The organism is Paenibacillus kyungheensis (assembly GCF_028606985.1).
GTDB lineage: Bacteria > Bacillota > Bacilli > Paenibacillales > Paenibacillaceae > Saccharibacillus > Saccharibacillus kyungheensis.
The window spans coordinates 4,580,343-5,041,715 of the sequence record NZ_CP117416.1; the positions used below are offsets into that span (position 1 = coordinate 4,580,343).

A 461,373-nucleotide genomic window follows, 5' to 3' on the forward strand; every position below is an offset into this window, starting at 1 on the left:
GACGTGAATAACCAGCACTATCAGCATTAGCAATATTATGAGAAACCGTACTCAGCGAAGCTGTTGTTGTCACCAAACTCCGTTTGGACGTTTCTATTGAATGAAATGTAGATGTCATGTTTTCCTCCTAATCTTATCCCCGCGTATCGAATAATCCAGAACGCGTAGCTCCATAAGCTTTATCAGCCGGATGTTGATAAGTTAAATCTTGTTCCGGTACAAGTGCCAACATTTCCAATGAGAAGTCCACATAATCCAAAGCTTGTTGAATCAGTTGCTTGTTGAGTTCATTGAGCTGTTGAAGAGTTTGCAGGGTGGCGGACAGTCGAGAGCGAGCTTCAAGAAGGAGTTGTTTTTCTTCCGGATCGAATACAAGACGCGCTAGCTCCGTAAGGTTTAAACGTAGTTTGGACTTGATACCACGTTCCAACAAAAAGGCATGTACAATCTCTTCACGCTCTTGTTCTTCACGGTCGATAAATTTAGCTAATTTAGATTCTTGATTCATAATAGCAATCATAGATTCTACCTCATTTTTGATAACAGCTTGCTTTTTGCGCTCACCGAGCTCGATCATTTGGATATGACAATCATTCATTTGATCGAGCTTTGCTACCAGTTTCTGCAAAGTCTCACTACTCATTGATTAATTCCCCGTTCCTTTTAGGAAAGGCAACAACTTATCTGCAAGTGCGCCTGCATCCACATTGTACGTACCCGAAGATACTTGTTCTTTCAGACTTTGAATTTTTTGAGCACGTTCTGCATTAGCAGAAGCTTGAGTGCTATTTGCTTGTAACATTTCCATTGCCTCCGGCGAGATTGACACTTCATCTTTACGATTTGCTTTTTTCTCATTAGTTACTGCTTTTGCCTCTGCTGCTCTTTGGTATGGGTTGATTGCACTTACGCGGTTAGTTTCGTTAATTTTCATGGTTGACACGCTCCTTAGTAATTTTAGTTGAGAAGAACTTCCTATTCAGGATAGGACGTTCTTTTTTTGATATCAGGAAGCTTGGGTGATAAGCAAAAGGTTGTTTTCCTGATATCATATAGACAACCGATTTAGTATTTACTAAGATTATCGGACATTTTCGAGATAATTTTTATAGTTATAAAGTGGTTAATTATAAAACGACATTTGTCATTGCTTAAGTCCTAATCCTGCATACGTACGCAATTGAAACCACTCATATAGCACCAAATATTGTCGTTATTTGACTTGTATATGGAAAACCTCTTACATATTTCGGAATTTGTCGACTGCCCGATAGGTCCCTTGGGTTTTTTGTGCTTCTTCTTTTTTGGCTGCTTGATCATCTTCATAAGCATGTTGAATGTCTTTATTAAGACGTGCCCGGCAAGAATCACACATATTACTATCTCGAATAGGATTACCACACACTTCACAAGCATAAGACATATTAGGTGCATTAGCGATTGAAATGCGTCCTTCTCTGATAAACTGTGTGATTTGCTTCACAGGTACTTCCACTGCTTCGGATAATTCTGTAATTGTTGTTCCTTTATGTTCACGTAAGTACTTGATACAATCTTCATATTGGAATTCAATTTCTTTTATACAATTACCACAGATTCCTCTGAGATTCATAACATGTAATTTACCACAACGGGGACAATTAGCTAAGTTCATCCCGTACCGCCTCCTAATCATTGCACTACATCTTTATCATTTATGCTCTTATTTATATTATATCGTACAATAGGTCCTTATTTATTAATAATAAAGCTTAAATTAACGATTTATTTCATACATTCTTTTAAATTTTCATCAAATAGACTAGAGTGTACAGAATGAATACGATATCGTACATGCTTTTCAAGAACGAGCCCATGTTAAGCTAAATACCTGTATATCGATACCATGAAGCTGCCCAGCTTCGATTAACGCTTTTGCACAATTATTAATAGTACTTCCTGTTGTATAGATATCATCTACGAGTAGTATATTTAGGCTATGCGATTGATAAGTAGTTAACCATTGTGGCGTATTCAAATCATAACCAAATACTTCTTTCATATTCATAATACGTGCTTGTCGTCCTTGCGAGCTTTGCTTGATTGTATCTCGTTGTCTAACTAACAAAGATTTATAAGGTAAACGTTCATATGTAGCTAAATGGCTTGCTAGAACTGCTGCTTGATCAAAACCTCTCTGTATTAATCGAGATCCACTTACAGGTACAAATGTAACCAAATCGATAGTCCATGCTTTTCGATAAAATTCTGTCATTTCTTGCTTCATCCCCTGATACGCTTCTATTACTATTTGTCCTAATAAAGAAGCGTACCGTTCTTGTCCCTTGTATTTATAATCTGCTAACCATGCCCTCATCGTATCGTTATAGGAAACGGCACTACGATTGAACATAAAGTAACGTTGTGCTGCTGATTTACGCTGGCAATCAGGACAATAGCTCTCTCGTCCACATACTTTACAGGTAATCTGAGTAATCCAGGGAATGCGCCGTGCACAAAGCTCGCAAATCCCAGGATAACTTTTCATTAATGCCGCCTTTTTACCGCAAGCCATACAGGCTTCATAGTGTGGAGATAGATAAGACAACCATGTATTCCATAATTTTTTGTTTAACATAATCTATAATCCCTTTCGTAGTATGGATGATTTGGATACATGTAGATAACCTTTACGTCTAGCGATTCGATTCATAAGCTTGATTTGTGATACTGCTTTTTTCTGCTCAATTGTCCATTGCTTAGCTCCAAAGATTACATTTCCTTTAGGATCTTCTTTGGATCTCCCTGCTCGTCCTGCCATTTGTACGAGAGAAGACGCATCAAATAATCCACTATCAGCATCCAAAATATAGACATCACTATAAGGAATCGTGACTCCGCGTTCTAAAATAGTAGTTGTGACTAATATTCGTATCTGTTGCTCACGAAAAAGAAGGACTTTGTCCGCTCGTTCATGATCTTGAGAAGAAGTTCCTTCGATCGAAAGCTCTGGGAAATAAGATCGCAGTAATAATACTAGCGATTCGATTAATGCTATCCGAGAAACAAATATAAAAATTTGCGCCTGACGTGTTACCGAATAACGTAAATATTTTAACAAAGTATGAGATAGCTGCTTTCTGTTAAGCATATGAGTCACTGTTGGTATATGAATATACTTTGGTACTGGTAAAGGATGTCCATGAAAACGAGCCGGTACTTTAGCATGCGCAAGTATTCCTTGTTTGATTTCTTTTTGTAATTGCACAGGTGGGGTCGCAGATAAATATACAAAAGCTCCATCATATTTACAGCAAGCATTAGCGGCATATGCTAACATCGGATCATTGTGAAAAGGGAACGCATCCAGTTCATCCAAAATAACCAGATCAAATGCTTGCGAAAATCTTAATAATTGATGTGTAGTAGCTATCGTCAAATCTGAGCTTCGCCAGCGATCTTCACTTCCTCCATACAATACAGAGATCGTTGTTGCTGGAAAAGCTTTGGCCATGCGGGGAGCTAATTCAAGCACTACATCTCTTCTCGGTGTAGCTACTAGTACTTTCCCCTTATTTTGTAATACATGATCGATTAGCGGAAAGGTCATTTCTGTTTTACCTGCACCTGTTACTGCCCAAAGTAGGAAACGTTTATGTGTAAAATAGGAAGGACTAGGAATACCCTTTTTATTTTTTGATTTGGATAGAAAAAATAAGTAGAAGCGATTCTTATTTGAAAATATCATTTTGTTTGAATTTTGTTTTTTATTTTTCAAAAAATATAATGCACTGGTAGTGGCTTCAGTCTGTGCATCACTAAGTCCCCATCTATTTTGAATATTTTCTTCTTTATAATCAGTATCTATAGAAGAAACAGAATTTAGATCTAATAGAGCTACATATACAGATTGAATCATTAAAGTACATTCACGACTTCTACCCAGATTAAGACAGATTTCACAATAAGCACATGCAGAGCTACCACAACTAGCACATGGTGTAGTATTCATCCTCTGGCTTCCACAACGACGACAATGATAACCTGAAGCAGAATCTTTATGTACAGCTGAGTGAAGTCGCAATGATTGTGTTAAATACGCTAGCTGTGTATATGCTTTCCAATGAGTTAGAAGATTTACTTGTTGATCTGTAATCATCATCATGTATTCTGTTTCTAAAAGAGAACGACCTTGCATCATGTGAGTGAGTTCTATTGCGCCTAACATTACTTTTCGTTTCCAAACAGGTAATACCGAATGATCTATGTATTCGTCTGGCTGATCTTGCATGTGTTGTATAGTAGATACTAAGAAAGGTATATCTTTTATTGTGTTCATAGTATCGTCCCACAATATTTTTATTTGATCCGCCACTATAAAAGAATCAATATTTCTACGCTGATTGTCATGCTGATTATAATTTTGAATACGATTGAATAACCATTGCTCTATATGTTGTTTCCATTGATATTGATCCCAACGATCTGCACTGTTATCGAATTTTAAATATTGCTTGCACTGCAAAGCCCATACTAAAGGAATAGTCGATGAAATATATATCATTTGTTGGATGGTTTCTGTATGTCGCTTATCTGAAGTCCACCATATGAGATCAATACGAAGATCAAGCGATATTTCAAAAGACCACTCGTCTTTTTGCTTAATAGCGTACAATGCAATTGGCATGTATATTCTCCTTTCTATTCTTGAAATAGCAAAAAAGCACACCTTCCCTATCTCTAGGAAAAGTGTGCTTCACTTTTACGTGTGTTATTTATTAGAATTAAAGTGTAACCCAACCATGTTTGATAGCGTTGATTACTGCTTGTGTACGGTCATCAACTTCCATCTTTTGCAAAATACTACTTACATGATTTTTTACAGTTTTTTCACTGATAAATAAATATTCACCAATCATTTTGTTACTCTTACCTTCTGCCATCAGACGCAATACTTCTGCTTCACGACGTGTAAGAGGATTATCATCGCCCGCTACAAATTTCACACCTGTATCACCAGAGCTATTATTGTCTGTTAATACACCGGATTCATTGGTATACGTCATACGACGAAGTTGTTGGATTAGTTTACCTGTTACTTTAGGATGGATATAAGCATGTCCCTCCATAACAGAACGAATAGCATTTACTAAAGACTCAGCTTCCATATCTTTTAAAAGATATCCTGAAGCGCCTTTGCGTAACGTTTCAAATACATAGCTCTCATCATCGTGAATAGACAGAATGATCACTTTAATATCAGGGAATAGCTCACGTAATTTTTCAGTAGCTACTACTCCATTTTCGATCGGCATATTAATATCCATTAATACAACTTCTGGAGGATTGTGATTACAGAATTCTAAAACTTGAATTCCGTCTCCACATTCACCAATAACCTCAAGGTCATCCTCCATATTCAGAATACGCTTTAGACCTTCACGAAAAAGCTGATGATCGTCGGCTAAGAGTATCTTAATTTTTTTAGTGCCGTAATCATGGTTTTCCATTCTGTTACTCCTTTCACTTTTCCACGTTCGTCGGAATATGGATTACGATTTTCGTACCCTGATTTTCGGCAGATTCGATTTCCATTCTTCCTTCAAGCAATTCTACTCGTTCCCGCATGCCGATCAATCCAAAATGAGTATGATCTTTGGTCTTTTGCTCTATCATATCCAACTTAAAACCGCGTCCGTTATCCTCAACAATCAACTTAACCATTTGTGACTGAAAAGTAATGATAACCGTTACATAAGTAGGATAAGCATGTTTAGACGCGTTAGTGAGTGCTTCTTGAACTAGTCGGTAAATCGCAGCTTCCATAGCAGAAGTGAGTCGATATTCCTTGCCTCTTGTTTCGAAAATCGTGCGGATTCGAGTTTTATTCTCAAAATCTTGCACATATTTCCTTAAAGTTGGAATGAGACCCAAATCGTCGAGGGCCATCGGTCTTAGATTAAAAATAACTTTCCGCATTTCTTCTAGGCTAGAGCGCACTTGTCCCTTCAAATCTACTATTTCGTCCTGGACCATCTTATATTCCTGCTTTGTAATCATTCTTTCTACAATTTCGGTCCGAAGAACTAGATTTGCGAGCAATTGAGCAGGACCATCGTGAATTTCCCGGGAAATTCGCTTACGTTCCTCTTCTTGTGCGAGAATGATTTTTAGCCCGATCAATTGACGGTTTTTGGCAGATTCCAAAATACGAGTGACTTGATTAAGTTCGCCGGATAGGTATTCTAATACCACTCCCATCTGCGAGCCGATGGTCTCAGCTCGCTCGATAGAACTTTCTACATTTTTAACTCGTTTTTGCAAATCATCCCGTCTTGCTTTTAAATACATTTCTTTCTCACGATAAATCATCAAATCCAATTGCAGTTGTGTTGCACGTTCATACGCTTGCTTAATGTCTTCCTCATTATACCGTACAAAGTCCCGGCTGACTTCTGTCAGTCGAATCCGTGAACTACGATAGCTGACTTCAAGTTGGTCTACCTTTTCAATCGTATCTGTCGTTTCACGAAGTACCAATTCAAGTTCTGTATTTAGCGAGAGCAATTCACTCCGCGAAGTATCCAAAATCTCGAAGATTTGATATTTACTATTTTCCATAACACTTGTTGCATTCTTAATGACGTGATCTATTGCATCAGCGTGGAACTCCACTCGATCTTCTCCATTTCTGTAAGTCAATTATATGATGCATGTATTATCATATCATAACTTATCACGATTGGATGCTAACCGTCTTGGTTTTCTGATCCCATTTTACAGTCAAACCAAGCTGTTCTGACACCAATCTTAAAGGGACTAAAGTCCTTCCTGATACGACTAAAGGTGCTACTGTAGAGTTTTGAAGCTTACCATTTGATACATAAGCTTTATTATTTACAGTCAAATCCAGTAATTGTCCTGCACGTAAAATGGTCACGCGCTGACTACTAGCATTCCAAGTCGCTTGTCCACCAAAAGCATCCATTATATATTTAACCGGTACATAAGTTGCATTATTTTTAAGCATCGGAGAAACATCAATAGATTGTGATTTACCATCTAGTGTTGAAGTCTTTTTACCCACTGTCATCGATAATGTACCTTTTGGCATAGTATATGTTGCTGCTTGAGCCGCTCCAGTTAGACGGATATTGTCCATAGCGATCATACCTGTAGCTGCACGTTCGTCTTGTCCTTCAGCTACATTAACAACATATACACGTTTTAATTTAGCCGGATAAGCGATACCTGAACCAGAAAGATCAATATTTAATGTTTTCCAACCGCTCCAATTGATACTTTTCGCAAAATCAATATAGACCGTTTTACCGCTAGCATCTGTTACTTCACCACGTAACCAGTTATAACTCTTATCTCCATATACATCTACTGTTACGCCTGTTGTTCCAGGTGTGAGTGCTTTACCAGCAGTACCACCAAACTGAGCATAAGCATATTTTTTACTTGTGCCTGCTGTCATATCATACGTTAATTGCAACACTTTAGAATTAGCATGATCGCCTGTTCCTTGTGTCACTTGAGCGGTTCCTTTTACTGTACTAGGGTTTCCTAAGAAACTAATACCATAATTCACATTTTCAAAATCTTCCCATGTACTAGTTGCTCCACCGCCAGTAGTTAATACCATCATTGTACTAAATCCATCATATCGTGCAATAGCGTATCCCACCGTAGTACCACTATTTACAGAAGAAATGTTCAATTGTCCGTCTTTTACGCTACCTTTAAATCCAACCAATTCCCATTTTAACGTTTCTGGAGAAATGGTTAAGCTTGAGCCATCTTTTAACGTAGCGGTTACCGGTACAGCAACTGTAGTGCCCGCTTGTAAAGTAGCTGTAGAGCTAGCTGTCGTTAGATTTTGAATAGCTTCTGCACCGACAACATTTACATTCATACTGGTACTGACTCCGCCACTAGAAGCAATAATTTTGGCTGTACCATTTTTAGTCGCTTTAAATTCGCTGCCTGTCCATTTGATATTACTACTTCCAGCTTTCCAAGAGGGATTAATTCCTGCTGTACTGATTGGATTATAGTAAGTATCATATCCATTTGCTTCGTATTTCGCTGTCTGCCCAATTAGTAATTGTTTGGGTCCGCTAATACTGAATCCTTGTACTTTGCCTTGTGGGGCTGTAGTATACACTCCTAGCCCGTTTACAACGCTACGTTGAGTATTACCGCCATATTCAGTTGGGAACGTTAGACTAGCTTGTGTTTTCCCTAAAGGACGTGTGACTAGAGTGGTAGAACCTCCACCATCTAGATTAATACCTTTCCACACACCTATAGAAGCCATAAATGATTGTAATTCATACAAAGACATGCCTGCGCTATTATCGTTGTCTTGTACAGTAACAATATAAGCATATCGTCCATCTTGTGAATAACCTACAGCTGTACGCGCACGATTACCACCGATCGCTGTAGTGCTACGAGAAAATGAACTTGGTTTTCCTTGATCTACTAGAATCGTATGACCACCAATCATCATCTGTAAAGTCGTCGGATCAATAGATTTCCCTGTCGATTTAGCTTGTAAACTATAATCAGTTGTTACTTTTTGTCCAACTTTCATATGTTGTTGTACAAATTGAGCTGCTTTGCCATGAGTACGCAAAATATAAGCCCCTTTAGGTACTACCTTTTGAATCGTTGCATTCACCGATATTTGCGTGATCACTCCGCCTTGTACAAGTACTTCAGTCGGTGTAGTTGAACTATTGGCTGGACGCTCGATTGCTTTCCAAGCATCTGTATAGATATACATGGTATTCGAGTGGCTAAATGTACCATTCGGTTCTGTCATATAAGAAGCCTGGTTGATTCCCGCTAGATCAAAAGTAGAACCATCTTCTGCGGTTACTTTACCTTGGAATGTAAATTGATCAATCATTGGTGTACCGTCTTTTGTTACACCAAATGCATACATTCCTTTTAATTCAGAAGGGCTAGACATTAACACACCTTCAGAAGCTTGAGCTCCCATCGGTACTCCTTCACTAGCGGTATTAAAGTAATCTCCATTTACTCCAGCTACTGCTTTGGTTTCTTGCGCCATTCCTTCAACAGATTGCTTGGTCGTAAATTGATTACCTTTCCCTGTCATTACATCCAAGTTAACATACGGATTTTTCAAATCTACTTTAACAACATCTGCCAAAATAGAAACTGTTTTTCCAGAACGAGCTGTTTTGTAGCGATATTCTAACAGCTTAGCTCCAGAAGTTATGTAGCTTTCGTTCAATTGAGTCGTCTCAGCTGCACTTGCAATATGTGTAGGCAACCAAGCGACCTGAGGAATACCTACTTGTAATACGGGTTGAATCCATAACGAGCCTGCAATCGTAAGAATAATCCATTTGCGTGCCGTTTTTGCTTTGCCTGTCATATGTTAAAACGCTCCTATTCGTTGAAAATTCTCTAATTACATTGATTTTTTATAACTATCATCATAATATCCACTTTAATGATCATAACGTTATTTAGATATAGATGCCAATTTGGCAGAGTACACCACATAAGAATATAGACTACAATAGAAGCAAAAAGTTACGGTAAACCAATCATTTTTTTCTGCAATCCTATCAATGTAGATCAAATACATTATCTTTTATCTTGTATGACGGTTGAAAATGAACTGAAGTTCCAGTTCCAGCTCTGAATAATGGTATTGGTTTTGAGCATAAAAAAGAAGGCTTCCCGAAAAAAATCGAGTTACCTTCTTTGATCAAACTATAATTATAGATCGTAAAAACTATTATAGTCCAGCTTGAGTTTTTAATAATTCTGCTTTGTCGGTTTGTTCCCAAGGCAATTCAACATCTGTACGACCGAAATGTCCGTATGCAGCTGTTTGACGATACAAAGGACGACGAAGATCAAGCATGCGAATAATACCAGTAGGACGCAAGTCAAAATTGTTACGAACCAATTCTACCATTTTTTCTTCGCTTACTTTACCTGTTCCATAGGTATCTACACTGATCGATACAGGGTTAGCTACACCAATAGCATAAGCCAATTGGATTTCGCATTTATCTGCTAATCCAGCAGCAACTAGGTTTTTAGCTACATAACGAGCAGCATAAGCAGCAGAACGGTCTACTTTAGTTGGATCTTTTCCTGAGAATGCACCGCCACCATGACGTGCATAGCCGCCATATGTATCTACGATGATTTTACGTCCAGTTAATCCAGCATCACCTTGAGGTCCACCAATAACGAAGCGACCTGTTGGGTTAATAAAGTATTTAGTATCCGCATCAAGCAACTCAGCAGGAACAACCGGAAGAATAACATGTTCACGGATATCTGCTTGGATTTGCTCCAATGTTGTTTCTTCAGCATGTTGAGTTGATACAACGATTGCATCAATACGAACAGGCTTACCATCTTCATATTCTACTGTTACTTGTGTTTTACCATCAGGACGCAAGTAATTAAGCGTACCATCTTTACGTACTTCAGCCAAACGGCGTGCAATACGGTGAGACAATGCGATAGGCAAAGGCATCAATTCTGGTGTTTCGTTAGTAGCAAACCCGAACATCAAACCTTGGTCACCTGCACCAATATTTTCTGTTTCTTTCTCCATTAATGCTGTATCACGAGTTTCTAAAGCAGAGTTAACGCCTTGAGCAATATCAGCAGATTGTTCATTTAATGAAGTAAGTACAGCACATGTATTATAATCAAAGCCATACTTGGCACGTGTATAACCAATTTCCTTGATTGTATTTCTTACGATAGATGGAATATCAACATACTCCGAATTTGTGCTTACTTCCCCGATAACTAACACCAAACCTGTAGCCACTGCTACTTCACAAGCTACACGAGCATTGGGATCATTAGCTAAAAAAGCATCCAGTACTGCATCAGAAATTTGGTCACAGATTTTATCTGGATGTCCTTCTGTTACAGACTCTGATGTAAATAAATGTCTCTTTAAAGTAGACAAGAGTTTTCAACCTCCCATATGGATATTAAGGTGTCAGCAATGTGCAACAAACTTCAAACCTATAGTCAAAGTCCCTACACAAAAAATGAACCCTTTCCATAAGGAAAAGGTTGCTATACAAGCCTCAACAGTCATATTAACGTATTTGATACCAGGTGTCAAACGCTAATCACTAGATGGTAAGGTATATTTTTTATACGTAAAAGATTAGATAGTCTATTGTAAATAAAATAGATCTCATACAAATACTACAGATTTTCAATTGCCTTTTTCCAACAATCTCATATTAAAATCATTCTATTTGTTCAATTCAGAACTACCCTTTTTGAATATACAAACTTATTGAATTTTATAATCACCAATTACTAATACTGTAGCATTGTACCCTTGAGTCAAAGCAACTTCAACCCCGCGCCCATCTCTTGGAAATAAAAGTAGATGATTATTAGGAATAGCTTGTGATCCACCCATTTCGCTTCCAGCAGTCAAATCTAAAATCCCATTTTTTTCTGAACTGTATACCACAGCTTTCCCCGTACGCACAATCACTTCGGTGCCCGCTGCTGCAATTAATTTTTTACCTGGACGAATTTCTACCACTTTCGTTGTAATTGTAGAAGAAGATGTTGCTGAAGGAGCTGTAGATACAGGAGGTGTGACCGGAGTAGTAGGTGTGTTATTTTTAGTACCACTATTGCTATTGTTAGTATTTCCTGTAGAACTACTAGAACTTCCACCTAATGCTTTTTGTATTTGCTGATCTACGTAACTTTTGGTGACTACAGGATCATCAGCAGAACCCAGTTGACTACTAGCACTACTAATTGTAACAAAGGAACTCCCTACCCAGATACCTATCCCAATAGTAGCAGTAGCCATTAACCATGTAGCATATTTTTTCATATAATATCCTCCTCAAAGTATAGAATAAAGATATAAAACAAAAATACCCCGGAGCAGTTGCCCGCTCCGAGGTACCTAAGCGAAAGTAGTTATACTTTCTATATGACAGTGTTCATATCAGAAGATATTACTTGCTGTTTACAGTTACAGTTTTAGCAGCTGCATCGTACATTACTGTAGCGTCAAGAGCTTTACCAACCCAAGCGATAGGCAATACAGTACGGTTAGCTTTAGTTACTGCTTTAACATCCATGTTGATTGTAGAACCGTTGATAGTCAATTGGTTAGTTTTAAGTTTCAATTGAACTACGCGGTCTCCTTTAATCAAAGTAACCATAGAAGTTGCTTTGTCAAACAAGATGTTTGCAGGAGTTACACCCAATGCTTCAGCTACGTAACGAACTGGCAAGTAAGTGCGACCATTTTCTACATAAGGAGCAACTTCAGCAGTACGAGTTTCCCCGTTTACTTTGTAAGAAGTGCTTCCGATTGTGTAGATAGCTGTTACAGCGTTAGATTCTGGATTTTCAGAAGCTGTTCCGATTGTTGCAATTGTTGCTTGAGTAGCATAACGGTAGCTATCTTTCCAAGTTTGAGTAACATCTCCAAAGCCATGGTAAGCTGTGTTAGCTGCTCCATCACCTTGTACTTTAGCAACAATGTTACCTTGTGGTACAGTACGGTCAATACGCAAGTTTACTCCGTTGATAGCAATAGTACTAGCAGTAGTACTTTCGCTGTCTACGTAGAAACGCAATACGCCTTGAGTAGCGCTGTTGTTGTAAGTGTCGATAGACACGTTACGGATAGTCAAGTCACCAGAAGTTACAGATACAGTTGGTACAGAACCAAATGTTACGCCAGCTGGAAGAAGAACTTCTACCAAACCATTGTCGTCATCAGTCAATGCGCCTGCTGCGCCTTCTTTAAGTGTCAAGTTACCGATGTTTGCACTATCAGTACCAATTGAAGCACTGTAAGTTGCATCAGAAGCAGACAATGTTACAGATGGAGTAACAGTTGCAACTTTGATATTACCAGTTAATCCTTGGCTACCAGCTACAGCAACATTCAAGTCACCAGTAAATCCTGGTTGTACTGCTACTTCAACATCTTTCAATGTCAATGTTCCAGCGTTAGAAGATGTGTTTTCTGCGCCAAATGTAATACGCATAGTACGACCATCAGTTCCAGTATAACGAATACCGTCAGTAGAACCAGTACCTAAGTTCAAACCATTTGCAACTTCAGTAGAACCAGTAGTACCAGTAGTATCTTCGCCGCTATCATAAACTGACTGCCAACGAGCACCTTCAGGTAATTGTAGAGTTACTGTACGTCCTTCTACGAAAGATCCAGCAACAGATTCTTTAATTACGATGTCGCCCAATTGTTGCTCATCTTTACCAGCAATTACAGTAGTTGGAGAAGCTACAGTTACGCCACCACCGTATTGACCGTAAGAACCTACAACTAGAGAAGAAACATTAGATGAAGAGTTACCACTAACACTAGCTGTAACGTCGCCTTCTTTAGCTTTATCTTCATCAGTTACAGAATAGTTAAGATCTAAGTTGAAAGCTGAAACTTCAGTAGAAGTTGATACAGCACCGATAGTCAAAGTATCGCCATCAACATTAGTAGTAATGTTAGAGTTAGAAACGAAACTTCCGTATAGGTTAGTAAGAGCACCTACAGATTCCCAATCAAATCCAGTTGGTAATTTCAATTTAATTGCATTACCAGATTTCAAAGATGCTGCTACAGATTCAGTCACTTTCAAAGTGAAGCTGAAGTTGTCGCTGCTTGATTGAGTGTCGTTAGCTTCAAGAGCTACTTGACCAGAAGATACTACAGTTGCTACTTTAACGTTACCAGTTGGCAAACCGCTAATGCTTGAAGCAGAGAAAGTTAGGTTAACATCACCAGTACTTGGTCCAGTAGAAGTAATACCGTTAAGATTCAAGAAAATTCCCAAATCATCTTCATTAGTGTTACCTTTGATGTCGATTCTTGCACTCTTAGCACTAATACGAGTAATATTAGCAGTTACGCTTCCAGCAGCGTTATCGCCACGGTCAAGAGTCATACTGTTTCTGCTACCAGCTTGGAAAGAGTCAGTTGGGAATTCAAATCCTTGTGGCAAAGTTACTGTCAAAGAATAAGTATCTCCAGTTGTGCTGCTAGGTCCAATCAAAGTGTCCTGGTCAATATTTACTTTAACGCGTCCCAATTGAACTGTACCAGATGCAGTACCTAATGTTGGAACTGAAAATACATCAAAACTACCAGATGCATGTGCTGCTGTTGGAGCAACGATACCTGCTACTGGAGCGATACCTGCTAGCATAGCAGCGCTTGCTGCTACGTTTAATACTTTTTTAGTAGACTTTTTCATAAACTTTTGTTCTCCTCCTTGAATATCATAAACATTTTTTTTGTTTTTTTGTTTGTTGTGGATTTTGTCACTCATCAGTCGTTACACCCCCTCTCCGAGTTTAAAGCAAATCCCTTTTTGTATGATGATATCTGTGACAAAATCACAGAAAATCGTAACCGGAATATTTGTCAATCGAAAAACCGCAGTGCACAGAAGTTATTATACATTGCGTCAATGATGCCGTAAAGACATTTTTTCACATTGAGATCGACTAAACATTCCAAAAGTTAATCTCAATTTAATAACCTGTCAGCAATTATGTTGCCTTGTTTTATCGGGTTCATATATGTAGACGCAGGTTTCTTCAAAAAGTTGCGGTTTTTCAAAAAAAGTTTTCTGTTTTTTTTGCGACATATATTATATCGCGAAACAGAGCCTTGATTATCATACTACACTTTGAGAAGATATGCCAGTTTTGCCTACAATACTTTTTCGTAACTATATTACTACTAAACACGTTTTAACCTATTTAAACCACTCTGATAACAATTATTTTTGCAGACAAAAAAAGAGAGCTCTATAAGAGCCCTCTTTAGTAACAAATTACATTTTAGGAAGTAACTTTTGTCCAATCATTACTCTAGCTAAGATAATAGCTGTATCTGAACGAAGCATTTTAGCACTAGGATCAAAGGTGTATCCCTTAGTTAGATCATTAGGGTCAATAGCTGAACCTGTAATATACCCTTTTTGGGCTACAGCTAATACGGAAGCTCTAGCATATCGATCAATAGAATTAAAATCTTTAAAGTATTTCGTTAGACCTTTATTAATCTTAGTAATATCTGTTTCTAGTTTTAAATTAGTTGCACTCGCAATAATTACAGCTGCATCTTGTCTTGAGATGTTATCTCCTGGACTAAATACTTGAGGCTGAGTTCCACGCACAAATCCTGCGCGTGCAGCTGTCTCGATGTAACGGAAATCATATAAAGCATTCTGTGTTATAGAACTAATACTACTACTTACATCAATGAAATGTTTGGTTCCTTGATAGTTAAGTGGTAATTCTAGAGCTTTAACAATAGCTCTAACAAACTCGCCACGTGTAATATATTGATTTGCTCCAAAACTTGTATCTGGATCTGTAGCATTCATAATACCTTTAGCAAATAAAGCTTCCATATAGTCGCGTGCATAACTATGTTGCACAATGTCTGTATAGGAATAACTTAATTTAGCTACTACATAATAACCGAAGCGATCAAATGGAACAGTAATTGTACGTTTAGAAGCGTTAACTACTCCACCCACATTATCCCACTGCTTCAATTCAGGATCGAAATACAATACAGTTACTAGTTTACCAGCATCAACTGCCATATCAGATAGATAAGATAATGTCATTGTTCCTGGTTTGGACGTAACTAGCTCATTATCTGGATCACGATTATAGAAATCTGGCGCAACTGGGCTACTTGGGAATGTAACAGGTTGATAAGGATCCTGTCCATCGGCAATTGGATCATATGCAGTAGTCGAAATATTATCTGCAATACCTGGATCAATCCAATATACTGGGCTTGCTTTTACAAAATGAGAATTAAAATTGTTCACAAAATATTGTTGCCCTATTTTGTATTTCTCTTGTAATCCTGCAGCAGGAGTTTCAAAATCGTAACGATCGATTACTCCATCTGTACTATTAGCAATAGCAAACAAAATATTATTACCTGAGAATACTTCTGTTTTGAGATTTTCTGCTGCATCAGTATCACGTCTAATCAAGTTAGTTCCTGCAGGGAATTTCAAAGCCAAATCCCCTTCAAATACTTTTGCAGTTGTTTTCATAGCTTGCATAAATTGTGCACCTGGAATATTAGTAGGTACATATTTAACAGTTACAGAATCTTTTAAAACTTGATTACCAATCGTTACAGTAATCGGAATATTAGTATCTTTATTAGCTTTCAAATCTTTAACACGAATACGATATGCATTTTCATACTCATTTTTACCATCGTTATTTGTATCAAATGTTGTTTTGGTAGCTGTCTCTTTATTGATTGTTACCGCAGTTGCACCTTTAGAATCAATAATAACATCAATAAAGTTTTTGTTAGTTAATTTTTGAGCTGTTAGCGGTCTAACGATAGTATAGGTATCACTTTGTGGATCCAATTCCATTGTTGCATTAGCAGTAGGCCCACCATCTCCAGAGTTATATACAGTGAACGTATAAACAATTGGGCTACCATCAGAAGGCATCGTACGATTTTTCAATGTAAATGCAAAAGATTGTGTATCGTAATCATAATAAACTGAAAAATCAGGGATTACTGTCGAGTTAAATGTATCTGATGTAGCCACTTTATTTTGCATGCCAGTAAAAGCATCAGAAAGTTTCCAAGTCGCTACAGTAGTTCCGGTAGAATCAGAAATAACTAGTTTGTAATTAGCTAATTTATCTTTAAGAGTTGTACCGCTAAGGCTTCCTCTTACAGCTGAAGCATTTGTACCCAAATCAAGAAAGTCAAATGTTCCATAGACACTATAATTTTCTTTTGCTGTAGTATAGTTAGAACCTTTCATAGGAAAGTTAGTATCATCTTTAGCTGTAGGTATATCATTAGTACCCGCAGTATATGGGAAGATTCCAAGAGTAGTATTATAAGGAATAACCGGAATATCCGTTGGTACTAGATTTACTTTAATTGTATTATCATAAGACGTTTTATCTGATTTAAATACAAATTTGATTGTATTCTCTCCTGAGAATAATGCTTTGTAAGCATCCGCATCACTATCTACTAAAAATGTTGTTACACCATCTTTTCCAGGTTTAAGTGGAATCAAGGTATTATTAATATAGAAGAACACAGTTTGACCTGCACCAGAATATACGATGTCGCTTGTATCTGCTACGTTAACAATCTTACCTGAAAAATGGTCTAATGCTGTATCCATAACAGCAGTTGCTACGGTTGTATCATTTTGTCCATATTGAACCACTTGTCCATCAAATGCTTTACTATAACTGATATAAGGACCATAGAGCAAATTTATTGTTGCTGACATAGGTGCACTTACAATACTTCCTTTTGCAGCTGTAAATGAAAGTTTTAACGTACCGGAAGCAGGCAACTTCGTAACTTTCAATAGCACTCTTTGCATAGTTTGTTGCGTACCATTTACATTAACTACTGTGCTTTCAGAAAGAATATTCTCAACACTATATGCTGTGGTTGGATTCTTAGTTGTTGTACCCAAAGAATCAACTACACTATCAAGATTAACAGTCGTATTGGAATCTCCATTAGCTACCAAAACTTCTACTGCTGTAGGTAATGAGAAAATATTAGCTCCATCTAACGCAGAACTACTCAAATTACGAGCTTGTGATGCTGTTGTCGAAGAAGAATAACCTGGCAAGTAATTTAGTTTATAAATATAAGCTGCACTACTATTACGAAGAGTATATCCTAATCCGGAGCTAGAAGCTGATCCACCTTTAATCGTGATTGTTAAATTGACTTGGCTATCATATTTAATACCTGTAGATTCAGGAATCGCGTATGATAAAGTGATATAATCTGTAGTTGACTCTGTTTCTACAACTGTAGGTGTTACAGCACCAGATGCTGTTACTCCACCAGCTAAAGTATATTGCAGATAATCTGTCAAATCAGGGCGAACACCTTTCACTAAAGGCACGACTACTTTACCTGTAATAGATGCAGAGCCTGTAGGCAAACCTGTACTAGCATCTGTACCTGAAGGAGCTACATTAAAATCAGGAAAGTTAGCTAAATCTCCAGATGTGTTAGTCGTTCCATTTTTTGCGTACGTGTCGTAAAAAGTTGTACTACCATTGTAAAAAGTGATTTCACGTGTAGTCGTTAATGTTTGAGTACCATTTAGTGCTTGGATACTCAATGTGTTTTTACCACTATTCAATGTTAAAGGCGCTGCAGCAAAGGAATATCCATTTGAACTAGATACGTTCGCTGTCCTACTTGCTCCTCCATTAACAGAAACAATAACTTTTGTTGCATTAGGAGCAAAACCAGATAATGCTATTGTTGCTTTGTTTTGTTTGTAAGCTGTACTTGTGCTCGTAGCTGTTAGCACAACAGGCGTATCTTCTTTAAGCGCTACAGTGCTTCCATCTAGTGTTGCTGTCAAATTATATAATGTCGGACCATCATGATATTCGAAATAAATAGATTCTGAAACATTCGATCCACCACCAGCCGGACTTGCAGTAAATGTAACTCTATTCAGTCCAGCATATAAAGGAATATCTGTTACTGTGATAGCAGAGTTATTAATTGTATAGTTAGTCAATCCAGTGTTTTGGTTCGTTGTATCATCTACATAAGCGTTACCGTTTTTATAAATACGAGTCACACTATACTTGATTGTTGTAGCATTTACACTATTAAAGCTACCGTTGATTGTTGCTTTGCTATCGCCTACTACATGAGGTGAAGCAGGGTCGTAACTTTCACTCGGGAAAATAAAAAAGCTTGCTGCCTGCAATGTTTTTGCACCTAAACCTGGGGGTAGACTACTTACAATAAGAACTACCGCCATAAGCATCGATAGTATTTTCTTCAAAATGATGTTCCTCCTTTGATTTCGGTCGCTGCTCCAACTCACTAATGGCGGGCATAACCTGTCTACCCTTTTTATCGGCATCCTACAGATATATTTTAATAAGTTCAGAGAAATCCACATAAAAAAACCTCTCTTTCTATAGAAAGAGAGGTTACGATATCGCTGAGATCCTTTGCTATCAAAGAATCTACAACTGATTCACAATTTATATTATTTTTCTTACTTGATGTTCATTTAAGGCTTACTTCCACGTGTTGGATCAGGTTTGATACGTAAGCGAGCAATCAATCCAAGAAGAGGGCGTTTTGTTTTGCCAACCAATCCAATAAGTTCTGCTCCAATTTGAAGAACAAACATCATTACACAAATGACTAAGAATGTAACCCAGTTCGCTTCATTAATCGCAGCCGATGATTGAATAATTGCCAATACACCGAAGAAAGCAGCAATTCCATAAATCAACAATACCGTCTGACGATGGCTTAACCCAAGTTCGCGTAGACAATGGTGCAAGTGACCTTTGTCTGGTGCAAAAATCGGCTTCTTATGTACCCAACGACGGATAATCGCGAAGAAGGTATCAGACAATGGTACACCGATAATGATCAAAGGAGTAATAAATGAAACAACCGCGATTTGTTTAAATCCAAGTAAGGATAACATCGCAAGACTGAAACCCAGGAACAATGATCCTGTATCACCCATAAAGATTTTGGCTGGATGAAAGTTAAAGTAAAGGAATCCAACAATCGCTCCTAAAAGAAGTAAACATAAAAGTGCTACAGGGTAGTTACCCATAATCAATGACATTGTAAAAATACTACCGATCGCAATAGCAGATACACCTGCTGCTAACCCATCCAAACCATCAATCAAGTTAATTGCGTTCGTTACACCGACGATCCAGAAGATGGTTAAAGGAATAGCGATCCAGTTCTCAAGTGAAGAATATGAATCTTGAAAAGGAATATTTACAAAATCGACTTTAATTCCATATCCGAATACTACTGTACATGCAGCAATAATCTGACCTAACAATTTAACACGAGCTGATAATTCAAAACGGTCATCTAGTACACCGATCAATACGATGATTGAACCAGCTGTAAAAAATGCTTTCATAAAATTAGCATCGCGTGCAGGTAGATCAAATGGCAAAAACGGAAGGACAGCGACAAAAGCAATCGTAAATGCTAAATAAATCCCCAGTCCGCCAAGCCTTGGCATGATTCTCGTATGCACTTTACGGGCATTAGGAACATCTACGGCTCCGATTCGAATTGCAAACTTTTTGACGAGCGGCGTTAGAACCAGTGCTAATGCCAGCGCCAGAACAAATCCGAGAATAAAAATGATTAACATTTTGCTTTTCGACCCCCAATTTATCTCACGGAGCCAATTATACTCCGTTCGAAATTAAACACCAAACTGCTTTTAAGCACATTTTCAGCGATATTCATCTAAATTTCATCTATTTATTGAACTTTTACTACGTTTTCCTTGTCCTTTAGCACTTTTAATGCGAATTTCGGAAGCGCAAGCATTCTTTTGTAACGAGTAGGCTCTTTTAACAAGCGATAAAACCATTCTAAACGCAATTTTTGAAACAATTTTGGTGCACGTTTGGTCTTACCGGAGATCACATCAAAGCTTCCTCCTACGCCCATAATGATCGGAACACCCAATTCTTGCTTGTATGTACCAATCCACGGTTCTTGCGTATCTGCTCCTCTTGCTACAAACAAAAGGTCAGGTGAAAGCCGTCGAATTTCTGCAATAATCTCTGCATCTTGATCAGGGCCAAAAAAACCATCCCGATATCCAACAATCGCAGTATGAGGATATAAACTTTTTAACCGGGTAGCTGTTGCCTGAATCACTTCAGGAGTTGAACCCAGCAAATATACTTTCCAATGAAGGGTCTGACCTCTGTCCATTAAGCGATGCAATAAATCGTATCCAGCTACACGTTCAGCAACAGGTTGACCACAAGTTGAAGCCGCCCATACCAGCCCTGCACCATCAGGAACTAATAATTCTGCATTTTTCATAACTTGCATATACCTCGGTTGCTCTAAAGCTGTCATAATCATAATCGGATTCGCTGTAATAATCTGTTGTGGTTTACCCTTTTTGATACTTTGTTCGAGGTACTCAACAGTATCATCCATATTCATTTTAGATACTTGTAAACCATAGATCGGAACAGTCGGTATAGTATTCCATTGTTTCATTATATATCACCTTTGTGCTAAATAATAATGAGCAATAAAACGAGCAGGGCTAGCAGCATCTTGTTTGAGTAATTCAATTAAAGAAGCTTTGCTTGCGCGCCATCCTTCTTGATCATCTAGCAATGCTTTCGTTTCTTGTGCCAATTGTAACGGTTCTACTTTGGTACTGGTTCCTGTTGCTTGGATCTGCAACCGATTCAGAAATTGATCGATTTTGGGATCATACGATATTCCGATTAAAGGTACCGACTGAGATGCTGCATAGATCAGGCTGTGAAGCCTCATACCTATAATAGCATGACAGCGGCTAACTTCCACTAACATTTGTTGTGGATCGGTCACTTGTTCTGCACTGCTGATCACACTTCCATGATCACTGATATCACCAATACGATCGATCACATACTGAGAAGCTTGTTCATCTTCTGGCAAATGGAACGGTAAAAACCGAAGATGAACAGGTAATTCTTGACTGAGCAATCGCAAACCGTCTGCTATTCCATCCAATTCTCGACGTTGTTTGTCCCAAAAACGAACGGATATACCAACTACAGGAAGCGAATCGATATTCGCTTCTTTTATAGTATTCAAAGGGTTAATGTGAATAGGTTCTTGCTTTACAGGTAAAGGTAATCCCATGACAGGATCAGCTACAACTTCAACTTTCGAGCGAGAAAGTCCCATTTTTTCTAGTAACAAAGCAGATTCTTGATCTCGTACAGATACATATGCGCTTTTTTTGAAGCTATTTTTGATCCAAGAGAAAAAGAATTTCTTTTGTACAGGGCCTACGCCCTGCGCGTAAATAAAGACTGGCTTACGTAACCAGTGAGCAATACGAACAATACCAAGATAATAAGGAATCGTCATAATCCCTGTAGAGTCTTGAAGAAGACTACCTCCACCACTGATTAGACCATCACTTTCTTTTAACAGTTGGCGAATTTCGCGAATCTTCAATCGTCCTACAGAACGTACTCCATACATTTTGGAAGTCCATTCTGGATCACCTGACAATACGATAGGCTCGATCTGAATACCTTGCTGTTTACCCTGATCTTCCAGTGAATTCAAAATCGATTTCAATACCGCTTCGTCTCCACTATTGCGGAATCCATAGTATCCAGAGATTACGATTTTCGTAGAAGCGGTAGCCATTTTTTCCAACACCTTTCAAGGATTTGCCATACGATAACAGCAACCAATCCAAGAATCAAACCAAGTCCCATTCCAAGTAAACCACGAATCAATGAAATATGAACAGGTGAATGAATATGAGCAAATGTATCAACCATTGATAATTGACCAATACAAGCAATAATCATAATGTAAATTGCATGACGGTATTTAGCTGCAATAAATACACCTAAGATAAATAATGGATGTGCCATCAAAAATTCTTTGTTACGTGGACGAACGCCCAGCAAGCTTTCCAGTGCATTACGGAAGTGCATTTCAAGTGGTGTTACTGTTCCTGCATTTCCTGTACGAGAAAGATAATACATTCCTACAATCCCTACAATTCCTAATACAATAATCCAAGTTAAAGTAATTGGAGTGGTTAATACTTTGCGGATACCACCTATACCAAAACTTTGTTTGCCACGGTAGAAAGCGATATATACCGCGATCAAAGCGATAGGTGCAAAGTGTAGTAAACTTACGCCGCGGAATTGATTAATCACCAGTTGATACGTAATATCATTCAGAAGCCCAATAATGAATAACGCCCCTGTTAACGACCAAAGCGATGTACGAATAAATAAGATAACCGCTTGAATGACACGTTGGCTTGCTGATAATTGATGTCTTGTTTCGTACAAGCGATCAACTTTACGTACCGCATAGATCATTGCAATCGTCGGTGCACTAATAGCTGCAAGTAAAGCGATACCTTGCTCTAAAATAAGTGCCTGATGAATAAGAATCATTCCCGCACTTCCGATCAATCCAAGCACGAACACAATTAATGTTAAACGACGTACAAAATAAGACACTAACAAAGCAATGTAAGCAATAGCTCCAATTAAGACAAGCAATTTGAAGTATTTGTTGAAAGCAGAATGACTGACATCCATAGCAGACGCAGGTCCAATTTTGAAACCATGACTTTCGATATTCTGAATAGCCTGTCCTTCTGTTTGCAAACTTTTAATAACATTATCAATAGAGTTAGTCATTTGAGCTTTAGCGGTATCACGAGATACTGCCAAATTGATATACATCATCCGAATATTGCGATCTTTTGCAGCTAGTGCAAAACGATCAGCTACTGTATACGGATCAAGCTTAGAATCAGATTCGCTTAATGAATACAAACGAACAACGTTATAATGCATAAGATACGCTAATTTACTAAAACCAGTTTGTGGTTTTTTTAAGTTTTCAATCGCAGCGATACCGATATGATATTGATTTAACAATGCTGCAAAGTTAGCGATACTTTTCTTCTCAATATCGTCATTAAAACCAGTAACAGATTCACCATCAAAAAGAATCGTTTTGACCCCGTACTCAGCAAATTGACTTAGCAATCCATTCATACGCGTCTGGTCATATGGTAATGAATCATTCAAACGAGGGACAATCTGGAATCCCATATTATGAAGCATCCGCATTGTAATCGGATCAGGATCGAGCGGTTTTAGTCCAGCTTCATCCGTAGAAGTCTGAATAATAACACCTGGTAATCCTTTAAAGCTCCAGGGTACGACAGCAATGCCCAATGAATTGTATACACGCTGAAGAACCGGCTCTAATAATTGCGCATTTTCTTCACTTGTAAATTGGACATATGTAAAATTTTCATTTTGTGGAATCACCTGATTTTGGAGATTAGCCACATCCACAGAATTATACACATTAAGACGTTGTGATTTTTGCAATTCACTTAAATTACTTTGGTATACAGCTACAGAACCTACGCCTGCATCCTTAAGCAATAAAAGCTGTTGCTTGATATAATCCTGGGGATGAGGCTGATACGATGCAATATCGATCAGATTACGATAATTAAAAACAAACTCCACATTTTTGGACGTTGACTCGGTTTTGGTACGATCAAAAGCGATAGGCAACGAAGCCACCAAACCAATAATCACCAATATCCATAACCATTTCACAGAAGAATTATTCCAATGCTGCCATTTCTGAACCACTCAAGTACCTCCTTAGTAAGTTCGTTATATCATTCTCAAGCAGTCGCCCAAAGAAAAACATAACGAATGGTTCCGCTGCTAAGACTAAGCTTCACAGCGGAACCCTTCATTCATCTGATCTATTATATACTGCCTACAGCGTCTATCCTACTAAAAATTGATGACAATCTACGATTTTCGTAAAATAAATTGACTATTAACCATCAACACGTTGCATTACAGCAGCCGTTAACTTTTGAATACGATCTGTTGCATCTGCGCCTGAATCGCCACGAACAGCAAAATATACTTTGATTTTTGGTTCTGTACCGGATGGACGCAAGCAGAACCATGATCCATCTTCCAATAAGAATTTCAATACGTTTTCTTTTGGAAGACCGTCTAGACCTTTAGAGTAATCTAAGGCTTCGCTTACTTTAACACCTGCAATGTCAGCAGGGCTTTCTGTACGCCATGATTCCATAATTCCTTGAATCTGCGCTACTCCATCTTTTCCTTTAAGCGTACGTGATTCCAGACTTTCTTGGAAATGTCCAAACTGTTCATACAACTCTTGCAAAACATCATATAGTGTTTTGCCTTGTTGTTTGTAATAAGCAGCGGCTTCGCTAATTAACAATGCTGCAACAACTGCATCTTTGTCACGAGCATAGTTTCCTGCTAAATAACCATAACTCTCTTCATAACCGAACAGATACGTATGCTCGCCACTTTGTTCAAACTGGTTCATTTTTTCACCGATGTATTTGAAACCAGTCAATGTGTTGAACACTGTTGCTCCATAATGTTCAGCAATAGCCGCTCCCATTTCGCTGGTTACAATAGTCTTAATGACTGCACCATTCGAAGGAAGTTTGCCTTGCTCTTGAAGCTGGCTCAAATAATAATGGATCATAATGGCACCAGATTGGTTACCTGTAAGTACAAAGTATTTACCAGTAGGATCTTTTACAACAGCACCCATACGGTCACTATCTGGATCAGTACCGATTAGAATATCAGCATCTACTTCTTCACCAAGTTTAATCGCTAGTGTAAAAGCTTCACGTTCTTCAGGGTTAGGAGACTTCACCGTTGTAAAGTTACCATCTGGTGCTTCTTGCTCAGACACGATAGAAACATTCGTAAAGCCAAGACGTTCCAATCCTGCACGTACTGGAAGATTACCTGCTCCATGCAAAGGGGTATAGACGATTTTCAAAGCTTTACCTGCTTCGCCTTGTAACAATTCACGATTCACACTAATATCCGTAACTGCTTGGATAAAGTCTTCATCTTCCTGTTTGCCTAACCATACTAGCAATCCTTGTTGCTCTGCTTCTTCGCGGCTCATACGTTTGATCGCCGCAAAAGAAGAAACTTCACGGATATTGCTAATCACTTTTTCTGCTTCATGAGGAACCAATTGTCCACCACTATTGTTATACACTTTGTATCCATTATATTCAGGCGGGTTATGACTTGCTGTAATCACAATACCACCGGTTGCTTTTAGATTGCGCACTGCAAAGGAAAGTTCTGGTGTTGAACGAAGTGAAGGGAATAACTTAGCTACGATTCCGTTCCCAGCAAGTACCAAAGCTGCTTCTAATGAAAACTCTGGTGAAAAGTGACGGGAATCATGAGCGATCACAACAGATGGTTTACCTTCTCCGGAATGAGCAGATACAATATATTCTGCTAATCCTTGTGTTGCTCTACCTACCGTATAAGAGTTCATACGATTACTGCCTGCACCAATCACTCCACGTAATCCACCTGTACCGAATTCCAAATCACGGTAAAAGCGATCTTCTAATTCTTTGTCTTGTCCTTGGAGCCCTTGCAATTCCTCTTTGGTTGCTGCATCGATCGATTCATCATTTAACCATTGATCTAGATTGCGTTGAGCTTGTTCACTAAGTGTTGTCATAATATCCATCCCTTCTCTATATATGGTTTATAAAAAATACATTCATTTGATATTCAATCTGATCAATTATTCTTTATTCGGATCAGTCAGTGCAAACATAATTTCGCCTTCAGCAACAACTGTACCATTAACAGTTGCTTTGGCCTGACCTTTACCAATCGATGCTTTCATACGGGTAATTTCTACTTCTAATTGAAGTGTATCTCCAGGCACAACCTGTCCACGGAAACGAACACCATCGATCCCTGCAAACATAGCTAGTTTATTACGGTTAGCTTCCATTTGTAAAATAGCTACTGCACCTACTTGAGCTAACGCTTCAACAATCAGCACACCTGGCATTACCGGATAGCCCGGAAAATGTCCTACAAAAAAAGGTTCATTGATTGTTACATTTTTGATCCCTACTGCACGTTTACCGACTTCCAATTCCAGTATGCGATCTACCAGTAAAAAAGGAGGACGATGCGGTATAATCTCCTGAATTTGTTGTACATCTAACACAACCAAAACCCCTCTCATTTTCAACAGTATAGGTTCACTTCTATTCTCTCTTTACAGTTGCTTCTCTACATATCATGCGCATCTGTTCAGAAAAGATTGGTTCCCCTGCATTGTCCCATATAATATGTAAGCATTTTTTAGTCATTTTAAGCATTCCACATCATTATAACGGTTTCGACAACAAAAATAAAACTCCTGCATTAGCAGGAGTCTTTAAAGGTCATGGTGCAAAAACAAGTTGAAAAATATGCGCCCATGTTTCTGGATATAATACATCCGATATATTTTGTTTGCCAATCATAGCATAACCTACTGCTAAGCCTGCTATCAAAGCAACAACAAATCCAACGATCACTAATAGTACACGTAGTGTTTTGATACCTGCCGAAGAAGATCGAGTGGCTGGCTTCTTCTCCGGCTCTTTTCTCTCAGGTGCAGCAGGTTTTCTCACAATTTTTTTGTTAGGAGTTGCTTTCCCTTGAGCTTTAGCCGCTTCTTGTACGGCTGCGCGTCTACTAGCCACGAATACTATTGGTAATACTCATCATATTATCACTAGAAGATAACGTACGTGCTGCCAGCTGATATGCACGTTGCACTGTAATCAATTCAGACATTTCTGCACTCAAATCGACATTAGAACCTTCCAAAAATCCCTGACGGATTTGAGTTGTTGGTGACATCGTGCCTACAACATCATTCAAGTTCGCTCCGGTAGGTAACATGAATAAGTTGCCATCCATTTGTGTAAGACCTTCTGGATGAATGACACGATCTACTTGAACGGTTTGTGGAAGGATTGTAATTTTACCTGCGCTATCTGTAGAACGAACAACACCTTTGTCATCGATCTGGATATTAGTTTTGGCTGGAACTTCTAGAGGAGCAGATACACCTCTAGCATTTTTCCCCATAAGTAAATAGCCTTGATCGGTTGCCATAAATGCTTTGGTCGGATCGGTTGCTGACGGTACGAAGTGGAAAGAACCTTCACGTGTCCAACCTTGCTTACCATCGGCACTCACTGCAAACATACCGTCACCTTGAATAGCCAAATCCGTTGGATTGTTAGTCGTCTGCATTTCACCTTGAGCTGTATTCATCGTCACATCGCCCATACGAGCACCAAACCCAAGATTGTACCCAGCACCTGTTACACGACCTGGCAAAGCAGACGCTGCACCTGGTTGCTGTTTGACAGCGGTAAATACATCTTCAAATGTAGCTTGCTTTCCTTTATATCCAACGGTATCGGCATTCGCAATGTTGTCAGATACCACACCCAGTTTTTGCTGGATACCGCTCATCGCTACCATTGCACTGATCATCGAATTATTCATTATTCTCCTCCTTTGCTAACCATCTATACTGCTATATTATACACGACCTACGTCATTGACTGTTTTGTCTAAGCTTTTATCATAAAATTGTACGATCTTCTGATTGGCTTCATAAGCACGAAGTGCTGCTGTTAAATCAACCATTGAAGCGGCTGCATCTACTGTAGAACCTTCCAAGTAACCTTGACGAACTTCTACATTATCGCCTGCTTGCAATTGTCTCACCCCTGCTGTAGCTGGATCTGTTACACGAAATAATCCATCACCTGCACGAGTCATCTGACCTGGTAGATTGACTACAGAAATTCCTAAGCGTCCTACTGTAGCGCCATTCAATTTGGTTGTGATATTTCCTCTTGAATCAAAATTATAATCATCGATTGAACCACGTAGTGTAATCGGATTACCTGTTGCTCCTAATACCTGATTACCTGTAGATGTCAATAATTGTCCTGCTGCATTCAATTGAAAATTACCGTCACGCGTATAACCAGTCTCACCTGTTTTGCTAGTTGCTGTAAAAAAAGCTTGTGGACGGTACGTCACGGTACCGTTTTCTGCTACATATTTACCTGAAGCATCGAAAGGAATGTTCTGCCGGGTTGTCGGGTCTGCCAGATTAATCTCTGACACCAAAGCAAAGTCGTCTGCCGAATTCGTCTGACGCATATCACCTTGTACATTCATAGAGATGCTTTCTTCTGCCAGTACGCCTGTATTCAAACGACCAATATTTTGGTTGCTTGCTCCTTGATCTCCATTATTTAGCGAGATCAGCATTTCTGGAAAAGAACGTTCAATACTCTCTACTTGCTTGTATCCAGGGGTATTTACGTTTGCTATATTTTGCGTCACGGTATCATGGCGACGTTGCTGAGTGATCATACCTGAAGCTGCCGTATATAGACCTCTTAACATTACCGGACACTCCTTTCGTGTTCAATATATGGGTAATTCTGATTGTGTATATCCAAGTTTCCGTCTCATCATTACATTCTACTCTTATATATCGGTTAGACTAGAACTTTTTTTTAGAGACTTTGTCCAAATTATTTAACATAATTCCTGTTCCTTTAACAACACAGTGCATAGGATCTTCTGCAACCAGTACAGGGACATGTAATTCTTGAGATAATAATTCTTCTAACCCGTCTAACATCGCTCCGCCACCTGTCAAAATAACACCACGATCAATAATATCTGCGGATAATTCTGGAGGCGTCTGCTCTAACACAGTTTTGGCTGCTGCTACAATCGACAAAATCGTATCGGATAATGCTTCTTGTACTTCACCGGACGAAATTGTAATTGTTTTAGGCAATCCGCTTACGATATCACGACCACGAATATCCATTTCTCTTTGTACACCACCCGGGCGTACTGTCGCAATATTAATTTTGATATCTTCTGCTGTACGTTCACCGATCAGCAATTTATATTTATTTTTGATATGTCTAATGACCGATTCATCGAATTTGTCTCCAGCAACTTTTAGTGAAGCTGAAGTTACAATATCACCCATAGACAATACAGCGATATCGGTTGTACCTCCACCGATATCAATAACCATATTACCACTTGGTTCGAAAATATTCATACCTGCTCCGATCGCTGCTGCTTTGGGTTCTGCTTCTAAAAACACTTCTTTGGCACCACTGCGTTCTGCTGCTTCACGAATCGACTTTTGCTCAACAGAAGTAATATTGGTAGGTGCACAGATCAAAATACGAGGATGGCTATACCAGCTACGAGCGCCTACTTTATTAATAAAGTGTTTAAGCATCGTTTCGGTTACTTCAAAATCTGCAATAACTCCATCACGAAGTGGACGAATAACGACAATATTTTCCGGTGCCCGACCGATCATACGTCTTGCTTCTTCACCGACAGCAAGTACACGTTTGGTTGTTGTTTCTATAGCGACTACTGAAGGTTCGTCCAACACGACACCTTTTCCTTTTACATGAATCAAAACATTTGCTGTACCTAAATCGATTCCAATATCCTTGCTGAACATATCAAGAGCCTCCAAAAGTTCGTATTTCCGGTAACAAAGCACCGTCCGTTATTTTATGCTTTTACATCATCTGAGAGCCTATTCACTGGTTATGTATGATATGTTAACGAATAAACGTTCTCCGGCAACGATCAGTTCAGCGAAAAAAGTATGTATATGGGCCCACTATAAAATGAATGCAAAAGGCTGACTTATTAAAATTAGCATAATTGCCAAGGGTATTCAACGCCATTGTTCGTCATTTTTGGAAAAGAAACTGTCATATATACCAAAAGAGCCAGACTATAATCAGTCTGACTCTTTAATATACGTGAATTACGATATCAAAAGCGATCTAATGTTCGCCTATAGATACATTAAATTCATATACTGTTTTTAAGCAAGTGTTGGTTGAACGTTCAAAGTAGCTGTGTTTACTTTTTCTGTTTTGTCAGAAAAAGCAGCCATTTGTTCTTCTACCGCAGGTGTAGGTTCTTGAGAAGGTTCTACTTCTTCCAAGCGCCAGATATCTGCTCCCAATCCAGACAACTTCTCAGCCAAATGCACATATCCACGATCAATATGGTGCGTTCCACTAACTTCTGTTGTTCCTTCAGAGATCAAACCTGCACAAATCAATGCAGCTCCTGCGCGCAAATCTGTTGAGCATACTTTCGCGCCCACTAGACTTGCTCCACCTGTTACGATTGATGTTCTACCTTCAATACGAATCCCCGCGTTCATCAGGTTGAACTCATCGACATGCATAAAACGATTTTCAAATACAGTTTCACTAATAATACTAGTTCCTTCAGAAGCAAGCATTAACGCCATCATCTGTGCTTGCATATCTGTTGGGAAACCAGGGTAAGGTAAAGTTTTTAAGTCGACAGCACGAAGTGGCTTATCTGCAATAACCTGCACTCCATTTTCGTCTGGAATGATCGTAATACCCATCTCTTCCATTTTAGAAATAACAGGACCCAAATGATCAGCGATAGCACCTTCCACGTACACGTTACCACCAGTGATAGCTGCGGCAACCATATATGTACCTGCCTCAATACGATCAGGTATAACTGTGTGTTCTGTACCGTTAAGAGATTCTACACCTTCAATGCGAATAACACCTGTACCTGCTCCGCGAACTATAGCACCCATACTGTTAAGGTAGTTAGCCAAGTCTACAATTTCAGGTTCTTTAGCTGCATTCTCAATCGTTGTAGTACCTTCTGCAAGAGTAGCTGCCATCATAATGTTTTCAGTAGCGCCTACGCTAGCTACGTCTAGATAAATCTTCGCTCCACGAAGTCTACCATCACATTTTGCTTCGATGTAGCCTTGCCCCAAATTAATCTCTGCACCCATAGCTTCAAAGCCTTTAAGATGCTGATCAATAGGTCGTGTGCCAATTGCACAACCACCAGGTAAAGAAATACGAGTTTTACCCAAGCGAGTCAACAATGGACCCATAACCAAGAAAGAGGCACGCATTTTGCTTACCCATTCATACGGTGCTTCACAAGAAGTTAATTCTTCTGCATTGACCTGAATAGTCTCATCTTGGTATGTAACAACCGCTCCTAGCGATTCTAATACCTTACTAATCGTCATTACATCGTCAAGAGAAGGTGCGTCATGAATAACACTTACACCATTTTCTCCAAGTAGTGAGGCAGCAATAATTGGAAGAACAGAATTCTTAGCTCCGCTAACTTTAACACTTCCTGTTAATCGCTTGCCACCGCGGACGATAAATTTGCTCATTAGGGTTCCCTCCGCGCGTCATTTTGCTTATCCGGCATTACACAATGACGAATCAGATCAAGCTGAACATAGTTGCATACAGACCATGGTATCTGTCTGTTATTTAATCTAATTCATCTTTCAGATTCGTGTGATTGTACAATACCATATTGCATAAATTTTAGTTTTTAATGTAGTAGGTGAGAATCATACAACTGTTTGGTTTCAAAAAAATAGTCTAACACACTTATAACCACACTGTTCACATTCAAAACATAAATCGGATAGACTGTGTCCAGCGGATATAATCCAGCAGGAAGTTGGATACGAAATGCCCGAGTACAATCGACAATAACAAATGGAGCAATTTGCCGGCAGCACTTTTGGGATAACGAATCAGTAAATCAAGTTTTAAATTTTGCAATGCCCACCAGGACAGACCAATACAAAGGAGCGATATGAATATGGATAGTAAACCGTTCACACCGACAGCGGACACTGTATCTACCGTACTCATTTTTGAAATAGCTCCCTCCTTTATTGCTTACTCATTAATCATCCTTTTATACGGACTATTCTATAATACTTGCACAGCGTTAAAGAATCTAGTCCCAAATTTACAAAAATCAGCATTTTCTTGTCATATTGGTGTTATTTCAGAAAATAACTGCATTTTCAAAGCATTTTTCTCAGCAAATAAATAAATCTTACTGAAATAAAAATAGCAGGGATACGCCTAAAGACCTAACATTTCTCAAAAGACAATCATTCTCAAATCTGTGAATCTCTATTATATGATCAAAACGAACTCACCTATAATAGCACAAGCCATTTTTATAGACAAATTAAAAAATAAAAACCGGACCCTATATAGCGGCCCGGTTATATACATTTAACGGTTCTCACCAGCTGAAGATACTTTAAGACGATTCATTGCTCGTTGTAAAGCAAGTTCAGCCCGGCGGAAGTCAATGTGATCTTGAGTCGACTTGTTGTTGAGACGGCGCTCAGCACGTTCTTTTGCTGCTCTTGCACGTTCAATATCAATATTGTTCGGCAATTCTGCACTATCTGCCAACACTACTACTTTATCAGCACGGACTTCTAGAAATCCACTCTGAATAGCTACCACTGTTTCTTTCCCATTGACTTTGTACACCAATGGAGCGACTTCTAGTGGAGTAACCATCGGAATGTGACCTGCTAGAATCCCAAGTTGACCTTCTACACCTGTGGCTCTTAATTGATCCACCTGTTCGGAAAACACCAGACGTTCAGGTGTTACAATTTCCAATAGAAACGTGCTCACTTTCATCCCTCCTCACGTTTTGCAGGCATATAATTTACAGTGTTTTTGCTTTTTCCACTGCTTCTTCAATCGTGCCTACAAAGAGGAATGCTGCTTCTGGAAGATCATCATGTTTGCCATCTAAAATCTCTTTGAAGCTACGTACTGTTTCTTTAACAGGTACATAACGTCCTTTGATTCCAGTAAACTGTTCAGCAACATGGAACGGTTGAGACAAGAAACGTTGAATTTTACGCGCACGCGATACAGTCAACTTATCTTCTTCACTCAATTCATCCATACCCAGAATTGCAATAATATCTTGTAGCTCACGGTAACGTGCTAAGATTTGCTTAACACCTTGAGCGATATTGTAATGTTCTTCTCCAACAATTTCAGGATTCAAGATACGTGAACTGGAAGCGAGTGGATCTACTGCTGGGAAAATACCCATTTCAGAGATTTTACGTTCCAAGTTCGTTGTTGCATCCAAGTGAGCAAATGTAGTCGCAGGAGCCGGATCGGTATAATCATCCGCTGGTACATAGATCGCTTGAATCGACGTAACTGAACCTTTTTTGGTAGAAGTGATACGCTCTTGCAATTGACCCATCTCTGTTGCAAGTGTAGGCTGGTAACCTACCGCAGATGGCATACGTCCTAGCAATGCAGATACTTCAGAACCTGCTTGTGTAAAGCGGAAAATGTTATCAACGAACAACAATACATCTTTTCCTTCTTCATCACGGAAATACTCAGCCATTGTCAAACCTGTCAAAGCTACACGAAGACGTGCACCAGGAGGCTCATTCATTTGTCCGAATACCATTGCTGTTTTGTTGATAACGCCTGATTCTCTCATCTCATGATAAAGGTCATTACCTTCACGAGTACGTTCACCAACACCAGCAAATACAGAAATACCACCATGTTCTTGCGCGATATTATTGATCAATTCTTGAATAGTTACTGTTTTACCTACACCAGCACCACCAAACAGACCGATTTTACCACCTTTAGCATAAGGAGCTAGCAAATCGATAACTTTGATTCCTGTTTCAAGAATTTCAGCTTGTGTAGACAATTCGTCAAATTTAGGAGCTTGACGGTGAATCGGGTTTTTGATTTCAGCTACAACATCACCAGCTTCATCGATAGGTTGACCTAATACGTTAAATACACGACCTAACGTTACGTTACCTACAGGTACTGAAATAGGAGCACCTAGATCAAGAGCGTCTAGTCCACGTACTAGACCATCTGTGGAAGACATTGCGATACAACGGACAAGATTATCCCCCAGATGATTCGATACTTCAAGCGTCAAGTCGATTTTGTTACCGTTATCTAGCGTAGTTTCGACTTTGAGCGCGTGTAGGATTTCCGGAAGTTGACCACGTTCGAATTCTACGTCTACAACCGGTCCCATTACACTTACAACGCGACCTTTGTTCATTATCGTTTTCCCTCCTACTGACTTGCTGTATGCAGCGATGTCATCAAGCAATGCTATTGCACTTGCTTGTACATAATTATATTAATAAGCCGGATTAGCCTTGTGCGTTAGCTCCCGCGACGATCTCAGTGATCTCTTGTGTAATCGATGCTTGACGAGCACGGTTATAGACAAGTGTTAGATCTTTGATCATTTGAGATGCATTCTTCGTTGCGCTACCCATGGCTGTCATTCGAGCACCCTGTTCACTAGCTTTACCTTCAAGTAAAGCGTTGTAGATCAGTGTTTGTGCATATTTTGGCAAAAGAACTTCCAATACACCCTCTGCTGAAGGCTCGTATTCATAGCTTGCTTTGAGTTTATCTTCTTCTGCAACTTCTACAGATTCCATTGGCAACAAACGAGTTGAACTTGGAACTTGTGTTAATGCATTGATAAACTGGTTATAACATAAGTAAAGCTCATCGTATCTGCCTTCTTCATATCCTTTAACAGCCTCGTAGGCTAGAGATTTGATATCGGCATAGGTCGGAAAGTCGGTCAATTCTGTCACTTCTTCTGTAATAGGAAGATTGCGGCGACGGAAATAATCGCGTCCTTTTCGTCCAATGATGAACAATTCGTACTGATCTGTCGATGTATGATTTTCCTTGATCTGATTGCTAACATATTTGAGCATGTTGGCATTATAACCACCCGCAAGTCCACGGTCGGAAGTCACTACGAGATAAGCAATCCGTTTAACAGGACGCTTCTCCAACATCGGATGATATACGCCTCTTGTTCCAGAAGCAATACTCGCAACCACTTCACGCAATTTATCGGAATATGGGCGTGCTGCTTGTGCTTTCTCTTGTGCTTTACGAAGTTTGGAAGCCGCAACCATTTCCATTGCTTTGGTGATTTGTTTTGTATTTTCTACGCTTTTAATCTGACGTTTGATCTCGCGCATACCTTTAGCCATATGATTTCACCACCTTAACCCTCTGAAAACAAGTTCAAAGTTGTTTCCTGAATCATGGTTGACCACAGTCCGACAGATTGGCTATCGGAGCTGTAGCAACTTCATTGCAGAACATCTATTTTCGATCAAATGAAATTAGTTGGAGGTAGCAAAACCTTTTTTGAAGGTATTGATTGCATCTACCAATGCTTTTTCATTATCAGCAGTCAAATCTTTTGTATCACGAATCGATTGTAAAACAGCATCCTGGCTGCTTGTCATATAAGCAAGGAATTCAGATTCAAAGCGGCGTACATCTGCAACCGGAATATCATCCAAATGACCTTTAACTGCTGTATACAAGCTCACTACCTGTTGTTCTACTAACAATGGTTGGTTAACGCCTTGTTTTAGAATTTCCATCATACGTGCACCACGATTTAGACGAGACATTGTTGATTTATCAAGGTCAGATCCGAACTGGGAGAACGCTTGAAGCTCACGATATTGAGCAAGATCTAGACGCAGTGTACCTGCAACTTTTTTCATTGCTTTAATCTGAGCGGAACCACCAACACGAGATACCGAAATACCAACGTTAATCGCTGGACGTTGACCTGCATAGAACAGATCAGCTTCCAAGAAAATTTGTCCATCTGTAATCGAGATTACGTTTGTAGGAATATAAGCAGATACGTCAGAAGCTTGCGTTTCAATAAATGGCAATGCTGTTAAAGAACCGCCACCTTTTGCATCACTAAGCTTAGCCGCACGCTCTAGCAAACGGGAGTGAAGATAGAACACGTCACCTGGGAATGCTTCACGACCCGGTGGACGACGAAGTAGCAAGGACAATTCACGATAAGCTGCCGCTTGTTTGGACAAATCATCATAAATAATCAAAGCATGCTCGCCTTTATACATAAAGTATTCACCCATTGCGCAACCTGCATATGGAGCGATGTATAGTAGTGGTGAAGGATCAGAAGCAGCAGCTGTTACGATAATAGTGTACTCCAATGCGCCATGACGACGAAGTGTTTCTACAACTTGAGCAACAGTTGATTGTTTTTGACCAATCGCTACATAAATACATTTTACGTTTTGACCTTTTTGGTTAATGATTGCATCGATAGCAATCGCTGTTTTACCTGTTTGACGGTCACCGATAATCAACTCACGTTGACCACGACCGATAGGAACCATAGCGTCGATCGCTTTGATACCTGTTTGCATAGGCTCATGAACCGATTTACGGTCAATAACACCAGGTGCTCCGCCTTCAACAGGACGGAATTCTGTTGCAGCAATAGGGCCTTTACCATCTACAGGTTGACCCAAAGGATCGACAACGCGACCTAGAAGAGCTTCCCCTACTGGAACTTCCATAATACGTCCTGTGCGTTTTACTTGATCGCCTTCACGAATTTGTGAATACTCCCCAAGGATAACAACACCGACATTATTGGATTCCAAGTTCAAAGCCATACCCATTACGCCGTTAGAGAACTCAAGAAGTTCGCCTGACATTGCATTTTGCAAACCGTATACACGGGCAATACCATCACTTACTTGGATAACTGTTCCAACTTCAACGACTTCAATATCGTTTTTGTATTGCTCGATTTGACTTTTAATCAATGTACTGATTTCTTCAGGTCTGATACTCAAGTCAGTCCCCCCTATCTACTGTGCTTGTCTTTGAAAAGACTTTTCCAGACGATTTAACTTGCCTGAAAGACTTCCATCGTACAGCATGTCTCCGATGACGACTTTAAGTCCGCCAAGAAGAGTTTTGTCTACAATATTTTGTACACGAATCCGTTTGCCTGATAGTTGTCCGAATCTAGCCGTCACTTCTGCTTGTTCACGCTCATCTAAAGGATAAGGTGTGTATACAAAAGCATCGACTACTTTAAGCGTTCTACTGACGATTGCAGTATAACTATTCAATAACTCGCCAAATATGCCATATCGTCCACGCTCGATCAACAATGTAATCGTATGAACCAGCGGTTGTGATACTTTACCTGCAAAAGCAGTTTCAATCACGCGACGTTTGTCTTCAAAAGATACATTTGGTGTGGCTATAAAATTGCGAAGATCTGCATCATGTGCAAAAGCTTCAACGATTGCTTTTAGTTCTTGTTCCGTCTCTTCTACAGTACCATGTTCAGTTGCAGATTCGAAAAGGGCTTTGGCATAACGCGTAGATACTACTGTATCGCGGCTCATTGTCTAATCCCTACTTCTTTCAGATAGTTGTCAACCAACTGATCTTGAGCTTTGGCATCCACTTCTCTTTCCAGTACTTTAGAAGCGATCTGTACAGAGACGGCGCCGATTTCACTGCGAAGTGCAGCAACAGCTTTATTTTTCTCGCTTTCGATTTCACGAGCCGCTTCTTCTTTAAGACGCGTCGTTTCCTCTTTAGCTTGAGTAATTAATTGTTCAGCTTGACGATTGCTCGTCTGACGAGATTGCTCAATAATATCTTGAGCGTCCTTACGTGCTTGTTGAAGTGCAGCTTTTTGGTCTTCGACATATTGAGCTGCTTGACTGCGTGTTAATGCAGCTTCATCCATTTGCTGTTTAACCAGCTCACGTCTTTTCTCCATAACAGAGAATAATGGACCGAATGCATAACGGCTTAATAACCAATATAAAATCAGGAAAGCAATAATTGTAACTACAAGACTGCTCCATACAAAATGCAAATCAGCTCACTCCTTCCTCAAAACATCTAAATAATTCTCAGGTACCCTGCACGCTAAAAAGAAGGCGCGGATGGCTGTGGCCTTCCCCGCCAATGTGTGTGCTTGATTTACGCTGCTGCGTAGAAAATGAACGCCAATACTACACCGATGATTGGCAATGCTTCTACCAAACCTACACCGATAAACATAACTGTTTGCAATGTTGCTTTTGCTTCTGGTTGACGAGCGATACCTTCAACCGTTTTACTTACGATAAGACCGTTACCAATACCTGCGCCCAATGCGCCCAAACCTACTGCGATAGCAGCTGCTAGAAATGCTAATGCTCCCATTTAAAAATCCTCCTTAAAGATATGTGAGATAGTAAATTTATATTGAGCCCGGTATGAAGGTTATCCTACTTCCGAACTTTGAACCCTTACACAGTGACTGATGATACCAACTATTCAAAAGTTGCCGAAAATTGCCGATAGTATTTTAGTGATCTTCTTCCGTCTCTAGTGACTGTGATATGTATACCATAGCCAGGATCGTGAAGACAAAGGCTTGGATAGAGCCAACAAAGATACTAAATCCTTGCCATACAATAAGACCTACAACAGAAGCGATAGCTCCGTACCAGACGCCTGACATTTTAAGCAATACAGCAATAAGAACTTCGCCGGCAAAAATATTACCGAATAGCCGCATACCGTGTGTCAACAGTTTGGAGAATTGTTCGATCAAATTGATAGGGAAAAAGAAAAAGAACGGTTTGAAATAGTGTTTGAAGTATGACTTCGTATTTCTGACCATCCCTAAGTAATGGACAAGAACGAATACGATTAGTGCCAGACCCATCGCTGCTCCAGCATCAGCTGTAGGTGATTTCCACCAAGCGACTTCCACACCATGACTTCCTTTTGCCAGTCCGTCCACTACAGATGTTAATGGTTGACCAAAAGCAGTAGCTTTTTCTACGCTTGTGTAATCGAACACTAAACCAAATGGAAGCCCAAGCATATTGCTAACAAAGATGAACATAATCAAAGTTAAACCGAGAGAAAGAAAAGGCTTTCCTTTTTTGTAGTCCATCGTACTCGAAATTAGTCCTTGAACGAATTCTACGACCCATTCCATAAAGTTTTGCAACTTGCCTGGATTTTCTACCGAAAGATTACGTGTTGCTAGCTTCACTAAAATAAACACTACAGCACAACTAACAATCAACGCAATAATGATAGATAAATCAAAATCGATGCCCCCGACTTTTATCATCGGTGATTCATGCATTTTTCTCACCCCTTTCATTATCGGAGTTATCACGCTCATGGCGAGAAAGGAAATAACCGATAACAATTAGCGCGAATGGTGCGAACACCAGACTGCCAGCTAGGGCATGAATTTCAAACAAATGCGGGAATTCAATAGCAAGTACTACCGCTCCGATCGAAATTGCTGCACGTTGTGCAAACCCTAAACCCTTCGGTCCTCTTCTACCTGTAGCTGCTGCTTCAGTCATCATACTTACTTTTTTAGCTAAATATTTGGTGTTGATATAACTGACTGCCGAACCAATAATCATCCCAAAAGCAATCGGACGAGATTGAGGCAGGAATGCAACTGCTAAAAAGCAAAGAGCTAGAAAAACAAAGGTAGTCCGGGTCAGCCAATAAATGTAACTTGGTATTTCATTCATTCGTTTCCCCCACTATTTTCTTAATAATAAGAACAATACCGAAAATACCTAGAATCATACCTGCAAGTACTCCGAGTCCGGTTCCTATTCCTGCGCTATGCCATACTTGATCAAGCCAAGAACCGAACCAGAATCCGGCGAGTGTACATACAGCTAAATCTATTCCAATCACACTAACAAGTCCAACCGCTTTCCAGGGGTTCGAACTCGAATTGCTTGATTTGGGTTCATCTGCCATCTTACACTCCACCCTCGGAATCCCAGTTCATTGTACTGAATCGACTAAGCCTTTGTCAAACCATCTTCCTTTAACACATTAACGCAAGACTTTCACAGAACATCGTTGATATGAAGCGTTTTATCACACTAACCCTACAGTACCACTGTATACTGTGAAATCATTTTTCACAATACGACTGTGGGACCTTTTTTGAACGTTGTGTGAAACTCTTCAGGACGATCCTCTAAAATACCATAATGATGCAAAATCGCATTGACAATCCGTGGCGATGCCTGACCATCACCATAAGGGTTGGAAGCTTCACTCATCGACGCATACAGTTCAGAGTCACTCAGCAATGCATGTGCACGCTCATAGATCTTCTCTTCATCTGTACCCACCATTTCAAGTGTACCTGCTTCTATTCCTTCTGGACGCTCTGTTGTATCACGTAGCACCAGTACAGGAACACCGAATGAAGGTGCTTCTTCTTGAAGTCCACCTGAATCCGTTAAGATCAGATGAGTATGCGGATAAAAATTATGCAAATCGACAACATCCAGAGGATCGATCAACTGAATGCGCGGATGATTGCCTAATATTTCATGAGCAGGTTCTTTCACTGCTGGGCTTGGATGAACTGGATACACAATCGCAATATCTTCAAATTCGTCAGCAATACGCTTGACCGCGCGGAAAATATTACGATGTGGTTCGCCTTGAGATTCACGACGATGTGCAGTCATCAAGATCAGACGTTTCCCTGCTGCCCATTCCAAAACAGGATGATGATAATCAGGCTGTACAGTATATTGAAACACATCTGTAACAGTGTTGCCTGTGATATACACGCTTGACGGCAGTTTATTTTCTTTCAATAAATTGCCTGCTGACCAACTTGTAGGTGCAAAGTGCAAGTCCGCAAGTACGCCTGTCAATTGACGATTCATTTCTTCAGGATACGGTGAAAGTTTGTTCCACGTACGTAATCCTGCTTCTACGTGACCGACATTGATCTGTTGCATAAATGCAGCATAACTTGCAAGGAAAGTCGTCAATGTATCTCCATGAACCAATACAATATCAGGCTTAACTTCTTGCAATACTGGCTCAAGACCACTAAGTACACGCATTGAAATCTCGTTCAAAGTTTGACGATCTTTCATAACATCCAGATCATAATCTGGAGTGATATTGAACACTTCAAGCACTTGATCCAACATTTGACGATGTTGCGCAGTTACGCAAACGATTGACTCAATATGTTCAGGATGCTTTTGCAATTCCAGAATCAATGGAGCCATTTTGATTGCTTCAGGACGTACACCGAAAATTGTCATTACTTTAATTTTTTTCATAAGTCTGGGATTACCTCGCTTTACTTGGTTCCGTACAAACGGTCGCCGGCATCGCCGAGTCCAGGTACGATATATCCATGCTCATCCAATTTCTCATCTAATGCAGCCACATAAATGTCTACATCCGGGTGAGCATCTTGAACAGCTTTTACTCCTTCAGGAGCAGCGATTAGATTCATCATTTTGATCTGAGTGCATCCACGCTTTTTCAGAACATCGATCGCAGCAATAGCAGAACCACCTGTTGCTAACATCGGATCAATCACGATCAATTCACGTTCTTGTACATCGGTAGGAAGCTTCACATAATATTCAACCGGTTGGAATGTTTCTGGATCGCGGAACAATCCTACATGTCCAACTTTAGCAGCTGGCAACAATTTAAGTACGCCATCTAGCATACCCAAGCCTGCACGTAAAATAGGAATTAATCCAAGCATACGTCCAGAAATGACTTTGCCTTCTGTTTTGATTACAGGTGTTTCTACCGGAATTGATTCAAGTGGAATATCACGTGTGATTTCGTAAGCCATTAATGTTGCTACTTCGTCAACAAGCTCGCGGAAATCTTTCGTGTTGGTCTGCACATCACGAATAAATGTTAATTTGTGTTGAATTAAAGGATGATCGCATATTACTAATTTTGCCATGGTTTTTCCCTCCGGTACTTTTCAATAATAAACATTAGCTACATCCTATTTGCTGTCACATCAGGTTTTGTGGCCATTCCACAAAGCAAAAGGATTAGGGGAATACTATGTCGCCCCATAAACCTCGTCTATTATATCATTCCCTGTGGGCAATTTCATCCGATATCCTGTCGAATTATTTCTTTTTAAGAATGAGCACTTTAAGCATCCCTCAGACTGCCTCAAATACATATGATTTTTCACATAGCAAAATATATTAAACATAATGAATTTATCAATATAACGCTTACAATTACCAGATAAAAACAAATTCTACATCATTTCCACCCAGTCTTTTCTATTATAATGGTAAATTGCTTAAATGGGAGTAAATCTTTCAAATTTTTTTAAAAAAATAATGAAAAACCGACAGAAATAAGAATTTCTGCCGGTAAAATACAAGTTAACGATGTTAAGTCACTGTTTATTCACTTTTAAATTAATAATTCATTTGTTGGTACAAAGGAAATTGACTTGTAAGTTCAGCTACTTGTGCACTTGCTTGGGCAAGAACAGCTTCATCTTTAGGAGATTTGAGAGTCATCGCAATAATCTGACCGATCTTCACCATAGCTGCTTCATCCATACCACGTGAAGTTGCTGCTGGTGTTCCTAGACGGATACCACTTGTAATAAATGGACTTGTTGGATCGAAAGGAATCGCATTTTTGTTCGTTGTGATGCCTACAGAATCCAGAACATGTTCTGCTTCTTTACCTGTGATATTTACGCTGCGTGTATCTACAAGCATTAAGTGATTATCTGTACCGCCAGACACGATAGTCAATCCTTCGTCTACCAATGTTTGTGCAAGCACTTTTGCATTTTTGACTACATTTTGAGCATACGTTTTGAAAGAAGGATCTAATGCTTCGCCAAATGCTACCGCTTTGGAAGCAATCACGTGCATCAATGGGCCACCTTGTGAACCCGGGAATACGGCTTTATCTATCGCTTGTGCCCACGCTTTGGTACACATAATCATACCACCACGAGGTCCGCGAAGTGTTTTGTGTGTTGTTGTTGTTACAAAATGAGCATGTGGTACAGGGCTTGGATGTTCTCCAGCTGCAACCAGACCTGCGATATGCGCCATATCCACCATAAATAGAGCACCTACATCATTTGCAATCGAAGCTAATTTTTCAAAATCAATCGTACGCGGGTATGCACTTGCTCCAGCTACGATCATACGAGGACGGTGTTTGAATGCTGCTTTGCGAACTTCATCATAATCGATCAAGAATGTATCTTCTTGTACGCCATAAGCTACAAAGTTATACAACAATCCAGAAGCATTTACAGGGCTACCATGTGTTAAGTGTCCACCATGTGCAAGGTTCATCCCTAGAACAGTATCCCCTGGTTTGAGGGCTGCTAAGTAAACCGCCATATTCGCTTGTGCACCAGAGTGAGGCTGTACGTTAACATGTTCTGCACCGAATAATTGCTTCGCACGATCACGAGCGATATCTTCAACGACATCCACATGTTCACAACCACCATAGTAGCGTTTGCCTGGATAACCTTCTGCATATTTGTTCGTCAATACAGAACCCAAAGCTTCGATAACAGCTTCACTAACGATGTTCTCAGAAGCGATCAATTCGATATTATCACGTTGGCGCTTCAGTTCAAGTCCCATTGCTTCTAGTACTGCCGGATCATTCTTTCTTAATTGCTCCATCATTGTATAATTCCTCCTAGAGATCGGTTAGATAACTGCATTTGGATTACTTATTTAAAAGGATAGATCACTTATTAGATCTTATCGATCCGCATGAACCATCGGTGTGTAGACTGCTCGTTCGCCACCAATTAAAGGAGGACGTGTACGAGCGGCATTCACTCTAGCTTCGCCTACAAACCGAATCGAAGGTCGATAAGGAACAGCTATTCGTTTTAAATGCATACCGATAAGGGTCTCCCCAAAATCAATACCTGCATGAGCTTCAATCTGTTCTGCCAAACATGGATGAACAAAGGTCTGATACGCATACGTTGCCATCGATCCACCAGCTTTGGGGATCGGTACTGCCGCTACTTCGTTATAATTGTAATGATCTAATGTATCTTGTTCCATAACCAGTGCTCGATTCAAATGCTCGCAACATTGAAAAGCCAGACGGAATCCATATTCTGCTTGAACTTCGCGAATGCCTTCTACCAGCGCTTCCGCTACATCCAATGTACCCGCCGTTCCGATATGCTTGCCTGCGATTTCACTTGTACTTCCACCGATGACCAGTAACTTGTTACTACCTAGTCCAGCTTCTTCTGCCAGTTCGCGTACGATCGCTGCTGCATCCAGACGAATCTGTTGTAATTTTTCCTGATTACTCATCGTTCAATCCTCCTTGTGCTTTCTTAGCTTATTCACTATCTGCAAAAGGTACGTGTACAATGCACTCGTTTTTTATTATAGCGTAAGCATAGGGCTGACTGCGACAATAAGATTGAAGTGGAAGATATAAAGTTGTAAGAACAAAAAAAGAGCACAACGTGCGCGAAAAATATCGCACGTCTGCTCTTTTGCCCAGGCGACCGGCCGTATGTTCCGATGCTCCATCGTGGTTCATCTCCACTCTCGTCGCCAGTTACATCGGATCTCTCTTATGAGTTACATCATAAGACATGTTTTTCGTAAAATCAATATCTATTCTAAAATTAACGTCTATCTTATTGTGTCCGGTACGCTTGAATTTTGTCGAGTAACTTTTCTAGAGCATTACGAATATCGGCTGCTGCCACTTCATAATCATCACGACTACCACCAAAAGGATCAACAATATCGAAGCTTGGAATCCGCTGTTGAATCTCGATCAACCGCTGACGATCTGCTGGATTGACTTCTTCGCCCAATGAACGATTCATTTCAATCGTTGCATATAAGCTATCCAGTTCTTTGAGATCGCGTAGCACTTTATGATCATTTTCAGCATATTCCTTCAACGTGTACACTTTGCCTGCCGACTCTGGAAAATTGCGAATCACATGTTGCTTGTGACTCCCTGTTAATGTGAGTATAAGATCTGCCCAATGAATTGTTGCACCAGTCAAAGAGGAAGATAATAATTGTTCATGTATATTATGATCTTTGAGAACCGCGTCGGCATGACGGGATACAGACATTCCATCTACAGCAGCTACACCGGCTGAACGAACCTCCACATCGACACCGCGCTCACTCGCAAGCTTACGCATAAAACCTTCCGCCATAGGGCTTCGACAGGTGTTACCGGTACAAACGAACAATATGTGATGCATTCTCTGTACCTCCCGTATCATTATAATGTGAGACTTGGATTACCGGAAAGATAATCATTCCGTATCAATCATTATACCAAATTTGACGCATGTATTCACTATTTTCATACATAAATAATCTGACCGCCCGCAGCTTTGGATAAACGGTTCATTACCGCTACTCCTACCCCCTGCTGATCACAACCTTGCGCCATAATAAATGTAACACCTTCGCTATCTAATATACGCAAAGCCGCATACAATCGGTTCGCTGCTTCGGCAAGCGAATGCCGACTTCCCAGCGATAATACTACTGTATCCGCACTATTAATATTCGTTTCATCAAATACAAGTACACCTGTTTTCTCGCCACGTGCTTGAGCTTGTACAATCTGTTGCTGTATATATTGATTGACTACTTCATCGTGCTCTCCCATCACAATCGTCATTGACCCTTGAGGAGCATAATGTGTATATTTCATCCCTGGTGAACGCGGGGTCAGTTCAAGAGAAGAATCTTGTAGCGCAGGATCGCGTATCACTTGCTTGGCAAATGAGGATAATTGTTCTTCTGTCACACCACCCGGACGAAGAATCATAATTGTATGATCGTCTTGTACCTGAATAACAGTCGATTCTACGCCAATCCCTGCGCTACCGCCATCAACTACTCCATCAATCACAGCAGACAAATCTTCGATCACATGAGCTGCTGTAGTTGGACTAGGACGACCTGACCGATTCGCACTCGGAGCCGCCAGAGGACATCCAGAAGCGCTAATCAATCCTAAAGCTATAGGATGATCTGGCATACGGATCGCAACTGTATTTAATCCTGCTGTCACTAATGGAGAAACTGTATCAGGGCGTACAGGCATTACTAATGTTAACGGTCCAGGCCAGAAATGATCCATCAATGTCTGTTCCAACGGTCGAATCTCAGACACCAACGATCCCAATTGATCCATATGCGAAATATGCACAATTAACGGATTATCTGACGGTCTTCCTTTGGCAGTAAAAACAGATGCTACCGCTTGTGTATTGCGGGCATCTGCTCCAAGTCCATATACTGTTTCTGTGGGAAAAGCGACAATACCGCCATTAGCCAAAATCTGTCCGGCTTCGCTTAATTGTTGTTCTATATGCTCTGAATGACGCACATCCCAACATGTACACAGAGAATTGGCTTGAACAGCTTGAGGCTTGTTATTGCTATTCTCTGTCTGGTTGTTCATCATGTCATGCCTCCTTGCTCATTACATTTACATTATTTATTCAATGCATAACGCTGAGTGACATTAACCGAAACTTCATCGTTATCTTCTTGATTGTGAATTCGTATACTCATGACCAAGCCCATACATGCCATATTCATCACCAATGATGTACCACCAAAACTGATAAATGGCAATGTAATACCGGTCAATGGCATAATTCCGATAAACATACCGATATTTTCAAAAATCTGATACAGCAACATCGCTACTATTCCGATAATAATATACGGCCCTGCTCGTTCCCGGCATTCTAACGATACGAGAATTAAGCGATGAATTAAGGTGAAATACAGCAAGAGTAAAATAGCTGCTCCTATAAATCCAAACTCTTCTGCAACCACTACAAAAATAGAATCAGAATACGTTAATGGAACACGATCGGATTGAACCGATGTTCCTTTCATATATCCTTCTCCACTAAGTCCACCGGATGCAATAGCAAGCTTCGCATTACGTGTATGGTAGATTGCTTTCTCTGTCGCTTGATCAGGCATTAACCAGGGATCAAGACGTTCCATCCAGTGATCACGCTTGATATCAGCTAAATAGGTTTTGATGTTATCGTGATATGCTACATAACTACGAATTCCAACAATCACCATAACTATTGCTAAAGAAGTAAATAAAATAGCTTGAGTGTATTTAATATTACCGATCCAAAGTAGTGCCATCATAATAATCAGATAACTGAGCGCATTACCCAGATCATTTTGAGCCATTACTAAAGCAAACGGAATAAATGTAATAGCCACTAGCGGTGTAACATCACGCCAGAATAACAATTTCAATTGTTCTTTGCGAGCGAGCAATGTCGCTAGAAATAAAATCAATACCATTTTGAATAACTCGGCTGGTTGCAAACTAAGACCGCCTATACTAAGCCAACCTTGCGCATTATTGAGCGTCTGTCCTATAACCATAACGAGCAATAGTAATGCTAACCCTGCACCATAAATATAAAGAGAATATTTGAGCCAGAACCGGTAATTAACCATCGACATTACAAAAAAGACTACAAATCCTGCAATATAGTAAAAAATCATCCGTTCTGTCGAATTGGCAAACTTGGGCGTACTATGAGTAGCACTGTAAATTACAGCAATACTGACTCCCATCATAACTAGCAGAATGGTAAATAAATTCCAATCTATTCTTTTAAGCTTGGCGATCATGTCTGCCCCCTTTTCCGGTTCAACCTTAACGTTCTTTTATACCTATGACATGCCGTTCAATACCTGCAAGGTCAGCAATAATCTCAATATGTTCATAACCTGCTACTCTAACCATATCTGCTACATCCTGTGCTTGTCCAATTCCTAGCTCAAAACCAATCACTTTGGGCAAATCAGGTAACAAAGCTAATTGCGTCATCATCATGCGATAAGGCCCTAATCCGTCCGGCCCTCCTGCAAGTGCAGTCATTGGCTCATAATCTTTCACTTCCGGTTGCAATGCCAAAATATCGGCATCTGGAATATACGGCGGATTAGATACCAAAATATCAATATGCTGACCGGCAAAAGGCTCTAACAAATTACCTTCATGCCATGAGATCGGTGTCTGTTGTTGAATACTATTTTGCTTGGCGACTGCTAGTGCATCAGGTGAAATATCACTTGCCCACACTTTCCATGTCGGACACATACGCGCAATCGTTAATGCTATCGCTCCACTGCCAGTGCCGATATCTGCACATGCAACAGGCGATTGATCTTCACGTTCTACCATCAATCGTTGACCGATCTTTACGATAGCTTCGACCAATAATTCAGTCTCAGGACGAGGGATCAATACAGCAGGAGTCACGATAAAGCGTTCCCCGTAAAATTCTTGCTCACCGATAATATATTGTGCCGGTTCTCCTGACACTTTACGCATAATGACTTCTTCCCATAGGGATTGCTTATCATACGGAAAAGGTTCAAACATCGCCATATAAAAAGCAGAACCTTCTAATCCAAGCACCCATTCTAACAAAAGACGACTGTTCGATTCAGGTTCCATTACGTGATGAGCGCTTAAAAAAGAAGAAGCCTCAACATAGGCTTCCCGTATACTTTGTTCTGGCTTCATCGTAAATTGTTCTGTCTGTTGTACCAATAGATTATGCCTCTTTTTCCATCAAATCTGCTTGTTCTGCTAACGTCAATGCAGATACGATATCTTCAATCTCACCATTCATAATTTGATCCAGACGGTGCATCGTTAGACCAATACGGTGATCAGTTACACGACTTTGTGGGAAATTGTACGTACGGATACGTTCGCTACGATCACCTGTACCTACTTTACTTTTACGTTCGCCTGCATATTTTGCTTCTTCTTCTTGACGCATCATATCCGAGATACGTGCACGAAGCACTTGCAATGCTTTATCTTTGTTGGAGTTCTGAGACTTACCATCCTGACAAGTCGCCATAATTCCTGTAGGCATATGCGTTACACGTACAGCCGATTTAGTCGTATTTACAGATTGTCCGCCTGCTCCACTTGAACAGAACGTATCTACACGAATATCACGATCATGAATTTCAATTTCTAATTCTTCTGCTTCTGGCATAACAGCTACAGTAGAAGTCGATGTATGGATACGTCCACCGGATTCAGTTGTAGGAATACGTTGTACACGGTGTGCACCACTTTCGAATTTCAGCTTGCTGTATGCACCACGTCCATTGATCAAGAACGTAACTTCTTTGAATCCACCTAGATCACTAGTACTCGCATCCATCATTTCAACACGCCAGCCTTGAGTATCTGCATAACGAGTGTACATACGGTAAAGGTCGGCTGCAAATAAAGCCGCTTCATCTCCACCTGCTGCTCCGCGGATCTCAACGATTACGTTTTTATCATCGTTAGGATCTTTAGGTAATAGTAAAATATGAATTTGAGCTTCTAACTCATCTTTGCGAGCTGAAAGTTCATCAATCTCCATTTTCACCATTTCACGCATCTCATCATCCAACTTCTCGCCTTGCATGACTTTAGCCGCATCTAATTCTTCGGTAACTTTACGGTATTCGATATATGCTTCATAGGTTGGTTGTAGATCAGATTGCTCTTTGGATAAGTCTCTCAAACGCTTAGAATCACTTGCTACGTCAGGGTCACACAATAACTCGCTCAATTTATCATAGCGGTCCGCTAATGCTTGTAAACGATCTAACACGGAAATCCACCTCTTCTTTTATTCAATCTGCTAAGTTCGCAGTTTCACTTTACATAGGTCATCATCAAAACAAACATCGTCATTCATTCTCATCGCACACATAATATTGGGAAATATTAGTGGTTACGACTCTTAATTATAGCACAAGAAGTAACCATTTCATATCCTTAATTACGGCGTCACTGTACTTTTTTTTAGCAATCATCTGCTGATTTGAATACTTCAGATCAATAAGACTATAATAAAGAAAGTTATATGTCACAACATACACATTTTATATGTGGTTAACAGATTATCGTTGTAGGCGTTCGAGCATAAACATGGGTAAATACTAAAGGGCGTTCTTTTATCGATTATGATAAACAAAGATCGTTACTCTATTGATCACAAGGAGCTGTATTCATGGATCAACGAAAATTAGGTTCACAAGGATTGCAAGTCTCGACACTGGGTCTAGGTTGTATGGGTATGTCCGAATTTTACGGTGAGATCGATGAAAAAGAAGCACTACACACCTTGCAAGTCGCACTTGATAATGGAGTTACCTTTTTTGATACAGCAGATATGTACGGTGTAGGGGCAAATGAGAAATTGATCGGTCCTTTTATGCAACAAAATCGAGATCAAGTCATCCTAGCAACCAAATTCGGAAATGTCCGCAATGAAGATGGTTCGTATGTCGGAATTAGTGGTCGTCCTGAATATGTAAAAGAAGCTTGTGATAACAGTCTCAAACGTCTTGGTCTTGATACGATCGATCTTTATTATCAGCATCGTGTCGATCCAGATGTACCGATCGAAGAAACCGTTGGCGCAATGAGTGATCTTGTACAAGCTGGTAAAGTTCGCTATCTTGGTCTATCTGAAGCCGGAGCGGATACGATTCGTCGTGCCCATCAGACGCACCCGATCTCTGCGTTGCAAACCGAATATTCCCTCTGGAGTCGTGATGTAGAAGATGAGATTTTGCCCACTTGTCGTGAACTAGGGATTGGATTCGTTCCTTATAGTCCTTTGGGACGTGGCTTTTTGACAGGACAGATTACATCATTTGAAGATTTGGCTGAAGATGATTACCGTCGTTATTCTCCACGTTTTCAAGGCGAGAATTTCCAGAAGAATCTAGATCTAGTCAAACGAATCCAAGAGATTGCCAAAACAAAAGATTGTTCACCTTCTCAACTGGCACTCGCATGGTTACTCGCTCAAGGTGAAGATATCGCTCCAATTCCAGGTACCAAAAGAACAAAATATTTGTTAGAAAATATCGGTGCAACACAAGTAAAATTAACAGATGATGAATTGAAAAATATTGATGAAGCGGCTCCTAAAGGTTCTGCTGTCGGTGACCGTTATGCACCTGAAAGTATGAAAATGTTGAACCGTTAAGATTTTAGGATAACGTCTGTACTTATCAATATATGAAATCAATAGGTTAAAGAAGCGCTCATTCTGCGGAATGGGTGCTTTTTTATGACGTTTTATTTGGAATAGATATTCACTATACATTTAATGAACATCTACCGATAATAAAAAGTGAAATACATACTAAACTTTGGTAGGAGGATTATTTTGAATTTGTATAGGAAATTATTTTGGAGTCGAATCAAATTATATCTTACTCATTTATTTGTTTTTGTTGTAGTTACATTTATGGTTTACATTACTATGAGCGAACAAGATTATCGTCTCCTCATACTAATGTCGATTACTTGGGTATTAATGGTTGTAGCGTTTAGAGAGAATTATTTACATACTGTTGTAGCTAATCCATATCGTATAGGTAAAAAATTCATCTATTATAGACGTACACCTAAACAAATTAATGCTAGAATCTTATTTTTTCAAGTGTCACTGGGACTCTTTTTGATAGCTCTATTGCTGAATCAAATGTATAATATTTGGATTTTACTTATTCTTGCTGTAAGTATTTTTATTTTACATTTTTTCAAACAGAAAAAAGACAGTAGATTTAATGAGCAAAAAATGAAAATGATTAATAAGTTAAGCAGACACAATATTATTTTACCTGAAGAGGAGATTTGGGATATAGAAAGTAACTTTGAATCTTCAAAAATAAATATACATGTAAACGAAACTTTAAAACTGGTTACTGATCCCAAAAAAGAATTATATTTTTATGCAGTTACACCTGTAGAATTGATTGTCGGCATTCAAAAACCTGAAGAAGATTTCTTTTTTACAGCTATACCATTAAGTGAAATCAAGCAACTTGCCATTTTAGCAGGTGGATTAGACTTTCAAAAATACACGTCTTTAGGAACCATGCTAGTGATAGGGTACGGGATAAATCGGCAATTCAATCGATATTCGAAAACTCGTTCGTATAGTATTATTCAACGGTTCATTGGTACATTGCTCTATGCCTTAGACGCTCAAACTTGGCAAGAACCTACATTCACAGGATTCCCACATCGAGATCATCCGGCTTTTGTAGCATATGAATTTCATGGTGATCTTTCGTCTTATCCAGAGCCTTATCTTCCTTTTCTACGTCAACCTTAAATCAACAAAAAAAGAGTCTCGCTTTCCTTAATGGAAAACGGGACTCTTTGTGTATGACCAACCTCAAAGGTTGATAATTTATATTGAAAGCAAATCTGATGAAAAGATTAATCTTATACGTTAAAGCGGAAATGCATAACATCGCCATCTTTAACCAAATATTCTTTCCCTTCCAAACGCAATTGTCCGCGTTCTTTAGCACCGTTCATAGAACCAGCGTTCACAAGATCTTCATAGCCTACAACTTCTGCACGAATAAATCCGCGTTCAAAGTCAGTATGAATTACACCTGCTGCTCCAGGAGCTTTGGTTCCTTTGCGGATTGTCCAAGCGCGTACTTCTTGTACACCTGCTGTAAAGTACGTGTATAGACCTAGCAATTGGTAAGCGGCTTTGATCAGACGGTTAAGACCGGATTCAGCTAGACCTAGCTCTTCTAAGAACATCGCTTTGTCTTCTTCTTCCAGTTCAGAGATATCTGCTTCTACTTTTGCACTGATCGGTACAACCATTGCATTTTCAGCTTCGGCAAATTCTTTTACTTTCAGCACATACGGATTACTATCTGCTTCTGTTACGCCATCTTCACTCACATTAGCCGCATACAATACAGGCTTCATTGTGAGCAAATGAAGATCACGAACCAATAGACGCTCGTCTTCGCTTAGCTCAATACTACGAGCTGGCATATCGTTATACAACGATTCTTTGATACGCTCTAATACTTCTACTTCTTGAGCGATTTGTTTGTTACCGCCTTTGATGTTTTTGCGAGAGCGCTCGATGCGTTTCTCTACACTATCCAAGTCAGCCAGAATCAATTCCAGATTAATCGTCTGGATATCGCTGATTGGATCGATTTTGCCATCAACGTGTGTAATATTTTCATCTTCAAAACAACGAACTACATGCACAATTGCATCTACTTCACGGATATGAGCCAAAAATTTGTTACCCAATCCTTCGCCTTTACTTGCTCCACGTACCAAACCTGCGATATCTACAAATTCAAAAGCAGTCGGTACCGTTTTCTTAGGTACAACCAATTCTGTCAATTTGTCTAGACGCTCGTCTGGAACTTCTACAATACCTACGTTAGGATCGATCGTGCAGAAAGGATAGTTCGCAGATTCTGCACCTGCTTGTGTAATTGCATTAAAAAGAGTAGATTTACCAACGTTCGGCAATCCGACAATACCTGCTTTCAAAGCCATTTATATGACAACTCCTATTGATCTGAATTTATAAATAAACGAACATGAATTTCCACACTCATTATATATGAGAACCTGCGGTGTGGCAAACAACTATACAATAAATTTATTCGTCAAAGATTGAAGTTGACTGGACAGTGTTGTTAGATTTTGAGAGATTGTTGATAATTCAGTGACGGACTGTTCTTGTTCCTGCGCACTAGCCGATACTTCTTCTGTCATCGCAGACGTTTCTTCCGTAGCTGAAGCAATATAACTGAGCTGTTCTTCTACTTCATGGCGTAGATTCTGCATATGTGCAGTGCGTTCTGTTAGATTAACAGCCAATCCTTGTACTTCATCTGAAACTTGACTCACCTGTTCAAAAGTCTGCATACATTCTTCAATTTGTGATTCTTGTTGATTAACAGACTTCATCGTGAGATCGAAGCGGTGACCCATACCACCGATTTGCTCAACAAAGCTACCTAAAATCGTATCTATTTCACGAATCGAATCTTCCGACTGTTGTGCTAGACTACGCATTTCACTTGCTACTACTGCAAATCCTTTACCAGCTTCACCTGCACGAGAAGCTTCAATCGAAGCATTAAGCGCTAGAATTTGCGTTTGTTTGACAATACTTTGTACTTGTCCACTAACGTTAGCTGCTTCTTGTGATTGCTCTGCTAAAGCACGAGACATTAACTGCATCTGTTGCATTTGTTGTACATTTTGCTTACCTTGTTCTAGCAGTCGTTGATGTTCGTGTGTCACTTGTTCACGCACTTGAGTAAGCTGGCGAGCCGTATCTCCGAAGCGCTCTACATAACTTCGCACTTCATCAATAATCTGCCCTAATCGCTCTGAATGCTGTACCGCTTCTTCGGTCTGCTCTGCTTGTTGCGTAGAACCTGTAGCAATCTCATGAATCGCACGTGATAATTCTTCTGTCTGACGTAATGTACCTGTAGAGACTTTGGAAATATATTGTGATGATTCTTGCAATGTATGTGAACCTTGCTGAATATTCGTAATCATATCGGTAATATGAGCGACCATTGCATTATTCAAGTCACTGATATCTCCTAATTGATCGCCTGTTATCCGTTTGGAGCTAACAGTAAGATCACCTTTAGTCACCTGTTCCATACTGGATTGAATCTCGCCGACTTGACGTAACATCCGGCGAATAAATGCCATCGCACACAAAATTGAGATCAATAACACGATTGCAAATACAGGAATCACCATTTGATAGGCTTGTTTTAATGTATTGGAATAAACCGCATTTACTGCATTCGCTGAAATATCGATTCCTAAGTATCCTATAGTCTGACCGCTTTGATCTTTGATTGGAGCAAAGGTTGAAAATAATTCGCCCCATGTCGGATCTGTGGCTACATCTGTCGTAACCATTTGATGTGATAATACTTCTGGAGCAATCCCCGAACTAAATTCAAATTCGTCTCCGTATTTACTATAGTCTTCATCATCCCATGCTGCTCCATCTACTGTGTAAAACCATTTTCCATCTACATAGTTAAACAAATAAATATATAATGATCCCGTTTCCTGACGTAACATTGTAAGTTGGTTACGAAGATCATGATATTCTTTAAGCTGCTCTGGATTATTACTACTGCCTAGCTTTTGAATATCAGCTATATTAAGATTAGCAATCGTATTTTCAGCTAGCTTTTGATTGTTGTATTGCATTGTAGATAAAGAAGCATCTTTGATTAATATTTGTGTAATAAACAATGTTACTACAGCCACTATAATCAATGGCAAGATAATCATAAGATACAATTTTAAGCGTAACCCTAACTTAACGTTTTTACCTCTTTTCATTGATGGTGCCCCCTCATACCTATATCTGTAGTCCTCACGATGTCTAACTACATATATATCGTACAAAAGATGTGAGTTATGAATAGAATCCGCAAAAAAAGTAGTTATTTTATCCTATTTTCTGAAAATTTCATGACATATTTCAACAATAAACATAGAAATCCACTTACTTTTGGATTTCAAATTGTACCGTATAACTGACTAAAATGAAGGAGAAGGAGGATATAATTCTAAAAAGCGCTTGGTGGTCAGACTGAAGCGATCCCAATTTTTGCGATGAGGTAAAAACCCTTGCTTGGAGACTTCTTGTGAAAGAACTTCAATATTTTCAAAACGTGCAAAAAATGGCAAAACAAACTCATCGATATACCGACAAATTTCTTCAATCACCCGTTCTCGCTCGCTGGTAGTTATGACATGATAACTATCTATCTTTTTGTATTTACGCGTCAAATTCACAATAGGACTGATAAAAATACAATTGGCATCTGGAGGAGCTATAGAAGTCTCTACACTTACAAACACACGTAATTCGCCATACTTGGAGCCTGTAAATGAAATATCAAATGTAAAATCGCCACTTTTCTGGCGAAGACATTTTTTGCTTTTCAAATATTTAAAAAGAGGTTGATAACGTTCTGCAATGATTTGAATGGTTTGTTGACGTGCTTGTTCTGCTTCAGATACAGCCATATTCTGCTCCTTTCTGCCACAAAGGATTACTATTTATTTTAATTTCTAACAAGAGATAGAGAGGTGAACAAGATCGAATTGTATGTCATCGTAAAGAAATTAACAATTCCGAGTAAATCAGTCTAGTACTTAAAATCTTGAACGCAAGCGTGTTGTCGATTGTAGTGCAGCGATATCTCCTGCTCCCACACCTAGCATAGCCGCAGATAATTCAAACTCTACCTGTGCAAGCACTTGTTCTAACGCTTCTGTCGATTCTACAGCCGCTCCTAATAATGATCTTCCGAATCCGGCAAAGTCTGCTCCTAAAGCAATCGCTTTGGCGGCATCGACTCCATTTTTGAGTCCACCACTACCGATGACTGTCATATCTGGTAACGCTTGACGCACATCTACAATACACTCTGCTGTCGGTGTTCCCCAACCTGCAAAAGCTTCTGCGGCTGCGCGGCGTACAGGATCAATACTGCGGAACTTCTCCACCTGACTCCATGACGTTCCACCTGCACCTGCCACATCAATAAAAGATGCCCCAGCATCTACTAGCAAGCGTGCTGTCTCACCATCAATACCCCAACCGACTTCTTTGATCCCGATCGGTACTTCTAACTGCTTCGCCATCTGTTCAATCTGTATTAACAATCCTGCAAAATTCACATTACCTTCAGGCTGAAAGACTTCCTGCAAACTGTTCAAATGAAGCACCAATGCACTCGCTTCGGCAAGATCAACTGCACGTCGACATTGATCAATCCCAAATCCGTAATTCAACTGTACTGCTCCTAGATTCGCTATAATCGGAATATTCGGCGCTTGTTGACGCACATTGAATGTAGCTGCTAACTCATCATGCTCAATAGCAGCTCGTACAGAACCGAGTCCCATTGCCCAACCACGTTGCTCTGCTACTGTGGCTAATCGTTTGTTAATATCGCCTGTTGCTTGGCTTCCACCTGTCATTGAACTAATGAGTAACGGCGTAGCTACAGGTTGATTAAGAAAAGAGGTATGCAGTGAAATTTGAGCAAAATCGAGCTCAGGTAATGCTTGATGGCGAAAATGATAATTTTCAAAACCAGAAGTTACGCCTTCTCCTGCTACATCTTCTTCCAGACAAAGACGGACATGAGCACTTTTACGATCTGCAATCTGTCCTTCGGGTATGATTTCTTTAGAGTTCATTGTGCGTCCTCCTTTCAATTCCAATGTTGATTTGCAATATGTTTGGCAACCAGTTGACCTGATAATGTGACAATCGGTGTTCCTCCGCCAGGATGAGTCGTTCCGCCCACATACCACAATCCTTGTACATCACGACTGCGATTACCCGGACGGAAAAAAGTCTGCTTGACTGAATTGGACGAAATACCATAAATCGATCCTTGATGTGCATACGTGTCTTGCTGAATATCAGCAGGTGTATAATGCTCCCAGACAGGGCCCTGCGAGATATCTTCCAGTCCATACTGTTCCAGTAATGAAGCTATTTTATGCCCGTATGCTTGACGTTGTAGTTCCCAATCCCATTGATCTGACAAATAGGGAGCATTCGCTAAAATAAACAAATTACTGCTTTGTGGTGGAGCCATGTTTGCTTCCGAATAACCAGAATAACAGATATATAATGTTGGTAAAGCAGGCGGACGCTTTTGCCCGAAAATCGCTTGAAATTCAGGTTCGTATTGCTCTGGAAAAAACACGGTATGATGAAGCAATTGATCATACTGACGTGGTACTCCTGCCAGTGTGACAAAACCGGATAACGAAGGTTCATAGCGATCAATTTGCTTATTGGTCAGTGAAGGACGTTCACTTTCATCTAATAGCATTTGACTCATACTTAACACATCGCCATTAATAATCACGATCGGTGCCAGATAATCTCCTATACTACTTTCGACTCCAATCGCTTTGCCTGATTGTACCAAAATGCGTGAGACTTCTATACCTGTCCGTATTGTCACACGCAGTTCAAGCGCTAGCTTTTCTAGTCCACGTATTAACTGATATGTACCACCGCGCACTCCATATACACCAAGTTCTGCTTCTACATGACTAAGCATAGCAAAAATAGCTGGTGCTTGATAAGGTGAAGCACCAACATAAGTTGCGTACCGTCCGAATAACATCAATGTATTAGGATGTCGGAAATATTTGCGCAATAACGATTGCAATGTAGTTAATGGATGTACACGAAGTAAGCTTTTGCCCATTGAAGGCTTTATTTTATCACGCCATGACAATAATAAAGTATTGAGAAATTGATCGTTCGCTTCAACATACATCTGCTTCGCTTCTGCTAGAAAGTGTGGATATTGAAGCGCATCTTCAGGGCTATACAGTGCAATCTGAGCCGCTGTCGCTTCTGCATGACGACTAAGATCGACCACTGAACCATCTGCAAAAACATTACGTGTACGCGGTTCCAGATCATACAATTCTACATAATCTTCGATCTGTCGTCCTGCTTGTTCAAATACACTTCGGAATACATGGGGCATTGTAATCGTGCTTGGTCCACGGTCGAATTGATAACCTGCTTTTTCAATATGCTGTAATTTGCCACCAACCGTCAATTGCTTCTCTAAGATTGTCACATCATATCCACGTGAAGCTAGACCAATCGCGCACGATAATCCGCCGAATCCTGCACCGATAATCAGCGCTTTGCGATCACTCATCCATAATTCCTTCCTTTCCAATTGTAACCTGTTCCATTGGCTCCTGCACGCCATGAATCAAGCATAATGCCGATCAGACAAGCCGCACTAACAGGCATATAGACTCCCATCCAGAAAGGCTTACCATGATAAACATCAATAATACTTTTGGTCATCATTCCGATCAATATACTTAGTAATGACCAGCCTATAAGCATCGTATCTACAGTCACAAGACTATAGATCAATGTAAGTACGGGCAAAATAAATAACAGCCCATAATACATAGAAATACTGACTGCTAACCAGACACTACGCCCTGCACCAACAAAAATATTTTTCTTATACCCTTCCCATACTTGGGCGGCATTACGGTACATTCGTGCAGACGTATAATGCTGTATATTTGCCAATGTTACAGGATCTCCGATCCGCTTAACAGCACGAGCCAATTCCATATCTTCTACAATCTGATTATAAATGCCTTCATGCCCACCTGAACGAGCATAACTATGCGGATGGATCATTAACCACGCTCCGGTCACTGCCAAAAACAACGGACTACGACTACGACGAACCATCATAATAGGCAAATGATAAGCTATCACAAAAGACATCATAGGTACGACTATTCGTTCTAACCATGTCTCTGTCTCCATACGTGGAAATCCACTGATAAGACCTTTTCCCTGAGAACGAGCCGTTACCATTGCTGCTTCTAATCCTTCTACTTCTAATCGCACATCAGCATCAATAAATAACCACCAATCCCCTTGAGCATGTTGGACTAATTGATGACAAGCATACGATTTGCCCATCCATCCTTCAGGTAAAGGGTCACTATGAAAAAGCCGTACTCGCTGATCTTGCTGCATTACTTTCTCAATCTCAGCGACTGTACGGTCTTCTGAATGATCATTCATCACTAATATTTCAATCTCTATCGAATCGGTACGACAGTTCAATATAGATAACACACATTCACGAATATTAATCTCTTCATTGCGCGCTGGCACCATAATAGATAACAGAGGCTTGGCATGAGGATTCGTTGAACGATACATATCTGCTGGTGAATGATCTGTAGAAGCAGAAGGGCGATAATAACTGCTTTTATTAGATAACGATGTGCCTAATCTAGGCATACGAGAAAGATTCCAAATCGTAAATACAAGCTGAATCAAAAGCCAGAACGCGATGATCTGTAGTATCCACAGCATGATTTCACCTTTTTCTTATTTTGCGATATTGATCGAACTTTTCGTCTGTGGTGCGTTTAGGTGGAATAAGGTGAATTTCTTCAGATAAATAGCCATCTTTGGACAATAGTAATTGTTGACGCTGTTGATCCAGTTGAGCGGTCAGGATCGTCTCTAGCATTTCTGCACAATCATTAGAACCGATCTGTTTCCAGTTACGGATCACCGGTTCGCCAATTCGCAAAGAGGCTTGCAGACGAGCTTGTTGATACAGCCCATAATGTAGCGTCACTGGAATCACAGCAGTCTCCGGTGGGACTTGGCGCAATAATAATCCAATCCCCGGACGAAAAATCAATGGACGTGTCTCCAAATGACGAAGTTCTCCTTGTGGGAACAACCATATTCGCTTGCTTTGTGCAAGCAAACCAGCAGCATAACGCATACTTTGGCGAACATCACCGGGACTGTCTTTTTGGATTGAAAATGCGCCTACTTTGCGAAAAAAATCATATCGCTTCAATTGTCGCTCTTCCATCATCATATAATGATCACCGATTGATGTACGATTACACGCATGATAGACAAGTAATCCATCCCACCATGAACTATGATTCATAATATAAATAACCGATTGCTCAGGTGGCAAAGCATCAAACGAACCGGTCATCGTAAATGAATGGAACTGACGCCGAATCAGATACCATTCGTTATACTTGCGAAATACCATTTGAAAAGAAGAAGATTTACCTGCGGGTATCATAACGATAATTCCCTTCTGCCAATAATATACCGATCAATGCAACGATCATTGAACCGCCAATATCAGCTTGCCAAGCTAGCAAACCGAACAATAACAACATTCCTTGATACAGAAAAGTCGCATGACGCAAAATTCGTACGGTCAGTATCAATCGCGGTAACACCATCGACAACACACCACCTACAACGAACCATGCAACAAAATTACTCCACGGTACACCGTAAAATCCGCCTGTTTGTTCCCAGTGCCAGAATCCACGTGCATGTGCTACTGGATCAAGAACAAGATCCAGTACAATAATCCAGACCCCTACTTTGCAAGCACGCACTAATAGATAGCTACCTTTATTCGATAGAGCGGAAGTATGAGCAGATGCGTGCTTGGCAGAACTGCTTAACAATACGCCTCCTGCTACAACACCAATCCATGCAAATCCTAGCGTCCAAGGTACACCATATATAAGAGCGCCTAGAAGCGATGTATACTCGTATTCTCCAAATGGCCAACCACTATGTACTCCAATCCACTCTAATGCCATACCACCGAACCAGATGATCACGCCAGATAGGATAAGGCGTGACCACAGAGGTGTAGTCGAACTACTGACTGACTGGTCGGACATCCCTTTATAAAGTTCTGCCCTATAGATTAAATAGAGCGCATATAATGCATAAAAGACGAGAAAAAGTCCATTTGAAAAATCTAATACTTTTGGTACGTCTACTGTTAATAGCAACACAGCTCCGATACCATACCAGATCCAAAATAACCATCCCATATTAAGAAACCACTGATCGCTTGAGCATCTCTGTCGTAAATCCATGTCTCATTGCAATCCCGATTAACATATCACGCTTTTGTTCATCTGTAACATACGCACGTTGAGTGAATACATCGTATTTATTTTCCACAATAACATCCATAATACCGGCATAAAAAGTCGCTGCTAACTCGACAGTAAATGCGCTGGTCTGAGGATAAGCTGCCAGATCGCCAAGACCGGTTGCAAACCATTGCTCTGCCAAAAAGCGCAATTCATCCATCAAAGCACGAAAACGATCATCGATCACACCTGCTTCAAGTTCCTCTTCTGTGTAATGATGACGTTGTAACAATTCAAGCGGAATATAACGTCTACCCCGTCTGCCGTCTTCCCCGATATCACGCATAATATTGACAATCTGCATTCCTTTGCCAAGTGCGATACCAGAATGACGAATCTCCTCGCTATGTTCACCTTTGAGCACAGGCAATAACATCTCGCCTACTGTTCCTGCTACCAGATAACAATAATGCTCTAATTCACGCATTGTAGAATAGCGGGTAAATGTTAGGTCATACGTTTGACCATCCATTTGACGACGAAACGGTTCTTTGGATAATCCGGGAAACTCACTAAATAACCAACGCAAAGAAGGCCAAATAAAGTGTCCTTCTGCTGACTCTAGCTTATTGAATAAAGCTTGCAGTTCGTGAATACTGTATAACGATTGTTCAGGTTCGTCTACACTATCATCAATCATTCGACAAAAAGCATAAATCACATGAACAGCTTCTTTTTGCGGACTTGGGAGCCAGCTAAATGCGTAATAAAACGATGACGATCCATGACGAATCATTTCCTCACAATTTTGCAAATCAGCCTTTCGGATGGATTTCAAATTCCCAACTCCTTTAACATTTGATGTGCAGCCATCCTTGCTCCTTGCATAACAATCGGTACGCCGCCGCCCGGATGAACCGAAGCGCCTGCTGCATACAATCCTCGAATATGTGGAAAAGGCTTGGGCTGTGGACGATATACACCGGACTGTCCAATGACTGGAGCAATCCCAAAACTTCCGCCTCCATACAATCCGCTACGCAGTGCATCTGCGGGTGTACGTACTTTGGTCCATTTGATAGAAGAACGAAGCTCTGGAAATCCACGCCGTTCTGCTGCTTCTAATACATGCTCAACAAGACGAGGTATATCTCGTTCCCAATCTATTCCCGCTTCATCTGTCACCGGAATCAAAAAGTACAATACACTTTGTCCTTCTGCCGCTGCATCTGGATCAACAGCTACCGGATTAAATACATAAAAAGCCGGATCTTCTGGCAACTGTCGCTGACTAAACGCTTGTCTAAGACTATCATTGAGACTTGGTGGTAAAAAGAATTGATGGGTTAGCATATCATCCCATCTACGATTGGTTCCCGCATAGATCAATACACAACCAGAAGACGGTTGGTACGGTGTACGACGGGGTTTGGTCAGTTCTTTGTCCATTAATGCTGAAATATTAGGGAAGTCTCCATTATACAGTACTGCATCGAAATGGTGTCGTTCTCCATCAACTTGAACACCCAGACAGACTCCATTCTGAATTTCTAGCTTTTCTACAGTGCGGTTCAATTGAATCTCAATCCCACGCTCTGCCAATTCTTGCGCCAGAATCTCAGGTAATCTACCGTATCCACCTTTGATCATCCATATGCCAAAAGCATGTTCAGCATAAGGAAGCATCGTATACAGTCCCGGTGATTTTTCAGGAATACCGCCAATATACAGACTTTGTAAGGAATAAGCTTCACGCAATTGATTATTTTTGAAATACAATCCAGCAGCGCTACTTAGATTGCGGTAAGCACGCAGATTAAGCATTAACGATAAATTGTCCGGTGTGAAAAAATGTTTCCAGTTCGGAAAATCACGTTCTAGAAATGAAGCTTGTCCTCTAGCAAACAATGGACTCATCTCGCGCATAAAGCGACTGAAATTAGCTCCTTGTCCTGGAAAAACGCGCTCTACTTCTTCTGCCTGAATCTCGGACTTACGGTGTTTGGTGAGTACTTTGCCATCTGGATAATGAACACGATAAAGTGGATCACATTCAATCAATGGAATTTTATCACGAGATACACCTGCTTCTTCCATAATACCATGAAGCATTTCAGGTAGCAGTACAATTGTTGGCCCTTGATCGATCCGTTCGTCACCTTCGTATTCAAAAGCAATCCGACCGCCTACAGTACTACTTTTTTCAAATATCGTTACTTTCACACCTTGCTTACTAAGCAGCAAAGCCGTTGTTAAGCCACCTATACCACTGCCTACTATCGCTACATGACGCTTCATGAATGAGTAACCTCGGTCATTACTTGATCGGCATGAATATCATCTGTGATAACGATGCCATCTTGCTTGAAGATCATACTGGTACTGATACGCGCAGATTCGAAAATAGTCGGTAAGCCACTACCCGGATGAGTTCCGCCGCCGACCAACCATACACCGTCTAATTCTTCAAAACGATTATGCGGACGGAATGTCATCATCTGATCCAAATGATGGGTCAGATTAAACGTAGCCCCTTGATATACATCTAACTGCTGTTCCCAATCTAGCGGTGTGAAAAAGCTCAGCTCTTCGATCCGTTCGCGCAAGTCCGCTAATTGTGGAATCATTTCTGCCCGAGATAACATCTGTTCTTTCACCTGTTCACGCTTATCTTCCCAATCGGTCTCACCAGTTAAGTTCGGTGTTGGCATCAAAATATATAATGCTGATTTGCCAGCAGGAGCTAATGTAGGATCAAGTACTGATGGGTTATGAACATAGATCGATGGATCTTCAGACAATGTTTTTTGCTTCATAATCTCATCCACATTGCGATGATAATCTTCCGAGAAATGAACTGAATGATGTGGTAAATCTACAGCTCCATCAACACCTAGATAAAGCATAGCCGCAGAACAAGAATACTTTTTAGCTGCTAACTTATCTGGAGCATATTTCTGCAATACACCGGGTGCAAATAACTGATTCATCGCTGTCGAAAAATCAGCATTGATCACGATATGATCTGCATATACAGTCTCCCCGTTGTCCAGTACAACCCCCTTGGCTGTACGTCCTTCGGTAATTACTTGCTTCACGCCTATACCTGTATGTACGTGACCTCCATGCTCAGAGATTACCTTAGCCATACTTTCGAATATAGCGTTAATTCCGCCTTTGGGATGAAATAGCCCGTAACGATGTTCTAAATACGACAATATCGTAAATGTACCCGGACAATCCCAAGCCGACATGCCTAAATACTTCGCTTGAAAAGCAAAAGACATTTTTAAGCGCTCGTCTTTGAAATATTTGGATAACCGTCCATATACCGTATCATTGAGATGAAGCTTCGGTAAAGCACGAAAAACATCTGCACGCATATAGTCGGTCAGATTGGAAAAAGGTCTGCGCAGTAGTGGCATGACTTTTTCCAGCTTCACATCTTCTTCTTCCAGATAACGATAATACCCTGCTTCATCACCGGGGAAAAGTGTCGCTATCTGCGCTGCCGTATCTTCACGATCACGAGAAGGTTGGAATACTGTATCACCAAAATGCAAGCTGTACATCGGTGTTAATTCTTGCATTTCTACGTAATCATATAATGAACGTTTGGCTACGCTGAATAACTCTTCAATCAAATGAGGCATCATTAAAAATGTTGCTCCACGATCAAAACGATACTCCCCCAACGTCAATTGCGAAGACCGCCCTCCAACAACAGATTGTTTCTCGTACATATTCACTTCATATCCCTGACTAGCAAGTAACATTCCTGCTGCAAGTCCACCCGGGCCTGCTCCAATAACAATTGCTTTTCGATTTGAATGATTGGCTTTCATCACAGTCCCCTTTGTTAAAATGAATTTCATAAGTACATTAAGTTGTATAAATTCTTTTACTATAATTAATATATAAACTTCCGAACCCCTGTTTGCAACTAAACCTGCGTCAAAATTAATGTTTTGTTGTTAATGAATAGGTGGAAGTGTATGAATTGCGCTTTCGGAAGGGGATCAAAAGAGATGAGTTCTTTTTCAAATAATAAATCACCGATTCATGCTGCACAGCGTAAATCATCCCGTCGATTTCAACGTTCCCATTGGGTTCGTTATGTCCTCGGACTACTGATAGTCTGGCTTATCGCCGTTATGATCTATCAGACAAATAAACCGTTACCTCCCGGGGTATCATATGAGAGTCCTCTTTATACTGTCGATCATGTTAACTTTTATTATGATCTGACCTATCCTGCACCCGGAACAGGAGATCGATTTACACAAAAACGACAAATTTATGACAGAATACTTAAAATGATCGATTCCGCTCAACAATATGTGATTATTGATATATTCTTATTTAACGATTATGTACATAAAGGGCAAAAGTATCCTAAATTGAGTGAAGGATTAGCTGATAAATTAATTGAACGCAAAAAAGCAGTGCCTGATCTCAAAGTGGTGTTTATTACAGATGAAGTGAATACCAATTATAATTCTGGACCCAATGGGTTACTGGAAAAGCTTAAACAGAATGGTATTGATGTCGTGCTGACAGATGTTGATCCATTGCGCGATTCGACTCCGGTATACTCGGCGATCTGGCGTACCTTTTTCCAATGGTTCGGACAAGCAGGCAAAGGCTGGGTTCCGAATATGATGGCTACCGATGGTCCTGATGTCACGTTCCGTTCGTATCTGAAACTGATTAATGTCAAAGCCAATCATCGTAAAGTGGTCGCTACTGAAAATAGTGCACTTGTCTCAACAGGTAATGTGCATGATGCGAGTGCTTATCATTCCAATGTTGCTTTTGAAGTGCAAGGGCCGATTATCGGTGATATTTTAAAATCCGAACAAGCGGTTATTGATCTATCTGGCAGTTCAGTGCAATTGCCTACGTATAAAGAACCTGCAAGTAATGCGACAAAACCTAAAGGAGAAATTCAGCTTCGTTATATTACTGAAGGTAAAGTGTTTGATCGCTTGCTTGAAGCGATTGATGATACGAAGCAAGGCGATACACTCTGGATGGGAATGTTCTACCTGGCGGATAAAGATGTCACCAGCAGACTGATGGAAGCATCCAAACGCGGTGTCAAAATCCAACTGATTCTCGATCCGAACCAGAACGCTTTTGGACAGGATAAAATCGGTATCCCGAATCGTCCTGTAGCTGCTGAACTCAAAAATGCTTCAAGCGGCAAAATCGATGTACGCTGGTATAACACAACGGATGAGCAGTACCATACCAAAATGATGTATATCGATAAAGCATCAGGTAATGATCTGATTATCGGTGGTTCTTCTAACTTTACGCCGCGTAATCTTAAAGATTATAATCTGGAAAATGATTTCTGGATCTCTGCACCGGGCGATAATAAGTTAATGACCAGTGTTAACAAATACTTTACGATGCTGTGGAATAATAAAGGAGAAGAATATACATTGCCGTTAAGCGCCTATCAAGAAGATAGCACATGGCTGAAAGATATCGCTTATCGTCTGCAATTAATTCTAGGATTCACAACATTCTAATCCGTTCTGTTATCGATCTGATATAGAATAAAATATGTATAAAATAAAGAACGATACATTCCTGTTGGCGAACTTTATCGCTAAGGAAGTATCGTTCTTTTTTACGATACCTAAAGTCAAAAATATCAAAAAGGGTTTACAAGTCCTTTTTTTCGTTATATAATAATTCATATTTTGGTAAATTTATGTATTAAATTCTAACACAAAAGGGAGATTGGTTATGAAAAAAGTGAGTTCATCTTTTCGTTTGATGCTAACTGTATTGCTAGTATTTGCATGTAGTGTAGGGGTATTTGCACCTCAGCAAGCAAAAGCGGCTACAACACGTACACCGGTTATTTTCGTTCATGGTCTTGGGGGAACAGCTAGTAACTTTACCTACATAGAAAGCTACCTAAGTCGTCAAGGATGGGCTTCTAACGAATTATATGCAATTGAACTTCCTAGTAAAAGCGGTAACCAACTGCTTAATGCAGCTACAATCAGTCGCAAAGTCGATGAAGTTCTAGCTCAAACAGGTAGCCAAAAAGTAAATATTGTCGCTCATAGTATGGGCGGTGCTAACAGTCTGTATTATATTTTGAACAACGGTGGTCTTTCAAAAGTAGACAAATTAGTAACTATCGGTGGTGCTAACCGCTTAACGACTAACAGAGCACCTGACGGAATCAAAGTCACTTCGATCTATACGATCAATGATCAGATCGTAGCAAACCAATTATCTATGCTAGACGGAGCAAACAATATTCGTGTCTTCGGCATGGCTCATATCGGATTATTATACAGCCCTTCTGTAAGTGGTCTGATCAAGACAGCACTGGAAGAATAGTTGTACTTACCACAATAGCGAAAAGCTGACCTTTATTTCTAAGGTCAGCTTTTTTTATGCGATAACTCGGTAGTGTCTATCTTTATTTATTTTACAACATCGGAGAAATCAATCGGGCTGCCGATTCTACTAGACGTTGCACTACTTTACGACAGGCAAATCGATCTTGAATAATTAAGCTGGCAGAATTCAGATCACGTTCAAAATCTCGTACCATCTGATGAACACTTTCCGTTTCTACAAGTAAAGCATTCACTTCAAAATTCAGATGAAAACTACGCATATCCATATTCGCTGTTCCAATCGTAGCAATCTCCCCGTCTACAATGAGCAGTTTGGAATGTAAAAATCCTTTTTCATATTCATAGATGCGTACACCTGCTTCGAGCAAAGTCACAAAATACGAATGAGACGCATAAAAAGGAAGTCGTTTATCCGGCTTACCTGGGAAAAGTATACGGACATCTAATCCAGATAATGCCGCCATCCGCAATGCTGTGAGTATACTTTCGTCCGGTATAAAGTACGGAGTTGCTAACCAGACCGATTGCTTCGCCGAGGTAATCATGGAAAAAAAGACATGTTTGAGCACACGTAGATCATTATCCGGCCCACTTGCAATCATCTGGACTGCTCCATGTTGAGAAGCGATTAATCGCGGAGAAAAGTATACTTGATCCAGACAAGTCTCTCCTGTCACATGCAGCCAATCTTGTAAAAAGATAATCTGCAACGTACGTACACCTTCGCCTCTGATCTGCATATGAGTATCCCGCCAGAATCCATACGTCTGACTGCGACTTAGATATTCATCGCCTACATTAAGCCCACCGATAAATCCAATATTGCCATCGATCACTACAATTTTGCGGTGATTCCGATAATTCACCTGACTGGATAATAATAAAATACGTGCTTCGCCAAATATACCGACTTGTACTCCTGCTTCCCTCATCTCTTGTAGAAACAAACGAGGTAACTGCATACTTCCTACAGCGTCCACCATAAAACGAACTTCTATACCAGCCTGTGCTTTTTCAATAAGAATCTGCTGAATACGTGTGCCGATATCATCTGCACGATAAATATAATATTCCATATGAATATGATGTTCAGCTGTTTCTAGCGCTTCCAACAAGGCGGTAAACGTCTGTCCACCATTGGTCAAAATAGTCGTTTCGGTCGCTTGTGAAACAGGTGTAACCGCTAATCGTTGAGACAATTGCAATAAGCGCTGATGATCTTCACGTAACGACGATAGATCAAGTGCAGTCTGCATCCCTGCATTTTCAATCATCTGATACACTTGCCGATCTCGCTTAGCTTTCTTTTCATACTTATGACGCTTGAATACATTTTGTCCAAACCAGAAGTAGAAAAAGACACCTACGACCGGCAACAAAGCCAACAGCAAAATCCATGCCATTGTGACCGCTGGCTGACGATTATCTATAAAAATAATAAATCCGATCGATATAACACTGAGTGTGGAAAATATACTAATGATCGTACCTGTTGTTGGGCCCAGTAGATCAAACCCTACATAATACAGACCAAATAACATAATGATAATCAGTACCCCTAGCACACTTTTACGCAATATCATCCACTCCTGTCTTTCTCTTCAAAGTATGTACGTAACTTCACCACAGTATGTCGCATAACTTCGTTATAACTATATCTTGCTTTACCAGAAATTACACTTTATTCATCTTTCTTGACAAACATTATTTAAAAGATAATAATATTACCTAACGACCGTTAGGAAGGTGTCTATATGACGACAAAGCCACAGTTATTAACGATAGCTCTTTCTCAGTTTGCACAACATGGATATGAAGGCACTTCTTTGGCTGATATCGCTAGTGAAGCAGGGATCAAAAAACCTTCGATCTATGCTCATTTTAAAAGCAAAGAAGATTTGTTTCTGAATGTACTTCGTCAGACTTTTCGTGAATTTAAGCGACGAATTATTCGTTATATGATTCATCATGTTGATATCCCGTTACAAGATCGGTTGTATCAATTGATCGCCTTTTTGCAACAACAGTATTCAGATGATGCGATGATCAAATTCGTTATGCGGATGTGTTTTTTTCCACATTCGGCTTCCGAAAAAGAAATTATCCCTCTAGTGTATGCGCTAATTGATGATTTGGAAGCAAGGCTGTTGCGATTATTGGATGTGCACGTAGATCAACATCATCTGCAATTGGTAGTATCTACAACCGAAGCTGCCAAAGGATATATGACTGTCGTCGATGGAGTCATGATCGATATGTTGTACAGTGAACCTTCTCGATCGGTGCAACGGTTAAATGTAATTTTCCCTATTTACTGGCGCGGGATTACGCTATCGGCAACAACGACTTAATTGAAACTGCTTAACGAGCAACAAAGGAGATTGGAATAATTATGAATCGCAATTGGTTATACGTATTAATAGGAGGATGTATCGAAGTGGTCTGGGTATCCGGACTAAAACACGCTGCAACTCCCTTTGAATGGTTACTTACCGCTGTAGGTATAGCGATCAGCTTTTATCTTATTATCAAAGCATCTACTCGCTTACCTGTCGGTACAGTCTATGCCGTCTTTACTGGAATTGGTACAGCTGGAACAGTCGCTGCTGAAATGATTATTTTCGGTGAACCTTTCCACTGGCTCAAAGTGATCCTGATTCTTGTATTGATGATCGGTGTCGCTGGATTGAAATTAGTCACTGATAATGGTGCCAAAGAAGAAGCTCATTCTGCTACAGTGAAAGCAGGTGAAGCATAATGTCTTGGATCGCATTGGTAGTGGCTGGTGGATTTGAAGTGGTTGGTGTAATTATGATGAATCGTATTGTTCGTCATAAGTCTTTGCTCAATTATCTTTTAATGATTTTGACATTTGCAGGTAGCTTCTCTTGTCTAACGATTGCTATGAACGGTATTCCGATGGGAACAGCTTATGCGATCTGGACAGGAATCGGTACAGTCGGCGGTACATTAGTCGGCATGTTGATGTACGGCGAAGCCAAAAGTGGACTGCGGATTTTATTTATCGCGATGATTATTGCGTCAGCGATAGGACTTAAATTGATTGCGTAAGAGGTGAATCATATTTGATTACAACAGTTACGTTAAATACAGCACTAGATATTATTTATCGTGCTCCTGCTTTTCATATGGATCAGGTGCACCGCTTACCGGGGATTACTGTTCCTGGTGGCAAAGGGATCAATGCTGCACGTGTGATTCATACTCTTGGTGAATCCGTGACAGCGACAGGGTTTGTGGCAGGCTACAATGGACAGAAAATGCAATTTCTGTTGCAACAAGAAGGCGTACGCTGTGAATTTATCGAAGTCCAAGGCGAGACAAGGCTGGCGATCACTGTACTGGATCAACAACAAGGTACACAGACAGAATTGATCGAGCAAGCTTCTTCGTATGTCACCCCTGAATCTTTGATCCTTTTGGAACAGCAGATTGAAAAAGCAGCCCGTACGTCAGCATGGGTATTATTTTCCGGTAGTATTCCTGAAGGTTGCCCTGCTGATCTGTATGCTACACTGATTCAGATCGCCAAAGCACAGGGTGCCCAAACAGCACTAGATGCAAGTGGAGAAGCATTACGTTACGGCTTACAAGCTTCTCCTGATCTGGTGAAGCCTAATGAAGATGAAGCTTGCGCATGGGCGGGCATTCCTACGGCTGATCACTATTCTGACCAGACCTTAGACGATGTATTAACCGCTATGCTGGATCATGGGGTACAAATGGCTACGATCTCTTTAGGCAAACATGGCGCGATAGCTGCTCAAGGCTCTGCACGTTATCGACTGCATGTGCCACAGCTTGATATTGTGAGCGCGCTTGGTAGTGGAGATGCGATGGCAGCAGGTATGGTAACAGCCGCTTATCGCGGAGCAGAACTGGCTGAGATGCTTCGATATGGCGCTGCTTGCGGAAGTGCATGTGCCCTTCAACCGATCGCTGGTAAAGTAGATCTACAAGACGTACAACATATCCTTCAGCACATAAAAATAACCCCTGAGTCATAATACACTCAGGGGATTTTGGTGTGCGAACCAAATCGAACATCCATATAAATATGACCTGTATCCCCATCGCTTACCACAAAATTAATTTCTTGTGGCACTAATTCTTTTAACGCATACTGACGCGCCCAATCGAGCGATGGAAATTCCGCTTTTCTGTCTACTGCTTTTACGACAATACATTGTTTGAGGCAATGATATTTATTCAAGGCAGTAAACCTCCCTTATCAATCATTAGACCACAGCAACTCATTTGACACATCTAATTGGAAAAAAATTACTTATTTCTGTATAAGATAAAAAAAATCCCTATTTCAGATAACACTCTTCATGAAATAGGGAATACTCTTTACGTTAAGCGAGTAACAATCTTTTGAAGTTCTTGCAAATCATTTTGCAGATATGTCGGTAGCATCTGAGCCCATTCACGATACAATGGACTGCATGTGGTTTTACCAAGTTCAGCACAGAATGAAGGAACCCACGGAATTAAATAATGTTCCAAAAATTCAATTTGCATTTGAGCGATCATTTTACGGTTAGATGAATGCATATCTGTCTCCGCAGAACGCTCAGCTAATAATGCCATAAATTCTAACTCAATACCGATATGATCATCTGTTTCGTGATCCATTTTTTTGAAAGCAATCCCTGCACGTGCATATACTGCATTGACTACAGCTTCATAAGCGGTACGTCCTTGCTCATTTGTCACATAATACGACGCTTGAGGTGGATAACTGACCTGTTGATCTTGCTCGAACAACTGGCTGTATTCTGCACATTCTTGACGAGCATATTGCATAATATCGTTTAACATCGTATTTTCTAGCGTATTCAGCAAAGCATAGTTATTGGTAAATAGACGGTTGATTTTGGAAGCTTCTTTTTTCCATTCGATCAACTTGGACAATGTGGGTTTGCGCTCTAACATTTCACTAAGCAGACGATACGTCATTACACGACTGTACAACCATTCTTGGCGAGATTGATGCGTTTCCAGTTCTGTATACATAGTCATCTTACATCACTCCTTGTGATAATATTCACATATTTAAATAATTGAATTCCGACATCAAAGGTTTGAAGCAATATATAGGTCTGATCGTTAGTAAACGTATACGTTGTAGTTCATCACTTGACTTTATGTTATGTCTTCATTGTACTCTATTTTCTACGAATTAGGGGTAAATTACGCATACGTTCATAAAATAGTCATGTTTGTCACGCTTTCAAAAGGACTTATGCCACAGACTGGCTACAATAAAGAAGGATATTGCTTCAAAATACGCAAAACCTGCTCATACGACTGTGGATCATTCATATTATATAAGCTATACTCCGATATACTTTGAAAAGAAGACTGTAACTTGCTCTGTGATTGGTATAATGATTCGATCTCTACGTAATGTACCTGTTGCTGATCTAACCAATCTCGTACACGTAATTGGTTATGTTCTAACGCTAGTTGTAGTGACGGCAATACACTATGGTGATAGACAGCATATAATGGGTGAATACGCCCGGCTTGCATCGGAATAATCGCTTGTATCCTTTTGATATCGGTATGTTCTATAAGCTGTTGCATCAATACAGTACTGGCAAAAGGTAAATCACAAGCACTGACTACATACCACTCGCTTCTAATCTGTGATAGTGCTGCATGTAGACCAGCAAGCGGCCCTTGTCCGGGAAAACGATCAGGCACACTACGGATATTCAAAAATGAATAATCCGCCGTATGATTCCCTGCAATCCATAATGAAGAGACTACTGGCTGTAACGCTTTGGCTACACGTTCAATAATGGTATGATCAGCAATAGTTAATAACGCTTTATTCTGACCCATACGGCTAGATTGACCGCCTGCTAAAATAATACCTGTATATTTCAAAGAGGATCGCATGATCAATTATCCTTTCTACTCCAAAAATAAACAAAATTGGTTTGTATCCCTTTTCAACACATGCTACAGTGAATGAAATGTCTGATGAAAGGATTGGCTGGCTTTGCATCCGAATATAAACAACACTACTTTTACACCATTGCGATGGTTTACCTTTTTTATATATGGAACACTGGTTATTTTCACAAGCTTTTTTCAATTATACCTGCAAGATATCGGGATGAGCCAGAGTGAGATTGGGGCTCTGATGGCTATCGGCCCGCTAATCTCGTTACTTGCTAATCCATTTTGGGGATTTTATAGTGATCGTCTACAAAATGTACGATTTGTACTGCTGATTATGATGCTGGGTACGTTGCTAATGGTTCAGCTTGTTTTTCATGTGCACAATTATACGATTATCTATATTGTGATGACAGTATTTTTCTTTTTCCAGACACCGATGTTGGCACAAAGCAATACACTCATTCTTAGTTATATTGAGGGTACACCCAAAAAGTTCGGTGGGTTTCGTCTATACGGTTCACTAGGATGGGCGTTAACTGCTGTTGCCGCAGGGCCTGTTATCGATCGATTAGGAGTCTCTCAAATCGGTACGGTATTTACAGTGTTGCTTCTTATTGCAATCGGTATCATTTTGCTATTACCACCACAGACCAAGTTACCCGGTGGATCAGCAACGATGAACCGTTATGCAATGAAGAAATTACTCGGCAATTTATATTTTGTCGGCTTTATTGTCTTTGGTATTCTGGTTGCGATCCCCAATGCGATGAACAGTACATTTGTATCGCTGTATATTGTTGAACTGGGCGGAACCAAATCGATGGTCGGCTGGGCAGTATTTGCTTCTTCTATTTTTGAAGCGGCTTTGTTTTTGTTATTTGATCGGTATTTGAAACGTAATATTTCTTTTATGATCGGTTGGTTGGCGATTGTCAGTCTACTGTTCACGTTACGCTGGTTTTTGATGGCTGAAGCGACCAGCCCCTGGGAAATTATCGCAATTCAACTGCTTCATGCGGTTACATTCGGTGGTTATTTCTATGTCGGTACACAGCTCACCATGATGTTTGTCCCCAAAGCATTCCGTAGTTCCGGGCAAGCGATCTATACGATGACATGGAGCGGAGTATCCGGTGTAATTGCAGGTTTTCTAGGCGGATGGTTATTTCAAAATTTCGGTTCAGAGCAGATGTATCTAGCCGGTGTTGCTCTTTCCTTTGTGGGAGCGATAGGATTTGCATCGATGTGGCTGAATGTGAAGCGCACGCAATATCGAATGGAAGAAGAGGACGAGCAGTATTAATACATTCGGTAGACTTGAATAAGTTATGCAGTCTGATAATAGATCAAATAAAAACCGCCCTTCTCACGTATAGAGAACAGGCGGTTTTTTGATCATAGTTGTTCATGTCCTAGCTGGTAAAAAGGGATACAATTTTACGCTTTTGGTAATTTGAATGAACTCTTCATCGATACAACAAGGTTAAATACCGGATCACCTGGCATTGTATATTTCGGATCAGCACTGAAATAACCATGACGGAAAAATTGGTAACGATCATAACCTTTTGAATCTTTCAAGCCAGGCTCTACAAATCCATGTACCACTTCAAGTGATTTTGGATTCAAATAATCCAAAAACGTTTTTTCAGCAGTCTCTTCGTTCTCATCGGTTAATTCTGCATCTGCTTCTTCAGCCGTAATCAATGGCTCATACAGACGGAATTCCGCTGGAACGGCTTGGCTTGCTTCAACCCAATGAATCGTTCCTTTGACTTTACGTCCTGTAAATCCGCTACCGCTTTTCGTTTCTACATCATACGTACAATGAATTTCTGTTACATTGCCTTCTTCATCTTTGATCACATCGTTACATTTGATAAAGTAAGCATGTTTTAGGCGAACTTCATTGCCCGGGAATAGACGGAAATATTTATTCGGTGGATTCTCCATAAAGTCATCTTGCTCGATATAAATTTCACGTGAAAATGGAATTTGGCGAATACCCATTTCTTCATTTTCAGTGTTATTTTCTGCATCTAACATTTCAACTTGTCCTTCAGGATAGTTTGTAATCACCACTTTAAGTGGACGCAAAATACCCATTGTACGAGGAACACGCAATTTTAAGTCTTCACGTACAAAATGATCTAGTGTTTGTAGATCAACAACGCCCTGACTTTTGGAAATACCCGTCTCATAGACAAATGCGCGAATACCTTCCGGTGTATATCCACGACGACGTAATCCTGAGATCGTCGGCATACGTGGATCATCCCAACCATCCACAATATTCTCGTCTACCAATTGTTTTAGCTTACGTTTACTGGTTAACGTCTGTGCCAGATTCAAGCGACCGAATTCGTATTGATGAGGTTCTGCTTCCACTTCACACTCACGAATCACCCAATCATAGAATGGACGTTGGTCTTCAAATTCAATCGAACACAGTGAATGTGTTACATGTTCAATCGCATCTTCTAATGGATGAGCAAAAGTATACATTGGATAAATGCACCATTTGTCACCTGTATTGTGATGCTCTAAATGAGCAATACGGTAGATTACCGGATCACGCAGATTGATATTAGGTGAAGCCATATCTATTTTGGCACGCAATACACGTTCACCATTACCGAATTCACCTGCACGCATACGGCGGAATAGATCTAAGTTTTCTTCAATAGTACGTTCACGATACGGGCTGTTAGTACCCGGCTCGGTTAGTGTTCCACGCATTTCACGAATTTGATCAGCAGATTGATCATCCACATAAGCAAGTCCTTTTTGAATTAACAGCTCTGCTTTTTCATACATCGTATCGAAGTAATCGGAAGCAAAATATTTGCCTGTCCATTCATAACCTAACCATTTTACATCTTCTTCGATCGATTTTACGTATTCTACATCTTCTTTTGCCGGATTCGTATCATCAAAGCGTAAGTTCGTACTACCACCGAATTCTTTCGCTAGTTCAAAGTTAATCCAGATTGCTTTGGCATGACCAATATGGAGATAACCGTTCGGTTCTGGTGGGAAACGGGTAACGACCTTTTTAACTTTACCGGACTGTAGGTCTTCCGCAATTACTGTTTTTATAAAATTAGGCGGGGTATTTGTATGCTCCACGTCAATCAACCTTTCATCGTTCAGTTTGTTTTACAGGAATAATCCAATACTTCCATTATAACTGTTCTGGCAAGTTAGACAAGGATATGACGATTTGGATAGAGACCTTTGTCCTGTTCGAGCGATCGTATTTTTGATGCTAATTGGCTTTGACGCTAGAGGTTGAATACGGTAGCATGTAGTATAAACGTGTACAAAGGAGCAATGACGCATGAAACCATTGACGCTACCGAAAGAACAGCGTGAGCATATGATTGCGCAAATCCAGCATTTTTTTGAAATGGAGCGTGGCGAAAGTATAGGCGATTTGGCTGCTGATTCGGTACTTGATTTCTTTTTGCAATCGGCAGGACCTCTTATTTATAATCAAGCTTTGGCTGATTGTCGTACCACGTTAAATGAACGTATGGCTGGACTGGAAGAAGATATCTATGCTCTGGAACAACACCCTCCTCTTCGTCCACGTCGTTAACTCATGAACTACTCTAATCTATACATTTTATCCGGTGCACTTCATTTCATATTCGATTAAGAAAGAGGGTATACTTTGATGTTTACATATAAATTGGATGAAGAAATCGAATTAAGGCCACTTGAACCCAGTCATGCTCGTCCTATTTATCAGCTTATCGATCAATCCCGTTCTTCTTTACGTCAATGGTTAGCCTGGGTCGACGCGACCAATTCAGTAGCGGCTAGTGAAGAATATGTACGTTCTTCGATGACTCAGGCGATGGAAAATGGCGCTTTTAATGCTGGCATCTGGTACAAAGGTCAACTGGCTGGTATTATCGGATTTCATGAGATCAATTGGAATCATCGTTCAGTCGGGATAGGGTACTGGCTCGGTTCTCATTATGAAGGCAAAGGGTTGGTTACTTCTGCGCTTCGTGTATTAATCGACTATGCACTAATTGAACTGAATCTGCACCGGGTTGAGATTCGCTGTGCTACCGGTAATCATCGCAGTCGCGCAGTTCCTCAGCGTCTGGGCTTTATTTTGGAAGGTATTATTCGGGAAGCTGAATTGTTACCGATTGGTTATGTAGATCATGCAGTGTACGGAATGCTTCAACAAGAATGGAAGTTAAAACGCTAATCGCTCTACTCTTTTTCTTTTGTCCAATACATTAAGATCATTTCATGACAAAAAGCTACTTCACTTTTGCAATCTTGCAGGTGAAGTAGCTTTTTATGGTATAACGAGTATTCGTTTATTTTTTAGGTTGAATAAGCGGGCTTTCCGGTCGCATTTTGATCGTATCTGAACTGCCACCGATGACATTCACACGTGTCATTTCACCCCACTGGGCTTTTTTACCACGAATCGCTTGAGCTAGCCCGATCACTCTCCAGACGGTTAGCATCGGACGATACCAGAATGATTCGGATAACGCATGAAGCACCAGCCGGAATACATCTGCTATGCGATTATAATGATGGAATCGCCATTCTTCAAATAATACTGCCCCTGTCGACAATAACGAACCGTATAAAATCATCATCAATGTCAGTGATGCACTGATTTCCCAGCCTGCGCCTGCTTTGAGAACAAGACCTAATACAATCATAATTAAGCCGATCAATTCAACTACAGGGCCAAACAGCTCTACGAACATAAATAATGGCATAGCGGCAAAGCCGATGCGTCCATAGCGCGGATTGAACAGCATGTCTTTGTTCCGCCATAGACTTTCGAACAATCCACGTTGCCAGCGAATCCGTTGCCGACGTAAGATTTTGCGACTTTCCGGTGCTTCTGTCCAGCAGACAGGTTCTGGAATATAGATAATCCGACCTTTGCTTTTCTTTTTCCGCAATAGACGATGTAGACGAACAATCAGCTCCATATCTTCACCAATTGTCTCTGTCTCATAACCGCCTACTTCGATTACCCAGCTTTTTTTGAATACACCAAATGCACCGGATACAAGGATCAACATATTGAAGCTACTCAGACCGATTCGTCCCATCAAGAAACCGCGCAGATACTCGATAACTTGCATTACAACATATGGATTACGAGATAGCAGTACATTTTCACTGCTCAGATAACCTGTATCAACAATACTTCCGTTGGCAATCCCTACACTGCCACCAGTAGCTATAATCTCTTCACCAGGCTTCGCTTCCATAATAGGTTTCATTACTTTGATAAAAGCATCGGTATCCAGTACAGTATCTCCATCAAGGGAAGCAAAATAAGGATAACGTGAAACGTTAATGCCTGCATTAAGCGCATCCGCTTTTCCACCGTTTTCTTTATCCACCAGTACTAGATTGGGATGCTGTAAAGAGCGATAAATATTGCGAATCGGTGCTGTAGACTTGCCTAATGCTGAAAAAGGAACACGATTAGAAATGGGCGACATATCAAATTCATCAATCATCCGTTGCGCAGTATCATCTTTGGAACCATCATTGATTACGATAACTTCAAATTGCTTGTAATTGATACTCAGCAGTGAACGAGCACTGGATACGATATTACCACCTTCATTGTAAGCAGGAACAAGAATCGATAAAGGAGCTAATTCGTTTTCGAGTGCTTTGCTATATTGAAGTCCACTCACATCTTTGTCTTTGCGCAAATCTTTGGCAGCCGCGAAATACATTAACAAATACGCTCCGGTTGAAAAAGCGACGTATAATATCGTGATCACAGCAATGATATGGTAAACAACTAATCCGAGGTCAGCCCACATTCCGCTCATAATTTCTCCTTTCCAATATCTCTTGTGCCATCTCTTTTGCAAATCGGTCAGGGTGATTGGTCGCTATTTGTTCCAATATCGCTACACCTTGACGATAACGAAGCAAAGCTTGCGCCGATTGCAGACGAACTTCGTATGAATCATCACTCACCAACTGCTCCAGATACGGCAAAAAGCGTTCATCACGCGTACTATTGATTACTTTCACTCTCATCAATCGTTCTTGCCATGATACAGATTGTTGTTCAGTTAATGCTTGTTCCATCCGATCAGCCGCTTCAGGGCTCATATAACCAAAATTAGCGAGTGCTTTCATCGCGCGAATACGCATTTCTTTATCATTGGAATACATACATTGCTCTAACAATTGCAGTACTTCTTGCGTACGAATATTGTTAATCCGCAGACTATCTATAATGATATAGCGTAATTTGGGACTGTATTTATCGAACTGTTGTAGCAATTGATCTAACAGCTCGCCTTTGATTAACAACACCAACTGCAATAATTGAATGTCTGAGTATTGGATAGCTGCTGATTCCAGTTCATCCATGATCTCAGGAGCTTGAAATACAGCCAGAATCCGCAAAATCAAAAAGCGCTCATCACCTGTACAATGTTTGCGCTGTAACGCTTGTAAAAGCTCCGAGTGAAGACTCATCATCTGAAATTGCTCGATATAAAGTAAAGCATTGATACGAGTACTCCAACGCGAGCTACGCAAATCATTGGCATACGACTCTGCAAAATAATACTCACTTAGTTCTTTGATCCGCTGCGTTTCATTTTTGGAGCGACTTAGTGATAAGCGATGAATTAACATTTCTTCTATCGCTTTTTGTTCCAAGCTATTTTTAGCCAGCATTCTACGAGAACGCTCTCCTGTTGCAATATACTGATTCAGCGCAGAATCTGCTTTGGCAAGTTGCTCGGTTAAACGGTCTATCGCTTGCAAACGCCGATTGCGTTGATATTTGCGAAACATCAGATACAGTAACAGTACGATAATCAATGACACCACTCCGACAGTTGCCCACCAGATCGTTACCAGTATATTATCAATACTCATAACGCTACCCCTACTTTGTTCAGTAAGCGTCGTACACGAGCTTCCAATTCCATCATACTAAATGGCTTGGTCATATAATCATCTGCTCCAGCACGTATCGCTTCTGTAATGCCTTGTTCATCGTCGACTCCCGTTAACATCAGTACCGTATACTTTGAACCTTCTTCACCACGTAGACGGGAAAGAACTTCCATTCCGTTAATACGTGGCATCATCCGATCCAAAATCAATAAATATTGAGCAGATTCATCATGCCACGGATCATTCAAAAATTCTTTGCCATCTGTATAGACACGAATATCCAGTAAATACTCTTGTTCTAGATCGAACATTTGTCGTTCCAAAATATTACGTATTAATGGATCATCATCCACAATCGCTAATCGCAATGGTTCGTTAACAGATACCGTCGGTACAGGTGGATTACTTACAGTAGGTTCAGGTATAGCAGGATGTGCAACAACAGGCTTAGCGTCTACTGATCTACTCATTCTGGATGGCGTCTGTAACGGTATAGAAGATACTGATTTGCCTTGTTCCAGCGCTGTATTTAAATGCAACAATTGCTGATTCACCTGATCAAATAGTTGCGATTGATCGGTTGTAGCAAAAACAGGTACCACGCCATAGCGAATACGCATCATTCCTGCTGGAATCAAAGATGCGACTTGAGGCGAATAAAGAATACGATCAATAAAAGCACTGCTTTGAGCAGGAGAGCTACCTGGTTGTAGCAAATAAAATCGCCCTGCACGTTCGTGTGCCCATATATCTTCTACACGTAAAGACAATTTAATCGTATCCGAGACTTGGCGTAATAATTGATCGCCTTTCGCAAAATTATACGTTTTGTTGTAATTTCGCAGACCTTGCAGATCGATTACGATTAACGATACTTCTGTCTCATGTACTCGCGTTTGTTCTTGATATCGTTCTAATTCACGTTCTAGAAAAGGCATACTGTATGCCCCGGTTACACTATCTAATAACAGCAATTCTGTCAGCTTGATTCTTTTGCTGGTCAAACGGCGCACATGCAAAGAAAATTCGTCCATATCGAAAGGCTTAATCATAAAGTCTTCCGCTCCCATCGCATAACCATGCATCCGGGTTTCTTTATTGCCTGAAGCACTGATGATCATAACAGGAATAAAATGACGTTCACACAAATCTTGAATCTGTGCTAACAGCTCAAATCCGTTCATACCAGGCAATACCAAATCCAACACAACACAATCAGGACGTTTATCATAAAACAACGCCAAACCTTGTTCAGGCTCTGTCGTTGCTAACACTGTGAAATTTTGACTGACCAGTTCATCTTTTAATAAAGTAAGGAGCCCGATATCATCATCAATAATTAAGACGGTTCGAGCTTTGGTCGTATTTGTAGGGGATGTTATTGTAAAAGGTATCTTCTCGATCGGTGCAGTCTCTTTAACTTCAGGCTCCACATCTGACTGCTGGATAAGATCATATAATGGTTCTAATATAATAACCATCTGCTCATGGTCAAATACACGTTGACCGTCTTCTTTGAATGTGGTCAGTAAACGCAAAGCTTCAGAGTACCATTCTGGCAACTCTATCGTGCCTGCTGTTCCTTTGATCGAATGTGCTAGCCGATACAATTCCTGTTCTGGAATCTGCGCATTAGGTTCTAGCATCTTCTGCAATTTTTCTTGTAATTGAAGTTTGAAAAGAATCTGATACTTCAACATACGATTCACAAATAAACCCCCTTTGCCTAGTTACTCTACTTTCTATTATCGGATATACCGGATTAAAATTTAACCATAAAGGCTCACCAATAGAAAATACTGGTACTAAATATGTAAAGAATCTGACACAGGGTTGAAACAAAAAAGAGAGGTTTTAGCTTACCTTTACGTTCCTTTAAGTTTCTTTTAAGGCAAGCTGTTTAAGATAACGATAGAGCACATTACGTTAAAGGGTAATGCTCTACTTTTAACAATAGTATGAAATGAGGTATCCATGATGAAAAGCACGAAAAAAAACCACCGTTCACGTAAAGCGATGATCAGTACGTTGCTTCTAGGACTTGCGATCAGTAGCATGTTGCTAGGGGAAGAAGCAAATGCTCAAACGCCATCGAGTGCGTCTGGTTCTTCGTTGACGAGTGAGCAACAGGATACGTTCCTGAGTACACTTGGCGCTTCGTCGGATGAGGATGTCTATGAAGATTTATATGAAGGCAGATCACTTGCTGAAACAGCACGTCGACATAACAAAAACCCACAAGCCGTAATCGACTTGCAGGTTGCGCAGATGACAGAGATGTTAAATGAACGATTAAATAAAGGATTATTGTCACCGGATACATACCGGGCACAAAAAGCAGAATTGACCGATCTCATTACAAAGAGTGTCTATGGTCAGACTTCCTACAGCCAGTAAGTCATCAAGATATCATCCACATATTGCCCGTTAATATAGAACTCTTCAGGAAGTCTTCCGTTTTCTACAAAGCCTAGCTTTTTGTAGAATTGGAAGGCTTCTTTGTTAGTTGAAAGCACACGAAGCGTTAATTTACGTATTTGTTGTGACCGAGCAAATTCACCTAATGATTCGATCAATTTGCGCCCTATTCCTTTGCCTTGATAATCAGGGTGAATCGCAATATGAATATCGTATACATGTTGATTGGTAGAAACATACGTAGGATGTTGAAATCCTACATATCCGCAGATCTGTTCTCCTAATATAGCAACCAGTTGCGTACCCGGTGGATGATCTTGCAAATATTGCTGACGTGATCCGTATTGTAGTACACATGGAGTGTTATTATCATTCCATACCAAATGATCAATTTCTATTAAATATTGAGCATCATTCATAATCGACAATCGAGTCACTAGCTTATCAACAGGCTGAACCGACATGTATACGCACCTTCTCTTATCTATTTGGTCTTTATCCTTTGAGTATAGTATATCATTCGTTTTACACTCAAGTATTAGCTAGAAGACTGAGGAAGTGATACTGCTTTTCTTTGTACATAATGATGAAGCATAAAGAATGCTAAAGAAAGAATACCTGCTAATACAGCCACCCATGCTACAGGATGAAGCCCACCAGCATCATAAAATACGCCCATAATATAGGGCCCGATGACCCGTCCGACTGCACCTATTCCTCCGGCTACTCCTAGATAGAATGGAGCATACAATCCGGTTTTTTCAGAGACATACGAAGGAATAGCTGGAGATAACAACATCTCGCCAAATGTAATCAGAATCATCGCTACAATCATCGCCGGATAATTATGAAATCCTAAAATAACAATATAGCCAAACAAATAAAAAAGAGCACTGGCAGTCATTTGAGCTTCAGCTGTCCGAGCAGCTACGCGGCGGATAAAATTCACGAACGGTTGACCTGCGAAGATCAATACACCGTTTAACGTCCATAACAGACTGTAATAACTAATTAACATACCTGAACTGACGATAAAAGGAGATACGCCTGTATTCCAGATTGAATTACCTAACCATAGAAACAACGAACCAATTCCCATATATAAGTAGACTCTCACTTGAGATAGTAACCATAATGGACGCTTTTCTGTATGGACTTGTGGTCGACCCGGATTATGTACATCTTCTTCCTGCACACGAGTACGTTCGCCTTCGCCGATTTTGGTCAAATATACAAAAAAGAAACCGGCAAACAATGCACAACTTACCCCGTTAAGTACAAATGTTAAATGATACGAAATATCTGCTAGCACTCCGCATAGAGCGGTTCCTAGTGCCACCCCAATATTGTTAGCAACATATACAATATTGAATAATTGTCCGCGGCGATCTGCAAAGCGAAAGCCTATAAATGCTTGAATAGCTGGCAAAGACATCGCATTAAATAATCCTACAAATATCATTGTAATCATATACAGATGCCAGTTCTGACTGACAAAAGGCAATGCAAACAAACACAATGCATTTAATGACAATGAACCTACGATTAACTTTTTGACACCTAGACGATGATATAATGTACCTCCAAGCAATTGTCCACCGATACCACCCAGTGATTGCAAAAGAACTACAAAACCTGCATCGGTCATCGTGCGACCGAGCTCCTGATAGACATAAAGTGTAGTTAGGGGCCACATTAATGATCCACCTGCTGCACTGATCAGGCTAGCCAGTAAAAAAACTTGTATTTCGCGTGGATACGATCTAAGCCAATTCATAAGATGAGAGTTCCTTTCTTGTTGATCACGCACAGAATAAGCACAATATTTCTAGTATGATATAGAGGACAGAAATTCAGCAAGTGTACCATGTAACGCTGTACATCGATTATTCCTATCGTATTACTGATATTAATAAGGAGATAGATTTCCACTATGACTTCTTTATTTAGTAACCATATCGAACACTTATATGTAGAATATCGTTCATTACTGACTGCTGTTGCTTATCGCATTACAGGGATGCGTACCGAAGCTGAAGATATTGTACAAGACCTTTTTATCCATCTGAGTACTAGCAACTGGAATCATGAGCAAGTTAATAATATTCGTGCTTATCTGATTCAGTCGACAGTCAATCGAAGCTTGAATGTACTGGAATCGGCACGAATCAAACGTGTAGAGTATCCGGGGGTATGGTTGCCTGAACCTCAGGTGAACGAATGGTCTTCATCTTCAGTATCTTCACGTACATCGGAGTTAACAGAAAGTGCAGATACTTCTATTATACTAACCGATGATATTAGTTATGCAGTGATGGTACTGCTCGATCAATTGACACCTGTAGAGCGTGCGATTTTTGTATTACGACAATCCTTTGATTTTTCTTATCGAGAGATTGCCCAATGGATGAATCGTTCAGAAGCTAATTGCCGCAAAATATTCAGTCGTGCTGTGCCCAAGCTACAAGAAGCGCAAGCGTCTGAATCGATTGCCTCTGAGCACAAATTAGCATTTACGCGTGCTTTTTTGCAAGCTACTCAGACAGGTAACTTTTCTTCTTTATTGGAATTACTTCAACAGGATATGCGTCTTTACACAGATGGCGGTGGTAAAGTTAAATCGGCTTTACGTCCTATTTTCGATCGTCGACGTGTGATTTCGTTCTTCAATGGTATTGCTGCTAAAGGGTCACTGACAGGAGAATGGTCGATCATATCGATCAATGGTGAAATAGGTCTACAACTTCAGCGTGAAGGGGTAACGGTAGCCGTTTATTCCTTTAGATATAATGCATCAGGACAAGTCGATCATATCTTTATGATCTCGAATCCAGACAAAATTAGCTAAGCTTGTCACAAATCGGTTTCCTCATTTGTCTAGTCTATATAAGCTTCTATCAAGCTTGTGACTATTTTATATTTCAGGAGGATAACCAATGCAAACACGTATGGATTATTACAAAGTACACCCGAAAGTCTATTCCCTTATGGGGCAAATGGAGAAATTTATCAAAGAACAGGATCTTGACCCTGTTCTATATGAATTGATCAAAATTCGCGCTTCACAAATCAATGGATGTGCGTTCTGTCTGGATGCTCATACACGCGATTTGCGCAAAATGGGTGAATCGGAAGAACGGATCGCTTTGACCAGTGTATGGAGAGAATGCCCTTATTATACAGACGCTGAAAAAGCAGTTCTTCATCTTACTGAAGTGGTAACTGAAATTACAGTGCAAGGAGTACCTCAAGCTGTATACAATGAGGTGTTACAGCACTTTAGCGAGAAACAATATATGGATATTATTGTAGCGATTAACACCATCAATAACTGGAATCGCATAGCGATTTCGACCGGTATGTTTCCGGGTTGTAAAGATTAAAAAAAATTTATAAATGACCTGTTTCAATATTTGTGTCCGTGTTTAACAATAAGTAACGGCAATTGGCGAGAATGATGTCCCCTTCGTTCTCACTTCTGCTATATCATGGACCACTCCCGGAATCCGCCATATTACGGTTTCGTTCCCCCGAACCGCACTATGGCGGATTTCATTTGTTTTGACCTATTCTATTTCCTACATCATACATATAAATGATGAAAGTGCCCTTATCATAAGGGCACTTTTTTTATTCTCTTTTCTTCTATTTCCGCTATTCTTTAAAATTATATAAGACACTTAGTTTAATTTCTGAGAAATGTGTTTATACATTATTCGTGAGTATGCAAGTAAAAAAAGGTAAGTTCATTATTCTACTACAGTGGGGCTGGTGATCGGGTAGCAAGGTCAGGAACGTATGATAAAGAAACAGTCGTCATGACTGCAATGAGAGCATGATATGACTTCGCTTCAGCCTCGCTTTTGAAATAAAAAAATAAATAAAGTGATCCAAAACCAATTATCTTTCGTTCATCTGTGTATGGACGGCAACATTTGATACACACAAAAAAATGTAAATACAAAGGGAGCTTACTTATGAAAATTCAAAAACTAATTGTACCCGCATTAAGTCTTTCTTTACTTCTTCCAACAACAGGAGCATTCGCAGCAACACCAACAACAGCGACTCCTACAGTTAGCACAAAAGCTGCTGACCTTCGTGCAGGACTTGATTACTTACTTTCCGAGCATTTCGCATTAGCTGTTGTTGCAATGACTAAAGCATACGAAGGTGCACCTGATGCTAAACAAGCATACGATGCATTGGATCAAAATGCGCTAGATATGCAACCTGCTATCGAAGCAATCTACGGTAAAGCAGGCGCGGCTGAATTTGAACGAATTTTCCGTGCTCACAACAAATACACAGACAACTTGGTAAAAGCAACTAAAATGGACAACAAAGCCGCTATCAAAAAAGCAGAAGCTCAAGTACAAAGCTTTGTAGATGAGTTCTCTAAATTCCTAGCAACAGCTACAGAAGGCAAATTGCCACAAAAAGCGGCTGCTCAAGCTCTTCGTCTACATGAAGATCAAGTACAAGACGTATTTGAAAAATATGTAGCTGGCGATTACACAGGTGCTTACACAGAATATCGTGAAGGTTTCGCTACAATGTTCACAGTAAGTAAAGCGCTATCAGGAGCAATCGTTGCTCAAAATCCTGCTAAATTCAACAACGGTTCTGTAGATACACCAGCAGCTGACCTACGCTCTGCACTAAACCAATTAGCAGCAGAACACTTTGCATTGTCTGTATTGCAAATGCAAAAACAATACAATGGCGAAGATAAAGATTCTGCAGCATTGATCAAAGCAGAAGCTAGCAACACAGCAGCATTCAAAAAAGCAATCACTTCGATCTATGGTGCAGAAGGTGGTAACCAGTTCGAAAAAATCTGGGTAACCAACCACATCAAAGCACAAAGTGATTATGTAACAGCATTGAAAAAAGGTGACAAAACATCTCTACAAGCTGTAAAAGATCGTATTAGTGATTTCACAACAGAATTCTCTACTTTCTTAGGTACAGCAACAGCAAACAACTTGCCTGCAGCTGCTGCTAAAAAAGCATTAGTCGCTCATGAAGGTCAAGTTCAAATGGTTATCGATAACTATGCTGCTAAGAAATATGAAGCTGCATACAAAGCAGATCGTGAAGGATTCAAAACAATGTTCGGTATCGGCGAAGCTTTGGGTGGCGCAATTGTAAAACAATACCCTGATAAATTCAAAATGACTGCTGCTAAACCTATGCCAGCTAAACCAGCAACACCTGCTAAAGATGCTTCTATGATGACAGTATGGATGAAATTAAACAGCAAACAACTTAAAGTTGGCGACAAAATGACAACAATGGATACAATGCCTATGGTGAAAAACGGTACAACGTACATTCCATTGCGTTACCTTGCAGAAGGTATTGGCGCTAAAGTAGCTTGGGATAAATCTGCTGGTCAAGTTACAGTAATGGCTGGTAAAGATACAATGAAATTCTGGGTTGGTAAAAACACTGTTGATGTTAACGGTAAAACTCAAAAAATCGAAGCAGTATCTATGGTAGATAGCAACGGTAGAACAATGGTTCCTTTACGCTCCATCACTGAATTGCTAGGTTGGGATGTTAAATGGAATAAATCTACTGGTGAAATTACATTAACGAAATCAATGTAATTACTGCTTCCCTTTTATACCTTTCGTATAAAATAGTCTAATCTTATAAAAGGCACTCTTGTTGATTCTGACTAGAGTGCCTTTTTTCGGCTTATTGTCTGTTTTTTTCAAATATGGATATGATTCATTAAATTAGTTTATAATAAATTAGTTAACAATAACGTATATAACAGATGATAAAATAGATAAGACTATATTTCGATTCTATTATGAATCTAAGCCAATCGAGGTGTTGCGTATGAAAGACACAATAGAAACGATTAAACAGCAACGAGAATTAGAATTAGAAGTTATCAAGTTACGTTTACAATCGTATAATCAGCAACAAGTGATCGTTCTTTCGGAGCAAGCGTTAAAACAGAAAACAGAATTTATCGCTATGCTTAGTCATGAAATCAGAACACCTATGAACGGCATTGTCACGATGACCGATTTATTAAAACAAACTACCTTAGAAGAAGATCAACAACATTATGTTAATATTTTGGAATCCAGTAGTGATGCACTAATGGCTCTTGTCGATAATTTGCTAGATATCAGTAAATTAGAGTCCGGTCATATGATGATCGAAAAACATCCTTTTGACTTGATAAATACGATTGAAGATCTGGTCTATGCCCTATCTCCCAAAGCGTTCAAAAACAATGTAGAAGTGATTCTTGATATTGAGTCAGATATTCCTTTGTTTGTGATCGGAGATGCACTCAAAATCAGGCAAGTGATTATGAATTTATTACAAAATGCAGTTAAATTCACACACGAAGGTGAAATACTGGTATCGCTATTATTGCTTTCTCCGGTAGAAGATGAGCAAAATCTTACTGTTAAAATTTCTATTCGTGATACAGGGATTGGGATGTCTGAGGAGCAAATAGCGCAATTATTTGAAAACTATGTACAGGTTCATAATAACGAACATCATCAATACGGAGGTACAGGGCTAGGGCTTGCGATTACTAAAAGCCTTGTCGAATTGATGAAAGGTACAGTGGAAGTCACTAGCAAAAAAGATGTCGGTTCTGAATTTAGTGTCAGTATTGAATTTGAACGATATACTGATCTGCCTTCTATTCCTTTTGAAAAGGATGTACTTAAAGATGTACGCATCTTGTTAATAGACAATAATACAACTAGCCTGGAGTTAATTTCGATGATGTTGTCTGATTGGGGCGCAGATGTTAGCCTGATCTCAGAAATGAACGATGTGTTTTTTAATACGATTCAACATGAACATTTCGATGTCTGTCTACTGGATCTAGATAGTATTGATATGGAAGCGTGGGAACATCACCAAGAGATGTTACAAGATAAACCGCTATTTTTGCTTGCCCCACTTGGCAACAAAATAGAAGGCGAATTTAGAGCGTTATTTCAGACGATTATTACCAAACCGATCCGTAAACTACATTTGTTAAATACGATTCTTGCGAAAGCCAAAAAATAAAAGTAAAAAAAAACTGCTATACGTATTCAGTCAAGATGAATCGTACAGCAGTTTTTTTAATGTTAATCGATCTCTACAGCTAATACACCATTGAGTAAGTGAAGCTTGCGAATAGGCTTAGTGATCACCGCTTTAAACATATCTTTAAATTCACCTTCCACTTTATCTCCCAGAGGAGCTAATACAGCCAATGGTTGTTTTTTCAAATTTGCTTTTTCGCGTTCCCACAAATGTGGGTTGATCGTACGCAGGTCGATTAGAATCAGGTCATACGTACTCTCTTGAATGTCTTCAAAAAATTCATCATTCATTTCCAGTCGATACGTTACGCTAGCTCCCCATTCTATCAGCAGATTACAGATTAATTGACTACTGGTCTTATTTCGATCCAGTACCATCACATTCATCAGTGATAATAGATCTTTTTTGAAGGGGATGGCAGGCACTTCTATATATTTTTTAAAATTGAATACGATACTTATCTCTGTTCCTATATCGACTTCACTTTTCACTTCGATCTTTCCATTCATTAATTCAATCAACTGCTTTGTAATAGCTAATCCTAACCCTGTTCCGCCGTAATGATGATCATCCGACTCATGAACCTGACTATAATTATGAAAAAGATGAGATAGTTGTTTTGCCGACATTCCAATCCCTGTATCACGAATAATGATTTGTACTGAAGCCAGTTCTGCTGCAGATTCAAGCATTAGTAATGATATCTGTATCTCGCCTTGATGTGTGAATTTAATCGAATTTTGCACCAGATTCATAATCATTTGTCTTACTTTAAGCGCATCGCCCATAACAAATAAAGGAATCTCCGATTCAATAGCAAGAATCACTTCAACCTCTTTTTGAAAAGCACGCGGAGAAACAGAATAGAGCAAATCTTCTATAACATTAATCAGATCAAAAGGATCATGATCCAGTTGCATCTTACCTGCTTCCATTTTACTCAAATCCAATATATTGTTCACTAAAGATATTAATGTGACATTGCTAGTATTCATTAAATCCAAATAATAGCGCTGTTCTGTATTGACCGAAGTCTGTTCGAGTAGCGCAGTCAATGACAAAATAGCATTCATCGACGTGCGAATCTCATGACTCAACATCGCAAGAAATTCAGCATTGTGTCGTAACGTTTGTTCAGCAAGGTTGCGATATTCAAGATGTTCATCTATTAAAGATTTCAAATGAATATTTTCAACTTCTAATTCCTGGTAACGTATACTCCACTTGCTCCGGTTATTCATTTTTACGCTCCCGATCAATCAGTATGAGATTCACGTTCTCTCTCTATTACCCAATATCAACTACCCAATATCAACCTTAATATATTACATATTTATAAATATATAATATTTTTCCATTTGTAATACTTATTTATAACTTCTTTTGTAAGTATATTTTCGATTGTCCTTTGATCGGAATATCTTTTATTTCTCCAAAGATCACATATCCATATTTCATATAAAAATGCGGAGCTTGCCAGCTCATCGTCGTCAATTCACTTATGGTAGCGCCCTGTTGTCTTGCTTGATCTTCAATCGCTTGTAACAACTTCGCTCCAACGCCCTGACCTCTATATGCAGGATCAACCGCCAGATATCGAATATAGAGTAACCCCCATGCCATAGCCCCTGTCACTCCACCGATGTATTGTTCCCCTTCATAAGCAGCCAGTGAGAAAGGAATACTTTCATAATCAGGGATATGAAGATCATTATTCATATTGTGCTGATCTAAAAATACTCCAATCTGCGGTACATTGTGATCTAGGGATAGTTCTTGAATATGCAAAATATCACCTGCTCTTTCGGAGATTGTAGTGGAACAATTACTTTTTATCATGATACTATATCTATTTTCCTTTTCTATATCTATTTTTCATATAACAAAAAAAGACCTTCATCAATATGAAGATCTTTTTGGGATATAGCTAATCTGAATCAATGAGCTTGATCGCTATGTTGTAAAGGTAATGCTGATGTAGCCGATACTGCTGGCATCGTTGAAACAGTAGGTTCGTTATGTTGAGCATGTCCTGAACCGGTAGGTGTTAGTTGGTTTTCTTTTTTGATATAAGCGGTGAAATAAATTCCTGCTACGAACACCGCTCCACCGGTTAGATTACCCAGCCATACTGGAATAAAGTTCATAAGATACATATCCCAAGAATAATACCCTGCAAAGATTGCTGCTGGAATCAAAAACATATTAGCGACAACGTGCTGAAATCCGATAGCGACAAATGCCATCGTTGGGAACCAGATTCCTAGTATTTTACCACTGATACTGTCTGCGCTATAGGATAACCAGACAGCCAGAGCCACCAACCAGTTACAACCGATCCCGGATAAGAACATCTGTGCAAAGCTTCCTTCTAACTTGTGCCCTGCCATTTCTACTGTTTTGGTTAAGTAAGGGCCTGTCTCGGTTAACCCTACTACATGCCCGAAGAAGTAAGCGACAAATAAAGCACCTAATAGATTGGCTACTGTAATAGCTAGTAAATTACGGGCAACTTCTATCGTACTGATCCGCTTTGCCATCCGTGCTAATGGAACAGCCATCATATTACCGGTTAACAATTCTCCACCAGCCACAAGTACCAGAATCAATCCTACAGGGAACAATGCCGCCCCGATAAAGTTAGCAAAGCTTCCCCAGGATTCAGGTGTATTGGCGATCACTCGAATATCTAACAAAAATCCTAATGCAATAAAAGCTCCACCCAAAAAACCAAGTACTAACATCTGGATCCATGTCGACTTAGCTTTGATAATTCCAGTCTCAATCGTATTCATTGCAATCTGTTGTGGTTTGTAATAAGCCATGTGTTGCATCCCCCTTATAAGCATCTATTTCCGCATAATTAAATTACCTTTTCATATTTCAATTTTAATACAACTATTTTGTGAAAAAAGTAACAAATATCACTTTACGAAAAGTTTTGTGAAATTAAGCACAAAAGCCTGTACAGTGGGGGAACTGTACAGGCTTTGTTTAGGGGTAGACTTTTATAATGATAAATAGGATGCCATGATACACATTTACTTTGTTCTTATTTAATTAAGCGTGAACTTCTTGTTGCGTCTGAATTGGTGCTAATGCTTGCAACCCTGCTGTATTCAAGTAGTTCCACGGTTTGTTGTAATGTGGTTGGAAGAAGAAATCGATAAAGGCTAATTGATCGACTGTCATTTGGTTTTGGATACAGACAGAGATCGTATTGATCGATTGAGTTAAGTCAACTTTAGACATTAATTGTGCACCTAAGATACGGCGTGTTTCTTTTTCAAAGACCACTTTCAAGGTCACTGTCTCATGTGTCGGCATAAATTCTGGACGGTAGTGATCGTGCATGGTGCTTGTTTCTACATTCAAGCCTGCTTCACGAGCGGCTGTCTCGGTCATCCCTGTACCAGCAATATTATCTTCGTAAATTTTGATACCAGATGTTCCTTGGGTTCCCATATATTCATTGGTCGGTTGCACTAGATTACGAGCAACCAGTGTACCCATACGTACTGCATTGGTAGCTAAAGGAATATAGGCGTGTTTGCCTGTTGGATTGTAGAAGATCGCACAGCTATCTCCCGCAGCGAATACATCTTTTTTGCTTGTTTGCATATATTTATCGACCAAGATTGCACCATTGACTAACATATCGACTTGTCCTTTAAGCAATTCAGTATTCGGACGGAATCCGATACATAAGATCACCATATCTGCTTGATGTGTCGCTTTGTCAGTAACGACTGTTGTGACTTTACCATCTTCACCTGTGAATTTTACCACTTTCTCAGATAGCGCAAGTTCAATGCCATGTTCTTGCAAAGACTCTTCGGTACGATCTGTAAATTCAGGGTCAAGATATTTGCTTAAAATACGTTCTTCAGCATCAATCAAAGTGACTTGTTTACCATTCATTTGGAATGCTTCTACCAGTTCAACACCGATATAACCTGCACCAACAACAACGATATTTTTAGCATGTTGTGCTTTTTCGATAATCGTATTCGAGTGGTTATAGTTTTTGCAAAGTAAAATGTTATCCAGTTCGATCCCTTCAAATTTAGGAACGATCGGCCAAGAACCTGTCGTCATAATTAATTTGTCATACGTATCTGTAAGTTCGATACCTGTAGTCAGGTCACGAGCTTTCAATGTTTTGTTATCTGTATCTATCGCTGTCACTTCATGCAACATTTTAGTCGTTACTCCTAGAGCAGCTAATTGATCTGGAGAAGAGTAAAATAACCCGTCTGGATCATTAACAACGCCACCTACATATAACGCAATCCCGCAAGATAGAAATGAGATATTATCGTTACGTTCATACACAGTGATCTCAGCATCCGGGTATAATTTAGCGGTATTAACAACAGCGGCAGTTCCTGCGTGAGTACATCCTATAACAGCTACTTTCATGGTTTCTTCCTCCTGATAAATCTGTATTTTTATTATTGTAAATTCTTCTTATCCAATGGTGTACAGTCTGTGCTAACTATCCGACAAGTCACATTCAGGTGAATTAAGATGTTAGGAGTAAGAGAAGTGTGTGGTTTCTCTATCTGTCCATCTTCTAGCTGACTGTTCTATTTTTTAATATAGTCTTTTTTCGTTTTGTTTAAGTTGTGAATTAATTCACCTTGTATTGCTATTATATTGTGATTTTTATCACATTACAAGAGGTTTACGATAAGTTCGCAATTTGTTCATATTTTCACAAAGTTTTATAAAGTTATATATAGATATGTTTCTAGTATGCCATTTTTGATTATCGGGTTTATTTGCTATACATTGGTTATGTTATAGTGAGAACAAATTAGATATAGAGGTGGTTAGTAATATGAGTGCACAATCAAGCAATATCTTGCGTGGTTTGAAAGCTTTATCTGGCCCTTTCCCTACATGGGATACTCAATCTCTACCGGAGCGTCCGACAGATCTCTTTTTAGATTGGATGAAATTAGCTATTGAAATGAAGGTTAAAGAACCGCATGCGATGACTATTTCTACTGTCGATTCGGATGGTTTTCCAGATGCACGCGTATTGATTATTAAAGAAGCTAAAGACGATTCGTTTTATTTTGCTACTGGATTGGAAAGTCAGAAAGGTCAACATATCCAGCATAATCCAAAGGTAGCACTAACATTCTACTGGCCAGAGTTAGGTAGACAGATTCGTATTCGAGGTATAGCAGAAGATATGGGGCTTGAAGCAGGAGCTATCGATTTGAGAAGACGTTCCCCTATCGCACGTGCTGTTGCAATGACAGAACGCCAGAGCCAACCTTTAGCAAGCGAAGAAGAATTAGAACGCTCGGTTGCTATGCAAGAGCAAAAGATCGAACAAGATCCTGATGTCGTGACACCGAACTGGCGACTATTTGCTGTTCATGCTCAAGAGATCGAATTCTGGCAAGCCGATCCTGATCGCAAACATACACGTTATCAGTATATTCTCCATGATGGGCAATGGACACATCAGCAGTTGTGGCCGTAAACAGATTACAGATATTATTTTGCAAATTCGTCTTTCGATCATTTCTATTGTAAAAGCAAAATCATTTTTATACGATTTTGCTTTTTTATTTTGCACAAAAAATCGGCAGTTCTCTCCTATAGAAGAAAACTACCGATTCGGATATCTACGATTATTTTATATTAGTTGTGTGCTATACGCATGGCATGTTGATGACGAACTTCGCTCACTTGTTGTTCTTTTTGTACTGCTTCAGCAATATGACCTTCCAGCGCATAAGGCAGACACAAAGGCACTCCACTGCGCGGATCTGTAACGATATCCGCTTCGATACCAAATACATTACGAAGCACATCACAAGAAACCACTTCTACTGGTGTTCCTTCTGCTACCGCTTTACCATTTTTGATTGCAATCATATGATGAGCATAACGTGACGCATGGTTTAGATCATGCACAACCATTACAATGGTACGTTGAGAGTCAGCATTTAGCTTTTCTAACAATTGCAGTACTTCTAATTGATGCGCCATATCTAAAAAGGTCGTCGGTTCATCCAAAAATAAAATCTCGGTATCTTGCGCAAGTGCCATTGCAATCCAGGCACGTTGACGCTGACCACCGGATAGCTGATCGATAGGACGATCATAGAAATCGACCATACCTGTCGCTTCGATAGCCCATTCTACCATCGCTTTATCTTCTGCTTTCATCGAACCGAATCCTTTTTGATAAGGAAAACGTCCGTACGATACCAATTCAGTGACAGTTAATCCTTCAGGTGCTGTCGGATTCTGAGGCAAAATGGCTAATTGCTTGGCAATTTCACGAGTAGATTGTTTATGGATCGATTTGCCGTCCAGTAATACTGCTCCCGATTTGGGTTGCATAATACGTGCCATCGTTTTCAGTATCGTTGATTTGCCTGAACCATTGGCTCCGACTAATGCTGTAATCTGTCCTTGAGGAATCTGTACACTCAAGTCTTGTACAATCAAACGATCTTCATATGCAATATCAAGCTTAGACGTCATTAAACGAACCATTGTTATCCACCCTTTTCAGTGAACCCGATGTATGATACACCTGACTTCACTCTGTATTTTCAATCTTATATTGAACGATTACCATTCATCATTAGCAACAGCGACACAACTTGTTCATTTTATATTTTGCTTGGAAGTACTGCGCCTATCATTTACTGTTATGCTTTGGAACGTGCTAATAAGTATAAGAAGTATGGTGCACCAATAATAGCGACCATCACCCCTGCGGGAATTTCAGAATTTTGCAATAGTGATCGACCGACCATATCTGCTGTTAGCAACAGTACAGCGCCGATCAATGCAGATACCGGAATCACATGCTCATAACGAGGCCCGACCAGACGACGAGCAATATGCGGACCAAGTAGACCGATAAATCCAATCCCTCCACTCACTGCTACACAAGCGGCGCTAATCGCTACTGCAACGACTAACAATATCATTCTTTGTATATTCAGATGTGAGCCCAGCCCTGTAGCTGTCTCATCTCCCAAAGAGAACACGTCCAATTGTCTTGCTTTCCACAACGCTATCGGAATAAGTACAATTAACCATGGTAATAAAGCAATCACGAATTTCCAGCTACTGCCCCAGATACTTCCGGCTTGCCATGTGGCAATAAAGTTAAATTCATTCGGATCTAATCGAATCGTAAGTACGATCATTAATGCATTAATTCCTGCGGCAAGTGCTATCCCTGATAAGACCAGACGTGCAGACGATATTCCTTTATGACGTTTGTATGCCATCAGATAAATAATAATCGCCGCTGCAAAGGCTCCGATTAACGCTAGAAAAGGCAATAACATCGGCGAAGTGGATTCACGTTGCGGATTCGTCACTACATATAATACGACCGCTAATCCTGCTCCCGAGTTAATACCAAGAATCCCCGGATCGGCGAGTCCATTGCGAGATACGCCTTGAAGAATAGCTCCTGCTATCGCCAAGCCAATGCCTACTAACAAAGCAATCACAATTCGGGGCAATCGAAATTCAAATAAAATCAAATGTTGCTTCGGTGTTCCGCCTCCAAATAAAGTACTTAATACTTCCAGTGGAGACATTTTACTAAATCCTGTATTCATGCTTAGCAACAAAACGCCAAAAGCGATCAGTGCTAACACAATTAATGTAATGGTTGTGCGTATCGTACGCTTCCGGTGAAACATCGCTTGATTCACAGATTATCCCTCACTTTCTTCCGAATAATATAGAAGAAGTAAGGCACACCAATTACAGCAATAAGCGCACTAACCGGTGTTTCATGAGGAGGATTACTTAATCGTCCTATCGTATCTGCAAATACCATCAACAATGCTCCTAAAATCGCAGACGTAGGAATCACCCATTTATAATCGACACCTACCATCGCACGCGCCGCATGAGGGATCATTAGACCTAGAAAGCCTACAGCTCCCACTGTTGATACCGAAGCTCCTGCTAACACCATGACAGCCAGTACAGCGCCTAAGCGTACTAATGCTGTACGTTGTCCCAATCCAGAAGCGACATCATCACCCAGACTGAGAATCGTTATCGAACGAGAAAGAAATAAAGAACCGATCAACGCTAACAGAATCCACGGCCATAATATATCTACTTGCGACCATGTAACCCCTGCGACACCACCGGCATACCAGAACGCTATATCTTGTGAGATTCGAAAATACAACGCAATCCCTTCTGATAATGCGACTAATAAAGCTGCAACTGCTGATCCTGCTAATGCCAGACGTACCGGACTCAGTCCACCTTTGGCAAGTGAACCGATTCCATAGACCAGCCCTACACCAAGCGCCGCTCCTGCAAAAGAGAACAGAATTAATTGATTAAATGACAGTCCTGGAAAAAAAGCAAAACAAAGTGCTAATACAAATCCTGCTCCTGCATTAACCCCGAGTAACCCCGGGTCTGCGATTGGGTTGCGTGTCATTCCTTGCATCAATGCGCCGGATACAGCAAAAGCCGCTCCCACCAGTGCACCTGCAATCGTACGTGGTAAGCGAAGTTCCCAAATGATTTGATGATCACTATTTGAAGGATTAAAAGCCACTAACGCTTGCCAGACTTCTTCAAGCGGAATATCTTTACTTCCTTTTGCAATTGAAAATGCACAACCTAATATCAACAGGACAAGCCCACCGATGATGATCGAAATTGCTGTGTAAGGACGCGACCATATCTGCTCTTTAGGTGAGGTCTGTCTGCCTTTCACAACATTGCTGCGATTCATAAGCAAGCCTCTTTCTACATCAAAATCTATGTTTTCATTTATAGTCGTTGTTATAAAAGCTATAATTGCATATGTTTAAAGATACTGATAATCATTATCATTTGTCAACACTTATCACAAAAAAACGTCTAAATTCCTCTGTTTTTAGAGAATTTAGACGTTTTGAACTTTCCACTATTATTCTTTTTTAGCTAAATACTATTCACAAATTCTAAATGTACTTCATTTCATATCAAAATTTCACTTTAAAATAAGCTCCAATCGAACTCTTTAGATAAACGTTCTAACAAATGCACACCTGCGATACTATTGCCTCTTTTGTTCAGTGAAGGCCCTACCAATCCGATGCCATACTGTCCGGGAACCATCGTCAAGATTCCACCTGACACTCCACTTTTAGCAGGCAGACCGACATCGATCGCAAATTCTCCAGAAGCATTGTACATCCCGCATGTAATCATAAATGTTTTGGCTATCTGTACATAACGACGTGGAATCAATTCTTCACCCGAACAAGGATCTACCCCGTCAAAAGCAAGTACAAGCGCCATCCGCGCCAAATCTGCACAATTCACTTCAATCGAACAATGACGGAAATACACTTCTAACACATCATCTACCGGATCTTTAATAATCCCATTTTGCTTGAGGAAATAAGCCAGAGAACGATTCAAATGACCGGATTCTGTCTCTGATTCATAGACTGCCAAATTGTAATCGATTTTATCATTGGCTGCGAGCTTGCGGAAAAATTGAAGCACACGCTCTGACTTTTCTTGCGGATTCTCACCTGAAATCAATGAAGATACAGTGATTGCTCCTGCATTAATCAACGGATTAAACGGAATTCCCGGCTCCACCAATTCTAATTTGATCATCGAATCAAAATCATCGCCTGTCGGTTCTTTTCCTACATTAAAAAATACAGCTTCTTCTCCATGATCCATCAGTGCCAGTATTAAAGTAAACACTTTGGATATACTTTGCATGGTAAAAGGAATACCGCAATCTCCTGCTGAGATCACTTTTCCTTGCGAATCGGCGATAAAAATACCTAAAGCATCTTGTGAAGATTTGGCAAGCTCTGGAATATAAGAAGCTACCTTTCCCTGACTGGTATGCAGACGGCTAGTTTCTAACCAATCAGGCAATAATGTTTTTAATCGTTCCATCTGTTCTTGACTCATCGATAGTCCTCCTTCAAATACCTACTTATTTCTATATGTTAATGAGTGTATTGTGATCTCATCATTTCAAATTTTATTTTCTTCATCATCTTATACTAATCTTGATCGAAATTATACTGCTGTCTAATCGATGCTTTACGAATAATCTGAATATACGTTAACATAAACATATGTGTGTTTAACGCTTACATATTTGAAGATAGAAGGTGCATCTATGATTGCTTTGCTAAAATATTTAAAGCCTTATCGTACTGCCGCATTACTGGCTCCTTTGTTAATGATGGTCGAAGTGATCATGGACTTAATGCAACCCAAATTAGTCGCTAGTATTGTCGATCAAGGAATTATGAAAGGCGATCTCGGGCATATTCAGCAGACCGGATTACTGATGATTGGACTCGCTTTGATCGGGATGTTAGGCGGGATCGGCTGTACCATCTATGCCAGTATCGCTTCTCAACATTTTGGTGCAGATATTCGGGCAGAGTTGTTCCAGCATATTCAGCGCTTTTCTTTTCACAATCTAGATCGCTTTTCTTCGGGTTCTTTAATTACACGACTGACAAATGATGTTGTGCAATTGCAGAATTTAGTGTTAATGGCTTTGCGTATGTTAGTGCGTTCCCCTCTATTATCTATCGGTAGTCTGATTATGGCTTTTACGATTAGTGTTAAATTAGCGATTATTTTGTTGATTGCTATGCCTATTTTGCTGGTGACATTGATATGGATTATGCGGACAGCTTTTCCTATTTTCAGCCGGGTACAAGCAGAGTTAGATCAGGTCAATACAGTGACTCAAGAGAATCTAGCAGGGATTCGGGTGATCAAAGCTTTTGTACGGGCTATTCATGAAAATAAACGATATGATGTCGTCAATCAAGATTATACGAATATTGCGATCAAAGCGAATCGAGTAGTTGCTCTAATCGGGCCAATTATGATGTTAATTATGGATGTCTGTATTGTAGCTGTGCTCTGGTTCGGGGGTGGACTCACCAAAACAGGTGCTTTGCCTTTAGGTGATCTGATTGCTTTTATCAACTATGCAACACAGGTACTCATGTCTCTTATGATGTTGAGTATGACTCTGATGTCTGTGTCTCGTGCTACTGCTTCAGCAGAACGGATCAATGAAGTATTGCATACCGAACCTGATATTAGTGCCCCTGCTCAACCGATCACACCTGATCCACATCAAAAAGGACGACTTGAATTTCGTGATGTTTCTTTTGCTTATGATGCTCATTCTCCTGCGGTATTGGATCAGATTAGCTTTGTCGCTACAGCAGGACAGACGATTGCGATTCTAGGAGCTACCGGTGCAGGTAAGTCCAGTCTGGTTCATCTGATTCCGCGGATGTATGATGTCACCAGTGGAGCTGTATTGGTCAATGATGTAGATGTACAGCAATGGGATCTAGATCAACTACGTAGCTCAATCGGAATCGTGTTGCAACAAGCATTATTATTTAGCGGTAGTATCCGTGATAATATCCGTTACGGTCGACCAAATGCTTCACAAGAAGAAGTAGAATCTGCTGCAAGAGCGGCGCAAGCTCATGAATTTATAGAAAAACTGCCTGAAGGTTATGATACATTACTCGGACAACGGGGAGTTAATTTATCAGGAGGTCAAAAACAGCGTCTATCTATCGCACGTGCCTTACTGATTCAGCCTCCACTTCTTATCATGGATGATAGCACCAGTGCTGTCGATCTGCGTACAGAAGCATTGATTCAAAAAGCGCTTGAAGAACGATTATCTGCCAGTACACGCTTGATTATTGCTCAGCGTATCACTTCTGTACTGGATGCTGACCTGATATTGATTATGGAAGATGGTCAAATTATTGATCGTGGCGATCATGCTTACTTGATCAAGCATAGTACAGCCTATCAAGAAATATATCGTTCGCAATTAGGACAGGAGGTTGAAGCTCATGGGTAATCCGATGATGCCCGGTAGAGCCGGGCGATCAAATAGCGCTCCTGTCAAAGCCAAAAATGCCAAAGGAACAGTACGCCGTCTCTGGGATTATTTACGTCAACAACGCAAAGGTCTGTTGCTTGTATTTCTATTGACGTTACTCGGAACAGCATTCAATCTGATTACTCCCTATTTGCTAGGAACAGTCGCTTTTGATCGCTACATTTTAACAGGTAATTATGCAGGCTTAGCTCAGCTCTGTGTATGGTTACTCGCTCTATATGTAGTCGCTAGTCTGACCAGTTGGGTACAAGCGTATATTATGACTGCTGTCTCACAACAGACAGTATTTCAGATTAGACGTGATCTATTCAAACATCTACATGACTTGCCATTGCGCTTTTTCGATACACATAGCAGTGGTGATCTGATGAGTCGCTCTACCAATGATATAGAAAATGTAACGACCACACTAAATCAAAGTGTTGTACAGATCATGACCAGTGCTCTTACTCTGGTCGGTACGCTGACTATTATGCTAGTACTCAATATTTGGTTAACACTGGTTACACTCGTGACTGTACCGATTATGTTCTGGCTCACACGATTGATCACCCGTCATACCCGTCGCTATTTTGGAGCGCAACAAAAAGAATTAGGCGGACTCAATGGATATATCGAAGAAACGGTATCCGGTCAAAAGGTTGTCAAAGCCTATGTTCAAGAATCTCGTAGCCTTGCTGAATTTAACGATATTAATCACCGCTTACTGCATGCCAGTATTCGTGCGCAGAGCTGGTCAGGCAATATTGGACCGGTCATGAATCTGGTGAACAATATTAGTTATGCGTTGATTGCTTTGTCGGGTGGATGGTTATTTTTGCAAGGAATGACCAGTGTAGGGGTAATCGTCAGTTTTCTTAGTTATTCCAAGCAATTCAGTCGACCGATCAATGAACTGGCAAATCAATTCAATCTACTGCAATCTGCTATTGCTGGAGCCGAACGTGTATTTGAAGTATTGGACGAGCGTCCTGAAAGTACGGATGATGAGAAAACAGCGGTACACCAATTGCCTGCTCAAGTGCATGGTGAAGTGATTTTTGAGCATGTTCAATTTAGCTACAAAGCTGGCTCACCGATTTTGCGAGACGTATCGCTAACCGCTAAGCCCGGGCAGACGATCGCTCTTGTTGGTCCTACTGGAGCAGGTAAAACAACGATTATTAATTTGCTCACTCGTTTCTACGAAATTGATAGCGGTACAATTACGATCGATGGTGAAGATATTCGTCTACTGGATAAAGAAAATTTGCGTAGCCGGATCGGGATTGTGTTGCAAGATGCTTATTTATTTTCCGGTACAGTACGCGATAATATTCGTTATGGACGGTTGGAAGCCACCGATCAAGAGATTGAAGAAGCCGCCAAGCTGGCGAATGCCCATTCCTTTATTCACAAATTACCAGAAGGCTATGATTCGATTCTCTCCGCAGACGGAAGCAATCTGAGTCAAGGACAACGCCAATTGCTAACGATAGCCCGCGCGATTCTTGCGAATCCATCTGTGCTTATTCTGGATGAAGCAACCAGTAGTGTGGATACACGTACAGAAATGCATATTCAGACAGCAATGAAGCAATTGATGCAAGGACGTACTAGCTTTGTTATTGCTCATAGGCTGAGTACGATTCGTGAAGCTGATCAGATTCTGGTCATCCAGAGTGGTGAAGTGGTAGAGCGTGGAACTCATGATGAACTACTTCAAGCAGGTGGATTCTATCATGATCTGTACCAAAGTCAGTTCAATCGAGTAGTATAGTGGAGTTAAGTGGATCACTTTCATTTCAATAAGCGTATATGGTTCTTGGATTTTCGCATTTATAGATAACAGTGGCTGATCGAATAACAGTCTATCGTAAAATACAACAAAGAATAACCCTCTAGCGTGTGACTGCTCTAGAGGGTTGTTCTTTATTTTTTATGATTTTGGGCTGTTTGTTTTTGTAAATTTATATTTTCAGTTATCGATTGGTATCTACTAATTCACCAGGATTCTCTGTATCCCGAGTGATATTGATAATAATCAAAGCATGATACGTTAGTCCGTTACGGTTGATTTCACTTTGGTTTCTTTACGTCCACCGAATTTGAATACAAGTATTCCGCCAATAATAACTAGAACCCCGATCAATTTAGCCGGTGTAAAAGGAATCTTTTCTAATCCTAACCAGCCCAGCGAATCCCACAATAGTGCGGTTCCAAGCTGTGCTGTGAGTACGATCGAGATCGCATATGTAGGGCCTAATCGTCTCATTCCTTGCACCAGACAGAACACAACACCGACACCGATCATGCCGCTGAACCAGTACCATAATTGTACATGTTGAAGAGTAAATGTATTTTTCCCTTCAAAGATCAGACTTGCTAGTAACGAAGCCACAAATCCCATAAATAGGACTAACATCGTTGTTGTCCATGAACCTGTTCGTTCATTGACTTTATTATTAAATACAGTCTGCATACTTACCAATGCTCCTGCTATCGCCGCCAAAACAATACCAAATAATATCATGTCACTGCTCCTACCTGTTTCATCTATAATTACTCATAAATATTATGCCCTGCTAATGATTGTAACCCTGCTCGATTCTGAATAACTAGATACTCTGACGTGCGCTTGACCAATCCATCATGAGCTAATTTCTGAATCACACGATTGAGATGCCGATAACTGGTACCGATCAGATTGGCTACATCGACCAGACTGGAAATACGCAATTCTTCATAATCATCTGCTGGATCTTCATCACAAGCTACAGACAGCATATAACTGGCTAACCGAATTTCTACCGGATACATGAGATTAAAGCGAGAATAGTTAGAACTGCTATAAAATTTACGTGTCATCATTTGTAGCAAAAATTGCAACAAAGGTACATGGTCACTCCCATATTGAACTAACCATTTACGATGAATACGCAAAAAGTGTACAGAAGACACTGCTTCAACCGTATTAATCACTTTATCGTTGCCATTGATATATTCGACATCACCTATAAATTCAAGCGGGGTTTTGAAGCATAGAATTAATGTTTTGCCTTCTTGTGAAGTCGTATAAATTTTGATCTTCCCATGAACTAATATATCCAGATGCTCAATATCATCACCTTGTGTGCACAAAATATCTCCTTGTTCCAAGCGGAATACCGATAGATATGGAAATAAAACTTGAGGAAAATGGGCTCCCAAATCGTGCAACTTCCAGTAATACTCAACCTGCGCTTGATCTTGATTATCGTTCATCGTATTTGCTCACCTTTTTGCTCAGAATTTCAAAATAATTACACCTGCAATCATCATCGCCAGCCCTATAAATTGAGGCATCTTCATCTTCTGCTTCACGACACCGAACCAACCGTTAATATCAATAATAAAGGTTAGACACAACTGAGCAATCAATAGCGCCGAAATCGTTAACGTTACCCCAATCTGCTGTATAGCGGTAACTTCGGTAAAAATAATAATCGCAGCAAATGCACCACCTGCTAAATAAAGAGGTTTGACCTTTTTATAATCGCCAAGCTTTCCATCACGTACAAATAACCAGATCAAGGCAGCGATAATAAAGCCTGTTAACTGCGTAATCGTAGCGGCTTGCCATGTTCCAATATCTTGACTGATACGTGTATTCGCTACCCCTTGTAACGTAATACAAGCTCCGCCTAATAAAGCAAATAAAATTCCTTTCATCGTTGCTAATTCTCCTTATGATTTAGACATTTCTTTGTACTCTTATTAAAAACGATCTTTCCCTTAGAGATAAAGGACATATGTCCCAAACCTCATCATAAAAAATCCCCTTTACGATCAAAGGGGATAAAATAGGACTATTAACGTTTGCCACCACGACGAGCATTATCTGACGGACGACCAGAAGAACGACCACCACTACTAGGCTTGCCTGTAGAAGGACGGTTGTTGCGTCCACCGTTACTGCTACTATTTTTGCCATACGTGCGTTCTGTACGACCGCTACCTGTACCTTCGCTACGACGTCCACCAGCGTTACTGTTACTTCCAGCTCCACCGTATTCGCGTGTACGATCTGAATCGCCTGAGGAAATCGTACGACCTTTAGAAGCATCTCTGCGGAAAGAAGGAGCATCGTCTGTGCGACGTGTTGATCTTGGAGCAGAACCACTACCTGAACGTGCTTGATCTTTACGACCATAACTACGTTCCGGGCGTTCACTACGAGCACTTGACTCTTTTGCTTCTGGACGAGCAGTCGTACGTACAGAAGGTGTAGATTCTCTGCGTTCTCCACGTTTACCTGTGCCACCTTTACTTGCAAAACGATCACGTTCTGAAGTAGAAGAAGAACGACCACGACCGCCTGAGCGTCCACCTGAAGATTCTTCGCGATAAGCACCACGACGTGCATCTCCACGTTTACCATCTTTTTTGCGATCTTGATCACGAGATTTATGATTAGCACGTCTGCCTGCTTTGGCTTCTACATTAGACAACAATTCACCAGAATCATCCGACTCTATCGATGTGCGAGCAATTTGACGCTCTAATTTCTGTGAAGTGCCTTGTTCGATTGCTTGTAATTCGTCACGATCATGCGGAGTCACAAATGTGATCGCTTTTCCTGTTTCACCTGCACGACCGGTACGTCCGATACGGTGAATATAATATTCAGCATCTTGTGGGATATCATAGTTGAATACATGTGTTATTCCTTCTACATCAATACCACGAGCCGCTACATCAGTCGCAACCAGTAATTGCAATTTCGCTTCACGGAACGCACGCATGACTTGCTCACGTTTGTTTTGAGACAAATCGCCATGAAGTTCATCCGAAGAATAACCCAATTCTTTAAGCTGTTGATTCAGTTCAGCCGCCCGTTTTTTGGTACGACAGAAGATCACCGCTAGATATGGTTTTTCTTTTTCCAAATATTCACGTAATGCAGGTAGCTTACCACGAGGAGTACACTCTACCACTAATTGACGGATCAATTTCAACGGTACACTTTCAGCAGGACCGACACGAATATCTTTTGGTGTACGCATATATTGCGCAGATAGACGACGAATACCGTCAGGAATTGTTGCTGAAAATAACATCGTTTGACGTGCTGGAGAAGTAGCATTGATCATTTTTTCAACATCAGGCAAAAATCCCATGTGTAGCATTTGATCGGCTTCATCCAGTACCAGTGTACGAATCTTCGTTAGATCCAGTGTACCTCTACCCATATGGTCAATCAGACGACCCGGTGTACCCACAACAAGGTGACATCCACCTTCAAGCTTGCGTAATTGACGTTCTACATCTTGTCCACCATAAGCAGCAAGAATACGTACACCTTCATAAGCAGCGGCTAATTTGTTTGCTTCCGTTGCAATCTGTAGAGCCAACTCACGTGTTGGTGCTATGATTAGCGCTTGAGGTGCTCCAACGGCGTTCAAGTTTAACTTTTCAAAAATTGGTAGTAAAAACGCTAACGTTTTACCTGTACCTGTTTTGGCTTGAACGATTGCGTCTCCGCCTTTAAGTAATCCCGGAATCGACATCTGCTGTACTTCGGTAGGCTGTGTGATTCCACTGGAAGCCATAAGCTCTACGACATTCGGCGAGATGCCGAACTCATTAAAATTTTTCAACTCTATTCACCCATTCTTGTGATCTTTATTCAGCAGCATTTCAAAAAATGCTCTCGTAAAAAGAAGCACCGGTAGATACCGATGCTTACATCTATAACGTCATTTAAAAGTCCGTAGTATGCCATTTTGGATAAACTGCTCTAGCGTCAATATACCGCTTATTTCTAGTTACGTCAATGTCCTGAAGACAATGCAGTTGTTCCTAATTTTTCAAGCAGGAGACGACTTTCTTCATTTAAGCCACGAATATGCACTTCTTTATTCACAGCTTTATACTTTTCTTTGACTTTGGTAATCCCAATAACAGCCGAGTGATCCCAAATATGTGAACGGGTAAAGTCGATCACAATCTGTTCTGGATCATCATTTGGCACAAATTGATCTACAAAATAACTCATCGTCCCAAAAAACATCGGTCCACTCACTTCATAGACTTTCACCTGTGCTGGTTGTGCTGTGCCCTGTTCTATAGAAGAAGTTGTATTCTGTTCTACTTTGTTCAATAGATTAGGGTTAGAGATGATATTGCCTGATTCCATCGTTGCAGTGATATGAATACGAGACATTTTCCAACCAAATAGCAATGCACTCATGACTACACCTACGCCGACACCGATAGAAAGGTTATCTGTAGCCACGACAATAGCAACTACCGTCACCATAATAATCGCTTCTGACAAAGGAATCTTATGAATCGTCACTAATGAGCGCCAGCTAAAGGTACCAATAGATACCATAACCATAACACCAACCAGAGCGCCCATCGGTACTTCACGTACAATATTACCGAGTACTAACAATAAGAATAATAAAAATACCCCTGCGGTTAATGTAGACAATCGTCCACGTCCACCGGATTTGATATTAATTACTGATTGTCCGATCATCGCACAACCTGCCATACCGCCAAAAAATCCGTTAACGATATTAGCAATTCCTTGTCCGCGAGCTTCTCGATTTTTATCGCTTTTGCTATCTGTCATTTCATCTAATATCGTTGCAGTCAAAAGCGATTCCAGTAGACCGACAAAAGCAAGCGAAATCGAATATGGTAAAATAATCAGCAACATATCCAAAGATACATCGATCATTGGTAAATGAAAAACAGGCGGTTGATTCGATAATTGCCCCATATCGCCTACGGTCCGTACATCCAAATGAAGTAAATACGTTAATAACGACATCACAATAATCGCCACCAGTGGTGCAGGTACTGCTTTCGTAAAGCGTGGCAAAATATAGACAATTGCCAGCGTTCCTATCACCATCGCATACATAATCCAGTTCGCCCCAACAAACTGTGGCAATTGCGCCATAAAAATAACAATCGCCAGTGCATTAACAAATCCAGTCATGACTGATTGGGGGATAAAGGTAATAAATCGCCCGATCTTAAACCAGCCGAGTAATACCTGAAAAATACCTGCTAAGATCGTGGCTGCGAATAAATATTCAACACCATGATCGCGTACAAGATCAACTACCAGTACTGCCATTGCGCCTGTAGCCGCCGAGATCATCCCGCTGCGTCCACCTGCAATAGAGATAACGATTGCGATACAGATTGAAGCATATAATCCAACCATTGGATCAACACCAGCAATAATCGAGAATCCGATCGCTTCGGGAATAAGAGCCAAGGCTACAGTAATACCGGCAAGAAGGTCTCCCCGAACATTACCAAACCATTGTTGTTGTAGATTCATGATCATCCTCTTTCCTTGTGTGGAACATAACGAATCTGCCCGGACGTTAAAAACTTTCCGAACGAATATCGCAGACAGTATTCATTATGATATTAAATTCAAAATAAGTAGATTGCTTTCCTCTCGCGGGAAAACAGGAGCCGTAGGTACAGATAGATTTTTATTATACAAAATTTTCTCTATAAAACCTACATCTTTTTTTGCTGAATTTAAAATATATTGATAGAGGTTCATCTATAGCTAGATTGATTAATGGGTCACCGAAGATTGGAAATCACTTCGACTTCCTTTATTCGCATGATAAAATAATACGTCTCCATCTTTTAACTGAAACTCAAATCCCCATGGATCTACAACTTGTTTTTGAAATCCTTCCAGTTGCCATTGATTCATCAGTGGAGCATTGATATATTGCAAATGTGGCTTCTCCAAATCATTATTCTGAATCGTTTCTATATTAAAGTTAACAACAATATAGCCATCTTTCAGAAAAACGGATGAATGCTCGTCTAATCCTTTTGCGCTACTATAAGCTGGATTATGTTGAATATTGTTATCTATAGAAGGGTCTGCTGTTGTATGCTTTCGATTTGTATTCGTTGAGCCTGTAAATTGTTCTAAAGCTGTACCTTGTTTGACGACTAGAACATCCGCAGGCAGGCTATATTCCCCGTACCATTTCTGCACCGCTGCTAATGAACGCATCGTGTCATTTCCTTCTGGCAAATTAGTCTGTGGACCGATCAAAGTACGTAATGGCTGAGTCAACAATAGTTGAGTAAATGTGCCTACATTGACTTTGCGCGTACGACTAACCTTTTGGAACATCTGAATAGCTTCTTCGGCATTGTTGGGTGATATTATGTTATTTTCTACTGGTGAAGCGGATGAAGATATCGTAGAAAATCCATTGAAAGAAGAAGCTTCATTAGGATTGTCCATTTTTTGCGCTATAGATTGTAATTGTTCTGCTGTAATTTCCCAGGAGATGCCCGTCAGATTTTGCCAGAGCGAAGTGGCTGCACGTTCTAGAATGACTTTCCAGATAGCAGCATCGGGTGCATTTGCAGAGATAGCTTTAGATTCATTTGCCCCACTAGTATTGCTCTGCATCGGCTTATTCTGTTGGGAAAAATGAGTTTGTTGTAGCAACAGATCATACATATACAGTGCTGTGTTTTTTAATTCATCGTCAGGTACATTTCGCAAAGGATCGTTCAAAATAGTATAGCGCTGTACTTTATCTTGCGGTGAACCGATCTTTATTAGATTCTCAGTAGCTGTCGAATAATACAAATCAACTGGAAAAGGGGTTCCACCTTCACGCGGAACATAACTAAAGGTCGGTGTAATACGTATACTGTCTTGTGCTCCAAACATATTGCCTTTAGTTTTGAGATCGAATTTGAAATGATAACCTGTTTTCACTGCTAGATTACGATAAAAAGGATGGCTACCCTGACGAACAGGAAGTACATAAGGCGTATTATTTCCACGGGGTGCGCCATCTATTCCATTGGCTCCTACCCAATACGAAGCTTGATCAGGTACATCGATATTTTCCCACGGACGGAACACAATCTGCCAGTTATAATCGGCAATATCTGTAATATGAAAATCATACACTCTTCCAATCACATCTACAGGTACACTTTCAACAGCTACATGATTGTCCAAAGTCACATTCGCATTATGTTGTACTGTAAAAGAAGTTGGTGCATTTTCAGCAATCGTACGAAATAGAATCTGGTATTTCCCTTCATCTACCCATACCGGCAAAAAGAAAAAGGTATCAAGTTGTTTCACTGGCACATCAACCCATGTATTTTTCGGAATAAATGTTGTCTGCTCCTTGTTATACACATCGAAAGGAAATTGTACTTGCTTGGTACGGACATACTTCGCATAATCTCGATGACCATAACCAGGATAAGTAATATGCTGTCCTGTGGTCGGAATCCGTACAGAAAAAGGACGATCTAAGATCAAAGCTGAACTGTATAGATCAGGTGTTGTTTTCTGATTATGCTTCTGGTCGTCCGAGACAAGAGAGTAATTTACAACAGGTGTATGTACGGTTACGGTATTGATGCCTGTAATCGGAAAATTCTGATCCCCACTACCTTGCACATGTTGCTCTAACATCTTGTAATAGATTGTTCCTGTTGCTATTGTATTGGCTTTGTTAATAAGCTTAGGGCTAATAAGCTGAGACCCTACATATAACACTTTTTCGCTAGAATCTTTGAATGAGCGAATTTGACGGGGTACTGGGATTTCTTTGGGCGTAGGAGCTGTTTTTAGAATCCATTCTCCATTCATGACTTCCGTATCTTTTCCTTCAAAAGAAAACTGAATAGCATCATTTCTCACTTCTGCATCATCTGTGTTACCTTCTGCAATATTTTTTAATTTCGATTCATCATTCGGTATTCTTGGACGACCTTGTTTACCACCATCTAATGTTGGTGGAGAATATTTCACCGGAATATCATCATCGGGCTTAACATGGTCTTCTACTTTATCACTGTGCTCTAGTTCTACATTAGGTAGAGTATAACCAGTCGTAGGTATAGATACTTTTCCACCGGGTAGAGCATAGTTAGACATTGTAGCTTGATCTAGACCGAGTACTTCAAGTACTTTGATCTTCCAGTAATCATAGTCTCTTGTATATGAAAAATTGTAAGTCTTCGTATCTGTATCTGATTTAGAAACCCAACGTTCATTATCTCCACTTCCACGCTTTTCTTTCCACTTGAGCTTATAAACTACTTTGACTTTGCATTTGTATTCCACTTGTCCATCCATGTTATCAAAGGTATGCTGGAACAAATAATTGTATCCCCATGCATTGGCATATAAATGCTCAGAAGTCGGTATTGCCCGTGTCGCATCAAAGTGCCGATCATTAGTATTGTCATCTGCTAGGATATGACCTTGTGCTTGTGGATCTAATAGTGATTTATTTGTTGTCGTTTTCACAGAAGGTGGCAAGATTGTATATTCGCAAAGACTGTCTTCTTTGGGAGGCTCAGTTGGAACGGTACACTCATCTGCATCAGGATCAAGCTCACATGGATCTGAGATTACATCATAATACTGATAAGCAATATACTTCTCAAAAGAGCCAGAGTATTTAAACTTGGGCGGATCTCCTGTTATTATCCCCCCTGCAGGATCTTCGCCAGTCGTACTCTTTTTATATCCAACATATTTGTATTCTGGATTCTCTGGATGGGTAAAAACATACTCTGTACCTGGCTTCATCTCTTCGATACGAGGAGGAAAAATATCGTTAAGAGATTTACCATCTTTGGTTTTGTAGTATACGTTTAGATTTGCATTTAAATCAATTTTAAAGAGAACAGGAATATAAATACGATAACCTTCCGTATCAGGACCGCATTGGTTCGTACAACTATAAGTAATATTTTCGGCTTTAGGTGCGTTAAGTTTAATATTCACATCAACAGGTATTATTGCAGTATCTGTTCCTATTCCATTTTTAGTATAATTAAGTGCTTTGTCAGGTGTTTCATCTGAAATCGCTCTGCTATAATTCGGCCAGAGAGTTGATCCTTCAGGAGGTTTCTCAGTTCTAGATGCTTCAAAATAAATTGCATTTTGGGAATTATATTTATATAGACTCACTTCTATGCTTTTTATTGTGCGATTAGGAAAGGTAAACCGATAATCTTGTTCAGCTAATCCGTCATCACCTCTATACGGAGCCTTATCATGAACCCAAGTTGACCCCTTCCACATATCGTAATACATCATACCCACAAAGTATCGGTAGTTAGCTTCAGTAGTGTTTTCAGATGTATCTTTATAAAAATTTAAAGGAGTTACAGCATCTGCTGCCATAGCTTTTTTGGAGCCTAAATCTACTGAAAATATGATATTAAACGTAATGAGGATTAGAAGGCAGTATGCAAAGTAACGTCTATTTTTTGTAGATATTTCATTCCAAATCATTTTATCTTCTCCACGGATTATCCATTAGTACTAATGAGACATCTTCTTCTTTAGCAGAACCATCAAATCCAATATATTTGATATCTTGAATAGATAATTGTTTTTTATCTTTAATATTTTCAGCTACTTCATCACCCTTAGCATAAACCCCATAATAATTATAAATAGTTCCATCACTATTTTTTTGCGTCAACTCATTACGTTTATATCTGTACCGTACATCCCCTTTATTGGTTAGCAAATAAAGATTAGGAGATACGTTACCATAAGTTCTTACGCGAATGTATGTAAATCCACTATAGGCACTATTATCGTTAAAAGTATAAAGGTCTACACCATAGATATAACCTGCCATTAGAAGCGGAAAGTCATTCGATTTAATTTTGACAGCATATTTGTATGGTTTATTAAAAGTATTTGTCATCAGTTTTGGATTTGAGGAAAAGAATGGTTTGTATGGATCAATTGTAGTTTTTGGTAATCCAAGTTCTTCTATTGTTAAAGGTTTCTTACTCCCAATCCAAACCCATTTACTAATCTGATCCCAATTCACTGTCTGTCCTAATCCTTCACTAACAAGACGTAACGGTACAAACGTGCGACTTTGTTTCAAAATGATCTTGCTATCATACGTCTTACTTTCACCATCTACTACTGCTGTAGCTGATCCGACTGTCATAGAGACAGTATGCTTATCAGTTTTTAAAGTAACAATCTGTTTCCCACCAGCTTTACTCCATCCCACTTTAGCGCCCAATTTTTCAGATACAAATCGAATAGGCACCATCACCGCATTGCTATCATCTTGAAAAGGTTTGGCATCAGGAAATGCCATTTTGCGTGCATCTAACAACACTTCGATTTGTGGTTTATTGGTCGCTGCATCCACTTGAGGTACAGTTACGCCTACTCCTGTAAATAATATCGTTGCCGCAAGTACAGTCATCATTTTCTTTTTCATTTTCTTTCCCCCTGAATAAAATATAGGCACTATAGACTAATATGTATCTTAAGAACTACAAAATTCATTATAAAAGATAATTCACTTTCTTCCAAGACCTAATCTTTATAGCTGAATTTGGAAAATAAAACACCTTCATATACAGCTACATATAAAATATACAAACAAAAAACGGACTACTCCCTTGAAAAAGGAATAGCCCGTATGCTTTACGAACAAATAGGTATTAAGTTATATCTGTATAAGTATATCGACTCAGAAAGAATACCATATCATTTGAAATCTGTAAATCTCCAAATATAACGTTTTTTCTAAAATCGACCTGATTTGAAAATAGCATAAAATAGCCAAATCACCATCAATGTAGCGATCACAAAACCAATCTCGACTACAGGGAATCCCCATAGAATCGGTGTCTGATCTCGTAATGATGAACCGACAATAAGACCGACCATAATAATACTAAAAGCCAGCAATACTATACTAAAAGCCAATCGGTTACTGATCTGATCCATTTTTTGCATCATATCTTTAACTTCAGGCACGCTGACTTCTATTCTCATTTTACCGGTGCGAATCATACGGGATAATTCGGATGCTTGCCTCGGTAGATCAGTTAGCATTTCAACAGCATGTAATGCTCCATCTGTAATGCGTTGGCGAACTTTATTAGGCGCATATTTATCTCGTAACAACTTGCGTCCAAAAGGCTCTGCCATACTCAAAATACTCAGCGATGGATCTAAACGTTCAATTACACCTTCAAGTGTGATCAATGATTTGCCCAACAACGTCAAGTCCGGCGGTATCCCGATCCGGTAACGACGCACCACATCAAACATTTCATTCAATGCACTGCCTAGATTAATACGGGAAAAAGGAACATCATAATACTGCTCTCGCATACGCTCAAAATCGCTACGTAGTGCAGACATATTCACATCTTCCGGTACAAAACCTAATCTCATGACCGCACGGATCATACTATCTGTGTTTTTACGTAACAACGCTATAATAAGTGCTGTCAGATGACTTTTCATTTCACTACTCAGTCGCCCCATCAGTCCAAAATCAAGAAAAGCAATACGTCCATCACGCAAAGCCAGTAGATTACCTGGATGCGGATCGGCATGGAAAAAACCATCGATAAAAATCTGCTGCAACATCGAATCAACCAGATGTTGCGCCACACTTCCCAAGTCTAGTCCTTGCTCTATAATCTCTTCTCGTTTCCCTAAAGCAATCCCGTCGATATACTCCATCGTCAACACGCGAGCAGACGTATAATTCCAGTACGTTACAGGGATATGGATATTCCGATCACGTTCAAATTGACTTGCAATCCGCTCCATATTACGTCCTTCGACACTGTAATCTAATTCTTCGCGCATCGACTTGGCAAATTCTTCAACGATTTCTTCCAGCTGATATTGAGAAGCCCATTCCATATGCTTTTTGATCAACCCTGTTAGATCACGCAAAATTTCCAGATCACGATTAACGATACGTGATACGCCAGGACGTTGCACTTTGATCGCTACTTTTTCTCCAGAATGTAAAGTGCCCAGATGTACCTGTCCGATCGATGCTGCTGCTACAGGCACATCTTCAAACGACTCGAACACTTCTTCAATCGGCAAACCTAGTTCTAATTCTATAATTTTGCGTGCTTCAGTTGCAGGAAATGGAGGGACTTGTTCTTGTAACTTCGTTAATTCTTTAATAATATTTTCAGGCAAAAGATCAGAACGTGTACTAGCAAGCTGACCTAACTTTACAAAAGTAGGGCCTAATTCTTCGAGTACCAGACGGATACGTTCTCCTAGCGTGCGAATACCGTGTACTTCACGACGTGCCAGTCGAAGCGGAATCGCTAGCATCTGGTGTAATCCGAGTTCCTCGACCATATAACCAAAGCCATGACGCATGAGCGCCATGGCTATTTCTCTATACCTTCCGGCATGCCGGATATGAAGAGCCATCTTATTCCGGTTGTTGCGGTGATTCCAGTTCGGCAAGACGCTTCTCGAGAACCGTGATCCGCTCATTCAATTGTTCTGTGGTTTCTTTGGTTGGCACTTCCAGTTCAGTTAGCACTTTCTGAACTTGTCCACGAATCCATGTTTTCACTTGGTTCTGTTCTTCTTCGCCACGATCCATAAGTTTGTTTACCAATGCACGCGATTCAGAAGGAGCCAATTCTCCACGTTTTACCAAATCTTCTACCGTTTTTTCTACTTTTTCTTTGCTGACAATCGTAAGTCCAAGACCTAGCGAAACTGCTCGTTTAAATAAATCGCTCATTTTCATTCCTCCTGTTGTATACTTCCATTCATCTACACTAAGTATTCTTTACCTAACAGAAGCCCTGCACATTGCCATAGTCCGGTCACTTCTTCATGACCGACTCATGGCAACATGCCCATGTCTTTGTCGATCTGTTATTAGTATAACGTCTAAAAGCAGATATGCCTAATTTCTGTATATCCAATATGATTGATATGGCTAGATAGGATGCTCTACAGATCTGTAAGAATATCTTCTAATTTTCAGCATCCAGACCAGCGCCCCACAACATGCTTTGCACTACAATTTTGCGATATTCAGGATAGTCAAAAGAAGCCGCATGATGACCTGGCATCAAATACACGATTCGACCTAATCCATACTCAGAACACCATGCCGCCGGCCAAGTAGTTCCATCTAGATTATACTCCATCAGTATTGTACGTTCTGCCGCTGATAGCAATGAAAATTCATATGGCTCTTCATCCATCGAAAATGAAGAAATACCTTTCATAATCGGATGACTTGGAGAAGATACACACATATTTAATTGCTGATAATCAGTATGCCCACGGTAGACAGCTCCCATTAATAACTTCATTTCATGTCGCTGTTCTTGCATCGATACGCCTGCATGAATGATTAGTAACCCGCCACCATTCACAACATATGAGATAATGCCTGCGGTATGTTCAACACTGAACTTTTTGTCAAACGTATCTGTATACGAAATACACAGATCATATGCTTCCAAACGTTCAGCAGTGAACATATCGTAGTCATCAGTTACATGTAATTCCCAGCCTTCAGGCATCAGCTTACGAATCTCTTTTTCAATTGGTTCTAGAGGATGATATGGTGCTTCCTGATGATAATCTCCAATTAAAATAGCTTGCTTGATGTAAGTTTTGCGATCAGGTTGTACTTTCATAAGACAAGTAATCTCCTTTACATAGAGTGTTGACAGAAATTCCGCTTCCTATGTATTATTACCCTTTTCCTGCAAAAATCCGACAAACAAATATATTTAATTACATTCGATAGGTATTTAAGTATGAGAAAAGAGAAACGATAAATAGACGCAGAGGTTCATGTATTTGATATTAACGCGGACTATCATACAACGAAATGTCACTAAGAGCGAATGCATCCGACTTGGGATCATAGCCCACTTTCTTTTTCGTATCATCCAAAGAAAGACGCTTAAACCGATTATCTGATATTCCATGAAGAATAGTAAAAGGCTCAAGATCGGTAGCAATGATCGACTTATAAAATAGATCACACATATCTGCTGGACTGAGATATGCGCTCATATCACGTGCTTCAAGTGTCGGCCCTTCTGCCTTAAAATCATCATACGCGCCAATACGAATCGCTATACTCTGTAGTCCTTCGGTATATGCAAAATACGAAGCTAACGATTCTCCAAAGCACTTGCTTACACCATACAAATTACGTGGTCTTGTCGGCATATCAGGATAAATTTGAGCATCGATTGGATACCCTTCTATCGTCTGTGCACTGCTTGCTAAAATCACTCGCTGTACACCTTGATCTTGAGCAGCTCGGAAAATATTAAACGTTCCTTTGATATTATTATCTAACAACGATTCGTAAAATCCTGCATCTGGCAAAGGATCTCCTGCTAGATGAATTACGATGTCGATGCCTTCACAGGCTTGCTGACAAGCTTCAGGGTCAGTGATATTGAGGTTCATAATCTCATGCTTGGTCTGCTGATAACCCTGTAATCGATCGGTATGCATATCTGCAAGCCGTAGTTGGAACTTATCTTGTAAATATGCGGTCAGTTCGCTTCCAATTTTGCCAGCGGCTCCAGTGATAAGGATATTCATAGGTCAGCTCCGATCTTGTATCTATTTGTAGGATAGATGATAGCTATCTATTTTTTTATGGATGATCTTCAATCTTTAAATTCTTCTGGACCTGCATCCATTTTGAATGTGCCGTCTTCGTACAACCAGGGGCTTGCTTCTACACCTCTACCTGAATACTGTTCGACATGACTGATACGAGTAGCATTTACATCGGTAAAATCAATATGAGCAATCGCTACCCAATATGCATAATTATTTTTTTCATGAAGTGGAGAAGTAATCACTTGTCCTTGATGGTTGTCGACCACTGCACGTACTTTCATTGATTTAAAGCTACCTGTTCCATTGCTTACCGCGCTATATGCGGCAAATAGTACATATTTCAAAGCATCTGGTCGATGAATTTGAATCGTTTCTTTACCATGTGTTAACGCATCTCCATCCAGCGTAATATAAGGTGTTTCATGAATAGAGCCTAAATTGCGATAATAGACTTTACCTACTTGATTGGCTTGCGTAACATAAAAGCAGTATAGATCTAAATCTTTTTTCGTTTCCCATTCAAGTGTAGCTGTAATTGTCGGAGATTTTTGGATATTGATACTTTCTTTCTTTTTCAGTTCAATCTTCATTAATGATACCGGAGCAACAGTTACAGGCGGAGTTGGTGGAGTTACTTCTACAGCAGGAGCCGGTGGAGCAACGTCATCGTCTACAGATAGCCCAAAATTCTGTACTAATGCAGATAATCCGCCGTTAAATCCGCTACTAATCGCATTAAATTTCCATTCTTCATTATGTAAATATATTTCGCCTACCACAATCGCTGTCTCGCTACTTAACCCTTCACCAAAAGAGAACGTAATCAGTTCTTCATTGGTCAACGGATCATAAATACGACAATTCACTTGCTGTACGTCTTGAAATGAATGATTATGATTGCCTTCTTCATGAATCGTTAATGTGATTGCAATCTTCGAAATATCAGATGGAATCTTACTCGGAGTGATCTGAATGATTTCCCGATCTTGAGGGCTTTGATCAGAATGAGTAACCGCTTGTTGTCGACTACTTTGCTGATTATAAAAGATCATATCTTCGTCTTGCGTACAAATTCCAGCATTATTGAGTAAAAAAGCAGAAGCATTAATATCCAAATTCGCTGTAGCCGTTTCCCAGTTCAATCCGATCGCAATCTGCGATAACGCACGACCTTTGGTAATATCAACTTTTTGTCCTTTAGTGATTTGCATGCTGTTTCCTCCTAGTTGTAGAAATGATTGGTATATCATTATTTAAACCATAAGTAGACTAAAGACCTCAAAATAGCTATATAGAGCATAGCACAATGAGGTCTTACAAATCATTTAAAAAGACTGTTCGTTACAACTATTCTAAATACTCTGACGGTAGATAGACAATCTCTGAAGATGCTTCAATTACCAATTGTTGTTGGTCTGCTTGATACTGTACACCATGTTCTTTGACATAATACCAGTGTTTGATCTGAGGAGCATCTTCAGGTAATTCAAAGCGAAATAGATTAAGTTCATTTTGCAAAGTAAGAATATGTTGTACGATCTCTTCAGGTGCACCGACCAAAGTCATTCGGAATCCACCTGCGGGTAAATCGATTAATTCATAGGTGAATGAATGTTTATTGTTATTTAATAATTCAAGGCCTGTCACTGCATGCTTAACCATGACGGTTTCTTTCATCAGCACTATTCCTCCTAAGGCAAGTCGATCAGCAAGAAAAAGACCGGTTCTTCTGCTGTCATCTGCAAATGAGTTTCTTGTTCGATTCGTACAGCATCACGCTTGGATAGCAGATGCTCTTGGTTCATAGTCAGACTGCCTTGAATTACAAATACATACGTACGGCGATCTGGATGCTGAACAAATTTGATCTCTTGCCCTTTTTCGAGGCGACTGAGATAGAGAGTCATATCTTGATGAATCGTCGCTTGATTCTCGCCACCCTGACGACTCACAATCGGCAACAATTGACCATTTAAAGAAGCAGGATTATACGATGAACTCATATAAGAAGGCTTCAACCCGCGCGCTTCCGGTTCAAACCATAACTGCAATAGATTACAATGGGTCTCGTCAGAAGCATTATGCTCTGTATGCACAACCCCTGTACCCGCAGACATCCGCTGTACACCGCCAAAAGAACTGACCGCTACATTTCCCAGATTGTCTTCATGACGTAGTTGACCTTCCAGTATGATCGAAACAATTTCCATATCGCTATGGGGATGGGCACCGAATCCACGTGAAGGAGCAATCACATCATCATTAAAGACACGAAGAGGTCCAAAGCTCACATTATTCGGATCTTGATATTCACTAAATGAAAAGCTATGACTGCCTTGTAGCCAACCTCGATCAAAGCTAAACCGCTCTGCTGATGGATATACTGTAAACATATTTATTCCTCCCTGAGTAGTCGATCTGCTGTACTTTGATAATGTATTTACTGAATTATTGTAACAAACTTACTAATATAATGTAAAATATAAAATAATAAAAACCGTTGTCTCAATATATATGGGACAACGGTTGATGTGTTGAAACTTTTCTTTATTACTTTTTATACTTTAAAACGAGACACCAATTGTTGTAACTGTTCTGCAAGACGAGTCAAATCGGTAGCTGCACTGGATACTTCTTGCATTGAAGCGAGTTGTTCTTCGGCTGCTGCTGAAATCGTCTCAGTATTGCTTGCCGCTTGTTCAGAAATGCTAGCGATATCTTCAATCGCTTCTACTACTGCATCTGCATCATTATTTAAATGATCTGTCGTTCCAGTTACATCGTTCATTTTGCGAGAGACTGCTTTGATAGCGCGGTTAATTCTAGAGAATGAACGTCCAGATGTATCAACAGCTAGAATACCTCCATTTACATTCTCTTTCGCCTGATCCATAACTTCTAGCGATTGAGCTACGATGCCTTGCATGCCTGTAATAAGGTTACCGATACGCTCTGCCGATTCACCCGATTCAGATGCAAGCTTACGCACTTCATCGGCAACGACAGCAAATCCTTTACCATGTTCGCCTGCTCTTGCCGCTTCAATCGAAGCATTTAACGCTAGCAAATTAGTCTGTTTGGCAATATTACGGATTAAATCAACAATTCCACCAATTTCACTAGATTGCGTATTTAGACTTGCAATAATTTCGCTTAATCGATCAACAGTTAATTGAATTTCAAAAATCTGTTGAGTTACATTAATAACCGATTCATTTCCTTTTGCAGAAGCTGTCGCTGCATCGCTCATACTTTGGCTTACTTCAGCTACGTGACCGGAAATCTCAGACACACGTTCTGACATACGATGGATTGCATCTGCGCCTACTGCGACTCCTGTTACCTGACGTTCACTGCCTGTAGAAACTTCTTGAATCGCCATAGTTACATGTTCAACAGAACGACTGGTTTCTTCTGCTCCAGCTGCTAGTTCTTCCGAAGCGGAAGATACATTGTCTGTCGTATCTCTTACTTTCTCAATCATCTCACGCAGACTAGCGACCATTATCGCAAAGTCACGCGCTAGATCACCGATCTCATTATTTTTACGCTGATCAATCTGGATCGTGAGATCGCCCTCACTGATTTGTTGAGTCGTTTTGCGTAGACTCAGTAAAGGTTTCATAATCATATTGATACAAAAAGCTACAATGATCGCTGCTATCACAATAGCGATAATAATAATCACTAAAGCTTGATTACGAATCGGTTGAACAGCTTCAGCAATTTCGCTTGTATACATCGTACCTGCGATTTTCCAGCCTGTTTCTTTGTTGGTGAGAAAGACCATCTTTTTCGGCTCGCCTTTGAATGTATAATCAATCGTACCATTGTCTTTGGAATACATTGTATCCAGATATTCCCCTGCTGCTACCTCACCTGTCACACCATTACGTGTCACAATATATTTCTTTTCTGTATCTAAAATAACGACATAGCCTTCGCTACCTACATTAATATCTGCTAATTTAGAAATACTTTCTAGATTTAATGAAATACCTAATACCCCCGAATTATCTGGTAAAGTATGCGCCAGAATCACTACAGGAAGTTTGCTTGAGTTGATAACAACAGGTGTCATAATCGTTTGACCGGGAGAAGCTTGAGCTAATTTATACCAATCCCGTTCACGCGGATCATAGCCATTCTCATTTTCTTTAGGTACGCCGCGAATCATCGTTCCATCCGGTGTACCGACAAATGTATCGATAGCTTCAGGATGTTCACCAAGATATTGTGCTAATTTGGGAACGATTTCTGGACTCAATCGGCCATCGATCATCGAACTGTTAAATACACTTGATAAATATTCAGCATCATGCATTTTGGTCGCAATGGCATTGCTGATAAATAGATTAGCTGTTTGTACACTTTGGGTTGCACTGGCAATCAAATGATCTTGTACTTCTTCTTTTGCTTTATCGTACATACTTACACCAATCACTAAACTTGGCCCTAGCAAAATCAAAGCAAATGCTACAATTAATTGATTACGTATAGACCATCGAAAAGAAGATGATGTAGTTGTTTTTTTGCTTGGTTTAGGCAATTTCATCCTTTTTTTCATAAACCCCACTCTTTCTATAAATGAATACAGATGATTTTGATGTCTGTTGCTCATCATCTACAATTTGCTAGTAATGTATATATCGCCTAAACCATGTTAGTTTTGTAGATGTAACACAAAAAACCGACAATATCTCAAAGATATTTTGTCGGTTTTTGTTTGTTTCGTATTCATTTCATACAAATATATTGTGTATTATTTAGTTTTCAGCAAGTCGGCTATTGTATTTATTTTTGAAAAGCAGACTATCCAAAGATAATAGAGCACTACCTGTCAATGCCAATTGAAGCGAAGTGAATAACAGCAAATAATCGAACTCTGTACCCATCATAAATGGCTGACCTGCTTTGGCAGTCAATAACACTCCAATCATAATCACTGTCAAAGCCGCACCTGCAATACGAGTAAGTAGACCCAGAATCAACAATAATCCTCCCAAAATTTCTATAATAGCTACGACCGGAGCCAAAAACCCGGGTAATCCGATACTTTGGAAAAATCCTGTTGTGCCACCAATACCACCTTGAAATTTGGAAAACCCATGCAATAAAAAGATAACACCTGTTAATACGCGAACAATAAACAATCCTAATTCCACATTACGTTTAAGCAACATGATTACTCCTCCTTTTTTTGTTCATCTCATGTAATCTTCACTACATACTGTAGTGTATAGTTATAAAAATAGTCGCTTATACAATAATCATATAAGTGACCATAATAACAAAATGCTAAGTGCTGTTAGCACAACTAATGAAAGTAGCACAGGCCATACCGGCAACCGCAGAGATTTCTCTTGATCCGGTTCAATAATGCGATGGATACGATAATTGAGTGACGTTTCGGCAAAAGAAGAATAGATCATTCGAAAAGGTTGAGGGGAACGAGAATGCTGACGATGAATTAGTTTCAGTAGAGCACCGCCCAAGCCAACAGGAGTTCCTAAGCGATGGACTGCATAACTATCTGCTAGAATTTCGCGCGATATTTTGTAATGCAACGTGATATTTTTCAAAATCGGTAAAAACCACAACGCAAGCGCAAACTGCCCTAACAAAAATGTAGTTAATGGATCACGTTGCTGATAATGGAACATCTCATGATGTACAACCGCTTCTTGTTCTTGTTTATCCAACATCCGCAGTAGTCCATCTGATAAAATAATTCGGCGGCGAAAAATACCCATAGTTAATGCAACAGGTTGCGAACAACGAATAATCATCAATAATTCTTTGTTCTCACTATATATAGCATTATATTGCGCCGATTGCTTCACATCTTGTAACGAGCGAAAATAACGATAAGCCCGATAAGACCCTGCCCACTGATCTAATCCATAACCGATATACAGTACAAATGTACACAGAACCAGACCTCTTAGTAAATGGGCTACCGAAAACCATCCTTGAGCTTCCATCCAACGGTTACAGATGCGTAGCAGATCAAAAGGAATATTCCAACCGAATATCGTATGCAACGCATAAATAAACATAAGCCCTATCGTAAATAACGAGAGACCGAAACTTATACGAAACAGTGTTCTTGAACGACGTTCCCAGTGAGTTACGTTTCTTTTTTCCATTGTTTGATTTTATCCTCCAAGGCGCGAATAAGTTGAGGATCTACTTCCTCCAGCACATCTACCATATGATTTACGGCGAGTGACCCGAATTCTTCCATCAATTCATGCGTCAATTCCCTGGACTGATTGTTCAAAAATTGCTCCCGACTTTCTGTAGGAGTGTAATGAAAACTACGACTTTCGCCTGTTTTCGTTAATGCTCCTTTTTCAACCAATCGATTCATCACGGTCATAATCGTATTGAAGCTAAGTGACTTGGTTGTTTGGAGCGAAGAAAGGACTTCTTTGATCGTCATCGGGTGATCCATATCCCACAGAATATTCATCACTTGAGCTTCCAGCGGACCAAAAAAGCGATCCATCCCTGTTGCGCCTACTTTAAAGTTTTGTATTTTCATATGCTTATGCCACCTCACACTACATATAGTAGTGTATATGCAAAGCACTCGTCAAATTTCTCCCTTTAAAGTAGAAATGATTCTTTTTTCTTCAATTACGATATATGAGGATACATTATACAAATAATACCAGAATAATATCATTTTGCGAAGCTATTTTTTTGAAAAAAGAGTAACTTATTGATATCGTTATTTTCAGCTTATTGTCTAAATATGCCTTAGTGTTACAGTCATGTTATAATTTAGATGAAACAACAAGCTGGATGTGTATCAATCACTATAGTTTATTGGCAACTTATCTTATTCACAAACAGGAGGAATCATGGATGAAAAAAGTATACAGTCTATTGCTATGTGGCATATTGTTTATCGCTGTTCTGAGTGCATGTAGTAGCGCATCAGCACCTGCTAATCCTTCCAATGAAACCGATCAACAAACGAATACGACGACAGATAACACAAATGAAGCAACACCTACAACCCCTGCTACAACAGATAACGAATCATCGGATACTTCGACAGAGTCTTCTGCGGCTACAGACTCCTCCACTGGAACGACCGAACCAGCAACAGAAAATAGCGAATCATCAACAACCAGTACAGGTTCGATCGAAGAAAAAGGACCGATTGCTGCGGATAGCGTAGAAAAACGTCCTACGTATTTACCAACCGATTTTCCCATTCCCGATGATGCGGTAATCTCTACCTCTCATCAAGAAGAAAACGATGGTAAAAAATCAGTATTACTCATGTTCACAACCAAAGGAAGTATGGAAACATTGTCTCAAACCTACAAACAATATTTCGATGCCAAATCCTTAACTAATGCAGGTTCCACTATTGATGAAAAAAATCTTATTATTCAAGGAACCGATCCCAAAACCAAGCAAGTCTGGTCTCTAATCGGCAGCCCTCAAGCCGGCAAAGATGTTGTTCAATTAACACTTACGTGGTCAGAGAAGTAAATAGATAAGTATTTTAAAAAATTTTAAATTAGTTATAAAATAAAAAACAGGCAATCTCCTTTTTAAAAGGAAAGTTGCCTGTTTTAGTTTCATTAATTTTTCTATTCCTAGAATGAACAGCCTCTTGTAATGATCAATCTCTCTAAAAACGTTGAAAAATCTATTGTAAACCGAAGTATAGGTTCATCATAATAGTGCTCATGATTATGCCACATTGCGATTTAAGTATATCTAGATTTTGAGCAACATATGATGTCATAAGATTCTCCTTTGTACATTTGAGTTGAAGTAATTTTCATTAGTATTATTCTGGATGATATGATTATTTTTCGAATATTGTATATTATTGTAATAGATTTTATGATAAATCTATTAGCATGGAGTACCACTTTTATTCCAATTTAATTTTGAAGGAGTTGGCTTATGAATAGTGAAAAATTAAAATTCTCTCAATTTGCTAACAATGTCATTTTAACTTTTAGAACCAATCCGTATAAGACTTTTTTTGATGTTGTATTTTTATCTTCTTTTTTATTTTTATTTCCAAATCTGATTTCTAATCTATTTGGAGGTTTAGTTCATCCGTTAACAGCAATAGGACAGTTCTTTTTTGCCGTTAGTTTGACTTTACTTTTTAGTTCAGCTTTAGGAAAGGTGTTAGCTACTATTTGTGCAAAAACGACATTGAAAATCAGTTATTTTTATTTTGGATATACTGCTATCTTCATCATGTGTTTATTTTTAAAGTAAATGCTAATCTACAAAGAAATAAACATACCAAAAAGCCTGAATATATTGTCTATTCAGGCTTTTTTATATGATCTTATTCATGGGTATATATTCATTCCTATCGTTCTCTTTTTCGGTTAACTACCTATCTTTATTGAGCTTTAACGACTTGTACAGTCACTTCTACGGTATCTTTAGAAGCTGTAGGAGCACCTGTTAATGACCATTGTTGGGTTGTTGCAGGATCGGTTCCTTTTACACTCAATTGTTGTTCATTTAATGTCTGAATCGCTTGATCCATATTGATAATGCGGAAATATTCATTATACGTTTTGGCTAGCGTCTCCATACTGCTTTTGGTGTGAAATACAAGCACCATATTTTGTTGTCCATCAATATACGTTTGTTGGGAAGTGTCGATGACAGCATCATCGGGAATAGGGAAATCGGCAGGTAAAATGTCTGTGGTTGGTCGCTTGGTTAAAATATCAGGAGTAACAACAGTATAAGATCCGTTTTCAGTGGCCGCAAATGCAGGTGCAACGAACGAACTGGACGTTCCGACTACAAAGACTAACAACACACCTATCATGCCAACGCTCCATGATTTTCTCATGACTCACATCTCCTTCAACCTTTTGGAATAGTAAGCACCTATCTGTTGATCTTCCTGCACGCTATTCATCTAAACAGACCACTTCTACCTTTATCACCCCTTTTTTAGAGTATACAAAGGAGCGCACAACTAAAAAGTGTGTAGCGCTCCTTTGCGTCATAACAGCGGTCAATAGTGACCTTATTGTACTAAGCTATCTTTATCTGAGATCGATTAAGGTCTCTACCAACAGCTTATATATAAAAGCGTTCTGCTTTACTCCAACTAACGATACCCCTTTAATATAAAGCGGAACGCTGAATATCTCAAGTCAATCCTGTGTACATCTGTTGCAAGAGATTGTTATGATCTCATTTGCCCCATAAATTCACTGATATCGATCCCTAATCCTTGCGCTAGACGCATACCATATTCACGGTCAGCACGGATAAAGTTACAGATCGCAAGCAATTGAGTATCTTTTTTAACCTCTTTTAAATCATTAACCAAATTTTGCAATAAATTCTCTTTTTCTTGAGCATTATATGAACGATATTGTTCTCCAGCTTGAGCAAAATCATCGGTTTTGGCTATTTTTTGACGGGTTACATGTCCTTGTTCCAATTCCACTTCAGAATCCCGATAATGCGGATCTTCTGTAGGGCCATCGGTATAGCTGTTTGGCTCGTAATTGTACGTTGATGTATCTTGCTTGGTATTCATCTGTCCATCTCGTTGTTGATTACGAACAGGCGCATACGGACAGTTGATCGGAATTTGTAAATAATTCGTTCCTAGACGGTGACGTTGTGTATCTGGGTAAGAGAATAGACGTCCTTGAAGCAATTTATCTTCAGAAGGTTCAATACCAGGCACTAGAGCACTTGGTGAAAACGCAGATTGCTCTACTTCTGCAAAAAAGTTATCTGGATTGCGATTGAGTGTCATTGTGCCCACCGTATGGAAAGGAAATTGATCTTCTGGCCATACTTTAGTCGGATCTAACGGATCAAACGCATAATTGTCTATATGTTCGGGTTGGATAAATTGGACTTTCAATGTCCATTCAGGGAATTCACCTTTTTCGATATGCTCGAATAGATCACGTGTCGCATGATTGAAGTCTTTACCTTGTTGCTTTTCAGCATCATCAGCAGAGAACGTGCGCACGCCTTGTACACTTTCCCATTTGTATTTGATATAAGTGACTTTACCTTCAGCATTAATCCATTTGAACGCATGAACACTGAATCCATCCATTTCACGATAATTTGCCGGTGTGCCATGATCTGAAAATAACCAGGTCATCATATGCGTAGATTCTGGAGTGAGTGTCATAAAGTCCCAATAACGTGCAGGTGTCTGTAAATTGGTCTGCGGATCAGGTTTGAGTGAATGTACCATATCCGGGAATTTGATCGCATCACGGATAAAAAATACAGGCAAATGGTTACCTACGATATCGTAGTTGCCTTCATTCGTATAAAACTTAACAGCAAAACCGCGCGGATCGCGTGCTGTCTCTGGTGAACCTACACCATGAATAACCGTCGAAAAGCGGACAAAAACAGGTGTTTCTGTGCCTACTTCTTGTAAAAAGTTAGCTTTGGTGTATTCTTTCATACTTTGATCGACACGAAATACTCCATGAGCGCCTGCTCCACGAGCATGAACCACACGTTCTGGAATACGTTCACGGTCAAAGTGAGCGATTTTTTCTAGCAAATGATAATCTTCTAATAAAGTAGGTCCTCTACGACCTGCAGTACGGGAATTCTGATTGTCCCCTACAGGTGCACCCTGGTTAGTCGTTAGACGGTGGTCGTTGTTTGTCATCGTTAGAAATCATCCTCTCATCATAAATGGTCATCAATCTAATGTATAAATAAATTTATAATTAGACTCATTCCAAAGATTAGATTCATTCTAACATCTTCACTTACCGTCATTCATGAGTTACCTGTGAGCCTTCGATGAAGAAATGATGAAGAGGTGCTTAATCTGCCAATCGGTAACCTACACCACGCACGGTCTCTACATATTGCGGTGCAGAAGCATTATCACCGATTTTTTTACGTAGACTTTTCACATGAACATCAACTACATTACTTCCACCGAAAAATTGAGTGCCCCAAATTTCGCTCATCAAATCTTCACGAGACAGTACTCCGCCTTCGCCTTCGATCAACATTAATAAGAGGTCATACTCTGTTTTGGTCAATTCAATTCGTTGTTGAGCACGATGAACAGTCATTTTTTTACGATCGATCCATAGGTCTTTGAAAACAGTACGATGTTCAGTATCTCCTGTTGCAGGTGCCGCAGGACGATTACTTCCAGCACGAATCACACGTTCCACATGATACAATCCTTCTTGCGGACGTGCAGGCCAGACTAATAATTCTTCTTCTGCCCATTCATTAAGACCAGTAGACAACATATCTTCACGTACCAAGAACAAAGTTGGTAAATGAGAATTTTTCTCATTAAACTGCAACTTAGCAGATTCGATATCTTGACTACCTGATGAAGAAATCAGATCAAAGATAAATAAATCGGCGCTGATCGCTCCTGCACCATTACTTTCCCAACGATGAAATACCATTACATCAAAACAGCTATCCGATAATGTACGAGTTAGTTCATGAACACGACTCGGTGCTGGACTGATAATGACGACACGTCTTGTAATCGGACAAGAATGAGCAATCAGATCGGCTGTATTACGCATATTTCGTTCAGCTACAGACCAGTTCATTAATTTGTCTGTTGCACCTAAATGATAATCATTATCAATTATTTTCGTGATTTGTTTCGACATTCCGTGCACACTCCTCTAAATACGACATGAGCATGGTGTACATCATATCCCGTTTCTTCGGCTACGGCTGCATACCATTCTACAGGTGCGTCTGTCATCACTTCATCTACAGCTCCACAGTTTTCACACACAATGTGTTGGTGATCATCCATTTTGCCGTCATAGCGACTTGCCGCTTCACCTAACTTCAATTCACGAATCAAGTCTTTATCTGATAAATATCGTAAAGAGTTATATACGGTTCCATAAGCAAAATTATGACCACGCTCTACTAACCGATTCATAACATCAGCAGCAGTCGGGTGATCCGCAGCTTCGCAGACGATTTCGTATACAGCTTTGCGCTGTGTCGTCAAGTTGATTGTTTTCATTTGGATCATTCCCTTAATTTGATTTTAGAATAAGTATAAATCCATTTAAAATTATGGTCAATAGTTTTGCAGACAATTCTGAGAATGATTATCATAAATTGGGCGGATTTGTGGTTAAATGCGAATTTGGGTGGTTTCTAGATACGGAACGCTGCGGTAATTGTTATTCTTGTCGTCGCTGGTAGAACGGAATCCCTTGATTGACCGCTTTGCGGTGGGGATTACGTTCTAAAGGCGAGCGCTTCGCTCTTTCAGAATAACGATTCCCTCCGCTGTCGTAGGATATCAATTTAAACTTTAAATGATGAGAGATAAACCCTCAAATCTTGGGTGGGAGGGGGCAGTGTAAAACATAGTGTTAGTTGGATTCTTACCTCTTACCTCTTACCTCTTACCTCTTACCTCTTACCTCTTACCTCTTACCTCTTACCTCTTACCTCTTACCTCTTACCTAATATTATCGGTAGAAATAGGGAATTATTTTGATAGTGAGATATTTGAAATTAGGATATTACAGCTTATGTATATAGTTAAACTAAAAAGCCTTCCATAACGCTGGAAGGCTGAGGTGATAGGGGATTATTTTGATTTTAGACTGTTAATACTTTTTCGATAGCTTCGATCACGTCGGATGTGAGTTGAATGCCAGATGCGCTTGCGTTTTGTTTGACTTGTTCAGGACGGCTGGCTCCGACTAGGGCGCTGGATACATTTTTTTGACGAAGAATCCATGCTAATGCTAGATGTGTCAACGAAATACCTGCTTCATCAGCGATATTTTGTAATTGTCCGATCTGAGAAAGTTTTTCATCGCTGAAGCGATCGTCGTCCCATTTCAGCTTCGCAGCGCGACTATCAGCCGGGATATCGGTTTTGGATGTGTATTTACCTGTTAATAGCCCTTGAGCAAGTGGTGAATAGACCACTTGTCCGATACCGTATTTTTCACCAAGTGGAATCACTTCTTCTTCAATATAACGGTTGAACATATTGTAGACCGGTTGATTAACGACAATCCGATCCAGCAAGTAACGATCAGCTACACCAACAGCAGCTTGCATCTGAGCAGCTGTCCACTGACTAACACCTACATATAATACTTTGCCTTGACGTACCAGATCATCGAGTGCACGTAATGTTTCTTCGATTGGTGTCTCTGGTGAAAAGCGGTGGCAATAATAAAGATCAATATAATCATGTCCAAGACGCTTCAGACTAGCATGACATTGTTCAGTGATATGTTTGCGAGATAGCCCTTTATCGTTCGGCCCGTCTCCCATATCGCCAAATACTTTAGTCGCCAGCACATACGATTCACGGGGATAGTCTTTCAGTGTAGCACCGACTACTTTTTCCGCTTCTCCACGTTCATAGACATTAGCTGTATCAAAAAAGTTGATTCCCAAATCATAAGCTTCGCGAATCGATTGAACCGCATTTTCCTTTTCCACATATCCTCCGTAAGTTAGCCAACTGCCCAGACTAATTTCACTTACTTTCAGCCCACTACCACCTAATCTGCGATAATTCATTGTCATTATAGATACGCCTCCTTGGATATGTAGCTATTTAATAACGCTTACAAATGATTCCCTTTTTATTTTACCTCTCTACAAAGATTAAGCAAGCATCTTGAGGTTTATATAGTAACATAGACCCAAAGAAGAACTTTCACTACACTTCTATTGATGCATCCAACTCACTACTTTGTACGTATGAGTAAATAGGGAATATACCACATTTCTACATAATGACTATTTAAGATTTTGGAGGAGGATTTTTTTATGCTACAAAGACGTTTTTTTCGTATAGGTGCAGGGATTGCGCTTATACTCCTGATTGTCTACTTAGGGACATTGGTTGATTTTATTTTCACACCGATCGCTTCCTTAATTAGCCTCACGATTGTTCCACTTTTAATTACAGCTTTTCTCTACTATCCGCTACGTCCTGTTGTGAATTATATGGAAAAGAAGAAGTTGAAACGTTCTTATTCTATTTTACTGATGTACTTGATTGTCATTATTATTCTGGCGATTTTCTCTATTATCGGTTGGCCTACATTACGTGATCAGGTGACAAGCTTTATCGAAAATGCACCTAGATTTACACAAAGTATTATTACGCAGATTCAGCTATTACAACAGAACCCAACCATTCAACAATATATTCCTGCTGAAAACAATCAAGAAATGATTGCCAAATTAACTGAGTATTTAAATACAATCTTTGATTGGTTATCAGTTCATATTTCAAGCATGTTCTCCTTTATCTCGAACTTTGTATTGGTTGTTGCTACTGTGCCTATCATGTTGTACTACTTGTTAAAAGATGACAAACGTTTATCTCCTCAATTGCTCAAACTTTTCCCTGCTGGACACAAAGAAGATGGAAAAGCGATGCTAGATGAGATGGATGATTCACTAAGTAGCTTTATTGCAGGTCGAGTATTGGTTAACTTAGCACTATGCGTACTGCTTTATATTGGATTCTTGATTATCGATTTACCTTATTCGTTATTGCTTGTATTTTTAGCTTTCTTCCTCAACTTTATTCCTTATATCGGAGCTATTTTATCAGCGGTTCCGGTAGCGATTGTAGGCTTAATTGAATCACCTGCAATGGGAATCTGGGCGATCGTGATCGTAATTATTGCACAAATGATCCAAAACAACTTGCTAGAGCCTATTATTTTCGGAAAACAATTGGATATCCATCCATTTACAATCGTCGTCCTGCTACTGGTCGGTGGCGATATGGGCGGTATTCTCGGCATGTTACTTGTGATTCCATTGTATATGGTAGTGAAGATCGGAATTGTGCATATCTACGGTATGTATTTGAAAGATAAAATGAATCATAATTTTGATGATCATCAGAACAAACCAAATAACGATTCTATTTTCAAATTATAATAGTGTCTGTAACATCAAAAAAACGAGTTCCCTTGAGATCAGGGAGCTCGTTTTTTTTGTATTTCCTACTATAATAAAGCGATTGTTTTATGCATTAAAAGCAGTAGTTACCTTCTCTTCAACCTGACGCAATACATTTTCAAGTTGAGCTTCATCTGCGTAAGGAGCACCACCAAAGATCAAATGCCCTACACTTTCAATACCTACAAATCCGAAAATACCAGTGGTAGATGTAATTTTTAGACCATCTGTCATACCCACTTGATCGTAAATCTCGTTAGTCTGACCATGCGTATTAATAATTAATCCTTTTTTACCTGTAAGCAATTGAGCAACCCCTGTTTCTCCATATCCATAAGCAAATCCGTAAGCAAACACGCGATCTACATATCCTTTCAAAATAGCAGGCAAACCTGTCCACCAAATTGGATAAACAAACGTTATCGCTTCAGCCGCTGTAATGTATTCTTGCTCAGCTTTGATATCTGCTGGTGTATTGCCAGCTTTCATTGCTTCTGTATCTGCTTCTGTAAGTACAGGTTGAAAATTCAAGGCATAGAGGTCACGAACAACAACTTCATGTCCTTGAGATTCTAAAGTCTGTACCATTCTTTTCAAAATAGCTTGATTGGTTCCTTCTTGATGCGGATGAGCAAATACGATTAGATGTTTCATGAATAACATTCTCCTCATTTAGATAGATATCTATATATTTTTATAAAAAAAGGCTCTCACTCACTCAAAGCCCGGAATACACACGTTCTAACAAATACTCAAATTGCTCTTGTTCCTGTTCATTCAGATGACCATAGACTTTTTGATTCACAGCTTCAGACACTTGATTAAAGATCGGCTCTAACTCCCAACCTTTATCGGTTAAATGAATCATTGTGATCCGCTGATCGACTTCGTCTTTGCTCCGCTTAACATAACCAAGCTTCTCTAATTTGTTAACTAATACTGTAACCGTTGGTTGGGTACGATGTACTTTTTGTGCTAACGTATTAACAGATAATCCACATTTTTCACTATACAAAAAGCAAAGAATGTCTCCATGAGAAGGAACAACTTCTGTCACATTGTTCTTTTCTAACTCTGTGATAATCAATTTATTAACGTCATCACGTATCTTCGAGATAATGGAACACGCATTGTAATTTAGCATATTTTTATAATACATAGATATCTATATATTTGCAAGTATTATATTTTTCTATTTTGGTAAAATGAATTATTATGAAGAAGGAGTGTAATATCCGTCAGACTGGGTAATAATACAGTAAATACTAAATTGCTAAGATGAGGGGTCGACTACAAATGGATAACGAATCTACAAAATCAATTATTACAGGTGCAATCGCTGGAGCATTAATTGGTGCAGGAGCAGCACTTTTGTTCTCTACTCCACAAGGTGACAAAATCCGTACTCGTGTAGCAGAATTGACTGATCTTGTTGTTGAGAACGCTCCAATGTTGAACGAACGTGGACATGTTCTTGCTGAAAAAGGTCAAGAAGTTGTAGGTATGGTAAAAGAATCTCTTGATGGTGTGAAAGATTTGAAAGACGAAGCACAATCCGCTACTAAAGAAGTTAAAGGTGAAATTCAAGGATTTAAAGACTCACATAATAATTAATCGTACTTTATACATTTCTTCAAAGTAAAAGCTTTGCTGATATTCTGGCAAAGCTTTTACTTTTTTTATTTTACTATTTTGATCAAGAAAAAATATCTACAAGTTGTTCAATAAAAGATGTAGCATATATTCCATCACGATCCAGATGAGGATCAAATACAGTAATTTCAAGCCCAACGACTTGAGGATGAGATACCAATGGTCGCAATAGCTGGATAAGTTCTACATAATCTAACCCGTCCGTTTGTCTGCTATCTATCGCAGGCATAATCAGATCATTTAACACATCTACATCGAAATGAATAAAAAATCCTTCTAATTGTTGCTGTTCCACCATATCTAGAAACTGGTTCACGATATGTTCTATACCTGTCTTACGTAATGTAGGTAGATCCATATAACGAATAGCAGAATCCAATATAGGTTGAACATAAGAATCATCCAGTTCTCGATTACCTACACAAAATACATGCTCCTCAAGAACATAAGGTTTAAGATCATTTAGATTTGTTATGCGATCATCTCCTAGCCCCGTTACAATAGCTAAATCAAGACCTGCAACTGCTCCACCTGTATGAGAAGATGAAGTAGGTAAATAATCAGTATGTCCATCCAAAAAGAACAGTCCGTAAGTACCTTTCTGCTTTAATGCCATCATATTGCCAACCAAAATACTGCAATCTCCACCGATCATTAATTTAAATGTCTTTTCTTCAAGTGCTGTTGCTAATAGTTCTGCTTGTTGTAACGCATAATGAGCAACAGCTTCTATATTAAGGATGCCTGATACTGCATCTTTCTTTATCTCATAAGGCGGAGCTAGTAACGTGTATCTATTTTGTATCGGTAGTTGATCGTACAACCCATATGTTTTGAAATGTTCTGGCAATACATAAACACCTGGTTGTTCATCTTCTTCTTTCTTATTTAGACCCAAATTCGTAGGAAATTCAAAAACATCTATCGGATAAATAGGCATATGTTCTGCTCCTTCTGCTCATCATGAGTATAGATTGAATATCATAGATCATTTATAAATGATTATGAGTCGATTTCTCTAGTTTAACAAACAAAACCCTTCTAATATACAGAAGGGGAGTGAATGATATATGTTAAGTATTAGCCGTCATTAACGAAAATAATGCCCTTGTTCTAAATCCTCAAGTAAGGAAGGATGTACCGGTTGCCAGCCCAACTGTTGTTGAGTGGATTGACTGGAGCGTGGAATATCTAAAGCTGCTAATGCTCCTAGAAAACCGAAGTGATCTTGTGCTTGATCCTGTGGGATGCTAACAACAGGTACATTCAGATGCTTACCGATTACGGTAGCAATATCACGAAATACAATACCTTCGTCTGCGACCCCATCTAATCTTGAACCTGGTTCTGCTTTTGCTAAAGCAAGACAATATAAATGAGCAGCATCTAAACGATGAACAGCAGGCCAGCGATTCATCCCTTCTTCTATATACGCTGCTACACCTTTTTCTTTAGCGATTGTAATTAATTTCGGGATAAAGCCAGTATCTCCTTCTCCATGTACAGACGGACAAAGTTCTATAATCGATGTACGCACTCCGCGCTGAGCTAACGATAATGCGACTTGCTCTGAAGCGACTCCGTTAAAATGAGCTGTCGTTATAAAAGGCTTATCCGAACCTTCCAGTACCGCTCCTATACTCTCTATCACTTGCAAATCAGTCGCAAGCGACCCTTCAAAATCCGCAAAATCGTGTTTGAATGCTAAATGAATAACACCGTCTGCTTGAGCAACACCTTGCTGAAGACTGGTAACGTTATCTATATCACCTCGATAAGCTTCTGCTCCTAGCTTTTGCAACCATTCAGCACTGTGATCTGAGCGAGCCAACCCTACTACGGTGTGACCGGAATCTATAAGTTCACGAACGACAGCAGAACCGATATAACCTGTTGCTCCTGTTACAAATACACGCATAATAAAAACCCACCTTATCATAGAAATGAATTTTTAAAAAAATTAGCTTATTACCAGGCTACCATACCGTTCTCATCTGAAAATGTACCTGTTGGGCCATCCGAACCAAGCATAGCAAGGCGGACTGCTTCCCGAGCGCCTTCTTCTACACTACGTGTACCAGCAAAGTTATTCAGAGCTGTCGAGATAAATCCAGGACAAGCAATATTGACTTTGATCGGAGTGGATTCTAACGCAAATGCAAACGCAAGTGTAATCGCATGAAGTGCAGATTTGGAAGAAGAATATGTTCCGAACATAGCACGATGAGGATTATCGGGATTAGAATTCCAAGTTAATGATCCGCCAGAGCTTCCTATATTCACGATACGCCCTGCCGGAGATTGGTGTAGTAGCGGTAACATCGCTTGCGTAAGAGCAATCACACCGAATACATTCGTTTCAAAAACAACACGTATATCTTCCATAGGAGCTACAGTTAATAGACCGGATTGCACACTTTCTGGAAAATCCCCATCGGATCTGCCTGCATGTGAAATACCTGCATTATTGATCAGTACATCCAGACGACCATATTCTTGCTCAATATGTTGTGCTGCGGCTGTAATAGAATGTTGATCCGTTACATCCAGTTGTAGAGCATGAGCGCCTTCACCTATATCATTTACAGCTAGCTTGCCGTTTTCTAAATGTCGTGATCCTACAAATACAGTAAATCCTTTGGCAACAAGATCTTTTGCAATCTGTAGACCTATGCCCTTATTCGCTCCACTAACCAAAGCAACCTGTTTGTTATCCATAATGATCTCCTTTGGAATAATAAATGTATTTTTCAGGTTGACACGTCAACCTAGATACAATCTAACACGTTGAAGTTGACGTGTCAACCATGCTATTATATGTTTATGGATAATCATGAGATCAATCAAGAAGAAATGAAAATATGGCATATGTGGAAAGGTACATTCCATACGATTTTTGGTCGTATTGTCAAAGAAATGTCGGATCATACGGGATTATCAGAAAGCGATTTTGGCATATTGGATCGGTTGGTTCTTTTTGGAGAAGGAAAACTTCGTCAGCAGGAATTGGCAGACTATATGAATTGGGATAAAAGCCGACTTTCTCATCATCTCAAGCGTATGGAAAAGCGTGGATTGGTGATGCGTACTCCTTTAGATACCGATCGCGGAGTTCAGGTAGGGATTACATCGGAAGGTCAATCAGCTTTAGATAATGCTCGCCCTGTTATTTCTCAAGCGATGCGCAAACATTTTTTTGCACAATTGACTGAACAAGATATCGAATTAATTACCCGATTAGCAGAAAGAACCAAATAACACTTGATGTAGTTCCAAAAAGTGTAGATCAAAAAAAGAGCAAGCCAAAGCACATTCAACCAGCCGCTTTTGCTTGCTCTTTTGATGTTATGATTGATTTCGATGAGCGCTAAATAGAGCACACAGAAAGGACTATATGATGAGTATTAATCCCAATATTGCTGAACTGGCTTCTTTGTTAGCCGAGCCTTCACGAGCTACTATTTTGACCAGTCTAATGGATGGACGTTTTCATACTGCTAGTGAACTGGCATTGATGACAGGCATTACACCGCAGACTGCTAGTTTTCATTTGTCCAAATTAATCGAAGGTCAACTCATCACGTTTGAGAAGCATGGTCGACATCGTTATTATCAGTTAGCTAATACAGATATCGCTTCTATGTTAGAGTCATTTCTAACGATCTCTGCTCCGCCCAAAGTACGGTCGTTACGACAATCGACTCAAGTTCAACTATTGCGTGAAGCACGTACATGTTACGATCATTTAGCTGGCAAATTAGGTGTAGATCTAACCGATTCAATGCTAGCTAACCAGTACATCACTACAGGCGATACTGAATTTGTAATCACTGCTAAAGGGGAGACCTTTTTTACTCATTTCGGGATCGACTTACCTGTCCTCAAGCGCAAACGCCGTTCTTTTTCCCATGCTTGTCTGGATTGGAGTGAACGTCGACATCATTTAGGCGGCGCATTAGGGCAAGGGCTAATGAATCATTTGTTTGATATCGGCTGGATTGTACGAGTCCCTTCGATTCGAGCGGTTAAAGTGACTGAACTCGGAACAACCGGTCTGCACACTGTATTCGATCTTTGAACATTGATCATATAGCTGTACGTTTATCCTTTCCAGATGTTTATTTTTGATCTTCATGTATAGGAAATATTCACAACGTACCGTAATATGTCTGGATCGATTCTCAGGTGCTGATAGATTTCTTTTTAGACTGAAACTGTCGATTGACCAGATAAATTCCTACTATAATACATAATCCTCCTACAATACTGGAAATGTATAACGTTTCTCCAAGCAGTAACCAACCGGACAATACTCCGAAAAAAGGCGCTAAAAATAAAAATGAGCTCGTTTTCCCCGGATCACCATGTTGCAACACATAGTACCAGACAGCAAATTGAATAATAGAAGAAAAAATACTTAACCATAGCAAAATCAATATCGATTCATGGTTCCAGATAAAAAATGGTTCTTCTAAAGTCAGACTAAGTAATAATAAAATAATCCCTCCGCATAACATCTGATACGCAGATAATACCCATGTATCAAATAGCACACCCCATTTTTTCACTAACAAAGTAGCTGTCGCCCAGAATATCGCTGAACATAATCCCCATACGATACCTATTTTCCATTCTACCTGTGCGCCTACGGTGATAGAGACACCGATCACTCCTAATAACACACCGACCCACTGATACCATTTATAGCGTATCCCTGAAAAAATCGTCCCTAACACCACAACCAGTAATGGATTGGTAAATGTCAAAATCGACGATTCGCTTGCGGTAATCGTACGTAGACTGATAAAAATACATCCCATTACACCTGCTGTCTGTAAAGCGCCGATCACCCCTATTTTCACCCAATTCCGTTTTCCAGTTGGGCGTGGTCTCCGTAAAACAATTACCACTATTAACATTACGACTCCTGCCACTATAAAACGCAAAGCTGCCAAATATAATGGCGAAGCATACGTTAGCCCTATTTTACCTACTGCAAAAGAAGAGCCCATCAAAAAAGTCGTTAACACAATCAACACTATAAACGTCCACTTCTTCATCTCAAATCTCCCTATTTTGTTCTTTTCACTTTGCTGTTCTGATTATAATCGCAAAATAGTTCAATACTGATCGAAGTATGGAATACAATATTTCGTATAATTTTAATACAGAGTTTACAAAACTCGGACTTACACCTAACATTGCCCCCCTACAATAAGTGAGTAGTCAAAAATAAAACATAAACGTATGGTCCTTTAATTAGGGGGAGGAGATTTAAACGATGTCTAGAAAACTGCCAATTTTATTATTTACACTGACGATGATTCTTGTACTTGCTGCTTGTGGTTCTAAAACAGGTACTACAGGGTCAGGGTCAACAACTGGTACTACAGGAGAAGCTTCCACAGGTACAGAACTTAGCGGGTCCGTGCTTGCTGTAGGATCGACTGCATTACAACCATTGGTTGATCAAGTCGCTCAGAAATTCATGGCAGATTCAAAATATGCTAACATCTCCGTTCAAGTACAAGGCGGCGGTAGTGGTACAGGATTGACTCAAGTATCTGAAGGTCAAGCAAACATTGGTAACTCTGATGTATTTGCAGAAGAAAAATTAGATGCTGATAAAGCAAAAGAATTGGTTGATCATCAAGTAGCGGTTGTTGCGATTGCAACAGTAGCGAACGAAGCAGCTGGTGTTACAAACTTAACAAAACAACAATTAATCGATATTTTCACTGGTAAAGTGAAAAACTGGAAAGATGTTGGCGGTAAAGATCAAGCAATCGTTATCGTTAACCGTCCAAGCAGCTCAGGTACTCGTGCAACTTATGAGAAATTTGCTCTAGGACAAAAAGTAGAAGATTTGGCAGGTTCAATCCAAGAAGATTCTTCAGGAACAGTTAAGAAATTGGTAACTGAAACTCCAGGTGCTATTGGTTACTTGGCTCTTTCTTACCTTGATGATAGCCTTAAAGCGATTCAATACGATGGTGTTGATGCTAACGTAGAGAACGTTGAAAGTGGTAAATACCCTGTCTGGGCTTATGAGCACATGTATACAAAAGGCGAGCCTGATGCAGCAACAAAAGCTTTGCTTGATTACATGTTGACTGACGAAGTACAAAATGGTGATGTAAAAGATCTTGGGTATATCTCGATCTCTGGTATGCAAGTAAAACGTGATGTTGATGGTAAGATCACGAAGTAATGAATAACCATACTGTGAAAAGAGGAAACTCACGTTTCCAAGGCAATAGCTGGAAGAGGCGGACTATCCGCCTCTCTTTTCACGTTTACTATAGCTCGAAAATTTCTAATCATTACCATTTAAGTTGAAGAAAAGAGGTTTTAACGTATGGAGCAATCCAACACAACTCCAAGAGAAGCACGGAGGCGCGCCTGGCCTATGGAAAAGCATCGCGTAGAAGACTGGATCGGTAAAATTTACACGTCTATCTGTGTCGTATTTCTGATTGCTGTTATTATATCGATTGTTTATTTTGTAACATCTAAAGGTGTGGCTACCTTTGCGGTCAATGGCGTAAGTCTAAAAGAATTTTTCTTAGGCACAAATTGGAATCCTCAAGCAGATACGCCTTCTTTTGGAGCATTACCGTTTATTACAGGTTCATTTATGGTTACTGTGCTTGCAGCATTAATCGCTAGCCCGTTGAGTATCTCGGCAGCTTTATTTATGACAGAGATTGTACCTAGCTTTGGTAAACGTATCCTTCAACCAGCGATTGAATTGCTATCAGGTATTCCTTCGGTGGTGTACGGATTTATCGGTTTGAGTGTCATTGTACCGTTTCTACGTGAACATGTAGGCGGACAAGGAATTGGGATCGGCGCAGGAGCACTGGTATTGTCTATTATGATTTTGCCAACGATTACGAGTGTTGCTGCGGACGCTCTCGCTTCTCTTCCACGCGGATTACGTGAAGCTTCGTATGCGCTAGGTGCTACACGCTGGCAAACGATTTATCGTGTAGTGTTGCCAACAGTAATGCCTGCATTGTTAACAGGTATCGTACTGGGTATGGCTCGTGCTTTTGGTGAAGCATTGGCTGTACAGATGGTTATTGGTAACTCGCCACATATCCCTACATCCTTACTGGAATCTGCTTCGACTCTTACCAGCGTAATCACATTGGGTATGGGTAACACAGCGATGGGATCTATTCAGAATAATGCGTTGTGGAGTATGGCGCTTGTCTTGATGTTGATGACATTTGTCTTCGTCTTGATTATTCGTCTACTTGAAAGGAGAAACCGGTTATGAGCACAGTAAAAGTCAATCATAAAGCAAGAAAACGCGCGAAAGCCACTGATAAAGTGGCTACTGTGCTCATCGTTACTTTTGCAATGGCGATTGTAGCGATTCTAATTGGTTTACTTGGATTTATTTTATTTCGTGGACTTGGACATATCAGTTGGAGCTTTTTAACAACGGTTCCGCAGACGATGCGAGCTGGCGGAGGAATTGGGCCTCAGTTGTTTAACTCCTTATTCTTATTATTCTTAACGATGTTGATTACTGTTCCACTTGGTCTTGGAGCAGGTATCTATATGTCTGAATATGCCAAACCGGGTAAGTTAACTAACTTTATTCGCTTGGTCGTAGAAGTATTATCTTCTTTCCCTTCTATCGTTATCGGTTTGTTCGGTTTGTTGTTAATCGTAAATACATTTAATCTTGGATTCTCTTTACTATCCGGTGCACTTGCCTTGACGATCTTTAACTTACCGTTAATGGTACGGATTACCGAGCAAGCTTTTGCAGGTGTTCCCAAAGAGCAAAAAGAAGCAGGTCTTGCACTCGGTCTATCCAAGTGGAAAATCATCACTTCGATTATGCTACCGGTTGCTATTCCTTCTTTAATTACAGGTACCATCTTGGCATCTGGTCGTGTATTTGGTGAAGCGGCAGCTCTATTATTTACAGCAGGTATGAGTACACCGCCACTTGATTTCTCGAACTGGAATCCACTGAGTCCACGTTCACCAATCAATCCTCTTCGTCCGGCTGAGACATTAGCGGTCTATATTTGGAAAGTAAACAGTGAAGGTATTGCTCCAGATGCTACGCAGATTGCAGCAGGCGCTTCAGCTGTACTTGTAATTATGGTGTTAATCTTCAATCTATTAGCTCGTTTCTTAGGACGTACTCTTTATCGTTATATGACCGCTTCAAGACGAATGAATTAATAGTTGATCTGCTTTTGGAGTGAATTTAAGGAGGAATTTCTCAATGGCATTACCTTTTAGTACAGAAGATTTAAGCATCTATTATGGTGAGTATCAAGCCGTTAAAAATATAAGTATGTCTTTCCCGGCACAAAGTGTTACTGCACTGATCGGTCCTTCCGGTTGTGGTAAATCTACATTTCTTCGTTCTTTGAATCGGATGAATGATGAGATCGCGGGTTCTCGCACAACAGGACATATCTGGATGGATGGCATTGATCTGACTGCCTCTTCTACAGATGTAATTAAGCTTCGTCAACGGATCGGTATGGTATGGCAACGTCCTAACCCATTTTTCAAATCGATCTATGAAAATATTGCGTTTGGCCCTCGTTATTATGGAACCAAAAATCGCAAACAACTGGATGAAATTGTAGAGTCTAGCTTACGTAAAGCGGCACTCTGGGACGAAGTCAAAGATCGATTAAAAGAATCTGCTTTGTCTTTGTCCGGTGGACAGCAACAACGTCTATGTATAGCCCGTGCGTTATCAGTAACACCACAGATTTTGCTACTAGATGAACCCGCTTCTGCACTTGATCCGGTGTCTACAGGTAAAGTCGAAGAATTGATCAGTGAACTGAAAGATGAACTACGCATCGTTATTGTTACCCACAACATGCAACAAGCAGCACGAGTATCGAATTATACAGCATACTTCTATTTGGGTAAATTGATGGAACATGGTGAAACCGATACAATTTTCACCAATCCAACTCAACAATCAACTCAAGATTATATTATGGGACGCTTCGGATGAAGCGTCTTTTTTATATTTATAACATGCAAAATAAACTTTTTTACGCTATTTCCAGTGGTTGATTATTCGTACAAATGCTATAATGAATAATGACAGCTGAACCGGTGGATTGATGCGGTGTGAACGTCCCGAAAGGGGGTGACGCCGTATCATTTCTGGAATGGATTTTTAAGATATTGAATGCCAGTGATAATGTGATCAGTATTCTGATTAGCTTATATACATCGTATTCGATCTCGAAAAAATCCAAAGACAAGAAAAACCACCGGGACTAGGTTAACGGCCTCTTTTCCGGTGGTTTTCTTGTAGCTATTTTATAGGATTTCATACCGTGGTCGCCCACTGACTGTCGTGTAACCTGTTATGATGTTGACGCATCATAACGGGTTATTTCTTTATGCCTACTTGTAGGCTTTGTGTAAAGCTATTATATCATATTGTACTGTGTACATTACAGTCTAATTTAGCAAAAAAAATGATTTTTTAATAGTACAGCTTGTTTTTTCAGATAGATTAACGAATTATGATAGCGTTTTTAAGATTTCGAATACATCTAACTATATCGCCATTATATTCCTATACATACGAACAGAACCTTAAATGGCATGTAAGGAAAGTTTAAGGTAAATCGATAGTTACATCATACGCCTGTCCTTTATGCTTGAGCTATCTATTAAAGGACGGTGACTGATATTGTCTACACTAACACTTCATAAAGGAATTACACTCAATCATTTTCAACTTAAATGTCTAGGGATACTGTTGATGGTTTTTGATCATGTGCATCAATTTTTTTATATCGATGGAATACCGATGTGGTTTACATGGTTGGGTCGCATTGTTGCGCCTATCTTTTTATTTTTAAGTGCAGAAGGATTTCATTATACCCGTAATCGATTCAAATATTTATTGCATTTGTATATTGGTTTTGTAGGGATGAATATTGTGAGCCAAATACTACAAACTACATTTCCTTCAGATAATGTACTCATGAATAATATTTTTGGGACGTTATTTCTAGCTGTGCTTTATATGCTGTTTATTGATTATTTGGTGCAAAGTATTCGTCAACATCACTGGTGGCGCATGTTAGGGGCTATCGGTCTGATGATTGTTCCTATTGTGTTGAGCTTTGCAATGATGAGCCTGTTATCGCAAGAACATATTCCATCATGGAGCTTGTATATCATGTATGTATTACCTACACCTATATTGGTTGAAGGTGGTTACTTATTTATTTTGCTCGGTATTATGTTCTATCTATTGCGCAAATATCGTCTGGGGCAACTGATTGGTTTGATCTTATTTTCGCTAATGATTGGTGTATTATCCGGTTCTTCTCTACTTGATTTGGATACTAATTTTCAGTGGTTGATGATTCTGGCTGTTATTCCTATCTGGTTATATAACGGGGAAAAAGGGCGTAGTATGAAATATTTCTTTTATCTATTCTATCCTGCTCATATTTATTTTCTTTATCTACTCGCTTATTGGATACAACAGTAACAAAAGTCGATACAAAAAACAGATATCGTTCGTCTTATCAATACGAACGATATCTGTTACATACAATTGCTTGTTTGTATAATCAACGAATAGTGTTGCTATTTATAACGTAGGAGATGATCTTATGGCTGATCGCTTTATTTTTGCAGGTGTTATTATTGTAGTCGTTGTGATTGCACTTGTTGTGGTTGCTGAACTACCTATTTATCAATTTAATCATGAACCACGATAGTTATTGTTGCATGGCTTTGTCTGCGTATAATGAACCTCTATTGCCGATTATGATCCAAATTGAAATGTAGAGATTCGCACCCCTTTAGCAAGCTTGAGATAGACATCATGCTTCCCTGTAACCCCTGTGATGGCTGTTTGCTCTGTGCTCCAGCTTTGATCACCTGATGCAGTGTTAAGCACTATAGCGCCTACACTGGCTTGATCTACTTGATCCAATACAATCTCGATCTTCGCTTGATCTTCTGTAGTAGCGATACGAGCCTCAAAATGCTCTACTCCTGTACCAAATTCTACATCTTGGAATAGTATCCATGCCCCGTCTGTGATAGCTTCTACGACAGCGCCACCTTCTTTGGATTCACCAAGCCATACTTGATGATAGTTATCATAATTTTCAGCTCGTGTGCTCACCGTTAGGTCACGCGCAGGAATAACTTCTCCATTGACTTTGATACCGATATGCTGAGTAATATCTGCTGAAGAATGTCCAATCATCAAAGTATACGTGCCCGACTCCACACAATATTGATCACGTGTGACATCCCAGAATGCTAATTCTTTCACAGGTATTGTAAAATGTACGGTCTGTGATGCTCCTGCTGCTACATGAATACGGCGGAACGCTTGTAATGTTTTGAGCGGACGCTTTACACGAGAATGATCAGCACGAGTATACAATTGCACTACTTCTTCGCTATCGATCTCACCGATATTAGCGACATGTACAGATAATTCGATTACTTCATCTGCTTCTAATTCAGACGAGATTACTTGAATATTACTGTATTGGAAATTCCCATACGTTAGACCATGACCGAAAGGATACAACACATCGCCTTCAAAATACTGATACGTTCTACCTGTACGAATAATATCGTAATCTCGAATATCACTTAGCTGTTCTTCAGAACGATACCATGTCATATTCAGACGACCTGCTGGAGCATAATCTCCATATAATACATCAGCTACTGCATTGCCTAACTCTTGCCCTACATGAGAAAGATAAATAATCGCAGGAATATGTTCTTCCACCCACTCCATCGCAAATGGATAACTTCCGACAACCACTACCACTGTGTTCGGATTCACTTTGTATACTTCTTGTACCATTTGAAGTTGAGATGCTGCTAATTCTAAGCTAGGACGATCGATTTCTTCTTTTCCGTTAATTAAAGGGTTATTCCCTACAAATACAATAGCAGTATCTGCTGATTGAGCGGCAGCGATGACTTGCTCTAACCCATTTTCTATCACTTTTTTCTCAAAAGAAGACTGCTCATCGATCGCTTCTGATGATTCTGTCACTGTTAATTGACCGGAAGTTGGATCTACCGAAACGATTTTGCCATTCCATGTGGTGATGGTCGTTTTACCATTTGCTTGAGGTTGAAGTCCAAAAACTTCTTTTACAAACCAACCATACGCTTCATCAGCAGATGCGGTTACGATCGCTTGCTCATCATTAGTTGTCCAATATTTCTGCTCTGGAGAACGTAACGTATAACTGCCGAATCCCCAGTCAGACAATTCAAATACATGCTGCTCTGTAGTGGATTCACTCGATGCGCTCAGTATCCCTGTAATAGGTTTATTGAGATTCAATTCATTCGGATTGACTGATTTTTCTGGCTGACTGCCTGCTTCTGTTACTGGATCAGGTTGGATCGACAATGGCGCTCCTGTTGCTGTAGAAGTCAATGTAATCCGATCATTACCATCTTGATATACTACTTTTCCAGCCGTTTTACCTTGAATTCCTTCTACCGCTGTAACTGCATAAGGCAAAGTACCTGAATACCAATCTCGATATACTACATTACCAAGTTCTCCGATTATAGCTACTTTTCCAGTAGTCGTTTTGGATAATGGTAAAGTCTGATTGTCATTTTTGAGCAATACTATTGATTTACGTGAAGCTTCTAGTGATAGCGCTTGAGCTTCTGGAGTCATCATCGCTTCTTCACCGATATGAGCATATGGATTCAGTTCCGCAGGATCGAATTCCCCTAATAGAAAGCGAACACGAAACGTATTGAATAAAGCCCCATCAATATCTTCAAATGTGAGCTGACCATTAGCCAAAGCTTCACGCAAAGCTGTTTTGGATAATTCTGCATCATCGGTGATACTGTCTATTCCAGCTTTGACAGACTCTGCAACACCTGGTGTATGAGAATCGTAATAATGATGATCATTCATAATTCCCATAACATCGCCTGCATCGCTAACGATAAATCCATCCATTCCCCATTCGCCTTTGACGACTTCATTTACCAGCGGATGAAGAATAGCTGGCGTGCCATTGATCGAATTATATGCGGTCATCATCGACTTGGCTCCGCCTTCTACAAAAGGCTGTTCAAACGCTTTTAAATAATATTCACGCATATTCCGCGGATCAATACTCGATGAACCACTACCACGTTCTACTTCATTATTGTTACCAAGAAAATGTTTTAATGTCGCTACTGCTTTGAGGTATGTAGGATGATCGCCTTGAATCCCTTGCACAAGATGACTGGTCAACTCACCGGTCAATTTGGGATCTTCACCATATGCTTCTTCGTTACGTCCCCAACGTGGATCACGTTCCATATCTACTGTAGGCGCCCATAAAGTTAACCCATTCACTTCTGGATTACGTTTGTACACTACCCGAGCTTCATCTGAAATGACATTACCGATTTTTTTCATCAAGTCAGCATCCCACGTACAAGCCAAGCCTGTCGGTTGCGGGAAAAAAGTAGCTTCGCCTAGCCATGCTATGCCATGTGCCGCTTCTGTACCATGCTTATATCCTGCCAGTCCCAGACGCTCAACAGCAGGCTGATACTGCAACATGGATTCGATCTTTTCTTCCTCTGTTAAATGCGATACCAAATCCTTTACACGAGTGTCTATATCTACGGTATGATCCTGAAATACGTATTTTTGAGTTTGTTCCATATTGTTATATCTCCTTTAAGTTTATCGTTATTTTATAGATATGTAGAAGGTTATCGTTCTATCCACTTCTCTTACGCTTTATACCTCATTGTTATATTAAAACAATACATATTCAAAAGAAAGCCCTTACATACTAAATCACCCATCACTAATTAGCGTAATAATTAGTGATCAGAATAAACAAAAAAGAACAGTCTCCCCTGTAAAGGAACACTGTTCTTGATAGTATTATTTTTATTTTAATAAATCGGCTAATGGATCGCGTGAAGGTGAAGAGCTTGGTGCCGATGATGGCGCAGAACCAGTTGTAGAACCTGTAATTGATGCGATTGGATCATTCTTTGCATCTGCACTATCTAATCCAAGACGCTTGGTCATCATATCGTTGATACCGGATAATTTTACAGTGTAGTCTTTACAACTAGCGATAATATCGCGGTTCGATTGTTCCGAGTTATCCAGGGCAGACATCAGATCATTGATTGCTTGATTAACTGATTCCAGAGACATCGTTGGCTTTTTGAGCAATTCTGCGGAACGTTCACTGTTTACTTTCAGCATTTCTGCATTGCGTTTAAATTGATCTTCGATTGTCTGATTTACACTTTCAACAGCATTTGCTACACGTTCTTGATCTTCTATAGCAAGTGCAATCATCGCTGAAATTTTGATTAAGTTCGCTGCTTTGTAAACAGAGTCGTTGACTGAATCGATCAACTTATCATTCGTATCATTGACGATATCAGTTGCCGCGATTGCTTGATTAAACAGCATAATATTTTCAGTCATTGATTGAATACGGGTGACCACTTTACGTAGACCACGTTCTAAGTATACTTTTCGGGGCGCATTCTCAGGCTTCTGAATTTCTTTTTCAAATAAATCTTTCAGCTTGTTGCCCATTTCGATCTTATATTGGAGTTGATAAATTTCTTCTAATGAATTGCGTTTGAGTGTACGCATACTAATCATATTTTCTTCGAGATTGTCTTTCCCATCACGAAGCCCGATCACGATCGCATCGACATTTGTTTTGACAGATTGATATTTGTAGACATAATTTTTGATCGGTGATTTGCGTAACAATTTACCGAATAGGCCTACATTTTTACTTTGTTGTAATTCTTCACACTCATTACGAAGCGATAGGATTAGGTTAGACACTTCTTTGGATTTGCCACTCATAAGATCATTCACCGGACGGTCTAGCATCTGTAGCGTCTGTCCTGCGCGCTCTTGTGTCTGCATCCCAAGCTTACCGACTTCGTCCATCAGTGTATCTAACTGCATCTGATCTGCTTGCGATACCCGCTGAATGATCATCGATGCTTCTTGCATCACTTTGTGTTCATCTTCTTTTTTTAACGTAATAGGTTGACTTGCCATAAGTTCTTCCTCCTTATTATCAATAAACATCTTCTTCATACTGAAATAGATATTGTACCGTCAATCAGGAGTAGCGTTGGTGAAGAAGTTCTGCTCTTGTCTGTAGCTCCATCAAGTCTTTATGTTCAATCGTTTTGACGATATGAGTAATCCGGCTATCTACATCTTTGATCCCATCCAACAGTACACGTCTATTTTTGGATTTGGCTTCGCCACTCAGTCTTAGAAATGGATTGATAATACTATTCAAATCTTTGAGCACAAGACGCTTCACCGTATGATTGATCTCATCGTTATGAAGCTCGCCTAACATCGGCAATACCCGTTGTAATCGCAAAAACAAAGAACAGGACTTTTCAACAATCTCGTTATCCAGATTATTCTTTTGTCCTTCAGAGATAACCATATCTTCCAATACAGCCAAATACTCAAGCACAGGCTGGAAAATAGGAGGTACAGCTTCTTGTTCTACAACAGGAGCAGGACTAGATGAAGAAAGACGATTGACAGGACGATCTTCGGTAAGGGTAGACGCAAGAGGTCGATCGGTTGCCATTGATTCTTGGATATGAACAGGTTCTGCCAGTGGTTTGTCTAGATTAGCGGTAGGATTGCTGCTGAGCTTCGCCCAGACCACACCAGATAACGTCCCCACCACCGGGAAGATCAATGTAATATAATCTTCTGTAAACCAAAATCCTGCTAATATGCCTGCCAGATATCCTACGATACCACCTACAGTCGATTTTCCAAACGTTTTCCAAAACGTCATTACGGTTCGCCTGCCTTTCGTCTAAAATCATACTACTCTATTCTAATAACATACGATCTATGATCAGGATTGTTCCAATTTACGAATCAATACCGGCTGTTCTACATAGCTTGCCAGAATACCAAACTCTGGATTTTGCTTTTCTACGGGATATCCTAATGCTAATTTTACAGCGAGGTAAGGGAAATCGACACCACTGAGACAAGAAATATGCAATCCGCCAGACATGCGAGGATTAATCTCTAATACTTTCGGAGTATCACCTTGATATTTCAGTTGTAAATTATAATTATACGGAATCTTATAGAACTGCGCCACTTCCTCCGCCAGCTTAATCAATTCCGGTACATTCTCAAGTAAACGGGCACGTCCACCATCGGCTTTGCGACGAGGAACTGCTGCTAACAATTCTCCGGTCGGTGAAGCCAGACAATCAATACTATATTCATGCCCTTCTAGTACTTCCATAACCATAAGCTCGGGGAAAGACTCAACTGACGACAAGATCTGAACCGTCTGCTCATACGAAATATTTACATTAGGTACATCCAACAATTCTTGCAAAGCATTATAATTCGATTGGATCACCCGAAATCCAAGTCCACCTTCAGAGCGGGTCGGCTTAAAGCATACCCCTAATCCTTTGCTCATCAGATCATGATACGCTTGCTTGAATTGTTCGACATTGTGCACCAGATGATATTCAGGTACAACCATCAGACCATTTTGCTCAACCGAACGGTAAAAGTTTCCTTTATCTTCGATAACATCAAGCAATTCTAGATTGGTACAAGCAACGACTTTAACTCCGATCGCTTCAAAAGAATGAATCGCTCGTACAATATTGATCATGCGCCAGCGTGGAACAAATACATCGATCTTATGACGCTTACAGAAATCTAGACAGTACGCCACATACTCATCACCCGGCAATGCCGGTTCAATCTCGGTGTAATCACATGCTTGAAACGAAACATGTTCAGCATCCCGATGTGTACCATAGATTTCAAATTCCAGTCCATCTGGGTTATGACGAATATTGTTCATATAATGATATCCGACAGCAAACCAACGATTGAACCAGACACGTACCTTATGACTCATAGCTGACTTTCCCTTCTTGATCTAACGTAGCTACCACATATTGCAGAATCTCATCTGCTGCCAAAATACCAGAAGTTGATGTAAACGAATAATGACGCAGTGCAGGTTCTGCTATCGATTCACGATACAGTTCACCATGTGCTGGTGCAATCGAATAGTCTGCTACATCAAGCAATCCACGATCCAAAATCGAATCGCCAGATGCGATCACTTTTGAAGCGCCTACTCTTTGTTTCACTTCTGCTATTGCTCGATTTTTACTAACTGGAAAAGGAACCAGATACACTTTGCGACCTTGAACCGACATGCCCCACCCTAACGCTTCTAATTGCGGTTGAAGAGCAAGTACTGTATCCAGTGGCATCAATTCACGATCCACTACAATCGAATAAAATGTACTTTCCCAGAAATGTTCAGCAACGATCCAGCTTGGATCAGATACCGTATGAAATAACGCTAATGCTTCTGCCGCAGGAGCTGACTTGGTATACACATCCGCCAAAATCTGCTTGTGCCACTCTTCATCCACTACACCGTCAACTAAAATATTCGCTCCATTACTGGTGATTGCGTATTGGGGAATGACTTTATTTTGAAAAATATGAATACGCGCATATTGATCCAGTGTACGGGTCGTTACCGGGACAAACGTAATCTGCTCAGCCACTTGTTGTAACTGTTGCAGTGTAGCTATCGAAATATAAGAAATAATACGTTCTTTATACGTTTCCGCAGGTTGCATCACCGATAGATCGATATCCATTCCCATCGAACGTACAGAATAAATTAACGTCTGATCCAGATCACTCGCATAGATCATTCGCTCTCCCCCTGCCTCGGCTTAATAATGCCACAGCAAGAATACGTTAGATTGTGATAGACTTCTACAGGAACACCGCGATCTTGAGCCAATAGCAAGATATGACGTAGATTCGGATTGTCTTCACGATCCACAAGAATTTTCCAGGGTACACGACGTAACAAGACACGTGTCGTCTCGCCTACACCTGGTTTGACTAGATTGATATCTTCAATCCCATAATGATCTTGAATCGAACGAATATCAGCTAGCCCTTGCCAGCTTATCGCTACAGGAGAATCTAATAACTCTTGTGCTTGCTGTTTGGCTTGTTCCGCAATCGCCGGGAAATACGAAGATACCTGATCGACAAATACATTGGATAGATCACTGTCCAACCATTCTTTATAGAATTTGGCTCCATGAAAATCATGCTCACCGATTAGATCATCACGCAACACCGTTCTACTCATCAATCCAGATACTGTCGAATTTAGACAAGCACTTGGAATCAAAAAGTCTTCACGTGTTCCATAAGTGTCCGAGCAGAATCCAGGATCAGCTAATACTGCTAGATCATCATTTAGACGAATACCGTAATCTTTTTCAAATTGATCACAAGCTTGAATCAATACCTGACGGATCGCACCTTTACCTGTCCATCCATCGACAAATTGTAATTCTTGCTCTACACCATGTTGTTGGAAAATGTATCTCAGTGCATTTTCGTCGATCCCTTTGCCACGAATAATCGAGATACTATAATGTGGCACATCTAATCCATATTGTTGCATCAAGTAACGCTTCATCAGAATTCCAATCGGCGTACCTGCTCTAGCCAGTGAAGCCAGTACCAAGTTCTTGCCACGCTTATGCAAAATCAGTTCACTCACTACACCTGCTGCCAGAGCCACTTTTTCAGCGGATTCTGCCAGAGTTTCGTGAAATAACTGAATATATTCAGGAGTCGGTTGGTATTCTACAGGCAACATTTCAGAATAATGCGTTCCCGTCTGGATCGCTTCTTCACGTTCTTCTGTGCCGCGCTCTAGATTCACATTGCTCAAATCTTTCAGTAGAAAAATCACATCAGATGGACTGTAGCTTCCAAGAGGTTCTGGATGTGGTAAGGGGAATGCTAGCAATTGCTCTTGTTTATGTTGATTCATGTTCTATCCCTTTCTCTTGCACCATTTGAGGACCACAGATTACGATATGAATCTGCTGGAACAGCTTGGAGCGCAATACATCGATTAATGGTTGGATACGTTCTTGAGGGACATCACGTTCTAGAAACACAAAGACATCATCATAATGACCTTCCGGAATGTTATATACAAAGTTAGTCACACTACTATCTTCGGGAGAAGGGAAGGTATCTCCTGTCTGAATACTATAATGCGGCATATGCGAACGGTAAATCGGGCTACGAGTGGTTGAATGAAACTTGATTCCATCGCCCATTTCACTACTGATTCGCATCGGAATATACATAAATTCTTCAGTACCCAGACACAATGTGTGCTGACCGGTTCTATGCTTACTTAGTAATTGTGCCGCTTTTTCGATACTAAAGTTATTAGATAGATTGTCATGTGCCCCGATACCGAATCGACCTGTACCTGTCATCAATGAAGCTTGATTCTGATGACCATATCCATCGATAGAAGCGTATCCTTCTTGCTGTGCAAATAGATGATCCAGATAGATTGTATCTACAGGAATATCTGCTAATTGCTCATGCAATGTCATCGGATCATGCGTAAGACTGGGTTGTCCATGAACCGTAATCTGACCTTTGATCAGAGATAGTACTGTAATCGTTATATTTAATTCTTGTTCCAAATCTGCAAACCGCTGTACATGAGCGTCTTCTCGCCAATCGAGTAATGAAGCAACATAATACGTATCACGCGGATATTGAGCATGAATTTCACGAATAATATTAAGAGCTGTTTTGCCAGTTGTGATCTCATCGTCTACCAGAATAATAGGATCATTGCCTGTGATCATACCTTCCGATTGAGCATAACAACGATGAGCTGTAGCATGGGAATGTTCTTCTTCAAATGTAATCACCGAGGATAGACCGGCTATATCATGCCGTGTCGTATGTACATATTGAGCTCCCCGATCAAATACTTGATACATACTATGACCTAATGCTGTCGCGGTCTCGGCAAACCCGATAAACGATACAGGCACAGGTAAAACAAGCTTCAGATTCATCAATTCATGATAGGCTTCTGCCAAGCCTTCACCCGATGACATCGCTTGTAAAATGCGAGGAAGTAACGCTGTGATCTTCGGATCAGATTGTTCACGCATATCATTGTAAAGTAATAATGACAATACTGCTCCACTCAACAATGACAAATAAGGATCAACCGCCAGATGTTTGCCCAGTACTTTGCTGACAAATAAAAACGAGCGCTTGGGATTAATACGTGCCGCCATCGTAAATAAGTGATCTAATTCTAATTGAAAAGGATTTTGCTGCACTTCTACGTTTACTGTTAAATCTTCCAAAATCTTATACGTATATACGTTGTTCTTGTTCTGAGAGAAGAGAGATGAAATGTTGTTGTTCATGTAGCACCCCATAAATTTGTGATCTTGCTATAATTTTTTGCGCCCAATTTAAATGAGGTTTGATTTCATTCATTTTGTTAGCGTAGCCACTTTTAAATACACCAAGTTCGCCATTGTTGTTACGAATAATACTTTCCGCATCTTCAAATTCTTCGCGAGTTACGGTATACAATGATTGTACCAGACCGATATGTGTAGGATGAATAATCGTTTTGCCCACAATCCCGTTTTCTTTATCCATAATCACTTCACGAATCAAGCCATCCACATGACGGTTAATATATTCTTTGCGTAATTTACGTCCATCATCACCCAATGCTTCTTCAAAAGGAGACTGACGCAACATCGGTTTGAGTACCCGTTCTCCATTAGCAAAGTATTCCCATACCGGCCCTGAGATCACATATGGTGAATCCATACGACCGAATAAGTTAATAATATCAGACATACAGTCCCGAATAGGCGCAATATCGTAAATCGTCATATCAGGACTACGGCGTAATCCAAATAGACTTGAAAAATCAGTCGCTCCAATACGCACATTCAATACATACGATTTGTACGTATCCAATATTTTTTTGATCGCTAACAGATGTTCTACACGAGTTTCACGGTAGATCACAGCAGCCGTTTCAAGTATAGGTAATCCGTATAAGATAGGAGCATTCAGATCTTTCTCCTGATTATAACGTGCAATCGCTTGGAAATACTGTAATCCCTGCTCTGGATCGAATTTGGGTAGCATAAAGCCTGTAATCAATATCATCATTTCGCCTAACTGATCAATCATTCGCTCCAACTGCCCGATACTGCGTACACGAATAAATAACAGTGGTAACTGATCCCGGTGCACTTGTTCTTGTTGTAATTGAACATACAATTGGGTCAGTTGTTGGATTAATGATGCTTCAGCCATCTCTACCTGCTGATCTCCAACTGCATCTTCCAGATCCAATACCCATGAAGTTAATCCTTGATGTCGTTCTGTCAAAATATCTCTAGCAATCGTGGGACGTGTAGCAGGACAATAGAGTGCTGCGCCTACGGCATACGCCAATAGTTCCTGTTGGGAAGAGTTATTGTAATGAATCGGTGCCGAATAGAACAATTCTTGTTCTTCTTCAAGCGATAAATAGTTAAAGTAACGCATAAGTCTCCTCCTTTGATGCACCGAAACTTTGGCTTGCAAGCCGCCGTATAATAAATAAATCCCTCCTATTGTGCAGGCAGGAGGGATCATCCAATCTGTTGTAGCAGCAATTCTGATTAAGACTGTTCTTTTTTACGACGAATCGAACTAATGACCATCGTTCCTACAAACACCACAATAAGAATTGCAAAAAACAACACTTGAGAAATTTCAAAACCAAATGCGCCGACAATCATTTTCACTGCAATAATCGCAATTAAAATAAATGCTGTTTTCTCTAGTTCAGGGAACTTATTAATCAGTTTCAAGAACAATTGAGCTACGCCACGCATCATCAAAATCCCAATAATACCACCCAGGAATAATACCCAGACTTCGTTACTGATACCAAAAGCCGCTACAACGCTATCAATACTGAAAGCAATATCCATCATTTCAACCATTAATACGGTTTTCCAGAAAGACATTGGCTTGTTCTGTACTTCGTCTTCGTCTCCGCCTTTGAATAATCCTTTGTACGCAATATAGAACAGATACAATCCGCCAATGACTTTGACTGCTGTAAATGTAACCAGATACGTTCCAAGACCAATCGCCAGAAAGCGGAAAAGATAAGCTCCAAGAATACCGTAGAACAAAGCCTTTTTCTGCTGTTTCGGTGGCAAATGTCTGACCATAACGGCTAACACAAGCGCATTGTCAGCGGACAATAATCCTTCTAATAGTACAAGACTTGCAATAACTCCCCAGCTCACTGGATCGGATAGAGTTGCAGCAATCTCACTCCATGAGAAGAAGTGACCGTAGTTATCAGCAATACTTTGAAAAAAATTACTGAACCAGTCCATACATCGTCCTCCATATACACTTCGTGTGTTAAGCGTGATGTCCACATTCTAATTATTTTAGAGGGGTATCAACACTTATAATACCGAGTTTTGTAAATTCTGTGTATGTTCAAGATCACCATATGCATCGGTAGCCTAATCTTTGCTACCGGCTTTCCAGCGCATGCCCCAATTGAAAGCACGATCCATATCGGAATGACCTTTGAAATACTGAACCAACTTTTCGATACTAAATGTTTCATTACCCACATTTTGGATCATTGCAATCGCGCACATCGGACTACGATTATCAGCTTCATCCAAACGCACGATAATATCAGGTCCATTTTGTTGCGAAATGGTTACTACACCATCCGCATCCGTCCAACGTGTAATGCCTTCGTAAATAAAAGAAAAGACCAGAATACGCTTGATCTCAGATATTTTGTTACCGTTAATCCGCATATTTTCGCCACCTGCGACAGCACCGGTACGATCATCACCGTCTAGTGCAACAAACGGCCAACTTGTCAAAGAACCAAATGAATTACCCAGTGCCTGAACAACACCTTTATCACCATCTTGTAATTCATACAGACAACCTAGATCCAGATCGACTCCTGAACTACGTTTAAATAATCCTTTTTTCTCCTGACGATTCCAGTTCAGATTAATCAATAGTTCACCTAGTGAACCGCCTGATTTTTTCTGAAGATTGATCACATCGCCTTTTTTCTTCAACTCAATCTTGGATAGATTTAAGTTCACTGAAGGCGTAGGAGCCGGTGTTGGCACTGGAGGAGCAGGAGGTGGAGTCGATGGACGGTTGAGATTCATCGGCTTCGCAGGGGTTGGTGCAGGCGTTGGCGGCGGTGTTGGTATTGGAGCAGGCTTAGGAGGTACTGGCGGCGCTGGTGTCGGTGTTGGCGCTGGTGTATCTTCTACTTCTACTCCATAACTACCACATAATTCTTTGAGTCCACCAAAATAACCTGCCCCGACCGCAGCAAATTTCCATTCTGTCTGATAACGGTACAATTCCCCTACTACAATCGCAGTTTCTGATGAAAATTTAGAATCCAGATCATAACGGAAAATCTCTGCACCTGTAGCTTCATTTGCACAGCGTAAGTATGTGCGGTTCACCTGACTAAAATTTTCTGTCGGCTTCTCGCTATTGTAAATCGTAAGCGTGATCGCAATTTTTTGAATATCTTGCGGAATTGCGCCTACATTCACTTTGAATTGACGGGCATCGCTACCTGTCGCATTTTCAATATAAGTAATAAAAGCATTACCTGGATTACCATAAAAAATAAGATCGTTATCGCTTTTTACTTTTCCATTTTGCTGTAGTAAAAAAGCAGAAGTGTCTAATTCTAAAGAAGCTGGTGCTTCCCATCCCAGTGAAATAATGAGTTGTTGAAGCCCTGGCGTTGTTTTGGTTACGTCTGTTTTTTGCCCTTTCACAATAGCTACACTCATAATTAATTAACCCCGTAATGTATGACGTAAAAGATCCACTGTTCTTCTCTATTTTAGCATTAAATCCCAACGACAAGTGAAAAAAAATAGGGCAGGAAACCCACCCTATTCATGTATAGTTCATGCTTTTGCCTTATTTGATATCACTGTAAAATTATACAGGTAAGCCGTAGTTCTGACACAATGCAGCTAACCCACCTGAGAATCCACTACCGATCGCCTGGAACTTCCAATCCGTGCCTTGACGGTAAAATTCACAGAATACGACTGCTGTTTCGGTAGAGAACTCTTCGCCTAGATCGAAGCGCAAAATTTCACTGCTATTATCTTCATTTACTACACGTACAAAAGCAGCACTTACCTGTCCAAAATTCTGTCCACGTGCGTCTGCATCATGGATTGTTACTGTGATACCTATACGTGAAATGCTAGCAGGAACTTTGCTGAAATCGACAACGATCTGCTCGTCATCTCCATCGCCTTCACCTGTACGATTATCTCCAGTATGCGTCACCGCGCCATTATATGTGGTCAGATTGTTGTAAAATACAAAATCTGCTTCTGTTTTGGCTTTGCCATCTTCATGCAATAAAAATGCAGAAGCATCCAAGTCAAAATCACTACCACCGCTGTATTTATTAGTATCCCAGCCTAGACCTACCACAACTCGTGTTAATCCCGGGTTTGTTTTCGTGAGGTCGATACGTTGCCCCTTGGATAAATTAATCGTCATCCTCTGTTCACTCCTTACCATCACTATATTTTGGTGATACCTATAACACTGAAACAAAACGGAGCTATGCGCTCCGCTTTGTTTACCACTTATTGTAAGATATTTTACTTTGCAAAAATCATTTTCTTATTGAACCTTGTCGCGTTTATGTTGCCAAACGCTTATTGTAAGATATTTTGCTTTGCAAAAATCATTTTTTTATTGAAACTTGTCGCACTTATAATGCCAAGTGTTTGGTCGCGTTTATGTTGCTAAACGCTAATGCCAAATGCTTATTGCAAGCCGTAGTCGCGTGTCAAACCTGCAAGACCATCTTTGTAACCATTACCGATCGCGTTAAATTTCCACTCAGCGCCATGACGGTACAATTCGCCTACAACTACACCTGCTTCGATAGAGAAATCTTCTCCTAGATCGAAACGGATCAATTCTTCGTTGTTATCATCGTTTACGATACGAACGTAAGCGTTAGATACTTGACCGAAGTTTTGGTTACGAGCTGCTGCTTCATAGATTGTAATTGTAAATGCAATTTTGTCTACATCAGCAGGTACGTTAGGGATGTCTACTTTGATTTGCTCATCGTCGCCATCGCCTGCGCCTGTACGGTTGTCGCCTGTATGTACGACAGAACCATTTTCATTTTGAGGATTGTTGAAGAAAATAAAGTTTTTTTCGCTAGCTACTTTACCTTCAGCATTCGCGCAAAATACAGATACGTCCAAATCGAACTCTCCGCCGCCATCATATTTATTTGTATCCCAGCCTAGACCTACTGTGATTTTAGATAATCCTGGATTACTTTTCGTCAAATCTACTTTTTGTCCTTTAGATAAGTTAATTCCCATGTTCAATTCCTTCTTTCCATGTGTATGATTTGAGTTGCTGAATAACGTATAATTGACTCTTTTTCATTGTTAGAAGATAACGCTTACCGATTATGAATATTGGCGAGCCAAAATATCGATATGCGCAGCCTGTTTTCCTTGACCAATTGCGTTAAATTTCCATTCTGATCCATTACGGTAGATTTCACCTGTAATCAATGCCGTCATACCGGAATAATCATCTGTTAGATTAAAGCGAACCAATTCCTGTTGATTCTGTCCATTTACAATACGAATGTATGCAGACGAAATCATACCGAAATCTTGTTTGCGTTGTTCTGCTTGATAAATATTAACCACAACGAGCACTTTATGCACATCAGCAGGTACTTTAGAAAGATCGATATGGATTTGCTCATCGTCTCCTGCACCTTCGCCTGTGAGGTTATCCCCGCTGTGTTTGACAGAACCGCAACCACTAGTCAAGTTATGAAAGCAGACCAAATTTGTAGCTTTGGTCAATTTATCATTTGCGTCCAAAAGAATCGCTGAAGCATCACAGTCGATATCTGCTTTGGCTTTTTTCATACCGAAGAATCCTTTAGATTGTGTCTCCGCGGGATCCCAACCCAAACCAACCACCAGTTGATTCAGACCGCTATTGCCTTTGGTTAAATCAATTTTTTGACCTTTGACTAAGCTGATACTCATAAAATGATATGACCTCCTTTGTAATACTGATATGTAATACTGTTATTACCGGAGAATCGTTTCAACTTTTTTTAAAATTGTCTTTATTCTTACCCGAATTACAGTCCAAACTCGGAAGCATTCAAGCCCAATACAGTAGCAATCTCACGCACAACTGCTTGCTCTTGAGGATCAAAATCACCATCTGCTGAACCGATTGCACTACATACGCCGATCAACAATCGACCTTCTTCTGGTTTGCTTTTGAATTTGCTGATCGCTTTAAGCGCTTCTTGCTTACCGATGATCGCGTCAAATTCAAAATTTTCTACATAATGATTAAAGCGAGCGATAACCAGACTCATATCAAACACTTTTAATTGTTCATTACGTCCGATATAACCTGCCATTTTTTGCTTCTCATCTGCACTGATATTTCCATCTGCTGCCGCTACAAGAGCACAACCTGCTACGATCGCTTCTAAAAAGTCCTTATTTTTGAACTTTTTCATCTGATCATTCAAGTTGTTTTTCGTACTGTTTAACCATGATTTGAATGCACTCATATCGATCACCTCCTATTTATCATAAACCAATTTGAAGCAGACCTCTAGTTTTGCAAATATACAGAGAGTACAGAGCTTTCTCTATGCCTATATTTTCCCACAAGTTATCAAAAAAACCAAATTTCCCTTTTGAGTTTGCAGGTCGATCTCAGTAGAAAAATACTCTCTCCTCTCATAATAAGCTACAGTGCACATACTGAAACAAAAAGCACCTCAATCCCGAGTTTTTCCGAGACAAAGGTGCTATCTGTAATCATTCATATGGATCGTTCCTAATCTTTACGGTGCACAGTTCTACGTGGGGCGCATAACCGGGCAGAGTAACAGGTTAACGTGCTACTCTTGCCCCTGATTATGACACATGTTTGTAAAACAGCGATTTTTGCTTTTTTGTAAACAACGATTTATTTTAAATCTATTTGAAGATATCACATATCCAAGCGATTAATGAGTAGGATGATTAGAATTGGTGGCATTGAAGGTATCGCCAAAAAAGTAACTGGAAATCATATCACCAACAGTCAGTACAACCACTGCGATAACAGCAGATGCTACAGCTTCATACACACTTACATGAATACCATACATCCACACCAAAAAGATAATCATCGCCGGGATTAGATTCCAAATCATTTTCTTTTTGACACAATCCGTAAACACGATACTGACTCTGTTCATTCATAAGCCTCCATATTAGAGATATAAAATAACAACCTATAGAATATAACACAAAAATATCCAATATAAACCATTTTCGCGATGTTTTTTTGGGAATATTTTGAAATTATAATAAATGATCAATAAACGCCAGAAAAGAGCGTGATCTGTAGGCGATCATGCTCTTTTCTGGTCTTCTCTATTCATTTAGGGAATGTTGGGTGTTCTATGATATAAACTAATTTACTACTTATGTGGTATGTTGCTAAAGAATTCTTCGGACTCACTACGTTTACTTGCTAGAGTGTTTCTATTTATTTCCATATTTCTATAGGACAGCTATTTACATCTACAAGCTACTTTACTATTGGGTATTACTATAAAGCTTATAAGCTATTGGTATATAGGATTGTAGTGAGATCCTGCCAGCCAACATTTGTACTTCTACGTGTCCGTTTATATGACAGTAGTGAAGTAACTTGTATCTTTATTATTACAGGAGTTTTCAAAAAACGGATTCTTTTATTTTGTAATCACAACCTTTTTTTGTAATACGTGAGTGTTTACTCCCAAATTGTATAGGTCAATAGAACCCTTATACTAAGTTACTAAAAAAGCTACTCTGACATTTTAAGTAACTTATAGAATAATAAAAACTATCATTTTCTGGAATCGTATAAGGAATATTGTATTTTTCGGAGGTGCTTACCGTTTATGAGCACACTGGATACAGTCCGCTCTCATATTGAGCAAGAACTGCAACGCAGACAAATCAATTTAACACAGTTTGAAAAGATATCTGGTATTAATCGTGGAGTACTCAGTGCAACGCTCAACAGCAATCCACCTCGATCGATATCGATCAACCAGCTAGATCGTATGGCTGCCGCTCTCGATCGACCGGAAGGCTGGTTATATGAACAATATATAGAAGAATGTTTTGCAAGCAGCAAAGTCAACTGGCGACGTATTCGTGCTTTATTTCTGCGCTGTATTGAATTAGATCGAAACGTTTTGATTGAATACACATTAAATTTGCTGATGGAAGATTATCGGTATGTCCCTCATGTGTTTGATTTAGCAGAAGAATTGGTGCTTAACGGTCAATTGGAACAAAGTGTTCCTTTCTATACCTGTGTGATCGAAAACGAACGTCAGCAACATGCAGAGCGTCTAGCGATCAGCCAATACCGGCTATTTCGTGCTCAATTGAGTGAAGATATAGAACGTAACAAATCAGCAGTAACTTTGTTCTATCCTTATCGTGATCGCATCCCTGATCATTTGCGATTAGATGCTTTATTACAAATGGCAAATGTATATTACACCGTACAGGAATGGGATCTGATGGAACAAGTAACAGATGAAATGAGCGTATTGGTTCATCGGGTGTACGAGGAAGAATGCAAAAAAATGGATCGGCAAGGTGCGGATTATGTCCCCCTGTCAACCGAAAGACATTTGGTCTGGTATTACGGACAAAGTTACTTAATAAAATCCATTTTTTTCGAATATACAGGTAAATATAAAGAAGGCTTAAAGTACATTGATGGTTATAAAGATTTGAGTTGGTTCAAATCCCTGAATGAAGTTGGACATCTTGAAGTTCATAAATTAAAAATAGCAGCTGAAGCCAATCTATATAATTTACAGCTAATGCTTGGCAATACAGAATGCTTAGAAAATTATATTACTTTTTTAAAAGAAAATCCGTTTGAACAATTACCTAGTTTATTAACTATTTTAAAAGCCGCTAATATTAATCATTTTTGTATCGATTCTGTTCTTAATACATTTATAGCTCATCCTGATAATAATATTAAATTTGAAATTGGCTATTACAAAAATAGCATTACTTTTAATACAATGCTGACTGATTTTTACTACCAATTAGCCATTTATCAAGCTAAAAGAGGCTATCCTCTGGAAGAATTTAAAAATACATTGAATACATTTGATATGTCATTACGTAGATACAATATGAGTCGTACTATGGACTATACGTCTTTGATACAGCATTTTATTCGTTCAATGCCTTAATACAACAGTCAAGAGGTGATCTGTATGGACAACCGAATAGCCTTATGTACGGAGTTAGAAAATGAGATTTCTAAGCAAGGTTATTCTCTTAGTCGTTTCAGTCAAATCTCTGGAATCAATCGTGGCATTTTAAGTGCCACTTTGAACGGAAATCCTCCCAAACCTATGTCAATTAATCAACTAGATACGATGACCACTGCTCTGGGGAAGCCAGAAGGTTGGCTATATGAACGGTTTGCAGAACAATGCTTTGACGAACAAGGTAAAACCAATTGGCGTCGTGTTAGAGCGCTTCTTCTGCGTTGTATTGAACTAAATCGAAACGTTTTGATTGAGCGTATTTTATGTTTGTTGCTTGAAGATATATCGTACTTAAATCAAGTGTTTGAACTGGCGGAAGAACTAATTGCAGACAATCCGAGTGAGAGTGTTATGCAGTTGTATGAATGCGTGGTGAGTAATGAACGCAATTACCAAGCAGAACGGCTTGCGATCAGTCATTATCGCATTTTCCGCTATGCGATTAAGCGAGATATTAAGCAAAATTTTATAGCCGCTGTCACTTTCCAACCTTTTTGCGAGCGTTTGCCTCAAGATATACAGTTAGATGCTTGGTTAAATCTTTCTAATATCTATTATGCTGTTCAGGAATGGAAATTAGTTAATAACTGTGGAAACCAGCTCATCTCTATTACTGAAAATATTTATTCTCAACAAAAACATAAAGATATAACTAGTGAACGTCCATTCGTGAAATATGTTGGACAAGCTTACCTTTGTAAAGCAATTTTTCATCAAAAGAATGGAAATTATGATAAAGCAATAATTTATACCCAAAAATATTCAGACCTAGAATGGCTATCTGATCTAGAAGTAGAAGATAAAAAAGAAATAGAAAAATTTAAAATATTTGCTAAAGGTAATCTTTACGGTATTGAATTATATAGAGGTAATTTCAATGTACTTAAAGAATATGCCAAATTTCTAGAAGTACATCCACATGAAACTATGGCAGGATTGCTTAATATTTTAACTACAGCAAATCAATATAATGTATGTATAGACTATGTTTTAAAAAAATTCAGACCTTTTATACTAAAAAATTTATACAACGATACGTATATCAAAAGATTTATTGTAGATAATCAATATACAAATCTTTGTTACCAGCTTGCACTATATCAATCTAAAAGAAGTAATCATTCTAAAGATTTAAAAAGTACCCTTTTACTTTTTGAGAAGGCTGTTCAGAAATGTAATATTAGTCTGACCTTAGACTATACCTCTTTACTTCAAAATGTCATTCGTTCCATGCCTTAAAAATACCCTACATCGAGGTGATCTGCATGAAACATCGAATAACCCTAATTACTGAACTAGAGTCCGAAATGCATAAGCAGGGTTATTCGCTTAGTCATTTTAGTAAAGTTTCTGGAATCAATCGGGGGATTTTGAGTGCTACATTGAACGGAAATCCTCCCAAACTCATGTCTATTACTCAATTGGATACTATGGTTAAAGCTCTTGGCAAACCTGAAAGCTGGCTATATGAATTATTTATAGAACAGTGCTTCTCAGAAGAAAACAAAGCCAATTGGCGACGTGTTCGTGCGCTGTTGCTTCGTTGCATAGAACTTAATCGTGATGATCTTATTGGCGATATTTTAAATTTGCTGATGGAAGATCCTATTCATGTCGCTCATGTATTTAATCTAGCAGAAGAATTAGTGGAGCAAAACCAAGCGATTGTCGCTATGCCTTTTTATGAATGCGTTATTGAAAATGAACGTAATTATCATTCTGAGCGATTAGCCATCAGTCATTATCGACTATTTAGAGCCAGGATTAGTCCAATTATTGAGAATAATCTTAGACTTGCGATGGTATTTCATCCTTTCCGTAATCGCTTACCCGATCATTTTCGGCTGGAAGCCCTATTAGAATTAGCTAATATCTATTACACGGTGCAGGACTGGAATATGGTTATAGCCTGTTCAGACGAACTGAATATATTATCTAATATCATTTATAAACAAGACTGTAAAAGAAGAAAAAAGAAAATAGCTGTGTCGACACCTAGCTTCACAAGACCTCTTGTTACTTATTATGCTCAAAGTCATCTGATGAAATTTGTAGCCTTAGAACATATGGAAAAGTACGATGAAGCTCGCCCTTATTTAAAAGAGTTCTCGGATTTAAGTTGGTTTGAAGGTCTAGATGATCTAGGAAAAGAACATGTCGAAAAATTTAAAATCTATGCGTTGTTTAATGAATTGAATTTAGAATTGTTAACTGGACATACAGACAAATTGGTAGATTATTTTGAATTATTAAAAACTCATCCCGGCGAAGCGTTACCAAGCTTGCTGATTATTTCAAAAGCAGCCAACAAATATGATATGAAGATTGACCATATTCTTACGTATTTTGACGATATTATTTATCCGAACGATATTTTGGATTATATTCACCAAGCTAGATTTCTACGAGACCACTATAAAAATATTCCTATTGGAATTAGTCGTTATATTAATATTTACTATCAATTGGCTCTTTATCAATGTAATCGTAACGTCTATGATGAAAAGCTCGAAAAAATTCTATTGGCTTTGGAAACATCTGTAGAGAAATACAATCGTGGACGTATTATGGATTGTCTGGAGTTATTTAAAAAGTTACGCGAGATGCCTAGAGAACATAAAGACTAATCGACACATCATGCTAACTATTTAACTTCATATGGCTCACACATAAACAGAGGTGAAATCGATGAATCATCGAATAACTGTACGGGATGAATTAGAAAAAGAGATTACTGTTCAAGGACATTCTCTTAGCCATTTTAGCAAGATATCAGGGATCAATCGGGGGATATTAAGCGCTACGTTGAACGGTAACCCTCCTAAGCCAATATCAATCAAACAGTTAGATCAAATGACTCATGCTTTAGGAAAAAAAGAAGGCTGGTTGTACGAGCAATTCATGAATGAATGTTTCGAGGATGGTAAAGCCAATTGGCGACGTGTTCGGTCTTTGCTAGTTCGTTGCGTAGAGTTGGGAAATCAACTATTAATTGCACAAACCCTACATCTTTTAATGGAAGACATTTCATATCTTACAAACATATTTGAATTTGCAGAAGATTTAACTCAAGAAGGAAAAACATTATCTGCGCTATCCTTTTACCAATGTATTATAGAACATGAACGACAATCGTATAGTGAAAGAATGGCGATTAGTCATTATCGTATATTTAGACAATCAATTAATAAAGATATTGAGAATAATTTACTTTTGGCTATACAATTTAGTCCTTATCGTGACAAGCTTCCTCTAGCTTTGACAATAGATGCGCTATTACAACTTATTATTATTTGTTACGGTACTCAAGATTGGATACTAGGTGAACAATATGCTGATGAATTAATTTATTTAATCCAAATCACAATCGAACAACAAAAAAAGAAAAATACTTTCAACTCTTTAGATACTCCACTTACTTTAGTCTATTATTATGCTCATTCGTATTCTATGAAATTTGTTGCCAAAGAGTATACAGCAAAATATGATGAAGCCCTTCTATGTATAGATAAATTTGCTGATTTAAGTTGGTTTCCAGGGCTAGATGAAGCAGGTCTTCATGAAGTAGAGCGATTTAAGCTGTTCGCTATTTTCAATAGACATAATATTGAATTATTACAAGGAGACTTCTCAAGATTAGATCAATATATTGAGTTGACGGAGCAACATCCTAAGGAAATGCTAGCAAGCTTGCATATGGCACTCAAAGCCGCAAATATGCATAATTATGATGTTGATTTGGTCATTAATAAATTTAGCAATATTATTTATCCAGATGATTTGATTCAATATATTAATGAACATACTGAATATACAGAACAGACAGGAGTTAGTCGTTATATTAATCTTTATTACCAACTAGCACTTTATCAATGCAATAAAGGAACGTATGACGATAAGCTTGAAAAGATTCTGCTAGCCTTAGAATCGACTGTAACCAAATATAATAAAAGTCGAATATTAGATTGTCTTGAACTATTTAAAAAGCTTCGACTGATTTCTAAAAATGGAAACTGAGTACCCAATAAGGCATAGAAACCATAACTTCCCTTGTATGGTAACTATGTCTTTTGTGATTCCTAAATTTTGAAGATTTGATTAAAAGTAATTGACCCCTGTTCAAAGCGTAATGTATAATGTAATAAATTTGAATTTCATGGGCTTACTGGGGCGCAACAACGGGAAACTTTCAACATAAAGGGGTGTGTTCGGTTATGATTACCAACACCACAACCATACGGCTTGAGATTGAAAAAGGAATTCGACAAAAAGGACATTCATTAAGCAGCTTCGGTAAACAGGCTGGAATCAACCGCGGGATCATCAGCGGAATCTTAAATGGTAATCCTCCAAAATCGATTTCTATTCGGCAGTTAGACTTAATGGCAGAAGCTTTGGGTCATGCAGAAGGCTGGATGTATGAGTATTATGTGGACGAATGTTTTATTAATGAAAAAGCAGACTGGCGTCGGATAAAGGCATTTTTATTACGCTGTACAGAGATTGGTCGGTACGATTGTATTCAAGAAGTTCTTGATCGTCTGATGGAGGATTTGAATAATACAATATCGATCTTTGGATTGGCAGAGGAACTATATGCTGAAGGTAAGGTACAAGAGTCGTTGCCCTTTTATGAATGTGTAATTGAGAACGAAAAGCATCAACATTCTGAGCGACTAGCTATTGCACATTATCGTGTTTTTAGAGCTTCCATTGGTGACAATACGGAGAAAAACTTTAGAGCGGCTATACGCTTTGAAACATTTCGTGATCGACTACCCGAGAATTTTATGCTTGATGGTCTTTTAGCATTATCAAATATTTACTATGTGCTACAAGATTGGAATATAGTGGAAAAATGCGCTGATGAGTTAATATCTATTATACAAACTATTTACAAAAATGAAGAAAAGAAAATGGAAGAGAGTAATAATTATACTGCTTTGGATACAGAGAGACCCTTAGTATTTTATTACGGGCAATCTTATCTTATTAAAGGAGTAGCATTAGAACACAAAGGCAAGTATGAAGAATCTAAAACTTATATTCATAAATATATGGATTTAAGTTGGTTTAAAGGATTAGATGATGCTGGACAAGAAGAAATTAAAAGGTTATCTCATTATGCAACTGCTAATATGTACTTAGTTGAAGTATTAATGGGAAATACAGATGTATTACCTGCTTATGTGAATTTCTTAGAAAAACATCCTGCTGAAATCTTACCGGCAATGTTCATTATTTTAAAAGCTGCTAATATGCATGGATTTGATGTAGATAATCTTCTGGTTAAATTTGAATCTTTTTTGGAATATGATGAGTCTTCAGAAAACCATTATAGTAAAGTAGCTGTCATTAATAGATATGTCAATTTTCATTATCAATTAGCTATCTATTCCGCTAAAAAGAACTTGTATAGTGATTGCATTAGTAATCTATTGAAAAGTTTAAATTTAGCAATCAAAATATCAAGTAAAAATAAAATTTTAGATGTCATAGCCTTTATAGAACAAATTAAAACTTTTGCATCAGAGACTCAGTTATTTGAGTACGAGTCCCTTTTAAAAGGAGTTGGTACAGATGAAAAAATCTATGATTTTGCTAACTTTATTTCTAGGGCTAATTAATATTGCTTCCCCACTTTCAGATGTGCGAATGCCTATCCAAGTTTTAGAACACGGAATAGGTATAAAAAAATAATTATTTTAAAGGAGAACTTATTAATGAAAAAACTTCTATTTACACTTACTTTATGCTTGAGTCTATCTGGTCTTATCTTTACTTCTTTGCCTGCTTCTACTGGTTCAATTACAACCTTAGAACATGGAATGGGTTAATAAAGAATAAAAAAACAACCTCTTTAAAGAGGTTGTTTTTTTTATAATTCCATCCAGTTTTTATAATATTGTTCTAACTTTTTCTCAATTTCGCTCTCTTTTATGTTGATTATCCTCAATTCTTTTTCATTTTGATAATACTCTAATAAAGCTTTTCGCTTGATTTCCTCTAATTCATTCTCTAATTTAAGAATATCTTCCTCTAATTGATCTTTTACATTTATTAGTTCTATATTTTGAATCACTTTTGAAATTCGACTATTGCGTTTATTCTCGTTAGAGGATGTTTTAATTTCCTGATTTGATAATAGGAAATTATTAATTTTCTTCTCCTTCCACTCTCTCCAATCCTCATAATTCCCCATATTCACACTCAACATCCCACCATCCAGACTCCAAATCTGCCCTGCTATCCGATTAATAAAGTATCGATCATGTGATACAGTCAGTATCGTTCCTGGAAATTCTTCTAATGCTTCTTCCAGTGCTTCTCTGGCGGAAATGTCCAGATGGTTGGTCGGTTCATCCAGAATCAGCAGATTCGGGCGTTCGTGCATAAGGATCGCTAGGCGGAGACGACTCCATTCGCCACCGGATAGACCAGAGACTTTTTTGAATACGTCTGATCCGTAAAATAAGAACTTCGCTAACTGTCCTCTCGCTTCGCCTTCTTCCATCTTCGCTGCCAGCTTGAACCATTGTAGTACCGTTTCTCCCAGATCTGGTGGAGCGGCTTCTTGTGCCAGATAGCCTACTTCGGTACGTGAACCTAGCGTGAGTGTGCCACTGTCGATCGGTTCTTGTTGTAAGATCATGCGCAATAAGGTTGTTTTTCCTGCTCCATTGCCACCAATAATCGCTGCATTTTCTCCATAACGTAATAGCGCAGAGGCTTGATCTAGCAGTACTTTCTCTCCATACCGCTTATCCACCTGATCCAGAACCAATACACGATCTCCCGAACGATCTTTTTGCTTCAAATCCAGCTCCATCTGTGCGCGATCCATAATCGGACGTTTGACTTTTTCCATCCGATCTAATGCTTTCTGCATTGAAGCGGCTTTGCGGTGGAACGATGGGTTAGGCGGATTGGAGCGATTACCCCACTCGATTAGACGTTTGATTGATTCTTTAATCCGCTTAATCTCTTTTTGTTGGTCTTTGTAATCTTCGAATTGTCTGACCAGACGACGCTGTTTCTCGTCTCGATACGCAGAATAGCTCATCGGGTAAGTGGTGGCTTCTCCGTCCTCTAGTTCTACAATCTGATGGACGACTTTATCCAAAAAGTAACGGTCATGCGAAATCACGATCACTGTCGCTGGCGATTGACTGATAAATTGCTCCAACCAGACCACTGCATCCATATCCAGATGGTTGGTCGGTTCATCTAATAATAAGATATCTGGATCGGTCAGCAACAATCTTGCCAGACCGACTTTGGTCTTTTCTCCACCGGACAATCCTTCGAACAAGCGATCATAATGTTCAGCAGGAATCCCTAGTCCACTAGCAATTCGATCGATTGTAGCAGACATTTCATAACCACCACCACGCTCGAATGTATCCAGTGCTTCCCCATACTGCTGAAGCACACGTTGCATCTGGTTCTCATCCAGATGTTCGTCTGCCATCTGTATACTTAACTGCTCCATTCGTTCTTGTAATTGGGTCAAATGGGCAAAGCTTTCTTGCAACACTTCCAAAATCGTAATATGTGGATCATATACAGGCATCTGTTGTAAATACCCGACTCTGGAACCTTTTTGAATATGAACTTCGCCTTGAAACGGTTTGTCTTGACCGGATAAAATACGGAATAATGTGGTTTTGCCTGCTCCATTCATTCCGATTAACCCGACTTTGGCTCCACTATGAATTTCAAAAGTAACTTCGGTTAATACATGCTCGGCACCATAATATTGTTGAACCTGCTGACAGGCGATCATAATAGACATATTGTTCATTCTCCTCTGAGTGTATAAAGTAGAGGGAAATGCGCTTCTGCCTTGCGATCTCATCTGTGTGCGTAGTATAAAAAAGCACAAAAAAGCCGCAGGGAAATGTCCCTGCGACTTCTCTGTTTTTGCTTGCATCAGAGCAGACGCTTTATATGCCAGCAGGTATAGAGTGTTACATGTGGCTTGCTAAGAAGTACGAATTGACTGATCGGAATAGCTTTCCGTTGCACCGATTCATCGTAGCTTCGTTTCTTGTACAAGCTTACACTCTGTATCCGTCTGGAGATAAAGGCAGGAGCGGCATTTCGCCATAATAAAGATATTCATTTTTGGACAGACTTCTCCCGTTGTCGCCAAATGAATGAACAATACTACAGCTACCAAGCGGTCTGCGCTCAAGCGTAATTGATAATGGGAAATACAACATCCTGCCTCACCTCCTTCTCCATTTCAAGTCATTGAATCTTCCTGCTTCTATCCCGTAGATTACAGGTTCAACAGACTCGGGTATAATTAATATATTTTTAACATAAATAGGTAGTTGATAGCAAGATATTTTTTAGAAACGGATGTGAATACGTATGAATACCGTTACTCTTTCTTCTGTACTATTAGAGCTATTCAATGGACAGCACTTACAGTCCAAACAGCAATTAGCAATGCCCCTTCTTACTGTTAATGAAGATGGTTATCCGCATCAGGCAATGGTTAGTGTAGGGGAAGTGATTGCTACAGATAGCAACCATCTCCGCTTAGCTCTCTGGGAAGGCACAACAACAACTGGCAATATTATACGTACAGGTCAAGCATTATTAACGTTAGTCTGGCAAGGTGTATCGTATGCTTTGCGCTTATCGCTTACACCTTTGCCAGCTTTACCTGAAGCTACATATGCTAGAGCACGATTTGTAGCTACAATCGAACATATTCGTGAAGATACTGCCAAATACGCCACTCTTACTTCCGGGATCACTATTGAGCTTCATCAAGCAGAGAACGTATTGGAACGCTGGCAACACACATTACAGGAATTACTCCAATAATTGCGATAATTATACTGATCCTAATTGCATGCAAATGCAGGTTACGATGTATAATTTATGATTTGGTATTCATCACGATGTCCATCAAGTCTTTATTATTAAATGCATCGTAGCTCACTTTCCATGTATCTGCGGACGGTTGTAATTGTAATTCGCCTTCAACAGGAATACTTGGTTCTCCATTCGCAAAAGCGATCTTCATCGTATAAGAAAGTTGCAGAACTCCTTGTTTCGTTTGGGGTTCTTTTTTGTGTATTTCTAGATCTTGAGGGCTTAATGTACTTTGCTTTGTAACAGCTAACTGCATAGGTAGAGTGAGCAGTCTTGAAGTAGTCTGAGATTGTAATTGTGTTTCTGTAAGATAAGGCTCGTTTTTCTTCATTGCTAGTTTTAACATTTCTTCTGGTGAAGTATTCTGCTTGTATTCCTCGCCTACGGTATATTGATCTTTTTTGTACTTAGAAGCGAATTGGATCCCTTGCTCTACTTGCTCTTCTGTGAATGTAGCTGTATCTGCTGTGGAACTTGTTGAGGTGCTATTTGTATTGTTATTGCTAGTATTGTCGGTGGTCTGTGTAGTGGCAGTTACAGGTTGTTCACTGGTTGCTGGTGCAGCAGAATTACTTTGTTGGCACCCTGTCATCATAGCTAATAATAAAGCGATACTTCCTAGTACAACTACGCGTGATGGTCTACTTTTCATTACTTTGGTCATATGTATCTCTCCTTTATAGTTGATGAAGTGTTCTATTTTACCATGAAATTCCTGCTATACATAATATCACCTATAACCAGGCGCTTAGCGTCATCCATACGGTGGTAATAATAAAAATGGAAAACCATTGATTACAAATTACTGAGTTCTGACTACAGAATCGGACGGAGGACAACGATGCAAGAACCATCTCATGAAGAAACAACTCCAAATCCATCACCTCAAAATCTACCTGAATACCCATCTTCCTTATGGCGAGCTACTGTGGACTTGCCTACTTTTCCTGCTTTACAAGGAGAATTAGATACAGAGATCGTAGTCGTGGGAGCAGGCATCACAGGTATTACAGCCGCTTATTTACTGGCGCAAGAAGGCAAAAAAGTAGTGTTAATAGAAAGTGGAAAAGTGCTAGACGGAACAACAGGCTATACAACAGCAAAAGTGAGTTCACAGCATGGCATGATCTATGATGAACTAATCAGCAATTTTAGCGAAGAAGAAGCTATTCTTTATTACGAAGGTGCACAAGAAGCGCTCCATTACATGCGTCGTCTGGTGGAAGAACATAATATCGATTGCGATTGGCAACAAGAGACATCTTATATCTATGTAGAATCAGATGATTCCACATTCAAAAAGTTAGAAAAAGAAATGGACGCTTATCGCAAGCTAGGTATTCCTGGTGAATGGGTCGATTCATTACCGATTCCACTCACTGTTAAAGGTGCTATTGCTTTACCGGATCAAGCGCGTTTCCATCCGCTTCAATACCTTGTATTCTTGTTACAACAATTTCTATTGCTTGGCGGTACTGTCTATGAAGATACGATTATTGAAGAAGTGGAATCAGGAGATCGTCCCCGTCTATTGATACAAGATCAGTCATACGGGATTACCTGTGACAAAGTGGTATCTGCTTCTCATTATCCAGTCACCGATCAGAATGGTTTTTACTTTGCTCGTCTGCATGCAGAACGTTCGTATACATTAGCAGTACGTGCCGAGACGACTTTTGCAGGTGGAATGTATCTAAGTGTGGATGAACCGAAGCATTCTCTACGTTCGGCTACAATCGATGGACAAGAGATGCTGATCGTTGGTGGAAATGGTCATAAAACAGGGCAAGAAGATGAAACGATTACGCATTATGAAGGGTTGGAGGAATTTGTAGGGATGCTACTCGGGATCAAAGAAATTCCGTATCGCTGGTCTGCTCAAGATCTATTTTCGCTCGATAATATCCCTTGTATTGGTTATATCACTGAAGATGAGCCTAATATTCTGGTAGGTACAGCCTTTGCTAAATGGGGCATGACTTCTGGTACACTTGCTGCTCATATGATGACTGATATGATTATGGGTCGAGATAACCGATACGCAGAACTATTTAATCCTTCTCGCAAACAACCGCTTTTGACAAAAATCAAAACAGCTGTTGTGCAAAATGCGAATGTCGCTAAAGAAATGATTACCGGTAAGTTAGACTTTAACCGTCGCAAAGCCGATGATCTGGACAATGATGAAGGTGGAGTGATCTGGCATCATGGCAAGCGTACAGGTGCTTATCGTGATCCAGAGGGTGCACTGCATATGGTCGATACAACCTGTACCCATATGGGCTGTGAAGTCGGTTGGAATGAAGCTGAACGTTCATGGGATTGCCCTTGTCATGGTGCACGCTTTGCTTATGATGGCGAAGTGATCGAAGGCCCGGCAACCAAAGCTTTGAAAAAAGTAAATCGGTAATCTATATTCATTTAGGCAATGATATACGATCAGTGTTGTGAAATAGACAAAAAACCTCAACCTTTATCGGTGAGGTTTTTTGGTATATTTTGGTATAGTCATCAGCTTGAAGTCTGGCTAAGTCACAGGAACAAACATAGCATATGCTATTGATTAGTCAGGCTGACATATTACGTATCTATTATTTAGAAGTCGAAAAATAATCTTTTTCTTCTTCGATCCATTCCATATGAACACGTTGAATAATCGAGATAATCGCTCGAAGTAACGTATTGGCATTACCGATAATAAACATGATTGTTCCTGTTTTCGTTTCGCTAGTAAAAAAGAAATAACTCCCTGTCAAAAAGCAAAGTGTTGTAAAAATATCGTTCAATAGTCGAAATAATTCATACCGATTATTGGTAAAAATACGTCGATGTGTTAGATCAACAACAAGACTGGTTTCATCTGGTTTACGTATACGCATACGACGTGATTTTCGTGGTAGATTTTTCTTTCTGGCTGTATCACGTTTTCGCATTCAATCACCCTCCTTTTTTGGTATTACCCTCCATAAAGTAGCGTAAACTTCCAAAATAGAAAATGGATGTGATCAAAAAGCGACATCTATAAGATCATACTAAGTATACGATATATAAAATTCATACTATTTTTATAGGAATTATAAAATTAACATTGAATATTACATAAGATCATGCGAAAATAGGTAAAATTGAGAATGAATAACACCTCTGATTCGACAGCCTCTATTCACCTATTCTATTTGATTAAAGGAGATTTGAGCTTATGTCTGAACATCAACCTTTTTCATTCGAAACGTTAGCTATTCATGCAGGACAAGAAATCGATCCCACTACTTTTTCAAGAGCAGTACCGTTATATCAGACGTCTTCGTATGGATTCCGCGATAGTGAACATGCGGCTGATCTATTTGCTTTGAAAGAATTCGGCAATATATATACTCGCCTGATGAACCCTACCACAGATGTATTTGAACAACGAATTGCTGCCTTAGAAGGTGGTGCAGGTGCACTCGCTACTGCATCAGGACAAGCAGCGATCACCTTTTCTATTCTTAATATTGCAAGCGCTGGCGATCATATTGTATCTGCCGCTAGCATATATGGAGGTACATATAATTTATTTGCCAATACATTACCGAAGCTTGGTATCCAAGTGACCTTTGTCGATTCAGACGATCCTGAGACGTTTCGCGCAGCGATTACAGATCAGACGAAAGCGCTCTATGCTGAGACAGTAGGTAATCCGCTAGGAAATGTACTGGATATTGAAGCTGTAGCGGCTATTGCACATGAACATGGGATTCCATTGATTGTCGATAATACGTTCCCAAGCCCTTATTTACTGCGTCCGATCGAACATGGAGCAGATATTGTCGTTCATTCAGCGACCAAGTTTATCGGAGGTCACGGTACTTCTATTGGTGGTGTGATTGTAGATAGTGGGAAGTTCGATTGGACAGCGCATGGTAAATTCCCGGGATTAACAGAGCCTGATCCTAGTTACCATGGATTGGTGTACACAGAAGCGGTAGGGGCGATTGCTTATATTATCAAAGCACGCGTGCAGCTCATGCGTGATCTAGGCGCTCCTATTGCTCCATTTAACTCGTGGCTATTGTTACAAGGATTAGAGACGCTCCATTTACGAATGGAACGTCATAGTGAAAATGCTACTAAAGTGGCTGCTTTTCTAGAACAACATCCACAGGTAGAATGGGTCAGTTATCCCGGTCTAGCCAGTCATCCTTCTTATCATTTGGCACAGAAATATTTGCCCAAAGGGCAAGGCGCGATTTTAACATTCGGGATTCGTGGCGGAGCAGAAGCAGGACAGAAATTAATTGAGCAAGTCAAATTATTTTCTCATCTGGCTAATGTTGGTGATTCCAAGTCACTTATTATTCATCCAGCCAGTACGACGCACCAGCAGTTAACCGAAGAACAACAATTAGCTGCTGGTGTACGTCCAGAATTGATTCGTTTATCGGTAGGCACTGAACATATTAACGATATTATTAGTGATCTGGAGCAAGCGATTACAGCAAGTCAGGCTTAATATAATGCAGTGTGGCTAATTGTCCATAGGAACGAGTTTCTTTAAGTACCCATGATGAGGTCGGGTATCCTGCTGGGAACAGTGGGATGCCTGAGCCTAACATCACAGGCGCAACTGTAATGATCATTTCATCGATCCAATCTTGTTGCAGAAATTCATGTACAAGCTGACCGCCACCCATTAACCAGATATGCTTACCTGATTGTGTTAATTGCTGCGGTACCCATGAAGATAGTTCTTCCTGAACATAAGTGACATACTCATCTGCTGGATGAGAAGAACGAGAAAATACATAACACTGCTTATCTGGGTACGGAAAAGGCATATCAAACCCTTGAACAACTTCATATGTCTGTCTCCCCATAAAAATTGTATCGATCTGCTCTATAAAATTGCTGTACCCATTATCGCCTTCGCCTTCTATCTGTTCTAACCACTCTACACTTCCTTGCTGATCTGCTATGTACCCATCTAAAGACATGGCGATAAACAAAATAATACGACGCTTGGATTGATCTTTGGACTTCATAAATGCACCTCCTAATTTGTATTGATTGTAACAAAAAAAGATAAACAAGTACACATGTTCGTGTCACTAATTTATCTTTTTACTATTGCGTATTGGTAGTTCTTTGAGCACAAGTTCATGCGATATTTCCTGTCTGATGAGCGGTTAACGCATCATAATAGGCTTCAAGCGAACGGTCTAGAATCGTCTGGAAAATAAAAGGTTCTACTTCTGGTAATAAATCACGTGCATATTCCCAGGCATTTTCTTCGATCCGTAGAGAAATACGGGCAGATTGCAAAGAATCTGAACACCGCTCCAGTTCATCCGCAAGCATCTCTAACATAGGATCATGCGCATGACCTAATTCGTGAGCAAATATAATTTGAAAATACTGTTCAATATACTGTAATGATCCAAATAATTCAGTGCACTGCTCTTCGATCTCATGAATATATAAAGTAATCGTACGGCTGTTCATTCCGAACTTGCCACCTACCGAACGATCTCCTGGAAAATGTTCTTGGGTCAGAACATGTACATTACTATGCGCGCGCTGTAACAACTTTTCGATCACAAGCTCATGGTATAGATTCAAAAGGCATCCCTTCACTTTCTAGGAATTAAATTCCACAATATATCAGTATATAGGAGTTGTCGGAATTTGTAACTGATTTTATTACATTTTCTCAAAAGTAATCTGTTTCATTTTGCCCGTATGGCTGTAGAAGAGTATAATAAGTACGCAATCTATCATACGATTACTTGGGAGGATTTCATCTATGGATATTCATCATAAAACAGCTATTATCACAGGAGCAGGTAAAGGAATCGGTAAAGCGATTGCTGAAGCTCTTGCAAAAGAAGGCGTGCAATTAGGATTACTAGCACGTACAGCTTCGGATTTAGAAAAGGTAAAAGCAGAACTCACTTCGACTTACGATATTCAAGTATTTACAGCAACCGCAGATATCGGTAACTCGGAAGAAGCACGCCAAGCTGTAGCTTCTCTTGCAGCTTCTTTGGGACGTGTAGATATTCTGATTAATAATGCAGGTATCGGTAGCTTTGGCAAAATGGTTGATATGGACCCGGCAGAATGGGAAAACATTCTACGCGTCAATCTAATGGGTACATATTATGTCACTCATGAATTGTTGCCTGCTATGATCGAACAACAAAGTGGAGATATTATCAATATCGCTTCTACTGCGGGTGAACGTGGATTCGCTACAGGTTCAGCTTATTGCGCTTCTAAATTTGCTGTACTTGGTATGACAGAATCGTTGATGCAAGAAGTACGCAAATTCAATATTCGTGTAACTGCTTTAACACCAAGTACAGTAAACACACCACTTGCTGTCAATGCAGGTCTACCGATCGGTGACGAAGATCGAATGATGCAACCGGAAGACTTAGCTGAATTGGTTGTAGCTGCTCTTAAATTACCTTCTCGTGTATTGCTGAAAAGTGCAGGTCTGTGGACGAATAATCCGCAATAACTTGCATTTTGCTAGGTAGAATTGAATAAAATATATTTTATAAAATAAAGCCTTGGATATATTCAAGGCTTTTTCTTATATTGCGCTGATAAAGGGTATATATAATAGACAGAGGTATACCTTGCATAAGGAGTGAAGAGTATGAGATCAATATGTGTATTTGCAGGTTCAGGTACAGGATACAATAGTGATTATTTGCAGTACGCATCATTGTTGGGTCAACGTATTGCTGAACATCAGATTCATTTAATTTATGGAGGTTCCCGATTGGGATTGATGGGCGCTATCGCAGATGCCGCTTTACAAGCCGGAGGCAAAGTCACTGGAATTATGCCTGCTGGCTTGCTACATAGCGAAAGAGGGCATCAAGGATTAAGCGAATTGATTCGAGTCGATAGTATGCATGAACGCAAAGCAATGATGCAAGAAATGGCAGATGCTTTTATCGCTTTACCCGGCGGACTCGGTACACTGGAAGAATTATTTGAAGTATTGTGCTGGTCACAGATTGGGATTCATCATAAGCCGTTAGGATTGTATAATGTGAATCATTATTATGAACCACTATTACAGTTGATTCAACATACAGTACATGAAGGATTTTCAGGCACTTCTTCGTTGAGCCGTCTAGTCTATTCTGACGATGCTGATACATTGTTAGAACAAGTAAGTCATGATATGCCAATCACGTCTGATCTACGCTGGGATCCTTCCGCCTGGACATAACTAGCCTAAGAGTACATTATCATAGCCGCCAAAAAAGGGAGACGATAATATGTCTTTTTTGGCGGCTATTGGTTGTGTCTCTATATTGCACTACTCTGAATGTTCTAGTAGGTAATAGTATATTAAGCACATCTGATATACAAACTGTTCATGAGGATCATTGAGATCGAATCCGGTAATATCGCGAATACGTTCTAACCGATATTTGACAGAGTTGCGATGAATAGATAATTGACGGGCCGTTTCGATTAAGCTACTTCTACTTTCAAGATAGAAAAAAAGAGTACGTAATAAATCAGTCGTATGTTCTTCATCGTACTGTTTGAGCTTACCGAGCTTACGGTCGAACAATAGACCAAATCCTTTTTCATCCATTGTGCCACGTAGTAAATGATACACTTCGATATCTTTATAAGCAGTCAATGCTGTCTCTCCACTTAATCTACGTGAAATTGTCAGTGCATTACGTGCTTCACTAAATCCTTCATGAATATCCCACAACGCTTTGGGTCGACCAATCCCCGAGCGATAGCCTGCTAATTTCCCTTCCTGATCATTTAACCAGGATAATACAATTGTTGCCCACGGAATCGAAGACTGTCCTGCATCAATAGCTGGAGTAGCTTTTACTTGAGGGGTAGGTAAAAACAAAATGGCTCGATTGCTACGAAATTCAATATGAGGACGAATATTATATTTTGCTGCTTCTTGGTATAGTAACCTTGTCATCCATTCTTCATCCGGGGCTACACTGCCTTCAATAACGGCTACTTCCCATAAATGCAAAGGGTTCATGCCTAATTGCTGTCCACGTTGTTCTACTTCATGACGGGGTGGCGCAGGCGGAGTCATCAATTCATCTATAAAATTGCCACGTAATCGATTTTCAGTGTCTTCGATAATTTTATTACGCATCAATTCAAGAGCTAATACCAATCGTGCTTGTTCGATACCTACTTCTTCCATCGCATTCCATTGTTCTTTATCGATTAATAAATAAGCTACACTTCGCTGATCGATATTGATATTACGACGTACAGGATAACGTGCCTGACGAAAATCCCAACCGATTGGAGAGGAGACAATCAACGTTTCGCTATGATCAATAATAGCTACTGGTGCTTTTAACAAACCTGCTACATGATCACTTACCGCTTGAATACCGATATTTTCAAGAACCATCGCTGTTAATGTGCGATAAGTTTCATCTGATCGTTGTCGTAACTTTTCCTGTCGATATAATGTCTGTTCTATAGCGGCATAAGTGATATCCATATATGAAATATGTTCGGGTAACGAGATGATTGGTAATTCATATAAGTCACTTTGTAATATCGCTTCTGCGAGGATAGGTTGTATCTTCTGTGCAGATCTGATCATCAATCCTACAGCTTCACTTGTATGCAGTTGCTCTATCATATGGATCAGCACTTCAGGCTGTTGTTGAATAGGATATACATCGATAAAGATCAATGTTCCTTTGGGATAACCTTTTATAGTATAAGGCTGTTCGAGCATATCGATTTGCTTTACGAATCGCTCTAGGCCTTTGGCTCCACTGATCACTTGCGCCTCTTGCAATAAAGGCATATTTAATAACTCTTTTATAGTTAGTTCTACTGATCTCATTTTGCTCACCGCCGTATTTATCATGGTTGCTATTCTGTGCATTTTCAATATAGGGGGCTATATTGTACTTTCTATTATAAGATATTATCTCACATAAAAAAGCGCACCCTTGTCTAAAATAGATAAGGATCACGCTTTTGAGCAATATGATGATATGTTATCATTTATCCTTTGGTACCAGCAGTCAAATTCATACCTTCAATAAAGTAACGTTGAAAAACAAAAAACAATACGATAACAGGCAATAATACTAGAACAGAACCTGCCATCAAATAATTCCACTGTGTCTGTACACTGCCTCGAAAAGATTGCAGACCAATTTGTAAAGTATATAACGATTCATCATTCACATACAAAAGTGGCCCCAAAAAGTCATTCCATGCTCCATTAAAGGAAAGAATAGCTATCGTTGCCAGTGCTGGCTTGGATAATGGAATAATCACTCTAAGCCATGTATAAAAATGACTAGCTCCGTCGATCTTTGCTGCTTCACTCAGTTCTCGAGGAATACTTAAATAAAATTGACGTAACATAAAAATATAAAAAGCACTGCCTAAAAACTGAGGAATAATTAACGGATAGTACGTCCCTACAAGATGCAATTTGGAAAACATCACATACTGCGGAATTAATGTTACAAACCCTGGAATCATCATCGTTGCCAGCAGAATCGAAAACCATACTTTTTTACCTCGAAAACGAATACGTGCGAATCCGTAAGCGACAAATGAATTCACGATCACATTTCCTGTGACTGCAAAAAAAGAAAGCAACAATGTATTTAACGTATACTGTGTAAATGGAGCCGCTACCCATGTACGAATATAATTATCAATATGAAATGTTTGCGGAATAAAAGTAGGTGGGTACTGTGCTATTTCTTGCATCGACTTTAGAGAGGTTGCTATCATCCACCAAAGCGGCAACAAAAATAATATACTTCCTAGCGCTAACACGATAAAAATAACAATTTGGCGCAAAGATACCCGTTTTTTTCGATAATCTGTCTGTTGCCCTGAATAATATAGGGAACTACCCATTATTGATCCTCTCCTTCATAGTACACCCAACGTTTGGATAGCTTCATATTGATTAATGTCAGCACCAGAACAATAGCAAATAGTACCCATGCCATTCCCATAGCATAGCCCATATCAAATACGGTGAACGCTTTGTGCCACATGTGCAAATTATAAAAAAGTAGTGAATTCATCGATCCACCACTACCGTTCTCAGTCATTACATATCCTTCCTGGAACACTTGAAATCCACCAATAAAGCTCGTAATTACATCAAAGAAAATAACCGGCGAAATCATAGGCAGTGTAATATGCCAGAAGCGACGAAATACAGAGGCTCCGTCTAACTTGGCAGCCTCATATAGCTGTGCAGGCACCCCTTGTAAGCTGGCTAAATATAACAACATTCCGCCGCCGACTGCCCACATTTTCATCATAATAATAGCAGGCTTGGTCCACATCGGATCACTTAACCATGCAGGGCCTGAGATTCCAATCCATGATAACAATGTATTGATTAATCCACTGGTCGGGCTAAGCAATTGCATCCAGAGAAAATAGACACCTACCCCTGAAAGCACAGCCGGCAAATAATAAATAGTCCGAAAAAAACGCATCCCTACTACTTTTTCGTTCAATAACAAAGCAAGCAAAATAGAACCTATCGTCGTTAAAGGAACCATCCAGACGACATAATACAATGTATTACTCAAAGACCTCCAAAATAAAGGATCATCTGTAAACATGCGTCTATAATTATCAAGCCCGATAAAATCCATACGTGATGTTACATCATAATTGGTAAAACTGGCATACAGAGAAAAGAGCATAGGAAACAAAGTAATCCCAAATAATCCAATTAACCATGGAAGAATAAATAGATATCCTTGTCGTTCTTCCTGACGTGCTAATTTAGATATTTTCGGACGTTTTTGCCCGATCATTGCTTTCATAATTAACCCCCTTTGATACAGTACAAAGCGAGAGCCAAAAACGGATCAGCTCCGACTCAGCTCTCGCCTCTAACTGGAATAACACAGACTATAATGACTAGTGGATTATTATTTATTTTGTGCCATCAAACTTTGAATATCTTGCTGTGCAGCGGCTAGTGCTTGTTCAGGTGTTTCTTGACCTAGAAATACAGCATCCATATGCGGATTAATCAGATTTTTATAATCAGGAGCACTGAGCGGAATCGGAAACAGCTTGGTGCTCTCTAAATTTTGAACAGACGCTTTATAGACTGGATTTTGATTAGCTTCTTTATCCTTAGCGGCTTCTATATTAGCCACATTATCGAAGTTCTCCATCGCCCAATATTTTTGAGCGTCTACTCCGGTTAAATATTTCATAAATTCCCATGCTTCAGCAGGGTGCTTAGCTCCACGAGGAATCTCGACCACGAATCCGCCACCTGTACTCCAATGACCTGAACCACTTTCCCGTTCTGGAATAGGAGCTACACCAAAGTCCATATCTTTGCCAAACTCTTCAAGTTGAGTATTGTATGTGCCTGTCTGAATATACATAGCGACTTTACCTGAAATAAAAGCATCACTTTGTCCGTTACCAAATTCTGCTTTCATAGCATCTACTGTCTGGCGACCCAAGCGATCTTGCCAGGAAAGTAACCATTTCAATGTGGCTGCTTTGCCAGGTGTGTTAATAGTAGTCTGGTCGTTGGCATCAAAATAACCGTTGCCATTATCTCCATTCATCAACCAGCTATCTACACCAAAATCACCCCAAAGTGGATAAAATCCTACTTGTTCGTAGGTCTGTCCACTTTTTTTGTCTAACTTTTTGGCATATTCCTCTAATTCAGCCCATGTTTGCGGTGGATCATTAGGATCAAGCCCTGCTTCTTTGAAAGCCGTTTTGTTGTAGTACAACATACGGGTATCGGTGTTAAAAGGTAATGCATATGCTTCATTGTTATATAGTACATTTTCCCATAATTCTGGATAAAAGGTGTCGGCAATATTGTCTTTTTGCAAATAAGGAGTAAGATTGGTATTTTGATTTTTGCTGGCGCGAAGATTTACATTAGCGTAATCATTAATAATAACATCAGCAGGATTTCCAGCTGCTACAGCCGCTAGATTTTTGGTCCAGATATCACCAAAAGGAAGGTATGTATGCTTGACGATGATTCGATCCTGCGAAGCATTAAAATCATTAATGATTTTTTCGATAATCGGACGACGTGTCTCTGAACCCCAAAATGTCCAAAAATCGATTTCTACTTTTCCATCTGCTCTGGGTTCAGATGAATCAGATCGTGGTGTACAGGCAGTTAGCAACAGCAAAAGAATCATAGGGATAATCCATATCATACGGATTGAAAACTTATAATGCATTAACCAATTCCTCCTTATTTATAAATAAAGATTATAAAATCTCTTTTATTACAATAAACGACAAAACATCGCTTTGAATCCATTTATGACAATAAAAAAAGAGCCATATCTCTTTTTATAAATCTAAGAGATATGGCTCTTGTGAGATAAGTTATTGTAACAGTTCGCCAGCACGCATAATCAGTACATCATCTAGATATACATCTGGCTTTTGAACAACAGCATCAATATGTACTCCTGCGGCAACTGTTCCACCAAATGTATTATTACTACCAAAAGCTACATGGATAGTGCCATATACTTTTTCATCTTCTAATACGATTCCTGTAATACGTGCTTTGTCGTTAGTACCAATTCCGAACTCGCCTAGTATGCGTCCATCTCCATCCCCTAGCATGAGCAACAATTCAGCGCCTGTATCCCCTTCTGCCGCTACCAGACGACCTTCACTAATATTAAGCAATAATGGAGAATCTAAAGCACCTATTCCAGCGATAGAACCATCAATTACGATCTGCCCTTGAGCTGTTCCTTCCATTGGAGCAATATAAGCTTCACCAGAAGGTAAATTACCTGATTCTCCAGGATTGAGATACAATCCAGTGCTCGGTACACCTTCACGTTCTTCTATCGAAAAGGATAGGCTATATCCTTCTTTTTCTATCCGTACGGTTGATGCTTTTGTAAGTAAAGCAGTCACATGTTCTGTTAATTCTTTGACTTTAGAATACTCTGCTGTAATCGCACCATGGGTAAACATATCTTCTGTAATGCCCGGCATCGTTGCTACACGTGTACCTGCCGCAGCCGCTTGTTTGCGTGCAGCTGTATGCGTTAACGAATAGCGTGTCACACAGATCGCTACAGAAGCATTCATCATCGCTGTAGCGATAGAGGCTGGTGGTTCTTCTCCTGATTTGCTACGTTCTTGCATCACCATCAACATGGACTCTGCGCCTAAGCGCTTGCCTGCTTCATATAGAGATTCAGCAAGATGTTTACGACTATCGTCTGCTACAACGACCAGTGATTCGCCTGCTTTTAGTCCAAGACAATCGATCAATACATTTTTGCTAATTTCAATACGTTCTTCACTCATCCCTATATCCACCCTTTGATTACTAGATTATAAATAAGATCATTCACTTGCTGTATGTATTATATTGTTCCACAACTCTGTCTAAAATACCAATCAGATGTGTACGATATCTATCCTTTTCAAGGTATACTATAGGTGCAAATGATACATAAGAGAGTGGGGGAATCTGAATGAAGCAAGCGTTACTTATTATTGATATGCAAGAAATCTTTTTCGATCTGCCTGAAAATGCGCTCTATCAGCGTGATCAATTAACCGAAAAGGTCAACCAACTGATCGCTCAAGCTCGCGCCGTCAATTGTCCGGTGATCTTTATTCAACATACCAGTTATACCCCGGGTGAAGAGTTATATGTCGATACACCTGAATGGGAAATACATCATAAGATTAATCGTCAGGCAGAAGATCCTATTTTCCGCAAAACCAAATGGGATGCTTTTTACGAGACAGATTTATTGGCATGGCTACAAGATAATCAGATAGAACAGATTGTTTTTGCCGGTGCACAGACTGAATTTTGTATCGATACTTCATTACGTGCGGCATACAGTCTAGGGTATCAATCCAATATTGTTATCCAAAACGGGACAAGTACACTGGATAGTCAGGTACTACGTGCAGATCAGATTATTGCTCACCATGAGAACATCTGGAATGGGCGCTTTGCTACTGTGCAATCGGTAAAAGATGTATTATTTCAACCGATGATGAGTAGCTAATTAGCAGATATGTGAGTTTGTCGTTTATCCTTTTCATTTACCAATAAAAAAGGGCTTTACTATACGCTATTGATGTAATCTATTCTTTATTTCTAGGAAATATTTGTATTTTCTAAAAAGTGAAGAGTAGATTTTTTTGTTTAATGTAACTTTATCTAACAATTAATGATTTATTTATTGAGCTATTTCATTATTATTGGTAATATACTTATCATATAAAGTAAATTAATAGGGGGTTATGATTTGAAAAAGACTCATTTTTTACCTTTTATCGCATTGATTATGGTTATTATGTTATCTGCTTGTGGTACACCACCTGCGAAAGATCCTGTACCTGCGGCTTCAACCGATGCAGGTACAGCCTCAACCACTACAGGTGATGAGACAATCAAAGTCGCTACAGACGCTTCATATGCTCCTATGGAATTTATGGATTTGGATAAAGTATCAGGATTTGATATTGATTTTCTAGCGGCTGTTATGGCAGAAGCTGGCTTGAAATACGAGGTTACTAATATTGGATGGGACACGTTATTGGAAAGTGTTAAACAAGGTACCGAGTACAAAGCAGGGATCTCTGCTGTCTCGATCACCGATGAACGTAAAGAAACTTATTCGTTCTCTATCCCTTATTTTGAATCCACTAATATGATTATGGTTAAAGAAGGAAGCTCGATCAAAAGTGCAACTGACCTGAAAGACAAAACAGTTGCTGTGCAAAACGGAACAACTGCAGACATTCTGATGTCCAAAATTATGGGACAAAACAGTACTAATCTTAAAAAATTCGATAGTAATACGTTAGCTCTGCTCGAACTGGATAATGGTGGTGCAGATGCAGTAGTCGCAGATATTGCCGTAGTGCGCGAATATATCAAAAACAATCCAAATAACAAATTAGTCGGCATTACCGATAATACTAATTTCAATTCAGAATACTATGGACTGATCTATCCTAAAGACAGCGATCTTAAAGCCAAAATCGATCCTGCTATTCAAACTGTGATCGACAATGGAAAATATGCTGAAATCTATCAAAAATGGTTCGGTACAGCGCCTGATCTCACTAATTTAAAAGCCGAAATCACCAAAGCAGGCACATCTTAATTCTGCTGCGTCTAGCCATATTCGCTTAGTCCATGTATCACTCTACAAAGAAAGTATGCGTTATACAGCAATCACGCATACTTTCTTTGGTATAAAAACCTTTTTGAATAGGAAGGGACTCTTCATGACAGACTTTAGATTCGATATTATTGCTTACTATCTCCCGATCTTATTAAAAGGCACTTTATTAACGATTGGTATTTCATTTGCAGGGATTATTTTCGGTTCGATACTTGGGCTGATTATGGGATTTGGACGTATGTCCTCCAAAGCGTACTTTCAATTACCGACAGCGTGTTATATCAACTTTTTCCGCGGAACGCCGTTGCTCGTGCAAGTACTTATGGTGCATTTTGGATTGATTCCATTGCTGTTAGACCGAAGCGATCCGATTCTAGCCGCTATCGTAGCATTAACCCTTAATTCAGCCGCGTACACGGCCGAGATTTTTCGTGCCGGTATTCAATCGGTAGACAAAGGGCAGACTGAAGCGGCGTTATCTTTAGGGATGACACGCCGCCAGACGATGCGTTATATTATTTTGCCTCAAGCGATCAAGCGAATGATTCCTGCATTTGGTAATGAATTTATTGTATTGATTAAAGACTCTTCCTTAGTCGCTATTATTGCGGCTCCTGAACTCATGTACTATGCCAACAGCATGCGTGGACAATATATGCGTGTATGGGAACCCTATATCACCGCTTCAATCATCTACTTTATTCTTACCTATTCGTTAAGTAAATTATTGAATTGGTTCGAAAAGAGAATCAATTAGTCTACGCTGAATGACTAATCAGTATATAGGCTGCGAATAAAACAATATAAGATGCAAAAGAAACGGCCATCATTTTTACAGGTTTACGAGTTAAATCGAGTACTCCTTTTATGCCGGTATTCAAAAATATACTGATTAATATGCCTAAAGTTGTTGCTAATGCCAACATCGCCATACAGAACAAAATTGCTTCCATGTTTAGTCCTCCCTATCTATTTTGTATTCATATCGTAATAATTTCATCTTAATAGGTAGAGTTTAAAAAACAGCTTCTTTTGGTTTAAATTTGGTTTAAATATTCCAAAGCTATTCAAATCAAAAAGTCGTAAAATCATTAAGATTTTACGACTTTTGTTATATGTATCATATTTTATATTCATTTATTTAGTAATCATAATCACTGTTCCTTGTTCGTTACTGTTCATCGTATACCATAAATTCATTTGCTTACACATCATCTCAATAATAGAAAGCCCTATTCCTGCGCCTTTATGATCTGATACACTATCCAATCCAGAACCATGATCTTGGATTCTAATTCCAGCATTCAGACCTTGTGGATACGTTTCTACTGAAATGTATTTTCCTACAGAAGCATGACGCAAAATGTTTTGAAAAATATTATCTAAAATTCGTTTAAACCATAATTCATCAATCTCCCATATAAGCGGATGCTCCAAAAGAATATTAATTTCAAAATGTTCTTTTTCAAACAAAGGATACCATGATGTAAGAGATGAACGAATAACTTTGACAACATCTGTCGATTGTATATGGATTGGTAATTTACCTGCAGCTAGTAAAGAAAATGAAGATAAGTTGTCGATTAATTCACCCATATGCGTGATTTTATCGTTAATGATCTGGACAGAATGACTTCCCTTTTCGCTTAATGATTCATGATCTAATATAAACGCATGACTACGAATAACGGTTAATGGAGTTCTTAGATCATGAGACAGATCAGCAACTAATTTTTTGCGAAGTTCTGTTTCTTCTTGTTCTTTATATTTACTTTGTTTAAGCTTATTTACCATCTGATTAAAAGAATGTTCTACTTGCCCTATTTCATCTTCATGACGAACCTTCATGATATTAGGAATACCATCTTGATCCACTTTCTGCATATGATCTTGCAGGCGAACCAATCGTTTTTGAATTTTGGAAAAGAAGATCCAAGAATTAAAAAGAAAAAGTAAACAGATACATAGAAAGCCAAGAAACCAAAATGGAGCATACTTTTTGCGCATAATCTCCCATTGAGATCCTACGATAGAATAAGGCGTTTCGAGAAAGCCATATCCTTGATTCTGGCTTCCTTTGATATATCCACTAATGACAAGATTTTGTTGACTCGCTTTTTGAGTCCACTCTGTAACTTCACTAACATTAAGTGGAGACTTAGGAAGTATTGTTGCTTTGGCAGACATATATAATACTTCGCCATCATCACTAATCCAGACCATATTAGAGTGTTTATATTGCTGATTATTTTGAAAATCTGTTAAAATCTCAGCATCTGATTGTCCACTCCAGCGATTCGCATCTTGTCGCCATACCGTTTCTAACTTTTCTTTTTCATAATAAATATGATTCTGCTGATCGATAATGTACGTCAACGTAACATAATAAACAAAATTAACAATAATAAAAGCTAAAGGAAAAAACAACACAGACACAATAATATTTATTACATATTTAGTCGATAACTTCATTGCTTGATCCTATAACCTATTCCACGAATCGTTTCCAAAATAATAGGTTTGTTGGGGTTTTCCTCTATTTTTTGACGCAAATATCTGATATGTACCATCAATGTTTTATCCCCTTCCATATAATGTTGATTCCAGATATTTTCGTAGATCTGTTCTTTAGTCAAAATTTGATTAGGATGATTTAATAAAAGGATAAAGATTTTAAATTGCTTATCTGTTAAAAAGATTTCTTCTGCTGTATATCGATTAATAATTCTTTTTTCTTGTAAATGGATCTGCAAATGATGTAATACAAGTTCGTGCATAGGGTGTTTATTGAATCGTCTTAACAGCACTTCGATACGTGCTATTAATTCTTCGGGATGAAATGGTTTGGTTATATAGTCATCTGCAAACTCTAATCCTTTTAACTTATCTTCCATTGCTGTACGCGCTGTTAAAAGCAGAATTGGAATGTCTATATGCATTTCCTTGATTCGTTGCCCTACAGTAAAGCCATCTAATCCTGGCATCATAACATCTAAGATTACGATATCTTTTGCTTCAATATGTTGCTCATACTGGTAGGATGAAGTAAGCCATATTACTCTATGCCCTTTTTGTTCTAATATGTCATAAACAAATTCGCCAATTTCTTGATCATCTTCAATATACAAAATATTGCTCATGACTGCTTTCACCACCTGCCCATAAATTGTAATTCAAGTCAAAAAAAGCTTATACCAAAAAAGTTTTAGTTGCAAATACATGCAAATTTCTTTTCGATATAAGCTTATTATGATAAATCTATCTGTTAACCAATCAGTACCTTTTCTTCCGGGTAACTGAACTTGGCTTCTTTGTTTTTCTGTGCAAGTGCATAGGCTAGAGCCAGTGGGCCCAGACGACCGATATACATCGTAATAATAATAAGGATTTTGCCCGCAGGTGTGAGATGAGGGGTTAAGCCCATCGACGAACCTACTGTACCAAACGCAGAAACAGTTTCATAAAAAATGCTTAGAAATTGAGCGCCTGTTCCACTTTCCGTCAGTGTCAGTAAAATGGTCATCGTAAACACAATCCCAAGCGAGATCATAATAACAGCCAGTGCGCGAAATGCGGTATCAAAGCTAATTCTGCGATGGAACGCACGAATCTCACTACGACCACGTACCACACTGTATAGAGCCAGCATTAGAATCGCAAATGTATTCGTTTTGATCCCACCACCGGTTGAACCGCTGGCAGCTCCAATAAACATTAAAATAATAAATACAAATTGTGTTGCCGCCATCAGACCACCGATATCGACAGTATTATAACCGGATGAACGGGGCATAACACCCTGAAATAGCGATGCCCATATTTTCTCAGTTATACTCAAATGTCCAAGTGTAGCTGGATTTCCCCACTCTACTACAAGGACAAATAATACACCGAACACTGTCGCTATCGCTGAAGTCATCAGTACCAATTTCGTATTTAACGAGAACCGACGCCATCTGCGCTTTTGCAATATATCGGTCACGACAATAAATCCAAGTCCACCGATTACAAATAGTGAAATAACGACCGTATTGACTACCGGATCACCAACATGGCTGGACAAGCTATCTGGAGACAACGAGAACCCTGCATTATTAAAAGAAGATATGGCGTAAAAAGCACCTTGATACAGAGCAGGTGCCCAACCCATCGTCGGTCCCCAATGTAGCGTCAATGTGATCATTGCCACAAATTCCAGTACAAAAGCGATTAGGAAGATGTTAAGTGACAATTTCACTAATCCCTGTGTGGAAAAAGCATTAGTCGCTTGCTGAATCATTAAGCGATGCTTGAGTCCAATCTGCTTGCCCAGTAATACAGCAAACAGCACCCCGAATGTCATAAATCCAAGTCCACCAATCTGGATCAGAACCATAATGACCAGCTCACCAAATAGTGAAAAGCTCGCTCCAGTATCAATAACTGCAAGCCCTGTCACACAGACAGCCGAAGTCGAAGTAAAAAAAGCATTCAGTAATCCTACACTGTGGCCATTTGTACCGGCTATCGGGAGACTCAATAGTATCGTCCCGATCAATATCATCCCTGCAAATCCCAGTGGAATCAAACGTGCCGGATGCACAAATCCCTTCATATGCCTTGCCATTTTATTCAAAATAATATTCCTTTCGTGTTAATGAAACGGACAGCCTCCTTGCGAAACAGAAGCTTTCGGTTCATATGCTTTATCCTGATAAAAGAAATTAGGGGTTACTACCCGATTATCATACGATTGATGAAAAATATGCGTAGTCGCAGGTGACATCGGCGGAACCAGCCATGTCCAGTTGCCTGTTACTGCTCGTCCTGCTTCCGCTTCCCGTTGTTCAAAACGCTGAAATTGTGAAGCTGCTGTATGATGATCTACTATACTCACACCTGCTTCTTTGAACGAATGCAATACGGCCAAATTCAGTTCAACTAATGCACGATCTTTCCATAATGTCGCTTTACTGCTGGTATCGAGTCCCATGATTTTTGCCATTTGTGGTAACAAGTTATACCGATGTTCGTCTGCAAAGTTACGTGCACCAATCTCTGTACCCATATACCAGCCGTTAAAAGGTGCTGCTGTGTAATGGATACCGCCAATCGTTAAGCGCATTTCAGATACGATGGGAACAGCGTACCACTTTAATTCCAATTCTGTAAATCCCGGAAAATCTGGATGGATCATCGGCACTTCCATTACATCTGCTTGCGGAATCTCAAACCAACGTGGAGTCCCATTGTGTTCACTAATCACTAAAGGAAGAACATCAAACGAAGTTCCTGCTCCTGTCCAACCTAACTTTTCACAAAATTGCGTAAAATCAAGTGAAGCGGGATCACCAATAATCCCCTTCTCTGTCTGATAACCTGCATAACGAATCAATTGATGATTCCAAATTCTCATCTCCGATCCGTCGATCGCACGTGGTCTAAAAATAGTGATCGTTGGACGAACTTTACCTCCATTTGTAGCATATCGGATATGCTCAAGTAAAGAGTCTGCAATCTGCTCTGTCCCTTGAATATGGCGCTCATCACGCACTTGTAGATTATCCCAAAATAAGCGTCCAATACAGCGATTACTATTGCGCCACGCCATTTTGGCTCCATGTTCTAATTCTTCAAATGTATGTTCATAGCTTCCATTGTTTTGAATATCATGCTCTACCTGTTGCAAGCGTGCTTCTAGCTCATCTTCACTTTTGCCAAGTTCTTGATAACATTGACGCAAAAATAATGTTGCTTCCTGCATTAACGGATGTGTAACGGCCATATATTCCACCTCATTTTATCTTATCCATTAGAATCCACTTCTACCACAATATAAAAACAGGCGACGCTCTGGTGGGAGCCCGCCTGATTGGTCTGCTTATCGTTATTAGGATTGTCCATATTATACGTTACAAAACAGTGCTTCGGCAGTGTTATGATACAATTGTCACAGAACGTGCACATCCTTGCTGTATAAGGGCTGAGAGACTTTCCATATCGTTCCATAAATAGAGGGCACACTCTAAAATACGCATCAATATTGCATTTGGATGACTACATTATATAATCCATTTTATTGTTTCAAAGGAACGCTATGATCGACTTCCGTCCATACTCAGCACTTTACTTTCTATCTTATCGACAACAAAAGCCCTCCAGATGATACTCTGAAGGGCTTTACTATGAATAACTCATATGAACAAGATTGCTTGGATAGCTATTAGCTAGAAAATGTAATCTTAGCGACCAAGATAAGCGTTCAACATCCATGCTGCTTTTTCAATTTCACCACGAATACCGATCAATAGATCAGCTGTTGGTTGGTCACTGACTTGCTCTGCAAGAACAATCGTTTCTGTTAACTCTGTAGATACGGTTGCAATATCTTCTACAAGTGAACTTACCATTTGATTTGCTTGCTCTGTACCTGTTGCTTCAAGCAATGTAGACAATTCCAATTGCTCACGAAGTGTAGCTACAGGTTGACCACCGATTGCGAGTAAACGCTCAGCAATATCGTCCATATACACAGTAGCTTGATCGTACAATTCTTCGAATTTAGCATGTAGTGTAAAGAAGTTTTCACCTTTGACGTACCAGTGGAAATTGTGAAGTTTGGTATAAAGCAAAGACCAGTTCGCAATTTGAACATTCAAAGCGTTATATAATGCAGTTGTTTGTGTAGTCTCAGTTGTAGTAGAAGTGTTTTGTAGAGATGTCATAGATAATTCCTCTTTTCGTTTTGTATTTTTAAATTTAGACTTATTCTAATTCCTGAATTAATCATAACAGATAGACTACCATTTGGCTAGTGTTATCTGCAAAAAATATTTTTTCGTATCGACAAATTGTGAGTTAATATTTTACTTCTTCTCCCTATTACCTACCAAGCAAACGCTTACTTTATTCATAACCTTTACATCTCTAGTTCTTTTCGTTCAGTTTTCTTTATATTGTCTTGAGGAGCAGAAATAACATAGGCTATCTAGCAAATTGACGGAGTGCTGTCTTATCTCATACTATGGAGTAAGCGTAAATTGCATTTATAACTATGCTCACATTAAAAGGAGGTCCATTCGTGGATATTATTTCAGCGATTATTATGGGTATTATTGAAGGCTTGACTGAGTTCTTGCCTGTATCCAGTACCGGGCATATGATTTTGACCAGTTATCTACTGGGACTCGATCAGAATGCAGAACAGGTCAAAACGTTTGAAATTGTGGTACAGCTAGGAGCCGTACTTGCTGTGGTTGTATTGTACTGGCGTAAGTTTATTGATATTTTGATGACGATTCCTGATCTATTTAACGGGCGGCTCAAAAGTAAAAATGGAATAGCTCCTCAACGTCGTTTGAACATTTTGCATATTATTTTGGCAATGTTACCGGCGGTTGTGGTTGGACTGGTGTTGCATGACTTCATTAAAGAACATCTTTTTGGGCCTATGACGGTAGTCTACAGCCTTGTTGTCGGTGGTTTGCTGATGATCTATGCCGAATGGCGTAAAGGTCGCTCAGCGGGTAATATGACGGTTGATGATATTACATACAAGCAGGCGTTTGGTGTAGGATTGTTCCAGTGTCTTGCTCTATGGCCAGGATTCTCTCGTTCAGGTTCTACGATCTCTGGTGGACTGTTACTTGGAATATCCCATACAGCCGCTGCTGAATTTACATTCCTTGTGTCTGTACCTGTTATGTTTGGAGCGACAGGACTGGATCTTGTCAAAAGTGCTCAGTATCTAAGTATGGATGACTTTGGATTTTTTGCTGCTGGATTTATCGCTGCTTTCCTTGTAGCTCTTGTAGCAATCAAAACATTCTTAAATCTGCTTAAACGTCTTCCATTGTATGTATTTGCGTACTATCGTTTTGCACTTGCTATTATTTTCTTTATTTTGCTTACTCGCTAAACGAAAAACGTTGTCTGTCACAGAGCCTTGTTCTGATTCAATATTCGATATTCAGAGTTAATATATTTGTAATAATATGAATATATATAACTATAAATAATGGCGGCTTGCCGTCTTATTCAAATGGGAGATGCTACTTGGATACTTTACCCGCGCGAAGGCGAATGATGAGTGCTGTACTGATGAGTCTAATCATGCTGTTGTTCTGTATGCCATTTCAATCAGCTGATGAAGAAGATTACGACTTTGCCGTCACAACTGGAATCTATCCAGGTAAAATGACATATGGATCATCACGATATGCTAATAATGTAGATGGCGGTTGTAGGGTGCCGACATTACCACCAGTGATGACACTGGCTGCTTACTTTGCGATTCTGATTCGGTATGTGAATAGATCGTTCAGTCCCACTCATCTTCTCTCTTTTATCCCTCTCTTGCTCAAGCGCTTGTTGCTTGAAGCGCTCAAGTACCGGTCTAATTATATGGATACGGCTTCCGTACGACCTTAATCGTGTATAACACATCTGGTTATCGCCAGTGTGCATCATTTCAATTAATGGATCGCGGATGCTGACCACTATAGGATCGGCACGCATGAAGGGAGAGAGTTTGTTGTCTGACAGTATTAATATTGGACTTAATTTAACGTTATTTGTCATTTTAATTATCTTTACTGCTTTTTTTGTTGTGGTGGAGTTTGCAATTGTGAAAGTACGGGGTAGTCGGATCGATCAGCTTATCGCTGAAGGAAACAAAAATGCTCGTTATGCCAAAGAAGTCATTTCAAATCTGGACGGCTATTTATCAACCTGCCAATTAGGGATTACGATTACTGCATTAGGACTGGGTATGTTGGGAGAACCAACGGTTGAATATATGTTATCTCCTTTGTTCGCTAATGTAGGCGTACCTGCATCATTAAGTCATATTTTGTCTTATGCGATTGCATTGATTTTAGTTACTTATTTCCACGTAGTTGTTGGTGAATTAACACCGAAGACAGTTGCTTTGCGTAAAGCAGAATTAGTGACTTTGTATACTGCTCGTCCGATTATCTGGTTTAACCGCATTATGTATCCTTTTATTTTTATTTTAAATGGATCGGCTACCTTCTTAACCCGCTTGATTGGTCTACAACCTGCGAGTGAACATGAAGAAGCTCACTCGGAAGAAGAATTGCATATTATTTTGAATGAAAGCTATGAAAGTGGCAAAATCAATCAAAGTGAATATGGTTATGTCAGTCGTATTTTTGCTTTTGATGAAATGTTAGCGAAAGAATTAATGGTGCCTCGTACCGATATGGTGTGCTTATTTACCGAAAAGTCTCCTGAAGAAAACCGGATGATTATTCGTAAAGAGCAATATACCCGCTTCCCTGTTGCAGAAGGAAGCAAAGATAATATTATCGGGATGATCAATACGAAGCAATTCTTTCTAGCTGCTGAAGAGACACCAGATTTGAATGTGGCTCCTTTGATCCATCCGGTTATGTCTTTATCTGAGACTACACCTGTTAAGCATCTGCTCAAGCGCATGCAGCGTGAAGGCACTCATATTGCGATTCTGGTCGATGAATACGGTGGTACATCCGGGATGATCACGATCGAAGACATTTTGGAAGAAATCGTAGGCGAGATTCGTGATGAGTTCGATGCAGATGAAGAAGACGAAATTCAACAGATTGCTCCGAATCATCTTATTGTCGATGGTAAAGTATTTATCAATCGTGTAAACGATCTATTAGGTACCGATCTAGACGATGAAGAGTTGGATACGATCAGCGGTTGGTTATACGGTCAACGTCCGGATCTAGCGATTGGAGCTACGTATGAATTCGAGGATCTAACATTCAAAGTGTTACGTCGTAGTGCGCGTCGTTATCGCAAGCTGGAGATTGTCAAAAAAGTAGTCGAAACCGATGAAAATGAAGAGATTGAATCATAAGTGAGTTCATCTAGATAGTGAAGATCAGATGATTGGCTAAAAACATGAAAACCGCTTTTTCCTCAAAAGGAGAAGCGGTTTTTTTGTGGATTGATATGGGTGGCTACTGCAAATAATGATGATCTACAAACGACTACAACCTATTCCCGATCAACATATTAGGTTGTTCTCCACGCATTAACTGACCCCAATGTTGGTACACTTGATACGCTTTGCCACTTTCAAGTATCGATTTGGCGGTATAAACGCCTTCTTCGATTGAACCTGTTTTGCCTGTCAAAGCAAGCCGGTACGCACTATTAAGTAAGACTTGATTGGTAAACGCAAGATCGGCTTGTCCGCGTAACACCTGCTCGGTCACTTCAATCTGCGTAGACGCTGTCCACGACATTTCCGGTAAAGAGATATCCAATCCATAGACTTCCGGGTCTATAATCTCCATATGAGCTTCACCGCGCTCTACCCGATATGTACGTGTAGGACGATCGATAAATAAATCTTCTGATCCTTCTGCTCCCTGAATAATCGCTGCTCGCTGATAATCCAATCGTTGTAACACTTTAGAAATCCGTTCAAAAAACGTATTATGGAACACGCCATACACCAGATAAGGAGAATGACTATAATTCATTAGTTTTTCAGCGCTATTCAGTATCGTACGCACACCTATTTCTTCACGCAATGTACGCAAAGCACCTAATGGTGGACACCACTGCTCTGCCGCTACAAATAATAATCCTGTTTCCTGAGCAGCATATAAAGATTGATCTCTAGTTAGATGCTCGGTATTGACGCCCATTTCGCGCAACAATAGTGGTAACGTCACACCCCATTTAGGAGGCAAAGGTTCACTACCATGCAAGGTGACTTTCTGCCCTGTCGCTGCCAAAACAAATGAAGTTGCAAAGCTCGCTATAAATGAAGCTGTCCGTCCATCATAAGGAGCAGCACAATCCAGACTATTGATAGAGGAAGTACGTAACGCATATTTACGGCAGATATCGACAAAAGCATGCATCTCTTCTATATTTTCCATCTTCATTCGTTCTGCCATAAAAAAAGCACCGATCTGTACGTCAGAAGCTTCTCGATTCAAAATCAGTTCGCCTACAGCTAGCGCTTCATCATACGTAAGATCTCTGGAACCTCTTTTGCCTCGACCTACTTCTTTCAGTATGTCTGTCATGTTCACGTCAGGTTCCTCCTTTGACTATTAAGATTGTAACAACTGATGTGCTTTGACAATAGCTGTAGCGACATCAACCAGGCGTTTACGATCATTCATCGCTTTTTTACGTAAAATATCATAGGCTTCCGCTTCTGATATTTTTTTCATATCTGCTAAAATACCTTTCGCCATATCGATCCATTTGCGATCTTCCAAACGGGATACTAATTGCTGACGCTCACTATGCCATTGTTGCCGTTCTACACATAATTTGGCTGCAAAATGAAGTGCCCAGTGAAGTTCTTGCTCTTTCATTGTGGGTGTCAAAATCCCATCTATCGCACTTTCCATTTCACAAGCTTGTACAGAAGAAGTAGCTGTATACGGGCTACACCACCACAACATCGGGATACTACGTGAATGCGTAAGTATGTGCTCTAATGCTGTAATCTCTTCTATCGGTAGATCAAGCACTACAGCATCGGCTTTGGTTAACAAAGGTTTGACATCATCAGCCCCAACTGAAATCGACGCCTGATACCCGTTATCTTCCAGCAAAGTCTCAGGTAACACAACAGACTCTAACTGATCCGGACCACAGATGATATTCTCCATACGGATAATCAGTAAAGAACGCATTGAGAGGTACTCCCTCCTCATAGACTTAATACTTACAATGAAATATATAATAGAAAATATCACATGAACAACTAGATTTAAAAGTGGATAAGCAGATTTTAGCTCTTTTTTAAGACAATCAAGATAATCGAGGGTGTTTTGATATTTATCATGTAAACATAATTAACTTCTAATTTCAAATAAAATTTTTATGTTATTTATATTGACATGTAATTATACATCTTTTATAGTTGGTTTATCGAAAAACACATATGATCAATTATCGCATCATCAACATATTATCTATCTGTTAGCGAAATGATAACTAGATACAATGGAGTATCTACTTTATAGACGGCAATGAAGCCTGTCTCAACTCTATATCAGAGCACCAAGCGTCTGGCACGCTTATCTCTGGTTGGAATGAGACAGGCTTTTTATATGTAGATCGAGATTATAGGAGGAGAGATCATCATGACAACAACCAAAAAATTAGTATTAATCGGAAATGGAATGGCAGGCGTATGGACGATAGAACATTTACTGAAGCTCGCACCACATGCATATGAGATTACTATTTTTGGAGCAGAACCTCATCCTAACTATAATCGTATCTTATTATCGACTGTGCTTGCTGGTGGAGCTTCGATCAATGACATCATTATTAATGATCATGATTGGTATCGTGATAATCATATTACGCTGTACACCGGTGATCCTGTTATTCGTATTGATGCTGATCAGCGTCAGGTCATCTCTGCTTCTGGCTTACATGTAGACTATGATGAAGTGATTATTGCAACCGGTTCGCGCGCCTTTATCCCGCCTATTCCAGGTTCAGACAAAGACGGTGTGATCGGTTTTCGAGATATTAAAGACTGCGAGACGATGATAGCAACGGCTCAGACGCATCGCAAAGCGGCAGTGATCGGTGGTGGACTATTAGGGCTTGAAGCAGCTCGCGGACTATTAAACCTCGGTATGGATGTTACTGTAATTCATATCAATGAACATTTGATGGATCGTCAGCTTGATCTTCCAGCAGGTCTGATGCTACAAGAGCAGTTAGAAGCACAGGGTATGAAGTTCCTACTTGGCAAGCGTACAGTGGAATTAACAGGCAAGCGCAGAGTGACAGGGCTTCGATTCACTGATGGAGAATCGTTAGACGCTGATCTTGTCGTAATGGCAGTAGGGATTCGTCCTAATATCGATGTTGCTCAGTCCTCAGGACTAACAATCAATCGGGGAATCGTGGTTGATGATCATTTACACACCAATATCCCTCATATTTCAGCTGTAGGCGAATGTGCAGAACATCGAGGGATTGGATACGGGCTAGTGGCTCCACTATATGAACAAGGGGCTGTGCTTGCTAAGCGTCTTGCAGGACTGGACACTGCCGGATATGAAGGCTCAGTCACTTCAACCAAACTTAAAGTAGCAGGTGTAGATGTATTTTCAGCAGGGCAATTTGCAGATACTCCACAGACCAAGTCTTTACGGATGCAAGATGATATCGATAGCATTTACAAAAAATTAGTGATTCAAGATGGGAAATTGATCGGAGCGGTATTGTTTGGAGATACGTCGGAAGGCAGTTCATTGTTTTCACTGATCAAAAGTGGCGAGTCGATTGTTGGACGTGAAAAAGAATTATTGACCGGCTATGCTGGTGGTGCGACAGCCGTTTCTCCACTACAACGATTAGAAAGTATGGCAGATGATGAGATTGTCTGTGGTTGTAATGGTGTGAGCAAAGCGGCAATTGGCGATGCAGTACTTCAACAAGGCTGTCATACGATGGGTTCGCTCAAAGCTTGCACCAAAGCATCTGCATCATGCGGAGGTTGTGCTCCACTGGTCGAAGGATTGCTTCAACTATATGCTGGAGATTCCGCTCAAGTGACTGTCAAAGAAGGCATGTGTGGATGTACTTCTCTACAACGCGATGAGATTGTAGAACAGATCAAAACGATGGGTCTCAAAACTGTCAAAGAAGTGATGAATGTACTGGAATGGCGCGAACCTGAAGGTTGTTCCAAATGCCGTCCTGCCCTCAATTATTATCTAGGCATGCTGTTCCCGGCTGAATATGAAGATGAAAAAGAATCCCGTTTCACCAATGAACGTTATCACGCTAATATTCAAAAAGACGGCACCTATTCAGTGGTTCCCCGTATCTATGGCGGAGTCACCTCCCCTGCTGATCTCAAAAAAATCGCCAATGTGGCTGAAAAATATAATGTCCCACTCGTCAAATTTACCGGCGGGCAACGATTGGATCTACTCGGGATTCGAAAAGAAGACTTGCCTAAAATCTGGGAAGAATTAGATATGCCTTCCGGTCATGCTTATGGCAAAACGTTACGTACCGTCAAAACATGTGTCGGCAATACATTTTGTCGCTTCGGTACACAGGATGCAATGGCGATGGGAATCAAAATGGAAAAAGCGTATGAACGCTTAACCGGCCCTGCCAAAATTAAACTGGCTGTGTCTGGATGTCCCCGTAACTGTGCAGAAGCAACGATCAAAGATTTGGGGTTAGTCGCTATTGATGGCGGTTGGGAACTGCATGTAGGAGGCAATGGTGGGGTCAAAGTACGTGCGGCTGAACTGCTTTGTACGGTCAAAACAGAAGAAGAAGTGATGGAATGGTCTAGTGCGTATTTACAATATTATCGTGAACATGCTCGCTTTAATGAACGCACCGCAGCATGGATCGAACGTGTAGGCTTAGATCATGTGAAAGAAGCGCTTGCTGATCAACAAACTCGCTTGGAACTGGTAAGCCGTATTGAAGAAACGCTTAGTTACACTTCTGATCCATGGAAAGAAATTATCGCCAAAGATGAATTACGCAAAAACTTTGAACCGCTACACCAAGCACCATTAACCGGATCGACCACATCTATCTATTAAGGGGGAACTGCGATGACGATGACTAAATTACATGTAGGGCATATTCAAGATATCGATAAAAAAGGATCACGTACATTTCTATTAGGCGAGACTGAGATTGCTCTATTCCATCTGAGCGATGGTAGTATTCATGCAGTCGAAAATAGTTGCCCCCACAAAAAAGGGAGATTATCGGAAGGAATGGTGTGCGGAACAGCGATTCATTGCCCTTTACATGATTGGAAAATAGATTTGCGGAGTGGAAAAGTACAAGATCCTGATGAAGGCTGTGTGCATACGTACAACACCGAAGTTGATCCTGCGAGTGGAGCGATCTATATCACATTTTAAGCAAAGGAGTGGTGAAGATGAATAGAGCATATGGTACAGTCAGCATTATTGGTGCAGGTCCGGGTGATCCTGAATTGATTACGGTCAAAGCATTACGGCGGATTCAGCAAGCCGATGTGATTATGTATGATCGTCTGGTGAATGATGAGTTGTTAACGTATGCCCGTCCAGATGCACAAAGACTATTTTGCGGTAAAGCACCTGGATTGCATCATATGAATCAAGCCACTATTAATCGCACACTTCTCTCTTATGCCGTAGCAGGTCATACCGTTGTTCGGCTCAAAGGCGGCGACCCCCTTGTTTTTGGACGGGGTGCAGAAGAAGCTTTATTTCTAGCAGAACATCATATTGCTTACGAAATAGTACCGGGTATCACGTCAGCAATCGGAACGGCTGCCAGTGCTTCTATTCCACTGACTCATCGCGGTGTAGCGACATCTTTTGCTTGTATTACCGTATGCCGGGCTAATCCAGCGATTGAGCCAGCAACTATCGAAGCAGTATCTTCTTCAGCACCAGCGATCTCGCCTGCTCCTGTGAGGTGGGATCTACTCGCACATAGTGTAGATACTCTGGCGATCTATATGGGTGTCAGTCAGTTGGACGAAATCTGTAGTCAATTGATTCTGTGTGGTAAATCTTCTGTAACCCCTGTCGCTCTGATCGAAAATGGCACAACCGAAGCCGAACGGGTATTTACTGGTACACTGGCTGATATCACTCAGATAGCGACAACCGCTCATATTAGTAATCCAGCGATGATTATTATCGGTGAAGTGGTTCATATCCGGGAACAATTAATACAGATGAAGCATCAAGCTCACCAAATGATCGGATAATGCTCGTCTATATGTACAGCAATTGTTGGTAATCCGGCAAATTTTCCAATATTGCGATCACGTACATACAGACACCTCTTGAATAGGTATAATCGTATGATCTATTTGCACCCTCTTCAATAGATTCTATACGTATAGATACAAATCTAAAAAAGCCCTTTCCCTTCATATAGAGGAGAAACGGCTTTTTTGGTATCACTATTTTTAACAATTATGATTTTTAGTATGTCATATAGAGATCGTTTTAAAAATGATCTATTTTTGGTCTGAATTATTTATTTGATCTCGAGTAACTCCTGTTAATAAAGGTACTACTTCTCCTTTATTCACATCTATTAGACCATAATCCGTAATTTTGAGTGCAGGGCTAACGGGTAACGAATGCGTACTGATCGACATAATCGGATTGTAATGCTTATATCCTAACTCGCGCATAGCTGTAACCAGTTGATCGACAGCAATTGCTGTTTCTTCCAGAGGGGCTTCTGTTAAGATACCGCCTACAGGTAAGTGCAGTGAAGCAATCACTTTGCCGTCTAACACAACACAGAAGCCGCCTTGCTTGCTAATGACTTCATTCGCTGCTATTGCCATATCTTGTGGATTACGACCGACAACAAGTAAATTATGATTGTCATGTGAATACGTTGTCGCTATCGCACCACGTGTAATCGTATCTCCACCGATCAGCCCATACGCATGATTGCCATTTTTTCCATACCGTTCAAATGTAGCAATCAATCCATACCCACTCTGTTCCCACATCAACTGCTGATTACGCACACTTACATCGGTAAGACGTTCTTCGGTAAATGTTGATCCGTCTTTGACCATCATGACCCGACATTCATACAGACTGTCACTGTGAGGAACTGGAACTTGAAAATGTTGTTCGTTCAGCAATTCTAACTTCACACTGTTATAAAAGTGCGACGGAAATTGCGGTTCGGAAGAAGGCTGTACATACGGCTGATCTTGCTGATACACACATAATCCTTTTTTATACACTTCATCAATCTGGAACTGCTCGATATCTGATAGTAAAACAAAATCCGCTAACTTACCGGGTGCTATAGCTCCACGATCACTCATCTTCATCCGTTTTGCAGGTGTAAAAGTAGCCGCATAGATCGCCGCTTCAGGTGTCATACCCATCTGAATCGCTTTACGAACGATATAATCGAGATGCCCACGCCACGCTAGACTATCTGTCATTACATCATCGGTCACAAAGCAGAAATGCTCTGCTACATCGTGAGTGATCATATAATCGATAATTTCCGGTGTCATCGATTTCTCTTGCAGTTCAATAAACATCCCTGCTGCTATACGTTCTGTCATCCCTTCTATACTCTGGTGGGTATGATCAGAATCGATGCCTGCTGTGATCAATTGATGAAGATCCAGATCAAGTAACTTAGGCGTATGCCCTTCAATAACAAGATGCGGATAATGAGTCTTCATATGGCGTAAAATCTGATTGGTTTTACATTCAGGATCACGTATCACATCGACATAGTTCATAATTTCACCGAGACAAATAATAGACTCGGTGCGCATCAACTCGTCAATATCCGCAATCTCGATAGAACCGCCTGTTGTTTCAAGCGGTGTTGCGGGTACAGAGCTAGGAATACTGTACATCATATCGCATATCACTTCTTGACTGGCGGCGATCATTTCTTTGACCCCTTCAAGCCCGAATACATTGGCCATCTCGTGCGGTTCCGGTACGATCGTGGTGACTCCGCGACGTAAAATACCGTGAGAGAATGTCGCTGGCGTGACCATCGAACTTTCAATATGCAAATGAATATCGATCAGCCCGGGAATCATATACCGTCTATGACCTTCGATCACTTGTGTAGCTACAAAACGATCACTGCTTTGCTGACCGATATATAAAAATTGTTCGCCCTTAACAGCTACATCGCCTGTACGAAATTCTTTGTAGTAACTATTGTACACTTGCACATTTGTGATCAGCAGATCAACAGCGATTGGAACTAATGTAGATGTGTTAGCTTCATGACTGCGGGTCGTGGATGTATTTACGCTACTCATTGTCCCACCATCACAATCTTATCCGCTGGAAAAGTAATCATCACCTGTTGACCGGGTGCGATCGGGATATCCATTTCTTGATTCACTGTAAATGCTCCTAACGCTGTCTGTACTTCAAATTGATAACTACGTCCTAGATACGTACTGACTTTGACTGTGCCCGGTACTTGATTAGACAAAGACTTTTGCAGATCAGTCAATTCATCTAACCGAGTAATGCGTAAGTCTTCCGGACGAATTGCGCCTTTGTATGTCTCAGCTGTCGATTGCCCTGCTTGTAACTGCACAGCAAATCCATAATCGCCAATCGTCCACTCTAATCCTGTATTTCCTTGACGTGTACCATCAAAAACCAAAAAGTTATTAAACCCGATAAAACGAGCTACATATTCTGTTTTGGGATATTGATAAATATCTGTTGGTGCGCCTAATTGCTCGATTTTACCAGCGTTCATAATCGCTACTTGATCCGAGATCGAAAAACATTCTTCCTGATCATGAGACACATAGACCGCAGTCATGCCTAATTCTTGTTGTAAACGACGAATCTCCACACGCATCGTTACTCTTAGATTGGCATCCAGATTACTTAATGGCTCATCGAATAACAGCAGGTCAGGCTCAATCACAAGTGCACGCGCAATCGCTACACGTTGACGTTGTCCACCGGATAATTCTTGCGGGAACCGCTTTTCAAAGCCATTTAGACTCACAATATCAAGCATTCGCAATACTTTTTCTTTAACCTGTGCTTCTTTCACTTTGCGTAAACGTAAGCCGAACGCTACATTATCATAGACCGACAAATGTGGAAATAACGCATAACTTTGAAATACAAATCCAAAATTGCGTTTGTTGACTGGCAGATTCGTATAATCTCGCCCGTCGAACATAAATTTGCCACCTTTAGCCTCTAAAAAGCCTGCAATCAGACGCAAAGTGGTTGTTTTGCCACAGCCGCTTGGTCCGAGTAATGAAAGTAATTTACCTTCTTCTAATTTGAGATCGAAATTCTCCAAAATCAGGTGGTTATCATACGCCACCGATACCTGTTCTAAGCTGAGTAATGTCATCGTCGTATGCCTCCCCTTATCGTTTGGTAAAGTAAGCCAGCCCACCCATGAGACGTTCAATCACGAACATCAACAGACCGGTTAATATCATTAACACGACCGAAATCGCAGCTATTGTTGGATCGAAATAATTCTGTACATACGTCAACATCTGGATCGGTAATGTACTAATTCCCGGCCCTGTCATAAATACCGAGATATCGACATTATTGAATGACTCCAGAAAAGCGATTAATACCGCCGCCATAATGCCTGAGCGTATATTCGGTAACACCACTCTGAAAAATGCTTGTAATCGTCCTGCGCCAAGACTGACTGCCGCTTCTTCAATAGAGAAGTCAAAGTTCGATAGGCTGGAACCAATCACTCGAATAATAAACGGCAACATGATCACTGTATGTCCAACCAATAGACCGGTATAAATCGGTAAATGGTACATGACTAATACATATTTGAGCATCGTAAAACCAAGTACAATCCCTGGAATCAGTACCGGTGATAAAAAGATGGCATTCAGCAAATCACGTCCGCGAAAATGATATCGACTTAGTGCATATGCCGCTGGCACACCGAGAATCAAAGCAAGCAGATTCCCTAGTAACGAGATCACAATCGATGTGACAAACGTCTTCGGAAACATATCGACTGCCCATATATTTTGATACCATTTGAGTGAAAATCCATCCGGTGGGAATTTCAATACCGTACCCGGCCCGAATGAGGTGACCGAGATGATCACCAGTGGTCCTAGCAGAAAAATAAAGACTAACGTACTAAATATCGCCAGCCCGTAATGTTTTTCTTTCATCTTCGTCTCACCCCTTCGGATTCAATTTGGTGGCTACTTTGTTCATCAATCCTACAACAACCAGTGTAATCACAATCATAATCGTCGCAATCACAGAAGCTAGATACCAATCATTCAATGTCATCGCATTCTGATACAGGAATGTAGAGATTACCCGTTCCTTACCTCCAAGCAAGGCTGGCGTTGTATATGCAGTTAGACTACCGACAAATACAAGTACACTTCCGATAATCAGACCCGGAATCGTGAGCGGGAATAATACTTTACGCAACGCGGTAAACCGAGAAGCGCCCAGACTTTCTGCCGCACGAATCAGTTCACTATCTACATTTTCCATCACACCGACAAGCGTAATAATGATCAATGGTAGAAATAGATGTACCAGTCCGATAATCATCGCTGTTGGTGTATACAAAATTTCGATCGGCTTATCGACAATACCTGTAGCGACTAGAGCATTATTCACCAGACCTTTACGTCCTAGAATAATCATCCAGCTAAACGAGCGCACCACAGGGCTAGTGAGTAGTGGAAAAATAGATAAGGCTAGCAAAATCCCTTTTTTCCGCGTACCCAAGCGAGAAATATAGTAAGCCACCGGATAACCCAGAGCGATACAGATCACTGTTGTAAATACACTGACTCGTAGTGTAGTCAGTAGAATCCGATTGAAATACGCATCTCTGAAAAAGTACAGATACCCTTCCAAAGTCGGTTTGCCTTCTTGCACAAACGTTGAGCCAATCGTCAATATAATCGGGATCAGCATAAATACGGTAAGGAACAGCAGCCCGGGTAGGAGCAGCCAGTACATCTTATTGATTTTCATAGGTGGGATACGCTCCTATCTGAGCAGAATTAAGGTGGTTCTTTGGGACAGCGTAATTGGTGTTACTTTTAAAGATATTTTTACAAGATTAATTTTGAAAGATAGAGATGATTAGCTAGTTGAGATTAGAGTTGCTCTAGTGAATCTCGCTGCGAAAACAGGATATTCTTTTCACTACAATATTATTTTAAGGAAATTTGCTCTGCATTTTCGATCAGTTCTATTTCTACACTTGCTACAGGTTGAGTTGCTTTGAGATTACTCAGGGATTCCAAAAAGATTTTGAAAAAGGCGATATGGTTGACCTTTAGAGCGACTTGGACGTTGGGTTGTTTGCCCAAACGATTTTGAAAATCGCATACGGTTTGTCCGTCGCATAGGTCGCTGTTGGTTTCGATATCGACATGGTATAACGTGGTACTGATTACACCGGGATACAGAGCGGCGGCTACTGCAAGTGGGTCGTGCATTGCGCATGCTTTGACTCCATTGCGTTGTTCGTAGCGCTCCATATAAGCGGATGTGCTCTGACCTACATATACTGCGATTTCAGGTTGAGCGGTTCGGTTGAGTGCGCCGAGATGGTTGTTGTTTAGCAATACTTTGCGTGTCACGTCTAATGGTACAAGTACTAGATTGGCAAAGCCTGCGTTTAGGACTTGCTTGGCGGCTTCAGGATCGACGTACATATTGTATTCAGCCGTTGGTGTGATATTGCCGTATTCATTGACGGCGCCACCCATAATAACGATTTCTTTGACGTTAGCGACAATCTCTGGTTGTTGTTGAATCGCTAATGCGACATTGGTCAGTGGTGCGGTGAGAATCAATGTGATCTCACCGGGATGGTTCATAATTTGCTCAATCATAAATTCGTGAGCGGCTTGAGGTTGAACCTGTTGCTCCACCTTCATTTCGGTTAATGCGCCACCGATGCCATCATTGCCATGAACCGAATGTTCGAATCTCGGCTTCCGTACTAACGGAGTATCTGCTCCTGCAAAAACAGGGATATCCGTACGATCAATCAACTGTAGAATTTTGAATGTATTCGTCGTCGCCTGTTGCATCGATACATTACCGTTAACCGTCGTAATGCCTAGAATGTCACAACTGCCGCTACCGACAGCTAGCATGATACCGAGCGCATCATCGATTCCTGTATCTACATCCATAATGACTTTCCGTTGCACTAGACTCAAAGTACATCCTCCTTCAATCTTCAAAATGTGGTTATAACGGTAGTACTTTCCTTGAGCTTAACCCCCGATTTCACGGTTCCAACGATCTGTCCATGCTGGCATATTTTTATTAACAAATTCCATATCTAACTTACGTAGATTTTCAATAATATCTGCACCGTACGTAATTCCTTGCGCTTCTTCGTCTGTCAGTACCACATCTTTATTTACAGGAGAATCAACTTTGGCTTTTGCCGATTTCTCTTGTACGTCTTTGCTCAATTGCCAGTCGATAAATTCTTCAGCCAGCTCTTTGTTATCGCTACCTTTAACGATATTCACTGTATTGATGACTGCATAAGCCCCTTCAGATGGAGTGACGAACTTCGCACCCGGTACAGCAGCTTGAATATCTTTGAAATACATTTCCATAATCGGGCCACCTGCAATCTCTTCTTGTCCGATCATATTCACGTATTCTGAGGTTTGGCTATAGTATTTGACCACACTCGGGTCTAAAGCTTTCAGTTGTGTAAATGCTGCATCTTCGTTGAATTCTTTATTACCTGCTACGCGCGAAGCGGCATCGATCATCATCGGACCTGCGGTTGCTGTAATCGCTGGCATCGTTACATTATTAGCAAATTCCGGTTTCCATAGATCGCTCCATGATGTTACTTCACCACTAACCAAAGCTGGATTGTATGCAATACCGAGCTGAGCTACCGTATAAGCAGGGCCATATTTTTCGCCATTGGGAGCTTTGGCAATATCATAAATGTGATCTAAATTCGTCAATTTGGTACGATCAATCGGTTCGAGTAAATTATCGTCTATCGCTTGTTGTGCATAATAATCCGAGAGGTAGATCAGATCCACATTGGTACTGCCCTGACGAATTTTGTTTAACCGCTCTGCATTGTTGCCTGTTTCGAGTACGATTTTGACATTATGTTCTTTTTCAAACGGTTGGAAAACTGATTCTTGTAGAAAATCTTCCGAAAATCCCCATGTCGAGATAACCAGTTCTTTTTGTCCATCTGCGCTGCCACCTGTACTTGCATTACCGTTTTGATCAATCGTTGTTCCACAACCTGCAAGCCCTACACCTGCTAATGTTAATGCCAGTAATCCACTCATCCACTTTTTACTCATGTTTGGTTTCCCCTCTCAAATGGTTGATTCTGAATAACAATGTTGCAACAATTACTTATAAACAAACAAAAAAGAAAAGTATCCTTGTAAGAACAAGAACACTTTTCTTCGATAAACAAAGCAAAGCGGTACCCGTTACAAACTGATCTGTATCCGGTCACCTTTTAAGATAGATCAAAAAAGGAAATCCGCCAGTCAGGTTGGCGTGTCAGTTGAAACCAGCTTGCGTTATTGATTCTCCGCCAGTACCACATTGGTAAAAGCCCATTGAGTAGACGCATCATAATCGCGCAATATAGCTTCAATATTCAATTGCAATTCTTGTTCTAACTTTTCACGAAATTTACGCTTATAGACGGTCGATAAACGAAAATCGACTTCCTGCTTGAGTGCTGGATCTTCGCCTTCAAGTGCAGCCGACCGTGGAGAACGTCGGTGTCTGGCTTGAAACGTAATAATATGATCTTCGACCGAAACTCGTAACAAAGTGGTTCCATAGCCAAATAGTTCTTTGGATACTTCGTTATATAACTGTGCCATTTTCTTTTTGGACTCATTGTGATCTAGAAGATTCATCTTATCACCTTCACTGGTAAATGTCGTACATTGAGTTCGTCCGACCTCGTTATTATACATAAATTAATAGAATGGAGCAACATAATTACGACTTTTAAAATAAATATTGTTCTATAAGCGAACATTGCGTGTAAGTATATTCCAAATCGTCCGTTTTATCGGGACTCGATTTCTGCTCGTTTACCTGTCTCATGCCACCACTGTGCATATATGCCGCCAATCGCATCAAATATCTGGGTCTGCTCATTTTTCCATTCCTGAATCAGATCATCATCATAGGTTAAAAAAGACGTTTTGTTATCGACTTTGTATTTGCGCAATAACCGAATATGAGTCACCAGTTCTATCGTATAGGCTAATATCCAGTACAGCATTGCTTCTTCATCATAGATCATTTTGGTAAAAACCGTTTGACCCCGTTCATACATTTTCAATCGATATCCGGTAGCCGTTAGCTCTACAAAAGGAGCAAAATCATCTAAAAAAGATTGTACAAATGGATTGGTGATATAGTCGCGATACTCTTCTTCCTGTAATGAAGTACGTTGTAATAACGAATGTAATTGTTCTATATATTGCGCTTCTGTTTTCATAAGCAAGCTCCTTGATGTTCTATACTAATGAATCCATAAACTTGCCAGGATCATCACTAAAATCTGACCATGTACCCAAAGCGGTATATGTTAAATGCTCTTCATCATAGCAACCGATGACTTTTTTAGTCGGATTCCAGACGATACATAGATCTGAATACAAACTGATCTCTGCGGACAATCGTAGATAGCGCTGTCGCCCTACTTTCATTTCTACTGTATCCAGTAAAGACAACAATTCAATCTGCTGTGTTTGCTGGTCAGAATCTTCCCACTGCAATACCCGCTCGTCTGTATTTAAAAATTCGATTAATGTTTTAGGAAGTTTGTAACTTTGCAAAGTATATAATTTATTTTGCTCATTATGAAATGCAGCAGGCTCTAGACTTTTTAACAGTTGTGCTAAGTACTCATTTTTATTGATAACCGCTATAGTGTATGGACGTTCTCCATTTTTTTCGGCTATTGTGACATCTGCTCCACGCTGAATCAAATACTCTACCATTTCTACATTTTCATTACGGGTAGCTACAGTAAGCGGAGTCGCATGATACGGATAGACCATGTCTGGCTTATTGTAATTGATATCTACTCCATGATCTAGTAAGAAATCGATCGTTTGTAGATCATGATTCGTCACTGCTTTACGCAAAACAGACCCTCCATATTTTTGGATATCTAATCCCAATTCATAGATCAGCGCTATATTCTTTTTTTTGCCAAAATAAGCGGTATCATAAGCACTGGATTGGACTCGATTCAATCGATTGATCTGCGCACCATGCTCATATAAGTATCGAATCAGCGGTTCTTCTCCGTATCGTACAGCTAACAAAAAAGCAGGATTGTCTTTGGCATTCAAATTCACACCATGCTTCACTAACCAATGCACTACTTTATCGTGTTCTAACGTTATTGCCATATCTAATGGAGTAATCGTAGTATATTCACTCAAAACAAACGGTTCTTCAATATCCCAACCTTCTATAAATGATTGCTCTAAAGCAGCTATATCCTTATTGTATATATGTAAAGCAATCGGTGGCAATTGGGCAAACTTCCCGACATTTGCAATCACGTACATAAAAACACCTCCTGAATAATCATGATTGTATGATTTATTTTCGCTCTATTTGATCTATCCTACACCTTTTCTGGATATCGTCAAAAATCCGTCTGTCGTTGACCTAGTATATAGGTTTGGACAGACGGATCATATACTGTTTTTATTTATTTGATCTGAATATAAGTTTCTTTCTATACGGAATAACTACTTTATAGATCGGTTGTATTAATAACGAGCCGGTGCTGATTTTTTCGCAAGTTCTATCATATAATCAAAAAAGGCAGTCGGATTCGTATCATATACAAAATTCACCGGACGACCATCGGCTTGTTCTACCGTTCTACCTTGTGATGGACCATCTGGAATCACAACACAATTGACTACTTTTTTCTGTACAATATCTGGACGACCAATCGACAATGTGGTTAATACATCCCAGAAATAATACGTTGAATTGTTCTCCATATGTACAAGCGGTGGACAACAAGCATAACAGTTACCTAAGAAATCGACACCTTCATAACGACGGTCTGTTGACCAGCGTTTACGGATATTTAAGTCTAAAGGCACTTTAATGGTACTTTCTAAAGCAACCAGATCGATCACGATCTTACTTTGCCATACCCGATGTGCCGCTTCAGGATCCCAGAATACATTCCATTCTGCACTTCCATCATGTTCAGGCTCATCGACATTCCCATGTGCAAATCCGCCACCCATCCAGACTAATTTTTCAATTTTGTCTTCGATCTCTGGAGCTTCATCAAGCGCACGAGCTAGATCGGTAAGAGGGCCGGTAAATAGCAATGTTGTTTTTCCTTCTGTTTGTAACAATTGCTGAATCATATGACGGTGAGCTGGTAATTCAGCCAGTGGTGCTTCCATTTTCCCGGATTCATTTAGAATAGGTAACGCATCTACATAAAATGTATGCATCCGCCATGCCGCTGGAAAAGGATTTTTACCGCGTGAATTGGAACGAGCTACTTCTGGCGCATATGTGCCAAAACGATCAATAATTTTGCGACTAGCTGCTGCACCAGGTTCCAAATATCCGTCTGCTGGAATAACCGATACCCCTGTTAATTTTACATTTTCCATCTGCAATAACATAAATAGAGATACTAGATCATCGACTCCAGCATCATGGTTAAAATAAACCGATTGAACTTGTGACATGATTGCTTGTTCCCCCTGTAATGCATCTGTATATCACGATGCTTGAATTTCACGTTCTCTCTATTCATATCATAATGCCTTCAAGAATACCAGACAGCCCTTATCCAGATCACCGTCAATTGTTAGGCTGATTATGCTTACTTTTGATCATAAGTTCTACTTCGATTTATTGTATATCTGCTACGGGTTCTCCGATCAGAAATGTTAATTTTCCTGATAATACACCTAGCTCTGCGGGTGTCTCCAAATAAATTTCGCCATCCATATCCGCAGGCATCGGTTGAGCAGTAGTTAATGTGGCTTTTGTAGTGCGAATATAATCAATATTACTGTATTGTGGATTCCAGACTTCTTCTGTTTTGCGACTTACCAATTCACGTAGTAAAGGTAATCCTGCTTCACGAATAATCAGCACATCTAACAGACCATCTTCAAGCGAGCTTGCTGGAAAGGGTAACGGATTCGTTCCCAAAAAGCGTCCATTGGCTACATAGATCATAATCGCTTCCCCGTCGCTTTCTCCTTCATCATGAGTCAAATGAAACGTAAACGGTTCAGCAGTACGTACAGTCTGTAATGTACTAAGAAAATAACTGATTTTACCGAAAGCGCCTTTCAGATCAGGATTGATATTTTGCGACGTTTCCGCGATCAATCCAATACCATAAAAGTTCGTAAAGTATTGTCCATTCACCGTTCCAATATCAATCGTACGTGTATAGCGTTCATTCAGTACTTCTGCCGCTTTGGCCATTTGTTGAGGCATCATCAGTGCGCGCGAGAAATCATTACATGTACCACCTGGCAATACACCTATAACCGGCGGATGATCCAGTAATGCTAATCCGTTAATACATTCATGCACTGTACCATCTCCACCTAGAATATAGACAACATCGTATTGTTCTCCTAATTCTTTGCATAGCTGTTGTGCTTCACCCGGTTGATCTGTTCGGCGTACATTCAATTCAGATAATGCTAACGACAAAATACTCAAAGCCGTTCCTAGTAATTCTGGAGTTAGCGAACCTGCATGTCCGTTATAAATAAGTAGCCCTTTGTTATACATAAAAGTACCCCCATGATTGGAGCATAAGATACTTATTCATACCCTTGTTTGACTACCTTTTAAACGATTAACAGACAAATACGTACATTTCTCTTGCTTGGCTACGATAACATACGAAAAGCTTGAGAATTCTGCCTTTTTTGAAGTTTATTGATTAAATTTTACGTTTTATTAGGATTGAAAAGAAATGTATGATATTATTTATATAGGTAACTTATCTTTTTTAGTACAATTGTGCTCTTTAGATATTGTTGAATAGTTCGATCGGTTCGCTTGTTTATGAAATAATATTCATAACGTGTAGCGCTTATGGAATTACTCAATAATCTTACCTAATAATTTGAGAAAGAGGATTGTGTATGCCGAGAAAACACCGCAAATTAACTCCCGTCCAATTGCTCGCCAAATTCATTTTCATTACAACTGGTGCTGTAATGATGGCAGTAGCCCTCGAAATTTTCCTTATTCCGAACACCGTGATTGACGGAGGAATAACAGGGATTTCAATTATTTTGTCTGAAGTGACTCCTGTTCCATTAGGTCTCTTTATCTTTATTATTAACGTTCCCTTTCTGATTATCGGTTATAAACAGATCGGTAAAACGTTTGCCTTTTCTACTTTATACGGAATTACAGTCATGTCGTTGATGACTGCATATTTACATCATATACCTGCACTGACAGATGATAAGATTCTAGCCAGTATGTTTGGTGGAGTTATTCTTGGATTCGGAATCGGTCTGGTTATCCGCTTTGGGGGATCGCTGGATGGTACAGAGATTGTAGCAATTTTGCTTTCCAAACGTTTCCATATGCCTGTAGGACAAATCGTTATGATTATTAACGTATTTATCTTTGCCGTTGCTGGTTTTGTATTCGGTTGGGATTCAGCAATGTTCTCGATCTTTACGTATTATATCGCAGCCAAAGTGATGGATATTGTTGTCGAAGGTTTGGAAGAATCCAAATCGGTTACGATCATTTCTTCAGAGTACGAAGAAATCTCGCAAGCGATTGTGGACCGTCTGGGAAGAAGTACAACTTTCATGTACGCTAAAGGCGGCTATTCCAAAGAAGATACACAAATGATCTATTGCGTTGTAACTCGTCTCGAACTTGCCAAGTTACGTACGATTGTACAAGATATCGACCCTTCTGCTTTCCTTGCCATTGAGCATGTGTCAGAAGTTATCGGTGGTAACTTTGAGAAGAAAAATATTCACTAATTGATGATATCAAAAGCCTCTCTGCACTACGACAGAGAGGCTTTTTTTGTTATTTCTAACTTATCTACTATTGTATCCCAACTTAAAAAGAACGATCTATATCCCTACAAATAGGAATGCAGATCGTTCTTTTATGTTAATTATTTCTTTGTTGTTCTAATTGCTGAACTTTATCTTCTAATATACGGATTCGCTTGTGATGACGATAAGCAATCGGAGTAACTGCTACAATACAGATCAAAATTACGCCTAAGATCATAACAATATCCTCCATACCATTAAAATTAATTCGCTATTTTCACCTGTCCGGTAAATTGGCTATTATACAAGTCTGCATAGAACCCTTCTTGTGCTAACAATTCAATATGCGTTCCGGTCTCAATCACTTTACCATGATTCATCACTAGAATCAGATCGGCTTCACGAATCGTAGACAGACGGTGGGCAATTACAAAGTTCGTACGCCCTTCCATCAATGTATTCATCGCTTGTTGAATCAATACTTCTGTCCGCGTATCCACACTACTGGTCGCCTCATCTAGAATCAGAATCGCAGGATCAGCCAGAATAGCACGCGCGATCGTCAGCAATTGCTTTTGACCTTGTGAAATATTAGATGCTTCTTCATTCAGCACTGTATCATACCCATCCGGCAAAGTACGGATAAAGTGATCAGCACGCGCGGCTTCAGAAGCTCGTACAATCTCTTCTTCTGTGGCATCTTCACGTCCATACGCAATATTATCCCGAATACTTCCACCAAACAGCCAGGTGTCCTGTAATACCATTCCAAATAGACTGTGTAGTTCAGCACGCGATAATTCGCGGATATTTTGACCATCTATCGTAATCTGACCGTTATTCAATTCATAGAAGCGCATTAACAGATTGATCAATGTTGTTTTCCCTGCTCCTGTCGGCCCTACAATCGCAACCGTCTGTCCGGCACGCACATGAATATTCATATCGTCTATAAGCAGTTCATCTTTTTTATAACCAAAAGCGACATGCTCAAATGTTACATCACCACGTACAGGACGAGCAATCGTAGTTATCGCTTGATCTTCTTCTTCCTGCTCATCCATAATTTCAAATACGCGCTCTGCTGAAGCAATAGTCGATTGAATAATATTAGAAATGTTCGCAAGCTGGGTGATCGGTTGCGAGAATTGACGCGCATACTGGATAAATGCTTGTACTCCACCGATACCGACTGTACCGCGGGTCACCATAATACCACCCACTACACAGATAAGCACATAACCGATATTACTGATAAACGACATCAACGGCATAATCGTACCGGAAATATATTGCGCTTTCCAACCCGATTCATACAGTTTTTCATTAAGCTCATCGAATTGGGCTAAAGACTGCTTTTCCCGTCCAAAAGCTTTGACAACACGATGTCCGGTATACATTTCTTCGACATGTCCATTCAGATCACCAAGTGATGCTTGTTGTCCAGCAAAATGTTTTTGCGAACGCTTCGCCACTACAATTGTAACGAGTAGACTCAGTGGAATCGTCAAAATAGTAATCAATGTTAGCAATGGACTGATAGTAAGCATCATTACAATAACACCGACCAGTGTTACGATCGAAGTAATCAACTGGGTTAGACTTTGTTGTAACGTATTACTGATATTATCTACATCATTCGTTACCCGGCTTAGCACTTCACCATGAGACTGTTGATCATAGTAACGAAGCGGTAGACGGGATAATTTGCTTTTAACATCTTTACGCATCTCATAGACTGTATTCTGCGCTACACCTGACATAAAGTATTGCTGAAAATAAGCAAATAACGAACTGAACAAATACAATCCAGCCAAAATCATCAATAAATCTATAATATATCTGAAATTAATAGCAGTTCCGCCGGTGACGCTGTTAAATAATTCATCTGTCGCCATTCCCATAATACGCGGAGCCACAATACTGAATAACGTACTGAGTACCGCAGCAATTAGCACAACAAGTAATTGCATCCGATAAGGGCGAAGATATGATAATAATCTTCTTAATGTACCTTTAAAATCTTTAGGCTTTTCACCTGGCAAAGACATCCGTGGTGGGCCACCCATCTGTCCGGCTTGTGGTCGTTGTGGAGGTTTTGGTTTTTGCTCTTCACTCATGCGATCTCCTCCTCCGACAGTTGCGAAGACACAATCTCACGATAAACTTCGCTACTTTCTAACAATTCACGATGTGTGCCTCTACCGACAATTTTGCCATCTTCCAGCACAAGAATTTGATCTGCATCCATTACTGTACTGACACGCTGAGCGATCATCAATACCGCTGCATCGGTTGTTTCGGCTTTGAGCGCTGCGCGTAATTTAGAATCCGTTTTGAAATCAAGTGCTGAGAAACTATCATCAAAAATATACAATTCAGGCTTACGTACCAATGCACGAGCGATTGACAACCGTTGCTTCTGTCCACCCGATACATTCGATCCACCCTGTGCAATCACAGAATCATATCCATTTTTCATTTCGCTAATAAAATCAGATGCTTGCGCAATCGTAGCCGCATGCTTCATTTCTTCATCGGTCGCCTGTTCATATCCATAACGAATATTTTCAGCTATTGTTCCTGTAAAAAGTAATGCTTTTTGTGGCACATAGCCGATTTTCGCACGCAGTGATGCTTGATCACGCTCCCGAATATCGATCCCATCGACTAGAATCTGTCCACTTTCTACATCGTAAAAGCGCGGAATTAGATTCACCAGTGTTGATTTGCCTGAGCCGGTTCCACCGATAATCGCTGTGACTTCACCGCTTTTGGCTTGAAATGAAATCTGTTCTAGCGCAGGCTGTTCTGCTCCTGGATAACGGAAAGTCACATTATCAAAAATCACACTTCCCCGTCGTTCCTGAATAGTAGAACTTACAGGATGCTCAGGATCTTCAATCTCTGGTTTCATTTGCAATACTTCATTAATACGTGTTGCAGAAGCAGAAGCTCTCGGCACCATAACGAAGATTACAGATAACATTAAGAATGAAAATAAAATCTGAGTCGCATACTGAATAAATGCCATCAGATCACCGACTTGCATATCTCCATAACTAATCCGTACACTACCGAATCCAATAATCGCAATAATCGAGAAATTCAAAACAAGCATCATTACAGGCATCATCAATGCCATTAATTTATTAACCGAAATAGCAGTATCCGCTAGATCACGACTAGCTCCATCGAACCGTTTGCTTTCATACGTATCCCGATTAAATGCACGAATAACACGCAATCCGGTTAAATTTTCACGCATAACCATATTTAAGCGATCCAATTTACTTTGTAATGCTTTGAACAGTGGCATCCCTTTGCGAGCAATACTGAAAATAGCTAGCCCTAACAACGGAATCACAATAACGAAAATAAGCGATAACTCTGCATCTTTGGAGATTGCCATAATCAGACCGCCAAGCATCATAAGCGGTGCCATGACCATCATCCGTAACATCATCGTTAGCACTTGTTGAAGTTGTGTAATATCATTGGTCGTACGGGTAATTAACGAAGCTGTACCGATACGATCAAATTCTTGTAACGAAAAATTTTCGACATGCGAAAACACACGACTGCGTAGATCGCGACCAAATCCGATCGAAATTTTGGCTGAAAAGTAACTAGCCGCGATGGAACATAACATTCCACCTGCGGCAAAGAGTAACATATATAAGCCAATCCGCAAAATATAAGCTGTGTTCCCTGCCGCAATACCAGTATCTACAATATCAGCCATCAATGTAGGCAGGAACAATTCTGACATCGTTTGCAAAAATACCAACAGCAGAACCAGACCGATTCCACCGTAATACGGTCGAAGCTGTCCTAGCAGTTTGGTCATTACTCTGCATCCCCTTTATGTTCTGGTTCCGCAGGTTCAAATACTCGTTCTTGGAAATAAGAAAAGACGCGACCTAATAATTCAGTCAATTTGCGACTATCTTCTTCTCCTAGATAATCGACCAATCCTTCAAATGACGTTTTGAAAACAGCAAGGGACTGCTCCATAATCGCTGCACCTTTATCCGTCAATGTCACACGTACAGCACGACGATCGCTTTGATCCATATTGCGCTCGACCAATCCATCGTTTTCCATTCCTTTGATCAATTGAGTAACCGTTGGAGAAGTTACTCGAAGTAGACGACTCAGTTCAGAAACTTGCATCCCGCAACTAATCGAGTCTGCTTTGTTACCTATACAGATCAAAGCCATAATTTCACTTGGTTTATATCCCGCTACTGGCTTTTGACGCCAATCTGCTTTACGAAAAAGACGAAATGCACGTAATAACTCTTCACCCATCGGTGATATTCCTTCAAACTTCAAATCTTCTTCCACCATTTATTCACCTCAACGTAAAATCCTATTATTTAGCCATACTAATTATTAGGTTAACTAATTTTAAATCTGTATGCACACCTTGTCAATGTTTATAACCCCATATACTTTTAATTATATACACTTTTCGTAATAATCCTACATTTAATTCTTTATTTTAAGGTAATCTATCCTATTTATATTTATATGGTAAATAATGTTATATTTCTAATTGACTGCTGACTTCAAAGCCTGCTCGTAATTTGGAGATCAATTCCTGCATTTTCACAAAATCTTCTTCCTCGAACTTGGAAGTCAGCGCAATCATAAGCCCTACATATCCTTCTACATTTTGCTCCACAAATCGCATTCCTTTTTCAGTCAGTTGTACCGAAGTACGGCGGCGATCTTTGGCATCATGGATACGTTTGACCCAACCTTCGGATTCTAGTCCATCAACCAGTCCTGTAATCGTTCCACGAGTCACCTGTGCTCGATCTGCTAATTCCGAAGGCAACAGACTATGATTCGTATCCGCATACAAGATGCATAACATCATAATTTTGCCCCGCGATAATCCCATTCCTGCAAAACGTGCATCCATACTTTTAAAAATTTCTTCAGCTGTACGAATAAATTGAATCGTTGTTTTCACCGATTGAGCAGCTGGTGTATGTTCAGGTATTCCTGTTAATTTCATAAAAGTCTGACTTAATACCTCTGAAATCTCCAACTTCACACCTATCACTCCTTATTCTTAACAATTTTTTAATCTTTTTTGCATAAAAATGTAAAGTTAAATCATTTGATTACGATAAACAGTAGTATAGGTTTGCAAATACTTGCGAACTATTCATATATAAAGGAGGACTCTAACTGATGAGCAGTAATCCGTTTGACCAACGCCGTCTGCTACAAACTGGGATCTGTAGTTTGATGGCTGTCTTGTTACTACTACCACCGCTTCCTACACACGCATCTGAATTAGCAAGACATGCGCAGAACGGTCAGGATACATTTCTAGGTGGAACATATATCGAACTAGGCGTTTCAAGTAGCGGTACACTTGGCACAGCTAGCGATAGCCCATCTGGTTTTCATCCCGGGGCAATAAGACGTAATATCGGTATGAATGTAGACAAAGACGGTTATGATTTTGGCAAAGATATGACCAGTGGTGATTATGTCTTGCCTGGAAGCCCTTCAGAAGGTTTTGTAGTAGGTTACAAACCATCTGTAACTTCCAAATCTCCGTTGACGTTTGTGAATGAAGAACAAAGTGGAAGTATTGATATTCCAAGTACTACGCAAGACTTATCTACAGATGAACAATTAATCGCTCAAACATCTGGTAACACATCTGATCAAGCTATCGCCGTACAACAAAACATTTCTTTTAAACCAGGAGATGCTTTCTTTAAAACAACGATCACACTCAAAAATAACAGCGTTACAGATTCCGTATACGATGTTCATTATATGCGCTTTCTTGATCCCGATATTGATGCTGATCTTCATGAAGACAACAGCACGATTAACTGGGTGCCTTCTAACCCACCTCAAGATGCCGAGGCGATCGCTGCGGCAATTGGTAATGCTAGCGATAATATATTCATGTATGTGGCACAAGATCCACGTGCTCAAGCTTCTGTTGGATTCAGCCGTAATCCTTATATCGAACCTGCATTTCAAACAGATGGTGGGAAGCATATTGCAGCCAATCTAACCGATGATTGGTTAACCCTGACATTCAATGCAGGCGATCTAGAGCCCGGTGGTACTACCGAGTTAGTATTTTATAGTAGTCTAGATTCTGATATGAATGGTGCACTAGCACAGATCAGAGAAGATTATGCAGCCGATACACTGGCTGTGCCTTCTGAAATTACTTTGACAGGCGATACGATTGCATGGAATGTCGCTGAAGGTACTACAGCAGGTGTATTAACCACTTCTACTCAAAATCCAAAAGTACAAGATACGTTTACGTACAGTCTGGTTAGTGGAGAGGGAAGTAGTGCTAACGATTATTTTACAATTCAAGATAATCAGGTCAAAACAACCAAAGCACTTACACGCGGAGTGACCAGCTATCCGATTCGTGTATTAGCAACAGGAAGTAATGGAAGCACGTTAGAGCAAGCATTTGTAATCCATGCTACTGCACCTGATATGGGCACAGATCTTGCTTCATTATCTATTGAAAATGGAGCTTTAACACCTTCATTCTCACCTGAAAATACAGCCTATGCTGTAACGTTGCCTGATGGAACCACGCAGACTACAGTCAAAGCAAGCGTGTATGATCCAGATGCGTCGCTTATCATTAATGGCGTAACGGTCACAGACAGTGTATATGCAGAAGAACCAGTGACACTTGATCCAGGTCTGACTACTATTACACTTGAAGTGCATGGCAAAAATGGAATTTCCAAATTTTATAAGGTTCAGGTATCTTCTAATTCGACACTTCCACCTGTAGTACCTGTTGACTCTACTCAACCTGTTCAACCTGTACCACAAGTGCCAACACCATCTCCAACAACAGATACGTATGAAGGGTTACCTGTATCTCCACCACTGGTGATTACAGCACCATTTGTACCTGTGGCTCCGACAGAACCATTACCGGATCCGAATATGGTGACTGGTGGAGGCGGTGGCGGTGGAGCAAGTGGCGCATCGGCTTTGGATGATAATCCGATCTACGATGAATTAGCTAATGCAGCTACCGGCACAGCAACGAATAAAAATACAGATTCAGCTACCAAAACGCCGACCAAGTCGACAACTAATGTCAAAGCAAGTAGTTATATTCAAGGTTATCCTGATGGCACATTCCGTCCCGATCAGAAAGTCACTCGTGCGGAATTATCTGTTATGTTAGAACGTGCACTTGCGATCCAAAATGCAACCACGCCAACAGCAACAAGCAGTACAGACTTTAAAGATGTACCTGCTTCATACTGGGCAGCTTCCAGTATCCAAAGTATTGAAGGAAGCGGTTGGTTACAAGGGTATCCAGGTGGCAATTTCAAACCTGCTCAACCAATGACACGTGCAGAGCTGGCAACTTTAATTGCTCGCTGGCAAGGACTTAATACAACGTCTACAGCATCTTTACCAGCAGATGTACAAGGACATTGGGCAGCAAATACGATCAGCGAAGTGATTCAATCGGGATGGATGAAAGGTTATCCTGACGGTCAATTTTACCCGAATCAAGCAGTGAGTCGGGCTGAGATCGTAACTGTATTGAATCGTGTACTTGGTGAAAATACGTCTTCTACAGATTCCATCGCAAGTAGCTGGAAAGATGTAACCCCTGGACACTGGGCGTATAGTGAAATTACCAAAGCTTCACAGAAATAAAAAGATAAGGCTATGATATAAAGTTGTACGCTAATACCCCTGCACAGTTGCGAAATCCACTGTACAGGGGTATTTTTTTGAACTTTTTTCTCTTTGATTATGTTATTGGTGATATATACTTACAGAGAATCATTACGCCATTCTGTCGGTAGCAATTGATAATAAGGGCGTTGCAAAAAGCGATCATCTACCAGCATCAACAATCCTCTATCTTCTTCTGTCCGAATCAGCCGTCCACCCGCTTGGAGTACTTTATTCATTCCCGGATAAACATACGCATAATCGAATCCATTGAACCCTGCCTGACTGAAATGCTCACGAATCAATTCTCGCTCCGGCCCAATCTGTGGTAACCCGACACCGACAATAATAACGCCTGTTAGTCGATCCCCTGCTAGATCGATCCCTTCACTAAATATTCCACCCATTACAGCAAACCCTGTTAATGTACGTGGATTATCACTTTGAAAAGCTTGAAGAAAACGATCCCGTTCGTCTTCTGCCATACCGGACTGCTGAATCAACACATCTGTATCTACATGTAAGGTCTCAAAAATATCAATCACATCTTGCATATACTGATACGAAGGGAAAAAAGCTAAATAATTACCCGGGCGATCATTAATCAATTGAGCAAGGACATTCGCCAGTTCAGTTCGGGTACGCTCCCGATCCCGATAACGTGTCGATAACGGCACAATCTGTACTTCCAATTGTTCGCGCGAAAAAGGAGAAGCAATCGAAATATTATAATCTTCTTCCTCTGCCCCTAACATATCGCGATAATACCGAATCGGAGATAATGTCGCAGAAAAGTGAATCACCGAGCGATATCCTTTGGCTGTCTGACGAAGTTGTAATGAAGGATCAATACAGAACATCCGCAAATACACATCACTACCTTGTACTTCTGCATAGGTCATATGACTTTCCATATCATACAGTCGCCCAATCCGTAGAAACGCTTGTACCGCAAAATACGTTTCAAGCAACAATTGGATATCCCCCTGATCGCCTTGCTCTAACAATGTCACTTCTGCTCGAATTACAAACTCTTCTAATAGAGGGAAAATTTCTTCCGGTGCTTGTTGTCGCTGGATTAACTTGCCATCTTCGCCTTGCTTGCGTAACCGAATAAAATACGCATTAATCGCACTGGCAATTTTGGCTAATGATTCTGCCGAGTCTTTATAATCTCTTTTCAAATCCAGAAAAGCTGATTTATTTAATGCCGCTGAAAACATATTACGTCCACGATCGACCAAATTATGGGCTTCATCGACTAATAAAATCGTTTTTTTGCGCATGTCATCAGAAAGACGCTTGAACGATACTTTTGGATCAAATACATAGTTATAATCGCAGATGACAGCATCTGACGCATACGAAGCATCGATCGATAATTCAAACGGACACAGATGATGCTTTTGTGCATATTGTTCAATCACAGAGCGAGTCATCAACGTCTCATTGCTCATCATATCGAGAATCGCACCATTGATCCGGTCATAATACCCTTCGGTATATTCGCAGTTGTCCCGTCCACCTGTACTGTTTGCAGAGCAGAAACACACTTTGTCTTTGGCGGTAATCGTCACGCCATGTAGATTCAAGCCACTGTTTTCCATCCGTTGCAATGCTTCTTCGGCATTGGCTCTGGTGACTGTCTTCGCGGTCACATACATGAGTCGTTCTGCTTGCTCGCTACCGATCGATTTAATCGCTGGAAATAAAGTCGAAATCGTTTTCCCAGTTCCTGTCGGCGCTTCCGCAAATAGATTCAGCTTTTCACCGATCGTTTTGTAGACAGCTCCTGCAAATTTACGCTGACCGGATCGATACCCGGCAAAAGGAAACGCTAACTGTTCAATACTATCGTTACGCTTCTGACGATGCTTGGCGATCATTTCTGCATAAGGTGCATATTCAGCAACCGTATATTGTGCAAACTGTTGTAGTTGTTCGCGGGTCTGAATGCGTTCTAGCTTGGTCTCTTTCCCACTGCTTTTGTGTACATATGTTAATTGAACCCTCACCTGATCTAAATGCCGATCTTCTGCAAGAATATAGCCATACATCTGCGCTTGCGCCCAGTGGACTTCCCGCCCGTCTCCAATATCTTCTGCTGAGATCGAAGTCGACTTGATCTCATCGACAGTAAGCAGTCCTTGTTCATCGACCCATAATCCATCACAACGTCCTTCGATCCGAAACAGTAGATCATGATAAGGAATTTCTGTTTTGAGATGAACTTCTTTTTCCCCGTGTTCACCATATCCTTCTTGAATCTGTTTGTGGATACGTGTCCCTTCTTGCATCGACTGGGCTACGCGGAAGCCTGATTCGATACTGCCTGTCCGATACACATATTCCACCAAAGTCCGTACTGAAATATCGATAACGGTCGTCATCTTCCGCACCTTCTCTCTCTATTTGTTATTTCTTTGATTGTTGAGTTTGCTGAGTAAGCATCATTTCTATTGTACTGTAATCTCTTTATTTTACCAAAAGATTGGAATGACTCTATACAGATTGGTAGTAAAATACAAAGTCTCTTCACTCTATCGTTCTATTTTTTATATAATAGTAAAATAGGAATAAATTGGTATGCGTTCATGTGGATTATCATACTGCATTCTAGCTAAGAGCTCTTTACAATAAATACGGTAGACCACCTAGCAACAATAAGGAAGGATGAATGACTGTTTATGCTTCGACTCAAATTAAAATTCCTGCTCCAAAATAAACAAACCCGGCTGATGTTGCTGTTAACGATAGTATTGTCTGTCTTGATTACTACGATTGCTTTATTTTCCTATTCCCGTTATCGGCAAGAATTAGATACCGAATTGAATACACCGAATATTGAATTATTGCAAATTAATCTAGATGTGACCAACAGAGCTTTTCGCGAATCCGATAACAAAGCTGTCGATGCTTCATTTCATCCAGATATTCTGAATTACATACAGGCTAATCCGGTAGGAACGAACTATAGTGCACAGGTAAATCAAGCACAGCGTTATTTGAAAACGCTCGCATCTGATCAAGATATCTATTCGATCGATATTATTACATTGGATCAGCAACATATTTTATCCAGTCAGTACGGTTATCGTGCAGATTGGCAACAATCACCGGATAACACATGGACAAGTTGGATTCAACAGATCAAACAAAAGCCTTTACTGATTCAGCGACGGTGGTATGGAAAAAGTGCTACAGATGGTCAGATCGAACTGCTTTCTCTAGCCAGACCGATTGTGAGCCACGAGAAAGTGATCGGTGCTGTTATGATTAATCTGGATTATGATCGTTTTTTCTCAAAATTTTATGTGCATTTATCGAATGAACAGATTGTGTACGATCTGGATGGTCATCTTATTTATCCTAAGCTCAGTGCTTCTGTGCCTATCAACGAAATGGATCAAGTGATCACTGAATTAGGTGTACAGCCTTTCGCTTATGTAGATATCCGTGGACAAGATTATATGGCGAATCAGACTTTCTCGGATGTGACTGGCTGGCGACTCGTTTCGCTAGTTCCGATGGAGCAATTACTCAAGCATGTCAAATTAGCCCGTAATATGATGCTCCTTCTTTCCCTGATCTCGATAGCGATCGGATGTGCGGCAGTCTATTCCTACAGCTATGCGGCTTTTCGCCCACTTAAACGAATTAACAAACTGCTTCATCCAACAGATCAACAACAGCCACCTCATAATCTATACGATCTAGAACCTGCGATTAGCAAATTAATCGGTGATCTGCATAGTACTTCTTTTCTTGCGGAACGCAGTCTACCTGAATTGCGCTCCAAGTATATTCAGGATGTGCTTCATCAACATATTGGATTGCAAGAATTGGATACGAAATGGAATTATTATTTTCAAGATTGGGAATCAGATCTGCTTGTCGTGACTGTCATTTCGATTGATCGGTACCGAGCATGGACAACTTCATACAGTAGTGAAGATCAGATGCTACTAAAATACGCATTACATAATATCATGCTCGAAATTCTAGACTCTCATTGGCGTGTCGTCAGTATCAATGCGGATAAAGATTATTTTACCTTTCTATTACAACCTAAAAGTGCCTATTCGATAACATGGACAGATCAGTGGGCTATCGATATGGAGCGTTGTATTCAGATTGTAAAAGAACATCTGAATGTATCTATTTCTGTCGGTGGTGGAAGTTCTGTAGATACGATTGCTCAGACTCCATCTTCTTATACAGAAGCTATTACAGCGCTATCTTATCGGTTGTACAATGGCTATGGACGTATACAACATATGCCGCAAGACCATGCTTCTGCTACAGCCTTTCCTTTAGAACAGCAGGTATGGATTCAAGAAATGGTAGATCGCTGTGAACAAGCAGATCAGCAAACAGCTTTATTATGGATGGACAAAGGATTGAACGATATTCAAGAACATTCCATCATTCCTAAGGAAGCTTATAAAATGTTAGATCAGGGTGTGCACTCATTATTACAATGGGCACAATCACATGAACATACCCTTCCTATAGAACTGGCTAATTACTATAGCGGACAATTGAACACGTTAACATTAGAAGAGATTAAGACATTGTTACGGACTCTGATTACTGAATTAGTAGATGAGCATATGATCTATCGTGTGTCACGTGAACATCTTTTGGTACAAGATATGAAATCGTATCTAAGCGAACATTTACATGAAAATATTGGGTTACCGGATGTAGCCCATCATGTACAGATGAGTGTCTCGTCTGTCAGTGCGATTTTCAAAGAGGAAACAGGAAGTACATTATACGATTATCTGACTCACTTGCGGATGTCCAGAGCCTGTCAATTGCTATTAGATACCGAGCTAAAAATCAGTGAAATTGCAGGGCAAGTAGGCTATCAGAATGAGAATAGCTTTATCCGCACATTCCGTAAGCACAAAGCTACAACACCGGGCAAATTTAGAGAAATCCACAAATCAACCAATAGACATGCAGATCCGCCAAACCGTTGATATTTCAGCTTTTTGGCATATATATTGTGCAATTATCCGATAGAATCGCCACCTCTACTGGGCTACACTCAAATTGTTAAAAGCAAATCATGCGTTGAGTGAATATGCGCTATCTGTGGAGGTGAGCTTGACGATATGATTCCTACGTTATTCTATTTATTGCTCATTGAAGATTCTGCTTCTTCATTGGTAAAGAATAATGTAAGCGAAATCATATGGTGAGAAGAGGGATAGGAGATGAAAGATTGGCTTCTTGTGCAACTATTCAAAACATCCAAATGGAAAACAGCAGTTAGCCTACTAGCAACTGTCATTGTTGTATTGGGATTGATCAGCTTTTTCAGTGGAAAGTGGAGCGGTATTTCTTTGTACTATAATACTCCTTCTTCTTTTCCCACCAAGCCGATTACATTGGTTGTTCCTTATGCTGTTGGTGGAGGCACAGATATTACAGCACGCGCACTGGTGCAATCCACTCAAAAGTATATCAATCAACCGATCACTGTCGTCAATCGTACAGGTGGAGGCGGTTCAATCGGACTGATGGAAGGCGCTAACGCTAAGCCAGATGGCTATACTATCACCTATCTCGTTGCCGAGTTAACCACATTGCCCCATATGGGACTATTACCGATTACGTATGAGAAATATAAACCTATTATCCAGACCAATAACGATCCGTCTGCGATTACTGTACGAGCCGATGCACCCTGGAAAACAGCACAACAATTTCTCGATTATGCTCGTACTCATCCCAGTCAGATCAAAATGGGCAATGCCGGCACAGGAAGTATCTGGCATCTAGCCGCGGCAATGTTAGAGCAAGCCACTCATGTGACATTCACCCATATTCCTTACGAAGGTGCAGGACCTGCCGTCTCTGCCCTGATGAGTGGATTTGTCGATGCTGTACCGGTTAGCCCTGCTGAGGTCAAAGAAGAAGTCGATCAAGGCAAGTTACGGATACTGATGATCAATGGTAGCGCACGTTCCGAAGCATTTCCAGATGTGCCTACTTTGCAAGAAGCGACAGGATATACAGTGAATTTTAGTGGAACATGGCGCGGTCTAGCGGTTCCTCAGGATACACCGGATGAAATTGTACACTTATTAGCCGAAGCGTTCACCAAAGGAATGAAGGAACAGGAATTTCGAGAAGATATGTCTGCACATGGACTGGGATTACTCGTCAAAGATAAAGACGGATTCCGGCAACAGATGCAACAAAGTCATGATCTGTATGCACGCCTAATTCCTGAACTTGGTTTGAGTCGAAAATAAAACCGCTTTAGTGGAACTTCGGTACTCACGAAAGGGTTGTGTCTGTATGCAAATCAAAAAAACAATCGATAAAATTCCCGGCGGGATGATGTTAATCCCTTTGCTATTAGGTGCTGTTGTTCATACATTCTGGGCAGGATCAGGTGAATATTTTGGATCATTTACTAAAGGATTGATGACAGGAACGATCCCTATTCTGGCTGTATGGTTTTTCTGTATGGGAGCTTCGATCGATGTCCGAGCGACAGGAACGGTGCTACGTAAATCAGGTACGCTCGTATTAACAAAGATTGCGGTCGCATGGGTGGTAGCGATGATCGCGATGCAATTCCTGCCTATTGGTGGCGTACAAAGTGGCTTTTTTGCAGGATTATCTGTACTCGCTCTGATTGCGGCGATGGATATGACCAATGGGGGTCTGTATGCGTCTGTGATGCAGCAGTATGGCACCAAAGAAGAAGCAGGGGCATTTGTGCTAATGTCACTCGAATCCGGCCCTCTGGTGACGATGCTAATTCTAGGTAGTACCGGTCTTGCTGTGTTTGAACCCCATACGTTTGTGGGAGCAGTGTTACCTTTTCTAGTCGGGTTCTTATTAGGTAATCTCGATCACGATTTACGTAGTTATTTTGGTAAAGCGACGCAGACGTTGATTCCTTTTTTCGGATTTGCTTTAGGAAGTTCGATTAATCTAGGTGTTATTATTCAGACAGGCATGCTTGGCATCTTACTGGGTGTGATCGTTATTATTATCACCGGTATCCCTCTCATGCTAGCCGACCGCTGGATCGGTGGCGGAAACGGAACCGCAGGTCTTGCCGCTTCCAGTGCAGCAGGTGCAGCCGTAGCCAACCCGATGATCGTAGCGACGATGAAGCCTGAATTTATGCCTGCCGCACAGTCTGCTACCGCTTTAGTTGCCGCGGCGGTGATTGTAACAGCGATTCTGGTGCCGATTTTGACGGCGTATTGGTCGAATTATATGAAGTCGAAAGGTAAAGTGGTGGAACAGGTGCAGAGTGATGAGGATATACAAGGGTCTGAGATGAAGTTGAAGCATGTGAAAGGGCATTAAGATAAAAAACAAAAAGGAAGATTCAAAGTAAAGTTTTGCTTTGAATCTTCCTTTTCAATTTTATATATTTAAGTCTTTAAAATAGTATTATCACTAAAATTAGTTCGATATATATTTTATTTTTATACCATTACTGTATATACTAGCGATTTTTATATTAATGTTTATAAAATATCAATCACATTCCATACTTCTTTAAAACTTTTACCCTCTATTTCACCTAAGTCAAATAACTCTTTTGAAGTGTGAAATGATTGACTAAAACTATCTTTCTCTCTAGTTAAATAGTAACCATCATTATTACTACTTATCCAATATCTATTATCTTGATAATAAAATGAAAACTCTTCTCCCCATCCTACTCTTTTTATTAAATCTTCATAAATCATTTTTGACCTCCTTATCTACTTTTAACGCTACCATCAGAATTGTATTTCCAAGTATGCTCATGAGGTGCCTCAGGATGTTGATTTGTATTACCATGATGTGAATAGTCTACATCTCTTATTGCTTTCCCATCAGCTCCAAACCATCTTCTTGTTTTAATTTCTCCTGTTTTAGGATCTAAAATATCAATACTCGAATTAGGCTTGCCTATGAAACCAGGATTTTTGACAACAGATTCATGTTCAGATGAAGGAGTAACATCTATATTTCTACCTAAGTTTGATTTTATAGTTTCTTTTTCAATCTTTAATTTGTTCTGAACTTCCTCTTCAAATTGCTTACTGATAGTTTTGCTAAAATCAGAATTTTTAACTTTTGCAATTGTTTCAGGAGAAATTCTAGTTCCTGACCAACTTTTTGTTTTACCTTCATTTAAAGTACGATTTACAACTCTAGGTGCAGGGCGAATGTTCATTGACATTGGGCCACCACCACCGCTTGCACCCATTTCGTCTCTATGTCCAGTAGGATCAATATAAAGTAAAGGGTTATTTTTAACATACGTATAAATATTCAGACTGAGTGGGTTAGTAATCTGTCCCTCATAGGAATCTTCATTCAAAAAACGCCCTTGAGTTGGATCATAGTACCTTGCTTTTAGATAATATAGACCTGTCTCAGCATCATACATCTGACCTGCATACTTAAAGCTATTCGCTACGGTTTCTTTCTGCTGACTAATATTTCCCCATTCATCGTAGCTATAACTGTTAACAACTGCTCCTGTTTTATCCACCATTTGGACGATATCCCCATGCCCATTAGCTAGATAATAATAATCTTGCGCATCTAATTTTCCTTTTTTCACAAGTACTCGATCACCACGAATATAACTTGCTTGTAAGCCATTACTTGAACTTTCAGAAATAATATTACCCCAAGCATCATAATTATATTGAGTGGATACATTTCCAGATGTTTTTTGAAAACGTAATCCGTTTGGCAAGTAATCGATAGTCGTTTTGGCTCCATCGATCGTTGCAGAAGTCAGACGATCATCCAGATCATAGCTGTAATTCGAACTCTTTGTAGCTGTAAGCTCTTGCGTATCACTCAGTGTTTTGCGATTGCCACGTAAGTCATACGTGTAACTTGCTGTACTTCCATCGCTGCGTTTCACTGCAATCAAGCGATTAAGCTTATCGTAGCTATACGTAGAAGTTTTGGTGGCTCCATCATTCAGAGTCTCACCGATCGTTAAAATATTTCCATTATTATCATAGGCATAATTGTAACTCGATAAGTTGCTAGAACCTTTGGTGTTACTCATCTGAATCAGACGATTCAGCGGGTCATACGTGAAGCTTTCTTTCAGCGTACTACCATCTGCCAACGTTGGGAACGTAATAGACTGAACTTTGCCTAGAGCGGTGTATGCGTAATTCACATTAACCACATTTGCTGTATTGCGCGTCTGTGCTCCATTGGTCTGAATTTGACTTAATCGAAGTTTGTCATAGCCATAGTTCATAAAATAACTACTTCCTGCCAGGCTATTCTTCTGATTAGTTACACGATCTAGCGTATCATAAGCCACATCTAGACGAGAGCTGTACGCATTTGCTCCTGTAGATACCAGACTGGTTACTCGGTCTTGTTTATCAATGGTACTGGTCTGAGTTGCTGTTTTAACGCTGTCCATGTACAATTCATGGCGATCGGTTAGCAAGTTGCCATCACTACCGAAGATCATTTTTGTTTGTAGTGTGTTGCCTGCTTTACCTGTTAACGTGGCTACCGTACGTTCTCCACGCTCATCATATTGATAGTTAGTGTTGGTTCCATTACGGTCACTTTCTTGAGCCACTAATCCACGAGCGTTGTAACTGATATTCGTCGTTTGTCCGGATAAGTCTGTCTTGCTAGTGATCGCTCCGATTTCGTTATAACTTTTCGCATACAACGTTTCTTCTTTACCTGAAGGATCGACTGCTGTAATTCGAGTTAATTGTCCATTCACATCATAGTTATATCGACTCTTTTGATTGAGAGCATCTTGAACTGTCGTTAGTCGATTTAATGCATCATAACTATAAGTGTTGGTCACTCCATTACTGTTTGTATTTCCATTTGGATCGGTATAGCTTAGAATATTCCCTTCCAGATCATACGTATAGCTTTCTTGAATCGGTTGATTATGAGAAGCCGCTCCATCTTTGAACGTTACATTTTTCAACAAATGACCATAAGCATCGTAAGACTGTTCTACGGTATTCAAACGAATATTTCGATTGTCTGAATTTGCACGATAAGCGCCAACATCTGCCGCAGCTATCGCAAAATGATTGACCTTTTGTTGTGTTAAATGATTAGCCGTTACATATAGATTGCCATATGCATCTGTAGCTTCTTTACTCTGTCCCCATGCGTCATAAGTAACCGTCTGAGTGTTGCCCATGTTGTCTATCCCATAGATAGCGTTACCTTGATCATTCGAGTGGTATTGAGCACGTGTCCAGCCATTGCTTTCATTCCATGTCTCATCGACACGAGGAAATCCAAAACCATCGTAATACAGAGATTCTCTACCGAGTGTCGTTACTGCTCCACTGGTTGTATTTGTATATTGACGTGCTGTATCTACGCGTAGTGTCAAAATATTAGCATTTTCATTATCTGCACCCGCACTAGATACTCGATTGGTATACGTATATTGGTCTTCTACACCATACACTGTTCCATCCAAGTTCGTAATCGAAGGAGAAACGACTTTAATAGGACGACCTAAAATATCATACGTGGTCGTTGTCGCTTTACCATTACTATCGATTTGTTGAATAGGTAGACCTGTCGACATATCATATTTGGTTTGCACACGAATAGTCTGTGTATTTTTACTACCATCTTTAGCAGTATTCGTAATTATGGTTGTTTGCTCGGTAGGATAAGCATATTGAGTCTCTGCACCATAACGAGTTGCTATTTTTGAAGTTAAACCATAGCCAACTTCTTCTGATACGGTCACTTGAGCAATCTGATGAGGATTAGCAGGTGAAGCATCATAACTATAGACTTTGGTTTCGCCTAGAGCATTGGTAGACGTTTTTAAACGCCCATCTGATGTATAAGCATACTTCTCGCTAAGCGACTTGTTAGCATCTTGATACCATGATTTGCTAGCTAGCTGCTTATACGTATTATCGTACGTGTAGCTTGTGGTATGTTGACTTTTAGTTGTCGCATTATTAAATTCGCTATCCAAAAGATCATCGGTTTGACTTTGAATATCTCCCCAATCTGTATAGATCGTTTCGCTATAACGTGTGGTTGCACCATCAGCATCTTGAGTAGTCGTTTGAGTTTTGGTTGGTTTAAATTTGAATACAGGATCAAAACTCAAATTCGTAGTGGTTTTGTGTTCATTATTTGCGGATACGGTATCTACCGAAATTAGCTTTTTCTCGCCACTAAATGTAGTCGTTTGAGTCAACCCATTGCTTTCTGTATTACTTTTGATTTTACTTGTGCTCGAATAACGATAATCTTTGTCTGCAATCTCATAATTACGATTACTGTAACTTCCTGCATAACTATAATCTACATGACTATAATCACCTGAAGCTTGAACATCACCATTTATCTGTTTATAGACCTGATCTGCTCTAGATATAATACGATAGTCTTTAACAGCACCTTTTTTACCAATATCATGAATAGTCGATTCATACGTATAATTGGTTACCAATCTTGGATATTTTACTTGTTTGAGTAAAGCAAAGGGTTCCTGTGCTCCTGCTGTATCCAACGGATAATGTCCAGAGCGGAATGTGAATAATCCTACTTTTACATCATAATCAAGATACTCTTCATCTTTGGAAGGATCGATAATGCCGTAAAGTACAGGAGCATAACCATCATTAGCACCGTTGTATTGAAGATTTATTCTACTTTTTGCAAAAGTGACTCTTTTGATCTCCTGATTGTTGGCATCTCTAGCGATAGCCACTAAGTTTTCGCCCTGGAAATCACTATTTCTCAAGTTAGAGTCATACTTAAATTCGATTGTTCTTCCTAAACTATCTGTAATGGTTGAAAATACTTTAGCTACTTTATCGTTATATACCTGACGGTCTGCATAGCGGAAAGTAATTGTATTTCCATAACGATCTACAATTCCTACTAATCTTCCATCTTTAGCGAAGTATTCACGCTTTTTATCTGCATGTTCCAAATAGTAAGCCGAAGCATCTTGACCATTATTAAAAGAACCTGCATCGCTCATAAATAGTAAATCTTTACCTTGATAGTCAACTAAATGAGTAGTCTTTGTTGGTTCCGACCATGTGTTGTACAGATCAATTTGGTAAGAAGCTCCTTGACCGTCGTAATAATACATATAATTATTAGCAATTTGTACAGACGGGAACTGAAATGACCATCCTAAACCTAGATCATACCGTTCAAGAGGATGATTTTTTTTGATTACGTAACCTCTACCTTTTTTATTGCTATTTCGTTCATAAGGTGAGGATTCATTAGAGTTATACATAATGCCTAGATTCAAATCTAAGCCATCTCTACCTGGAAAACTCATTTCATTTTCTTTCCAAGAAAGACTTCCTGATGCTGGATCAATCGTTTCATTATTTTTGTCGTATTCTGCAAATTGTAACTTATTGGTCTGATTGATCGATTGTTTGGCAATTAAATCATTCATTACACTATTATATTTTTCATCTAAATCATCTGAAGAACTGGATGTACTGGCAATAGATACTTGTGAAGAAGCATTTAATTTGGGTTGGGATTGAGTAAGTGAAGTTTCTCCAGTCGTTGGATTCACTGTATATACATCATTAGTTACGGATGTTCCAGTAAACATAGGCGTAGCTACATATTTCTTTTCCATCGATTCCCATGAAGAACCCGACTGATTTTCTTTCCACAATTTGATAGGATCGATACCTGATTGTTGATATAGATACGTCACCCAATAGATATCAATTAGTTCTGCACCATCTACTACCATATCCTCAACCTGTTGTTGAGTTAGCGGTGCAATATAGGCTGATGTTGTTGAAGTATTTTCTGTACTTAGCGAATTGATCGAGGCACTGCGCAAGCGCACTTTAGATGTATTAACAGATGATGTCGAGTTCTGATTTATTTTAGCACCGATTGCAGCTAACTCTTGATCTTCATCATCATAAGTATTCTGTACTACACTATCTGATGTATTTTTTATCGAAGCATTCCATTCTTTCAAATCTACATCTACGGGTGGTGCAATTACACTAGGAGGAGCGGTAGCAGTGCTAGAAGAAGGTGTCGTTTCTGCATGAGCATACGAAGGAGAATATACAACCGTTATTATCAAAATAAAGCTTAATATCCATAATGTTAATTTACGATTCAATTGTCTATAGTTCACGTTCCAGGCTCCTTATGAGTTCAAATCGACTACAAATATACTTTCTATAACCGTTTGTTTTCCTTGTTTATTTGTAATGACAATACGTAACACATGATCAAATTCACCTGGAACGACTTTCTTTTTGTCTGTTTTTCGATCACGTTTCTTATGTGGGGTTCCAGCAGTAGAAAAAATTAGGCCATTTTGGTAAAAACCAGCAACATGATTGTTATAGTCTGGATATACTTTATATACATCTTCACGTGATCCACCCATAACACCGCGCCCTACATTAACATCGTCAATATATAAATCTACTTTTGCAATACCAGCAGGATCTAAATACCAACCATAGGTATTTACAACATGAGTATCTTGTTTGTATTCCACTACATCTAGAACATAATTAATAGGTAATCCAGATTTGGCTGGAACAGGTACGGCTGGCGGAACAAGTGTAGGATCAGGTGGTGCTGGTGTAGGTGTTGGTACAGGCGTTGGAGCCGGAGTAGGTGCTGGCGTTGGAGTGACAGGAGCAGAAGGGTTAATAACACTGCTATAATCTCCATTTGTCACCTGTTTACTAAGTAAATTGCCGTTAGCATCGTAAATGAATGCTGTTTTTTCTTTGGTGGTTGTAGTTGAAATAAGTCTGCCATTAGCATCGTATTCATATAACTTTTTAGCATCTGCGAATGCAAAAGAGGCAGAGCTTACAAACAAAGAAGTAGCTAAAAACGAAAAAGTAAATAAGTTAACTATTTTTCTATTAATTATTTTTGTTTTTTTCACCATATTGTCTCTAATTTCTCCTTATTCTCGTAATTACAAGTTAATTTAGACAAAATTTATCCATTCACTCTTGATATATGTATCTCCCTCCAATATCCTCCATATTAATTTCCGATACTTTAATATCCATATATAGATTTTAGAAATCTATATTACAATTTTGATATATAATTTTAATACTTTTGTTATTTACTTTTTTACATATATGTGGATAATTATTAGCGTAAATTTACCTATATAAATTCTTATAACATCCAATTAATAATATTCAATTTATTGTCTAATATTTATAAAAATTATATTAAAAATCTATATATGGATTTATTTATTTTAATAATGTAGGAGTATCCTAATTTAAAATAGATAAGATCATTTAGTTCATATATCACTCGTTAGAGAATAAATTCAAACAAAAAAGGATACACCCTGATACAGGTATATCCTTTCATATTTATTCAGCATAGCTAATCTGAATCTGACCGAGCAGTTCTTCTACTTTGTGCTTGGCGGCTATGGGGGTAGCGGCTTCGACGATAATGTAGCCGAGACGGTCGTCTGAACTGCGGGCGATATCGACATCGCTTCCTGCTTGCACATCAATCTGATAACGCTTGACGTCTTCGTGATGTAAATGCTCTAGTCCAGTGATGGTACGCACTGTTCCTTTGCGATCTGCGACGAGGTAACCTATAGCGGAGGCTTGATACTTTTTCTTATCAATATCTAATGGCTGGGCAAGATATTTCAAAATCGTTTCTTTAAATATATTGATCCCATACGCATTGACGATCAGATCAGACGTGATATTGTCTCCACCGGGTCTACCGTTCACTTCAATAATCTTAGGGCCATCCTGAGTGTATTTGAGTTCGACATGAGTAGGGCCGTTTTGGATACCGATCGACAATACCGCTTGCTTCGCTACATCAATAATCTGGTCACGTTGTTCTTGATAAATCGACGACGGGAATACATGCAACGTCTCCACAAAATAAGGCAAATCCGATGTATGCTTTTCTGTGATTTCCGCAAAAGCAATTTCACCCTGACTGAGAAAGATTTCTACGCTAAATTCAGGGCCGGTCAGATACTCTTCGATTAGGTACTCTTCTCTGACTTTGAAGTCCATATACGTTGTTTTGAAATCGATAATCTCGCGGAAAGCTTCGCGTAAGACGCTCTCATTTTCAACAAAATATACACTCTGACTGCTTGCCGCATTGGTCGGCTTGAGCACTACCGGATAACCGATCCGTGCTGCGGCGATAACCGCTTCTTCACTATCTCGCACGACAGCGAACTTAGCACTAGGTACGTTATCTCTGAGAAAAGCTTGTCTGGCTAGATCTTTATTCCGTGCATTCGATGCGGCTACAAAAGATGTTCCGTGTATGCCCAGACGCTCACCTGCTTCAGCCGTCACCGCAGACGCATAATCTGTAGCTGGAATCAGAGCATCGAATTGACCGTGATATGGACTATTGATGATCGCTTGATAAATCGATTCTGCATCTCGAATATCTGCCACAAGCAGATCGTCGTATAGTCCTTCATAACCGTATAATTGTGGATTATCTGCGGATGAAGCGATCACAACCACTTCACATCCTAATGCTTTGGCTTCTTTTACAAAACTGACTCCGTAGAAGCTAGGTTCTACAAATATTATTCGTTGGTTTGCCATGATGGATTCTCCTCATTTGCTAACATATGAACTTGCGTGGAAATAAATATAAACCCGATCAGCCCTGCAACCATTAGTACACTCATACATAAGAATCCGTATCCTGCTCCAAAACGGTCGATCACGAATCCCATACCAGATGAACCGCCTGCTTGAATCAATAGTGATATCCCTGTCCAGACTGCCATCGCCCGTCCCATAAAGGCTTTTTGTACATTTTCCATTAAGATGGTATTCATCACAATTCGAAGCGAAGAATTACATAATCCTAAGAAAAGGCTTCCTAAATACAGTAAAACAATCGTCGTATTCAGATATAACGAAAATAAGTCGATCGTAGCGATGAAGAAGAACAACAATACCATCTGTTTGTTCGATATTTTGGGAATCATCAGCGATACAAGAAATCCAGATACCAGTCCGCCGATTCCATAAAACATATCTGATAATCCAAAAGTAATACTGTCACTTTGTAGCGTTACATTCACGTAAGCAGGCAATACCACGTTATAAAGCATCGTTACTGCTAACGGCACAATCGAGATAATACCTAGAAAAAAGATCGTTTTGCGCTGACGCAAAAAGCCAAGCCCTGCGCGAAAACTTTTGAGAAAGCCTTCTTTGTGTGAAGGATTCACAATAGATGTATATTTAATACCGGATAACACTATACTGCTAATCAGGAATACCACAATATTGATAAACAAAATCACTTCAAATCCATAATATTTGTAAATGATCCCTGATACTGCTCCTGCGGAAAACATCCCGACCTGTAAGCTAATCTCGATAAAAGAGTTTCCATTAATCAGTACATCTTCCGGCAAAATCTCTTGAATCAAGCTACGAGAAGCCGCCATATAGATCGTCCATCCAACACCATTGATCACCGCAAATAAATACATTAATGGCATACTAAATCCTTGTACAAAAAACAAAACAGCTAACAAAATCAATAAAAAAGCACGCAATAGATACGTCCACAAAATCACTTTTTTACGATCAAAACGGTCGGTAATAATTCCAGCCAGTGGTGACACCAGAAATCCGGCAAGCACATTAAAAGTAAGCAAAAAGCCGACATATTGATTCGAGCCTGTCTGTGCTAATACATACCAGTTGGCTCCAATCGTAGCCATCCCAACGCCAAAACCCGAAATCACATCTGAGATTAGAAATTTACGAAATTGTGCATTTTTTAATATGGATAAGAACATAGTGGGCTGCCTTCCTTGACCTCATAGATAAATTGCGTAAGCTTTTCCTTCGTAAATCCCAGATATTCCAGCACATCTTCATGACTGCCCCCATATTTCGGCCACTGCTCATTCGGGGTAAATGAATACACCTGCTTATGGGGTAACAACAGACTAAGATAAGAACCGACACTGCCTGACTGACGATGTTCTTCAATAACAATAATTTGTGCTGCGCTATTTTCTATTTTTTTCAAATTTGAGATCAATGACTGTTTATCTACATAACACAGATGTAGATGGTTGAGATGGGGTTGCTCTTTTTTCAATTGGATCGCCATTTCAGTCGCTTGTTCACCGATAGAAATGAGGGCAATAGGCGCATCTTCGATCCATGCACCGTCTACAGTATATTGATCTCCTTGCGCAATCGAAGGTAGACTGTCAAATGACTCGTTACGAGAAAGACGAATATAATACGGTTGCTCTGATGCTGCCGCTTCCCGAATGACACGTCTTGTTTCTTCTTCTCCATGCGGACAAGCGATTTTGATATTTTGAAAAGTCTGAATCACAGCAATATCTTCTAATGAATGATGGGTTGTACCGAACCAGCCGCCTGATACACCACCATAACAGCTCACAATATTGATATTCTTGTGCATATAACCCATTGCTAGCTTGATATTTTCGGCACAGCGCAAAGCGACAAACGGAGCAAACGTTGAAAAGAATGGCTTAAATCCACCTTCTGCCAGACCCGCACAGAGATCGACCGATGTCATTTCAGCAATCCCTAGATTGAAAAAGCGGTCAGGAAACTGTTGTGCAAATTGATGCTTTTTGCCGCCTAGATCGGCTTCAATAGCGACAATGGTCTGATCCTGTTCGGCAAGCAATGTCAGTTCATCTTTGTACGCATCTCTTCCTGAAAGACTCATCTTAACGCCTCCTTCCATTTGTAAGCTTGTGCTTTACTAATTTTGGCATAATGTGCGCTTGGATTGCCTTCCATCGCTTGGATTCCTTTACCTTTAATCGTATTCGCCAGAATAACAAGCGGTCGATCTCCTTTGGATTCCAAAGCTTGTGTAATCTGTTCGATATCATGACCATCAATCTCCTGTACATCAAATCCAAAAGCACTGAAGCGATCTTCCAGATGAATTAACGGTGAAATGTCTTGCACTAGACCATCATTTTGTCCACCATTCACATCGATAATATAGATAAAGTTAGTAATCTGTTTGGAAGCAATCACTTGCATCGCTTCCCAGCAACTACCTTCTTGAAGTTCACCATCCCCACTAATTACAATACTGAGTCCCGATTCTTGCTTGAGCTGTTGAGATAGCGCCCATCCTGCTCCATACGCTGCCCCATGCCCCAGACTCCCTGTCGCAAAAGCGATATGGGGAAGCAGATAATTAGGATGCCCTGTAAATAGCGAATCTTTAGCTCCATAGCTATCCGCAGGATTATCTTCGATCAGATCTAACACATATAACGTGCTATACAGCGCTGCCGCCGCATGCCCTTTACTCAAAATAATCTGGTTACGGTCATCTTTTCCATATAAAAAATAGCTGGTTAACAACAGATCGATCACAGACAGACTGCCTCCGATATGACATCCTACTTCGGTTGCCGCAATATCTATAATCAGCTTGCGGGCTTGAATCGTATGTTCATGTAACTTGCTCTGTGTTAAGGGCATATACATTCTCCTTACTTTTCGAAGAGATCAAGGAAAACCATGTCTCAATGCTCTGACGTAATACTTTGCGACTTAACTGTACTTCTTCGATATCCAGAAATTCTTGATCGGTATGATCCAGACTGGCATCTCCCGGTCCAAAAGCAACCATTGGAATATCTGTCCATGTAGTTGCCAGTGTATTCATATCACTGGTTCCTTTTTTCATCAAAAAGGTAAGTTTCTCATCCAGTACTGTACTTGATCCACGAACAAAAGATTTGACCAATAGATCTTTGCGTGAATTCTGATATCCCGGTGTATTCCGCAAGATCTCTACAGTGCTATCCGCCCATTCTAATGAATGAATGTCTTCTATATATCCGGCACGAGCTTGAGGCGATATTCTAAAATTCAATGTCGCTGAAGCACTGTAATGACCTCCACTATTCTCTGCTTCAATATCTACGATGGCTGATAAATGATCAGGATCATATTGAGCAATGATTTCTCGTAAATGAGTCGCCAGTTGATACACTTTGTCGATCGAACTAATACTGTCTTTACCTGCGGAATGCTGTTGCTTTTGCACAACATGTAATTGTAATTTGAGTAGCCCATAATAACCGAGGGTTAGATTATGTGTTCCGCTGGGTTCACCGATAATTACTGCATCAGCTTGTACATGATCTCGCACATAAAATGCACCTGCGGAAGAAGAAACTTCTTCTTCCACTGCTCCGATCACGACTAAACGGGCATGATCGGGAACATCTATCGTGCGCAATACCTCTACAAAGTTGATCAGGCTTCCTTTGGCATCTACACTTCCCCGTCCAGAGACACGTTGCTCATGAACAGCGCTTTGCCAGACATAAGGAACCGTATCGATATGACCGAGTAGCAGTAACGTATGTTCACCACTACCTTTGGTCAATACAATATTGCCTGCTGGATCAATCTCTGCATTAATCTCAGCCGAACTCACTCTTTCTTGCAAAAATTGAGCAAGTACTGCTTCGTCTTTGGACACCGAAGGGATACTGATGGCTTGATGAAGCAGTTCAACATCTGGAGGAATATGTTGTCCCCTCCAGAACCATGTTTTACCTGCTCCATACAATGTATGAGGACCTGTGATAGCAATATCAGCGATCCCTTGATCCAGAGCGAGTTCTGCGGCTCTTAACTTCTGCTTCATTCTGCCTGTGACCACAATCTGTTCGGCTTGCGGATAAATATCACGAATCGTCGAAGACGGATTGGCAATATCGCTTAATATGCCTGCGGTGCTGGTTACAAAGCGCAAATGACTTGCTTCTAGCGCAATCGCTAAATGTGCCGCCAACATATCTGCATCAATATTGATATACTGCCCGATCTCTGGATCATAAATAGGAGGAGACAAGCAGACCACATTATACGTATGTAGCAGTTGAGTCAAAAGCTGTTGATTGGCTGATCCATAACTCCCATATAAGGAATCCCGTACAATCACTTTTTTGTCACCTTTACGTACTTTCAAAGGTTTACCTTGCTTGCCTTGTACCCATCCATGATCACCTGCACATTGAGTCAGCACCGATAATCCATATGCTTGTAGCTGTTGTTGGACAGGTTCAAAAATATACTCTGCATACGCTTGTCTAATCGTATTCATCGCTTCTGGCGGACAATAGCGGACTTGATCACCATTATCTAGCGTAAGAAATTGGACTTCTTTTTGCAGATCAGCAAATTTGCGTTCGATGGCATCAGCTCCACCGCTAATGAGTAGAATTTTGGCTCCTTGTTTAGAAAGAGCCGCAATTTCTGCAAAAATCGTTTCACTTTTACCAATAGTGCTACTGCCTAACTTGATCACATGCAGATTGTTAATCACGGCCATATCCCCTCACTTTCGGTCGTCAAACCCGTTGACTCTGGAATTCCGTAGTAGATATTGGCTGCTTGAATCGCTTGTCCAGCAGCCCCTTTGATTAAGTTATCGATAGACACAAGACTCAGACATTTGCCATCTCGTACAACAAAGCCTGTTTCTGCATAATTGGTTCCATGCACCGTTTTGATCATCGGCCCCGGTGAAGCTTGACCGGAGTAACGGATAAATGGCTTGGATTTATACGCTTGAAAAAAAGCTTTTTTCACATCCGATTCATCGACAGACGGTTTGAGTACTGAATAAGCGCTGACAAATATGCCACGTGCCACATCCAGACTGAACGCAGCAAATGAAATATCGACAGGATGTTCGCTGTATGTTTTGGCAATATGATCAATCTCAGGAAGATGACGATGCTCGAATCCTTTGTGCAATCTAAAATTATTAACTCGATCAGCATGCGTTTCTTTACTGCTTTTACCTGCTCCACTAGAGCCTGTTTTGGCATCAATAAAGACATGCCCTTCGATTAACGAATGAAGCACCAATGGATAGATCGCGTAGATCGAAGCGACCGCCATACATCCGGGGAGATTGATCACTTTGGCATTGGGATCAACTGTCGATATTTCGGGAATATAATAATGACTTTCCGCTTGTACAGATGTTGCCAAAGATGCAGGATAGTAGCGTTCCAACACGTTGTTATCCGTAAAACGATAATCACCACTGATATTGAAAATCTGCTTCGTATGATCCAGTACATCGGATAGGTGACGGGGCAAGATACCGGTTGGCAACGCCGAGAAAATAAAATCGCATTCGTCGGTGAGATCAGCCATTTTTTGATAGGTTAATTTCGGGTTCACTTTGCGATACAGAAAAGCTTTATGTGTTTTTTCGACCGGTATGCCTGCTTTGGATTCGGAAGAAATAAAAACCACTTCAAAATACGGATGAGCGCTCAATAAGCGGTATAATTCTCCACCGACAAATCCATTTCCACCCAGTATGCCTACTTTGTACGTCTTCATCCTAAGCGGGCATCTCTTTCATAAGGTGGCTGAACATTCAGAGTACGCGCAAACGTAGCGATTTTTTCGATATTTTGATCCAACTTTTTGAATGCCAGCTCATAGGATAACAACTTTTCATATTCGACAGGAGAGCGCAATTCCCGGCAAATCGCAAGTGTAGTATTCAGCATTTCCAGTGTATTGGGAAAGTGTTCTAATCCATAAGGTAATTCATCTTCTTGATATAGACTAAACGGATATTGATTACCGAATCCTTTTTGATTGATAAAAGGAAGATGACGAGGGATCGGCACATTTTGCCATTCTCTTGCAAACACGCCTTCTTCCATCAAAATCGTCTGAATCGCTTCTTTCACCTGATAAGGAGGAATTCCGGCAAAAGCAGGCAGATTCACATTGATCTGAAGACGGAACATATTGAAGCTGTGCTTATACCCTTCTGGAATATAAGGCCCTTGAAATAAAGTGGTCTGATTCAATGTACGGATCAAATGTTGAGCATTGCGCTGACGAATCGCATCGTAATAAGGAAGTCGTTCCAATTGACTGATCCCGAACGCCGCTGCGATCCATGAGATATCATAATCGATCCCTGAATCTTGCAGAAAATTCAAAGCACGCTGATAATCTTCTTCTTTTTTGAAAAAGGCGATCCCGCCTTCGCCACCTACAGGGAAGTTTTTGTCTGCCATCAGACTTTGCCCTGCGGTATCGCCCAAAGAACCGCATAACTGACCATTGATCGAAGCGGAATGAGCATGAGAGGCATCTTCCACCAGCTTCAACTGATACTGATTGCAGATCTGCTGGATCGCTTCAATATTGGCAGGCAGACCATGAACATGCACAGGCATAATCACTTTGGTACGTGGTGTAATCAATTTCTCAATCTGGGTCACATCAAGGCAATACGTCTGTGGATCAACATCAGCGAAGATAGGAATACCTTTGGCGGCAACGACAGCTTGAGCAGTTGCGATAAACGTAAAAGCAGGTAGAATCACTTCATCTCCTGGCTCTATCCCTGCGCCGATCAGTGCCAGATGTAGACTGGATGTACCGCTCGCTGTCGAGATCGCATAATTAGCGCCTACATACTGACGGTATTGATCGGTAAATTCTTGAATCACTTCTTCCGGTTGCTTTTGAATCGAGATTAACATTTGTAGCACATCTTCTTTGGTGATATTCGGAAAAGTTGTTTTGCGACCTTCACGTGGCAACACCGCTCGACCGCCATCAATCGCTAATTCTTCATAAGCCCATGTTTCTTCAGGAATATCCAGTAAATAATGATTAAAATCAGTCTTCATCTTGTTTATCCCTCCGTAACAGTGACAGTTTCACACAAGCGCCTACCAGCGGACTGAGGCGATAATTAAATTGCACCCCAGGCTGAATTTCAAATTCTTGCTCGGTCTGTGTCCACATTGTTCTTAAGTCAAAGGCTCCAAATATTTTTAATCGTTCTGACTTTTTATACAGCGGTTCTTCATTGGTGAGTAGAGTAGCCACAGGGCCAAACGATAGTCCAGTAAAATTCACTACGATCGCTTTGTCCTGACTATGCTGCTTCAGCAATGTATCGATATCTTTTAGATTTTGCCAATCGATATCAATAACGGTGTACGCCTGATCTAATCCCTCAATCAATTCAATTCCTAACCATTGCGCAAATTTTCTTTCCTGCGGAGCCGCTGAATGAGCAAGTGTAGCCTGGCTACCATGCACAATATCCTGTCCCCAGAGCGCTCCATGAATAGCGGCTGTGAAACTGTTGTATAATGTGACATACTTTTTGCCCGACAGCTTGGATAATGTACTTTCTAAGCCTTTCAGTTCTTTTTCATTTTTTTCGATACTCATAATAATTCCGGTGTTAAGTACACGAGCTAATACAAACGAGATTGAAAAATAATCTTTTTGAGACACTTTTTGCGGTGCTTGTTCAGATATTTTGGCTAAAGACATCAATCATTCTCCTTTTACACAGCATCGATCACGATTATCAATAGATATAGATATGATCGTTATCGTATCTTTATGGTTATACTGATGATTTGACGTGTATCCATTCTGGCTGGACATTCAGGCAAGACTCAGCGATAGCTTTGGCAACATCCACTTTATGAATCAACCACGATTTGGCGAACTCTGGATTCTGATTCACTTCACAGACCATATAGATATTACGGGTATGATCGTAAAATAAATCCAGTCCATAGATACCTTCTCCGATAGCATCAATAAGTTGTTTGCTGATTTCTTGTATCGGTTGACTCACCTTAATGACATCAATCTCGGCTCCCAGATGCGTATTGGTCAACCAATTATCGTTGGAGACACGCTTGAAAGCAACAATCGGTTGACGATCTACAATAACGACACGAATATCATAGTTCCCTTTATCTACATATTCCTGTACCAGTACCGGTAAAGCTTTACCTTGAGGGTCAAGCGATTCTCTAGCCGAGATCCATGCATCCAACGCAAATTTACTATTGATTAAAGTTACGCCTCTTCCCCATGATGAACTGACAGGCTTAATCACAAAGCGTCCATCAAATCGTTCCAGATATTCGTACAGCTTTTCAAACGTAAACGCAATCGCAAAGTCCGGTTGCGCGATTTGGTTTTGCTTAAAAATGATGGCTTGAAAAGCTTTATTGGTACAAATTTTGATCGCTTCATACGAGTTCAATGTTTTGACTCCGGCTAACTCAATATATTGCGCCCGCTCTAACGCTTTGCTCTGCGACAAGCAACGAATAAGAGCGACATCGTAGCGCCGAATATTTTCGAGTTCTAATTGCATCGAGTCTGTACATACATCAACTTCTATTCCAGCCTGTAGCAAATAATCATAAATTCGACGCTCTTCTTCACGCATTTTGGTTACGCAAAACAGCAATTTTTTACGAGGATATGAATTTGACATTATTCACCCCAATCTTCTTCTACTTCCGGAGCAAACACTAGATTAGGTTGCTCATTGATCCATTGAAATTCATGTTCTTGCCCGCATTCCTGGCATTCTACAATTTCTCCAGTTACGGTCTGTTGATCCACTTCAACTTCGGCATTGCATGTTAAGCATTTGGCTGCACTCATTGTACACTCTCCTTAATATGTTGTAGTTGTTGATTGATTTGTTTGGCTTGATTCAGTGCAATATGGTCTTGCAAAATATCATCAGGCTTATTGCCAATCCCGATAAGATGACCTTGTAGATCAAGTTCTAGAAATTCAGCAATATATTCAAATTGTTGTACTGTTGGCAACCCTTTGCGATAAGGATCATCGCCACCGACAATAATCAGAAATACTTTTTTGTGCTTAATCTTCGCTTGAAAATCCGGTACAATTCTCATGGATTCTGACCAGCGATCGATAAAAGCTTTGAGTTGAGCAGACAAACCATACCAATAAATGGGTGAACTAAAAACAACATAATCCGCTTCTAAAAAAGTAGGTAATAAACGATCATAATCATCACCTAAAGGTACAAATCCTTGCTCACTATGACGCTCATCCGTGATCAATTGAATCTGATAATCACGCAAAGCGATTTCTTCAAACGGTAGATCTTGTAACAAATATTTCGCCAGTGTAGAAGCATTCCCATCTTCTCTTGAGCTTCCATCAATATGCAGAAATTTCATAATTCCCTCCTTTGTTCAGATCATCATCACAGTAATTTTATCCTTCTAATCGATACTCAAAAAGGATAAATAGGATTTCCTAATTGCGACTATTCACAGTATCTTACTATGGTATATGTTTGTCAACTATTAATACTTTTTACTTTTTTTTACTTTATTTCATTATTAATATAAGTTATTTCACTTCTTTAATTCGGATAACAACGATATAAGGTCGTCTATCAATAATGATAGATTTTTTCTATAATTGCTATTTTTGTCGGTTTATCAGTGAAATTGTAAAACAAAAAACAGCCTTCTCTATAGAAGACTGTTTACCTATAGAATATTCTATAAGACGATCTAATCTTAAATTCGTTTGGATTATTTTCCTAAAAACTCCCTTGTAAAGCGAAGCCATTCGCGTGCGGCAAAAGATAAATAGCGATCTTGATGCCAGATCATGCCTAGTTGCCAGGGGATCGAGGGGTTCACCAGTGGCAAGATGTGCACATGATCGCGACTAATCTGCTGACAGATCGTTTCTGGTAATAAGGCTACTCCTAAGCCCGCTCCAACCATTTCACTAATCAGATCCCATTGCGAACTTTCATAGATCACTTTCGGCTGGAAGCCTGCTCGTATACAAGCATCTATAATACGTCCGTGTAGTGTAAAGTCTTCACTGAAAATAATAAATGAATCTTCTGCCAGCGCGCTAAGTTCAGCGCAATCTTGCTGTGCAAATCGGTGATGATTGGGCACTAACAGATTCAGCTTTTCCTCGGTAAACGAAAAATGGTTCAACACATTCTCGGTTACAGGCAATACCGTAACTCCAATATCCAGTGCGCCATTGGCTACATCTTGCTCCACTTTTTTTCCGCCATTTTCAAAAAGCTGGATTGTTACATCAGGATACAACTGATGGAACTTTCCGATAATTTGCGGAAAAAATCGTGATCCGATCATCGGTGGCAATCCGATGCGTAAATGCCCTGTTTTGAGATTGCGCAGATCGTCCAACTCGGAAGATAGATTTTGAAAAGACTTTACAATAATCCGAGCCTGATGCTGGATTACTTTGCCTGCATCGGTTAATTCCACTGTACGCCCGATCCGATTGAACAGCTTGGCGCCTAGTTCGTCTTCTAATGAACGAATCGTTTTGCTGATCGTGGGCTGTGTAATAAATAGCGCTTCTGCCGCTTTGGTAAAGCTTCCTAGTCTGGCGACTTCCATAAAATATTGTAAATGCCGAATATCCATGTCACTTTCCTCCTATAGACAGATGGAATACATTTCATGCCATATATGAATTTTACCTATGAAAGAAACAGATGTAAAATTTTCATATAAACAATCATTGGTAGTCAATTAAGAGAGAAGGTTTTATATAGATGAAGAATATCATGAAAGGAATACTTCAGGTTGCTGTGCTGATGGGATTTTCTGAACTGTTAAATGTGTTGGTACGCTGGTTGCATCTTCCTGTACCGGGTAGCATTATCGGGATTGCTATCGTTTTTATACTGTTACAGACCAAAGTCATTAAGCTCGAATGGGTAGAGCTTGGAGCGAACTGGTTGCTTGCTGAACTGTTGTTGTTCTTTATTCCTTCAGCAGTCGGTATTATGAATTATATCCCGATGTTAGAACATGATGGGGTACGGATTGTCGTTATTGTTATACTCAGCACGATATTAGTGATGGTCAGTTCAGGGTTACTTGCTGGAACGATGGCTAAGCGGAAGGAGCGTCACGCAGGATGAATACTATATTATTTTTATTACTAACATTGTTAATCTATATGGTCACCAAACGAATATATCGCCGTTTTCCGCGTGTCTATCTGTCTCCACTGCTGATTACACCGCTCGTTCTGGTGATTCTTTTGCTCACTATTCATGTACCATATACAGCTTATAATCAGGGTGGACAATGGTTATCCCGGCTACTACAGCCTGCTACAATCGCTTTTGCTATTCCTTTGTACAAAAATATTCAAACCCTTAAAAAGCATGCGGTTGAGATTGTATCCAGTGTTCTGTTCGGTTCGATTCGATTGTAGCAGTGACTTCTTCTGCATTATTAGCGAAGCTATTACATCTGAATAATGGTCTGATGAGCAGTATTATTCCGCGCTCGATTACAACACCGATTGCGATGAATGTGTCTCAAGCTATCGGCGGTGTTCCTACCGTAACAGCAGTGTTTGTGATTATGACCGGATTGATCGGTACGATTGTAGGTCCTTTTATTGTAAAATGGTTACGAATCGATGGCGAGATTGCACGAGGAATTTTGTTCGGTACAGCAGCACATGGTACAGGAACTTCCAAAGCATTTGAGCTTAGTTCTTTAACCGGTACGATTTCTAGTATTTCAATGATTTTAGCAGCGCTATTCACACTCGCCGCTACTCCTGTATTAATGATGATGATGCTACCTTAAAAGGTAGCTTTTTTTGTGTTTTATATGTTTATAGTGTTATATTAATGATAGAAGTTTGAATCTATGTACAGATCGGTGTATGATAACAAAGTAAAGGTTACATATTTTTTTTATATCCTTCCTGTCAATCGATAAGCAGGATAAATTCGCTCAAAATGATTCCTAATATGAAGATAAACAATTATATATTTAAATGAATTTTTATACAATAATTTCAAATTTTATATTTTACTGTGTATTTGCTTTTACATTAAAAATACTCTATTTTGTTGAATTTTGCTATGAAAAATTTTATTTTCAAGTTAGAAAATAAGCATCTTAAACTGTTTTAATGCATAATTATGTAGTTAACTAAATATCAGAACTATATTTTTTATGTTAAATTTGTTCCTTATCTGTACATTCGATGTTACTATTACTGTATGCAAATCAGTTATTAGAAAGTAAGCACACTTACTTTTCTAATTACTTTTAATTTCTCTCTCATAAATTTGACCAAGCGGAGGAACTTCTCATGAAAAAAACCGGTATGGTCCGTCAGCTGGACAGTCTAGGACGAATCGTTATTCCGAAAGAAATACGGGACACTATGGAAATTGGTGTAAGCGATCCTATGGAATTCTTTATTACAGAAAAAGAAATTATTTTTCGGAAACATAAAGGAATTCAATGTATCTTTTGCGGAACATTTGACGATCTAATCTATTACAAAGATCAATTTATTTGTGGCGATTGTACAGAACAAATGGGGGATGAATCTCAACATATCGCACTCGAAGATATGCCTAGTGCGCCAACACCTAATCGCAACTTACAATCTTCTTTACGCAAATCACGTAGTAAACGGGGGGAAATGCTGACTAAAGTGGAAGATACGATGAAAGCTAATCCAGAAGCGACGCAAAATGAATTGGCTCGTATTCTAGGTATTTCTCAAAGCCGTATCTGCCAGATTCAAAAAGAACTACGTGCAAAATAAATACCAAAACCCTCTCTGTAATCTAGAATGCAGAGAGGGTTTTTTATTGTGTTAGATCGCTTATCACAAGTCTAACTACTACAAAAATGAACTGAGGATATAGATAAATAACGAGCACTTATTGCTTCACCCAGTACTGACTTCCATCATCTAACCGATCCATAAATCCATACTCAATCATATAACGACGTAATGTAACATAATCGGCATACGAACGCTTCAGAACCGCATTTACTTCTTTTTCTGTATACTTTGTACCCGGATTGAATCCGTTCATGAGATGACGTAAAATCACAATTTTGCGCTTTTCTTTACGCGGAAACTCTGATAATGGTCCCTCTAATCCTTCTTTGAAATATTGCTTCAAAATGTCCTGACTTTCCTTCTCTGTTACTGCATAACGTTCATCCACCATCGTAGCGGTACGATGTACAGATACCAATGGAGCTGGATCATTTTGCTGTTCTTCTAACAACTCCATAATCGCTAAAAATACTTTGGCTTGTTTTGTTTTCTCCCGTAATGCAAAGCGATGATTACGAATAGTCGATTTACTACCTCCGACTTCCGCTACAATTTCAGTATCTGAACGCCCTTGATAAAAAGATTGCACCATTCCACTTTGAATTTCTGTCATACCTGTCCACTTTTTATCCAGCTCTACCAAGTACGAAAACATCGACGTATGGTGTTGTTGAATATAGTGTTGCATATAACGTTCTGCTTCGTAAAAGACACCTTCTTCCTGGTAAATGACTCCTTTCTCACATACCATCCCATCGATCAGACAGATAAACCGACCTAATGAATGATTATCTTCTTCTAGCACATACCCTCGCTTCAAATCGGTTAATGAAGCTCGCCAGAACCGATCTGATATTTCTTGATTTTTTTCCATTGTCTAGTCTCCTTCTAGATAAATCTTATTTTCGTCTACGTATTACATAGATATTATATGATTACGTTTATATAAAAGCAAACATTATTTAGTTTTGTCTATATTTTTTTATTTATATATCATCAATAATTCTAGATCATCATTCAGATCTATGTACAAAATAAAAAAGCTACCTGTATACAACGAAGGTAGCTTTGCGGGATAGATGATAAAATCATGTTAAAAGTATACTTAGGATCACCCTGAAATCTATTTGTTATTTGCCCATTCTAATATTTTTCACTGTTCGTTGTTCTAGCGAAAAATTGGAGTAGATTCTTTCTCCACCTTGACCTGTAGGCGCTTGTGGCAATAAACCCACTTTCACTTGCTGATCGACAGGTAAATAAAAGAAACGCACCATATCAAATCGCACTCCATCTAATGAATAATGAAAAGCAAAAGATTGTCCAACACGTGCGATCTGAAGCCATGCAGTATTGCCTTCTACATTATTTCCGTTGGCATCATCGGAGAATGTATTGGTGATTACACTGACGATAGAATGCGTATAAAAATCAGTATATTCAAAACATAATTTCGCCCAGAGATCTACATCTTGCATCACCATAATCGAAGCAGAGTCATATACATCTTGAAAATCATGTTCTACTTGAACACGCATCACAAAATCACCGGATACTTCAGTAAAAAAGAAAGGCGCATTGATAAGCGATTCAGGCGTAATGCCTTCTTCCGATACTCCGCCATGGTTACAAAAGAAATCACTTTGTGCAGGTGCATGCAAAATCACCTTTTCTTCTTCAAAACGTATACTACTTTCATTCAGCCAATTGAAGTTGGCGAAATTGGTCTTTGGCATCGTAGTCTCCTTTTGATATGTATTGTTTTTTCATAGCATAAGATAGCATTGTCTATAGCTACTGTCACTGTATTTTTGTACACACAGCTCTTTATTCCCATGCTTATAATAACCAAAAAACACCGACACGATCATAGACGCAGATCGTGTCGGTGTTTATATATAGCAGATAAATCGAATAACAAATGAAGATGCTATATCCTAATATAGATATTAACGGGTAATGGTATTCGCTACATTGCGAGCTCTTACCGGTTTGGACAATAGATAGAATAATGCAATTCCGAAAGCAACTACGATAATTCCGCCACCTACCCAAGCATTGATAGCGATATTACCTGTATTTTTGATCAATACGCCACCCATCGCTGAACCGACAGCAATACCAATTTGTAATGCTGAGAAGTTAAAGCTTTGTTGGATATCAGAAGATTCCGGTGCATATTGGATCAAGTAACTTTGTTGAGCCGGAGCAAGAGCCCAGCTTAGTGCGCCCCAGATAAACAAGGCAATCGGGAAAATATACACGTATTGACTAGCCATTGGTAAAGTAAACATAATCACAGCGAACACGCTGACTACAAGCAAAATACTTTTTTTACTACCTAGACGATCTGATAATGCTCCACCGATCATCCCACCGCTTACAGCTGCAATTCCGAATACAAAGTATACGATACTGATCCAGTTCGAGTTAAGGCCCATCATCGTTTCAAGGAAAGGTGTAAGGTACGCATATAATGTATAGTGTCCTGCTAATGTAAGCATCGTTACGAGATGAGCACTAATGATTTTAATATCTTTGAGTGAAGCCAGTTGTTGCTTCAATGTCTGCATACGTTCTAAAGGAACATGATCCATAAACAGATGTACAACCACCATTGCTACTAATGTTAAAACAGCAATGGCTAAGAACAATACACGCCAGCCAAATGCTTCTTCAGCCAGTACGCCGAAAGGCAAGCCCAATACGATCGAAGAACTAATACCCATAGAGATAATACCGATAACACGTGCCCGGTATTCGGGAGCAACGATTTTTACTGCAATCGTTAAAGACAGTGTTACAATCAGCGAACCACTTGCCGCTGTAATAATACGAGATAAGAACAAGACACCATACGTCGGGCTCCAAAAAGCAACCAGACTACCCAGTGTAAATACTAACATTGACCAGAGGTATAACTTTTTCCGTTCTACCTTAGCCGTTAATGCTAGTAATGTTGGTCCAGAGATCGCATAAACAAGCGCATAGATCATAATCAATTGCCCTGCTGTACTTACAGATACATTTAGATCGGAAGCGATCTGTGGCAATACACCACCGATAATCAATTCAATCAGACCAACAGTAAATGTAGCAATCGTCAATATTAAGACTTTGAAATTCATATCTATCTTCTCCTTTGTTCTTGATGTCAGCAAGTGACTTGCGTCTATTCCATCAGTGTCCATAGAAGTTTGAGCTCGTAAAGACGCAAAAAAATCCTGACTACAAAAGATGGGTGCGACGAGCACACTTAATTTTGTAATCAGGATTGTTCGGTTCCTGGTAGAGACCCTCAAACCATATTATTGAGGTTATACATTATACATCAATGAATTTTATTTAGTTAGGGTAAAGCTTACAAACCTATAACAACGTCTACTACTGTAATTGATTATGGAAGAAATTTCAACCCCTATTCTTTAAAATTGAGGCTTTTTTCAAGCTTTTTATGCAAAATATGATGAATAAACTTTATTTTATTGAATAATCCTGTACTTCTGGAAAATATTCGAGTTTTTCCGTAAAATATAACCTTGACGATCAATTGTGCTCGTTATATGCTACATAATGAAATCGCATTCAAAAACTTATAACGTTATCGGCGTGTTACCATATAATGGGCATGAGCCAAGCAACGAATACCAGATGCTGTAGAATTTTCTACACGTTTATTATTCGTGACTTGGCTCTTTTTTGCGTGTTCGCTGTTGCTCGATGGAATAGATAAGCGAATAGGGATGTAAAGGAGGCTCACCACATTGAGTAAAGAAAGTATGTTGCTATCGATACAGCGAGTTGTCGGCAACAATATTGTGATGGCTTTTGATGAATCTACAGATATCGAATATGTATTGCTAGGTAAAGGGCTTGGTTTTGCCGCCAAAAATGAAACCACTCTTTCTACTGATGATGATCGTATTGAAAAACGCTTCCGCTTGGAAGATCGAGAACAATTGATGAATCACCCTAGTTTTTTTGAAGATATCGACCATAAAGCGATGGAAGTCTCTGATCAGATTATCCAAATGATCGAACAGCGATTCAACAAAACATTGCATAACAAAATCTATCTGGCTTTGCCAAGTCATATCCAATTCACTGTGTATCGAGTGCGTCATCATATGGAGATTACCAATCCTTTTCTATATGAGACTCAAGTCTGTTTTCCGCAAGAATACGAAGTGGCTTTGCAAGCTTTGCAGATGATCTGTAGTGCTTTTGATATTAAAATTCCTGAAGACGAAGCAGGCTTTCTCACTTATCATATCCATTCGGCTGTCAGTCATGTGCCTGTAGGACAATTGGTCAAAATGTCTACTTTACTCGGTAAATTACAAGCGATGATCGAACAGGAAAAACAGATTACTTTTCAACAAGGAAGTATGAATCAAGTCCGCTTAATGATCCATCTACGCTTTTCGTTAGAACGGATTGTACAAGGATCATTAGTAGAAAATCTTCTTATTCAGCCGATACGAGAACAGTATGCCGAAGAATATATACTGGCGAATAAAATGAAAGTGGTAATGGAAAAAGAGCTAAATGTCTCGATTCCAGAAGATGAGGTTTGCTTTTTGACGATGCATCTTTATCGGCTTTTTCGTACGTATCAGCCTTAATCTTTCAGCTTACACCATAATAAGTCGCCTACTTGCACAGCGAAGATATAGAATCCTTTTCTATTTTGGTTGTGCAGTAGGTATACATGATACATCTATCATATTTATTTAAGGGGGATTACCAATGTTAGGATTTTTGCAAAAGATTGGACGTTCTTTAATGCTTCCAGTCGCTACACTTCCAGCAGCCGCTATTTTACAAGGTCTGGGATTGTTGAATTATGAGACTGATATTCCGTTAGGATCAACAGTCGGAGGATTTATTAATCACTATATCACTCCATTTTTGACAGCAGGAGCAGGAGCCATTTTTAGTAATCTGGCTTTGATCTTTGCAATCGGGGTAGCGATCGGAATTGCTCGTGATGCAGTAGCTGCGTTATCGGCAGTGATTTCGTATCTGATCTTAGTCAAAATATTAAGTATTGTACCTACGATATTCGGTTATATTGGCGATGATGTTAAATTAGACATGGGCGTACTCGGCGGGATACTGGTCGGACTATGGTCAGCGTATCTATACCAACGCTTTTACAATATTAAATTGCCTGAATGGTTAGGGTTCTTCTCAGGTAAACGTTTTGTACCGATGGTTACTGCATTTACGACTATCATTCTTGCTACATTGTTCGGGATGATCTGGAGTCCTATTCAAGACGGGATCGCGATTTTTGGTACATGGGTTGTAGGGCTTGGCGGTATTGGTGCTTTTATATTCGGTATGGCGAACCGTTTGCTCGTTCCGATCGGACTGCATCATGTATTGAACTCTATCGCTTGGTTCCAGATTGGTGATTATACCAATACTTCTGGTGAAGTGGTACATGGCGATCTAACACGCTTTTTCGCAGGCGATCCATCAGCAGGAATGTTTATGTCCGGGTTCTTCCCGATTATGATGTTTGCTTTACCAGCGGCGGCGTTTGCGATTATTCATACCGCTCGTCCTGAAAAGCGTAAAGCTGTAGCTTCGATCTTTATCGGTTCTGCGATCGCTTCATTTTTGACAGGGATTACCGAGCCATTAGAATTTGCATTTATGTTTGTAGCACCTGGATTATATCTAGTACATGCAATTTTGACAGGATTATCCGGTCTGGTTATGTATCTACTCAATATTAAATTAGGTTTTGGATTCTCAGCAGGTCTTATCGATTATCTAGTGAATATGAAGTTAGCGACCAATCCACTTCTTATGATTCCTGTAGGGCTGGTATTTGCAGTCATCTACTATACTTTATTCCGCTTCCTGATCGTGAAATTCAATCTCAAAACACCGGGTCGTGAAGATGATGAACCTGTTGCTAATCTGGAAAAAACACCTTCAGATTCGTTGACACCCACTGCGGCGATTAGTGCACAACCTGAGATTAATGCAAATGATAGCCAAGCGGCTCAAGTGTTGCATCAACTAGGAGGTTCACCAAATATCGAGAGTATCGACGCTTGTATTACTCGTCTGCGTCTGGTGGTTAAAGATGATCGTCAGGTCAATGATGCAGAACTTCGCAAGCTTGGAGCGGCTGGCATCATGCGACTCGGACAAGGCGCTGTACAGGTTATTTTCGGAACCAAATCTGATGCACTTAAAGATGAAATTAAAGATATTATGGGTGACCATTCATAACAGTTTGAACAAGATCGTATCGTACCCATAGACTTTATAACATATAACAATAAGATCTATAACAAAAAGCAGATATTCTCTTTTATAAGAGTATCTGCTTTTTATTATGGATAATTGAAAGTCTCTGTCCAAAATCGGGTAATAGAGAGTTACTTATCTATCAAAGGAGTTCTTAGTATGCCTGAGAAATTTGATTATACGTTAGACTATACGAAGCTAGATCTACGCAAACAGCCTGAATTATATCGAGTCGGTAAAGGCGAGCAAGGCGTGTTAATGGTGGAACCCTATAAAGGTGAAATCTTACCGCACTGGCGCTTCAAAACGCCTGAGATTGCTACCGAATCGTCCGAGAAAATCTATGCGATGTTTCTCGAATATAAGGAAAAAGACGATTTTATCGGGATGGATATGGCTCGTAAATTTCTACAAATGGGTTATACCCGCGCACGTCGTTACACCAATCACAAAGGTGGTCGCAAATATGATGAGAACGGTGAGATTCTACCTTATACCGATGATCCGATCAAAGCCGAAGCTGCTCGCATTTTCAAAGTGAAATGGGATGAAGCCAAAGTCGATCCCGATTATATTCGTATGAAAAAAGAACATCAGCAGAAATACGGCTGATGTTCTTCTAATCGTTCATGATATGATGGAGTATAATTTCACACTAAAGGAAGCTGATTTTGTTGAAAATCAATGAATTGTCTAAGCGTCTGGGTATCTCAACACGCACGATCCGCTTTTACGAACAACATGGCCTATTGCCTTCAGTCCAGCGTGAACACAATCAGTATCGTATCTTCGGAGAAGAAGATATCTGGCGCTTACAGACGATTATAGCGCTTCGTGAAGCAGGTATGGCGATCAAGGAGATCAAGCAAGCGTTAGAACCGCAAGGATTACCAGATAGTCAGCGTCTGCGTTATTATCTGGAATTACAGCGTTCACTACTCACAACACAATGGCTAGAAATGAAACGCATGGCAGAAACGACCGAGCAAATGATACATCTATTGCAGACCCAGCAGACTTTGCCCATTCAAGAGATTTATCATCTGGCAGATCAAGCCAAACATTTACGTGAATTGCGCCAGAACTGGCAAGACCAGTGGAACTTCGATCAGCGTGCGACTACTCATGACCAGGATGTGCATATTCGTCGTGAAGAATATCCTTATTATGAGCAAGCACTGACCTCTACAGCAACATTTATTCATGCTACAGCCGGTGAACATGGACTTGATCTCGGCATTGGTACAGGTAATCTAGCTGGCAAATTAGTAGCATCAGGTGTGCATATGTCTGGTGTTGATCAATCACAGGAAATGCTCAAGCAATGTAAGCACAAATTCCCGATGATCGAGACAAGGATAGGCAATATGCTAGCGATTCCTTATCCAGATGATCATTTCCATTTTGTCGTATCTAGCTTTACATTCAGACATTTGAATCAACAACAACAATTGTTAGCACTGACCGAGATCCATCGTGTACTCAAGCCACATGGACGGCTTTGTTTGACAGACCGTCTGATTGTAGATCAAGCGGTTGTAGAAGATTTATTAATTGATTTATCTGCTAATGGTCTTGAACGCCAATCTGCATATCATCAATGGCAACATCCTGCTTTGCAACAGTGGTTTGAAGAACATGGATATATCACTAAATATCATACGATCGAGCAGAAAGTCGGCTGTGTGCTGGCGGTTTCTTTACATTAAGAAAGCATATCTGCCATATCAGTCGCCGCATCGCCGATTAATTTCAGTCCAAATGTCGATTGCAATACTTCCATTACACCGTCTGAAATAAATTCAGGTGGCTTCGGCCCAATCCGAATATCTTGAATTCCTAGACTGAATAAGCCAAGTAAAATCGCTACTGCTTTTTGTTCAAACCATGACAATACAATACTGACAGGCAATTCAGCCATCGTACAACCGAATGCTTCAGCAAGTGCCATCGCTATTTTGACAGTTGAACCTGAATTATTACATTGCCCCAAGTCCATATAACGAGGAATGTCTGTGCCAGGTACTGTGCCATAATCGATATCATTAAAGCGGAATTTACCACAAGAAGTCGTTAAGATGACGGTGTCTTGCGGAAGTGAGGTTGCAAGTTCACGATAATAATCTCCACCTTTGCCCGGTGCATCACAACCTGCGATCACGAAGAAATGACGAATTTTTTTACTTTGAACAGCTTCAATAATCTCCGGTGCTAATCCTAATACATTGGCATGATGATAGCCTGTGGTCATAACAGCATCGGATTGCATATGTGCTTCAGGTAAAGATAATGCTCTGGCGATCACTTCGCTAAAGTCCTCGGTCTCCATCTTAGTAACCCCTTCTAACCCTGTCACTCCATAAGTGAAAAAGCGATCTGCATAACTACCTTTAATCGGCATTACACAATTGGTTGTCGCTAAAATAGCTCCGGGGAAATTTTCAAATAAACGGCGCTGATCATACCATGCTTTACCGATATTCCCTTTAAGATGAGTGTACTTTTTGAGATGAGGATAACCATGTGCAGGCAACATTTCCGAATGAGTATAGATATTGATACCCAGTCCTTCGGTCTGTTGTAATAAAGCTTCTAAAGCAAATAGATTGTGTCCTGTGACAACGATACATTTGCCTTCGACTTGATTAGAACTGACTGTCACTGGCTGAGGAATCCCGAAGCGATCGGTATGTGCTTGATCCAGTGTATCCATAATATGAAGAGTCGCTTGTCCGACTTGCAACGCCATATCGATATGTTCTTGTACATTGAAGTTAGAATTCGTTAATGTTAAATACAATGCTTCATGTGTGATGCGGTCAACTTCTGGATGGGTATATCCTAATTGACGAGCATGTGTAGCATAAGCTGCTACCCCTTTGAGTCCAAAAATAATCGTATCTTGCAGACTGGCTACCGTCTCATTTTTTCCGCATACGCCGATCACTTTGCAACCACCTGTTGGTGTCTGTTCACATTGATAACAAAACATGATGTGTATCCCCCTTAGTTGTATGTTTCTTTGATTCAAGCATAGACGGATACCCAAAGAGGCAGGGTGATTGTAATCACTTTTTGCAAAATAATCACCAGATGTGACCAAGTGTGTATATACATAAAAATAGAATACAAAAAAACCGTTTTAGCACTTTCTACAGAGTGTAGAAAAAGCACTAAAACGGTTTGTACGATATTAGTATCTTTTACCGATCCATCTTAATAATGATATTATACCGATGCAACAGCTGGAACATTGTCTAGTGATTCCGGTTCATCATGCTGAATAAGAGAATGTTTCTCCCATGCTCTGCTCTTCCAGCGGAAGTACATAATAACAGCACGTACCCATTCATCTGCCGCAATCGCTAACCAGATGCCTGCAAGCCCTAGATTCATTTTGAAAACAAATAGATATCCAAGTGGCAAGCTCATGCAGACCATCGAGATCAATCCCATATAGACAGGGAACTTGGCATCTCCTGACGCACGAAGTGAGTTAATAATAACAATATTACAGGTTCGTCCGGTCTCCAGTAAGAAGCTGAGCAATATGACCTGTGATGCCATTCGAATAATTTCAGGATTATCTGTGAACATACCGATCAATGGCACGCGGAAAATGATAATCAAAATATCCATTACCAGTGTAGCCGCCATCGCCCATTTCACACTGGACCATACGCGTTTGTACGCTTGGTCTTTCAGATTCGCTCCAACAAGACGACCGACAATAATCGCTGTCCCCATTCCAATCGCAATACTGAACAGATAGATAAAGGTCGAGATATTGTTAGCATACTGACGGGAAGCCATTGCTTCACTACCTAGATAAGTAACATAGAATACAAATACCAACTGACATAATTGGTAGGTTACTTGTTCTACCGCAGAAGGTACACCGATTTTCAAAATTTGCATAATATATTTCTTGGTCATACGGAAGTAATCTTTAATCTGAATACGTACTTCCATCACACGATACAATAACCAGAAGAAAATCACTGCACAGATTAGACGACTAACAATCGTAGAGATCGCTGCACCTTGTACACCCATTTGTGGCAGACCCCAATGACCGAAGATCAACAAGTAGTTACCTACAACGTGGATCACGTTCATAAATACCGATACAAACATCGTTTCTTTCGTAAATCCATACGTACGAATCACTGCTGCTAATGTGTTGATCAATGCTTGTAAGAAAATCGCTCCACCAACAATCGCTATATAACTTTCAGCAAGTGCAAGAATCTCACCTTGCAAATGCATTTTCTCCATTAAATGTCCGCCCAACAAAAGGAATGTACCACTGAGCAACAATCCAACTGTTAAATTAAGCGTAATCGCTACTGCTGTAATACGACTAGCTTCTAACACTTTACGAGAACCTATATATTGTGCGACAACGATTGCTGCTCCGTTCCCGATCACTTCCAATACCAGTATTGCAATCGAGATAACCTGATTGGATGTTCCAACAGCAGCGACTGCATTATCCGATACATCACTTAACATTAAAGTATCAACAATTCCCATTAACATGAACAGAAATACTTCTAAAAAGATCGGCCATGTTAACCGGAAAAGATTAAATTGTTTGTTAATTACTGCGTTGCTTTCATTGGTGGATGTCATAGCGCTCATGAAATCACCTTCCTTTTGTTCGTATTCGGGTGTTACTTATACAGGCTATCAGCCTGTTTATTTTCACGTTTTTACATAACGTTTTTCAAACAATTCCGACGGGTTCCTCTTAAACTCTTGGTATCTTAGCACACTATTTTTGCGAATGCACTACCTATTTTGAAATTTTCTGAAAATTTTACATGTTTTTTGATTCTAATTTGCTCAAAGTGGGTATTGTGAAGCTTTTCTCATGAAAAGGTATGATTTTCAATCATTTTACAGTATCGTTTTCACGCTATGATCAACAAAAAAGCATACGATGTCTTGAATAATAACAAGGTCGTATGCTTGATTAGTTGTTTCTATTATTGTTGTACTAAAGTGACTCGAATCTGATTGTAACCTGGAGCTACCGAACGTGGATTGCCTTGAATAGAAACGCCAAATGCATCATCTTTGGTGCCAACTAGACTAAGTGCATCCGGCTGAATACGGTTATTGGATTCCACTACACCTTGCGCACCATAATAAGCTTGATATGCTTTTCCAAGTGTAACGAGATCCATTTGAGTTGCATAGATCATTAACAATTGTTTTTTATCGCCTGCTACCGATTCTCGTAAGCTAATCGATGTCGCATCGGATGGGAAAGGGAAATCCAGTGGCAAATATTTGGTCGTAATCAACGGTGTGTTGACTATGCTCAGTGCTGGATTCACAGGTACAATATTAGTTACTACTTCTGGAGCTGTGCCTGCGGCATCAATACGACCGCTATCATTCGGATTCAATGTTTCTATAGCAGGCGGCGGTGTGGTAGCAGATGGTGTAGATGTATTGATACTAGCTTTATCGGTTACGGTTGGAGTCGTCGTGGCAGTATTAGGAGTCGTTGAAGTACTATTTGAAGTGCCTGTTGAAGTGCTAGCAGGTTTGCTAGTGGCACTAGCATTAGACTTGGGTGTGATCAAAATTTTGTTATTGCTTGAATCATAATTTACATCTGTATTTAGTGCTTCACTGATTGAACGCACTGGTAAATAAGTCGTTCCTTGATACACAATCGGAGACAGCGATTCTCCATTAGGTCCAGTCGGCTTATACGCTTTACCACTGATTTCAATATTAAGATTATGATTAAGCGAAGCTGTAATACTTTCGAGTGTAGAACTTGCATAGACGCCAGCTGATCCTGTTAATGCCATAGCCGCTATATAAATAGGAATAATCCACTTCTTTTTAGACATAATTGTTCCCCTCCTGCTGATTACTAATGAAGTTAGTATTAGTAATATCGGTCAGCGGAAGAGAAACAATTATATGTTATAACTGGATTAAAATAGTTTTTATTAATATTATAGTTTCCAGATACTTTGGAGACGATACACTGTTACATTTATGATTTTGATTTCTCCATTTTTGCTATACAAAAGCATACCGGTATCCTGTGAATCTGGCAAAATCAGATCAGAAAAAACGACCTGACCATCATTGGCAAATACTTCAACCGAAGAAGCATCGACAAAGATACGTAATTGGACTCGGCGATTGATCGGTTGTAGGATTGCAGATTGCCTTTTCGAAAATAATTCAGCAAAGCTGGTATTGCCTGACAACGATCGATCGATAAATAGTGACTGTTCTGCACTGTTATAGCCGATATCTGTTTTGTGGTTATTGCCTTTACGCACTTCAAATCCCCAAGCTTGTGCAGGAGAGGTTGCTGGTAATTCGATTTCGGCTTCAATCTCATAACTGCCTGCTTGCAGATCAGCCAATACATTAGGCGACTGCTCTGAGATCACTTGATTCGTAATCGTTCGTAAAGGTGTACGTAACGAAGACAGTTCAGTCAGTGGTTTTTGGAATAAACGTAACCCTTCTGCTGTATTGCGTAACGATAATTCTCGCGGAATCGTCATTTCACCTTTCCATGCTGTTGTTGGAAAAGCAAATGGATAATCCCAATTGGTCATCCACGCCATCGTTATCCGTCGTCCATCCGGTACATGAGCAAATGACATTGCCGCATAAAACTCTTTTCCCCAGTCTACTTTTAATACTTTACCAGCTGGATTGCTATTGATAAATGTACCCGCAGGAGTGAGATCGCCGATAAAGTATTCTGCATCTGAACCTGCTGTTTGCGGATTGGCTCCTGTGCTGATCATCAACACCCATTTGATATGTCCTTGATCGTCGGGTAAAGGAAATAGATCAGGGCATTCCCATACTCCGCCTCGGATATAATCGCCATAGCCAAAATTATCTGTCCATGTCCAATCGATCAAATTGGTTGAAGTAAAAAAGCGAATATGATCTCCGCCAGACACCACCATTACCCAGCGTTGATTGGCTTCATCTCTTACTACTTTAGGATCACGGAAGTCCCATCCACCAGCTTCAGTAGACGTATGACCTGGATTTTGGATAACGATCGGATGGTCTTGTGAATATTGCCATGTGCGTCCTTTATCTGTGCTGTAAGCTAATCCTATTTTCTGATTGCCATTAGGCGCATCAGGATCATAAGAAGTATAATAAGCAATCAATCCTTTGCCACCCGAAGAACCAAATAGACCGGAAGCATTTGTAGTATCAGCGATAGCCGATCCTGACCAAATATGCCCTAGATCGTTCCATTTTAGAGCAAACGGAAGCCTTTTCCAGTGAACAAGATCTGTGCTTACTGAATGTCCCCATTGTCCTCCATCTTGATAAAATAAATGATATTCGCCTTCAAAATACACCATTCCATTTGGATCGCTGATCCAGTTACGTGAAGCAGAATAATGATATTGTGGACGATATTGTTCTGTATAATAATCGGCTGGTGCTGTAACAAACACATCTTGAAAAATAATCTGGCCGCCTTGCGCAATCATACCGGTATACCCTTGGGTGTAACTGTTGTCTGTTACTGTAATAGCGGCTGGTGTGTATCCATCGATAAAGACTTGAATACGATTTTGGATCATTCGAATTTCTAGATGATGATTACTGCTGAGCTGATGCATATAATTTTGAGCAGATTTGGCGATCAGTGTTCCATCTCTTTTTCTCAACTCGACACTGATAGTATTGCCTTGATTGCGTAGATAAGCGATATAACCTGTAGTCGCTTTATCGTTAGCATGGAAAATCAGACCTGCTGTACTGCCCTGTCTATTGTCTGCAAACGAAATATCTGCTTCGGCGATCAGATCGGTTGAACGCAGATTGTATACTTTTATAGACTCTTGCGTTGCAGTGACGATCTTTCCAGAGATATGAGGCATCCATATCCCTGTAGTAAGCAAAGGGGTTTTTAGATTGGTATTGAGATCGCTAAGAATAACATTTTGAAAAGTTACACTTCCATCCCATACATGCAAGCCCAGATAACCGGAATGATAGGTGGTATCTGTTACTTGCATCACAGGACGATACTGCTTATCCCAATAGACGCTTAACTGAGAGCCGCTGGCTTTGACTTTCAAATGATACGTCTGCCCAGCTTGAACATCGACATCATATGACTGTTGCAAAGTACTATTCGTTCCTGAAGCATCTCGAAGCTGAAGCTGCCCGGATGTTGGCTTAATCTGTAACCAGTAACTAGCTCCCCCTTCAGCATCAGAGCGAAAAACAAGTGAAGCATCTGTCTGCATATCTTGAATAGTCACATCGGCTTCATAGACAAAATCAGCCGATAATGTCGCTGATATCGCACTGACATTTTCTTTGGTATCTGAAGTTAATACGATCCCTGCTGTACTGTCTCTCATCGTTCCTTTTCCTTTGATCATCCATGAGGAGATATTGGTTTTGGCCTGAGTAATCGTTACTGCACTACTTGATACAAGAGTAGTCTCTGGTGTTGCTGTCGCCTGTGCAGAAGTTATCCCTACCAGACTGAGACTGCATAATATCAGCATGATGACCGCTATCAATCTATACGTGAAGATAGATAAGATACCTGTATGCTTCATCTGTTCTTTCCTCTCTATGCGCCCATGATGATACGAGATTGTTGGATCAAGAAGGTATTAGCTGATAGATATGAAATGATGCCACTGGTAGATCTTGACTCAGTGATTGAATATCTAACCCCTGTGCATCAGGTTCTGGAAAAATAAGATCGGTGATAACGACTTGTCCATCATTAGCAAATAGTTCAATAGAAGAGCGATCTACGTAGATACGTAAATCAATCACCGATTGATCTTGATGCACGTTGGCTATATGTTTTCCTGCAAAGTCAGGGTGGAAATGATGATCTCCTGAATCGGTGCGATCGATATAAATTTCACCTTTATCCCCTTCATACCCGACAACAGTCGCTTGATGCTGTGATGTACGTAATTTCAAAGCAAATTGACTATGAATATCAGCGGTCATATGAATCTCATAACTTTCCAATAGTAAAGTGTTCAGCTTGCTCTGAATATCTGCGATAGTGACATGTTCTAACGATAGTATCGTGTTACGCATCGGGAGTAACTCTTGTACAGGTTGTTGAATAAGGGTTATGCCTTGAGCTCGCTGTTCTAACGTAAGTTCGCGCGGTAGAGACATCGCCCCACGCCACAATTCGGTAGGCGTTAGATTGGCATATTTCCAATTGCTCATCCAGCCGATACATATACGCCGACCATCTTCAGCCGGAATATCTGACCAGCATACACCTGCATAATGATCTCGCCCATAATCAAGCCAGCGCACCTTATAAGAAGAAGCATCCGGTGTAAATGTAGTTCCATCAAAGTCTCCGATAAAATATTGAGTTCGTGACCCTTCGATATATTCATCACTGCTTCCAATACTGACTAACATCACCCATTTGGTGATTGCCGATTGACCATCGACCACTAATGGGAACAGATCAGGGCATTCCCACACTCCATCATGCGAACCTATCCCTTCTCCAAATTCACTAAGAAATGTCCACTCTTTCAAATTCGGTGAACGATACAAATGAACGGTCTGCCCGCAAGCTAGAATCATAATCCACTGTTCCGTAGCTTGATGCCAGAATACTTTGGGATCACGAAAATCGATCAGTTCCTTATGTTCTAATACAGGATTGCACTGATATTTGATCCATGTTCGACCTGCATCCAGACTGTACGCTAGACTTTGTCGTTGCTGAGCACGATCCAATTCATGGTTATGATCATGATGGGTAAAGATAGCGACTAATCCAGCTTGTCCGCCAAAAAAACCTGTAGAATCGTGCCAATCGACCACTGCACTGCCAGAGAAAATAGTGCCGTACTCATCAGGTGCTAGTGCGATAGATTGTTCCTGCCAGTTCACCAGATCTGAACTGATGGCGTGTCCCCAATGCATCGGTCCCCATGTTGTTCCATCGGGATGGTATTGAAAAAAGAGATGATACTCATCATTAAAATAGACCAATCCATTCGGATCATTGATCCACCCTTGCTGAGGGGTAAAATGATATAGCGGTCGGTATTTTTCTTGTGATTGAATAATCATAATAATAAAGCTCCTTCGGTATCGTTATAGTCACTGTTGATGCTATTGCTGATTGCGGTCATATCCTGATTGTTTGATTTGTAGCCATTCTTGTAGTCCCAGACGATCTAATTCTTGTAGATATGCAGGCCATTCTTCATTCACTTTGCCATTTTGATACCATTCTGTACGTTTGCGTTGGACATAAGCGAACAGATCCGTTTCTATCGTCGATAAGCGATCCAACTCTTCAATAGAAAAGAATACTTTAGGATAAATATGATCAGCTTGCATATGCGGAACCATTACTTTCTTCATTAGTTTTAATCGTGCTGCCGCATCATCAGGCATTGTTGTGTATTTGCCGTAATACTCATTGAGAACTGCTAGCGGGCCAGCGATATTGGTTTTTTGACGTACTTCAACAGGCGCTGATCCTTCTAAAGAAAGATGTTCTAACATGCCTTTCTTTTTATCGAATTTGAAAATATTTTGCTCTTTAGTATCTCCATACGTTCCCCAGTTATCTTGTACCGATTGTAGTGGCTCGTATAATTGATCGATCCATTTAGCTGTTGCTTCTATTTGTTGATTGGTACTGGTAATGACCATCTTACCGCGGTCAAATCCCATTCCATTTGTACGGGTTACATTAATCTGTCCATTTGGGCCAGCCAACGGATTCATCAATTCATAATCATCATTAGAACCGGTAATATTGGCTTTGTCCCATGTGAAATACAATCCGTAACGTTTGTCTTTTCCTTTTGCTAGATACGTATTCCAATCTTGTTGAGAAGATTCCACATCAATTAGACCTTCTTGATACAAGCTATGAATATAATTGATCGCATCTTTGTATCCGTTATCCGATGCGGTAAAAACAACTTTGCCATCATTGGTAACGACAGTATGATCCCAGTTATCGCCGAGTCCAAATGATCCATACAAAAAGGTCAAATCTTCGCCACCTGGCTTATCGATAAAAGATAGCGGAATTTCATCAGCTTCTCCGTTACCGTTCGGATCTTGCGTTTTGAAAGCGATCAATACTTGTTTTAACTCTTCTGTCGTTTTAGGCATTTTAAGCCCTAACTTTTTGAGCCATGCTTGGTTGATCCAAGGGAAATCATCTACCGATTGAATCGCTTCTTTACCTGTCCCTAATTCTTCAATCCATGGGAAAGAATAAATATGTCCGTCTGGCGCTGTAATCATTTTTTTGTACTCAGGTGCTTTTTTTAATACTTTTTGAAAATTAGGCATATAGTTGTTGATCAGATCATCTACCGGAATAATCACGCCATCTTTAGCTAATTTGAGCAGATCGTAATCGCTATATCCAGCATCAAAGATACCATCTGGAAGATCGCCACTCGCAACTGCCAAATTTCTTTTTTCCACAAACTGATCGGTCGTGTAATTTTTCCAGTTGATATGAATACCTGTTTTTTCTTCCAACCGTTTATTGATTAATTTATCGTTCGGATCAGCAGGAGCAAGCGCAGAACTTTGGGTCAAAAAATTCAAAGTCACTTTACCATTGGGATCGGTATTTTGATTGGATGCACCCGAGTTGCAACCTGTTAAAAGTAGCGCTATTGTTAAGCCAGAGATAGACACTTTTTGGATCATTTTCATTATATTTGCCTCCATTACTGTATTGAGATGCCCTGCTTATTTGAGCGAACCGACCATAACACCTTTTTCAAAATACTTTTGGAAAAATGGATACATCACTAACAACGGCAGACTTGAAATCACAATCGAAGAATATTTGATCATTTCAGATAGACGCTTCAGCTCTGCCATCGCCAATTGATCACCGATCATACCGGGCATCGTCTGGTTCTGAATCAAAATAGAACGCAACACCAATTGCAACGGATACAGCTTCGCATTATCAAGATAGATCATGGCATCAAAATAAGAATTCCATTGACCGACAAATGCATATAAAGCGATGACAAAAATAATAGGCTTGGACAGCGGCAATACGATACGGAAAAAGATCGTCCAATCGTTTGCTCCATCGACATTCGCGGCTTCTTTTAATTCATTTGGAATACCTTTGAAAAACGTACGTGCTAGAATAATATCCCAGACATTCACAATCCCCGGTAATAAGATCGCCCAGACTGTATCTAACATGCCTAGATTTTTGACTAGCAAATACGTAGGAATCAATCCACCGCCAAAAAACATCGTGACTATAAACATGGTCATAAATAGATTGCGACCTTTTAATTCATTTACAGATAACGCATAACCTGCAAATACAGACACAATCACTGTTAAAATCGAAAAGCTAACCGAGTAAAACACAGAATTGATAAATCCGCGCGTCATCGCTTCATTGCCCAAAATTTTGCGGTATCCTTCTAAGCTCCAACTGGATACATTAAAGGAAATCCCTTTATTGAGTAGAGCGATAGGGTCCATAAAGGAAGCGATTACAATATAGATAAGCGGTACGATAATAATCAGTACTGAGAACGTCAGCAGAATATAATTTAAAATAATAATGAACCGATCCATACGTGAGGATGCCATATTCATCTGGTACACCTTCCTTAATAGAGGCCTTCGCCTTCATTGAGTTTTTTCACTACAAAGTTGACAGCTACTAATAAAAAGACGTTGATCACAGAATTAAATAATCCAACTGCCGCAGAATAAGAATAATCACCTGCTTGTAGCCCTACTTTGTATACATAGGTTGCAATAATCTCAGAGGAAGGTAAATTCATAGATGTCTGCATTAAGTATGCTTTTTCAAAACCTATCGACATAATGCCTCCTGCCGCTAAAATAAACACAATCGCCATAATCGGTCGAATCGTTGGTAGATCAATATGCAGAATACGTTGTAGTAGATTAGCTCCATCCAGACTTGCCGCATGATGTAGCTCAGGATCAACACCTGCCAAAGCCGCCACATAAATGATAGAAGACCATCCTGCACCCTGCCAGATTCCTGACAAAATATAGATCCATCTAAAATATTCGGGTTCTGACATAAACATCAGCGGTTGACCAAATATCGCACTGACCAGTTGATTGATAGGACCGACAGGCGATAAAAAGATAAATAACATCCCGACAATAACAACAACAGAGATAAAGTTCGGTGCATACAACACCAGTTGTACATTTTTCTTTATTTTGGCTTGTCGGACTTGATTGAGCATTAGCGCTAGTACAATAGGAATAGGAAAGCTACAGATTAGACCTAGCAAGCTTAACGAAATCGTGTTGGTAAAAATATCTGTGAAATTCGGTGAATGTAAAAACTTTTCGAAATATTTAAGCCCGACCCAATCACTTCGCAAAATACCTTTGAGTGGACTGAAGTCTTTAAAAGCAATAATCGCTCCGTACATCGGAATATATTTAAATACGATCGTCAGTATAAGAGCCGGGGCTAACAACGCGTATAGAAAATAATGATTTTGCTTTTTTTTCAATGTTTTCCTGTGTATCGTTTCACCTTTTCCTGCTTTTATTTTCTGTCCTACTCCATCCACATGATTTCACTCCTTTAAGTCCTATTCTGTTTTTAAGAAAGGGCTTACATTTTGTAATACATGACTATGATTTACAATTTAACAAACAAATTGTTCATTCGTCAATACGTTTTGTAAAAATATTATTTTACATTTGCATTTAATTAATTGACATTAATTCATTAAATAAAGATAATAAATGTACATTATGCACAAATTTAAGTTTACATTTGTAAAATCAGTTTGCTATTCAATGCGAATTATTATACATTTAATACAAATAACGAATACACAATATAGACCTGATAACGAATCGTTTCTTTTGAAAATATGTGATGATTAAAGGTGGACAAACGATCATGAAGAAAGAAAAAGTGACTATTCAGGATATTGCAGACGCTCTAAATATATCCCGCAATACCGCTTCCAAAGCTATTAATGGCAATACAACGATCCCGATTGAAACACGAAATAAAGTCATTCAAAAAGCAGCCGAATTAAAATATAAACAATTTGCTTATGTAGAATCTGACTATTTAATGCCCAAGTCTACCGGTAATGTCGCTCTGTTAACGTCAAGTCTGCCTAACAATTCGCATTTTGGTTCTTTTCTGATTAGTGGATTTGAAAAGCGAATGAGTATGGAAGGATATACGATCTCTATTCATATTGTGCGTGAAGCAGATATTCAGTCCTTGACGTTACCTAACAATTTTGAAGCTTCCAAAATGGATGGTATTATTTGTATCGAATTATTTGATAGCGATTACAGTAAAAAGATCACCAGTCTCGGATTGCCTACGATCTTTATTGACTGTGCAGTCGATCTACCTTCGCCTTCATTACAAGCCGATCTACTCCTTATGGAAAATGAACATAGTGTATACGAAATGACCAAAACGTTAATACAGCAAGGCCATCAACGAATAGGTTTTGTAGGCGATTATAATCACTGTAAAAGCTTTAACGAACGCTGGATCGGCTTCAATCGAGCTTTGGTAGAGGCAGGGATTGCTTTGGATCGATCTTGTTGTATTTTGGGTAAAGATAGAGAATTTTTCGAGGAAAAAGATTGGATCGATCGTCACTTCAAAGCGATGTCTCACAAACCTTCTGCTTTTGTATGTACGAATGATTTTATCGCTGTTCATCTTGTACAAGTACTCAAAGCCAATCAAATAAAAATACCTGAAGACATATCGGTCTGTGCTTTTGATGATGCTTCAGAATCTCGGATTGTCGATCCTCCTTTAACTACAGTGCACATCTTTAGTACTGATATGGGAATCAATGCCGCAGAAACATTGTTAGCTCGTATCAAAAATCCGAATCGTCCGTATCAAATATCGCATGTACAGACTCATCCTATTTTTCGTGAATCTTCGGCTGTACTGCATCAATCATCGCTTCCATCTCAATCTTAAGCAAAAAGCTTGCAACGACCCTTTAAACAAGGATCAGTGCAAGCTTTTTTGGTTATTCTATATTCAAATCTAATCTGTATCACAATCAATCAGCAGAAGCAGGTTGTTCGGTCCATGTGAAATTGATCTGATTATAATTCGGTTGATTTGGTAATGGATTGCCTTGAATCGAAATTCCGTAACTTCCTTCTACTTCTCCTACAATACTTAATGAATCGGAATCAATAATCGAGTTGGTCTCATTTAATCCTTGTCCCTCAAAATAGGTCTGATAAGCGTTGCCCAAAGTCACCAGATCTTCCTGGGTAGTATAAATAATAAACGATTGCTTTTCTCCATTACCAGCCAGATCTTCATTCACACTTGTGGCATGCGCATCCGATGGAAACGGAATATCTTGCGGTAAATACTTGGTTGGAAATACCTGTGTCGTCATCGTAATCGGTGCAGTATTCATACTTGTATTCGCAGAGGTTGTGCTGGTTGTTCCATTTGCAGTACTGGTTGGTGGTGTAGAATTGATAACCACTTGATTAGCTGTAGCATCATATTTGACTCCCACTTGAAGGGCATCTGCTATAGAACGTACAGGAAGATACGTTGTGCCTTGATACGTGATCGGTGCTAATGTCTGTCCATTCGCTGTTGGCGTATATGCACTTCCATTGACTTGAATCGAAAGACCGTTATTAAGATAAGCACTTATCGATTGCAAATTAGCTCCTGCATAGACTCCTGTTGATCCAATCAGTGTTGCTCCTGCTATACAAGCGGTAACGATCCATTTACGTGAAATCATTCATATCCTCCTTATGATATATAACGTTATATATCATATCGGACAATCAGCTTTACCTAATTATATGTTATATATGGTTTTTTTAACCATTTTCTAAAAAGACGATTGTTGTTGCTATACAACATTACATTCAAGCTTATTCTTCTCGATTGCGTTGGTGTCGCTCAATCTGTTCTCTCATATGACGATCATATCCATTTTGGTGCATCCACACACTATTATTAACTTGTGCAATCTGCCCGATCCCAAATAAAATGCTGATCACCAGAAAAATTAAACCGTAGGCATACATAAAATATCCCATATAAAAGCACGTTATAATTCCGATAAAAACAATAATGGATAATCCCCATAATATCCGGCGCATGACTTTTTTCATATAGTTCTCCTTGCTATTTTTGTATGATCTCTTAATGTCTTATATACGAAGATAGAAGTAGGATGGGTTCAAAATATCGCTTTGTATATTTTTACTTATAAAATTTGTTTAAAATAGGTGATGACTTTTTACAAAGCTAGAGTATAATGATATACGCTTGCCTAAAAAGCTAGCTTAAACAAGCATTATTTGCTGTGCTTGATTCGTAGGAAATGCGTGTATATAAAACGTAAATTGATTAGTCTTTCTAAATGCTAAAATTCTAAATTTCAAGAAATGAAGGTGTGCACAAGATGTTGGGTAAGTTCAAGCGTATATTAATCGGAAGGCCGATGAAGTCAGCAGAACTTGAAGCTGAAAAATTAGGTCGGCTTAAAGCACTAGCAATTCTTTCTTCCGATGCGCTATCCTCGGTGGCATACGGAACAGAGCAAATTTTGCTAGTCCTCATGGTTGCTGGATTTGCTGCTTTGTGGTATTCGGTTCCAATCTCGATCGCGGTGCTTGGTTTGTTGGTTATTTTAATTATTTCGTATCGCCAAACGATTTTTGCGTATCCAGCAGGTGGTGGTGCGTACATTGTAGCCAAGGATAATATCGGTAAAGCCCCCAGCTTAATAGCCGGTGGATCGTTACTTGTTGATTATATCCTAACTGTAGCCGTAAGTTCATCCGCCGGAACAGATGCAATTACTTCTGCTTTTCCAGTATTGCATGATCACCGGGTTCTGATCGCGCTCGTGATGATCGTATTCTTAACGATTATGAATCTACGTGGTGTAACTGAATCTGCATCTGTACTCGCTATTCCTATTTATTTATTTGTTGTCGCTATTTTTGTACTGATTATTACAGGAGTTATTCGTTACTTTACAGGCGGAATCGAAGCCGCTGCTCCGCAATTTGATAGTACAGTCTCGAATGTAAGTCTATTCTTATTGCTCAAAGCATTTAGCTCGGGTTGTTCGGCACTGACAGGGGTAGAAGCTGTATCTAATGCTATTCCTAACTTCCGTAAGCCTGCTGAGAAAAATGCAGCTGCTACACTTCTAATGATGGGTATTATTTTGGGTGCTATGTTTATCGGAATTACATTGCTTGCTTACTGGTATGGTATTCATCCAAGTGCAACCGAAACGGTTATTTCTCAAATTGCCCGAATGACGTTTGGTCATGGGACACTGTATTATGTGATTCAAGGTGTCACTGCACTGATTCTATTCCTTGCAGCCAATACAGCGTACTCTGCGTTCCCACTACTTGCCTTTATGTTAGCAAAAGATAAATATATGCCACATATGTTTATGGTACGTGGTGATCGTCTAGGTTTCTCTAACGGTATTATTATTTTGAGTCTATTATCTGCTTTGTTAGTTATTGTATTTAAAGGAGACACTGAGAATCTTATTCCACTGTATGCGGTTGGTGTATTTATTCCATTTACCTTATCACAATTAGGAATGATGATTCGCTGGATTCGTCTCAAGCCATCGAACTGGGGATTGAAGTTAACGATTAACACTGTCGGTATGTTAACGACATTATCGATCACATTGATCTTTATTTTCACCAAGTTCTCGCAAGTATGGGTTATCTTTCTGTTCTTACCGTTCGTGGTATATATTTTCTACAAAATCTATACGCATTATGAAAATACAGCAGAACAATTACGTATCGATATCAAAGTCGATAAGCCTGAAGTCAAAGGAAATACGATTATTATTCCAGTTGCCGGCATTACACGTGTAGTGATGAACACGATCAGCTATGCGAAGACGTTATCTCCTAATGTCGTTGCTGTCTATGTTGGTTTCGATGATGAAGCGATTCATAAGATGGAGCAGAAATGGGAAGAATGGAATCCAGGTGTACGTCTGATTGTACTGAAATCACGTTACCGCAGTATTCTAGGTCCTTTACGTCGCTTTATTGATACCGTTGAATGGAAAACATCAGCAACCGATCATATTACCGTCCTGATTCCACAGTTTGTCACTCATCACTGGTGGGAAACGATTTTGCATAATCAGACCAGTCTATTGATGCGTGCTTATCTGATTAACTACAAAGACGTTGTTGTTGCGACTGTTCCATACCATTTGAATAAATAGACTGTACAATGGTTGAGCGACTCCGCTACATGATCGATATTGTTCTTATCGTCGCTTGTTGTCAATCGATATCTGGAATAACCGCTCGGGCGGTACATATCGATTGACAAAGGCGATCGCTTCGCTCTTTCAGAATAATATCGCTCCCTCCGCTTTGAAGGTCTTTGCAACAAGTATTTTATCTTCTATTTGGGTAGAGTAGACGTTAAAAAATAAAACATCTACAGAGCTCAAAATAAAAAGAGGTAGATCCCTTAGACGGGGTCTGCCTCTTTTTTGGGTTTATTGAAGTTCCAATTGACTAGAAAGATGCCGAGGAATACAAAAATACCACCGATATAGACGTACCATTGAACTTGTTCGCCAAGTAGTAACCAGCCGGAGAGTACGCCGAAGAATGGTGCTAGAAATAGAAAAGCACTGGTCTGAGCAGCATCGCCTTTACCCAGCACATAAAACCAACCTGCAAATTGAACGATAGAAGCCATAATAGCTAACCATAATAAAATATCTGTAGAGATTAGATTCCATTCAAAATATGGCTGTTCCAGTACAAGACTAAGTAGTAACAATAGTATTCCACCACATAACATCTGATAAGCAGTCAGTACCCAGACATTACATATGCCTGACCAGCGCTTCATCAGTAGAGTAGCAATCGCCCATGAGCAGGCTCCTATTACTCCTAGAATCGTGCCTGACTTTAATTGCATATTAAGCCCCATTGTGATGGCTACACCGAGTACACCTAGGACTACACCGAGCCATTGTGTCCAACGGTAACGAGCACGTAAAAGCAATGAACCGAACACAACCACTAGCAATGGATTGGTAAATATTAAAATAGAAGATTCGCCAGCAGTAATCGTACGTAGGCTGAGAAATGTACATGCCATTACGCCTGTTGTCTGTAGTGTACCTATAATAGCTATTTTTCCCCAATCGATTGAACGTTTGGGTACAGGCAAGCCTCGCAGTGATACGATCAAGGTCATTAATCCACCTGCTATCAGAAATCGTAACGATACTAGAAATAAGGGCGAACTGTAATGTAAGCCTATTTTACCGACAGCAAAAGAAGAACCCATCAAAAAAGTAGTCAGCAGAATAATCAATAAAAAGGCAATTGGATGGATTTTCACGCGGTTTCTTCCTTTCTGCGCTATAAAATATGCTATTCTGTTACCTTATTTTCATTTTTTTCTACATCATGTATCTTCTCCACCCACACCATATACCAATTCGGTGTAGCCTCATAATCGATATCGGTATAGATGCGATGAGTGGCTTCTCTGATCGTCTGTAATCGAAGCAATTGAAAAGCTAATGTTTCTGCCATTTTAGGATCATGGCTACGGTAGCCATCATAACATTTGCCGATTTCATTATATGCTCCACTACTGATCCATTCGTATGCTTCTCGCTGCGTTTCAAACGCTACGGTTTCCTCTGCCCAGCGAATCCAATCGGCTTTATATTTAGGTGGTTGATCAAAAGGTGAAGCTTGATTCATGCGAATTTCTTCGCGGTAATGATAGCCCTGATCTGCTGGTTTGGGAGGTTGATCCGATGGATTCATAGGTGTCTCCTTTCTAAGATATATCTTTTAGAATTTGAATTTTATGGCATTTTACGATGACTATCCTGTTACTTTGCCATGACTATATTGTTGTTTTACAAGTGACTGCAATCTATTGAATAATGTTTCTAGACGATATGTTCTCGTCCATTCAATCTATATATTTCTGGAGGCAACCTATGATGAAAAATACAAAAACAATCAAAATCATGCTCACTTCTGTTATGGCTTTATCGCTTACGATCCCTGCATTATCATCTGTTTCTGCACAAGCCAATACGACTACCAAGTCTATTTCTACCCAAGCAACAACTAAGACGAAAGTCGACAAACTCACGCCTGAACAAGAAAAAAGTCTGGTTGATATTGCTGGATTTGATAATGTAAAACAATTTACTGGATTTTATAACAATCTTCGTCGTTCTGTCGCTAAAAATGATAAAGAAGCGGTAGCTAATCGTATCTCTTACCCTTTGTCAGTCTATAGCAATAATCACCAACGCAAAATTTTGAACAAAAAACAATTTATTGCTGAATACGATACAATTATGACTGCGAAAACGAAAAAAGCATTAGCTGATCAACGCTTAGATAATCTATTTATTCGTGATCAAGGTGTCAAGATTGGTAGTGGCGAAATGTGGATAGCTATGTTAGATGATAAACCAGGTGTATATACTATTAATCAAAATTTACATGATTAATCATCCATAGAAAAGCTTTGCCTATAAGAAGCGTATTTCTATACTTAACGAAGCTAGCTATAAATAGCTCTATACTAAGATCCTTCTTTTACTTTGTTATTATTTTACGTTATTGTTATTTTATAAGTCATTATCATGTAGCCTAAATGAAGTTAGCGTATTGTCATGAGCTTTTGAATATATCAGTCTCTAGGAGGTATGAATAATGAATATCAAAAAAGGAATAACAATCGTGATGACTTCTGTATTAGCTGGATCTATTGCTATCCCTGCTCTGTCTGTATCAGCACAAGCGGATACAACTACAGCCCCTGTTTCTACCGTCGCTTCTACTGAATCTACTGCTACCACCAAAGCAAAAGTAGACAAACTCACCGCCGAGCAGGAAAAACGACTGGTGAGTGTAGCTGGATTTGATAATGTCAAACAGTTCACAGGATTTTATGCTAATCTGCGTCGTGCAGTAGCCAATGGAAATAAAGAAGCGGTAGCGAATCGTATTTCTTACCCGCTGGTGATCAATAGCAATAACAAAAAAAGAAGTATTCTTAATCAGTCTCAATTTATAAAAGAATACAATACGATTATGACTGCTAAAGTTAAAAAAGCATTAGCCAACCAACGTCTCGATAAATTGTTTATACGTGATATGGGTGTCATGATTGGCGATGGCGAGATTTGGATCGCTCCGATGAATAATAAGCCTGGTATTTATGCAATTAATCAATAATCATTTTATGTAATCTATACACAGAAAGACCTCCTAGCAGATGGAGGTCTTTCTGTGTATACACTTTAATTTTTGTAGACTTTGATGATCGGGGTATTTTTGTCTTTGGTTGCTTTTGACGATTGGCTTGCAAATAACGAACGCAATGTCTCGATATTCGTTAAAATGACACCGATCAGAATAATCATAGCTCCTAATCCCATTACCCAATTTAGTGGTTCTTTATAGATCAACCATCCAAGTACAAGAGCAATCACTGGCGAAATGTATAACCATGTCGATGGAAATACAGGATTAGTCCGCGAGATCAGCCAGTAGAATAACGTATGCCCTCCCATAGATCCCAACACGATCAAATACACCATTGAGCCTATCGCCGCTGAATTGAACATCGTTTCGATATGTATTTGACTATGCTCGGTAATCAAAGACAACACCAATAACATCCAACCACCATGTATCATTTGAGCTGCATTTTGCGCAATCGGTGAACTCCCTTGTAATTTAGAAACTACCTGCTTGGAATACACAGCTCCTGCTGCATAGCCAAATTCCCCTAACACGACAACCAGACAAGCAATTACCCATAGTGCATGATACTGACCGGATAACCCGGGTAACATCAGCAAAGCGACACCGACTAATCCAATCAGCGCTCCAATAAATGAAATGCTTGGTGCTTTATCTTTCAATATCACTGCTCGAATCACTAAAATAATAGCTGGAGCCGTAGCAGACAGAACAGCACCTACGCCGGACGTAATATATTGTTCAGCCCAGTATAAGGCTGCAAAAGTAAAAAAGGTTAGACCTGACCCTATAAATAGTGTTTCTTTACGTAATAATAAAGAGAAGCTTACCTTTTTACGTGCATACATCCAGATCATTAAGATCAATCCAGCGAGTAGAAACCGAACGCCTGCGGAAAAGAAAGGCGGTAATCCTGCATCGACCCCAATCTTAATCGCTAGAAAGGTTGTTCCAAAAATCAAACACATAATTGCATAACCCAGTAATACCATCTTCCATTCCTCCTCTGTGTTCTGTTATTGTAAAGGAACATCAATAGAACAGATGGAATGTCACAGAACAGATGATATGATACAGGGATATATAAGCGTTACACTAGGATACACTTTCTACTCTTGATTGAACTTAATAATCTATGATCTGCTATAGACTCAGAAAGGAATGTGGATATGACAAATAAACCGCTGATTGAACCGCAAAAAAAACAGTCCCATCTTACAGTCGATTCATCATCCTATAAGTCACAAAGTAAACATTCTTTTCAAACCGTTTATACTTATATCCAAACACGTATCCAGCGTGGAGACTGGCAAGCTCATGCCAAATTACCTTCGGTTCGTCAGCTGGCAGAAGATACAGGAATGCACCGTTTAACGATTTTCAAAGCGTATCAACATCTCAAAGAAGATGGCCATGTCTATGCTCGTGATAAATCCGGCTATTATGTGCAACCACCTGCTCTGCAAGTCTTAACCAATGAAGCTGAATTAGGTCTGCCTTTATTTCAGGGAAATCTAGGCGAACTGCATCGAATAGAAGCTACTTATCAATTCTCCAAAGCGCTTATTACACCGAATCTATTACCAAATCATTATTTTGCTGAATACGTCAAACAAGTATTCGATCTGTATCCCAAGTTGTTAGGTACATATGCTACCGCACAAGGCGATCTGGAGCTCAGAGAGATGCTTCAACGCTACTTTACAGATACCGCGCAGTTTCATGTGCATGCCGATGAAATCTTGATTACAACAGGTGCTCAACAAGCGATATCGCTCATCGCAGAAGTATGGATACGTCCGGGTGATCATGTGCTGATTGAAACCCCTGCTTATGCTAGTGCTTTGGATGTTTTTGAGCAAAAAGGAGCCAAATTGGTTCCGATCACTATTGATGCTAACGGTTATGATCTTGTTCAGATCAAAGAGGCGATGAAAAAGTACAAACCTCGCTTCTTTTACCTTAATCCTACATTTCACAATCCAACAGGTGTCTGTATATCAGCAGAACAACGCAAACAGCTAGTCGATCTAGCCGCTCAATATGAATGTTTATTGATAGAAGACGATACTTGTCATGATATTTATTTTGATCAAAAGCCGCCGCTTCCGCTATTTGCTTATGATACTGAAGGATACACGATCTATATTCGTAGCTTTAGCAAATATGTGTCTCCAGGACTGCGAATGGCTTGTATTGTAGCTAGACCGGAGTGGTTCACTCCTTTACTCGCTGCCAAGTCACTTGCAGATGGCGGTACACCGTTGCTGAATCAGAAAGTGTTTTTGCTATATTTTACATCTAGTCGTCTGCAACAACATATTGAAAAGCTACGAATCGCTTTACGGATTCGCTTAGAAATTATGGAAGAAGAACTCTCTTCAACCGGCTGGTATTATGAAACCCCTCAAGGCGGATTCAACCTCTGGGTTCGATTGCCTGATCATCTATCTGTTCCTGAATTACTGGCTCGTTGTCTCAAACAATCGATTTCTTTTGTGCCTGGATCACTATTTGATCGTAACGATACATCACAGCAATATATCCGTCTTTGCTTTTCATTTGCCAGTGAACATGAGATTCGGCAAGGTATTCAGCAGTTAGTATCCATCGCTAAAGAAATGGAATCTACTTGATCTGAATCGCTGAGCGATACGGTTCATCTAACTCTAGTTGGAAAGAATGGGCTTGTAATCTGCCTTGCTGATACTGATACACTGTAGTGAGTTCACCCAAAATATTCATCATACCGACTTGAACAGAACCTGCAACGACCAGTTGTCCATTTTCGATTTTGTATTGACGAACCGCACCTATTTGTAGTCCATTTGCTACCGAATCTGTAGGGTCTTGTAGAATAGAAGTCGGCAATATCATCTGTTTTTGGTTCCATGTTATATCCATCTGTTGCTTATTTATCTGTGTTTGAAAAGAAGTATTCCAGCTTTGCTGTGCATCTTCTACGGGAATCAACGTACCATCTTGCCGATAAACTTTAACTTCTGTTCTGTCTATGCCAGTGCCATATCCGTTCGTTAGAACAACGATCACTTCCGGTTCACCATCACCGTCCAAATCTGTAGAATACAGTTGCGGTGCATATGCTGGATTCACGACTTGTACACCATCTAACAAACCAGTAAATGTAGGTGCATGGATAGACATATTTTCGTACGTACCGTCCGATTTTTCTTTGCCACGAATCGTAATATGAAGATCAGGATCGCTTGCAATTACTTTTGCATCTTCCATAATGTTAAATAGGTTAGATTGAGCGATCGGAAAATCTAATTGTTCTATATTAACAGTGTTCACCATTAAAGGTTCACCATTTTCAGTGACTTGTTGGTTAGAATGAAACTTTGCTGCAGATACCGTTTCTAGTGAAAGGGCACATAAAATAATAGTAATCATCAACCATTTTGTAGCGTTTTTCTTTATATTCAAAAGGAGTGCCTCCTTGATCGTTCGATATTCATTTTTATAGTAAACGTAAATTCAATTCCAACGTGTGTCATGCTAGCTTCTATTACATGCTAAGCCTTAATCGATGTAATTACCAGAAAAAAATGCTGTTCACAGCAAGTTCCTTACAAATAAGTAGCAAATCATCACTTTTACTTTAGATTACCTACAATAACGGAGGAATAAACATGATTACACTCAGAGAAATGAAAATTGAAGATTATAATGAAATTATTGAGCTTTGGGAGCATACTGAAGGTATGTGGTTAAGCGAAGCCGATTCATTACCTCATATTCAAACATATTTAGAGCGTAATCCTTATTGTTCGTTTGTAGCGGAAGAACAGCTAGATACCCAGACGACTGTTCTAGCAGGAACATTACTTGCCGGTCATGATGGTAGGCGTGGATATATGTATCATCTGGCAGTCGATCCTGCATATCGAGGACAACGAATTGCGACACAATTGATTGAAAAAGCAATGAAAGGCTTAACTGATGCCGGAATCGATAAATGCCATATTTTCGTAATGGCAACAAATGTGGAAGGTCAACACTTCTGGGTAGCAAACGGTTGGGAAAAACGAGATAGTTTTTACGTCTTTTCAAAAGATGTTCCACAACACTAGAATGTTCCACATGAAACATTTTGCAAAACAGCGCTATTTTTGACTGATTTGCAGGAAATATAATTAGCCCTACTGGCTTAAAGGATGGACGACGATTGGATCAACAACATGCAAGTCCGCAATATATTTATACGTACTCTCACCGTCAGGATGAACATTCACTTTGTTATCTGGAAATGAGAGCATTTTTTGGACAGGAAACCGATCAATTTATTCTTAAAAGTGATATCGCTGTTATGCCTAGCCGTAGCCCGTTTATCAAAGAACGCATCGAAGTATTGTACGAAGGCGATACGTTAGAAGAAATATATACTCAAGCAGAACAGATCGATATGCTTGATCAGACATTCAAAGTTGTTTTTGTCAAAATCAACGATCTGGATCAAGATCACAAAATTGAGTATCAAGAACGATTAGGTATTGAACGCGAAATAGGGATGCGTATTCATGGAGAAGCCGATGTGAAGCATCCTCAACATACGTACGGCATTGTTCCTTTTGGTGGACGCTGGTATTTGGGTCATTATTTTAAAAATGAAGCTGTCTGGTTCCACAATATGCGCAAACCGCAAAATTACTCTATTGCTCTCAATACCCGTCTTGCTAGAGCGGCTGCCAATATTTTGGTTCCTAATCCTGTAGGGATCAAAGCTATCGATCCTTGCTGTGGCATCGGCACTGTACTGGTAGAAGCATTATCTATGGATATCGATATTGTGGGACGCGATATCAATCCGCATATTGCACAAGGAGCACGAGCCAATATTAAGCATTTTGGCTTAAAAGGAGAAGTAACTTTAGGCGATATTGCAGATATTACAGAACATTATGATGCGGCAATTGTTGATATGCCTTACAATTTATTTTCAACTACTACTCCTGAAGAACAATTAAGTATTCTACAACATGCTCGCCGAATCGCTGATAAAGTGGTCGTGATCACAATTGAGAATATTGATGAAATGATAGCAACCGCTGGATTCTCGATTACAGATCGTGGAGAAGCGAAAAAAGGAGCTAAAGGCGTATTTTCCCGTCAGATTCTTGTGTGTCATTGATAAGTAGAAACACAGTACAACCCAAAAAAGCATCTGTAGCAGAAATGTCTACAGATGCTTTTTCGTTTTACAAATGAGGTCTGATATGCATGAGTTCCTCCTCATTATTCGTTTACATTGTGTTCATTAGCCACTTCATTTGTTTTGCGTTCAATATGCTCATCTTCGCCTAAATAAAAGCGTCGAATCGGATTGATATTATCATCTAGTTCATACACAAGTGGAATACCTGTCGGAATATTAAGTTCGGTTAATGTTTTTTCATCAATATCTTCTAAATATTTAATTAAAGCACGTAAAGTGTTGCCATGAGCGGCTATTAAAATATGTTCTTTTTTCTGAATCAAAGGAACAATACAGTCATGCCAGAACTCTCCAACACGTTCTACTGTATCTTTGAGACTTTCGCCATATGGAATCTGATCGTCTGGAATCTCGTTGTACCGTACTTCATGACGTGGACTACGTGGATCATTTTTTTCCAATAAAGGAGGACGAACCGTAAGACTTCTGCGCCAGAGTTGAAGTTGTTCTTCTCCATATTTCTTAGCAGTATCAATTTTACTTAATCCTTGCAAAGCTCCATAATGACGCTCATTTAATTTCCATGACTTCTGTTCAGGAATCCATAGCAAATCCAGTTCGTCGAGTATGTAGTGCATAGTCTGAATCGAACGTTTTAACACTGAAGAAAAAGCAAGATCAAATGTATATCCTGCTTCTTTTATTAATTGTCCAGCTATTCTTGCTTCTTCTATTCCACGATCACTAAGCGCTACATCGGTCCATCCTGTAAACAAATTCTGTTGATTATATACACTTTCTCCATGACGAACAAGAATAATTTTGTACATTAGTCTCTACTCCTTTTTCTTTACTTCTTCTAATGGAGAAGTATCTATACTCTTTAACCCACATTATGCTTTTACGTAACCATTTGCAACTAACGCTCAATTGACTGCATTTTACTGTACACCCTTCTGAATAGAAAATGCTAAAATACAAATGAGGTATGATGTTAGACAAGATATTGTAAGATGAGGAGGCACTATACGATGATACCGCCTAATATGACAGAGCAAGTGATACATACGCGTACTAAATTACGCAAAGAAACATTAATCTCGGTGCTAGATGAATTTGATCGTAAAATTATGACGTTGAGCCCACCCAAAAGAGCAGAGAAATATCGCAAAATGAGCACGTCTGCTTTTTCTTTTTTCCGCGGAAGTTCGTATTTGTTTTACTTTGATGCGACCCGCCATTACTTTCCTTATCATACTTCTACCGAACGTCCTACATGGATTCAAGGAGATTTGCATTTCGAAAATTTTGGTGCTTTTCGTAATGAATCGAAGCAGATTGTGTATGATGTCAATGATTTTGATGAAGGGTATATCGGTTCATATCTGTATGATGTGCTACGCATGTCGGTCAGTATCGCATTAGTTGGACGACAGCTTCAATATACCGATGAGCAACAATTGCACCTGTTAGAACATTATGTTAAAGGTTATCACAAACAAATCTCTTGTTTTGTAGAAGACAAAGACGATCCCGCCAAATTTGTTATGAATGAAAACAAAGCTAAAGGCCCTGTACGCAAATTGTTACGGAAGTTAGAAAAACGCCGTAACGGGCATTTCCTAGAAAAAGTTACTGCGGTTATGCAAAGTGATCGTGTTTTTCAAGAAACTGCGGAATTGGTTACTCCTTCTGAACAAGAACATACATTGTTAGAGCAAGCATGGGATTTTTATCAACAGACTTTAGTCTGTCATCAAGGCGAAGCAGATCATTATCGGATCAAAGATATTGCGATTAAGCATGGTTCCGGTACTGCTTCAATCGGGCTGGATCGGTATTATGTATTGATCGAAGGTGGGCTACGAGGAGCAGGCGAAGATGATGCTGTATTGGAAGTAAAAGAAGTACGGACTCCTGTGCCTGCTTATTTTCTACCTTATGCCGATTCATTCTGGCAGACATTTAGCCATCAAGGTAAGCGTGTAACTACAACACAACAAGCGATGCATCACAAAGCCGATCCTTATCTTGGTTTTCTGACGTTAGACGGTCGAGATTTCTATGTGCGAGAACGTTCACCTTACAAAAAGCGTCTAAAATTAGAAGATATCGAAACGATAGAAGATATGGAAAGTGTACTCAGTACAATGTCTAAATTAACTGCCAAAATGCATGCACGTGCTGATGCCGATGTGAACAAAGGCATTCTGCCATATCATAGTGAAAAAGAAATTCTAAAAGCGATGGGACGCAAACCCGAAGCGTTTGTGCAACATATTTCACGTTGGGCGTTCGCTTATGCCGATCAGGTCGAGAAAGATTATGCGATTTTCTGTGACTGGGCGCAGACATTTCAAACGCAATAAGAGATCACCTATATAATGTAACCATAAAAGGGACAGTTTATCGTAACGATAGATCTGTCCCTGTTTTACTTTTTCGTTCTATTTCAGCTATATCAGTAGAACGGTTATGAATAGATCACTCGACCTGCATCACTTAATACATATTGAGTATCCAGATACGCTCTACTTTCTGATACAAGACGACGTACACGCTCGATATCCACACCTACCAACTGACCATGTTGCTTCATCAGACGACCGCCAACGAATACAGTATCTACATTCGATGGATTAGTGAATTGAACTACGGCTCCAATAGGATCGATAACCGGAAATAGATTCAAATCTGTATTCAGATCAGAAGTGCTAATCATGATTATATCCGCTTGTTTGCCCGGTGTTAATTGACCAATTTGAGAATCTAATTGTAATGCTTTGGCTCCACCTACTGTAGCGAACTCAAGCACTTGCTGAGATAATAGATTCAATTCACCTGGCATATTACCACTATTCAGAATCTCTTCATTGACTCGTGCCCGTTCTGCTTGCAACATAAATTTCATTTGTGCAAATAAATCACCACCGGTTGAAGTCACTACATCTACGCCCAGTGAAGGCATTCCACCTTGTTCTAAGAAAAATCCAGTTGCAGGATATCCATGTCCCATCATCATTTCAACTTCAGGGGTTACCGATAACGATGCTCCTGTATCTGCTAGCATTTTATATTCTTCCGTCATCATTTTGTTGCCATGTACCATATTAAGATCGGGTCCAAGTAATCCTGCTTCATATAGCTTGGTGACTGAATGATCGACAGCTCCCCAGTTGCCAAATCCGATATGCATCGAACAGATCGCTTCCAGTTGGCGGGCGATGCCGATTTCAGTAACCGTAGTATCCCAATGGCTAAATTCAGAGCCACGTATCGCTAGCCCCATCGTTAACAATTGATCTTGCGAAGTAAAATATTGCTTTTTGACACGCTCTGCATCAGAGATCACCAATCGACTATCTCGATTCCAATATTCTGTCTCGCCCGGCACACCAAGAGCAAATACAGAGCGTATCCCTGCTTCTTGTAATCCCCGAATCAACTCATCGGTATGTTCTGGAGAATAAGGCATACTCCAATCCAGTACTGTTGTGACACCAGCATGAAGCGCTTCTAAAGAACCAAGCAAGTTGGCGATATAACTGTCTTGAGGACGTAATCGACTTCCCAACCCACCATAGTATAAATTTTGCAAATAGACAGGCAGTGACCAATTGGTTCCTGCTGTACGTACTAGCGATTCCCACATATGCCGATGAGTATCTACTAAGCCCGGCATAATAATATGTTCTGACGCATCAATAATATGATAAGCGGATTCATCAAGTTGTAGATTATTTCCTATAGCTTCAATCGTTGAACCGTTAATCACTACATCTGCTTTCTTTACGTTACCAATCGCATGATCCATAGACAACACAGTTCCACTTTTTAAAATATAGCCCTTTTTCTTCATCTTTAATTCCTCCTTTTTCCTTTTTTAAGAATAAATAGATGTTACTTATTTATCATAACTCATTATTCTAGTTAACTCAATAAAAGGAAGTTACTTAACTTTATAAAGCATTTGATTTCCAATTTATTTGATACGAATGCACAAGCTTGCTATAACGGCTACAGTAAGCACTAATGCACTATATATAAAGGACTGAGTAGGATGTAAAGACAGTATATAGACTGACCAAATTGGTGCAACACTTGTGCCTGCAAAAAGGAAAAAGGTATATACAGAAACAGCAATTCCGCGATAACTCCCTCCCAATTGTCCAACTAAAGCCACTAAAGAAGGCACAGCAATCGCAATACCTGCGACAAAAATTACGCTACATATAACGATTAATACTAAGTGATGTAGCCAGCCCATCATCAATAGGCTTATAATTCCTAGTCCAAGTCCCAAAAGCAACGTATTTCGTACCCCTATTTTACGAGAAATCGTCCCTGAAAATGGTGAACATATCATTCCTAAAATCCCTATCATTCGAATCCATAACATTTGCAAAGGTGTTACCCCGAAAACATCACTTTGCAAATTATTTCCTAGTAATATGTACATTACAATAAAAGAAAATAACAAAAGGAAGGCGATGATATACGTAAATATCAGATTTCTTTGCCTAATAACAATCGTTAATTGCTTAAGATAAGACCAGATGTTGAGGTCAGGTTGTTGAATACTATCTTGGGTTAATCCTATTTTAAGCCAAAGTATTGTCAATATATAAAGAACTCCAAATAGTATAAATATCAGATTCCATCCGTAATACGTACTGATCCAGCTTGAAATGACCTGTCCTAAAATTCCTGCGATCAGGAAGCCTGTACTAATAAACCCGATAGTAGTTACTTTACGATGATTAGGAAATATAGCTACAACATAGGCAAGTGCTACAGGTGAAAAAGAAGCTGCCGCTAATCCTTGTACACTTCTGAGTAGCAATAAAATCACAAAATGATGAGTATATCCGATCAACATCGTAATCAATGCCAATGCACACAAACCGATAGTCATTACCTTTTTACGACCATATTTATCAGCTAGAGCACCATAAAATAAACAACCAATCGCAAAGCCTAATGAAAATAAACTACCTGTTAATCCTGCTTGAGCAGAATTAATATTGAATTGTGTGATAAATGTAGAACTTAAAGGAATAGTAAGATACAGACTACACATAATGACCATGCCTGTCCAACATAATAAGATAGTCATTTTAGAATAATTTACTTCGGCAAGAGTTGAATTTTTATTATTGATTTTCATAGGTAAAGCTCCATTCTTTTTATATAGTTAGATAATCTAATTACTTTATTAAAAAAAATTTACCTCCCTATTTGGAATCTTTTCTCTATCTGGTTATGCAATTTATCTATAACTTTAGATAATATTTGCTGTTCATCTTCGTTTAGATCTTCTACCAATGAAGCACATGCAGACCAAAATACAGGTAATACACGTTGAACAAACATTTTACCTGCGGTGGATAACTTAACATAAATTTTCCGACCATCTTCCGCACTGGACTCGCGTATAATCCAACCCTTTTTTTCTACACTATTCAAAAGTGCTGTGACTGATGCTCTACGGATATTTAAACGTTCAGCAATAGCAGATGGAGTGACTTTTTCACTATTTTCATGTAATTGAATCAGTAGTAATAAATCCAGCTTACTTTCTGTGATATCATAATCAGCAATTTCATTATCGACGATATCAAGAATATGATCACTTGTCCAAAGCATTAATAGACCTAATTGAGCAGAAGCAATCGAGGTACCCGCTTCAGCTGTCTGTTCGCACAGCTTGTCGTAAGGTTCTTTACCTAACTTAGGTAATTGATGATTATGTACAGACTGCTCATTAAAATGTTTACGAACCATATATCCTACCTACTTTCTTAAATGATTAGATTATCTAACTATATTATACGTAGAAACGTAAATTAAGCAATACCTATCTTAACTACAATTAGATACTAGATAAATAGTATGGATATGATCAAAAAAATCCTTAAATGTATACCTGTAAGATCAAGGATACATTTAAGGATTCAAGTAGCTCATTTTATTTCACTGAACCGCGTGTAACACCACTAATAATCCATTTTTGAGCAAAGAGATAAATAATAATCATTGGCAACATCGCTAATAGATACGATGCAAATGCTAGATTATAATCGGTATTGAATTGCCCCTGGAAAATGTACTGCACTAGCGGTAATGTGTACATGTTCTGATCGCTAATAATAATCAATGGTAATAGGAAATCATTATATGTCGATAAGCACACCAGTATTCCGACGGTTGCATTGATCGGAGCCATCAGCGGGAAAATGATACGCCAGAATGTTCCCCATGTGGTTGCTCCATCTACCGTTGCCGCTTCTTCAAGCACTGCTGGAATAGAGCGAATATATCCTACATATACAAATACATTAAATGCTAGAGCATATACCGTATGCAAAATAGTCAATCCCACGAGATTGGTCATATGTAGCGCAGATGTTAATTTAACAATCGGCAACATAATAATCGGAAAAGGAATAAACATTGCACTGACAAAGTAAAAGTATAATCCTTTAAAAAATTTACGATCCATATTACGTCCAATTGCATAAGCAACCATCGAGTTGGTCAGCAATGTAAGTACTACTGTCGCTGTCGTTACCAGTGCACTGTTACGAAAAGCTTGGAAAAAGTTAGTCAGCTCTATCGCACTGGCAAAGTTATCAAACCGCCATGTGGTCGGTAATCCAAATAGAGATTGCGACATCTGTTGCGGATCTTTCAAAGCAATCGTAATCGCCATATATAATGGGAAAAGAACGATAATAGTGCCGATTGCTACAAGAATATTTACTGTCCAATTGGTACGTTTATGTGTTTCCATTACATATCCATCTCCCTTCTTTGCAGGAATCGAATTTGAAGAATAGAGATAACTGCGATCACGATAAAGTAAATCACCGAGTTCGCTGATTGATAAGCAAATTCTCCACCTTCAAATCCACCTGTATAGATCAAGAATGAGATCGATTGAGTGGCACGGCCAGGCCCACCATTGGTCAAAGCGACGATTTGGTCAAACACCATCAACGCATTTTTCATCGCTAATACCATATTGATTGTAAAAAATGGAGCAATCAACGGGAACGTAATACTCCAAAATTCACGCCATTTGCCAGCGCCATCCAGACTAGATGCTTCATACAGATCATGCGAAATTGTCTGTAAGCCCGCTAGATACAGAATCGTATTTAATGCAATACCTTGCCATACCGCAACAATCACGATACCGATCCAAGCCAGACTGTCATTTCCAAGAATATTCGTGGACAACCAGTTGATCCCCAGTGTCTGTCCCCAGACGGTAAATACATTAGAGAACAAATAGTTAAATATGTAACCCACAATCAATACACTAAGAATATTAGGCAAGAAATATACGCCTCTAAAAAAATTACGGAATTTGATACGAGAATTGAGTCCTACTGCAATCAATAAGCTGAAGATATTAATAAAAATCGTAACCACAACTGCATATTTGATCGTAAACCAGTAAGCTTCACCTACTACATTATCGGTAAACAAACTGACGTAATTACGAATACCTACAAAATCATATTCTTTACCAAATCCATTCCAGTTCGTAAATGAATAAAAAATCCCTTGAATCGCAGGTAAAGTTAGAAATAAGAAAAATAACAATACCGCAGGAATCGTCATCCAATAATAAGTTGCCATGCGTTTGCTAGACATCGTATCACTCCTTCCATGTATCGATTAGCTTGCTCTGCGTGCCGCTACTTTATCCCACTCTTTATCCAGTGTACTGAGGAACCCATTGATATCTTTGTTTTGCAAAAAGGCTTGTACCGTTGGATTCAATTGCACCGCACTTGGAATATAGTGATCGACAAAATCGACAATTTTACCCTGTTCAAAATAAGGCAGTAATTCCGCTACACTGCTGTCTTTTTGCTGTACTCCACTAACCGCAGAAAATAAATTTTGTTGGTCGATATATTGTTGACTATTTTCCGGTTTCAATAAGAACGCGATAAATTCTTTCGCTTGTTCTGGATATTCTGTCTGACTGGAAATCGCCAGTAATGTATCAATACCAGCCGTCAGTTTATTTTTGGATTCGTTATTGCTACCAGGTAACGGGAAGAATCCTAATTGAATATCTGGATTCACTTTGCGAATCTCAGAGATCGCCCAGCTTCCTTGAATATACATCGCTGCTTCTCCGTTCGCGAACGCACGATTACCATCCGAGTATGCTTTACCAAAGTTATCATTGTGACCGTAATTAAGTAACTCCAATTGCTTTTTAGCCACTTCTTGATAACCAGCTACAAACGTTGTATTCCCTTCACGACGCTCTTTGTAAAAGTCTGTTCCGACCAACGTGCCTCCCATATCGTTAAAAGGAAGATTCGTTTGCCAGTCGTCTTTGTACGTAAAGTAAAAAGGAATTGTACCTTCTGCTTTCGCCTTTTTCGCTGTTGCTATCAGCTCATCCCACGTTTTGGGTACCGTCAGGTTCAGTTTTTTGAAAATGTCTTTGTTATAGATGATACCGCTTGCATTCAAAGCAAAAGGAACTCCTGTTACTTCTTGCATCCCGGTCACATCCTGTAGCATTTGTGCATATTTAGGATCAATATTTTGCAATAATTTATCGCCAGTTAGATCCATAAAAATATCACTTTGCGCGAGTAACGAATATGTATCTGTAGCCCCCAAGCCAACAATATCAGGAATATCGTTTTTGACGACTCGTGTTTTTAGCACTGTCTCTGCATCCGGTGGATTTACTTGTGAGACATGAATATTCGGATGTTCTTGATTGAATTTGGCAATCAATTCATCGAAGCTAGCTTTGGCTTCCGGCTTATTCTGGAAAAACTCCAATTGCACTACGCCATCTTTACTACCACTATTGCTCATACTGCAAGCCGATAATAATCCAACCAGCAACAGCCCGATCAGCAATATACTCCCCCATCTTTTCATCTAACCATCCCCTCCATTGTTCCTTTTACTTGTATAAACAATATAAACAAAAAATACCCTATTCCGACAAAAAGGAAACGATTACAACAAATTTTTACCCTACTTTTACATTTCAAAAGTTCAACATCTATAAATTTCAAAAAATATTTTTCCATTTTTGACACCTTTTCTTATCAAATACAGTATGTAGATATATAAAAATAGTTATAAAGATGGAGAGTATTTCAAAATTAATCAGAATTGAAGTTGTATTTGCCTCCATTTTTTAAACTTTATAGATAAAAAGATATAGATTCGTACTTTTTAGGTACATATCTTTTTATTTCAATAGATTTGCACTGATTCTATACAGTGTTGGAGGTCATACGTATGAATATAACTACTGAACAAAATCCAATTATCCATTCTTTTTTGAGTATACAAAGTAATAAGCAACTTTTGGAACAAGCGATGTATTATCCCACAGCTCAAAATAAGCAAAAACTCAATCAAGCGTTTAAGCTTTTCTTTTTAGAAGCTCGTTTTACGTCTTATATTGCTTCTCTTATTCATTTCAGTGCTATTAATTATGATAAGAAAAACCGTCTATATAAAGATCGATATCAATTAATCGTAGATCAAAATAGAGATTCAGATCATGCTTCTGCTTCTATTTTTCCTGCTGATACCGATACATATCATTTTGTAGAACAAAGTTGGCAGCAAGTGATGACAGAAAAACGGATGTACGAAGCTATTGAGCAATTGACCAGTCGCGAGCAATCTATTCTTTGTTATCTTTATATTTATGAAATGACCGAGAAAGAAATTTCTACTAAGCTTCAAGTGACACAACAAGCTATTTCCAAAACAAAACGATTAGCACTCAAAAAATTACAAACGTATCTTCAATGTTTAGATTGACCATCAGTATATAAAAGGTACGTGAGGAGGAATCACGATGGCACATGCTCTATTATCCTTAATTCAAAAAGCTAAAAATGAAGATGAAGAAGCTATTTTATTTTTAATCAACAAATTTTCACCCAAAATTATGAGATCACTACAACAAACGACTTATCAAGAACAAGAAGATTTACGTCAGGAAATTCATCTCAAAATTATTGAAGCAGTACGCAAATATGATCTGGAGCAGATACCGGATATTTGGAATTTTATTAATCCAGATGATTTTTCAGCCCGAAAGATGTCTTCGTAAATCATTTTATCGCAAACAAAAAAGCCAGAGTAAACTTACACTCTAGCTTGCTGTTTATAACTATTATTCATGTTAGCCGATAGATTTAGGCGAAAGTGGCTCTGTGTAAAAAGTAAGACGGTTTTTACCAGAACGTTTGGATTGATACAATGCCTGATCTGCCATACGGATAATTTCGATCGGGTTGTCACTATCATACGGATAGACAGCTCCGCCGATACTACAGCCGATATTCACTTTTTCGTATTCTACAATAAATGGTTTGTTCAGACTGCGAATAATATCATTCGCATAGGCAACTGTATCTTTCTGGATATCCAATTGAGCTGGATCGGTATGCAGAACGACTAGAAATTCGTCGCCACCCAGACGCACTGTAATATCTTTTTCACGCGTGAGATGACATAGACGCTGAGCTACTTTTTGTAATAACATATCGCCGCTCTGGTGTCCTAGTGTATCGTTGACCTTTTTGAATCCATCCAAATCAATATAGAGGAACGACAAGCATGGCTGTTGTTCAGGATTTTCAAAAGCTTCTTCCAAATACATTTCTAACGCATTCCGATTCGGCAGACCTGTTAGATGATCATAATGTGCTAGACTTTGCATATTATCCAGTTCTACTTCTTTTTGACTGAGCGACGTTACCATCGTCTGCAAAGAAAAGGATAATAATTCAATATCATTAAAACTTTTGTGAGCCGGTATTTCAATATTTTCTCCAGATGCTAAGCGATCTGCAGTGCGTGTTAATGCACGAATAGGTAACGAAATACGCTCTGCTAACCACCAACCAATCAGTGCAAATAGAACAGCAGCTGCTATCGTAATCCAGATATTAAAATGCATCAATTCAGATACAGATGCTAATGCTGTAGATTCAGGTTGTCGTACAATAACAGTCCACCCTAGCCCTGGATAATCCAAGTATCCATCTCCATAGGCATACCCTGTTAAGTATGTATTGCCGTCCGGCCACTTTTCCAATTCCCAACCATCTTTTTGTAATTGGGCTTTCTCTATACTTTTCAAAGGTAAAGGCTTGCCTACCATATCACGCGGTCCTAATAAAACAGTCTGATCCTTTTTGCTTACAATCAGCATATCGACATCCTGGTCTGCCCATTTGTTTGGCAATAAGACACTTTCTTGTACTTCTTTCGCCCATGCCCAACTCATATGTGCAGCCAGTACACCAATCGTTTGGTTCTGACTGTTGCGAATCGGTAGACTCACATCAACGAACTGTAACGGTTCTCCGCTCGGATTTGGTAACAATTTGGCAAGCAATACAGCATCATGCACATCACCGATAAATTTGCCTTGAATCCCTTGTTGAAATACAGGACGCTCCGACAAGTCTTTGCCTAATAAAATGCCATCTGTTGCTGCCAGTACTTTGCCTTTAGTATCCGTATATCCGATCCATGAAAAAGATGGAAAATGGGATTGCAATTGATCTAGCATTTGTTGAATATTTCCGATATTTTGATTATTTTCAAAAACAGGCAAGCTCCCCAACAATTCTACTTCACCTGATCTGGACCACATAAAATTATCTAACTTATCTGCTGTCTGATAAGCTGTTCCTGCTAGAGATTCCCCAATCTCATTTTTGATACTTTTTGAAGAATAGTAACTAATCGTTGTGCTCAGTACAAAAGACAGTAACAACGACAATGCAATAAATGTAACAATTAACGCAGTTCTCAATTTGACAGACACCGACATTTCCCCCGAAAATTCGACTTTTATTTTAATATCGGTTTCTGGTAGCAGAGAGATTAATTATTTTTCATTCCTATTAAATGTTGCAACAATTATATATTTAAAAATACATATAGAAAAAGACTAACAGTTAAAGTTAGTCTTTTTATTGTAAAACTATATTCTTTTTTGACGTCTTGCTTCAGCTATTCTAAATACTTTACCTTCATCCCTTGCTCCAATAACGATAATTTCAACAATTTCTATCTCTTCATTTTGCGAAGCTTTAAATATAAGACGGATTCCCAACTTATCATATTTCAACTCTTTCATACCTGCTAAGTTAGAATAACTATTGTTATGTAGAGGCTTTCCGATCTCAGAGCCTCTTTCTTCTAATCTTTTTTTAGCTACATCTACCCATTTTTGTAGGTTTCCATCTAGCCGATGATAATCTTTTGCAGCTTCTTCCCAAAATTCAACTTTAGCCATTAATCAAATAACTCCTCATCGCTTAGATTCGCATAAGGATTATCTGTTAAATCCGTATTCACAACTTCATCAGCAGATATTAAGCTTGAGTTCCCATTTTGCACTCGTTGAGAAGCATAGGCATATAATAATTCACTTTCAAGTTGCTGATTGCGTTCAACAATTTCCTGATAAATTTGAGCATCTAAAATAACTGCACTTGGTTCATTGTTAGACAAAATATATATAGGTTCATGAGTTTCTCGGACTTCTTTAATTACTTTATTAAAATTAGCACGTGCTTTAGTGATCGATTCTGTGCGTACATTTAACACTTTATACATCGTTATAACCTCCTTTTACTATGATAAGCATAACTCTTAAGAAGCTTATATTCAAGCTTTAATAAAAGCTCTTTTTTAATATATAAAAAAAAGATTGATCTATTAGATCAATCTTTTCTTGTGTACATTTATGTGTAAATGTTGTACTTCTTTTACTTGATCGCACCCAGCACATCTAACAACATCTGCTTGAACACAGGGCGATCGACTTGCTCACAAACTCTTACGTTGGGTGTCTGTCCAAGTCGTCCATTGATATCGACTACACTATAGCCACGTGTCCATTCGCCTTTCGTTTCTACATCGACAAAGTAGGTGTGGCTTTCCGTCATTACTGCTTCATTTGCCGCTACAGCCATGAGCAATGTATCGGGATGAGTTGTACCGTTAAGACGGTGAACTTCTTTGTTGAATGTCATAACCACTTGATTGACCGCTTTGAAAAAGTCTGCGCCTGCTGTGCCTAGCTGTGCAATCTCTGCATGATCTTCATCATCCATCAGCGAATAGCGGGTACACATTTCCCAACCTACCATCGTAGTTGGAATCCCTGAACGAAGTACAATATGAGCGGCTTCGGGATCTACATAAAAGTTGTATTCAGCGGCTGGTGTAATATTGCCCAGTGCATTGTTGGTTCCACCCATTACATATAGATGAGGAATTTTGGGCACAATAGTTGGATCTTTTTGGATAGCCATCGCAATATTGGTCAATGGTGCAATCGCAAGCAGATGAATTTCACCCGGATATTTATGTACACTTTCGATTAGAAAATCGACAGCATGTCCATCTGCTGGACGTTGGATCGCTTTGGGGAAGTTAGAACCACCCATCCCATCGCTACCATGCACATCTTCTACTGTACGATGTTGCTCTTGGTTCCATGTGGTCATCAGTGGACGTTCGCATCCTTTGTAGACCGGAATCTGTCCGTCTGCTCCACCTTTGCCTGCGACTTGAATCGTATATAGCGCATTCTCTACTTCCTGATCAAATTGTACATTTCCACCTGTCATCATAATGCCTTGCACATCAAAATGGTGAAGTGCTGTCAAAATAGCGATTGTGTCATCGCCAGCGGTGTCTGTATCAATAATAGCTTTGCGTAATGCTGTCATGCTTGTTCCACATCCTTACTATTTCTTAGAATAATCCTTTTAAAATCATAGCAATCCTGTACGCATTTGACTACTATTTTATCAATACTGTTCAGGTGGAGTACTTGGGATTAGATATCACCGTATGGGTTGTAGATTCAGTATTACTCTCTGTTCCGATAGCTTCTAATAACGGTTCTCCATGAGTCACTACTGTCGGTTGAAGAGGGATAATATCACTATAATCAAATGTATTGGTCACAATCACAGGTGTAATCGTTGAATAACCAGCTTCACGAATACGGGCGATATCAAATTCAAGCAAAAGCTGACCTGCACTCACCCGATCCCCTTCTTGAATATAAGAAGTAAAATGTTCTCCGTCTAGCTTCACTGTATCCATACCGACATGTACCAATACTTCCAGTCCTTGATCAGACACGACAGCTAACGCATGTTTCTTTTTAAAAGCCACTGTCACCGTTCCTGCAAATGGCGCAACGATGCGACCTTCCGCAGGTTCAACAGCTATCCCTTTTCCCATCGCTTCTGCTGCAAAAGCAGGGTCAGGTACATCACTCAAAGCAACAACAGTACCACTTAACGGACTAAGTACTGTATCACTTGCACGTACTGGATGATGTATCGGAGCAGGAGAAGCTGCTGTTGTCGCTACAACCTCTTGCTTCTCTTCTTCTACAGGATCTTCAAATCCAAGAATGTACGTCAGCACCATCGAAATAAGAAAAGAAGCCGTAATTCCCATAATCAGCCCCGAAAATCCTTGTCCACCCGGGCCATAAAAAATAGGTAATGTGAGTAACCCTGGCGCACCGGACGCAAATGCTTGTGTACCCGCTTGCCCGATAATAGCACCGCCGACTGCTCCACCAATAATACCAGCAATAAATGGACGTTTAAGTGGCAATGTCACACCGTATACTGCTGGTTCTGTAATACCAAATAATGCTGATAATGTAGCCGAACCTGCAAGTGTTTTAAGTTTTTTATTTTTTGTTTTGAGCATAACTCCTAATGAAGCACCTGTCTGTGCAAATACAGATGCTGTTGCTGCTGGCTTAATACCATCACGACCATAGACAGCAATATTATTAATAAAGACAGGCACAAGTCCCCAATGAACGCCGAAAATAACGAATAACTGCCAGCCTGCTCCCAAAAGCGCACCTGCAATCAATGGGCTGAATAAGAAAGCAGCGATTAAGATATCTGCGATACCGTTACCAACATACACACCAAATGGACCGAATACCATTAACGTTAAAGGCACCATAATCACAAGTAAAATCAGCGGAGTGATAAAGTTTTTAACACTTTCATGTATACGACGGTTACAGAACTTCTCTAGCTTGCTCATCACTATAATGGCAATAATAATCGGAATCACTGTTGAAGAATAACTCATCATCACAACTGGAATACCAAAAAAGGTAACTGCGCTCTCAGCTCCATTTAGCGCGGTAATTGAAGGAATTAACAATGCCCCTGCAATCGTTAAAGCTACAAATATATTACCGCCAAACTTGCGTGCTGTCGTGACCGCAAGCAGTAAAGGAAGAAAATAAAACAAACTATCTGCGGCACCAAATAAAATAATATATGTACTGCTTTTCGCTTCTAACCATCCAAAATTACTACAGATCAATAACAATCCTTTTAGAATACCTGCTCCTGCCATAACACCAAGTAACGGAGCAAATATACTGGAGATGACATCAATAACTGCTCCAAATCCTTTTTTGCTTTTCGATTCCCCGGCTTCACGCTCTCGATCTGAAGAGTCAATAATAGTAGACACTTTGCCTATCGCTTCATACACTTCTGGAACTGTATTGCCGATTACAACTTGATACTGTCCGCCGCTTTCTTTGACCGCAATCACGCCTGGATTTTTTTCTAATAATGCTGTGTCTGCTTTGGTATTGTCTTTTAGCGAAAATCGTAATCGTGTAGCACAGTGAACCAGTGAATTGACATTCTTTTCTCCACCTACTCCTGCAACGATTTCTTTAGCTAATTTCTCAAAATCCATGCTGTTCACCCCTCATTTTGATTGATATTATCTGCTGATTTCTGTTTTTGAGCACACAAAAAACCTAAGCCCTGAAAAATAGCGGATCAATCGATCGCACTACTTTTCAGAACTTAGGTTTTGCCTGCATCACCAGTAACAACCCCGGCTGTACTATTTGATTGTGTAGTTAGCTGTTCTTGTTATTTCAATGTGCTTAGAATATACTGATTTTTTATATTTGTCAACGCTTACATGTATAGATGAATAGACAAGGGTCACCGATTAATCACACGTTCTAGATGAACCGTTAAGTATAATAACTCTTCGTTGGTGGATTGATAATTGTATTCTTTGGCTACAAATTTTTGGATTTTTTCGGCACAGGCTGCTGCTTCGTGATGCTTTTCTTTGATCATCGTATATAAATGATCATAATTATCGTTATAATGAGTGCCTTTCAATACCCGTTGTGCAAAAAACTTCAAATGTGTCACAAAGCGAAAATAACTTAATGAATCTTCATCAAACTCTTTTTTGAAATGATATTTTACGATATTGAGCGTTTGTTGAATAAACTTGGTGATCGTCATGGTGGTCGAGACTTCTTCATTCATTTCTGCGTTAATAATATGAATAGCGATAAATGCTGCTTCATCTTCAGGCAATTCGATTCCAAGCTTATGCTTAATCTGTTCTAACGTTTTGAGTCCGATACCAAATTCTTCTCTGTAAATTTGCTTAATTTCCCATAAAAGCACATTTTTAATTTCCAATCCTTGTTGATAACGTTCGATGGCAAAATTAATATGATCGGTTAGGGAGACATACAGATTTTCATTCAACTTTTTACCTAACGTTTCTTTGGTATACACGATCATATTTTCTACAATTTCGATCAATTCAATCGGTACTTCTCGCAAGAGCATTTTGAAATTATCCGATGTCTGTTTGTTTTTTAGTGCAAATACTTTTTGGATTTTACTTTCATCAATCTTATCATCCGGTTTCTTTTTAAAAGCAATTCCTCGCCCCATAACCACTAGCTCTGAACCATCAGCTTGATAAATACTCACTACATTATTATTAATGACTTTGGCAATTCGCATAGCTTGCCCCCTTGATTTCTTTACAATACATCTTTGTCTGATCTATAAAGTTACGTCTAGTGTATTCAGGTGATACATCCTTGTCAACGCTTTAACATCTATAGATAACCAGATGGAAATCAGCTTTCCACTGCATTTCCATCCGGCATCATTTTACTGTATATCAGCGATAATCAAAGATTATTTTCTACATCTGCTCCATTAGACTGAATCACTTTTTGATACCATGCAAAACTTTTTTTCTTTATCCGCTGAAGGGTACCGTTCCCTTCATTATCACGATCGACATAAATATAACCGTAACGTTTACGCATTTCACCGGAAGAAGCACTCACAATATCAATTGGCGCCCAGCACGTATACCCAATAATAGGCACGCCGTCTTCGATCGCTTCACTCATCGCTGTAATATGCTTTTGCAAATAATCGATTCGATAATCATCATCGATACCCTGATCGGCATTCATCTCATCATGCGCACCCAGACCATTTTCAACGACAAATAAAGGCTTTTGATAACGATCATGCAATTGATTAGCTGTAATACGCATACCTAATGGATCAATCGTCCAGCCCCATTCGGATTTGGCAAGATAAGGGTTGGCTACAGAACCGAACACATTACCGCTGGTCATTTTTTGATTCACTTCAGGATCTGTACTTGTTGTACGACTAGAATAATAGCTAAATCCAATATAATCGACAGTATGTTGCTTCAAAATTTCTGCATCTTCTGCTTCCATCTGGATATCTAATCCACGATCCCGGAAAAAGCGCTTCGCATACCCCGGATATGCTCCGCGTGATTGAACATCGATAAAGAAATACGACTCACGATCTTTTTCCATCCCTTGATACACATCTTCTGGATTACAAGTAAATGGATAAAAGCTACCTGCGGCAAGCATACAACCGATTTGAGCATCTGGAATAATCTCATGACATGCTTTGACTGCTAATGCACTCGCAACAAGCTGATGATGAGCCGCTTGATACTTGATCTGCTCGACATCTTCTCCTTCTTCAAAAACAAGACCTGCTCCTAGAAACGGCAGATGTAATAACATATTGATCTCATTGAACGTCATCCAGTATTTCACTTTGTGCTGATAACGTGCAAACACAGTCTTCGCATATTTTTCAAATAACGTGATCAATTGGCGGTGACGCCAGCTTCCGTATTTCTCAATCAGATGCACAGGCACATCAAAGTGAGCCAGTGTTACTACCGGTTGAATACCATACCGTAACAATTCATCAAATAATCGATCATAAAATAATAACCCTGCTTCATTCGGTGCTTCTTCTTCGCCTGTAGGAAAAATACGCGCCCATGCAATCGAAACACGCAATACTTTAAAACCCATTTCAGCAAGCCAAACAATATCTTCAGGGTAACGATGGTAAAAATCGATCGCTTCATGAGAAGGGTAAAATTCTCCTTCAAGCGGGGTTAACGAAGGTACATTGCCTTTCATAATCGATCTTCGCTTTTCTCCTGTAGGTAATAGATCAACAATACTTAACCCTTTTCCATCTTCTAGATAAGCTCCTTCTGCTTGATTCGCAGCGATCGCTCCACCCCATAAAAAGCCTTGTGGAAATGTTGTTGTCATTGTAATTCTCCTCCTGTATGTGAGATTAAAAGCAGATGCCTCCCTCGAACCCGAAAATAAAAAAACCTGAACTCACCTGTTCACACTAATATGTGCAATCAGGTTGGTTCAGGTTATGCCCGAATGGTAACATCCCATGAGAAGTCTATTCTGTTCAACAAAACTGTATCAAGGATATGAAGCGATGTCAATCAACATCAAGGCTGATCTATGCTGTTATTTTAGCCATTCAGAAAAGAACTGACGGTACCCTTCTCTCATAATCGAACTGGAAAACGTATCAAACGCATAATCTCGATTATCCTGTGAAAAAGAGCGTGGAGAAGCCGCCGCCATATTCACCAGTTCAAACCAGTTACGTTCATTACCAGCAAAAGCGTGGGTTGAGCTGATATGGTCATAACAAGGATGCTCTGGTTTGACTACAATTTTGCCCATCGCCAGTGCTTCGGTCAGTGGCATCGCAAAGGTATCAAATTTGGAGCAACTCCAATACACTTTACTGGAATTCATTAACTGGAAAATCTCATCTTGTGATAGGGCAAATCGTAAATGAATATTGGAAGGGATATCGTACTTCTGCATACTTTCACGGTAACGCTCACCACCAAACACCATAAATACTTCTTTGTCTGGATTCTGACGAGCATACTTGAGCACTAGATCAGGACGACGATTTTCTTCATCCCGTCCAATCCATAAGATACGGTTTTCCACCACTTGAGAAGGATCAAAATGCTTATTCGCTAACGTCTCGCTAAACCCGATAGGAATCACATCTACATCGGTAATATTAAATTGCGAAGCCAATTGCCGTTTGAGAAAAGGAGTCTGTACCACCGCTTTGTCGACCATATTATAAAATGGCTTCATCATCTCATATCCTGTCAGTGCCGGATCAGGGAAACTATGCGGAAACAGCACACTTTTAGGCAAAAACATTTTCAAATACGTAAATCCAGAAACGGTATAAATAACATGTTCAATCTGTTCCTTATGAATCTGATCTAAAACGATATCATAGTTAACAAGATCGCTTTTTTCATGCTCATATCCAGGAAGCCAATCATATCCACTCACATGACGTTCTGGTGAAATAAATACGATATCTACACCTAATTCTCGTCCTAACGCTTGTAATCGCTCTGCAAATACACGTGGACCTTGATTTTCAGTAAATTGAATTTTGCGCATAAGAAGTCCAACTTTTTGCATAACGTTCCTCCAGATGGTATCTCTATTATTTTGCATCATTTGCGTCTATTGTCTTGTAGCGTGTATATTCTAAATATAACGTTAAATGAAAAAAAGAGGAACCTTCGCCGCTGGAGATGCGTATGTAATATCATAAGTAACACACTTTGGAGGGAACATTATGTATAGTCGTAAAAGTAATCTAGTCAGCTTATTGTTGTGTATTTTCTTCGGATATTTAGGGATACACCGTTTTTATGTAGGTAAAGTAGGAACAGGATTGTTGATGTTATTTACAGCTGGTCTAGGCGGTGTCTGGGTTATTGTTGATATTATCATTATTATTTTAGGTAAATTCCGCGATAAAGAAGGATACCAATTGAAATTCTAAGCTCATTTTGGAAATGATCATATACAAGATTCACAGTATACAATATTTAAACTATCCAAAAAACCTCGTTGGCTACTCAGCCAAAGAGGTTTTTTTGTATTCACTATCTACAAGTCTATATCATCTATAAGAAAGCCATAACTGGATACACTGCTCTAGATGCTCCCATACTTCGGCTTGTTGCACATATAACTGAGCATGCGTCCAGATCGGTTGCTCCATCTGCAAATCTCGCTCTATCAATAACAACATCCAACTAGAAAAGATTATAGCAAATACGCTATATTGCTTTATCATATAGGACTTTGATTGTACCGGATTCACCTGTTGCTCCCAATATCGTGATAATAATCGTATCCGTAAATGTGTGTTCATCGCCCGCGGAAATAGGGGATGAGACAGATCGATCATATGATATAAATCCCATAACGGTATATTAAGATGACAATGCTCCCAGTCTAATATCATTAAGCGTCCTGTAGGCGTAACACCATAATTGCCTGCATGCAGATCACCATGACACAGCACAGTAAATTGGTTCCATTTACTTTGCTGAATCGCTTGCTTGAGCTGTGGCATCAAAGGTAACCAGTTGGTATGCGTCTTACCTTGTTGTACACGATCTTGCATCAATTGATGAATATCATCCCATTGTGATAATACTTGTTGTTGTAACACTGTAATCGATGGCTTTTGTCCTTCCGTCGGCATATTATAAATCGACGAAGTAGAGATTTGATGATAGATTGCCATCTGATCGATAACATCGATCAAAGTCTGTTCATGATGGACATGCTGAATCTCTCCCACATCTTCCATAACGATCCATGAAGACGTATACCTTTTATCATCTTGATCTGCATTGGCATCACTTGATAGATTATCGTTCCAGTCATGCGTAGCATACGCGATTAATTGCGGATATTGATCAGGCAATAGGGGCATAATATGCTTGTATACCCATAGTTCTCGGTACTGGTCTTGATGAACAGGTAATCTTTTTAAAATATATGATTGCTGATTGGCTTTTAAGCGAAATCGTTCGATATTAGTTCCATGTAGACTGGTATAGATCACTTCTTGTTCACTTACATAATGATCATCTAATAACACATTCGCTGTAATCGCTTGTTTTACTATTTGTTGTAGATCTGATTGTTCCATCTATATTTCACCTGCCGTTGGTCAAAATGCTTGATATGTTGCTATTTATTATACGGTAAAGGGTTTGGAGTTGAAGATCAAGGTGACACCTATATGTTGCTGAAACAGCTAATGCCAAAGATGTTGCTGTGAATGAGTACTCTGATTACAGAGATGTTTGTATGTCTTTGTATATGATTAATCATCAATTGACAGCCTTTTGCAAAAAAATTAGTATTAGTCTGTTACAACTACAACTTTGGATATAGTGCTGAATAATATGATATTCGTATTCTTAATCATAAGTGACCGATAAACGTCCATATATAGATGCAATAGATCCAGTATAAAGGGGTGGGCTTGTGAATCATAAAGTAACGATGAAAGATATCGCAGATCGGTTGAATATTAGTAGTGTAACCGTCTCCAAAGCGCTTGGAGATAAAGATGGTGTAAGCGATAGTCTAAAAGCAAAGATCAAACAAGTCGCCGAAGAAATGGGCTATCGCTATAATACAGCCGCCAAATCAATGAAAGACGGTCTATCCTACAATATTGGAGTGATGATCCCGGAGCGATTTACCGGCACCAATCATTCTTTTTATTTTCGCATGTATAAATATATTGCCAAAATTCTAGAACAAGGTGGTTATTACGGTATTATGACCACGTTAGGGGAAGAAGAAGAATCTACACTTACTTTACCTCGATTGTATTATGAGCAAAAAATAGATGGTTTGATTATTTTGGGGCAGATCGGCAAGCCTTATATCGAAGCGATGCAGGAAATGCAGTTACCTAAGATTTTTCTCGACTTCTATGATGAGCATGTCGATATGGATGCTGTTGTTACCGATAATTTCTATGGAGCGTATGAGTTGACTAATCTGTTGATCCGCGGAGGTCATCGGGATATTGCTTATGTAGGTACACTTTATTCAACCAGCAGTATTCAAGATCGTTTTCTAGGATATTACAAATCATTGTTGGAGCATCGTATCCCTTTACAATCTCAATGGATATTGGATGATCGGGATGAAGACGGAACTTATATTGATATTCAATTACCTGATCCTATGCCTAGCGCATTTGTATGTAATTGTGATCAAGTAGCGCATAATCTGATTAACAAATTGCAAGATTTAGGCTATACCGTTCCTCACGATTATTCTGTTACTGGATTTGATAATGATATTTATGCGACACTTACCAGACCACCGCTTACTACGGTTGAAGTCGATGTAGAACGAATGGCCAAGCTTGCTGTGCAATCTATTTTAAAAAAAGTAAGCAATCCTTATTATACTTTTGGTCGTGCACTTGTGCCTGGACGTGTAGTTGAGCGTGAATCGGTGATTCCACTGCATACAGCGCCTTAACTATTAGCAGCAACGTAATAGAACATAAAAATAAAAGGAACGTCATGATGACGTTCCTTTTTGCTGTATACATGATCCATAGAACTTATGAGGGTCATCCTGTATATTATTAAATTTTATTTGAATTTACCTGCGCGAATATCATCTGTCATGCCTGGATATGGAGCTTTGGCAACGACTTGTTCATTGTCTACACCAGCATTTTCGATAAACGTAATATCTGCAAATTCAGGTACTACATATTTAGGATACGTTTCGTATTTTTCGCGGGATTCTTCCATCAAAGCGATATGGTCATTCTGGTAACACACCGTAATTTCAGGATGTTCATGTACCCATTTCGGGAAGAAAATAATACCATGCATGCGTTTTTCAAGTGGCATAAAGTTAAGCGCTACATCTGTACCTGTTGGTTCTGTCCATGCTACTTTGTATACACCTTCTGTTAATTTCACCAAATCTACTTCTTGATCGCGCACCCAACGTCCAGCTACCATACCACTATGAATACGGTAATCGATCGTATGATCATTTTTGATATAAATCTCATATTCCCAACCATTCTCATACGTATAAATCATGTGACTTCCTACAAAGTTTTCCATTGTACAGCACCTGCTTTCTGAAATGTAAATGCGATAATGATTTGTTTCTGATGTATTACTACTCCAATAAAACATGTAAATATCAACATGTTTATTTTAACACTATGGTATGCTATGGTCAAATATACGAATTGATATACAAAGGGGATTATAGAATGAGAGTATTAAAATTTGCGATTCTCGGTCTACTTTACCGTCAAGAGTACAGTGGTTACGATATAACCAGTCAATTCAAAAAAGAAATCGGACAGTTCTGGAGCGCCAAGCACAGTCAGATCTATCCAGAGTTGCGTAAGCTGGTAGATGAAGGGCTTCTTCATTTTCGCACACAGATTCAAGGAGAAAAGTTAGAAAAGAAAATGTACACTATCACTGAAGCCGGGCGAAAAGAATTATTAGCGTGGGCGATATCTCCAGAACCTTTACCTGAAACAGAAAAAGATGCGTTTATGCTCAAAATGTATTTTATCCATACATTATCCAAAGAAGAAGCAAAGACTCTTTTTCAAGATCAGCTTCAACAGCGACAAGACAAATTGGTATATTTACAACAGCAATATGATGACCTGATCCCTGTATTCGGTACAGAAAATACAGCTGATGCTATGTACTTCGATCATCCTCATCTGGGACATTATCTTGTGCTAACCAAAGCGATAGCGCGTGAACAAAGTTATGTAGTGTGGTTGGAGCAACAAATGAAGTTGTTTTTGTAGGCGATAGATCGAATATGTATAGACTACTTGAACCAAAAAAAGACATCCATTACGGATGCCTTTTTTGTATAGTTTACGTTGGTTGTATAATCATAATCAGTGCTTCAAGATATGCTTGGTTTAAAATTCTTCGTACTCTGCTGGATCTTGATCCCATAAACGTTTGTTGTCTTTACTGAATGCAGAAATCGTACTCATTTGCTCTTCAGTTAACTCAAAATCGAAAATGTTCAAGTTCTCTTGTTGATGCTCTAGTGATCCTGCTTTCGGAATCGGTACAGCGCCTAGCTGAGTATGCCAGCGTAAAATAACCTGTGTCGGTGTTTTGCTATGAGCGTCTGCAATTTCTTGCACACCTGCATCTTCAAGTACACCTTCTCCGCGACCACGACCGAGTGGACTCCATGATTCAGTAATAATGTTATGCTTATCATTTGCTGCACGCTGTTCTGTTTGTTCAAAATACGGATGCAATTCTACCTGATTCAGAACAGGCGCTACTCCTGTCTCTGCAATAATACGTTCTAGATGCTCAGGCAGGAAATTACTTACTCCGATCGAACGTACATAACCGCGTTTTTGCGCTTCAATCATCGCTTGCCATGCTTCTACATATTTATCTACTTTTGGATTAGGCCAGTGAATAATATAGAGATCAAAATAATCCAGCCCTGTGCGAAGGAGCGATTCTTCGATCGTTACTAACGCTTTATCATACGCATGATGTCGTCCGGGTAATTTGGAGCAGACACGTAGTTGATCGCGTGGTACCGAGCTTTCGCGTACTGCTTTACCAACTGCACCTTCATTTTCATAATTAAAAGCAGAGTCAATCAGACGATAACCTGCTTCAATACCTTGTTTGATCGATTCAGCACCTTTGTAACCATTCAGCGAATAAGTACCCAGCCCGATTGCTGGAATATCCAGTCCGTCATTCAGCTTTTTTGTTGGAACGTTCGTTTGCATATCAAAAGCCCTCCTCTTATTTTGCTTCAATCATTATTTAAACCATTGAACCATTGGTAAACATGGCTAGCTTTGAAGAAGCTCGATATTGAGGAGTACTTTTCCGAATAGACTACTGATTCTATGACTGTATTATTTAACGCTTAATGGCTTTAGTCCAGAAACCACCATGGAATTCGCGCGGCTCAACCATAATTACAAACGCTTTGGGATCGACAGACAGGATAGTTTTATACAGGCTGTCCTGATTTTTGCGTTTGGCTAGAATCTCCATCACGATCCGGTCACCATCACGCCCTTGTCCAAGCCAGGATGTTACGCCATAACCTTTGTCTCGCAATACTTCTGCTAGTCGTTGATTCGGCACATCGCTAATTACTTTGACCGTAATATACCCGAGCGCAATCTTTTCCTCGATCCATGAACCGAGTAAAATCCCTAGCCCATATCCGATCGCATATACGGTGAGACTTAGCGGTTGATCCAGATATTTGAGCACCAGATTTAGTCCCATAACATAAATAACGACTTCGACAATACTGATCGCAGATGCTACATATTTTTGTCCTTTGAGTGTGAGTATTGTTCGTAACGTATATGCCGTTACATATACAATCTGAATCAGAAAAATAAACATTAGAATTTTAAGCATAACGTGCAAAAACACCTTTCTTCTTCAAAATAATCGTGTATGTCATTAGTGATCTATAGATATTCAACCTCTACACTATCTCTTTCTACACATGGGATCAAGTATCAATTAAGGTTTTTCCAGAACGTCCATCTTTTTCCTCGCTCTAAATCAGCTTATAAATCGCTATAAATTACCCGTATCTCCAACCTCATTAGTTCTTTTTTATTATAAGATAAGAACATAAGTTCCCTTAAGTAACAAAATAAGGAAATCAATATAAAGGAGCTATTAGGATGGAACAGACCCTTTCGTTATCCGAGCAGTATCGTAGACAACTCAAACAGATTGCATGGCGTATCCAGTATCGGAACAAAGTACGGATTCGTTCTGAACAGCAGTCACTCCATACACTAACCGAAAGCAATAAGTATACACCTTACCATATGGAAGAGTCCTATTCACATATTCTTCTTCAAGAACTTATTGATACCTTGCCTTCTGCGCAAGGAAAACAAATTATTCGAGGATTGTATCTACACCAACAGACCGAAGCTGAATTAGCAGAACAATTACAAATTAGCCAACAGGCGGTGAACCGATGGAAACAGAAAAGCTTGCAGTATCTATCTCAGAAGATCAGTTCGTGAATCTATTAGACTTGGTTCAGCACCATCAGGATCAAAGTGCTATGTTAGAGTTACTTGATTATTATGAAGAAGATATGAAGCATTTGAGTAAATACTTAAGAATGCCTTATGAAGATGCTATGCAGACGTTACGTATTGAATTGTTAGAACTGGTCACAGCAGGATTAGCAGAATGATCTTCGTATTCAATTATGACAATCATAACGATATCTATTGTTCTACACGTTATCGTTCTATGCTGTATCCAAAAATAGCCTTCTGTCCATCGATCATACGGACAAAAGGCTATTTCATATATTAAAGATTAACAAAAGAAAAAGACTATATTACTGAGGATTCAATACTTCTTGTTCTACATCTTCCGGCCAGTGAATTACTACACCTGCTTCAAGCAACATCTCTTGATAGCGACTGACATGTTCTGTTGATTCGTAGACTTCACGCGGTGTAATACCTTGCTGAATCGCATAAGCGACTAGATATCCTGCGGACTCTCCGATATTCCATTCCACCGGATGCAGACGATAGCAACCGCCAGCAATCTGAGTCATGCCAATATTTTTACAAGCGGGCAACAGATTTTTGACCCGTACCGGAATCAATGATCCTAATGGAATTTCAAATGGATAGTTAGGAATATAGAATGTACGATGTGATTTGACAGTTGGATGTAGATCCAGTGAATAACTACCTACACCGATACTATCTTCATATCGCTTGATTCCTTCTGCTCCGCGTAACTCTTTGCTTACATCATGCTCGGTAATCGTATATAACGCTTTGATCCGGCGAGATTCACGAATATAAGGCGCTTTGGCAAGTCCATCGGCAGTCCCTAGAATATCACCACGCAAACGAATACCCGGGAAGCCTTTGCCTCCATCCAGACGTGGCGCTTCGGTCTGCAACCAGTACACTAATGAAAATGTAAGCTGGCGTGCACTTTCGAGGTTTTGGGTACGTTCGTAGATCGGCACACCTGTTACAGCCCCTGCATAATAATCATTTTGCGCCCAGTTCAATAGACTAACTTCCTGAATCTGTTCACGAAGGGGTTGTTGCCAGATCGCCGGATCAATAATACGGCGATAATCCCATAATGACGTTACCCCTTGATCATTTGGAAAAAGAGTAAATTCTTTTAACTTGGTCGTATCATTCGCATCAGAAGCATACCAGCTCAAAATCGGAAAGCGAGAAAACGAAGGCATATATTCACGCCAGTAGTCATACTCGGCGGGCTTGTCGATTGTAAAATCTTCACCTTCTACATAATCTACTGCTGCTACATGAGTGATCGACTGCATATCCAGTGGATCTGCATGTTCTAGAGCATGCGGTTCATTAGTGTCTGACTTCGATTCAGCTCCACTAACAAATTCTGTTCCCGATTGTGCCAACAGGTCGCCTTCTTCGGTAGCATCCAGATAGTATTGACCGATCAATTGCGTGTACTCACTTACTTTACCGACTGCTTGCGTATGACTTACAGTAACCGATACGATATGGTCATATTCTGTAGCTACTTCCACAGGCACAGTATGATATAACACTTGAATACGCTGCGTATGCAGATACGGAGACATCATTTCGTGCAGTACAGCAAGTGCTATCTTAGGCTCATGAGCTAATCGACTCACCCAGCCGTTACCCGGATTCAAGATCGGATTGTTCATCGCTTCATCAGTTAATGGGTAGTTACGACGATAATAATCGCGGACACGTTCACGAAATTCACGAAATGTCGCTGTTGCTCCAGTACGTTCGATCCAGCGATGTTCATCTGGCGGAACTGCTTGTGATGTAAGCTGTCCACCTAACCAGTCAGTCGGTTCCGTTAAGGTGACTGTTAATCCTTGCTTGGCTGCGGCAAGAGCTGCCATACAGCCTCCTAGACCGCCACCGATTACAACAACATCTGTTTGTCTGATTTGTTCTGTCATGATTGTTCTCCTTTGTGATCTTGTACCGATTGATGCGTACGAATCGATAACCCTACTTCAAACATACGATTCCATGGCATATAGCAATCTTGAATATCAATACGAACGCCATTTTCTTGCAAATGTTCCACAATAAATTGCTCCAAATGACTACGCACCATTTCGGCAACATATCCTCGTTCACCGTCTAATTGAAATTTATCCAGACCTAATTCTTGGATCGGCCCATTGCTCAAATACTTACGTACTACCGAATCGTAGCCCAGATCTTCCACATACCGTAAGGCTAGAAAATCCATATGTTCTTGAGTAGCACCATACATACGGTAGATCATCGATTGTGCTATCACCGTACCTAACGTATTAGAACTGGTATTCCATCCTGCATATCCTGCCAGTTGATACAGAATTCCACGCTGACGAAGCAAATCCAGTAATTCAAGATCGCCGCCATTGGCATAAGCGATATCACCAATCGCTACAACAGCATCTGGATTACGATCCAATATGTAACCTGCATACTCGACCAGCTCTACAGTGGTTCGTTCTGTATCATAGTTAGCTGAAGGTGATCCTTGATAGACCGCTTCACCCATTTTCTCTCCTGCGGTGTTCAGCAGTAACAAGATATCTGCGCTTTGTTCGTCTGAAGCCACCATGCCTCCTGCGGCAATAATCTGGTACTTCAATGTTTCATATAATCGGCGATCTTCATAAGCAGGAATAATAAACGCTCCGTTCACCGAACTAAAGCGAACATAGACTTGCGGAATATGGTTACTTAACTGATTGATCATACGAGCAACCAGTGTACAACCTACTTCATCTGCTCCTGGATACATATAGACGCGTAATCCGAGACGTAATGCTCGAATACGTGTCCGCACTTCTTGTTGATCTCTAGCTGTATAGCCATAAGGAGCTGAATCGTCTTGCGGGAAAATCAGAAAATCGATCACACCTTGCTCTACATAATCCAGTGCCAATCGATTGATTTCTCGATTTACTGCACGCCGACCTAGATAATCATCCAGTACCTCTTGTGGCAAACGGCTATTGATATCATCCAGTTCTTGCTGTTCTTCTGTCGTTAATGTGTGCTCTTCACCATAATGTTCTAGATATCCTTTGCGGAAAATTTCTCGTCCCCAATCGGCATAATAATCCGGCTCTTCATCAGAAGAAGAGTATTGCGGACATCGCATAATCAGTTGAAAAGCAAACAATTTGAGTGATGGATTCTGCTCTTTCAGTTGTTTTAATTGATCAAGCCGGCGTGTTAGCTCATCCATATCTAGTTCGTGCAGACGGGAAGGAACAATTCCACCATATAGCAATGTATCTAATGCAATCACTGCTCCGTCAGCCGATTGACATTCCAGCTTGGTCCATGTCCACAAGCGCTGTGTATCTGCGGCAATCTTTTTGCGACCCATCCATTCATGAGGCGGACGGACAGCCTGATAAGAGGTTCCTCGTGTCAGTTCATAAGGAAAATGATAATTACAAGGTCTTTCGTCTAAAGGTACAATCACCAATTTCATTTGGGATAGACTCCTTTGAGTTACACTGCTTTGGGAACGATATCTTGCTTGTCGTCGCTGGTAAAGATGGATATCTTGATTTGACTGCTGGGCAGTCGATATCCATCTTAGGTGTATGCTTACGAAGTAGTTTTCTAAAGAAAACTTGTAAAGCGAGCGCTTCGCTCTTTCAGCATGATATCGTTCCCTTCGCTCAGAGTAAGCTCGGCAATTTTCTATTTGGTGGGGCAGGAAAAGATGGACTGCTTGTTGTAAAGTTACTTTTTTTGTTTTAAGGAATAGTTATAAAAGAAATAGTTTATTTTAAAGAAAAGAGATAGTTGAAAATGAATATTTGAAATAGAGCTTATTTTATTAAAAAGTATAGTGTTGATAAAATTTTCACTTGGAAATTATCAAAATTCTTTTCCACTTTAACGCTATCACTTTTGATTAAGATATGCTTTCAGCAAGATTCTTGATAGTGGATCGTTTATATAGGTGTATTAATTTTGTTATCCTTTCACGGCTCCTGCTAAGCCTTCCATGTAGTAGCGTTGGGTGAACAGGAATACGACGATGATTGGGATTACGGAAATGATGGTTCCTGCGGCGATCCAGCCGAAGTTGTAGGAAAATTGTCCGTTAAGATATGTTAGTGCTGATGCTAATGGGTATTTTTCGGGATCATCTAGCACAACAATTGGCCACAGGAAATTGTTCCAGAATGCCATCACTTCGAGTAGCATAATCACGGCAATGCCCGGTTTGACGAGTGGTAATACCAGTTGCCACCAGATGCGTAATTCAGATGCACCGTCCATTTTACCGGAGTCTCGAATTTCAGTCGGAATCGTTAAGAACGTCTGGCGCATTAAGAAAATATTAAATACCGATACTGCCGCAGGTAGTACTACACCTAGATACGTATTACCTAGATTCATCCATTGGATCGTTAAGTAATGCACGATCATTGCAGTAGATGATGGAATAATCATCGTAGCAATCAGCAGGGTAAACACCATATCTCTACCTTTAAACCGGAATACAGCTAACGGATAAGCCGTCATACAGGACAGAACAATATTAAATACAACACCCATCACTGTAATAATGACCGTATTCATAATGTATTTAGGAAAGTTCATAAAGTTCCACACTTGCGCATAATTGCCGAAATTAATAAACGTCGGGAAAATCGCAGGTGGATTGGAAAATACATTACGACCTGGCATTAGCGATACACTGAGCAACCAGAGAAAAGGGCCGGTCATAAACAGCGCCAAAGCAATCAGCAAAATATACGTAATCGTATATCGAAATCCTTTTTTCCATTTACGTGCTTGCGGACTGGGCGTTTTGTAATTAGGTTTGGTATTTATCGTTGGATTATTCATCAGTACGTTTGCACACCGCCTTTCTTGTTCAGACGGAACACCAGTATACTCAAGATACCGACGATCACACTTACAATCAGACCAAGTGCTGACGCATAACCAAAGTTAAATTGCACCAATCCTTTTTGATAAATATACAGACTGGACGTCAAAGTAGCCGTTCCCGGGCCACCTTTACCATTGGTTAGTACAAACACTTCATCAAATACACGAATAGCCCCCATTAACGAGATTAATGTACAAAATAAAATATGCGGACGCAGTAAAGGGATTGTAATCCGGTAAATGGTCTGCCAGCGACTTGCTCCATCGATCATCGATGCTTCATACAGATCGGTTGGAATGGATTGAAGTCCAGCCAGATACAGCATCATATAATAGCCAAGCCCTTTCCACATCGTAATAAACATAATGACATACAATGCTGTGTTACTACTGGACAACCAGCCAACTTGCTCTTGAATAACACCCAATTGAATCAACGCATAATTGATTACACCATTACTGCTAAATAACCAGCTCCACATCAGCGCGACCGCCACCATTGAGGTGACGACCGGGATATAATACGCTGCGCGAAAAGCTTTAATTAATGGAATTCGGCTATTGACCAGAATAGCCATCAAGATCGAAATAATCTGAATAATCGGTACAATCAACACATACACCATTGAATTCCATAACGAAGCCAAAAAACTTTTATCTTGAAAAGCTGTTACATAATTGTCTAGACCTACATAATGCGTTTCTCCAATGACCGAATAATCGGTTAAAGATAACGGAAGTCCGTATACAATTGGCCATAACACGAATACAGCGACAATTAGCAGTCCAGGAGCCATAAATGCCCATGCGGCAAATGTTTCTGTTCTCATCCATTTCTTCATGTTCGTCCACCGCCTTTAAAGGGTCCGTCTTTGGTTAGGTTGCTGATCTGCTTGCATAGCCCTTTAGTTTTGCGACAGAATTTGGTTTACTTCTTGTTCAGCTTCTGTCAATCCTTGTTTAGGGTCTTTCCCATTCATAAAGATTTCTTGCAATTGACGTGCAATCGCCGAGTTCACATCACCAGCATTCGGTACACCGACCATATAATCGACTGCTTTATCCAAACTTTCAGCAGAGACCACTTTGGCTTCGGATTCTAATGTGCCATCATTTTCAGTAAAGAAGGAATCTTTGATCGATTCTTTGGTACTTGGCAATGTATTTGCTGCTTTAGCAAATGCGGTCTGGTTGGTCGCATTGGTCAAAAATTTCGCAAATTCAGCTGCTTGTTCTGCATTCGCTGATTTTAAAGGAACCACCACATTCATCGTATTCGACAAACGCACATCAGCTTTCCCTGTAGGAAGTGGAACAGCAATCGTATTTTTATATACATCTGGTGCTGATGTTTTGATAAAATTAATAAAAGTAGGGCCTGCAATTTCAAAAGCGGTCTGTTCACTGGAATAGTATTGAATCTGCTTATCAAAGTTAGCATCTTCTTTGACCAGTACGCCTTCTTGGATCAATCCTTGCATTTTCTGAATTAAAGCTAGGGTAGCAGGCGTATTAAATGCTGCTGCTGTTTTGTCGTCGTTTAAGATTGAAATGCCTTCAACCGGGAACATTCTAGCTGCAAATGTAGTTGCATATCCAGTGGCTCCTGTTTTGGCTTTGATCTGACGGGACCATTCATTGAGCTCATCACGCGTTTTTGGCGGATTTTTGGGATCAAGCCCTGCTTGCTTCACCAGACGAGTGTTCATAAATAACACTTCTGTTCCGGTATACCACGGCAATGCATAGGCTTTGTTATCAAATACCGTCGAATTAAAAATACCATCAAAATATGATTTTTTCTCATCATCGCTCATCCATTGTCCTAGATCAGCAAGTGCACCTTTAGAAGCCATTTGATTAGCAAATTCTGTATTTAAATTTACAACATCAGGTACGTTACCACTTGCGATTCCGGTTAATAACTTATTAGAAATGGCATCATATGGATAATCGCTCCATTCTACAGTTACCCCAGGGTGACTTTTTTGGTATTCTGATATTAAGCCATTAAAATAGTCATTGAACGTAGGTTGAAGAGCAATCGTCCAGAACTTCAATGTAACTTTGCCATCTTGTGCCTCATTATCTTTGGCGTCTGAACCACATGCACTGAGTAAAGATACAAATAATGCAGCGAGTAGACATACTGACATCCAACTTCTAAATTTCTTTTTCACAATCTTCATTCCTCTCGTGTGGCAGTTATACTTTCTACGACCATCATGTAATATGTAAGATATCGCGGTGTTGATGCCAGAAACAGGCACCGTTCTACCTATGACACGAATTATAGCAAAACTAAATGTAACAAAAAAGGGATAGATAGGAATTAAAAGGTAATCCTTTTGTAATTAATTGTTTTTTTCTTACTAAATATGTGTAAAAGAAGGTGAATGTCTATGCAACCAGGATCGATTATATTGACCGGTATTATTGTAGTAGCCGTGGTTGCTGTTGCTGTTGTTCTCTGGATTGTTTTCCCTCTCAAAAAGGTAACGATACATCCGGCAGATCCTATATTGCCAGCTCAAGAACCACAACCAGATCACACAACACAAGAGCATCCAGCGCATCATCCCAATATTGTAGATTTATCTGCTTTTCGTGAACGCAAACATCTGACATCAGAACAAAAACATTCTGCTAAATCTGCTGATATCCAACCTAAAGATACAACTGTACCACCGGTATCTATTCCTCCCAAATTAGCAACTGTTCGCAATCTACATCAACCCAAGCAAGTCCAATCTTTTTCCAGTGGACGACTTCAAAAATGCTCGTATTGCAAAAAAGATGTCAAACACCTCACTTTTTATGCTAATGACAATGGTGGATTGGTAGGCGTCTGCAAAGACTGTGAACATATTGCCAAACGCCAAGATTTGCTCCCTTTATAAACGTAAGATGTAAGGCTGAAATTCTATGAATGTATAACCGCTGATTGCTGTGAAAATAGCTTTGCTATTTCTTGCGATTGTATTTATTTTCCAATTACACAGAAATAGTCTTGCGACTCTTTTATGAATACGCTATTATTTAGAAATAGTTGTCATGTTCGGATAGATGTGGGTATTGTCATAACATTGATTTTAATACCGTTACTAATGTGGAGGTCATGATGAGTAAGTATCAATTTATATGGAGCGAAGGTGTATTAGGCTACGGTGGGACAACATCTCTCGGCATGATCGCCATGCATTATATAGATCATCGTTTTGTACTGACTTTTCATAGTATCCTCGAAGAAATCACAGATACGGTTCCTTTATTTTTGTTATGCGGCTATTTGTTCGGAGAAATGATGTGGCGTTGGAAAGCGCGCAAAACCGAGCAGAAAGAGTAGTTCGGCGGTTAATATTGATCGGATAAAATAAAAAGCCAGTACGCTCTAGTTGAGATAGAGTGTACTGGCTTTTGTTGTTATTCCCAGGGATATTCAGTGGTGAGGTAATCAGCAAATTCTTTGCTTTCTTCTCTGCGTTGGCGACGCATCGCTGCTCGCGAAGGTGCAGTTTCGTGTAATTTGCGTTCTTCTTCTGTTTCTGGAATCACTGTCGGTACCTGAACTTTATGATTGTCTTCGCCAATCGCTACAAAGGTAAGAAAGGCGGTTGCTGCAATGCGTTTCTCCCCTGTTTTGAGGTCTTCGCGTATCACTTTCACAAAAATCTCCATCGAACTACGACCTGTCCATGTGACAAACGATTCCAGCGTAACCGAATCGGTCGGATTGATCGGATACAGAAAATCGACAGAGTCTGTAGAAGCGGTGACTGTATCTACACGACATAATTTGGAAGCCGTAATCGAAGCAATATCATCGATATATGACATCAATTTACCGCCAAATAATGTATTATGATTGTTCACATCGGTCGGGAATACACGGGATGTTTTAAAACAACGCGTTTCTCTTACATATTTACTTTCGACTTGTTGCGGTTTGGTCGGTTGACCTTGTCCCGCTTGAGATGACTGATCCATTGTTCTACCTCCCTATACTGATACCATCGTCTTTAGACTTGCTAGCTATCCTTATCATAGTCTTCTCTATGACGTGTTTGCAAATATAGCTTTCAGAAAATATACAATGAATCAGCAAATCCTTTATCATTTACCATTTCGATGAACCTGATGAACGGCTACTGCCTCCGCTCCAACTGGAACTGCTAGACGAACGACTTCCTCCACCGGATGATGAACCGCCTGAACCTCCGCCGGATGAACGCTGACGGCGCTTGCGCTCTTGCTCCTGATCATAGATCGCTTTGTATTCGAGAGCGATAAATTGCAGTATACTTTCGCCTTCTTGTGCCTTTTGCTGGGCTTGTACAAAATAACCCTGACTGACCAGTTGCTGTAACTCTTCGATCAGTACATGAAGCATCGGAACATGGGTGGTAATCGCTGTTGTAAAATAACGAGCAGACAAATTCCGATGTTCTTGCAGTAGCCCTTCGATCGCTTCCACAGCTTCTTGACGTTGTCTGGTCAGCTCTTCTACACGATCTACAAAATTCTGTGTACAGGTTGCCGCGTGATCTACAGCTTCTTTGACTTTCGACATATTAAGCAAGCTTCCGCTTAGGATCTGCTGTGCTTGTTCCAGAGCATCATAGCTAGTCGCTTGCACTTGCTGGGTATCGTCAGGATGAACTCTAATCGCTGCTTGCTGTTCATTAGCACGTTGATAATCTGCCTGTAGATTTGCCAAGCGCTGTTTCTCACTTTGCTTCTGATTGTCTAACAGGTCTTTGTAGCTTGTAATCTCGGTACGTAATTCCTCCATCCGAGATAGCGATTCTCTCACTTGTTCGCTCCATATATTGGCTTGACGATACTGTTGGATTTGATCATGTAATGCATTTACCATTTGTGGAGTCAGTATATTGACTTCACCTTGTCTTTTCTGAATTTCTTGATAACGAGCTCCTTGTTCTTGAATATGAACATTGGCATACTCTCCTTGCAGACGACTCACTTCCTGATTATATACTTCAGGCATCGTGCGAAAATCTGTCATTTGCTGTTGCGCCATCGTCAATGTCTTGTTGGACTCATCCCGGAAACGAATCAGATCACTTACCACCTGACGGGCTTCTGCAATATCTTGCTCGATAATGGTCATACTTTGACGGATCAATTCTACATTACCGCCTGCTAGCAATTGAGTTAGCCTGATTTCTTCAGCTCGTGCATGTTCTAACAAACGGAAAGGATCGTCTACCGTTAATTTAAGCTTTTCCCGTTCGACAATCGGACGTAATTCTTGTTCGGTATTGTCGATCTCGGCAGTATACCTTTGACTGCGTTGCACCCATTCTCCATACAGACGGATATCTTCTAACAGAACATCTAACCATTGATCTGCACGTTCAGCCGGTTCTTTGGCTTTGATAAAATCGAATTCATCCAACTGATCAGCTTCTTGTAAAATATGCTCAATCGTAGCGATTCGATCTTTCATCGCTGTCAGTGGATACTGATATTGCTTTTCCAGATTTGCTACTGTCTGTTTCACTTGTTCCAGATTGACTTTGGATGCTTCAACCATTCCTCGTACAGTACGCGATAACTCGTCTATTTCTTGATGATGTTTTTGGACATTTGCCATATCGGTTGCCCACTCGGTCTGTTGTTGTTCGATCTGTTCGAGATCGGTAGCCGACTTTTTGACAGAACCGATTGAGATGCGAACTGCATCTATCTGTTGCTGTAAAATAGCGATATGCGCATGTTCTTTCATCAATTGCGCTTGCAACTGTTCGATCATTTCTTTGGTCTGTCCGGTTACAAATCCCATTTCTAACTCTTTGAACAGATCAGATACAATCAAGCTATTAAGTGAGGTTGCGATCTGATCGTGCTGTACTTGTATCTGCTGACGGCGAGTTCGAAGCTTGCCCATCTGATTCAAGCGAATAATCAACCAGATCAGCGCAATCCCACCGATCAATAATGCAATCGCTGAACCCCAGTTTAATCCGACTTGTGCTAACTTTTGTGAAATGACTGTCGTGAATGGAACATGATTGATGTATTTATTAACTGCCAGCACACCGCCTACAATATCGCCATCTTGGGCAGAGGGAACAAATTCGTTATCGGTTACCCCTTGTACCGTGCGCTCATTGCTATTTGCAATTTTGTTAGCGAGTACTGCATTTTGAAATACCAGATGGACATAATTCGGATTGGTTGTAATAACAAGTACCATATCGTTTTTGTCCAAATTGGAGCGATCGTAAATCTCATTGGCGTAAGCCAGCCCTTGGGCTTCATCCATACCTGTAGCTGTATTCACATACATCTGGTATTCTTGTCCGCTCAGTTCTGTATTAAGCTTGTCAATTTCACTACTGCTGAATAGTCCTGCATCATCCCGTACAAATCCTTGTTGCTGTGCACTATAAGCAATCCCTGTCATACTTTGCGAGATCAACCAGCATACTAACAATAACGGAAGCCATATATTGAATTTGAATGTGCGTTTGTCTATTTTCATCGATCATTTCCTTTCTTCCCTGCTCAAAGGGGAGCCCTTAACAAAAAGGATATTTGGTAAAAGAGATGTTTTAATAAAGAGGCTTATATTATGATAGAACACATAACAATATCTGTAATGCAATCTCAATCTGGAGGAAATGATCTTATGGTGAACCCTGCTATATCTATGTTACCAAAATTATGTTCGTTAAACACAGCATTACCTGTAAATGTAGAGTGGAATAACAAATCCGTCTATACCGGATTTATCAAACGCCCTTCTACTCAATCATTACCCATTAGTTCGCAAGGAATTGAAGGTGATGGTCAAGGCGATCTCAAAAATCATGGTGGCCCTGACAAAGCCGCTTGTGTCTATTCCCAAGATCATTATGCTTGGTGGGCTAAAGAAATGGATCGTCCTTTTGAAGCGGGGGCTTTTGGGGAGAATTTTACAGTCACTGGGTTGACTGAAGATGTGGTATGTATTGGAGATGTGTACCGGATCGGAACGGCTATCGTACAGGTCAGTCAGCCCCGTCAGCCTTGCTTCAAGTTATCTGCTCATTTGGAACGTAAAGAAATGATCATGCGCGTACGGGAAACCGGATATTCTGGATTTTATTTTCGTGTATTGGAAAATGGAGTCGTGCAAGCTGGAGATGAATTTGAAATGATTCGCCGTGAAGGGAATGGAAGTACAATCGCCGTATGTAATCGAATTCTGTATGATGAACGTGGAGATACCAAGGCTTTGCGTCAATTATTAGCGGAGCCAGCTCTAGCAGAATCACTTCGTAAGCATTTGATTAAGCGATTAGAAAGTTGAATGAATTATAATCCTAATTTATTCTATGAAAAAGAGGGTATATACAGAAATTAATGTTTCTGTATATACCCTCTTAGTTTAATATTCTATTTATTCTTAGTATAAGCTAGATACACATGCATATATCCATCTCTAACACCTGGAATACCATCGGTATGATCAATATTTAGAAATGATAATTTTTCCTGCCATTGGTCTCTTTCCATATCATTATAAGAGGAACCATATTCATCAAATAAATAAGCTAGAATTGAACCATTTATTGTAGCCTTACCATTAACTAATTTAGTCCAATTACTAGGTAAGACAACTTGATTTGTTTTACCAATTATCTTTTTACCTGAAAAATTTAAAATCATTTCTTTCCCACCATTTTTAACAGATACTACTTTAGTAGATTTATTCCATACAAGCGAATCTACATAGGGTGCAAAAGCATCTTTTGCAGGAATATACTGACTGTTATATTTACGTTCTATATTTGTTTGTTTATTACCTATTTCACCCACGCTTAGTGTAGTTTTCGTTAGTGCCGGATTATATACATTCATTGCACGAGTACGAAGTGAATCTGCTGCTTGTGCTGAATGACTAATACTTACTGTAAGTAATATTAGACCAATAATTATTCCTATAATTTTTTTCATTTACTTAATCCTCCTTGAAGTTTATAAATTATAAACGAAATATAATTCAAAAAGTTGCATTGAATTATTGAGCGTTTATTGTAATAGATTGAGATGCTATATTACCAGAAGCTGGTGTTTTTGTTATCTTACTAGAAGGGTTATCTGCTGTACCATAAATCTTCCCATTTTTCTGTAAACTATCTAATTTAGCAGAAGTTAATGATACAGTGGTTCCTGCTGTATTTGTTATTTGAGTATCATTATATTGTAAGTTAATTTTCCCTAAACTTTCTCCCGTATAACCTGTTTTTGCTAAAGCAACTACTCTTTTTACATGCATGTCATTTAACTGATCTGAAGTTAAACTTTTATGATAATAAAAATAAATATATTGGGATGTACCATTAACATTAGTTCCATTAACAAAGTACTTAAATTGGCTTGAAGAAGTATCGTAAATTAAATTATGAGTTATAGAAGTACCGGGCTTGTAGCGCTTAGGAAGATTTGTATTACTGTAGTTTGTATCCGGTCCATCAGGTACAGCATTCTGTGATTGATTCTGCGGGTGAATAGATGCAGTATAACCTGATGTTGCAGGGCTATATTGTAATCCAGCTTCTAGTTTATAACCTCCTGCACCAGTAGGTACCGTATCAATTCCATTATACAAATATCCAATAACACTAGAGTTAGCAATCGATATATTAGTGGCTGTAGGTAATGTAAAAGTTGTTTTTATTCCACTGTATCCAGAACTGGTAACCTGTCTAGAAAAAGCACCTGAATTATATCCATTGATTGAAGAATCTATAGCAGTACTAGCTAGTCTTTGAACTTTAATATTATTAGTATTTGCAATTATATCTTTATTAGAACTTTCGATATTTAAATCTACTTTATTTACTATGTCTCCTTCTTTATCATATACATATCCATTTTCATCCATTGTATAAATATATGCACTTTCTAATTTATCTTCAAATGCTTTCTCAACTTGATTTTCAGATAAATATGTATCTTGTGTAACTCTAGATATTCTAAGACTAGACTTTCCAGTAATTCCATACTCTTGTAAATATTCAACTTTACTGGATTTAGATAAATTTAAGTACTCTTCAACGTGATAATTTATTTGATCTTGTAAAGCTTGTTCCATTTCCTTTTGTATCTCAGTCTTATTTAAAGGCTCGGTACTAGTAATAGATGAAGCATTAGCAGATAAAGTAAAACTTAATAAAATTATTGCCGAAGTTAATATTAATACATTTTTTTTCATTTTCTTCCTCCTAGGATATTTTTTCCTAATTCAATATATATTATTTTACATATTAAGGTATATATGCAATTTGACTTATTTATATTCAATCTAATTCCATTAAATGTATTAATTTTACCTAAAGAACTATTAAATTATACAAATAATATAATATTATTATTTTATTTAACAAAAAAATAAATCTTTTCCCAAAAATCAGAAAAAGATTTATTTTTATTATTTCACAATACCTTGCATTACATAACTATACGTATACGAACGATTCGCATACAGGCGATATTGTTCATGCGGTTCAGAACCCCAGCTATCGTCGCCACCGACTCCTGTTTGCTTATCATTGATTCGCACTACGGTATGTCCACTGGCAGGCAACTGGTAATGATGTGGTGCGGCTTCCAGTTCTGCTGGTGTATATGGAAGAACATTCAGTTCAACCAGAGGCAGACCGGTAATCTGTAAGCCCACTCCATCACGATTCGTAATTGTCGCTGAGCGTACATCTACTTTGTTTCCACATTCCTGTGGTTTGAGATACGGAGCCATCTGCTCGGCTACTGTTCCGGTATAGATGCCTACTTTACCACTCGCTTGACGATCCCAATACGTCTCATGTGGACCTAATCCATACCATGATAATTGATCAAAAGAAGCATCCATCATCAGCAACATGCCGATCTCTGGAATCTCAGGTAAGTCTTTGCCCGGATTCAAGCGTTGAGTCACTTCTACACGTCCATCGGCAAAAATATGATAATCGACAAAGCATTGTGAATACCCTGCGGTTGGAAGTAAATATTCTACTTTGATAATAATGATATCTTGCGCTCGTGCCAGATCGACTTCAAAATGAACCAATTCTCGCTCATCTGACGCACTGCGCCATACCTCACTATGCTCATCCAGATGATTCCCGCGATCATTGTCTGTCATCGCACGCCAGAAATGAGGAGCAGGGGCTTGAGCTAGCAATTGGACTTTGTTGATCTGATAAGACAACATCTCACCATTGGTTGAATCGAAAATGATCGAGAATCCTTCGCCATTGATCATAATCATACCTGCATGTTGTACAGCGACAAGGCTAGATTCACTAATCGGCTCAGGATCGTGCAATTCAGCATCATGATGAGAACCAAATGACAGCACAACAGGCAATGTAAATTGAGAAAATGCCACTTCATGACCTGCTTGCGCCCATAATTGATCTGCGCGGAGTACGACCGATAATGTCAAAATATATTCTACCCCTGGAGCACGTGGAATCTGCTTCAATTCAGGTAAAGTGACTGTAACATTCTGCCCTGGAGCACAGACTACATGGCTTAACACACCCTGATCAGCAAGTTGTCCATTTGCGGTTAAGATCCATTTGAAATCAAATTCTTCTAACGAAGTAAACAAATACTGATTCGTTAATTCAACTTCAATTACCGCTTCGCCTGCGGACAAATGTTTGGTTGTAATGACCGCATTCGATTCTAATCCATCGTCTACAGGATGATCTTCACCCAATCGCCAGTTAAATTTCACCTGTTCATAACATTTTTTCACTTCAGCAAGCTTCGCAGATACGGTACGATCTGCAAAAATCAGACCATCGCCACAGAAATTGCCATCATGAGGACTCTCGCCAAAGTCACCACCATATGCTAAATACGTAGTTCCGTCTTCAGTCTGTGTCTGAATCGCTTGATCGATCCAATCCCAGATAAATCCGCCTTGTAATACTTCGTAACGATCGAACAATTTCCAGTATTCTGCTAAGCCTCCACAAGAGTTCCCCATCGCATGACTGTATTCACACAGAATAAATGGTTTGATTGGATTGTGTTGAGCATATTTCTCGATCTCACGAATATGCGTATACATCTGACTTTCGATATCAGAAGCATCTTCAGAAGGACGATAATGGAATACGCCTTCATAATGCACTACTCGTGATGGATCGGCTTTGCGTAAAAAGTCCGCCATATGCAAGAAATTATCGCCACCAAATGATTCATTACCGAGCGACCAGATTACGATGGACGGGTGATTTTTATCTCTTTGGAACATCGAATTGGTACGATCTAACACATTATATGTCCAATCTGGATTGCTACCTGGCACGGTATTGAGCAGTTCTTTTTGCCCGTACGTCCAAGCACCGTGACTTTCCAGATTCACTTCATCAATCACATACAATCCATATTGATTACACAGCTCATACCAGAGCGGATGATTCGGATAATGAGAAGTCCGTACAGCATTGATATTGTACGATTTCATTAAATGAATATCTGCAATCATATCTTCACGTGTGATCGCACGTCCTGTTACCGCATTGAATTCATGACGGTTAACTCCTTTAAAGACTACAGTTTTCCCGTTGATCTTCATGACATTGCCTTCGATTGCGAATGTACGGAAGCCCACCTGACAACCTGTATAATGAATAATATGACCGTTGGTATCTTTAAGCGTCAGCACTAGATAGTAGAGATGTGGCGCTTCTGCACTCCATTTCAATGGATTTATCACATTCGCAGACAACTGAATCTGTGTGCGATGAATATCTCCGCCTTCTAATCCTTCGGTTGCATTAAACGGAAACGAAACCGGGCTACTTAATGGAAGATCCCAAAGTGGATTGCGATCAGCATCATACAATTGCGCATGAATACTGTACGATTCTTTGGCTACATCGGTAAAACGTAGACTGTCTGTTGGATCAGGACGAGCCATTGCCGAACCGGAATGATGCAAAGTAAGATCGACGGTTAATTGTGCGTCCTGAAACTGTTGATCCAGATCAGTATGTACAAAGAAGTCTTGAATATGCGTATCAGGCAACGCATATAGATAAACATCTCTAAAAATACCGCTCAATCGCCAAAAGTCTTGATCTTCTAACCAGCTACTATCACACCAACGATAGACTTCTACCGCTAATTTATTTTCGCCTGCTTGTAAATAAGGAGTCAGATCAAATTCAGCCGGAGTGAACGAATCTTCACTATAACCGACCAGATCGCCATTTACCCAGATATAAAAAGCAGATTCTACACCTGCAAAATGGATATAGACCGAACCTTTTTCCTGCCAATCTTGAGGCACAGAAAATGTCCGTACATATGAACCGACAGGATTGAATTGGGTCGGTGCTTCCGGTGGTTGAATATCTTCATGTCCATCCCACGGATAACGTACATTGGTATAATGAGGAGCATCATAACCATGCATTTGCCAGTGTGCAGGTACAGGAATCGTTTTCCATGTACTGGTGTCATACTCTTTTGTATAAAAATCAACAATACGCTGATCTGGATTTTCAGCCCAAGCGAATTGCCATGTTCCATTTAGGGATTGGTAATAGGGTGAATCTGCGATTTCTCCATTTAAAGTCTGTTCTACCGAATCATACGGAATCACAGATGCATGCGCATCTAGACGATTGAGACGGAAAATGCCGGGATTGCGGTTCCATTCAGGAAACCCGTTCGGTGGAGCGGTATACGTATACTTTTGGTTACGCAAATCAATCACCTCTTTAGTCGACATAGTTGTAGATGTATATAGATGCGATCATACATCTGTACCGGGTAAGAGACGAATCCCTATTCTGTGCACAAAAGGAGTCATTACATTGACAAGTAACGTCTGACAATCGCGCGGATACGAAGCTTCTCGTACACTGCTAGCGGTATGTTGCAGACACCCACCTGTTAATTCCATCATGTCATTTCCTTGCTGAACAACAACCGTTCCTGCTGACCATAACTGGGATTCAGGAGTGATCTGCTCTAATTGCCCATCGACCGCTGTAATGATTGCTTGCTGGTCGAACACCAACGATAGCTGTGTCATCACATCTGGAGGCTCATTAGAAATAATTTCTAGATCCAATCCATGTTCCAATTCGGTAATACGCACTTCCAATAGATAGGTCTGCGTATGAGTAGAAATACGGTGTTGATGAGGAAGCAAATACCACGGACTCACTGTTGCTTGTGCAGAAGCAGGTAATTCATGCTCGGGTACACAACTATTGTAACCCTTTTCATACGTCGCTGTCATTGTGAACCCATCTGCTGTTGGTGTTAAAGATTGCATCGGCACAAAGCCCGGACCAAAATACGAAGCGATCTGTACACCAAGCAATCGCACTTGCCCGTATCTGATCGCTAGCAAAGAAGACGTTTCTGTCATCATCGTGATACTGGTATCCCCTTCACGAATCCGCATGACAGGTGCACCAAAATCCAAATGAGGACGACTGTACTGAATCTGACCATAGCCTACTTCTGCAATCTGTTTGATATATTGATAACGATCAAATGAACCGTTAATCATTTTGCGATAATGGGTTGGCAAAGCTGTCGCCAGCACAGATGTACCTGCATCTGGATATAACAACATGCCTACCAATGGATTGTTGGCACTGCTTGGTGGACGAGCATTGGTCTGTAACGCTTTTTCAGCTAATGCTGTCATCGCCGCAAATTGAGGATTCTGATCGATAATCGTCATTAAATAATAAGACAGCATATAACTATCCAGTGTAAAATTCTGTCCAAAATCTTGACGACCTGAATAATCCGTTACAATCTCTCCTGAAGGATGGATTAGATAGATCATCATCTCTAGATTCGCTCGCACGGGCTCTAGCAATTCAGCCTTGTCTAACAAGCGAGCCGTATGAATAAACATCACATCACTTACCGCATTGTAAATACCGTTACTACGCTCTGTCCATTCTCCGTCTGGAGTGATATCTATTCCTTCTGCTAACCATTGTTCTGCTCGCTCTAGCAATCTGGGATCACCGAATAATCGATACAAATAACTAAGTGCCGCTGATAATACCCAGCGATGATTAGGCGTATGACAACCACCTGTTATCATTACCGGAATCGTTTGCTTGAGAAATAACAATATACGACTAGCTACCGGAGCATTTTTACTCCAATCGTCCTGTTCTAATAGCAGATACAATTGCGAATAGCCTACCACGACAAAGGCTGTATCTGGAGGCGAATGAAAATTAGTCCACCCCGGAGAGATGGACCCATCGTCATGTTGAAAAGCAAGCATATACTGAGCCGCATATTCAAGTCGCTCTAACACTTGTTCACTATGGTAGTAAGCTGAGGAAGGATTAACTAGTGCCGCTCCCCAGATCGCCATCCATACCGGTGTACCTGCATGATGATTCGGCCAGGCAATTCCATTTTCAGGATCAACGACTCCGCCAAAAGATCGATGATCACGATCCAAAATCTGTCCAGCCATACCTTGTTCTACCCATAGATCATTGATATTCACCAGTTGCTCGCTCACCGCCATACCTATTCCCTCCTTGCTTTTGATCTGCTCTGTATGCAATATAGTATGCTCTATTTTATAATGTGACGTTCCTGAATTTTGCTAATCAATAACTGATGACTGGCTTCAATCTCTTCTGGCTGACAAGCGGCTTTCAATTCATATACTTTGACAGGAGCCGCGTCGATAATATCGAGAAACCGATCAAAAAAAGTCATGTCTTTACTATGAATATATGGACACCAGTGATCGGATAATCCTAATGTCTCATGAATATGCACGCCGATAATATCCTCTTTCATAGCGTTCGCTTCTTCTGCATTGTGATACAATCCCATCCGATCCATCATCATGCCATGACCGATATCGTACCAGAGATAGACAGGCGCACCTTGCATACGATCACGTATCTTTTTCGCTTCAGATAATGTAGGCATTTGATAACAACGAGAACGGGTCTCGATTCCAAATGCCACATCGTACCCTTTGGACAACACACGATCGCACACTTCTTCTAGACTGTGCTGAATCCGTTCTAGATAATGCTCGGATAGACGTTCACGACGCTCAATCATTTCCGACCATAGCTGTTGATAAGCAGGCGAGTCTTTGCCTTGTTCGTGATAGATTCCTTTTAACGTCTCATCAATATTGGTTGCAAACGGAACTTCACCGGGGTGCACTACAACAGCTTTAGCTCCATAACGATGAGCGTATTCAGCCGATTTTACCAGTAAATCGATCGCTTTGTGCCGTTTTTCTTCATCGTCGAACCCGAGCAATACCGAATCGGTTCCATAATCAGGATCAGGCGTATGGGGAAATGTATTATGCACACTGGAGATACCGATCAAGCCGCGTTCAATCATCGGCTCAATCGTTTGCAACATCTCGGTAGTCACATTGTAATTTAGCTCTACCTGCTGAAATCCAAGCTCTTGAATCTCAGCGATCATCTCTGCTCCACTGTTATGACGCTTAATATTCCAGCATGTTGAAAACGAATATTCCCCTTTGGATGTAAGCATATAGACTCCTTTCTTCAACCCATTTGAAATATCAGATATTTATCCTTTGACTGCTCCTAACATCACTCCACTGACAAAATAACGTTGCAACCAAGGATAGACAATTAGAATCGGAATCGTTGCAAAAATAACACTGGCGGCTTTTAGACTTTCTGGCATCATTTGCGCTGAACCGACTACTTCATTGCGCATCAATTCGCTAGCCATATTATTTTGGATCAATTGATATAATTTGAGCTGTAACGGATATAGATCAGGGCTATTAATGTACATTAATGTATCCATAAATCCATTCCAGCGTCCCACTGCGTAGAAAAGACTTAATGTAGCAATCACCGGTAACGATAATGGTAAAATGATGCGCCATAAAGTATAAAAGTGACTACTTCCATCCATTTCAGCCGCTTCTTCCAGACTCTCCGGAATATTACGGAAAAAGGAAATCATAATTATCAGATAAAAAGGACTGATCAATCCCGGTAAAATCAATGCCCACATCGTATCCAGCAAATGTAGATTACGCACCAGAATATACTCGGGAATAATACCGCCGCTGAAAAACATCGTAATAATAATCAAGACCATAAAAAATCCGCGTCCTTTGAGATTGGACTTGGACAATGGATACCCCGCCGCAATCGTCATCGCCATACAAAGGATCGTAAAAATAACGGTCAGCATCACCGTAAAGCCAAGCGAACGAATCATCGACATATCGCTAAATACTTTGACATACGCTTCTGTCGTCCACTCTACTGGAAATAGCGATACTTCGCCCGACATAATCGGACGAGCCGAACTAAGAGAGATCGCTAGAATATGAATAAATGGAATCAGACAGACCAGCACGACAATACTAAGCAAAGTGATATTCACAATATCAAAAATCCGATCACCTTTACTGGTTGTCGTTTTGGCTTTAACCGCAGTCGTTTTGCTGATATCGGCTATTTTCTCCATTAGAGTATCCCCTCTCCTGTCGATTTCTTAGATGCGTAATTCGCACCGAGTACAAATATCAATCCAACAACAGCTTGGAAAAGTCCAACAACGGTAGCTAGTGTATATTGACCGGACTCTAAACCGATCCGATATACAAATGTACTGAGTACATCCGAGTAATCTTGTACAGCTACATTTCCAATTACAAACGGACGTTCAAATCCGATCGTAACCATATTACCTAGATTAATAATCAACAATGTAATAATCGTTGTTTTGAGACCGGGTAATGTAATATGCCATATCCGTTTCAGTCGTCCTGCTCCATCCATATCTGCGGCTTCATACAGTTCTTTGTTGATACCTGTCAAAGCAGCTAAGTACAAAATCGTGCCCCAGCCGGCACTTTGCCATACTCCTGTTAGCAAATAGGTCACTAACCAGTAATTCGGATCGGTTAAAAAAGGAATCGGCTGAAAGCCAAGTGCCATCCACATATTGTTTACGAATCCTGATTGCGTACCGAACACTTGATACACAATTCCTCCAATAATCACCCATGAAATAAAATGCGGAATATACAGAATAGTCTGTGATAACTTTTTGAACCAGACCGCTTTGACTTCATACAACATAATTGCTAATAATAACGGCGCTGGAAAAGAAACCAACAGATCTAGAAAGTTCAGCATTAATGTATTACGCAATGTTTTGTAGAAATCCTGATTTTGAAAAACTTCGCGGAAAGCATCCCAACCGATCCATTCACTATCGTTAATCCCTTGAAAAAAGTTAAAGTCTTTAAAAGCAATCTGAATACCGTACATCGGTCCGTATTTGAATGTTAGAAAATAAGCAATCGGTAAAATGAGTAGGAAATACAACTGCCAGTATCTGCGGAGGTAAGTAGACATTCTCACGTTGGTACTCCCCTTTCATTAAGATGGTTGTGGAAAAACCTTCACTCAGTGTGGTGATGTGCTCGTTTGGTGGGAAAGCGCTTCGTGAACGGATTCTTTCTTGGCGTCGCTGGTAAGATCGGATATCTTGATTTGACCGCTGGGCGGTCGATATCCGAGTCTTAAAGGCGACTTTCAGAAAGAATCTGTTCACTACGCTTGGTGGTGAGAGCACATTTCTTTTAAAGATGGCGTTGCGGTTTTTGCACATTGGGTGGGTGTAGCAAGTTTGGCTTTCGATTAGGAAGTGAATTGAAATGGTTGAAAGAATGATTTGATTTTGGAGATTCCTTACGCTATTTATTTCGATATTTAGTGATGAATAATTGGGTTGAATCCATTTGAGAAATTTGTAGAACAGTATCCTTATTTTCCTGATATGAATGTACGGAATTTTTGAACAAGGTAGGTGAGCTTTATTGATTATTTGGCGCCTTGTTCTTGGAATACTTTGGTGCGTTCGTCTAGGATAGCTTGTCCGCCGCTGCTCATATAGTCTTTGAGTAGGGATTCGTAGACGGTGTCGAATTGAGCGGTTGGAGCCATTGTTGCTTTGACGATCAGTTGATTGTATTTGTCTTGCAGTCCACTACCATATTTGGCTTCGGCTTTGATCGGTACGCTGAAGTTTACCGGTGGAATCGTATCGGTATTGGAGATTTCAACCGATTTACGCATAGCGGCTTGGTATTCTTCCGGTGTCTGCATAATATAAGCGTTATTGTTTTGCTCTTCGGTTCCTACGATTTTACCGTTAGCGATAATAGCCATATCTCCGTAGTTGTACAGGCGATTGGTAGCTTCTTCGGTTGCATCTTCTTTAGTAACTGGCACTCCATCTTTCATAGTGTAGTTCTCGCCTTCTACACCATTTTGCATATCAAACAAGTTTTTGTCCGAAGCCATCCAATCTAAATATTTGATCGCTTCTACCGCTTTGGCGCTAGATTTAGGGATCATAATGTACAGACCATTGGATGCATATTCAGGCTTAGCATGTTTGCCTTCATTGTTGGTAAATACATCGGTAGGCGTTAATGTAGCGCCTTTTACATTAGTTTGTAGATTTTTGTATGTGCCGTTATAAGTGAAATATAATTCACCTGCATCTTCAGTATAAAAGCCTACTTTACCGTTTTGCACATCTTGCCATAATTGCTTTTTATCTTCATCCAGACCAAAGTCAGTACTGATTAGTTTTTCGTTATACAATTTGTTCATAAATTGCAGACCGTCTTTGAAGCCGGGCAACAATGTAGGATAATCACTGGAACCTAACTTTTGTGTTAATGTATATTTTTGTTCATCACTTAATGGTTGTTGGACAAAAGACCATAATAATGGATCATATTGCGCAGGAGCAATCGTCATACCAAAAGGAATAAGACCGCTTCCTACTTTACCCGGATCTTTTTCTTGAAAAGCTTTGAGTGTGGTATACAGCTCATCCGTAGTCTGTGGCATCGGTAATTTCAGTTGATCTAACCAATCCTGACGGATATAAGAAGCATATTTGCCAAGCACCGATCGTTTACCTGGAATCGCAAATTGTTTGCCTTCAATTTGTCCGTAAGCAAGGGTATCTTCCCCTAAAAACTTTTTGAGATTGGGCCCATATTGATTGAGCAAATCGGTCAGATCAGTTAGACCGCCTTGTTCAGCATAGCGATTGAATGTGCCTTGATCATAAGTAAATACGATATCCGGTACATCACCACCGCTTGCCATTAATACATTTAACTTTTGCAATTCATCGGAACGAGGAACTGGTACATATTGCACATCAATTTTATTAGGTGTGCCAAAACGTTCATCCACTAACTTGGTCATATAGTTATTGCTGATGGTATAACCTGATGGAGAATTACCACGATCAAAAACTTCTACTTTTAAAATAGAACTTCCGTCTTCACTTGTGGCACCGCTGCTACTTTCATTGGAAGAACATCCCGCCAAAATGGTAATGCCTGCTAACACCATGGCTAACATAGAACTTGTTACACGTTTGCCCATTTTTCGATTTGGATCTTTTTTCATCTTCTCAACCCCTTTGTCAGCTTTGCTCCCTCAGAACGTTTCTCTTTGTACAAAAAAGTCAGCATAATTATCATGTTTACCTTTTGGGATGTCCCCAGTATGGCATTTATAGCGATATTCAGACAATCAACTATTTTCCGAGTATAAACTTTATCAAAGAAAGCGGTATCATTTTGAATATCAACTGTATTCCGATGATCAACTATTTTCCGCATTGAGGTTTGTGTTAGTTAAATTAACGTTGATCTCCTTATGTAGTTAAGGGAAAACATAAAAAAAGAACCTTTCCTACTCGATTGTGATCGAATAATTGAAAGATTCTTGATGTTTATTGCTTCGCTTAAATGGATTTAACATAAGATATTTTGCTTCGCAGAAATCATTTCTTATTGAACTCGAGTCGCGCTTATTTTGCCAAGCGCTTGATGTAAGATATTTTGCTTCGCAAAAATCACTTCTTATTAAACTTGGGTCGCGCTTATTTTGCCAAGCGCTTAAGGCAATACAATATCGACTTCTTTACCCAGTTCTGAAGAACGGAAAATGCCGTCAATAATTGCTTGATTCAAAATGATCTGTTCGCCAGAGATCGGAGCAGGTAATCCGTTAGCTACAGCATTGACGAAATCTTTGACTTTTTCATCAAATAAGTTCAGATCAGAACGTACACAAGGAATAGGCGTATGCGTTAACCGACCACCGATATCATGATACTTGGTAATCGTACCGACACCACCGTCCCATACTCCTGACCACGGGCCTTCGCCATAAGGCGTAATTTTCATACCGGCATCGGTTCCGAGAAAACGGGTCGCTCCTAATGTATCCATATGCATTGCCCATGCGGTTTTAAATTGAAGCGTAATGCCACCTTCTAACCGAATCAGTGCTGCTCCAAAATCTTCTACATTGAAACTTTCAGCTTCAGGATGATACTTGGGATTGGTTCCAAAATGATTGGATACTGTAGCAGATACTGTCAACGGTTTCGGATGCCCTAGTGTATGAAGAGCAAGATCGAGAGAATAACAACCGATATCAGCAAGTGCTCCAGCTCCTGCTAATTCTTTGCGGATAAATGTCCCTTGTGGCATCCCTCTACGTCGACCACCGCCAACTTCAACATAATAAATTTTTCCTAGATTGCCGTCTTGAATATAATTGCGAATAAATTGCATATTGGGATCATACCGCGGCTGGAAACCGATCGATAGCATTTTTCCAGATTTTTTCGACATCTCTACCATTTCAACCGATTCTTGCAATGTGACAGACATCGGCTTTTCCAGCAATACATTTTTACCTGCTGCAAGTGCATCCATGGTCGTCTGATAATGCGATACATTCGGTGTACAAATACTGACTCCATCTAATTCCTGTTCCAGTAAGACCAGATGATCTTCGTAAGCGTGTGCATGATTAAGATGATGTGTAGCAATAAATTGGCTCGCTCGATCCGGTACAATATCTGCGACACCTACAATTTCTACATTTTCCATCTGACGATACGCATTGACATGCATACGCGCAATACCGCCACTGCCGATAATACCTATACGAATGGTTGAGGTCATTTGCTGTTCAGCTCCTGATCAAGTATTTTGCTGTGGCTTGTTGGTGATAGACATGTTGACGTTGCAGTAGATCATACGGTTTTATTCGTTGATTATCTGTTGAGCTTGTTCTTTGAAAGAACGCGGAGTCATTCCATACCTTTTTTTGAACACTAGATACAGATAATTTACATTTTCAAATCCGTTATCCAGTGCAATATGTTCAACCGTTTTGTTCCCTAGCCGTAGTTCAGTGCAAATATGGGTTAAACGAACTTCTTCGAGATACGCGGTAAATGTAGCTGAAGTGTACTTTTGAAACACTCGTTGTAACTGACGTTTGCTAATGCCTACTGTGGTCGCGACTTCTTCCAGTGCAATCGGAAACATATAATTGTCCCGAATAAACTGACATGCCATCTGAAAATGAACTTCTGACGCTTCCCGGTGAGGTAATGTTAACCACGGTCGCTTTTCCTGATCGGAAGCATGCGCCGTTAGTAACATAATCTGAATAATACATTGCCGGATCGTCTCGTACACACCAGATTCATGATGAACAATCGCATCATAGGCACGATAAAAATGCGACATCGTTTGTCTGCGATCCATCATCGGACGTGCAGGCAAATTATACAATTGACGCACGCATTGCTCGGCTTCCGAGATTTCTTGTTCTTTACCCCAATCAGCAGGTGTGGCAGAAGCCTTACCCTTATCATTGTCCATCTGTTCCAATGACGAATCAGTTGTTAACGGAACGATCTCCAGATGTAGACATAATTCTTCAAGCGGATCATACATATCCATTTCTTGTGCATGAAGTACATCAGGCCCTGTTAAATAAAACATGCCTTCTTGCAAAAAATACGTCTGATCTTCCAGCACGACACTGCCTTTGCCAGAAGCAACAAAATGAAATTCAAATTCAGAATGTTTATGAAACCCGATTTTGGCTCCAGGTGCAAATGAATTTAAATGAAAACGTAATACCCGAAAACCATAATTGCCCCAGCGGAATTTCAGATCTAGCTTTTCTAGCAAAAATGGCTTTTCACGCATCGGTTGTAACGGGACGAATCGTTCATTTTTGATCATGATCTTCGTCCTTTCTTCAATCAGAGATAAAGGTACATTGGTATACGGTAATGTCTGCTTTACAAGCTTACCGGACGATCTTCCGCTGCCGATTGATTAGACGCTTGTACCAGACGAGTAAGATCTACTGCGAGTCCGATATTTTCTGTTGCTTTGGTGCCATTTTGAATATGTGCTACCCATTGTTCAAAAGCAGTCTCACGATCTGCTGGTATCGTCACTTCTTGCCATGCTGTATCGTCTCCTGCACGCAACCATAATTTTTCATCATGCGTACTGTACAATACACTGCCGAGTGTACCATGTACTTCAATCACAAATGGAGAAAATTTATTCACAAATCCAGCTTCTACAATACCGACTCCACCATTGCTGTAACGGAATGTAGTGACTGCATTATCTTCTACTTCTTTGCCTGTCACATAACCGTAATTAGCAGATACACTTTCAGGCATACCCATAAATAGACGTGCTAGATAGACAGGATGACAACCTAGATCGATCAGTGCGCCACCACCACATTCTTGTTTGCCAAAAAAGTGATCCGGTAACCAGCCCTGTGTAGCTCCATCATGAGATAGACGGGTACGCACCAGTGTTAATTCGCCCAATACTTTATCTGCTAACAATTTCTGAATCGCCAGCGTATAGCCTGCATTTAAGCGTGGTAAAGATATGGTTAATGTTACATTATGTTTGTTCACTGCTTCAATAATTTGCTCCACTTCATCATTGGTTGGAGCGATAACTTTTTCGGTGAAAATATGTTTGCCTGCTTCTGCTGCATGAATCATTACATCACGATGCATAACAGTAGGAGTGGTGATCACTACACCATCAATATCAGGATTGGCAAACAGTTCATGCAAGTCTTCGTAAAACGGAACGCCAAGTTCTTCTGCTTTTTTCTGACCTCGCTCTGGAATCTCATCCCATACTGCGACTACTTCGGTATCTGGATGATTTAACGTATCGTTAGTGTAATCCTGTGCGTGTACATGCCAATAACTTAATATTGCTACTTTGATCATGATTTTCACTCCCACTGTATAATGATTGTACTTTAAAATAGTGACACTCTACCGACAAAATATCATATTTTAGACAACATTTGAAATGAATTAAAATGACATCCCAACTATAAAAAAGCGACACATTATAAATTTGGAAAAGATTGCAAAATAAAAAGTGACTCCTGAGGGGGAATCACTTTTTTATACCATTAGATTCAATTCTGATAGCTGAAGATTAGAAATAGACCGTTTGCCCTGTCTCTGCAGATGTATAAATCGCTTCTAAAATCTCGGATACCACCAAAGCTTGTTCTGGCGTTACAACTGGCTCTGTATCATTAATAATCGCTTCCATCCACAGACGCATCTCCATAAATTCAGGCTTTTCATCATGATCTGAACTATAAAAGGCTACACCACTACCGCCTAGTTGCAGTTCTTTCACATATAAATTGCCTAAATCTTCACCATTGATATGCAATCCATCATTCATATCTGCACCTGCTTTGGTTCCGCACAGTGTACATTTAGCTTCATCCGGATGACGTACATTCAGCGCCCAACTAGCATCGATCGATATCGTTGCACCGTTTTTCATCGTAATAAATCCGAATGCTGAATCTTCCACTTTGAATTTCTCAGGGTCCCACGGGCCCCATGCATTCGCAGCGTTCGGTGTTTGAGAAAGCTTATGATAGACCGATCCAGTCACCGAATGAACTTCATAATTGTTAAGCATCCATAGGGTAAGATCCAGCGCATGAGTTCCGATATCGATCAATGGCCCGCCACCTTGTTTGTCTCCATCTAAGAATACGCCCCATGTCGGTACAGCGCGGCGGCGAACCGCATGAGCTTTGGCATGATAGACTTCTCCCAGATCACCACGCTCACACAACTGCTTAAGCATTAAGCTATCTGGACGGTAGCGATTATTATAACCTACTGTTAACTTTTTACCAGTTGCTTTGGAGACTTCTAACATTTTGCGAGCATCTGCGGCTTTTTTCGCCATCGGCTTTTCGCTCATTACATGTTTGCCTGCTTCCATTGCAGCGATCGCAATTTCAGCATGAGCATCATTGGGTGTACAGACATGAATAACTTGAATATCGTCACGCTTCAACACTTCACGATAATCTTCATAGACTTGCGCATCTGCTGTACCATATTGTTCAGCAAGTGCTTGTGCTTTTTCAGGAATAATATCGCAAAATGCTACCACATTCACATAATCGAGATTCGCTAGTGATGGTAAATGTTTTCCTTGTGCGATTCCACCACATCCGATAATACCTACATTGATGATCTGTTCCATGTGCTTTACCCTCCGTATACGCTAGTCATTTACTGTAACTTGAAGTCATTTTAACATGTCAGTATTCAAATCATACAACAAGATTGCGACAGCATTACTTCAAAAAAGCGACATATTTGCACATGCTATTTATGGCAGTGTATATGATGCTAGCTAGTTAAAAGTGACATTACTTCGGCTCATACGAAGCAGGCTTCATTTTGAGCTTACGGTAGTCACCGGGCGTCACACCAATAATGCGTTTGAACACACGTCCAAATGTAATCGAGTTGGCATATCCGACTTGAATCGCTATATTCTGAATCGTATCCTCTGTTGAAGATAGTAATTCTTCTGCACGATGAAGGCGAAGTTGTACTAGAAAATCTATAAATTTGATATCTAATTCCGCTTTGAATAAATGGCTCACATGCTTGGGCGTAACATTAAATCGTTCACTCAAATGATTTAGCGATAAATCTGGATTAGCAAAATGATCTTCAATATACGATTTCATTTCACCGATCAACGCATGATAATTGGTCGATTCTCCTGCTTCTACATAATGAGCATAGACCTGATCCAAATATTGGTGCAATGCATGATATACTTCTTCAATCGTTTCCGCTTCTGCAATCGATTCAATCGTCCAATTGGCGGTATCTCCAGTTAACAAAAGATCCAGTGGCTCAGACATTCCTTCCAATTCACGACTTAACATTTGTAAAAGTGATAACACAAGTGAGCGAATACTTTCATCACGCAATGGCTCATTTTCTGCACGATCCAACATCTGCTTCAGATGATCTCGCCATACCTCTTGAGTCAGACGAAATGCTTTGACCAGATCAGCGATATTTTGCAAATAACGATAACTTTCCTGCTCCCGACCTTGAGGAAGATCGCTGTACATCACTATGCCATCTCGTCCCAGTGTCAGACTATAGCCTAACGATTGCAATGCTGATTCATAGGATTGATGCACTTCTGAGATATCGTGGACAGTCACACCTGTACCCAGTGTAATCGTTAAATGTAAATTATGTTCGACCCATTCCCGGCTATTGGCAGCTAAAGCAAATAAACGCCGATTCCATTGCCGTTCTTCTTCATCTATCCCATAAATAATAATACCGGCACGACGTACACTGATCCACTCCGACCATCCTTGCAATCCTTCTTGCTGTACCAGTTCTTGAAAAACATTGGTCAGTGCCAATTTGAGCGTATTATGTTCTTGCACATTTCCTTTTTCACGAAAAGCGTCATAGTCTTTGATCTCTGCTACAATCACTGCATAATAAGGCACTTCTGTATACGAATCGGTATGAATCGAAGCAGGAACATACTCGTTGAAAATATGTACATTATGCAGTTCCTGTTGCATACTTTCAGGATATTCGCCTTCGATCCAATTCATAAATAAGCGCCTACGACGAATAAGAAGATTCTCATGATGTTGTTGTTCGTAATCAATCGTCTGTTCAATCAGACTTTCCAGAGCATGATCGATCAACGATAACTCATCTTTACGTGTCGATTCACCCCCTAATTGAAGCGATTCGATTCGTTCCATCATCACTTGAATCGGCTTATAATTTTTGCGTGTAATATAGATAATATAGACAATCGATACCCCTACGACAAATATCCCAATCAATATCCAGATATACGAGATAACCGATACCCATGCAAATAATTGTCCGGCACGAATCCCACTTTCAAATGTCCATCCTAATCGATCTGAATGCAGAGTTGTGAGCGTCTTGCCATGTTCTGCCTCGCTGAGAGCGGTAGCAGGATAAATCGGTAACCCTGAAGCATCATGCACTTCAAGAAAAGACACTTGTGGATTGAACATCGATGCGATTGTCTGTTGCATCGCATATACACTAATATTGATCACCACTAAACCTTGATCGCCAAAAGGTAACGGCACACGTTTATACATCGTAATCACTTGTTGCTTGGGATCATTACTCATTTCGGCAAATAAGCGTACACTTGACCAACCCCGTTGTTCCGGTGCTTGTAAAGCTTTCTGCACAAAATCACGATCAGCAAAAGCGCTTAATTCTTTAATCCCATGTAACGTTAAAATCCGCTGATCGGCATCCCGGTACATATAGATTGATGCAATCAGTTCATTATTATTTTCGAGCATCCGCAAGCGATCAATCGTCTGATACGTGACTGCTGTCCGATCAGCCTGATCGTTATTCAGAAATAAACGATATACATTGGAAGTCTCCAGATCGCTTAATATATCCAGTTCCACTTCACTCACTGATCGTTCTAACGTATCTTTCATATATCCGGTAGAGATTCGATCGGCTTTGGCTGTTTCTTGACGTGAAATTTCATTAATGACTAGAAATGATAAAAAGATCAATATCGAGACAGTTAATAAAAAAATCGGAAAATACGATAGCAACAGACGGCGATACCAGTTTTTAAATAGCAAATGGTCCTCCCCCTTGAATGCTACTGACACAGACAATCTGTTGTGACAACATATTATAGAACATATATTTATTATTAGTTTACGCTTTTAGACGTTATTTGTTGAGGGTTATTTTAAAAATAAAATAATCATTGATTAAGATTGAGGAACAGAAGAGGAATAACGGCTCTGCACCGCTACATATAACAATAACAAAGAACCCAGTAAGGCACTAATGACGCAAGAAAGGTTCATCGCTTGCGATCCGCCAAGCTCAAGTAAATATCCATTGAGCAAATTACCAATAATACCTGCTATCCCGACAAACACCATATTAAAAATACTTTGTCCGGTCGCTTGCATATGTTTGGATGTAATGCGTGATACATATTCTACTGCCGCAATATAAAAGAATCCGAACGATAAACCATGTAACAATTGTACAGCTAGCATAACCGATGGAACAGGAAATAACCACTGGATACCCCAGCGCAAAATATAAGCAAAAGCCGCTAACAGCAACATTTTCTCATGCCCGATCCGGTGAATCACTTTGGCGGCTATCAGCATAGATGGGATATTCGCTGCTGAAGCGATCAGCAATCCTACTCCTGCCAATTGAAGTGTGCCTCCTGCATCTTGAAAAGACAGCACAAAATAAGAATTAAATGCTGTTAACGTCTGGTTCACCAGCAAGCTACCACCGAGAAAAAATAAAAATAAACGATTGGTTAATAAGGTTTTGATTCCTGCACTAAGCGATTGATTGAGAATCCGACTCTCATCTGAACGTCGTGGTAACGTGAACGCTAATATTGCCGCTAACACATTGAACAACATAAACGGAATCCAGATCAGCGATACATCATATTGACTGACATACAATCCGCCTAGATAACCGCCAACTGCTGTACCTGCACTCCCGAGAAAACGGATCGCTCCATAGGTAGTATTGGCTTTTTGCGCGGCAACCAGTGCATACGAATCTGCCATAGGCGCTTGGGTCGCTGTAAATACAGTAGAGATCGTATAGACCATAATCAGAATGAGAAAGTACGGGCTTTGATACAAAATCGATAACAATCCTGGAATGGCTACACTTAACAGCAAAACCAATCTCATTTGTTGAAAACGGTCAACGATTAATCCCCATACTGGCTGTACTAGAATCGAGATAAACGTACCAATTGATAGCAACAAGCCGACCTGTCCACTTCCCAGCCCTCCACCTACAAGCATCGAAGATAAATAAGGATTAAATATACCTCCAGCTAGTCCTGCCAGCAAATAAAAGCTACGAATCCGTAGCAGTACATCTTTGGGTGATTGTTCCTCTGTCCATTGATCTGCTAGCCGCTTCGAGGAGTCCCGTATTCCTTTTAATTTAGCACTCCATATCGAGATCATCATCATCGGCTCCTTTTTGACCTAACGGCTATGTTTGTAGATTGCTAATGGATGATGTAGTACACCATAGACAGCTCCAAGTGCACCCGCTGTATTGCCTAATACCGCAGGCACTAATTGAGTCTGAATCGGGGTAAAATGACCAATCCGTTGATGTAATTGCTCAATATAATAAGAAGAATCCGCTACACCGCCACCAATAACGACACATTCTGGATTTAGTAACGAAATCATGTTAGCTATTCCTGCTGCCATATAATCGATCGGTACAGTCATAATCTGCTGTGCATCGGGATGCCCTGCTTGAGCCAATCGCAATACATCTACAGCATTCACCTGCTCGATCTGACCGCCTGCATGTTCTACAATTGGATGAGTATGATCTGCTCTATGCTCGGTTAACCATTGTCTTGCATATACACCAATGCCTGTACCTGACGCATGTGATTCGAATCGTCCAAATTCGTGACTATTCGCTGTGGCTGACGATACCTGTTCTGGCTGATGATCGACCACCAAATAAGAAACTTCACCGGCGGTATAATCCGCTCCACGAAACAATTGATGATGCAAAATAACAGCTCCACCGATTCCTGTGCCTACTGTGAGCATAATCAGATGCTTTTTCCCGATGCCTGCACCTTGCCAGTGTTCTCCAAGAGCCGCTACATTCACATCATTATCCAGATAAAGAGCACCATCATAAAAAGGTTGAATCTGTTCTAGTAATGACACTCCATCTAACGGCAATGCAGGAATATGAGTGATAACACCTGTCTCAATATTGACTGCTCCCGGAAGTCCCATTCCTATCCCTTCAACATCTATTATCGTGCGATCGATCGTAGCCAGTAGCTGATCCACCTGTTCAAATAACAAAGTAAAAAAAGTTGACGGTTGCTCTGCTTGTATCGTAGGTTGTTTTTGTTGTGCCAGTATAGCTCCATTACGATCTGTTACGATCATTAATGTTTTGGTTCCACCGATATCAATACCGATCATCAAGCCTACAGTCATTCTTTTTCCCCCTGCTCTGCAAATAACATTTTACCGCCAACGACTAACATATCTTCTCGTATATATTGAAATGCTCGGTGAATCCCTGACCACGCGGCTCCTTGAATAACTCCTTTGCCGGTTAACATCGTTGTCGTTAATTGAGGGCATACCGGAGCATACTGCTCCATCTGCTTCTGAATAGTAGGGATAAATACATCTGCATACTCTCCAATCTCACCACCAAATACAATCATTTCAGGTGCTAACATCGATGCTAGATTGATCAGAGATAGTGATAATTGTTGACCGTATTGCTCGATAATGTTGTGTGCATCGGCGTTGCCTTGACGCGCTTGATTCATCAGCATCTGTATATCCCAATGACGAATAGTATCTGCTGTGTCCGAATCAGAATGAGAGTCATTATATTGCTGAATAAGACGACGAATCCCTGCGCCACCGATCTGTTCTTCTAAGCGCTCATTATCTCCAGCCCTGGAAAGGCATCGTCCCATTTCACCTGCTGATCCAGATAATCCACGATATAATTTACTGTCGATCATAATTCCTGCACCGACACCTTCACCCAAAGACACATAGACCATATGCTCTACTGATTGAGCGGCGCCATATTCTTTTTCAGCGATAGTTGCCAGATTCACATCATTATCAAGTAGGATTTCACAAGGAAACAAAGAAGCTAAAGAAGAAGAGGATAATACCGAACGATATTGTTCAAATTGAGGAAGTAACGTATGAATCGTTCCATTTTCAGGATGTACTACTGCTGGAATCCCTGCTGACAAAAAGCGTACATGATCCCATCCGATATTTGCGTCTGCAATCAACCGATCCATATGCTGTTTGAGATGTTCTAACATATCCTGCCCGTTATACGAAGCATCAAGAGGAAAATGCCCTGTCTGAATAATATTCCCTGCTAGATCTGTTAATCCGGTGCGAATATAATCTGCTCCGATATCAAGTGTTACAATATAAAATACAGTCGGATTAAATGAAAGCAATTGCCCTTTGCGTCCCTGCTGATGGCTATCATCCTGTCCTATTTCTGCAATTAATTGATGTTGCAATAAATTCTGCACTGCTGAAGAGACTGTAGGCTTACTCAAGCCTGTACGCCGACTAATCTCTGCTCGTGATAAGCTATCGTGTTGCACAATCACTTCCAAAATCAAATATTCATTCAGATTGCGGATCATTTGCGGATTGCCGATAGATAGTAACATGACATGCTCCTTTGAACTTTTTTTGTAATTAGTAAATGTTCTTTACTAATGAGTTGACAATAGTATACGTCGGCTTGAAGATGCTGTCTAGCGTATTTGTTAAAGATATTGTACGGTAATGAATATATTTTTATAATATCGTTTGTTCTCTTGCTCGCCCTATACATATTTTCAAATAAAAAAGCTATTTCACTGCATCTATACAGTAAAATAGCTTTAGCAAACTATCGAAAAGAGGTTAAATGATGATTTTACATAAAGGTGAGTTTTTGTTCCGCCAGGGAGAACATGGTGGACTTTATCATATTACAAGCGGACTTTTCAAAATTGTACGTCTGCATGAAGATGGTAATCATATTTTATTTAATATTATTGTGCCCGGTGAGACGATTCCGCATCATTCGTTAATTAGCCCGATGGCGTATCACGGTACAGCGATTGCGTTAACGACCAGTGAAGTCGAACCGATTCCTGCTACAGAATGGTATGCTCAATTGGAACGTGAACCGCTTCGCTACCGTGATATTGCGATACAACTGCAAGACAAACTGCGCATGATGCAACAACGAATAGATCAATTAACCCAGATTGCTCCAGCCGACAAATTGACTCATTTACAGAGCTGGTTCCAGAATTATCTAAGCGATATTCCGATTACTGATATTTTGACTCAAGATGAGATTGGACAATTAATCGGGGTACGACGGGAAACGGTAAATCGATTGCTGCGAGCACAGATCAAACATATATAATCAAATAGATCATGACAATCACATCAACTTCTAATTATCTGTTCACACCTATTGTACTTCCATATGAAGATCGCCTGTTTTGGCCCAGCCTATTTTTTTGAGTACATAATACAGTATCAATGTAATGATTGCTGGTAATAACACGCCGATCATGAGATAGACGATAAAGGCACTTGCTCCTTGTGTTGCCAAAATATTTAACGGTGCAATCATCGAGTTCAAGCCTAATCCTGCTAATTCATATGAAGCTTGAAAATGGAATACCAGTGTTGCAATCGGAGCACAAATGATAGCTGCGATAAACGTAGGTAATACCAACCGAGGATTTTTGACCAGATTCGGAAATTGTACTTTTGGCGTAACTAAAATCTGTGCTATAATTCCGCCTGCATCGTTTTGGCGAGCAGACATTAATGTAAATCCAACAAATTGTACCGTACAACCAATCAATGCCGCTGCACTAGAGACTGGATCTAATTTCAAAGCAATCGCAATCGCTGCTGAGGACGCAGGAGACATTAACAATATACTCCATACTAATGAGATCGCCATCGAAGCCAAAATAGGAGAACCCTGTACAGATTGAGTAATACCTGCGCTGATCGTAATCAACAACGGAGTCACTACTGCTGCCAGCCCTGCTCCGACTAATCCACCGACAAATACAGCTCCTAACGGAATCGCCATCATATCAAGCTTGGTACGTCCGGTGATTCGCTTCCCTACATATGTAGCTACAATCGCTGCCAGTACAGCACTGATCGGTTGCCCGGGAACTAATGTCATGCCGCCTTCTACATTGAGATGAAGTGCTGCTCCACCAATCGTACTTGCGATCATGGCACTAAAAAGAACCAGTGTATTGCCACCCAATTGAAAAGCAATCCCTGCGCCTAATGCGGGAGCAAGCAATATTTTTGCAACCGATCCGATAGCGATCAGTGTGTCCCATCCAAGAAATTTACCAAATGTCTCGAAAAGTAATCCGATCCCCAGTGTAACGAGAACCGCATTTGCCATTCCTGCTGAAGCTTTGTACATCCGACTAACGACATATTCTTTCATTTGCTACATACTCCTCTGTGCTCCATGCGTGTAATGGTCAAACTGATTATTAGTTATCCTAACACTATCATTTTGATACTGTAAATCATATATTTTCAGAAATACCTATTTTCGATGAAAATGTTCATGATGTTGCAATTCATTTCAGCAGTGAATATCACAAAAAAAGCCATCCCCAAGGAAAGATAGCTTTTCAAAATTCAGATATACGTTTATTAGACAGTGATATCTAGCAATCCACCTACACCCATATCGGCTGTACTGCGTTTTGCTTTTTCTTCTTCTTGTGTTTTGCGAACAGCTTCTTGTACATCTTTGAGCGATTGAATCGCTGCTTTGGCTGTTGAACCGGTACTGCTTGTAGAATCAGTTGAATCGGTAGAGGCTGTACCCGTATCTGACGAATCGCTACCACTTGACTTGGCACTCGCTTGAGCGATTTGGCGCTCGATTTGTTGAATCTGTTGTTGCACTTGTTTGATCTGTTGTTCGCTGTCTTTTTTATCTGTACTGCTTTGTAATTTAGTTAATTGTGCTTGTAGCGCTGTTTTTTGCTTTTCAAGTGCGCTCGTGTCTGTTGTCGTTGCAGTAGAAGCTGCCTGGTAAGCACTTGATGTTACTGAAGAAATATTCATAGGTATTACCCCTTTGTCCGATAGATTACCCCTTTCTTGTTCATTATTCCCTGCATGTATTATCGGCAGTTTATGTCACTTTGTGTATAGTGATATTGTATATTTATACATATATTTAAGGAGGTTATAAAGATATGACTGATCATTCTGTCCAAACGTATTATTTTGAAGCGAATCATGGAATTCCCAATCATCCAACATTGCCTGTACTACTGTATCCACAAGCACTGCAAGCTAAGCCGACAGATACTGAATCTATTTTCAATCAGAATCATTGGCTAAATAGCTGGACAAACGGTGTATTTAATTACCATCATTATCATAGCAATGCACATGAGGTATTAGGCGTGATCAGCGGAGAGGTTACTGTTCAGCTAGGCGGAGAAGAAGGTCAATTATTCACAATGTATGCAGGCGATGTCGTTGTTCTACCTGCGGGTACAGGGCATAAGCGTATATCTGCTAGTCCTGACTTTCGCATTGTTGGCGCTTATCCTGACGGAATGTCTTACAATACTCGCACAGCGACAGAAACAGAAAAAGAACATGCGACAGCTTTAGCTGAAATCTCGCATGTTCCTCTTCCGAAAATGGACCCTATATACGGATCACAAGGACCACTTTTACAATACTGGCATTCTGTCTAATTAGATTTTGAAGCGTTGAATCAATTGGTTCAAACGATCTGCACTATCATTTGTTTTCTTCGCTTCTTCTGCAATTTCATTCGCTTTGTGAACTACAACTGTTGTTTTGTCTGCAATCTCTTCTGTGCCTTCAGCAGACTCATTGTTAGAGATCGAAATTTCATTGATCGCTTGAGCTAGATTCTGTACAGAAGCACTTAATTGTTCACTGGTTGCGCTAAATTCAGACACCATACGGTCGATATACGTCGCATCATTCATATACGATTCGCTAGTTTTGTTCATCATTGCATAATCTTCTGAAATATTGCCTGCTAGTAGACCGATTAGACGTTGTGTAAAGTGCTGTAAGTTGCCTACAGAATCGGTTACGTTGTTCGTAATCACTTGAATCTGACCTACAGTGTCTTTAGAAGCATCCGCTAATTTGCGGATTTCTTCTGCCACTACAGCGAATCCTCGACCCGCTTCACCCGCTCTTGCCGCTTCAATCGAAGCATTAAGCGCTAGTAAATTGGTTTGTTTAGTAATCTGTAGGATCGAATCGCTTAACTCTTTGATAGTATCTACAGATTTGGATTGTTCTAGAGCTTCATTTAATCCTATTTTCACTTCTTCATAGACTACGCCAGTTTCAGCAACCGATTTTTCCAAAGCTACTTTGAAATCAGTCGCACGTTTACTAATAATATTTGCTTCTTCTGCACCTTCTTGCGCACCTTTAGCAATCGATTCAATCGCTTTTTCAAATTCTTCGGTTGACGCATTGATTTGTTGTGCAGAAGCGGCTGTTTCTTCCATACCAGCAGACATATTTTGAGTTGTCGCTGAGACATCATGCAACTCTTTGTCCATATCCATAAACATCGTATGCGCTGTATTACTTGCTTCTTTTAGCTTTTTCGATTCTTCGCTAACCGATTGAACCACTTGCTTGGTAAACTGGTGCATCCGGTTCATAGAACGAATCAGAACTCCTGTTTCACCTACACTATTTTCATATTGCAAAGGCAATGTTTGCGAGTAGTCTCCTTGAGACATCATTTCTAATTGTTCTGAAGCTAGACGAATCGGTTTGACAATACTGCGTACGACTAGGAACAGAACTACCAAAGCAATCAATAGAGCAATAATCGTAATCACGATAATCGTTGTTAAAATGCTATATAGATCACTCATATAACTGCTAACCGGTAAGAACGTTACTACATTCATTTTGAGAACATCATCTTTTACAAATGAAGCTAGATAATGTACTCCATCGATCGTTACATACCCTGTACCATTTTCAGCAGTCGTAATATTTTGCAGACCATCTTCATTATTCAATTTCGTAAAGTCTGTTTTGAGCACTTGATTCGCATCTTGTGAGGCGATAACTACCCCTTTATCATTGGTCACGATAGTACTAATCGTTTGTTCTTTTTCTTTTTCAGTAATGCCGTCTAGCAATATATTGATATTCAGTGGAAGAGCAAATACGTTTAACACTTTATTGGTAGTCGGGTTTTTGACAGGTTCGACAACTACGATAACAGGATTACCAGTAACTGGTGAAATCTGAGTATCCGATACCATCGGATTGCCACTTTCTAGCACTTGTTTGTACCACGGTGAAGTCGAGATCAAGTCGGTACCTTGAGATTTTCCAGCAAGACCATCCAAGAATACTTTGTCTTGATACGAGAAAAATATATTTTCATACAATCCATTTGAATTTTGCAATTTTTCATTAAGGTTGCTTTGAATACGATTGAAGTTAGTTGTATTCACTACGCCTGTTGCGGTAAGATTTTGAAAAAAGTCGACATTGTAAATTTCTTTAGCGATTGAGCTAGCTAATGTTTGTTGCGCTGCTACAGCCATTTGAAGTTCAGTAACTTTCTCATTGGCTACACGTGTTAATGAATTGGTGTTCATCGACTCATACGAACGAGTGGTCATAATTCCTACAGTAACAATAGAAACCAGCATAGACAATATAATACATACAGCAGCAATAGATAATATCCGCGAGAACAGACTCCCGGTTATATTTCGAAATAATTTCATAGTAATGATTAACTCCTCTTAATATAAATTCTGATTGATACTCTATGTGACTAACGACAGGTGATTAAATCACTAATTAAAAGACTAATTTAGCCTTTTATAGAATAATAGACTAATAATAATACTTTTTTCGACATTTAATAATCTATTAGGATTAGTTCTTAATAACTATATATATTTTAATATATACTTTTTTTCGACATTTGAATCACTATTGTTTATATTTTTTCTAATTTAATTCATAAAATTAAATTTTGCGTGACTTAATTTTTATGTAACTTCTTTTATAAAGGGCTTACATAATATAGAAATACGAGCAAACCGTTGTTACAACAACGTTTTGTCCGCATGTAGATATTGTGTCGTTCTCGTAGCCATTGCTATAAAATTTAGAAACCTTATTGTGTATCTTTCGTAAAAAGTAGAGATGAAGAGGAGAAACAACGATTTTTAATGCAGATATGTTAAACGTTTATCATGCCATATGACCTACTTCATCTTTATTCACGTGACAGCAATACAAATAATAACCAAAAAAGCACATAAAGGAGCTAACGATTATGGGTATTCTGAAAAGTATTATCAAGCAAATCATTTCATCTAAAAAAAATCGTCGTCGTTCGTATAGCAGTAGTGATCGTTATCGTCGTGGAGGATTCCACAATCAACATGGACGTGGTCATTATCGGGGGAAGCGTTCCTCTAGTTCGTACAGCAGTAGCTAATACCGCTATCATGTTCTTATGTATATTCAGCTATCTTCACATCACAAATATCCCGTTCAGTCTATCGTAGATACATCCGATATTAGACTGGCGGGATATTTGGGTATGTGCTGTTGTTGGCAGGTAAAGATTCCAAATCTGTAATAATCCGATCGATAGCTTGCGCGATCTCATCAATATGCTGATATGGTTGCTCTGGCGCTACCAAAAGCATTTTACGAATCATCTGATGTGTACGTGGATGAAGTTGTAATTCCTCTTCCCAGCTACGTTCTTGACGATCTGTTAGTGAAGAATGTGAATTTCCCTCTTCTTCGTAGCTATAGAGAAGAAATAATAACAAATGCCCTAATCCGTAAAAATCACTCGTTACATCTAGTGCGCGTCTAATCCGCTTTTCTTCCTGATCGCCACTCACCAGTTCATCGAGCAGAGCGACATCTGCTGTTCCTTCTCCTTGTTGCCACATCAATCCTAGATCGATCAAATAGACTTTATGTTGATGATAGATCACATTGGATAGACTAATATCTCGATGTACCCATCCTTGTTGATGAATCACTGTTACAACCTCTACTAATTGCTTGATCCATTGTAACGATTGAAGCTCTGTAAAGGTAAGCCCCTGTTCAAAAATCCACTCACCTACATTATGACCCTCAATATATTCCATCACCAGACAATGATAATGGTGATACTGAAATGTATCTAGCAATGACGGAATACTAGGATGATCTATTGCACTCATCGCTCTGCATTCACGTTCATAGATCAATTGTGCTCGCACATGACCTCCACGCAAAGGATACACTCTTTTCAAAACACAGGTCTGCGCGGTCTGGATATCTTCACATAGATAAGTGACACCATAGCTACCTTTGCCCAAACGACGGCAAATCTTATAGCGCTCATGAATCAACTGCCCTTCGGCAAAGTGTCGTTCTTGAATCCAGCGCATGATATGCCCTTGTATGCGTTGTAATGCCTTCAATACATTATCCAGCCTTTCGATTCACATCATTATCGTTACTTGGGATCATCTAATGATGTGATTTGAGATACATCTTGTTTTTTGGTACGTTCGCGGAATTTTTTATACAATCTGCCTACCGTTTCGGGAGTCACTTCGATATTGCGTTCATATGCATATTTGACAGAATACCCGAGTGCCAGTGTAATTGCACCTGCTACTCCTGCTCCGGCTACAGAACCTGCTCCAGGGAAGATTTTGAGCACTTGAGCAAATAAGCTCTTGCCTAGATTACCAACAATAGCGGTAATCACAATTTCTTTAGCCGTTTCCCGACTAATCGGCTTGTTGTATAGTGCAGCTAATCGAGTTAACAGACCTATCTGAATAGCAGTGATCGGAATAATATCAGCGCCTGGAATCGGTGCCGCTCCTACCGCCCCCGCCGAAGTAGCCGCGCCAATAATCCATTTGTTGGCGGTTGACGACTTTTCTTTGATCGTGCGGGCGAATAAAATGTCTTTACTTTTTTTTTTCAACAAATCCAATATACTATCACGTAATGTATCGATGTTTTGTCCGGTACGTGAAGACACAGGAATCACTTGATATTTATGACCGGTTTCTTGTTGAATACGACGAACCAGACGATCAATCTCATCTGCCGCATCAATTTTGTTGAGTACAATAATAATATTGCTATTGATTTTCTCTAACGCTTGTAACGAATTTTTTTCAGCTTCCGAGTAGACCGTTCCTGCGGCATTGAGGAAAAAAAGAACTACATCTGTTTTGCGATAGTATTCACGGGTAACCGCAGAATTGCTTAGATTCACATCATTCAATCCCGGTGTATCGATAAAAATAATTTTTTCCCGATAAGCATAAGGCTTAATTTCTGTAGTCTCTCCAGGTTCTGCCCCTACGCCCGCAACCTCTTCGCCTACAATGCGGTTAATAGTAGAAGATTTCCCTGCATTTACATCACCGATCAAAGCGATCAATACTTCATCTTTCATCTGGCGGTTAATCTCATCCATTTCTTTGTCGAACGCTTCATCTGCTGTTTTGCGAATCGTTGCTTTGAGCTGTTCATTCGTACTCATCGTGTGCCTCCTGTATATAGATCAAGATATTGATTAAGATTCAAAGCCTTCTAATACCAATTTGCCGATCATATCTCCTGCTTCTAGCAAACGATGAGCTTCTTGCAATTGAGCCGCATTAATCGGACGCAGACGCTTCGTCTCTGTTGTGCGAAGCTTGCCTTCATCAATCTGATTCGCAATCCGGTTCAAAATCACACCTTGCTCGTTCATATCGTCTGTCTCATACATCGAACGGGTGAACATGAATTCCCACACAAAGGTAGCACTTTTATTTTTGAGTGCTTCCAGATCAATCGGTTCCTCTGTTTCTACAATCGAACAGATTTTGCCTTGAGGAGCGATCGCATCCGCCATATGTTGCCAGTGTTGATCAGTATGATTTAAGCATAAAATATAATTCACATCAGAGATACCTATCTTTTGCAATTGAGGAACAAATTCATCATGATGATTAATCACATGATCAGCTCCATGTGCTCTAGCCCAATCGGTTGTCTCTGAACGAGACGCTGTACCGATCACTGTTAGACCTGCTTGCTGAGCAATCTGTGTAGCGATAGAACCAACGCCACCTGCGGCATTGATAATCAGAATCGTCTGATCCGAGTTCGCTGACGCATCTTCAGAGATTCCCAGACGTTCATGAATAGCTTCCCATGCTGTCAGTGATGTTAACGGCAACGCAGCAGCCGCAGCGAAATCAAGTGACTTCGGCTTATGACCTACAATACGTTCATCAACCAGATGGTATTTACTGTTACCTCCTGCTCTTGTCACACTTCCTGCATAAAAGACTTCATCTCCGATCTGAAAATCGGTCACATGCTCTCCTACTTCAACAACAGTTCCAGCTACATCCCAACCTAGAATACGAGGATTCTCCTCGACTTGATCTTTGGGTGCTCGAATCTTTGTATCCACAGGGTTCACCGAAATCGCTTGAACTTGCACAAGCAGATCACGTCCGCTAGCAGATGGTTTAGGTATTTCTACATCCAATAGACTATCCGGTTGATCAATTGGCAAATAACGCGTTACTCCTACAGCTTTCATCATACTCATTGTTTTCATCCTTTCGGTATCTATGTATGTCGTTACTGTATATTTACCCGTTATTCATTTATCTCACACTAACCGCTTTTCTCTTTTGTTTATCCCTTATTCTACTTCTACGCTTCGATCCTCTTATTGGATACAAATACATGGTACATTGTGCAAATCAATGTATTTGTTTTTATCCTAACCGATGATGAAGGAGCTGACTATTTACGTATGAAACTTTCAGTGTTTACTGTATGTACGCCTGATCTTACACCAGAACAATTGATAACAGCAGCTACACAGGCAGGTATAGACGGAATCGAGTGGCGCTTTGCTGCTATTCCGCAAGATGCGCAAGCAGAAGCTCCTTCTTTTTGGCGACATAATCGTTGTTCGATTGATCCAGAACATACTGAACCTAGTGTTTCTATTATCAAGCAATCTGTACAACAACATCAATTAGAGTCGATTGCTCTTGTTCCTTATCTGAAATGTGGGGATCTGGATAGTACCCATCATGCGTTTGCCACTGCCAGCCAATTAGGGGCTTCGATGATGCGTGTCGGTGTACCCATGTATGATCGTAGCCGTCATTATCGCGATCTGGATGCAGAAGCTACCCGTTACCTTTCCAGTGTACAAGAATTATCTCAACAATACGGGATTCAAGCTCTGATAGAGACCCATCATCAGACGATTGCTGCTAGTGCTTCTGCGGCGTTACGTCTGGTCGAACATCTGGATCCACAGCATGTAGGTGTCTTATACGATCCCGGCAATATGGTACATGAAGGATATGAAAATTACCGGATGGGGCTTCAATTGCTAGGGCCTTATCTCGCTCATGTTCATGTCAAAAATGCAGCATGGATTCAGCAAGATCAGCAATGGCATTGTCAGTGGGCTCCTATGCTTGAAGGGATTGTGCCCTGGCAACAGATCATTAGCGATTTGCAAAGTGTAGGCTATGACGGTTATCTGGGTGTTGAAGATTTTAGCGAGCAAATGGATTCGTTTGAGATGTTATCGTATTTTGCCAGATCATTTCGTGAACTTGCCGGACAGTCTATCAAGGAGGGTCAACGATGAAAGATACATCTTCTACTATACGTGTAGGCATTATTGGTGTCGGGAATATGGGGAGTGCCCATGCTCGTACATTATTATCAGGGACGATTATCGGGGCAGAACTGGTCGCTGTCTGTGATATTCGCGAAATGATGCGTGATTGGGTGAGTGAACAGCTATCGCCGACTATTGCATTTTGGAGCAATGCCGAAGACATGCTCTCTTCTGGAACGGTAGATGCAGTGATTCTGGCGACTCCACATTATGATCATGCCAGACAAGCCGCACTCGCATTTGCCAGCGGTATTCATGTTCTTGTAGAAAAACCTGCTGGCGTATACACCAGACAAGTACGGGAAATGAACGAAGCGGCAGCAGCAAGTGGCAGTGTATTTTCGATTATGTACAATCAACGCACCAATCCGCTTTATATCAAATTAAAAGACTTGATTTCTTCAGGTGAATTAGGGGAGATCAGACGTCTGAATTGGATTATTACGAACTGGTATCGCTCGCAAAGTTATTACGATTCCGGTGGTTGGCGGGCAACATGGAGTGGTGAAGGCGGCGGTGTATTGATCAACCAATGTCCGCACCAACTTGATTTGTTGCAATGGACAACAGGGATGATGCCGACCCGAATACGTGCTTTTTGTCAGTTCGGTAAATATCGCAATATTGAAGTAGAAGATGATGTGACTGCCTATGCAGAGTATGAGAATGGCGCAACAGCCGTTTTTATTACAACTACAGGCGAATATCCGGGTAGTAATCGATTTGAAATTACAGGTGATCAAGGTAAAATCGTGATCGAAAACGATACGCTAACATTCTGGCGTTTACGTGAATCCGAAACGGCATTTAATCAAAATTATACAGGCAAGTTCGGACATCCTGAATGTTGGAAATGCGAGATTCCGATTGAAGGAATCGAGACTGGACATCCTGGCATTATACGCAATTGGATTGAAAGTATTCAGCATGGTACTCCATTGATTGCTCCCGGCGAAGAAGGGATTCGTGGTCTAAGTCTATCCAATGCGATGTATTTGTCGACATGGATCGATGATTGGGTAGAACTACCTGTGAGTGAAGAGCAATTTGAGCATGAGTTGGAGCAACGCAAACAGCAATCTTCTATTGCCAAGCCTGATTCTTCGGCAGATCAATTGCCTGCTGATCTAAGTGCTACTTATAAATAATAGAAACCAAACCAAGCTATCTTAAGGAGATTACGCTATGAAACATTCGCAAAAAGACGGTATGTTCTACGCACCAACTAGTGAATATCGATCCCAACCGGTCTGTGCACCCGATCAATGTCAAATTGCTGTGGCTGCACTGGATCACGGGCATATCTACGGAATGTGCGAAGGACTGATACAAGCCGGTGCTACGCTAAAATGGGTATACGATCCTGATCCGCTCAAAGTACAGCAATTTTGCAAGCAATTTCCTCAAGTGAGCGTTGCGCCAACCTTAGAACATATTTTACAAGATGAGAAGATTCTTCTGGTCGCTGCCGCTGCTATTCCAGCAGATCGGGGACCACTTGGCATAAAGGTGATGCAAGCCGGCAAAGATTATTTTACCGACAAAGCGCCTTTCACCACCTTAGAACAATTAACCCAAGCTAAAGTCGAAACTGTTCGTAGTGGACGCAAATATATGGTCTACTATAGCGAACGCCTGCATGTAGAAAGTGCTGTCTATGCAGAGCAACTTATTCAGCAAGGTGCTATCGGACAAATAGTGCAGGTTATGGGTACAGGCCCCCATCGCTTGCAAGCAACAAAGCGACCGGATTGGTTTTTTGAGCGTGAACGATATGGAGGTATTCTTTGCGATATTGGCAGTCATCAGATTGAGCAGTTTTTGACATTTACCGGCTCTACAGATGCGACAATTCAGCATAGTCGTGTCGCTAATTTTCATCATCAGCAGTATCCTGAACTAGAAGATTTCGGTGAAATTTCATTGCTAGGCAATAGTGGCGCTTCAGGATATATGCGTGTAGATTGGTTTACCCCTGAAGGTCTTAGCACATGGGGAGATGGACGTACAACGATTCTAGGGACAGACGGTTATATTGAACTGCGTAAATATGTAGATATTGCTCGGGATAACGCAGGTGATCATGTCTATCTTGTTAATCATGAAGGGGAATATCATTTTGAAGTTAAAGGTAAAGTAGGCTTTCCATTTTTCGGTCAATTGATTGTAGATGTCTTAGAACGAACCGAACATGCGATGACTCAAGAGCATGCGTTCAAAGCCGCTGAATTATGTCTACTCGCGCAACAGCAAGCATGGAAAAAAACAAACGCACTGCAAGGATTTAATACTGCTCCTTTGGCCAATCGTCTGTCCTAGCGCTCTCTGCCAGTGTTACAATGGAGTCAAGATCATCTGATGAATAGACCCCATTGCAGGAGGTATACTGGCAAGATGCCTAATACATTGCGCTTAGACCAGTCTGTGACTTATGGATATCGATCGGAAATGCCTTTTCAACCACCGACTGTAGACGGATTCCACTCTCATTTACATTATGAGATTTATTATTTTCATGCAGGCGTGTGCACCTACATTATAGGAGATCGTAGCTATGATCTGCGTCCGGGCGATGTGTTATTGATGCATGGTATGACTTTGCATCGCCCTCATCCTGCACCTGATCAACCATATATTCGCTCGATTTTGCATTTCGATCCAGCGGTGTTACACAATTATATTCAACCTGAACATATCTCGGAATTGCTGTATCCTTTTGAACATATCGGGAATTGTCGACTGTCTCTCAATCCAGAACAACAAGCAGAATGGGAGCAGTCGTTAGCTTATCTACAACAGATCGCTCCTCAGCCAAATGCAAAAGTATCTTTGCGATTTATAATGCGGATGTGTGATCTACTATCACTTCTTGCTGAACGTTGTAAGCAAGAACATATCACTTATGAACGCATCGGGAAATCAGGATATGCGCAAGCGATTCTGGATTATATCGAAGCCCATTATATGAACGATATCACTCTGGATGATATTGCTGATCATCTTCATTTATCCAAGCCTTATATTGCGAGTGTATTCAAGCAATCAACAGGAACTACAGTATTCAAATATCTATACAATCGGCGGATTACACAAGCTACTTTATTATTGCAATATCAATCCGATCTATCGATCACTGAAGCTAGCCGATTGGTAGGATTCAAGCAATTGACTCATTTTAGCCGATTATTCAAACAAATGGTTGGTTGTTCGCCTGAAGTATATCGTGCCCGATGGTTACAGGATACGATCAATGAACACTAACTCTATGACAAAAGCCTACCCCTGTTATGATACGTTTTAGGGATAGGCTTTTATTGTATTGTAGTCTTTATTTCAGTTAAGTTGGATCAGATCCAACCAGATCGTTGTAACAATCGGCGAATCATAGTTGTTGCTTGTGCACGTGACACATCGCTTTGTGGCTCTATAGCTCCTTGATTCCCTTCAACAATATGATATTTGACAGCCAAAGCCAGTGCAGGCACAGCCCAATTAGAGACTTGCTTGCGATCAGAAAAACCACTTAGCTGTGCATTGGCTTCATTGGTCGTAATATCTGTACTCAAGCCTGTTAATTTCATCGCATGACTCAATATTTCGCTTGCTTCTTCGCGGGTAATCTGTTGATTCGGGCGAAATGTAGTATCGTTATATCCTTCGATCAATCCATGATTACTTGCACTGCCAATCACACCAGCATACCAATCAGAATCATGCACATCGGAAAAAGTAATTTTGCTAGGTTCCGCAGACAATCCCAGTGCTCTAACAATCATCGCTGCAAATTCCGCCCGGGTTACCAGTCGATCCGGTGCAAAGACTCCTCCTTTTTCCCCTGTTACAACAAGCCTTGAAGCCATATCATTCACATCTGTACGGCTCCAATGTGTAGTCATATCGACAAAAGATGGATGATGAGCTATTAGTGCATAGATACCGTTACTCCATCCATGAATACGTGCTAGTGATTGACTGTCTGCTGATGATGAGGGTGAGATCACTGTAGGAACAGGATTGATCGTCTGATCACTATGATACACAATCGCTGTAGTGGCTGTAGCATTAGCAGAAGGAGTAGAGGTTGTATTCGGTACTGACATTGTTACGTCGAGACTTTGGTCACTTCCCTGCGGATTCACGGCTACTGTCTGTCCGTTATATTCAGCATGTAATTGAATACCTACCGGAGAACCGATCATCGTCAGCCCTTGTTGGTTCACAATAGATTGCAAAGGTGCTAACTCACTACTGGATGGTGTACTGATATTGATAATTAGCGTAATCGGAGTGACCGCTGATGGCGGGTTGATAAATGATTGAATCAATTGTTGTTGCGGTAGTATAGCAATAGGCAAAGTGTACGTTACTTGCGGACACACAATTATCAGCGAACCCTGTTGCTCATACAATGCTTGTAATAATGAACCTTCAATCGGTACTTGAATCGATGGTTGATCTTTTGGGATTGAAATCGCTAATTGATGATCATTGTTCGCTGTTAGTTGTTGAATCGCTAAAGGATTGTTGATGTGGATGGTAGGCAAAGTAGAATCTGTAGCCGGGTCAATTGTAACTAGTGGCTTGGTCTCTATACTATTCTCATCATTCGTAACCATAGGAGTCGTTGCCATATCTGCGGAATCCGGTGATCCGATAACAGGTTCTGCAAGCGACGAATCTACAGTCGTTGGGGCAATAGACGTGACGGTAGGATCGACAAATATATAAGAGCCATCTCTACCCAACTGTATAACCGCTACTAAGCGAACATTAGTAGGATCTGCTTGTTCTCGAACATACAGATAACCCGGTTGCCATTGTATAGGGGTAACGATCATTTCTGCTTGAACCCATGTACCATTGGTGCCGTTAGTAGAATCTATGCTATATTCCATCGCTGTGGTCGTCCCTGTTAGCCACCCTGCTAGAATATTCACACCTACATCGGCTAGATCCACCGATGACCCTGCTAGCACAACAGGCGATGATAAGCTGTCTGATGAAGTGGATTGTTCGGCTGCGTGAACATCTTGTACAGCACCCCATCCCCAAGCCACCATCATTAGCAGACTGATGCAACAGATATACAGCGAATACCGACTGATATCACGTCCACGATAATGCGCCATCGCGAACCCCCTATCCTTTTTATAATTATATATTTGGTCATTTATTGGTGAAGTCGTTGATATAATTGTATCGTTTCTTTTTGAGGTTCAATGCCTAGATCTTCTTGTAGTAAATTCACAAAACTTCGATAGCAACTTGTCAGCAAAGCATAATGACCGATACTGGCATAAGCAGTCATTAACAATCGGCAAATTTCTTCTGAATACGGATCTTTTTGCCATGCGCTTAATAGACGCTGAATAGCTTGCTGTTCCCGATTATGATTGATCTCATATTGAGCGGTTGTGAACAGTAGATTCATATAAGCTTGCAATAAATTTTGACGGCGAATACTTGCCCAGGGGTAATCATGTTCTTCTAAATAATCACCGCGATATAACGATAACAAGTGTTCATTTTGATGATAGCAATCTTCGGCATAATCTTTGTCTGCTTGAATGCCTGCTTCAAATCGATCTACATCATTCATAATACCTTCTTGATTCAATCGATATCCTTCTTGTGCATATTCCAGCTTGGTAGTGATACCCCATTCTTTGAGTAACTTCCGAATCTGATATACCGATGTATGCAAATGAGTGGTTGCTTTTTCTTCTGTATATTCCGGCCATAACGCATCTATAATTTTTTCTTTGGAGACCCATTCTCCTTTGTGATGCATCAGAAAAGCAAACAACTCTTGAGCTTTCATCGTACGCCATTTTAGTTTTTTGCCATCATGGTGTCCATCTTGTAAAGTAAGCCGCTTAAAGCATAATACTTTGACCATATCTTCAGCAGGCTCGGTCTCTACCACTTGAGTAGTTGGAATCGAATTGCGTATCCGTTCTAACGTTTTTTGAAAACGAACAGGCACAATCGGTTTTAATATATAATCCAGTGCATTTAATTCAAATGCTTCTAAAGCATATTCAGAATAGGCTGTAATATAAATAATTTTGATTCCATGATCAATCTGTTGAATATATTCAGCCGCTTCTAGCCCATTAATCTCAGGCATCCCAATATCGAGAAAAACAATATCAGTTTTATCTTTTTTCAAATGATCGATCCCTGCTTGAGCAAATGTATATTTGCCAACGACCTCAATATTGCCATCTTTGTTTAACAGTTTTTCCAAGTGTAACAATGCTGGTTTTTCATCATCGATCAAAATCGCTCTCATGCGCTTATTTCACCTCCCGGAATCATAAAGCTTACCGTTGTTCCTTTACCGATAGTACTTTCAATTTGTAGCCCTTCCCCGTACATTGCGAGTAGACGTTTGTGAATATTAATCACACCTACACCACTATTGGCAGAAGCTGCAGACTCGCCTGCTAATAATGCTTGAATCTTTTCAGGTGCGATACCGATACCATCATCGTGAATACGTACGAATAGATCATTCTGTTGTTCTTGAATCGAGATTGTCAGTATACCGCCTGCTGCTCTGTTCATCAGCCCATGTCGCACTGCATTTTCAACAAGCGGTTGTATACTAAGCGGTGGAATCATTTGCCCGATTTCGCGATCAATATCCCATACAATCTGCAAACGTTCATCAAAGCGTGCTTTTTCCAAAAATAAATACGATTGAATCAATTCGATTTCTTTATTCAATGTCGTTAACTGATCCCGATTCTGAAAATCAAAACTTCGCCGTAAATACTGACTGAGCTCAATCAACAATTCTGAAGCTTGATCTGGATCAATCGAACACATCGCAATAATCGTATTCAGCGCATTGTATAAAAAATGAGGCTTGATCTGTGCTTGTAAAAAAGCCATTTCTGTCCGTAACACAGTCTGTACAGATGATTTGAGTGCTAACAATGTATTCACACGTGCTCTTAGCTCAATCGCATGAACAGGCTTGCCTAGAAAATCATTAATCCCTGCTGCAAATCCATTCTGAATATCTTCAGGACGACTTCGTGCAGTCAACATCAATATCGGTAATTCAGATAGAGAATACCGCTGACGAACCTGCCGGCATAATTCCAGTCCCGACATCCCTGGCATCATCCAATCGGTAATCATTAGATCAATTTTCGGATGGTACCGTAATTTATCCAGCGCTTGCTTCCCACTTTGAGCTTCAATCACCACATACTGTTGTAACGATAAAATATTGTTCAACACCTGCAAGTTCATCGGATCATCATCGACAATCAAAATAACATGCGTATGCGGAGCAGCAGATAATTCATCATCGTTATGTGCTACTGCATCTTTTTCACGTTGTAACACAGGTTTGTTTTTGGAGATCGATTGTTTGACTTCATGTTGAACAGTGATCGGTTTGGAGAACGTGGTAAGTTCTTTGGTGATCGGTACATCCGCTGTCGGCAATGTCACTGTAAAAGTAGATCCTTGACCGGGAACCGAGTCCACAGTGATCTGTCCATCGTTCAGCTCGACCAGCTTTTTGGTGATGCTAAGTCCTAGCCCTGTACCAGCATAACTTTGTTCTGATAGCCCTAACCCTTGCTCAAATGATTTGAAAATATCTTCATACCGATCTGCTTCGATCCCGATACCTGTATCTGTTACAGAAAAAGTAACCGCTTGTGCACCCACTTCTACAATAAAACGAATCTCTCCTTGTTCAGTAAATTTCACAGCATTGCCAAGCAAGTTATATAAAATCTGAATTAACCGATCTTCATCGGTATACAGTGGAGGTACATATTCAGGCCATTCTTGGATAAATACAATTTGTCGTCCTGCTACGGTATAGCTAACAATTTCGAGTACAGATTCAGCAACAGTACGTAAATCGACCGCTTTGCGATCTAACAACAGATCACCATTTTTCAATTTGGAATAATCCAGAATATCGTTGATTAACGCTGCCAGCTTACGCCCTGTTGAAGATACTAAGATCAGTTGCTCCGCTTGCTGGTCTGCTACAGGCCCGGCTGCCCCTTCTATCAGTGATTCCGTCATATTAATCATGCCATGCAAAGGGGTACGAAGCGCATGTGATGTATTGGCTATAAATTCATCTTTTAATTCATCTAACGTCAGTAATTGCTGAGATAGATTCTCGATTTGTTGAAAAGAAAGGGCAAATTGTCGACCGATCAACAGACACTGCGTAATAACAAAAAATAATACTTCTAAAGGAATAATCACTGTATTGTCGATAATCCCTCGCAGACTGATTAAACTAATAATCGCAACGACCGCTAGACTATGCACACTTAACAGCATCGCCTGACTATTCGGTTGCTTGCGAATAACAGCTCTCACTACGATATAGAGGATATATGCCACTGTAAGCAAGTTACAGAAAAACCATCCTTTATCCACCTGAGTGAAAAAAGTTGTTGGTGTTGCTAACGCCATAATCAGTAAGATGATAGACATGATTCGATACATACGTAACACCCAGCGATGAGCTACATTCGGTAACGATTTGCTTACATAAAACAGCAAACAGTAATAGAAAGTCACCGAACAGATGAGTTGAACACGCAATACAATATCGTAGGAAAGATCAGGTAATATCATACTGAATAACTTTTCTCCATGTGTTAGTACATGTACAAAAGCAGCGATACAGAAAAATCCTAGATATAGCAAGGTCTGATCTTTACGACGCATATGATAAAGAATCAATACATACAGACCGGGAAGCAGAAATCCTCCCATCACTGCAATATCACTAATAATCGAAATTTCACGTTCTTTAGTAATCGAAGCCAGATCACCAAAATTGATCGGATAAACGATACCACCAGACGAATAACTATAATTCGAGACTTGAACAACCAGATCTATCGTATTGCCATTTACAGGAACCCATGTGTTATAAGGAACATTGTTAGGGATCGTCGTTGCTGCTGTCGTCCCCGGAGACCCGCTAGACCCTACAAGTTGTCCATTGATAAAAATGCGATTAGCTGTACGGATATTTTTGACATGAATACCATACATGCGTTCCGCTTGCTCTGGATCTGATACCAGAATGCGCAAATGATACGTTGCATGCCCAAAAGCAGAAGCTCCATGTTGCTCCATCACTTTATTCCATGATTGTGGAACTTGAATAGGTTGAGCCAGAGTATTCGTTGATATTGCTTTTCCATTTTGAAAATCTTGCGGATTCAGCAAAACAGAGGGGTAAATATCCCATTCTCCATTGAGGGGAACTGTGCCATCTGCTGTGTAATCCCACTGACGCAAATCCATGACTCCATGTTGTGAAACAGGATGTTTGATTGTATCGTCAAGATATTGCCGGATAAATCCATATACAGGCAAAGCGATTAATAAGAATACAATTATGGGGACTAGCCATTGTTTTTTCATAACGGCTCCTTCATCTTCTTCTGATGTTTACTATTTATGTAAGAATCATTTGCAGATTTGCGCAAAATAGTTCATGTTCTAATCTATATAACGGTCAAAAGCATCCAGAAATGTTGGTTTTGACGCAAAATAATTAGAGTTTTTACTAATTATTCAAGATGTATGATTTGGTGTATGTTAACTATAGAGTCATAGCATATAAGGAGGAATAATAATGAAAGCAGTTGTAATCGAACAATACGGTGAAAAAGAAGAACTGAAAGAAATGAATGTTCCTGATCCTGTGCCCGGAGAACATCAAGTAGTCGTTAAATTAAAAGCGACTTCGATCAATCCGATTGACTGGAAATTACGTGCGGGTTATTTAAAACAAATGATGGATTGGGAGTTCCCGATTATTTTGGGATGGGATGCTGCTGGTGTGATTACAGAAGTCGGCTCTGCGGTTACCGAATGGAAAATCGGAGATGAAGTATTTGCTCGTCCGGAAACAACGCGCTTTGGTACGTACGCAGAGTATACGCTGGTAGATGATCATTTATTAGCAGCATTGCCTGTCAGTGTGACTTTTCAAGAAGCGGCTTCGATTCCGTTGGCAGGACTAACTGCATGGCAAGCTCTGTTCGATCATGGACAATTGAAGTCAGGTGAAACAGTACTGATTCATGCAGGAGCAGGTGGCGTAGGTAGTCTTGCGATCCAACTTGCTAAAAATGCAGGTGCTCATGTTATTACAACAGCTAGTGAAAAAAATAAAGAATTTCTTGAATCATTAGGAGCAGATCAAATAATTGATTACAAATCGGCTGACTTCTCCGAAATCTTGTCCGATGTCGATCTGGTATTTGATACGATGGGCGATAAGATTCAAGCCGATAGCTTCAAAGTACTCAAACCCGGTACTGGACGCTTAATCTCGATCGTTGGAGAACCGGATGAGAAGCTTAAAGCACAATACGATGTGACTGCCAAATCGATCTGGTTACAACCTAACGGCGAACAATTGCAAAAGTTAGCGTTATTAATGGCTGAAGGCAAGCTCAAAGCCATCGTCGGCACTGAAATTCCTTTCTCTGAAAAAGGTCTACAAGAAGCTCATGAATTGAGTGCTACTCATCATGCTAAAGGTAAAATTGTAATCACGTTTGAATAGAAACGGTGGTGCAATCTCCAATGGGATGGATTAATCCTGCAAGTGTGTTTCCAGATCCTTTATTTCGTCTGGTCTGGTTGATTGAATTGTTGGTTTTATTATTTATTATTTTGGCAGGTTCACGTTTTTCTCGTAAAAGCTGGATCGGTACGACAATCTTATTTGTATTGGGATTGTGTGCTGTTCTGCCGGGGTATATTTATCAACTAACTCATCCAGATCCAATAGGCGCGTTAATTGATATTCCGTTATTATTGATGTTCCCGATTATGTTGGTCAGTCTGATATGGGCAATCATCATCTGGATCTATCGATGGTACAGTAGACAACGCTCACGCTCTTCTACTACAAGTTAACATCACAAAAACCTCTTACTTCGATAGATTACCGAAATAAGAGGTTTTTGCTTTTTATTTATAAGAATAGACTACAGATAGGACTAGCAATTATTCGTCTTTTTGCAATTGCTCTACTGTCGTACGTATAATTAATTGTAGTGCTCGGGACATTAAGTTGATCGGCAATGTCGGAAGACTTGGCTTATGCAGAGCCATTTCTGTTGAAGCTGGAAAATGAACAAAGCCTGCCATAACACCCGGACTGGACTGCTTTACATAATCCAGCATACCGTACATGACATTGTTACAGATAAACGTTCCGGCTGTATTAGAAATAACGGCTGGAATCCCATTTTCAATCAATCGATCAGTAATCACACGAATCGGTAACGTTGAAAATAATCCATCCGGTCCATTCGCTCGAATCGGTACATCTTGTGGACGTTCGTTACGGTTATCAGCATAACTAGAAGCTTCGATGTCTTTGATATTTACTGCAATCCGCTCCAAATTAACAGCTGTACGTCCTGCTGCCAGCCCGCAAGCGATAATAATATCAGGCTGGAATCGCTCCACTTCAGCAAGCAGTAATTCGACACATTCATCATAGTGTACAGGTAACAAGATCGTATGCAGTTCTAACGAAATATCTGTAAATGAATAATCTTCCATCGCTTGCAATAAAGACTGTGTTGGATTGATAGTATGACCACCAAATGGTTCAAATCCAGATAATAATAATTTCATAAGTTACCACCCCTTTTCGCTTATTTTGTACATCTAGAACATTGCTATTGTGGAGATATTAGACCGTTGGTTTCTTTACAGTTTACATGAAGTTGATCAAGTTGGACATTGACATTTAAAATGGATACGTTACAATTAAGATATATATTTATGAAAATTAAATTTTGCAAAATCATTTTTAAAGGAGATGGAATAGAATGTCAGTCTACGATTATTCAGCAACAACAATTGATAAAGAAGAAAAGTCTCTTGCCGATTACAATGGTGATGTACTCCTTATCGTGAATACAGCAAGTGGTTGCGGTCTAACTCCTCAATATGAAGGTCTGCAAAAATTATACGATACGTATCAAGAACAAGGATTCAAAGTACTTGGCTTCCCTTGTAACCAGTTCAAAGGACAAGAGCCAGGCACAGAAGAAGATATCAAATCTTTTTGTCAGGTGAACTACAACGTTAGTTTCCCGCTATTCTCCAAAGTAGATGTGATTGGTGAGACTGCTCATCCATTATTCCAATATCTAGTGAATGAGACTCCTGCGCCTTCGCGTACAGGCGAGATCGAATGGAATTTTGCCAAATTCTTGGTTGACCAAAAGGGAAATGTGGTTAAACAATATCCATCACGTCTTGATCCAGCAGAAGTAGAAAGTGATATTCAAAAAGTACTTGCTGGTGAAAAGTTAAACTAATTGTATGCTGAATACAGTTGTTAAATTGTGGTAAAATAATGATGAAGTACTACTTTCACACTAACTAACTGGAGGTCGATGAACAATGGCATTAACATTTACGGATATGGTAACAAAAGCAAGAAATAACGTACCTGGTGTATCTTCTGAAGAAGCACGCAAAAAAATCAACGCACAACCTGAAACATTTATTATTGATGTACAGGATGCTAAAGACGCTGGAGCTTGTGGTCTAATTCCAAGTAGCGCTAATATCACGTTGGGTATGTTGCCAATTCGTGCTGATCTACAATTGCCAGAAGAACTGCGCGATGGTCGTTTGTCAGATCGTTCACGTCCGATTCTAGTGACTTGTGGTGCAGGCGGACAAGCTGCTCTTGGTGCTTACCTTCTTAAAGAAATGGGCTTCACTGATGTCGCTTATATCGATGGCGGAACAGCAGCATGGAAACAAGCTGGCTTTGAAGTCGAAGAAGCATAATTTATTTTCCTGACAACTATTATTGTATATTTATTTTTTAAAAGAAGCCTTGAAGATTGCTTTCAAGGCTTTTTGTTTATCGTCTTTTCTACATTACATACTGACTTGATTGTTGTTGATAAGGGTAAATAATAATGGCTATTATTTGTAATCGTTCTCATTTTTGGATTTTTATAAAAGTTGTTCTGATGTTGCTAAAAGATTATTTTTATAAAAAAGGCGAAATAGAGCGATATTCCTGCTCAAATGGGCTTAATCGCTTATTAAAAGTAGATACTCTTCTACATTATAGCGATAACCTTCACTTTGCTACGTTTAACATGCCTAACTAAATGGGTAATGTTTTTCACAGCCGTACGCAGTCTACGCCGAGATTGATACATTTGAGAGTTATGGTCTCTCTTCTTCCTCCGGTGGCAGGTCGTTCGCTTGAAAAGATCAAGGGGGTAATAATAGATGAGTCGCAATGTAACAATGATGCAATTTTTTGAATGGCATGTCGAGGCTGATGGTTCACACTGGAAAAGATTGCAGGAGACAGCAAAAGACCTTAAAAAAGCAGGAATCGGGACAGTATGGATTCCACCGGTAACCAAAGGGCATACACCACAGGATACAGGATACGGTGTGTATGATCTGTATGATTTGGGTGAATTCGACCAAAAAGAATCGGTACGTACTAAATATGGTACCAAAAAAGAATTGCTAGATGCGATTGCTGCCTGTCACCGACTTGGAATCAATGTGTATACCGATCTAGTCATGAATCACAAAGCAGGAGCAGATGAGACCGAAGCATTCCATGTCATCGAAGTCGATCCGAATAACCGGACAGAAGAAATTTCTGAGCCATTCGAAATCGAAGGTTGGACGAAGTTCACTTTCCCGGGTCGTGGCGAAGAATATTCTGCTTTCAAATGGGATTATCATCATTTCAATGGTACAGATTATGATGCTCGTGCAGAACGCACAGGTATTTTCCGTATTGCTGATGAAGGCAAACAATGGAATGAAAATGTAGATAATGAATTTGGTAACTATGATTATTTGATGTTTGCTAACATAGATTATAATGTTCCAGAAGTTCGTGAAGAAATGATCAACTGGGGTAAATGGATGATCGATACTACCCGTTGTGACGGCTTCCGTCTGGATGCTATTAAACATATTAACTATGAATTCCTACGTGAATTTGTAGGCGAAATGATCAACAAACGTGGACAAGATTTCTATATTGTAGGTGAATTCTGGAATCCTGAATTAGCTGCTTGTCAGGAATTCTTGGATACTGTTGATTATCAGATTGACCTGTTTGACGTATCACTACATTACAAATTACATGAAGCTTCTCAATCTGGAGCTGCTTTTGATTTGTCTACGATTTTCAACGATACGTTAGTACAGACTCACCCGACCAATGCAGTAACCTTTGTCGATAATCATGATTCTCAACCAAATGAAGCGTTAGAGTCATGGATCGAAGACTGGTTCAAACCATTAGCGTATTCATTGATTTTGCTACGTAAAGATGGATATCCTTGCGTATTCTATGGTGATTATTTCGGAATCGGTGGCGAACATCCAGTAGAAGGTAAAAAAGATATGCTGGATTGCTTGTTATACTCTCGTTACCACAAAGCTTATGGTGAACAAGATGATTACTTCGATGATGCCAATATTATCGGTTGGGTACGTAAAGGTAGCGAAGAGATCGAACGCTCTGGTTGTGCAGTCGTGATGTCTAATAGCGATGGTGGCGACAAACGGATGTTTATCGGTGAAGATCATGCCGGTGAAATCTGGGTAGACATGACCAATGCGCGTGAAGATCATATTACGATTGAAGAAGACGGTTGGGCGACTTTCCCTGTCAACGGTGGTAGCGTATCGGTATGGGCATTGCCTGAACTGGATATCGAACATACAGAAGACAATGAAGATGACAGCTGTGTAGCTGTTCCTGAAGGAGAAGAATTAGAAGCGAACGTTGTAACCGATCATGATCACCATGAATCTCATGACAACGAACCTGCTAATTCATAATAGTCGATCATAAATCAAAGCGGAATATCTCCTTTGTATAAGGAGATATTCCGCTTTTTTTGCTATATAATTAAAACAACATATTAATTGGATTGAAACTGATGATAACTTACAAATTCAGCGACAGGCTTGCGGTAACCGCGAGGTCTTTGACTGGAAGTATCTTCTTTGCCAATAGTAATCATCATAACAGGTACATGGGTATCTGGAATATCCAGTTCGTTCGCAACTTGTACCGGATCGAAGCCGATCATTGGACAAGTATCCCAGCCTTTTTCTTTGGCGATAAGCATCAATGCCATAGCAGATAGACTTGCGTTACGAATCGCTTCTTCTTTTTGAAAAATCTCGCCTCGATCTTGATAAAATTGGATCGTAGAAGACACGGTCTGATCATATTCTTGCTTACTAAGTATTCCTAGATTGAACATACCTTCATAAATCTCAGCTGTATGCTGGTGAGCTTGTGTATTGCCCAACACCACAATCACAGCCGATGAAGTAAGTACTTTATATTGCTTACCCGAAGCTTCATACATTTTCTGCTTACCTTCAGTATCGTTAACGACTACATAATGAACATGTTGCAAATTAAAAGCAGAAGGTGCAAGCTTAACAAGGTTGAAAATTTCATCTAATTCTTTCTCAGTGATCTGAATATCCGGTATAAATTTGGTTGCTGATCTTCTGTTTTTGTATACATCCAAAAATTCTCCCAATGTATTTCCTTCTTTCTTATAACTAATTTATAGTATATATTATTTTATCGGTTAGTTATTATAAATTTGTATACCTATATTCAAAAAGATTGGAGTTCTACGATGGAAAATTTTAAAGATCGATTTAGCGAATCTTTTTTACAGCATTTTGTTGATGTGATGATAGAACAATCTTCCAAGTTCCAAGCAGATCTATTTTTGCAACAGATTTATGATGATCGGTGGCACGAACTTGCGTTCAAACAACGGTTACGGCATATTGCTGAAGCGATTACGGTTGCTCTTCCTCTACCTTATCCGCAAGCTATCGATATCTTAATTCAGGCGGCTCCCTACTGTCGGGGTGTAGAATATTTATTTTTCCCGGATTATGTAGAGTTAAATGGGCTGGAGCATTTGGATGTGTCGATACGTGCTTTGGAAGTATTCACTGTGTATTCCAGTGCTGAATTTGCTGTACGTCCTTTTATTATTCGATATCCGGCACAGATGTTAGAGCAGATGGATCGCTGGATCGTAAGCGATAATGAGCATCTACGCCGTCTGGCGAGTGAAGGATTCCGTCCACGCTTACCCTGGGCGACCCAGTTGCCTTTATTTATTCAAGATCCATCGCCAACGCTAGAACGATTAACCAAGCTTAACAACGATCCTTCGCTTTATGTACGTAAAAGTGTAGCCAATCATCTAAATGATATTGCCAAAGACCATCCTGATCGTATCGCCGAGTTAGCTCAACAATGGTATGGTCATCATACTCATACAGATTGGATTGTTCGTCACGGCTGTCGTACACTGCTGAAGCGTGATCATCCTGCTATATTGCAATTGTTCGGCTATATCGCCAGTGAAGACGTACATATAACCCATTTTCAAGTACAGCCGACTACAGTGATGATGGGCGATTATGTTGAGTTTTCATTTACACTGGTTAACGAATCGGCTACAGACCAATCGTTGCGGATTGATTACGAGATTCATCATATGAAAGCAAACGGCAAAAATGCTCCTAAACGGTTCAAATGGACAGCCAAATCTTTCGCTTCTGGCACCCATGTTATCCGCAAAAAGCATCTATTTAAAGAAATTACTACACGTAAATATTATGCAGGTATCCATTATGTATCGATCTATATTAATGGTGTAGAGCAAGATAAAGCTTCGTTTATGTTAGAGCTGTAGCTCACTTCAGCATTATCATTGCTTATGGCTTTTATTATGAAATACCACTCTTATATACCATCCAGATAGAATCATTCCAGCAAAAAAAGCAAGCCAGCTACAGCATTTAACTGTAGTTAGCTTGCTTTTTGTTATGAGCCATTATTTCAAAACGCGAATACGTTCTTCAAGCGGCTTGAACTCTTTGTCGCCTGCAGGTGCTGTTGGCTTACCAAATGGCATTTCTGCAACCAATTTCCATGATTCTGGAATATCCCATTCTGCTTTGATCTTCTCATCAATCAATGGATTGTAATGCTGTAGTGAAGCGCCATAACCTTCAGCTTCAAGCAATGTCCAGATCAAATATTGATGCATACCGGAAGATTGTTGTGACCATACCGGGAAGTTATCTTGATATGCTTGGAACTGCTCTTGCATACCACGAATAACCGACTCATCTTCGAAAAATAGGATCGTACCATAACCAGCTTGGAAGCTATCCATTTTTTCTTGTGTAGGGCCGAATTTGTCAGCAGGTACGATTTCTTTTAGAATATCCGTTGTAAATTGCCATAGTTGATCATGTTTTTCACCTAACAACACAATTACACGAGCACTTTGAGAGTTAAATGCGGATGGTGTATGTAGTACCACCTCTTCTACAATCTCTTGAATACGTTCGTCAGAAGTTACAGCTTCTTTGCTAATACCATAGATACTTCTTCTGTTCTTCATTGCACTAAGTATATCTGGATTCGTCATTACAATCATCCTCCTTCAATCAAATTGAGTACGGAAATATAATTGGTGCTCCTATGTTATTTACCCATTGTTATAAAAAACTATCAGTAACGTACAAAAATAAAGAGAAATACAATGTACTTTCTTGATCTATACATCTGTAAAGCTCGCTATAAGTATAGAAAAATAATACATATGTAGAGACACGATCATTTCATTTGTTTAAGGATTTATCTCTTTCGTTTAATACTACTTAGAATTCAAAATTATTATCCAATTAGAGACGCTAGGAGGGAAATGAGCATGATTGAGATCGGACTTACCGGATTCGGAGATCATCCCGAACTCTATGGCAAAATCAAAGCGCCAGAACGATTACCTACGTATAGTGAACATTTTCCTATCGTTGAAATAGATAGTTCGTTTTATGCCGTTCAACCTGTCAAAAATGTAACCAAATGGGTAGAACAGACGCCTGATCATTTTGGGTTTGTATTCAAAGCGTATCAAGGGATGACCGGACATTTACGCGGGAAAAAGAACTATTTCGATACCAAAGAAGAAATGTTCCAAGCATTCCATGTGTCGTTGCAACCGGCGATCGATGCAGGCAAATTAAGGATGGCATTATTTCAATATCCACCGTGGTTTGAATGTAATCGTGACAATGTCGATACCCTGCGCGAAACACGTGAACTCATGGGCGATATTCCTTGTGCTTTAGAATTTCGTAATCAAACCTGGTATATGCCAGAATTCCGCGAAAAGACACTGGACTTTATGCGTAAAGAAGATTGGATTCATACGATTGTTGATGAACCTCAAGCAGGCATGGGCTCGATTCCGATCATTACCGCCGCTACTTCCAAACAAGCAACCTATGTACGTATGCATGGACGCAATGTAGATGGCTGGCACAAAAGTAGTGATCCAAATTGGCGCAAGCTCAGATATCTGTATAAGTACAATACCGAAGAGTTAACAGAATGGCGGGATCGACTGCTAGAGATTCAGAACCAGTCCGAACATGTCTATGTGGTATTCAATAACAATTCGGCTGGCGATGCGACGCCAAATGCCAAAGAGTTAATTGAGATGTTAGCTGACAAAAATGTGTTGTCTGAAAAACATGATATCGGAAGTTCTTCATCATAATATATTTTAATGTAGTTTATATCGCTATTTTTGTACGTAAAAAAGTCATATCTCTTAATAAGAGATATGACTTTTTGCTTGGTATCACTTATGAAAATAAATCAATAGCATCTTGTGGTACATAAGTCTGTACACCGTTATGAATAACATTGCCTTTGAGCTTCACCGTTTTACCATTCCAGTCTGCTGTATTTTTAAATACAGGCAAACGCAATGTATCGTTTCCTTTGGTGACTACCACCACTGGATTACGAGCATCGGTCGCATCCCATTTGACGGTAGCGCCTTTAGCTGCAAAAGCAGTTTTGGCTGGTACAAATAATTGCTTGGATACATCTGCTAGATCCACTTGCAATGCTGAAGCCATATAACCAGCGATATCACTATTTTCCACAACTCCTGTTAACTGTACACCGCCCGGTGCATACGAATACAGAGCCACTTCACCGCCAGTATGACCGCCTGTTGTCCAGCCGATATGAGCACGTTTGCTAATCATTGGACCGACTGCGTAATTCATACGTCCTTTTTCGGCTGCTTTGATTGTAGCGATCTCTTCTTTTGTCAGATCAGTAATACCATAGTATTGTTTCATCACTGCTTTGATATTGGTACGGTTACTATTGAATTTCTCTTCTAATCCTTCACCGGTTGTTTTTGCTTTTTTCAACGGAGCAATAAAGGTAGACAACGGTTCTTCGTCATATGTTCCGGTTGTGCCTGCATCCCCAATCGTAATCCCGCCGTTACCATGATCGGTAGCCGCAATCACTAATGTATTCTGATCTTGTTTGGCAAAAGCAAGTGCTTTCGCAACAGCGCGATCAAAAGCATTCACTTCACTAATAATCCCGATCGGATCATTGGCATGAGCGGCCCAATCCACTTTACTACCTTCTACCATTAAGAAAAATCCTTCTTCATTTTGGGAAAGGACTTGAATCGCTTTGTCTGTCATTTCCGCTATACTTGGTTGCTTCACAGGATCACGATCCATATCGTTTGCCATCGCTGTATCGGCAAACATTCCCCATAACTTGCCGGAAGAAACGGCTTTTAGTTCTGCTGTATTTTTAACGATATTATAACCGGAGCTCGCAATCACTTTGGTCAAATCTTCGCCATCTTCACGACCTGCTGGTGTAAAGTATGTCGCTCCGCCACCAAGTACCACATCCATACCTGCATACACTTGTTGTTCGCTCAAAGCATCGTAATTGCTTCGATCTGGATAATGAGCACTAAAGTCTGCCGGAGTCGCATGCATAATTTCAGAAGTCGCTATAATCCCTGTCGATTTACCTGCTAATCTTGCTGCTTCTACAATATTGGCAACAGGTTTTTTAGCATCACCAGATGCTAATTTGGGAAGCCCTGGCATTGTATTTTGATCAGGCAATACGCCTACATAACCGGTATGTGATTTGAATCCTGTAGCAAAAGCTGTTCCTGCGGGAGCCGAGTCAGCGATAGCGGCATCCGCAGAATATGTACGCACAAGTCCGCTTGCCATTTCATCCAGTGCTAATGCTTTGCCTCCATTATACCAACGGGCTAACGTTGTACCATCCATGCTCATTCCATCTGGAATTAACATAATCACATTTTTGGCACGAATTTCTGGCTGTTCTTTACTCGCCGCACTAACCGTTTCGCCAGCAAGACCGAGCAGTAATGAGACAGCCAGTGTACCCGCTGTAATAGAAAGGTGCAGCTGATGTAATCTGCGTTTGTTGATCATCTTAAATATAACAATCATCCCCTTTTTTCTTTATGAACAGGATGATTGTAGCAATCAATGATCAATTTAATACCTTTATTACGTGCAATCTTTGTTAAAATCAAACCTAATCATTAACGCTATATTAAATCTTTTATTTCATATGTCATTATTCAAATAAACCTTATAAAACCTTTTATACAGGCAATATTTACACATTATTCACGATTTTTTTATAGATTTCAATCGCACTTGCACGTGATTGTTTAAGATCAACGATCGCATTTTTTTGCGGTTGATGAATTTCTTTCGCAGATAAGTGTTTTAGCTCTGGCATCCATTCACGAATATAGTCGCCTTCTGGATCATACTTGGCAGACTGAGTTACTGGATTGACTACCCGGAAATAAGGAGCCGAATTGATACCTAAGGAAGCACACCACATCCAGTTGCCCCGATTGATCACATTATCATAATCCAGTAATTTGCGACGGAAATACTGCTCGCCTAATGTAAAAGGACATTGCAGATTTTTGGTCAAAAACATACCCGATAAAATCCGCAACCGATTGTGGATTCGCCCTGTTTCATTAAGCTGTCTCATCGACGCATCTATAACTGGAATACCTGTTTCTCCTTTATACCATGCTTCAAAATGCTGATCGGTCAATTCAGACAGATCATACTTGTGTTCATATTTAAAATAATGCTCATCATAGATCGCCTGATATAAGTAGAAATCACGAAAAGATAGCTGTCGCACCCATTCTTCGTGTCCCTGTGTACGCAAAGCATCGTCAAGCATCTGCCGAATCGAAATCGCTCCAATCGTTACATGTGGATTCAGATCGCTAGAGGGATCAATACTGTAATAATCACGTTCTTCACCATAATCAACTATTTTGCTTTGAAGAAATGTATGCAAGATCGGTTCTGGATCTTCTGCCGGTTCATAATCATCCAATGAAAAAGGTAAATCAAACTCATTCGACAATGGTAAAGGATCACGCGAAACATGCAAGTCTTTGAGACTGATACTGGACGCATGATTAGGATGCTGTTCGAGAAAGTCTAACCATTTACGATGAAAGGGAGCAAACACTTTATAAAATCCATCTTTGCCTGTGAAATCTGTAAATGGCTCGACATCGATTAACATATGATCGACAAGTAATGTAAAAGCGACATCGGCTTTGTCTGCAACAGCTTTTAATTTGCGATCTCGTTCTTTGGCATACGGAGTAAAATCGCGGTGAGTCACCACTTCATCAATATCAAGCTTGTCCAATACCTGCTCTAACACCGTATCAGGCTGTCCATATACGATATGTAACGTTTTGTGTTGAGCTTGATATAACTTCTGGAGACGATGCACATGGCGTAGAAAGTTCACACCGCTATGCTCTTTTTCTCTTCCTTTTCGCAATAAAAAAGGATCAATAATCAGTAGATGTACACTTTGTGCTTCGGCGTCATGAATATAATTAAATCCGACTAGATCATGAGCTCGCAAATCTTTGCGATGAATAAATAATTTCAAAAGGAATTCCTCCTATAATGTACGTCTGCTACTCTTTATTAGGGATTACCCTTTTGCCGTACTTTCATTCAACCGTTCAATGATTTCAGTCAACGTCATATCTGTCATAGATGTTAATCGTAGATCATGGTGTTCAAATGGCAAAAAGGATGTCACCGGATTCGGCACAATCGTACAGCGTAATCCAGCGGCTTTGGCGGCAGTCAATCCATTTAACGAATCTTCAAAAGCCAGTGCTTCGTACGGTTCAACTCCAAGCGCTGTCACCACCTGTGTATACAATTCTGGATCAGGTTTCACTTTGGTGACATCATCACTGGTGCGAATGACTTGAAAATAGTCTGCCAATCCTAGCTTCGTTAAAAAGCGCTCAATCCATGCACGATTCGAGCTGGTTGCCAGACCTATTTTCAATCCCAATTGCTGTGCTTCGGCTAGATACTCATGTACACCTGCGCGAGCTTCTAAATGTTCCATTTTCTGATCGTGTAAACGGCTGACCGCTTGATCCACTTCTGCTGAAATACCCGGTTGCTTCAATGTGAGATCAATATAATCTAGAAATTCTGTTCCATGTGTACCAATACTCGGTGCAAATTGTTCCAGCGCAAGCTCCATTTTATACGTACGCAGTACCTCTTGATAACACTCAAACCACACACTTTCGGTATCCAATATTAACCCATCAAAATCAAAAACAACTGCTTTTATCATTCCCTTTTCTCCCCTTTAGTCCAAGTATTTATCTACATCTATTTAGTCGTTAAATCGTTTATCACATCAGCTATTTCCCTATCTCTTTTCTTTTTAAACATTTTGTCTGTTCATGTAATCTTTTGTCAAACGATTAAGACAGATTGTTTAAATCACAATGCTGTCGGGTAATGTTAACTATCAGCGAGTTCGAGCTAAAGCATAGACGGCTTGTTGATCATTTAAAAATGATTCCTTTACATTAAATACAAATTTATTCTATTTGAACAGGAGATGTTAATGATGAGTAACGATAACGGTTTGGGCGATAAAGTAAAAGGTGCAGTATCTAAAGCTAAAGGCGAAGTGAAAGATCAAGTAGGTAATGCTACAAATAACACTTCTCTACAAGCAGAAGGTAAAGTAGATAAAGCTAAAGGCGCAGTACAACAAAAAGTCGGCGAAGCAAAAGACGATCATAACCGCCACTAAAATTAAATTTCACCACAATCCCCTATAGCATATGCAGTCATAAATATATTTTATAAAAAAACTCACCTCATTTGATACGAGGTGAGTTTTTTGTTGCTATTAATTAGTCTTATTCTTTCCCTTTTACAAAAGTACCCGAATCCATCATGATCACAGTAGTAGAAGCATCTACATCGGCATCATCATATACAGTATGCGTATATTCAGGAGCAGGAAGCGGATGACTAGCATCTACTCGATAAAAAACACCGTATTCGTTGTAAATCGTGCCCACTCTGTTTTGCAGTTCTTCCATTTGTGTAGAACTTGCCAATTGTTGATCTGTAACTCCATTAGCACTTGCAAAGCTATGCACAGCTACACCAGCAGTCAATACAAGCGCACTTGCTACTGTAATGACACTTAACTTCTTCATCATAAACGCATCACCTACTTTATTTTATATGTACTTTTTAAATTTAACATTTATTAGATAATAATACCATTTTAAGGTTAATGATTTTCGACAATAAACTATTTAAGATCTTTCTTGGCGATCTGCAAACAAGAAAATGACAAATACTATGAAAGAAATTAATACGAAATACATATTTTCTACCCAATCGAGTTTATATAATGTATCTGTAAACAAGCGATAGAGCACAATCAAAATACCGGATACCACCATAGACAAAATAAAGCTGATAATTTTCTTTTTCATATATTATATTTGCATCCATCTCATGATGTCATTGTGGGATGTCCTTTCTTCTAGTTTGTTGAAGTTTTCATTCTAAACTTGTCATCTATATAAATCAAATACCTTCTCAAACAAAAAAAGACCCAATTTCTTGGGTCTTTTCGTATATTTAGCAGTGATATTCTGTTTCTTATTTAACCCATTGTACGATTTCGTCTAGAGATCTTCTTGCTTTAGGGCGTAATTCTTTTTCTGTACGGTAGCCAAAAGCAGCCATAACACTTACGCCGTACTCGCCGCTACCCATTAGACCTGCATCGCTCAAAATTTGTTCAACTGCTTCTTTTTGGAAGCCTTCGATCGGACAAGAGTCGATACCGATTTCTGCCGCAGCCGTCATCATATTACCTAGTGCAATATAGGTTTGTTTGGAAGCCCAGTCAAAAAGAGCACGTTCGCTTTCCAACAAGTTCAAGTCTCTTTCTTGGAACTCTTTATAACGTGGAAGAATTGTTTCGAACATTTCTGCTGGCATTTGTTTTACTTCGATCATTTGATCACGCAAATAATCAGAATCATAACGTACATCTGTACGCGCCAAAATGACTACAAAGTGACTTGCTGTTGGTAATTGACCTTGTGCACCCCATGTAAATTCACGTAATTTCTCACGCAATTCCGGGCTTTGGATTACTAGAAATTTCCAGGGCTCTGAGCCCACAGAACTTGGTGACAAGCGACCTGTTTCTAAAATAAATTCAAAATCGTCTTCGGAAATTTTTTGCTCTGGATCAAATGCTTTGGTAGCATGTCTTGCTTCATAAGCTTGCAAAATCTCTTGTTTGCGTTGTTCTTTATTCATGGATATCTCTCCTATGCCTATAATTTATTCTCTATTGTAATATGCACGATATATAACATACTTACTTTTAAATACCAAAGATAGTATACCGTTTATATCGTTTGTCGTCAATTGGATCACATTCAATTTGTAGCGATTGGTTTAATATATACATAAGCCTGTTATGATATACGTTAGACATGCTGTAAAGGAGATGAATTATGAATACATATCCAACCACAGTGCCACGTACGATTGCACGTTTTATCTTTGCACTCTTTTTTATAGCGGCGTGTGTAGCTCACTTTGTTGAAGTTGATGGATTTGCCAAATTATTACCTGCCTTTGTTCCTTTCAAAAGTACATTAATTATTTTGACAGGGATTATCGAATTAGCATTAGCGATTCTGATCTTGATTCCTGCCTGGCGTCAACGTGCGGGTGTATGGACAGCATGGTATCTAGTGCTGATTTTCCCAGCAAATATTTATGCGGCGATTTACCAGATTCCAGCACCGGGTCAAGCGTATACTGATCCTGCGGCTCTATGGATTCGCTTGATTTTTCAGCCATTAATGATCTGGTGGATTCTATGGTGTACCCGCCCACCGAAGCCACGTACAGACTAAGTCTATCCCAATCCAAACAAAAAGCACTGGTGAAAGAAAGATGCCAGTGCTTTTTCTTATTTATACATATGCATGCACTTTAGGATTGTATTCCTGATACGCTGTCTGTAACTGATTCAGTGTTAATGCGCTATCTTCGATAATAGCTTTACGCTTTGCTTTGAGTACAATCTGTTCAATATCTGCAAAGCTACATCCATGTAGCATCGCTGACGCTGATTGTTCCAGACTTCCTATCGTAGCAAATGAACCGATCAGTAAATGAATATACTGCTGACGATCCTGCTCGGACGGCATACCATAATCCATCTTCGTATCAAAACGACGCCACACTGCATGATCTAACTCATCTGCTAGATTGGTCGCCGCTACCAGAATACTTTCTCCTTCAAATTCATCCATACATTGCAGTAGCGTATTAACGACCCGTGACATCTCTTTTACTTCATCGTTGTTATCACGAGTACGTGCAATCGCATCGAATTCATCCAGAAATAACACACAAGGTGAAAGACGGGCAAAATCAAATATTTTGCGAATATTCGAAGCTGTTTCTCCTAAATGGCTATGAATAATCGTATCCAAACGCACGAGCACTAGCGGCAATTGTAGTCGCTCTGCTATATAAAAAGCAGTTAGCGTTTTGCCTGTTCCCGGAGGCCCTGACATCACTAATTTGTTAGGCATAGGTACATCTTGTTCGATAAACTTTTCTTTCATATCCAGGATCATCATAAATTCATCTATAATACGTTGATTGCACTCATTTAAAACGATATGTCTTACTTTGCGAGCACATTCTTTAGGCATATATACAGTCGCCATATCTGTTCCTTTTGCTTTGGGCAAACGGCTGTTATTTTTATTCGTTTTGTTCATACAGGTTAACAACTCCTTGCTCCACTTTATTAATAGTAATTATTACTATTAAACAGTTTAACAAGTTTTGCACTGAAGAACCAGTCTTTTCTTTATAGTTGTATCGTTTATTTGGTAGTAACGATAGTGTAATTGCCTGATAAATGGGTAGCAAATTGAATCGCTTTGGTCGTCGGATTGTAGTTGGTTAATTTGCCTTTCAAATATTGCTGTGTTCCATCTGCATATTCTGCACAGACAGAGAGATGATTCAGTTGAGACGCTGTTAATTTTTTGTCAGGCAATGGAAGAGCGATCCATACATCTTGAGGCGAACTGGTATCAGGGATCACGACTTGTAAGGTAGTTCCTACTGCTCCTTGTGGGGAAATCGTTTGACGGTCGCTACCTAACCGAATCGTCATATCTGTATGATCAGATTGCAATGCTTGGCGAGGAATCGTCATTCTACCATGCCAGGCTTGGATACTAATTCCCAGTTGGGAGTCGGCAAACAATTTTTGAGCACGTGATGTTAATACTACAGCTAATTCAGCCGCAGGAGGCATTTCTGGAGGAGCAGGCATACTCAAGTAAGCTGTATTTCCTGTATCTCTACGCAACATATCTACTGTTAAAGCAGCTTCTTTCACATCAATTTTGGCGGTATCTTGCAGATATTCATTATCTTTTAGTAGACGTTGTACTTGCATAGAAACAGGATGCCCTTTTTGATCGGTATGCATAAGCGCTTCAGATACAATTGTTCCAACAATAGATTCATCTGCTGAAGGATTCACCATATGTTCGTCTGGCATAATATCGGTCATACTTGGTGCTTCTGTCGGAATAGTTACAGCAGGTTCAGGCTCGGATCTATATTCATCCTGAACTTCAGTCACTTTACCGGATTCATCGGTACTCATCATCGCATACGCTTTATTTTGTTGATGTTCATTCGTCAATTGTATAGGTAAAAAAGAAGTTGTCGTTATGGCTACAATAGATAAGGATGCCATCATCGCCACAGGGGTATGAATATATTTGTTCATTTTTTGAATGAATAAGCGTAATTTCATCCTGATAACCTCCATTAATAAATGTTATAATCTGGAATATCAGATTACTATTAGTATAATATATTCCGCTGAACATTTCCTGAACATTCCTACTTTTAGTAAATACTTCCTATTCCTAATTTCAACTTTTTTCCCCTCCTATATCGCTTAATTTCCGAATATAAAACCACCGAAATTTGACTTCTTATTTACAGTTATTGTTTAATTTAAGTGTAAACGGGTAATTACAAAGGAACTCTCTTTGAGGAGGTACAAACTAATGGGATTTATGGAAAATTGGAAAGCACTTCAGAAGTACTCTGCTAATGCAGCAGAACGGTTTTTGACCATCTATCTGAACACCGAACCAACTGCCAACACCCAGCCGGAATGGAAGCTACACCTCAAGAACGGTTTCAAAAAGCTTGCTGAATACACTGAAGCCGGTGACGAACGTAGACATTTAGATAGCCTACTTGCTCTACAGTCCAAAGTCGAAGAACGCGTAGAAAACAGTCGGAATGATATGAAAAAAGGTCTGATTATCGTAGCGGATTCATCTGGTGGATTATTCTTTTGTGAAAAAGTACAGATTGGATTATCAAATGCTTTTTATTATGAGGCAGAACCACGTTTAGAAGAATTACATGCGATTACGTCCAAATGCCCTGCTGCGGGTATCGTGCAATTAAGCAGTGATTCGGTAACTATTATTGATAGTCTACTATGTGAGATTAACAATGAATATTATTTTGAATGGGATATTGTGAATGATGAGTGGCGTGAACGTCCAAGTCAGAGTACAAGCGATCTCAAGTCAACGGTGAACAAGCAACGTGAGGATTACAAAGAACGTTGGGAAGTTGATCAAGCTCGTTGGGTCAAACGATTGACTCCGATCATTGAACGTATGGCTAGAGAAAAGCAGTGGGAAGAAATTATTTTAAGCGGTGAAAAAGCTGCTGCTTCTCATGTGAAAGAAGCTCTGCATACAACCACACCGATTCATATTGTTCCTAAAAATCTAAACAATATGAAATCACGTGAAGTGTTACAAGAAGCTTATGCTGTTCTTCAATCGTAAATGCATATGTAATCTATGATTTGATTTCTAATAAGCATAATCATAATGGATCATTGACATGATAGTGAAAATAACAGCCCTCTATTTGCTGGTTCTTAACCATAGATAGAGGGCTTTTTTAGTATATATTTATAGGAACATTTGTTCTTATTATTATTTTGTGATAAGGTGGATATCATAGCAGTGTATCGTATACACTTAATAGCAAAAGGCTAATCATCACTTAACAACGGATATAGCTTGTTTGCATAGTATACGATTGATAATGATGATAAGTAAGGAGGATAGTATATGCGTATTTATGTGACTGTCAAAAGTCTGGGCAAACGCAAAAATGCTCTAACTCGTGAACCTCTAGATATTCTTAATGTGCCTGGCACATTGCGCGACTTTTTAACTGAAGTTGTTCAAGAAAATGTACGTGCTTTTACAGAGCGTCAGAGCAATTCTTCATTGCTCTCCTATTTAACACCAGAGCAGGTTAATGAACAAGGCGAAACAGGTAAAGTTGGATTTGGTCATATGCATGATGATCGTATTCCTAACGAGGCAAATGCTGTTCAAGCTGCATTGTTGGCTTTTGAAGATGGACTGTATAAAGTATTTATTCGTGAACAAGATATTGAACATCTGGATGATGTTATTCAACTCTCTGATGGGGATGATGTTGCTTTTATTCGATTTACAATGCTGGCTGGACGCCTATGGTAAGAAAGGGGAGTATCGATAATGAGTGAACGCAATTATTATGGTGAATATCTTGAACATTTGCAATCAGTGACTGCTGAACTAACAGGTCAACAACAGCAGATTGCTAAGTGCTGTGTACACTTTTACGAGCATACGTATATTAGTAATAGTGAGGATGAAGTCGAACAATTAAAACAGATATTAGGGGTGAAAAGTGATCAAGAACATTTGTCATTTGAACCTTTAATTGAAGTCGTGAAACATTTATCAGATCAAGCGACTGCGGATAAATTCCGTTATATTACAGAACATGCGACCGAATATCCGTATAGTGTAGGTTATTATCGTCGTCCTTATCGTACAAACGATATCTCTTTACATATAGAAGCTATCTTATCTCAACTTGTGTCTCTCTTTTTCCTGAATGCTTATGAGTTCGATCTGATGACGTATTTGACTGATCGCAATTATCCGCTAAATCAGGATTATCGTGTACAAAAAGATGCGATTGCTATTCATATTGCTTACGCATGGGATCACGATCAAGCTGAAGTGAAGCAAGCGTTACATGACATTATTTATGGAGACAATCAGACTGCTCTATTCGATCGCTTGATGATTGAAGGAATGCTGATGAGTCATCAACCTGAAGCATATCAGATGATTAGCGAGTTACTGGTAGCGGCTCGTCTGCAAGAAGGTCTACGTCAAAGTATCGTCGAGCAACTGGATGAAGGTACTTTAGAAGCGACGATGACTATACTTCGTACTATTATTGAAAATGATCTGATTCGTTACAGCTCTATCGTGCGTGCATTAGGAACATGGACAGGTATTAATCTGGAAGCGACCAATCCACGTCTATCCAAGCAACTCATCATACAAGCGTATGAAGCATTAACAGACAGCTCCGTACGAGAAGAATGGTTAAGCAGTGAGAATGCGAATCATATCTATATGAGCCTTTGGGCAACTGCTGTACATGAAGAACAAGATGTCTATGATCGGATTCAACATCTAATGAATACAGGAGCGCGTTATCAAAAGATTGTAGCGCTCTATGTTCTTCGAAATAGTCAGAATAAAGATTTGCGTCTACGCATTGCACAGCCTCATCTGGCTGAAGAAGATGATGAATTACGCTACTGGGTACTGGTGAACTATGATTATGAATGTAACTACTCATGGCAAACGATCAATGATACGTCCGCTCTTCAATTGGTTGTTCCTCGTACCCCATTATTAGAAGATAAAGACGTACGCAGACGTGATTTTGAACATTTTCGCCATCTATTTTTAAGTCTCAATGGACGTGAGATCTCATTCCAATCGAGCGTACTTGATTTTGTACAGGTGAGTTATTCTGCAGATCTGCCTGTCAGAAAAATGCTGTATCTAGCGGCTTATGATATGGATGAACAATGGATCAGTGAGATTTTGCAATTAAAAGATAAATTAAGCCCTGATCTACGGGGAGCTATACTACAACATTATCTTTCCAATACAAATGCACCGGAACAACGTCAATTTGTGTTTGCTTCGCTGTCTGATAAAAGTATGTCTAATCGGGAGTTAGCACTCAAACAAGCTAAAAAGCTTACTTTAACCGATCCTGAATTACAAAATATCGAAAATCTACTCAAACTCAAAACAGGTTCATTGCGTCAGGGTTCTATTCAATTGCTACTGAATCAACCTGCGGACTCATTAGATGCTACAGTGGAACGTCTGATCCAAAGTAAAAGCGAATTGCAACGTCTAGCTGGACTGGAGACGATCAGCGAATTACAAAGCAAACCAGAACGTTCTGAGCAGTATGAACGTTTACTTCCATTGATCGAAAAAATCTCCAAACCAACAGCCAAAGAACAAGTATTGATCGACAAATTAGGGGCTTCCGAGGAATATAACGAAACCAATGGCTTTGGATTGTTTGATCCGCAAATGATCGATACATGGTTAAAAGAAAAGCCAGAACAACCTGATTTCCAGTTGAATCGTGATGTATTTACAATTGAACCGAAGCGCATCACCGATTTTCTACAAGGATTAAATGATCTAATACATGAACATCGAGATCATGAATATACAGTCGAATACTATAGCGGTTATAACGAAACGATGTTAATTGGTAATCGACTCGATGGAGGTTGGTACAATCGTAATGAGGATGTAACAACGCCTCAAATCGAACGCTATCCTTTACCAGAGGTATGGCAACACTATCTACAACAAAGTGAACTGCCAGCAGAAGGTATATTGCAGTTATATTTGTACACTCAGGCTGAAATGTATGAGCAGACATTGCGCGATTTATACAGTTATTTCTCCGATCAAATGGATTATATGGAGTTAGGCAAACATACCTTATTAGAAGGCTGGCGCAAAACATTTATCGAATCGATTTATCCATTAGAACAAATCTTAGAAGTACAGACATTCTACAAAAATCTTCCTTATCGCCAACAATTAGATGAGCTGATCCGAGCTTATTTGGAAGATAGTGATAAACAGGCTACTTTCGCTATGGTTCGGGATGCATTGATTACAATGATCTATACGTTCCCGCAAGAAAAACTACAAGAAGAAAGTGGTCTTTTTAAATTTTTGATTTCACCGTGGCGTTTGTTAGTGCGCAGTCGTCTTTATGATCAAGAATCGTCGATGCAAATGTTCCATATCTTTTATACATTGGAATTTTATTATGGTCAGGATGGCCTACTGGGCACAACCGATTATGCACGTGCTTATGAATGGGACAAAATCAGCGATAACGAAATCTACTCCAAAATTATGAGCAGCGATCTGAGCCGTCAGTTTATTCGAGAATTAACATCTCAAAATATCAAATATGCTAGCCATATCAATCTCAAAGAATATCCTAAAATGATTCCGATACGAGATAATGTCCTCTCTCGTATTCTAGAAATCGAACTTAGCCGTGGAGAATTGGTAACTGGCGTGACTTCACTGGCAATGAATATTGAACGTGTAGAAGGTACTGAAATATTTATTCGTATTTTATCGAATCTACAAAAAGAAACGTTTGTACGAGGATATATTTACGGGTATGGCAATAGTATTACGAAAAAAGAAACGTTCAGTCATTTGCTCAAAAATACGTATCCTCTAGAAGGCGAAGATGAGCACAAGCTAGAGTCGTTACTTCAGCAACACCCTATTGATGATAAAAAGTTACTCGAAGCGGCAATGTATGCTCCGCAATGGATCGAACTGATCGCCAAACATCTAGGTTGGAAAGGTCTACGTAGTGCGGCATGGTATTTCCATGCGCATATCAATGAGACATTTTCGGCGGAAAAAGAAACGATTGTAGCTCACTATTCACCGATCTCACCACAGGAATTTAACGATGGTGCGTTTGATATTGTCTGGTTCCGACAAGCTTATGATGAATTAGGAGCAGAACGATTCGATATTTTATATGAATGTGCTAAATATATCTCGGCAGGTTCGAATCATCGTCGCAGTCAACTGTTTGCAGATGCTGTACTTGGTAAGCTTGATCTGGCATCGATTCAGCAATCGGTAGCCGATAAGCGTAACAAAGACCAGTTGCTGGCTTATAGCTTGATTCCACTCGCTTCCGGTACCAAGCGTGATGCTGATATTCGTCAGCGTTATGAATTTATCCAATTGTTCCTGAAGCAAAGTAAAACATTCGGTGCACAACGTCGTGCTAGTGAAGGCACAGTGTCTGCCATTGCTTTAGATAATTTGGCACGTAATGCAGGTTATACCGATGTTACCCGTCTACAATGGGATATGGAATCACGCAAATTGGATGATTTGCTCAGTTATTTTGAACCACACGAGATTGAGGAAGGACTGAATGTCTCTCTTGTTATTGATAGCGAAGGACAGACTAGCTTAACAGCGATCAAGCAAGATAAGCCGCTTAAGTCAGTTCCATCACGTCTGAACAAAAATGAATATATTATTCGTTTAAAAGAAGTCAAATCCGAACTGACCGACCAATATCGTCGTGCCCGTCAAGAATTAGAACGTTCCATGACGAACAGCACCACCTTTACAGCAGATGAACTGATCAAATTATCACATAATCCGGTTCTTGCTCCACTGGTCAACAGTCTGGTATTACAAACAGACAACAAGCTTGGTTATATAGATGGAGCATCTTCTGTATTGCGAAGTCCTGACGGCACAGAGCATCCGTTACAATTAGACGATCAAGTGATTATCGCTCACCCTGTTCATCTTTATGAAAGTGGTCAATGGAGTCTATATCAACGTGATCTGTTTGACCGTCAACAACGTCAGCCATTTAAGCAAGTATTCCGCGAATTGTATATCCCTAACGAAGATGAGAAAGCTAACGGTACACTATCTCGTCGTTATGCGGGTTATCAGATTCAACCGAACAAAGCGGTCGCTTTATTACGTGGAAGAGGTTGGACAGTGAGTTATGAAGAAGGATTGCAGAAAGTGTATTACAAAGAAAATATTATTGCGAATCTGTATGCACTCGCAGATTGGTTCTCACCTGCGGATACCGAAGCACCTACACTGGAGACTGTACAATTTTATAATCGTGCTACGTATGAAATGTTGCCATTTGATCAAGTATCGCCACTTATTTTCTCTGAAATTATGCGCGATGTTGATCTAGTCGTAAGTGTGGCTCATGTTGGCGGTGTAGATCCAGAAACAAGCTTAACTACGATTGAAATGCGTCGTGTGATTGTTGAAGAATCGCTACGTTTACTTCGTATCGATAATGTACAAGTTGAAGGCAATCATGCTCGCATAAAAGGAAGTCTGGGCAATTACAGTGTGCATCTTGGTAGTGCGATTGTGTATCAACAAGCGGCTAGTGCTCTGCATATTATTCCTGTACATTCTCAGCATCGTGGACGATTATTTTTACCATTTATGGATGAAGACCCGAGAACAGCAGAGATTTTGTCCAAAATCGTAATGCTTGCTCAAGATAATAAAATCAAAGATCCACAGATTCTAGCACAATTACAACCGCAACAATCTTCATAACGTTATCGTAAATAGTAAATTTAAATTGGGTAACAATCCAACGTATATCCCAAAGTATGTAAGTCTCTACTTCATCTAAACAAATCTAAAAAACCTCTGATGACTCTTTCTAATGTATCTCTAGAAAGAAGATCAGAGGTTTTTTTCACTTACAACTCCATCTCATGCCAGACCATAACTGCGGCTCCGGTAGCGACTGCATTTTCTTCTAATATTCCTTTAGAAAACACAGGGCGATAACTATTTGAATAATAGATATTCTGCTGAGCTACCGCAATAGCTGTATTGTAGAACAGATCATGTGAATTGATCAGTACACCGCCAAGAATAATCTTTTCAGGATGCAAAATATTGATCAGATTAGCCAGCCCTATGCCCATGTAAGCCGCAGATTGTGCAAAGATTTCTTTGATATAGTCATTACCTGTTTCTAGCGATTGTACCAGTGTAGTGAAATTAATCGCTTCCGGCTTGACTGCTACATGTCCATCCCACACATCGCGTCCCATTTTACTACGTGCTCGAACTTGTTGTTCTAATGCTTGTACCGAGGCAAAAGCTTCTAACGCTCCATAATTACCTGCACCATGAAGTCGCGGGCCGTCTGTCTGAATAATCATCTGTCCGATTGAGCCTTCCATATCTACAGCGCCATGTACGACATGTCCGTTAGACATCATCGCAGACCGTAGACCTGTACCGACATGCACATACAACATATGCTGGATATGTTCATCACGCACCATCCAGTGCTCTCCTGTCAAAGCGGTATTGGCTCCATTTTCAAGCGTAACCGACAATCCTGTTGCTTCTTCTAACCAGCGCCGAAGAGGAACATCTTTCCAACCCGGAGCGGCAAAGTATAGGGGGTTAAGTATTTTTCCTTGCTCACGACTAAGCGGGCCTACAGCACCTACGCCCATTCCTATCACTAATTCTGGTGCTATTCCTTGCTCGGCTAACATCTGTGCTACTTGCCCTTGAACATGTTGAACTAACCGCTGAGGTGTCATACTTTCATCCATAGACCAACGCACCATTGCTAACGGTTGCATCCGCATATCATACAAGCCTAACACCGAATAAATACGTGAAATATCCAGACCAAAAATATAGCGGAAATTCGCATTGATTCGATACAAAATCGGTCGTCTTCCACCTGTCGATTGACCGAATCCAGACTCCATAATCCAGCCTTCATTGGTCATTTCTTCAAGCAGACGGGTTAGACTACTGCTAGTCATCTGAAATTCATTCATAATTTCTGCTTTGGATATATCGTCCTGCATCGCGATTCGGTCATAGACTGCTTTTTTGATGGAGGTTACGCCTTTCATATGCTTACCCATAATAATCCCACCGTTTTCCCTACAATTCTGATCGGAATTGTTTTTTCACTTATTATATATGGTTTTTACAGGGAATGCTATGTATTTATTGCATTAAAATAGAGAAATATAACGATAAAAAAACCTCTTTTCTATAAGCAGAAAAGAGGTCGGTACTATCATGCTAATGTTCTAACAAACGATTATATCTAAAAAGATACGATCAGTCATAGATGTTCATTTGCAAAAATGGTTATTAGAAATGATTACTTCGCTTCGCCCACTACACTAAAGCGTGCGTTCACATGTGCTGCTTTTTCCGCTTCGTCTACAATTGCAATCGCATAATCAGCATAACTGATATAGCTGTTACCTTCATTGTTAACGATCATTTTCTCTCCACCCGCTGTGTAAGAACCGGTACGTGGGCCTTGTGCATCAAAAAAGGCAGCAGGGCTTAAAAATGTCCATTGAATACCGCTTGATGCTTTCAAATCGTCCAAGTTTTTACCCTGGTTAGATGCTGTTGGTTTGTAAGCATCAGGGAAGTCCGGTGTATCGATAAGGCGTACAGAATGAGCATCATCTACATAAAGGCTACCTGCACCACCTACAACGATTAAGCGAGTATCAGGAGCACCTTTCAAAATGTTGATCAACGATTGACCTACAGTGATATGAGATTCTTCTTGTCCTTGTGGAGCAGCATAAGCATTGACTAGAATATCGTATCCTTTAATATCTTCGGTTGTAATATCCAATACTTCTTTTTCGATTACATTTACTTTGTCATTTTGCACTTTAGAAGCGTTACGTACGATAGCTGTAACTTCGTGTCCTCTGCTCAAAGCTTCTTCAACGATCAATGATCCTGCTTTACCTGTTGCACCGATAACTGCGATTTTCATACTTAAAACCTCCATGTTGTATTAGTTGATGTATTGTAATGCTTATTACTATATGTGTAGCTCTAAAGCTTGTACTGTGTATTTCGCCTTACATGTAACAATTATAGTTACAGGATGAAATAATGTCAACTGTTCTGGTCGGATTACCAATAAGTATTTATTATAAAGTATAGATAGCAGCGAAATTGGGTATTCATACATTAGTACCTTTAGCGCGGTTATTCTAAACAAACGATAACGTCAATTACACGATAGTATCCAAAACTAAGGAGTGTCATTATGAAAAATATAGCGTGGATCGGAACAGGGCATATGGGTTTACCGATGGCTCATAATTTGCTGAAAGAAGGATATACATTACATGTCTACAATCGCACCAGTGAGCGTGCGAAGCCGTTAGAACGTGCAGGAGCAACACTGTATGCTACGCCTGCCGAAGCGACTGCTCAAGCTGAAGTGGTATTTGTGATGTTAACCAAAAAAGATGCAATTTATGATGTATTAAGCGGCGAACAAGGCATTCTTAGTCAGCTACGTGCAGGTATGTATGTGATCAATATGAGTACGATCAGCCCTGAAGAAGCCAAAGCATTTGCGAAGCAGATTACAGACAAAGGCGCAATTTATGTAGATGCTCCGGTATCTGGCTCTGTCGCTCCAGCAGAACAAGGAAATCTGGTTATTCTTGCAGGAGGTCAGGCTGAAGATATTCAAGCTTGCCAACCGTTTTTTGATATTTTAGGTAAAAAAACGATCCATTTCGGCGAAATTGGTCATGGTAGTTCTGCCAAATTATCTATCAATCTATTGTTAGGCATTTCGACACAAGCGATTGCCGAATCACTATTAATCGCTGAACGTTCAGGACTGCAACGTGAACAAGTATTAGAAATGTTCGGTGAATCTGCTGTAGCCACTCCGTTATTAGCAGGCAAAAAAGACATGTTTATCAACAACGAATTTCCAGCGGCATTTATGTTAAGTCTAATCTCCAAAGATCTAGGCTTACTCACTAATGAAGCCAAACGATTACATGTACAATTGCCTCTAGCTGAAGCAGCAGATCAGACATATCGTGAAGCTAACGAGAACGGTAAAGGTGAACTTGATCTAGCCGCTATCTGGCTTGAATTGCAAGAACGTCATCCCAATCAATCATAAAACTTAACGATTCTTAAGATGATTCTATAGATATACGAAAGCCTCCAATAAAGTCAGCCATCTATACTCACTTTATTGGAGGCTTTTATCTAGTTATTATGACATCAATCATCCTACTTCTATTGATCTTCATGCTAGCGAGAACATGAATTTATTTGCGTGCTGTACGAGTAATACCTTCTCGAATATAGTCGATTACCTTTTCCGCTGTACGCAATTGTCCTTCTGAATTATGAATAATTAGATCACACTCCGATAATGCCGCTCGTTCCTGATCATAGCTCTGAAGACGTTGCTTTTGTTCATCAATACTCACTTTACGATCGAATAATCGCTTTGCCAGTTGCTCACGATCTGCTAGCACTCCGATTAACAATACCCGATCGCCCCATTTTTCTTTGACCAGCTTAGCTCCTGGCGGGTCCATTACTGTCGAACGTACCTGTCCATCTTTTCCTGCATCTTCAATCGAACTGATCGAAGTTCCGTACAGATTGTTACGGTATTCGCTCATTTCTAACATCAATCCCTGACGAAACATAAGCTCAATTTGTTCTCTAGTCGCAAAATGATAATCAACCCCATCTTGCTCGCCTGCTCTGGGTTGACGGGATGTCCATGTGACAATTTTGGGTACTCCTAATCGTGCTTGTAATGTGCTTTTACCTGATGCACTGGGCCCTTGAAAAACAACGATTGAAAATGACATATTACATCCTCCTGCATCTGTAGTTCTTCTTTTTTTGTACAATTAGTATACCAAAAGATACACTGCATGATCTTTCTGTTGTGCAATACGCATTTATACTACAATAATACTTAGCCAAAACCCGAAAGGATGCTTGATCCACAGATGACATTATCACCATCACCTACATATGCAGTTCAATTCCAACATATCTCTAAATCTTTTCCCAGTGCACAACATGCTAGACCTGTATTAGACCAGATTAACGGCAATATCGAACAGGGCTCGATCACCACACTGGTAGGCCCTTCCGGTTCAGGCAAAAGCACATTGTTATCGCTGTGCAATCTATTACTTACACCAGACTCCGGACAATTATATATTCAAGGCAAAGAGATACAGACATGGTCGATTACTAAATTACGCCGAAAAGTTGGCATCGTATTTCAAGATGCTCCGATGGTGCAAGGAACCGCACTTTACAATTTGCAGATTGCGCAACGATTACATGGGATTGATATTGGCGATCCTTCGACTCTTATCGAACAAGTAGGATTGTCTGCTCATGTGCTTCATCAGCAAGTACAAGACCTTTCAGGCGGGCAAAAACAACGGCTAGCTCTAGCGCGCACCCTTGCGAATCAACCTCAGATTTTACTGCTGGATGAGATTACTTCTGCACTTGATCCTTCTTCTGTACGGGAGGTTGAGCAATTGCTACTAGATATCCAACGCACATCAGGCATTACACTCATCTGGGTCACACATCAGATGGAACAAGCGCAACGTGTCGGACAACAAACATGGTTTTTGATGAATGGACAATTGCTAGAACAACGACCAACCGCAGACTTTTTTGCACATCCACAGACCGAAGAAGCACAGCGATTTATAAAAGGGGAACTCCAATGACGATTATTGCATTAACGCTGTCTTTATGTTTTGTGTTATTTGCTGTAGTGTTGTCTCGTTCGTTCAAGTTAGGTCTGGAAAAAGATGTGCTGATCGCCACATTACGAGCCACGATCCAACTGCTAATTATCGGCTATGTGTTGAATTTTATTTTCGGCTTAGAGCAGTTATGGGTCGTCAGCTTATTTCTATTAGTGATGATCACTGTCGCGTCGCTCAATGTATCTAAAAAAGGAAAATCGGTTCCTTATATGACGATCAAAGTGTTTTTGACACTGGTGATTGTGGAGATCGTAACACAGGCGCTATTGTTAGGATTTGGGATTATTCCGGCAACAGCACGTTATATTATTCCAATCAGCGGTATGATTATCGGCAATTCTATGATTCTAGGCAGTCTATTAGTGACTCGGTTACGTTCGGAAGTGACGTTGCGACAGCGTGAAATTATTTTGCTATTGTCGCTTGGAGGTACACCCAGACAAGCGATTTTGCCGGTGCTCAAAAGCGCTGTTCGTTCCAGTATGATTCCAACGATAGACGGACAGAAAACACTCGGTCTGGTGCAGTTACCTGGTATGATGACCGGACAGATTATCGCTGGCGCTGATCCGATTACAGCAGTGCGTTTTCAATTGTTGATTGTGTTCACGACGATGACTTCGGCGATTATTACAAGTATTTTGCTTAGTTTATTTATTGCGCCTAGCTTGTTTAACAAACAACAACAGTTGCAGACCGAACCGTTAGAACAATAGATAGGCATACAAAAAAGACTCCTCAGTGCATGATGATGCGTAGAGGAGTCTTTGCTTATAGTAATCATAGATCAGATGGTGATTACGAATGAACTTCTTTGGTATCGATATTAACGATAGTCGTATGACCGGACTTTTCTTTTGGTGTACGATTTACCAGCAAGATACTAATAACGATCAAGACCAACCCGATAATCAGATTCACGGTGACCGATTCACCCATAAATAACACACTAAGAATAATAGATACTAACGGAATCAAAAACGTATATGAACCGACTGTACTCGCTTCGCCTGAACCAACAAGGCGGAAGAAGCATAACCAGCTAAGAGCGATAGCGAAAATACAGATAAACAGCAATACTCCGATAAATGTAGCGTTCCACGTAATATCTGACCAGCTTTCGGTACCTGTACCCACAGCTGTCATTACGACCCCACCCATAATCAATTGAATCGTGACTAACCAGATTGGATCAACACGATCGCCTACTTTTTTCACATAGACTGTTCCTACACCCCAGCTAACCGCAGATGCTAATGCAAGTACGATACCAATCACCGAGATCGAACCAGAGAATCCTCCTGCACTAATCGTGGCTACACCTGCGCAACCTAATACAAGACCTATCGCTTTGAGCGGATTCATCGATTCTCCTACCCATAACCAGGATAAGAATCCGACTAATACCGGCTGTAAAAAGACAATCGCCGAGAACAATCCAGCAGGCATATAAGCGATACCGATCGTCTGACAACCGTAAAACAAAATAATATTTAGAATGGCAGAGATTGCATAGATTTTCCATGTCTGCTTCCAGCGAAGATCACGCAAACGTGGTAAAGCAACAATCAATAACAACAACCCTGCAATCAATGTCCGAATACCGGAAAATAAAATAGGTGGTGCATAATTTAACGCGAACTTGGATAACGGCCAGTTCACGCCCCACATTAAGATCAAAAATGCTAAAAACAGAGCAGTCTGCCCTTTGGATAACGCCTTCATTCTATTTCTCTCCTCTAAGCCAATCTGGATGACGATCACTTGCGACAAAGCTGACATGTCATGTATCTTTCGAGTATACAATGCTTTTTACAATTGTTCAATAGACATTAAACATTTGTTCAAGTAAAAAGAAATTACTACTTTCACTATCCTCTACTTCCTAGCAATCGTGCTATAATAAGACTTCACTGGACAATGACAGTGCACTTCGTATGTACATCATGATTAGAATAATATAAGCGCATCTTTGCTAGATGCAGGAGGAATAGAATAATGGAAATAACAAGTTATCAAGTAGAAATGATTAAAGACCCTTTTGAAATTTTGGTGGGCACACGTTACGAATTTTTTATTGATTTTGAAGTCGATGAAGAGGACGATATCTATTCCGTAAACGGTTTATATATTCGTGCCATTTATAAAGTTCAAGAAACAGGCAATGGTATTGTGAGCTACGATATTATGGAAAAAGGCACAGAACGTGTACTCGATTTTGATCTGGAAGAAGAGGAAGAGCAAGAGTTAGCAGCGTTTTGTGAGCAAAACTGGAAAAACGCTGAGAGTAACTAATGCGTATTTTACTGCTTGGTGCGACAGGTCGCGTCGGACAATCGGTTCTCCAATATGCGCTGCATGATGGTCATGAAGTGACTGTATTGGTACGTTCTCTGGATAAGTTAAATGCACAATTGGAAGAATATGCAGACAAATTGGTCGCTACGTATGACTCTGTATCCGATATTGATCGATCGCTACCGATTAGCGAACAGTTGCCTAATCTACATGTGCATGTGGGCGATGTATTAAGCAGCGATGATCTATATCAAGCTTTGGACGGAGTAGAGGCTGTTATGAGTACACTGAATACAGATAAAACAACGACATTGTCTGTTAGTACTCCTATCCTTGTTGATTTAATGCAGAAGAAGTCGATTGCACGTATTATTACAGTAGGCACAGCAGGTATTCTGCAAAGCCGTATTGAAGCGGATAAGTATCGCTATGAATCTTCTGAATCCAAGCGCAAAAGCACCCGTGCTGCAGAAGAACATCGGATGATGTATGAGACGTTGCGAGATTCCGGGCTGGACTGGACAGTAGTCTGTCCGACGTATTTGCCTGAGGGAGAATACACCGGTGTCTATCGTGATGAGCAAGATGTTCTACCTGAAGATGGAACATCGATTTCCACAGGAGATACAGCCTATTTCACATATCAGCAATTAAGCGATCTTCGTTATATTGGACATCGAGTAGGACTAGCTTATTAGACTAGGCGGTAGTATTCGTTTTTTTATCAATTAAATAAAAGTGCTACACACAAAAAGACCTGACTTTTATACAAAGTTAGGTCTTTTTTATTTTATATGTATATTGATACGAATATTTTATTATTTTAATCTAGTGTCTGCTTTACTAATCATCAGCTTTTTTGCATATCCATAGAAAAGACATCCTTCTAACACCCAGAATATTAATTTAATGATGATCCATTGATGAACCCAAAATAAATACACAATGATCAACAAAGACGAGACCGTCACAAACACGTTAAACCATCTGTGTTCAGTGCTCGTCTGATTGTTATAATCATGTATATATTTGATAATAGCTTGTAACGTAAGCATCCCCATTAAGATAACTGAACCTATCGAAACAGTATTCAACGGCTGCGAAAAATAGATCAGTGCTACACCCAACACAATGAGTAGAATAATATTAAACATACTCTTTTCTGACGTAGACATCATTCACCCCCTTTATATTCTGATTGATCTCTATTCTGTGATACAGTCACACTCATGTATTCAAGATTTTTTCCTGCATTCGATATTCGGTCGGGGTAACCATAAACTTCTTGCGAAATACTTGGGTGAAATGCCCTACATTGGTGTAGCCGATCTGTTCTGCAATATCAGCCAGCTTGAGCTTCGGGTTGTGCAGTAGCACTTTGGCTTGTTCCATGCGCAGGCAGATCACATAATCTTTGTATCCTTGCCCTGTTTTCTGCTTGAACAATTGACTGAAATAAATTGGATTAAGAAATACAACAGCCGCTACCTTTTCTAAAGACAACTCTTCATTAAAATGAGCACGAATATATTGAAGAGCGACTTGGATCGCATGATCGCTACTGCTTCCTTCTTCTGGCGCATCCACCTGTGCTGTCTTTTCTTCACGTAAGCGATTTACTTCAACAGCAACATGTTCAATCTCTTGGTGAGGGCCAGAATGTCTGGTCGCAAACGGGACTTTCAAATACTTTTGCAAATGTCCTTGTAGCGGTTCTAACAGTTGCTCAATCTGGATATGATTATGCAGTGTGACCAGCCCTAATAGACTATTGCGATCAAAGCTCACGACGAACCCTTGACCTGATTGATCGATCAATTCATTTAATACATTTTCAACGATAAAATGCTCCAAATGGGTACTCCGTTGATCTTGTTCGATATTGACCAGAATAAGATAGAATTCAGGATAGTCCGCGATAAAGGTATCTAGACTGATTTTGCCCATACTAAGCCCTGCGGCTAATCTTTGAAATACAGCTTCACGCAAATAATTTAGCCCATCTTTGAGCGCTTCTTCCCCTTTAGAGACTACTCGCTCCTGACGAATCTCGATTGTGAGCGATTCCATTAATTCTACCAATTTCTTTTTGCCGATCGGTTTGAGTAGATAGTCTCGTGCACCTAGATGCATCGCTTGTTGAGCATAGGAAAATTCCGAATGTGCCGAGATAACGATCCATTTGGCTTGTGGCTGACTATGACGGGAAATACGCATCAGTTCCAGACCATTGATACCAGGCATCAGAATATCGGTCAAAATAATATCGATTCGGTGCTCACTCATCATCAACACCGCTTCTTCAGCAGATGAAGCCAGATGAACATGATAATTAGGAAAAACACTTTCGATGGTACGTTTGATTCCTTCACGAATAAAACTTTCATCGTCTGTAATCAGAATGTGCACGAACAATACCTCCTTTATCGATCGAAATAGGTTGATCTGAATATTCAGACTCTACAGTCTGTGAAGATAATTGAGCGACAGCGGAAGCATCGGATAATGGCAATACCAATTTGACTGCTGTTCCTTTGTCGAGAGCGCTCTCAATATGTATCCCGTTCGTGATCCCGAACATATGAGAAAGTCGCTGATGTAGATTTTGCAAACCGATACTTTTGCGTTCACGATGAATAGGATCGGTGGGGTGAAGCAAAGAATCTCGTAGTCGTTCCAATGTAGATTCATTCATCCCTTTGCCATTATCTGAAATAATAATATTAAGATATTTCCGATCCGGTATCGCTCTTACTCGCAAAACGCCCGGTCGATCTAACGCTTCCAGACCATGCTTGACTGCATTTTCGATAATCGGTTGTAATAACATCTTCGGCACATGCAGATCCATCCACTGCTCTTCGACATCGATCTCTACGCTCAATCGACCATCCAGTCGCATCGTAATAATCGTCAGGTAATGACTAATCTGCTCTATCTCTTCACGTAACGTCACCAGTGCATGATCTTCCCAATGACTGCTATACCGGAACATATGCGATAACGATAACACTACATCGCCTAGCTCATCATTTCCTTTTTCATCTAGCATCCAGTAGATCATATCCAGTGTGTTGTAGAGAAAGTGAGGATTCACCTGTGATTGAAGCGCATGAAGTTCTGCATTTTTTTCACTGACTGAAGAGACTTTGACCCGTTCGATCAGTTCTTCGATTCGAGCGACCATATGGTTAAACGATACTACAAGCGAATTGATTTCTTCGTAAGAAGTCACAGTAACCATCCCGCGAAAGTTTCCATTTTCCACTTGCTTCATTTCTCGAATTAGTCGCTTTAACGGAGAAGAAATGGTACGTGATACGATAAAAGCGATCAGCGCAGACACTACAATCAGCACAGTAACCACGATAAATAAATACCGCTTCGTCTGCGTCAGTTCGACATTGAGATCACGATCCGGCGTTGAACTGACAATCGTCCAATTGGTGGTGCCCAGCTTGGAAGCGGCAATCAGACGGCTATTATTCTGCTGTACATTCACCTGACCTGGTATCTGTGGCAACGAAATATTCGGCGGTAGTGAACCGGGCTTACTATTCGGTTCGATCGAAGTTGGCATATGTTTACCGTCTCCGGTTACGATATTCACTTCGCTATGCGGGCCTAATTTCAAATTATTCATCGCTGTCAAAAACGTATCTGCCCGTGCTTCGATCAGTACAATTCCGATCTGATGTTGTTCATTGAGATTGAATATCGGACGACCGAAAGCAAATACAGGTTGATCTTCCGCCTGATCAATAATGGAATGAGGAAATACACCCAACCAGACCATCTGACCGGACGAACCACTAATCTGCTGATACCATGATGACTTAGTATATTCAGGATCGATCACATTCATCGAATTGCTATAATCGTAGATTTTGCCATTTTCACCGATCACATGAATACCTACCAGATCGTCTCTGGAAAAGTAAATCGCTCCCATAATCGTTGTAATATAATTCTGATTAATATATTCAACCTGCGGTGAACTTGCTGACTTCTGACCGAGCAGGCGCACAATATCCACATTGGCACTAATCGACTTGGACAGGCTATCATAACTACCGAGTAGAAGATCAAGCAATCCCACCGTTTGCGATACATTTTTCTGCGCAATCTCGCCTAATTTTTCATGAAATTGAGTGGTTGTACGGTTATAAAAAAGGATACTGACCAGCAGTACAATCCCTGCCATACAGAATAGAAACAAAATAAACAATCGATTATGGATCGAATGCAGACTACGTGACAAAGTGAAATGCTCCTTTCTACAACAGTCGCTAAAAAAGCCAAAGGGCGGTAACCATAAAAAGGATTGGGTCCTCTTTATGATTACCGCCAAGTCCCTATACAGAGATAGTACCAATAAAGGTAGCTTCTGGCAAAATCATTTTATACAATTATCCTTTAACTGCTCCTGCTACCATACCTTTAGTGATACGTTCAGACAAAATAAAGTAGAAAATAATAACCGGTAATGCACCCATGACAAGGAATGCTCCGATATTTCCGTAATTGACCGAATACTGACTGACAAACGTATACACCCCGAACGGCAATGTTTTGAGTTCTTCGGATGAAATAAACGTCGCCGCTACAATATACTCATTCCAGATATTGATAAACGTCAGAATACATACAGTCATCACAGGTGGAACCGAGATCGGCAAAATAATACTACGGAAAATCCGGTATACACTTGCTCCATCCATAAACGCAGATTCTTCAATATCTGTCGGAATCGACCGCATAAATCCACTTAAAATAAATACAGCAATCGGCAACGCAAACGCGGTATACGGAATAATGATCGACCAGCGTGTATTCAGTAAATCTAGATTTTTGAAAATAATCATCAGTGGTAATAATGTCGCTTGTAGTGGAATCATCATCCCTAGTAAAAATAACAACATCACATACTGCCCGTATTTCCACTTAAATCGAGTAATCGCATAAGCGGTCATGGAGCTCAAAATAACAACTGCAAACAAACTAACTGCTGTAACCAGTACACTATTTCCCAGATATTTCAGATAACTACCGGAAGTATAAGCATCTGCATAGTTATGCCACTGTGGAATATTCGGAAGAGCGAAAAAGCTACCTCCCAGAATTTCTTCGTTCGTTTTGAGTGAGTACATCACTAACCATAATAGCGGATATAACTGTGTAACGATCAGGATCGCGAAGAGTAGATACACGAACCATTTTTTCACATTATTCATATCGTGCTCTCCTCCTCTACGTCACTTTACGTTCGATTTTGTTAAATACGCCATTAATAATCACAGTAATGACCAGACAGAAAATAACAAGGAATGTAGCTACTGCACTACCATAACCGTACTTCTGAGATAAGAACGACATGTTATACATATGCGTCGCTATCGTATCGGTCGCATGTGCAGGGCCACCGCCTGTCATAACCATGACCAACTCGAATGCTTGTAATGATCCGATAAATGCTAGCACAACCGAGATTTTGAAAATAGGTACCACCATCGGGAACGTGATATAACGGTCTGCTTTGAATCCATCTGCACCATCAATTTTGGCAGCTTCATAGATTTCATCCGGTATATTTTGTACCCCTGTAAATTGAATAAGTAAATGGTAACCAAAGTACTGCCATAGCGATACAAAGTAAATCGCATACATCGCAATCGCAGGCTCCGTTAACCAGCTATGTGTCCAGCTATCCAGACCTAACTTGATCAATACGCCATTTAACATCCCGCCCATTGAAGCCGGGTTGTAGATCGTTTTCCACAATTGTCCTAGAATAACGTTAGACAAAATAACGGGTACGAAATAGATCGTCACCAGACGATTTCCTTTACGTACATAGCGATTCAGCAAAATAGCAAATAATAAACAAAAAGGAATCTCAATAATGGAGAAGACGGCATACATAATCGTACGCTTCACCGACATCCAGAAGTTCGGATCGTCGAACAGTAATATTTTGAAATTCGCAAGACCGACAAACTTAGCGTCCGAAATCCCATTCCAGTCCAACATCGCAGTATAAAAAGAAACCAGAATAGGAACAAACACCGTCCCTATGTAAAGGATAAGACAAGGAAGTACAAAAATAGCGATCGTGCGAGCAGGTACTTTTAGTACATTCATGGCTTCTCCCTCCTTCCAACTCAAAAGTGTATTTTCTCTCTTTAGCCCTATTCTACTCATAGCGAAGGGGACGCTGTTGACGCCCCCTCGCTGCTACATATCCGTCTCTATGTTGATTTAAGGATTCGCTTCAAATGCAGCTTGGTGCTCTTGTGCAATTTGTTTTGGATCAACTTGTTGTACAAATAGACTTTGGATACTGCTCAAATGTACTTGAGATACCGCTGGATTCATCGTGTTATCGAATGACAGGTCGCCACCTTTTACATTTTTGAACAGATCCAGTACATCAATCGCTAGTGGAGAATATCCAGCCGCTTTGAAGTCACCGTCTACTTTTTGACCTAGACCAACTGCATTTTTCAATTCAAATGATACTTTAGGTAAGTTCAGTGCAAAGTAGTTTAAGAAATCTTTCGTTTCTTGTAAATGTTCGCTGTTCGCAGATACGGCAAATGCACTACCTGGAGCAAGCATGAACTCATCTGGATTTCCTTTGCCATTGACTGTTGGGAATTTGAATACGCTCACGTCTTTACCTACTGTTGAACCATCATTCGCACCAGTCTCCCATGTTCCGATAAAGAACATCGCTGCTTGACCTGTACGGAACATATTACCGCCTGCTGTAGCATCAATCGATGTTGCTCCTTCAGGGAAAGCTCCAGCTTGAACTAATTTTTGGAAAGCATCGACAGCTTCGACAAAAGCAGGATCATTAAATGTCTTTTTGCCATCAGCTACATCTTGCAAGAATCCAGGACCACCGTTAGTGCGAAGCAAGATGTTCATAAATAGGAATGAACCTGTCCATGAATCTTTTTCACCGATCGCGATAGGTGTGATACCTGCATCTTTAAGCTTTTTCACATCAGCTAATAGCTCATCAAATGTTGTTGGTGGAGCAGCAATACCTGCTTTGGCAAATAGAGCTTTGTTATAAAAGCCAACTTCGATATTATTACCATCTGGAAGAGCGTACACTTTTCCATCTTTGCTGTAATAATCAAGCAGTCCTTCTTGATATGTATCTTTTAGACCGCCTTTGTCAATGACATCGTTTAATGGAGCAAGCAAGCCTGCATCAATATATGGTTTCATCTGAGCTGCTGGATTCACAATCGTGATATCAGGAATTTCTTTCGAAGCAGCTTGTGTTTTAAGTTTGAGCTTTTGTTGATCTGTATTTAGTGTATCCAGTTCGATATCAATATTTGGATGTTCTTTCTCATATTGATCAACGATCTGGTGAATCATTTTGTACGTTGGTGTGGTTGGATCAGGATAAATATTTTGGAATGTGATTTTTGTTTTGTCACCACTGTCTCCACTTGCTCCTGAACCGCTTGAACTTGAATCGCTGTTCCCACAACCTGCAAGTCCGAACGCCATTGCTCCTGCTAATAACAGAGCTACTGTTTTACTTGGCATTTTCATATCTTTTAATATCCCCCTCAATGGATAATTTGTACAAAACGTACTGTTTATGACTTTATTATGATGTTAGCGCTTACTTTTAACAATGTGTGAAATTAAGATTTATAGTTTGTATTTTCAAGGTATTCGCTTTTCTTATATTTTTCTTTATTTTGCCAACCACAAAAAAAGCTGCCCTTTATAGAGGACAGCTTGCTTACTACATATCAGATCACTTATTCATTTTAAACTGTAAAAACAGTTCATTATAATGCACCAACATCTTTTTCCCCAAATTATCATACACTTCAAGCTTATCAGTCAGCTCTTGTGGCGGGTAAAAGCGTTCATCGCCAGAGATGTCTTTGGGCAATAATTTGAGTGCTTCGGCATTCGGAGTCGAATAACCGACATATTCTGTATTTTGCTCGGCGATTTTAGGATCTAGCATAAAGTTAATAAATTTATGAGCGGCATCGACATTGGCGGCTGTTTTGGGAATTACCATATTATCGAACCATAGATTCGTACCTTCTTTGGGAACGACAAAATCCAATTGATCATTTTCGCTCATAATCTCAGAAGCATCACCGGAAAAGACCAATCCTGCTGCCGCTTCATTATTCGCTAACAACATTTTAATTTCATCCCCGACTATCGCTTTGACATTAGGAGTTAACGTTTTGAGCTTGGTTAGAGCTTGTTGTAAATGTTGCTCATTGGTATCATTCAGCGAATATCCTAGACTGTTGAGCGACATCCCGATCACTTCGCGTGCACCATCGGTGAGCAGTACATTGTTACGTAGCTTGGGATTCCAGAGATCATCCCAGCTATCGAACTTGATGCCTTGAGCTAGATTCGGATTATAGACAATCCCTACCGTTCCCCAGAAGTAAGGTGCAGAGTATTTATTGTCTGGATCGAACGATTGATTCATAAATTTAGGATCGATATTTTTCAAATTCGGCAATTTGCTATGATCGAGCGGAATCAACAGATTTTCTTCACGCATTTTAGAAATCGCATAATCCGACGGAATCGCTACATCGAATGTTGTTCCACCTTGTTCGATCTTCGTCAACATCGCTTCATTGGAATCAAAGGTCTGATAGATCACCGTAATACCGGTTTCTTTTTGAAATTGAGCCAGAATATCTGGATCGATATAATCGCCCCAATTGTAGATTGTCAGCGTATTGCCACTGGAATAGCCTTCGCTCACATTTAAGCGTGATGCAGTGTACATTAAGATCAGCGCTACCACAATAATACTGAGAAACATTCGGGTAAGAGTCTTCATCTTGGACCTCCTACTGCGATCGGTTCTTCGCGGCGTGGTTTGTTCGTGGCACGTCGATTAATCATATAGTAGCCAACTACCAGCATAACAGTGAATAAGAAGATTAATGTAGACAACGCATTGATCGATAACGCTACCCCTTGTCTAGCGCGAGAATAGATTTCAACCGATAATGTCGAATATCCATTCCCTGTTACAAAAAAGGTCACCGCAAAATCATCTAACGAATACGTAAACGCCATAAAAAATCCTGCAAAAATACCGGGCTTGATAAATGGCAAAATGACTTTGCTCAGTACATCACGACGACTTGCGCCTAGATCACGCGCTGCATCAATCAAAGAAGGGCTCATTTCTTGCAATCTCGGCAGAATCATCAGTACCGTAATCGGAATACTAAAGGCGATATGCGAGATAAGTACCGAAGCAAAGCCTAATTTGATACCGATCATCGTAAATAAGATCAGAAATGATGCACCAATAATAACATCAGGGCTAACGATCAATACATTATTGAGCGACAACACCGTATCTTTCAACCGACGACGACGAATCCGATCGATTGCGAGTGCCCCGATAATCCCGATCATTGTTGCAATTGTTGAAGATAGTAAAGCAATTACTAATGTGTTAATTACAATAATAATCAGCCTTGTATCTTGAAAAACTTCGCCATACCATTCCCATGTAAATCCTTCAAATTCATGCATATTGCCTGCACTATTGAACGAATAATACATCAGATACAGAATCGGCGCATATAATAGAGCAAACACAAATACAAGATACAGATTGCCCCAACCATTTTTGTTAGTCATGACGTACCTCCTTGCCGAAGCCGCCACTTAGAATCATGATCACAGCCATCGCAATAATTAAGACTACCGCTACTGTCGAACCCATTCCCCAGTCCTGTGTCACAAGGAAATGCTGTTCAATCGCTGTACCGAGCGTAATGACTTTATTCCCTGCTATCAACCTTGTAATCATAAAGAGCGACAGTGATGGAATAAAGACAGCCATACAGCCAGATTTCACTCCTGCCATCGTTAACGGCAAAATAACACGTCGAAATGTTACCCAACCGGATGCGCCTAGATCACGTGCCGCAGATACCAGAGTAGGATTCATTTCTTCCAGTGCATTATAAATTGGCAAAATCATAAACGGAATAAAAATATACACCGATACAAATACAAAACTAGGCGCATTAAATAACAACTGTTGCTCACCGAATCCAAGTGTACCCAGTAACGCATTAATCGGGCCATACGTTCCAAAAATACCGATAAACGCATACGTTTTGAGCAATAGATTAATCCATGTCGGCAAAATAATCAACAGAATCCATAACTGCCGATGTTTGGTACGAGTCAGCAGATAAGCCGCAGGATAGGCGACTAATAGTGAAAACAATGTTACTAGAAAAGCATACCAGAACGAACTGATCGTCATTTGCAAATAAGTCGGGGTAAAAAACGTCCGATAATTCTGAAGCGTCAAATTCCCATCGACATCAAAAAAAGAATAATATCCTACCAGCACCACCGGTGCGATAACAAATAACACGATCCATATATAATAAGGCAGCATATAAATGCTGCGTGTATTAGCCTGCATAGACCCCACCTTCTTCATAACCTTCAAGGCGACGATCAAAGTCTTCTTCACTTTCACCAAAACGCATAACATGAATCGCTTCTGCTTCAAAATCAAGCCCGATTTCACTACCTGGATCAGCTTTGCGAGTCGAATGTACCAACCATTCATGACCGGAATCATCATAACAGCTAATCTCATAGTGAACGCCACGGAATAATTGGGTATCTACACGCACTTTGAGCTTGCCTTTTTCAACCGTCGTCAGTTCCAGATCTTCCGGACGAATAACCACTTCAATACTTTCATTATCACGTAGACCCTGATCGACACAGTGGAATCGCTTGCCGTTAAATTCCACCAAAAAATCTTCGATCATACGTCCGGGAACAATATTCGATTCTCCGATAAAATCAGCGACAAAGCGGTTAATTGGCTCATCATAGATATCATTAGGCGTTCCACTTTGTTCGATTTTCCCTTTGTTCATCACAAAAATCTCATCAGACATTGCCAGTGCTTCTTCTTGATCATGTGTAACAAAGATAAATGTAATCCCTAGACGTTGCTGAATTTCACGCAATTCATATTGCATTTCTGTACGTAACTTCAGATCCAGTGCAGACAATGGTTCATCAAGCAACAGCACTTCTGGTTCATTCACCAGTGCACGTGCGATCGCTACCCGTTGCTTCTGTCCACCAGACATTTCACTGATCGAACGTTGATCATATCCTTCAAGATTGACGAATTGCAGAGCTTCTTTGACTTTGGTCGTCACTTCGTCTTTTTTCATTTTTTTGATCCGCAATCCGAAAGCTACATTTTCAAATACATTCAAATGTGGAAAAAGGGCATAATCTTGAAATACCGTATTCACTTGACGTTTATTTGCAGGTACTTTGTTGATCACCTGACCGTTAAAATAAATCGAACCTCCTGTCGGTTCAGTAAAGCCAGCGATCATACGCAAAATCGTTGTTTTCCCGCAACCGGAAGGGCCGAGTAACGTGTAAAACTTACCGCGTTCTACTTCAAACTCTATATTCTCAAGCACTACTGTTCCATCTTCATAGCGCTTGGATACTCCGTCAAATCGAATAATTGTATTGTCCCCCATAACAGCCTCCTTTAATAACCTCTATCTCTTATTATAACCAATAGATGTCACAACGATTAAAGTATTGTATCCCCTATGTTAAATAGCGATCTGCTAAACATAAATAAAATCCAATCCGCAATTCTCAAGATTGGATTACGATATACTTTATAATTGACGTTTTCTACCTAACCAGCTATCCAATAGACCAAATATCATCGTATAAAATGGTGCTATTTTCCATTCCGAGCATTCTATCCATATCCCTATAAAATAAAGGTTCAATGCAATTATAAAGAAAACAGCCAGAATTGCAATTACATTATCAGTCAAAAGCCTTACAATAAAAGAAATAACAGCTCCGCCCACCCATACAAAACAATAATCGAACACCCAATCTGTATGTACTTCTGTATTATCTTGCGATGACTTAACCTGTCCAAATGTTCAAGTCCCCAATCCATGTTCTATCCACAAGGAGGAATTAACCTGCACACCCTTTCTATGAAGCGATGGGTCATCCTATCCATTTCTGTTCTTATCTTATTCTTTGTACCTGCTATCTTTTCACATGCAGACTCTGCTACATCACTTTCTAGTACACCTAATGAAAGTATTGTCGATGCTTCTGGAAAAGGGGATTATGTCTCTCTTGAGCAAGCCATTCAAGCGCAAGCTACTGATATTTATATACGGAATGGGATCTATGATGTAAACACTACGCTTCAAATTGATCTGGACGACACAATCATACGTGGACAATCCCGGGATGGTGTTGTTCTTCGTCAGACACAAGCACCTAACGATCTAGTAGTGATCCGCGCAGATCGTGTACATATTTCTAATCTTACACTGGATACGTATACCTATAATGCAGGAGCAACTCTAGTCGTTGCCGATGCGAATCAAGTAATAGTGCAAGATTCTTTGTTTAAAGGTTCAGAACGTATTTTTGCTGTTTATTTTGCAGGGCCTTCAGTTGCCGCAGGTCAGGATACACTAGCCGCTGTCGAATCAGGAACACTTGATGATGGCAACCAATTTTTGCACAATGAAGTGTATTCTCATTATGCAGGCGACGGATTGTCTTTTTCATTACAAAAAAATGGGCTGGTACAACATAATACTCTTCATAACGCTGTACTCGCTTTTTATATGTGCCGTAATAGCAAAGTGTCCAACAATCTGATCAACGATTCACCTGGCGTTGGTATTCATTATTCGATGCCTGCGTATGACAATATCATTCGAGATAATGAGATCTCTCGTTCACTAGGATCAGGGATACGTGCTTCTGCTAATCTAGAACACCCTGTACCAACAACCGCTCTATACGAAGGATTGCTGATTGAGCATAACATTATTAAAGATACCCGTTCATTTGGAATAGAACTCGATCAAGTAGGTAGTCGTACACGAATTCAACGCAATACGATTCGCCAGACTGACTTTTCTGGAATCATCGTTCTTCGTTCCTATGATCTACGGATTCATAATAATCAGTTATCAAACAATGCGTATTATCGTGTACGTGGCAAAATTCATGATTGGACAGGTAACAGCGGTGGCATTGATTTGGAAAACACCGTTACTGCTACCAAAATCACATACAATACGATCACCTCTAATGGAAAAAGTGATTTTGGGATTCGTTTTTCACCGATACAAGGAAAAAATACGATCTACAAAAACAAACTTGTAGGTACAACTGTAATGACGGATATTATTCGTTTACCTTAAAAATTCCTACTATATATAGCTATATTCCTTCTCTCTATCACTTATCCTTTTCAAGCGACTCCTACTCTACAGTAAGCTGAGTAGGAGTTTTGTTTTTTCAAGAATTTTAGTTACAATTCCTTGATTATCCATATTGACGTAAGCGCTTCCATAAGTAAAAATGAGTGAGATAAATGCTACATAATGGAAAAAAGTGTGGGTTTTGGAACTTTGATCAAATGAGTGTGAAACCTTCCTTTTTAGTATTTTATGCTTCATTTATCTACTATCCTTGAGGAGGAATATGGATGAAAAAGAAATTCACTCACTTGTTGCTCACAGCAGTACTGGTTGTAGGTGCGACTTTACCATCAGCAGGCATTGTGAGAGCAGACGCGGCAAGTGATGCTTCTAACCGGGCATTAACATGGTTAGAGACACAACAAGATGCTACAGCAGGGCTGGCTTTTGACGGATTAGTAGATAGTTTCGAAGATTTCTGGGGCCCTAATAATCCGAAACAGATCGTCTATACTTATGATCAGGCGGTAGCCGCGATAGCATTTATCGTAAAAGGCGAGCGTGGTCGTGCTGAAAAAGTACTTAACAAAATGCGAGATATTCAAGATCCTACAGGCTACTGGCTCAATTCGTACTGGTACAACAATGGTGCAGGCGAAGAGATTCGTGAACATGTAGGCCCTGTTGTATGGATGGCAATGGCAGCGATGGCTTATGAGAAACAATACAACGATACTCGTTACCGTCCTATGGCGCTCAAAGCACTGGATTGGTCATTACAGTATCAACAAGCGAATGGTGGCGTAGCTGGCGGTTGGAGTGCTTGGAGCAACTCTAATGAACCATGGAGCTCTACCGAGCACAATATTGATATTTATCGGGTATTGCAATATTATGCATCTGTCGATTCAACCAAAGCTGCTAAATATAATGCGGCAGCTACTAAAGTGAAAAGCTTCCTTGATACTAAAGTATGGGACGATGCTAACAAACGCTTTACCGGTGGATGGAAAAACGATACCAATCTGATCGATCCTAAACTCCCACTTGATGTGAATCCATGGGGCGTATTAGCACTGGGTACAACAGGTACGCATAATTATGGAGCAAGCTTAGATTATGTTGAAAATGCTAACGGTGTTCCGGGTACACTGGCGAATCCTCGTTACAAACAGACGCTGACTTACAATGATGCTGGCAATACATTAACCGGTTATGATTTTGACTGGACTGATGAAGTGAAGCCTGCTTATGACGACAATGGCAATCAGATCGGTAATACAGGAGCAGACGTATGGTTTGAAGGATCAGCCTTTATGTCACTGGCGTATTATATGAGAGGCGATGTCTCCAAAGCCAATGCGATTAATACTGAAATTATCAAAAAACAAGGAACTAGCGGAGCTTCATTAGGCGGTATTCCGTATTCTCTTAAAGGTACAAGTAATAGCTATTGGGTGATGGCGCAACAGAACTGTGTATCCAGTACAGGTTGGTTGATCTTGTCACTTGCTCATTTCAACCCGTTCACAGGTCAGTATCTGACAGGTGGGAATCCGACGAACCCGACAACACCTACTGATCCAACCACACCTACACCTGATCCGGGCACAGGTGATCATACAACCGCAGATTATACAGCAGGTGTAACCAAATCATCTGCTACAGCGATCAGTATCAATATTAAGCCTGTAACTACTGCTAAATATGTAGATGTTCATTACAAAATCAATGGTGGCACTCAGCTTAATTACCGTATGACCAACAGCTCGGGAACATGGAAACAAAGTGTGACCGGACTGAGCGCAGGTACCAAAATCGAATACTGGTTTACGTATGAAAAATCAGGCCCTCAATACGATTCAGCTCATTATACGTATACCTTGAATTAAATCATCTCACAGAGCATCTAATAGAGTATTCTATTAGGTGCTTTTTGCTGTTCGCGGGCAACCTTTTCGTCTATGATTTAGATAGAGTATGATATACATATTATTGTTCAAGAAAGGAACTGGATGATGGAACATTTAATCAATGCTTCAGTCAAAGATATTCAAATTAGCGGTATTCGCAAAATTGCTAATGCAGCAGCGCAGTATCCGAATGCAATCTCACTTACGATTGGACAACCTGACTTTCCTACACCTCAACATATTATTGACGCGGCTGAAGTCGCAATGAATAATGGAAAAACAGTCTATACGCCTAATGCAGGTCTACCTGCTCTACGACGTGCAGCAGCACATTTTGTCAGACAAAAATACGGGCAAGATTATAACCCGGATACTGAAGTGATCGTAACCAACGGAGCAAGTGAAGCGCTGGATATCACGCTACGGACGATTATTACACCGGGAGATGAAGTGATTTTGCCCGGGCCAATCTATCCGGGATATGAGCCGTTGATTCGCTTATCCGGTGGGATTCCTGTATATGTAGATACTCGCTCGACTGACTTCAAATTAACTGCCGATTTGATCGAAAAACATCTATCGACACGTACGAAAGCCATTATTTTAGGTTATCCTTCTAACCCTACTGGACGGGTCATGAGCGGTACAGAATTACAGGATATCGCTACATTATTGCGGGAACGTGAAGTGTTTATCATTTCCGATGAAATATATAGTGAATTGATCTATGATACCCCTCATCAGTCAATTGCTTTATTCGATGGTATGCGTGACCAAACGATTGTGATTAACGGATTGTCCAAGTCTCATTCGATGACAGGCTGGCGGATCGGCTTTACTTTTGCACCTGCTGAGCTGACACAACATATGCTTAAAGTGCATCAATACAATGTCACCTGCGCCAGTTCAGTGAGTCAATATGCTGCACTCGAAGCACTTACACAAGGCATCGACGATGCGCTTTCGATGAAACAGGAATATCAGCAACGGCGTGATTATGTGTATGATCGCTTAATCGCTATGGGGCTAACGTTAACCAAGCCAGAAGGCGCTTTTTATTTGTTCCCTTCGATTGCTCATTTGAATATCGGATCAATGGAATTTGCTTTACGTTTATTGGAGGAAGCAGGATTAGCTGTTGTTCCCGGAGACGCTTTTTCTGAATACGGAGAAGGATATATTCGTATTTCTTATGCTTATTCGCAAGATGTTTTGAGCAGAGGATTAGATCGGTTGGAACAATTTATACAGCAATTATAATATGCACCAAACAGTATAAATAAAAACAGGTATCTTTGGAGCGATTTTGGCACCTAGAGATACCTGTTTTTGCATTTACAATTAGAGATAATCAGATGTAAAACGACTTTTTTTAGTAACAATCGTTGCTACTATGACACAGATATGAAATGAGAATTTGAGTTTCATGAAAAATCTTTAATATTTTCATGCTCTACTCTATTTCTTTAAGCGATATTTGCCGATGTTAGTATAAGAATAAATATGCAGATATTATTAGGAGTGGAGTTATGAAAAATATTAAACAATTTTTGAAATGTCAAACGATTGGCAGTAAATTAATCATTTCTTTCTTTATTGTGATGATTTTAGCTTTGGGTACTTCTAGCTTCACTTCGTATTGGTTAGCTCAAAAAACGCTAAGTAATGAAATGATCAATAGCGCTTCTTCGAGCGTCGAAACATTGAATTCAACCGTCAATACTGAAATGCAGCAAAATATAGATATTGTTGATTATTTCGCCAGTCAGGTAGCTCAAGCTAATTATGCAGATAGAGATACTCTTGTGAACGGATTTAGAAGCTATTCTACTTCTCTCAAAAAAATAGAGTCACTGTATGTAGGAAATACAACTGGTCAATTTTTTACTTCTTCTGACAAACCTAATCCTGCCGGATACGATCCTCGTGAACGTGACTGGTACAAGCAAGCTTTGACTTCACCTGGAAAAGCTATTATTACGAATCCTTACATTTCTGCTTCTACCAAGAAGCTAACCGTTACGATTGCTAAGCAAACAGCCGATCAAAGCGGAGTTATCGGATTAGATATTAATCTAGAAGCATTACAAGCAACAACAGCAACAGTCAAAATCGGTAAAGAAGGATATGCTTTTATCGTAGGGAAAGACAGCAACTTTATTTCCCATCCTACAGCAATTGGACAGAAAAATGCTTCTTCCGAAGAATTGATGGCTCGTCCAGATGCCAAAGGTAGCTATACCTATCTTTATCAAGATAAACAAAAAGAATTAGTCTATACGACAAGTGATCTGACTGGATGGCGGATTGCAGGTAGTTTTTATCAAAATGAAATCAATGAAGCAACACAACCTATCTTATACAAAATGGTGATTGTTCTATTACTTTCTCTTATTGTAGGTGGTATTGTGGTTGCACTGGTTACTCGCTCTATTACCAAGCGTCTAAGTAATATTGTCGTTGTAGCTGAAGCGATTAGTGATGGCGACCTAACACACCATATCGTAGACCGTAGCAAAGACGAGATTGGCAGATTGTCGCATACCTTTAACAATATGAACGCATCGCTAAGTTCATTGATCCACTCTATTAACGATTCCGTCAGTGACGTTGTCTCTTCTTCAGAGCAATTGAATGCAAGTTCAGAACAAACTAGCCATGCAACCGTACAGATTACGACAGCGATCGAACAATTCTCGGTCGGTAATGAACGTCAAAATAAAAATGTAAATCAAAGCGCAGAGCAATTAACTCAAGTCGCCAATTGGTTACAAACGGTCAAAACCAATTCCAACTCATTACTTTCATTGTCTGAATCATCGAATTATTTAGCAGATAGTGGAGACCGCTTAATGCAACAAACTGTAGGTCAGATTCAACATATTGATCAATCGGTGCATCAAGCGAATGAAGTAGTCACGAATCTTTCTCGCAAATCCGAAGAAATTTCGGTTATTCTACAAACGATCAATGATATTGCCAAACAGACCAATCTATTGTCTCTTAATGCGGCAATCGAAGCAGCGCGCGCAGGCGAACATGGCAAAGGATTCAATGTCGTTGCAGGTGAAGTGCAGAAGTTAGCCGAACAGTCCCGTTCTTCTTCTCAACATATCGAGAATCTGTTGAAAGAAATTACAGACGAGATTGGGCGTTCCTTGTCTACCTTTACCGATATTCATGGTTCTGTTGCCGAAGGGATGATGACGGTCCAACAAGCAGCCGATCAGTTCCAACAGCTACGTACATCGTCACATCAGATTTCTTCAAGTCTGACTGAAATGAATACGTTAGTGCAAGAAGTGAATGGCAATGCTGTAGAAGTGGCTCAATCGGTACATGAGATCAGTGAAATTTCCAATGTAAATACCGCTTCTACCCATGAGATTGCGGCTTCAGCAGAAGAGCAATTAGCAGCAATGGAAGAAATCACTGCATCCGCTCACGCTCTAGCTTCATTGGCAGAAAATTTACAACAAGAAATTCACCGCTTCAAAACAACCGATTCGGTAGCTAGTCCATCAGCGTCTCACGCTACAGCAAGCACTGAGAACGATACTGTAGAATAACAGCTATTATGATCTGATTTGAATACGATTAGTACAAAAAAAGCCTTACCGCTTCTATGATTGCATAGACGGTAAGGCTTTTTAGTTGTGCTTTGTGATTGGCTATTGGCTATCGCTTGTTGCATATCACCGAGCATTATTTAGATAATTCAAGGAACCCTTCACCAAATACATCCCGTACATCATGAATCGTGATAAACGCATTAGGATCAGCCGCTTTGACGATCTTTTTGAGTACCGATACTTCTTGCTTGCTAATCACGATATACAGTACTTCTTTCGGTGTCTTTGTATAATATCCATGACCGGATAATACCGTCACTCCGCGATCCATCACTGTAATGACTTTTTCCGCGATCTTATCTTGCTGTGCGGAAATGATCATCACAGCTTTTTTCGGATTCAATCCTTCAATAATAAAGTCCATCGTTTTGGTACCAATATACAACATTACAATCGTTAACATCAGGCTTTGTGCCCCGATAATAAAGTAAGACGAGAACGCTACAATCAGATCGAAGAAGAGCAACCCGTAACTAATATTCCAGTCCAGATATTTGTTCGCAATCCGCGCCAGAATCACTGTTCCTGCTGTTGTGCCACCTGCTCTAATAATCAGCCCGATCCCTACACCTGTAAACAATCCACCGAATATCGTATTAATCATAATTTCACTCGAATCGATCCGCCAGTCTGCGGTCAGATGAAGAAAAAATGAGTTAAATGCAACTGCCAGAATTGTATAGATCGTGGTCGTTTTATCCAGAAATTTGTAACCAATAATCAATAGAAATGCATTAATCACCAAGTTCATCAGCCCAGGTGACAATTGCCATACATAAAATAAGATAATCGTAACCCCGGTTACGCCACCTTCACCCAGTTCATTCGGTATCACAAATAAATTGATTGCTAACGCAAAAATAAATGCACCCAGTGCTATAAAAGCAATATCAATAATCCTTTTTTTCATCTATTTATACTCCCCTTTTATCCAACCCTAACAAATGAGTATTGTAAGCGATAAAACCTTGACAAGTCAAAGCTTTTTTAAGTTACTGTCCTCTGCTATTTCGGTAGTCTATCACCGTTAAAAAGCACGTTGTTAGGTGAAAAATAATGCCGTTTGGATAGGCAGTGTATATTTATGCTGGAAAGGGGAATATTTTGTTTATTTTTTAAATAAATCTTGTATATCGAATGTATATCAATAAAACGTAGCCCATGATCATGCGATGTATTTATCTTTTAAAATAATTCCAGACCAATCATTCCGAATATTATTGACTATTTAGTCTGGAATGATTATAGTAAATGTATCGCTTCTGAATTTTAGCCAATTTATTAACTACATTCACTCATTCGAAAGGCAGGTATCCCTATGGAAAATCAATCTCTACATGAATCTTCAACATTATCTATTGAGGCTTATCATGAACAGGCTATGCAGATGATGAATACGTTTAGTCAAGCGATGCTAAATGAGGATATTGATTTATTCCTTAGTCTTTTTAGCTCAAATATTGTTTTTGAATTCCCGTATGCACCTGAGGAATATGCCAAGCAATTGGATGGCATTGATGCTCTACGACAACATCTGGAATCGTTAAAAGGAATGATCGCTTTTACTCATTTCACTACTCCAGTGATTCATATTTCTGCGGATACTTCCACTTTTATTGCTCAATTTCAAGGTTTGGGTACTTTTGTTGCTACAGGCTTACCTTATGAGCAAGATTATATCTCAGTCGTGACTACTCTGAACGGGCAAGTTACCCGTTATCAAGATTATTGGAATCCACTTCAAGTATCTTAATCTTATGTCATTTCAATTTACTATCTGAATAGCATCATAAAGGAGTATATTATGAAATCTATTGAGCGCATTTTAGTTACTGGCGGACAAGGTAAAACGTCTTCTCGTATTACATCTCTTCTTCTGACAGAGGGTTATCACGTTCGTACAGCAGGTAGAAGATCTTCTTCATTGCCACATCCTCACGCCGAACATGTGCTTTTTGATTGGCATGATTCATCAACGTATGCACAAGCTTTGCAAGATATAGATGCTATTTATGTCGTTATTCCTGTCACGATGTATCCCGAACCTATCGTTATTCCTTTTATTGAGCTTGCCCTTGCTCAAGGTATCCAACGGGTTGTGTTACTATCCAGTGCATCTATTCATATTGATGAACCTGTTTTTGGACATATACATCGCTGGATCAGTGAACACGTACCACAGTGGGCAGTATTACGACCTTCTTATTTTATGCAAAATTTTACCGAAGCACAGCAAGCCGACTTGATTCACCAACATAGAATAATTGCTAGCGCTACACATAAAGGCAAAATTGGATTTGTCGATGCTGATGATATCGCTGCTGTGGCTGTAAAAGCATTAACAGATATCACTCCTCATAATACTGAACATCTGATTACAGGTCCTCAATCACTCACTTATGAGGAAGTAGCGACTATAATTACAGAAGTGACAGGCGTACCGATTACGTATCATGCCACCAGTGAATCAGAGTTGCAACAGCAATTGATAGAGGCTGGAATCGCACCAGATTATGCTAGTTTTCTAGCTCATTTGGATACACGAATTGCTGTAGAAGGGATCGAAGATCAGGTAAGCGATAGTGTTGAGCGTGTCACAGCTAGACCCCCAAGATCTTTCCGCCAATATATTGAGGATCATAGACATTTATTTGTAAATACAACAAAAGGCAGCGCTTAATGCTGCCTTTTTGTTTTTGCATATAATACGGATAATGCGATCTCTGTAATTGTGTTCAATTTAGCCTGATCGGCACCCAACTTGGTCGTAAAAATCAGTGCTGTTCGTTCATGGACTAGATACTGTGCCATCGCAGTCAAATTTACCTCTGATCCTAATTCTCCTTGCTCTACAGCACGTTCTAATAAACGGTAAAATCCTGCTTCAATCTGTGCGTTATTATCCTGCAAATATTGATGTAATTCTGTATCATGTGGAGCATACTCTATAGCACTTGCGATAATAAAACATTCTTGAGCTAATTCGTTATCAATCAGTACACTAATCATCTTTTGAAAAATCTGCTCGATTAATGGCAAGACTTCACCAGATTGCTCTAACAATGATAATAAATCTGCTGTTTTATGATCCATATAGTGCTTAACCGCAAGAATAAATAGATCACGCTTGGTTCCATACGTATCATATAGACTCTGACGAGCAATCCCTAATTCTTGCAACAGATCAGGTAACGTCGTTCCTTCATATCCCCGACTGCCAAACGTCTTCATCGCTCGATGCAACACGATAGTCGTATCAAAAGCTTTCGTACGTGCCACTATCTTTCACATCCTCTATCTTTCACTCTACCCTATAAGCTAACCTTACACCGCATCCTGCCCTGATTTCCAGCTTAAATAATCGGTAATCGTCGTGATCGCTACGTCAATCGCATCTTCACTCGGCTCAAGCTTCGCATGATGCAATCCATAAGGCGTGTCCACACCTAACCAGAACATAAATCCCGGAATACGATCCAGAAAATAACCAAAATCTTCGCCGGTCATCGCTTCTGTACATTCTACTAGATTCACATCAGAACGTTGTCCTAACCAATCCATAAATTCATGGGTCAATGTCGCTTCGTTAAACACTTGCAAGTAATTGGAGCCCCAATCGATCTCTGCCTGACATTCAAATCCGGCTTCGATTCCTTTGACCAGTGCTTCTATACGAGATTTAACAGCGACCATCGTATCCGCTGACAGTGTACGAATTGTGCCTTCCAGACGAGCGCGCTCGGCGATGATATTTTGCTTGGTTCCGCCTTCGACTTTACCAATCGTCACAACAGCGGAGTCTAACGGATTGATATTACGGGCGATAATCGTCTGCAACTGTCCTACCAACTGACAACCTGCAACGACCATATCATTGGCTTTGTGCGGATAAGCGGCATGTCCTCCTGTACCGATCAGATCGATAAACAATTCAGATGTATTGGCAAATAAAATCCCTGCACGGGTCGCAATCGTACCAACAGGATATTCAGGGGCCACATGAAGTCCGATCATCTGATCTGGCATCCAATCGGCTAATTCTGCACTGGCTAACATCGGTTTGGCTCCGCCCGGGCCTTCTTCTGCTGGCTGGAAAATAACCACAAGATCATCTGTCATTTGATGAGTCGCAAAATGAGTCAATACGCCGAGTCCAATCGTCATATGTAGATCGTGTCCACAAGCGTGCATATATCCTTCATGTTCACTTTGAAAATCGTAAGACGTCTGCTCGACAATTGGCAACCCATCCATATCGGCACGATAACCAAAACGGCGCTTCGGTGCACTGCCATGAATATAGATTAAAATCCCTGTACGCCATGTGCGAATTTCCAAATGGTTTTGCGGAAGAGTAGCGATATAATCAAGCAAATACTGTTGCGTTTTGAACTCTTGAAATCCTGGTTCAGGAATACGATGAAGATCACGCCGAATCTGAGTAAAAGTAGTCATCTGAATCTCCTTTTTCTTTCTCATTCTATACGAATAGTTATAATACATAGCGTCAGTATACCACCCAAAGTAGCACCAAAAACAAACTCAATACCAAGCTCAAAGGATGAAAGAAAGACCCAGCATGTGCGGGGTCTCCAGATCGAAATATATAGTTATACCTAATTATAAATTACAGTGTACGTAGATCTTGCAAAATTTCTGTTTTAGACTTCGTTTTGTCGTCTACTTGCTTGATTACACGTGCTGGAGTACCTGCTACAACAGAGAAAGGAGGAACGTCTTGCGTTACCACAGCGCCAGCCGCTACAACAGCACCTTCACCGATACGTACGCCTTCAAGTACAACTACGTTCGCACCGATCAATACATCATCTTCAACGGTTACAGGTTGAGCAGAAGGTGGCTCAATGACGCCAGCAAGAACAGAACCTGCTCCGATATGACACATTTTACCGACTTGTACACGTCCACCTAGAACAGCGCCCATATCGATCATTGTACCTTCACCGATCACAACACCGATATTGATAACAGCGCCCATCATAATAACAGCGTTATCGCCGATAGATACCATTTCACGAATAAATGCGCCTGGCTCAATACGTGCATTGATGTTTTTCATATCTAACAAAGGAATCGCAGAGTTACGACGGTCGCTTTCGATCACTTGGTCTGCAATTTTGCTTGCATTTTCAGTCAAAACGCCTTGAATATCTGCCCAATCGCCGAAAATAACACCTGTGTTGCCAGTGATAAATGTCTGTACGTCTTCAGGGAATGTAATGCTGTCCAATTCACCTTTAAGGTATACTTTGACTGGAGTTTTCTTTTTGCTCGTTTTGATCAAGTTAATAATTTCGTGTGTATTCATTTCCGTGGACATGTATAAAGGCTCCTTTTATATAACTGCATGTATTTTTAAATGGATCATCAGACAAAAATCTGAGCTACATCCTTTATAGCACAATCAAAGGTGCAGTCGCAATGGACACAAGGCTTCCAAATGTTCACTACGTATGGAATAACTATACCATATGCACTCTATAAGTTCGCCCTAATCCGCAAAAGATACAAAAAAATAGAGAAGAAGTACAAATGCACTCTTCTCTCCTTTTTAACCGCTATCCAGTAACCCGTATTTTTTGCGAAAACGTTCTAATACTTTGATCCATCCACCTGCCAGAATCGCAAGGAAAAAGACATTGGATAACGCATGAGCTAGATCAAAATAAAAGCTTTGTACATATACCGCTAGCACGGCTTTCCATTCCAAAGCAACTGCAAGATCGATCACAACCCACAGATTCATAATCCAGCCAAATAAAAAGCCCCAGATCAGCCCGAATGCAAGTAAGCCGAGTCGCTTCTTCATCCACCATGTCTGACGAAGTAAACCTGCACTTACGCCCATCATCCCCCATGCAAACATCTGCCATGGTGTCCAAGGGCCTTGTCCGAAATAGATATTCGATACAAGCGCCGCCATCGCGCCCACAATAAAGCCTGCTTCAGAGCCAAATACCAGTGCCGACAGAATGACGATTGCCGAGACAGGCTTCACACTGGGTAAAGCGGCAAAAGGAATCCGGCTGACTGCTGCAATCGCCGCTAACATCGCCAGCAGAACCAATTCACGCGCTTCAAGCTTACGCCGTTCAAAGCGGACAAATAACGGCAACATCACCGCCAATAACAATACAAAACTGAGCAACATATAATGATCACTCAGCACTGCATTAGACAATGCCAATACTAAAATACTTAGACCTACTGCAATCATCAGCCAGAGGCGGGAACGCGCCATACATCCAGTACCTCCTCTGCGGTGAGTACACCTGGTAACCAATCACGTACAACTCGATTAACAGCTGTCGTATAAAATACATTTTCGCTAAAAAAGATCGAAGGTATATCTGTCGTAGTAATCATGCCATCAAATAACATCGCACAACGGCTGCTATAACTTGCTGCAAATTCTACATCATGAGTCACGATCACAATCGTATGTCCGGCTTGACGAAGCTCTAGTAATTGCTGGGCTAAAGCGATTTTGGCAAGTGGATCAAGCCCTTTGGTAGGCTCGTCTAATAGCAGAATATCTGGATTGAGCAGTAACACAATCGCTAACGCTGTTTTCTGCTGTTGTCCACCGCTAATATCATGTGGATGCTTCTGTTCTAATCCTTCTAATTGTAGTTGCTTCATCAGCTTCGCAATCGCAAGCTCTGGTTCTGCAATACCTGCATGTTGAGCTGCTGTCGATAATTCTTCTGCCACTGTATCATGACTGAAATACAGCAGTGGATTTTGCGCGAGATAGCCGATGTTTAGCTTATTGGCTTTTTTGATTGTTCCTCTTCGTGGTTGAAGTAGCCCTGCTAGCAATTGAAGTAGTGTCGATTTACCTGCTCCATTGCCTCCTAGAATCGCTAACATTTCTCCCTGAACAATCTGCAAATCTAACTTTTTCAACACTTCATCACTTTTCTTTTCATATTGAAAAGTGACTTCACGACATTCTAGCAGTATCTGTTCTTTGGCAAAAGAAGTCGTAAGCGGTGCTGAATCAGCTAATGGTGCTACCGTGTCCGCCAAAGAGCGATCCCAGTCCAACGTCTGCAACCACTGCTTTCCTTCACGCACTGTAAAAGGAACAGCAGATAGAGTAGATAGAACAGGTACCTTTTCGGTTATTTGCTTGTTATGCATCGTCCAGAATAACTGTGTAACCGAAGGCAAATATTTAAAATCATCGGGATCATGACGCTGTATCTGTTCACTCACTTCACGAGGAGAACCGCTGTATTTCAGCTTCCCTTTTTCCAACAGAATCATCTGATCAGCCAAAGGAATGACTTCTTCTAAGCGATGCTCACTAATAATAACAGTCGTTGAAAATTCTCGATTCAATCGGTAGACCATCGAAATAAATTCACGTGCCGCTACCGGATCAAGTTGTGAAGTCGGTTCATCCAATAACAGTAATTTCGGTTGTAACAGCAACACAGAAGCTAGATTAAGCAATTGCTTTTGCCCGCCCGATAATTCGTGAATTGGCTTGTATAATAAAGGCTCTAATCCAAAAAACTGCGCAATTTCTGCTAATCGACTGCGCATCACTGGAAGAGAATAGCCCAGATTTTCCATCCCAAATGATAGTTCATGCCAGACTACATCCATCACAATACTGTTATCTGGATTTTGAAAAACCATTCCGATCTCTTGCGCTGACTGATGTGCTGGTAATTCATTTAACATATTGCCGTTATAATAGATCGTGCCGCCGATTTGACCAACAGGCGTTAATTCAGGCTTGAGTTGGCTTAACAATGTCGTTTTGCCACAGCCTGACGCTCCGCACAATACAACAAAATCTCCTGCATGGACAGTGAAATGAATATCACTTAATACCTGATGTGGTTCGTCAGGATAAGCAAAAGAAAGTTGATTTACTTGGAGTATTTCCATGATAGCCATTCCTTTCCTTCTACAATCACTGGAATCAGCAGATACAGACCAAAGCATAAATATAGTAGCCAATCCTGCATACTAAATACCATGGACTGCATACGCGGATAGATGACAGCTCGTCCCCATCCAAGCGCACTGCCGATCATAATAACGATAATCAATACAGACAGACATCCGGTTAACCAGCGATCTCTGCGATCCATACGATGGACTACATACGCTGTACGCTTGGTTGTACCATATCCGCGTGCTTTCATCGAGTCTGCACTTTGGAGCGCTTCTTCTAATGACCAGACCAGCAGTACTTTGACAAGAGTCATCCCATCTCTCATACGCTTAGTGAGCGATCCTTCATGAACGCTGATTCCACGTGTACGTTGCACCAGCGTGATCTGAGTTAATCTTCGGCGCAATAATGGCACAAACCGTAATGCCATCATCACTACCAGTGCACTTTGAGGCACAAATTTGGCAAACAAATACATAAATTTATCAGTCGTTACATTATAGTTATACGATAGACTGGTCAGCAGAATCAGCGTGAGCGATAACAACATAGTCACGCCATACAATACGGATTCCAACGTAATCGGCTGATCCATAAAGTAAAATAAAATATGTTGACCTCGGTGTGAAATCAATGGATTAATCACTACAATCGCTATACCGATCAGCAGATAAAAAGGCAACATCCGCACAATAGTACCTGCATGCTTTTGTATACTAATTAACACAATCAGCAAAATGATACCTGTCAGCAAAAAGACAGGATGAAATAGCAACATCCCGCTCAATAACAATCCTCCATAAAACAAAAACAATGTGATGGGATGCAGAGCACGAAATCCGCTGTTCAATTTTTAGCTCCTATATCTTTTCCAAGATCAGTCGTATACAACCAGTCAATCTGATCTCCCGCTTGCACTTTGTATGCGCCTGCGCTCATATTTGGAAAATTGCCATTAACTTTGAACATCCATCCACTGGTAGGCCCTTCGTCAAATTCATACAGATTATCGATTCCTTCTACATAAGCGAACCCACTAGACCCTTGATACTCCATAGGTATTCCTTTGCTACGGGTTACACGCTTCAGTAAATCCAGCGCGCTTTCCCCTGCTTCTACTGGCACAGAGGTAGATCCCAGTATGTTACTGTCGCCTGTAATCGATAATGTAACTGTAGACGCTTGAGGTTGTGGCTTAGGTGCTGATGGTGTTGTAGGCGTTGCTGTTGTACCCGAGCCTTTAGCTGTATTGCTAGATGGCTTGGATGTACTGGTTGATGGTTTGGAATCTTTTGTCGTTGTTTTGGTGTTGTCTTTGGTGCTCTTTGTAGATGTATCTTTGGTACTGCTTTTAGACTGATTGTCAGAAGTTGCTGTTGATTTTTGAGATGATGGAGTATCTGAATCACTAGATGTCGAACTGGATTTTTCTTTGGTATTACTGGTCGATGGTGTGCTAGTTGAAGTCGATGATTGGTCTTTGTTGGTATTTGTCTTCGTTGAAGCACCATCAGTCGTGTTCTCTTTGGGATCAGCCGTCTTTTGTGTGTCGTTCATTGTCTGCTGATCTGCTTCTTTTGCCCCAGTAGAAGCTTGAGAATCAGTAACTGGTGTAGCGTCTTTATCTGTTGGTGCTGTCGCAGAATCGGATTGATCTTTAGTTACAGTCTTATCTTGAGAAGCAACTTCATCCGAAGTTGGCGGTGACTCTGTGATCGTAGCTGTTGAAGAATCGGTAGCCGATGATTGATTAGTCGGTGCAGTAGAAGAACAACCACTGATCAATAACAACGTCAACAACATCGCCATGATAGCTACTGGCAAGTGTGAATATTTGCCTGAATGCTGAGCAGAAGTTGGTGTTGGCACAGTATGATGATGCTGTTGCTGACAATCTCTACGCGGATGTTGATTGCTCATCTTGATCGATACCCTCCTTACATACACAAAACGGAACGCTGGACACTATGATCCCCGTTCCGCTATTTGTGTAATCTATTATTTCTTTTAGTTTACCGTAAAATTAGTTCGCTTGCGCCATCTTCTGTACATTGATCGCCACCACAGCTGCCATCTCACGTGTTACTTTGGCTTGAGGATCAAATTTGTTATTGGCACCCACCATAATTCCATTATTTACTACAGCGCTGACTGCGCTACGTGCATAACTACCGATTTTCGCTTGATCTGCAAAAGAAGCAGTCGATGTGCCTTGAAGTGCAAATGCACGAGTTAACATCACAGCCATATCTTGACGGGATACCGGCTGATTTGGTTGGAATGATGTTGCGCTAATGCCTGTGATAATGCCTTTATTTTGGGCGGTCATAATTGCATTATAATACCACTGATTAGCCGATACGTCTTTAAATGTCGATTTACTAGTAGAGGTATTTCCTGACTCTGTTGCTCCGGTCAAACGAACTACTAATGCAGCAAATTGAGCACGTGTTAATTGTTGTTTAGGAGCAAATACAAGTTCCTGATCACTCACACCTAACATCAACCCTGCATCATAAGCACGATGTACAGAATCAGAAGCCCATGCTGAAATGGTATTTTCATCTGCAAATGTAACTGTTGTACTTGTACCTGTATCTACAGGCTTAGTAGCAGTATTTGCTAAATTATAAATCGTATTTCCACTGTTCATATACTGCTGATATGCAACCAGAGCAAGTAATGCTTGTTCGGTAGCAATATTGTCGCTTGCACCGCCTACCGTATGGCTATAAGTGCCATTAGTTTGACGGAACTGGCTTAGACGCGTAATTAGGTCACCATTGGACTTGGTAAAACGTGCGTCTTTCGGATTGATACCTGCTGATGTTAGCGCAACGATTACTTGAGAGACACTTTCGCTACTATCATCGTTATAAGCAGAATATCCTCCGTTAGCTTGCTGTTGTGCAGATAGATATTGAACAGCTTGGTCGATCGCTGTTTGGACTTTGGCCTGTGTGCGTTCAGGTGCAAGTGCAGCAACTGCCATTGCTGTCATATCTACACTGCTCGCTTCACCTGTTGCCAGTGGGAATCCACCATCGCTATTTTGCGCGCTTAACAACCATGTCACTAGCTTGTCTTGGTTCCATGTAGCTGTTGAAGGCATTGTATACTTATCACTATTTAGCGCAATCAAAGCAAAGATAGGTCCATTGGTTCCTTGAGCTGTCATTTTCTCATGGTTGACCATTTTGTCGATTAAGTTCACACCGCTCACAGATGTTGGATCGCCACCTGCTGCTTTGATCCCTAAAATCAATCGTTCCAGATCAGTCACTTTGCGGAATGTACCTGCTGATTGTTTGACTTGAGCTGTTGCATTAGTTAGGTAACTAGCTGGCAAAGTTCCACCTGCACGTACAATTCCTACTGCTTCCCATTCGGTTAATGGGTTATGAGAAAGCACATTTTTGACTGTTGCATTGATATCTGTTGTTAATTGTTGCTGGTCTGCTGAGCTTGCTAATACATCTTTGTTGATGACCGCATATTGGGTAAAGTGAGAGACTGCTCCGGTGATAATACCAGTTTTGGCATCCAAAGCTGTTGGAACAGGTACCCATTGCTTAGTTTCTTCATTTAGCCACGCAATCGTCAGGCTAGACATTGTATTAGCATAGACTGGAATTTTGAATGAAAGGTATACAGGCTTTTCGAACTGTTGCCCTTTTGGCGTAAATTCATACAGACTGGATACAAGCTCTGGACGACTAGCCATTTCTTCTTCAATTCCAATCGTAGTGTTACTCTTCACACTATTGGCTGGCACAATAAATTGTACTTTACCTGCTGGATCAGCAAGTGTTGCTTTCTGATCAGCGGTCACTTCTGCACTGACACTTACTTTTGCCGCAGATGCTAAAGCTTTGGCTATCGAATTGGCTGTACTAGCAGTCATTGGAGAACCCGAGTTGAGTACTGTACTCGACTGCCCTGCTTCATTCACAGCCAGTTGATTATTGGATTTGATTTTCAGTTGAGACAATTCACTTTCTACTTGAGAAGGAATGATTGTCGGGAAAGGAACTCCCAGACTGTTATTCGCACTTCCTCCACCGCCACCAGAAACAGTAGCTGTGCCATCACTATAGCGCCATGCTAGATTGTCTCCAGCTTTTAACGTATAGGCTCCGGCTCCTGTGTTCGGTTGTTGTCCATTGACTGTGTACACCCAACCGCTTAATGGCCCTTTATCAAATTCACTTAATCCATCAATAGCTGTTACATAAGCAGTAGCACCGCTACCTCTGTAACTTACACGACTGGAACCTAACTGACGTAATAATACGCTAAAAGCAGTATCTCTATTTTGCAATGTAATCGAAGTCGTAGGCAGAATCGTACTATCACCTGTGACGGACATCGTAATCGTATTGGCAGTAGGTGTCGTTGTACTGCCACCTGTACTGTTATCGTTCGCTACAATTAAGGTAGAAGTACTGCGTACAATCGAAGGTACATTGTTATTCTGGTATCCTGTCACAGCCACAGTATAGGAACCTGAACTCATTTTGTTAAATGAAGCTACACCCTGTGCGTTGGTTGTTACTGTTTGGTTACCGACTTGTACTTGTACATTTGCCGCAGGACTGACTACTTTGTCGCTAGTAAATGTATCGTTATTCCATATCCAATCGGCTTTTTGTACCGTAATATCGAAGCCACTGCTTGCTTTTGGCACCGCAGGCGATGTCGTTACAGACTCTACTAATGAGATTCCATAAGCTCCGAAATACACATATACTTGATCCGAAGGTTGTAATACAAATGCATCCATACCCACATCCGGTGATATCCACTGGCCATTACGTTTTACCGCGAACAACCAACCACTAGATGGATCAAGATCACCACTATTGATGCCTGCGATTCCTGTTACATATTTACCAAATGAAGCAGATGCAATCGTTAGCTTTACTTCATGTTGTGAAGCAACATTTTGTAATGCATCTAGTGCATAGACAGCTTCAGTCACGCCTGTGGTTACAGGAGCAGAAGGGCCTTCTACGATAACACTTGCTTGTACTTTGGTGCCCTGCCCTGGCTCAGGAGTAGGCGTTGGTTCTGGCTCAGGCTGTGGTGCTACAGGAGGATTAGGATTGGTATACAGCACTCCTGCATTTTTTGTATACAGATCATACGCTACTAATGCTCGTAATGCTTGATCTGTTGAAAAAGCTTTGTCCGATGCACTTGCAGTCAATTCATGACGGAAACCACCATCACTATTTTGAAAAGCAAGTAAACGGTCGATTAACGATTTTCCATTTTTCTCAAATTGTACATCGGTTGGATCGATTCCAAATGAAGCTAGTCCAATAATCTCCTGTGCAATCGATTCACTGCTTGAATCGTCTGATTTTTGGATCAACCAATTCACTGCTTTTTGCCCTGCTGTCTGTACATCTGCACGATCTTTATACGGAGCTAGAGCACTAAGTGCCATTCCATAATAATCTGTCGACATTTGCGGGCCATTGATCGCTGCAACTACACTATCGATCAGTGTATCGCGTCCTTGCTTGGCATCATTAGGCACTTGATATGTACCAGAATCTAATGCGATCAATGCAAACATCGGGCCATTAACACCTTGTTGATTGATATTCGCATGATTGTATAATTTTTCGATCAAATTACAATCGGAAATATTCGTAGCATTTAAACCTACCGATGCGCCTGCAATCGCCATTCGTGCTAATTCGGTTACCGAAGGCTTCGCTTGAGCACACAGATTTTTTACTTCTGTTCTTAAACTACTGTAGTAGCTAGCAGGAATGGCTTTGCCTGTACGTGCATAGCTGACTGCAATCCAATCGCCATCGACTCCACCATTAGCGTCGATATATTGCATCGCTTGCGTGATAGCCTGACCATATACAGATTGGGTGACGTTCGTATTGACGGTTGAATCGTTAGTAGAAGAATCATTCGAAGTGTAGACCGCTTGAGATACAGTGGTTGTCGTAGGATTCGGTTCATCTGCTGCATACGCAGAAGCAGAGAATACACCGGACGGTACTAATGTAGCGATCGTAAGCACCAGTGTTAAGATCGTAGCGATCCACTGACGGGATAGAGATGATTTCATAGGAGACCTTCTTTCTTGGTTTAGTAAAATAGACATAACGACAGTACAACATAAAAAAGCCACTTCAACGGAAGTGACTTCAAAGGCATAACAGCACAACCATTCACCACCTATGACGATACAGGCTTAGAATGCTAGGACTGTTTCTCCTCTTTGCTCCGAAGATGATAGAAACGATTGCTCGCAAGGCAGGTCTCCTGGCTATGCTTCATCACATCCTCCTACCTTCCCATCGCTTCATGCAACAGTGGCTCGATTCAGGAGTTGTTCAGCATTTACAGTGGCGGGACCGCGCCGGAATACACCGGACTTCCCTTTTAAGCGGATACAAAATCATATTCGTATCTGCACCTTGGACAATAAATTATATAGATTTGTAGTATTTATCATAGCGATAGCACCGGGCTTTGTCTACGAATTCTAGCAAATTACTTATCGGAAACATGTGAAAAAATAAAAGCGCATCCTGATCCACAGGACACGCTCATAAATAACGATACGATTTAGCTTACGCTTTAACTTCTAACGTCCAACCAAATGGATCTTCGGCTACACCTTTTTGGATACCGGTCAATGTCTCATACAACTTGGCAGACAATTCGCCTGTTTTACCTTCGTTGATAACCATTTTCTCACCTTGCCAGTTCAATTCGCCCATAGGAGAAATAACGGCTGCGGTACCTGTACCGAAAGCTTCTTCTAACTTGCCTTCTTTGTGCGCTTCTTCCAATTCATCAATCGAAAGAATACGTTCTTCGACAGGAATATCCCAATGCTTCAGCAATTGGATAATCGAATCACGCGTAATCCCGCTTAAGATACTGCCGTTGAGCGCAGGTGTTACGACGATACCGTTAATTTTGAAAAAGACGTTCATACTACCCACTTCTTCAATATATTTACGATGTACACCATCTAACCATAGTACTTGAGAATAACCCAGTTCTGTAGCGCCTTCTTGCGCTTTGAGTCCAGCTGCATAGTTACCTGCTGTTTTTGCCATTCCTACGCCGCCGGGAACAGCACGTACATATTTGGATTCCACGAAAATTTTAACCGGATTGATGCCTTCTGCATAATAAGCACCTACAGGTGAAAGGATAATCATAAATTTATATTGACGTGAAGGTGATACGCCTAGTGTTGGTTCTGTTGCAATAACAAATGGACGTACATAGAGTGAATTACCTTCACCTTCTGGAATCCATTCACGATCGGTAAGAATCAGCTGACGCAAGGCTTCAAGCGCCAATTCAGGATCCACTTCTGGAATACTCATACGCTCGTTAGAGATATTAAGACGCTCTATATTTTTAGTAGGACGGAACATAAGCACACGTCCATCTTCTGTTGCATATGCTTTGAGTCCTTCAAAAATCGTTTGTCCATAATGGAATACTTTAGCTGCCGGGTCCATCATAATCGGTTGATAAGGAACGATACGTGCATCATGCCAACCTTGTCCAGCATCATAGTCCAGAATAAACATATGATCTGTAAATTGTGTACCAAATACTACCCCATCCATGGATGCCGGTTTCTCTTTTTTATTCGTTGTGTGTTCGATCTTGATCTCTATAGTCATGGTTTATGTCTCCTTAAACAATTATTCCTTAAATCATATCACTTCTTATCCCAAATCGAAAATACTTAAAAACAATAAGTTGATAGGCAATATGTCAATAGACATACTATAGTTTAATTTATGTACCATATATAATGTAAAAAAACTCTATAAAAAAACTAAGAGCGGTCGCTGACAGCGACCGCTCGTACAAACCACAAAAGTGATTTTTTCCTTAGACTTATTTTAAGCTTAGTCTACAATAAAATCAACCAGTTTATGAATGTAATCAAAAATACTTTGTAGTAATTGATTTTTATTATAATAATGAATATTTTTCTTGATTCTCTGCATAATTAATTGTAATTCATCATTTCGTTTTTTCCTAACTCCGCTACTGAGCACATATGTTGAGTGACAATATAACAAAGCTGATAGATCATGTATTCTTTGATTTTCTAATCTTTTCTTCCTTGTATGTTTGCTAATATTCGGGACTTTTCCAACAAATAATTTAATATACTTTGATTGTCTATCATGTGTTAAAGTTTGCTCATTTAATTTTATTAAAATAGGGCTGCTGTGAGCACATATATTTCTAATATTCTTTACGTATCTTATAATAGAGGCAATTTCTATATATTCATTTTGATGCTCATGTTCGTAATAAAACTCCACAAATCTAACAAATTCTCCAAAAGTTATAATTTCAAATAATACCCATATCGATAAATCGTTTTTTCTTTTTAGATAAAGATCATAATTATAATGTCTACTTGCGTATCTAATATGATCAAAAAAAGATTCTGAACTTTTACCTATTTTTTGCGAAAACCTATCTATAATGGTATATCCATCTTCCTGACTCTTAGTAATATCAGCTAATATTTTCGTTTTTAAAAAGTGTTCAATATCAAGCGTCATTTGAAGAAGAGTATACCTAAGTTGCATATCAATACTTGCTAAATCAACAAGATGTTGAAAGTCTAAATGAATATATTTTCCTTTATTATCCTTAGGAAAATTACTTCGATAAGCAGATAACTTATAATAGTAATTTGAGTACTCCAGAATATGCTCTGGTGTTTCTAAAGAAGGAAGATTAAACTGAATTCCTTTATCCTTCATATGAACTATTAACTCTGAAAAATCAAGCTTTTTCTTGTTCCCAATAATATTCAGTCCTCCTTTCGATATAAATCATATATAGCCCTTATTCTTTAATATATTATACGACTTTTATAAGTGTAAAAAATTATTTTTGCATATTATTTCTATTTTCCCTGTAGAGCTGTTTCTTTCTCCTTTATAATAGAACAAAGTACATTCAAACAAGGAGGCAATATCTGTTATGACTATTCCTGAAAATAATTCTATCAACAATATCGAACGATTTTCCGGTTTTGAAGATGTGTATGATCAGTATCGTCCGACGGCGCCTAGTCTTGTGGTAGATATTCTTTCGAACTATTTGCAAAAGAAACCTGGATTGGTCGTGGATGTAGGCTGTGGCACAGGGTTATCTTCTTTTATTTGGCGGGATCGAGCAGATCGTATTATTGGGGTAGAACCCAATCAAGATATGTTAAATAAAGCACGCTATAAGCTAAGTCTGACGACTCAAGCAGATCACCTTTCGTTTGAACAAGGATATTCCAATCAGCTTTCGCTGGATTCCAATAGTACAGATATCGTTACTTGTTCGCAGTCTTTTCACTGGATGGAACCGAAAAGCACATTAAAAGAAATTGCTCGTGTACTGGTACCGGGCGGAATTTTTGCTGCTTATGATTGTGATTGGCCACCAACTGTGAACTGGCAATTGGAGCGCGAATATATCCATCTATTAGCGATCTCGGAACGGATTATTGCAGAGCAAGCGAACCCCGAGCAAGTCGCTCGTAAGCGAGATAAAGACAATCATCTACAACAGATTGAGCAAAGCGGACATTTTCGTTTTACTAAAGAAATTGTATTCCATCATATTGAACCCTGTAGTGCAGAACGGTATGTAGGTATTTTGCTTAGTCAGGGCGGGATTCAAGCAGCATTGAAGTTGAACTCCGATTATTTGAAGTCTGAAATTCAGATTTTCCAAGCGATGGCAGATGATTACTTCCGTGGTGGAGTCACCAATGTAATGTTCAGCTATCGACTAAGACTTGGCATACACTGATCTTATTCTGGTAAACTTCAAGCAGAAAATGATACTTGTAATAGAACAAAAAAAGGCACTGAACATATGTTCAGTGCCTTTTTCGGTTCAAAAATGAGAGTATAATCCAGCTCATCTTCAATTCAGTTGAAGTTTGATTTATACGCCTTTTTCACGCAAATTGATATGATCTAGCTCTGTACTACTGTTGAAAATAAATTCTAACTGATACGCTCCACGAACATACGTCACTTTGGTTTGTTTCAGTTTACCGTTTTTGATCGTAGTAGTAGATGTTGGTGTATACCAGTTTTTGAGCAACATTTTCATCGTAATCCCGCCAATATTCGTCTGGCGTTCTACACTTGTGCCCATATAACGCATTTCACGAATCTTTGTTAATTTGTAATTGAATGCATAACCAGGGTTACCCATCTCTGCATGATACACATCAAATCCATCAGAGTCTTTCATCGCTTGATCAGGCTTACCGAAAGCTTTGACTACTTCATTTCTTGTCGTTTTACCCACAGTAAATGCACTGGCATTGCCCGGGAATTGACCTTTCAATGCTGGCTTGTAAAAGCTATTTAATGTTTTCAAAGCCATTTGACTATCGCTAGCAGTGACTTTACTCGTTGTAGCAGCAGATGCTGTCTGTACCGGAGATATTCCACTGGTTACTCCAAGTGTACCCACAGCTAATACTCCTGTCAGTGTTGCTGTACATATCATTTGTTTGATCGATTTCTGAGTCTTCATGTTCTTTTCCTCCTTGTAGATAAGGTATTTCAAGTGCTCATACTTGCCTAATTCTAATACATTCCAGTTCTACTTCTTGTCTCTTTATTCAAATACTAACATAATAAAGTATCGCATTTCAAAAGTATAAGCGCTTATACTTAACGATTTTGAGTATACTTTTTAACGTGTTCTTTTGTCAATCAAATAGGACTTTGGTCGCTGTATCAATCTATTAACATGAGGTTGAAGTGCTACAAAAAAGGGTATGTAAAAGCTACAGACTTTTAAATGAACAGGGGTGTGGAGACAATGGATATGGAGACAACTGCAAGCGAAGAAACGACTATACAACACCGTCCTAAAATTGCCTTAACAGGAGCAAGTGGTTATATCGGGCACAATTTGCTGAAGCGGTTAACAGATGAGTATGATGTGATTGCTTTATCCAGACATGGCGATGACAAAGAAAATAGTGAGCATGTTGAATGGCGTTCTTGTGAGCTATTCTCGATATCTGATGCAGAGAAGGCACTCAAAGGTGCAGATTATGCTATTTATCTTGTGCATTCTATGATGCCTACTGCCAAGTTGACCCAGGCTCATTTTGAAGATATGGACGTGATTTTAGCAGACCATTTTGCCAGAGCAGCCAAAAAGAATGGTATCAAACAAATTGTGTATTTAAGCGGCATTATTCCTGAAGGTGTACCACGGGAAAATTTATCGCGTCATCTACGCAGTCGTCTAGAAGTAGAGCAAATTCTAGGTTCTTATGGAGTACCTGTGACAACGATTCGGGCTGGATTGATTGTGGGACCGCAAGGTTCTTCGTTCCCGATTCTAGCGAAGTTGGTTCAGCGTCTACCGATTATGACACTACCAACATGGACACGCACCGAGACGCATCCGATTGCACTATCTGATGTATTGCAAGCTTTGAAAAAGAGTATCGGCAGTGATGAGTTATACGATCGGGCAATCGATGTTGGTGGTCCTGATATTATGACCTACAAACAAATGATGATGAAAACCGCAGAAGTGATGGAGAAAAAGCGTTCGTTCCATGATGTTCCTTTTCTAACGATCCATCTTTCTCGTCTCTGGGTGACATTGGTTACCGGTATGCCTAAAGAAATGGTTTATCCTTTGGTAGAAAGTTTAGCGCATCCGATGGTCGCTAATCCTGAACGCAAAGTAGAAGGCATTAGCGATGGACAGATTACTTTTGAAGAGTCTGCCAAATCTGCACTTGAAGAAGAAGAGAAGGAAAAAGAAAAAGCACAAGAGAAAAAGGAACAATCTGGTTCTTCTCCTGAACACAAAACCGAATCGGTATCCGATGTGCGTTCGATTCAACGTGTTGTTTTGCCGGATGGTAAAAATGCCGATTGGGCTGGTAAATACTATATGAAATGGCTGGGTGGAATCGCCAAATGGTTGATTCGCACCGAGTACGATGGTAGCAGTATTTATCGCGTCTATATCCGCCCTTCCAGTCAACCTATTTTGGAGTTAACATATTCTCCTGAATTGAGTAGCGAAGATAGTGCCGTCTACCATATTACAGGTGGTGCATTTACCAAAACGAAAGAAAATCATGAAGGACGATTGGAATTTCTACAAGTTCCTGGCACACAGGATTGTGTTATTGCTATTCATGATTATCTTCCATCATTACCATGGTTTATTTACAAATTCACGCAAGCCAAAGTCCATCTATGGGTTATGTATGCATTCCGCCGTCATTTAAAACGGATGATCAAAAGTGGCAAGCAACATGAATTCCCAGAAGGTCATCAATCTCAAGATTCACAACATCCGGCTACTCATACGATGAGCAGTTCACATAGTACGCCGTAATTCGATAACCTATTCAACTGTAAAACATATGATGTTATCTAGCAGGTCTGAACGCTCTTCATCTTCGTGATGAGTAGCTTCAGACCTTTTTAGGTATAGCCTATTTCGATATCAACATAGTTGGAATCTCAATCTCCTTTTGGGATGATCCGCCAATTCATGATAAAATGAACACATACGATTGATACCACAAGCCGAAGGGAGCTTTTTATACTGTGAAAAACGAACTGATTGATCGCTTAACTTCTTATGTGCAAATAGATACACAATCCAATGAGGATAGTGAGACATGCCCTTCTACACCCGGACAATGGACGCTTCTTCATCAATTGGTAGAAGAATTAGAACAGATCGGTATGGAAGATGTCACATTAGATGGTAACGGTTATGTGATGGCGACTTTACCTTCAAATACAGATCAACCAGCACCTGTTATTGGCTTTTTAGCTCATGTGGATACAGCGACTGATTTTACAGGGAAAAATGTAAAACCTCAACTGCTTGAAAATTACAACGGTGGCGATATTCTACTTAACCAGAATGAAGGGATTGTGTTATCCCCAAAAGACTTTCCTGAATTGGAGCAATATAAAGGTCATACATTGATCACTACTGATGGAACTACACTTCTTGGTGCAGATAACAAAGCAGGGATTGCTGAGATTATGACAGCGATGCACTATCTGATCGATCATCCAGAGATTAAGCATGGCAAGATCAGAGTTGCTTTTACACCGGATGAAGAGATTGGTAGAGGTCCTCATTTGTTCGATGTAGCTAAGTTCGGTGCCGAATATGCGTACACAGTAGACGGTGGCCCTCTTGGAGAACTGGAGTACGAGACATTTAATGCCGCAGCAGCCAAAGTCACGTGCAAAGGTAGTAATGTGCATCCAGGTACTGCCAAAAATAAAATGGTAAATGCTGCGAAAATCGCGATGGAATTGCATCGTCGTCTACCTGCAGGAGAAGCGCCTGAATTTACAGAAGGCTATGAAGGATTCTTCCATCTGTCTTCGATCAATGGTGATGTAGAAGAAACGCAATTGTCTTATATTATTCGTGACTTCAAACGGGAAGACTTCGATCATAAGAAAAATCTTCTGAATAGCATTGTCGAAGAATTCAGACAAACCTATGGCGAGAACAATATCTTGATCGATATGAAAGATCAGTACTATAATATGCGTGAAAAAATCGAACCTGTAAAACATATCGTTGATATTGCAGGACAAGCGATGAAAAACGTAGGGGTTGAACCTCATATTACACCGGTTCGCGGTGGTACAGATGGTGCTCAATTATCGTATATGGGTCTGCCTACACCGAATATTTTTACAGGTGGCGAAAATTATCATGGCAAATTCGAGTATGTATCTGTCAACAATATGGTGAAAGCTACAGAAGTGATTGTAGAAATCACTCAACTGTTTGCTAAGCCCAATCAGGCGTAAACCTATCCTACGTTTTGATATTTTAACGTTCTTACATTATATAGAAAGCAGGTAATGATACGATGACATTTTCGACTTCTCTTCAACGCACAGTAGCGCCTTTTCGCGCAGATCAAGTAGGCAGTCTATTACGCACAGATAAGATCAAGCAAGCTCGTCTGGACTTGACTAACGGTACACTGGATGCAGAACAACTACGCATGATAGAAAATGAAGAAATTCGCCGCATTGTTGCCAAACAAGAAGAAATCGGTCTATTGTCGATAACAGATGGTGAATTCCGCCGAGCTTGGTGGCACTTTGACTTTCTAGAACGTTTGGATGGTGTAGAAGGCTATGATACCGAAGGTGGTATTCAATTCCACAATACAACGACCAAAGCACATGGTGTCAAAGTCACAGGCAAAATCGACTTTACTACTCACTCGCATCTAGAAGATTACAAATTTCTTCATAGTGTTGTGAGTACAGGTCATACTGCCAAAATGACGATTCCAAGTCCAAATATGTTGTTATTCCGCGGACAAATTCAGACCGATCTGTATCGTGATCCTGAAGTGTTATTACATGATCTAGCTGAAGCATACAAAAAAGCGATTCGTGCTTTTTACGATGCAGGTTGTCGTTATCTGCAACTGGATGATACGTCCTGGGCTGCATTCTTTTCAGAAGAAGCCAAAGCCAAATTACGCAGTAATGGCAAAGACCCTGATCAAATGCTGGCTGATGCCGCTAAATTAATCAACCAATCAGTAGCTGATCGCCCGGCGGATATGACGATTACGATGCATATTTGCCGTGGTAACTTCCGCTCGACATGGGCAGCATCCGGTGGCTATGATGGTGCCGCTGAAACGATTTTGGATGGACTGGATCTGGATGGATTATTTATGGAATACGATGATGAGCGTTCAGGATCATTCGATGCGTTGCGCTTTGTGAAGCGTCCGAACTTACAGATTGTGCTTGGTCTGGTCACTTCTAAATATGGTGAATTAGAGAATCCTGATGATATCAAGCGCCGGATTGATGCTGCCTCCAAATTCGTTAATTTAGATCAATTGTGCTTGAGTCCACAATGCGGATTTGCTTCAACTGAAGAAGGTAATTTGCTGACAGAAGAGCAACAATGGGATAAGTTACGTCATGTCATCCATATTGCTCAGGATGTATGGAAATAATTATAGTGTAGTGTATTAAATATTGGAGTGAATTATTATGGAATGTCGGGTTGGCTGTGCCGCCTGTTGTATAGCAATCTCTATCTCTTCCCCAATCCCCGGTATGCCGAAAGGCAAGCCTGCTGGAGTTCCTTGTCCACAATTGACCGCAGAACGTCGTTGCGGATTGTTCGGTCGACCAGAACGTCCAGATGTATGTGGTGGGTTACCAGCTTCATTGGAAATGTGTGGCACTACCAATGAAGAAGCTTTTGCTTATCTAGAAGCCTTAGAGCAAGCTACTGCTCCAACAAAGCGTTCTCACTAACAACGCTAATATGTTTACGTTAAGACGGAATAGAATCCCTTTCATTGATTAAGAGTATACAGACATCTTTTATAGATGGATTTGCTCTTACGATATGAAAGGGATTTTTTTCTATGCTATTTTCTAATCGCTTCTAAATAAGTAATTCTACCGAAACATCTACATTTGTATTGTCCAAACAATTATATTACTTCTATTTATGTAAATAAATTTCTTTTACTATATAGAAAAGTTAAAATTTAAAATATAATTATGTATTTATTGCTATTTTATCTGTTTTTCCGAGCAATTACCCTTAATTTCAACATTTAAAAGTCCGATAATATAGGAGTATGATGACTATAAAAATGAGATTAAAGGGTGATTGACACATGAGTATGCTTGATTCTTTTTTACTATTTGTGCCGTACATTGGAAAAATTTTGAGAGAAAGAGCCACAGTATGTTTGTACGACAAGACACATATGCTTTACTATGAACAGTTAGATGGTATCGATCTTGGTTTCAAAACAGGTGATGTTCTTCCAGCCGGATTCGATAATTTCTCTTCCCTCCCCGACAAAGTCAATCCTTCTATTAGTCATTATCCCAAAGAAATGTTCGGTGTGCCGTTAGAAGGAATCAACGTTCCTATCTATGATGGTAATACACTATTTGCTGTACTTTCTGTTAATTATGATAAGAGTACAAAAGAAAACCTGGATTCTGTGTTACAAGAAAATGTATCTGCTGCTGATGGTCTTGTTGATATGGTGCAACATGTTGCCGCTCATGCACAGCAACTACAAGCAACGAGCGAACAAATTTTGCAAAATAGCAAAATAACAGTTGAGAAATCAGGCAAAATTAATGAAGTCGCTACATTGATCAAAGATATCTCTGAACAAACGAATTTGCTAGGTCTAAATGCCGCTATTGAAGCTGCTCGTGTAGGTGAATTGGGTGCAGGATTTGGTGTGGTTGCAACTGAAGTTCGTAAATTGTCAGTGAATGCCAAACAAGCCACTGGAGATATCGAAACCGCTCTTCGTGATGTACAACAATCGATTCGCCATATGGAAAATGAAATTGCTCAAATTACAGCCTCTTCTCAAGAACAATCTTCTCTTGTTGGTTCATTTACAGACGTGATTGAACGCTTGCAATCCGCAAGTACAGAAATGAAATCGATCACCAACAATCTATACCGCTACAGCGTCCCTCTTAACAAATAATCTCAGCCTATCTACTTGCCTTATCACACTAGAGCCTATCCTGAATAAAAAGCTCTAATGTATGTTAGAGTTTTTTATTTTTACAATTTGTTATCTTCTATACCACATTAACTCAAAAGATTAGTCTTTATTATAAGGCTCTTCTGTCCGATAGTAATACATATAGATACTATCAAAAATTGAGTAAGAAAAGGATGATTAGAACTATGCCAGTAATGCAAGCACTTTTAACCGCTTTGCCATACATCGGAAAACTTTTGCGCGAGCGCGCTACCATTTGCTTATATGATCATGAAAAGATCCTCTATTATGAACAATTTGGAGGTATTGATCTAGGATTTGTAGCAGACGGTCCTTTAGCTCCTGGCTTTGAAAACTTTGCTGGAATTGCGGATAAAGTGAACCCATCCATTACTCCTTTTCCTAAAGAAATGTTTGGTGTTTCTCTTGAAGGAATCAATGTGCCGATCCATGAAAATGGTCAAATCGTAGGTGTTATGACGATTAGCTATGATCAAAGAACGCAAGAAGATCTTCAAGGTGTTATGACAGAAAACGTGTCTGTATCTGAAAATCTTGTAGATATGGTGCAACATATTGCGGCTCATGCACAGCAACTACAAGCAACCAGTGAGCAAATTTTGCAAAACACGAAAACAACAGTTGAAAAATCAAGTAAGATCAATGAAGTAGCAATCCTAATCAAAGATATCTCTGAACAGACCAATTTGCTTGGTCTTAATGCTGCGATTGAAGCTGCTCGTGTAGGAGAATTGGGCGCAGGATTCGGTGTAGTTGCGACTGAAGTTCGTAAATTGTCTGTTAACTCCAAAAAAGCTACAGGCGATATTGAAACAGCACTTCGTGATGTACAAGAATCAATCCGTCAAATGGAAAATGAGATCACTCAAATTACCACTTCTTCTCAAGAACAAGCGACACTTGTGGGTTCATTTACAGAAGTAATCGACCGTCTTCAAGCTACAGGCGAAGCGATGAAAGATATCACTAAAAATATCTACTACTATAACAGTCAACCCAATAAATAATTAGATTCATTTTTCTATATTCCAAAAAGCTCTACAACCACATTCAGTGATTGTAGAGCTTTTTTTCAATAGATAACCATATCACTCTTAGCCGCTCTCTTCTTGCACCATTACCAGACTTCGTGCTGTACGATTACGACCTGCATATTTGGCTTCATATAATGCTCGATCGCTGTGTTGATATAACATACTAAGCTGCGTCTCTTTGGTAGCAGATACTGTGACCACTCCTACACTAATCGTATACGACAACGGCAAAGCATGAAACCGATGATGCTCAATCGTAGAGCGTAGTTGTTCAGCGATTTGACTGGATCGTTGTTCATCCGTATCAGGTAGCAGAATAGCAAATTCGTCACCACCATATCTTCCAAATATCGCTTGTTCCTCTAACTGCTCTGTCACAAGTATCGCCATATCACGCAATACCCGATCGCCAATATGATGACCGTATGTATCGTTGATCGCTTTATAATGATCGATATCAAATAAAAGGTACGATACGGATTGCTGCTTTTTGGCTAATTCATAGATACAATTTTTACTTTCGATCATAAATGTCCGCCGATTTAGTATACCTGTTAGATCGTCATAACTGGCAATACGCAGTAGATCGACATCTGCTTGCTCTTTGGATAACAGCACAAAACCGGTATTTCCCAAAATCATAATCAAATACAGCGACAGAAACGTAAACGTCTGATACATCCCTGTTGTAAATAATCCAACAACAGCACCAAAATACATAGCAAACACAGTTCTAAACCATAGACTAATCACAACAATACTATACAAATAACCCATCAAATGCTGAAGTGAAGATGCTTTTCGATCTGAGATCATACGGTAGGCGGGATAAAGGATAAACAAAGAGGTGGCGATAGAAGCATAAATAATACGAGTCGTTTCTGTTACACCTAAGAAGTAAATTGATACAAAACCAATAATCGTTATCGTAGTATAGCCCATATACAGATTGCGAATTTGTTTAGAAAACGCTTTTTGCAACACTAGAAACGAAGCTGTCTCCAAAGCGGCACCGATAAATAAAAAAGAATTAGCAACTGCAATTGAGAAAAAATCAGGAGCAGTATTGCGAAAAATCAACATAAACCATGCGATAGCCTGTACCCATTTAGAAAGGTAAAACATGTTAACAGCACGATCTTTCATATAATTCTGACGATATGCACGGATCAAGATGACAGTAAAAATGTGTCCAAATACAAGTGAAATGAACACTGTTTTCATATCCAGATTGAAATCCATCTGTTTTATTCACACACCTTAACCAATGAAATGTAATTACCTATCAGTATAACAAGTTTTGAGCGACGTAAATAGTCAAATAATTCCCCAAATTGAAATAAATAAACAGTAGTATGACAGGTATTTCTCTAATTAATATGTAACTAATAATATTTCTTTTCTATCTGCGTCTTTTCAGGTACAATGCTTGAGGTATGTCTGACGACAGTGAGGGATACCTAACAATTATTGGAGGCTAAATTCCTTATGCAAACTTCTTCGCAAACTCATGTTAAGATCATCAATGCTGATCCTAGCGCACTCGGCCTGTTCGGTCTGGCTATTGTTACTCTGGTAGCTTCTTCTCAAAAGCTAGGTCTAACGACAGGACTCAGCTATGCTATTCCCTGGGCGATCTTTCTGGGCGCTTGCGCTCAATTATTCGCTTGTATTCAAGATTCCAAGCGAAACAATACATTTGGTACGACGGCATTTGGAGCATTTGCTTTCTTTTGGTTCGCGATGGCAGGCAACTGGATGATCAAAATGGGCGTATTCGGCACTGCTCTAGCCAATGATGTAGATGGTAAGCAACTAGGCTTTGCTTTTGCCGGTTATCTTGTTTTTGTACTCTTTATGACGATCGGTGCCATGGAGACACACAAAGTATTATTTATTATTTTCTGCTTGATCGATCTGTTATTCCTCGGACTCACCTTTGATGCGTTTGGTGTGGCTCCTCATATTTTCCATACACTTGCTGCTTATGCAGAGATGGGTATTGGGATTATGTCTTTATACGGTACAGGTGCATTGGTATTGAATACTCATTTTGGCAAAACATTTTTACCTATTGGTAAGCCATTTGGTATTTTCAAAGACCATAACTAAGTATTGTTCTCTATAACCAAGCACCCATTAAGCACCAATCAACACATGCGATTATTCTATTGCATGTGTTTTTTTATATCTATAGTGTGAGACTTTATCTGCGAGAAAGTACAATAACTATACGCCTACTTTATAAATATAAATTTTGGTACGGTGAATATCGACACATTGTACAATCTTTTCAGGTGTCCAATCGGGCAATGCAAAATAGACACTAATAATATATGTATACGCTACAGCACGTTCACGCAAAATCGTACTCAATTGCTTCATAGCTCCCGGAAACAAATAACACACAATAATATTTGCTTCTTCATAAGGGTATTGATACATATCTCCACGAATAAATGTAAGTGGCACTTTCTCAAACTTGGCCCACCATTTAGAAATCCAAAAAGGCACTACCGAATTTTCGATACCGATCACATGATAATTCGGGATATGTTTGGCTAAAAATATCGCTAACGTTCCCCAGCCTGAACCGGTTTCTACAATAGTTTTTTGACGTGCTTGGTATTCCATATGTTGTTGGATAATCGAATATTGTTGCGCAGGATCATCTGTTTCTAATTTGAAAAGCGGATGATCTAATTCTTGTACTTTAGACAAACGCAACACTTCTTCAGCTACTTTACTTCGCAACAATAATGATGCTGGTAATGGGGAGATGCCATTACGCCAGCTATAATACACAATCGACAATACAGCCAGTAGTGCAATAACAAGCAATACCGTCGATATAATCAATGATCCTGTATCCATACACTTCCCACCTTTTTTGTAACATGTAGTCTATTCATGATACAATTCTAAGCCAATAAATTCCAGTTTCTTCTCTACTATTCAATAAATACATAAAAGACCGCTCCTCCTGTATCGAAGAGCGGTCTTTTATTATTATCGTCTTTTGGACTAGACAGGTTATTATCCTTTGATCGATCCACCCAATAGACCACGTACAAAGTACTTCTGTAATGCAAAGAATACAGCAAGTGGTGTTAGCATAGAGACAAATGCCGCTGCTGTTAACAGATGCCAGTCACTACCACGCGAACCAACCATATTCGCAATATTCATTGACAATACCTGTACTTCCGGTTGAGAACCGAGGAAGATAAGTGATACCAGATAATCATTCCATACCCATAAGAACTGGAAGATACTAATCGAAGCCAGTGCAGGTACAGACAATGGAAGAATTAATTTAGAGAAGATGGTAAAGTTAGTCGCTCCATCCATATAAGCTGATTCGAACAGATCACGAGGAAGCTGACTGATCGAATTGTACATAAAGTACGTAATTAGCGGCAGACCAAATGCCGTATGTGCTAACCATATACCGAAGTACGTTCCATTGAGTCCAAGTGCTGTATAATCTCGCAAAATCGGAATCAAAGCAACTTGTAAAGGTACAACCAGTAATGCAATCACGATTACAAAAAAGACGCGTCGTCCTTTGAACTTGAGCCATGCAAAAGCATATGCGGCAAAGGAAGCAATAAAGATCGGGATAACTGTCGATGGAATAACAACAGCGATCGTATTCCAGAACGATCTTCCCATTCCGCTACCTTGCTCGGTTTTGACGGTGCCATCAGGTTGCGTGATTTTGTACTGTTTACCGCCTAGCACTGTTTCATAGTTCAGCGTTGTAAAATCAAGTGTGAATCCACTCCATTTTTTATCCTGAACATCTACAGTACGTGAACGGCGATTTTCCCAGACCAGACGTTTATCACCTTGCATTACACCTGATTTGAGTTGATCATCGCTAAATGTCTGTCCATTAACGGTGATCGGCTGACGAAGATCAGTATCTTTGGGAAGTTTCACTTGTTCTTCAGTTGCCCACTGGCGATGAGGGAATACCGTCCACCAACCGGTCTGCAAAATATCTGCTGCCGGACGCACTGATGAGATCAACAGCCCCAGTGTAGGAATAAACCAGATAATACAAATAATCGCTAGAATCGTATTAACCAACCAATTCGCTTTGCGTTTGGGTGCTTTATTTTTTCGTTTAGCCATCAGAAGCTTCCCTCCTTCTGAAGCTGGCGCAGATTCAGGATAATAACCGGAATAACTGCAATCAGCAACACAATCGCAAGCGTCGAACCATAGCCTGCATTTTGATACATAAATAATTGACGGTAGAATTCAGTTGCAACTACTTCTGTTCCGTACTGTCCACCGGTCATAATCATAACGACATCGAATATTTTCAATGTAAATACGATAATCGTTGTCGTAACTGCAAGGACTGTACTAGAGATCACAGGCAACATAATTTTGAAAAAGATACGTACTTCACCTGCGCCATCCATCCGCGCGGCTTCCAACATATCTTCCGGTATACCTTTGATCGAAGCGGAAAAGATAACCATAGCAAACCCGGTCTGCATCCAGACCAATATGACAATCAAGAAGAGGTTATTCCAGGGTTGCACCATACTGAGCCAGCCCTGCGGCTGGAGTCCTAACTGCACCATAATAGCGTTAAGTAGACCGATCTGGTCATCGCCTGGTTGGTAGTAATAGATGAATTTCCAGATAACCCCTGCGGCTACGAACGAAATCGCCATCGGCATAAACACAATCGCTTTGGCAAGACGTTCAAAGCTACTGCGGTCAGCCAGTACAGCGACTAACATCCCTAAAATAACGCACGCTAAGGTTCCGAATACCACCCACAGCAAGTTATTCCGTAGCGCTGTTAACAATAGTCTGTCTGTAAAAACAGCTCCAAAGTTAGCTAGCCCTACAAATCGGGTCGAATCGGCATTGAAAAAACTAAGATATAATGTACGTAATGTTGGTAAAAAGAGCAACCAGCCTAGCAATAATACAGCCGGCCCTACAAATACATAAGGAATGACGCGTTCTTTCCATTTATCCGAATATTGCTCAACTACCCAGTTCAATGAAAAATAAATAGAATAGATCCCAAATATTCCCCAGATCACAGCAAGCAAAGCATTCAAGACCGGTGGAAGATCCGAGCTTCTAAAAAATAAAAAGATCGAGAAATGCAAGCCTACGTTTAAAGCAGGAACAAGTATTGATAACAAAATCAACTTCAACATAGACCCTTGATTGGCTCGCACGTCCATCGGCTTTCCCCCTTAATCAAGCCAAAATTGGACCGATAGCATCGGCCCGTTCTGACTCATGTCAATGTATACCTGCTATATACATACATAGTATCTATCGTGCGATACTATTGTTTTTTGAAGCCTGATTGAATCTCAGCCATCGCTTCATCTAGATTAGCTGTACCACTCACATAATCCGTCATACCTTTCCAGAACGTTCCTGCGCCTACAGCACTTGGCATCAAGTCAGAACCGTCAAAGCGGATTGTTTTGGCTTCTTGTACAAACTGAGACATACGACGTTCTTGATCATTAGCGAACCAATCATCAGGAGTACCGTTCATTGGAGGTGTTACACCACCGGATTGAATCCAGCTTTGTAGAGATTCTGCTGTTGTAAAGAACTCCATGACTGCACGTACTTCTGGACGATCATTGAACATCGCATAGATATCACCAGAGATCATAGCAGGTGTACCATATTGCTCATCGATCGATGGGAACGGGAACCAGTCATACTCGTCTGCTGTTACGCCTTCAGGAATAAAGGATACGATAAATCCAGCTTGACGGTTTAACCATGCTTTTGGAGGATCTGTAAACAACGGTTGGATGGAATCCCCGAAGTTCGTTGTTACGATTGAACTACGTCCACCGTATACATAATCTTTGTTGAACCAGATATCAGACATTTTTTTAACTGCATTTTTAACAATAGGATCTGTAAATGGCAAGTCGCCTTTTACCCATTTGTCATAGTTTTCAGGAGTAGTTGTACGAAGCATAATATCTTCGATCCAGTCTGTTGCAGGCCAGCCTGTTGCTGTACCACTTTCAATACCAATACTCCAAGCAGGATCGCCATCTTTAGCGATTTGCTCTGTTAATGCCATCATTTCATCCCAAGTTTTAGGTACTTCATAACTAGCATCTGCGAATGCTTTTTTGTTGTACCATACTAAGCTTTTCACACTACTACGTGCCCATACGCCCGCAGTAATTTCTTTGCCGCCTTCACCTTTCATCTTCGCCATATCTAGCCAGCTATCTTTGTATTGCTCTTTCAGATAGTTAGCATCCATAAAGCTAGATACATCAACCACTTTACCAGAGTTAGCGAATCCTTCTAACAATCCTGGTTGTGGGAAGTCAGCGATATCCGGTGCATTACCACCGTTAACACGTACATTGATAGTAGCTTCAAATTCTTTGGAACCTTCATAAGCAATATCAATACCGGTTTGATCTTCGAATGCTTTGATACTTGCATTGAATTTCTGCTCATCCGCGTCTACGAATGGACCGTACATCGTTACTTTGGTTCCTTTATATTCACCTTTTAAGGCTTTTTCTAATTCAGATCCAGCTGGAACTTTCGCTGTCTTGATCATATCTGTACCTGTTGTTGTCGTTGCTGTTGTATCTGTTCCGGTTGCAGCGGGTTCTGTTGATGCTGTATTACTTGTTGTTCCTCCACATGCACTCATGACGACTGAAAATAGCAAAACCATCATCAGTGACATTGTGCTGCTTTTTTTCAACTTACGCTTCATGTACTCAGCCCCTTTTTTTTAATTACACCTTGAATCAAGAACAACAAAAGAACATAAATAACATAATTAGATATTTTTTACTTCTTACCCATTTTCTTATGTAATGAGCAAAAAGTAAATAGGAATTTGATAACGCTATCAAAAAATCTTCAAACTCCTGTTATACAGTAGAAAAATAGCATTTACAAAAGAGAGGGATTACATCTATACATGTACTCACAACACTCTTTGCAAACGCTTGCATTCATCTGCAACCTCATTTTAGGACATGATTGACTCATAAGCAAGAGTTATTTTCATCGATGAAAATAATTTAAATTTACCCTTATCTGTGCTATATATCGCCATTAATCATTAATAGATATGTAATGGATAAAAATGGTAAAATCATGATCTTAATAAATGTTCAGAAATTGTTCAGTCTGATTCGATATAGTAAAACAAGATTCACAGATTTAAAAAGCAAAGGGGATATTTATAGCATGAAAAAATGGATGATTTTATGCTTAGCTGTATTGATTGCATTGCCGGGGACAGCAACGACAAATGTTTTTGCTGAGGACAATACAACCAATACAACAACTAGCAACGAATCAAGCTCGGTTACCAATGACACTTACTCTTCTGGCACTCCTGTCACTCATGTCGAAAGTACAAATACTGGTGTTTCTTCGAATCAAACAAACAGTAAACCTGTGATTACGTTGATTGGAGATGCACAGATTCAAATTAAAGTAGGTAGTACCTTTTCTGATCCAGGTGTAACCGTACAAGACGATGTATACCCTGATCTCAAAACAGCTAATATCACTTACGAGTACAACGGTTCTCCTGTAACTAAAGTTGATACGAGTTTAGAAGGTATATTCAAGATTCACTACAATGTAACTAATGGTGATAATGTAGCCGCTGATGAGGTTATCCGCACAGTTCTTGTTACAAGTTCTAAACAATATATCGATTTATCAAGCGTTAATCTTTCTAACGCTTATGGTATGGCATACTATGGAGATAACGTTTACGTTGCTCAACGCGGAGTTGGAATATCTCGTGTAGATCTTTACACAGGTAAAGTAACTTCGATTGTAAAAGCTGCTCGTTCTTTTATGGGAGTTGCTTTAAATTCTTCTGGGGACTTATTTTATACTATTGATAGTGACTCACATATTTATAAAGTATCTCACAAAGATATGCTTGAATTACCATTGAGTAATACAGCCTTCAATGAGAGTAGTACTGTATTCTTTTCTGACAAATATAATTATATTTATGGTTTAGCTATCGATGCCAAGGATAATGTATATTTCTCTGATTATTCAACAAGAGCTATTTTAAAAATTCCAGCAGGTACAAACAGTGCTCAAGTTGTGATTGAGAATTTTACTACTTCCTTCACGAGCTTTTCTTTTGATTTGTACGGAAACCTTTATACTGCTGGGGATAATGAAAAAGTATATCGGATTTCTTCAAAAGATTTGACTACCACTCCTTTACAATCCAGTAGTCTAGTTAATTTAAATCCAAACTCTTATGTAAGTGCATATGGAATTGTTTTCCTTTCGAATGGCGATTCTTACATTGGTAGTGGTGGATCTATGCAAAAATCACCTATACAACCTATTGCGCCAATCATTGAACTTCTTGGTAGTTCTCAAATGACATTAAATGTAGGCGATACTTTTGTAGAGCCTGGTGTAGTGGTTAAAGATAATGCCTATCCTAACTTAGTAGCAACTGTAAACTATACTTTAAATGATACTCCTGTTTCTAGTATAGATACTAACATTGCGGGTACGTATACTATTTACTACAATGTCACTAACCCTTCAAACCTTTCTGCTGAGCAAGTGACTCGCACTGTTGTTGTCAACAAAATTAGCGGTTATTTCGATCTTACTAACACGAATATTCAAAGTCCATATGGTATGGCTTATCACAATGGATATGTATATGTATCCTCCTACCAAAAAGGGATTGATCGTGTATCGGTAACTACAGGTGAAGTAGAACATATAGTTAAATCTTCAAATAGTTTTTTCGGTGTCGCTTTAAATAAAGCGGGCGATCTATTTTATACCAAAAACGGAGATAAACATGTTTACAAAATATCTGCAAAATATCTGCAAGATCTCCCGTTAGATTCAGCAAATTTTAATGACTATTCAAACGTTTTCGATTCATACAATAACACTAGTATGTACGGGTTGGCTATTGATAACAATGATAATATGTATATTGGAAGCTACAATTACAGCTCCAACTCTGACAGTAGCCTTATCAAAGTAAACCTGACAACGAAAGCAAGACAAAACGTACTCACAAATAATACAAATTCTAATTATCATGGTATTTTGGGAGTCACTACAGATGCCAAAGGAAATTTATTTTATAGCAGTAGCGGATTTTTAAGTGTGGGGCTTAAAAAGATAAGTTATGATCATTTACAAAGCTTACCTGTAGATAATTCACTTATCGAGTCTTACCCAAGTGATTTTTATTCTGCAGTAGGGTTGGTTATCCTACCAGATGGTAAAGGATATTATAGTAATGGTATTTCTATTCAACCGTTCAAAAAAGTTGCTCCTCCTGTTATCACATTGAATGGCGACTCTTATATTCGACTAACCCAAGGTGATGCTTATGTCGATGCAGGCGTTGCTATTACAGATTCTGTCGATAGCAATCTACAACCAACTGTCACTTATACGTTAAATGGTGAACCTGTAAATGCTATTGATACCTCTGTTGTAGGTGAATACATTGTTCATTACAATGTAAAAAGTAGCTCTGGTTTAAATGCACAAGAAGTGACTCGTTATGTATCAGTGAAAGCTATTCCGACCGATCTTACACAAGTTGAACTTAATCGTCCATTTGAATTAGCGTATTTCAATGGTGATGTATATTATGCTGATTATGATCGTGGACTTTACAAAGTTTCTACTAAAACATTAAAAGTGACTCACCTTTCTAAAGGCGATGATATCGTTGCTGTAACATTAAACAAAGCTGGAGACCTATATTACTCCAAATCTGGTGATAATCGTGTATGGGTGCTAGATCATAAGTATCTGCAAGACAGTGAATTACTGCCTTATACAACTTCAGATTTAGAAGAATATAGCACTCTTTATTACACTGCGCCTAGTCAAGTGTTTAATCCATCCAGTGAACCTATTAATCTCATTTCTACTCAAGGTATGAAAAATGCTACATCTATTACTGGACTTGCTTTAGATCAACAAGATCGTTTGTATATTGCTACTACTACAAATGATTATTTTAGCGAAACATCGACTTCTAATATTGTTCGTCTATCTGGTGCCAATCTGAATCCTGAATTGGTTGCATCTTATCCAACAGTCATTCGCGGTATTACGATTAGCCAATTTGGTAATTTATATGTAAATGTGGGATATGCCTACTTGTACAAAGCAAAAGCTTCTTTACTTCAAAATCTTCCTGTTGCAACACAGAATTTTGAAATGATGGGTGAAACAAACTTTGCTTATGGTGTTGCATTCTTACCAGACCATACAGGGTATGTAAGTTCTGCAAAATCAGGTACATTGACTAAACTAGACTTCTTGGATGAAGCAGAAGTGATTCCAGTAACTGGCATTACTTTAGACAAAGCAACATTAGATTTCAAGAAAAAAAGCGCGGCTCAAACATTAAAAGCAACTGTTACTCCTGATAATGCTACAGATTCTACTGTATTATGGATCAGCAGCAATCCAAGTGTAGCTACAGTAACTGACGGTGTTGTTACTCCAATCGGTAAAGGTACAGCAATCATCAGCGCTTACTCTGTATCTCAAAAAGAACTGTTCGCAAGTGCAACAGTAACAGTCAAAGAATCCGATGATAAAACATCTTCTTCAGGTGGTTCACAAAAGATCACACTTGATGTAGATGATGGTAAAGGCAAAACAACGATTCCTGCTACAGCAGTGGTCAACCGTACAACTCAAGCTAATGGTCAAAAACAAGATCAGATCACATTCTCAACTGATAAAGTGATCGAAGCGATTACGAAGCTAAAAGATGCTGCTCAACAAACGGTTCGTCTAGTTGTTCCAGATGCTAGCGATGAAGTATCTCAAACCGATATCACTTTACCGTTAACAGCAGCGAAAGATTTGAAAAATGCAGCAATGAATTTAGAAATTAGCACCAACGATGCGAAATTGTCTGTTGCTTCTACTTCATTGAACAATATTACAAACGATCTTTATTTCCACTTTGTACCACTCAAAACAGTAGCACAACAAAATGCAGTGGCAAATCGTGCAAAACAAGAACAGATCGTAAAACAAGCTCTAGGCAATGGTGATATCTCTGTAGTGGGTCGTCCAATGACCATTGAAACGAATTTGCAAAATCAACCGGTTCAATTGGTAATGCCGATCGACAACAGTGCGATTCCACAAGATGCAACAGCCAAACAACAATGGTTAAATCAATTGCGTATCTTTATCGAGCATAGTGATGGTGATCGTGAATTGGTACAACCAAGCGTAGTGGATTATGGTAATGGTCAGACAGGTCTACAATTTACAGTTAACAAATTTAGTACATTTACGATTGTAGATATGCAGAACCTGGCATCTGCTCCAACGAATAATTCAACAACAGATAACAACAATGTCAATACAGATACAACGGCTGGTGTAGTCAAACCTGCTTATATCCAGGGTTACCCGGATCAAACATTCCGTCCAAACAACAGCATTACTCGTGCGGAAATGGCTTCCCTATTGTATCGTTTACAAGCAACTGCACCAAAAGCATCTGCTAGTGGTAACGGAAGTTATTCTGATGTATCTGCTACGTTCTGGGCACATCAAGCCATTGCTTCTATGCAATCCACTGGACTGATGAAAGGTCTAACAAACGGTAAGTTCGCTCCAGCTCAACCGATCACTCGTGCAGAGATGGCTGCTATTGTAAGCCGCTGGCAAGGTCTTAGCGGTGCAGGAAGCTCCTTTGCGAATGATATCAACGGACACTGGGCAGCAAACGATATCAAGCGTGTAACAACGGCTGGATTGATGCAAGGTGTATCACCTTCTAGCTTCCAACCAGATCAACCGTTAACTCGTGCTCAAGCCGTAACAATTTTGAACAAAATTTTAGAAAAAACAGCTAACTTAACAGCTGGCAACAAAGCATGGAAAGATGTTCCTGCTAGTCACTGGGCTTATGCAGATATCATGGAAGCTTCTAACTCCTACACTTTGAAATAAGTAGCGATTAAGAAGACAAATGAGCATTGTATCATTCAAAGGGCAACCTCCTATTCGTAGGAAGTTGCCCTTTTTGATTTGTCTTACGAATTGTATTGCGAGTCGTCTTGTGAATGATCATTTTAATAATAGTAGAACATTGTTCATTTTTTAAAATCACATTGCAATTTAGCGATTTTTTTCATCTAGTTTTATATTCATTTTCTAGTGCCCTATTACTCGTTTGCCATAAAAGAATTTATTCCAATCTCCATCGCTATGACGTAACGCTAGATAAATATACAGCGACGTGGAGAAGTTACCCAGACAGATACATAACAAGATCCACAGAAGTAATTGCCAACCCGATTCTTTGCGAAAAATCATCCAAGAAATAAATAAAATCATCCCCACATAAAAATCGACCAGCACCAACCGACCCCATAACAATGACAACAACATTTGCCCTTCTACCAACACATCCCCAAATACAGCTCCATACACATTGCTACAGATCATCACAATAAATAAAACCAAACTCAACACCTTAGCCGTTTTCATTGATCCTCTTCTCCTACCTTCCCTCACGTACATGTTCATTCCCTACACTGACCCGATCCTATAGAACATATCTGATAACCATCTTCTTACCATCTATTTTCTTCCAATTCTATTCATCCAACTACCCTATACATCCTCTTACTCCACACCATTCATAACTACACTAACTCCTAATTATATACTCTTTCCCTTCCTGCCCCTCCTCTTCAAGGAGAGGAATCATTCACACTTGTTTTAAATTACCCACCCCCATGCCTCCTCGCACAGAGCGGAAGAAAATAATTTATTCTGAAAGTCGCCTTTGAAGTCCAATCCCGACTGCTTGCCAGTCATTCAAGGGATTAGACTTCACCAGCGACGGCAAGAACAAATTATTTTCTGGAGCGGTGACTCTCCAATTTAAAACCCAATTATTCCGATATTTTAACTCCACATGATATTCTGTTAAAATAGAAGAGAATCAAGTAAAGAGATCAAAGGAGCTGAATGAATCATGACTGAAAAACAACAATTAGGTAAAAGCGATCTATGGGTAAATCCAATCGGACTGGGTACGAATGCGGTTGGTGGACATAATATTTATCCTAATTTGGATGAAGAAGTCGGTAAAGAAATGATCCGTACTGCACTAGCAGAAGGAATTGATTTTCTAGATACTGCATTCATTTATGGACCTAAGCGCTCTGAAGAATTGATTGGTGAAGTGCTTCAAGAAACAGTTAAGCGTAAAGACGTTATTATCGCTACCAAAGGTGCTCATAAATTTACAGATAGCGGCGAAGTGGTGATTGATAACTCACCTGAATTTCTACGTGCAAGTGTAGAAGAAAGTCTACAACGACTACAAACCGATTATATCGATTTATTTTATATTCATTTCCCTGATGAACATACACCGAAAGATCAAGCTGTAGCCGAGCTGAAAAAGTTGAAAGACGAAGGTAAAATTCGGGCGATCGGTGTATCTAACTTCTCGTTAGAACAGTTAAAAGAAGCGAACAAAAACGGCGATGTCGATGTTCTTCAATCTCATTACAATCTGTTCCATCGAGATGCTGAACAAGATCTATTACCGTATACCGCTGAAAATGGAATTACATTTATTCCTTATTTCCCGCTTGCTTCAGGATTACTAGGCGGTAAATATACCAAAGACACCAAGTTCGATGATATTCGTGCAAATAACCCACTATTTACAGGTGAAGCGTTTATTAATAATTTAGAAAAAGTAGATAAACTTCGTCCGATTGCACAAGCCAAAGGTGTCGATATTGCTCATATTGTATTAGCATGGTATCTTACACGCGATTCGATTGATGCTGTTATTCCAGGTGCGAAGCGTGCTGAGCAAGTGAAAGACAATCTTCAAACGCTACATGTACAATTAACACCACAAGAAATTGCACAGATTGATACCATTTTTAGCTAATTGATTATCTGTATTCTAAATAGCAAAGCCGAGCGTCTACATGATCTGTAGTGCTCGGTTTTTTGGTATGGTTTCAATTTTTATCGTATCTATTTGGAGTGATCGAGGTATGTTGCAACAAAAAAAGCCGCTCTGTAGAGAGCGACTTCAGGCTATATTTTATATCATTTCGATACACATCATAAGTTGATAAGTATCATATTCGCTATCGACTAGATACGCATATGATCGGCGCGCCAGTTCGTAATCGCATTTTCGATATCTGAACTGGATAGATTCTCATTGGCTGCACGTTCGGATAATGCAGGAAATTCTGCATCACTTGCATAACGAAGTGCAATAATTTGAGCTTTGGATAGACGAGGGTCTAATTCTTTACCGGTTAAACGGAAATAACGGAACTGTTCTTCGATACGCACAATGCGATCTTGCGTTTTGGTCGCATAGACTCGAATCCGCGGAATCGCAAAAAATAAACAAACCATTAATATTAACAGTAACCATGATAGCAATACATGCTCATCATAACGAATCGCTTCGACCCAATAGATCACAGTTAGCACAAACGTTACTAATAAAAGAGGCAAAGCCACAAAATGATACGGCCAATCATAACGAATCGATTTCTTCTTCGGTGGTGTTGCCATGATTACACATCCTTTTTCTACTGTAAATGTAGTTCCCATGTATTATTACACCAATCCCTGGAAATACTACCATGATCACAAAGAAAGAAAAGAGATCGACGGCTCATAGCAGAACACTTTTGCTTATAAAGAAGAAATAATACTCACCACAATCATACAAAGACCTGATGTATACGTTAAGCAGGATATCCGCCGCCCGGTGGTGGCCATGCGCCAAACAGACGACGTAACAATACGATTTCGCCCAAATGATACGTATTATGTGAAGCAATATTACGCAACAATCCAGCAGCCGTTTCCCCCGGGAAATGAACTAATGGTTGCTCCAGATTCATCGTACGTGCTAACTCACAAGCGTAATCGATCCCTTGCAAAAAGCGATCCAATACATCTTGCCATGTCGCTTCATCGACAGCTTGGACTTCTGTAAGCCAACTTTCGCTAACATTCGCTGGCAATTGAGGCTTTTCACCGCGTAAATGAGTCAACATAAAATCTTGCCAGTAACTCATATGACTAATCAGTTGGTAAATTGTATAAGGAGAATGTTCTAGCACACGACCGGACAATTCTAGATCGACATCCGACAACGCGCGCGCGATAGGTAAATGCCCTCTTTCTCCGATCAAAGACTGTACTAACGCTTTGGAAAAAGCTTCTTGAGAAGAAATGGTCATATAAATGCTCCTTTTTTCGTATTTATTCCGGTTGAGGCGGTTGAATAATGCCTATAGAAAATAAGAAGATCAGGATAATTAAGATCGGTGCAATATAACGTAAAATAAACATCCATGTATCGTACCAGAATCCTGATAATCCTGCTTCTTCACCTGCACGTTTCCATGCATATCCGGTAAAGATCGTAACAATAAATCCGCCCACAGGCATCAAAATATAAGAAGTGACAAAGTCGAATACATCAAAAATACTTTTGCCATCCAATGTGATAAAGCTAAGAACACCCCCGACAGATAACGCAGCAGGAACACCGAGTATGAAAGAGAAAATACAGACAATACTCGCTGCTTTTTTACGAGTCCAATTCCATTGTCCCATCGCATACGCTACAGGTACTTCGAGAATAGAGAAGCATGAAGTAATCGCCGCAATCGCTAGCAATAAGAAGAATAGACCGCCAAAAAAAGCACCTAAAGGCATTTGCGCAAATGCCGCAGGCAACGCCATAAATGCTAGCCCTACCCCTTGATCCGGTTTGAGTCCATAAGAGAATACTGTAGGGAAAATAATCAGTCCTGCTAATAGTGCATAGAACAAGTCTCCTGCTCCAATCGCAAGCGCTGCTTTACCTAGTGATTGCTCTTTACGTACATAAGAACCGTACGTTAACATACAACCCATTCCAAGTGATAGCGAGAAGAACGCATGTCCTAGCGCTGTTAAGATCGAAGCCCGACTTAACTTATCAAAATCAGGTGCTAAGAAAAACTCTACCCCTGCCGCTGCTCCAGGCAACGTCAATGAACGGAACATCAATATAAGCAAAATAACCAAAAACCCTGGAATCAGAATCTTATTGTATTTCTCAATTCCGCCAGATACCCCTTTAGCTATAACGATACCTGTAATTAACATTACAACCGCTTGCCAGAACAACGGTGCATAACCACCAGCAAAATTCGTAAATTCTGCTGTAAAATCAGTATTAACATCAGACAGACTACCGCTAAAAGATAATACCGTATAATGCAGTGTCCATCCTGCTACCACACCGTAATAACACATAATCAAGAAAGAAGTCACTACTGGAATCGTACCGATCCATTTCCAATGCTTCTTCCCTGTAATGTTGAAAAGCGAAGCCGCAGCATTACCCCGTCCACTTCGACCAATCGCCATTTCTGCCAATAGAATCGGTAGACCTACTACGATCAGACAAATAATAAACATTAAGAAAAAGGCAGCCCCGCCGTATTTACCGGTGATATATGGGAACTTCCACATATTCCCCAGACCTACTGAACTACCAATCGCTGCCAAAATAAACCCGCTTGTTGAAAACCGTTCGATCTTACCACTGCCTGTACTTGCTGAATCTGAACCTTCTTTTTGTGCCATAGGTATACTCCTTATTAATAAAGTGAATTATGCCTATGTTACACAAAACGTTATATATTGTCCATGAAAAGAAAGTAACAAACTGAAAAAAATCATGATTATTCGTTTTTTTGCTGATTATTAAAGCAATACGAAAGCAATTGTTGCTGATCTTCATCTGTTATTTCGCGCTTACTGTACTGATCCTTTGTATATTGTGACAATATATTGTTCCAGAACGATTGAGTATGATGATTTCGTGAGGATGCATTGGTCTGTAGTTCCCAATCGCCTCGATATTGGTCAAATACGTGAATAGCTGCTTGCTGAGCGACTCCTTGTCCACGAAATGGACGCATAACAAAAAACTCGTTTAAGTAATATTGCGCTTGAGAACCATCAGGGATATAAGGAGGAGTCGCTATCAAAGCAAATCCAGCAGGCACGCCGTTCACACGAATAATCCACGGATATAGAACCCCTGGATGTCGCCACCAGATCAGAAACGCATCGCTTTGCTGGTGAAGCGTAGCATATTGTTCTTCATCAAATATGCCTTGTGAATTCGGCTGACGCTCCCATATCTCTGACAGATCGTACAAGTAATATGGATACATATTGCATATGATATGTGCTTCTTCTTCCCGGCACAGAGTTACCTGAATATGGTTGTTCGTATCGTGATTCATCTTATTCTCCTATCTGCATCATCTGCCGGATTCCATTTCCATTCTATAATGACATAATCGCTATATTCACGCCGTATCGTGGCTCCGCACCGCTCGATATACGTATGATGTAATTTGGCATAAGAGC

The 461,373-nt window shown here is 39.9% G+C and carries 401 protein-coding genes, 1 pseudogene and 3 riboswitches (2 of these 405 running past the window's edge); of the genes and pseudogenes, 119 read left to right on the top strand and 283 right to left on the bottom strand.

Features of this window, described 5'->3' with window-relative positions; all coding sequences use genetic code 11:
* The 44 genes from flgK to prfA all read right to left on the bottom strand — a co-directional run.
* A protein-coding gene (gene flgK, locus PQ456_RS19865; RefSeq protein WP_273613757.1) for a flagellar hook-associated protein FlgK crosses the window boundary here: on the bottom strand, window positions 1-118 show its beginning. Its footprint begins 1,430 nt before the window's first position; 118 of the gene's 1,548 nt are visible here — the first part of the coding sequence; the start codon lies at window positions 116-118; the stop codon falls past the left edge of the window.
* Window positions 119-133: 15 nt separating this feature from the next.
* A complete protein-coding gene (locus PQ456_RS19870) occupies window positions 134-643 on the bottom strand; it encodes a flagellar protein FlgN (RefSeq protein WP_273613758.1) in 510 nt (169 codons plus the stop codon).
* A 3-nt stretch (window positions 644-646) separates the two neighbouring features.
* A complete protein-coding gene (gene flgM, locus PQ456_RS19875) occupies window positions 647-934 on the bottom strand; it encodes a flagellar biosynthesis anti-sigma factor FlgM (protein ID WP_273613759.1) in 288 nt (95 codons plus the stop codon).
* A gap of 306 nt (window positions 935-1,240) precedes the next feature.
* Window positions 1,241-1,654: a TIGR03826 family flagellar region protein gene (locus PQ456_RS19880; protein ID WP_273613760.1), complete on the bottom strand. Its 414-nt coding sequence runs from the start codon at window positions 1,652-1,654 to the stop codon at window positions 1,241-1,243.
* Window positions 1,655-1,840: 186 nt separating this feature from the next.
* Window positions 1,841-2,617, bottom strand: coding sequence for a ComFC family protein (locus PQ456_RS19885; RefSeq protein ID WP_273613761.1), 777 nt, complete (start codon window positions 2,615-2,617; stop codon window positions 1,841-1,843).
* 3 nt (window positions 2,618-2,620) lie between these two features.
* A complete protein-coding gene (locus PQ456_RS19890; RefSeq protein ID WP_273613762.1) occupies window positions 2,621-4,666 on the bottom strand; it encodes an ATP-dependent helicase ComFA in 2,046 nt (681 codons plus the stop codon).
* A gap of 97 nt (window positions 4,667-4,763) precedes the next feature.
* Window positions 4,764-5,489, bottom strand: a complete 726-nt coding sequence (locus PQ456_RS19895; protein WP_069328654.1) for a response regulator — start codon at window positions 5,487-5,489, stop codon at window positions 4,764-4,766.
* 13 nt (window positions 5,490-5,502) lie between these two features.
* Window positions 5,503-6,654 carry a sensor histidine kinase gene (locus tag PQ456_RS19900; RefSeq protein ID WP_273613763.1) on the bottom strand — a complete coding sequence of 384 codons (1,152 nt, stop codon included), beginning with the start codon at window positions 6,652-6,654 and terminating at the stop codon, window positions 5,503-5,505.
* Between the two features lie 61 nt (window positions 6,655-6,715).
* The gene (locus tag PQ456_RS19905; protein ID WP_273613764.1) at window positions 6,716-9,397 is read right to left on the bottom strand and encodes a stalk domain-containing protein; all 2,682 of its coding nucleotides are present in this window, start codon (window positions 9,395-9,397) and stop codon (window positions 6,716-6,718) included.
* 369 nt (window positions 9,398-9,766) lie between these two features.
* The gene (gene metK / locus PQ456_RS19910; protein WP_273613765.1) at window positions 9,767-10,969 is read right to left on the bottom strand and encodes a methionine adenosyltransferase; all 1,203 of its coding nucleotides are present in this window, start codon (window positions 10,967-10,969) and stop codon (window positions 9,767-9,769) included.
* Between the two features lie 339 nt (window positions 10,970-11,308).
* Window positions 11,309-11,872: a hypothetical protein gene (locus PQ456_RS19915; protein ID WP_273613766.1), complete on the bottom strand. Its 564-nt coding sequence runs from the start codon at window positions 11,870-11,872 to the stop codon at window positions 11,309-11,311.
* Window positions 11,873-11,999: 127 nt separating this feature from the next.
* Window positions 12,000-14,345 carry a copper amine oxidase N-terminal domain-containing protein gene (locus PQ456_RS19920; RefSeq protein WP_273613767.1) on the bottom strand — a complete coding sequence of 782 codons (2,346 nt, stop codon included), beginning with the start codon at window positions 14,343-14,345 and terminating at the stop codon, window positions 12,000-12,002.
* A 510-nt stretch (window positions 14,346-14,855) separates the two neighbouring features.
* Window positions 14,856-18,872, bottom strand: a complete 4,017-nt coding sequence (locus tag PQ456_RS19925) for an S-layer homology domain-containing protein (protein WP_273613768.1) — start codon at window positions 18,870-18,872, stop codon at window positions 14,856-14,858.
* Between the two features lie 234 nt (window positions 18,873-19,106).
* A complete protein-coding gene (locus PQ456_RS19930; RefSeq protein WP_204826292.1) occupies window positions 19,107-20,234 on the bottom strand; it encodes an MraY family glycosyltransferase in 1,128 nt (375 codons plus the stop codon).
* 113 nt (window positions 20,235-20,347) lie between these two features.
* Window positions 20,348-21,106, bottom strand: a complete 759-nt coding sequence (locus PQ456_RS19935) for a WecB/TagA/CpsF family glycosyltransferase (protein WP_273613769.1) — start codon at window positions 21,104-21,106, stop codon at window positions 20,348-20,350.
* Window positions 21,107-21,112: 6 nt separating this feature from the next.
* Complete coding sequence (gene csaB, locus PQ456_RS19940) at window positions 21,113-22,264, bottom strand: polysaccharide pyruvyl transferase CsaB (RefSeq protein ID WP_273613770.1); 1,152 nt, start codon at window positions 22,262-22,264, stop codon at window positions 21,113-21,115.
* Window positions 22,237-24,264 (bottom strand): DUF5693 family protein, encoded by a 2,028-nt coding sequence (locus tag PQ456_RS19945; protein ID WP_273613771.1) that lies wholly within the window; start codon window positions 24,262-24,264, stop codon window positions 22,237-22,239. Before PQ456_RS19945 ends, csaB begins: the two co-directional genes overlap by 28 nt.
* Before the next feature lie 196 nt (window positions 24,265-24,460).
* The gene (locus PQ456_RS19950; protein ID WP_273613772.1) at window positions 24,461-26,176 is read right to left on the bottom strand and encodes a phospho-sugar mutase; all 1,716 of its coding nucleotides are present in this window, start codon (window positions 26,174-26,176) and stop codon (window positions 24,461-24,463) included.
* 66 nt (window positions 26,177-26,242) lie between these two features.
* Window positions 26,243-26,698, bottom strand: a complete 456-nt coding sequence (gene fabZ / locus PQ456_RS19955) for a 3-hydroxyacyl-ACP dehydratase FabZ (RefSeq protein WP_274171745.1) — start codon at window positions 26,696-26,698, stop codon at window positions 26,243-26,245.
* 202 nt (window positions 26,699-26,900) lie between these two features.
* A complete protein-coding gene (locus PQ456_RS19960; RefSeq protein WP_273613774.1) occupies window positions 26,901-27,203 on the bottom strand; it encodes a DNA-directed RNA polymerase subunit beta in 303 nt (100 codons plus the stop codon).
* Window positions 27,196-28,020, bottom strand: coding sequence for a flagellar hook-basal body protein (locus PQ456_RS19965; RefSeq protein ID WP_273613775.1), 825 nt, complete (start codon window positions 28,018-28,020; stop codon window positions 27,196-27,198). The genes PQ456_RS19960 and PQ456_RS19965 overlap by 8 nt, the downstream gene beginning before the upstream one ends.
* A 36-nt stretch (window positions 28,021-28,056) precedes the next feature.
* Window positions 28,057-28,938, bottom strand: coding sequence for a flagellar hook-basal body protein (locus tag PQ456_RS19970; RefSeq protein WP_273613776.1), 882 nt, complete (start codon window positions 28,936-28,938; stop codon window positions 28,057-28,059).
* Between the two features lie 100 nt (window positions 28,939-29,038).
* On the bottom strand, window positions 29,039-30,037 hold the full coding sequence (gene mreB, locus PQ456_RS19975) for a rod shape-determining protein MreB (protein WP_273613777.1): 999 nt from the start codon (window positions 30,035-30,037) through the stop codon (window positions 29,039-29,041).
* A 375-nt stretch (window positions 30,038-30,412) separates the two neighbouring features.
* Window positions 30,413-31,783 (bottom strand): UDP-N-acetylglucosamine 1-carboxyvinyltransferase, encoded by a 1,371-nt coding sequence (murA, locus tag PQ456_RS19980; RefSeq protein ID WP_273613778.1) that lies wholly within the window; start codon window positions 31,781-31,783, stop codon window positions 30,413-30,415.
* 247 nt (window positions 31,784-32,030) lie between these two features.
* On the bottom strand, window positions 32,031-32,279 hold the full coding sequence (locus PQ456_RS19985) for a DUF1146 family protein (protein WP_204826282.1): 249 nt from the start codon (window positions 32,277-32,279) through the stop codon (window positions 32,031-32,033).
* 375 nt (window positions 32,280-32,654) lie between these two features.
* Window positions 32,655-33,071, bottom strand: a complete 417-nt coding sequence (locus tag PQ456_RS19990; protein WP_204826281.1) for a F0F1 ATP synthase subunit epsilon — start codon at window positions 33,069-33,071, stop codon at window positions 32,655-32,657.
* Between the two features lie 34 nt (window positions 33,072-33,105).
* Entirely contained in the window at window positions 33,106-34,506 is a 1,401-nt protein-coding gene (gene atpD, locus PQ456_RS19995; protein WP_204826280.1) for a F0F1 ATP synthase subunit beta, read from the bottom strand.
* Window positions 34,507-34,600: 94 nt separating this feature from the next.
* A complete protein-coding gene (atpG, locus tag PQ456_RS20000) occupies window positions 34,601-35,470 on the bottom strand; it encodes an ATP synthase F1 subunit gamma (protein ID WP_273613779.1) in 870 nt (289 codons plus the stop codon).
* 135 nt (window positions 35,471-35,605) lie between these two features.
* Window positions 35,606-37,120 carry a F0F1 ATP synthase subunit alpha gene (atpA, locus tag PQ456_RS20005; RefSeq protein WP_273613780.1) on the bottom strand — a complete coding sequence of 505 codons (1,515 nt, stop codon included), beginning with the start codon at window positions 37,118-37,120 and terminating at the stop codon, window positions 35,606-35,608.
* Window positions 37,121-37,135: 15 nt separating this feature from the next.
* The gene (locus PQ456_RS20010; RefSeq protein WP_273613781.1) at window positions 37,136-37,684 is read right to left on the bottom strand and encodes a F0F1 ATP synthase subunit delta; all 549 of its coding nucleotides are present in this window, start codon (window positions 37,682-37,684) and stop codon (window positions 37,136-37,138) included.
* Entirely contained in the window at window positions 37,681-38,166 is a 486-nt protein-coding gene (gene atpF, locus PQ456_RS20015; RefSeq protein WP_069328675.1) for a F0F1 ATP synthase subunit B, read from the bottom strand. Before atpF ends, PQ456_RS20010 begins: the two co-directional genes overlap by 4 nt.
* 107 nt (window positions 38,167-38,273) lie before the next feature.
* Window positions 38,274-38,498 (bottom strand): F0F1 ATP synthase subunit C, encoded by a 225-nt coding sequence (gene atpE, locus PQ456_RS20020; RefSeq protein ID WP_069328676.1) that lies wholly within the window; start codon window positions 38,496-38,498, stop codon window positions 38,274-38,276.
* Between the two features lie 145 nt (window positions 38,499-38,643).
* Entirely contained in the window at window positions 38,644-39,438 is a 795-nt protein-coding gene (atpB, locus tag PQ456_RS20025; RefSeq protein WP_204826276.1) for a F0F1 ATP synthase subunit A, read from the bottom strand.
* Window positions 39,431-39,844, bottom strand: a complete 414-nt coding sequence (locus PQ456_RS20030) for an ATP synthase subunit I (RefSeq protein WP_273613782.1) — start codon at window positions 39,842-39,844, stop codon at window positions 39,431-39,433. Before PQ456_RS20030 ends, atpB begins: the two co-directional genes overlap by 8 nt.
* A complete protein-coding gene (locus PQ456_RS20035; RefSeq protein WP_273613783.1) occupies window positions 39,837-40,082 on the bottom strand; it encodes an AtpZ/AtpI family protein in 246 nt (81 codons plus the stop codon). Before PQ456_RS20035 ends, PQ456_RS20030 begins: the two co-directional genes overlap by 8 nt.
* Window positions 40,083-40,249: 167 nt before the next feature.
* Complete coding sequence (gene wecB / locus PQ456_RS20040; RefSeq protein WP_273613784.1) at window positions 40,250-41,422, bottom strand: non-hydrolyzing UDP-N-acetylglucosamine 2-epimerase; 1,173 nt, start codon at window positions 41,420-41,422, stop codon at window positions 40,250-40,252.
* 20 nt (window positions 41,423-41,442) lie between these two features.
* Window positions 41,443-42,072: a uracil phosphoribosyltransferase gene (upp, locus tag PQ456_RS20045; protein WP_069328681.1), complete on the bottom strand. Its 630-nt coding sequence runs from the start codon at window positions 42,070-42,072 to the stop codon at window positions 41,443-41,445.
* A 478-nt stretch (window positions 42,073-42,550) separates the two neighbouring features.
* Window positions 42,551-43,801, bottom strand: coding sequence for a serine hydroxymethyltransferase (locus PQ456_RS20050; RefSeq protein ID WP_273613785.1), 1,251 nt, complete (start codon window positions 43,799-43,801; stop codon window positions 42,551-42,553).
* A 78-nt stretch (window positions 43,802-43,879) separates the two neighbouring features.
* Complete coding sequence (locus PQ456_RS20055) at window positions 43,880-44,455, bottom strand: TIGR01440 family protein (RefSeq protein ID WP_273613786.1); 576 nt, start codon at window positions 44,453-44,455, stop codon at window positions 43,880-43,882.
* 183 nt (window positions 44,456-44,638) lie between these two features.
* Window positions 44,639-44,722, bottom strand: a riboswitch (ZMP/ZTP riboswitch).
* A 68-nt stretch (window positions 44,723-44,790) separates the two neighbouring features.
* Complete coding sequence (locus tag PQ456_RS20060; protein WP_204826270.1) at window positions 44,791-45,378, bottom strand: low molecular weight protein arginine phosphatase; 588 nt, start codon at window positions 45,376-45,378, stop codon at window positions 44,791-44,793.
* 104 nt (window positions 45,379-45,482) lie between these two features.
* Window positions 45,483-46,595 carry an L-threonylcarbamoyladenylate synthase gene (locus tag PQ456_RS20065; RefSeq protein WP_273613787.1) on the bottom strand — a complete coding sequence of 371 codons (1,113 nt, stop codon included), beginning with the start codon at window positions 46,593-46,595 and terminating at the stop codon, window positions 45,483-45,485.
* Window positions 46,596-46,627: 32 nt separating this feature from the next.
* A complete protein-coding gene (locus PQ456_RS20070) occupies window positions 46,628-47,809 on the bottom strand; it encodes an FtsW/RodA/SpoVE family cell cycle protein (protein ID WP_273613788.1) in 1,182 nt (393 codons plus the stop codon).
* Window positions 47,810-47,834: 25 nt separating this feature from the next.
* On the bottom strand, window positions 47,835-48,710 hold the full coding sequence (prmC, locus tag PQ456_RS20075) for a peptide chain release factor N(5)-glutamine methyltransferase (protein WP_273616366.1): 876 nt from the start codon (window positions 48,708-48,710) through the stop codon (window positions 47,835-47,837).
* A gap of 31 nt (window positions 48,711-48,741) precedes the next feature.
* Window positions 48,742-49,809 (bottom strand): peptide chain release factor 1, encoded by a 1,068-nt coding sequence (prfA, locus tag PQ456_RS20080; protein WP_273613789.1) that lies wholly within the window; start codon window positions 49,807-49,809, stop codon window positions 48,742-48,744.
* Window positions 49,810-50,211: 402 nt separating this feature from the next.
* Here prfA and PQ456_RS20085 point away from each other — a divergent pair, with 402 nt between their 5' ends.
* Both PQ456_RS20085 and PQ456_RS20090 read left to right on the top strand, forming a co-directional pair.
* Complete coding sequence (locus PQ456_RS20085; protein WP_273613790.1) at window positions 50,212-51,198, top strand: aldo/keto reductase; 987 nt, start codon at window positions 50,212-50,214, stop codon at window positions 51,196-51,198.
* A 279-nt stretch (window positions 51,199-51,477) separates the two neighbouring features.
* Window positions 51,478-52,335 (top strand): hypothetical protein, encoded by an 858-nt coding sequence (locus PQ456_RS20090; protein ID WP_273613791.1) that lies wholly within the window; start codon window positions 51,478-51,480, stop codon window positions 52,333-52,335.
* A gap of 113 nt (window positions 52,336-52,448) precedes the next feature.
* Here the strand turns inward: PQ456_RS20090 and ychF are convergent, their stop codons facing one another.
* The 11 genes from ychF to PQ456_RS20145 form a co-directional block, all read right to left on the bottom strand.
* Window positions 52,449-53,549: a redox-regulated ATPase YchF gene (ychF, locus tag PQ456_RS20095; RefSeq protein WP_273613792.1), complete on the bottom strand. Its 1,101-nt coding sequence runs from the start codon at window positions 53,547-53,549 to the stop codon at window positions 52,449-52,451.
* 93 nt (window positions 53,550-53,642) lie between these two features.
* Window positions 53,643-55,382, bottom strand: coding sequence for a methyl-accepting chemotaxis protein (locus tag PQ456_RS20100; protein ID WP_273613793.1), 1,740 nt, complete (start codon window positions 55,380-55,382; stop codon window positions 53,643-53,645).
* A 201-nt stretch (window positions 55,383-55,583) separates the two neighbouring features.
* The gene (locus tag PQ456_RS20105) at window positions 55,584-56,075 is read right to left on the bottom strand and encodes a hypothetical protein (RefSeq protein ID WP_273613794.1); all 492 of its coding nucleotides are present in this window, start codon (window positions 56,073-56,075) and stop codon (window positions 55,584-55,586) included.
* A gap of 129 nt (window positions 56,076-56,204) precedes the next feature.
* Entirely contained in the window at window positions 56,205-57,257 is a 1,053-nt protein-coding gene (gene fni / locus PQ456_RS20110) for a type 2 isopentenyl-diphosphate Delta-isomerase (protein ID WP_273613795.1), read from the bottom strand.
* 14 nt (window positions 57,258-57,271) lie between these two features.
* On the bottom strand, window positions 57,272-58,756 hold the full coding sequence (locus tag PQ456_RS20115) for a phytoene desaturase family protein (protein WP_273613796.1): 1,485 nt from the start codon (window positions 58,754-58,756) through the stop codon (window positions 57,272-57,274).
* Window positions 58,753-59,955, bottom strand: a complete 1,203-nt coding sequence (locus PQ456_RS20120; RefSeq protein ID WP_273613797.1) for a glycosyltransferase family 2 protein — start codon at window positions 59,953-59,955, stop codon at window positions 58,753-58,755. Before PQ456_RS20120 ends, PQ456_RS20115 begins: the two co-directional genes overlap by 4 nt.
* Window positions 59,956-59,959: 4 nt before the next feature.
* Window positions 59,960-60,697 (bottom strand): lysophospholipid acyltransferase family protein, encoded by a 738-nt coding sequence (locus tag PQ456_RS20125; protein WP_273613798.1) that lies wholly within the window; start codon window positions 60,695-60,697, stop codon window positions 59,960-59,962.
* Window positions 60,681-61,475 (bottom strand): carotenoid biosynthesis protein, encoded by a 795-nt coding sequence (locus tag PQ456_RS20130; RefSeq protein WP_273613799.1) that lies wholly within the window; start codon window positions 61,473-61,475, stop codon window positions 60,681-60,683. Before PQ456_RS20130 ends, PQ456_RS20125 begins: the two co-directional genes overlap by 17 nt.
* A 1-nt stretch (window position 61,476) precedes the next feature.
* The gene (locus PQ456_RS20135) at window positions 61,477-62,358 is read right to left on the bottom strand and encodes a phytoene/squalene synthase family protein (RefSeq protein ID WP_273613800.1); all 882 of its coding nucleotides are present in this window, start codon (window positions 62,356-62,358) and stop codon (window positions 61,477-61,479) included.
* Window positions 62,355-63,818 (bottom strand): phytoene desaturase family protein, encoded by a 1,464-nt coding sequence (locus PQ456_RS20140; RefSeq protein ID WP_273613801.1) that lies wholly within the window; start codon window positions 63,816-63,818, stop codon window positions 62,355-62,357. The genes PQ456_RS20135 and PQ456_RS20140 overlap by 4 nt, the downstream gene beginning before the upstream one ends.
* Complete coding sequence (locus PQ456_RS20145; RefSeq protein WP_273613802.1) at window positions 63,815-65,365, bottom strand: phytoene desaturase family protein; 1,551 nt, start codon at window positions 65,363-65,365, stop codon at window positions 63,815-63,817. Before PQ456_RS20145 ends, PQ456_RS20140 begins: the two co-directional genes overlap by 4 nt.
* A gap of 183 nt (window positions 65,366-65,548) precedes the next feature.
* On the opposite strand from PQ456_RS20145, the gene PQ456_RS20150 reads away from it, so the two are divergent.
* Window positions 65,549-67,060 (top strand): phospholipase D family protein, encoded by a 1,512-nt coding sequence (locus tag PQ456_RS20150; RefSeq protein ID WP_273613803.1) that lies wholly within the window; start codon window positions 65,549-65,551, stop codon window positions 67,058-67,060.
* Window positions 67,061-67,280: 220 nt separating this feature from the next.
* The gene (locus tag PQ456_RS20155) at window positions 67,281-67,889 is read left to right on the top strand and encodes an esterase/lipase family protein (RefSeq protein WP_273613804.1); all 609 of its coding nucleotides are present in this window, start codon (window positions 67,281-67,283) and stop codon (window positions 67,887-67,889) included.
* Between the two features lie 91 nt (window positions 67,890-67,980).
* Here PQ456_RS20155 and cls read toward each other — a convergent pair whose 3' ends face one another.
* Window positions 67,981-69,489, bottom strand: a complete 1,509-nt coding sequence (gene cls, locus PQ456_RS20160) for a cardiolipin synthase (RefSeq protein WP_273613805.1) — start codon at window positions 69,487-69,489, stop codon at window positions 67,981-67,983.
* Window positions 69,490-69,666: 177 nt separating this feature from the next.
* Between cls and PQ456_RS20165 the strand changes: the two genes are divergently transcribed.
* From PQ456_RS20165 to PQ456_RS20180, 4 genes are read left to right on the top strand one after another with little or no spacing between them, the layout of a single operon-like run.
* Window positions 69,667-70,263, top strand: a complete 597-nt coding sequence (locus PQ456_RS20165) for a TetR/AcrR family transcriptional regulator (RefSeq protein ID WP_273613806.1) — start codon at window positions 69,667-69,669, stop codon at window positions 70,261-70,263.
* A gap of 41 nt (window positions 70,264-70,304) precedes the next feature.
* Entirely contained in the window at window positions 70,305-70,670 is a 366-nt protein-coding gene (locus tag PQ456_RS20170) for a DMT family transporter (RefSeq protein ID WP_273613807.1), read from the top strand.
* On the top strand, window positions 70,670-70,984 hold the full coding sequence (locus tag PQ456_RS20175; RefSeq protein ID WP_273613808.1) for a DMT family transporter: 315 nt from the start codon (window positions 70,670-70,672) through the stop codon (window positions 70,982-70,984). Before PQ456_RS20170 ends, PQ456_RS20175 begins: the two co-directional genes overlap by 1 nt.
* Before the next feature lie 14 nt (window positions 70,985-70,998).
* On the top strand, window positions 70,999-71,940 hold the full coding sequence (locus PQ456_RS20180; RefSeq protein ID WP_273613809.1) for a 1-phosphofructokinase family hexose kinase: 942 nt from the start codon (window positions 70,999-71,001) through the stop codon (window positions 71,938-71,940).
* A 5-nt stretch (window positions 71,941-71,945) separates the two neighbouring features.
* Here PQ456_RS20180 and PQ456_RS20185 read toward each other — a convergent pair whose 3' ends face one another.
* The 3 genes from PQ456_RS20185 to mobA all read right to left on the bottom strand — a co-directional run bounded on the left by PQ456_RS20185 (window position 71,946) and on the right by mobA (window position 73,843).
* A complete protein-coding gene (locus tag PQ456_RS20185) occupies window positions 71,946-72,146 on the bottom strand; it encodes a hypothetical protein (RefSeq protein WP_273613810.1) in 201 nt (66 codons plus the stop codon).
* Window positions 72,147-72,286: 140 nt separating this feature from the next.
* Complete coding sequence (locus tag PQ456_RS20190; RefSeq protein ID WP_273613811.1) at window positions 72,287-72,958, bottom strand: TorD/DmsD family molecular chaperone; 672 nt, start codon at window positions 72,956-72,958, stop codon at window positions 72,287-72,289.
* A gap of 237 nt (window positions 72,959-73,195) precedes the next feature.
* Complete coding sequence (gene mobA / locus PQ456_RS20195) at window positions 73,196-73,843, bottom strand: molybdenum cofactor guanylyltransferase (RefSeq protein ID WP_273613812.1); 648 nt, start codon at window positions 73,841-73,843, stop codon at window positions 73,196-73,198.
* 103 nt (window positions 73,844-73,946) lie between these two features.
* Here mobA and PQ456_RS20200 point away from each other — a divergent pair, with 103 nt between their 5' ends.
* Entirely contained in the window at window positions 73,947-75,152 is a 1,206-nt protein-coding gene (locus PQ456_RS20200) for an MFS transporter (RefSeq protein WP_273613813.1), read from the top strand.
* Between the two features lie 134 nt (window positions 75,153-75,286).
* Here the strand turns inward: PQ456_RS20200 and PQ456_RS20205 are convergent, their stop codons facing one another.
* Complete coding sequence (locus PQ456_RS20205; protein ID WP_273613814.1) at window positions 75,287-76,978, bottom strand: glutamine--tRNA ligase/YqeY domain fusion protein; 1,692 nt, start codon at window positions 76,976-76,978, stop codon at window positions 75,287-75,289.
* 211 nt (window positions 76,979-77,189) lie between these two features.
* On the opposite strand from PQ456_RS20205, the gene PQ456_RS20210 reads away from it, so the two are divergent.
* The gene (locus tag PQ456_RS20210; RefSeq protein WP_273613815.1) at window positions 77,190-77,450 is read left to right on the top strand and encodes a DUF2164 domain-containing protein; all 261 of its coding nucleotides are present in this window, start codon (window positions 77,190-77,192) and stop codon (window positions 77,448-77,450) included.
* 78 nt (window positions 77,451-77,528) lie between these two features.
* Window positions 77,529-78,077 carry a GNAT family N-acetyltransferase gene (locus PQ456_RS20215; RefSeq protein WP_273613816.1) on the top strand — a complete coding sequence of 183 codons (549 nt, stop codon included), beginning with the start codon at window positions 77,529-77,531 and terminating at the stop codon, window positions 78,075-78,077.
* A 115-nt stretch (window positions 78,078-78,192) separates the two neighbouring features.
* On the opposite strand, the gene PQ456_RS20220 is transcribed toward PQ456_RS20215, so the two are convergent.
* From PQ456_RS20220 to PQ456_RS20230, 3 genes are read right to left on the bottom strand one after another with little or no spacing between them, the layout of a single operon-like run.
* On the bottom strand, window positions 78,193-79,692 hold the full coding sequence (locus PQ456_RS20220) for a glycosyltransferase family 2 protein (RefSeq protein ID WP_273613817.1): 1,500 nt from the start codon (window positions 79,690-79,692) through the stop codon (window positions 78,193-78,195).
* Complete coding sequence (locus PQ456_RS20225; protein ID WP_273613818.1) at window positions 79,673-80,761, bottom strand: HEAT repeat domain-containing protein; 1,089 nt, start codon at window positions 80,759-80,761, stop codon at window positions 79,673-79,675. Before PQ456_RS20225 ends, PQ456_RS20220 begins: the two co-directional genes overlap by 20 nt.
* Window positions 80,758-82,482 carry a response regulator gene (locus tag PQ456_RS20230; RefSeq protein ID WP_273616367.1) on the bottom strand — a complete coding sequence of 575 codons (1,725 nt, stop codon included), beginning with the start codon at window positions 82,480-82,482 and terminating at the stop codon, window positions 80,758-80,760. Before PQ456_RS20230 ends, PQ456_RS20225 begins: the two co-directional genes overlap by 4 nt.
* 277 nt (window positions 82,483-82,759) lie before the next feature.
* Here PQ456_RS20230 and PQ456_RS20235 point away from each other — a divergent pair, with 277 nt between their 5' ends.
* The gene (locus PQ456_RS20235) at window positions 82,760-83,179 is read left to right on the top strand and encodes a hypothetical protein (protein WP_273613819.1); all 420 of its coding nucleotides are present in this window, start codon (window positions 82,760-82,762) and stop codon (window positions 83,177-83,179) included.
* Here the strand turns inward: PQ456_RS20235 and PQ456_RS20240 are convergent.
* Both PQ456_RS20240 and PQ456_RS20245 read right to left on the bottom strand, forming a co-directional pair.
* Window positions 83,167-83,664, bottom strand: coding sequence for a GNAT family N-acetyltransferase (locus tag PQ456_RS20240; protein ID WP_273613820.1), 498 nt, complete (start codon window positions 83,662-83,664; stop codon window positions 83,167-83,169). The two genes, PQ456_RS20235 and PQ456_RS20240, sit on opposite strands and share 13 nt — an antisense overlap.
* A gap of 74 nt (window positions 83,665-83,738) precedes the next feature.
* Window positions 83,739-84,977 (bottom strand): MFS transporter, encoded by a 1,239-nt coding sequence (locus tag PQ456_RS20245; protein WP_273613821.1) that lies wholly within the window; start codon window positions 84,975-84,977, stop codon window positions 83,739-83,741.
* Between the two features lie 156 nt (window positions 84,978-85,133).
* Here PQ456_RS20245 and PQ456_RS20250 point away from each other — a divergent pair, with 156 nt between their 5' ends.
* The 4 genes from PQ456_RS20250 (at window position 85,134) to PQ456_RS20265 (ending at window position 90,259) form a co-directional block, all read left to right on the top strand.
* Window positions 85,134-86,048, top strand: coding sequence for a sigma-70 family RNA polymerase sigma factor (locus tag PQ456_RS20250; protein ID WP_273613822.1), 915 nt, complete (start codon window positions 85,134-85,136; stop codon window positions 86,046-86,048).
* A gap of 88 nt (window positions 86,049-86,136) precedes the next feature.
* Complete coding sequence (locus tag PQ456_RS20255) at window positions 86,137-86,583, top strand: carboxymuconolactone decarboxylase family protein (RefSeq protein WP_273613823.1); 447 nt, start codon at window positions 86,137-86,139, stop codon at window positions 86,581-86,583.
* Window positions 86,584-87,177: 594 nt separating this feature from the next.
* Window positions 87,178-88,815: a copper amine oxidase N-terminal domain-containing protein gene (locus PQ456_RS20260; protein WP_273613824.1), complete on the top strand. Its 1,638-nt coding sequence runs from the start codon at window positions 87,178-87,180 to the stop codon at window positions 88,813-88,815.
* A gap of 238 nt (window positions 88,816-89,053) precedes the next feature.
* The gene (locus PQ456_RS20265; protein ID WP_273613825.1) at window positions 89,054-90,259 is read left to right on the top strand and encodes an ATP-binding response regulator; all 1,206 of its coding nucleotides are present in this window, start codon (window positions 89,054-89,056) and stop codon (window positions 90,257-90,259) included.
* 62 nt (window positions 90,260-90,321) lie between these two features.
* Here PQ456_RS20265 and PQ456_RS20270 read toward each other — a convergent pair whose 3' ends face one another.
* The 4 genes from PQ456_RS20270 to PQ456_RS20285 form a co-directional block, all read right to left on the bottom strand.
* A complete protein-coding gene (locus PQ456_RS20270; protein WP_273613826.1) occupies window positions 90,322-91,521 on the bottom strand; it encodes a sensor histidine kinase in 1,200 nt (399 codons plus the stop codon).
* A gap of 130 nt (window positions 91,522-91,651) precedes the next feature.
* Window positions 91,652-92,068, bottom strand: a complete 417-nt coding sequence (locus PQ456_RS20275; protein WP_273613827.1) for a GNAT family N-acetyltransferase — start codon at window positions 92,066-92,068, stop codon at window positions 91,652-91,654.
* Window positions 92,069-92,217: 149 nt separating this feature from the next.
* A complete protein-coding gene (locus PQ456_RS20280) occupies window positions 92,218-93,105 on the bottom strand; it encodes a formate/nitrite transporter family protein (RefSeq protein ID WP_273613828.1) in 888 nt (295 codons plus the stop codon).
* Between the two features lie 235 nt (window positions 93,106-93,340).
* Window positions 93,341-94,702 carry an FAD-dependent oxidoreductase gene (locus PQ456_RS20285; RefSeq protein WP_273613829.1) on the bottom strand — a complete coding sequence of 454 codons (1,362 nt, stop codon included), beginning with the start codon at window positions 94,700-94,702 and terminating at the stop codon, window positions 93,341-93,343.
* Window positions 94,703-95,123: 421 nt separating this feature from the next.
* Between PQ456_RS20285 and PQ456_RS20290 the strand changes: the two genes are divergently transcribed.
* Window positions 95,124-95,780 carry a pyridoxine/pyridoxamine 5'-phosphate oxidase gene (locus PQ456_RS20290; protein ID WP_273613830.1) on the top strand — a complete coding sequence of 219 codons (657 nt, stop codon included), beginning with the start codon at window positions 95,124-95,126 and terminating at the stop codon, window positions 95,778-95,780.
* 161 nt (window positions 95,781-95,941) lie between these two features.
* On the opposite strand, the gene PQ456_RS20295 is transcribed toward PQ456_RS20290, so the two are convergent.
* The 4 genes from PQ456_RS20295 to glsA form a co-directional block, all read right to left on the bottom strand.
* Entirely contained in the window at window positions 95,942-96,805 is an 864-nt protein-coding gene (locus PQ456_RS20295; RefSeq protein WP_273613831.1) for an ABC transporter ATP-binding protein, read from the bottom strand.
* Between the two features lie 158 nt (window positions 96,806-96,963).
* A complete protein-coding gene (locus PQ456_RS20300) occupies window positions 96,964-97,977 on the bottom strand; it encodes a FecCD family ABC transporter permease (RefSeq protein WP_373462052.1) in 1,014 nt (337 codons plus the stop codon).
* A gap of 8 nt (window positions 97,978-97,985) precedes the next feature.
* On the bottom strand, window positions 97,986-99,041 hold the full coding sequence (locus PQ456_RS20305) for a FecCD family ABC transporter permease (protein ID WP_273613833.1): 1,056 nt from the start codon (window positions 99,039-99,041) through the stop codon (window positions 97,986-97,988).
* Between the two features lie 245 nt (window positions 99,042-99,286).
* The gene (glsA, locus tag PQ456_RS20310) at window positions 99,287-100,228 is read right to left on the bottom strand and encodes a glutaminase A (protein ID WP_204826224.1); all 942 of its coding nucleotides are present in this window, start codon (window positions 100,226-100,228) and stop codon (window positions 99,287-99,289) included.
* Window positions 100,229-100,442: 214 nt separating this feature from the next.
* On the opposite strand from glsA, the gene PQ456_RS20315 reads away from it, so the two are divergent.
* Window positions 100,443-102,179, top strand: coding sequence for an ABC transporter ATP-binding protein (locus tag PQ456_RS20315; protein WP_273613834.1), 1,737 nt, complete (start codon window positions 100,443-100,445; stop codon window positions 102,177-102,179).
* Complete coding sequence (locus PQ456_RS20320; RefSeq protein WP_273613835.1) at window positions 102,172-103,980, top strand: ABC transporter ATP-binding protein; 1,809 nt, start codon at window positions 102,172-102,174, stop codon at window positions 103,978-103,980. The genes PQ456_RS20315 and PQ456_RS20320 overlap by 8 nt, the downstream gene beginning before the upstream one ends.
* Window positions 103,981-104,259: 279 nt before the next feature.
* Here the strand turns inward: PQ456_RS20320 and PQ456_RS20325 are convergent, their stop codons facing one another.
* The 18 genes from PQ456_RS20325 to PQ456_RS20410 form a co-directional block, all read right to left on the bottom strand.
* On the bottom strand, window positions 104,260-104,730 hold the full coding sequence (locus PQ456_RS20325) for a DMT family transporter (protein WP_273616368.1): 471 nt from the start codon (window positions 104,728-104,730) through the stop codon (window positions 104,260-104,262).
* Window positions 104,731-104,762: 32 nt separating this feature from the next.
* Entirely contained in the window at window positions 104,763-105,464 is a 702-nt protein-coding gene (locus PQ456_RS20330; protein WP_273613836.1) for a Crp/Fnr family transcriptional regulator, read from the bottom strand.
* Window positions 105,465-105,485: 21 nt separating this feature from the next.
* Entirely contained in the window at window positions 105,486-105,911 is a 426-nt protein-coding gene (locus PQ456_RS20335) for a DMT family transporter (protein ID WP_273613837.1), read from the bottom strand.
* 140 nt (window positions 105,912-106,051) lie between these two features.
* A complete protein-coding gene (locus PQ456_RS20340) occupies window positions 106,052-107,839 on the bottom strand; it encodes a DEAD/DEAH box helicase (protein ID WP_273613838.1) in 1,788 nt (595 codons plus the stop codon).
* Window positions 107,840-108,012: 173 nt separating this feature from the next.
* The gene (locus PQ456_RS20345; RefSeq protein ID WP_273613839.1) at window positions 108,013-109,545 is read right to left on the bottom strand and encodes a SulP family inorganic anion transporter; all 1,533 of its coding nucleotides are present in this window, start codon (window positions 109,543-109,545) and stop codon (window positions 108,013-108,015) included.
* A 249-nt stretch (window positions 109,546-109,794) separates the two neighbouring features.
* On the bottom strand, window positions 109,795-113,526 hold the full coding sequence (locus PQ456_RS20350; RefSeq protein WP_273613840.1) for a DUF5704 domain-containing protein: 3,732 nt from the start codon (window positions 113,524-113,526) through the stop codon (window positions 109,795-109,797).
* Window position 113,527: 1 nt separating this feature from the next.
* Window positions 113,528-114,487 carry a copper amine oxidase N-terminal domain-containing protein gene (locus PQ456_RS20355; protein ID WP_273613841.1) on the bottom strand — a complete coding sequence of 320 codons (960 nt, stop codon included), beginning with the start codon at window positions 114,485-114,487 and terminating at the stop codon, window positions 113,528-113,530.
* A 311-nt stretch (window positions 114,488-114,798) separates the two neighbouring features.
* Window positions 114,799-116,469, bottom strand: a complete 1,671-nt coding sequence (locus PQ456_RS20360) for an ABC1 kinase family protein (protein WP_273616369.1) — start codon at window positions 116,467-116,469, stop codon at window positions 114,799-114,801.
* Between the two features lies 1 nt (window position 116,470).
* On the bottom strand, window positions 116,471-116,791 hold the full coding sequence (locus PQ456_RS20365; RefSeq protein ID WP_273613842.1) for a phasin family protein: 321 nt from the start codon (window positions 116,789-116,791) through the stop codon (window positions 116,471-116,473).
* 238 nt (window positions 116,792-117,029) lie between these two features.
* Entirely contained in the window at window positions 117,030-117,704 is a 675-nt protein-coding gene (locus PQ456_RS20370; protein WP_273613843.1) for a ThuA domain-containing protein, read from the bottom strand.
* A gap of 172 nt (window positions 117,705-117,876) precedes the next feature.
* Window positions 117,877-118,632, bottom strand: a complete 756-nt coding sequence (locus tag PQ456_RS20375; RefSeq protein ID WP_273613844.1) for an NAD-dependent epimerase/dehydratase family protein — start codon at window positions 118,630-118,632, stop codon at window positions 117,877-117,879.
* A gap of 68 nt (window positions 118,633-118,700) precedes the next feature.
* Window positions 118,701-119,867: a TerD family protein gene (locus tag PQ456_RS20380; RefSeq protein ID WP_273613845.1), complete on the bottom strand. Its 1,167-nt coding sequence runs from the start codon at window positions 119,865-119,867 to the stop codon at window positions 118,701-118,703.
* A gap of 136 nt (window positions 119,868-120,003) precedes the next feature.
* Complete coding sequence (locus tag PQ456_RS20385; protein ID WP_273613846.1) at window positions 120,004-120,333, bottom strand: hypothetical protein; 330 nt, start codon at window positions 120,331-120,333, stop codon at window positions 120,004-120,006.
* Window positions 120,334-120,347: 14 nt separating this feature from the next.
* Window positions 120,348-121,049 (bottom strand): pirin family protein, encoded by a 702-nt coding sequence (locus PQ456_RS20390; RefSeq protein ID WP_273613847.1) that lies wholly within the window; start codon window positions 121,047-121,049, stop codon window positions 120,348-120,350.
* A gap of 164 nt (window positions 121,050-121,213) precedes the next feature.
* Window positions 121,214-123,223 (bottom strand): methyl-accepting chemotaxis protein, encoded by a 2,010-nt coding sequence (locus PQ456_RS20395; protein ID WP_273613848.1) that lies wholly within the window; start codon window positions 123,221-123,223, stop codon window positions 121,214-121,216.
* 199 nt (window positions 123,224-123,422) lie between these two features.
* Window positions 123,423-123,839, bottom strand: coding sequence for a DoxX family protein (locus tag PQ456_RS20400; protein WP_273613849.1), 417 nt, complete (start codon window positions 123,837-123,839; stop codon window positions 123,423-123,425).
* Window positions 123,840-123,926: 87 nt separating this feature from the next.
* The gene (locus tag PQ456_RS20405) at window positions 123,927-124,805 is read right to left on the bottom strand and encodes a M56 family metallopeptidase (RefSeq protein WP_273613850.1); all 879 of its coding nucleotides are present in this window, start codon (window positions 124,803-124,805) and stop codon (window positions 123,927-123,929) included.
* Entirely contained in the window at window positions 124,787-125,203 is a 417-nt protein-coding gene (locus PQ456_RS20410) for a BlaI/MecI/CopY family transcriptional regulator (protein WP_204826187.1), read from the bottom strand. Before PQ456_RS20410 ends, PQ456_RS20405 begins: the two co-directional genes overlap by 19 nt.
* 326 nt (window positions 125,204-125,529) lie before the next feature.
* Here PQ456_RS20410 and PQ456_RS20415 point away from each other — a divergent pair, with 326 nt between their 5' ends.
* Together PQ456_RS20415 and PQ456_RS20420 are read left to right on the top strand one after the other, a co-directional pair.
* Window positions 125,530-126,168: a hypothetical protein gene (locus PQ456_RS20415; protein WP_273613851.1), complete on the top strand. Its 639-nt coding sequence runs from the start codon at window positions 125,530-125,532 to the stop codon at window positions 126,166-126,168.
* Between the two features lie 423 nt (window positions 126,169-126,591).
* Window positions 126,592-126,918: a hypothetical protein gene (locus PQ456_RS20420; RefSeq protein WP_273613852.1), complete on the top strand. Its 327-nt coding sequence runs from the start codon at window positions 126,592-126,594 to the stop codon at window positions 126,916-126,918.
* 130 nt (window positions 126,919-127,048) lie between these two features.
* Here PQ456_RS20420 and PQ456_RS20425 read toward each other — a convergent pair whose 3' ends face one another.
* The 5 genes from PQ456_RS20425 to PQ456_RS20445 all read right to left on the bottom strand — a co-directional run bounded on the left by PQ456_RS20425 (window position 127,049) and on the right by PQ456_RS20445 (window position 132,216).
* A complete protein-coding gene (locus tag PQ456_RS20425; RefSeq protein WP_273613853.1) occupies window positions 127,049-127,513 on the bottom strand; it encodes a hypothetical protein in 465 nt (154 codons plus the stop codon).
* 342 nt (window positions 127,514-127,855) lie between these two features.
* Complete coding sequence (locus PQ456_RS20430; RefSeq protein ID WP_273613854.1) at window positions 127,856-129,328, bottom strand: catalase; 1,473 nt, start codon at window positions 129,326-129,328, stop codon at window positions 127,856-127,858.
* A gap of 160 nt (window positions 129,329-129,488) precedes the next feature.
* Window positions 129,489-130,313: a winged helix-turn-helix transcriptional regulator gene (locus PQ456_RS20435; RefSeq protein WP_273613855.1), complete on the bottom strand. Its 825-nt coding sequence runs from the start codon at window positions 130,311-130,313 to the stop codon at window positions 129,489-129,491.
* Window positions 130,289-130,684, bottom strand: a complete 396-nt coding sequence (locus PQ456_RS20440) for a Fur family transcriptional regulator (protein WP_069327730.1) — start codon at window positions 130,682-130,684, stop codon at window positions 130,289-130,291. The genes PQ456_RS20435 and PQ456_RS20440 overlap by 25 nt, the downstream gene beginning before the upstream one ends.
* A gap of 590 nt (window positions 130,685-131,274) precedes the next feature.
* The gene (locus PQ456_RS20445; protein ID WP_273616370.1) at window positions 131,275-132,216 is read right to left on the bottom strand and encodes an aldo/keto reductase family protein; all 942 of its coding nucleotides are present in this window, start codon (window positions 132,214-132,216) and stop codon (window positions 131,275-131,277) included.
* A 252-nt stretch (window positions 132,217-132,468) separates the two neighbouring features.
* On the opposite strand from PQ456_RS20445, the gene PQ456_RS20450 reads away from it, so the two are divergent.
* Window positions 132,469-133,599, top strand: a complete 1,131-nt coding sequence (locus tag PQ456_RS20450; protein WP_273613856.1) for an AI-2E family transporter — start codon at window positions 132,469-132,471, stop codon at window positions 133,597-133,599.
* An 87-nt stretch (window positions 133,600-133,686) separates the two neighbouring features.
* Here PQ456_RS20450 and PQ456_RS20455 read toward each other — a convergent pair whose 3' ends face one another.
* Window positions 133,687-134,274, bottom strand: coding sequence for an NAD(P)H-dependent oxidoreductase (locus PQ456_RS20455; RefSeq protein ID WP_273613857.1), 588 nt, complete (start codon window positions 134,272-134,274; stop codon window positions 133,687-133,689).
* 64 nt (window positions 134,275-134,338) lie between these two features.
* Complete coding sequence (locus PQ456_RS20460) at window positions 134,339-134,707, bottom strand: MarR family winged helix-turn-helix transcriptional regulator (protein ID WP_337957865.1); 369 nt, start codon at window positions 134,705-134,707, stop codon at window positions 134,339-134,341.
* A 209-nt stretch (window positions 134,708-134,916) separates the two neighbouring features.
* Here PQ456_RS20460 and PQ456_RS20465 point away from each other — a divergent pair, with 209 nt between their 5' ends.
* Window positions 134,917-135,234 carry a YtxH domain-containing protein gene (locus tag PQ456_RS20465; RefSeq protein ID WP_273613859.1) on the top strand — a complete coding sequence of 106 codons (318 nt, stop codon included), beginning with the start codon at window positions 134,917-134,919 and terminating at the stop codon, window positions 135,232-135,234.
* Between the two features lie 82 nt (window positions 135,235-135,316).
* On the opposite strand, the gene PQ456_RS20470 is transcribed toward PQ456_RS20465, so the two are convergent.
* The 3 genes from PQ456_RS20470 to PQ456_RS20480 all read right to left on the bottom strand — a co-directional run bounded on the left by PQ456_RS20470 (window position 135,317) and on the right by PQ456_RS20480 (window position 137,991).
* On the bottom strand, window positions 135,317-136,213 hold the full coding sequence (locus PQ456_RS20470) for an arginase family protein (RefSeq protein ID WP_273613860.1): 897 nt from the start codon (window positions 136,211-136,213) through the stop codon (window positions 135,317-135,319).
* Window positions 136,214-136,363: 150 nt separating this feature from the next.
* Window positions 136,364-137,191 (bottom strand): SDR family oxidoreductase, encoded by an 828-nt coding sequence (locus PQ456_RS20475; protein ID WP_273613861.1) that lies wholly within the window; start codon window positions 137,189-137,191, stop codon window positions 136,364-136,366.
* A 50-nt stretch (window positions 137,192-137,241) separates the two neighbouring features.
* Complete coding sequence (locus PQ456_RS20480; protein ID WP_273613862.1) at window positions 137,242-137,991, bottom strand: SDR family NAD(P)-dependent oxidoreductase; 750 nt, start codon at window positions 137,989-137,991, stop codon at window positions 137,242-137,244.
* Between the two features lie 105 nt (window positions 137,992-138,096).
* On the opposite strand from PQ456_RS20480, the gene PQ456_RS20485 reads away from it, so the two are divergent.
* Together PQ456_RS20485 and PQ456_RS20490 are read left to right on the top strand one after the other, a co-directional pair.
* Window positions 138,097-138,531, top strand: coding sequence for a MarR family winged helix-turn-helix transcriptional regulator (locus PQ456_RS20485; RefSeq protein WP_273613863.1), 435 nt, complete (start codon window positions 138,097-138,099; stop codon window positions 138,529-138,531).
* 139 nt (window positions 138,532-138,670) lie between these two features.
* Window positions 138,671-139,351, top strand: a complete 681-nt coding sequence (locus PQ456_RS20490; RefSeq protein WP_273613864.1) for an ArsR/SmtB family transcription factor — start codon at window positions 138,671-138,673, stop codon at window positions 139,349-139,351.
* Between the two features lie 103 nt (window positions 139,352-139,454).
* On the opposite strand, the gene PQ456_RS20495 is transcribed toward PQ456_RS20490, so the two are convergent.
* Window positions 139,455-140,333: a DMT family transporter gene (locus PQ456_RS20495; protein WP_273613865.1), complete on the bottom strand. Its 879-nt coding sequence runs from the start codon at window positions 140,331-140,333 to the stop codon at window positions 139,455-139,457.
* Window positions 140,334-140,554: 221 nt separating this feature from the next.
* Between PQ456_RS20495 and PQ456_RS20500 the strand changes: the two genes are divergently transcribed.
* The 5 genes from PQ456_RS20500 to PQ456_RS20520 all read left to right on the top strand — a co-directional run bounded on the left by PQ456_RS20500 (window position 140,555) and on the right by PQ456_RS20520 (window position 145,789).
* The gene (locus tag PQ456_RS20500; protein ID WP_273613866.1) at window positions 140,555-141,484 is read left to right on the top strand and encodes a phosphate ABC transporter substrate-binding protein; all 930 of its coding nucleotides are present in this window, start codon (window positions 140,555-140,557) and stop codon (window positions 141,482-141,484) included.
* Between the two features lie 147 nt (window positions 141,485-141,631).
* The gene (pstC, locus tag PQ456_RS20505; RefSeq protein WP_373461997.1) at window positions 141,632-142,558 is read left to right on the top strand and encodes a phosphate ABC transporter permease subunit PstC; all 927 of its coding nucleotides are present in this window, start codon (window positions 141,632-141,634) and stop codon (window positions 142,556-142,558) included.
* On the top strand, window positions 142,555-143,484 hold the full coding sequence (pstA, locus tag PQ456_RS20510) for a phosphate ABC transporter permease PstA (protein ID WP_273613868.1): 930 nt from the start codon (window positions 142,555-142,557) through the stop codon (window positions 143,482-143,484). Before pstC ends, pstA begins: the two co-directional genes overlap by 4 nt.
* A gap of 43 nt (window positions 143,485-143,527) precedes the next feature.
* Complete coding sequence (gene pstB, locus PQ456_RS20515; protein ID WP_069327717.1) at window positions 143,528-144,283, top strand: phosphate ABC transporter ATP-binding protein PstB; 756 nt, start codon at window positions 143,528-143,530, stop codon at window positions 144,281-144,283.
* 693 nt (window positions 144,284-144,976) lie between these two features.
* Complete coding sequence (locus PQ456_RS20520; protein WP_273613869.1) at window positions 144,977-145,789, top strand: TraX family protein; 813 nt, start codon at window positions 144,977-144,979, stop codon at window positions 145,787-145,789.
* Between the two features lie 279 nt (window positions 145,790-146,068).
* Here PQ456_RS20520 and PQ456_RS20525 read toward each other — a convergent pair whose 3' ends face one another.
* The 15 genes from PQ456_RS20525 to PQ456_RS20595 all read right to left on the bottom strand — a co-directional run bounded on the left by PQ456_RS20525 (window position 146,069) and on the right by PQ456_RS20595 (window position 162,581).
* Window positions 146,069-148,972, bottom strand: a complete 2,904-nt coding sequence (locus PQ456_RS20525; RefSeq protein WP_273613870.1) for a glycoside hydrolase family 3 protein — start codon at window positions 148,970-148,972, stop codon at window positions 146,069-146,071.
* 234 nt (window positions 148,973-149,206) lie between these two features.
* A complete protein-coding gene (locus PQ456_RS20530) occupies window positions 149,207-150,358 on the bottom strand; it encodes a toxic anion resistance protein (protein ID WP_273613871.1) in 1,152 nt (383 codons plus the stop codon).
* 64 nt (window positions 150,359-150,422) lie between these two features.
* Window positions 150,423-151,130, bottom strand: coding sequence for a hypothetical protein (locus PQ456_RS20535; protein WP_273613872.1), 708 nt, complete (start codon window positions 151,128-151,130; stop codon window positions 150,423-150,425).
* Between the two features lie 63 nt (window positions 151,131-151,193).
* Entirely contained in the window at window positions 151,194-152,234 is a 1,041-nt protein-coding gene (locus PQ456_RS20540; protein WP_273613873.1) for an ATP-grasp domain-containing protein, read from the bottom strand.
* Complete coding sequence (locus PQ456_RS20545; RefSeq protein WP_273613874.1) at window positions 152,224-153,054, bottom strand: HAD family hydrolase; 831 nt, start codon at window positions 153,052-153,054, stop codon at window positions 152,224-152,226. The genes PQ456_RS20540 and PQ456_RS20545 overlap by 11 nt, the downstream gene beginning before the upstream one ends.
* Window positions 153,051-154,202, bottom strand: a complete 1,152-nt coding sequence (locus tag PQ456_RS20550; RefSeq protein WP_273613875.1) for a cysteine protease StiP family protein — start codon at window positions 154,200-154,202, stop codon at window positions 153,051-153,053. The genes PQ456_RS20545 and PQ456_RS20550 overlap by 4 nt, the downstream gene beginning before the upstream one ends.
* Window positions 154,189-155,625: a phosphoribosyltransferase family protein gene (locus tag PQ456_RS20555; protein WP_273613876.1), complete on the bottom strand. Its 1,437-nt coding sequence runs from the start codon at window positions 155,623-155,625 to the stop codon at window positions 154,189-154,191. Before PQ456_RS20555 ends, PQ456_RS20550 begins: the two co-directional genes overlap by 14 nt.
* Complete coding sequence (locus PQ456_RS20560) at window positions 155,567-156,775, bottom strand: HpcH/HpaI aldolase/citrate lyase family protein (RefSeq protein ID WP_273613877.1); 1,209 nt, start codon at window positions 156,773-156,775, stop codon at window positions 155,567-155,569. The genes PQ456_RS20555 and PQ456_RS20560 overlap by 59 nt, the downstream gene beginning before the upstream one ends.
* Window positions 156,776-156,891: 116 nt before the next feature.
* Complete coding sequence (locus tag PQ456_RS20565; protein WP_069327709.1) at window positions 156,892-157,623, bottom strand: TerC family protein; 732 nt, start codon at window positions 157,621-157,623, stop codon at window positions 156,892-156,894.
* Window positions 157,624-157,758: 135 nt separating this feature from the next.
* A complete protein-coding gene (locus PQ456_RS20570; RefSeq protein WP_273613878.1) occupies window positions 157,759-159,087 on the bottom strand; it encodes a TerD family protein in 1,329 nt (442 codons plus the stop codon).
* Between the two features lie 154 nt (window positions 159,088-159,241).
* Window positions 159,242-159,820: a TerD family protein gene (locus PQ456_RS20575; RefSeq protein ID WP_273613879.1), complete on the bottom strand. Its 579-nt coding sequence runs from the start codon at window positions 159,818-159,820 to the stop codon at window positions 159,242-159,244.
* Between the two features lie 272 nt (window positions 159,821-160,092).
* Window positions 160,093-160,668 carry a TerD family protein gene (locus PQ456_RS20580; protein WP_204826158.1) on the bottom strand — a complete coding sequence of 192 codons (576 nt, stop codon included), beginning with the start codon at window positions 160,666-160,668 and terminating at the stop codon, window positions 160,093-160,095.
* Window positions 160,669-160,758: 90 nt separating this feature from the next.
* Complete coding sequence (locus PQ456_RS20585; RefSeq protein WP_273613880.1) at window positions 160,759-161,358, bottom strand: TerD family protein; 600 nt, start codon at window positions 161,356-161,358, stop codon at window positions 160,759-160,761.
* Window positions 161,359-161,456: 98 nt separating this feature from the next.
* Window positions 161,457-161,903 (bottom strand): tellurite resistance TerB family protein, encoded by a 447-nt coding sequence (locus tag PQ456_RS20590; RefSeq protein WP_204826156.1) that lies wholly within the window; start codon window positions 161,901-161,903, stop codon window positions 161,457-161,459.
* Window positions 161,904-162,347: 444 nt separating this feature from the next.
* A complete protein-coding gene (locus tag PQ456_RS20595; protein WP_273613881.1) occupies window positions 162,348-162,581 on the bottom strand; it encodes a hypothetical protein in 234 nt (77 codons plus the stop codon).
* 693 nt (window positions 162,582-163,274) lie between these two features.
* Here PQ456_RS20595 and PQ456_RS20600 point away from each other — a divergent pair.
* The 5 genes from PQ456_RS20600 to PQ456_RS20620 all read left to right on the top strand — a co-directional run bounded on the left by PQ456_RS20600 (window position 163,275) and on the right by PQ456_RS20620 (window position 170,308).
* Complete coding sequence (locus PQ456_RS20600) at window positions 163,275-164,600, top strand: helix-turn-helix domain-containing protein (RefSeq protein ID WP_273613882.1); 1,326 nt, start codon at window positions 163,275-163,277, stop codon at window positions 164,598-164,600.
* A gap of 24 nt (window positions 164,601-164,624) precedes the next feature.
* Entirely contained in the window at window positions 164,625-165,920 is a 1,296-nt protein-coding gene (locus PQ456_RS20605; RefSeq protein ID WP_273613883.1) for a DNA-binding protein, read from the top strand.
* A gap of 26 nt (window positions 165,921-165,946) precedes the next feature.
* Entirely contained in the window at window positions 165,947-167,308 is a 1,362-nt protein-coding gene (locus PQ456_RS20610) for a DNA-binding protein (protein ID WP_273613884.1), read from the top strand.
* Window positions 167,309-167,369: 61 nt separating this feature from the next.
* Entirely contained in the window at window positions 167,370-168,698 is a 1,329-nt protein-coding gene (locus PQ456_RS20615; protein WP_273613885.1) for a DNA-binding protein, read from the top strand.
* Between the two features lie 197 nt (window positions 168,699-168,895).
* Window positions 168,896-170,308, top strand: coding sequence for a DNA-binding protein (locus tag PQ456_RS20620; protein ID WP_273613886.1), 1,413 nt, complete (start codon window positions 168,896-168,898; stop codon window positions 170,306-170,308).
* A gap of 251 nt (window positions 170,309-170,559) precedes the next feature.
* On the opposite strand, the gene abc-f is transcribed toward PQ456_RS20620, so the two are convergent.
* Both abc-f and PQ456_RS20630 read right to left on the bottom strand, forming a co-directional pair.
* Complete coding sequence (gene abc-f, locus PQ456_RS20625; RefSeq protein ID WP_273613887.1) at window positions 170,560-172,476, bottom strand: ribosomal protection-like ABC-F family protein; 1,917 nt, start codon at window positions 172,474-172,476, stop codon at window positions 170,560-170,562.
* Between the two features lie 265 nt (window positions 172,477-172,741).
* Window positions 172,742-172,906: a hypothetical protein gene (locus tag PQ456_RS20630; protein ID WP_273613888.1), complete on the bottom strand. Its 165-nt coding sequence runs from the start codon at window positions 172,904-172,906 to the stop codon at window positions 172,742-172,744.
* Between the two features lie 154 nt (window positions 172,907-173,060).
* On the opposite strand from PQ456_RS20630, the gene PQ456_RS20635 reads away from it, so the two are divergent.
* Window positions 173,061-173,522: a pyridoxamine 5'-phosphate oxidase family protein gene (locus tag PQ456_RS20635; protein ID WP_273613889.1), complete on the top strand. Its 462-nt coding sequence runs from the start codon at window positions 173,061-173,063 to the stop codon at window positions 173,520-173,522.
* A gap of 55 nt (window positions 173,523-173,577) precedes the next feature.
* Here PQ456_RS20635 and PQ456_RS20640 read toward each other — a convergent pair whose 3' ends face one another.
* Window positions 173,578-174,237: a hypothetical protein gene (locus tag PQ456_RS20640; protein WP_273613890.1), complete on the bottom strand. Its 660-nt coding sequence runs from the start codon at window positions 174,235-174,237 to the stop codon at window positions 173,578-173,580.
* 177 nt (window positions 174,238-174,414) lie between these two features.
* Between PQ456_RS20640 and PQ456_RS20645 the strand changes: the two genes are divergently transcribed.
* The gene (locus tag PQ456_RS20645) at window positions 174,415-175,983 is read left to right on the top strand and encodes an FAD-dependent oxidoreductase (protein WP_273613891.1); all 1,569 of its coding nucleotides are present in this window, start codon (window positions 174,415-174,417) and stop codon (window positions 175,981-175,983) included.
* A gap of 181 nt (window positions 175,984-176,164) precedes the next feature.
* On the opposite strand, the gene PQ456_RS20650 is transcribed toward PQ456_RS20645, so the two are convergent.
* Window positions 176,165-176,506 carry a YrhK family protein gene (locus PQ456_RS20650; RefSeq protein WP_273613892.1) on the bottom strand — a complete coding sequence of 114 codons (342 nt, stop codon included), beginning with the start codon at window positions 176,504-176,506 and terminating at the stop codon, window positions 176,165-176,167.
* A 266-nt stretch (window positions 176,507-176,772) separates the two neighbouring features.
* Between PQ456_RS20650 and PQ456_RS20655 the strand changes: the two genes are divergently transcribed.
* Window positions 176,773-178,065: a homocysteine synthase gene (locus tag PQ456_RS20655; RefSeq protein WP_273613893.1), complete on the top strand. Its 1,293-nt coding sequence runs from the start codon at window positions 176,773-176,775 to the stop codon at window positions 178,063-178,065.
* Here PQ456_RS20655 and PQ456_RS20660 read toward each other — a convergent pair.
* Window positions 178,046-178,594 (bottom strand): dihydrofolate reductase family protein, encoded by a 549-nt coding sequence (locus PQ456_RS20660; protein ID WP_273613894.1) that lies wholly within the window; start codon window positions 178,592-178,594, stop codon window positions 178,046-178,048. The genes PQ456_RS20655 and PQ456_RS20660 overlap by 20 nt on opposite strands.
* 115 nt (window positions 178,595-178,709) lie before the next feature.
* Window positions 178,710-179,171 (bottom strand): hypothetical protein, encoded by a 462-nt coding sequence (locus PQ456_RS20665; RefSeq protein ID WP_273613895.1) that lies wholly within the window; start codon window positions 179,169-179,171, stop codon window positions 178,710-178,712.
* Between the two features lie 184 nt (window positions 179,172-179,355).
* Here PQ456_RS20665 and PQ456_RS20670 point away from each other — a divergent pair, with 184 nt between their 5' ends.
* Both PQ456_RS20670 and PQ456_RS20675 read left to right on the top strand, forming a co-directional pair.
* Entirely contained in the window at window positions 179,356-180,075 is a 720-nt protein-coding gene (locus PQ456_RS20670; RefSeq protein WP_273613896.1) for a 3-ketoacyl-ACP reductase, read from the top strand.
* Between the two features lie 141 nt (window positions 180,076-180,216).
* Window positions 180,217-180,801 (top strand): LOG family protein, encoded by a 585-nt coding sequence (locus PQ456_RS20675; RefSeq protein ID WP_273613897.1) that lies wholly within the window; start codon window positions 180,217-180,219, stop codon window positions 180,799-180,801.
* A 90-nt stretch (window positions 180,802-180,891) separates the two neighbouring features.
* On the opposite strand, the gene PQ456_RS20680 is transcribed toward PQ456_RS20675, so the two are convergent.
* The 5 genes from PQ456_RS20680 to PQ456_RS20700 form a co-directional block, all read right to left on the bottom strand.
* Window positions 180,892-182,430 carry a PucR family transcriptional regulator gene (locus PQ456_RS20680; protein ID WP_273613898.1) on the bottom strand — a complete coding sequence of 513 codons (1,539 nt, stop codon included), beginning with the start codon at window positions 182,428-182,430 and terminating at the stop codon, window positions 180,892-180,894.
* Between the two features lie 164 nt (window positions 182,431-182,594).
* Window positions 182,595-183,470 (bottom strand): carbohydrate ABC transporter permease, encoded by an 876-nt coding sequence (locus tag PQ456_RS20685; RefSeq protein WP_273613899.1) that lies wholly within the window; start codon window positions 183,468-183,470, stop codon window positions 182,595-182,597.
* Window positions 183,470-184,402, bottom strand: a complete 933-nt coding sequence (locus tag PQ456_RS20690) for a carbohydrate ABC transporter permease (protein ID WP_273613900.1) — start codon at window positions 184,400-184,402, stop codon at window positions 183,470-183,472. The genes PQ456_RS20685 and PQ456_RS20690 overlap by 1 nt, the downstream gene beginning before the upstream one ends.
* A gap of 108 nt (window positions 184,403-184,510) precedes the next feature.
* The gene (locus PQ456_RS20695) at window positions 184,511-185,812 is read right to left on the bottom strand and encodes an ABC transporter substrate-binding protein (RefSeq protein ID WP_273613901.1); all 1,302 of its coding nucleotides are present in this window, start codon (window positions 185,810-185,812) and stop codon (window positions 184,511-184,513) included.
* 151 nt (window positions 185,813-185,963) lie between these two features.
* Entirely contained in the window at window positions 185,964-186,911 is a 948-nt protein-coding gene (locus PQ456_RS20700; RefSeq protein ID WP_273613902.1) for an aminopeptidase, read from the bottom strand.
* Between the two features lie 170 nt (window positions 186,912-187,081).
* Here PQ456_RS20700 and PQ456_RS20705 point away from each other — a divergent pair, with 170 nt between their 5' ends.
* The 3 genes from PQ456_RS20705 (at window position 187,082) to PQ456_RS20715 (ending at window position 189,515) form a co-directional block, all read left to right on the top strand.
* The gene (locus PQ456_RS20705) at window positions 187,082-187,630 is read left to right on the top strand and encodes a cysteine hydrolase family protein (protein WP_273613903.1); all 549 of its coding nucleotides are present in this window, start codon (window positions 187,082-187,084) and stop codon (window positions 187,628-187,630) included.
* 243 nt (window positions 187,631-187,873) lie between these two features.
* Window positions 187,874-188,737, top strand: a complete 864-nt coding sequence (locus tag PQ456_RS20710) for a basic amino acid ABC transporter substrate-binding protein (RefSeq protein ID WP_273613904.1) — start codon at window positions 187,874-187,876, stop codon at window positions 188,735-188,737.
* A gap of 124 nt (window positions 188,738-188,861) precedes the next feature.
* On the top strand, window positions 188,862-189,515 hold the full coding sequence (locus PQ456_RS20715) for an amino acid ABC transporter permease (protein WP_273613905.1): 654 nt from the start codon (window positions 188,862-188,864) through the stop codon (window positions 189,513-189,515).
* Window position 189,516: 1 nt separating this feature from the next.
* Here the strand turns inward: PQ456_RS20715 and PQ456_RS20720 are convergent, their stop codons facing one another.
* The 6 genes from PQ456_RS20720 to PQ456_RS20745 all read right to left on the bottom strand — a co-directional run bounded on the left by PQ456_RS20720 (window position 189,517) and on the right by PQ456_RS20745 (window position 195,462).
* On the bottom strand, window positions 189,517-189,711 hold the full coding sequence (locus tag PQ456_RS20720; protein ID WP_273613906.1) for a Mas-related G-protein coupled receptor member D: 195 nt from the start codon (window positions 189,709-189,711) through the stop codon (window positions 189,517-189,519).
* A 184-nt stretch (window positions 189,712-189,895) separates the two neighbouring features.
* Window positions 189,896-191,230 (bottom strand): sensor histidine kinase, encoded by a 1,335-nt coding sequence (locus PQ456_RS20725; protein WP_273613907.1) that lies wholly within the window; start codon window positions 191,228-191,230, stop codon window positions 189,896-189,898.
* Window positions 191,227-191,898, bottom strand: a complete 672-nt coding sequence (locus PQ456_RS20730; protein WP_273613908.1) for a response regulator transcription factor — start codon at window positions 191,896-191,898, stop codon at window positions 191,227-191,229. The genes PQ456_RS20725 and PQ456_RS20730 overlap by 4 nt, the downstream gene beginning before the upstream one ends.
* A 125-nt stretch (window positions 191,899-192,023) precedes the next feature.
* Complete coding sequence (locus tag PQ456_RS20735; protein WP_273616371.1) at window positions 192,024-193,364, bottom strand: TrkH family potassium uptake protein; 1,341 nt, start codon at window positions 193,362-193,364, stop codon at window positions 192,024-192,026.
* A gap of 27 nt (window positions 193,365-193,391) precedes the next feature.
* Entirely contained in the window at window positions 193,392-194,522 is a 1,131-nt protein-coding gene (locus PQ456_RS20740; protein ID WP_273613909.1) for a nitric oxide synthase oxygenase, read from the bottom strand.
* Window positions 194,523-194,979: 457 nt separating this feature from the next.
* On the bottom strand, window positions 194,980-195,462 hold the full coding sequence (locus tag PQ456_RS20745) for a Dps family protein (protein ID WP_069327677.1): 483 nt from the start codon (window positions 195,460-195,462) through the stop codon (window positions 194,980-194,982).
* 356 nt (window positions 195,463-195,818) lie between these two features.
* Here PQ456_RS20745 and bacA point away from each other — a divergent pair, with 356 nt between their 5' ends.
* The 3 genes from bacA to PQ456_RS20760 all read left to right on the top strand — a co-directional run bounded on the left by bacA (window position 195,819) and on the right by PQ456_RS20760 (window position 198,605).
* Complete coding sequence (gene bacA / locus PQ456_RS20750; protein ID WP_273613910.1) at window positions 195,819-196,655, top strand: undecaprenyl-diphosphate phosphatase; 837 nt, start codon at window positions 195,819-195,821, stop codon at window positions 196,653-196,655.
* A gap of 137 nt (window positions 196,656-196,792) precedes the next feature.
* Window positions 196,793-197,167, top strand: a complete 375-nt coding sequence (locus PQ456_RS20755) for a hypothetical protein (RefSeq protein WP_273613911.1) — start codon at window positions 196,793-196,795, stop codon at window positions 197,165-197,167.
* A gap of 103 nt (window positions 197,168-197,270) precedes the next feature.
* Window positions 197,271-198,605 (top strand): hemolysin family protein, encoded by a 1,335-nt coding sequence (locus PQ456_RS20760; RefSeq protein WP_420540625.1) that lies wholly within the window; start codon window positions 197,271-197,273, stop codon window positions 198,603-198,605.
* 133 nt (window positions 198,606-198,738) lie between these two features.
* On the opposite strand, the gene PQ456_RS20765 is transcribed toward PQ456_RS20760, so the two are convergent.
* Together PQ456_RS20765 and PQ456_RS20770 are read right to left on the bottom strand one after the other, a co-directional pair.
* Window positions 198,739-199,797: an anthranilate phosphoribosyltransferase gene (locus tag PQ456_RS20765; RefSeq protein WP_420540626.1), complete on the bottom strand. Its 1,059-nt coding sequence runs from the start codon at window positions 199,795-199,797 to the stop codon at window positions 198,739-198,741.
* Between the two features lie 21 nt (window positions 199,798-199,818).
* Window positions 199,819-200,412 carry an ANTAR domain-containing response regulator gene (locus tag PQ456_RS20770; RefSeq protein ID WP_273613913.1) on the bottom strand — a complete coding sequence of 198 codons (594 nt, stop codon included), beginning with the start codon at window positions 200,410-200,412 and terminating at the stop codon, window positions 199,819-199,821.
* Between the two features lie 453 nt (window positions 200,413-200,865).
* Between PQ456_RS20770 and nirB the strand changes: the two genes are divergently transcribed.
* Genes nirB through cobA form a run of 3 tightly spaced genes read left to right on the top strand, consistent with a single transcriptional unit; the run spans window position 200,866 to window position 204,488 of the window.
* Entirely contained in the window at window positions 200,866-203,316 is a 2,451-nt protein-coding gene (gene nirB / locus PQ456_RS20775) for a nitrite reductase large subunit NirB (protein WP_273613914.1), read from the top strand.
* A gap of 18 nt (window positions 203,317-203,334) precedes the next feature.
* A complete protein-coding gene (nirD, locus tag PQ456_RS20780; RefSeq protein ID WP_273616373.1) occupies window positions 203,335-203,646 on the top strand; it encodes a nitrite reductase small subunit NirD in 312 nt (103 codons plus the stop codon).
* Window positions 203,647-203,663: 17 nt separating this feature from the next.
* The gene (gene cobA, locus PQ456_RS20785; protein ID WP_273613915.1) at window positions 203,664-204,488 is read left to right on the top strand and encodes a uroporphyrinogen-III C-methyltransferase; all 825 of its coding nucleotides are present in this window, start codon (window positions 203,664-203,666) and stop codon (window positions 204,486-204,488) included.
* A 255-nt stretch (window positions 204,489-204,743) separates the two neighbouring features.
* On the opposite strand, the gene PQ456_RS20790 is transcribed toward cobA, so the two are convergent.
* The 11 genes from PQ456_RS20790 to PQ456_RS20840 form a co-directional block, all read right to left on the bottom strand.
* Window positions 204,744-206,489, bottom strand: coding sequence for an adenine deaminase (locus tag PQ456_RS20790; RefSeq protein ID WP_273616374.1), 1,746 nt, complete (start codon window positions 206,487-206,489; stop codon window positions 204,744-204,746).
* Between the two features lie 59 nt (window positions 206,490-206,548).
* Window positions 206,549-207,625 carry an ABC transporter ATP-binding protein gene (locus PQ456_RS20795; protein WP_273613916.1) on the bottom strand — a complete coding sequence of 359 codons (1,077 nt, stop codon included), beginning with the start codon at window positions 207,623-207,625 and terminating at the stop codon, window positions 206,549-206,551.
* A gap of 16 nt (window positions 207,626-207,641) precedes the next feature.
* The gene (locus PQ456_RS20800) at window positions 207,642-208,433 is read right to left on the bottom strand and encodes an ABC transporter permease (protein WP_273613917.1); all 792 of its coding nucleotides are present in this window, start codon (window positions 208,431-208,433) and stop codon (window positions 207,642-207,644) included.
* Between the two features lie 7 nt (window positions 208,434-208,440).
* Window positions 208,441-209,262, bottom strand: coding sequence for an ABC transporter permease (locus PQ456_RS20805; protein WP_273613918.1), 822 nt, complete (start codon window positions 209,260-209,262; stop codon window positions 208,441-208,443).
* Window positions 209,263-209,444: 182 nt separating this feature from the next.
* Window positions 209,445-210,437, bottom strand: coding sequence for a nucleoside hydrolase (locus PQ456_RS20810; protein ID WP_273616375.1), 993 nt, complete (start codon window positions 210,435-210,437; stop codon window positions 209,445-209,447).
* Window positions 210,438-210,521: 84 nt separating this feature from the next.
* On the bottom strand, window positions 210,522-211,598 hold the full coding sequence (locus tag PQ456_RS20815) for an ABC transporter substrate-binding protein (protein WP_273613919.1): 1,077 nt from the start codon (window positions 211,596-211,598) through the stop codon (window positions 210,522-210,524).
* A 228-nt stretch (window positions 211,599-211,826) separates the two neighbouring features.
* Window positions 211,827-212,174 carry a DUF2294 domain-containing protein gene (locus PQ456_RS20820; RefSeq protein ID WP_273613920.1) on the bottom strand — a complete coding sequence of 116 codons (348 nt, stop codon included), beginning with the start codon at window positions 212,172-212,174 and terminating at the stop codon, window positions 211,827-211,829.
* Window positions 212,175-212,329: 155 nt separating this feature from the next.
* Complete coding sequence (locus tag PQ456_RS20825) at window positions 212,330-212,767, bottom strand: Imm63 family immunity protein (RefSeq protein WP_273613921.1); 438 nt, start codon at window positions 212,765-212,767, stop codon at window positions 212,330-212,332.
* 19 nt (window positions 212,768-212,786) lie between these two features.
* Window positions 212,787-213,851 carry an ankyrin repeat domain-containing protein gene (locus PQ456_RS20830; RefSeq protein WP_273613922.1) on the bottom strand — a complete coding sequence of 355 codons (1,065 nt, stop codon included), beginning with the start codon at window positions 213,849-213,851 and terminating at the stop codon, window positions 212,787-212,789.
* Window positions 213,852-214,058: 207 nt separating this feature from the next.
* Entirely contained in the window at window positions 214,059-215,012 is a 954-nt protein-coding gene (locus PQ456_RS20835; RefSeq protein ID WP_273613923.1) for a nucleoside hydrolase, read from the bottom strand.
* Between the two features lie 166 nt (window positions 215,013-215,178).
* Window positions 215,179-216,081, bottom strand: coding sequence for a diacylglycerol/lipid kinase family protein (locus PQ456_RS20840; protein ID WP_273613924.1), 903 nt, complete (start codon window positions 216,079-216,081; stop codon window positions 215,179-215,181).
* A gap of 359 nt (window positions 216,082-216,440) precedes the next feature.
* Between PQ456_RS20840 and PQ456_RS20845 the strand changes: the two genes are divergently transcribed.
* Window positions 216,441-217,307, top strand: coding sequence for a YitT family protein (locus tag PQ456_RS20845; RefSeq protein ID WP_273613925.1), 867 nt, complete (start codon window positions 216,441-216,443; stop codon window positions 217,305-217,307).
* A gap of 136 nt (window positions 217,308-217,443) precedes the next feature.
* Here the strand turns inward: PQ456_RS20845 and PQ456_RS20850 are convergent, their stop codons facing one another.
* The 5 genes from PQ456_RS20850 to PQ456_RS20870 all read right to left on the bottom strand — a co-directional run bounded on the left by PQ456_RS20850 (window position 217,444) and on the right by PQ456_RS20870 (window position 222,396).
* Window positions 217,444-217,566: a hypothetical protein gene (locus tag PQ456_RS20850; protein WP_273613926.1), complete on the bottom strand. Its 123-nt coding sequence runs from the start codon at window positions 217,564-217,566 to the stop codon at window positions 217,444-217,446.
* A gap of 25 nt (window positions 217,567-217,591) precedes the next feature.
* Entirely contained in the window at window positions 217,592-219,448 is a 1,857-nt protein-coding gene (locus tag PQ456_RS20855) for an ABC transporter ATP-binding protein (protein ID WP_273613927.1), read from the bottom strand.
* Entirely contained in the window at window positions 219,445-221,178 is a 1,734-nt protein-coding gene (locus PQ456_RS20860) for an ABC transporter ATP-binding protein (protein WP_273613928.1), read from the bottom strand. Before PQ456_RS20860 ends, PQ456_RS20855 begins: the two co-directional genes overlap by 4 nt.
* A complete protein-coding gene (locus tag PQ456_RS20865; protein WP_273613929.1) occupies window positions 221,178-221,678 on the bottom strand; it encodes a MarR family winged helix-turn-helix transcriptional regulator in 501 nt (166 codons plus the stop codon). Before PQ456_RS20865 ends, PQ456_RS20860 begins: the two co-directional genes overlap by 1 nt.
* A 199-nt stretch (window positions 221,679-221,877) precedes the next feature.
* On the bottom strand, window positions 221,878-222,396 hold the full coding sequence (locus tag PQ456_RS20870; RefSeq protein ID WP_273613930.1) for a MarR family winged helix-turn-helix transcriptional regulator: 519 nt from the start codon (window positions 222,394-222,396) through the stop codon (window positions 221,878-221,880).
* Between the two features lie 140 nt (window positions 222,397-222,536).
* On the opposite strand from PQ456_RS20870, the gene PQ456_RS20875 reads away from it, so the two are divergent.
* Window positions 222,537-225,029 (top strand): S-layer homology domain-containing protein, encoded by a 2,493-nt coding sequence (locus PQ456_RS20875; RefSeq protein WP_273613931.1) that lies wholly within the window; start codon window positions 222,537-222,539, stop codon window positions 225,027-225,029.
* A 119-nt stretch (window positions 225,030-225,148) separates the two neighbouring features.
* Here the strand turns inward: PQ456_RS20875 and PQ456_RS20880 are convergent, their stop codons facing one another.
* Window positions 225,149-227,440: a helicase C-terminal domain-containing protein gene (locus tag PQ456_RS20880; protein WP_273613932.1), complete on the bottom strand. Its 2,292-nt coding sequence runs from the start codon at window positions 227,438-227,440 to the stop codon at window positions 225,149-225,151.
* Window positions 227,441-227,737: 297 nt separating this feature from the next.
* Here PQ456_RS20880 and PQ456_RS20885 point away from each other — a divergent pair, with 297 nt between their 5' ends.
* From PQ456_RS20885 to kdgT, 3 genes are all read left to right on the top strand, one after another.
* Complete coding sequence (locus tag PQ456_RS20885; protein WP_273613933.1) at window positions 227,738-230,038, top strand: AraC family transcriptional regulator; 2,301 nt, start codon at window positions 227,738-227,740, stop codon at window positions 230,036-230,038.
* Between the two features lie 237 nt (window positions 230,039-230,275).
* Complete coding sequence (locus PQ456_RS20890; protein WP_273613934.1) at window positions 230,276-231,319, top strand: tripartite tricarboxylate transporter substrate binding protein; 1,044 nt, start codon at window positions 230,276-230,278, stop codon at window positions 231,317-231,319.
* A 46-nt stretch (window positions 231,320-231,365) separates the two neighbouring features.
* On the top strand, window positions 231,366-232,394 hold the full coding sequence (kdgT, locus tag PQ456_RS20895) for a 2-keto-3-deoxygluconate transporter (protein WP_273613935.1): 1,029 nt from the start codon (window positions 231,366-231,368) through the stop codon (window positions 232,392-232,394).
* Window positions 232,395-232,558: 164 nt separating this feature from the next.
* Here kdgT and PQ456_RS20900 read toward each other — a convergent pair whose 3' ends face one another.
* The 15 genes from PQ456_RS20900 to cidR all read right to left on the bottom strand — a co-directional run bounded on the left by PQ456_RS20900 (window position 232,559) and on the right by cidR (window position 251,391).
* Window positions 232,559-232,783 (bottom strand): hypothetical protein, encoded by a 225-nt coding sequence (locus PQ456_RS20900; RefSeq protein WP_273613936.1) that lies wholly within the window; start codon window positions 232,781-232,783, stop codon window positions 232,559-232,561.
* 11 nt (window positions 232,784-232,794) lie between these two features.
* Entirely contained in the window at window positions 232,795-238,212 is a 5,418-nt protein-coding gene (locus PQ456_RS20905) for an RHS repeat domain-containing protein (protein ID WP_273613937.1), read from the bottom strand.
* Window positions 238,213-238,224: 12 nt separating this feature from the next.
* Complete coding sequence (locus tag PQ456_RS20910; protein WP_273613938.1) at window positions 238,225-238,989, bottom strand: RHS repeat domain-containing protein; 765 nt, start codon at window positions 238,987-238,989, stop codon at window positions 238,225-238,227.
* Between the two features lie 448 nt (window positions 238,990-239,437).
* Window positions 239,438-240,670 carry an ATP-grasp domain-containing protein gene (locus PQ456_RS20915; protein ID WP_273613939.1) on the bottom strand — a complete coding sequence of 411 codons (1,233 nt, stop codon included), beginning with the start codon at window positions 240,668-240,670 and terminating at the stop codon, window positions 239,438-239,440.
* A complete protein-coding gene (locus PQ456_RS20920) occupies window positions 240,652-241,887 on the bottom strand; it encodes an MFS transporter (RefSeq protein ID WP_273613940.1) in 1,236 nt (411 codons plus the stop codon). Before PQ456_RS20920 ends, PQ456_RS20915 begins: the two co-directional genes overlap by 19 nt.
* Window positions 241,869-242,807 carry a transketolase family protein gene (locus PQ456_RS20925; protein WP_273613941.1) on the bottom strand — a complete coding sequence of 313 codons (939 nt, stop codon included), beginning with the start codon at window positions 242,805-242,807 and terminating at the stop codon, window positions 241,869-241,871. The genes PQ456_RS20920 and PQ456_RS20925 overlap by 19 nt, the downstream gene beginning before the upstream one ends.
* A complete protein-coding gene (locus tag PQ456_RS20930) occupies window positions 242,804-243,583 on the bottom strand; it encodes a 1-deoxy-D-xylulose-5-phosphate synthase N-terminal domain-containing protein (RefSeq protein WP_273613942.1) in 780 nt (259 codons plus the stop codon). Before PQ456_RS20930 ends, PQ456_RS20925 begins: the two co-directional genes overlap by 4 nt.
* Window positions 243,555-245,450: a M20/M25/M40 family metallo-hydrolase gene (locus PQ456_RS20935; protein ID WP_273613943.1), complete on the bottom strand. Its 1,896-nt coding sequence runs from the start codon at window positions 245,448-245,450 to the stop codon at window positions 243,555-243,557. The genes PQ456_RS20930 and PQ456_RS20935 overlap by 29 nt, the downstream gene beginning before the upstream one ends.
* Complete coding sequence (gene argC / locus PQ456_RS20940; protein ID WP_273613944.1) at window positions 245,441-246,478, bottom strand: N-acetyl-gamma-glutamyl-phosphate reductase; 1,038 nt, start codon at window positions 246,476-246,478, stop codon at window positions 245,441-245,443. Before argC ends, PQ456_RS20935 begins: the two co-directional genes overlap by 10 nt.
* A complete protein-coding gene (locus tag PQ456_RS20945) occupies window positions 246,475-247,794 on the bottom strand; it encodes a DegT/DnrJ/EryC1/StrS aminotransferase family protein (RefSeq protein ID WP_273613945.1) in 1,320 nt (439 codons plus the stop codon). The genes argC and PQ456_RS20945 overlap by 4 nt, the downstream gene beginning before the upstream one ends.
* Window positions 247,784-248,452 carry a degT/DnrJ/EryC1/StrS aminotransferase gene (locus PQ456_RS20950; protein WP_273613946.1) on the bottom strand — a complete coding sequence of 223 codons (669 nt, stop codon included), beginning with the start codon at window positions 248,450-248,452 and terminating at the stop codon, window positions 247,784-247,786. Before PQ456_RS20950 ends, PQ456_RS20945 begins: the two co-directional genes overlap by 11 nt.
* Before the next feature lie 76 nt (window positions 248,453-248,528).
* Window positions 248,529-249,419 (bottom strand): ATP-grasp domain-containing protein, encoded by an 891-nt coding sequence (locus PQ456_RS20955; RefSeq protein ID WP_273613947.1) that lies wholly within the window; start codon window positions 249,417-249,419, stop codon window positions 248,529-248,531.
* Window positions 249,419-249,592: a lysine biosynthesis protein LysW gene (locus PQ456_RS20960; protein ID WP_273613948.1), complete on the bottom strand. Its 174-nt coding sequence runs from the start codon at window positions 249,590-249,592 to the stop codon at window positions 249,419-249,421. The genes PQ456_RS20955 and PQ456_RS20960 overlap by 1 nt, the downstream gene beginning before the upstream one ends.
* Window positions 249,589-250,143 carry a flavodoxin family protein gene (locus PQ456_RS20965; protein WP_273613949.1) on the bottom strand — a complete coding sequence of 185 codons (555 nt, stop codon included), beginning with the start codon at window positions 250,141-250,143 and terminating at the stop codon, window positions 249,589-249,591. The genes PQ456_RS20960 and PQ456_RS20965 overlap by 4 nt, the downstream gene beginning before the upstream one ends.
* 363 nt (window positions 250,144-250,506) lie before the next feature.
* Window positions 250,507-251,391, bottom strand: a complete 885-nt coding sequence (gene cidR, locus PQ456_RS20970; protein WP_273613950.1) for a cidABC operon transcriptional activator CidR — start codon at window positions 251,389-251,391, stop codon at window positions 250,507-250,509.
* Window positions 251,392-251,522: 131 nt separating this feature from the next.
* On the opposite strand from cidR, the gene PQ456_RS20975 reads away from it, so the two are divergent.
* The 3 genes and pseudogenes from PQ456_RS20975 to PQ456_RS20985 all read left to right on the top strand — a co-directional run bounded on the left by PQ456_RS20975 (window position 251,523) and on the right by PQ456_RS20985 (window position 253,555).
* The gene (locus PQ456_RS20975; protein ID WP_273613951.1) at window positions 251,523-251,894 is read left to right on the top strand and encodes a CidA/LrgA family protein; all 372 of its coding nucleotides are present in this window, start codon (window positions 251,523-251,525) and stop codon (window positions 251,892-251,894) included.
* Window positions 251,891-252,576 (top strand): annotated as a pseudogene (locus PQ456_RS20980) (CidB/LrgB family autolysis modulator). The gene PQ456_RS20975 and the pseudogene PQ456_RS20980 overlap by 4 nt, the downstream one beginning before the upstream one ends.
* A gap of 514 nt (window positions 252,577-253,090) precedes the next feature.
* Window positions 253,091-253,555, top strand: a complete 465-nt coding sequence (locus tag PQ456_RS20985) for an AbrB/MazE/SpoVT family DNA-binding domain-containing protein (protein ID WP_273613952.1) — start codon at window positions 253,091-253,093, stop codon at window positions 253,553-253,555.
* A gap of 118 nt (window positions 253,556-253,673) precedes the next feature.
* Here the strand turns inward: PQ456_RS20985 and PQ456_RS20990 are convergent, their stop codons facing one another.
* The 3 genes from PQ456_RS20990 to PQ456_RS21000 all read right to left on the bottom strand — a co-directional run bounded on the left by PQ456_RS20990 (window position 253,674) and on the right by PQ456_RS21000 (window position 256,707).
* A complete protein-coding gene (locus PQ456_RS20990) occupies window positions 253,674-254,453 on the bottom strand; it encodes a DUF2087 domain-containing protein (protein ID WP_273613953.1) in 780 nt (259 codons plus the stop codon).
* A gap of 256 nt (window positions 254,454-254,709) precedes the next feature.
* A complete protein-coding gene (locus PQ456_RS20995; protein WP_273613954.1) occupies window positions 254,710-255,315 on the bottom strand; it encodes a DUF1349 domain-containing protein in 606 nt (201 codons plus the stop codon).
* 213 nt (window positions 255,316-255,528) lie between these two features.
* On the bottom strand, window positions 255,529-256,707 hold the full coding sequence (locus PQ456_RS21000) for an MFS transporter (RefSeq protein WP_273613955.1): 1,179 nt from the start codon (window positions 256,705-256,707) through the stop codon (window positions 255,529-255,531).
* 117 nt (window positions 256,708-256,824) lie between these two features.
* Window positions 256,825-256,924, bottom strand: a riboswitch (purine riboswitch).
* A gap of 419 nt (window positions 256,925-257,343) precedes the next feature.
* On the opposite strand from PQ456_RS21000, the gene PQ456_RS21005 reads away from it, so the two are divergent.
* From PQ456_RS21005 to PQ456_RS21020, 4 genes are all read left to right on the top strand, one after another.
* Window positions 257,344-258,204, top strand: coding sequence for a BglG family transcription antiterminator (locus PQ456_RS21005; protein WP_273613956.1), 861 nt, complete (start codon window positions 257,344-257,346; stop codon window positions 258,202-258,204).
* Window positions 258,205-258,328: 124 nt separating this feature from the next.
* Window positions 258,329-259,831 carry an N-acetylglucosamine-specific PTS transporter subunit IIBC gene (gene nagE, locus PQ456_RS21010; RefSeq protein WP_273613957.1) on the top strand — a complete coding sequence of 501 codons (1,503 nt, stop codon included), beginning with the start codon at window positions 258,329-258,331 and terminating at the stop codon, window positions 259,829-259,831.
* Window positions 259,832-260,008: 177 nt separating this feature from the next.
* Window positions 260,009-260,461 (top strand): DUF4385 domain-containing protein, encoded by a 453-nt coding sequence (locus tag PQ456_RS21015; RefSeq protein ID WP_204826092.1) that lies wholly within the window; start codon window positions 260,009-260,011, stop codon window positions 260,459-260,461.
* Between the two features lie 59 nt (window positions 260,462-260,520).
* On the top strand, window positions 260,521-261,558 hold the full coding sequence (locus PQ456_RS21020) for a MerR family transcriptional regulator (RefSeq protein ID WP_273613958.1): 1,038 nt from the start codon (window positions 260,521-260,523) through the stop codon (window positions 261,556-261,558).
* On the opposite strand, the gene hcp is transcribed toward PQ456_RS21020, so the two are convergent.
* From hcp to PQ456_RS21060, 8 genes are all read right to left on the bottom strand, one after another.
* Window positions 261,555-262,841 (bottom strand): hydroxylamine reductase, encoded by a 1,287-nt coding sequence (gene hcp, locus PQ456_RS21025; RefSeq protein ID WP_273613959.1) that lies wholly within the window; start codon window positions 262,839-262,841, stop codon window positions 261,555-261,557. The two genes, PQ456_RS21020 and hcp, sit on opposite strands and share 4 nt — an antisense overlap.
* A 236-nt stretch (window positions 262,842-263,077) precedes the next feature.
* A complete protein-coding gene (locus tag PQ456_RS21030; protein ID WP_273613960.1) occupies window positions 263,078-264,493 on the bottom strand; it encodes an MATE family efflux transporter in 1,416 nt (471 codons plus the stop codon).
* 347 nt (window positions 264,494-264,840) lie between these two features.
* On the bottom strand, window positions 264,841-265,722 hold the full coding sequence (locus PQ456_RS21035) for a stalk domain-containing protein (RefSeq protein ID WP_273613961.1): 882 nt from the start codon (window positions 265,720-265,722) through the stop codon (window positions 264,841-264,843).
* A 108-nt stretch (window positions 265,723-265,830) separates the two neighbouring features.
* Window positions 265,831-268,446, bottom strand: a complete 2,616-nt coding sequence (locus PQ456_RS21040) for a glycoside hydrolase family 32 protein (RefSeq protein WP_273613962.1) — start codon at window positions 268,444-268,446, stop codon at window positions 265,831-265,833.
* A 46-nt stretch (window positions 268,447-268,492) separates the two neighbouring features.
* A complete protein-coding gene (locus PQ456_RS21045; protein WP_273613963.1) occupies window positions 268,493-269,956 on the bottom strand; it encodes a glycoside hydrolase family 32 protein in 1,464 nt (487 codons plus the stop codon).
* A 42-nt stretch (window positions 269,957-269,998) separates the two neighbouring features.
* On the bottom strand, window positions 269,999-271,576 hold the full coding sequence (locus PQ456_RS21050) for an ABC transporter substrate-binding protein (RefSeq protein WP_273613964.1): 1,578 nt from the start codon (window positions 271,574-271,576) through the stop codon (window positions 269,999-270,001).
* A gap of 36 nt (window positions 271,577-271,612) precedes the next feature.
* Window positions 271,613-272,494: a carbohydrate ABC transporter permease gene (locus tag PQ456_RS21055; RefSeq protein ID WP_273613965.1), complete on the bottom strand. Its 882-nt coding sequence runs from the start codon at window positions 272,492-272,494 to the stop codon at window positions 271,613-271,615.
* 14 nt (window positions 272,495-272,508) lie between these two features.
* Window positions 272,509-273,441, bottom strand: a complete 933-nt coding sequence (locus tag PQ456_RS21060; protein WP_420540676.1) for an ABC transporter permease — start codon at window positions 273,439-273,441, stop codon at window positions 272,509-272,511.
* Between the two features lie 359 nt (window positions 273,442-273,800).
* On the opposite strand from PQ456_RS21060, the gene PQ456_RS21065 reads away from it, so the two are divergent.
* A complete protein-coding gene (locus PQ456_RS21065) occupies window positions 273,801-274,865 on the top strand; it encodes a LacI family DNA-binding transcriptional regulator (RefSeq protein ID WP_273613966.1) in 1,065 nt (354 codons plus the stop codon).
* A gap of 85 nt (window positions 274,866-274,950) precedes the next feature.
* Here the strand turns inward: PQ456_RS21065 and PQ456_RS21070 are convergent, their stop codons facing one another.
* Both PQ456_RS21070 and PQ456_RS21075 read right to left on the bottom strand, forming a co-directional pair.
* Entirely contained in the window at window positions 274,951-275,664 is a 714-nt protein-coding gene (locus tag PQ456_RS21070; RefSeq protein WP_273613967.1) for a stalk domain-containing protein, read from the bottom strand.
* A 136-nt stretch (window positions 275,665-275,800) separates the two neighbouring features.
* Window positions 275,801-276,043 carry a hypothetical protein gene (locus tag PQ456_RS21075; RefSeq protein ID WP_273613968.1) on the bottom strand — a complete coding sequence of 81 codons (243 nt, stop codon included), beginning with the start codon at window positions 276,041-276,043 and terminating at the stop codon, window positions 275,801-275,803.
* Between the two features lie 293 nt (window positions 276,044-276,336).
* Here PQ456_RS21075 and PQ456_RS21080 point away from each other — a divergent pair, with 293 nt between their 5' ends.
* Window positions 276,337-278,154 (top strand): APC family permease, encoded by a 1,818-nt coding sequence (locus PQ456_RS21080; protein WP_273613969.1) that lies wholly within the window; start codon window positions 276,337-276,339, stop codon window positions 278,152-278,154.
* Window positions 278,155-278,408: 254 nt separating this feature from the next.
* On the opposite strand, the gene PQ456_RS21085 is transcribed toward PQ456_RS21080, so the two are convergent.
* Window positions 278,409-279,290, bottom strand: a complete 882-nt coding sequence (locus tag PQ456_RS21085; protein ID WP_273616377.1) for a DMT family transporter — start codon at window positions 279,288-279,290, stop codon at window positions 278,409-278,411.
* A 38-nt stretch (window positions 279,291-279,328) separates the two neighbouring features.
* Window positions 279,329-279,733: a hypothetical protein gene (locus tag PQ456_RS21090; RefSeq protein WP_273613970.1), complete on the bottom strand. Its 405-nt coding sequence runs from the start codon at window positions 279,731-279,733 to the stop codon at window positions 279,329-279,331.
* 182 nt (window positions 279,734-279,915) lie between these two features.
* Here PQ456_RS21090 and PQ456_RS21095 point away from each other — a divergent pair, with 182 nt between their 5' ends.
* Together PQ456_RS21095 and PQ456_RS21100 are read left to right on the top strand one after the other, a co-directional pair.
* Window positions 279,916-280,437, top strand: coding sequence for a hypothetical protein (locus tag PQ456_RS21095; protein WP_273613971.1), 522 nt, complete (start codon window positions 279,916-279,918; stop codon window positions 280,435-280,437).
* A 205-nt stretch (window positions 280,438-280,642) separates the two neighbouring features.
* Window positions 280,643-281,167 carry a hypothetical protein gene (locus PQ456_RS21100; protein ID WP_273613972.1) on the top strand — a complete coding sequence of 175 codons (525 nt, stop codon included), beginning with the start codon at window positions 280,643-280,645 and terminating at the stop codon, window positions 281,165-281,167.
* A gap of 65 nt (window positions 281,168-281,232) precedes the next feature.
* On the opposite strand, the gene PQ456_RS21105 is transcribed toward PQ456_RS21100, so the two are convergent.
* Window positions 281,233-282,189 (bottom strand): DMT family transporter, encoded by a 957-nt coding sequence (locus PQ456_RS21105; RefSeq protein WP_273613973.1) that lies wholly within the window; start codon window positions 282,187-282,189, stop codon window positions 281,233-281,235.
* A gap of 177 nt (window positions 282,190-282,366) precedes the next feature.
* Between PQ456_RS21105 and PQ456_RS21110 the strand changes: the two genes are divergently transcribed.
* Complete coding sequence (locus tag PQ456_RS21110) at window positions 282,367-283,833, top strand: aminotransferase-like domain-containing protein (RefSeq protein WP_273613974.1); 1,467 nt, start codon at window positions 282,367-282,369, stop codon at window positions 283,831-283,833.
* Here PQ456_RS21110 and PQ456_RS21115 read toward each other — a convergent pair.
* Complete coding sequence (locus tag PQ456_RS21115; RefSeq protein WP_273613975.1) at window positions 283,826-284,644, bottom strand: hypothetical protein; 819 nt, start codon at window positions 284,642-284,644, stop codon at window positions 283,826-283,828. The two genes, PQ456_RS21110 and PQ456_RS21115, sit on opposite strands and share 8 nt — an antisense overlap.
* A gap of 206 nt (window positions 284,645-284,850) precedes the next feature.
* Here PQ456_RS21115 and PQ456_RS21120 point away from each other — a divergent pair, with 206 nt between their 5' ends.
* Both PQ456_RS21120 and PQ456_RS21125 read left to right on the top strand, forming a co-directional pair.
* Complete coding sequence (locus PQ456_RS21120) at window positions 284,851-285,291, top strand: GNAT family N-acetyltransferase (RefSeq protein WP_273613976.1); 441 nt, start codon at window positions 284,851-284,853, stop codon at window positions 285,289-285,291.
* 95 nt (window positions 285,292-285,386) lie between these two features.
* The gene (locus PQ456_RS21125; protein ID WP_273613977.1) at window positions 285,387-286,349 is read left to right on the top strand and encodes a TRM11 family SAM-dependent methyltransferase; all 963 of its coding nucleotides are present in this window, start codon (window positions 285,387-285,389) and stop codon (window positions 286,347-286,349) included.
* Between the two features lie 104 nt (window positions 286,350-286,453).
* On the opposite strand, the gene gpmA is transcribed toward PQ456_RS21125, so the two are convergent.
* A complete protein-coding gene (gene gpmA / locus PQ456_RS21130; RefSeq protein ID WP_273613978.1) occupies window positions 286,454-287,203 on the bottom strand; it encodes a 2,3-diphosphoglycerate-dependent phosphoglycerate mutase in 750 nt (249 codons plus the stop codon).
* A 201-nt stretch (window positions 287,204-287,404) separates the two neighbouring features.
* Between gpmA and PQ456_RS21135 the strand changes: the two genes are divergently transcribed.
* Window positions 287,405-288,742 (top strand): DUF2252 domain-containing protein, encoded by a 1,338-nt coding sequence (locus PQ456_RS21135; protein ID WP_273613979.1) that lies wholly within the window; start codon window positions 287,405-287,407, stop codon window positions 288,740-288,742.
* A 104-nt stretch (window positions 288,743-288,846) separates the two neighbouring features.
* Here the strand turns inward: PQ456_RS21135 and PQ456_RS21140 are convergent, their stop codons facing one another.
* From PQ456_RS21140 to PQ456_RS21165, 6 genes are all read right to left on the bottom strand, one after another.
* Complete coding sequence (locus PQ456_RS21140; protein WP_273613980.1) at window positions 288,847-290,232, bottom strand: amidohydrolase family protein; 1,386 nt, start codon at window positions 290,230-290,232, stop codon at window positions 288,847-288,849.
* A gap of 123 nt (window positions 290,233-290,355) precedes the next feature.
* On the bottom strand, window positions 290,356-291,540 hold the full coding sequence (locus PQ456_RS21145) for an MFS transporter (protein WP_273613981.1): 1,185 nt from the start codon (window positions 291,538-291,540) through the stop codon (window positions 290,356-290,358).
* Between the two features lie 59 nt (window positions 291,541-291,599).
* The gene (locus PQ456_RS21150; protein WP_273613982.1) at window positions 291,600-292,157 is read right to left on the bottom strand and encodes a MarR family winged helix-turn-helix transcriptional regulator; all 558 of its coding nucleotides are present in this window, start codon (window positions 292,155-292,157) and stop codon (window positions 291,600-291,602) included.
* Between the two features lie 184 nt (window positions 292,158-292,341).
* A complete protein-coding gene (locus tag PQ456_RS21155; protein ID WP_204826067.1) occupies window positions 292,342-293,166 on the bottom strand; it encodes a carbohydrate ABC transporter permease in 825 nt (274 codons plus the stop codon).
* Entirely contained in the window at window positions 293,166-294,035 is an 870-nt protein-coding gene (locus PQ456_RS21160) for a carbohydrate ABC transporter permease (RefSeq protein WP_273613983.1), read from the bottom strand. Before PQ456_RS21160 ends, PQ456_RS21155 begins: the two co-directional genes overlap by 1 nt.
* A 24-nt stretch (window positions 294,036-294,059) precedes the next feature.
* Complete coding sequence (locus PQ456_RS21165; protein WP_273613984.1) at window positions 294,060-295,298, bottom strand: ABC transporter substrate-binding protein; 1,239 nt, start codon at window positions 295,296-295,298, stop codon at window positions 294,060-294,062.
* Window positions 295,299-295,667: 369 nt separating this feature from the next.
* On the opposite strand from PQ456_RS21165, the gene PQ456_RS21170 reads away from it, so the two are divergent.
* Both PQ456_RS21170 and PQ456_RS21175 read left to right on the top strand, forming a co-directional pair.
* On the top strand, window positions 295,668-296,201 hold the full coding sequence (locus PQ456_RS21170) for a sigma-70 family RNA polymerase sigma factor (RefSeq protein WP_273613985.1): 534 nt from the start codon (window positions 295,668-295,670) through the stop codon (window positions 296,199-296,201).
* 37 nt (window positions 296,202-296,238) lie between these two features.
* Window positions 296,239-296,496, top strand: a complete 258-nt coding sequence (locus tag PQ456_RS21175) for a helix-turn-helix domain-containing protein (protein WP_273613986.1) — start codon at window positions 296,239-296,241, stop codon at window positions 296,494-296,496.
* A 72-nt stretch (window positions 296,497-296,568) separates the two neighbouring features.
* Here the strand turns inward: PQ456_RS21175 and PQ456_RS21180 are convergent, their stop codons facing one another.
* The 8 genes from PQ456_RS21180 to PQ456_RS21215 form a co-directional block, all read right to left on the bottom strand.
* On the bottom strand, window positions 296,569-298,224 hold the full coding sequence (locus PQ456_RS21180; protein WP_273613987.1) for a diguanylate cyclase domain-containing protein: 1,656 nt from the start codon (window positions 298,222-298,224) through the stop codon (window positions 296,569-296,571).
* A gap of 159 nt (window positions 298,225-298,383) precedes the next feature.
* Window positions 298,384-298,698: a hypothetical protein gene (locus tag PQ456_RS21185; RefSeq protein ID WP_273613988.1), complete on the bottom strand. Its 315-nt coding sequence runs from the start codon at window positions 298,696-298,698 to the stop codon at window positions 298,384-298,386.
* On the bottom strand, window positions 298,698-299,021 hold the full coding sequence (locus PQ456_RS21190; RefSeq protein ID WP_273613989.1) for a type II toxin-antitoxin system Phd/YefM family antitoxin: 324 nt from the start codon (window positions 299,019-299,021) through the stop codon (window positions 298,698-298,700). The genes PQ456_RS21185 and PQ456_RS21190 overlap by 1 nt, the downstream gene beginning before the upstream one ends.
* Before the next feature lie 152 nt (window positions 299,022-299,173).
* Entirely contained in the window at window positions 299,174-300,142 is a 969-nt protein-coding gene (locus tag PQ456_RS21195) for a nucleoside hydrolase (protein ID WP_273613990.1), read from the bottom strand.
* 91 nt (window positions 300,143-300,233) lie between these two features.
* Window positions 300,234-302,174, bottom strand: coding sequence for a beta-glucoside-specific PTS transporter subunit IIABC (locus tag PQ456_RS21200; RefSeq protein WP_273613991.1), 1,941 nt, complete (start codon window positions 302,172-302,174; stop codon window positions 300,234-300,236).
* Between the two features lie 257 nt (window positions 302,175-302,431).
* A complete protein-coding gene (gene licT / locus PQ456_RS21205) occupies window positions 302,432-303,262 on the bottom strand; it encodes a BglG family transcription antiterminator LicT (RefSeq protein WP_273613992.1) in 831 nt (276 codons plus the stop codon).
* A 173-nt stretch (window positions 303,263-303,435) separates the two neighbouring features.
* Window positions 303,436-304,878 (bottom strand): 6-phospho-beta-glucosidase, encoded by a 1,443-nt coding sequence (gene ascB / locus PQ456_RS21210; RefSeq protein ID WP_273613993.1) that lies wholly within the window; start codon window positions 304,876-304,878, stop codon window positions 303,436-303,438.
* 216 nt (window positions 304,879-305,094) lie between these two features.
* A complete protein-coding gene (locus tag PQ456_RS21215) occupies window positions 305,095-306,093 on the bottom strand; it encodes a glycosyltransferase (RefSeq protein WP_273613994.1) in 999 nt (332 codons plus the stop codon).
* A gap of 160 nt (window positions 306,094-306,253) precedes the next feature.
* Between PQ456_RS21215 and PQ456_RS21220 the strand changes: the two genes are divergently transcribed.
* A complete protein-coding gene (locus PQ456_RS21220) occupies window positions 306,254-306,463 on the top strand; it encodes a TM2 domain-containing protein (protein ID WP_273613995.1) in 210 nt (69 codons plus the stop codon).
* A gap of 120 nt (window positions 306,464-306,583) precedes the next feature.
* Here PQ456_RS21220 and PQ456_RS21225 read toward each other — a convergent pair whose 3' ends face one another.
* A complete protein-coding gene (locus PQ456_RS21225) occupies window positions 306,584-307,627 on the bottom strand; it encodes a phosphotransferase family protein (RefSeq protein ID WP_273613996.1) in 1,044 nt (347 codons plus the stop codon).
* A gap of 341 nt (window positions 307,628-307,968) precedes the next feature.
* Here PQ456_RS21225 and PQ456_RS21230 point away from each other — a divergent pair, with 341 nt between their 5' ends.
* Window positions 307,969-308,985, top strand: coding sequence for a substrate-binding domain-containing protein (locus PQ456_RS21230; RefSeq protein WP_273613997.1), 1,017 nt, complete (start codon window positions 307,969-307,971; stop codon window positions 308,983-308,985).
* 116 nt (window positions 308,986-309,101) lie between these two features.
* On the opposite strand, the gene PQ456_RS21235 is transcribed toward PQ456_RS21230, so the two are convergent.
* A complete protein-coding gene (locus tag PQ456_RS21235) occupies window positions 309,102-309,590 on the bottom strand; it encodes a phenolic acid decarboxylase (protein ID WP_204826052.1) in 489 nt (162 codons plus the stop codon).
* A gap of 155 nt (window positions 309,591-309,745) precedes the next feature.
* On the opposite strand from PQ456_RS21235, the gene PQ456_RS21240 reads away from it, so the two are divergent.
* Complete coding sequence (locus PQ456_RS21240; protein WP_273613998.1) at window positions 309,746-310,306, top strand: PadR family transcriptional regulator; 561 nt, start codon at window positions 309,746-309,748, stop codon at window positions 310,304-310,306.
* A gap of 120 nt (window positions 310,307-310,426) precedes the next feature.
* Here PQ456_RS21240 and PQ456_RS21245 read toward each other — a convergent pair whose 3' ends face one another.
* Both PQ456_RS21245 and PQ456_RS21250 read right to left on the bottom strand, forming a co-directional pair.
* A complete protein-coding gene (locus PQ456_RS21245) occupies window positions 310,427-311,275 on the bottom strand; it encodes an aldo/keto reductase (RefSeq protein ID WP_273613999.1) in 849 nt (282 codons plus the stop codon).
* Between the two features lie 136 nt (window positions 311,276-311,411).
* A complete protein-coding gene (locus tag PQ456_RS21250; protein ID WP_204826049.1) occupies window positions 311,412-311,927 on the bottom strand; it encodes a DUF2179 domain-containing protein in 516 nt (171 codons plus the stop codon).
* 275 nt (window positions 311,928-312,202) lie between these two features.
* Here PQ456_RS21250 and PQ456_RS21255 point away from each other — a divergent pair, with 275 nt between their 5' ends.
* On the top strand, window positions 312,203-312,556 hold the full coding sequence (locus PQ456_RS21255) for a sigma-70 RNA polymerase sigma factor region 4 domain-containing protein (RefSeq protein WP_273614000.1): 354 nt from the start codon (window positions 312,203-312,205) through the stop codon (window positions 312,554-312,556).
* Window positions 312,508-312,732, top strand: a complete 225-nt coding sequence (locus tag PQ456_RS21260; protein ID WP_273614001.1) for a hypothetical protein — start codon at window positions 312,508-312,510, stop codon at window positions 312,730-312,732. Before PQ456_RS21255 ends, PQ456_RS21260 begins: the two co-directional genes overlap by 49 nt.
* A 150-nt stretch (window positions 312,733-312,882) precedes the next feature.
* On the opposite strand, the gene PQ456_RS21265 is transcribed toward PQ456_RS21260, so the two are convergent.
* The 5 genes from PQ456_RS21265 to PQ456_RS21285 all read right to left on the bottom strand — a co-directional run bounded on the left by PQ456_RS21265 (window position 312,883) and on the right by PQ456_RS21285 (window position 319,653).
* Entirely contained in the window at window positions 312,883-314,499 is a 1,617-nt protein-coding gene (locus PQ456_RS21265) for an FAD-dependent oxidoreductase (protein ID WP_273614002.1), read from the bottom strand.
* The gene (locus PQ456_RS21270) at window positions 314,496-316,043 is read right to left on the bottom strand and encodes a DUF4127 family protein (RefSeq protein WP_273614003.1); all 1,548 of its coding nucleotides are present in this window, start codon (window positions 316,041-316,043) and stop codon (window positions 314,496-314,498) included. The genes PQ456_RS21265 and PQ456_RS21270 overlap by 4 nt, the downstream gene beginning before the upstream one ends.
* 494 nt (window positions 316,044-316,537) lie before the next feature.
* Entirely contained in the window at window positions 316,538-317,419 is an 882-nt protein-coding gene (locus tag PQ456_RS21275) for a carbohydrate ABC transporter permease (RefSeq protein ID WP_273614004.1), read from the bottom strand.
* Window positions 317,419-318,306: a carbohydrate ABC transporter permease gene (locus tag PQ456_RS21280; protein ID WP_273614005.1), complete on the bottom strand. Its 888-nt coding sequence runs from the start codon at window positions 318,304-318,306 to the stop codon at window positions 317,419-317,421. Before PQ456_RS21280 ends, PQ456_RS21275 begins: the two co-directional genes overlap by 1 nt.
* A gap of 63 nt (window positions 318,307-318,369) precedes the next feature.
* Window positions 318,370-319,653, bottom strand: coding sequence for an ABC transporter substrate-binding protein (locus PQ456_RS21285; protein WP_273614006.1), 1,284 nt, complete (start codon window positions 319,651-319,653; stop codon window positions 318,370-318,372).
* 213 nt (window positions 319,654-319,866) lie between these two features.
* On the opposite strand from PQ456_RS21285, the gene PQ456_RS21290 reads away from it, so the two are divergent.
* Together PQ456_RS21290 and PQ456_RS21295 are read left to right on the top strand one after the other, a co-directional pair.
* On the top strand, window positions 319,867-320,364 hold the full coding sequence (locus PQ456_RS21290) for a hypothetical protein (RefSeq protein ID WP_273614007.1): 498 nt from the start codon (window positions 319,867-319,869) through the stop codon (window positions 320,362-320,364).
* 221 nt (window positions 320,365-320,585) lie between these two features.
* Window positions 320,586-320,810, top strand: coding sequence for a hypothetical protein (locus PQ456_RS21295; protein WP_204826042.1), 225 nt, complete (start codon window positions 320,586-320,588; stop codon window positions 320,808-320,810).
* 77 nt (window positions 320,811-320,887) lie between these two features.
* Here PQ456_RS21295 and PQ456_RS21300 read toward each other — a convergent pair whose 3' ends face one another.
* A complete protein-coding gene (locus PQ456_RS21300; RefSeq protein ID WP_273614008.1) occupies window positions 320,888-321,451 on the bottom strand; it encodes an acyl-CoA thioesterase in 564 nt (187 codons plus the stop codon).
* A 130-nt stretch (window positions 321,452-321,581) separates the two neighbouring features.
* Window positions 321,582-323,972 (bottom strand): septation ring formation regulator EzrA, encoded by a 2,391-nt coding sequence (locus PQ456_RS21305; protein ID WP_273614009.1) that lies wholly within the window; start codon window positions 323,970-323,972, stop codon window positions 321,582-321,584.
* 90 nt (window positions 323,973-324,062) lie between these two features.
* Between PQ456_RS21305 and PQ456_RS21310 the strand changes: the two genes are divergently transcribed.
* On the top strand, window positions 324,063-324,782 hold the full coding sequence (locus PQ456_RS21310) for an MOSC domain-containing protein (protein WP_273614010.1): 720 nt from the start codon (window positions 324,063-324,065) through the stop codon (window positions 324,780-324,782).
* 86 nt (window positions 324,783-324,868) lie between these two features.
* Here the strand turns inward: PQ456_RS21310 and PQ456_RS21315 are convergent, their stop codons facing one another.
* From PQ456_RS21315 to PQ456_RS21390, 16 genes are all read right to left on the bottom strand, one after another.
* Complete coding sequence (locus PQ456_RS21315) at window positions 324,869-325,429, bottom strand: hypothetical protein (protein WP_273614011.1); 561 nt, start codon at window positions 325,427-325,429, stop codon at window positions 324,869-324,871.
* Between the two features lie 64 nt (window positions 325,430-325,493).
* Window positions 325,494-326,690, bottom strand: coding sequence for a hypothetical protein (locus tag PQ456_RS21320; RefSeq protein ID WP_273614012.1), 1,197 nt, complete (start codon window positions 326,688-326,690; stop codon window positions 325,494-325,496).
* A gap of 216 nt (window positions 326,691-326,906) precedes the next feature.
* Window positions 326,907-330,215 (bottom strand): beta-galactosidase, LacZ type, encoded by a 3,309-nt coding sequence (gene lacZ, locus PQ456_RS21325; RefSeq protein ID WP_337957884.1) that lies wholly within the window; start codon window positions 330,213-330,215, stop codon window positions 326,907-326,909.
* Between the two features lie 39 nt (window positions 330,216-330,254).
* Window positions 330,255-332,015: a hypothetical protein gene (locus tag PQ456_RS21330; protein ID WP_273614014.1), complete on the bottom strand. Its 1,761-nt coding sequence runs from the start codon at window positions 332,013-332,015 to the stop codon at window positions 330,255-330,257.
* Between the two features lie 50 nt (window positions 332,016-332,065).
* The gene (locus PQ456_RS21335) at window positions 332,066-333,022 is read right to left on the bottom strand and encodes a sugar phosphate isomerase/epimerase family protein (RefSeq protein ID WP_273614015.1); all 957 of its coding nucleotides are present in this window, start codon (window positions 333,020-333,022) and stop codon (window positions 332,066-332,068) included.
* A gap of 39 nt (window positions 333,023-333,061) precedes the next feature.
* Window positions 333,062-333,982 (bottom strand): carbohydrate ABC transporter permease, encoded by a 921-nt coding sequence (locus tag PQ456_RS21340; RefSeq protein ID WP_273614016.1) that lies wholly within the window; start codon window positions 333,980-333,982, stop codon window positions 333,062-333,064.
* Entirely contained in the window at window positions 333,982-334,878 is an 897-nt protein-coding gene (locus tag PQ456_RS21345; protein ID WP_371748239.1) for an ABC transporter permease, read from the bottom strand. The genes PQ456_RS21340 and PQ456_RS21345 overlap by 1 nt, the downstream gene beginning before the upstream one ends.
* Window positions 334,879-335,346: 468 nt before the next feature.
* Entirely contained in the window at window positions 335,347-336,960 is a 1,614-nt protein-coding gene (locus PQ456_RS21350) for an extracellular solute-binding protein (RefSeq protein WP_273614017.1), read from the bottom strand.
* A 494-nt stretch (window positions 336,961-337,454) separates the two neighbouring features.
* A complete protein-coding gene (locus PQ456_RS21355) occupies window positions 337,455-338,534 on the bottom strand; it encodes a Gfo/Idh/MocA family protein (protein WP_273614018.1) in 1,080 nt (359 codons plus the stop codon).
* Between the two features lie 81 nt (window positions 338,535-338,615).
* Entirely contained in the window at window positions 338,616-339,611 is a 996-nt protein-coding gene (locus tag PQ456_RS21360; RefSeq protein ID WP_273614019.1) for an AraC family transcriptional regulator, read from the bottom strand.
* A gap of 59 nt (window positions 339,612-339,670) precedes the next feature.
* Window positions 339,671-340,642 (bottom strand): Gfo/Idh/MocA family protein, encoded by a 972-nt coding sequence (locus PQ456_RS21365; RefSeq protein WP_273614020.1) that lies wholly within the window; start codon window positions 340,640-340,642, stop codon window positions 339,671-339,673.
* Between the two features lie 217 nt (window positions 340,643-340,859).
* Window positions 340,860-341,942 carry a Gfo/Idh/MocA family protein gene (locus PQ456_RS21370; protein ID WP_273614021.1) on the bottom strand — a complete coding sequence of 361 codons (1,083 nt, stop codon included), beginning with the start codon at window positions 341,940-341,942 and terminating at the stop codon, window positions 340,860-340,862.
* Between the two features lie 169 nt (window positions 341,943-342,111).
* Window positions 342,112-344,385, bottom strand: a complete 2,274-nt coding sequence (locus tag PQ456_RS21375; protein WP_273614022.1) for a helix-turn-helix domain-containing protein — start codon at window positions 344,383-344,385, stop codon at window positions 342,112-342,114.
* A 135-nt stretch (window positions 344,386-344,520) separates the two neighbouring features.
* Window positions 344,521-345,771 carry an MFS transporter gene (locus PQ456_RS21380; RefSeq protein WP_273614023.1) on the bottom strand — a complete coding sequence of 417 codons (1,251 nt, stop codon included), beginning with the start codon at window positions 345,769-345,771 and terminating at the stop codon, window positions 344,521-344,523.
* A gap of 21 nt (window positions 345,772-345,792) precedes the next feature.
* Window positions 345,793-346,788, bottom strand: coding sequence for an ROK family protein (locus PQ456_RS21385; protein ID WP_273614024.1), 996 nt, complete (start codon window positions 346,786-346,788; stop codon window positions 345,793-345,795).
* Complete coding sequence (locus PQ456_RS21390) at window positions 346,785-348,017, bottom strand: ROK family transcriptional regulator (protein WP_273614025.1); 1,233 nt, start codon at window positions 348,015-348,017, stop codon at window positions 346,785-346,787. Before PQ456_RS21390 ends, PQ456_RS21385 begins: the two co-directional genes overlap by 4 nt.
* 245 nt (window positions 348,018-348,262) lie before the next feature.
* Here PQ456_RS21390 and PQ456_RS21395 point away from each other — a divergent pair, with 245 nt between their 5' ends.
* Entirely contained in the window at window positions 348,263-348,769 is a 507-nt protein-coding gene (locus PQ456_RS21395; protein ID WP_273614026.1) for a Crp/Fnr family transcriptional regulator, read from the top strand.
* A 48-nt stretch (window positions 348,770-348,817) separates the two neighbouring features.
* On the opposite strand, the gene PQ456_RS21400 is transcribed toward PQ456_RS21395, so the two are convergent.
* Complete coding sequence (locus tag PQ456_RS21400) at window positions 348,818-349,834, bottom strand: PTS sugar transporter subunit IIC (RefSeq protein ID WP_273614027.1); 1,017 nt, start codon at window positions 349,832-349,834, stop codon at window positions 348,818-348,820.
* 215 nt (window positions 349,835-350,049) lie between these two features.
* Window positions 350,050-350,469, bottom strand: a complete 420-nt coding sequence (locus PQ456_RS21405) for a FlxA-like family protein (RefSeq protein WP_273614028.1) — start codon at window positions 350,467-350,469, stop codon at window positions 350,050-350,052.
* Window positions 350,470-350,603: 134 nt separating this feature from the next.
* Here PQ456_RS21405 and PQ456_RS21410 point away from each other — a divergent pair, with 134 nt between their 5' ends.
* Complete coding sequence (locus PQ456_RS21410) at window positions 350,604-351,116, top strand: cupin domain-containing protein (protein ID WP_273614029.1); 513 nt, start codon at window positions 350,604-350,606, stop codon at window positions 351,114-351,116.
* On the opposite strand, the gene PQ456_RS21415 is transcribed toward PQ456_RS21410, so the two are convergent.
* A complete protein-coding gene (locus tag PQ456_RS21415) occupies window positions 351,117-353,168 on the bottom strand; it encodes a methyl-accepting chemotaxis protein (RefSeq protein ID WP_273614030.1) in 2,052 nt (683 codons plus the stop codon).
* Window positions 353,169-353,728: 560 nt separating this feature from the next.
* Between PQ456_RS21415 and PQ456_RS21420 the strand changes: the two genes are divergently transcribed.
* On the top strand, window positions 353,729-353,893 hold the full coding sequence (locus PQ456_RS21420; protein ID WP_273614031.1) for a hypothetical protein: 165 nt from the start codon (window positions 353,729-353,731) through the stop codon (window positions 353,891-353,893).
* 82 nt (window positions 353,894-353,975) lie between these two features.
* On the opposite strand, the gene PQ456_RS21425 is transcribed toward PQ456_RS21420, so the two are convergent.
* The 3 genes from PQ456_RS21425 to PQ456_RS21435 are packed head-to-tail and all read right to left on the bottom strand — an operon-like array spanning window position 353,976 to window position 357,034.
* Window positions 353,976-354,884, bottom strand: coding sequence for a serine/threonine protein kinase (locus PQ456_RS21425; protein ID WP_273614032.1), 909 nt, complete (start codon window positions 354,882-354,884; stop codon window positions 353,976-353,978).
* 35 nt (window positions 354,885-354,919) lie between these two features.
* Window positions 354,920-355,969, bottom strand: coding sequence for a YcjF family protein (locus PQ456_RS21430; RefSeq protein WP_273614033.1), 1,050 nt, complete (start codon window positions 355,967-355,969; stop codon window positions 354,920-354,922).
* A 33-nt stretch (window positions 355,970-356,002) separates the two neighbouring features.
* A complete protein-coding gene (locus tag PQ456_RS21435) occupies window positions 356,003-357,034 on the bottom strand; it encodes a zinc-binding alcohol dehydrogenase family protein (RefSeq protein ID WP_273614034.1) in 1,032 nt (343 codons plus the stop codon).
* Window positions 357,035-357,244: 210 nt separating this feature from the next.
* Between PQ456_RS21435 and PQ456_RS21440 the strand changes: the two genes are divergently transcribed.
* From PQ456_RS21440 to PQ456_RS21455, 4 genes are all read left to right on the top strand, one after another.
* Window positions 357,245-358,102 (top strand): sugar phosphate isomerase/epimerase family protein, encoded by an 858-nt coding sequence (locus tag PQ456_RS21440; RefSeq protein ID WP_273614035.1) that lies wholly within the window; start codon window positions 357,245-357,247, stop codon window positions 358,100-358,102.
* On the top strand, window positions 358,099-359,283 hold the full coding sequence (locus PQ456_RS21445) for a Gfo/Idh/MocA family protein (protein ID WP_273614036.1): 1,185 nt from the start codon (window positions 358,099-358,101) through the stop codon (window positions 359,281-359,283). Before PQ456_RS21440 ends, PQ456_RS21445 begins: the two co-directional genes overlap by 4 nt.
* 37 nt (window positions 359,284-359,320) lie before the next feature.
* On the top strand, window positions 359,321-360,454 hold the full coding sequence (locus PQ456_RS21450) for a Gfo/Idh/MocA family protein (protein WP_273614037.1): 1,134 nt from the start codon (window positions 359,321-359,323) through the stop codon (window positions 360,452-360,454).
* Between the two features lie 75 nt (window positions 360,455-360,529).
* Window positions 360,530-361,396, top strand: a complete 867-nt coding sequence (locus tag PQ456_RS21455) for an AraC family transcriptional regulator (RefSeq protein ID WP_273614038.1) — start codon at window positions 360,530-360,532, stop codon at window positions 361,394-361,396.
* An 86-nt stretch (window positions 361,397-361,482) separates the two neighbouring features.
* On the opposite strand, the gene PQ456_RS21460 is transcribed toward PQ456_RS21455, so the two are convergent.
* The 3 genes from PQ456_RS21460 to PQ456_RS21470 are packed head-to-tail and all read right to left on the bottom strand — an operon-like array spanning window position 361,483 to window position 367,564.
* Complete coding sequence (locus PQ456_RS21460; protein WP_273614039.1) at window positions 361,483-363,264, bottom strand: S-layer homology domain-containing protein; 1,782 nt, start codon at window positions 363,262-363,264, stop codon at window positions 361,483-361,485.
* 41 nt (window positions 363,265-363,305) lie between these two features.
* A complete protein-coding gene (locus PQ456_RS21465) occupies window positions 363,306-364,430 on the bottom strand; it encodes a response regulator (RefSeq protein WP_273614040.1) in 1,125 nt (374 codons plus the stop codon).
* On the bottom strand, window positions 364,427-367,564 hold the full coding sequence (locus tag PQ456_RS21470; RefSeq protein ID WP_273614041.1) for a hybrid sensor histidine kinase/response regulator: 3,138 nt from the start codon (window positions 367,562-367,564) through the stop codon (window positions 364,427-364,429). Before PQ456_RS21470 ends, PQ456_RS21465 begins: the two co-directional genes overlap by 4 nt.
* A 214-nt stretch (window positions 367,565-367,778) precedes the next feature.
* On the opposite strand from PQ456_RS21470, the gene PQ456_RS21475 reads away from it, so the two are divergent.
* Both PQ456_RS21475 and PQ456_RS21480 read left to right on the top strand, forming a co-directional pair.
* Window positions 367,779-368,717: an NADP-dependent oxidoreductase gene (locus PQ456_RS21475; RefSeq protein WP_273614042.1), complete on the top strand. Its 939-nt coding sequence runs from the start codon at window positions 367,779-367,781 to the stop codon at window positions 368,715-368,717.
* Window positions 368,718-368,737: 20 nt separating this feature from the next.
* The gene (locus PQ456_RS21480) at window positions 368,738-369,073 is read left to right on the top strand and encodes a hypothetical protein (protein WP_273614043.1); all 336 of its coding nucleotides are present in this window, start codon (window positions 368,738-368,740) and stop codon (window positions 369,071-369,073) included.
* Window positions 369,074-369,163: 90 nt separating this feature from the next.
* Here PQ456_RS21480 and PQ456_RS21485 read toward each other — a convergent pair whose 3' ends face one another.
* Window positions 369,164-369,802: a pyroglutamyl-peptidase I gene (locus PQ456_RS21485; RefSeq protein WP_273614044.1), complete on the bottom strand. Its 639-nt coding sequence runs from the start codon at window positions 369,800-369,802 to the stop codon at window positions 369,164-369,166.
* 197 nt (window positions 369,803-369,999) lie between these two features.
* On the opposite strand from PQ456_RS21485, the gene PQ456_RS21490 reads away from it, so the two are divergent.
* The 3 genes from PQ456_RS21490 (at window position 370,000) to PQ456_RS21500 (ending at window position 373,018) form a co-directional block, all read left to right on the top strand.
* Window positions 370,000-370,494, top strand: a complete 495-nt coding sequence (locus PQ456_RS21490; protein WP_204826009.1) for a glutathione peroxidase — start codon at window positions 370,000-370,002, stop codon at window positions 370,492-370,494.
* A gap of 85 nt (window positions 370,495-370,579) precedes the next feature.
* Window positions 370,580-370,975 (top strand): rhodanese-like domain-containing protein, encoded by a 396-nt coding sequence (locus PQ456_RS21495; RefSeq protein ID WP_204826008.1) that lies wholly within the window; start codon window positions 370,580-370,582, stop codon window positions 370,973-370,975.
* 456 nt (window positions 370,976-371,431) lie between these two features.
* Window positions 371,432-373,018 (top strand): alpha-amylase, encoded by a 1,587-nt coding sequence (locus PQ456_RS21500; RefSeq protein WP_273614045.1) that lies wholly within the window; start codon window positions 371,432-371,434, stop codon window positions 373,016-373,018.
* Window positions 373,019-373,101: 83 nt separating this feature from the next.
* On the opposite strand, the gene PQ456_RS21505 is transcribed toward PQ456_RS21500, so the two are convergent.
* Window positions 373,102-373,737, bottom strand: coding sequence for a nitroreductase family protein (locus PQ456_RS21505; RefSeq protein ID WP_273614046.1), 636 nt, complete (start codon window positions 373,735-373,737; stop codon window positions 373,102-373,104).
* Window positions 373,738-373,839: 102 nt separating this feature from the next.
* Between PQ456_RS21505 and PQ456_RS21510 the strand changes: the two genes are divergently transcribed.
* Window positions 373,840-374,919, top strand: a complete 1,080-nt coding sequence (locus tag PQ456_RS21510; protein ID WP_273614047.1) for a DNA alkylation repair protein — start codon at window positions 373,840-373,842, stop codon at window positions 374,917-374,919.
* A 141-nt stretch (window positions 374,920-375,060) separates the two neighbouring features.
* On the opposite strand, the gene PQ456_RS21515 is transcribed toward PQ456_RS21510, so the two are convergent.
* Window positions 375,061-375,663, bottom strand: coding sequence for a nitroreductase family protein (locus tag PQ456_RS21515; RefSeq protein WP_204826005.1), 603 nt, complete (start codon window positions 375,661-375,663; stop codon window positions 375,061-375,063).
* Window positions 375,664-375,945: 282 nt separating this feature from the next.
* Here PQ456_RS21515 and PQ456_RS21520 point away from each other — a divergent pair, with 282 nt between their 5' ends.
* Window positions 375,946-376,797, top strand: a complete 852-nt coding sequence (locus tag PQ456_RS21520; RefSeq protein ID WP_273614048.1) for a DUF72 domain-containing protein — start codon at window positions 375,946-375,948, stop codon at window positions 376,795-376,797.
* A gap of 88 nt (window positions 376,798-376,885) precedes the next feature.
* Here the strand turns inward: PQ456_RS21520 and PQ456_RS21525 are convergent, their stop codons facing one another.
* The 3 genes from PQ456_RS21525 to PQ456_RS21535 form a co-directional block, all read right to left on the bottom strand.
* Complete coding sequence (locus tag PQ456_RS21525) at window positions 376,886-378,556, bottom strand: alkaline phosphatase (RefSeq protein WP_273614049.1); 1,671 nt, start codon at window positions 378,554-378,556, stop codon at window positions 376,886-376,888.
* Window positions 378,557-378,728: 172 nt separating this feature from the next.
* Window positions 378,729-380,057, bottom strand: coding sequence for a cryptochrome/photolyase family protein (locus PQ456_RS21530; RefSeq protein WP_273614050.1), 1,329 nt, complete (start codon window positions 380,055-380,057; stop codon window positions 378,729-378,731).
* A 45-nt stretch (window positions 380,058-380,102) separates the two neighbouring features.
* Window positions 380,103-380,771, bottom strand: a complete 669-nt coding sequence (locus PQ456_RS21535) for an HAD family hydrolase (RefSeq protein ID WP_273614051.1) — start codon at window positions 380,769-380,771, stop codon at window positions 380,103-380,105.
* A 282-nt stretch (window positions 380,772-381,053) separates the two neighbouring features.
* Between PQ456_RS21535 and PQ456_RS21540 the strand changes: the two genes are divergently transcribed.
* Window positions 381,054-381,242 (top strand): CsbD family protein, encoded by a 189-nt coding sequence (locus tag PQ456_RS21540; RefSeq protein ID WP_273614052.1) that lies wholly within the window; start codon window positions 381,054-381,056, stop codon window positions 381,240-381,242.
* Window positions 381,243-381,351: 109 nt separating this feature from the next.
* Here PQ456_RS21540 and PQ456_RS21545 read toward each other — a convergent pair whose 3' ends face one another.
* On the bottom strand, window positions 381,352-381,660 hold the full coding sequence (locus tag PQ456_RS21545) for a hypothetical protein (protein ID WP_273614053.1): 309 nt from the start codon (window positions 381,658-381,660) through the stop codon (window positions 381,352-381,354).
* Between the two features lie 451 nt (window positions 381,661-382,111).
* Complete coding sequence (locus PQ456_RS21550; protein ID WP_273614054.1) at window positions 382,112-382,783, bottom strand: NAD(P)H-dependent oxidoreductase; 672 nt, start codon at window positions 382,781-382,783, stop codon at window positions 382,112-382,114.
* 200 nt (window positions 382,784-382,983) lie between these two features.
* On the opposite strand from PQ456_RS21550, the gene PQ456_RS21555 reads away from it, so the two are divergent.
* Window positions 382,984-383,391, top strand: coding sequence for a DoxX family protein (locus tag PQ456_RS21555; RefSeq protein ID WP_273614055.1), 408 nt, complete (start codon window positions 382,984-382,986; stop codon window positions 383,389-383,391).
* 60 nt (window positions 383,392-383,451) lie between these two features.
* Here the strand turns inward: PQ456_RS21555 and PQ456_RS21560 are convergent, their stop codons facing one another.
* Window positions 383,452-384,270, bottom strand: a complete 819-nt coding sequence (locus PQ456_RS21560; RefSeq protein WP_273614056.1) for an AAA family ATPase — start codon at window positions 384,268-384,270, stop codon at window positions 383,452-383,454.
* Window positions 384,271-384,377: 107 nt separating this feature from the next.
* Window positions 384,378-385,328: a hypothetical protein gene (locus PQ456_RS21565; protein ID WP_273614057.1), complete on the bottom strand. Its 951-nt coding sequence runs from the start codon at window positions 385,326-385,328 to the stop codon at window positions 384,378-384,380.
* 259 nt (window positions 385,329-385,587) lie between these two features.
* Here PQ456_RS21565 and PQ456_RS21570 point away from each other — a divergent pair, with 259 nt between their 5' ends.
* The 3 genes from PQ456_RS21570 (at window position 385,588) to PQ456_RS21580 (ending at window position 392,112) form a co-directional block, all read left to right on the top strand.
* Window positions 385,588-386,391, top strand: coding sequence for a VLRF1 family aeRF1-type release factor (locus PQ456_RS21570; RefSeq protein ID WP_273614058.1), 804 nt, complete (start codon window positions 385,588-385,590; stop codon window positions 386,389-386,391).
* A 291-nt stretch (window positions 386,392-386,682) separates the two neighbouring features.
* Complete coding sequence (locus PQ456_RS21575; protein ID WP_273614059.1) at window positions 386,683-387,102, top strand: hypothetical protein; 420 nt, start codon at window positions 386,683-386,685, stop codon at window positions 387,100-387,102.
* A gap of 18 nt (window positions 387,103-387,120) precedes the next feature.
* Window positions 387,121-392,112 carry a DUF4132 domain-containing protein gene (locus PQ456_RS21580; protein ID WP_273614060.1) on the top strand — a complete coding sequence of 1,664 codons (4,992 nt, stop codon included), beginning with the start codon at window positions 387,121-387,123 and terminating at the stop codon, window positions 392,110-392,112.
* 149 nt (window positions 392,113-392,261) lie between these two features.
* Here PQ456_RS21580 and PQ456_RS21585 read toward each other — a convergent pair whose 3' ends face one another.
* Together PQ456_RS21585 and PQ456_RS21590 are read right to left on the bottom strand one after the other, a co-directional pair.
* A complete protein-coding gene (locus tag PQ456_RS21585; RefSeq protein ID WP_273614061.1) occupies window positions 392,262-393,461 on the bottom strand; it encodes an ROK family protein in 1,200 nt (399 codons plus the stop codon).
* Window positions 393,462-393,706: 245 nt separating this feature from the next.
* On the bottom strand, window positions 393,707-394,348 hold the full coding sequence (locus tag PQ456_RS21590) for an NAD(P)-dependent oxidoreductase (protein ID WP_273614062.1): 642 nt from the start codon (window positions 394,346-394,348) through the stop codon (window positions 393,707-393,709).
* A gap of 279 nt (window positions 394,349-394,627) precedes the next feature.
* Between PQ456_RS21590 and PQ456_RS21595 the strand changes: the two genes are divergently transcribed.
* The gene (locus PQ456_RS21595) at window positions 394,628-395,509 is read left to right on the top strand and encodes an NAD(P)-dependent oxidoreductase (RefSeq protein ID WP_273614063.1); all 882 of its coding nucleotides are present in this window, start codon (window positions 394,628-394,630) and stop codon (window positions 395,507-395,509) included.
* 151 nt (window positions 395,510-395,660) lie between these two features.
* Here the strand turns inward: PQ456_RS21595 and PQ456_RS21600 are convergent, their stop codons facing one another.
* A complete protein-coding gene (locus PQ456_RS21600; protein WP_273614064.1) occupies window positions 395,661-396,218 on the bottom strand; it encodes a guanylate kinase in 558 nt (185 codons plus the stop codon).
* Between the two features lie 144 nt (window positions 396,219-396,362).
* On the opposite strand from PQ456_RS21600, the gene PQ456_RS21605 reads away from it, so the two are divergent.
* Window positions 396,363-397,109 (top strand): ATP-binding cassette domain-containing protein, encoded by a 747-nt coding sequence (locus PQ456_RS21605; protein ID WP_273614065.1) that lies wholly within the window; start codon window positions 396,363-396,365, stop codon window positions 397,107-397,109.
* Window positions 397,106-397,867 carry an ABC transporter permease gene (locus tag PQ456_RS21610; RefSeq protein WP_273614066.1) on the top strand — a complete coding sequence of 254 codons (762 nt, stop codon included), beginning with the start codon at window positions 397,106-397,108 and terminating at the stop codon, window positions 397,865-397,867. The genes PQ456_RS21605 and PQ456_RS21610 overlap by 4 nt, the downstream gene beginning before the upstream one ends.
* Before the next feature lie 82 nt (window positions 397,868-397,949).
* On the opposite strand, the gene PQ456_RS21615 is transcribed toward PQ456_RS21610, so the two are convergent.
* Window positions 397,950-398,876, bottom strand: coding sequence for a DMT family transporter (locus tag PQ456_RS21615; protein ID WP_273614067.1), 927 nt, complete (start codon window positions 398,874-398,876; stop codon window positions 397,950-397,952).
* Between the two features lie 273 nt (window positions 398,877-399,149).
* Between PQ456_RS21615 and PQ456_RS21620 the strand changes: the two genes are divergently transcribed.
* Together PQ456_RS21620 and PQ456_RS21625 are read left to right on the top strand one after the other, a co-directional pair.
* The gene (locus PQ456_RS21620) at window positions 399,150-399,446 is read left to right on the top strand and encodes a DUF6509 family protein (RefSeq protein WP_337957866.1); all 297 of its coding nucleotides are present in this window, start codon (window positions 399,150-399,152) and stop codon (window positions 399,444-399,446) included.
* The gene (locus tag PQ456_RS21625) at window positions 399,446-400,147 is read left to right on the top strand and encodes an NAD(P)-dependent oxidoreductase (protein WP_273614068.1); all 702 of its coding nucleotides are present in this window, start codon (window positions 399,446-399,448) and stop codon (window positions 400,145-400,147) included. Before PQ456_RS21620 ends, PQ456_RS21625 begins: the two co-directional genes overlap by 1 nt.
* Window positions 400,148-400,267: 120 nt before the next feature.
* On the opposite strand, the gene PQ456_RS21630 is transcribed toward PQ456_RS21625, so the two are convergent.
* The 10 genes from PQ456_RS21630 to PQ456_RS21675 all read right to left on the bottom strand — a co-directional run bounded on the left by PQ456_RS21630 (window position 400,268) and on the right by PQ456_RS21675 (window position 411,028).
* Window positions 400,268-400,624, bottom strand: coding sequence for a hypothetical protein (locus PQ456_RS21630; RefSeq protein WP_273614069.1), 357 nt, complete (start codon window positions 400,622-400,624; stop codon window positions 400,268-400,270).
* 52 nt (window positions 400,625-400,676) lie between these two features.
* Window positions 400,677-401,858 carry a response regulator gene (locus tag PQ456_RS21635; protein ID WP_273614070.1) on the bottom strand — a complete coding sequence of 394 codons (1,182 nt, stop codon included), beginning with the start codon at window positions 401,856-401,858 and terminating at the stop codon, window positions 400,677-400,679.
* The gene (locus PQ456_RS21640) at window positions 401,833-403,710 is read right to left on the bottom strand and encodes a cache domain-containing sensor histidine kinase (protein WP_420540627.1); all 1,878 of its coding nucleotides are present in this window, start codon (window positions 403,708-403,710) and stop codon (window positions 401,833-401,835) included. The genes PQ456_RS21635 and PQ456_RS21640 overlap by 26 nt, the downstream gene beginning before the upstream one ends.
* A gap of 148 nt (window positions 403,711-403,858) precedes the next feature.
* Window positions 403,859-404,683, bottom strand: a complete 825-nt coding sequence (locus tag PQ456_RS21645; RefSeq protein WP_273614071.1) for a carbohydrate ABC transporter permease — start codon at window positions 404,681-404,683, stop codon at window positions 403,859-403,861.
* 16 nt (window positions 404,684-404,699) lie between these two features.
* Complete coding sequence (locus tag PQ456_RS21650) at window positions 404,700-405,590, bottom strand: carbohydrate ABC transporter permease (protein ID WP_273614072.1); 891 nt, start codon at window positions 405,588-405,590, stop codon at window positions 404,700-404,702.
* A 117-nt stretch (window positions 405,591-405,707) separates the two neighbouring features.
* Window positions 405,708-407,027 carry a sugar ABC transporter substrate-binding protein gene (locus tag PQ456_RS21655; protein ID WP_273614073.1) on the bottom strand — a complete coding sequence of 440 codons (1,320 nt, stop codon included), beginning with the start codon at window positions 407,025-407,027 and terminating at the stop codon, window positions 405,708-405,710.
* Window positions 407,028-407,238: 211 nt separating this feature from the next.
* Window positions 407,239-408,309: an ABC transporter substrate-binding protein gene (locus PQ456_RS21660; protein ID WP_273614074.1), complete on the bottom strand. Its 1,071-nt coding sequence runs from the start codon at window positions 408,307-408,309 to the stop codon at window positions 407,239-407,241.
* The gene (locus tag PQ456_RS21665) at window positions 408,306-409,127 is read right to left on the bottom strand and encodes an ABC transporter permease (RefSeq protein WP_204825979.1); all 822 of its coding nucleotides are present in this window, start codon (window positions 409,125-409,127) and stop codon (window positions 408,306-408,308) included. Before PQ456_RS21665 ends, PQ456_RS21660 begins: the two co-directional genes overlap by 4 nt.
* The gene (locus tag PQ456_RS21670) at window positions 409,120-409,929 is read right to left on the bottom strand and encodes an ABC transporter permease (protein ID WP_273614075.1); all 810 of its coding nucleotides are present in this window, start codon (window positions 409,927-409,929) and stop codon (window positions 409,120-409,122) included. Before PQ456_RS21670 ends, PQ456_RS21665 begins: the two co-directional genes overlap by 8 nt.
* Complete coding sequence (locus PQ456_RS21675) at window positions 409,919-411,028, bottom strand: ABC transporter ATP-binding protein (RefSeq protein ID WP_273614076.1); 1,110 nt, start codon at window positions 411,026-411,028, stop codon at window positions 409,919-409,921. The genes PQ456_RS21670 and PQ456_RS21675 overlap by 11 nt, the downstream gene beginning before the upstream one ends.
* A gap of 441 nt (window positions 411,029-411,469) precedes the next feature.
* Between PQ456_RS21675 and PQ456_RS21680 the strand changes: the two genes are divergently transcribed.
* The 4 genes from PQ456_RS21680 (at window position 411,470) to PQ456_RS21695 (ending at window position 418,229) form a co-directional block, all read left to right on the top strand.
* The gene (locus PQ456_RS21680) at window positions 411,470-412,747 is read left to right on the top strand and encodes a right-handed parallel beta-helix repeat-containing protein (RefSeq protein ID WP_273614077.1); all 1,278 of its coding nucleotides are present in this window, start codon (window positions 411,470-411,472) and stop codon (window positions 412,745-412,747) included.
* Between the two features lie 287 nt (window positions 412,748-413,034).
* A complete protein-coding gene (locus PQ456_RS21685) occupies window positions 413,035-414,639 on the top strand; it encodes a prenyltransferase/squalene oxidase repeat-containing protein (protein WP_273614078.1) in 1,605 nt (534 codons plus the stop codon).
* A 126-nt stretch (window positions 414,640-414,765) separates the two neighbouring features.
* The gene (locus PQ456_RS21690; protein WP_273614079.1) at window positions 414,766-415,920 is read left to right on the top strand and encodes an aminotransferase A; all 1,155 of its coding nucleotides are present in this window, start codon (window positions 414,766-414,768) and stop codon (window positions 415,918-415,920) included.
* Between the two features lie 269 nt (window positions 415,921-416,189).
* Window positions 416,190-418,229, top strand: a complete 2,040-nt coding sequence (locus PQ456_RS21695) for a methyl-accepting chemotaxis protein (protein WP_273614080.1) — start codon at window positions 416,190-416,192, stop codon at window positions 418,227-418,229.
* A 136-nt stretch (window positions 418,230-418,365) separates the two neighbouring features.
* Here the strand turns inward: PQ456_RS21695 and PQ456_RS21700 are convergent, their stop codons facing one another.
* Window positions 418,366-419,202, bottom strand: coding sequence for a YitT family protein (locus PQ456_RS21700; protein ID WP_273614081.1), 837 nt, complete (start codon window positions 419,200-419,202; stop codon window positions 418,366-418,368).
* Window positions 419,203-419,610: 408 nt separating this feature from the next.
* On the opposite strand from PQ456_RS21700, the gene PQ456_RS21705 reads away from it, so the two are divergent.
* Window positions 419,611-420,045 (top strand): nuclear transport factor 2 family protein, encoded by a 435-nt coding sequence (locus PQ456_RS21705; protein ID WP_273614082.1) that lies wholly within the window; start codon window positions 419,611-419,613, stop codon window positions 420,043-420,045.
* A 51-nt stretch (window positions 420,046-420,096) separates the two neighbouring features.
* Window positions 420,097-420,972 carry an NmrA family NAD(P)-binding protein gene (locus PQ456_RS21710; RefSeq protein WP_273614083.1) on the top strand — a complete coding sequence of 292 codons (876 nt, stop codon included), beginning with the start codon at window positions 420,097-420,099 and terminating at the stop codon, window positions 420,970-420,972.
* On the opposite strand, the gene PQ456_RS21715 is transcribed toward PQ456_RS21710, so the two are convergent.
* From PQ456_RS21715 to PQ456_RS21760, 10 genes are all read right to left on the bottom strand, one after another.
* Window positions 420,969-421,571, bottom strand: coding sequence for a TetR/AcrR family transcriptional regulator (locus PQ456_RS21715; RefSeq protein ID WP_273614084.1), 603 nt, complete (start codon window positions 421,569-421,571; stop codon window positions 420,969-420,971). The genes PQ456_RS21710 and PQ456_RS21715 overlap by 4 nt on opposite strands.
* A 45-nt stretch (window positions 421,572-421,616) precedes the next feature.
* Complete coding sequence (locus PQ456_RS21720; RefSeq protein ID WP_273614085.1) at window positions 421,617-422,747, bottom strand: N-acetyldiaminopimelate deacetylase; 1,131 nt, start codon at window positions 422,745-422,747, stop codon at window positions 421,617-421,619.
* Between the two features lie 172 nt (window positions 422,748-422,919).
* Window positions 422,920-423,633 (bottom strand): 2,3,4,5-tetrahydropyridine-2,6-dicarboxylate N-acetyltransferase, encoded by a 714-nt coding sequence (gene dapD / locus PQ456_RS21725; RefSeq protein ID WP_204825966.1) that lies wholly within the window; start codon window positions 423,631-423,633, stop codon window positions 422,920-422,922.
* Between the two features lie 231 nt (window positions 423,634-423,864).
* Window positions 423,865-424,554, bottom strand: coding sequence for an ECF transporter S component (locus tag PQ456_RS21730; protein ID WP_273614086.1), 690 nt, complete (start codon window positions 424,552-424,554; stop codon window positions 423,865-423,867).
* Window positions 424,530-426,227, bottom strand: coding sequence for an ABC transporter ATP-binding protein (locus PQ456_RS21735; protein WP_273614087.1), 1,698 nt, complete (start codon window positions 426,225-426,227; stop codon window positions 424,530-424,532). The genes PQ456_RS21730 and PQ456_RS21735 overlap by 25 nt, the downstream gene beginning before the upstream one ends.
* A complete protein-coding gene (locus PQ456_RS21740) occupies window positions 426,200-427,078 on the bottom strand; it encodes an energy-coupling factor transporter transmembrane component T (RefSeq protein WP_273614088.1) in 879 nt (292 codons plus the stop codon). Before PQ456_RS21740 ends, PQ456_RS21735 begins: the two co-directional genes overlap by 28 nt.
* A complete protein-coding gene (locus PQ456_RS21745; RefSeq protein WP_273614089.1) occupies window positions 427,075-428,148 on the bottom strand; it encodes a DUF4430 domain-containing protein in 1,074 nt (357 codons plus the stop codon). The genes PQ456_RS21740 and PQ456_RS21745 overlap by 4 nt, the downstream gene beginning before the upstream one ends.
* A 103-nt stretch (window positions 428,149-428,251) precedes the next feature.
* On the bottom strand, window positions 428,252-432,325 hold the full coding sequence (locus PQ456_RS21750; protein WP_273614090.1) for an S-layer homology domain-containing protein: 4,074 nt from the start codon (window positions 432,323-432,325) through the stop codon (window positions 428,252-428,254).
* A gap of 170 nt (window positions 432,326-432,495) precedes the next feature.
* A riboswitch (cobalamin riboswitch) is annotated at window positions 432,496-432,695 on the bottom strand.
* Window positions 432,696-432,833: 138 nt separating this feature from the next.
* Window positions 432,834-433,910: a branched-chain amino acid aminotransferase gene (locus tag PQ456_RS21755; protein ID WP_273614091.1), complete on the bottom strand. Its 1,077-nt coding sequence runs from the start codon at window positions 433,908-433,910 to the stop codon at window positions 432,834-432,836.
* Window positions 433,911-434,141: 231 nt separating this feature from the next.
* Entirely contained in the window at window positions 434,142-435,017 is an 876-nt protein-coding gene (locus PQ456_RS21760) for an Abi family protein (RefSeq protein WP_273614092.1), read from the bottom strand.
* Between the two features lie 223 nt (window positions 435,018-435,240).
* Between PQ456_RS21760 and PQ456_RS21765 the strand changes: the two genes are divergently transcribed.
* Complete coding sequence (locus tag PQ456_RS21765) at window positions 435,241-436,065, top strand: class I SAM-dependent methyltransferase (protein ID WP_273614093.1); 825 nt, start codon at window positions 435,241-435,243, stop codon at window positions 436,063-436,065.
* Window positions 436,066-436,203: 138 nt separating this feature from the next.
* On the opposite strand, the gene PQ456_RS21770 is transcribed toward PQ456_RS21765, so the two are convergent.
* On the bottom strand, window positions 436,204-436,806 hold the full coding sequence (locus PQ456_RS21770; protein WP_273614094.1) for a YjgB family protein: 603 nt from the start codon (window positions 436,804-436,806) through the stop codon (window positions 436,204-436,206).
* 291 nt (window positions 436,807-437,097) lie between these two features.
* Between PQ456_RS21770 and PQ456_RS21775 the strand changes: the two genes are divergently transcribed.
* The 6 genes from PQ456_RS21775 (at window position 437,098) to PQ456_RS21800 (ending at window position 443,853) form a co-directional block, all read left to right on the top strand.
* Entirely contained in the window at window positions 437,098-438,648 is a 1,551-nt protein-coding gene (locus PQ456_RS21775) for an NAD(P)H-binding protein (RefSeq protein ID WP_273614095.1), read from the top strand.
* A 215-nt stretch (window positions 438,649-438,863) separates the two neighbouring features.
* Window positions 438,864-440,102 (top strand): peptidase T, encoded by a 1,239-nt coding sequence (gene pepT / locus PQ456_RS21780; protein ID WP_273614096.1) that lies wholly within the window; start codon window positions 438,864-438,866, stop codon window positions 440,100-440,102.
* A gap of 62 nt (window positions 440,103-440,164) precedes the next feature.
* Complete coding sequence (locus tag PQ456_RS21785; RefSeq protein ID WP_273614097.1) at window positions 440,165-441,283, top strand: 5-methyltetrahydropteroyltriglutamate--homocysteine S-methyltransferase; 1,119 nt, start codon at window positions 440,165-440,167, stop codon at window positions 441,281-441,283.
* Window positions 441,284-441,320: 37 nt separating this feature from the next.
* The gene (locus PQ456_RS21790) at window positions 441,321-441,590 is read left to right on the top strand and encodes a YkgJ family cysteine cluster protein (RefSeq protein WP_273614098.1); all 270 of its coding nucleotides are present in this window, start codon (window positions 441,321-441,323) and stop codon (window positions 441,588-441,590) included.
* A 371-nt stretch (window positions 441,591-441,961) separates the two neighbouring features.
* Complete coding sequence (locus PQ456_RS21795; protein ID WP_273614099.1) at window positions 441,962-442,804, top strand: methyl-accepting chemotaxis protein; 843 nt, start codon at window positions 441,962-441,964, stop codon at window positions 442,802-442,804.
* A 206-nt stretch (window positions 442,805-443,010) separates the two neighbouring features.
* The gene (locus PQ456_RS21800) at window positions 443,011-443,853 is read left to right on the top strand and encodes a methyl-accepting chemotaxis protein (protein ID WP_273614100.1); all 843 of its coding nucleotides are present in this window, start codon (window positions 443,011-443,013) and stop codon (window positions 443,851-443,853) included.
* 87 nt (window positions 443,854-443,940) lie between these two features.
* On the opposite strand, the gene PQ456_RS21805 is transcribed toward PQ456_RS21800, so the two are convergent.
* Window positions 443,941-445,122 carry a GGDEF domain-containing protein gene (locus tag PQ456_RS21805; protein WP_273614101.1) on the bottom strand — a complete coding sequence of 394 codons (1,182 nt, stop codon included), beginning with the start codon at window positions 445,120-445,122 and terminating at the stop codon, window positions 443,941-443,943.
* A 246-nt stretch (window positions 445,123-445,368) separates the two neighbouring features.
* Between PQ456_RS21805 and PQ456_RS21810 the strand changes: the two genes are divergently transcribed.
* Window positions 445,369-445,992 (top strand): acetate uptake transporter, encoded by a 624-nt coding sequence (locus tag PQ456_RS21810; RefSeq protein ID WP_204825942.1) that lies wholly within the window; start codon window positions 445,369-445,371, stop codon window positions 445,990-445,992.
* A 117-nt stretch (window positions 445,993-446,109) separates the two neighbouring features.
* Here PQ456_RS21810 and PQ456_RS21815 read toward each other — a convergent pair whose 3' ends face one another.
* From PQ456_RS21815 to PQ456_RS21830, 4 genes are all read right to left on the bottom strand, one after another.
* Complete coding sequence (locus PQ456_RS21815) at window positions 446,110-446,754, bottom strand: class I SAM-dependent methyltransferase (RefSeq protein ID WP_273614102.1); 645 nt, start codon at window positions 446,752-446,754, stop codon at window positions 446,110-446,112.
* A gap of 162 nt (window positions 446,755-446,916) precedes the next feature.
* Entirely contained in the window at window positions 446,917-448,020 is a 1,104-nt protein-coding gene (locus tag PQ456_RS21820; RefSeq protein WP_273614103.1) for a carbohydrate ABC transporter permease, read from the bottom strand.
* Complete coding sequence (locus tag PQ456_RS21825; RefSeq protein ID WP_273614104.1) at window positions 448,020-449,102, bottom strand: carbohydrate ABC transporter permease; 1,083 nt, start codon at window positions 449,100-449,102, stop codon at window positions 448,020-448,022. The genes PQ456_RS21820 and PQ456_RS21825 overlap by 1 nt, the downstream gene beginning before the upstream one ends.
* A gap of 107 nt (window positions 449,103-449,209) precedes the next feature.
* Window positions 449,210-450,637, bottom strand: a complete 1,428-nt coding sequence (locus PQ456_RS21830; RefSeq protein WP_273614105.1) for an ABC transporter substrate-binding protein — start codon at window positions 450,635-450,637, stop codon at window positions 449,210-449,212.
* 482 nt (window positions 450,638-451,119) lie between these two features.
* On the opposite strand from PQ456_RS21830, the gene PQ456_RS21835 reads away from it, so the two are divergent.
* Window positions 451,120-455,886, top strand: a complete 4,767-nt coding sequence (locus PQ456_RS21835; RefSeq protein ID WP_273614106.1) for an immunoglobulin-like domain-containing protein — start codon at window positions 451,120-451,122, stop codon at window positions 455,884-455,886.
* A 204-nt stretch (window positions 455,887-456,090) separates the two neighbouring features.
* On the opposite strand, the gene PQ456_RS21840 is transcribed toward PQ456_RS21835, so the two are convergent.
* Window positions 456,091-456,426 (bottom strand): DUF1475 family protein, encoded by a 336-nt coding sequence (locus PQ456_RS21840; protein WP_273614107.1) that lies wholly within the window; start codon window positions 456,424-456,426, stop codon window positions 456,091-456,093.
* Between the two features lie 493 nt (window positions 456,427-456,919).
* On the opposite strand from PQ456_RS21840, the gene PQ456_RS21845 reads away from it, so the two are divergent.
* Entirely contained in the window at window positions 456,920-457,855 is a 936-nt protein-coding gene (locus PQ456_RS21845) for an aldo/keto reductase (RefSeq protein WP_273614108.1), read from the top strand.
* A 212-nt stretch (window positions 457,856-458,067) separates the two neighbouring features.
* Here the strand turns inward: PQ456_RS21845 and PQ456_RS21850 are convergent, their stop codons facing one another.
* The 5 genes from PQ456_RS21850 to PQ456_RS21870 form a co-directional block, all read right to left on the bottom strand.
* A complete protein-coding gene (locus PQ456_RS21850) occupies window positions 458,068-458,541 on the bottom strand; it encodes a DUF6526 family protein (RefSeq protein WP_273614109.1) in 474 nt (157 codons plus the stop codon).
* 137 nt (window positions 458,542-458,678) lie between these two features.
* Window positions 458,679-459,179: a DinB family protein gene (locus PQ456_RS21855; RefSeq protein WP_273614110.1), complete on the bottom strand. Its 501-nt coding sequence runs from the start codon at window positions 459,177-459,179 to the stop codon at window positions 458,679-458,681.
* Between the two features lie 22 nt (window positions 459,180-459,201).
* Window positions 459,202-460,578 carry a sodium-dependent transporter gene (locus PQ456_RS21860; protein ID WP_273614111.1) on the bottom strand — a complete coding sequence of 459 codons (1,377 nt, stop codon included), beginning with the start codon at window positions 460,576-460,578 and terminating at the stop codon, window positions 459,202-459,204.
* 98 nt (window positions 460,579-460,676) lie between these two features.
* Complete coding sequence (locus PQ456_RS21865) at window positions 460,677-461,246, bottom strand: GNAT family N-acetyltransferase (protein ID WP_273614112.1); 570 nt, start codon at window positions 461,244-461,246, stop codon at window positions 460,677-460,679.
* Window positions 461,243-461,373, bottom strand: the end of a protein-coding gene (locus PQ456_RS21870) for a hypothetical protein (RefSeq protein ID WP_273614113.1). 412 nt of this gene lie beyond the right edge of the window; the window shows 131 of its 543 coding nt (coding positions 413-543); its start codon lies beyond the right edge, outside the window; the stop codon is at window positions 461,243-461,245. The genes PQ456_RS21865 and PQ456_RS21870 overlap by 4 nt, the downstream gene beginning before the upstream one ends.

What these genes read in the sequence shown, in the direction of transcription:
- PQ456_RS19870 (WP_273613758.1), bottom strand. Translation starts at nt 643, where the DNA reads ATGAGTAGTGAGACTTTGCAGAAACTGGTAGCAAAGCTCGATCAAATG.
- flgM (WP_273613759.1), bottom strand. Translation starts at nt 934, where the DNA reads ATGAAAATTAACGAAACTAACCGCGTAAGTGCAATCAACCCATACCAA.
- PQ456_RS19880 (WP_273613760.1), bottom strand. Translation starts at nt 1,654, where the DNA reads ATGAACTTAGCTAATTGTCCCCGTTGTGGTAAATTACATGTTATGAAT.
- PQ456_RS19885 (WP_273613761.1), bottom strand. Translation starts at nt 2,617, where the DNA reads ATGTTAAACAAAAAATTATGGAATACATGGTTGTCTTATCTATCTCCA.
- PQ456_RS19890 (WP_273613762.1), bottom strand. Translation starts at nt 4,666, where the DNA reads ATGCCAATTGCATTGTACGCTATTAAGCAAAAAGACGAGTGGTCTTTT.
- PQ456_RS19895 (WP_069328654.1), bottom strand. Translation starts at nt 5,489, where the DNA reads ATGGAAAACCATGATTACGGCACTAAAAAAATTAAGATACTCTTAGCC.
- PQ456_RS19905 (WP_273613764.1), bottom strand. Translation starts at nt 9,397, where the DNA reads ATGACAGGCAAAGCAAAAACGGCACGCAAATGGATTATTCTTACGATT.
- PQ456_RS19915 (WP_273613766.1), bottom strand. Translation starts at nt 11,872, where the DNA reads ATGAAAAAATATGCTACATGGTTAATGGCTACTGCTACTATTGGGATA.
- PQ456_RS19920 (WP_273613767.1), bottom strand. Translation starts at nt 14,345, where the DNA reads ATGAGTGACAAAATCCACAACAAACAAAAAAACAAAAAAAATGTTTAT.
- PQ456_RS19930 (WP_204826292.1), bottom strand. Translation starts at nt 20,234, where the DNA reads ATGTTAATCATTTTTATTCTCGGATTTGTTCTGGCGCTGGCATTAGCA.
- PQ456_RS19935 (WP_273613769.1), bottom strand. Translation starts at nt 21,106, where the DNA reads ATGAAACAATGGAATACTATACCGACTGTTCCGATCTATGGTTTACAA.
- csaB (WP_273613770.1), bottom strand. Translation starts at nt 22,264, where the DNA reads ATGGCTACCGCTTCTACGAAAATCGTAATCTCTGGATACTATGGATTC.
- PQ456_RS19950 (WP_273613772.1), bottom strand. Translation starts at nt 26,176, where the DNA reads ATGACAACACTTAGTGAACAAGCTCAACGCAATCTAGATCAATGGTTA.
- fabZ (WP_274171745.1), bottom strand. Translation starts at nt 26,698, where the DNA reads ATGAGAGGGGTTTTGGTTGTGTTAGATGTACAACAAATTCAGGAGATT.
- PQ456_RS19965 (WP_273613775.1), bottom strand. Translation starts at nt 28,020, where the DNA reads ATGAATAATTCGATGATCAGTGCAATGGTAGCGATGAGCGGTATCCAG.
- PQ456_RS19970 (WP_273613776.1), bottom strand. Translation starts at nt 28,938, where the DNA reads ATGTTAAGAGGTCTATATACGGCAGCTTCAGGTATGATCACTCAGCAA.
- mreB (WP_273613777.1), bottom strand. Translation starts at nt 30,037, where the DNA reads ATGTTCAGCAAGGATATTGGAATCGATTTAGGTACAGCAAATGTTTTG.
- murA (WP_273613778.1), bottom strand. Translation starts at nt 31,783, where the DNA reads ATGAGCAAATTTATCGTCCGCGGTGGCAAGCGATTAACAGGAAGTGTT.
- PQ456_RS19985 (WP_204826282.1), bottom strand. Translation starts at nt 32,279, where the DNA reads ATGAGTACGGTAGATACAGTGTCCGCTGTCGGTGTGAACGGTTTACTA.
- atpD (WP_204826280.1), bottom strand. Translation starts at nt 34,506, where the DNA reads ATGAACAAAGGTCGCGTTGTAAGTGTAATGGGACCGGTTGTAGACGTA.
- atpG (WP_273613779.1), bottom strand. Translation starts at nt 35,470, where the DNA reads ATGGCTAAAGGTATGCGCGAGATCAAACGTCAGATTAAAAGCGTAGAA.
- PQ456_RS20010 (WP_273613781.1), bottom strand. Translation starts at nt 37,684, where the DNA reads ATGAGCCGCGATACAGTAGTATCTACGCGTTATGCCAAAGCCCTTTTC.
- atpE (WP_069328676.1), bottom strand. Translation starts at nt 38,498, where the DNA reads ATGGGAGCATTAGCATTTCTAGCAGCTGCTATCGCAGTAGGTTTGGGC.
- atpB (WP_204826276.1), bottom strand. Translation starts at nt 39,438, where the DNA reads ATGCATGAATCACCGATGATAAAAGTCGGGGGCATCGATTTTGATTTA.
- PQ456_RS20030 (WP_273613782.1), bottom strand. Translation starts at nt 39,844, where the DNA reads ATGAATGAAATACCAAGTTACATTTATTGGCTGACCCGGACTACCTTT.
- PQ456_RS20035 (WP_273613783.1), bottom strand. Translation starts at nt 40,082, where the DNA reads ATGGCAGATGAACCCAAATCAAGCAATTCGAGTTCGAACCCCTGGAAA.
- wecB (WP_273613784.1), bottom strand. Translation starts at nt 41,422, where the DNA reads ATGAAAAAAATTAAAGTAATGACAATTTTCGGTGTACGTCCTGAAGCA.
- upp (WP_069328681.1), bottom strand. Translation starts at nt 42,072, where the DNA reads ATGGCAAAATTAGTAATATGCGATCATCCTTTAATTCAACACAAATTA.
- PQ456_RS20050 (WP_273613785.1), bottom strand. Translation starts at nt 43,801, where the DNA reads ATGATGGAGCAATTAAGAAAGAATGATCCGGCAGTACTAGAAGCAATG.
- PQ456_RS20055 (WP_273613786.1), bottom strand. Translation starts at nt 44,455, where the DNA reads ATGAGTAATCAGGAAAAATTACAACAGATTCGTCTGGATGCAGCAGCG.
- PQ456_RS20060 (WP_204826270.1), bottom strand. Translation starts at nt 45,378, where the DNA reads ATGCATCACATATTGTTCGTTTGTACCGGTAACACCTGTCGAAGCCCT.
- PQ456_RS20065 (WP_273613787.1), bottom strand. Translation starts at nt 46,595, where the DNA reads ATGAACAACCAGACAGAGAATAGCAATAACAAGCCTCAAGCTGTTCAA.
- PQ456_RS20070 (WP_273613788.1), bottom strand. Translation starts at nt 47,809, where the DNA reads ATGATCGCCAAGCTTAAAAGAATAGATTGGAATTTATTTACCATTCTG.
- prmC (WP_273616366.1), bottom strand. Translation starts at nt 48,710, where the DNA reads ATGAAGCCAGAACAAAGTATACGGGAAGCCTATGTTGAGGCTTCTTCT.
- PQ456_RS20085 (WP_273613790.1), top strand. Translation starts at nt 50,212, where the DNA reads ATGGATCAACGAAAATTAGGTTCACAAGGATTGCAAGTCTCGACACTG.
- PQ456_RS20090 (WP_273613791.1), top strand. Translation starts at nt 51,478, where the DNA reads ATGAGCGAACAAGATTATCGTCTCCTCATACTAATGTCGATTACTTGG.
- ychF (WP_273613792.1), bottom strand. Translation starts at nt 53,549, where the DNA reads ATGGCTTTGAAAGCAGGTATTGTCGGATTGCCGAACGTTGGTAAATCT.
- PQ456_RS20100 (WP_273613793.1), bottom strand. Translation starts at nt 55,382, where the DNA reads ATGAAAAGAGGTAAAAACGTTAAGTTAGGGTTACGCTTAAAATTGTAT.
- PQ456_RS20105 (WP_273613794.1), bottom strand. Translation starts at nt 56,075, where the DNA reads ATGGCTGTATCTGAAGCAGAACAAGCACGTCAACAAACCATTCAAATC.
- fni (WP_273613795.1), bottom strand. Translation starts at nt 57,257, where the DNA reads ATGAACTCTAAAGAAATCATACCCGAAGGACAGATTGCAGATCGTAAA.
- PQ456_RS20115 (WP_273613796.1), bottom strand. Translation starts at nt 58,756, where the DNA reads ATGAGTGATCGCAAAGCGCTGATTATCGGTGCAGGATTCGGCGGATTA.
- PQ456_RS20120 (WP_273613797.1), bottom strand. Translation starts at nt 59,955, where the DNA reads ATGCTGTGGATACTACAGATCATCGCGTTCTGGCTTTTGATTCAGCTT.
- PQ456_RS20125 (WP_273613798.1), bottom strand. Translation starts at nt 60,697, where the DNA reads ATGATACCCGCAGGTAAATCTTCTTCTTTTCAAATGGTATTTCGCAAG.
- PQ456_RS20130 (WP_273613799.1), bottom strand. Translation starts at nt 61,475, where the DNA reads ATGGGATGGTTATTTTGGATCTGGTATGGTATCGGAGCTGTGTTGCTA.
- PQ456_RS20140 (WP_273613801.1), bottom strand. Translation starts at nt 63,818, where the DNA reads ATGAAGCGTCATGTAGCGATAGTAGGCAGTGGTATAGGTGGCTTAACA.
- PQ456_RS20145 (WP_273613802.1), bottom strand. Translation starts at nt 65,365, where the DNA reads ATGAAAGCCAATCATTCAAATCGAAAAGCAATTGTTATTGGAGCAGGC.
- PQ456_RS20150 (WP_273613803.1), top strand. Translation starts at nt 65,549, where the DNA reads ATGAGTTCTTTTTCAAATAATAAATCACCGATTCATGCTGCACAGCGT.
- PQ456_RS20155 (WP_273613804.1), top strand. Translation starts at nt 67,281, where the DNA reads ATGAAAAAAGTGAGTTCATCTTTTCGTTTGATGCTAACTGTATTGCTA.
- PQ456_RS20165 (WP_273613806.1), top strand. Translation starts at nt 69,667, where the DNA reads ATGACGACAAAGCCACAGTTATTAACGATAGCTCTTTCTCAGTTTGCA.
- PQ456_RS20170 (WP_273613807.1), top strand. Translation starts at nt 70,305, where the DNA reads ATGAATCGCAATTGGTTATACGTATTAATAGGAGGATGTATCGAAGTG.
- PQ456_RS20175 (WP_273613808.1), top strand. Translation starts at nt 70,670, where the DNA reads ATGTCTTGGATCGCATTGGTAGTGGCTGGTGGATTTGAAGTGGTTGGT.
- PQ456_RS20190 (WP_273613811.1), bottom strand. Translation starts at nt 72,958, where the DNA reads ATGACTATGTATACAGAACTGGAAACGCATCAATCTCGCCAAGAATGG.
- mobA (WP_273613812.1), bottom strand. Translation starts at nt 73,843, where the DNA reads ATGCGATCCTCTTTGAAATATACAGGTATTATTTTAGCAGGCGGTCAA.
- PQ456_RS20210 (WP_273613815.1), top strand. Translation starts at nt 77,190, where the DNA reads ATGAAACCATTGACGCTACCGAAAGAACAGCGTGAGCATATGATTGCG.
- PQ456_RS20215 (WP_273613816.1), top strand. Translation starts at nt 77,529, where the DNA reads ATGTTTACATATAAATTGGATGAAGAAATCGAATTAAGGCCACTTGAA.
- PQ456_RS20220 (WP_273613817.1), bottom strand. Translation starts at nt 79,692, where the DNA reads ATGAGCGGAATGTGGGCTGACCTCGGATTAGTTGTTTACCATATCATT.
- PQ456_RS20225 (WP_273613818.1), bottom strand. Translation starts at nt 80,761, where the DNA reads ATGAGTATTGATAATATACTGGTAACGATCTGGTGGGCAACTGTCGGA.
- PQ456_RS20230 (WP_273616367.1), bottom strand. Translation starts at nt 82,482, where the DNA reads ATGTTGAAGTATCAGATTCTTTTCAAACTTCAATTACAAGAAAAATTG.
- PQ456_RS20235 (WP_273613819.1), top strand. Translation starts at nt 82,760, where the DNA reads ATGAAAAGCACGAAAAAAAACCACCGTTCACGTAAAGCGATGATCAGT.
- PQ456_RS20240 (WP_273613820.1), bottom strand. Translation starts at nt 83,664, where the DNA reads ATGTCGGTTCAGCCTGTTGATAAGCTAGTGACTCGATTGTCGATTATG.
- PQ456_RS20245 (WP_273613821.1), bottom strand. Translation starts at nt 84,977, where the DNA reads ATGAATTGGCTTAGATCGTATCCACGCGAAATACAAGTTTTTTTACTG.
- PQ456_RS20250 (WP_273613822.1), top strand. Translation starts at nt 85,134, where the DNA reads ATGACTTCTTTATTTAGTAACCATATCGAACACTTATATGTAGAATAT.
- PQ456_RS20255 (WP_273613823.1), top strand. Translation starts at nt 86,137, where the DNA reads ATGCAAACACGTATGGATTATTACAAAGTACACCCGAAAGTCTATTCC.
- PQ456_RS20260 (WP_273613824.1), top strand. Translation starts at nt 87,178, where the DNA reads ATGAAAATTCAAAAACTAATTGTACCCGCATTAAGTCTTTCTTTACTT.
- PQ456_RS20265 (WP_273613825.1), top strand. Translation starts at nt 89,054, where the DNA reads ATGAAAGACACAATAGAAACGATTAAACAGCAACGAGAATTAGAATTA.
- PQ456_RS20270 (WP_273613826.1), bottom strand. Translation starts at nt 91,521, where the DNA reads ATGAATAACCGGAGCAAGTGGAGTATACGTTACCAGGAATTAGAAGTT.
- PQ456_RS20280 (WP_273613828.1), bottom strand. Translation starts at nt 93,105, where the DNA reads ATGGCTTATTACAAACCACAACAGATTGCAATGAATACGATTGAGACT.
- PQ456_RS20285 (WP_273613829.1), bottom strand. Translation starts at nt 94,702, where the DNA reads ATGAAAGTAGCTGTTATAGGATGTACTCACGCAGGAACTGCCGCTGTT.
- PQ456_RS20290 (WP_273613830.1), top strand. Translation starts at nt 95,124, where the DNA reads ATGAGTGCACAATCAAGCAATATCTTGCGTGGTTTGAAAGCTTTATCT.
- PQ456_RS20295 (WP_273613831.1), bottom strand. Translation starts at nt 96,805, where the DNA reads ATGGTTCGTTTAATGACGTCTAAGCTTGATATTGCATATGAAGATCGT.
- PQ456_RS20300 (WP_373462052.1), bottom strand. Translation starts at nt 97,977, where the DNA reads ATGTTTCACCGGAAGCGTACGATACGCACAACCATTACATTAATTGTG.
- PQ456_RS20305 (WP_273613833.1), bottom strand. Translation starts at nt 99,041, where the DNA reads ATGAATCGCAGCAATGTTGTGAAAGGCAGACAGACCTCACCTAAAGAG.
- glsA (WP_204826224.1), bottom strand. Translation starts at nt 100,228, where the DNA reads ATGAGTCAAGAACAGATGGAACGATTAAAAACATTATTGCCTGATTGG.
- PQ456_RS20315 (WP_273613834.1), top strand. Translation starts at nt 100,443, where the DNA reads ATGATTGCTTTGCTAAAATATTTAAAGCCTTATCGTACTGCCGCATTA.
- PQ456_RS20320 (WP_273613835.1), top strand. Translation starts at nt 102,172, where the DNA reads ATGGGTAATCCGATGATGCCCGGTAGAGCCGGGCGATCAAATAGCGCT.
- PQ456_RS20330 (WP_273613836.1), bottom strand. Translation starts at nt 105,464, where the DNA reads ATGAACGATAATCAAGATCAAGCGCAGGTTGAGTATTACTGGAAGTTG.
- PQ456_RS20335 (WP_273613837.1), bottom strand. Translation starts at nt 105,911, where the DNA reads ATGAAAGGAATTTTATTTGCTTTATTAGGCGGAGCTTGTATTACGTTA.
- PQ456_RS20345 (WP_273613839.1), bottom strand. Translation starts at nt 109,545, where the DNA reads ATGAATCTACAACAACAATGGTTTGGTAATGTTCGGGGAGACCTTCTT.
- PQ456_RS20350 (WP_273613840.1), bottom strand. Translation starts at nt 113,526, where the DNA reads ATGATTTGGAATGAAATATCTACAAAAAATAGACGTTACTTTGCATAC.
- PQ456_RS20355 (WP_273613841.1), bottom strand. Translation starts at nt 114,487, where the DNA reads ATGAAAAAGAAAATGATGACTGTACTTGCGGCAACGATATTATTTACA.
- PQ456_RS20360 (WP_273616369.1), bottom strand. Translation starts at nt 116,469, where the DNA reads ATGGCTCTTCATATCCGGCATGCCGGAAGGTATAGAGAAATAGCCATG.
- PQ456_RS20365 (WP_273613842.1), bottom strand. Translation starts at nt 116,791, where the DNA reads ATGAGCGATTTATTTAAACGAGCAGTTTCGCTAGGTCTTGGACTTACG.
- PQ456_RS20370 (WP_273613843.1), bottom strand. Translation starts at nt 117,704, where the DNA reads ATGAAAGTACAACCTGATCGCAAAACTTACATCAAGCAAGCTATTTTA.
- PQ456_RS20375 (WP_273613844.1), bottom strand. Translation starts at nt 118,632, where the DNA reads ATGAATATCCTTATCACTGGAGCCGCTGGCAAAATTGGAAGCGAACTG.
- PQ456_RS20380 (WP_273613845.1), bottom strand. Translation starts at nt 119,867, where the DNA reads ATGCAAATCACTAAAGGACAAAAAGTTGATATTACCAAAGGTCGTGCG.
- PQ456_RS20385 (WP_273613846.1), bottom strand. Translation starts at nt 120,333, where the DNA reads ATGAAAGAAACCGTCATGGTTAAGCATGCAGTGACAGGCCTTGAATTA.
- PQ456_RS20390 (WP_273613847.1), bottom strand. Translation starts at nt 121,049, where the DNA reads ATGTTTACAGTATATCCATCAGCAGAGCGGTTTAGCTTTGATCGAGGT.
- PQ456_RS20395 (WP_273613848.1), bottom strand. Translation starts at nt 123,223, where the DNA reads ATGAAAAAAAGGATGAAATTGCCTAAACCAAGCAAAAAAACAACTACA.
- PQ456_RS20400 (WP_273613849.1), bottom strand. Translation starts at nt 123,839, where the DNA reads ATGTTGCTTAAACGTAATGTGGAATTAGGATTGTTTATTGTTCGCGTA.
- PQ456_RS20405 (WP_273613850.1), bottom strand. Translation starts at nt 124,805, where the DNA reads ATGGAAAAAAGAAACGTAACTCACTGGGAACGTCGTTCAAGAACACTG.
- PQ456_RS20410 (WP_204826187.1), bottom strand. Translation starts at nt 125,203, where the DNA reads ATGAAAATACAAAACTTTAAAGTAGGCGCAACAGGGATGGATCGCTTT.
- PQ456_RS20415 (WP_273613851.1), top strand. Translation starts at nt 125,530, where the DNA reads ATGAAAAAAGTATACAGTCTATTGCTATGTGGCATATTGTTTATCGCT.
- PQ456_RS20420 (WP_273613852.1), top strand. Translation starts at nt 126,592, where the DNA reads ATGAATAGTGAAAAATTAAAATTCTCTCAATTTGCTAACAATGTCATT.
- PQ456_RS20425 (WP_273613853.1), bottom strand. Translation starts at nt 127,513, where the DNA reads ATGAGAAAATCATGGAGCGTTGGCATGATAGGTGTGTTGTTAGTCTTT.
- PQ456_RS20430 (WP_273613854.1), bottom strand. Translation starts at nt 129,328, where the DNA reads ATGACAAACAACGACCACCGTCTAACGACTAACCAGGGTGCACCTGTA.
- PQ456_RS20435 (WP_273613855.1), bottom strand. Translation starts at nt 130,313, where the DNA reads ATGTCGAAACAAATCACGAAAATAATTGATAATGATTATCATTTAGGT.
- PQ456_RS20440 (WP_069327730.1), bottom strand. Translation starts at nt 130,684, where the DNA reads ATGAAAACAATCAACTTGACGACACAGCGCAAAGCTGTATACGAAATC.
- PQ456_RS20445 (WP_273616370.1), bottom strand. Translation starts at nt 132,216, where the DNA reads ATGAATTATCGCAGATTAGGTGGTAGTGGGCTGAAAGTAAGTGAAATT.
- PQ456_RS20450 (WP_273613856.1), top strand. Translation starts at nt 132,469, where the DNA reads ATGCTACAAAGACGTTTTTTTCGTATAGGTGCAGGGATTGCGCTTATA.
- PQ456_RS20455 (WP_273613857.1), bottom strand. Translation starts at nt 134,274, where the DNA reads ATGAAACATCTAATCGTATTTGCTCATCCGCATCAAGAAGGAACCAAT.
- PQ456_RS20465 (WP_273613859.1), top strand. Translation starts at nt 134,917, where the DNA reads ATGGATAACGAATCTACAAAATCAATTATTACAGGTGCAATCGCTGGA.
- PQ456_RS20470 (WP_273613860.1), bottom strand. Translation starts at nt 136,213, where the DNA reads ATGCCTATTTATCCGATAGATGTTTTTGAATTTCCTACGAATTTGGGT.
- PQ456_RS20475 (WP_273613861.1), bottom strand. Translation starts at nt 137,191, where the DNA reads ATGCGTGTATTTGTAACAGGAGCAACAGGTTATATCGGTTCTGCTGTC.
- PQ456_RS20480 (WP_273613862.1), bottom strand. Translation starts at nt 137,991, where the DNA reads ATGGATAACAAACAGGTTGCTTTGGTTAGTGGAGCGAATAAGGGCATA.
- PQ456_RS20485 (WP_273613863.1), top strand. Translation starts at nt 138,097, where the DNA reads ATGGATAATCATGAGATCAATCAAGAAGAAATGAAAATATGGCATATG.
- PQ456_RS20490 (WP_273613864.1), top strand. Translation starts at nt 138,671, where the DNA reads ATGAGTATTAATCCCAATATTGCTGAACTGGCTTCTTTGTTAGCCGAG.
- PQ456_RS20495 (WP_273613865.1), bottom strand. Translation starts at nt 140,333, where the DNA reads ATGAAGAAGTGGACGTTTATAGTGTTGATTGTGTTAACGACTTTTTTG.
- PQ456_RS20500 (WP_273613866.1), top strand. Translation starts at nt 140,555, where the DNA reads ATGTCTAGAAAACTGCCAATTTTATTATTTACACTGACGATGATTCTT.
- pstC (WP_373461997.1), top strand. Translation starts at nt 141,632, where the DNA reads ATGGAGCAATCCAACACAACTCCAAGAGAAGCACGGAGGCGCGCCTGG.
- pstA (WP_273613868.1), top strand. Translation starts at nt 142,555, where the DNA reads ATGAGCACAGTAAAAGTCAATCATAAAGCAAGAAAACGCGCGAAAGCC.
- pstB (WP_069327717.1), top strand. Translation starts at nt 143,528, where the DNA reads ATGGCATTACCTTTTAGTACAGAAGATTTAAGCATCTATTATGGTGAG.
- PQ456_RS20525 (WP_273613870.1), bottom strand. Translation starts at nt 148,972, where the DNA reads ATGGAACAAACTCAAAAATACGTATTTCAGGATCATACCGTAGATATA.
- PQ456_RS20530 (WP_273613871.1), bottom strand. Translation starts at nt 150,358, where the DNA reads ATGGCAAGTCAACCTATTACGTTAAAAAAAGAAGATGAACACAAAGTG.
- PQ456_RS20535 (WP_273613872.1), bottom strand. Translation starts at nt 151,130, where the DNA reads ATGACGTTTTGGAAAACGTTTGGAAAATCGACTGTAGGTGGTATCGTA.
- PQ456_RS20540 (WP_273613873.1), bottom strand. Translation starts at nt 152,234, where the DNA reads ATGAGTCATAAGGTACGTGTCTGGTTCAATCGTTGGTTTGCTGTCGGA.
- PQ456_RS20545 (WP_273613874.1), bottom strand. Translation starts at nt 153,054, where the DNA reads ATGATCTATGCGAGTGATCTGGATCAGACGTTAATTTATTCTGTACGT.
- PQ456_RS20550 (WP_273613875.1), bottom strand. Translation starts at nt 154,202, where the DNA reads ATGAATCAACATAAACAAGAGCAATTGCTAGCATTCCCCTTACCACAT.
- PQ456_RS20555 (WP_273613876.1), bottom strand. Translation starts at nt 155,625, where the DNA reads ATGAACAACAACATTTCATCTCTCTTCTCTCAGAACAAGAACAACGTA.
- PQ456_RS20560 (WP_273613877.1), bottom strand. Translation starts at nt 156,775, where the DNA reads ATGCGTTACTTTAACTATTTATCGCTTGAAGAAGAACAAGAATTGTTC.
- PQ456_RS20565 (WP_069327709.1), bottom strand. Translation starts at nt 157,623, where the DNA reads ATGGACTGGTTCAGTAATTTTTTTCAAAGTATTGCTGATAACTACGGT.
- PQ456_RS20570 (WP_273613878.1), bottom strand. Translation starts at nt 159,087, where the DNA reads ATGAGTGTAGCTATTGTGAAAGGGCAAAAAACAGACGTAACCAAAACA.
- PQ456_RS20575 (WP_273613879.1), bottom strand. Translation starts at nt 159,820, where the DNA reads ATGACGATTAATTTATCCAAGGGGCAACGTATCGACCTCACGAAAACA.
- PQ456_RS20580 (WP_204826158.1), bottom strand. Translation starts at nt 160,668, where the DNA reads ATGGGAATTAACTTATCTAAAGGACAAAAAGTAGATTTGACGAAAAGT.
- PQ456_RS20585 (WP_273613880.1), bottom strand. Translation starts at nt 161,358, where the DNA reads ATGAGTATCAGCTTAGTCAAAGGTCAAAAAATTGATTTAACCAAAGGC.
- PQ456_RS20590 (WP_204826156.1), bottom strand. Translation starts at nt 161,903, where the DNA reads ATGAGTGCATTCAAATCATGGTTAAACAGTACGAAAAACAACTTGAAT.
- PQ456_RS20595 (WP_273613881.1), bottom strand. Translation starts at nt 162,581, where the DNA reads ATGAACAGAGTCAGTATCGTGTTTACGGATTGTGTCAAAAAGAAAATG.
- PQ456_RS20600 (WP_273613882.1), top strand. Translation starts at nt 163,275, where the DNA reads ATGAGCACACTGGATACAGTCCGCTCTCATATTGAGCAAGAACTGCAA.
- PQ456_RS20605 (WP_273613883.1), top strand. Translation starts at nt 164,625, where the DNA reads ATGGACAACCGAATAGCCTTATGTACGGAGTTAGAAAATGAGATTTCT.
- PQ456_RS20610 (WP_273613884.1), top strand. Translation starts at nt 165,947, where the DNA reads ATGAAACATCGAATAACCCTAATTACTGAACTAGAGTCCGAAATGCAT.
- PQ456_RS20615 (WP_273613885.1), top strand. Translation starts at nt 167,370, where the DNA reads ATGAATCATCGAATAACTGTACGGGATGAATTAGAAAAAGAGATTACT.
- PQ456_RS20620 (WP_273613886.1), top strand. Translation starts at nt 168,896, where the DNA reads ATGATTACCAACACCACAACCATACGGCTTGAGATTGAAAAAGGAATT.
- abc-f (WP_273613887.1), bottom strand. Translation starts at nt 172,476, where the DNA reads ATGTCTATTATGATCGCCTGTCAGCAGGTTCAACAATATTATGGTGCC.
- PQ456_RS20630 (WP_273613888.1), bottom strand. Translation starts at nt 172,906, where the DNA reads ATGTTGTATTTCCCATTATCAATTACGCTTGAGCGCAGACCGCTTGGT.
- PQ456_RS20635 (WP_273613889.1), top strand. Translation starts at nt 173,061, where the DNA reads ATGAATACCGTTACTCTTTCTTCTGTACTATTAGAGCTATTCAATGGA.
- PQ456_RS20640 (WP_273613890.1), bottom strand. Translation starts at nt 174,237, where the DNA reads ATGACCAAAGTAATGAAAAGTAGACCATCACGCGTAGTTGTACTAGGA.
- PQ456_RS20645 (WP_273613891.1), top strand. Translation starts at nt 174,415, where the DNA reads ATGCAAGAACCATCTCATGAAGAAACAACTCCAAATCCATCACCTCAA.
- PQ456_RS20650 (WP_273613892.1), bottom strand. Translation starts at nt 176,506, where the DNA reads ATGCGAAAACGTGATACAGCCAGAAAGAAAAATCTACCACGAAAATCA.
- PQ456_RS20655 (WP_273613893.1), top strand. Translation starts at nt 176,773, where the DNA reads ATGTCTGAACATCAACCTTTTTCATTCGAAACGTTAGCTATTCATGCA.
- PQ456_RS20660 (WP_273613894.1), bottom strand. Translation starts at nt 178,594, where the DNA reads ATGAAGTCCAAAGATCAATCCAAGCGTCGTATTATTTTGTTTATCGCC.
- PQ456_RS20670 (WP_273613896.1), top strand. Translation starts at nt 179,356, where the DNA reads ATGGATATTCATCATAAAACAGCTATTATCACAGGAGCAGGTAAAGGA.
- PQ456_RS20675 (WP_273613897.1), top strand. Translation starts at nt 180,217, where the DNA reads ATGAGATCAATATGTGTATTTGCAGGTTCAGGTACAGGATACAATAGT.
- PQ456_RS20680 (WP_273613898.1), bottom strand. Translation starts at nt 182,430, where the DNA reads ATGAGATCAGTAGAACTAACTATAAAAGAGTTATTAAATATGCCTTTA.
- PQ456_RS20685 (WP_273613899.1), bottom strand. Translation starts at nt 183,470, where the DNA reads ATGGGTAGTTCCCTATATTATTCAGGGCAACAGACAGATTATCGAAAA.
- PQ456_RS20690 (WP_273613900.1), bottom strand. Translation starts at nt 184,402, where the DNA reads ATGAAAGCAATGATCGGGCAAAAACGTCCGAAAATATCTAAATTAGCA.
- PQ456_RS20695 (WP_273613901.1), bottom strand. Translation starts at nt 185,812, where the DNA reads ATGCATTATAAGTTTTCAATCCGTATGATATGGATTATCCCTATGATT.
- PQ456_RS20700 (WP_273613902.1), bottom strand. Translation starts at nt 186,911, where the DNA reads ATGAGTGAAGAACGTATTGAAATTAGCAAAAATGTATTGATCGATTGT.
- PQ456_RS20705 (WP_273613903.1), top strand. Translation starts at nt 187,082, where the DNA reads ATGAAGCAAGCGTTACTTATTATTGATATGCAAGAAATCTTTTTCGAT.
- PQ456_RS20715 (WP_273613905.1), top strand. Translation starts at nt 188,862, where the DNA reads ATGACAGACTTTAGATTCGATATTATTGCTTACTATCTCCCGATCTTA.
- PQ456_RS20720 (WP_273613906.1), bottom strand. Translation starts at nt 189,711, where the DNA reads ATGGAAGCAATTTTGTTCTGTATGGCGATGTTGGCATTAGCAACAACT.
- PQ456_RS20725 (WP_273613907.1), bottom strand. Translation starts at nt 191,230, where the DNA reads ATGAAGTTATCGACTAAATATGTAATAAATATTATTGTGTCTGTGTTG.
- PQ456_RS20730 (WP_273613908.1), bottom strand. Translation starts at nt 191,898, where the DNA reads ATGAGCAATATTTTGTATATTGAAGATGATCAAGAAATTGGCGAATTT.
- PQ456_RS20735 (WP_273616371.1), bottom strand. Translation starts at nt 193,364, where the DNA reads ATGGCAAGGCATATGAAGGGATTTGTGCATCCGGCACGTTTGATTCCA.
- PQ456_RS20740 (WP_273613909.1), bottom strand. Translation starts at nt 194,522, where the DNA reads ATGGCCGTTACACATCCGTTAATGCAGGAAGCAACATTATTTTTGCGT.
- PQ456_RS20745 (WP_069327677.1), bottom strand. Translation starts at nt 195,462, where the DNA reads ATGACATCTCTACAAAACACTTCTACTACAACTGAGACTACACAAACA.
- PQ456_RS20770 (WP_273613913.1), bottom strand. Translation starts at nt 200,412, where the DNA reads ATGCGTTCTTTACTGATTATCCGTATGGAGAATATCATCTGTGGTCCG.
- nirB (WP_273613914.1), top strand. Translation starts at nt 200,866, where the DNA reads ATGACAACAACCAAAAAATTAGTATTAATCGGAAATGGAATGGCAGGC.
- nirD (WP_273616373.1), top strand. Translation starts at nt 203,335, where the DNA reads ATGACTAAATTACATGTAGGGCATATTCAAGATATCGATAAAAAAGGA.
- cobA (WP_273613915.1), top strand. Translation starts at nt 203,664, where the DNA reads ATGAATAGAGCATATGGTACAGTCAGCATTATTGGTGCAGGTCCGGGT.
- PQ456_RS20795 (WP_273613916.1), bottom strand. Translation starts at nt 207,625, where the DNA reads ATGACATTACTCAGCTTAGAACAGGTATCGGTGGCGTATGATAACCAC.
- PQ456_RS20800 (WP_273613917.1), bottom strand. Translation starts at nt 208,433, where the DNA reads ATGAAAGAAAAACATTACGGGCTGGCGATATTTAGTACGTTAGTCTTT.
- PQ456_RS20805 (WP_273613918.1), bottom strand. Translation starts at nt 209,262, where the DNA reads ATGAAAATCAATAAGATGTACTGGCTGCTCCTACCCGGGCTGCTGTTC.
- PQ456_RS20810 (WP_273616375.1), bottom strand. Translation starts at nt 210,437, where the DNA reads ATGGATGTAGATACAGGAATCGATGATGCGCTCGGTATCATGCTAGCT.
- PQ456_RS20815 (WP_273613919.1), bottom strand. Translation starts at nt 211,598, where the DNA reads ATGAGTAAAAAGTGGATGAGTGGATTACTGGCATTAACATTAGCAGGT.
- PQ456_RS20820 (WP_273613920.1), bottom strand. Translation starts at nt 212,174, where the DNA reads ATGAATCTTCTAGATCACAATGAGTCCAAAAAGAAAATGGCACAGTTA.
- PQ456_RS20825 (WP_273613921.1), bottom strand. Translation starts at nt 212,767, where the DNA reads ATGAAAACAGAAGCGCAATATATAGAACAATTACATTCGTTATTACAA.
- PQ456_RS20830 (WP_273613922.1), bottom strand. Translation starts at nt 213,851, where the DNA reads ATGTACGTGATTGCAAATGTCGGGAAGTTTGCCCAATTGCCACCGATT.
- PQ456_RS20835 (WP_273613923.1), bottom strand. Translation starts at nt 215,012, where the DNA reads ATGTCACAAGTTCAATCGGTTTATTTTAACCATGATGCTGGAGTCGAT.
- PQ456_RS20840 (WP_273613924.1), bottom strand. Translation starts at nt 216,081, where the DNA reads ATGTATAACAAAGGGCTACTTATTTATAACGGACATGCAGGTTCGCTA.
- PQ456_RS20845 (WP_273613925.1), top strand. Translation starts at nt 216,441, where the DNA reads ATGCCGAGAAAACACCGCAAATTAACTCCCGTCCAATTGCTCGCCAAA.
- PQ456_RS20850 (WP_273613926.1), bottom strand. Translation starts at nt 217,566, where the DNA reads ATGATCTTAGGCGTAATTTTGATCTGTATTGTAGCAGTTACTCCGATT.
- PQ456_RS20855 (WP_273613927.1), bottom strand. Translation starts at nt 219,448, where the DNA reads ATGAGTGAAGAGCAAAAACCAAAACCTCCACAACGACCACAAGCCGGA.
- PQ456_RS20860 (WP_273613928.1), bottom strand. Translation starts at nt 221,178, where the DNA reads ATGACCAAACTGCTAGGACAGCTTCGACCGTATTACGGTGGAATCGGT.
- PQ456_RS20875 (WP_273613931.1), top strand. Translation starts at nt 222,537, where the DNA reads ATGAGCAGTAATCCGTTTGACCAACGCCGTCTGCTACAAACTGGGATC.
- PQ456_RS20880 (WP_273613932.1), bottom strand. Translation starts at nt 227,440, where the DNA reads ATGACGACCGTTATCGATATTTCAGTACGGACTTTGGTGGAATATGTG.
- PQ456_RS20885 (WP_273613933.1), top strand. Translation starts at nt 227,738, where the DNA reads ATGCTTCGACTCAAATTAAAATTCCTGCTCCAAAATAAACAAACCCGG.
- PQ456_RS20890 (WP_273613934.1), top strand. Translation starts at nt 230,276, where the DNA reads ATGAAAGATTGGCTTCTTGTGCAACTATTCAAAACATCCAAATGGAAA.
- kdgT (WP_273613935.1), top strand. Translation starts at nt 231,366, where the DNA reads ATGCAAATCAAAAAAACAATCGATAAAATTCCCGGCGGGATGATGTTA.
- PQ456_RS20900 (WP_273613936.1), bottom strand. Translation starts at nt 232,783, where the DNA reads ATGATTTATGAAGATTTAATAAAAAGAGTAGGATGGGGAGAAGAGTTT.
- PQ456_RS20910 (WP_273613938.1), bottom strand. Translation starts at nt 238,989, where the DNA reads ATGGTGAAAAAAACAAAAATAATTAATAGAAAAATAGTTAACTTATTT.
- PQ456_RS20915 (WP_273613939.1), bottom strand. Translation starts at nt 240,670, where the DNA reads ATGGCAAACCAACGAATAATATTTGTAGAACCTAGCTTCTACGGAGTC.
- PQ456_RS20920 (WP_273613940.1), bottom strand. Translation starts at nt 241,887, where the DNA reads ATGTTCTTATCCATATTAAAAAATGCACAATTTCGTAAATTTCTAATC.
- PQ456_RS20925 (WP_273613941.1), bottom strand. Translation starts at nt 242,807, where the DNA reads ATGAGTCTTTCAGGAAGAGATGCGTACAAAGATGAACTGACATTGCTT.
- PQ456_RS20930 (WP_273613942.1), bottom strand. Translation starts at nt 243,583, where the DNA reads ATGCCCTTAACACAGAGCAAGTTACATGAACATACGATTCAAGCCCGC.
- PQ456_RS20935 (WP_273613943.1), bottom strand. Translation starts at nt 245,450, where the DNA reads ATGGCCGTGATTAACAATCTGCATGTGATCAAGTTAGGCAGTAGCACT.
- argC (WP_273613944.1), bottom strand. Translation starts at nt 246,478, where the DNA reads ATGAAGACGTACAAAGTAGGCATACTGGGTGGAAATGGATTTGTCGGT.
- PQ456_RS20945 (WP_273613945.1), bottom strand. Translation starts at nt 247,794, where the DNA reads ATGAAGACTGATTTTAATCATTATTTACTGGATATTCCTGAAGAAACA.
- PQ456_RS20950 (WP_273613946.1), bottom strand. Translation starts at nt 248,452, where the DNA reads ATGTCTTTAGCCAAAATATCTGAACAAGCACCGCAAAAAGTGTCTCAA.
- PQ456_RS20955 (WP_273613947.1), bottom strand. Translation starts at nt 249,419, where the DNA reads ATGTCAAATTCATATCCTCGTAAAAAATTGCTGTTTTGCGTAACCAAA.
- PQ456_RS20960 (WP_273613948.1), bottom strand. Translation starts at nt 249,592, where the DNA reads ATGAGTGCAGCCAAATGCTTAACATGCAATGCCGAAGTTGAAGTGGAT.
- PQ456_RS20965 (WP_273613949.1), bottom strand. Translation starts at nt 250,143, where the DNA reads ATGAAATTTCTGCATATTGATGGAAGCTCAAGAGAAGATGGGAATGCT.
- cidR (WP_273613950.1), bottom strand. Translation starts at nt 251,391, where the DNA reads ATGGATATTCGGCATTTACAATATTTTATGGAAGTCGCCAGACTAGGA.
- PQ456_RS20975 (WP_273613951.1), top strand. Translation starts at nt 251,523, where the DNA reads ATGAAGAATATCATGAAAGGAATACTTCAGGTTGCTGTGCTGATGGGA.
- PQ456_RS20985 (WP_273613952.1), top strand. Translation starts at nt 253,091, where the DNA reads ATGAAAAAAACCGGTATGGTCCGTCAGCTGGACAGTCTAGGACGAATC.
- PQ456_RS20990 (WP_273613953.1), bottom strand. Translation starts at nt 254,453, where the DNA reads ATGGAAAAAAATCAAGAAATATCAGATCGGTTCTGGCGAGCTTCATTA.
- PQ456_RS20995 (WP_273613954.1), bottom strand. Translation starts at nt 255,315, where the DNA reads ATGCCAAAGACCAATTTCGCCAACTTCAATTGGCTGAATGAAAGTAGT.
- PQ456_RS21000 (WP_273613955.1), bottom strand. Translation starts at nt 256,707, where the DNA reads ATGAATTTCAAAGTCTTAATATTGACGATTGCTACATTTACTGTTGGT.
- nagE (WP_273613957.1), top strand. Translation starts at nt 258,329, where the DNA reads ATGTTAGGATTTTTGCAAAAGATTGGACGTTCTTTAATGCTTCCAGTC.
- PQ456_RS21015 (WP_204826092.1), top strand. Translation starts at nt 260,009, where the DNA reads ATGCCTGAGAAATTTGATTATACGTTAGACTATACGAAGCTAGATCTA.
- hcp (WP_273613959.1), bottom strand. Translation starts at nt 262,841, where the DNA reads ATGTTTTGTTATCAATGTGAACAGACACCAACAGGTGGTTGCAAAGTG.
- PQ456_RS21030 (WP_273613960.1), bottom strand. Translation starts at nt 264,493, where the DNA reads ATGAGCGCTATGACATCCACCAATGAAAGCAACGCAGTAATTAACAAA.
- PQ456_RS21035 (WP_273613961.1), bottom strand. Translation starts at nt 265,722, where the DNA reads ATGTCTAAAAAGAAGTGGATTATTCCTATTTATATAGCGGCTATGGCA.
- PQ456_RS21040 (WP_273613962.1), bottom strand. Translation starts at nt 268,446, where the DNA reads ATGAAGCATACAGGTATCTTATCTATCTTCACGTATAGATTGATAGCG.
- PQ456_RS21045 (WP_273613963.1), bottom strand. Translation starts at nt 269,956, where the DNA reads ATGATTATTCAATCACAAGAAAAATACCGACCGCTATATCATTTTACC.
- PQ456_RS21050 (WP_273613964.1), bottom strand. Translation starts at nt 271,576, where the DNA reads ATGAAAATGATCCAAAAAGTGTCTATCTCTGGCTTAACAATAGCGCTA.
- PQ456_RS21055 (WP_273613965.1), bottom strand. Translation starts at nt 272,494, where the DNA reads ATGAATATGGCATCCTCACGTATGGATCGGTTCATTATTATTTTAAAT.
- PQ456_RS21065 (WP_273613966.1), top strand. Translation starts at nt 273,801, where the DNA reads ATGAAGAAAGAAAAAGTGACTATTCAGGATATTGCAGACGCTCTAAAT.
- PQ456_RS21070 (WP_273613967.1), bottom strand. Translation starts at nt 275,664, where the DNA reads ATGATTTCACGTAAATGGATCGTTACCGCTTGTATAGCAGGAGCAACA.
- PQ456_RS21075 (WP_273613968.1), bottom strand. Translation starts at nt 276,043, where the DNA reads ATGAAAAAAGTCATGCGCCGGATATTATGGGGATTATCCATTATTGTT.
- PQ456_RS21080 (WP_273613969.1), top strand. Translation starts at nt 276,337, where the DNA reads ATGTTGGGTAAGTTCAAGCGTATATTAATCGGAAGGCCGATGAAGTCA.
- PQ456_RS21090 (WP_273613970.1), bottom strand. Translation starts at nt 279,733, where the DNA reads ATGAATCCATCGGATCAACCTCCCAAACCAGCAGATCAGGGCTATCAT.
- PQ456_RS21095 (WP_273613971.1), top strand. Translation starts at nt 279,916, where the DNA reads ATGAAAAATACAAAAACAATCAAAATCATGCTCACTTCTGTTATGGCT.
- PQ456_RS21100 (WP_273613972.1), top strand. Translation starts at nt 280,643, where the DNA reads ATGAATATCAAAAAAGGAATAACAATCGTGATGACTTCTGTATTAGCT.
- PQ456_RS21105 (WP_273613973.1), bottom strand. Translation starts at nt 282,189, where the DNA reads ATGGTATTACTGGGTTATGCAATTATGTGTTTGATTTTTGGAACAACC.
- PQ456_RS21110 (WP_273613974.1), top strand. Translation starts at nt 282,367, where the DNA reads ATGACAAATAAACCGCTGATTGAACCGCAAAAAAAACAGTCCCATCTT.
- PQ456_RS21120 (WP_273613976.1), top strand. Translation starts at nt 284,851, where the DNA reads ATGATTACACTCAGAGAAATGAAAATTGAAGATTATAATGAAATTATT.
- gpmA (WP_273613978.1), bottom strand. Translation starts at nt 287,203, where the DNA reads ATGTACAAAATTATTCTTGTTCGTCATGGAGAAAGTGTATATAATCAA.
- PQ456_RS21135 (WP_273613979.1), top strand. Translation starts at nt 287,405, where the DNA reads ATGATACCGCCTAATATGACAGAGCAAGTGATACATACGCGTACTAAA.
- PQ456_RS21140 (WP_273613980.1), bottom strand. Translation starts at nt 290,232, where the DNA reads ATGAAGAAAAAGGGCTATATTTTAAAAAGTGGAACTGTGTTGTCTATG.
- PQ456_RS21145 (WP_273613981.1), bottom strand. Translation starts at nt 291,540, where the DNA reads ATGAAAATCAATAATAAAAATTCAACTCTTGCCGAAGTAAATTATTCT.
- PQ456_RS21150 (WP_273613982.1), bottom strand. Translation starts at nt 292,157, where the DNA reads ATGGTTCGTAAACATTTTAATGAGCAGTCTGTACATAATCATCAATTA.
- PQ456_RS21155 (WP_204826067.1), bottom strand. Translation starts at nt 293,166, where the DNA reads ATGGAAACACATAAACGTACCAATTGGACAGTAAATATTCTTGTAGCA.
- PQ456_RS21160 (WP_273613983.1), bottom strand. Translation starts at nt 294,035, where the DNA reads ATGTCTAGCAAACGCATGGCAACTTATTATTGGATGACGATTCCTGCG.
- PQ456_RS21165 (WP_273613984.1), bottom strand. Translation starts at nt 295,298, where the DNA reads ATGAAAAGATGGGGGAGTATATTGCTGATCGGGCTGTTGCTGGTTGGA.
- PQ456_RS21170 (WP_273613985.1), top strand. Translation starts at nt 295,668, where the DNA reads ATGAATATAACTACTGAACAAAATCCAATTATCCATTCTTTTTTGAGT.
- PQ456_RS21175 (WP_273613986.1), top strand. Translation starts at nt 296,239, where the DNA reads ATGGCACATGCTCTATTATCCTTAATTCAAAAAGCTAAAAATGAAGAT.
- PQ456_RS21185 (WP_273613988.1), bottom strand. Translation starts at nt 298,698, where the DNA reads ATGGCTAAAGTTGAATTTTGGGAAGAAGCTGCAAAAGATTATCATCGG.
- PQ456_RS21190 (WP_273613989.1), bottom strand. Translation starts at nt 299,021, where the DNA reads ATGTATAAAGTGTTAAATGTACGCACAGAATCGATCACTAAAGCACGT.
- PQ456_RS21195 (WP_273613990.1), bottom strand. Translation starts at nt 300,142, where the DNA reads ATGACAGCATTACGCAAAGCTATTATTGATACAGACACCGCTGGCGAT.
- PQ456_RS21200 (WP_273613991.1), bottom strand. Translation starts at nt 302,174, where the DNA reads ATGGATTTTGAGAAATTAGCTAAAGAAATCGTTGCAGGAGTAGGTGGA.
- licT (WP_273613992.1), bottom strand. Translation starts at nt 303,262, where the DNA reads ATGCGAATTGCCAAAGTCATTAATAATAATGTAGTGAGTATTTATCAA.
- ascB (WP_273613993.1), bottom strand. Translation starts at nt 304,878, where the DNA reads ATGACAACAACATTTCCACAAGGCTTTTTATGGGGTGGAGCGATCGCT.
- PQ456_RS21215 (WP_273613994.1), bottom strand. Translation starts at nt 306,093, where the DNA reads ATGCAAAAAGTTGGACTTCTTATGCGCAAAATTCAATTTACTGAAAAT.
- PQ456_RS21220 (WP_273613995.1), top strand. Translation starts at nt 306,254, where the DNA reads ATGTATAGTCGTAAAAGTAATCTAGTCAGCTTATTGTTGTGTATTTTC.
- PQ456_RS21225 (WP_273613996.1), bottom strand. Translation starts at nt 307,627, where the DNA reads ATGGAACAATCAGATCTACAACAAATAGTAAAACAAGCGATTACAGCG.
- PQ456_RS21235 (WP_204826052.1), bottom strand. Translation starts at nt 309,590, where the DNA reads ATGGAAAACTTTGTAGGAAGTCACATGATTTATACGTATGAGAATGGT.
- PQ456_RS21240 (WP_273613998.1), top strand. Translation starts at nt 309,746, where the DNA reads ATGAGAGTATTAAAATTTGCGATTCTCGGTCTACTTTACCGTCAAGAG.
- PQ456_RS21245 (WP_273613999.1), bottom strand. Translation starts at nt 311,275, where the DNA reads ATGCAAACGAACGTTCCAACAAAAAAGCTGAATGACGGACTGGATATT.
- PQ456_RS21250 (WP_204826049.1), bottom strand. Translation starts at nt 311,927, where the DNA reads ATGCTTAAAATTCTAATGTTTATTTTTCTGATTCAGATTGTATATGTA.
- PQ456_RS21255 (WP_273614000.1), top strand. Translation starts at nt 312,203, where the DNA reads ATGGAACAGACCCTTTCGTTATCCGAGCAGTATCGTAGACAACTCAAA.
- PQ456_RS21260 (WP_273614001.1), top strand. Translation starts at nt 312,508, where the DNA reads ATGGAAACAGAAAAGCTTGCAGTATCTATCTCAGAAGATCAGTTCGTG.
- PQ456_RS21265 (WP_273614002.1), bottom strand. Translation starts at nt 314,499, where the DNA reads ATGACAGAACAAATCAGACAAACAGATGTTGTTGTAATCGGTGGCGGT.
- PQ456_RS21270 (WP_273614003.1), bottom strand. Translation starts at nt 316,043, where the DNA reads ATGAAATTGGTGATTGTACCTTTAGACGAAAGACCTTGTAATTATCAT.
- PQ456_RS21275 (WP_273614004.1), bottom strand. Translation starts at nt 317,419, where the DNA reads ATGAATAATCCAACGATAAATACCAAACCTAATTACAAAACGCCCAGT.
- PQ456_RS21280 (WP_273614005.1), bottom strand. Translation starts at nt 318,306, where the DNA reads ATGAAGAAATGGATGAGAACAGAAACATTTGCCGCATGGGCATTTATG.
- PQ456_RS21285 (WP_273614006.1), bottom strand. Translation starts at nt 319,653, where the DNA reads ATGAAGATTGTGAAAAAGAAATTTAGAAGTTGGATGTCAGTATGTCTA.
- PQ456_RS21290 (WP_273614007.1), top strand. Translation starts at nt 319,867, where the DNA reads ATGCAACCAGGATCGATTATATTGACCGGTATTATTGTAGTAGCCGTG.
- PQ456_RS21295 (WP_204826042.1), top strand. Translation starts at nt 320,586, where the DNA reads ATGAGTAAGTATCAATTTATATGGAGCGAAGGTGTATTAGGCTACGGT.
- PQ456_RS21300 (WP_273614008.1), bottom strand. Translation starts at nt 321,451, where the DNA reads ATGGATCAGTCATCTCAAGCGGGACAAGGTCAACCGACCAAACCGCAA.
- PQ456_RS21305 (WP_273614009.1), bottom strand. Translation starts at nt 323,972, where the DNA reads ATGAAAATAGACAAACGCACATTCAAATTCAATATATGGCTTCCGTTA.
- PQ456_RS21310 (WP_273614010.1), top strand. Translation starts at nt 324,063, where the DNA reads ATGATAGAACACATAACAATATCTGTAATGCAATCTCAATCTGGAGGA.
- PQ456_RS21315 (WP_273614011.1), bottom strand. Translation starts at nt 325,429, where the DNA reads ATGAAAAAAATTATAGGAATAATTATTGGTCTAATATTACTTACAGTA.
- PQ456_RS21320 (WP_273614012.1), bottom strand. Translation starts at nt 326,690, where the DNA reads ATGAAAAAAAATGTATTAATATTAACTTCGGCAATAATTTTATTAAGT.
- PQ456_RS21330 (WP_273614014.1), bottom strand. Translation starts at nt 332,015, where the DNA reads ATGGCGGTGAGCGAGCAACTGGTGAATATCAATGATCTATGGGTAGAA.
- PQ456_RS21335 (WP_273614015.1), bottom strand. Translation starts at nt 333,022, where the DNA reads ATGCTTACATCCAAAGGGGAATATTCGTTTTCAACATGCTGGAATATT.
- PQ456_RS21340 (WP_273614016.1), bottom strand. Translation starts at nt 333,982, where the DNA reads ATGGAGAAAATAGCCGATATCAGCAAAACGACTGCGGTTAAAGCCAAA.
- PQ456_RS21345 (WP_371748239.1), bottom strand. Translation starts at nt 334,878, where the DNA reads ATGTCTACTTACCTCCGCAGATACTGGCAGTTGTATTTCCTACTCATT.
- PQ456_RS21350 (WP_273614017.1), bottom strand. Translation starts at nt 336,960, where the DNA reads ATGAAAAAAGATCCAAATCGAAAAATGGGCAAACGTGTAACAAGTTCT.
- PQ456_RS21355 (WP_273614018.1), bottom strand. Translation starts at nt 338,534, where the DNA reads ATGACCTCAACCATTCGTATAGGTATTATCGGCAGTGGCGGTATTGCG.
- PQ456_RS21360 (WP_273614019.1), bottom strand. Translation starts at nt 339,611, where the DNA reads ATGATCAAAAATGAACGATTCGTCCCGTTACAACCGATGCGTGAAAAG.
- PQ456_RS21365 (WP_273614020.1), bottom strand. Translation starts at nt 340,642, where the DNA reads ATGATCAAAGTAGCAATATTAAGTTATTGGCATGTACACGCACAGGAT.
- PQ456_RS21370 (WP_273614021.1), bottom strand. Translation starts at nt 341,942, where the DNA reads ATGGAACAGATCATCAATGTAGGTATTATCGGATGTGGTGGAATCGCA.
- PQ456_RS21380 (WP_273614023.1), bottom strand. Translation starts at nt 345,771, where the DNA reads ATGATCTCGATATGGAGTGCTAAATTAAAAGGAATACGGGACTCCTCG.
- PQ456_RS21385 (WP_273614024.1), bottom strand. Translation starts at nt 346,788, where the DNA reads ATGACTGTAGGCTTGATGATCGGTATTGATATCGGTGGAACCAAAACA.
- PQ456_RS21390 (WP_273614025.1), bottom strand. Translation starts at nt 348,017, where the DNA reads ATGTTACTATCTATCGGCAATCCGCAAATGATCCGCAATCTGAATGAA.
- PQ456_RS21395 (WP_273614026.1), top strand. Translation starts at nt 348,263, where the DNA reads ATGATTTTACATAAAGGTGAGTTTTTGTTCCGCCAGGGAGAACATGGT.
- PQ456_RS21400 (WP_273614027.1), bottom strand. Translation starts at nt 349,834, where the DNA reads ATGAAAGAATATGTCGTTAGTCGGATGTACAAAGCTTCAGCAGGAATG.
- PQ456_RS21405 (WP_273614028.1), bottom strand. Translation starts at nt 350,469, where the DNA reads ATGAATATTTCTTCAGTAACATCAAGTGCTTACCAGGCAGCTTCTACT.
- PQ456_RS21410 (WP_273614029.1), top strand. Translation starts at nt 350,604, where the DNA reads ATGACTGATCATTCTGTCCAAACGTATTATTTTGAAGCGAATCATGGA.
- PQ456_RS21415 (WP_273614030.1), bottom strand. Translation starts at nt 353,168, where the DNA reads ATGAAATTATTTCGAAATATAACCGGGAGTCTGTTCTCGCGGATATTA.
- PQ456_RS21420 (WP_273614031.1), top strand. Translation starts at nt 353,729, where the DNA reads ATGGGTATTCTGAAAAGTATTATCAAGCAAATCATTTCATCTAAAAAA.
- PQ456_RS21430 (WP_273614033.1), bottom strand. Translation starts at nt 355,969, where the DNA reads ATGAGTACGAATGAACAGCTCAAAGCAACGATTCGCAAAACAGCAGAT.
- PQ456_RS21435 (WP_273614034.1), bottom strand. Translation starts at nt 357,034, where the DNA reads ATGAGTATGATGAAAGCTGTAGGAGTAACGCGTTATTTGCCAATTGAT.
- PQ456_RS21440 (WP_273614035.1), top strand. Translation starts at nt 357,245, where the DNA reads ATGAAACTTTCAGTGTTTACTGTATGTACGCCTGATCTTACACCAGAA.
- PQ456_RS21445 (WP_273614036.1), top strand. Translation starts at nt 358,099, where the DNA reads ATGAAAGATACATCTTCTACTATACGTGTAGGCATTATTGGTGTCGGG.
- PQ456_RS21450 (WP_273614037.1), top strand. Translation starts at nt 359,321, where the DNA reads ATGAAACATTCGCAAAAAGACGGTATGTTCTACGCACCAACTAGTGAA.
- PQ456_RS21455 (WP_273614038.1), top strand. Translation starts at nt 360,530, where the DNA reads ATGCCTAATACATTGCGCTTAGACCAGTCTGTGACTTATGGATATCGA.
- PQ456_RS21460 (WP_273614039.1), bottom strand. Translation starts at nt 363,264, where the DNA reads ATGGCGCATTATCGTGGACGTGATATCAGTCGGTATTCGCTGTATATC.
- PQ456_RS21465 (WP_273614040.1), bottom strand. Translation starts at nt 364,430, where the DNA reads ATGAGAGCGATTTTGATCGATGATGAAAAACCAGCATTGTTACACTTG.
- PQ456_RS21470 (WP_273614041.1), bottom strand. Translation starts at nt 367,564, where the DNA reads ATGAAAAAACAATGGCTAGTCCCCATAATTGTATTCTTATTAATCGCT.
- PQ456_RS21475 (WP_273614042.1), top strand. Translation starts at nt 367,779, where the DNA reads ATGAAAGCAGTTGTAATCGAACAATACGGTGAAAAAGAAGAACTGAAA.
- PQ456_RS21480 (WP_273614043.1), top strand. Translation starts at nt 368,738, where the DNA reads ATGGGATGGATTAATCCTGCAAGTGTGTTTCCAGATCCTTTATTTCGT.
- PQ456_RS21485 (WP_273614044.1), bottom strand. Translation starts at nt 369,802, where the DNA reads ATGAAATTATTATTATCTGGATTTGAACCATTTGGTGGTCATACTATC.
- PQ456_RS21490 (WP_204826009.1), top strand. Translation starts at nt 370,000, where the DNA reads ATGTCAGTCTACGATTATTCAGCAACAACAATTGATAAAGAAGAAAAG.
- PQ456_RS21495 (WP_204826008.1), top strand. Translation starts at nt 370,580, where the DNA reads ATGGCATTAACATTTACGGATATGGTAACAAAAGCAAGAAATAACGTA.
- PQ456_RS21500 (WP_273614045.1), top strand. Translation starts at nt 371,432, where the DNA reads ATGAGTCGCAATGTAACAATGATGCAATTTTTTGAATGGCATGTCGAG.
- PQ456_RS21510 (WP_273614047.1), top strand. Translation starts at nt 373,840, where the DNA reads ATGGAAAATTTTAAAGATCGATTTAGCGAATCTTTTTTACAGCATTTT.
- PQ456_RS21515 (WP_204826005.1), bottom strand. Translation starts at nt 375,663, where the DNA reads ATGACGAATCCAGATATACTTAGTGCAATGAAGAACAGAAGAAGTATC.
- PQ456_RS21520 (WP_273614048.1), top strand. Translation starts at nt 375,946, where the DNA reads ATGATTGAGATCGGACTTACCGGATTCGGAGATCATCCCGAACTCTAT.
- PQ456_RS21525 (WP_273614049.1), bottom strand. Translation starts at nt 378,556, where the DNA reads ATGATTGTTATATTTAAGATGATCAACAAACGCAGATTACATCAGCTG.
- PQ456_RS21535 (WP_273614051.1), bottom strand. Translation starts at nt 380,771, where the DNA reads ATGATAAAAGCAGTTGTTTTTGATTTTGATGGGTTAATATTGGATACC.
- PQ456_RS21540 (WP_273614052.1), top strand. Translation starts at nt 381,054, where the DNA reads ATGAGTAACGATAACGGTTTGGGCGATAAAGTAAAAGGTGCAGTATCT.
- PQ456_RS21545 (WP_273614053.1), bottom strand. Translation starts at nt 381,660, where the DNA reads ATGATGAAGAAGTTAAGTGTCATTACAGTAGCAAGTGCGCTTGTATTG.
- PQ456_RS21550 (WP_273614054.1), bottom strand. Translation starts at nt 382,783, where the DNA reads ATGAATAAAGAACAACGCAAACAAGAGATTTTGCAAGCTTATGAAGCA.
- PQ456_RS21555 (WP_273614055.1), top strand. Translation starts at nt 382,984, where the DNA reads ATGAATACATATCCAACCACAGTGCCACGTACGATTGCACGTTTTATC.
- PQ456_RS21560 (WP_273614056.1), bottom strand. Translation starts at nt 384,270, where the DNA reads ATGAACAAAACGAATAAAAATAACAGCCGTTTGCCCAAAGCAAAAGGA.
- PQ456_RS21565 (WP_273614057.1), bottom strand. Translation starts at nt 385,328, where the DNA reads ATGAAATTACGCTTATTCATTCAAAAAATGAACAAATATATTCATACC.
- PQ456_RS21570 (WP_273614058.1), top strand. Translation starts at nt 385,588, where the DNA reads ATGGGATTTATGGAAAATTGGAAAGCACTTCAGAAGTACTCTGCTAAT.
- PQ456_RS21575 (WP_273614059.1), top strand. Translation starts at nt 386,683, where the DNA reads ATGCGTATTTATGTGACTGTCAAAAGTCTGGGCAAACGCAAAAATGCT.
- PQ456_RS21580 (WP_273614060.1), top strand. Translation starts at nt 387,121, where the DNA reads ATGAGTGAACGCAATTATTATGGTGAATATCTTGAACATTTGCAATCA.
- PQ456_RS21585 (WP_273614061.1), bottom strand. Translation starts at nt 393,461, where the DNA reads ATGGGTAAGCATATGAAAGGCGTAACCTCCATCAAAAAAGCAGTCTAT.
- PQ456_RS21590 (WP_273614062.1), bottom strand. Translation starts at nt 394,348, where the DNA reads ATGAAAATCGCAGTTATCGGTGCAACAGGTAAAGCAGGATCATTGATC.
- PQ456_RS21595 (WP_273614063.1), top strand. Translation starts at nt 394,628, where the DNA reads ATGAAAAATATAGCGTGGATCGGAACAGGGCATATGGGTTTACCGATG.
- PQ456_RS21600 (WP_273614064.1), bottom strand. Translation starts at nt 396,218, where the DNA reads ATGTCATTTTCAATCGTTGTTTTTCAAGGGCCCAGTGCATCAGGTAAA.
- PQ456_RS21605 (WP_273614065.1), top strand. Translation starts at nt 396,363, where the DNA reads ATGACATTATCACCATCACCTACATATGCAGTTCAATTCCAACATATC.
- PQ456_RS21610 (WP_273614066.1), top strand. Translation starts at nt 397,106, where the DNA reads ATGACGATTATTGCATTAACGCTGTCTTTATGTTTTGTGTTATTTGCT.
- PQ456_RS21615 (WP_273614067.1), bottom strand. Translation starts at nt 398,876, where the DNA reads ATGAAGGCGTTATCCAAAGGGCAGACTGCTCTGTTTTTAGCATTTTTG.
- PQ456_RS21620 (WP_337957866.1), top strand. Translation starts at nt 399,150, where the DNA reads ATGGAAATAACAAGTTATCAAGTAGAAATGATTAAAGACCCTTTTGAA.
- PQ456_RS21625 (WP_273614068.1), top strand. Translation starts at nt 399,446, where the DNA reads ATGCGTATTTTACTGCTTGGTGCGACAGGTCGCGTCGGACAATCGGTT.
- PQ456_RS21630 (WP_273614069.1), bottom strand. Translation starts at nt 400,624, where the DNA reads ATGTCTACGTCAGAAAAGAGTATGTTTAATATTATTCTACTCATTGTG.
- PQ456_RS21645 (WP_273614071.1), bottom strand. Translation starts at nt 404,683, where the DNA reads ATGAATAATGTGAAAAAATGGTTCGTGTATCTACTCTTCGCGATCCTG.
- PQ456_RS21650 (WP_273614072.1), bottom strand. Translation starts at nt 405,590, where the DNA reads ATGAATGTACTAAAAGTACCTGCTCGCACGATCGCTATTTTTGTACTT.
- PQ456_RS21655 (WP_273614073.1), bottom strand. Translation starts at nt 407,027, where the DNA reads ATGAAAATGCCAAGTAAAACAGTAGCTCTGTTATTAGCAGGAGCAATG.
- PQ456_RS21660 (WP_273614074.1), bottom strand. Translation starts at nt 408,309, where the DNA reads ATGAAGACTCTTACCCGAATGTTTCTCAGTATTATTGTGGTAGCGCTG.
- PQ456_RS21665 (WP_204825979.1), bottom strand. Translation starts at nt 409,127, where the DNA reads ATGACTAACAAAAATGGTTGGGGCAATCTGTATCTTGTATTTGTGTTT.
- PQ456_RS21670 (WP_273614075.1), bottom strand. Translation starts at nt 409,929, where the DNA reads ATGCAGGCTAATACACGCAGCATTTATATGCTGCCTTATTATATATGG.
- PQ456_RS21675 (WP_273614076.1), bottom strand. Translation starts at nt 411,028, where the DNA reads ATGGGGGACAATACAATTATTCGATTTGACGGAGTATCCAAGCGCTAT.
- PQ456_RS21680 (WP_273614077.1), top strand. Translation starts at nt 411,470, where the DNA reads ATGTTCTATCCACAAGGAGGAATTAACCTGCACACCCTTTCTATGAAG.
- PQ456_RS21685 (WP_273614078.1), top strand. Translation starts at nt 413,035, where the DNA reads ATGAAAAAGAAATTCACTCACTTGTTGCTCACAGCAGTACTGGTTGTA.
- PQ456_RS21690 (WP_273614079.1), top strand. Translation starts at nt 414,766, where the DNA reads ATGGAACATTTAATCAATGCTTCAGTCAAAGATATTCAAATTAGCGGT.
- PQ456_RS21695 (WP_273614080.1), top strand. Translation starts at nt 416,190, where the DNA reads ATGAAAAATATTAAACAATTTTTGAAATGTCAAACGATTGGCAGTAAA.
- PQ456_RS21700 (WP_273614081.1), bottom strand. Translation starts at nt 419,202, where the DNA reads ATGAAAAAAAGGATTATTGATATTGCTTTTATAGCACTGGGTGCATTT.
- PQ456_RS21705 (WP_273614082.1), top strand. Translation starts at nt 419,611, where the DNA reads ATGGAAAATCAATCTCTACATGAATCTTCAACATTATCTATTGAGGCT.
- PQ456_RS21710 (WP_273614083.1), top strand. Translation starts at nt 420,097, where the DNA reads ATGAAATCTATTGAGCGCATTTTAGTTACTGGCGGACAAGGTAAAACG.
- PQ456_RS21720 (WP_273614085.1), bottom strand. Translation starts at nt 422,747, where the DNA reads ATGACTACTTTTACTCAGATTCGGCGTGATCTTCATCGTATTCCTGAA.
- dapD (WP_204825966.1), bottom strand. Translation starts at nt 423,633, where the DNA reads ATGTCCACGGAAATGAATACACACGAAATTATTAACTTGATCAAAACG.
- PQ456_RS21730 (WP_273614086.1), bottom strand. Translation starts at nt 424,554, where the DNA reads ATGGCGCGTTCCCGCCTCTGGCTGATGATTGCAGTAGGTCTAAGTATT.
- PQ456_RS21735 (WP_273614087.1), bottom strand. Translation starts at nt 426,227, where the DNA reads ATGGCTATCATGGAAATACTCCAAGTAAATCAACTTTCTTTTGCTTAT.
- PQ456_RS21745 (WP_273614089.1), bottom strand. Translation starts at nt 428,148, where the DNA reads ATGAGCAATCAACATCCGCGTAGAGATTGTCAGCAACAGCATCATCAT.
- PQ456_RS21750 (WP_273614090.1), bottom strand. Translation starts at nt 432,325, where the DNA reads ATGAAATCATCTCTATCCCGTCAGTGGATCGCTACGATCTTAACACTG.
- PQ456_RS21755 (WP_273614091.1), bottom strand. Translation starts at nt 433,910, where the DNA reads ATGACTATAGAGATCAAGATCGAACACACAACGAATAAAAAAGAGAAA.
- PQ456_RS21760 (WP_273614092.1), bottom strand. Translation starts at nt 435,017, where the DNA reads ATGAAGGATAAAGGAATTCAGTTTAATCTTCCTTCTTTAGAAACACCA.
- PQ456_RS21765 (WP_273614093.1), top strand. Translation starts at nt 435,241, where the DNA reads ATGACTATTCCTGAAAATAATTCTATCAACAATATCGAACGATTTTCC.
- PQ456_RS21770 (WP_273614094.1), bottom strand. Translation starts at nt 436,806, where the DNA reads ATGAAGACTCAGAAATCGATCAAACAAATGATATGTACAGCAACACTG.
- PQ456_RS21775 (WP_273614095.1), top strand. Translation starts at nt 437,098, where the DNA reads ATGGATATGGAGACAACTGCAAGCGAAGAAACGACTATACAACACCGT.
- PQ456_RS21785 (WP_273614097.1), top strand. Translation starts at nt 440,165, where the DNA reads ATGACATTTTCGACTTCTCTTCAACGCACAGTAGCGCCTTTTCGCGCA.
- PQ456_RS21790 (WP_273614098.1), top strand. Translation starts at nt 441,321, where the DNA reads ATGGAATGTCGGGTTGGCTGTGCCGCCTGTTGTATAGCAATCTCTATC.
- PQ456_RS21795 (WP_273614099.1), top strand. Translation starts at nt 441,962, where the DNA reads ATGAGTATGCTTGATTCTTTTTTACTATTTGTGCCGTACATTGGAAAA.
- PQ456_RS21800 (WP_273614100.1), top strand. Translation starts at nt 443,011, where the DNA reads ATGCCAGTAATGCAAGCACTTTTAACCGCTTTGCCATACATCGGAAAA.
- PQ456_RS21805 (WP_273614101.1), bottom strand. Translation starts at nt 445,122, where the DNA reads ATGGATTTCAATCTGGATATGAAAACAGTGTTCATTTCACTTGTATTT.
- PQ456_RS21810 (WP_204825942.1), top strand. Translation starts at nt 445,369, where the DNA reads ATGCAAACTTCTTCGCAAACTCATGTTAAGATCATCAATGCTGATCCT.
- PQ456_RS21815 (WP_273614102.1), bottom strand. Translation starts at nt 446,754, where the DNA reads ATGGATACAGGATCATTGATTATATCGACGGTATTGCTTGTTATTGCA.
- PQ456_RS21820 (WP_273614103.1), bottom strand. Translation starts at nt 448,020, where the DNA reads ATGGCTAAACGAAAAAATAAAGCACCCAAACGCAAAGCGAATTGGTTG.
- PQ456_RS21825 (WP_273614104.1), bottom strand. Translation starts at nt 449,102, where the DNA reads ATGGACGTGCGAGCCAATCAAGGGTCTATGTTGAAGTTGATTTTGTTA.
- PQ456_RS21830 (WP_273614105.1), bottom strand. Translation starts at nt 450,637, where the DNA reads ATGAAGCGTAAGTTGAAAAAAAGCAGCACAATGTCACTGATGATGGTT.
- PQ456_RS21835 (WP_273614106.1), top strand. Translation starts at nt 451,120, where the DNA reads ATGAAAAAATGGATGATTTTATGCTTAGCTGTATTGATTGCATTGCCG.
- PQ456_RS21840 (WP_273614107.1), bottom strand. Translation starts at nt 456,426, where the DNA reads ATGAAAACGGCTAAGGTGTTGAGTTTGGTTTTATTTATTGTGATGATC.
- PQ456_RS21845 (WP_273614108.1), top strand. Translation starts at nt 456,920, where the DNA reads ATGACTGAAAAACAACAATTAGGTAAAAGCGATCTATGGGTAAATCCA.
- PQ456_RS21850 (WP_273614109.1), bottom strand. Translation starts at nt 458,541, where the DNA reads ATGGGAACTACATTTACAGTAGAAAAAGGATGTGTAATCATGGCAACA.
- PQ456_RS21855 (WP_273614110.1), bottom strand. Translation starts at nt 459,179, where the DNA reads ATGACCATTTCTTCTCAAGAAGCTTTTTCCAAAGCGTTAGTACAGTCT.
- PQ456_RS21860 (WP_273614111.1), bottom strand. Translation starts at nt 460,578, where the DNA reads ATGGCACAAAAAGAAGGTTCAGATTCAGCAAGTACAGGCAGTGGTAAG.
- PQ456_RS21865 (WP_273614112.1), bottom strand. Translation starts at nt 461,246, where the DNA reads ATGAATCACGATACGAACAACCATATTCAGGTAACTCTGTGCCGGGAA.